Raw genomic sequence first — 461373 nt, 5'->3', positions numbered from 1 at the left:
TCTGGTGGAGCGACCGGGCGCTGCCGGCCGGCTGGCGTGCCGAGGGCACCGAGGGCAGCCGCGAGCAGTGCCTCAGCCGGATCAACGAGCTCTGGACCGACATGCGGCCGAAGAGCCTGCGCCTGCGGATGGACGGCGCGTCCGTCTGACGGCCTTCCGGCAGGCGTGACCCCCCGGCCGTCCGCGACCGACCCCCACCCCGGAGGAGCACCCCGATGAGCACCCCCCTGTCCACCCCGCCGGCCGCCGGAGCGGGCACGGCCGATCCCGTCGTCCTGCCGGACCTGATCGCCCGCCAGGCCGCCGCGACGCCCGACGCGACCGCGGTGCTGGCCGGCGACGTACGGGTCGGCTACGCCGAGCTGGACCGGCGCGCCAACCAGCTCGCCCGGCACCTGGTCGGGCTGGGCGTCGGTCCGGAGTCGACGGTCGGCGTGTACCTGCGTCGGGGCGTCGACCTCGTGGTCGCCCTGCTCGGGGTGTGGCGGGCCGGCGGCGCGTACCTGCCGCTGGACCCGGCGCACCCGGTGGACCGGCGGCGGTGGATCGTCGCCGACACCGGGGTGGACGTCGTGCTCACCCAGACCGACCTGCGCGACGACGGGCTGGCCGGGCCGTCGCACGTGGTCTGCCTGGACGCCGACCGGTCCCGGATCGAGGCCGGGCCGGACACCGCGCCCCCGGTACGCATCGACCCCGACAACGCCGCGTACGTCATCTACACCTCCGGCTCGACCGGACGGCCCAAGGGCGTGGTCGTCACCCACGGGGCCATCGGCAACCGGGTGGCCTGGACGGTCCGGCAGCACGGCCTGTCGCCGGCGGACCGGGTGTTGCAGAAGACGGCCGTGAGCTTCGACGCGGCCGGCTGGGAGTTCTTCGCCCCGCTGATCTGCGGGGCGACCGTGGCGCTCGCCCCGGACGGCGCCGAACGCGATCCGGCCGCCCTGGTGGCGGCGGTCATCCGGACCTCGGCGACCGTACTCCAGGGCGTCCCGTCGGTGCTGCACCTGGTGACGGAGGAGCCCGACTGGCCGAGGTGCACCTCGCTGCGGCTGGTCTTCTCCGCCGGTGAGCCGCTGCACGCCGAGCTGTGCCAGCGGCTGGCGGCGGTGCCCGGGGTACGGGTCTGGAACACCTACGGCCCGACCGAGTGCGCCATCGACGTCACCGCCCAGCAGGTCGACCTGGCCCAGCGCACCGGCCCGGTGCCGATCGGCCGGCCGCTGGACAACCTCCGCCTCCAGGTGCTGGACGCCAACCGGCGGCCGGTGCCGATCGGCGTGGTCGGCGACCTGTACGTGGGCGGGGCCGGGCTCGGCCGCGGCTACCTCGGCCGCCCCGACCTGACCGCCGAGCGGTTCGTCCCGGACGAGTACGGGCCGCCCGGCGCGCGGCTCTACCGCACCGGCGACCAGGTCCGCTGGCGCTCGGACCGGAGCCTGGAGTTCGTCGGCCGCGCCGACGACCAACTGAAGATCAATGGCGTACGCATCGAGCCGGGCGAGGTGGAGGCCGCGCTGGCCGCCCACCCCGACGTCCGGCGGGCGGTGGTCGTCGGCTTCGCCGAAACCGGCGGCAGCCCCCGGCTGGCCGCGTACGTCGCGAGCCGACGACCGCTGACCGCCGCGCAGCTGCGCTCCTTCCTGGCCGACCGGCTGCCCGACCCCCTGGTGCCGGCCGTGTTCGTGCCGGTGGCGGAGTTCCCGCTGACCACCGGCGGCAAGGTGGACCGGGCGGCGCTGCCGCCGATCGAGACCGCCGACCGGACGGCCTACCTGGCCCCGCGCACCGACGCCGAGCGACTGGTCGCCCGGCTCTGGCAGGAGCTGCTCGGCGTCGACCGCGTCGGCGTGCACGACGACCTCTTCCAGCTCGGCGGTTCGTCGCTGGTGACCGTCCGCCTCGCCAGCCGGCTCGCCGCCGAGTCGGGCGTACGGATCGGGCTGCGGGACCTGCTCGCGGCGAGCACCGTCGAGGCGCAGGCCGCCCTGCTGACCGACGACGCACCCGCGACGTCGGCGGTGCTCCCGGTGCCCCGCACCGGCGCGCTGCCGCTCTCCCCGGCCCAGCGGCGACTGTGGCTGCTGGACCAGCTGCACCCGGGCAGCCCCGAGTGGGTGGTGCCGCTCTACCTGCGCCTGCCCGGCTCGCTGGCGCCCGGCGCCGTACGGGCGGCGCTGACCGCGCTCGAGGCGCGGCACGAGGCGCTGCGCACCCGCTACCTGACCCGCGACGGTGAGCCGTACCAGCGCGTCGACGCGCCCGGCCCCGTCGACCTCACGGTCGTCGACGCGGCCGAGGCCCCGCTCGTCGACCTGGTCGACGCGCAACTGCGCGAGGGCTTCGACCTGCGTACCGGGCCGCTGTGGCGGGCCACCCTGGTCACCTCGGCCGGAGCGGACCACCTGCTGCTCGTGGCGCTGCACCACATCGCCTCCGACGCGAGCACCGCCGCCGTCCTGGAGCGCGACCTGCGGGAACTCTGCGCGGCCGGGGCCGCCGGCCGGGAGCCCGACCTGCCGGAACTGACGGTGCACTACGTCGACTACGCGACCTGGCAGCACCGGTACCTCACCGACGAACTGGTCGAACGGGAACTCGGCTTCTGGCGCGAGCACCTGACCGGGGTGCCCGAGCTGGCCCTCCCGCTGGACCGGCCCCGGCCCCCGGAGCGCGACCCGAGCGGGGCGCACGTCGAGTTCGAGGTGCCGGCGGACCTCGCGCAGAAGCTGACCACGCTGGGCCGGCGCTGCTCGGCCACCCCGTTCATGACCATGCTGACGGGCTTCGCCACGCTGCTGGCCCGCTACAGCGGGCAGTGGGACGTCGCCGTCGGCGCGCCCACCTCCGGCCGGCGGCCCCCCGAGGCGGAACAGATCGCCGGGGTGTTCCTCAACCCCGTGGTGGTGCGCTGCACCCTCGACCCGTCCGCGCCGTTCGAGGCGGCCCTGCGGGCCGTCCGGTCGCGCACCCTGGCCGCCCTCGCCCACCAGGACCTGCCCTTCGAGCGGGTCGTCGACGACCTCGTCGACGTGCGCGACCTCTCCCGTACGCCGCTCTACCAGGTGATGCTCAACGCCCAGGAGGGCGGCATCACCGGCCAGTCGACCGACGACGAGGCGCTGCTGGACGCCCTGCGCCGGGCCGCCCGCGTCGCCAAGACCGACCTCACCATGCACGTCTGGCCCCGCCCTGACGGCACCCTGGCCGGCAGCCTGGAGTACGCCACCGCCCTGTTCGACGAGCCCACCGTCCGGCGGATGGCCGAGCACTTCGTCCGGCTGCTCGCCGCGGCCGTGGCCGAGCCGAGGACCCCGCTCGACGACCTCGACCTGCTCTCGCCGGGCGAACGCCACCTGCTCCTGCACGAGGTGCACGGGCCGACCGTGCCCCGCCGCACCGAGACCGTCTGCGACCTCTTCGAGGCCCAGCGCCGCCGGACGCCCGACGCGGTGGCGCTGCGGCACGGCGACCTCACCACCACCTACGCGGCGCTGGACGACCGGGCCAACCAGTTCGCCCACCACCTGCGGCACGCGGGCGTCGCCCGGGGCGCGGTGGTGGCCGTCCTGCTCGACCGGGGCGTCGACCTGGTCGCGGCGATCCTCGGCACCTGGAAGGCGGGGGCGGCCGTGCTGCCGCTCGACCCGTCGTACCCCGCCGGGCGGATCACGCACATGCTCGCCACCGCCGGCGTGAAGCTGGGCGTCACCCAGGCGGCGTACGCGTCCCGGTTCGCCGTGCCGACCCTGCACGTGGACACCCACCGGCTGATGGTCTGCGCCGGCCCCACCGACCGGCCGGAGCGCGACACCGACCCGGAGGAGACGGCGTACGTGCTGTTCACCTCCGGCTCGACCGGCCGCCCGAAGGGCGTGCTGCTGCCGCACCGGGCGGTCACCAACTTCCTCGCCTGCGCCGTCGAGACCGAGGCCCTCGGCGACCGGGGTGCCCGCGCGGGGCGGGGCGACGGCGCGCCGCTGTTCACCACCATCGCCTTCGACCTGTCCATCCCCAACCTGTTCAGCCCGCTGGTCTCGGGGCAGTCGGTGACCCTGCTGCCCGCCGCCCTCGACATCGCCGAGCTGGGCGGACTGCTCGTCAAGGCCGGCCCGTTCGACCGCTTCATCATGACCCCGCCGCACCTGGAGCTGCTCACCGAGCAGCTCGACGACGAGCAGGCGGGCCAGCTCTCCGGTCTGATCTGGACGGCGGGGGCGGCGCTGCGCGGGGAGATCGCCAACCGGTGGCTGGACCGGCTCGGGCCGGGCGGCCTCACCAACAGCTACGGGCCGACCGAGACCACCGTCATCATGACGGCCCACCCGGTCGAGACACCGCAGCGCACCGACATCGTGCCGATCGGCCGGGCGATGGCGAACACCACCGTCCGGGTGCTCGACGACGCGCTGCGGCTGCTGCCGGTCGGCGTGGTCGGTGAGCTGTACATCGGCGGGCAGTGCCTGGCCACCGGCTACGCCGGGCGGCCCGACCTCACCGCCGAGAGGTTCGTGCCCGACCCGTACGGGCCGCCGGGCAGCCGGCTGTACCGCAGCGGTGACCTGGTCCGGATGCGCCCCGACGGGGTGATGGACTTCGTCGGCCGCGTCGACGACCAGGTCAAGGTGCGCGGCTACCGCATCGAGCTCGGCGAGATCCGCGCGGTCGTCGAGGAACACCCCGGGGTGGACCGGTGCGTGGTCATCGTCCACGAGGACCGCCTGGTCGCCTTCCACCGGGGCGAGGCGCCCGACCTGGCCGCGCACTGCGCCCGGCTGCTGCCCGACTACATGACCCCCAGCCTGCTCGTGCCGGTCGCCGAGATCCCCCTCAACACCAACGGCAAGGTCGACCGCGCCGCCCTGCTCGACCTGCTCTCCCGGGCCGTGTCGACCGGCGCGGCCGGCGCCGAGGACGCCCTCGTCGCGCCGCGCACGCTCGTCGAGGAACGCCTCTGCGCGATCTGGAGCGACCTGCTGGGCGTGCCCGTCGGCGTACGACACAACTTCTTTGCCATGGGCGGGCACTCCGTGCTCGCGGGCCGGCTGGTCGCCGGCCTCCAGGAGGAGTTCGACCTCGACGTGTCGCTCCGGCTCGTCTTCGAGCACCCGACCGTCGAGGCGATGGCGGGCGCGGTGGAGGACCTCGTCCGGGCCGAGGTGGACGCGCTCTCCGACGCCGACCTGACCGAAGACCTGCGGCAGACCAAGGAGCACCAGGCATGACCTCGACCGCGAACCAGCCGAACCTGCGCGAGTCGCTCGTCCAACGCCGGTTGGCGGGCAGGGCCGCCGGCCGGCGCGCCGGGATCCCGACCGTCGACCGCTCGGGCGACCTGCCGCTCTCCTTCGGCCAGCAGCAGATGTGGTTCCTCAACCGGCTGGACCCCACCAGTCCGGAGTACCTGGTCTCCTCGGCGCTGCGGCTGCGCGGACCGCTGGACGGGGCCGCGCTGGCCCGGGCGTGGGACGCCCTCATCGCCCGGCACGAGATCCTGCGCACCCGGTACGCCATGGCCGACCTGACGCCCGTGCAGGTCGTCGACGAGCCCCGCCCGCAGGAACTGCCGCTGGTCGACCTCTCCGGCGTGGCCGAGGCGGAGCGGGAGGACCGGGCCACCGAGGCGATGACCGAGCTGGCCGCCACCGGCTTCGACCTGGCCACCGAGTGGCCGGTACGGGCGACGCTGCTGCGCCTCGGCCCCACCGAGCACCTGCTGGTGCTGGTGCTGCACCACATCGCCTGCGACGCGCCCTCCACGGCCGTGCTCCTCGGCGACCTGGCCGAGCTGTACGGCGCGTACGTGCGGGGCGAGCAGTCGCCGCTGAAGCCGCCGGCGGTCCAGTTCGCCGACTTCGCGGCGTGGCAGCGCGACCGGCTGCGCGGCGACCTGCTGGAGCGGCACCTGGAGCACTGGCGCGACCGGCTCGCCGGCCTCACCCCGCTGGAGCTGCCCGCCGACCGGCCCCGGCCCCGCGTCCGCGACTGGCGGGGCGCGTCGGTGCCGTTCGCGCTCTCCGCCGACCTCTCCGCCGCGCTGCGCGAGATCGCCCGCGACGCGGAGACCACCCTCTTCGTCACGCTGCTGACCGCCTTCCAGGCGCTGCTGTCGCGCCACACCGGCCGCACCGACATCCCCGTCGGCAGCGTGACGTCCGTGCGTGACCGCGCCGAGCTGCGCAACCTCGTCGGGTACGGCATCGACAACCTCGTCCTGCGCGGCAGCTGGACCGGTGACCCCACCTTCGCCGACCTGCTGCGCGCCAACCGCGCCACCGTGCGGGACGCCTTCGCGCACGCCGACGTGCCCTTCGCGCTGCTGGTCGACGAGCTCGAACCGGAGCGGGACCTCTCCCGCACGCCCCTCTACCAGGTCGCCTTCACCCTCGGCGACGACGCTCCCGGCGGCACCTGGCCGGCCGGCCTCGCCGCCGAGACGCTCTGGCCGCCCACCCGGGTCGCCAAGGTCGACCTGCAACTGCACGTCGTCGAGGGCGCCGACGGCCGGCTGCGCGGGCACCTGGAGTACGCCACCGCGCTGTTCGACCACGCCACGGTGCGGCGGCTGGCCGACCACCTCGGCCGCCTGCTGGAGCACGTCGGCGCCGACCCGCACGCCCGGGTCTCCGCGCTGCGGCTCCTCGACGAGGCCGAACTGGCCGCGGCGACCCCCGCGCCGGCCCGCCCCGCCGCACCGGTGACCGGCACCGTGCACGGCGTCTTCGCCGCCACCGCCGCCGCCCACGCGGGCGCGACCGCCGTCGTGGCCGGCGCGGTGCGCCTGACGTACGCCGAACTGGACGCCACCGCGAACCGGCTGGCGCACCACCTGCGGGCCCTCGGCGCGGGCCCGGAACGGCTGGTCGCGGTCTGCCTGGACCGCGGCGCGGAGCTGGTGCCCGCCCTGCTTGGCGTGCTGAAGTCCGGGGCGGCCTACCTGCCGGTGGAGCCCGGCGTCCCCGCCGACCGGCTCGAGTTCATGCTCGCCGACGCGGGCGCGCGGATCGTGGTGACCACCGGGGCCCACCGGGCGCCGTTCGCCGACTTCGACGGCGCGGTGGTGGTGCTCGACGACCCCGAGCACGCCGGGCGGATCGCCGGGCGACCCGGCACCGACCCGGGCGTCACCGTCGACGCCGAGAACCTGATCTACGTCATCTACACCTCCGGGTCCACCGGCCGCCCCAAGGGCGTCTTCCTGACCCACGCCAACGTGCTGCGCCTGATGACCGTGGCCCAGGACGACCTGAACTTCGGCCCCGCCGACGTGTGGCCGCTGTTCCACTCGTACGCCTTCGACGTGTCGGTGTGGGAGCTGTGGGGCGCCCTGCTGCACGGCGGCCGGCTCGTGGTGGTGCCCCGCGAGGTCACCCGTTCCCCCGGCGACCTGCTCGACCTGCTGGTCGAGGAGCGGGTCACCGTGCTCAACCAGACCCCGACGGCGTTCCGCGGCCTGGTGGGGCTGGCCCGCGACGGCGACCCCCGCATCGACCGGCTCGCCCTGCGCGTGGTCGTCTTCGCCGGTGAGAAGCTGGAGTACGCCGACCTCGGCCCCTGGGTGGCCCGGCGCGGGCTGACCGCGCCCCGGCTGCTGAACCTCTACGGCATCACCGAGATCACGGTGCACGCCACCTACTACGAGGTGGGCCCGCAGGACCTGGCCGGCGCCGCCAACCCCGTCGGCGTCCCGCTGGCCGACCTGAGCATCCACCTGCTCGACCCGTACGGCAACCCGGTCCCGGTCGGCGTCACCGGCGAGATCCACGTCGGCGGGCCCGGCGTGGCCCGGGGCTACCTGAACCGGCCCGAGCTGACCGCCCAGCGGTTCGTGCCCGACCCGTTCGGGCCGCCCGGCGCCCGGCTCTACCGCAGCGGCGACCTGGCCCGCCGGCGCGCCGACGGCAGCCTGGACTTCGTCGGCCGCATCGACGACCAGGTGAAGATCCGCGGCTACCGGGTCGAGCTGGGCGAGATCGAGGCCGCCATCGCCGCCCTGCCCGGGGTACGCGAGGCCGTGGTCGTCGTCCGCGAGGACACCCCCGGCGACCGGCGGCTGGTGGCGTACTCGGTCGTCGACGAGCAGGTGGAGCTGCCCCGGCCGGGGCAGGTGCGCGCCGCGCTGGCCCGCACCCTGCCCGAGTACATGATCCCGTCGGCGTTCGTGCCGCTGGCCCGGCTGCCGCTGACCGTCAACGGCAAGCTCGACAAGCGGGCGCTGCCCGCCCCCGACCGTACGGTGACCGCCACCGACCGGCCCTACGTGGCGCCGCGTACCGAGGTGGAGGAGCGGCTCGCCGCGATCTGGGCGGAGCTGCTCGGCCTGGAACGGGTCGGCGTCGAGGACGGCTTCTTCGACGTCGGCGGCGACTCGATCCGCGCCGTGGCGCTCGCCGGGGCCATCCGGGACGCCGGCCTCGACGTGCAGGTGCGCGACCTCTTCGAGCGGCGCACCATCGCCGAGCTGGCGGAGTTCCTCACCGGCCGCCCCGCCCCGGCCGCCCAGGAGCCGGCCGTCGCGCCGTTCGCCCTGATCGGCGAGGCCGACCGCGCCGCGCTGCCCGACGGCGTCGTCGACGCGTACCCCTGCACGCAGGTGCAGCTCGGCATGCTCGCGGAGATGCTCGCCGACGAGCACAACCACTACCTCAACGCCACCACCTACCGCATCCCCGACACCGGAGAGTTCTCCCTCGACGCGTTCCGGGAGGCCGCCGCGCTGCTGGTGCGCCGGCACGAGGTGCTGCGCACGTCGTTCGACCTGACCGGCTACTCCGTGCCGATGCAGCTCGTGCACGCCACCGCCGAGATGCCCGTCGGCATGGACCGGGCGCGCGCCACCGACCGGGCCGGCCTGGAGCGGGAGCTGCGCGACTTCATCGCCGCCGAGCGGGCCGAGATGTTCGACCTCGCCCGGCCGGCGCTGTTCCGGCTGCACGCGCGGGTCTGCGCGGACGGCAGCTGGTGGCTCACCCTCACCGAGTGCCACCCCATCATGGACGGCTGGAGCTACCACTCGCTGATGATGGAGCTGGTCGGCGCGTACCACCGGATCCGCGACGGGCTGCCGGTCGAGCCCCGCCCGGAGCCGCCGGTGCGCTTCGCCGACGCGGTCGCCGCCGAGCTGCGCTCCACCGCCGAGGGGGTCGACCGCGCCTTCTGGCACGACCGGGTCGCCGGCCGGGACCGGTTCGTGCTGCCCGAGGGCTGGGGCGACCCGACCGCCGAGGCGGGAGCCCAGTACGACCACTGGGTGCCACTGCACGACCTGGAGCCGGGCCTGCGGGCGCTGGCCCGCCAGACCAGCGTGCCGTTCAAGTCGGTGATGCTGGCCGCGCACCTGAAGGTGATGAGCCAGCTCACCGGCGCGGAGTCGTTCTTCACCGGACTGGTGTGCAACATCCGTCCCGAGGTCGCCGGCGCCGACCGGGTCTACGGGATGCACCTCAACACGGTGCCGTTCGTGCACGACGCGGGCGCGCGGACCTGGCGGGAGCTGATCACCCGGACGTTCGCCGGGGAGATGGAGGCGTGGCCGCACCGCCGTTACCCGCTGCCGGTGCTCCAGCGCGAGGTCGGCGACGGCGGCCGGATGCTCGACGTCCGGTTCAGCTTCCACGACTTCCACCAGATCGACACCGACGAGATCGACTACGCCGACTCGATCGACGACAGCCCCAACGAGTTCCCGCTCGGCGTGATCAGCCGCCTCGGCTTCCTCACGCTGGAGGCCAACCTGCGCCACCTGGGCGTGGCCCAGGTCGCCCGCCTCGGTGGCATGTACCGGGCGGTGCTGGAGGCGATGGTGGCCGACGTGGACGGTGACGCGTCGGTGACGTGTCTGCCGGCGGGTGAGGTGTCGGTGGTGTTGGCCGACGGGGTGTCGGCGGTGGCGCCGGTGTCGCGTTCGGTGCTGTACGAGTTCGAGGCGCGGGCGGCGGAGACGCCGTCGGCGGAGGCGGTGTCGGTGCCGGGTGGCGCGGGGATCGGCTTCGCGGAGCTGGACGCCCGGGCCGGGCAGGTCGCCCGCTGGCTGGCAGCCCGGGGTGTGGGTGCCGGTGCGGTGGTGGGTGTGCTGCTGGACCGGGGTGTGGAGCTGGTGGCGTCGATGGTGGGGGTGTGGAAGGCGGGTGCGGCGTTCGTGCCGGTGGATCCGTCGTACCCGCCGGGTCGCATCGCGGCGATGCTCGCCGATGCCGGTGCCCGGATCGCGGTCACCTCCGAGCGGTACGCCGACCGGTTCGCCCCGACCGGCGTGCAGGTGGTGCGCGTCGAGGAGATCGGCGAGACGGACGCGCCGCTGCCGGTCCGCGCCACGGACCTCGACGAGTTGGCGTATGTGATTTTCACGTCGGGGTCGACGGGTCGGCCGAAGGGTGTGCAGGTGTCGCACCGGGGGTTGGCGAATCATGTGCGGTGGGCGGCGGGTGAGTTGGTGTCGCGTGGTGCGGGTGGTTGTGCGGTGTTCTCGTCGGTGGCGTTCGACTTGCAGGTGCCGAATTTGTGGGCGCCGTTGGTGGCGGGTCAGCGTGTGGTGATGGTGGGTCAGGATGTGGATCTGGCCGAGTTGGGTGCGGTGTTGGCGTCGTCGGGGCCGTTCAGTTTCTTGAAGTTGACGCCGGGTCATCTGGAGATTCTGGGTCGGCAGTTGTCGGATGAGGCGTTGGCGTCGTTGGCGGCGGTGGTGGTGGTCGCTGGTGAGGCGTTGCCGGCCGCTCTGGCGAATCGGTGGTTGACGCTTCTGGGTCCGGGTGGGTTGGTGAATGAGTACGGGCCGACCGAGGCGAGTGTGGGCACCTGCATCTTCCCGGTGGAGGTGGAGCAGGCGGGTCCGGTGGTGCCGATCGGTCGGGCGCTGCCGGGCATGACGATGTACGTGTTGAACCGGGATCTGCAGTTGTCCCCGGTGGGTGTGGTCGGTGAGTTGTACGTGGGCGGCGTGGGGGTGGCCCGTGGGTATGCGGGGCAGCCGGCGCTGACGGCGGAGCGGTTCCTGCCCGACCCGTTCGGTGTGGCGGGATCGCGGATGTATCGCACGGGTGATCTGGTGCGGCGGCTGCCCGACGGGGCGGTGGAGTTCGTCGGGCGGGTCGACCACCAGGTGAAGATCCGCGGCTACCGCATCGAACTCGGCGAGATCGAGGCGGTCGTCGAGGGCACCGAGGGCGTGGGCGACGCCGTCGCCCTGGTCGGCGAGTCGGACCGGCTGGTGGCGTTCTACCGGCCGACCGCGTCGGCGAGGCCGGGCCTGCTGGACCGGGTCCGGCAGCGGTGCGCGGAGCAGCTGCCGGAGTACATGATCCCGGCCGAGTTCGTGGCCGTGGAGACGATCCCGCTCAACGCCAACGGCAAGGTCGACCGCGCCGCCCTCTGGGACACCGCCGAGCCGACGCACCGGCAGCACGTCGCCCCCGCGACCGAGCTGGAGGCGCAGCTGGCCGGCATCTGGGGCCGGGTGCTCAACCTGGAGCAGGTCAGCACCCAGGACAGCTTCTTCGACCTCGGCGGGCACTCCATCAGCGCCATCGCCCTCGTCGGCGCGCTGCGCGGCGCCGGGCACCCGGTCTCGGTGCGCGACGTCTTCGTGCACCGTACGGTCGCCGCCCTGGCCGCGCACCTCGCCGGCGGGGACGACCAGGAGGCAGCGCCCGCGTTCCGGGCCGTCGCCCCGTTCAGCCTGCTCGACGACGCCGACCGGGCCAGGCTGCCCGCCGGGCTCGCCGACGCGTACCCGTGCGCGCAGGTGCAGCTCGCCATGCTGGTGGTCACCCTCTCCGACTCCGAGCGGCGCACCTACCACAACGTGTCGGCGTTCCCGATCCGCGACGAGCACGCCTTCGACGGCGAAGCGCTGCGCCGGGCCGTGCGGACCGTCGTGGACCGCCACGAGATCCTGCGTACGTCGTTCGACCTGACCGGCTACTCGGTGCCGATGCAGCTCGTGCACGCCGAGGTGCCCGTCGACGTCACGCTGCTCGACCTGCGCGACGGCACGGACGAGGAGGCCGAGAACCGGCTGCGGGCGTACCTGGCTGCCGAGCGGTCCCGGCCGTTCACCCCCGACCAGGTACCGCAGATGCGCATCGCCGGAGCGGCCGGCCGCGACGACACGTGGTGGTTCGTGCTGACCATGTCGCACGGCATCCTCGAAGGCTGGAGCCACCACTCGCTGCTGATGGAGATCCTCGACAACTACCGCAGCCTGCGCGACACCGGCGTGCCGGCGGCGTTCGAGGCGCCCCCGGTCCGCTACGCCGACTTCGTCGCCGGCGAGGTCGAGGCGCTGGCGTCGGCCGAGGACCGCGAGTACTGGCAGGGCGTCGTCGCCCGGCCGGTCTTCGAGCTGCCCGCCGGCTGGGGCGAGGACGAGTCGGTCCCGGAGTACGAGTGCGGCACCCGGGTCCCGCTGCACGACCTGATGGACGACCTGCGCGAGCTGGCCAGCCGTACCGACACGTCGCTGAAGAGCGTGCTGCTGGCCGCGCACCTGAAGGTGATGAGTCAGCTCACCGCCGAACCCGTCTTCACCAGCGGGCTGGTCAGCCACGGCCGGCCCGAGGTGACCGGCGCCGACCGGGTCTACGGGATGCACCTCAACACGCTGCCGTTCGTGCACGACGCGGGCGCGCGTACCTGGCGGGAGCTGATCCGCAACACGTTCGCCGGGGAGCTGGAGCTGTGGCCGCACCGTCGCTACCCGCTGCCGGCCGTGCAGCGCCTGGGCGACGGGCGCCGGCCGATCGAGATCCTCTTCAACTACCTCGACTTCGAGCAGGTCGACACCGAGCGGGTCGACTTCGAGGACGCCATCTACGAGGCCAGCGGCGAGTTCGGCCTGCACGTCTCCACGCTCGGCGGGGTGCTCAACATCCTGGCCCGCCCGCACCAGGTCAGCTACCCCAACGTCCTGCGCCTCGGTGGCATGTACCGGGCGGTGCTGGAGGCGATGGTGGCCGACGTGGACGGTGACGCGTCGGTGACGTGTCTGCCGGCGGGTGAGGTGTCGGTCGTGTTGGCCGACGGGGCGTCGGCGGTGGAGCCCGTGTCGCGCTCGGTCCTCGCCGAGTGCGAGGCGCGGGCTGCGGAGGCGCCGTCGGCGGAGGCGGTCTCCGAGCCGGGCGGCCGGTCGGTCGACTTCGGTGGCCTGGACGCCCGCGCTGCCGTGATCGGGCGGAGCCTGGTCGGCCGGGGTGTGGGTGCCGGTGCGGTGGTGGGTGTGCTGCTGGACCGGGGCGTGGAGCTGGTGGCGTCGATGGTGGGGGTGTGGAAGGCGGGTGCGGCGTTCGTGCCGGTGGATCCGTCGTACCCGCCGGGCCGCATCGCCGCGATGCTCGCCGACGCCGGTGCCCGCGTCGCGATCACCTCCGAGCGGTACGCCGACCGGTTCGCCGGCGCCGGGGTCGACGTGCTCCGGGTGGACGGGATCGAGGACGGCGGCGCCGAGGAGGCCACGGCCGACGGTGACCTGCGCGCGGCCCTGCCCGGGCCGATCGACCTCGACGAGTTGGCGTATGTGATTTTCACGTCGGGGTCGACGGGTCGGCCGAAGGGTGTGCAGGTGTCGCACCGGGGGTTGGCGAATCATGTGCGGTGGGCGGCGGGTGAGTTGGTGTCGCGTGGTGCGGGTGGTTGTGCGGTGTTCTCGTCGGTGGCGTTCGACTTGCAGGTGCCGAATTTGTGGGCGCCGTTGGTGGCGGGTCAGCGTGTGGTGATGGTGGGTCAGGATGTGGATCTGGCCGAGTTGGGTGCGGTGTTGGCGTCGTCGGGGCCGTTCAGTTTCTTGAAGTTGACGCCGGGTCATCTGGAGATTCTGGGTCGGCAGTTGTCGGATGAGGCGTTGGCGTCGTTGGCGGCGGTGGTGGTGGTCGCTGGTGAGGCGTTGCCGGCGGCGTTGGCGAATCGGTGGTTGACGCTTCTGGGTCCGGGTGGGTTGGTGAATGAGTACGGGCCGACCGAGGCGAGTGTGGGTACGTGCATTTTCCCGGTGGAGGTGGAGCAGGCGGGTGCGGTGGTGCCGATCGGTCGGGCGCTGCCGGGGATGACGATGTACGTGTTGAACCGGGATCTGCAGTTGGCTCCGGTGGGTGTGGTCGGTGAGTTGTACGTGGGTGGTGTGGGTGTGGCCCGTGGGTATGCGGGGCAGCCGGCGCTGACGGCGGAGCGGTTCCTGCCCGACCCCTTCGCCGCGGCCGCCAGCGGAACGGCAGCCGGAACCGAGGCCGCGCCTGGGACCGCCGCCGGGGCGCGGATGTACCGCACGGGTGATCTGGTGCGGCGGCTGCCCGACGGGGCGGTGGAGTTCGTCGGGCGGGTCGACCACCAGGTGAAGATCCGCGGCTACCGCATCGAACTCGGCGAGATCGAGGCGGTCCTGGAGGGCACCGACGGGGTGGCCGACGCGGTCGCCCTCGTCTCCGGCTCGGCCGCCGAGGGCGACGCCCGGCTGGTGGCGTTCTACCGCCCGGCCGCGTCGGCGACGCCCGGCCTGCTGGACCGGGTCCGGCAGCGGTGCGCGGAGCACCTGCCGGAGTACATGATCCCGGCCGAGTTCGTGGCCGTGGAGACGATCCCGCTCAACGCCAACGGCAAGGTCGACCGGGCCGCCCTCTGGGAGGCCGCCGTACCGGTCGAACGCGCCCACGTCGCCCCCGCCACCGAACTCGAGGAGCAGCTGGCCGGCATCTGGGGTCGGGTGCTCAACCTGGAGCAGGTCAGCACCCAGGACAGCTTCTTCGACCTCGGCGGCGACTCGCTGCGCGCGGTCGCCCTGGTCGGCGCGCTGCGGGCGGCCGGCTTCGGGGTGGCCGTCCGGGACGTCTTCCTGCACCGCACGGTCGCCGCCCTGGCCGGGCACCTCGGCGCCAAGGACGCCGCCCCGGCGGCGCCGGCCTTCCAGGCCGTCGCGCCCTTCGCCCTGCTGACCGACGCCGACCGGGCCGCCCTGCCCGCCGGCCTCGTGGACGCCTACCCGGCCGTGCAGGCGCAGGTCGGCATGGCCGTGGAGATCCAGAAAAACCCCGGCAAGTCGCTCTACCACATCGTCCGCTGCTTCCGGGTGCGCAGTGGCCGGCCGTTCTCGGTCGACGCGCTGCGGGCCGCCGTGCGGGACGTGGTCGGCCGGCACGAGACGCTGCGCACCTCGTTCGACCTCACCGGCTACTCGGTGCCGATGCAGCTCGTGCACGCCGAGGCGCCCGTCGACGTACGGGTGACGGAGCTGACCGGCGACGACGTCGAGGCGCGGCTGCGGGCGTACGTGGACGCGGAGCGGGCCCGGCCCTTCGAGCTGGACCAGCCGGCGCCGCTGCTGCGCGTCGCCGCGCACCGCACCGACGAGCGGGGCTGGTGGCTCACCGTCGCCGTCAGCCACCTCGTCACCGGTGGCTGGGACCTGAACACCCTCCTGGTCGAGCTGATCGGCTGCTACGAGCGGCGCAGCGCCGGCATGGTGCCCGAGTCGCCGGAGCCCACCGCCGTCCGCTACGCCGACTTCGTCGCCGCCGAACTGGCCGCGCTCAAGGGCGGCGAGGACGAGGCGTACTGGCGGGGCGTCGTCGACGCGTACGCCGGCTTCACCACGCCGGACGGCTGGGGTCGCACCGACGGGCCGCGGGAGAGCCTGCGTACCCGGGTCAGCTACCAGGACCTGGAGCCGAAGCTGCGCGCGCTCGCGTCGACCCTCGACGTGTCGCCCAAGTCGGTGCTGCACGCCGCGCACCTGAAGGTGATGAGCCAGCTCACCGACCAGGGGCGGTTCTACACGGGCCTGGTGTGCGACGCCCGCCCGGAGGTGCGGGGCGCGGAGCGGGTGCACGGGATGTACATCAACGTGCTGCCGTTCGCGTACGCCAGGGGCGCGGGCACGTGGCGGGAGCTGGTGGGGTCGGTCTTCGACCGCGAGGTGGAGCTGTGGCCGCACCGGCGGTACCCGCTGCCGGCGGTGCAGCGGATGGCCGGCGCCGGGTCCCGCCCGATCGACGTCGTCTTCGACTACACCGAGTTCCGTCGCGCCGGGGCGGTCGCCGACGAGTCCGTCGACTTCGAGGCCATCGCCGGGGAGGGTGGCACCGAGTTCGCCCTCCAGGTGACCGCCGCCGGCGGCTTCCTCGACCTGGTCGGCGACAGCCACGCCTTCGGCCCCGCCGCGCTGGCCCGGGTGGGGGCGATGTTCCGCGAGGTGCTGACGGCCATGGTGGCCGACCCCGACGGCGACGCGATCGCCGTCCGGCTGCCGACGACGGAGCGCGACGGGATCGAGCGCTGGTCGGCCGGCGACACCGCCGAGGTCGGCGGGTACGTGCCGGCGGCGTTCGAGGCGCAGGCGGCGCGGCGGCCGGACGCCGTGGCCCTCACCTGCGACGGCGCCCGCGTGAGCTACCGCGACCTGAACGGCCGGGCGAACCGGTTGGCGCACCACCTGCGCGAGCTGGGGGTGGGGCCGGAGGTGCTGGTCGGGGTGTGTGCGCACCGGTCGGTGGAGCAGGTCGTGGGGATGCTGGCGGTGCACAAGGCGGGTGGGGTGTACCTGCCGTTGGATCCGTCGTACCCGGCGGAGCGGTTGGCGTTCATGCTGGCCGACGCGGCGGCCCCGGTGCTGCTCACCACCGCCGAGCTGCGCGGTCAGCTCCCGGCGGCCCAGGCGGTCACCGTGCTGCTGGACGGCCCGGACGCCTGGGCGGGCCAGCCGGCCACCGACCCCGGGCCGCTCACCCACGCCGACAGCGGCTGCTACGTCATCTACACCTCCGGCTCGACCGGCCAGCCCAAGGGCGTCCTCGTGCCGCACCGGGCCCTGGTCAACCGCTCGGCGCACGCCGGCCGGCGGGTCAACCGCCTCGACGAGCGGGCGGTGCTGCTCCAGAAGACCGAGATCGGCTTCGACGTCTCCCCGGCCGAGGTCTACGCCGCCCTGTCGGCGGGGGCCCGGATCGTGGTGGCCCGCCCGGGCGGGCACCGCGACCCCGCGTACCTGCGGGACCTCATCGTCGGCGAGGGGGTCACCGCCGTCGAGCTGGTGCCGAGCATGCTGTCGGCGCTGCTCGCCGAGGGGATCGCTGGCTGCCGGTCGCTGCGGTCGGTGGCCGTCGGCGGCGAGGAGATCGCCGTCGACGTGGCGCGGGCGTTCCTGGCCGCGCTGCCCGGCTGCGAGTTGCACAACACGTACGGGCCGGCCGAGACCACCGTCGACGTCACGAGCTGGCTCTGCACCGCCGACGCCCTGCGCGGGCTGACCCGGGTGCCGCTCGGCACCCCGTTCACCAACCTCACCGTCCGGGTGCTCGACGAGCACCTGCAACCCGTGCCGGTGGGGGTGCGCGGCGAGCTGTGCGTCGGCGGACTCGGGCTGGCCCGGGGCTACCTCGGGGCGCCGGGCACCACCGCGCAGCGCTTCGTGCCGGACCCGTACGGCCCGCCCGGGTCGCGGCTCTACCGCACCGGGGACGCGGCGGCGTGGCGGCCCGACGGCACGGTCGACTTCCTGGGTCGCATCGACTCGCAGGTCAAGCTGCACGGCGTACGCATCGAACTCGGCGAGATCGAGACGGCCCTGCGTGGCTGCCCCGGGGTGACCGACGCGGTCGCCGCCGTGCGCGAGCAGGACGGCCGGCGCACCCTCGTCGGCTACCTCGTCACCGACGACGGCTCCGCGCCCACCCCCGGCGAGCTGCGGGAGCGGCTGCTCACCGAGTTGCCGGAGGCCTTGGTCCCGGCCGCCTACGTCACCGTCGACGCCGTCCCCGTGGACCCGCACGGCAAGGTCGACCGGCGGCAACTGCCGGCGCCGGACGCGAAGTCCTACGCCCGTGGACGCTACGAGCGGCCCAACGGCCCGGTGGAGTCGGCGATGGCCGGCGTCTGGTCGTGGGTGCTCGACCTCGACCGGGTCAGCGTCACCGAGAGCTTCTTCGACCTGGGCGGCGACTCGATGACCGCGGTGACCCTGGTCGGGTCGCTGCGCGCCGCCGGCCACGACGTCACCGTGCGGGACATCTTCGCGCACCGCACGATCCGCCGCCTGGTCACCGCCCTCGCCGAGGCCGACACCGCCAAGGAGGGGGCCTTTCGCCCCGTCGAGCCGTACGCGCTGATCGACGCCGCCGACCGGGCCAAGCTGCCCGGCGGGCTGGTCGACGCGTACCCGGCGACGCAGGCGCAGGTCGGCATGGCCGTGGAGATCCAGAAGGACCCGGAGCGGTCGCTGTACCACGTCGTGCAGTCGATCCGGGTCGACGACGGTCGCCCGTTCGACGCCGACGCGCTCCAGGCGACGGTCGACGCGCTGGTCGCCCGGCACGAGACGCTGCGCACCTCGGTCGACCTGACCGGCTACTCGGTGCCGATGCAGCTGGTGCGCGCGAGCGTCGCCGTACCGGTCGCCGTGCACCCGGCCGCCGGTCACTCCGAGCACCTGGCCGCCGAGCGGCGTACCCCCTTCGACCTGGACTCGGACGCCCCGCTGTTGCGCGTCGCCGCGCACGCCGACGGCGCCGGGGCCTGGTGGCTGACCCTCGCGGTGAGCCACCTGGTCACCGGCGGCTGGGACCTCAACGCCCTGCTCGCCGAACTGCTCGGCGAGTACGCCCGGCGCAGCCGCGGCGAGGCGCTGAAGCAGGACGAGCCGCCCGCCGTCCGGTACGCCGACCACGTCGCCGGCGAACTGGCGGCGCTGCGCTCGCCGGAGACCGCCGCGCACTGGCGGGCGGTGGTGACCGGCCGGCCGAAGCTGACCCTCCCGGACGCCTTCGGCGACCGGTCCGGCGCGACGGTCTGCCGGTACACCGTGGACGTGCACGACCTGGACGCCGCCCTGCGCCGCCTCGCCAGCGACACCGGCACGTCGGTCAAGGCGGTGCTGCACGCCGCGCACCTGAAGGTGATGAGCCAGCTCACCACCGAGCCCGCGTTCCACACCGGCCTGGTGTGCGACGCGCGCCCCGAGGTGCGGGGCGCGGAGCGGGTGCACGGCATGTACATCAACGTGCTGCCGTTCCCGCACGCCCGTCCGGCGGGCACCTGGCGGGAGCTGGTGCGGTCGGTCTTCGACCGCGAGGTGGAGCTGTGGCCGCACCGGCGCTACCCGCTGCCGGCCGTGGCGCGGCTGGCCGACGCCGGGTCCCGCCCGATCGACGTCGTCTTCGGCTACGTGGAGACCCGGCACGACGGCGGCGGCACGGCCGGGAAGCCCGACGGCGCCGCCACCGACCTCGTCGAGGTCGGCGGGCCCGGGGCCACCGAGTTCGGCCTGTCGGTCGGGGCGGGCGGCGGGACCATCCGCCTGGTCAGCGACAGCCGCAGCGCCGACCCGGCCGCCCTGGTGCGGATCGGGGCGATGTTCCGCGAGGTGCTCACGGCCATGGCGGCCGACCCGGACGGGGACGCGGCGGCGCCGCGCCTGCCGGCGGGGGAGCGGGCGGAACTCGCGCGGTTCACCCCGGGCCGCACCGTCGAGGTCGGCGGGTACGTGCCAGCGGCGTTCGAGGCGCAGGCCGCCCGGCGGCCGGACGCCGTGGCGGTCACGGCCGAGGGCGTGTCGTTCTCGTACGGGCAGCTCAACGGCCGGGCGAACCGGTTGGCGCACCACCTGCGCGAGCTGGGGGTGGGGCCGGAGGTGCTGGTCGGGGTGTGTGCGCACCGGTCGGTGGAGCAGGTCGTGGGGATGCTGGCGGTGCACAAGGCGGGTGGGGTGTACCTGCCGTTGGATCCGTCGTACCCGGCGGAGCGGTTGGCGTTCATGCTGGCCGACGCGGCGGCCCCGGTGCTGCTCACCACCGCCGAGCTGCGGGCGCAACTGCCGCCGGTCGACGCCACCGTGGTGCTGCTGGACGACCCGGACGCCTGGGCCGACCGGCCGCCGACCGACCCGGAGCCGCTCACCGACCCCGACAACGGCAGCGTCGTCATCTACACCTCCGGCTCCACCGGCCGGCCCAAGGGCTCCCTGCTGTCGCACCGGGCCCTGGTCAACCGCACCGACCACGTCGGCGCGCGGGTCTACCGGCTGGACGTCGACGCCGTCGTGCTGCAGAAGACCGAGATCGGCTTCGACGTCTCGCCGGGAGAGGTCTACGCGGCCCTGTCGGCGGGCGCCCGGATCGTGGTGGCCCGCCCCGGCGGGCACCGCGACCCCGCGTACCTGTGCGAGCTGATGACCCGCGAGGGCGTCACCACCGTCCACTTCGTACCGTCGATGCTCCCGGCGCTGCTCGCCGAGGGGCTCGCCGGCTGCCGGTCGCTGCGGTCGGTGGCCGTCGGCGGCGAGGAGATCGCCGTCGACGTGGCGCGGGCGTTCCTGGCCGCGCTGCCCGGCTGCGAGCTGTACAACACGTACGGGCCCGCCGAGGCGACCGTCGACGTGAGCAGTTGGGCGTGCACCGCCGACGCCCTGGCCGGGCTGTCCCGGGTGCCGCTCGGCACGCCCCACCCGAACCTGCGGCTGTACGTCCTCGACCAGCGGCTGGACCTCGTGCCGCTGGGCGTGCCCGGCGAGCTGTGCGTCGGCGGGACGGGGCTGGCCCGGGGCTACCTGGGTCGGCCCGGGCTGACCGCCGAGAGGTTCGTGCCGGACCCGTACGGCCCGCCCGGGTCGCGGCTCTACCGCACCGGGGACGCGGCGGCGTGGCGGCCCGACGGCACCGTCGACTTCCTCGGCCGGCTCGACTCGCAGGTCAAGCTGCACGGCGTACGCATCGAACTGGGCGAGATCGAGACGGCCCTGCGCGGCTGCCCCGGCGTGGCCGACGCGGTCGCCGCCGTCCGCGAGCACGACGGCCGCCGCACCCTCGTCGGGTACGTGCTGCCGGACCCCGGCGACGCACCGGCACCGGCCCGGCTGCGGGAGGGGCTGCTCGCCACGCTGCCCGAGGCGATGGTGCCGGCCGCCTACGTCACCCTCGACGCCATCCCGAAGGATCCGAACGGCAAGGTCGACCGGCGGCAGCTCCCGGCCCCCGACGCCGGCGCGTACGCCACCGGCGACTACCAGGCGCCGGCCGGCGAGGTGGAGGAGGAGATCGCCGGAATCTGGGCGCGGGTGCTCGGCGTGGCCCGCGTCGGCGTCACCGACAGCTTCTTCGACCTCGGCGGCGACTCGATGCTCGCGGTGACCCTGGTCGGCACGCTGCGCGCCGCCGGGCACCGCACCAGCGTGCGGGACGTCTTCGCGCACCGCACCGTACGCCGGCTGGCCGCCGCGCTGGGCGACGCCGACACCGACGAGTTCCGCCCGGTCGCGCCGTACGCGCTGATCGGCGCCGCCGACCGGGCCCGGCTGCCCGGCGGGCTGGTCGACGCCTACCCGGCGTCGCGCACCCAGCTCGGCATGCTGGTGGAGTCGGCCGTCAGCGGCGACCGCGCGGTCTACCACAGCGTGCTGGCCCACCAGGTCCGCGACGGGCGGCCGTTCGACGCCGAGGCGCTGCGCGGCGCGGTGCGGGCGGTCGTGGCCCGGCACGAGATCCTGCGCACGTCGTTCGACCTGGTCGGCTACTCGGTGCCGATGCAGCTCGTGCACGCCGACGCCGAACCCGACGTGCGCGTCGAGGACGGCCGGGGCGTGCCGGCGCAGCGGCACGCCGCGCTCTTCGCGGAGTTCATCGCCGCCGAGCGGGCCCGCCCGTTCGACGTCTCCACCGCGCCGCTGCTGCGCGTCACGGCGCACCTGGACAGCGACGAGAGCTGGTGGTTCACGTTCACCATCAGCCACGTCGTCACCGAGGGCTGGAGCAGCGCGCGACTGGTCGCCGAGGTGCTCGACGCGTACGCCGAGCTGGCCGACGGCCGCGCCCCGCGCCCGGTGCGGTCGCCGGCGGTGCGCTACGCCGACTTCATCGCCGCCGAACTCGCCGCGCTGGAGTCGAGCGCCGACCGGGAGCACTGGCGGTCGGTGTGGGACGGGCGCGCCCCGTTCACCCTGCCCGCCGGCTGGGGCGAGCCGGACGCGCCCGACGCCACGGTCGACGCCACGGTCGACTTCACCGACCTGGACGAGGCGCTGCGCGCCCTGGCCCGCGACACCGACGTGTCGGTGAAGGCGGTGCTGCACGCCGCGCACCTGAAGGTGCTCGCCCAGCTCACCGGCGAGCCGACCTTCCACGCCGGCCTCGTCTGCGACGCCCGGCCCGAGGTGCTCGGCGCCGACGAGGTGCAGGGCATGTACCTCAACACGGTGCCGTTCGCGTACGACCGTTCCGCCCGCACCTGGCGGGACCTCGTCACAGCCGTGTTCGACCGGGAGGTCGCGCTCTGGCCGCACCGGCGTTTCCCGCTGGCCGAGATGCAGCGCGAGGCCGGCCACCGGCTGCTGCACGTCCTGTTCAACTACCAGGACTTCAGCCGCGCCACGCACGGCGGCGACGGCAGCGGGCCGGTGGTCACCGGCAGCGCCGGCGAGGGCGCCACCGAGTTCGACCTGTCCTGCTTCGCGCAGCGGGGCCGCTACGCGCTCTCCGCCCGGGCGGGGCTGGTCAGCAAGGCCAACCTGGACCGGATCGCCGGCATGTACCGGGCGGTGCTGGAGGCGATGGTCGCCGACCCCGACGGCGACTGCCAGGCCGTCTGCGTGCCCGGGGGCGAGCGGGACCGCCTGCTCGGCGTCACCGAACCGGGCGCGGAGGAGGCGGTCACCGGCACCGTGGTCGAGCTGTTCCAGGCCCAGCTGGCCCGCGACCCGCAGGCCGTGGCGGTGGTGGCCGGCGCCGTCGAGCTGACGTACGCCCAGGTCGACGCCGCCGCGAACCGGTTGGCGCACGACCTGCGCGCGGCCGGGGCCGGCCGGGAGACCGTCGTCGGGGTCTGCCTCGACCGGGACGCCGACCTGGTGCCCGCGCTGCTCGGCGTGCTCAAGGCGGGGGCGGCGTACCTGCCGCTGGACCCGGCCCAGCCCGCCGAGCGGATCGGCTACATGCTGGCCGACGCCGGGGTGCGGACCGTGGTCACCACCTCCGCGCAGGCCGAACCGCTCGCCGGCTTCGACGGGCGACGGGTGCTGCTGGACGCCGGCGACCTCGCCGGGCAGCCGGAGACCGATCCGGGCGTCGCCCGCGACCCGGACGACCTGCTCTACGTCATCTACACCTCCGGCTCCACCGGCCGGCCCAAGGGCGTCTGCGTGAGCGACGCCAACGTGCTGCGCCTGCTCGACGCCGCGCAGGAGCACTACGCGGTGGACGAGACCGACGTGTGGGCGCTGTTCCACTCGTACGCCTTCGACGTCTCCGTCTGGGAGCTGTGGGGGGCGCTGCTGCACGGCAGCCGGCTGGTGCTGGTGCCCCGCGAGGTGGCCCGGGTGCCGCAGGACCTGCTGGACCTGCTGGTGCGCCAGCGCGTCACCATGCTGGCGCAGACCCCGACGGCGCTGCGCGGGCTGGTCCGGCTGGCCGCCGAGGACGCCCCCGGCATCCGGGACCTGTCGCTGCGCGCGGTGGTCGTGGCGGGGGAGAAGCTGGACTTCGCCGACCTCGCGCCGTGGGCCGCCCGCCTCGGGCTGGCCCGCACCGCCCTGGTCAACATGTACGGGATCACCGAGACCACCGTCTACTCCACCTACCACCGGATCACCCGCGCCGACCTCGCGCCCGGGGTGGGCAGCCGGATCGGCCGGCCGCTGTCCGGCGTGCGGATGTACGTGCTCGACCAGTACGGCCACCCGGCGCCCATCGGGGTGCCCGGCGAGGTGTACCTGGCCGGGCACGGGGTGGCCCGTGGCTACCTCAACCAGCCCGAGCTGACCGCCCGGCGCTTCCTGCCCGACCCGTACGGCCCGCCCGGCAGCCGGATGTACCGCACCGGCGACCTGGCCACCCGGCTGCCCGACGGCAGCGTGGAGTTCCTCGGCCGCCTCGACGACCAGGTGAAGCTGCGGGGCTACCGGATCGAGCCGGGCGAGATCGAGGCGGCGCTGACCGCGCTGCCCGGCGTCGCGGAGGCGGTCGTCGTGCTCCGCGCCGACGACCCGGCCGACCCCCGGCTGACCGCGTACCTGGTCCCCGGCTACGGGCCCGCGCCGGAGGTTGCCGCGCTGCGCGCCGCGCTGGCGCGCGCCCTGCCGGAGTACATGGTCCCGTCGGCGTTCGTGCTGCTCGACCAGCTGCCGCGCAACAACAGCGGCAAGCTGGACCGGCGGGCGCTGCCCGCGCCCACCGGCGCGGCGCTGCCGGGCCGGGACTTCGTCGCCCCGGCGGGGCCGCTGGAGGAGCGGGTGGCGGCCGTCTGGGCCGAGGTGCTGGGCCTGCCGGCGGTCGGCGTCACCGACGGCTTCTTCGACCTCGGCGGGCACTCCATCACGGCGCTGGTGCTGGCCGGCACGATGCGCGCCGCCGGGCTGGACGTGACGGTCGCGGACATCTTCCGGCATTCGACCGTACGGGCGCTGGCCGAGGTGCTGGCGAGCCGGGACGCGCCGGCGCCGACCGAACGCCCCGTCGAGCCGTTCGAGCTGGTGTCCCCCGCCGACCTGCCGCTGCTGCCGGCCGGGCTGGACGACGCGTACCCGCTGTCGCGGGTGCAGCTGGGGATGCTGCTGGAGATGCTGGCCGACAACGGCCAGAACCACTACCACAACGTCGCCTCGTTCCTGGTCCCCGACGAGGAGCCGTTCGACCTGGCGGCGCTACGGGCCGCCGTGGACGAGGTGGTGGCCCGCCACGACGTGCTGCGTACCTCGGTGGACACGACCGGCTACTCGGTGCCCATGCAGCTCGTGCACCGCACGGTGGACGTCCCGATCGGCACGCGGGACCTGCGCGGGCTGGCCGAGGCGGACCGGACGGTCCGGGTGCGCCGGTTCGTCGGCGAGGAGTACCAGGAGCTGTTCGACGTCGAGCGGGCGCCGCTGCTGCGGTTCACCGTGTGCCTGGAGACCGACCGGAGCTGGCGGCTGGTGCTCACCATCTGCCACGTGATCATCGAGGGCTGGAGCCTGCACGCCCTGGTGATGGAGATCCTGGACCGCTACCGCGCGCGGCGCGCGGGCGCGGAGCCCGAGGTCGCCGCCCCGCCCGGGGTGCGGTTCGCCGACTTCGTCGCCGGCGAGCTGCGCGCCCTGGCCTCGGAGACGGACCGGCGGTACTGGCAGGACGTGGTCGAGCGGCACCCGAGGTTCCGGCTCCCCGCCGCGTGGACGCCGACGGCGCCGGCCGAGCGGGAGCCGTACACCGAGGTCGTGTCCTACGCGGACCTGGAGCCGCGGCTGCGGGCCCTGGCCTCGGCGGCCCGGGTTTCGCTCAAGGCGGTGCTGCACGCCGCGCACCTGAAGGTGCTCAGCCAGCTCACCGACGAGCCGACCTTCTACAGCGGACTGGTCTGCAACACCCGCCCGGACGTGGTGGGCAGCGAGCGGGTCTACGCGATGTCGCTGAACACCCTGCCGTTCCCGCACGACCGGCGGGCGACGAGCTGGCGGGACCTCGTGCAGCGGGTGCACGCCCGCGAGGCCGACCTGTGGCCGCACCGGCGCTACCCGGCGCCGGCCATCCGCACCCCCGGCGCCGGCGCGCGCCTCACCGACGTCTACTTCAGCTACCTCGACTTCACCGAGGTCGACGGCGGACGCACCGCGCCCGTGGCGCGCATCGGCGCGAGCACCTCGGAGTTCGCGCTCGCCGTCGCGGCGGGCGCCGGCCGGATCGAGCTGAGCACCGACAGCCACGCCATGGGCCGGGCGGACGCGGCGCGGCTGGCCGGCATGTACCGGCTGGTGCTGGAGGCCATGGTGGCCGACCCCGACGGCGACCCCCGGGCGGCGTATCTGCCCGCCGGGGAACGGCACGACGTGCTGGTGGGCTGGAACGCCCCGGCCGCCCCGGGTGGCACGGAGCTGGTGCCGCAGCGGGTCGCGGCGTGGGCCGCCGCGACCCCCGACGCGCAGGCCGTCGACGGTACGACCTACGCGGAGCTGGACGCGGCGGCCAACCGCATTGGCCACCACCTACGCGGGGTGGGGGTCGGCCCGGAGCGGGTCGTCGGGGTGCTGCTGGAGCGGGGGGTCGACCTCGTCGCCGCCCTGCTCGGGGTGTGGCGGGCCGGCGGCGCGTACCTGCCGATCGACCCGGCGCACCCGGCCGAGCGGGTCGCCGCGATGCTCGCCGACGCCGGGGCGACGGTGGTGCTGACCTCGACCGGGCACGCCGACCGGTTCACGGGCGTGGAGCTGGTGCTGCTCGACCGCGACGCCGAGCGGATCGCCGCGCTGCCCGCCGAGGCGCCGGCCGGCGCGCCCGACCCGGAGCACCTCGCGTACGTCATCTTCACCTCCGGCTCGACCGGCCGGCCGAACGGCGTGCAGATCACCCACGGCAGCCTCGCCAACTACCTCGGCTGGGCGGCCGGGGAGCTGATCGCCGACCGCACCGGCGGTGCCGCGCTCTTCTCGTCGGTCGCGTACGACATGGTGGTGACCAGCATCTGGGCGCCGCTGGCCACCGGGCAGCGGCTGTGGCTGCTGCCGCCCGACGCCGGCCTCGACGAGCTGGGCCCGCGACTGGCCGAGGCCGGCCCGTTCAGCTTCGTCAAGTTGACCCCCGGGCACCTCGACCTGCTGACCCGCCAGCTCGACGCGGCGCGGGCGGCGGCCCTGACCCCGCTGCTGGTGCTGGGCGGCGAGGCGCTGACCCGGCAGGTCTGCGACCGCTGGCACGCCCTCGCGCCGGACACCGTCCTGCTCAACGAGTACGGGCCGACGGAGGCGACCGTGGCGGTCAGCCGGTTCCCGGTCACCGGGCCGTTGCCGGGCGACGTGGCCCCGATCGGCCGGCCGCTGGGCGGGATGCGTACGTACGTCCTCGACGCCGACCTGCAACCGGTGCCGGTGGGCGTCGTCGGCCACGTCCACCTCGGCGGCCCCGGTCTCGCCCGCGGCTACGCCGGCCGGCCCGACCTGACCGCCGACCGGTTCGTGCCCGACCCGTTCGACGCGCACGGCGGGCGGCTGTACCGCACCGGCGACCTCGGCCGCTGGTTGCCCGACGGGCAGCTCGACCTGCTCGGCCGGGTCGACGACCAGGTCAAGATCCGCGGCCACCGGGTGGAGCCCGGCGAGGTCCAGGCGGTGCTGGCCGCGCATCCGGGCGTACGGGACGCGGTGGTGACCGTCGACTCGACGGGCGCCGGCGGGCCCCGGCTGGTGGCCTACCACGTCGGCGACGCGCCGGACCTGGCCGCGCACTGCGCGCGGTGGCTGCCCAGCCAGCTGGTGCCGAGCGTCTTCGTGCCGGTGCCGGCCATCCCGCTCAATGCCAACGGCAAGGTCGACCGCCGGGCGCTGCCCCCGGTGGAGACGGGCTCGGCGGCCGGGCACACCCCGCCCCGCCCCGGGCTGGAGGAGCTGATCGCCGACATCTGGGCCCGGGTCCTGGAGGTCGACCGGGTGGGCCGGCACGACCGGTTCTTCGCCCTCGGCGGGCACTCGCTGCTGGTGGTGCCGGTGGTCACGGCGGCCCGGCAGGCCGGCGTCGCGTTGACGCTGCGGGCGGCGATGGCCGACCGGACCCTGGCCGAGCTGGCCGCCTCGCTCGCCCCGGGCGCGCCGGCGACGGCCGACCCGACCCCGCGCTCCGGCGCGGCGCGGGCCGCCGCGGTGCTGCCGTCCGTCGAGCCGCTGCTCGCCGCCCACCGGGTGCCGGGCGCGTCGCTGGCCCTGCTCGCCGACGGCGAACTGGTGGAGGTCCGCGCCCTCGGGCACCGCACGGCCGGCGGCGACGCCCCGGTGACCCCGGCGACCGTGTTCCAGGTCGGCTCGGTGAGCAAGCTCGTCACCGCGGTCGGCGCGCTGGTCCTCATCGGGCGGGGACAGCTCCACCTCGACACCGACGTCAACGCCTACCTGAAGGGCTGGCAGCTGCCCGCCGACCGGCCGGTGAGCCTGCGGCAGCTGCTCTGCCACGTCGCCGGGCTCACGCCGACGGGCAGCACCGGGCATCCGCGCGGCGGCCCCGTACCGACCCTGTCGGACGTGCTTCGGGGCCGGGGTGTGCCCACCGGCCCGGTCCGGGCGCTCGACGCGCCCGATGAGGTCGCGGTGGAGCGCAACAGCCACTTCGTGGTGGTGCAGCAGCTCATGGAGGATGTCACCGCGACGCCCTTCGCCGACCTGATGGCCGAGCTGGTTTTCGGGCCGGCGGGGATGACCGGCAGCAGCTTCGACCAGAGCTTCCCGGAGACGTCGGGCCGGCCGGTGGCCGTGGGGCACGACGAGCGGGGCGAGCCGCTGCCGGGCGGCTGGCAGGTGCGTACGGACCTGGCGGCCGCCGGGCTGTGGAGCACTGCGACCGACCTGGCCCAGCTCGTACGGGAGATCCACGTCGCGTACCGGGGTGGCCCGGCCCTGCTGAGCCAGGAGCTGGCGGTGGCGCAGCTGACCGCCGGACCGGGCGGGATCTTCGGTCTCGGCTGCATGGTGGACCGCGTCGAGGGGCGCGCCGGAGCGCGGGTGGAGTTCACCCACCGGGGCCGCGTCGCCGGCTACCACGCGCTCGCCGCCGGCCGGGTGCCCGACGGCTCCGGGCTGGTGCTGCTGACCAACGGCGACCAGGGGCACGAGGTCGTGTCGCTGCTGGCGTCCGACACCGCACTGACGGAGGAGATGTGATGACGACCGTGACGAGCGTCCCCGCGACGGTCACCGATGCGCCGGCGCGGCAGGTGCGGCACCTGGTGTCGGTCCGCGACCTGAGCGACGACGACCTCTACTCGATCGTGGCGCGGGGGGCGAGGTTCGCGGCCGGCGAGTCCGCCGACTCGCTGGCCGACCGGGTGGTCGGCACGTACTTCGTGAAGACGTCGACCCGGACGCGGACCGCGTTCACCGTCGCCGCGTTGCGGCTCGGGGCGAAGACCATCCAGTACGGGCCGGACGACCTCCAGGTCAACACCGGGGAGTCCAGCGCGGACACCGGGCGGGTGCTGTCGGGCATGCTCGACGTGCTGGTGGCGCGGACCGCCGCCGACCCGCAGGAGATGCGCGACTGGTCGCGGCAGCACCGGATGGCGGTGGTCAACGCGATGAGCGCCGAGGAGCACCCCACGCAGGCGCTGGCCGACCTGACCACCCTGCTGCGGCGCTTCGGCCGCATCGAGCACCTGCGGCTGCTCTACCTGGGCGAGGCGAACAACACCGCGACGGCCCTGGCCCTGGCGCTGACCCGCTTTCCCGGCGTCGAGCTGGAACTGCGCACCCCGGCGGGGTACGGGCTGCCGGCCCCGATCGCGGCCCTCGCCCGGGAACAGGCGCAGCGGTGCGGCGCGCACCTCGTCGAACGGCACCACATGGACGACCTGCCGGGCGACCTGGACGCCATCTACACCACCCGCTGGCAGACCACCGGCACCAGCAAGCCCGACCCCGACTGGCGGACGCACTTCGCCCCGTTCCGGGTGGACCGGGAGCTGTGGCGGCGCAGCCCGCACGCGGTCTTCATGCACGACCTCCCGGCGCACCGGGGGGAGGAGGTGACCGCCGAGGTCCTCGACGGGCCGGCCAGCATCGCCTTCCAGCAGGCGGAGAACAAGCTCTACAGCGCGATGGCCGTGCTCGACTGGTGCCGGGCGACCCCCGTCGGGCAGCCGTCGTGAGCGCGGTCGGGCACCCGGCGGCCACGTCCCCGCAGCCGGGCCGCCTGACCGGCAACCGCGACTTCCTGCTGCTCTGGGTCGGCTCCGGGGTCTCGGCGCTGGGCTCCCGGGCCACCTCGATCAGCTACACCCTGCTGGTCTTCTGGTCCACCGGCTCGGCCACCGCGGCCAGCCTGGTCACCTTCGCCGCGCTGCTGCCCAACCTGGTCACCCAGCTGCCGGCCGGCGCGTTGGTCGACCGCTGGGACCGCCGCCGCACGATGGTGCTCTGCAACGCCGGGCGGATCGTCGCGATCGGCAGCGTCGCGGTCGCGGTCGCCCGCGACGCGGTGTGGCTGCCGCACCTGATGGCGGTCGCGTTCGTGGAGGCCAGCCTGGGCATCTGCTACGCCCTGGCCGAGCGCGCCGCGGTGTTCAACGTGGTCCCGGCCGAGCGCTACGGCGCTGCCACGGCGGCCAACGAGTCGCGGGCCAACGCGGCCAGCATCCTCGGCCAGCCGGCCGGCACCCTGCTGTACGCGCTGACCCGCTGGGCGCCGTTCGGCTTCGCCGTGCTGATGCACCTGGTCTCCCTGGTCACCCTGCTGTTCGTCCGGCGGGACCTGCAGGCGCCGAAGGCGCGCGCGGACGAGCCCGGCGGGCTGCTGGCCCGCATGCGCGAGGGCTTCGCCTTCGTCTGGGGCCAGCTCTACCTGCGCCGCGCCCTCGGCCTCTTCGCGGCCAGCAACATCCTGTTCCAGGTGCTCGGGCTGGGGCTCGTGGTGATCGTCAAGGCCCGGGGCGGCTCGCCACCCACGGTCGGCATGCTGCTGGTGGTGAACAGCGTGCTCGGCATGGCCGGCGCGATGACCAGCAACTTCTACCTGAGCCGCTGGGGGATCCGGCGGATCATCATGGGGGTCAACATCGCCTGGGCGGTGCTGATGCCGCTCATCGGGCTGGCCCCGGACCTGGTCGTCCTCGGCGCGATCTTCGCGCTGATCCACTATGGCGCCGGGATCAGCAACGTGGCCGGGATGCTGTACGTCCTCCAGTCCGCGCCCGACCACCTGCGCGGGCGGGCCGGCTCGATCGTCATGCTGCTCAGCTCGGGGGCCAACTCCCTCGGGGCGCTGTTCGCGGGCTTCCTGCTCGACTCGACGGACATCACCACGGCCATGCTGATCGTGGGCGGGGCCATGGGGGTGATCGCGGTGCTCGCGGTGCTCGGCTTCGGCGGTCGGGCCCGGGCCGAGGCGGAGCGGGCAGAAGCCGCCGAGCGGGAGCGCGCGGAGGCCACCGAGCGGGAGCGCGTGGAGGCCGACCGGGTCGGGTCGCAACGGGCGGAGGCCGAGCGGGCTGGGCCGGCGGACGCCGGGTCACCCGGGTCGCGGCCGGTGGTGGGGCGGGGCGCCGGTCGGGCGGGCCGCGCGGGGCGGGACGGTGGCGATATGGACGGAATATAGCGGAGCGGCAGAGCCTGGGAGGGATCGCACGGCTTGGGACGGTGAGGAGCCCCGGAATGAACGAGCACGCGAGCTGGAAACCGTTGGAGATCACCCCGGAGAGCGCCGGCTGCGCGCCGAGCGCCGAGGGCCTGGTCGACCACCTGCGCGAGCTGGACCTGGCGCAGGTGCTCACCGCGGAGAAGGCGCTCGTCTTCCGTGGCTTCGGGGTGCGGCCGGAGACCCTGGACCCGGTGATGGACCTGCTGCTGCCGAGGCGACTGGCGTACGTGCACGGCAACTCGCCGCGCACCAAGGTGGGCCGCAACGTCTACACGTCGACCGAGTACCCGGCCCGCTACACCATCTCGATGCACAACGAGCTGTCGTACGCCGCCCGGTGGCCGGCCCGGCTGCTCTTCTTCTGCCAGATCGCGGCGGAGACCGGCGGCGCCACCCCGGTCGTCGACGCCGAGCTGTGGCTCGACTCGCTGGATGCGCAGCTGCGCGCGGACTTCGCCGGCGGCCTGCGCTACCAGCAGAACCTGCACGACGGGATGGGGCTGGGCAAGAGCTGGCGCGAGACGTTCGAGACCGACAGTCGCGACGAGGTCGAACAGTTCCTCGCCGGCGCCGGCGCGAACTGGGAGTGGACCGCCGACGGGCTGCGGGTGACCCAGCTCCGGCCGGCCACGCTGCGACACCCGGTCACCGGGGCGGAGGTGTGGTTCAACCAGGCGGACCAGTGGCACCCGGCCGGCCTGGACGACGACATCGCCCGGGTGATGACGCAGGTGATGGGGCCGGACGAGCTGCCCCAGTCGGTGACCTTCGCCGACGGCTCCCCGATCCCCGACGAGTACGTCACCCAGATCCGCGACCGGGGCCTGGAGGCCGCGGTCGACGTCGACTGGCGGGTCGGCGACCTGCTGCTGATCGACAACGTGCTCACCGCGCACGGCCGGCGCCCGTACACGGGCGACCGCCGGGTGCTGGTGGCCATGTCGGACTGACCGGCGCGACCGAGGAAGGTGCCCGAGATGTCCCTGCGCCAGCCGTCCGGCGGCGATCCGTGGCTGCGGGTGTTCCGGGGCGGCGCGCACGCGGAGCTGCGGCTGGTGTGCCTGCCGCACGCCGGGGGCTCCGCCGGTTTCTTCCAGCCCTGGGCGGCCCGGCTGCCGGACTCCGTCGACCTGCTCGCCGTGCGCTACCCGGGCCGGCAGGACCGGCTCGGTGAGCCGTGCGTCGACCGGATGGACGTGCTCGCCGACCGGGTCACCGAATCACTCACCGCGTACCTGGACCGTCCCCTGGCGCTGTTCGGCCACAGCATGGGCGCCTCGGTCGCCTACGAGGTGGCCGCCCGGCTGGAGGACCGGCTCGGCGTCGTGCCGAGCATCCTGTTCGTCTCCGGGCACGGCGCCCCGCACGTCACCCGCATCGACCAGCACCCCGACCACCTCGACGACGAGGAGTTCCTCGCCCGCATCGCCGCGCTGGGCGAGGTGGACGCGCTGGTCTTCCGCTCGCCGAAGCTGCGGGAGCTGGTCGTACCGGCGCTCCGGGCGGACCTGCGGCTGATCCACGACCACCTGCCGCGCGCCGCGCGGACGGTGTCCGCGCCGATCACCGCGTACCTCGGCACCGGGGACCCGGCCTGCGACCGGGAGTCGGTCTCCGCCTGGGCGGAGCTGACCACCGGCGGCTTCCGGCTGCGGGCGTTCCCCGGCGACCACTTCTATCTCGTGCCGGCGCGCGCGGAGCTGCTCGCGGACCTCTGCGCGCAGCTCGTCGACCGGCCGACCGCATCCCGTGCCGTGGCATCCCTGGCCGCGCACCTGACCTGACCGGCACCGCCGGACGCACCGTGGAGGGCGCATCGTGACCGCACCGGACGTCGAGGCGGCGCCGCAGCCGCTCGTGGACGTGGACCAGGAACGCCACGCGCGGTTCCGCACCTCCTTCGAGGCGGTGACCGACTTCGGGCGACGGCTGCTGGCGGCCCGGCTGGCCGCCGCGGGCGTGCTGCCCGCCGCCGGCAGCACCGCCGTTCGGGACGAGATCCTGGCCCGGCTGGCGGTGGCGGCCGGCTACCAGCGGCTCGGTGACGCCCTGCTGGACCTGCTGGAACGCGCCGACCTGCTGCGCCGGCAGGGCGACCGGCTCGCCGTGACGCACCGCGTCGCCGAGGCGGCCGGGCTCGCCGACGACGACGCGGTCGACGCGGCGGCGACGGCGCTGCGCCGGGAGCACCCGGAGGCCGCCGGGTACGTGCCCCTGCTGGTCGCCTGCCAGACGCAGCTCGTAGGGGTCGTGCGGGGTGACCGGCCGGCGAACGAGGTGCTCTTCCCGGGCGGCTCGGCCGAGCTGGTCTCCGCGATCTACCGGGACAACGTCCAGCTCGACTTCCACAACCGGCTCTGCGCCGCGCTCGTGCAGCAGCACGTCCGGCAGTTCCTGCGGCGCTATCCGCGCTCCTTCGCCCAGGTCATGGAGGTGGGCGCGGGGACCGGCGGCACCAGTGGGCCGGTGCTGGACGCCCTCGCGGACCGGGCGGAGCGGCTGCGGTACTCCTACACCGACGTGGGGCCCGCGTTCCTGCGGCTGGGGCGGCAGCGCTTCGGCGCCGACCGACCGTACGTCGACTTCGCCCGCTACAACGTGGAGGGTGCGCCCGAGGACCAGGGCTTCGAGCCCGGGTCGATGCAGGTGGTCCTGGCCAGCAACGTCCTGCACGCCACGCTGCGGATCTCCGCCGCGCTGCGGCACTGCCACGCGCTGCTCAAGCCGGGCGGCGTCCTGGTGGTCAACGAGATGACCAGCCGCCTCGACTACAACACGCTGACGTTCGGCCTGGCCGAGGGGTGGTGGCGGCACGCGGACGACGAGCCGCGGGTGCCGGCGTCGCCGTTGCTCGACGTGGCGGGGTGGCGGGCCGCGCTGGGCCGGGCGGGCTTCGTCGACGTACGGGCGCACTCCGTGCCCGGCCTCGCCGACGGCGAGCAGGTGCAGACGGTGTTCGTGGCGACCGCCACGGGCGCCTGCGGGGCGTCCGGCTGACGCTCCGTCCCGTCCGCGCACGCCCCGACCGGGGTCACGTCCGCCGAGCGGCGCGGCCGGGACCCCGGTCGGGGCGTGCGCGACCCCTGCCGGGCACCGGTGTCGGCACGTAAACCCGGTAGGACTTTGCCGGCACCCCTAAAAGTTCCGGCAGGATCTTTCATTCCTAAATATTCGGTGATATCAATCTCGCACTCGATCCCTCTACCCCCGGAGTGCGACGTGCGGAGAACCCGTCTCGTTTCCCTCGCCCTGAGCCTGGCCACGGCTCTCGGCGTCAGCCTCACCATGGCAGCCCCCGCCCAGGCCGCCGCCACCGACCGCTACGTGGCGCTCGGCGACTCGTACGCCTCGGGCGTGGGCGCCGGCAGCTACACCAGCGAGAGCGGCTCCTGCCAGCGCAGCACCAAGGCATACCCGGCGCTGTACGCGGCCAACATCAAGCCCGCGTCGTACCGCTCGGTCGCCTGCTCCGGCGCCACCACCACCAGCGTGATCAACACCCAGCTGTCGGCGCTCAGCTCCACCACCACCCTGGTCAGCGTCACGGTCGGCGGCAACGACGTCGGGTTCGCCAGCATCATGTCCACCTGCGTGCTCCAGGGCACCACCCAGTGCGTGGCCGCCGTGCAGGCCGCCGAGGACAAGGCCCGTGCCCAGCTGCCCGGCCTGCTGCGCAACGTCTACAACGGCATCAAGACCCGGGCCCCCAACGCCCGCGTGGTGGTCGTCGGCTACCCGGTCTTCTACCAGCTCGGCACGGTCTGCGTCGGCCTGAGCGCCACCTCGCGGGCGAAGATCAACGAGGGCATCAACCTGGTGGACGACATCACCCGCAGCGCCGCCGTCGCCGCCGGCTTCAAGTTCGCCGACGTGCGTGCGCAGTTCGTCGGGCACCAGCTGTGCAGCTACGGCGACAAGTGGCTGCACGCCCTCAACTTCGCCACCCTCGGCGTCTCGTACCACCCGACCGCGGCCGGCCAGTCCGGCGGCTACTACCCGGTCTTCCGCTCCGTCGCGGGCTGACCGACGCGTTCTCCGTCCGGGCGGAGCCGGTCCCGCCCCCCTCGGGGCCGGGACCGCCCGGGCGGGAGGACGGGGCACGGACGCCCGCGTGGCGACCGTGCCCCGTCCGACCATCCGGACCACGACGCCGGACGGGACCGTACGACCCGCCGGGCCGCCCCGGTCAGCAGCGGTCGACGGTGGAGTTGCTCAGCCGCACGTTGCTGATGGTCAGGTTGTCCGCGCAGGGGTTCTCCACGATCCGGCTGTTTACCAGGGTGAAGTTGCGCAGCGTGATGTCCCGGTTGCCGGGGAACTCGGTGCGCTCGGCCAGCCGCACCTCGCCGCCGCCGCTGATCGTGCCGCCGCCGGCCGCGATGTCCACCCCCTGGCAGTTCTCGATCAGGATCGCGTTGTTGCCGGTGTCGGCGATGTCCACGCGGTCGATGGTGGCGCCGCCGGACTCGGAGACGCAGAAGATCCCCCGGCCGCCGCCGCGCGCCCGGACGGTGCCCACCCGGACGTTCGTCGGGTAGCCGGAGCCCACCCGTCCGTTGCGGTTGGCCATCCGGAAGGCGGCGTACCCGGTGCCGGCGCCGGCGTTATCGGCGTCGACGGTGGTGACGGTGGCGTTGATGGTCTGGTTGAGCAGCAGACCCGACTCGCCCACGTTGCGCGCCGTGACGGTGCCGATGGTCAGCCCGTCCACGCCGTACGTCTCCACCGCGTGCGAGCTGGCACCGGAGACGTACGCGGTGTCGATCCGGACGTTGCGGCTCCACTGGCTGGTGTCCCCGCGGTTGTCGATGCGGATCCCGAGCCCGCCGCCGAGCCGCATGTCGATCCGGCCCAGCACGACGTCCGTGACGTTGCGCAGGAAGATCCCGTAGAGCGGGGTGCCGGTGACGGTGAGGTGCCCGACCTCGACCTGGCGGGTGCCGCGGGAGTAGATCGGCGCCTGGTCGCCGCTGCCCGAGCCGGTGACGTTGATGGTGCCGCACACGTCGATCGCGGTGTAGCTGGGCAGTGAGATCCGCGAGCCGGCGCTCATCGAGCCGGAGCCCCGTACGACCACGCGCTGCTTGCTGGTCCGCCCGGCGCCGAGGCTGTTCACGGCTGCCTGGACGGCGGCGCGCATGTCGCCGCCGGTGTACACGGTGGTGCCGCCGTTGCGGGCGGTCCAGGTGCCGCCGCTGAGCACCGCCTCGGCCTGGTACGCGCCGGTGCCGCAGCCGCTGCCGCCGGAGCCCAGGTCGACCAGCTGCCACTGCTGGTTGGCGCCGTCGAGATCCTGGTACTGCGAGATCATCGCGCCGTCGGCCGTGGACCACTGCCACACGTCGAGCGCCTTGTTCGAGTGCCGGTTGACCAGGCGGACGTACCCGCCGGCGGAGTCGGCGAGCCGGAAGTGCTGACGGGTGTTGCCGCCGACGGCGGTGTTCTGGACGAGCTGGACCCCGTCCTCGGCGTTGGGCAGTTCCAGCACCTTGCCGCTGTGCGCCGAGCGGATCTGGTGGTAGCCGCCGCCCACGTCGACGAAGCGCCACTGCTGCACGGCCAGGTCGTTGCGGGCGTACTGGTTGACCGGCGCGCCGTCGGCGGTGGACCAGCCCCACAGGTCCATGGCCTTGCCACTGTGCCGGTTGACGAGCACGTAGCTGGCGGCGGGGTCGACGGTGGCCGCCGCGGCGGGCCGTGGTCCGGTCGCCACGGCGGCGCCGACGATCGCCAGTGCGGCCGTGACCCCCAGGGCGAGGCGACGGCGGCCGGCGTGTCGGGGGGAGTCGGGTGGTGTCATGGGGCTCCTTCGGGCAGTGCTGTGGGAGGAGGATCGCGGACGCCGCCCGTTGGGCGGCCCGTGATCCATGGACGTCGATGTCAATGGAAATGGTAAGCGCTTTCCCGGTGCGGCGTGAAGGACCGGGAGTCGCCGGTCGCGGCTCCGGGTACGCTCCCGACGGGTAGGTCGACGCCGGCACTGGCGGTCCGAGGGGCCGTCGTCGCCGGCCCGGACGACGTGGTGAGGAGACCCTGTGACCGGCACCGGCACGATCGCTGTCCACGGCGACGACGGGTTGAGCCCCGGCGCGGCGGTGTCGCCGCCGATCGTGCAGAGCGCCACCTTCAGCGCCGAGTCGGACGAGCAGTTCGCCGCCCTCGCCACCGAGACGCGGGGCCACGGCTTCTACACCCGCTACGGCAACCCGAACCACGCGCAGGTCGCCGCCGTGGTCGCCGAGCTGGAGGGCGTGCAGGCGGGCATGGTCACCGCCTCCGGCATGGGCGCGATCAGCACGATAGCCCTGGCCCTGCTCTCCGCCGGGGACCACGTCGTCGTGCAGCGCAGCACGTACGGCGGCACGACGTCCCTGGTCACCGGCCTGCTGGCCCGGTTCGGGGTGGCCTTCACCCAGGTGGACCAGACCGACACCGAGGCGTTCGCGCGGGCGCTGCGCCCGCAGACCCGGCTGGTCCTCGTGGAGACCCCGAGCAACCCCCTGCTCGAACTGACCGACCTGGCGGCGGTCATCGAACTGGCGCACGCCAACGACGCGCTGGTGGCCGTCGACAACACGTTCGCCACCCCGGTCAACCAGCGGCCGGCGGACTTCGGCGCCGACCTGGTGTGGCACAGCGGGACGAAGTACCTCGGCGGGCACTCCGACCTCTCCGCGGGGGTGATCGTCGGCTCCGCCGACCTGGTCGACCGGGTCTGGCAGACCGCCATCGTCACCGGCAGCACGCTCGGCCCGATCGACGCCTGGCTGCTGCTGCGCGGCATCCGCACGCTGTCGCTGCGCGTGGAGCGGCACAACGCCAACGCGCTGGCCCTGGCCCGGGCGGTCGAGGGCCACCCGGTCGTGCGGCGGGTGCGCTACCCGGGGCTGCCGACGCATCCCCAGCACGAGTTGGCCGGGCGGCAGATGACGGGCTTCGGCGGCGTGCTGGGCGTGGAGTTGCACGACGGGCGGGCGGCGGCGGCGCTGCTCGACGGGCTCCGCCTGGCCAAGCGGGCGGCCAGCCTGGGCAGCGTCAGCACCCTCGTGGTGCACCCGCGCTCGATGTGGGCCGGGATCGTGGACGCCGAGCAGTTGGCCGCCGCCGGCATCGCCGAGGGCCTCGTGCGGGTCTCCACCGGCATCGAGGACACCGAGGACCTCGTCGCCGACTTCCTGGCGGCCCTCGACGCGGCGGACCGGCCGCGCTAGCGCGCTTTCGGTCGCCGTGGCGCGCCGGGCCGGGTGGCGCGCCGGGTCGCCGTGGCGCGCCGGGTGCGGGCGCGGTCCAGCCGGGGCGGCCCCGGCCGGCCACGTCGCTCAGCGGTCCGGGCTGCCGGCCGGCGCCATCACGCGCAGCGCGTTGGCGTCCAGGCCGATGCGGATGGGCGTACGGCCGCACAGCTCACCGTCGACCTCGACGCGCGCCGGCCGGTCGGTCTCCAGCCACAGCTCCCCGACGGCGAGGAACGGCTCGTCGCCGACGGAGCGCCGGTGCCCGGTCGCCGCGTTGCGGGCGGTGTCGCGCACCAGGCCACGCCGGTCCGCGCCGCCGACCGGGTACGCGACCAGCAGCCGGTCGTCGGCGTCGGCGTCGGCGGCGATCGGGCGCCCGGCGTGGAAGCCGCCGTTGGCCACGTACACCTGGTGGGTGACGAACTCGTGCCGGGCGTCCCCGGCGCGCACGGTGACGCGCAGCGGGCGGTGCCGGGCCAGCAGCGCCAGGGCGGTGAGCGGGTACGCCAGCCGCCCGATGACCCGCTTCAGGCGCGGCGGCGTGCGGAGCATGATGTCGGCCGAGAGGCCGACGCCGACGTGGTTGGTGAACCGCACGTCGCCGGCGAGGCCGAGGTCGACGTCGATCACCGTGCCGTCGGCCAGCACGTCGACGGCCCGGTCGAGTTCCAGCGGCACGCCGACGGTGCGCGCGAAGTTGTTGGTGGTGCCCAGCGGCAGCAGGCCGAGCGCCATGTCGCGGTGGGCGAGCAGCCGCGCGGCGGTGCTGAGGGTGCCGTCCCCGCCGCCGGCCACCAGCAGGTCCGGCCCGAGGTCGACGGCCGCGGCGAGGGCGCGTTCGAGCTGGCCGGGCTGCTCGACGGGATGGTCGCCGAGCAGGTGGAAGCCGGCCGCCGTCAGCCGTGCCCGGGCCTGCTCGTGCAGTTGGCGGCCCCGGCGGGAGTGGGCGTTGACGACGAGGGCGGCCCGCCGGTCCCGCCGGATGGCCGCGCCCAGTTCCTGCTTCGTCCGCATGGGCCCCGACCCTATCGGCATCCCGGGCGCCGACACGACGACAGCAGCTGCCGGCCGACGTCGCCGGCACCCGGGCGGGCCGGTGGCCGGTGCCCGCCGCTGGGGCCGGCGCCCGGTCGACGTCCCGAGCACACGCGGTCTCAGGGGGACGGGGTCGTACAGTCGCACCGGGCGGCCGAGCGGATCGGGGTGGCAGGTGGAGCTGGCGCGCGCGACCAACCGGGGCGTCCGGATGCGCAACCGGTCCGCCCTGCTGTCCAAGGTCTTCCTGGACGGCCCGCTCACCCGGCAGGACCTGGTCCGCGGCACCGGGTTGAGCCAGCCGGCGGTGAGCAACGTGGTCGGCGACCTGATCGACGAAGGGCTCGTCGTCGAGGCGGGCGCCGTCGGGTCCGACGGCGGCCGGCCCGGCATGATGCTGCGGGTCGCGCCGCGCTTCGCGTTCGTCGTCGGGGTGGACGTCGGGGAGACCCGGGTCCGGGTGGAGCTGTTCGACTTCGCCATGACCCCGCTCGCCGGCGTCGCGTACCCGCTCGCGTCGCGGCGGACGGACCCGGCGGAGGTGGCCGGGCACGTGCTGGCCGGGATCGGCGCGGTCACCGCCCGGGCCGGGGTGGCCGCCGACGAGGTGCTCGGCGTCGGCGTCGGCGTGTCCGGGGTGGTCGAGCAGGGCCCGGAGGCCGTGGTGCACGCCCAGTCGCTCGGCTGGGACCGGGTGCCGCTGGAGCGGCTGATCGCGGCGGGCACCGACCTGCCGCTGCACATCGACAACGGGGCCAAGACGCTCGGGCAGGCGGAGATGTGGTTCGGCGCCGGCCGGGGGGCCCGGCACGCCGTCTTCGCGCTGGTCGGTTCCGGGGTCGGCGCCGCGGTGGTGACCGACGGGGTGACGTACCGGGGCGCCTCCAGCAGCGCGGGGGAGTGGGGGCACACCACCCTGCTCTACGGCGGGCGGCCCTGCCGCTGCGGAGCCCGCGGCTGCCTGGAGGCCTACGTCGGAGCGGCGGCCGTCGTCGACCGTTACCGGGAGGCCCGGGGTGGTCGCCCGGTCCCGGGCGGGGACGAGGAGTCCCAGCTGGCGGCCCTGATCGAGGCCGCCGACGACTCGGCCGCCGCCCGGCGCGTGCTGACCGAGACGGCGGAGTACCTCGGTGCCGGGGTGGCCAACCTGATCAACCTGTTCAATCCGGAGCGGGTCGTGCTCGGGGGCTGGGCCGGCATGGCCCTGGGCGACCTGCTGCCGGCCGTGCGGGAGGCCGCCGGCCGCCAGGCGCTGCGCCAGCCGTACCAGCAGGCCTCGATCGAGCTAGGTCTGCTGGGTGTCGACGCGGTGGCGCTCGGCGCGGCGACGCTTCCGATCGCCCGGCTGCTCACGGCCGGCGGCCTCCGGCCGGTGGACCGGCGGGTCGCCGGGCAGGCGGAGCCTCCCCGTCGACGACCGGCGCCGGGGACGCCGTGACGGCCGCGTGGCGGTGACCAGGGACGGTGCCGTCGGGATGGGCCACATCACTTCACTTGATAAAAGATTGCAGGTTCTGCAAGATCGCTTGTAGTGTCCTCGCGTGACTTCCGCCAGCATCGAGCCCACTCCCGGCCGGCGCGACCGCAAGAAGCGCCGGACCCGGGCCGCGCTGACCGAGGCGGCGCTGCGCCTGGTGGCCGAGCGCGGCCTGGCCCAGGTGACGGTGGAGGAGATCAGCGAGGCGGCCGACGTCTCCCCGCGTACGTTCTTCAACTACTTCGCCTGCAAGGACGACGCCCTGGTCGGTGACCAGGCGGGCGACGCCGCCCGTCTGGTGGCCCGGCTGGCCGCCGTGCCGCCCGAGGTGCCCGTGCTGACCGCGCTGCGCACCGCCCTCGACGACGTCATCGACGAGGTGCGCGCCGAGCGCGAGCTGTGGTGCCTGCGGATGGACGTGGTGGCGCGCAACCCCGCGCTGTTGCCGCGCCTGGTGGCCGGCAACGCCGAGACGGAGCGGGCCATCGTCGAGGTCGTCGCGGCGCGGGTCGGCGTCGACCCCGACCACGGCTACCCCGCGCTGGTCACCGCCGTGACGGGCGCCGTGCTGCGCACCGCGATGACCCGCTGGGCCGCCCACCCCGCCCAGCCGGATCTGGCCGACCTCGTCGACGAGGCCTTCGCCGCCCTCGCCGCGGGGCTGCCGCAGCCCGACCGGTCCTGACCCGCAAGCCCCTTCCGGGAAGGTGCCCGGGAGGCCGTGAACCCGTACCCGGTAAGGAAGGTCAATGACCGCCACCGTGCCCGCCGAGACCGCCAAGGTCGGCGCCGGCCGCATGTCCCGCCGCGAGGTGCTCCAGGCACTCTCGGGCCTGATGGTCGGCATGTTCGTGTCGATCCTCGCCTCCACGGTCGTGGCGAACGCGCTGCCGCGCATCATCGCCGACCTCAACGGCACCCAGACCGTCTACACCTGGATCGTCACCACCGAACTGCTGGCCATGACGGCGACCGTGCCGCTGTGGGGCAAGATGGCCGACCTCTACAGCAAGAAGCTGCTGATCCAGCTCTCCCTCGGCCTCTTCGTGATCGGCTCGCTGATCGCCGGCCTGACCCCGAACGTCGAGGTGCTGCTGGCCAGCCGGGTCGTCCAGGGCGTCGGCGCCGGCGGCATGACCGCCCTGGCCACCATCGTGATGGCGGCCATGATCCCGCCCCGCGAGCTGGGCCGCTACGCCGGCATCTTCGGTGCCGTGTTCGGTGTCGGCACCATCGCCGGCCCGCTGATCGGCGGCGTGCTGGTGGACACCTCCTGGCTCGGCTGGCGCTGGTGCTTCCTGATCGGCGTCCCGTTCTCCCTGCTCTCCATCTTCCTGCTCCAGCGCACCCTGCACCTGCCGGTGACCCGCCGCAAGGTGAAGATCGACTGGCTCGGCGCGCTGCTCATCACCGCAGGTGTCTCCACCGTCCTGGTCTGGTCGTCGTTGGCCGGCAACAAGTTCGCCTGGGCCTCGGGCTGGACGGCGCTCATGGTCGGTGGCGGCCTCGCCCTGCTGGCGCTGGCCGTCTGGGTGGAGTCGCGGGCGGCGGAGCCGATCGTGCCGCTGGGCATCTTCCGCAACCGGACGGTCTCGCTGACCACCGTCGCCAGCATCCTGGTCGGCGTGGCGATGTTCGGCGGCACCGTGTTCCTGTCCCAGTACTTCCAGCTCTCGCTGGGCAAGTCGCCGACGGTGGCGGGGCTGATGAGCCTGCCGATGATCCTGGGCCTGCTGGTCTCGTCGACGGTGGCCGGCCAGCTCATCACCAAGTACGGCCGCTGGAAGCGTTACCTGGTGACCGGCGCCGCCGTGATGGTCGTCGGCATGCTGCTGCTGGCCACCATCGACGCCGGGACCAGCGTCGTGCTGCTCAGCGTCTACATGGCGGTGCTCGGCGTCGGCGTCGGCATGCTCATGCAGAACCTGGTGCTCGCGGCGCAGAACGACGTGCCGGCGCACGAGTTGGGCGCGGCCACCTCCGTGCTCACCTTCTTCCGCAGCATGGGCGGCACGATCGGCGTCAGCGCGCTCGGCGCGGTGCTGGCGAACCGGGTCGCCACGCTGAGCGCGGAGAAGCTCGGCCCGCTGGCCGGCGGCGCCCCGGGCGGGGAGGGCTCCACCGAGGTGCCCGACCTGTCGGCCCTGCCCGAGCCGGTGCTGAGGATCATCCAGGACGTGTACGGGACCGCCACCGGCGAGCTGTTCCTGGTGGCCACCCCCTTCGCGGTGCTGGCCCTGGTGGTGGTGCTGTTCATCCGGGAGAAGCCGCTGCACACCCTCAGCGGTGATGAGCGGCGGGCCAAGGAGGAGGCGGCTGCCGTCCTGCCCGGCGCGCACTGAGCCACCCGATCGGGGGCGGTGCGGCCGCGCCGGGCCGCCCCCGCCCGCCGGTCGATCCGTTCCGCCCCGCCGACCGCCGTCAGGCCGGCAGGGACCCCGGCGCGGGGACCGCCGGCGGCCGGCGTCCCGGCGCGGCGAGCGGCACCGGCCGGCGTACGGGCGGCCAGGCCGCCGGGATGCGCTCCAGCACCCCGCCGGCGAAGACGTCGCGCAGGCCGAGCGGCTTGAGGTGGACGTACCCGATGTGGCAGTCGCAGACCGCGTTGCCGCACGGCCGGGGCCGCAGGGCCGCCCGCCACGACCCGTCGTAGAGGTTGCCGATCGGCTCGTCGATGAAGTGGCAGCGGCGCACCGTGCCGTCGCCGCGCACCGAGATCGCCGTCTCGCCCGCGTGGCACGGCCGGTCGAGCGACACGTGCGGGCGCGCGCTGTAGCCGAACAACGGATCCAGCTCCGTCCACGTCGCCTCCTCGGCGGCGTCGTAGCGTCGGCCCTCGGCGGCGTTGACCCACAGGTAGACCTCGGCGGGCAGGGCGGCCCGCAGCGCCCGCGCCTCGGCGAGGTGCTCCGGCAGGCCGACCACCCCCACCGAGTAGCGCACACCCAGCTCGGTCAGCCGGGTGCACCGGCTCAGGAAGCGGTCCCGGTCGACCTGGCCGGGGTGGTAGGTGCTCCACAGGGCGACGGCGCGCGGGTCCGCGTCGGCCAGCCAGTCCACCCGGGCGGCGAGGTTGGTCTGGATGACCACCCGCTCGACGTGCGGCAGGTGCGACAGCGACACCATCGCGTCGCGGTACCAGCGGCGGGTCAGCCCCTCGCCCCACGGGGTGAACAGCACCGACAGCCGCACGTCGCCGGTGGTCGCCACCCAGCCGGCGAACCGCGCGAGCGCCGCCCGGTCGGCGCGCAGCAGCTCCGGCGGGTCCCGCCGCTTGGCGAACGGGCAGTACGGGCAGTCGTAGTTGCAGCTCGCCAGGGGCCCCCGGTAGAGGATCGCCAGGTTCACCTCGGCACGTACCCGGTCATCGCGTCGCGGACCCGGGCCGAGGTCAGCCACGGGCCGATCGCGTCGGAGCGGGCCAGCCCGGCCGGCGTCAGCCGCAGCCCGCCGTCGCCGGCCCAGCCGCGCTCGGCCAGCCGGCCCAGCTCGGGGAAGTCGTTGCCCGGAAGCGCGCCGAAGCGGGCCCGGTAGGCCGCCGCGTCGACCCCCTCGGCGCGCAGCAGCGACTTGAGCAGCCACCGGCGGCGCTGCTCCGCGCCGTCGAGGGCGAACCCGAACTCGGCGAAGCGGAAGTCGTCGGCCGGGCGGGCCAGGTAGTCGTCGAGCACCGCGCGCACCTGCGACACCCCGACCGCGTAGTCGAACGAGTAGTGCAGGGACGTGGTGTAGGAGCGGGCGCCGCAGCCCAGGCCCACCATGCCGTCGTCCTGGCAGCAGTAGTCCGGCCCGTCGGGGGTGGGCGCGTCGGCCCGGCGGAACTGGCGCATCGACTCCTGCCGGTAGCCGGCCGCGCCGAGCGTCGCCACGGCCTGCTCGTAGAGGGCGAGGCGCTGGGCGTCCCAGTCCGCGCGGGCGTGCGCCCGCCGCCCGAGCCCGGTCAGCGGGCGCACGTACAGCGGGTAGAGGTACAGCTCCTCCGGGCGCCACGCCAGGGCCGCGTCGAGGCTCTGCCGCCAGGTGTCGGCGTTCTGCCCGTCGATGCCGTAGATCAGGTCGATGTTGAGCACGGGGATGCGGGCGTCGCGGATCGCCGCCAGGGCCGCCTCCACCTCCGCGCGCCGCTGCGGGCGGCCGGCGGCCCGGGCCTCGGCGTCGAGGAAGCTCTGCACACCGATGCTCACCCGGGTGGTGCCGTGCGCGGCGAGCACCGCGAGCCGCTCCGGCGTCGCGGTCGCCGGCGAGGTCTCCACCGACAGCGGTACGCCCGGCAGCCGGGCCCCCATCGCGGTGGCGACGGCGAACAGCTCGGTCAACTCGTCGGCGGTCAGGTAGGTGGGGGTGCCACCGCCCAGCGCCGCGCGGGCGTAGCCGGCGTCGTCGCCCAGCGCGTCGGCGACCCGGCCGGCCTGCCGGCGCAGCTGCCGCAGGTACGCCGTCACCTGCTCGGCGGGCGCGTTGGCGCGGGTGAACAGGTTGCAGAACCCGCAGCGCATCTCGCAGAACGGCAGGTGCACGTAGAGGAAGAGCGCCTCGCGCGCCTCGGCCCGCCACACGTCCGCCAGCAGCGGGCGCGGGCGCAGCGGCCGGTAGGAGGTCTTGTGCGGGTACGCGTACAGGTACTGCTGGTACGGCGAGCCGTCGAGGCCCGTGTCGGTGCTGGTCACCATTCCCCCGGTCGCAGGACGAAGTGGGCGTACGGGACCGTCCACACCACGTCGTGGCCGATCCGGTGGCCGGTGTGGCCGTCCTCGCCGTACGCGGTGCCGTGGTCGGAGCAGACGATCGCGAACACCGGCCGGCCCCGCCCGGTGAGCAGGGCGAAGAGCCGGTCGATCCGGCCGTCGACGTACTCCAGGGCGGCGGCGTGGCTGGCCAGGTCGTCGACCTGGGCCCCGGGCAGGTGGTGCCGGTTGGGCTGGTGCAGGGCGGCGACGTTGAGGAACGTGAACAGCGGCTGCCGCGCCGGCACGCGCGGCAGCACCTCGGCCAGCCGGTCGAGCTGCGCGTCCAGGCAGGTGGGGGAGGTGACCCCGAACCCGGGCTCCCAGTGCGCCTCGGCGAACAGGCCCGGCAGCACCGCCCCGAGCGGGCTGCGCCGGTTGAAGAACCCGACGCCGCCCACACAGAGCGTGTGGTAGCCGACGTCGGCGAGCGCCGTGGGCAGGTCGGGGGCGTCGAAGACCCAGGTGTCGGCGCCGGCCGTCTCGCTGCCGGGGAACGCCGCCGCGTAGAGCCGCTCGTGCCGGCCCGGGGTGACCGGGGTGGGCAGGAAGCCGGCGAAGAACGCGTGGTGCGCGGCGTAGGTGAAGCTGGCGGGGGAGTGCCGGCGCTCCCACCGCCCGCCGGGCAGCACCCGCGCCAGGTGCGGCGTGCGCCCCCGCGCGGCCAGGTCGGCGGCGACGTCGTGGCGCAGCGTGTCGAGGGTGAGCAGGAGCAGGTCGTGGCTGCCGATCAGACTGCGCACGCGAGCACCTCCCGCCCCGTCGCGTCCCCGCGCGACGGCCCGGCCGCGGCCCCCCAGCGGTCCCACCGGCCGTCGGTCAGGGCGCGCACCTGCTCGGCGTAGGTGTCCCGGCCGTCGGTGAGGACCCCCGGCAGCAGGTCGCCGAAGGCGTTGACCTCGGCCACCGCGTGGCGCCGCCAGCCGAGCAAAAACATCAGGTCGATGCCGACCTGGAGGGTGCGGGGGAAGCACCGGGCCACCCGCTCGCACGTCTCCATCGCCGCCGCCCACGCCGCCGGCCCGGCCGCCGCGCGCAGCTCGGCGAGGTCCCCGCGCGCGTTGCCCAGGTGCAGGTTGGTCAGCGGCCCCCGGGCGGCGCGCACCACGGCGTGGGTGGGCCGCCCGGCGACCGCCACCACCCGCAGGTCGACCACCCGGTCGCCGAGCCCCGCCTTGGGCAGCCACCGCTCCACGTGCAGGCCGTCGGCGGCGATCCGGTCGACGATGGCGGCGACCTCGGTCTCGTCGGTGTAGCGGCGCGGGCGCAGCGAGTTGAACAGCCCGTCCGGGGTCGCCTCGATCGTGGTGACCGCCTGCACCCGCTGCCTGGCCACGGCCAGCGCGACGACCCCGGCGGCCGACGAGCCGTGTGCGGGCTTGACGAACACGCGGCTCCAGCGGGCCGCCGCCATCGCCGAGCGCAGCTGCGCCCACCCGTGCACCGGGGGCAGCGCGGCCGGCACCGGCACCCCGGCGGCCGACAGCCGGGCGTGGCAGCGCCGCTTGTCGCACAGCACCGCGACGTCCGCCGGATCGTTGAGCAGTTCCGCGCCGCCGGCGGCGACCCGGTCCAGGCCCCGCAGCAGCCCGGCGTACGTGTCGGCCAGGCCGATCAGCTCGCCGTGCCGCGCCGGCGAGGCGGACCGGCGCAGCAGCCGGTCCACCTCGGCGTCCTCCCCGGGCGAGTCGATCCGCACCACCGCGCCGGCCTCGGGCGGCGCCGCGCCGGTCAGCACGTCGGCCCAGGGCAGCACCTGCGGCCGGGGCAGGCCGGCGGCGAGGACCGCCCGGGTGAACAGGTCGACCCGGCGGTTGCCGGGGTTGCCGACGACGGTCAGGCGCATGTCACTCCGACACCGCCGTGTAGCGGTAGCTCTCGCCGTCGTACTCCTCGGGCTCCTGCGGGTCGGAGACGTCCACCGCGACGCCCGGCAGCGCGGCGACCAGCGACGCGGCGGTCTCCTCCGTCAGGTAGTGGTGGGACAGGTCCAGCTCCGCCAGGTGGGTCAGCGGCTGCCCGGCCAGCAGGGCCGCCGCGCCCTCGTCGCCGAGGGTGCCCATCGACAGGTCCAGCCGTCGCAGCCGGGGCACCACCGGCGCCGACGCCAGCGCCCGGGCGAGGTCGTCGGCGATCTCCGAGTTGCGCAGGCCGAGCCGGCGCAGCTGCGGGAACCGTTCCCCGGCCAGCAGCGGGGCGAGGTCGGTGACCTGCGTGTCGCCGCCGTAGTCGGAGGTGCCGAGCCACAGCTCCAGGTCGGTCAGCGCGGGCAGGTCGGAGTCGAGCACCGCGCCGACGAACGCCCGGGACAGCCCGCCGCTCTCCACCGCCAGCTCGCGCAGCCGCGCGTGCCGTACCGGGGAGAAGTCGAAGTCCTCGCCGCCGCGCACCCGCAGCACCTCCAGCGCCGGGTACGCCGTCAGCAGCGCGCTGACGTCGCCCACCCTCATCCAGGAGACCTCGCACTCCTCGCCGGTGATGTCACCGAGGAACAGGGCGCGCAGGGCGGGCAGGCGCGACGCCGCCGCGCAGAGTTGCGCGACCGGGGCGCGGTGGAACGCCGCGTAGCCCCAGGAGCCGACGACCAGGGACTCCACGGACGGCCCGGCCTGCGCGACGAACCGGTCGAACGCGTCGCGGAACTCCTCCGAGAGCGCGTTCTCCGTGGTCTCGTCGTCGAAGTGCCAGTGGGCGATCCGCCACGAGACCGGGCCGTCCACCGTGGGCAGCGGCCCGTCGGCGGGGACGTCCACCACCGGACGGCCGGCGAAGTGGCGCGCGTGGGAGCCGAAGGTCATCGCCGCTCACTCCCCGACGGCCGTGTAGCGGTGCAGCGTGCCGTCGAAGTCCTCGGCGACCTGCGGGTCGGAGAGGTCCACCCGCACGCCCGGCAGGGCGGCGGCCACCGCTGCGGCCATCTCCTCGGAGAGGAAGTGGTGCTCCAGGTCGAGCCGCGTCAAATGGGTCAGCGGCTGCCCGGCCAGCAGCGCCTTCGCGCCCTCGTCGGTCAGCGTCCCCATCGACAGGTCGAGCGCCTCCAACCGGGGGACGACCGGTGCGGTCGCGACGGCCGCCGCAACGGCGTCGGCGATCTCCGCGTTGCAGAGCCCGAGGTGCCGCAGGGCGGGCAGGCCGGCACCGGAGAGCACCCCCGCCAGGTCCTCGGCGCTCGCGTCGCCGCCGTAGTCCCTGCGGCCGAGCCACAGGTCCAGCCGGTGCAGGGCCGGCAGCTCGCACGCCCCGACGGCGCGGACCACCCCGGCCGGCAACCCGCCCGACTCGAAGCGCAGTTCGCGCAGCTCGGCGTGGCGGACCGGCTCCAGCCGCAGGCCCTGCGCGCCGCGCACCCAGAGCACCCCCAGCGACGGGTACGCCGCGAGCAGCGGGGTGATGTCGCCGTGGGTGAGCCAGGAGATCTCGCACTGCTCGTAGGTCAGGTCGGCGAGGAAGACCGCCCGCAGCCCGGTCCACTCCCCGGCGGCCTCGACCAGCGTCTCGACCGGCAGCGGCCGCTCGTAGGCCTCGCCCCACTCACCGATCACCAGGGCGCGTACGGCGTCGGGCGGCACCTGCTCCCGCAGCGCCCGTACGAGACCGGCGAACTCCTCGGGCTCCGCGTCGTGCTCCTCGACCTCCAACCGCCAGGCGACCGCCGAGGGATCGTCGGGAAGGCTCATCCCCGGGGTGAAGGGCACTACCGGTAATCCGACGAACGACGACACGTGCGAGCTGATCACGCCTACCTCCGGTCCGACTGGTGCAGCGGCGGCGCGACGGTAACAGGTCCGGCCGACAGGATGATCAGTGAGCCGGCCGGCCGGCGGGCGGCGCGGACGCCGGCCGGAACCGGGCGGCGGTCGCCGGGAGCCGCCCGGGTTCCCGGCGCGGACCGGCGGCCGGTCACAGCCCGAAGAAGTCCAGGTAGGCGTCGATCTGGTGGGCGAGCATCGGCTCGCCCGGATGCGCCCGCAGCCCCCGCGCCCGCGCCTGGGCCAGCAGGAGCGTCTCCGCCGGCGTCATGATGATGTCGGCGACCACGGCGTGCGCCGGCAGCTCCGCCACCGCGAACGGTGGCGGGTCGTCGGGGCGCAGCCCCAGGGGCGTGGCGTTGACCGCGAGGTCGGCGTCGGCCAGTCGCGGTCGCGCCGTCGCGCCGACCCGGCCGGGGTACGCGGCGGACAGCCGCCGCCACAGCGTCTCCAGCCGGTCCGGGTCGGTGTCGCTGAGGTGCAGGTGCGCCACGCCGGCGTCGAGCAGGGCCACCGCGATGGCGCTGCCCGCCCCGCCCGCGCCCACCACGCACGCCCGGCGGCCCCGGGGGTGGTGCCCGGCCCCGGCCAGCCCGCGGACGAACCCGTCGCCGTCGAAGGTGTCGGCGGTCCACGTCCCGTCGGGCTCGCGCCGCAGCGCGTTGGCGCTGCCCGCGAGGCGGGCGCGGTCGCTGGCGCGGTCGGCGAGGTCGAGCGCGGCGGCCTTGTGCGGCACGGTGACGAGCATCCCGTCCAGGTTGGCCACCCGTTGCAGACCCCGCACCACCTGGGTGAGGTCGGCCGGCGGCGCGTGGACCGGGACGAGCACCGCGTCGGTGCCGCGCCGGGCCAGCACCGGGTTGAGCAGCCCGGGGGCGCGCACCTGGGCGATCGGGTCGCCGAGCAGCGCGTACACCCTCGTGGCGCCGCCAATCTCGGTCATCAGGGCGCCTCCGCGGGGCAGGGGTCGTCCGGCGCGGCCGGAGGGGGCGGTGCCGACCCTAACCGACGGCCGCACCCGCCCCGACACGGCCCGACCACGCGGCGGCCCGGCCACGCCGTACGGGGCGTGGCCGGGCCGCCGGTACGGATCAGGAGGTGGTGGAGGCCTGCGCGGGGAGGGCGTCGAGCCGGCGGGACAGGGTGAGCAGGGAGTACCCGATCAGGGCGAGGACCACCCCGAGGCCCATCGCCAGGGCGGCGACCCCGAAGGAGACGACCGAGGTGAACAGGGAGGCGCGCAGGAACGAGCCGTTCATGACGGTCTGCCGGGTGGGATCCTCCCGGCCGAGTTCGGCGTACGTCTTGCCGCCGCTGGCCTCCAGCGAGTGCTTCTCGATGACCTCGGCCTCCGCGTACGCGGTCAGCGGGCCGTCGATCTTCTCGCCGGCGAACCAGTCCGCGTCGGCGGAGACGGTGATGCGTTCGTCGGCCAGTTGGCTCTGCACGGTGAACCAGGTGGCGGCCCCGCCGATCAGCATGACCAGGCCGGCGACGATGACCAGGACGGACAGCAGCCGGACGGTGGAGCCGACCGCTCGGGACTTCGCAGCGGTGTCGCTCATGGTGTCTCCTCTCCCGCGTCCCTGGGCAGGCGCCCGGGCGCGGATGTGCTTTTCCGCAGAAGTGGGCCACAGTATCGGCAATCCGGCGACCGGCCGCATCCGTCGCAGCGGGCCTTCGCCTTCCGGGGACTGGTGATTTCGCCGATGCGCCGCCGCCGGCACCCCCTAAGACTGATGCACGTCGATATGCCCCGTCCCGTAGGGAGTGCCCGACGTGTCATCGCCAACCATCACCGTCCGTCCCCGTCCCGCCTTCCGGCTCGCCGGGCTGGCCGTGGCCGCCGTCCTCGCCACGGCGGGCGCGCTCGCCGCGCCGCCGGCCGCCCAGGCCGCCGCCAACCCGTACGAGCGCGGTCCGGCCCCGACCGTCGCCCTGCTGGAGGCCAGCCGTGGCCCCTTCGCCACCGCGTCGCTGAGCGTCTCGTCGTGGAGCGTGACCGGCTTCGGCGGGGGCGTCATCTACTATCCGACCAGCACCGCCGAGGGCACCTTCGGTGCCGTCGCCATCTCGCCCGGCTACACGGCGGCCTGGTCCAGCATCGACTGGCTCGGGCCGCGGATCGCCTCGCACGGCTTCGTGGTGATCGGCATCGAGACCAACAGCCGCTTCGACCAGCCCGACAGCCGTGGCCGGCAGTTGCTCGCCGCGCTCGACTACCTGACGCAGCGCAGCTCGGTGCGGGGCCGGATCGACGCCAGTCGGCTCGCCGTGTCCGGCCACTCGATGGGTGGCGGCGGCAGCCTGGAGGCGGCGGTCGCCCGGCCGTCGTTGCAGGCCGCCGTGCCGCTGGCGCCGTGGAACCTGGACAAGACCTGGTCCGACGTCCGGGTGCCGACCCTGATCGTCGGCGGGGAGAGCGACAGCATCGCGCCGGTCTCGTCGCACTCGGAGCCGTTCTACACCAGCATCCCGGCCTCGTCGGAGAAGGCGTACCTGGAGCTCAACGGGGCGAGCCACTTCTTCCCGCAGACGGTCAACACGCCCACCGCCCGCCAGGCGGTGGCCTGGTTGAAGCGGTTCGTCGACGACGACACCCGCTACGAGCAGTTCCTCTGCCCGGGCCCGAGCGGCTCGGCCATCCAGGAATATCGCAACACCTGCCCGAGCGCCTGACGCGGTGCGGGGCGGTCGCCGTCGGCGGTCGCCCCGCGACGCGTGGTTGCCCGGCCGGTGCAGAAACCGTCGGTCGCCGCCCAGTTCGGGCGGCGACCGACGAGCGTGCGCGGCCAGGGCATCGAAGGTATTGACGGCCCACGTCAGAAACGTACACTCCCAGTGTAAATACTGGCGGCTGCCGGGGGACGGGTGATGGAGCAAGGGCTCGCACTGCACCACATCGGGGTCCGCTTCGGCGGCCTCACCGCCCTCGACGACGTCTCGCTGCGGGTGCCGCCCGGCCGGGTGGTCGGCGTGATCGGCCCCAACGGCGCCGGCAAGACCACGCTGTTCAACGTGGTCTGCGGCTTCGTCGCGCCGGACGACGGGACGCTGACCCTCGACGGCCGGCCGCTGCGCCCGCGCCCGCACCGGCTGACCCGCCTCGGCGTCGCCCGCACGTTGCAGGGCACCGGGCTCTTCGCCGGGCTCACCGTGCTGGAGAACGTGATGACCGGGGCCACCCACACGGCCCGCGCCGGTTTCCTCGCCGCCCTGCTGGGCCTGCCCCGCAGCGACCGCGACGAGCGCCGGCTGCGCCGGCACGCCCTCGACGTCCTCGACACCCTGGGCATCGCCGGGCACGCCGACGCCGTGCCGGGCACGCTGCCCTTCGCCGTACGCCAGCGGGTCGCCCTGGCCCGCGCGCTGGCCGCGCGGCCCCGGCTGCTCCTGCTCGACGAACCCGCCGGGGGCCTGGGCGCCGACGACATCGCCGAGCTGGCGGAGCTGGTCCGGGGGCTGCCCCGGCGCGAGGCCGATCCCTGCGCGGTGCTGCTGGTCGAGCACCACATGGACCTCGTGATGTCCGTCTGCGACGAGATCGTGGTGCTCGACTTCGGCCGGGTGATCGCCGCCGGCACCCCCGACGAGATACGCGACGACCCGGCGGTCGCCGACGCCTACCTCGGCGCCGCCGTCGACGAGGCCGCGGCATGAGCGGCGAGGCCCTGCTCGAGGTACGCGGCCTGACGGCCGGCTACGGCGGCGCGCCGGTGCTGCACGGCATCGACCTCACCGTGCCGAAGGGCGCCATCGCGGCGGTCGTCGGCGCCAACGGGGCCGGCAAGACCACCCTGCTGCGCGCGCTCTCCGGCATGCTGCGCCCGGCCGCCGGCCGGGTCGTCCTGGCCGGGGAGGACCTGCGCGGCGTCGCGGTGGAGCAGCTCGTACGCCGCGGCATGGCCCACGTGCCGGAGGGACGCGGGGTGGTCGGCGAGCTGACGGTCGACGAGAACCTGCGCCTCGGCGGGCTGTGGCGGCGCGACCGGGCCGACGCCGCCCGCGCCCTCGACGAGGTCTACCAGCTCTTCGCGCCGCTGGCCCGACGGCGACGACATCACGGGCACCAGCTCTCCGGCGGCGAACGGCAGATGCTCGCCCTCGGCCGGGCGCTGGTCGGCCGGCCCCGCCTGCTGCTGCTCGACGAGCCGTCGCTCGGCCTGGCGCCGCGCGTGGTCGCCCAGACCATGGCACTGCTGCGCCGGCTGCGCGACGACACCGGGCTGACCGTGCTGCTGGTCGAGCAGAACGTACGCAGCGCCCTCTCGATCGCCGACGAGGGTGTGGTGATGTCCCTGGGCCGCGTCGTCACCACCGCCCCGGCCGCGCGGCTGCGCGACGACGCCGACCTACGGCACGCCTACCTCGGTTTCTGAACCCCTCGTCCCCGCAAGGGAGGACCGTTGGACCGCTTCGTCTTCCTCACCCTCGACGGACTGTCCAGGGGCGCGGTCCTCGCCGCGTTCGCCCTGGCGCTGGTGCTCATCTGGCGGGCGGCCCGGATCGTCAACTTCGCCCAGGGCGCGATGGCCGTCGCGACCGCGTACGTGGCGTACAGCGTCTCCGCCGCGACCGGCTCCTACTGGCTGGGGTTCCTGGCCGCGCTTGCCGCCGGGCTGCTGCTCGGCGCGGCGGTGGACCTGGTCGTCATGCGGTTCGTCGACCACGCGTCACCGCTCAACCCGGTGATCGTCGCGCTCGGGCTGGTGCTGCTGATCCAGGCCGTCCTCGGCATGGTGTACGGCAGCGAGTTCCTGCCCGCCGGCACGCCCTTCTCCCGCAATCCGCTGACCGTGGGCGGCGTCGCCGTCCTGTCGCCGTACGACCTGTTCGTCTTCGCGGCGGTCGCGGTGGTGGTCGTGGGGCTCGCCTGGACCTTCACCCGTACGGCGGTGGGCCTGCGGATGCGCGCGGCGGCGTTCGCCCCCGAGGTGTCCCGCCTGCTCGGGGTGAACGTGGGCGGCATGCTCACCCTCGGCTGGGCCCTGGCCTCCGGGGTCGGCGCACTGGCCGGCATGCTGGTCATCCCCACCGAGCTGGGCCTGCACCCGCACGCGATGGATCTGGTCTTCGTCTCGGCGTTCACCGCCGCCGTGGTGGGTGGGCTGGACAGTCCACCCGGGGCGGTGGTCGGCGGCCTCGCGGTCGGTCTGCTGCTGTCCTACGTCAGCGGCTACGCCGGCAGCGACCTCACCCCGCTCGCGGTGCTGGTGCTGCTGCTGGCGGTGCTGCTGGTCCGGCCCGGTGGGCTGTTCGCCCCGGTCGCGGCGAGGCGGGTGTGAGCGCCACCCGGGCGGCGACCCCGCCGGGCACGAAGGCGCGGGTCGACCGCGCCGGCCCCGTCGAGCCCCGCCGCGGCTCGACCCTGCTGCGCCACCTCGGCCTCGCGGCCGTCGCCGCGCTGCTGGTGTTGGCCGCGAGCTACGGGCTGGAGCCGTTCCGCAACTTCCAGCTCGCCACCGTGGCCGCCTACCTGTGCGCCACCGCCGGGCTGACCGTCCTCACCGGGCTCAACGGGCAGCTCTCGCTGGGGCACGGGGCGCTGATGGCCACCGGCGCGTACACCGTGGCCCTGTGCCAGAACGCGTTCGCCGACGCCGGGATGACCGGCGGCTGGCTGCTCCCGGTGTCGCTGGGCGCGGCCGTCCTGGCCGCCCTCGCGGTGGGCGCCGTGGTGGGGGTGGCCGCCGCCCGGCTGCGCGGGCCCTACCTGGCCGGCGTCACCCTGGCCGTCGCGGTCGTCGTGCCGGCGCTGGCCGTCACCTTCGACGGCGTGTTCAACGGCGAGCAGGGCCTGGCGGTGCCGGTCGAGCCCCCGCCGGTGGCCCTCGGCCCCTACTTCCCCTACGAGCGGTGGCAGCTCTGGGTCACCGCGGCGGCCACCCTGCTGGCCCTGCTGCTGCTGGCCAACCTCGTGCGCAGCCGGTACGGCCGCACCTTCCGGGCGGTCCGCGACGACGAGGTCGCCGCCCGCCTCGCCGGCATCCACGTCGCCCGCACCCAGGTGCTCGCCTTCGTGGTCAGCGCGGCCGGCGCCGGGCTCGGCGGCGCACTGCTCGCGGTCCTGGCGCAGAGCGTGTCGCCCGGGGCGTTCTCGCTGACGCTGTCGCTGTTCCTGCTGATGGCGGTCGTCATCGGCGGCCTGGGCAGCCTCGCCGGCGCGGCGTGGGGTGCCGTCCTGCTGGTCGCCCTGCCCGACCTGACGCACACCCTCACCGAGCAGCTCACCCTGTCGCCGGCGCTCGCGCAGCGGGTCGAGGGCAACCTGCCCCTGGCCATCTTCGGGCTCACCCTCGTCGTCGTCATGATCGCCGCTCCGGGCGGCGTGCAGGGCCTGCTGTCCCGGCTGGCCCGGGCCGCCTCCGCGCGCCGGCCGGGCCGACGACGGCCCTGAGCCGTCCCGGCCCGCCGGCAGCCCGCACCCGTCCCACCCGAGCACCCGCCCACACCCACCCCACCACCAACCGGACCGAGGAAAGGTCGGTGTCTGACATGACACGAACGGCACGGCGCGGATTCGCGCTCGCCACCGCCATCACCCTGCTCGTCGCCTCCGCCGCCTGCACCGGGGACGACGGTGGCGGCGGGGGCACGGTCCCCGGCGTCACGGACACCGAGATCGTGGTCGGCACGCACATGCCGCTCACCGGCCCCGCCTCCGCCGGCTACTCCAAGATCGCCCCGGCCACGAAGGCGTACTTCGACCACGTCAACGCCAACGGCGGCGTGCACGGCCGCAAGATCACCTACAAGATCATGGACGACGGGTACAACCCGGCGAACACCCAGCAGGTGGTCCGCCAGCTCGTCCTGCAGGACAAGGTCTTCGCGATCCTCAACGGGCTCGGCACGCCGACCCACACCGGCGTGCTCGACTTCCTCAAGAGCAACCGGGTGCCCGACCTCTTCGTCGCCTCCGGCAGCCGCAGCTGGGACCAGCCCGACCGCTATCCGGGCACGTTCGGCTTCAACCCCGACTACACGGTGGAGGGCAAGATCCTGGCCCACCACGTGAAGACCAGCCTGCCGGGGCGCAAGGTCTGTTTCCTCGGCCAGGACGACGACTTCGGCCGCGACAGCCTCGTCGGAGTGGAGAAGGTGCTCGGCGCCGGCGCGGTGGCGGCGAAGCAGACGTACGTCACCAGCAACACCAACGTGGCGCCCCAGATCGGCGCGTTCAAGGCGGCCGGCTGCCAGGTCGTCATCCTCGCCACCGTGCCCGGCTTCACCGCCCTGGCCGTCGGCACCGCCGCCCGGCTCAAGTTCCAGCCGCAGTGGCTGGTCTCCAACGTCGGCGCCGACCACCCGACGCTGGCCAAGCAGCTCGGCGCCAACGCCGGGCTGCTGGAGGGCATGGTCGGCGCCAACTACCTGCCGATGCAGAACGACGCCGCCGACCCGTGGATCCAGCTCTTCACCAAGGTGAACAAGGAGTACAACGGCGACGCGCCCTTCGACGGCAACACCGTCTACGGCATGGCGGTCGGCTACCTCTTCGTGCAGGTGCTCCTCGCCGCCGGCAAGGACCTCACCCGCGAGGCGGTCACCGAGGCCGTCGCCAAGGGCGGCTACCAGGGGCCGGGGCTGGCCCCGCTGCGCTACTCCGACACCGACCACTCCGGCTACGGCGGGCAGCGGCTGACCCGGGTCAGCGGTGGGACGCAGGCCTACTTCGGGCCCACGTACGAGACGGACGAGGGCGACGGGCCGGTACGCGAACACACCGCCGCGCCGGTGGCGCCGCCGGCCAACGGGGTGCCGACGGCCTCCTGAACCGGTCGCACCGGGCGGTTCCGACCAGGCCCGCAGCGGTGAGCCCGGTGACCGTGGCGTGGCGCGCCGGCTTCCCGGCCCGCCACGCCCGGTCGGGGTCAGCTCAGCCGCTCGATCACCATCGCCATGCCCTGGCCGCCGCCGACGCACATGGTCTCCAGCCCGATCTCCCGGTCGTGCCAGCGCAGTGAGTTGATCAGCGTGGTGGTGATCCGGGCGCCGGTCATGCCGAACGGGTGACCCACCGCGATCGCGCCCCCGTTGACGTTGAGCCGGTCCCAGTCGACGCCCAGTTCCCGGGCGCTGGGCAGCACCTGTGCCGCGAACGCTTCGTTGATCTCGACGAGGTCGACGTCCCCGACGGACATGCCGGCGCGCCGCAGCGCCTGCCGGGACGCCTCCACCGGCCCGAGCCCCATGATCTCGGGGGAGAGGGCGCTCAGGCCGGTGGAGACGATCCGGGCCAGCGGGGCGACGCCCAGCTCCCGCGCCCGTACGTCGGACATCACCACGAGCGCGGCGGCGCCGTCGTTGAGCGGGCAGCAGTTGCCGGCGGTGACCGTGCCGTCGGGCCGGAACACCGGCGGCAGCGCCGCCACCGCCTCCAGGGTCACCCCGGCGCGCGGCCCGTCGTCGGCGGTCACCACCGCCCCACCGGGCACCGTGACGGGGGTGATCTCGCGGGCCCAGAAGCCGTCGGCGATCGCCTTCTCGGCCAGCAGTTGCGACCGTACGGCGAACTCGTCCTGGCTCAGCCGGGACACCCCGCGCAGGTGGGCCACGTTCTCGGCGGTCTGCCCCATCGCGACGTAGACGTCCGGCAACTCGCCGTCCCCGCGCGGGTCGTGCCAGCCCGACAGCTCGCCGGCCGCCCGGCTCGCCGTACGCGCCAGGGCCGGCGCGAAGGCGGGGTTGGTGGTGCCGGGGTGCCCGTCGGCGCGGCCCCGGTCGTATCGGGAGACGCACTCGACGCCGACGGAGAGGAAGGCGTGACCCTCGCCCGCGCGGATGGCGTGCAGGGCCATCCGGGTGGTCTGCAACGACGACGAGCAGTAGCGGTTGACGGTCGTGCCGGGCAGGTGGTCCAGCCCGAGCAGGGTGCCGACGACCCGGGCGAGGTTGTGGCCCTGCTCGCCCGCCGGCTGTCCGCAGCCGAGCATCAGGTCGTCGATCTCGCGCGGATCGAGCGCCGGCACCTGGTCGAGGGCGGCGCGTACGACGGTGGCGGCCAGGTCGTCGGCGCGCAGGTCGCGCAGGGAGCCCTTGTGCGCGCGCCCGATGGGCGACCGGGCGGCGGCGACGATGACGGCTTCGGGCATGACGGCGTCCTCTCCGGGATCCAACTATCTGCATCGACGGTGCGGTTAGGAGGGGAGGCTGTCAATGGAATGTGACGCGTCCATCGACGTTCCGTCGTTGACGACGGTCCGTGGCCCTCCTACTATCTGCATCGTGAATGCAGAATTGGGGCGACTCGCGGGCCGGGTCGCCCTCGTCACGGGCGACGGCGGGGTCAGCCTCGCCGGCCGGCCCGCCGGATGACCGCGCCGGGCCGGGGCCGGGCCGCCGGCGCGTCGCCCGTGGCTAGACTCGGCGCGGCGGAGCGGGCGACGTGACGGCGATGAGGAGGCGGGCGACGATGGGCGGTGCCGAGGCGCCGGTCCGGGTCGACGGCCGGACCGCCCGGGCCGAACGCACCCGGGCGGCGATCGTCGAGGCGCACCTGGCGCTCATCTCCGAGGGCGACCTGCGGCCGACCGGCGAGCGCATCGCCGAGCGGGCCGGCATCTCGCTGCGGACGCTCTGGACCAACTTCAAGGACATGGAGACGCTCTTCGAGGCCAGTGGCGCGGAGCTGCTCCGGCAGCAGGACGCGGCCTACCGGCCGATCTCGCCGGCGCTGCCGCTGGCCCGGCGGGTCGACGCGTACTGCCGGCAGCGGGCCCGGCTGCTCCAGCTCATCGCGCCGTCCGCCCGTGCCGCCCAGATGCGCGAGCCGGTCTCGGGGCAGCTGCGTCGCAACCGCCTCAAGCACATCGAGCGGGTCCGCGAAGAGGTCGAGCACCTCTTCGCCGCCGAGCTGGAGCAGGCCGGCCCGCACCGGGCGCAGGTGGTCCACGCGCTGGTGGCCGCGAGCATGTGGCCCGCCTGGTCGATGCTGCGCGACGGGCTGGGGCTGGGCGTGGACCAGGCCCGCGCGGTGATGGCCCGCACGGTAGCCGCGCTGCTGGCCGACATCGGCGCGCGCTGACGCGCGAGCGGGGTGGTCGGGCTTTCCATCGGGCTACCGATAGGTAACACTCGATGCATGGTTACTGCATCGTCAGTGCAATTAACCGTGTTGCGTGGCCGGACCGAGGAGCGCGCCGCCATCCGGCGGCTGCTGGGCGACCTGCCCACCGGCGGGGGAGCGCTGCTGCTCCAGGGCGAGCCGGGATCCGGCCGGAGCGCGCTCGTCGACTACGCGCACCGGCACGCCGAGGGCTGCGCCGTCCTGGCCGGCACGGGGCTCCCCGAGGAGGCCGACCTGCCGTACGCCGGGCTGCAACGGCTGCTGGACCCGGTGCTGGACCGCGCCCCGGCGCTGCCGGAGCACCAGCGGCGGGTGCTGCTGCGGGCGGTGGCCGGCGCGGGCTGCCCCGCCCACCGCCGCCTGGCGCTCTCCCTGGCCGTGCTCGGCCTGCTGGCCGCCGCCGCGCGGGAGACCCCCCTGCTGTGCACGATGGACGACGTGGACCGGGGCGACCAGCCCACGGCGGACGTGCTGGCGTTCGTCGCCCGTCGCCTGCACCGCTCGCGGGTGGCCGTCCTGCTCACCACCGCCGCGGACGTGCCGCTCGGCGGGATGGCCCGCCACCGGCTGCGCCCGCTCGACGACCGGGACAGCGTCGCCCTGCTCACCGACCGGCTGGGCGGCCGGCCGCCCGCGCCACCCGTGGCCGCCGCGCTCGGTGCGGCGGCCGGCGGCAATCCGCAGGCCCTTCTCGACCTGGCCGGGGTGCTCACCCCCGGGCAGTGCCGCGGGGAGGAACCCGTGCCCGAGACGCCCCCGCCCGACGGCAGGCTGGGCCGCGCCTACCGGGCCCGCGTGGACCGGCTGCCCGCCGACACCCGCCGCGTCCTGCTGCTCGCCGCGCTCGACGAGGACGGGGAGCCGGCCACCCTGGTCCGGGCGGCCCGCGCCGCCGGCACGGCGGTCGAGGCGCTCGCCCCGGCCGAACTCGCGGGCCTGGTCCGCGTCGAGCCGCGACGGGTCACCTTTCCGCAGCCCCTCGTCCGCACCGTCGTCCGGGCCGCCGCGCCGCTGGCCGAGCGGCGCGCGGCGCACCTGCTGCTCGCCGGCGTGCTGGACGGGACGCGGCACCGGCTGCGCCGGGCGGGACACCTCGCCGCCGCGGCCCCGGGCCCCGACCCCGCCCTGGCCGCCGAGTTGGAGCAGGCGGCGGCCGAGTACGCACGCGGGGGAGCGGTGGCCGCGGCGGCGCTGCACCGGGCCGCCGAACTCAGCGACGATCCGGTACGCGCCGCCGCCCGGCTGGTGGCCGCCGCCCGGTACGCCTGGTCGGCCGGCCGGGCGCACCGGGCCCGACTGCTGCTGGGCGAACTGCCCCCGGCCGCCGAGGTCGCCGTGGCGGGCCGGGCCGACCTGCTGCGCGGGGAACTGGAACTGCGCACCGGCCGACCCGGGCTCGCGCTCACCACGCTGCTGTCCGCCGCCGACACCCTGGCCGCCGCCGATCGCGCGTGCACCGGCACGGGTGGCGCGGACGGCGATCGCGCGCTGGCCCTCGGGGCGTTGGTGCGGGCGGGCGAGGCCGTCTGCTTCGCCGGCGACCAGTACCGCTACGCCGAGGTCGCGCGCCGGGCGGAGCTGTTGCGCCGCCCCGACGACCCGCCCGCGACCGAGCTGCTGAGCGCCTACGTCGCCGGGACGGCGGCGACCCTGCGCGGCGACCACGAGCAGGCCGGCCCGGCCCTGCGCCGGGCGGTCGTCCTCGGCGGACAGCTGACCGGGGCGGCGTCGACCCCCGCCGCCCTGACCTGCGCGGCGGCGGCCGGGCTGCTGGTGGCCGTGGACGGCGCGGCGCACCGGCTCGCCGAGCGCGCCGTCGAGCTGGCCCGCGAGCGGGGCGAGGTGTCCGCACTGCCGCGCGCGCTGGAGCTGCGGGCGGCCGCGGAGTACTGGCTGGGCCGGCACGACGCCGCGACGGACAGCTCCCGGGAGGGGCTGCGCATCGCCCGGGACACCGGCCAGGAGAACTGGGCCGGCGTACACCTGGGGATGCTGGCGGTGCTGGCGGCCGTGCGGGCCGACCGCGACACCGCCCTGCGCCGGATCCGGGAGATCGGCGAGGACGCGGGCGCGCACAGCCGGCCGCGCGCCCTCGCGCAGTGGGCGCTGGCCGTGCTCGACCTGGTCGACAACCGGCCGGCCGCCGCCGCCGCGCGACTGGCCGGGCTGGCCTGTCCGGGTACGGGCCGAGGGCAGGTGCTGGTCCTGGTGATGGCCACGCCGTACCTCGTGGAGGCGGCCGCCGCCGTCGCGGACCGTCCGGTCGCCGGCGCCGCCCTCGCCGTGTTCGACCGGTGGGCCAGCAGCACGGCGAGCCCGTCGCGCCGGGCCCTCTCCGCGCGCTGCCACGGGCTGCTCGCGCCCCGGGGCAGCGCCGAGGCGGAGCGCGAGTTCCGCACCGCCCTGCGGCTGCACCCGACGGACGCCGACGCGTTCGAGCGGGCCCGCACCGAGCTGCTCCTCGGCCGGGAACTGCGCCGCAGCCGCCGACCGCGCGCGGCCCGCGAGCACCTGCACGCCGCCCGGGAGGCGTTCACGCTGCTCGGGGCGGCCAGCTGGGCGCAGCAGGCCACCACGGAGCTGCGGGCGGCCGGCGAGTCGGTCGGCCCCCCGGAGGAGTCGGCGGCGCGACTGCTGACCGGTCAGCAGCTCCGGATCGCGCAACTGGTCGCCGAGGGCGCCACCAACCGGGAGATCGCCGCCCGGATGTTCCTGTCCACCCGCACCGTCGACCACCACCTGCGCAACATCTTCCACCGCCTCAACATCCGCTCCCGCACCGAACTGGCCCGCGCCCTGTCCTGACCCGCGCCCGCCCGCGTCGATCGTGCGGTCGCGGTGCCCCACGAAGGCCGCGACGTGGCGGCGACCGCCCACCACAGGTGCGTGATCGACGCGGATCAGGCGGTGGGCAGGACGATCGTGCGGGCGCCCTCGCCCCGGGACATGCGGGCGAAGGCCTCGGGTGCGCCGTCGAGGGTGGTCCGGTCGGTGACCAGGTAGCCGAGGTCGAGGGTGCCGTCGAGCACGGCGCGGGTGAGCTCGGGCACGTCCCGGTCCGGGTCGGAGGAGCCGTAGACCGAGGAACGCAGCGTCCGGGCCGAGTGGAAGATGTCCAGCGCGCCCAGCCCGACGATGTCGTCCTTGGCGCCCATGCCGACGACGGTGACCTGGCCGCCCCGGCGGGTCGCCCGCCAGGCGGTGCGGATGGTGGCCGCCCGCCCGACGCACTCCAGCGCGTGGTCGACGCCGCGACCTCCGGTGCGCCCCCGGATCGTCCGGTTGAGCGACTCGTCGGCGAGCAGGAAGTCGGTGGCCCCGGCCGCGGTGGCCAGCGCCGCCTTGGTCGGGGAGACGTCGACGGCGAGCACCGGGTCCGCGCCGGCGGCCCGCGCGGCGGAGACCACCGACAGGCCTACCCCGCCGAGGCCGATCACGGCCACCGACTCGCCGGCGGACACCTTCGCCGTACGGCGGACCGCGCCGACGCCGGTGAGCACGGCGCAGCCGAGCAGCGCCGCCGCCTCGAAGGGCAGCTCCGCCGGGACGCCGATGACGGCGTCCTGCGGCACCACCACCTCCTCGGCGAGGGCGCCGAGGCCGAGCGTGACGTGCAGGGGCTCGCCGGACGGCGTCCGCCCCCGGGGCGCCGAGGGCGCTCCGGTGCGTTCGCACAGCCACGGCTCGCCCCGCCGGCAGTACCAGCAGTCGCGGCAGGGCGGGGCCCAGTTCAGCACCACGTGCGCGCCCGGCGCGACCCGCGTGACCCCCTCGCCGACCTCGGCGACCACCCCCGCCGCCTCGTGCCCCAGCACCAGCGGGTACGGCGGTGCCAGCGTGCCGTCGACCATGGACAGGTCGGAGTGGCAGACGCCGGCGGCGCGGACGCTCACCCGTACCTCGTGCGGGCCCAGGGCCGGCAGCTCGATCTCCTCCACCCGCAGCGGGGCGCCGACGCCCCGTACGACCAGCGCCCTCATCGCTGGATGGCCTTGACCTGGAGGAACTCCTCGAGCCCGTGCCGGCCCAGCTCCCGGCCGAGGCCGGACTGCTTGTAGCCGCCGAACGGGGCGAGCGGGTTGAACGGGGCGCCGTTGACGTCGACGGCGCCCGTACGCAGCCGCCGGGCCACCCGCAGCGCCCGCTCCTCGTCGGCCGACCAGACCGCGCCGGCCAGCCCGTAGCGGGAGTTGTTGGCGATGCGCACGGCCTCGTCCTCGTCGTCGAACGGCATGACCGCGAGCACCGGGCCGAAGACCTCCTCCTGGGCCAGGGCGCTGTCGGGGTCGACGTCGGCGATCACCGTCGGGGCGACGAAGAACCCCCGGTCCGGCACCGGCGCGTCGGGCCCGCCGCACACCAGTCGGCCCCCGTCGGCCAGCCCTCGGGCGACGTGCCCGAGGACCCGTTCCCGCTGCGCCGCGGAGACCAGCGGGCCGAGCCGGGTGGCCGGGTCGAACGGGTCGCCCAGCCGGTAGCCGGCCGCGGCCTTGGCGGCCAGGTCGAGGGCCTCGTCGTAGCGGTCGCGGTGCACCAGCAGGCGGGTCCAGGCGGTGCAGGTCTGCCCGGAGTTGAGGAAGGCGTTGCCGACCCCCACCTTCACGGCCGTGCCCAGGTCGGCGTCGTCGAGGACGAGGTTGGCCGACTTGCCGCCGAGTTCCAGGGCGACCCGGGCGATCCGGTCGGCGGCGAGGTGGGAGATCCGCCGACCGGTGGCCGTCGAGCCGGTGAAGGAGACCATGTCGACGTCGGGGTGCGCGGCGATGGCCTCGCCGACGACCGGGCCGGTGCCGGTGACCAGGTTGACCACCCCGGGCGGGAAGCCGGCCTCGTGGATCGCGTCGAAGAGCAGGTACGCCGTCAGCGGGGTCAGCTCGCTCGGCTTGAGCACCACCGTGCAGCCGGCGGCCAGGGCGGGGGCCAGTTTCGCGACGACCTGGTGCAGCGGGTAGTTCCACGGGGTGATCGCCCCGACCACGCCGACCGGCTCCCGGACCACCAGCGAGTTGCCGATCGTCTCGTCGGCCGGGGGGCGGGCGGCCAGCTCGACGTAGCTGTGCAGGACGGTCAGCGGCAGGCCGGCCTGGACCCGGGTGGCCACCTTCAGCGGGGTGCCCAGCTCCAGGGCGACGGTACGGGCGATCTCGTCGGCCCGGGCGGAGAGCGCGGCGTGCAGCCGGTCCAGGCGGGCGGCCCGCTCGGCGGGCGCGGTGTCGGCCCAACCAGGGAAGGCGGCCCGGGCCGCCGCGACGGCGCGGTCGACGTCGGCGGCGGTGCCGGCCGGGACGGCGGCGACGACCTCCTCGGTCGCCGGGTTCCGCACCGCGACGGTCTCCCCGGCGCCGGCGGCGACCCACTGTCCGTCGAGGTAGAAGTCGGTCCGTGCGAGATCCATCGTGCCGTTACCTTTCAGTGCGCTTTGGTGAACACGTGATCAGTAGTCCTACCTTGCGGTGGGACGGTCCCGGTCTGACCGGCGGTTGCCGTGCCGGGTTCACGCTTCACAGCCACCTGCCCGCGTTCACGGGTCTTACGGTCGGCTCCACGTGCTGCCACCGGGCCACTCCCGGCGGGGTCGAACTCGGCCGCGAGGGCGGCCAGGTTCAGCGAGGCGTTGTGGTCGCGCTCCATGACCAGGCCGCACGCCTGGCAGTGGTACTCGCGCTCGGACAGGGCGAGCTTGGCTTTCACCGCGCCGCAACCCGAGCACATCTTGCTGGATGGGTACCAGCGGTCGGCGATGATGAGCCGTCCGCCGTTCCACTGGGTTTTGTAGGTCAACTGCCGGCGAATCTCGGCGAATCCGGCGTCGGTGATGTGCCGGGCCAGCCTGCGATTGGCCAACATGCCGGCCACGTTGAGGTCTTCGACCACGATCGTGCCGTGCTCGCGGGCGAGTCGGGTGGTGAGCTTGTGCACGCCGTCTCGGCGTAGATTCGCGACGCGGGCGTGGGCGCGGCCGAGCCGGGCAGCAGCGCGTTCCCACCGTGTCGACGGCCGTCGTCCGATACGCCGGTCCGGACCCTGCTTACGCGACAGCGCCCGACCCAGCATCCGCAGCCGGGCCTGCGCGACGGTCAGGTGGCGCGGATTGTCGACTGGTTCGCCGGTGGACAGCACCGCGAGGTGCGTGATCCCCACGTCCACACCGACCACGCTGTCGGGCCGGGCCGGCGTTCGCTCGCACCGTTGCACCTCGACGCAGAACGCGACGTGCCACCGGCCGCCGTCACGGCGGACCGTGGCGGACATGATCCGGGCAGTGCCTGCCTCGAGACGGCGGGCGAGCTTCCGGGCCGACTCGTGCAGCTTCAACCGTCCCAGCCGGGGCAGCACCACATGCTTACGGCCCGGCTCGACCCGGATCGCGCCGGTGGTAAACCGCACAGACGCAGTGGTGCGGCGGCGGGACTTGAACCGGGGAAACCCCACCGGCCGACCAGTCCGCCGACCCGAACGACAGTCAGCCCAATTCCTCAAGCCGCGAGCGAGCGCGTCCAGGCCGGTGTTGAACGCCTCCTTCGAGCACTCCCTCCACCACGGAGCGACCCGCTCCTTGACGGCGTTCCACGCCTTGCGCAGAGCGGGCAGCGTCCACGACATGCTTGGGGTCAGGAGGTCGTCCGGCACGCCGTAGGTTCGTTCGGCGGCCCGCTGGTCCATGACGGCCTTGACCCGCGCCAGCGCCCAGTTGTGCGCAACGCGAGCGGCCCCGGAGTGCGCCAGCACCGCACGCTCCTGGCCCGGGGACAGGTCGAGGGCGAACCGGTACGCCTGGATCGTATTCACACCGGGTCGCCCTTGGTGGCGGCCTCGACAGCGCGGCGGGCACGATTCGCGGCGGCACGCCGCCCGTAGAGGCGAGCACATAGCGACGTCAGGATCTCGGTAACGTCGCGCACCAGGTCGTCGTCTACCTCAGCCGGGTCGACCACGAGCAGCCGGCGACCCTGCGCGGCGAGGGCGGCCTCGACATACTCGGCTCCGAAACGCGCGAATCGGTCGCGGTGCTCCACGACGATGGTCGTCACGGCCGGGTCGCGCAGCAGGGCGAGGAACCTCTTACGATGCCCGTTCAGTGCGGATCCGACCTCGGTCACCACCCGGTCCACGGCCAGACGCTGCCCGGTCGCCCATATGGTGACCCGGGCAACCTGCCGGTCCAGATCCGTCTTCTGCTCCGACGACGACACCCGGGCGTAGACCACGACTTGCCCGGCGTTCCGGGTAGCACCGGTCAGAGGCTCGCCGACCATGATGAGCCGCCCGAGCCGGTATGTAGGAACAGGCAACGTCCCGGCCGCGTACTGCCGACGAGCTGTGATGTACGCGATGCCCTGCGACGCCGCCCATTCTTTCAAGTTCACACACTCCAATGTAGAGCGTCAAAGAGCCCCAAAGATCCCCGGGACGCTAGCTGCTGTTAACCCCTCACGTACGTCGGCCGAAACTAGCGGTGCAAGTTTTGACTCTAGTACGCGTCCGCGGCCGGCGGGAGGGGTGGCAGCGGCCCGATGCGCTCCTCGTAGGTGCGCGACAGCCCGTGGATCAGCGCGTCGAGGCCCAGCGCGAAGGCGCCCTCGTCCACCCGCTGCTGGTGCTCGGCCAGCCGGTGGGCCTGGGTCAGGTGCGGGTACTGCTCCGCGTACAGCCCCGGGTCCTCGACGAAGCCCCGGGCGAACGAGCCCAGCGCCGAGCCGGCCACGAAGTAGCGCATGAGCGCGCCGATGTGGGTCGCCCGGGCCGGCGGCCACCCGGCGGCGACCAGGCCGCCGTAGACGGCGTCGGCCATGGTCAGCGCCGCCGGCCGGCGCCCCGGGCCCCGGGCCAGGTACGGCACGATGTTCGGGTGCGCCGCCAGCGCGGCGCGGTAGGAGTGCCCCCACCGGCGCAGGGCCTCGCGCCAGTCGACGGTGCCGAAGAACGAGACGTCCACCTGGCCGGTGACGCTGTCGGCCACCGCGTCGAGGATCTCGTCCTTGGTGGCGAAGTGGTTGTAGAGCGACGGCCCGCGTACCCCGAGTTCGGCGGCGAGCCGGCGGGTGGAGAAGCCCTCCAACCCCTCGGCGTCGATCAGCGCGGCGGCGGTCTCGACGATCCGCTGCCGGCTGAGCAGCGCCTGCCGCGGCCGGGGCATCCGGTCCTCCTTCGCTCGGGTCGTCCCTCGCAGACTCTGCCACAAGCGGGTCTGGACGGAATTAAACTTGCACCGCTAGTTTAAGGCTCATGGATCTGGAACTCTCCGCCGAGCAGGCGGCGGTCCGCCGGCTCGCTGCGGACTTCGTCGACCGCGAGGTGGTGCCGCACGCGGCCACCTGGGACCGCCGGGAGTCCGTCGACCCCGACATCGTCGGCAAGCTCGGCGAGTTGGGCTTCCTGGGTCTCACCATCGGCGAGGACGACGGCGGGTCCGGCGGCGACCACCTCTCCTACTGCCTGGTGCTGGAGGAGCTCGGCCGCGGCGACTCCGCCGTACGCGGCATCGTCTCGGTCTCCCTCGGCCTGGTCGCCAAGTCCGTCGCCGCGCACGGGACCCCGGCCCAGCGGGAGCAGTGGTTGCCCCGGCTCTGCTCCGGCGCGGCGCTCGGCTGCTTCGCGCTGACCGAGCCGGACAGCGGCTCCGACGCCGCCGCGCTGACCACCCGGGCGGTGCGCGACGGCACCGACTGGCTGATCACCGGCGCGAAGATGTTCATCACCAACGGCACCACGGCCGACGTCGCGCTGGTCTTCGCCCGCACCGGCGGCCCCGGTCACCGGGGCATCAGCGCGTTCCTGGTGCCCACCGACGCGCCGGGCCTGACCCGGCGGGAGATCCACGGCAAGCTGGGCCTGCGCGGGCAGGCCACCGGGGAGCTGCGCTTCGACGGCGTACGGGTGCCGGAGTCGGCGCGCCTGGGCGAGGAGGGCGCCGGCTTCCGGCTCGCCCTGGCGACCCTGGCCAAGGGCCGGATGTCCGTGGCCGCCGGCTGCGTCGGCATCGCCCAGGGCTGCCTGGACGCGGCCGTCGGCTACGCCGGGCAGCGCACCCAGTTCGGCAAGCCCATCGCCGCCCACCAGCTCGTGCAGCAACTGCTCGCCGCCATCGCCGTCGACACCGACGCCGCGCGCCTGCTCGTGTGGCGGGTGGCCGACCTGATCGACCGGGGCGAGCCGTTCGCCACCGAGGCGTCGATGGCCAAGCTCTTCGCCAGCGAGGCCGCCGTGCGCGCGGCCAACAACGCGGTGCAGGTCTTCGGCGGCTACGGCTACATCGACGAGTACCCGGTCGGCAAGTACCTGCGCGACGCCCGCGTCGCCACCCTCTACGAGGGCACCAGCCAGATCCAGCAGCTGCTCATCGGCCGCGCGCTCACCGGCGTCAACGCCTTCTAGAAGTCAGGGAGAAACCGTGACCAGATTCGCCGACCGGGTCGCCGTCGTCACCGGCGCCGCGCAGGGCATCGGCGCGGCCACCGCGCACCGGCTGGCCGCCGAGGGCGCGGCGGTCGCCGTGGTCGACCTCGACGTGGCGCGCGCCCGGGCCGTCGCCGACGAGATCGCCGCCGCCGGTGGCCGGGCCGTCGGCATCGGCTGCGACGTGACCGACGCCGCGGCGGTCGCCGCCATGACCGACCAGGTCATCCAGGCGTACGGCGGGCTGCACGTGCTCGTCAACAACGCCGGGATCACCCGCGACAACCTGCTGTTCAAGATGCCGCTGCCCGAGTGGGAGGCGGTGCTCACCACCAACCTGACGAGCATGTTCCTGTGCTGCCAGGCGGCACAGGAACACATGGTGGCGGCCCGCTACGGCCGGATCGTCAACCTCAGCAGCCGCTCCGCGCTCGGCAACCGGGGCCAGGTCAACTACGCGGCGGCCAAGGCCGGCGTGCAGGGCCTCACCGCCACCCTGGCCGTCGAGCTGGGCCCGTTCAACGTCACCGTCAACGCGGTCGCCCCCGGCTACGTGGCCACCGCGATGACCGCCGCCACCGCCGAGCGGGTGGGCAGCAGCCCCGAGGAGCACCAGCGGGCGGTCGCCGAGCACACCCCGCTGCGCCGGGTCGCCCAGCCCGCCGAGATCGCCTCGGTGATCGCCTTCCTGGCCAGCGACGACGCCTCGTACGTCAGCGGCCAGACCCTGTACGTCAACGGCGGCGCGCGCTGAGGCGCGTACCACCGCACCCGACCCCGGAGGGGACATGGACTTTGCGCTCTCGGACACCGAACGGGCCATCCGCGACACGGCCCGCGACTTCATCACCAGGGAGGTCATGCCGCTGGAGCAGGAGCTGCTGCGGCGTGAACGCGCCCACCGGCCCGGGCTGGAGCCCGACGAGCTGCGCGAGTTGCAGCTCAAGGCGCGCGCGTTCGGCTTCTGGGGGCTGGCCACCCCCGAGGCGTACGGCGGCATGGACCTGCCGGCCGTCACCCAGTCGCTGATCTGGACCGAGCTGGGCCGCTCGTACGTGCCGTTCCGCTTCGGCGGCGAGGCCGACAACATCCTGTTCCGCGCCAACGAGGAGCAGCAGCGGGAGTTCCTGATCCCGACGATCGAGGGGGAGCGGCGCAGCTGCTTCGCGATCACCGAGCCGGGCGCCGGGAGCGACGCCGCCAACATCCGGCTCAGCGCCCGCCGCGACGGCGACGACTGGGTGCTCAACGGCGAGAAGACCTTCATCACCGGCGGCAACGAGGCCGACTTCGCCATCGTCATCGCGGTCACCGACCGGGAGAAGGGGGCCCGCAACGGCGGTGCCACGGCCTTCCTGGTGGACCGGGCGATGGGCTGGCGCTCGGAGTTCATCCAGACCATGGGCGAGGGTGGGCCGGCGGCGCTGGTCTTCGACGACGTACGGGTGCCGCAGCGCAACATCCTCGGCGAGCCGGGCCAGGGGTTCGCCCTCGCGATGGAGTGGATCGGCAAGGGGCGCTACACCATCCCCTCGCACGCGGTCGGCATCGCCGAGCGCGCGCTGCGGATGGCGATCGACTACGCCACCACCCGCCAGACGTTCGGCCGGCCGATCGGCGACAACCAGGCGATCCAGTGGATGATCGCGGACTCCGAGACCGAGCTGGAGGCGGCCCGCTGGCTCATCCTGCGCGCGGCCTGGACGGTGGACCAGGGCATGGACCCGCGGCACGCCTCCTCGATGGCGAAGCTCTACGGCGCCGGCATGGTCAACCGCGTGGTCGACCGGGTGCTCCAGATCCATGGCGGCATGGGCTACACCCGGGAGCTGCCCGTCGAGCGCTGGTACCGGCAGGTGCGGCTCTACCGCATCTTCGAGGGCACCGACGAGATGCAGCGGCTCATCATCGCGCGGGACCTGCTGCGCGGCTACACCCGGCTGGGAGGGCACCTGGCATGAGGACCTTCGACTCCCTCGACGATCTGGCCGCGGCGGTCGGGCAGACCCTCGGCCCGGGGCCGTGGCAGCGGATCGACCAGGGGCGCGTCGACCTGTTCGCCGACGCCACCGACGACCACCAGTGGATCCACCTCGACCCGCAGCGGGCCGCCACCGGCCCGTACGGCGGCACGATCGCCCACGGCTACCTCACGCTGTCCCTGCTGCCGGCGCTGGTGGGCCGGCTCTACCGGGTGCGGGGCGTACGGATGGGGGTCAACTACGGCCTGAACCGGGTGCGGTTCCCCGCCCCCGTACGGGTCGGCACGGCGGTGCGGGCCGTCGCCAGCATCGCCGAGGTGTCCCCGGTGGCGGGCGGGGTGCAGCTGGTCACCGCCGTCACCGTGGAGTGCGACGCGGGTGGCAAGCCGGTCTGCGTCGCCGAGACGGTGAGTCGGCTCTACGGGCAGCCGCCGGCCCCCTGAGTGCCAGCGGCGCCGGCCGCGCGTGGCGCGAGCCACACCCTTCGCGCCCTGTTCACGATTTTTTGTCGCTTTTATCCATCGGCCGTTCGGTTGATATGGCGGCGGCCGTTGGTCTAGGGTGATGGCACTGCGGTCGTCGGTTCCCGGCGTCGCCGCATCGGTAGGACAGGGAAGGGCAGCATGATCACCACGACGACCGCGCCGACCGCCAGCACCGACGCCGCCACCACGGTCTCCGGTGACGAGACCCGCGCGAGCGAGCTGACCGCCGCCCTCGCCGCCCTGCCGGAGGGGCACCCCGACCGGCCGGCGCTGCGCGCACGGGTGATCGAGGCGTGGCTGCCGCTGGCCCACCACCTCGCCTTCCGTTACAGCGGGCGCGGTGAGCCCAACGGGGACCTGGCCCAGACTGCGGCGCTCGGGCTGATCAAGGCCGTGGACCGGTTCGACGCCTCCCGGGGCGTCGACTTCGCCGGCTTCGCCATCCCGACGATCCTCGGTGAGATCAAGCGCCACTTCCGCGACCGCACCTGGAACATCCGGGTCCCGCGTCGCCTCCAGGAGCTGCGGCTGCGCATCTCCGAGGCCAACGGCACCCTCACCCAGACGCTCAACCGCGCGCCGACGGTCGCCGACATCGCCACCCACCTCGGCGTCACCGAGGAAGAGGTCCTGGAAGGGCTCGAGGGCGCGCGTGCCTACAACGCCGTCTCCCTGTCCACCCCCATCGGCGACGGCGACAGCGCCACCGAGCTCGGCGACACGCTGGGCGCCGAGGACGGCGAGTTCGAGCTGGCCGAGCTGCGCGTCGCCCTCGGCCCGGCGCTGGCCACCCTCGACGAGCGCGAGCAGAAGATCCTCACCCTGCGCTTCTACGGCAACCTGACCCAGAGCGAGATCGCGGCGCAGGTCGGTGTCTCCCAGATGCACGTCTCCCGCCTGCTCGCCCGCGCGCTGGTCAAGCTGCGCGGCCAGCTCGAGATGAGCCACTGACGAATTGCCCGTGCCCGCCGGCGCGTCGGCGGGCCCGCAGCGGCCTCCACGTCCGCCCCGTCGTCGCCGACGGGGCGGACGTCGCCGTTTGCGGCCCGCCACCCGCAACGCCGCTGGGCAGCGCAGCGACGACCTGCTCTACGACGCCTCCTCGCCGCGCCGGACCTGTCGCCCGGCGGTGTCGTCGGCTTGTCCCGATACCACGCAGGTATTTCTATGCCATGGAGGTATCTGCGCTGCGGCGGTAGTGGTGCGTCCTCCATGCGCCCTCCACGTCGTCGCGACCCGTCAGCGCGCCGTCTTCCAGGGTGCCGTGTCGGGCCCATACCACCGCGTCCGTGCGGTGTCGGGCGGCGTGCCCTGTGACGGCCGGGGCGGCGGTGCCACGATCGGATGATGGTGGATGTCGATATATTTCGGCGCGGGGCGCAGGCGCGGGCCGGGGTGCTGACGGAGCGGCTACGGCGGTTGGTGACCTGCGAGTCGCCGCCGGGCGCGGGCCCGGAGCTGGTCGCCTGCGCCGACCTGCTCCAGGCGTGGGGCGACAACGCGCTGGGCCGGCGCGGGCGTCGCGTGGTCCTCGAGGGGCTGCCGCACCTGCTCTGGTCGGCCCCCGACCAGCGCGTGCTGCTGCTTGGTCACTACGACACGGTGTGGCCGGCCGGCACCATCTCCGAATGGCCCTTCACGCTGACCGGGAGCACCGCGACGGGGCCCGGGGTGTGCGACATGAAGGCCGGGATCGTGCAGATGCTCACCGCGCTGGAACTGCTGCCGGACACCTCGCGGATCGGGCTGCTGCTCACCTGCGACGAGGAGAGCGGTTCGGTCACCTCCCGCCCGCTGATCGAGGAGCAGGCCCGGCGCTCCGGTGCGGTGCTGGTCGGCGAGCCGAGCACCGAGGGCGGCGACCTGAAGGTCGCCCGCAAGGGCGGCTCCGTCTACCGGATCACGGTCGGCGGCCGGGCGGCCCACGCCGGCGTCGAACCGCACCGGGGCGTCAACGCCGGGGTCGAACTCGCCCACCACGTCCTCGCGGTGCAGGCCTTCGCCGCGGGGGAGACGAGCGTGACCCCGACGGTGCTCTCCGCCGGCACGATGACGAACGTGGTGCCCGAGTCCGCGGTCCTCTGCGTCGACGTGCGGGCCTGGACCGGCGAGGAGTTGCACCGGGTGGACCGGCTGGTCCGCGAGCTGACCCCCCGCCTGCCCGACGCGCGGTTGACCGTCAGCGGCGGGATCAACCGGTACCCGCTGCCGGCCTCCGTGTCGACGCCGCTGCTGCGGATCGCGCAGTCGGCGGCGGCGGACCTCGGGCTGCCCCCCGTGCGCGGCGTCGCCGCCCCGGGCGCCTCCGACGCCAACTTCACCGGCGCCCTCGGCGTACCGACCCTGGACGGCCTGGGCGGGGTGGGCGGCCTGCCGCACGCGCGCGGCGAGTACGTCGACGTCGCGCGGATGCCGGAACGCACCGCGCTGCTGGCCGCCCTGACGGCCCGGATCCTCGCCGCGCCGCCGGCCGGGCCCGCCGTCTCCCCGGAGCCGGGGGCGAGCGCGGCGATCGGCGGGCCCCGACCGCTCGACGCCGTACCCGCCGGGCAGGGCTCGTCGGCCGACGGGTGAGCGTCCCGGCCCGCGAGCGAGGCCCGCAAGTCCGCACGGTTGCGTAAACGCGCCCCGCGCCGCTGGGCGATGCTGGATCCGTCGATCGCGCGGGGAGGCGCTCATGGCTGAAACGACAGGTGACCTGGAATCCGACTCGCTGACCTCGGGCGACATGGTGCGCACCGCGCGTACCTTCGCCGACCGGATGGCCGCCAGGCGCTCCATCCGGCACTTCTCGCCACGGCCGGTGCCGATGGAGGTGGTCGAGGAGGCGGTCCGCGCGGCGGCGACCGCGCCGAGCGGCGCCAACCTGCAACCGTGGCGGTTCGTCGTGGTCACCGACGCGGCCCGCAAGCGCCGGCTGCGCGAGGCCGCCGAGGCCGAGGAGCGCGAGTTCTACGCCCGGCGCGCGCCGGTGCAGTGGCTGGAGGCGATCGCCCCGATCGGTACGGACTGGCACAAGCCCTTCCTGGAGGTGGCGCCGGTCGTGATCGTGGTGTTCGAGGTGCACCAGGGCCCCCGCACCCCGAAGCCCTACTACGTGAAGGAATCCGTGGGCATCGCGGTCGGCGTGCTGATCACGGCACTGCACCACGCCGGCCTGGCCACCCTGACGCACACGCCGAGCCCGATGCGCTTCCTCAACGAGGTGTGCGAACGGCCACCGGAGGAACGTCCGTACCTGGTCATGCCGGTCGGCTACCCGGCGCCCGACGCGACGGTGCCGGACCTGGTCCGCAAACCGCTGCCGGAGGTGCTGATCCGGCGGTGAGGGCCGGGCCGGCGGCACCGCACGGCGGGAGAAGACGCCCGGCGGACCGGGGCCACATAGTGGAGGCACGTCGCCGAACGGGCGTACGGACATCCACCGGCAGCCTGCGACCACCGTGGCGGCTCGCGGTGCCGCGCACTCCTCGTCTGGCCCCTCAGGAAGGACAGAGACGTGACCGCCTCCCAGAACGTGATAGCCGCCCTGACGGCGGACGGCGAAGAGTTCGACAGCCTCGTCGCCGGCCTCGACGCCGACGGCTGGGCGCTGCCGACGCCCGCCCCAGGCTGGACGATCAGCCACCAGGTGGCCCATCTCGCCGCCACGTTCCGCATCGCCGGGCTCGCCGCCGGCGCCCCGGACCGGTTCACCGCGATGCTCTCGCAGCTCGGCGCCGACTTCGACGCCAACGTGGAGCAGGCGTTGGCCGAATTCCTGGCCGAGCCGCCGGAGGTGCTGCTGACCCGGTGGCGGGCCGAGCGCGACAAGGCGATCGAGGCCCTGGCCGCCGTACCGCCGAAGCAGATGGTGCCCTGGCTGGTCAACCCACTGCCGCCCGCGGTCCTCGCCAGTGCCGGGATGATGGAGCTGTTCGCGCACGGCCAGGACATCGCCGACACGCTGGGCGTACGCCGCCAGGTCACCGACCGGATCCGCCACCTCGTCGCGTTCGCCGTGCGGGTGTGGGACTTCGGTTACCTGGCCCGGGGCCTGACGCCGCCGGACGAGGAGTTCCGCTTCGAGCTGACCGCCCCGTCCGGAGCCCGGTGGGACTTCGGGCCGCTCGACGCCGAGCAGCGGATCACCGGCCCTGCCCACGACTTCTGCCTGTTGGTCACGCGGCGCCGGCACCGCGACGACCTGCGGCTCACCGCCTCCGGCGCGCTGGCCGACCACTGGCTGGACATCGCCCAGGCGTACCGGGGACCGGCCGGGGCCGGTCGTGCCCCGGGCCAGTTCGCCCTGGCCGGTCGCTGACCGCCTCCTGCCCCGTTGGCCCGCCGGCGTCGCCGAAATGGCGGTCCCGCCGCCTCATTCTCGGATCGCCGACAGGGCCGGAACAAAAGCAGTTCGGACGATCGGACGGACGTCCCGGAGGAGAGCAATCTCGGAGGCGAACTCGGCGGCCCGTCGGCTCATCCTTGACCCAGCGCATTCTAAGGAGGAGTGAATGTACGACTATGTCGTCGTCGGCGGAGGAACCGCCGGTTGTGTGCTCGCGGCGCGGTTGAGCGAGAATCCGGAGGTGACGGTCTGCCTCGTCGAGGCGGGGCCGGCGGACAAGGCGCCGAACATTCACATCCCGGCGGCCTTCGGCAAGCTCTTCCGTACCCACCTCGACTGGGACTACGACACGCACGACGAGCCGTTCCTCGACCGCCGTCGCGTCTACCTCCCGCGCGGGCGCGTGCTCGGCGGCACCAGCTCGATCAACACGATGATCTACATCCGGGGGAACCGGCTCGACTTCGACGGCTGGCGGCAGCCGGGCTGGAGCTTCGACGAGCTGCTGCCGTACTTCAAGCGCTCGGAGGACAACGAGCGGGGCGAGTCGACGTACCACGGGGTCGGCGGCCCCCTCGCCGTCTCCGAGGGCCGGGCGAACAACCCGATGTCGAAGGCGTTCGTGGAGGCCGCGGCCGAGGCCGGGCACGCCGTCAATCCGGACTTCAACGGCGCCGAGCAGGACGGTTTCGGGTTCTTCCAGGTCACCCAGCGGGACGGCCGCCGCGCCAGCGCCGCGACCGCGTTCCTGCACCCGGCGCTCGACCGGCCGAACCTCACGGTCGAGACGAACCTCCAGGTGCACCGGGTCCTGTTCGACCACGGGCGGGCCGTGGGGGTCGTCGGTCACCGCCTGGACGAGGAGGTCACGGTCCGGGCGGACCGTGAGGTGATCCTCGCCGGCGGCGCCTACAACAGCCCGCACCTGCTGATGCACTCCGGCGTCGGCCCCGCCGACCTGCTGGGCGCGCTCGGCATGCCGGTCGTGCTCGACCAGCCGGCGGTGGGCCAGGGGCTCCAGGACCACGCCCTGGTGCCGCTGATCTTCACGCACTCCCACCCGATCAGCCTGCTCGTCGCCGGGGCGCCGGCCAACGTGGAGCAGTTCATGGCGGAGGGCCGGGGACCGTTGACGTCCAACGGTCCGGAGTCCGGCGGGTTCGCCCGGACCCGGGACGACCTGCCGGCTCCTGACGTGGAGTACCTGGGCGCGCCCGTCATGTTTGCCGACAGCGGCCTCGGCACGCCGACGCACCACGCCTTCTCGTACGGTCCGTCGATCCTCACCCCGCGCAGCCGGGGCTACGTCACCCTGGCCTCCGACGACCCGACGGCGAAGCCGAAGATCGTGCACAACTACTTCGCGGACGAGGCCGACATGCAGGTCGCGATCGACGGGGTACGGATCGGTCTGGAGATCTCCCGGCAGAGCGCCCTGAAGCCCTACACCGAGGCGGCCTACCAGCCGCCGGCGTCGGAGTCGGACGACGACCTGCGCACCTACGTCCGCCAGTACGCGCACTCCATCTTCCACCCCGCCGGCACCTGTGCCATGGGCACCGTCGTCGACGCCGAGCTGCGGGTACGCGGCGTCGACGGGCTGCGGGTGGTCGACGCCTCGGTCATGCCGACGCTGATCCGCGGCAACCCGAACGCCGCGGTGCTCGCCATCGCCGAGAAGGCGGCCGACCTGATCAGCGGAGCCCCGCCGTTGCCCGTGAGCACCGCCGCGCTCGCTGCCTGACCCGTAATCGACACGACTATCTCGAAGGAGGACCGGGTGGAGGTCACCCAAGCACCGTCCAGGACCGAACTGGTCAAGCGGGCCACCGAGCTGGTGCCGCTGCTACGCAAGCACGCCAGCTGGTCGGAGGAGAATCGACGCCTGCACGACGAGGTGGTCGACGCGATGGCGGAGGCCGGCTTCTTCAAGATGCGGGTGCCCACCCGCTACGGCGGATACGAGTCCGACACCCGTACGCAGGCGGAGGTCACGGCCGAACTGGCCCGCGGCGACGGCTCGGTCGGCTGGACCATGTCGGTCTGGACGATCCCCGGCTGGATGGTGGGCATGTTCCCGGACGAGGTCCAGGACGAGGTCCACGCCACGCCCGACGTCCGGGTGTGCGGCACGCTGAGCCCGTCCGCGATGGCCACCCCCAAGGAGGGCGGCCTGGTGGTCAACGGTCAGTGGGGCTTCATCAGCGGCGCCCAGCACAGCCACTGGCAGGAGATCATCGCCATGGCGCCGACTCCGGACGGCACCGGGCTCTGGCCGGTGATGGCGCTGGTGCCGATGTCGGACCTGGAGATCGTCGACGACTGGTACACGGCGGGCATGCGCGGCTCGGGCAGCGTCACCACCGTCGCCCGGGACGTCTTCGTGCCCCAGGAGCGGGTGCTTCCGCTGCCGGCGGTCCTGCAGAACCAGTTCGCCTCCGTCCTGAACGCCGACCTGCCGATGTACCGCACGACGCTGCTCGGCGTGGCCGCCGCCTCCTCGGTCGGCACCGTGGTCGGGCTGGCCAGGGCGGCCCGGGAGGTCTTCTTCGAGCGGCTGCCGGGCCGGAAGATCACCTACACCGAGTACGACAGCCAGCGCGAGGCGCCGATCACCCATCTCCGGGTCGCCGAGGCCGTCATGAAGATCGACCAGGCGGAGTTCCACGCCCACCGGGTCACCGGGCTGGTCGACGACAAGGGCCGCTCCGGCGAGCCCCTGACCCTGGAGGAGCGGGCCCGTTCCCGGGCCGACGTCGGCGTCGTCTGCCAGCTCGGCAAGGAGGCCGTGGACATCTTCAACATGGCCAGCGGCGGCTCGTCCATCTACAACAGCGTGCCGATCCAGCGCATCGCCCGCGACGTGCAGGTCGTGAACATGCACGCGTTGATGCTGCCGGAGACCAACTACGAGCTGTACGGCCGGGTCCTCTGCGGCCTGGAGCCCAACTCGCCGTACATCTGACGCACGGGGCCCGCCCGGTGCACGGCGCGGGCGCGGCGGACGACGAGGTCCGCCGCGCCCGCGCCGCTCGTGTCGGGTCCGCCGCGGTGGCGCCCGCCGAACCCGTCTCCGGGTCCGGCGGGCGCCCTTTCCGTGCGCCCCTGGAAGCGGTCGAAGAGGCGGCCGGAGACCGCGCCCGCAGTCCTTTTCCGGCTCCGCGACGGCGGCTGGCCCGATCCCTGCGCGAATGCGGCGGGGATTCGCCACGCCTCCCGCCCTGCGCGGGCTCGACCGCACGACGGGAAGAACCGTCGGGCTCCCGGCCCGACGGTTCTTCCTGACAGTTCCCGGTCGGCTGTGGCTCGCCGCGGCCGGAGGTCACGCCTGGTGAGATGGCGTCCGTCGCAGGCGCAGCGCGAACAGGCCGCCGAGCAGCAGGACGCCCACCACCACGCCCAGCGCCGGCCGCACGGCCGGCAGGAAGGCGTCGGCGAAGGCGGACTGCGCCACCTCCCGGTACCGGTCGGCGAGCTCCGGCGGGGTCCCGGCCGGCACGACGAAGCCGCCGGCCTGGCCGGCGCCCAGCTTGACGCCCTCGCCGGCGGCCCCGCCGAATCCGTGCAGGAAGTCCGCCCGGGCCTCGGGAGGCAGCTGCGCCGCGCCCGCCCGGGCGGCCCCGGGCAGGGCGTCGGCCAACCGGTGTTGCAGGACGGCGCCGACGACCGCCGCGCCGAGCGCCCCGCCGACCTGGCGTGCCGTGTTGAGCACGCCCGCGGCGGCGCCGGCCAACGGGGCGGGCACGTCGCGCATGGCCTCGGTGGTGGTGGGCGCGATGGTCGCTCCCATGCCGACGCCGACGGCGATCAGCGGTACGACGAACGTGCCGGCCGTGGAGTGCGGCGTGACCAGCAGCGCCATGCCCAGCACGCCGAGCGCGTACACGGTGAGCCCGCCGGCGAGCAGCCGCCGGCCGCCGAGGCGGTCGGTGAGCCGCCCGGCGACCGGCGCGACGGCGCTGAGCACCACCGTCCAGGGCAGCGCGGCGAGGCCCGACTCCAGCGGGCTCATGCCGAGCAGCGCCTGCGTCTCGATGACGAAGACCAGCAGGAAGCCGTACAGCCCGAAGGAGCTGACGAGCGTGATCACCGTCGCCGGACCGAAGTTGGCGAGGCGGAACAGCGCGGGCGGGACGAGCGGCTCCCGCTGCCGGCGTTCGCGCAGCACGAACACCACCGCGCACACCGCCGTGGCGACCAGGATCGCCGGGATGCCGACGGGCCCGCGTACCGTGCCCCAGTCGTGCCGTTCGCCCTCGATGAGGGCGTACATGAGGCCCACCAGCGCGGCCGTGGCCAGGAGCACGCCGACCACGTCGAGGTGACGCGGCCGGCGGGTACGCAGGTCGGGCACGAGCCACCAGGCCAGGGCGACGCCCGCCGCGCTGAGCGGCACGTTCAGATAGAAGATCCACTCCCAGCCGAGCCGGGTGATCACGAGGCCGCCGAGGGTGGGGCCGCTGACGGCGGCCACGCCGGCGACGGCGGTGAAGATCCCGAAGGCGGCGCCCCGCCGCGAAGCCGGGAAGATGCCGGAGATCAGGACCAGCGCCTGCGGCAGCAGCGCGGCGGCGCCCACGCCCTGCACCACCCGCGCGGCGATGAGCTGCCCCGGTGACTGGGCGGCGCCGCAGAGCACCGAGGCCACCGCGAACACCGCCATGCCGGCCATGAAGACGGTACGCGGACCGAACAGGTCGCCGAGGCGTCCGGCGACGATCAGCAGCGACGCCAGCGCCACCAGGTAGCCGTTGAGCACCCAGAGCATGCTGTCGATGCCGGTGTCGAGGGACCGCATCATGTCCGGCACTGCCGTGTTGACGATGCTCGTGTCGAGCAGGATCAGGAAGTTGCCGAGGCACAGCACCAGCAGGGCCGCCCACGGGTTGACGGGCCTCGCCCGCGGCGTCGTCGTCACCGGGTCGACGGCCCGCCCCGCATCACGCCTCGCCCGCACGCGAGGCCTCCTCCCCGACGGCGGCGTCGGCGACGGGCACGCCGGCCGGGGGCGGCCCGAGGCCGCCACCGTACAGTCGCGCCCCGATCCGGCGTGCCGCGGCCAGACTCGCCCAGGCCGTGATCGCGACCAGCGCGGCGTCGTCGGCGCCGCCGTCGCGGCAGGCGGCGACGTCGGCGTCGGTGACCCGGTACGGCGCGAGCGCGGTCAGCAGCGCCAACCGGGCGGCGGGTCGCTCGGGCGGCGACAGTTCGGCGACCGCGGCGTCGAACCACCGTCCGCCCGGCCCCGGGGGCGGCGGGTCGGCCACGCCGGCCAGGACCCGCCGCCGGACGTGTTCCGACAGGGCGGCCGCACCGGCGCGACGAACGGCCTGGCCGGCCCGGGCGAAGGCGGCGGCCACGTGCGGCTGCCCGACGGCCCAGGCCAGGTCGGCCTCCGGCGGCGCGGGCGGCAGCAGCTCCAGGGAACGACCGGGGGGCCGGCCGGTGCGGGCCAGCGCCCCCATGATGCGGGCGGCCGTGCGCCGGACGCCGGCGCGGACCCCGGCCGGCGTGGGCGGCAACGGGGAGTCCTGGAGGAAGACGCTCACCATCCGGTTCAGGTAGTGGAAGGCCACCGCCACGCCGATCAGTTCCGGTCCGTGCTCGGCGGGGAACGGTGCGGGCCGGCGGCGCGCGGGGCCGTCGTCCCCGCTGTGCCGGGCCCAGTCGGCCAGGGCCCGCAGCCGGGGGTCGCCGATCCCGCCGACCCCGGCCGTCAGCCACCCGCCCGCGTCGCCCAGCAGTCCGGCCGCCGTCGCGCCGTGCACCTCCACGCAGTACGGGCACCGGTTGCTCTCGGAGACGGCGGCGGCGACCACCTCCTTCGCGTCGCGGCCGACCAGCCCCTCGGCGAGCAGCGTCTCGCGCAGCATCAGCCAGCACGCGCGCAGCACGTCGGGGGCGGGGGAGTGCAGCAGCACCGGGGGCGCGAGGACGCCGAAGTCGTCGGCCATCTGCCCGTAGACCCGCGCGACGGGGCCGTCGGCGGCGTCCGGGGCGACCGGCGTCACGTGCCGGACGTGGGTCAGCATGGTGCGGCTCGTCACCCGAGCCAGTCGCCTGCCCATCGGTTTCCTTCCTGGTCGGGCGGGCCGGGGCCGGGGGCGGGGCGCGCCCCCGGCCCGTCGTGGTCCTAACCGGCTACGACCTGGGGCACCGCGGTGACCGTCCCGTCGGGCAGCGAGCCGTGGTAGGTGACGTCTATGCCACGCTCCTGCGCCGCCCGGACGATGCCGGGCACGGCGCGTTCGGCCAGCGCGGCGATGGTGAGGGCCGGGTTGACGGTGAGCGCGCCCGGCACCGCCGATCCGTCGGTGACGAAGATGCCGGGGTGCTGGCGCAGTTCGTGCCGGTCGTCGAGGGCCGACGTCGCCGGGTCGTCGCCGATCCGGCAGGACGACAGCGGGTGCACCGTGTACGCGCCGACCACGTCGTTGGTCCACGGCATCACCCGGGCCAGCCCGTCGCGCTCCAGGATGTCCCGGGCGTCCGCGTCGGCGGCGGCCCAGCCCCGCAGCGTGTTGGCGGTGGGCCGGTAGCGCAACGGACCCCGGCCCAGCATCTGCTGGGAGATGCGGTCCGCGTTGCCGGTCGCCGGCGGCGGCCCGAAGACGCCCTCGTTGTCGTCCTCCGACATCGTGAACAACGTCAGCCACGACTGCCAGCGGCGCAGCATGTCCTTCTTGGCCAGGCCGAACCAGCTCGGCTGCGCGTCGGGCACCTGGGCGAGGATCGTGCCCAGCCCCAGCGGGAAGAACAGCTGTTCCAGCGAGTACCGCTCGTACTCGGGCAGGTTGCCGTCGAGCCGGTCCCACGTCGCCACCGTCGGCCCGCGGCCGATCTGGTTGGCGTCGTAGCCCTTTCCGCCGGGGCGGCTGAGCCCGAGCACCTCCCGGACCCGGTCGTCGTCGAAGACGGCCGTGTTGAGCCGCTCCCCGTTGCCGGAGAAGTACCGGCCGACGGCGGTGGGCATGGTGCCCAGGGTGGGCTCCGAGCGTTGCAGGATCACCGGGGTGGCTCCGGCCCCGGCGGCCACGATGACGATCTTGGCGTCGATCGTCCCGCTGTCGTGCAGGATCCGGTAGTCCTCCGCGTCGACGACGCGGTAGTGCACCCGGTACCCGCCGTCGTCGGTGCGGGAGAGGTGCTGCACCTCGTGCAGCGGCCGGATCTCGGCGCCGTGCGCCAGGGCCGCCGGCAGGTAGTTGAGCAGCAGGGAGCGCTTCGCGTCGAAGCGGCACCCGGCCATCATCCAGTTGCAGTTGGTGCACTTGTCGACGTCCACCGCCGACGGCACCGGGTTGGCCGTACGCCCGGCGTGCGCGCAGGCCGCCGCGAACAGGCCGCCGGCGTACGGCACCTTGTCCCAGCTCTGCATGGTCACCGGCAGCGACTCGCAGACCCGGTCGTACCAGGGGTCGAGCGTGGCGCGGGTGATGGCCGCCGGCCACATCCGGCGGCCGATGCTGCCCTGCCGCTCGAAGATGAACCGCGGCGCGCGCGGCATGGTGGCGAAGTAGACGACGCTGCCGCCGCCGACGCAGTTGCCGCCGAGCACGCTCATCCCGTCGCCCACGGTGAAGTCGAAGATCCGGGTGTACGACGAGCCGAGCTTGAAGTCGTGGTCGAACTCCTCGCTGGACAGCCACGGTCCGCGCTCCAGGACCACCACGCGCGCCCCGCCCGCGGCCAGGTGGTAGGCGGGGATCGCCCCACCGAAGCCGCTGCCGATCACCACGACGTCGGTGCTTGCGTTACTGGTCATGCCGGGCTCCCTGTGGGCGTGGTGTGCGGGTGCAGTCGCGACAGCGGGCGTCCGTACGAGTACTCGGGGAAGCGCCACAGCCCGTCGGCGTCGGGCTTGGTGATGCCGATCGCCAGCAGCCCCGGGTGCCCGGCGGCGAGGGCGTCGACGGTGTTCATGTGCGCGGCGCTGTCGTAGGCCATGTTGCTGAACAGGGCGAGCCCCACCCACATCTCCTTCTCCGGGTTGTCCGGGGCGAGCAGGTGGCACAGCAGCGCGGTGCGGTGGTCGAACGCGAGCGCGACGAAGGGCGGCACGCTCGGATCGAGGGTCAGGCCGTTCGTCTCGGCGTACCCGCTCGCGTGGGCGTTGAGGGCCTCACTGAGCGTGCCCAGCATCAGCGCCAGCCCGCCGGCCGGGTCCTCCATCAGGGCCAGCGCCCCGGACTCGACGGCGCCGCCGTCGGTCGAGACGCCCGCGATCGCCCGGTCGTCGGCGGACCGCTTCGCCCCGGGGACGATGGTGTCGGCGAACGCCTCCAGCGTCAGCACGCGCGCCTGCTGTTCCTCTGGTGTCTCCGGTTGCACGACGGCTACCTCCTTTGGGGCGGGCGCGTCGGTTTCCGGTCCCGCCAAGACGTTTTCGGGCAGCCTTGACCGCCGCCCGGTAAGCGACGGAATCAAGGGAATGAAATGGTGGTCGCCCGGAGTTTTTCCGTGCGGTGTGGATGGTGCGTGAAGTTCTGCATCATCGTGGCGACCGACGCAGGTGGGACGCATCTTCCGTTTTGCTCAGGCCGATGTCGCGGTAGCCGGGAGGATTGGCGGAAAATTGCGCGCGGGAAGGGCGGGCTGCAATTTCCACCCGCAGGTCGTACGTGCGGGGGCGGCGGCCGGGCCCGGTCCCGGGCAGGGGGTCAGGCCGGTTCGGCGGCCCGGTGCGGCGCGGCGGCCGCCGGGAGCGCGGCGTGCCCGGCCTGGCGGCGGCTCAGCCGCCCCGTCCGGTGCAGCCAGCGCACGGTGTCGGCCAGCGTCTCGTCCAGCGACCGGCTCGCCGGCCCGAGCAGCTCCTCCGTCGGCGTGCCGTCCATCGGGCGGGCGGTGGCGCACAGGTAGATGGCGCCGTGCTCGGCGGGCAGGTGCACGGGCGACAGCCGCTGCGCCGCGCTGACCAGGTGCCCCATCGGCAGCAGGGCCCGCGCCGGCAGCCGCAGGGTGGGCAGGGCCCGCCCGGTGACCCGGCGCAGCGCGTCGACGAACTCGCGGGTCGTGACGTACCGGCCGGGGGCCGGGAAGCGGCGGGGGCCACGTCCCGGTTCGAGCACCGCGGCGTGCAGCCGGGCCACGTCCCGCACGTCGCCGACGGGGAAGCCGCCCGTGGGCCACATCGGCATCAACCCGCGCAGCACGTTGCGTACCCGCGTCGTCTGGTCGCCCAGGTACGGGTCGTCGGGCCCGAGCGAGGCGAGCGGGTACGTGACGACCACCGGCGCCCCGTCGTCCTGGTGCCGGCGCGCGACGTGCTCGGCGGCGGCCTTGCTGCGCAGGTACGCCTCCCGGGGCGCGCCGACGGGCGAGTCGACGGTCAGCGGCGAGCGCGCGGCCGGCAGGAGCACGCCGAAGGTGGAGACGTGGACGATCGGGTCGAGGCCCGCCGCCCGTGCCGCCCCGAGCACGACCTCGGTGCCGCGCAGGTTGACCGTCCGCATCCGCGCCCGGTCCCGGGAGTCGAAGCTGTACACGCCGGCCGCGTGCAGCGCGGCGGCGCAGCCGTCGGCGGCCCGGGTGACGTCGGCGGGGTCGGTGACGTCGCCGACGACCACCTCCACCCGCCCGGCGTCGGCGCCCAACGTGGTCAGCACCCGTCGGGCGCGGGCCGCGTCCCGCACGAGCATCCGGACCCGGTGGCCGGCGTCGAGGATGGCCGCCGTCGAGTGGGAGCCGATGAATCCGGTGCCACCGGTTACCAGGACCAGCATCGCGACTCCCGCGGGTGGGGGACTGGGTCGTCGCCCATCATTCGCGGGCGCCGCCGACCCCTCCTTCTCCCAGGGTGCTCAACCGGCGTCGATCGCGTTGCCCGCGCCCCCACCTTCCCAATACTGGCATTACCGCAGTCGTGGGAGCCGTCGTCGTGACCGCCCGGCGGCGCAGAGCAGGAGGCAGATCATGATCGCTCGTCGGGTGGCCTCGTCGGTGGTCCAGCGTCAGGTCAACTACGTCACGCCGGTGCCGCAGGGGTCCGCGCGGGGGCTGGTGGCGGCCGTCTACGACCAGGTGGCGCAGGAGATGCAGCTGGTGGTGCCGCCGGCGCAGCTGCACTCCCCGTCGCCGGAGGTGCTGGCCGCGTACTGGATGGTCATGCGGGAGCCGCTGCTGCCGACGGAGAACGTGGACCGGGCGACGAAGGAGGCGGTGGCGGCCGCCGTGTCGGTGGCGAACATCTGCCCGTACTGCGTGGACATGCACAGCGTCGGGCTCTACGAGCTCTCCACCGAGCACGACGCGGAGGCGATCGTGGCCGACCGGCTCGCCGAGATCACCGACCGGCGCATCCGCGAGGCGGCGGAGTGGGGTCGTACGGCCCACCAGCCGCAGACCGGGCGCCCGGTGCTGCCGTTCGCGGAGCGGGACCGCCCGGAGCTGGTCGGCGTGGTGGTGGGCTTCCACTACGTCGCCCGCGTGGTCAACGTCTTCCTCGCCAACTTCCTGCTCCCGCCCGGGCTGACGCCGCGGGCGCGGCGGCGCCTGAAGCGCGGCATCGGCTGGTTGTTGCAGGGGACGCTGCGCGACGCCCGGGAGCCGGGTCGCTCGGTGGAGCTGCTGCCGCCGGCGCCGCTGCCGACGGAGGCGGCCTGGGCGGCGGGCAGCCCGCACGTGGCCGGGGCGATGGCCCGTGCCTACGCGGCGTTCGAGGCGGCCGGCGAGCGGGCGGTCCCGCCGGCGGTGCGGGAGTTGGTCGCCGAACGCCTCGACGCCTGGCGGGGGGAGGAGACCGGCCTGAGTCGACAGTGGTGCGAGCGGTTGATCGCGCCGCTGCCCGAGCCGGAGCGCGCCGCCGGCCGCCTGGTCCTGCTGACCGCGTTCGCCTCCTACCAGGTCGACGAGGAGGTGGTCACCGAGTTCCGTCGCCACCAGCCGGGCGACGCGGCCCTGGTCGACGCGGTCGCCTGGGCCAGCTTCGCCGCGGCCCGCCGGGTCGGCGCCTGGTACGCCCCCGCCGGCTCGCCCGGGCCGGTCTGACGGATCCGCGACCCGAACTGAGCACGCAGGAAGACGCGTCGGCGTGTCGGGGTCGACACGCTGGGTGAGGGCGTGGCGTTCTCGCGCGCCCGTGACCCTTCCAAGGAGGCAACGTGACCAGCTACCAGGCGACCCTGCCCGGATCGTCCGGGCGTTGGGCGGCACTCAACGGCACGCACCACCGGGCCGCCCTGAACGCGTTTCTCGTGATCGTGCTGGCGCACTGGGCCGAGCACCTGGTGCAGGCGTACCAGATCTGGGGCCTGGGTTGGTCGCGGCCCGAGGCGCGCGGGGTGCTCGGCATGCCGTTCCCGTGGCTCGTCAGCTCCGAGTGGCTGCACTACGGCTACGCCATCCTGATGCTCGTCGGGCTGTGGATGCTGCGTCCCGGCTTCGTCGGGCGCAGCCGGAGCTGGTGGACCGCCGCCCTGGCGCTCCAGTTCTGGCACCACATCGAGCACCTGCTGCTGCTGTTGCAGGCGCAGACCGGCCGGCACCTGTTCGGCAGCCCCGTGCCCACCAGCCTGCTCCAGGTCGTGATCCCCCGGGTCGAGCTGCACCTGTTCTACAACACGGTCGTCTTCGTGCCGATGGTGATCGCGATGTACCTGCACCTGCGGCCCTCCGCGGCGGAGGAGGAGCTGATGGCGTGCAGCTGCCGGCAGCCCGGGGCCGCCGCGCAGCCGGCATGACCACCATGGACGGTGCCCGCCCGCCCGCACCGCCCGCGCCGGCCGGCAGGGTGCAGCGGGCGGCGATCGTCGTGGCGGCCGGTGTCGTGCTGTCGATCGTCGCGTTGCTGGCCTTCGGCAGCCCGGCCGCGAGCCGGCGGCTGATGCTCCAGCCGGGCGACGGGTCGGTCGTCGGGTCGGCGCCCGCCGAGGTGACGCTCACGCTCGGCGGGGCCGAGTCGGCCGGGGACCCGCACCTGGCCGTGACCGGACCGACCGGGGCGGTCGTCTCGACCAGGAGGCCGGTCGTCCGCGACGGCCGCCTGGTCGTGCCGGTACGCGACGCCGGGCCGGGCGCCTACCGTGTCGCCTACCGCGTCCGGTTGCCCGACGACCGGCAGGTCGCCGGCCTGGCCGCCTTCACCGTGACCCCCGGAGCCGCACCGGCCGGGCCCGTCGCCACGCCGGTCGGCGAGGCGGCCGCCGGCCACGACCACGCCCGGATCGACGGCATCAACGGCGTGCTCCTCCTGCTGGACCTGGGCCTCGTCGGGGTGGCCCTGCTGTTGATGTTCCTCCGCCCGCAGCGGGGGAGAGGTCCCGTCACCGGCCCGTGACCCGGGGCGCCGGCGGATGAGCGCACAGCAGAAGAGGCGGCCCCGGCCGGCGCGAGGTGACGATGAAGTCACCCGCCGGCCGGGGCCGGCGTCGTCGTACCGACAGGGGGATCTGCCATGCCGACGGTACTGGGTTCCGTACGTCGACTGCTGATGGCGCCGACGCTCGCGGACGTCACCTTCGCGCGTCGGGGCTTCCCCGGCCCCGCCACGGAGGTCACCCGCCGCCTGGAGGCGGTGCCGCAGTCGGTGATCTGCGGATTCGAGTGGGGCATCGACACCCGCGACCCGTGGGAGCTGGAGCGCCGGCTCGCGCTCGTCGACCGGGAACTGCTCGGCTTCGCCTACGAGGGCGCCACGATGGCCTGCACCATCCTCGACGTGATGGGGCCCCGGCGCGGTACCCGCACCCGCGACCTGCTGCGGGGGCCCGGCGCGCCCCACCTCTTCCTCGCCTACATCGGCATCGGGTTCGCGATGGCGCGCCTGCCGCGCCGCTTCTGGCGGCACGTCGTGCCCGACCTCACGGGCAACCCGTACCACCCGACGATGACCTGGCTGGCCGTCGACGGTTACGGCTTCGACCGCGCCTACTTCGACCTCGACCGGTGGGTGACCCGGCAGGAGCGGCTGGCGGCGTACCCGTGGCAGGGCCACGGCGACTACTTCGCGCGGGCCACGGACCAGGGCCTCGGGCGGGCGCTGTGGTTCATCCACGGCGCCCGCACCGCCGACGTGGCCGGGGCCGTGCGGGCCTTCGCCAGCGACCGGCACGGCGACCTGTGGAGCGGGGTGGGGCTCGCCGCCACCTTCGCCGGGGGTGCCGACGCCGAGGCGCTCGTCGCGCTGCGCGCCGCCGCCGGTCCGTGCGCGCCGGACCTGGCCCAGGGCGCGGTCTTCGCCGCCAAGGCCCGCAGCCACGCCGGCCACGTGCCGGCGCACAGCGAGGCGGCGATGCACGCCCTCGGCGGGCGCTCCGTGGCCGCCGTCGCGGCGCTCGCCGACGACGTGGCGGTCCGCGCGGAGGACGCCGGGCGGCTGCCCGCGTACGAGGTCTGGCGGCGCAACGTCCGCGCGCACTTCGAGCCGGCCGAAGTCGGCCACGACCGCTGAGAGCCGTCCGCGTCGTCCGCCCGGCGGTACGCGACCCCGGCGCGGACCGGGCCCCGTCGCGCCCGCGGTGCCGGCGCGCGGCCGGCCCCGGACGTGAACGCCTCGAATAGTTGCGATGAATGCGCAAGGGTGAAGAAATCAACCCTTCCCACTTTTGCCATCATCGAAATGGATGTCCATCCCGGCAACGAAAACACCGACCCTTTGGGGGAACGTGCCATGCAGAGCCTGCGTGATCTGCGGCGCAGAATCCTGACGCCAGATATCTCCGAGACGAAATTGGACGTACGCGGCTTCCACGTGCGCGACGAGGAATCGAAGACGCTGCTCGAAACCGTCGGCGCCTCATTCCTGACCGGTTACGGATACGCCGCCGAGGCGGCGACGACCGCAGCGGCCGAAGAGCGTCTGGAAACGGTGCCGACGCGTTTTCGTGGCTTCGCGTACGAGGGCGCCGGGATGGGCTTCGCCGTCCGGGACGCGCTGCGGCCGGGCCGCCCCCGGCACGTGGCGAGCCTGCTCGCCGGCCGGGGCGACGCGCACGTCTACATGGTGTACGTAGGCGTGGGCTGGGCGATGGCCCGGGTGCCCCGGTTCCGCTGGGGCCAGCTGTACGCCCCGGACCCGCTGCTGCGGTGGCTGGTGCTCGACGGCTACGGCTTCCACCAGGCGTACTTCCACACCGACCGGTACGTGTACGGGCAGTACCGCCACCCGCGGTTCCCGTGGCCGGCCGAGGGCCCGCGCGAGTACGCCGACCGGGTGATCGACCAGGGCATCGGCCGGGCCACGTGGTTCGTCGGCGGCACCGACGTGGACCGGGTGACGGAGATCTTCGCCGCGTTCCCCGCGCACCGGCGGGCCGACCTGTACGCCGGGGCCGGCCTCGCCGCCACCTACGCCGGCGGGGCCACCGAGGCGGACCTGCACCGGTTCCGCGACCGGGCCGGCGACTACCGCGTGGACCTCGCCCAGGGCAGTGCCTTCGCGGCCGGGGCCCGGGTACGCGCCGGCCTGGTCGTGCCGCACAACGAGGTCGCCACGCAGGTGTTCTGCGGCATGTCCACCGCCGAGGCGGCGAAGGTCACCGACGTGACGCTGCCCCGCGGGCAGGACGGCGCCACGCCCGCCTTCGAGCGGTGGCGTCAGGCCATCGCCGCGGAGTTCGAGGGGCGGTGCTGACCGTGACGCCCCTCCCACCGGCCGTTCCCGCACCCCGGCGGTCCACCATCGCACGCAACGAAGGAGAGACCTCGTGACCAGGATCGCTGTCGTGGGGATGGCGTGCCGCTACCCGGACGCCACGTCACCCCGCGAACTGTGGGAGAACGCCCTCGCCGGGCGGCGGGCCTTCCGCCGGCTGCCCGCCGAGCGGATGAGTCTGGACGACTACTGGGATCCGGACCCGGCCACACCCGACCGTTTCTACGCCCGCAACGCCGCGGTCATCGAGGGCTACGAGTTCGACCGGATCGCCTACAAGATCGCGGGTAGCACCTACCGCTCGACCGACCTCACCCACTGGCTCGCCCTCGACATGGCGGCCATGGCGTTGGCCGACGCCGGGTTCCCGATGGCCGAGGGCCTGCCCCGCGAGCGGACCGGTGTGGTCGTCGGCAACACGCTGACGGGCGAGTTCTCCCGGGCCAACCAGCTGCGGCTGCGCTGGCCCTACGTACGCCGCATGGTCGGCGCCGCGCTCAAGGAGCAGGACTGGGACGACGACCAGCTCACCGCGTTCCTCGACGAGTTCGAGGCGACGTTCAAGGGTCCGTTCCCGGAGGTCGACGAGGACACCCTCGCGGGTGGACTGTCGAACACCATCGCCGGGCGCATCTGCAACCACTTCGACTTCAAGGGGGGCGGCTACACCGTCGACGGCGCCTGCTCCTCGTCCCTGCTCTCCGTCGCCACCGCGTGCAAGACCCTCTCCGACGGCGAGGTCGACGTGGCGATCGCCGGCGGCGTGGACCTGTCCATCGACCCCTTCGAGATCATCGGCTTCGCCAAGACCGGTGCGCTGGCGCGCGGCGAGATGCGCGTCTACGACCGTGGCTCGAACGGCTTCTGGCCGGGCGAGGGCTGCGGCATGGTGGTGCTGATGCGCGAGGCCGAGGCCCGCCAGGCGGGGCACCGCGTCTACGCCACCATCGCGGGCTGGGGCATCTCCTCCGACGGCAAGGGCGGCATCACCCGGCCGGAGGTCGCCGGCTACCAGCTCGCCCTGCGCCGGGCGTACGACCGGGCGGGCTTCGGCATCGAGACCGTCGGGCTCTTCGAGGGCCACGGCACCGGCACGGCGGTCGGCGACACGACCGAACTCCAGGCGCTGTCGCTGGCCCGGCGCACCGCCGACGGGGACTCTCCGCAGGCCGCCATCAGCTCGATCAAGGGCATGATCGGGCACACCAAGGCGGCGGCCGGCGTCGCCGGGCTGATCAAGGCCGCGATGGCGGTCCACCACGAGGTCCTGCCGCCCGCCATCGGCTGCGTCGACCCGCACGAGATCCTCACCGCCGAGCAGTCCGCGCTGCGTGCCCTGCGCAAGGCCGAGGCGTGGCCGCGCGGCGTGCCCGTACGCGCCGGTGTGACGGCGATGGGCTTCGGCGGCATCAACACCCACATCGTGCTGGAGAACGGGCAGCCGCGTCGCTCGTCGCGGCTGGACAGCCGCTTCCGCAACCTCGCCGCGTCGATGCAGGACGTGGAACTGCTCCTCGTCGACGGCGCCAGCGCGCAGGAGCTGCGCGAGCGGTTGCAGCGGCTCGTCGACTTCGTGCCCACGGTGTCGTACGCCCAGCTGGGCGACCTCGCCGCCACCCTGCACCGCGAGCTGCGCGACCTGCCCTACCGGGCGGGCGTGGTGGTCTCCTCGCCGGAGGACGCCGAGCGGCAGCTGCGCCGCGTCTGCGACGCCCTCGACGCCGGCGAGGCGCGCCTGTTCTCCGCTGACGGCCGCTGCTTCCTGGGCCACGTGAGCGGGCCGGGCCGCATCGGCTTCCTCTTCCCCGGGCAGGGCTCCGGCCGGGGCACCTCGGGCGGCGCGCTGCGCCGGCGCTTCGCCGACGTGGAGGAGGTCTACCAGCGGGCGGCGCTGCCCAGCAGCGGCGACCTGGTCGCGACCGCGGTGGCCCAGCCGAGGATCGTCACCGGCGCGCTGGCGGGCCTGCGGGCGCTGTCGCTGCTCAACCTCGACGCGACCGTGGCCGTCGGGCACAGCCTCGGCGAGATCGCCGCCCTGCACTGGGCCGGCGTGCTCGACGAGGAGGCGCTGCTGCGGGTCGCCGGGATCCGTGGCCGGACGATGGGGGAGCACAGCGCCTCCGGCACGATGGCCAACATCGGCGCCCCGCCCGAGCGGGTGGCCGGGCTCATCGCGGATCTGTCCGTGGTGATCGCCGCGTACAACGGGCCGGAGCAGACCGTGATCGCGGGTTCGGAGGCCGCGGTGGAGGACGCCTGCGAGCGGGCCCGCTCCGCCGACCTGCGGACCACCCGCCTCTCGGTGTCCCACGCGTTCCACTCCCCGCTGGTCGAGCCGGCCGCGGACGCCCTCCTCGAGGCGCTGGCGGGGGAGCGGTTCGGGCCCGTCACCCGGCGGGTCGTCTCCACGGTCACCGGCGAGCCGCTCGCCGCCGACACCGACGTCGCCGCCCTCCTGCACCGCCAGATCACCGACCCGGTGCTGTTCAACCAGGCCGTGGCCCTCGCCGCCAAGGAGGTCGACCTCTTCGTCGAGGTCGGTCCGGGGCAGGTGCTCTCCGGCCTGGCGTCGGCCAGCACCGACCTGCCGGCGGTGGCGCTCAACACCGACGACGAGTCGCTGGCCGGCCTGCTGCGCGTCGCGGCGGCCGCGTACGTGGTCGGCGCCGGCGGCGTGGAGGGCGCCCTCTTCCACGACCGGCTGGTCCGGCCGCTCGAGGTGGGCCAGAACTTCCGGTTCTTCGCCAGCCCCTGCGAGTCGGCCCCGGTGGTGAACCTGCCCAAGGGCGCCGGTGGGCGGGCGGCGGCTCCGCTGGCGGCGGAGGGGCAGCGGCCGGAGCCGGAGCAGCCGGCGGGCGAGTCGAGCCTGCAACTGCTGCGCCGGTTGGCCGCCGAGCGGGCCGAGCTGCCGCTGGAGATGGTGCACGACGGCAGCCAGCTCCTCGACGACCTGCACCTCAGCTCGATCACCGTCGGCCAGCTGGTCAACCAGGCGGCGCAGCAGCTCGGCGTGCCGGCCGCGCAGACCCCGACGAACTTCGCGACGGCGACCGTCGGTCAGCTCGCCGAGGCACTGGAGCAGCTCGCCCGCACCGGCCGGGACGCCGACGTGTCCGGCCCGGCCTTCGTGCACGGCGTGGCCGACTGGTGCCGGGCCTGGTCGGTCGACCTCGACGAGGCGCCCTCCCCGGTCGGCACGGGGGCCGAGGCCGACGGGCCTTGGCAGCTTTTCGCCCCGGCCGGGCACCCGTTCGCCGACCCGCTGCGCGCGGCCCTGCAGAGCGCCGGCGTCGGCGCGGGTGTGCTGGTGTGCCTGCCGCAGCCGTGCGCCGAGGCCGACCTCGAACTGGCCCTGCGCGGCGCGCAGGCGGCGACGGCCGCCGCCCCCGGCACCCGCTTCGTCCTCGTCCAGGAGGGGCCGGGCGCGGCCGGGCTGGCCAAGACGCTGCGGCTGGAGGCGCCGCACGTGCGGACCACCGTCGTGCACACCCCGCCGGTGCCGCAGGCCGTGGCGAGGGTGACCGCGGAGGTCGCCGCCACCGACGGCTTCGCCGAGGTCCACCTCGACGCCGACGGGCGCCGGCGGGTACCCACCCTGCGCGGGCTGCCGGTACGGCCGGCCGAGACGCGGCAGCCGCTGGGCGCCGAGGACGTGCTGCTGGTCACCGGCGGCGGCAAGGGCATCACCGCCGAGTGCGCCCTGGCGATGGCCGTGGACAGCGGCGCCCGCCTCGCCGTGCTCGGCCGCTCGGATCCCGCCCAGGACGAGGAGCTGGCCGCGAACCTCGCGCGGATGGCGGACGCCGGCGTGCGGGTGCGCTACGCCCGGGCCGACGTGGCCGACCCCGCGCGGGTACGCCAGGCCGTCGACGGGCTGGTCGCCGAGCTGGGACCGGTCACGGCGGTGCTGCACGGCGCGGGCCGCAACGAGCCGGCGGCGTTGACGGGCCTCGGCATGGACGAGTTCCGCCGCACCTTCGCGCCGAAGGTCGACGGCCTGCGCGCCGTGCTGGACGCGGTCGACGCCGACCGGCTGCGCCTGCTGGTGACGTTCGGCAGCATCATCGGCCGGGCCGGCCTGCGCGGCGAGGCCCACTACGCGACCGCGAACGACTGGCTCGCCGAGCTGACCGTCGACTTCGGCCGGCGCCACCCGGGCTGCCGCAGCCTCTGCCTGGAGTGGTCGGTCTGGTCCGGCGTCGGCATGGGCGAGCGGCTGTCCGTGGTCGAGGCGCTGACCCGCGACGGCATCACCCCGGTCACCCCCGACCAGGGGGTGGCGATGCTCCGGCGCCTGCTCGCCGACCCGCACGCGCCGTCGGTGGTGGTCGTCAGCGGGCGGACCGAGGGCATCGACACCGTCCGGATGGACCTTCCGGAGCTGCCGCTGCTGCGCTTCGTGGACCGGCCGCTCGTGCGTTACCACGGCGTCGAGCTGGTCACCGAGGCCGAGCTCAAGCCGGTCGCCGACCTCTACCTGGACCACCACCGGCTCGACGGCAACCTGCTGTTCCCGGCGGTGTTCGGCATGGAGGCGATGGCCCAGGTCGCCGCCGCGGTGACCGGACGGACCGACACGCCGGTGGTCGAGCGGGCCGAGTTCCTGCGGCCCATCGTGGTGCCGCCGGAGGGCAGCACCACCATCCGGATCGCCACCCTCGTGGTCGACGACGACGTCGTGGACGCGGTCGTCTACAGCGCGGAGACGGAGTTCAGCGCCGCGCACTTCCGGGCGCGGCTGCACTTCACCGGGACGCGACTGCCGGCCGGCCCGCCCGAGCAGGTGTCCGCCGGGCTGCCGGCGGTGCCGCTGGAACCCGCCACCGACCTCTACGGCGACATCCTGTTCCAGGGTGGACGGTTCCAGCGGCTGCGCCGCTACCACCGCTCGGCCGCCCGGCACGTCGACGCCGACGTCGTCACGGCTCCGCAGACGCGGTGGTTCGCCGACTACCTGCCCGACACCCTGCTGCTGGGCGACCCCGGCGTGCGGGACGCCCTCATGCACGGCAACCAGGTCTGCGTCCCCGACGCGACCCTGCTGCCGGCCGGGATCGAGCGGCTGCACCCGGCGGGGCCCCGGCTGACCGGGGCGGAGGAACTGCGCTACTGCGCCGAGGAGCGCAGCCGCGACGGCGACACCTACGTCTACGACATCGCGCTCCGCTCCGCCGACGGTGCGGTCGTGGAGCGGTGGGAAGGCCTGCGGTTGCGGGCGGTGCGCAAGAAGGACGGCCGCGGGCCGTGGGTGGCCCCGCTGCTCGGGTCGTACCTGGAGCGGACCGTGGGCGACCTGGTCGGCGGTGACGTCGCCGTCGCGGTGGAGCCGGCCCCGACGGAGCGGGCCGGACGCGGCGAGGCGGCCGGACAGGGCACGCCGGACGAGACCCGCCGGCGGCGGGCCCGCACCGCGGTGGCCGCCGGTCGGGCCGCCGGCGGCCCGGTCGAGGTCGCGTACCGGCCGGACGGGCGCCCCGAGCTGGCCGACGGCCGGTCGCTGTCGGCCGCGCACGCCGAGAACCTGACGCTGTGCGTGGTCGGCACCGGGCCGCTCGCCTGCGACGTCGAGGCGGTACGCGCCCGGGAGGAGTCGGTCTGGCAGGGGCTCCTCGGCACGCACGTCGACCTCGCCCGGCTCTGCTGCGCCGACGGCGGGGAGTCGCTGGACGCGGCGGCGACGCGGGTGTGGGCGGCGATCGAGTGCCTGCGCAAGGCGGGGCTCTCGCACCGGGCGCCGCTGGTCGCGGTGCCCTCGGACCGGGCCGGCTGGCTGGTCTTCGCCTCCGGCGACCTGCGGATCGCCACGCTCGTCACGACCGTGCGGGACCTGCCCCAGCCGATGGCGTTCGCGATCCTGACGGAAGGACGGGGCTAGGCGATGGACAAGTACTTCGAGTACCTGCACACGGTGGGCTTCGAGGAGACCAACCTCGTCGGCAACGTGTACTACGTCAACTACCTGCGCTGGCAGGGCCGCTGCCGGGAGATGTTCCTGAAGGAACGGGCCCCGGACGTGCTCGCCGACGTACGCGAGGACCTGAAGCTGTTCACCCTCCGCGTCGACTGCGAGTTCTTCGCCGAGATCACCGCGTTCGACGAGCTGTCCATCCGGATGCGCCTGGTGGAGCTGGCGCAGACCCAGCTGGAGTTCAGCTTCGACTACGTCAAGCTCGACCGGGACGGCGGCGAGACGCTGGTGGCCCGGGGTCGGCAGCGCATCGCCTGCATGCGCGGCCCGAACACCCGCACCGCGCCGGCGAGGGTGCCGGAGGCACTGGTGACGGCGCTCGCGCCGTACACCACGGCGCGGCGCTCCTGACGGCGCGAGGAGGAGACGTCGTGGACGTACAGCGAACACTCACCGTCGGGACGCCCGACGTGACGACACTGCGGCGGGCGTACGGCGCGTTCGCCACCGGCGTCACGGTGGTGACCGTCGGCGGCGCCACCCCGCACGGGATGACCGCCAACTCGTTCACCTCCGTGTCGCTCGATCCGCCGCTCGTGCTGGTGTGCGTCGACCGGAACGCGGTGATGCACGCCTGCCTCTCCCGGACGCGCGAGTTCGCGGTCTCGGTGCTGACCGACGACCAGGAGAAGGTGGCCCGGTACTTCGCCGACGGGCGGCGGCCGCTCGGCGGCGAGCAGTTCGACCAGGTGGACTGGCGTCCGGGCGCGACGACGGGCGCGCCGCTGATCAGCGGGGCCCTCGCCCACTTCGAGTGCGAGGTGTGGCGCTCCTACGACGGCGGCGACCACACCATCTTCCTCGGCCGGCTGCTCTCCCTGGAGCGCCGCACGGACGGGGAGGCGCTGCTCTTCCTCTCCGGCCGTTTCCGTCAGGTCGAGCAGGAGCGGAGTGAGGCGGCATGACGACCATCCAGGGCGGGGCCCGGCGTACGCCGCCGGGTCCGCCGCGCCCCGCCGCCCTGCACATGCTGATCCTGATGGGCCGGGACCGGCTGCGGATGATGACCCTGGCGGCGGAGCGGTACGGCGACGCCGCCCGGCTGCCGGTCGGGCCCAAGCAGCTCTACTTCTTCAACCATCCCGACTACGCCAAGCACGTGCTGTCCGACAACAGCGCCAACTACCAGAAGGGCATCGGCCTGGTGCATGCCCGCCGGGCGCTCGGCGACGGGCTGCTCACCAGCGAGGGCGAGCTGTGGCGCAAGCAGCGCAGGGTGATCCAGCCGGCGTTCCAGAACCGGCGGCTCGCCCAGTACGCGGGCGTGATCGGCGAGGAGGCCGCGCTGCTGGTCGAGCGGCTGACGGCGCGGGCCGACGGCCCTCCGGTCGACGTGCTGGAGGAGATGACCACGCTGACCCTCGGGGTGCTCGGGCGGACCCTGCTCGACGCCGAGCTGAGCGGCTTCCACGGCGTCGGCGCGTCGTTCGCGGCCGTGCAGGACCAGGCGATGTTCGAGCTGGAGACGCTCAGCGCCGTGCCGCCGTGGGTCCCGCTGCCCCGGCAGCTGCGGTTCCGGCGCGCCCGTCGGCACCTCCAGCGGGTCGTCGACGAACTCGTCGCCGGCCGGGGTCGGGACGTGGACGGGCGCGACGACGTCCTGTCCCGTCTGATCGTCTCGACCCGGCTGGAGAAGGATCCGCGGGTGGCCCGCCAGCGGCTGCGCGACGAGCTGGTCACGCTGCTGCTGGCCGGGCACGAGACGACCGCCAGCACGCTGGGCTGGAGCCTGCACCTGCTGGACCGGCATCCCGAGATCCGGCGGCGGGTCCGCGAGGAGGCCGTGACGGTGCTCGGCGACCGGCTGCCCGAGTACGAGGACCTGCACCGGCTGCGGTACACGGCGATGGTGGTGGAGGAGGCCATCCGGCTCTATCCGCCGGTCTGGCTCCTGCCCCGCAAGGCCCAGCAGGACGACGAGATCGGCGGCTACCACGTGCCGGCGGGGGCCGACATCCTGATCTCCCCGTACACCCTGCACCGGCATCCCCGGTTCTGGGACGAGCCGGAGCGGTTCGACCCCGACCGCTTCGATCCGGCGCGCAGCACGGAGCGCCCTCGCTACGCGTACATCCCGTTCGGCGCCGGCCCCCGGTTCTGCGTGGGCAACAACCTGGGCATGATGGAGGCCACCCTCGTCCTGGCCATGCTGCTGCGGGACGTGCGCCTGACGGGGGTGCCGGGCCGTCCGGTGGTGCCCGAGCCGATGCTGTCGCTGCGGGTGCGCGGCGGCCTGCCGATGACGGTGCACAAGGTTGACTGAACTCCGTGCCGGACCCGCGGGCGCCACGGCGCCCGCGGGTCCGGCACGTGCCCGCCCGGCGGCCCCGGGCGGCACCCCGCGCGGGGGCGACGACCTAGCTGCCCGCGGCACCTGGTCCCGCCGGGCCGTGCGTCGGACCTCATGGCGGGACCCCGGCCGCTGGCGCCCGTCACGGGCGTCGGCGGCCGGGGTCCTCGTCTCCGGCCCCGGGGGGAGGCGGCGGTGCACGGTGCCGCCCCGGGGGTACGCGGTGCTCCCGCCGGCGGCGGGGTCAGGCCGCGTACATCCGGGACCGGTTCTCCCGCTGGGCCTGGCGTTCGCTCGCGGCCTTGCGGCTGTCGAGCAGCGCCAGGAGGACCGGCGGGTCGATCTTGGACACCTGTTTGAGGTGGGCGTCGGCGGTCAGGGTCTGACGTCCGTGCACGACCAGCGGGCCCACCGTGGCCACCATCATCGTGTCCTGCTCGAGCCGGAGCACGTCGCCGGAGACCGAGTGGCACAGCAGGTACCAGGTGCCGTCGGGCACGTTGGTGAAGTGGTACGCGCCCGGCGACTCGAGGATGGCGCAGCGCACCGGCGGGCCCTCGGGGATGCGGTGCTGGAACAGGCCCAGGAAGATGAGCCCGGGCGCCAGCCCACGTGCCGGCGCGGTGACCTGCCCGGTGATGGTGCCCTGCGTCTGACCCGTCGGGCGCTGGGTGGGGATGCGGGGAGTGAAGCCGCCCATCCGTCGGTAGGTGGTGGGTGGCAGGCCGACGCTCCTCGTGAACCGGGTGCTGAACGTTCCCACGCTGTTGTAGCCCACCCGCAGGCTGATGTCCGTGACGTTCAGCCTCGTCGTGGTCAGCAGCCGCTTGGCCTCCTGAAGGCGGATCGCGGACAGGAAACGTCCCGGCGAGATGCCGGTCACGCGCTGGAAGATCCGTGTGAAGTGGAATTTGCTGAACATGGCTGCGCGTGCCATGTCATCCACTGTCAACTGTTCGGATAAATTGCTGCGCATGGTGTCGATGGCCCGTTCCACTGCCTGTTCTGCGCTGTCGTGCATTAGTCTCCCCCGGATTGCGGACAATCCCAATGAGTGGATGTGGCGAATCGGCTGAGGTCAATAAGGGATGCCAGCCGGTCGCCATTTCCCGCTAACCGCAGTTGATGCTAGCCGAGCCCCGGCGGGCCGGTCAACACTTTCTGCGTTCGGAGCGTAGCGCGGAGTGACGGAGGGGGGCTTATCAATTCATGCGCAGAATCGGTGCGTGCCACTATCGGCCCAGGTGAAGATCGTTCGGGTTGCTAATTGTATTGTGGAACTCGCCAGTATCTGCGCTGCCGGGCTGTCGATCCTTAGCGTACTTTTTCGGACATCGGCGGCCCGTTCCGATGCGTGCCGATCGAGGGGGTCGCGCCGTCGCCCCCGGCCCCGCCGTTCCCGGCGGCGACGAGTGTCGATCAATGGCTAATGATCGATCTCTATGGCAAGATTGCCCAAACGTTCGCCAGGGCGGAGGACGCGTGCGTATCTCGGAGCTCAGTAGACAGAGTGGCGTGTCAGTCCCGACGATCAAGTTCTATCTGCGTGAGGGCCTGCTCCCCGCAGGCCTGCCCACCGGCCGCAACCAGGCCGACTACAGCGAGCGGCACCTGCGCCGGATCCGGCTGATCCGCACCCTGACCGGCATCGCCGGGCTGGACCTGTCGTCCGTCCGGGAGATCCTGGCCGCCATCGACGACGAGGACCTCACCCTGCGCGACGCCTACCAGGTCCTCGATCAGGCTCTCTATCTCGACGGGTCCGAGACCCTGGGACGCGAGGCGGTGGACTGCGCGCGCGAGGAGGTGGCGGACCTCGCCGAGGCGCTCGGCTGGTCGCGTGAGTCCAGCCTCTCCGGCGGGGAGGTGCTGGCGCACGTGCTGGCCGGGCTGCGCAGCCTCGGCTGTGAGGCCGAGGTGTCCTTCTTCACCTCCTACGCCCGCGCGGCCGAGCAGCTCGTCGTCTCGGAACTCGACCTGGTCGCCGCCGAGGGCGGCACCGAGAAGGGCCCGGCGATCGTGCGCAGCGTCCTGTTCGGCGTCGCCCTGTCCGCCCTGCGCCGCATGGCGCACGAACACCACGTCGCGCTTCGATTCCCGTTGAATACGGTTGAGTGAGGGCGGCGAACGGGTGAGATGGCGGATCCGCCCCACCCGAAACGCACACGGCACAGTCGGCCACTGAGCAACCTTTGAGAAGAACTCGGGCCGTGGCCCCGCCACGATAAGTGGGCCGGTGGCGACTTTCGCAGCCGGTTCGCCAGGCATCGTGAAGGGACGCACGACATGCCGCGATCGGCTGGGAATGGACGGCGCCGGCAACGAACGCCGTAGCGCCGCGTGGTGGATGTCCCGATCCGTCGGCAAGGAACTGTCCATGAATGACAGGGAAAGAACGCGCCGCCGGGCGATTCATTCATCTCTCAGTCGCCGACACTGCCCGTCGCCAGACCCGGCCGCACGGCGAATCCGCCGCTGACGGCACGGGTGGTGGCCGAATCTGGAGGGGAACCCTTGCCATCCCAACCCGTCGGCGCGATCCGCCGAATCATTCCCGCTGTCTTCGTGCTGGTCCTCGTGGCGGCGTTCTTCGCCGTGGCCCGGCTGCCCAGCGCGTCGGCCGAGGAGCGTCAGACGTTGGCGTCGCGGTTCGGCTTCACCGAGCTGCCGATCGCGCTGCCGCCCGGGCTGCCGGAACGCAGCGTGCGGCCGGTGAACCCCGAGTACGAGCACATCCGCGCCTGGGTGTCCTCGGTCGGCGCCGCCGTAGCGGCCAACGACCTCGACGGGGACCTGATCGCCAACGATCTCTGCCTGGTCGACACCCGCAGCGACAGCATGATCGTCACGCCGTCGCCCGACGGGCCCGCCCGGTACGCGCCCTTCGTGCTGGACCCCGCGCCCCTGCCCACCCACAAGGCGATGGCGCCGATGGGCTGCGTGCCCGGCGACTTCAACGGCGACGGCCGCACCGACCTGCTCGGCTACTACTGGGGTCGGACGCCGGTGCTGTTCCTGCACCGCGCCTCCGCCACGGGGCCGCTGACCAAGGCGACCTTCCACCCCACCGAGCTGGTCGGTCAGCCGTCCTCCTCCTCCAGCGGCGAGTACCAGGGCAAGCTCTGGAACACCAACGCGGTCGCGGTCGCGGACTTCGACGGTGACGGCCGGCCGGACATCGGCGTGTTCAACTACTTCCCCGACAGCCAGGTGCTCGACCCGGCCGGGCAGCCGAACGTCGAGATGAACCACTCGCTGTCGCGGGCGCAGAACGCCGGCGGGGCGCACGTGCTGCGCTGGACCGCCGCCACCAGCGGCGACAACCCCAGCGCCACGTACGTCGAGCAGTCCGCCATCCCGCCGGAGTACGCCACCGGCTGGACCCTCGGCGCCGGCTCCGCCGACATCGACGGCGACCTGCTGCCCGAGCTGTACCTCGCCAACGACTTCGGCCGGGACCGCTTCTTCCACAACGTCTCCACGCCGGGCCAGATCCGCTTCGCGATGGCGGAGGGCCGCCGCGGCGCGCTGACCCCGAAGTCCATGGTGGTCGGGCACGACTCGTTCAAGGGCATGTCGATCGAGTTCGGCGACCTCGGCGGCACCGGCAAGTTCGACATGTTCGTCAGCAACATCACCACCTCCTGGGGCCTGGAGGAGAGCAACTTCGTCTGGCGCAACAACTCGTCGAGCCTGGCCGACGCCCGCAAGCGGTTGAGCGAGGGCAAGGCCGTCTTCGACAACAAGGCCGCCGAGCTCAACATGGCCTGGGTCGGCTGGGGCTGGGACGCCAAGATGGCGGACTTCGACAACAGCGGCGAGATGTCGGTGGTCCAGACCGCCGGGTTCGTCAAGGGCGAGATCAACCGTTGGTCCTGGTTGCAGGAACTGGCCATGAGCAACGACCTGATGCTCCGCAACCCCGGCATGTGGCCCAAGGCCGAGCCGGGCGACGACATCGCCGGCTCCGAGCCGTTCGCGTTCTGGGTCCGGGAGAAGAACGGGCGCTACGCGAACATCAGCGCCGAGCTCGGCATGACCGACAGCACCCCGAGCCGCGGCGTGGCCGTCGCGGACACCAACGGCGACGGGGGCCAGGACTTCGCCGTGGCCCGGCAGTGGGGCGCCCCGTCGTACTACCGCAACGACAAGCCCGGCAGCGGCAACTTCCTGGGCCTGCGCCTGTGCCGGCCCGGCGAGGACGGCCGGGGCTCGCCCGCGTACAGCGCCCAGGTCCGGGTGAAGACGGCGGACGGCCGTACCCGCGTCGCCCAGCTCGACGGTGGCAGCGGCCACTCGGGCAAGCGCAGCTTCGACGTCTTCTTCGGCCTCGGCGACGCCGGCGACAAGCCGGTCTCGGCGGAGATCGCCTGGCGCGACCTCAACGGTGGCGTGCACAAGCAGACCCTCGACCTCGCCGCGGGCTGGCACACGATCATGCTCACGGACAAAGCCCAGGAGATGCCCAAATGACCGACGTCCGAGACAGCGCCCGTACCGGCAGTGACGTGCGGGGGGTGGGGGGCACCGCGGTCGCCGACGCCCCGGTCGGCCCGGCGCCGGCCGTCACCTTCGACCGCAACGCGCCGGTGGCGGCCACGCCCGGGGCGCCCAAGCGGGTCGACCGGCGGGACCCCCGCTATCTGGCCCTGCGCAACTTCGCCATCTCCATGAGCGTCTTCAACATCCTCGGGTACACGGTGCTCGGCTTCGAGCAGCCCTGGACCTGGCCCTTCTTCGCCCTGGCGATCGGCTACGCCACCGAGATCGTGGTCGAGCTGGTCACCGCCCGGGCCAACAAGCGCCCGCCCGCCTTCAGGGGCAACGGCGCCTGGGGGATGTACACGTTCCTGCTGCCCACCCACATCACCGCGCTCGCCGCGAACATGCTGCTCTACGCCAACGACAACTTCTGGCCCATCGCCTTCGCGGTGGTCGTCGCCATCGGCCAGAAGGCGATCTTCCTGGCGCCGATCAAGGGCCGCATGCGGCACTTCATGAACCCGTCGAACTTCGGCATCACGGTGACCCTGGTGGCCTTCTCCTGGGTCAACATCGCCCCGCCGTACCACTTCACCGAGGACGTGCCGGACATGGTCCGGCTCCTCGTGCCGCTGGTCATCCTGACGGCCGGCACCGTGCTCAACGGGGTGCTCACCAAGAAGATCCCGCTGATCGTGGGCTGGGTCGGCGGCTTCGTGATCCAGGCGCTGGTGCGGCACTTCATCTGGGACGTCGCGCTCTGGGCGGCCCTGCTGCCGATCACCGGTGTCGCGTTCGTGCTGTTCACCAACTACATGATCACCGACCCCGGTACGACGCCCAGCTCGGGTCGGGCCCAGTTCATGTTCGGCGCGAGCGTCGCCGGCGTGTACGGCGTGCTGATCGCCTTCAACGTCGTCTACACGCTCTTCTTCGCCGTGACGATCGTCTGTCTCGCCCGGGGCCTGCTCTGGTGGGGCATCTGGCTGCGCGACCGCTCCCGGCGTGAGAGTGCGCCGCAGGTGCGGCCCGCCGTCACCTGACGACCGTCGGTCCGTCGCCGGCGCGACCCAGGGTGGGTCCGCCGGCGACGGACCTCGTCCCGATCGACCCGCATGTCAGAGAGGAGAGCGAGGCGATGAGCGTGCACCGCAGCCCGCAGGCCCCACCGCGAGGTGTGCCGCCGGAACCCGTACCCCGGCCGGCGGCCCGCCCCCGACGGACGGCGGTGATCAGCGCCGCGGCGGGCGTGCTGCTCGCCGTGCTCTGGTCCTTCGAGCTGGTGGACTCGGTGATCGGCGACACCGTCGCCGACACCCTGCTGGGCCACGACGCGAAGGGCACCGCCATCACCGGCACCGCGGCGGGGCTGCTGTTCGCCTTCGTGTCCGGCTTCGCCGGGACCTTCACCGCCTGCAACATCGCGATGGCGGCCTCCGTCGGCCCGATGAGCCAGGCCGGCGCGGACGGGCACCGCCACGGCGTACGGTCGCTGCTGCGCCCCGTCGCCTGGCTGACGGTCGGCATGCTGGCGGTGTCGGCGACCTACGGCGCGCTCGGGGTGCTGCTCGGCGAACGGTTGCCGCAGCTGTCCACCGACACCGTGGGCGGGATGCCCGTACGCCTGATCCAGTCGTCGGTGGTCTTCGGCCTGATCGGCCTCGCGCTGACCTACCTGGGGCTGGCGGCCCTGGGCCTGCTGCCGGACGTCTTCGCGCGCCGGCCGGTGGCGCGGGTGGTCGTCATGGGCGCCCTGGTCGGGGGGTTCCTGGTCGGCCGGCCGTACCCGCTGTTCAACAAGCTGTTCCACTGGGCCGTCGACACCGGCAACCCGGCCTACGGCGCGCTCGCCTTCGCCCTCCAGTCGCTGGGCAACGTGCTGATCGTCGCGGTGCTCTTCGCGGTCCTCATCCTGGCCAGCCGGGGCCGCTTCCTCGCCTGGATGGCGTCGCCGCGCCGCGCCGCGACGGTGACCGGCGCGCTGCTGGTCGCGCTGGGCGTCTTCACCGTCGTCTACTGGGACCTGCGCGTGCCGGCGATCTTCGGGGTGGGGTGGTTCCCGACGATGCCCTACAACTGACCCGGGCGGTCGCGACGACGCCCCCGGTCCGGACCGGACCGGGGGCGTCGTGGTCCCGGTTCAGCGGGCGGCGCCGGGCACCGGTCCGGGGGCGCGCGCGGGGCCGCCGGCCGTCGGCCGGGTGCCGGCGGCGGTGGCGGCCGCCCAGCCGGTGGTGATCAGCAGCAGGGCCGCGATGTAGGTGGTCATCACGGCCAGGCCGTGGCCGGGGATCCGGGAGCCGGCGGCGCCCATGCCGATCAGCAGGTCGGAGATCAGGAACAGCCCTCCGCCCAGGGCCACCCGCCGGGAGACGCCGGCCGCGGCGGCGGCCATCAGGCTGAGCGCGAGGCTGTAGCCGAGCACCGGCAGCCGCAGCGGGCCGAGGGAGTTCCACAGCACCAGGTTGGCGGCCGCCCAGCAGGCGAGATAGGCGGCGACTGCGGCGACCGGCGGCCGCCGGTGGCGCAGGAAGGCGGTCAGGAAGGCCACCTGGGTGCCGAGGAAGCAGCCCATGCCGACGAGGAACGCCGTGTCGCCGTCGACCAGCAGCGCGATGTCGCCGCCGGTCGCGAAGACCAGCCCGACGGCCACGGGGTCGACGCGCCGGCGTACCCGCAGCAGGTGGACCAGCAGCACCGGCGCGAGCAGGGGCTTGGCCAGCCACTGAAGGAGGGTCGAGTCGGTCGCCACGCCGATCAGCTCGACGGCGGCCACCACGCCGAACAGCCAGAGGAGACTCATCGGGCCACCGCCGGCTGCGCGTGCGCGGCGGGCTGCCAGCCCGGTCGGCCGAGGACGTAGCCGAGGCGGTGCCGCCAGGACGAGGCGGCCCGGGCGTCGGCCCAGATCGCCCGGTACTCGTGCGTGGCCACCCGCAGCGGGTTGTACGTGTCGATGTTCTTGGTCAGGCCGTAGCGGACGGCGGCCCGCTCGGGCTCGAAGGTGCCGAACAGCCGGTCCCACACGATCAGGATGCCGCCGTAGTTGCGGTCGAGGTACTCGGCGTTGGCGCCGTGGTGCACCCGGTGGTGCGAAGGCGTGTTGAAGATCCACTCGATGGGCCGGGGCAGCCGGTCGACCCGCTCGGTGTGCAGGAAGAACTGGTACAGCAGGCTGACCGACTGCTGGAGGAAGATCATCCACGGGGGGATGCCGAGCAGCGCCAGGCCCAGCCAGAACGGTACGGACGTCATCGGGGTCCAGCTCTGCCGCAGGGCCGTGGAGAGGTTGAAGAAGACGCTGGAGTGGTGCACCACGTGCCCGGCCCAGAGCAGCCGCACCTCGTGGTGCGACCGGTGGAACCAGTAGTAGGCGAGGTCGTCGGCGAAGAAGAGCAACACCCACGTCCAGACGCTGGTGGGGGAGAGCTGGATCGGCGTGACGGTGTACGCGGCGGCGTAGAGGCCGATCGTCGCCAGCTTCCACGGCACGCCGATGACCTGGCTGCCGGCGCCCATGGTGAGGCTGGTGGCGGTGTCGCGTAGCTCGTAGCCGCGTTCGCCGTCGTCGGGGGCGAACCGGTAGGAGAGCGCCTCGACGACGATGAGGAGCAGGAACGCCGGTACGGCGTAGAGCACGGCGGGGATCATGCCCGGGCTTCCCTTCTCGGTGCTGCGGCGGGGGTGGTGAGGGGTGCGGTCAGCAGGGCCCGCGCCTCGCGGGCGGCGTCGGCGGCCCGGCCGGTGACGATGGCGTCGGCGAGCCGGCGGTGGCCCGCGACGTCGAGGAGTTCCGTGGCGCGCCGCTGCGGCGGCACCTCGCCGACGGCGAGCGCGCCGGCCACCAGGCTGTTGAAGGCCAGCAGGTAGGCGGTGTTGCCGGAGCCGGCGACGATGTGCCGCCAGAGCACGATCGTGGCCTCGCCCATCCCGGTGAGGTCCGGCGCCACGCCCGCGTAGTCCTCGACGGCCCGCAGGATCGCGGCCCGCACCGCCGGATCGCCGCGCTCGGCGCAGAGCCGGGCCGCGTCGACGCCGATGCAGGCCCGCATCTCCAGCATGTCGCGGACCAGGGTGTCCACCGGCAGGGTGTCGTGGAAGCGGGTGAGGGACAGGGCGAGGTCGAGCCCGGCGTGCACCCGCCAGTCCAGCACCCGGGTGGCGTCGCCCTGGCTGACCCGCACCAGGCCGAGCTGCTGGAGGCGGCGCAGGGCCTCCCGCACGGCGTGCCGGTTGACCCCGAAGGCGGCGGCCAGCTCCCGCTCGCCGGGCAGCGCCTCGTCGGGTCGGTAGACGCCACTGACGATCGCGTCGCGGATCTGGCCGAAGACGTGGTCGGAGACCGAGGAGCGGGGGACGGGAGCGAAGGCCATGCCGAGGAGTGTGGGGCAGACCACATCAACCCGTCAACTGGTTGGACCACTGGCTCGGGGCTTGCTATGCAACTCGTTGCATAGCAGGATGGTGGGCATGGCGCTCGAACACGCGATCCTGGTCTCCCTGCTCGAACGGCCGGGCTCCGGCTACGAGCTGGCCCGGCGCTTCGAACGCTCCATCGGCCGCTTCTGGACCGCCACCCACCAGCAGATCTACCGGGTGCTCAAGCGGATGGAGGCCGACGGCTGGGTCACCGCCGAGGAGATCGGCCAGGAGGGCCGCCCGGACAAGCGGTCCTTCTCGGTGGCGCCGGCCGGCCGGTCCGCGCTGGTGGGCTGGCTGCGCGCGCCCGTGCAACCCGAGGCGGTCCGGCACGAGCTGGCCGTCAAGATCCGCGGAGCCGCCTTCGACGACGCCGCCGGCCGCGCCGCGCTCGTCGCCGAGGTCGAGCGCTACCGCGCCACCCACGAGGAGACGCTCGCCCGCTACCTGACCGGGGAGCGGCGCGACTTCCCCGATCCCGCCGCACCCGACGCCGCCGCGGCGCTCCAGCACGTCGTGCTGCGCGGCGGCATCGCGTACGAGCGGATGGTGCTCGCCTGGCTCGACGACGTGCTGGCCACCCTGCGCACCCTGGACGACTGACCCACCCACCGAAGGGAGTCCCGCCGTGGCGGACTCGCTCCTGCTCGACCCGCGCACCTACGACCCCACCCACCTTGACGACACCTCCCGCCGGCTGCTGCGGGCCACCGTCGACTGGTTCGAGGGCCGGGGCAAGAAGGCGCTGCTCGACTCCTACAACCGGCACGAGTGGTATGCCGACTTTCTGGACTTCGCCGCGAAGGAGGGGCTGTTCGCCGCCTTCTGCACGCCCGCCGCCGACGGGGGAGGGGACCCGGCGAAGCGCTGGGACACCGCGCGCAACGCGGCGCTGAGCGAGATCCTGGGCTTCTACGGCCTGGGCTACTGGTACACCTGGCAGGTCACCGTGCTCGGTCTCGGCCCGGTCTGGCAGAGCGACAACGCCGCCGCGCGCGCCCGCGCCGCCGCGCTGCTGGACGACGGGCACGTGATGGCCTTCGGCCTCTCCGAGCGCGCCCACGGCGCGGACATCTACTCGACCGACATGCTGCTCACCCCCGACGGCGACGGCGGGTTCCGCGCGAGCGGCACCAAGTACTACATCGGCAACGGCAACGTCGCCGGGCTGGTCTCGGTCTTCGGCCGCCGCGCCGACGTCGAGGGGCCGGACGGCTACGTCTTCTTCGCCGCCGACAGCCGCCATCGGGCCTACCACCTGGTCCGCAACGTGGTGAACGCGCAGATGTACGTCAGCGAGTTCCGCCTGGCGGACTACCCGGTGCGCCCCGAGGACGTCCTGCACACCGGGCGGGCCGCGTTCGACGCCGCGCTCAACACCGTCAACGTGGGCAAGTTCAACCTCTGCACCGCCTCGATCGGCATCTGCGAGCACGCCATGTACGAGGCCGTGACCCACGCCCACAACCGGGTCCTCTACGGCCGGCGGGTCACCGACTTCCCGCACGTGCGCCGCGAGCTGACCGACGCGTACGCCCGCCTGGTCGCGATGAAGCTGTTCAGCGACCGCGCCGTCGACTACTTCCGCTCGGCGGGCCCGGACGACCGCCGCTACCTGCTGTTCAACCCGATGACGAAGATGAAGGTCACCACCGAGGGGGAGCGGGTCGTCGACCTGCTCTGGGACGTCATCGCCGCCAAGGGCTTCGAGGCGGACACCTACTTCGACAAGGCCGCCAAGGACATCCGTGGGCTGCCCAAGCTCGAGGGGACGGTGCACGTCAACCTCACGTTGATCATGAAATTCATGGCGAACTACCTGTTCCACCCGGCCGAGCACCCGCCGGTGCCGAGCCGGCACGACGCCGCCGACGACGAGTTCCTGTTCCGGCAGGGCCCCGCCCGGGGCCTCGGCGCGATCCGGTTCCACGACTGGCGCGCCGCCTACGACGCCCACGCCGAGGTGCCCAACGTCGCCCGCTTCCGCGAGCAGGCCGACGGCTTCTGCGCCCTGCTGGCCGCCCACGCCCCGAGCGAGGAGCAGCAGGCCGACCTCGACTTCCTGCTCGCCCTCGGCCAACTCTTCGCGTTGATCGTCTACGGCCACCTGATCCTGGAACAGGCCGAGCTGACCGGCCTGGACCGCGACGTGCTCGACGAGATCTTCGACGTGCTGGTGCGTGACTTCTCCGCGTACGCCATCGAGCTGCACGGCCGGGCGGCGACCACCGGGGAGCAGGCCGCCTGGGCGTTGGCGCACGTCCGCCGGCCGGTGGCGGACCCGCAGCGCACGGCGCGGATGTGGGCGCGGGTGGCCGGGCTCAGCGGCGCGTACGAGATGCGCCCCTGACCGGCCCGGGCCGTGCCGGCCGTCGCCCGCCCGGCGCGGGGACGGCCGGCTGGCGGCCGGGTCAGCCGGCCGCCACCACCTGGTTCGCGGGCCGCGGTGCCGACGCCTCGGCCGGGGGCCGCTCGCCGTCGCCCGGTGCGCTGGCCGCCGCGTCGTCGGTACCGGCCGGCGTCGGGGCGTCGGCGGCGCCCTCCACTGCCGGGGACACCGGGAGGTCGCGCCTCGGCCGGGCCGCCACCTGCGGGTACTCGGCGGTCTCCGCGCCACCCGTGGCGGCCGCCATGACCGCCGCGGCGGCCAGGTCGGCCACCCGCTTCGCCTCCCGCTTGACCCGGGCGCGCACCTCCTTGGCGTGCTGCTCGGCGGAGTCCGCGGACCGGCGCGCCTCGTCGAGGCGGCGCAGCTCGTCGGCCAGCTCCTGCCGGGTCTCGTCGAGGCGCTGCCGCAGCTCGGCGAACTCGTGCTCGATGCTGGCGCTCTCCTGCCGCGCCTGGGCCAGCTGCTGCTGGGCGGTGTCCAGCTCGGACTGCATCCGGGCCAGCGCCTCCCGTCGGTCCCGGATGCCCTGCTGCGTCGCGGCGAGCTGCTGCTGGTGGGTCGCGGCCTGCTCGTCGACGTGCTGGCGCACCTTGGCCGCGTACTGCTGGGCCTCGGCGATCAGCGTCGCGATCTCCTGCTCGGCCGCCGTACGCTGGGCGCCGAGCTCCCGCTCGGCGGACGCGAGCTGGTCGGCGATCTCCTGCTCGGCGGCGGCGCGCCGCTCGTTGATCTCCCGCTCCACGCCGGCCTGCCACTGGCCCAGCTCCTGCTGGGTCTTCGCGCGGGCGGCCTGCACCTCCTGCTGGATCTGGCTACGGGCCGAGGCGAGGAACGCCTCGGACTCGGCGCGGGCCTGCTCGACCTGCTGGGCGGTCTGCTCGTCGATCCGCTTCGCCTCCTGCAACGCGTGGTCGTGGGCGGCCTCGCCGGCCGCCCGCAGCCGCTCCGCCGCCTCCCGGATCCTGGTGAGTTCGGCCTGGGCGCTGGCGCGGCGCTCCTCGTGTTCCCGGTCGTGCTCGTCGCGCCGCGCGGCCGCCTCCTCCGTCAGCTCCCGCAGCGTCGTGGCGGCCTGCTCGCGGGCCTCGGTCAGCACCCGCTCCGCCTCGGCCTCCCGCTCGGCGGCCCGCTGCCCGGCGGCGTCGGTGATGGCGCCGGCCTGCTTCTCGGCCAGGGCCAGGATCTGGTCGACCATCGGGCCGAGGTCGCGGAAGGACGCCCGGTCGGGCGGGGCCGGCCGGTCCCGTAGCTCAGTCGCCTCCGCCCGCAGCCGCTGCACCTCGACGGTCAGCTCGCGTAGCTGAACCGAGGCCCGGTCCCGCTCGGCGGCCAGCGCCGACCGTTCGCCGTCGACCTGTTCGACGTAGCGGTCCACCTGTCGCTTGTCGTAGCCGCGCAGCGCGAGGTCGAAGCTCGGCCGTGGGGCCGCGTCCTCGCGTGCCGCGAACGGGTCGTCGCCGTGGGACATGCATCCTCCTCCGTACGATCGCGGGCGCCGCGCCCGCGGGAGTCCGCGCCACGGGCCGTGCCGTGGCGCCACGCTACCGTCGCGGCCGTACGCCTCCGCGAAAAGGGTGACCACATGCGACGGCCCCGCGGGACCGGGTGGTCCGCGGGGCCGCCGACGCCCTGGTACGGGCTGTCGCCAGGTGATGTCCGACGACGAGTGGGCGCTCGACGAGCCGAACGACAGCCGCTTGACCCGCGCCTGGACCTGGTGGTCGGTCCAGCTCGCCTGGCCCGCGTCCTACAGGGGCAGCCGGTCCGCGCCGGCCAGCGCCCCCACGACCACCGGCACCGTGGGTGCCGGCAGCACGGGGCCGCGTCGAAGGGTCGGCGTCCAGCCGGCGTCCGGGGCCAGGTCCGGCTCGTGCACCGCGTTGTACGTGCCCACCAGGTCGACCGGGCGGGCCCGGTCGCCGGCGGCGCGGACCCAGTTGCCCCGGGTGGTGACGGCGGTGCCGCCCCAGTCGTACAGCAGCTCGTCGGCCGCGACGCCGGCGCCGAGGCTGAAGTAGTTGTTCTCGACGACCACGGCCGACTGCACCCCGACGCCGATCGCGTACGCGAACCCGTCGCCGCCCAGCCGGTAGTGGTTGTTCCACACGTCGACCTGGCCGAAGCGCACCCGGGGCAGCCGCTGGAGGACCCCGTCGAAGAGGTTGTGGTGCAGGCTCACCTTCAGCCGCCCGACGTCCGGGCCGACGGTGTTGGACGAGCCGATCAGCATGACCTTGTCCCGCCCGACGAACCGGTTGTACGAGACGGTCACCAGGCTCGCGGTGTGCGTGACGTCCAGCGACCCGTCGTGCACCTGGTACGGCCGGCCGAAGTGCACGGGCTGGCCGCTGTCCGGGTTGTCGCCGTCGGTGAAGGTGTTGTGGTCGATCCAGACGTGCTCGCCGCGGCGCACCGAGATCTGGTCGTACTGCGAGTTCCAGTTGCCGGCCTCGCCGTCGGTCGGCGACCAGGCGGGGAAGCAGTCCCGGGCGTCGTCGAAGGTCAGGTTCCGCACGATGGTGTTGTGCGCCCCGTCGAGCATCAGCGTCAGGCCGGTCAGCCGGGCGCCGCCCAGGCCGACGATGGTGGTGTTCGGGCCCACGTTGATCTGGGTCTGCCGGGTCTGGTTGGTCACCGAGCGCACCCGCGCCGCCTCCAGTGGCCCGCTCGGCGCCACCCGCCCCCAGACCGCCGGGTCGTACGCCGCGAGGTACGCCGGCAGCGAGTACTCCGGATCGGCGAGGTCCGCGCAGTCGAGCGTGCTCCCGTCGGGCCCCTCGAAGCCGTCGACCTCGCCCCGGACGTAGATGATCTTCGGGGTGGCGTTGCCCCGGTTGGTGGCGTTGTCGCCGCCGAGGGCCGCGACCAGCTCGGCGCGGCTGGCGACCACGTGCACCTGCTCCGGCGTCGCCGCCGAGCCGCCGGTGGTGCCGGTCCCCTCGGCCGCCCAGCCGTCCCCGGCCGGCAGCGCCTGCCGACCCAGGTGCCGGGCGGCCCAGGAGAGCCCGCCGGTCGTGGCGGCCGCGCCGTCCGGAGCCGGAGCGGCCCCGCCGTCCGGGGCCGCCGCCGCGCTCCCGGACGTCGCCGCGAGCGCCACGGCGATCGTCGCCGCGCCCAGTGTCTGCTTCCACATCTATCGGACCACCTGTTCGTCGCCTGTTCGATATGGGGCAACGGTAGGTTTCACGATTTATGCGAGTCAATGAGCAGCGTGTGCAGAAGTGTTGCAATTGATCCGATCGGCCGGCATCGTCCCGACCGCTCCGGGTCGGGATGACGCCGCTATGTCCGATATGGACCCGCGTCAGGCGGGCGGTTCAGTTGCAGTGCGTTGCGGTCCCTCCTGCCCGGTCAGGTCCCTGCGGTGCGGCGCCACCGCCCACGGCACCGCCAGCTCCGACAGCAGCGCCCTCTCCTCGGCCGCCCGGCGCAGCAGCCGGTTGATCCCGCGCACGGTCAGTACCCGCTGCGGGCCGTCGCCCGTGGCGGTGACCAGGTCGCCGCCCAGCGGGGTCGGTTCCGGTGCGGTGGTGACCGCCTCCAGCACCGTGCTGAACGGGGCGGTCCGCGCGAGCGGCGCGATCAACGGCACGCCCGGATCGGCGCGGTGGTCGAGGAGGTTCTCCAACAGCCCGCGCCGGCCGGGCACCTCGCGTGGCCCGGCGTCGCCGGGCAGCAGCAACCGGTCGGTCGGGTACTCCAGCACCGCCCGGCCGGCGGTGCCGGTCACGATCACCTCGCCGGCGACGAAGTCCTCGCCGGCCAGGGTCACCGCCGCGACGATCGGCGGCCCCGAGCGGGACGACACCCGCAGCGTCGCGGTGTCGTCCACCTCGATCGGCCGGACCCGGTAGCGCTCCACCTCGATCCGCGTCGGCTCCACCGGCCCGTCCCCGGTCGCCTCGGCTACCGCCAGGCACTGCATGACCGCGTGCGCCAGCGGGTTGGCCAGGGCACCGTCCAGCACCGGCCGGCCGTGCAGCGTCCGCCGCCCGGCCCACGGTGCCCGCGCGTAGTAGGCGTCGGGGCGCTGCCAGGCCGCCACCGTCGCGATGCCGGTGACGGTGCCGAGCCGTCCGGCCCGCACCGCGTCGGTCAGCTCCGTCAGCGCCGCCGAGCCGAGCGCCTGGAAGCCCACCTGGCACGCCCGGCCCGTCGCGGCGAGAGCGGCGGCCAGCTCCCGGTGCTCGGCGGCGGAGAGCACCGGAGGCTTCTCCAGCAGCAGGTCGGCGCGCGCGGCGAGGACGTCCAGCGCGATCGGCAGGTGGGTGTGCGGCGGGGTGCAGACCACCACCACGTCCGGCCGGGCCGTGCGCAGCATCTCCCGGTGGTCGGTGTGCACCGCCGTGCCGTCCGGCACCGGCGCCGCCGGGTCGTCCTCGATCGGGCGTACGTCGACCAGGGCGACCAGCCGCAGCCGCCCGGCGGCGTGCAGGGGCGCGACGACCCGCCGGTGCCAGCGCCCGTGCCCGTTGGCCCCGACGACGGCGACCCGGGGCACCGCGCCGGCCGGGGGCGACCCGGCCCGTCCCGGCGCGGCGGCCGTCACCGGGCACCCGCCAGCGTCGCGGTCACCCCGTGCCGCTCCAGGGCGGCCAGCCACCCGGCCACCTCGGCGCGTACGTCGTCGTCGGCGGCCACCTCGGCGGGGAAGACCTCGCGCAGCCCGAACACCGCGTCGACCGCCCCGGCGGGGGTACGCGGGGCGGCGGCGAGCGCCGCGCGGATCTCCTCGGCGAGCGGGTCGGCCAGCGGCAGGAGGCTGCCGTCGTCGGCGTGGCCCTGGGCGAAGCGCAGCCAGGCGGCCACCACCAGCGTGGCCCAGTGCGCCGACCGCCCGGCGGCCCGCAGGTCGGCGATCGTGTGCAGGACCCGCTGCGGCAGCTTCTGCGAGCCGTCCATCGCCACCTGGAGGGTGCGGTGGCGGATCGCCGGGTTGGCGAACCGCGTCAGCACCTCCTCACCGTACGCGACGACCGAGACCCCCTCGGGCGGGTCGAAGCTCGCCGCCACGTCCTCGGCGACCAGGCGCCGCAGCACCGTCGTCAGGTGCGGCAGGGCCAGCGCGTCGGCGATGGTCTCCCGGCCTGCCAGCGCCCCCAGGTAGGCGGCGGCCGAGTGCACGCCGTTGAGGGCGCGCAACTTCAGCCGCTCCCAGGGCCCCGCGTCCGTGGTGAGCACCGCACCGGCCCGCTCCCAGGCCGGCCGGCCGCCCGGGAAGTCGTCCTCGATGACCCACTGCCGGTACGGCTCGGCCACCACCGCCGCCAGGTCGGTCACCCCCAGCGCCCGCTCCGCGTCGGCGAGGGTCCGCGCCGTGCTGGCCGGCACGATCCGGTCGACCATCGTGCCGGGGAAGCTGACGCACTCGCGTACCCAGTCGGCCAGTGGCTCCGGCACCCCCGCGTACGCCACCGACTGCTCGACCAGGCCGCGCAGCCGGCGGCCGTTGGCGGGCAGGTTGTCGCAGCTGACCAGGGCCAGCGGCGGTCCCTGCGCGGCGGCGCGGGCGAGCAGCCCCCGCAGCAGCAGGCCCGGCACGGTGACCGGCGCCCGGTCGGTGCGCAGGTCGGCGGCGACCTCCGGGTCGGGCCGCAGCCGGCCGGTCACCGGGTCGAGCTGGTACGCCTTCTCCGTCACGGTGAGGGTGACCACCCGGATCGCCGGGTCGGCCAGCAGCGCCACCACGGCGGCCGGGTCGCCCGCGGCGTGCCGGGTGCCCGCCAGCGCGCCGACCACCCGGGTGTGGCAGCCCTCGCCGCTGCTGGTGGTGACGCTGAACAGGTTGTCCTGCGCGGCCAGCGTCGTCACCACGTCGGGATTGCGCGGCGCCACGCCGACGATGCCCCAGTCGCCCCCGGCCCGCGCCATCGCCTCCTCGGTGTAGACGGCCTGGTGGGCGCGGTGGAACGCGCCCAGCCCGAGGTGGACGATCCCGGCGGGCGCGCTGCCCGGGCGCAGCAGCGGGCGGCTGTCGGTCGGCACCCGGCGCAGCGTGCCGAGACCGAGCCGGGCGGCGCCGGCGGTCACCGCCACACCGGCCCGTCCGGGAAGCGGAACTCGGCGATCGACTCCGGCTTCATGGTGGCGCTGTAGCCGGGGGCCGTCGGCAGCAGGTAGCGCCCCCCGCGGGTACGCACCGGGTCGACGAAGTGCTCGTGCAGGTGGTCGACGTACTCGACCATCCGGCCGTCGAGGCTGGTGCCGACCCGCAGGTAGTCGAAGACCGCCAGGTGCTGCACGTACTCGCACAGGCCCACGCCGCCGGAGTGCGGGCAGATCGGCACCCCGAACTTCGCCGCCATCAGGATCTCGGCGAGGACCTCGTTGACGCCGCCGACCCGGCAGGCGTCGATCTGCATCACGCCGATCGCCTCGGCCTGGAGCAACTGCTTGAAGATGACCCGGTTGGCGGCCACCTCACCCGTGGCGACCCGGCAGCGGCCGTCGGTCAGCCCCGTCACCGCGCGCGCGATCCGGGCGTGCCCGAGGATGTCGTCGGCGTGCGTCGGCTCCTCGATCCAGTACGGGTCCACCTCCGCCAGCGCGGCCATGTTGGTGATCGCCTCGTCGACGTCCCAGACCTGGTTGGCGTCCATCATCAGCAGCGCGTCCGGCCCGATCTCCTCCCGGATGATCCGCGCCCGGCGCAGGTCGTCGGCGGGCGGACCGCCGACCTTCATCTTCATGGCCCGCCAGCCGTCGGCGTACGCCTGCCGGGTCAACGCCCGGACCTTGTCGTCGGGGTAGCCCAGCCATCCCACGGACGTGGTGTACGACGGGAAGCCGTCGCGCTCCAGCCCGGCGCGGCGCTCGTCCAGCCCGACGAGCCCCTTGTCGAGGATGGCCGCCGCCTCGTCCGGGGTGATGGCGTCGGTGATGTGGTGGAAGTCGACGCTGGCCACCAGCTCCTCGGTGGGCAGCTCGGCGAGCAGCTGCCACATCGGCTTGCCGGCCAGCTTGGCCCGCAGGTCCCAGACCGCGTTGACCAGCGCGCCGGTGGCCATGTGGATGACCCCCTTCTCGGGGCCCAGCCAGCGCAGCTGCACGTCGGCGCTGAGCGAGCGCCAGAACGCCACCGGGTCGGCGAAGATCTCCTCGACGGTGCGGCCGGTCACGTGGTGGGCGAGGGCCTGGATCGCCGCGCAGGTCAGCTCGTTGCCGCGACCGTTGGTGAAGGTGAACCCGGCCCCGGTGACGCCGGCATCGGTACGCAGCTCGACGTAGCTGGCCGAGTAGTCGCCCCGGTTGATCGCGTCCGATCCGTCGCCCGCGGCGGCGGTCGGGAACCGCACGTCGTGCACGTCGACGGCGGTGACGGTGACACTCACAGGACATCTTCTCCGATCTTGAAGACCTTCTTCGGCAGCCGGTACGCCAGGTCGACGATGGTCTCGGCGGCCTCGTCCTCGCCGAGCCGGTGCTCGGTGACCAGCCGGGCCAGGTAGGCGGCATCGACCCGGCGGGCCACGTCGTGGCGTACCGGGATGGAGCAGAACGCGCGGGTGTCGTCGACGAAACCGGCGGTGTTGTAGAAGCCCGCGGACTCGGTGACGGACTCGCGGAAGCGGCGCAGCACCTCGGGCGAGTCCAGGAACCACCACGGCGCACCCAGGTACAGGGCGGCGTACCCGCCCGCCAGCGGGGCGAGTTCCCGGCTGAAGGTGTACTCGTCGAGGGTGTAGAGCACCACCCGCAGCCGCGGGTCGTTGCCGTACGCGTCCAGCAGCGGGGTCAGCGCGTGCAGGTACTCGGTGGCCTGCGGCAGGTCGCCGCCGACGTCGCGGCCGTGGCGCGCGTACAGCCAGCGGTTGTGGTTGCGCACCGCGCCGGGGTGCAACTGCATGACGAGCCCGTCGTCCAGCGACATCCGGGCGAACTCCAGCAGCATGTGCGCCCGGAACGTCTCCGCGTCGGCAGCGTCGGCGAGCCCGCGCAGGCCCTTGTCGTACAGGCGCGCCGCCTCGTCCGCGCCCAGTGCCAGGGTGCGCGCCGTCGGGTGGCCGTGGTCGGTCGAGGTGGCGCCCGCCGCGATGAAGGCCTCCCGCCGCCGACGCAGCGCCGCCAGATAGCCGGCGTACGTGCCGGTGTCCTCGCCGGTGATCTCGCCGAGCCGGGCGACGTTGCCGGCCCAGCCGTCGAACTCCATGTCGGCCACGTTGTCCGGCCGGAACGTGGTGATCACCCGTCCGCCCGGCCCGCCCCAGCCGTCGGCGGCGAGCTTGGCGTGCTGCCCGAGGTCGTCCAGGGGCGACTCGGTGGTGGCGAGCACCTCGATGCCGAACCGCTCGAACAGCGCCCGGGGCCGGAACTCCGGCTCGGCGAGGCGGGCCGCCAGCTCGTCGTAGACGGCGTCGGCGGTGGCCGGGGAGAGCCGGCTGTGCACCCCGAACACGTCGATGAAGGTCTGCTCCAGCCAGAGCCGGGAGGGGGTGCCCCGGAACAGGTGCCAGTGCGCGGCGAAGCGCCGCCAGATGGTGCGCCCGTCGGGCTCGGTGGGGCTGCCGTCGACGGTGGGCACGCCCAGCTCCGCCGGGGGGACGCCCTGGCTGAGCAGCATCCGGGTGAGGTAGTGGTCGGGCACGATCAGCAGCCGCGCCGGGTCCGGGAACGGGCGGTCCTCGGCCAGGATCGCCGGGTCGACGTGCCCGTGCGGGGAGATGATCGGCTGGGGCGCGGCGAGCGCGTACAACCGGCGGGCCACCGCGCGCTGCGCGGGGTCGGCGGGGAAGAGCAGGTCGGTCGTGGGCACGGATGGGGCTCCTCGGAAGGTGTGCGCGGCTCAGGGGAGGTCGAGCAGGTCGGCGACCCGGACCGGGGCGCCGGTGGTGAAGGACCGGTTCGCGGCCAGCCCGGTGAGCAGGGCGAGGGCGCCGTCGCGGGCGGTGGCCGCCCGCCCCATCGGGTCCGCCTCCCCGCCGATCAGCACCCGCGCCATCCGGGCGTCGGCGCCGCCGTGCCCGGAGCGGGTGTGCCCCACCACGGGTACGACCCGCGGCGGCGCCCAGAACGGCCGCAGGGTCAGCGTGGCGGAGCCGGCCTCGGCGGCGGCCTCGTCGCCGTGCAGTGCCGCGCCCTTGAGCGCCCCGGCGGACGCCGGGCTGACGTGGTCGCTCTCCACGACCTCCAGCTCCAGCCGGCCCCGGCTGCCGTTGACCATCACCCGGTAGCCCTCGTAGGGGGCGTACGCGGTGAGGTGGTAGGTCATCGTCGCCCCGGTGGAGTAGCGGGCCAGCACCGCCATGTCGTCCTCGATGTCCACGCCCGGGGCGAACACGTTGCGGTCGCGCCGGTAGCCGTCCTCGGCCTCGGCGTCGAGGTAGAGCTCGCGCAGCTTCGGGTGCGCGTCGAGGCGCAGCGCGAACGGGTCGTCGTCGGCGGCGGGGGAGCCGTGCGCCCGGTCGTAGTCGCGCGCGTAGCCGTGCCGGCGGCCGGCCTCGCCGTAGAAGAACAGCCGGCCGGACGCGTAGACCTCGACGGGGGTGGCGTCCAGCCACCAGTTCACCAGGTCGAAGTGGTGGCCGGCCTTGTGCACCATCAGCCCGCCGGAGTGCGCCTTGTCGCGGTGCCAGCGGCGGAAGTAGTCGGCGCCGTGCCGCACGTCGAGCAGCCACTCGAAGTGCACCGAGCCCACCTCGCCGACTGCGCCCTCGGCCAGCAGCTCGCGCAGCCTCTCGTGCAACGGGTTGTAGCGGTAGTTGAACGCGACCCGCACCTGCCGGCCGGTGTCGGCGACCGCGTCGAGGATCCGCCGGCAGCCGGCGGCGTCGACGGTCATCGGCTTCTCGGTGATGACGTCGCAGCCGGCACGCAGCGCCGTGTCGATGTGCGCGGCGTGGGTGTCGTCCACGCTCGTCACCACCAGCACGTCGACGCGCTCCTTGCCGAGCATGGCGGCCAGGTCGTCGGCCCGGTACGTCGGTACCGGCGGGTGCCCCAGCTCGCCGAGCCACCGGTTGTGGGCGTCCATGCGGGCCTGGTTGACGTCGGCGAACGCGACGAGTTCGGCGGTGTCGGCGTGGTCGCGCACCAGCGCCCGGACGAACATCTCGGCGCGCGAGCCGGTGCCGACGAGGGCGTGGCGGACCCGCTGACCGGTGCTGGACGACATGGCGACCGCCTCCCGTGTTGCTGCAAAGGTTTGCAGCGAAATAACCACGAGCCGCCTGGCGACGTCAACGATCGATGCCAAACCGGCGGCATAGATCCGCTTTGATAGGGATTTGAGCGCATGGTGGGAGCGCGGACGAAACGAATCCGTAACCATCGCCCGTTGACACCGGCACAACCGTTTGCATTAATTGGCGACACCTGACGTGACCCCAGCCACACTGGACGAAGGGCCCCGCCGTGCCAGCCACCATCCGAGACGTCGCCCGGGCCTCCGGCGTGCACATCTCCACGGTCTCCCGCACGTTCTCGGCCCCGCACCTGGTCAACCCGGAGACCCGGGGCCGCGTGCTGGCCTGCGCCGAGGAACTCGGCTACCGGCCCAACCGCGCCGCCCGCGCCCTGATCACCGGCCGTACGCACAACATCGGGCTGATCATCGCGGACATCGCCAACCCGTTCTTCCCGCCGCTGATCAAGGCGGCGGAGAGCCAGGCCCGCCAACGCGACTACCACGTCTTCGTGGCCGACACCAACGAGGACCCGATCGCCGAGGAGGAGCTGGTCCACGCGCTGGCCAAGCAGGTGGACGGGGTGCTGCTGTGCAGCCCGCGGATGAGCAACAGCATGATCGAACAGCTCAGCCGCGAAGTGCCGCTGGTGGTGATCAACCGGCAGGTCGCCGGCCTGCCGTGCGTCACCATGGACGTCGGGCAGGGCGCCCGCTCGGCCGTCGAGCACCTGCTCGGCCTCGGTCACCGGCGCATCGCGCTGCTCAGCGGGCCGCGCGGCTCGTGGACCAGCCGGGAGATCCGCCGGGCGGCCGGCGGCGCGGCGCGGGCCGGCGGCGCCGAGTTCACCGTGCTCGGGCCCAACCAGCCCACCGAGACCGGCGGCGCGGCCCTCGCCGAGCAGGTCCGCCGCAGCGAGGCCACGGCGGTCCTCGCCTACAACGACCTGATGGCGATCGGCCTGATCGAAGGGCTCGACACCCTCGGGTTGCGCGTCCCGCAGGACGTGAGCGTCGTCGGCATCGACGACATCGCCCTCAGCCGGCTCACCCGGCCCAAGTTGACGACGGTGGCCACGCCCAACGCGGCCGCCGGCCGGACGGCCGTCGACATGCTTCTGCAACACGACACCGTCGCCGCCCGTGGCTCACGCGGCGGTCGGGGTGTCACGAGCGACGACCGTCGTACCACCGCACAGGTAATGCTCCAGACCGAACTGGTCATCCGCGACTCGACCGCCGCCGCGCCGGCGGACGGTCGGAACCGTCCCGACGCCGGGTTGGTCGTCCCGGGCCCGCATCGCCTTGCGGGCCCGGGTCGCCCGACCGCGGCCACCGGTGGCGTCGTCGCCTCCTAACGCCAAGGAGTGAGCGCACATGCACCCCGCCACGCCCCCCACCACTGGCACGCAGGCCGTGCCCGTTCACCGTACCCCCGTCCGCCGACGGCGGTTGATCCGCGGCCTGCTCGCCGCGGTCGTCGCCCTACCCCTGGTCCTCGGTGCCGCCGGATGCGGCGGCGACGAGGAGGCCAGCACCGACCCGAACGCCCCGGTCAAGCTCTCGGTCTTCTGGTGGGGCGGTGAGGCCCGGGCCAAGCTGACCGAGGAGGCCCTCGCCCTCTACACCAAGAAACACCCGAACGTCACCTTCGAGAAGACCTGGCAGGCCAACCAGGGCTACTTCGACAAGCTGGCGACCCTCACCGCCGGCGGCAACCCGCCGGACCTGTTCCAGATCGACGACAACTACCTGGCCGAGTACGCCTCCCGCAGCACCACCCTCGACCTGACGCCCTACAAGGACTCCGGCGACCTCGACGTGTCGAAGTTCCCGAAGAGCCTGTGGCAGTACGGCGTGGTCGACGGCAAGCTCGCGGGCCTGGCCTCGGGGGAGAACACCCAGGGCCTGGTTTACAACAAGACGCTGCTGACGAAGAACGGGCTGCCCGAGCCGACCACCGGCATGACCTGGGAGGAACACATCGCCTGGGCCGAGCAGGTCGCGAAGAAGACCAAGGTGCCCGGCACCCAGGACCCGAGCGCCGACTACAAGGCGTTCTGGGTGTGGCTGCGCCAGCAGGGCAAGGACCTCTACAAGGGCAGGGAGCTCGGCTTCACCGCCGAGGACGTGACGAAGTGGTTCGACCTGTGGAAGGGCGCCCGGGACCGGGGCGCCACCCCGACCCCCGACGTCATCCACGAGGGCAACGCCACCGACATCACCAAGCAGCTCGTGGTCACCGGCAAGGCCGGCACCAGCTGGGTCTGGGTCAACCAGATGCCGGAGCTGAAGAAGAACACCAAGGACGAGCTGGGTGTCATCGCCTACCCGGGCGACCCGAGCGCCCAGTGGGCCCGCGCCTCCATGTACTGGTCGGTCTTCAAGGGCAGCAAGCACAAGGACGTCGCGGTCGACGTGATCAACTTCCTGGCCAACGACCCCGAGGCGGTCAAGATCCTCGGCACCGACCGGGGCCTGCCGTCCAACCTGGACCTGCGCCGGGTGGTCAGCGACGACGTCACCGACCCGGCGATGAAGCAGTCGATCCAGGTGGAGTCCGACCTGGCGCAGAAGTTCGGCGAGGCGCCGCAGGTGCCGCTCAAGGGACACAGCAAGGTCCGCGCCGAGCTGATCAAGGCCGCCGAGAACGCGCAGTACGGCCGGATCAGCTCCGCCCAGGCGGCGGAGCAGTTCATCGCCGCCTGCAAGTCCGCCATCGCCTGACCTGACGCTACGGAGAGGAACCGGCTCGTGGCTCTGACCACGGCGCCCGACCCGACCCGACGTACCGGATCCGTCCCGACCCCCGCCGACAGGCGCGGGGTCGGGCGGACCCGGCACGGCGACGGTCTGGCCGGCTACGTCTTCCTGTCGCCCTGGCTGCTCGGCCTGATGGCCGTCACGGCGATACCCATGCTCCTGTCGCTCTACCTGAGCTTCACGAACTACGACATCCTCACCCCCTTCTCCGAGGTGGAGTGGGTCGGATTCGCCAACTACGAGCGGATGTTCACCGCCGACACGTCGTACTGGCACTCGGTGCGGGTGACGCTCACCTTCGCCCTGGTCGCCGTGCCGCTGAAGCTGGCCGCCGCGCTCGGCGTGGCCCTGCTGCTCAACCGCGCCTGGCGGGGCGTCGGGCTGTTCCGCGGCCTGTTCTACCTGCCGTCGCTGCTCGGCGGCAGCGTCGCGCTCGCCATCGTCTGGGTCAACATGTTCAACCGCGAGGGCGCGTTCAACTCGCTGCTGGCCGTCTTCGGCATCGAGGGCAAGCCGTGGGTCAACGACCCCGACTGGGCCCTGGAGACCCTGATGGTGCTCGCCATCTGGCAGTTCGGCGCGCCCATGGTGATCTTCCTTGCCGGTCTCAAGCAGGTGCCCACCGAGCTCTACGAGGCGGCCTCCGTCGACGGCGCCGGCAAGTGGCGGCAGTTCGTCGCCGTCACCCTGCCGATGCTCTCGCCGGTGATCTTCTTCAACCTGGTGCTGGAGACCATCAACGGCTTCCAGGGCTTCACCGCCGCGTTCGTGCTCAGCAACGGCACCGGCGGCCCGGTCGACTCCACCCTGATGTACACGCTGAACCTCTACATCACGGGCTTCACCGACCTGGAGATGGGCTACGCCTCGGCGATGGCCTGGGTCTTCCTGGTCGCCATCGCGATCATCACAGCGATCTTCTTCAGCACCGGGCGGTTCTGGGTGCACTACTCCGACGGGGAGGACCGGTGACGGCGACGGCAACCCCGGTGACGCCGGCGGCGACCCGCCCGCGGCGTCCGCGCCGCGCGGGCGGCGGGCAGGCCCTGCGCCTGCTCATCCTGATCGCGATCGTCGCGGTCGTGCTCTACCCGCTCTTCTGGATGATCGGTACGTCCCTGAAGAGCCAGGAGGAGATCGTCAACAACATCGGCCTGCTGCCGAACGAGTTCACCCCCGGCAACTATGCCGACGGCTGGACCAACTTCGACTTCAGCTTCGGCCGGTTCTTCCTCAACAGCGCGATGGTCAGCCTGCTGACCGTGATCGGCAACGGGGTCTCCTGCCTGCTCGCCGCGTACGCCTTCGCCCGGCTGCGGTTCCGGCTGCGCGGCGTCTGGTTCGCCGTCATGATCGGGACGCTGCTGCTGCCCGGTCACGTGCTGATCGTGCCGCAGTACATCCTGTTCCGCAGCCTCGGCCTGGTCGGCGGCGAGTGGCCGTACCTGCCCCTGCTGATCCCGCAGTTCCTGGCCACCGAGGCGTTCTTCGTCTTCCTCATGGTGCAGTTCATGCGGGGCATCCCGCGCGAACTCGACGAGGCCGCGAAGATCGACGGTGCGAACGCCTTCGGCATCTTCCGGCACGTGATCCTGCCGCTGAGCCGACCGGCGCTGGTCACCACGGCGATCTTCTCGTTCATCTGGACCTGGAACGACTTCTTCCGCCAGCTCGTCTTCCTCTCCGACCTCGAGGACTACACGGTGCCGGTGGCGCTGACCCTGTTCATCGACTCGACGAGCCAGAGCGCCGTCGGCCCGATGTTCGCCATGTCGGTGCTGTCGTTGCTGCCGGTGTTCCTGTTCTTCGTGGCCTTCCAGCGCATGCTGGTGGAGGGCATCAACACGAGCGGGCTCAAGGGATGAGGCCGCACCCCGACGCCGGGCCGGGCCCGGACGACGCGCCGGCCCATCGCGACTGGCGCGACGTGCTCACCGACGCCACCGACCTGGCCGTGCTCGGCATCGCCCTCACCCTGGCGGCGCTGCCGGTGCTCACCGCGGCAGCGTCCGTCGCCGCGGCGAGCGCGGCGGTGCACGACCGGTACAGCACCGGAACCTGGCCCTCGGCCCGGCAGAACCTGACCCGCTACGGCCGGGCCCTGCTGCCCGGTGCCGGGGTGAGCCTGCTGGCGGTCGCCGCCCTCTGGCTGCTCGCCGTGGACGTCGCCGCGCTGGCCGGCGGCCGGGTTCCCGGCGGGGCACCGCTGCTCCTGGTCACCGTCGGCGTGGCCGCCGCCCTGGCCGGGTACGCCGCGCTGGTCGTGGTCGAGGTCGGTCGCCGCGGCGGGCGCGGGTGGCGCGCCGCCGCCCGCGCCGCGGCCGTCGCCTGCCGTGCCCGCCCCGGCACCTGGGCCGCCGCCGGCGGGGTCGGCGTCGTCGCCGCGCTGCTCGCGGTGATGGTCACCCCGGTCGCGGTGCCGATCCTCGCCGGCTACGTGGTCGCCGCCCTGCACGCGGTCGCCCGGCGGACCGTGCTCAGCCCGGTGGGTCAGTCGTGACCGGGCACGTCGGCCCTGCCGGGACCGAGCCCGACCGGCAGCTCAGCGTGGACGGCGTGCCGGTGGCCCGGTACGTCGTCGACCCGGCGATCGACCCCCGGCACGGCCCCCGTCCGTACCTGCACCCCGTACGGACCCTCGGCGGAACCGTGGTCACCGACGCGTTCCCCGCCGACCACGTCTGGCACCTCGGCGCGTCCCTGGCCGTGCAGGACGTCGACGGCACCAACCTCTGGGGCGGGCGTACCTACGTCCGCGACGCCGGCTACACGTGGCGCGACGACCACGGCCGGATCGCGCACACCGCGTGGGACGTCCGCGACCCGCGACGGCTGGCGCACCGGCTGGAGTGGCGTGACCGGGACGGGGCGGTGCTGCTCACCGAGCGGCGCGAGCTGGCCGCGCGGCGGGTCGGCGAGCGGGCCTGGGCCCTCGACGTCGACTACACGCTGACCGCCCCCGTCGACCGGCAGGTGAGCCTGGGCAGCCCGGCGACCAACGGACGCCCGGGCGGCGCCGGCTACGGCGGCTTCTTCTGGCGGGCGGCGAGCGCGACACCCGCGCGGGTGTGCACCGCCACCGCCGAGGGGGAGGAAGCGGTCAACGGCAGCGCGGCCGCGTGGCTGGCCTTCTCCGGCACCGCTCCGCACGGGGCGGCGTACACGCTCGTGCTGGCGGGGCTGGGGGAGGGCGACCGCTGGTTCGTCCGTACCGCGATGTATCCCGGCGTCTGCGTGGCGTTCGCCTTCGAACGGCCGCGGGTGATCGGCGCGGGTACGAGCCGCGTCGGGCGGCACCGGGTGGTCGTCGCGGACGGTGCGCTCGACCGGGCGGCCGCTGCCGCGTTGGCGGCCGGCGAGACGGTGTGACGGGGGCCGCCCGCCCCGGATTTGACGATCTTGTCGCGTGGGCGTAACTTTCTCTCTGCCAGCGCGGAACGGACGAACCGGGGCGATGCTCCGGAAGGCCGGGCGCGGCAATGAGCTTCGGGGCCGGGGGTGTCACACCCGCCGGTGCCCGGACCGGGCGGTGCCCCGGATCCGCCGCGAGGCGGATTTGGTGAGGCGGAACCGACCGGGTAAGGTTCACGATCGGCAGGGAGCCGGGCGAGCTCGCGGGTTGACCGCGGAGCGGCCGGTCTGCCGAACTTCCCGAAAATCGTCGGCGAGAGCCGGCATTTCCGGGATGCCCGGAAATGCGATTGAAGTGGTGCGGATCGCTGCGAAGCGGTTTGACACGGCGGGAATCACCGGGTAACGTAGTAAAAGTGCCCGGCGCGGGAAGCGGCGGGGATGTGAACGAAATGCCCCGGGTCGGGGGCTCCACGGTGTGGGGTTTCCGGGCGGTGTGTGGTTGTTCTTTGAGAACTCAACAGGGTGCTTGATAAGCCAGTGCCAAATTGATTTATACCCCTTGGCTGGCAGACCGTTTCGGTGGTTTGTTGGTCTTGGATTCCTTTGGCAACACTTTTTGTTGTCGGGACAGTTTTTCAACAAGTTTTTGTTGGAGAGTTTGATCCTGGCTCAGGACGAACGCTGGCGGCGTGCTTAACACATGCAAGTCGAGCGGAAAGGCCCTTCGGGGTACTCGAGCGGCGAACGGGTGAGTAACACGTGAGCAACCTGCCCTAGGCTTTGGGATAACCCCGGGAAACCGGGGCTAATACCGAATAGGACCTCTGACCGCATGGTTGGTGGTGGAAAGTTTTTCGGCCTGGGATGGGCTCGCGGCCTATCAGCTTGTTGGTGGGGTGATGGCCTACCAAGGCGACGACGGGTAGCCGGCCTGAGAGGGCGACCGGCCACACTGGGACTGAGACACGGCCCAGACTCCTACGGGAGGCAGCAGTGGGGAATATTGCACAATGGGCGGAAGCCTGATGCAGCGACGCCGCGTGAGGGATGACGGCCTTCGGGTTGTAAACCTCTTTCAGCAGGGACGAAGCGTAAGTGACGGTACCTGCAGAAGAAGCGCCGGCCAACTACGTGCCAGCAGCCGCGGTAAGACGTAGGGCGCGAGCGTTGTCCGGATTTATTGGGCGTAAAGAGCTCGTAGGCGGCTTGTCGCGTCGACTGTGAAAACCCGCAGCTCAACTGCGGGCCTGCAGTCGATACGGGCAGGCTAGAGTTCGGTAGGGGAGACTGGAATTCCTGGTGTAGCGGTGAAATGCGCAGATATCAGGAGGAACACCGGTGGCGAAGGCGGGTCTCTGGGCCGATACTGACGCTGAGGAGCGAAAGCGTGGGGAGCGAACAGGATTAGATACCCTGGTAGTCCACGCTGTAAACGTTGGGCGCTAGGTGTGGGGGGCCTCTCCGGTTCCCTGTGCCGCAGCTAACGCATTAAGCGCCCCGCCTGGGGAGTACGGCCGCAAGGCTAAAACTCAAAGGAATTGACGGGGGCCCGCACAAGCGGCGGAGCATGCGGATTAATTCGATGCAACGCGAAGAACCTTACCTGGGTTTGACATGGCCGCAAAACTGTCAGAGATGGCAGGTCCTTCGGGGGCGGTCACAGGTGGTGCATGGCTGTCGTCAGCTCGTGTCGTGAGATGTTGGGTTAAGTCCCGCAACGAGCGCAACCCTCGTTCGATGTTGCCAGCGCGTTATGGCGGGGACTCATCGAAGACTGCCGGGGTCAACTCGGAGGAAGGTGGGGATGACGTCAAGTCATCATGCCCCTTATGTCCAGGGCTTCACGCATGCTACAATGGCCGGTACAATGGGCTGCGATACCGTGAGGTGGAGCGAATCCCAAAAAGCCGGTCTCAGTTCGGATCGGGGTCTGCAACTCGACCCCGTGAAGTCGGAGTCGCTAGTAATCGCAGATCAGCAACGCTGCGGTGAATACGTTCCCGGGCCTTGTACACACCGCCCGTCACGTCACGAAAGTCGGCAACACCCGAAGCCGGTGGCCCAACCCTTGTGGAGGGAGCCGTCGAAGGTGGGGCTGGCGATTGGGACGAAGTCGTAACAAGGTAGCCGTACCGGAAGGTGCGGCTGGATCACCTCCTTTCTAAGGAGCACCTTCCGACGAAAGTCGGTAAGGAGCCCGCGGTCCGCGAATGTCGGGTCGGGGTGCTCAATGGCGGAGACACTGGTGAGTCGGATGCTGGCAACGGCCGGGATACCTAGTACGGCCATCCTTCGGGGTGGTGTGGAACGGTTCCTCCTGGTGCGGCTGGGGTTCGGCGTTAAGCACCCTGTTGGGTCCTGAAGGAACAACCTCTGGGTTGTTTTTTCGGAGCCATTGCTTCGCCTGTGGGTGGAGTTGGTTGCCAGGCATGGCCTGGTGTGGCATACCGCCGGCGGTTGTCGGGTTTGGTGTCGCACTGTTCGGGTTGTGGGTTGGTCGTTTGTTGAGAATTGCACAGTGGACGCGAGCATCTTTGTGGTCAAGTTGTCAAGGGCGAACGGTGGATGCCTTGGCACCAGGAGCCGATGAAGGACGTGGGAGGCCGCGATAGGCCTGGGGGAGCTGTCAACCAAGCTGTGATCCCAGGGTGTCCGAATGGGGAAACCTGGCTGGAGTCATGTCCAGTCACCTACACCTGAACACATAGGGTGTATGGGGGGAACGCGGGGAAGTGAAACATCTCAGTACCCGTAGGAAGAGAAAACAAATAGTGATTCCGTGAGTAGTGGCGAGCGAAAGCGGATTGAGGCTAAACCGGCTGCGTGTGATACCTGTCAGGGGTTGCGTGGTCGGGGTTGTGGGACCCTGCTGAGCGAGCTGACACTCGTTCGAGAAGTTACAAAGTCAGTGGCTAGTCGAACAGTCTGGAATGGCTGACCGTAGACGGTGAGAGTCCGGTAGGTGAAAGTTGCTGACCTTCTGTGGGTGTTCCCGAGTAGCGGCGGACCCCTGAAATCTGCCGTGAATCTGCCAGGACCACCTGGTAAGCCTGAATACTTCCTGGTGACCGATAGCGGACGAGTACCGTGAGGGAATGGTGAAAAGTACCCCGGGAGGGGAGTGAAATAGTACCTGAAACCGTTCGCCTACAATCCGTCGGAGCCTTGCGGGGTGACGGCGTGCCTTTTGAAGAATGAGCCTGCGAGTTAGTGGCATGTGGCGAGGTTAACCCGTGTGGGGGAGCCGTAGCGAAAGCGAGTCTGAATAGGGCGATTCAGTCGCGTGTCCTAGACCCGAAGCGGAGTGATCTAGCCATGGGCAGGCTGAAGCGCGGGTAAGACCGCGTGGAGGGCCGAACCCACCAACGTTGAAAAGTTGGGGGATGACCTGTGGTTAGGGGTGAAAGGCCAATCAAACTCCGTGATAGCTGGTTCTCCCCGAAATGCATTTAGGTGCAGCGTCGCGTGTTTCTTGCCGGAGGTAGAGCACTGGATGGTCTAGGGGGCCCACAAGCTTACCGAAATCAGCCAAACTCCGAATGCCGGTAAGTGAGAGCGCGGCAGTGAGACTGCGGGGGATAAGCTTCGTAGTCGAGAGGGAAACAGCCCAGATCACCAGCTAAGGCCCCTAAGCGTGTGCTAAGTGGAAAAGGATGTGGGGTCGCATAGACAACCAGGAGGTTGGCTTAGAAGCAGCCACCCTTTAAAGAGTGCGTAATAGCTCACTGGTCAAGTGGTTCCGCGCCGACAATGTAGCGGGGCTCAAGCACACCGCCGAAGCTGTGGCATTCACATTTTAACCTTGCAGCGCCTTGATGTGTTGTGCAGGTGTGTGGATGGGTAGGGGAGCGTCGTGCCGGGGGTGAAGCAGCGGGGTGACCCAGTTGTGGACGCGGCACGAGTGAGAATGCAGGCATGAGTAGCGAAAGAAGGGTGAGAAACCCTTCCGCCGGATGACCAAGGGTTCCAGGGCCAGGCTAATCCGCCCTGGGTGAGTCGGGACCTAAGGCGAGGCCGAGAGGCGTAGTCGATGGACAACGGGTTGATATTCCCGTACCCGCGAAAGAGCGTCCCTGATGAACCTCGTTGTGCTAACCATCCGAACCGGCTGCGATCTTCGGATCAAGGTTGGGGAGCGTGGGAACCTGGCGGGTAGTAGTCAAGCGATGGGGTGACGCAGGAAGGTAGCTGAGCCCGGCCGGTGGTTGTGCCGGGGTAAGCGTGTAGGCCGTGTTGTAGGCAAATCCGCAACACATGGAGGCTGAGACGTGATGCCGAGCCGATTCAGGTGAAGTCAGTGATCCTATGCTGCCGAGAAAAGCCTCTAGCGAGTTCTTAGCGGCCCGTACCCCAAACCGACACAGGTGGTCAGGTAGAGAATACCGAGGCGATCGGGCGAACTGTGGTTAAGGAACTCGGCAAATTGCCCCCGTAACTTAGGGAGAAGGGGGGCCGGAGACGTGAAGCCCCGCGCGGGTGGAGCGTTGTATGGCCGCAGAGAGCAGGGGGAAGCGACTGTTTACTAAAAACACAGGTCCATGCGAAGAAGTAATTCGATGTATATGGACTGACGCCTGCCCGGTGCTGGAACGTTAAGGGGACCTGTTAGCTCTTTCGGGGGCGAAGCGGAGAACTTAAGCGCCAGTAAACGGCGGTGGTAACTATAACCATCCTAAGGTAGCGAAATTCCTTGTCGGGTAAGTTCCGACCTGCACGAATGGCGTAACGACTTCCCCACTGTCTCAACCACAGGCCCGGCGAAATTGCATTACGAGTAAAGATGCTCGTTACGCGCGGCAGGACGGAAAGACCCCGGGACCTTTACTATAGCTTGACATTGGTATCTGAGTTAGCTTGTGTAGGATAGGTGGGAGCCGGTGAAGTCCATACGCCAGTATGGGTGGAGGCAATCTTGAAATACCACTCTGGTTGATTTGGGTATCTAACTTCGGACCGTTATCCGGTTCAGGGACAGTGTCTGGTGGGTAGTTTAACTGGGGCGGTTGCCTCCTAAAGGGTAACGGAGGCGCCCAAAGGTTCCCTCAGCCTGGTTGGCAATCAGGTGTTGAGTGCAAGTACACAAGGGAGCTTGACTGTGAGACTGACAGGTCGAGCAGGGACGAAAGTCGGGACTAGTGATCCGGCACTTGCGAGTGGAAGCGGTGTCGCTCAACGGATAAAAGGTACCCCGGGGATAACAGGCTGATCTTCCCCAAGAGTCCATATCGACGGGATGGTTTGGCACCTCGATGTCGGCTCGTCGCATCCTGGGGCTGTAGCAGGTCCCAAGGGTTGGGCTGTTCGCCCATTAAAGCGGTACGCGAGCTGGGTTTAGAACGTCGTGAGACAGTTCGGTCCCTATCCGCCGTGCGCGTAGGATACTTGAGAAGGGCTGTCCCTAGTACGAGAGGACCGGGACGGACGAACCTCTGGTGTGCCAGTTGTCCCGCCAGGGGCACGGCTGGTTAGCTACGTTCGGAAGGGATAACCGCTGAAAGCATCTAAGCGGGAAGCTCGCTTCAAGATGAGGTATCCCACCCCACTTTGTGGGGGTAAGGCCCCCAGCTAGACGACTGGGTTGATAGGCCGGAAATGTAAGCCCGGTAACGGGTTCAGTTGACCGGTACTAATAGGCCGAGGACTTGACTACTAAGCTGCTACGCGTCCACTGTGCAACTCTCGATAAACGAACAACAGACCACGCGGTGTGTGGTGTTGTTTGATATGTCGATAGAGTTACGGCGGTCATGGCGGAGGGGAAACGCCCGGTTACATTCCGAACCCGGAAGCTAAGCCCTCCAGCGCCGATGGTACTGCACTCGGGAGGGTGTGGGAGAGTAGGACGCCGCCGGACAATTTTTCGGTTCAGGGTCACCCTTCGGGGTGGCCCTGAACTGCGTTACGGGCCCTTTCGCGGCTCACGGCGAGCCGAAAGCCGAAGGCAAGCCGAAAGCCGGAGGCGGGCCGGAAAGCGAAGCTCGACCGGGCACGGCGGAAGGGCCGTCAGAACGCGTAGCGGACGCGGCAGTACGGCGCCTTCGCGGCGATCAGGTCCGTCAGCGCCGACACGTAGGCGCCCTTGGCGCCGGTGCGGTAGCGGACGTTCCAGCCGCCGGTCTGCGACCGCTTCGGCTGCTGGATCTCGGGCCGCCAGAGCACCTGCTCGGCCTTCGGGTGCCAGCCGAGGTTCACCTCGTGCAGCCGGTCGTTGTGGGTCAGGAAGATGACCTCGGCGGCGAGCTGCGCCTTGGCGGCGGGCCCGAGCGCATCGTCGAGCTGGTCGAGCAGCTCCGCCCAGTCGTCCAGCCACCCGTCACGGACCACCACCGGGCTGAAGTTGACGTGCACCTCGTAGCCGGCCGCGACGAAGTCGTCGATGGCGGCCAGCCGCTCGGCGACCGGGGAGGTGCGGATGTCGAGCAGCTTCGCGTCCCGGGCCGGCATCAGCGAGAACCGGACGCGGGTACGACCCCGCGGATCCCAGTCGAGCAGCTCACGGTTGACGTGCTTCGTGGCGAACGTGGCCTTCGCCGTCGGCAGGTCCCGGAACAGCGTCACCAGGTCCCGTACGTTGTCGGAGATCCGGGCGTCCAGCGAGCAGTCGGAGTTCTCGCCGATGTCGTACACCCAGGCGGCCGGGTCGCACTGGTTCGGCTCGCCCTTGACGCCCTGCCGGCCGACGTGCCGGCGCAGGTATCCGCCGATCCGGTCGATGTTGGCGAAGACCGTCACCGGGTTGCTGTAGCCCTTGCGTCGAGGCACGTAGCAGTAGGCGCACGCCATCGCGCAGCCGTTCGCGGTCGACGGGGCGATGAAGTCGGCCGAGCGGCCGTTCGGGCGGGCGGTGAGGGACTTCTTGACCCCCAGCACCAGCGCCTCCGTCTTGATCCGTACCCAGCGGGCGACGTTGGTCTCGTCCCCGTACAGCTCGGGGATGCGGGAGTGGCTGTCGACCTCCACCCGCTCCGCGTCGGGAAAACGCTCCAGCACGGCCCGCCCACGGGGCAGGGCGGCAGCCTCCGGCTCCACGTAGATCCGCCGGATGTCGAACAGCCGTGGGTGCGGGGCAGCGTCGGTCACGAAGGGGACAACCGCGGACCGGGCACCGGTGTTCCCCCGTCTGACCTGCGGTTTTCGTGCCCCACCCCCGGGTACCCGCACGCATGCCCGAGGGCCACCTCATCCACCGGTACGCGCGCGAGCAGCACGCCGCGCTCGCCGGGCAGGTCCTCGCCGCGTCCAGCCCGCAGGGCCGCCTGGACGTCCGACCGTACGACGGGCGGCGGCTGGGCGCCGTCGAGGCGTACGGCAAGCACCTGCTCTACCACGTAGACGACGCGCCGGCCCTGCACGTGCACCTCGGCATGCGGGGCCTGTTCCTGCGTCACGACGACCCGACCGTCCCGCCCCGCACGGGCGTCCGGCTGCGCCTGGCCGGCGCCGGCGTCGCGTACGACCTGATCGCGCCCATCCGCTGCGAACCGCTGCCGGACGACGGCGAACGCGCGCTGCGGGCCTCCCTCGGCCCCGACCCGCTGCGCGCCGACGCCGACGCCGAGGAGGCGGTACGCCGGCTCGGCGCCGCCCGTGGCGCGGTCGGCGCGGCCCTGCTCGACCAGGCCGTGTGGGCGGGCCTCGGCAACGCCGGGCGGGCGGAACTGCTCTTCCTCGCGGGCCTCGACCCGGACACCCGGGCGGTCGGGGCGGCGCCGGCCCGCCTGCTGTGGGAGCTCGCCGTCGGGTACCTGGCGTTGGGGCGCGACGCCGGGCAGGTGGTCAGCGACCCGGCGGCACCCGACGAGCGGTGGGTGTACAAGCGCCCGGCCTGCCGGCGCTGCGGCGCGCCAATGCGCACCTGGCAGCTGGGCGGTCGCACGGCGTACGCCTGCCCGGTCGACCAGCCCGCCGCGTGACCCGCGCCCGCCCGTCGGCGTCAAGCGCGGCCGACGGTCAGCGGCGGAACCGACGGGAGTCGGCGAGCCGCAGGGCGTTGCACACGTCGACGACGCCCTCGACGTCCCAGGCGATCTCGCCGGCCACCCGCCGGGTGTCCGGGCCGGCCACGATGCCCGCCAGGATGACGACGCGGTTCTGCACGGTCACCACGATCTGCTGGCGGCGGGTGGTCCAGTCGCTGCTCAACCGCTGGGCGACCAGCGCCGCCAGCCGGCCGTCCTCGTCGTCCGGCGAGGGGCCCGGCGGCTGCGGGTGGGACGCGCCCTCGTCCGGGTACGGCCAGGGGATGAGCATGGGTGTTTCCTCTCGGTGCTCTGCCGGCCCCGGGGCCGGGATCGGTCAGCGGGACGACGCGTCGGTCATGACCGACGGGGAGAGCCCGCGCGGCTCCGGCCCGGCGACGACGGCCGCCAGTTCGCCGGCCCCACCGGGGGATAGCCGGCGCAGGGCCTCCTGCGGGCTCGCGAAGATCGGGAACAAACCGTCGAGCCGCATCGTGTGCAGCACGGTGCGGATGAAGCGGGACGGGGCCGCCAGGCAGAGCACGGCACCGCGCTCGCGGGCGTCGCGGTGCGCCCGGACGAGCAGCCCGAGACCGGCGGCGTCGATGAGATGGACGCGGGTCAGGTCCACCACCACGTGCCCGCAGACGTCCACGGCCTGCCGCAGGGCGGACCGGAGCTCGTCAGCGGCGTCGGCGTCGATGTCGCCGGCGGCCGTGACCACCGCGACGTCGTCGAGGTGGTCGACGCCCAGCACACCGCCGCCCGGCTGCCCGCCCTGCCCGACCGTGTCGCCCCCGACGTCGAGACCCGGCAGGCTGCACCGGGGGCAGCGGTGCGGGCCGGTGGCGAACGGCGAGCCGCTCCAGCCGTGCTCGGCCACCAGGGTCCAGACGACCTCGGCGTCGGGCAGGACGCACGCGGTGCCCGTGGTCGTGTCCCCGCAGTTGTCGCAGATCAACGTCATCAGGTGCTCGTCCGGTACGACGGTCATGGTGTCTTCCTCCACGGGAGGTCGGGCCGTGCCATCCGCCGGCCCGCGACCGGCGGCGTCTGGGCGGTGTCGAGGTCCGGCCCCGTGCCCCGCGGCGCGGCGGCGGAGCGTCGCGGGCCGCCGGCCGTGGCGGCCACGAGGACGACGCCGAGGACGGCCGAACCGGCCGGCACAGCGACGCGCCACGCGCCGGACCGGTCGGTGTCGAGGCCGACGATGCGGGCCAGGATGACGCCGAGCAGCGCGGTGACGATCCCCGCCACCAGAGCCAGCCAGAGCGGCACCTCCCGCCGGCGCGGGGTGATCCACCAGCCCACCCCGGCGACGAGGAGACCGACGGCGAGCGCCGTGACGATACCGGCGACGGTCATTCTGATCCCCTCCTCCGGGACCGGTCGGCCGGCAGGGCCGGACCACGGGCGTGCCCCACCACCCTCGGCGTCGCCCGTGGCGCAGGCCACGCGGTTGTATGACAGTTGCGTGACAAAACCGCTGAACGCCGGACACGGTTGGGCGGCGCTCGTCGCCTTGGGGATGATGCCGGTATGACGGACGTGCTGGTGATCGAGGACGACGACCGGATCCGTCTGGCGTTGCTGCTCGCGCTCGAGGACGAGGGCTACCGCGTCCGGGGCGTGGCCAGCGCCGAGGAGGGGCTGCTCAGGCAGCGCCAGGAACCGGCCGACACCGTCCTGGTCGACCTGATGCTGCCGGGCCTGGACGGCTTCGAGTGCATCCGGCGGCTGCGCCGCGAGGACGACGTGCCGATCGTGGTGGTCAGCGCCCGCGACGACACCCACGACATCGTCGCGGCGCTGGAGGCGGGGGCCGACGACTACGTGGTCAAGCCGGTGGCGATCAAGGAGCTGTCGGCGCGGCTGCGCGCCCTGCGGCGTCGGGCCCGGGCGGCGCCCGACCCCGTCCCGGTGCTCACGTTCGGGCAGCTGGAGATCAGCCCGGACGCCGGGGAGGTACGCCTGGCGGGGCAGCCGGTGCCGGTCACGCGTACCGAGTTCCGGCTGCTGTGCGAGCTGGCCGAGCACGCCGGCCGGGTGCTGTCGCGCCACCAGCTGCTGCAACGGGTCTGGGGCTACGACACCGGCGACGAGCGGCTCGTCGACGTGCACGTCGGGCGGCTGCGGCAGAAGATCGAGGACGATCCGGGCAATCCCCGGCACCTGGTCACCCTGCGCGGCCTCGGCTACAAGCTGACCCGGTGAGGCGGCTCGGACTGCGGGCCCGGGTGTCCGCCGGTTTCGCCGTCGGCGCGCTGCTGCTGTCGGCCTCCATGGCGCTGGTCTCGTACGAGCTGACCCGGCGGTCGCTGCTCGACGAGCGGGAGCGCACGGCGGTGCGGGCGGCGTACTTCGACGCGGCGGTGGTGCGTACCGGCCTGGACACGGAGGACCCCGACGTGGTGGAGGTGCTGCGGTCGCTCGACACCGGCGGGATCCGCCGCCCGCTGCTGCACCGGGGGACGACTGGTACGCCCGTACGGCCGACGCCGGCCTGACCGCCGCCATCCCCGTCGACCTGCAACGGCTCGTCCACGCCGGCGAACCGGCCGTGCAGCGGGTCCGGGTCAACGGCCAGCCCACCCTGCTCGTCGGCCTGCCGCTGGCGCCCTCCACCAGCTACTACGAGCTGACGTCGCTGCGGGAGCTGGACCAGACCCTGCAGGTCCTGGCGCTCGCGCTGACCGCCGTGGCGATCGTGGTCGCCGGCTCCGGCGCGGCCCTCGGCTGGTACGCCACCCGGCACAGCCTGCGGCCGTTGACGGCGGTGGCGGACGCCGCACAGGAGATCGCGTCGGGCAACTTCTCCGCCCGGCTCGCGGCGACCACCGACCCCGATCTGACCCGGCTCTCCACGTCCTTCAACCACATGGTCGACCAGCTCTCGCGCCGCATCGAGCGGGACCGCCGCTTCGCCGCCGACGTCAGCCACGAGCTGCGCTCGCCGTTGCAGACCCTGTCGGCCGCCGCCAGCGTCCTGGCCCGCCGCCGGGCGCACCTCGACGAGCGCACCGCCACCGCGGCGGGGCTGGTGGCCGACGAGATCACCCGGTTCCAGCAGCTCGTCAACGACCTCATCCAGCTCGCCCGCAGCGACCAGCCGGTCGACCGGACGCCGGTCGACGTGGCGGCGCTGGCCCGCCGGGCCTGCCAGGCACGCGGGCTGCCCGACACCCTCGTGCGGGTCGAGCGGGACGTCGCCCCCACCTGGCTGGTCGACGAGCGTCGGGTCGAGCAGATCCTGGCCAATCTGGTCGACAACGCGCTGCGCCACGGCGGCGGGCCGGTGGCCGTACGGCTGTCGCAGCGCGACGGCACGGGGATCGTCGAGGTCGACGACGAGGGGCCGGGCGTGCCACCGGAGGATCGGGAGATCATCTTCGACCGCTTCGTCCGGGGCCGGGCCGCGCACTCGCGCGCCGACGGCGACGGCACGGGGCTCGGGCTCGCGCTCGTCGCCGAGCACGTCGCCGCGCACCGGGGGCGGGCCAGCGCGGGCGACCGCCCCGGCGGGGGCGCCTGCTTCCGGGTCGAGCTGCCCGGAGTGCTGTCGTGACCGCCCGTACGCCCGCGCGCCGGCCGCCCGCCGTGACCGGCCGCCCGCCCGCGAGCCCGTCGCCGGTGTCCCCCCGGTGGACGTGGCGGTCGGGCCGGTGGCGCGGCGTCGGCGGCGCGCTCGTCGTCCTGGCGCTGCTGGCCGGCTGCGGCGTGCCGACCGAGGACGCCCCGCGCACCGTGGCACCTCCGCCCGGCCCGTTCCCGTCGCCGGGGACGATCGCCGCGACGCCGAGCCCCACCCTGGCGACGGGTCGGACGACCGCGGTCCTCTGCTTCGTCCGCGACGACCGGCTGGTCCGCGTCGAGCGTCGCGTCGACGGCACGCCCACCGTCGACGCCCAGCTCCAGCACCTGCTGGCCGGCCCGACCCCCGCCGAACGGGAGACCGGGCTCACGACGGCCCTGCCCGGGGCCGTGCCGGTGGCCACCGCCCGGCCACGCGGCACCGAGGTCGACGTGGAACTCGGTGGCACCGGCGACGAGACGGGCCGCAGCGACGAGGTCCTCGCCTTCGGCCAGATCGTCTGCACCCTCACCGCCCGCTCCGACGTCGACACCGTGGCCTTCCTCCGGGGCGGGGCCCCGCTGGGGGTGCCGCGCGCCGACGGCTCGCTGTCGCGGCGACCCCTCGCCGCCGACGACTACGCCGGCCTCGTCGCCCCCCGCTGACGGACCGCCGCGACGGCGGCGGCCCCGTTCGGCCTTCCCGTCGGCTTCCCCGTCGGCCGTTAGGACGCCTGCCGACGGTGGCCGCCCACCGGTGCGGGTCCGCCGGGGTCAGCCGCTGAAGGCGGCGAGGAACCGGTCGCGGAAGGCGTCCATCGGCCAGACCGGTGCGCGCGGGCCCGGCCGGAGGCCCTCGTCCCAGCCCCAGTCCGAGATCCGGTCGAGCACCGCCGGATCCCGGGCGACGACGGTGACCGGGACGTCCCGGCCCGCCCCGGCACCGGTGACGACCGGGGCGGGCTGGTGGTCGCCGAGGAAGACCAGCACCAGGTTGTCGTCGCCGTGGGTCTCCAGGTAGGACACGAGGGTGGACAGCGAGTACTCGACGGACCGGCGGTAGCCGGCGCGCGGCTGCGACGACGGGTTGCCGGTGCTCGCGCCGTGGAAGACGGTCCCGTCGCCGAGTTCGGCCCAGTCGACGAGGCGCGGGATCCTCGTCCAGGGGGAGTGGCTGGACACCAGCGCGATCTCGGCCATCACCGGGGCGCGGTCCGCCCGGGTGCGTTCCAGGCGTTCGAAGGCCGCCAGCGTGTACTGGTCGGGCATCGGCGCGTAGCCGAACTTCGGCCCCCGGTAGCCGAGGCTGCGGCCGTCGTAGAAGCGCTGGTAGCCGAAGAAGGCCCCCTCCGGCCAGGGGTGGGTGGCGGCCGGCATCACGCCGACGGTGCGCCACCCGGCCCGCCCGAAGGCGCCGCCCAGCGTCAACCGGTCGCTGGCCAGCAGGCTGCGGTGCCGCTGGTCGTTGTCGACCCACATCCCGGACAGCAGCGTCGCGTGGGCCAGCCAGCTGCCGCCGCCGGTGGTCGGCGAGGTGAGGTACCCGCTGCGGGAGGCGAAGCCGGCCGCCCGCAGCCGGCGGTCCCCGTCGGCCAGCACGGCACCCACGCCAGGGGCGTACTCCGGGTCCTGCACCGCGTCGCGCCCGTAGCTCTCCACGAAGGCGACCACCACGTCCTTGCCGCGCAGCGCGCCCAGCAGGCGCTCGCCGGGGGTGTCCCGGAACGCGTCGTCGCCGACCTGGGCCGCGAAGACCTCCCGGTCGCGCAGCCGGGCGCGCACCTGGAGTGCGTGGGCGCCGACCAGGTCGGTCGCGGCGGCGTCGGCAACCGGCACGCCCGGGGACACCCGCACGCCGAACGCGGCGCAGGCCAGCCAGACGACCACCAGCGCCGCGACGGTACGCCGGGTGGCCGCACGGTGCCGGGCGAGCAGCGGGGCCAGCCGCAGCACCGACCGCGTCGTCGCGAGGAGCAGGGCGGCGAGCAGCAGCACGGTGGCGACGACCGCGCCGGCGGCGCCCGCCCGGCCCACCGAGTCGGTGAGGAACCCGAACGCGTCGTCGAGCAGGGCCCAGTCGAGCACGAGGTCGAAGGGGCGGCCGAGCGTCGCGAGGAAGCCGAGGTCGGCGAGCTTCAGTACGGCCAGCAACCCGAGCGACGCGCCGGTGAGCGCCGCCACCGGGCGCCGTGCGCGTGCCGGCAGGGCGAGCAGCAGGGCGACGACGAGCAGCCCTTCGAGGGGGACCCGCACGAACGCGGCGGGCGTGAGTTGGGCGGGCCGGTGGGGCGCCGTCAGGGCGGCCAGCACGAGCAGGGCGGCCAGTGCGGTCCCCGCCCACGCCGCGCCCCGTCGCCGCCCGTCCGCTGCTGCGCGACCACGGCCGCGCCCTCCGGCAGCCGGCCGGCTCGGGTCGGTCACCGGCGGCGGCGACGTCGGGTCAGTCACGGGCGGCGACGAGGTCGGGGCGTACCGGCGCGGGCCGGACCCGGCGGTGCGCGACGGCCGGCGGCACCGCCCCGGGGCAGCGGTGCCGCCACAGCCACGCGACGTCGCGGCCGAACGACTCGACGAGCAGGGCCAGCGCGACCCCCAGCACCAGCGCGTCGCCCGGCCCGGGCAGCACCCCGGCCGCCGCGACCAGCAGCAGCACGCCCTGCGCCGCCGCGACGACCTTGCGCCAGTACCGCGCGGGCAGCGGTCGGCGCAACCAGGGCAGCACCCACCCGGCGGCGACGAACGCGTACCGCATGGCGCCGAGGGCGAGCACCCAGGCGCCCACGGCCGGCGCGACGGCCGCCCCGAGGACGAGGATGAGGAACGCGTCGACCTCCATGTCGAAGCGGGCCCCCAGCGCGCTGGCGGTGCCGGTACGCCGGGCCACGTGGCCGTCCACGGCGTCGAGGGCCAGCGCCACGGCGGTCAGGGCGACCAGCACCCCGGCCGGCGCGGGCCGGTCGACGCCGGTCGGGACGAGCGCGTCGGCGGTCAGCGCCGTCACGGCGCCGACGAGGAGCGCCCGGGCCAGGGTCACCCGGTCGGCGGGCCCCAGGGCGTGCGAGCCCGACCCGCGCAGCCCCCGGTCGAGGGTCAGACACAGCACCACCCCGTACGCGCCCCCGGCGAGCCAGCCCGCGGGGCCGAGGCCGACCGTCGCGGCCAGCCCCGCCAACAGGACAATCTGGACGATCAGCCCGATCGCCGGGCCTCTTCGAACCGTGTGCACCGTGCCTCCGTGTCTATGGTCGACGACTTACGACAGGAACTACGGGAAACAGCGCCGTTCGGTTCGCCGCGGACGCGGGTGAGGAGGAGCCGGTGACCGGTGAGGCGCGCGCCTTCTGGCTGCGTACGCCCGGCAGGGGAGAGATCCGGTCGGTGCCGCTGGCCGCCCCCGGCCCGGGTGAGGTGCTCGTGCGCAGCCGGTACTCCGGGATCAGCCGTGGCACGGAGACGCTCGTCTTCGCCGGGCGGGTGCCCGCCGACCAGTACGCGGCGATGCGCGCCCCGTTCCAGGAGGGCGACTTCCCGGCGCCGGTGAAGTACGGCTACCTCAACGTGGGAGTGGTCGAGCAGGGCCCCGCCGAGCTGCGCGGCCGGACCGTGTTCTGCCTGCATCCGCACCAGAGCGCGTACGTCGTACCGGCCGAGGCGGTGGTGCCCGTGCCCGACGTGGTGCCGCCCGCCCGCGCGGTGCTCGCCGGGACGGTGGAGACGGCGGTGAACGCCCTGTGGGACGCCGCGCCCCTGGTCGGCGACCGGGTGAGCGTGGTCGGCGCCGGCATGGTGGGCTGCTGCGTGGCGGCGCTGCTGGCCCGCTTCCCGGGCGTACGGGTGGAGCTGGTCGACACCGACCCGACCCGGGCGGAGGTGGCCGCCGCACTCGGCGTCGGGTTCGCCCCGCCGCAGGGGGCGACCGGCGGACGGGACCTCGTGGTGCATGCCAGCGCGACGGCCGCCGGTCTGCAACGCTCGCTGGAACTGCTCCGGCCGGAGGGCACCGTCGTGGAGCTGAGCTGGTACGGCGACCGCACCGTCGCGCTGGCGCTGGGCGGGGCGTTCCACTCCGGCCGGTTGACCGTACGCGCCAGCCAGGTGGGCGCCGTGGCGCCGGCGCGGCGGGACAGCCGCAGCTTCGCCGACCGGCTCGGGCTCGCCCTGGACCTGCTCGCCGATCCCGCCTTCGACGCGCTGCTCACCGGCGAGTCCCGCTTCGCGGAGCTGCCCGACGTGCTGGCCCGGCTGACCGCCGGCAGCCTCCCCGCCCTGTGCCACCTCATCACCTACGACGGAGAGTGACCCGTGTTCAGCGTGACCGTCCGAGACCACATGATGATCGCCCACAGCTTCCGGGGTGAGGTGTTCGGCCCGGCGCAGCGCCTGCACGGGGCCACGTTCGTCGTCGACGCCACGTTCCGCCGCCGGGACCTCGACGCCGACGGCGTGGTGGTCGACATCGGGCTGGCCACCGCCCAGCTCAGGGCGGTGCTCGGGGAACTGACCTACCGCAACCTCGACGACGACCCGGCCTTCGTCGGGGTGAACACCACCACCGAGGTGCTGGCCCGTACGGTCGCCGACCGACTCGCCGCGCGGGTACGCGCCGGCGACCTCGGCGCGGGCGCCCGCGCCCTGGCCGGCATCACCGTCACGCTGCACGAGTCGCACGTCGCCTGGGCCAGCTACGAACGGTCGCTGTGAATGGCGACGGTGCACGTCGTGCTGCCCAACGACATCGACGACCCGGCCGAGCCGAGCGGCGGCAACGGCTACGACCGCCGGCTCTGCCGGGGCCTCGCGGCGGCCGGCTGGACGGTCCGCGAGCACGCCGTGCCCGGCGACTGGCCCCACCCCGACCGGGCCGCGCGCGCCGGGCTCGCCGAAGTGCTCGCGGGGCTGCCCGACGCCTCGCCCGTCCTGCTCGACGGGCTGGTCGCCTCGTGCGTGCCGGAGGTGCTGACCCCGCACGCCCGGCGGCTGCGCGTCGTCGTCCTCGTGCACCTGCCGCTGGAGCACGAGGACGAGGCCGCCGCCCTGGCCGCGGCCGTCGCGGTCGTCACCACCAGCGAGTGGACCCGGCGGCGGCTGCTGGACCGGTACGCGCTGCCGCCCGACCGGGTGCACGTCGCCCGGCCCGGCGTTGACCCGGCCCTGCCCGCGCCCGGGTCAACGACCGGGGGGAACCTGCTCTGCGTCGCCGCCCCCACCCCGCACAAGGGCCACGACGTGCTGGTGGAGGCGCTGTCGACCGTCGCCGACCTGCCCTGGAGCTGCGTCTGCGTGGGGCCGCTGACCCGGGACCCGGGGTTCGTGGCGGCCCTGCGCCGGCGGGTCGGCGGGCACGGGCTCGACGACCGGGTGCGCCTGGCCGGCCCCCGCACCGGGGCGGCCCTGGATGCCGCGTACGCCACCGCCGACCTGCTGGTGCTGCCCTCGCGGCGGGAGACGTACGGCATGGTGGTCACCGAGGCCCTCGCGCGGGGCGTGCCGGTGCTCGCCACGGCGGCCGGCGGGCTGCCCGAGGCGCTGGGTCGCGAGCCCGGCGGGGCGGCGCCGGGTCTGCTCGTGCCGCCCGACGACCCGACGGCCCTGGCCGGCGCGCTGCGGCGCTGGCTCGGCGAGCCCGCCCTGCGCCGCGCGCTGCGGCGGGCGGCGCGGGCGCGGCGGCACACGCTCGACGACTGGGCCGTGCCCGCGACCGCCGTGGGCGCGGTGCTGGCCGGGGTGGTGGCGGCATGACCGGGCAGCTGCCGCCGCACTTCGCGGCCTGGCTGGCGCTGCGGGAGCCCGCCGACGCCGCGGCCCGCGCCGTGGACCTGGTGGATGTCGTGCGTCGCCGGTTGGCCGGCGCCGGGCCGCTCGTCGTGCACGACCTCGGCGCGGGCACCGGTTCCATGGGTCGCTGGCTGGGGCCGCTGCTGCCCGGCCCGCAGCACTGGATCCTGCACGACCGGGATGCCGACCTGCTCGCCCGCGCGGCCGCCGGAATGCCCGCCGCCGCCGGCGACGGCGCCCCGGTCACCGTCGGGACCCGGGCCGGCGACCTCACCCGGTTGACCGCCGCCGATCTGTCCGACGCGTCGCTGGTCACCGCGTCCGCGCTGCTGGACATGCTCACCGCGCCGGAGGTCGAGCGGCTCGTGGCGGCCTGTGCCGCCGCCGGCCGCCCGGCCCTGCTGGCCCTCTCGGTGACCGGCCGGGTGCGGCTCACCCCGGCGGACCCGTGGGACGGGCGGATCGCCGCCGCGTTCAACGACCACCAGCGTCGCACGGTCGACGGGCGGGCCCTGCTCGGGCCGGACGCCGTACCCGCCTGCGCGGCGGCCTTCGCCCGGCACGGCGTCGACGTGCTCGTGCGGCCCAGCCCGTGGCGGCTCGGCCCGCAGCAGGCGGAACTGGCCGGCGAGTGGTTCACCGGCTGGCTCGACGCCGCCTGCGAGCAGCGGCCCGAGCTGACCGGACCGAGCAGGGCGTACGCCCGCCGGCGCCGCGCCGAGATCGCCGCCGGCCGGCTCGACGTGCGGGTCGACCACCTCGACCTGCTGGCCGGCTGTGGGTGAACCGCACGCCCCGCCCGTGCGTGCCGATGGGCGGGGCGATCGTCGGGGGAGGACCGGGATGGCGGTGGGCACGACGCGTCGGTTCTGGCCGTGGGCACGGCTGCTCGGCGGCGGGGGCCTGCTGGCCGTCCTGCTGGGCTGGCTCGGCACCGGCCCGTTCCTCGCCGGGCTGCGCCTGATCGACGCCCCGGCGCTGGCCGTCGCCGTCGGCATCGGAGCGCTCACCACGTTCTGCTGCGCCTGGCGGTGGAGCCTCGTGGCGGGCGGGCTGGGCGTACGGCTGCCGCTGCCGACGGCGGTCGCGCACTGCTACCGCGCGGTGTTCCTGAACGCGACGCTTCCCGGCGGTGTGCTCGGCGACGTGCACCGGGCGGTGCGGCACGGCCGCGACGTCGGCGACGTCGGCCGGGGCGTGCGCGCGGTGGTGTGGGAACGCGCCGCCGGGCAGGTCGTGCTGGCCGTCGTGGCGGTGGTCGTGCTCGCCGCCTTCCCGTCGCCGGTGCGGCCCCACCTGCCGGCGGTGGCGGCGCTGCTGGCGGCGGCCGGGCTGGGCGTCGTCCTGCTGGCCCGCACGCTGCCCACCACCGGCGCGTCGCGGTGGGCGCGTGCGGCGCGCGCGGCGGCGGCCGACGTCCGGGCCGGGCTGCTCGGCCGCCGCGCCTGGCTGGGCGTGGTCGTGGCCTCCACCGTGGCCGTCGCCGGCCACCTGGCCACCTTCGTGCTGGCCGCGCGCACCGCCGGCTCCACCGCGCCGCTGGCCCTGCTGGTGCCGCTGACGCTGCTGGCGCTGCTGGCCATGGGGGTGCCGGCGAACGTGGCCGGCTTCGGTCCCCGCGAGGGCGTGGCGGCGTGGGCGTTCGGCGCCGCCGGCCTGGGCGCCGCCGAGGGCGTCGCCACCGCCACGGTGTACGGCGCCCTGGTGCTCGCCGCGAGCCTGCCCGGCGCCGCCGTCCTGCTGGTCCGCCGTGTCCGTGTGCCCGCCGACACCGTCTGACGAGGAGCCCGATGTCCGAAGCCCCGCCCGCCGCCACCGTCCGTACGCAGGTCACGGTGCCGCTGCGGTTCTCCGACGGATACCGCACCACCGCCCGGGTGTTCTCCTTCGACGGTCTCGTCGACGGCCGGGAACACCTCGCGTTCGGCCTCGGCGACCGGGCCGGCCCCGTCGACGCCGACGCGGCACCCCCGACGCCGCTGGTGCGCCCGCACAGCGAGTGCCTGACCGGGGACGTCTTCGGCAGCCGGCGCTGCGACTGCGGCCCGCAGCTGCGGGAGGCGGTCGAACGCGTCGCCGTCGCCGGCGGCTACCTGCTCTACCTGCGGCAGGAGGGGCGCGGCATCGGCCTGTACGCCAAGCTCGACGCGTACGCGTTGCAGGACGCCGGGCTGGACACCTACGAGGCGAACCTGGCGCTGGGGCACCGGCCCGACGAGCGGGACTACACGGTGGCCGCGCAGATGCTCGCCGCGCTGGGCGTGGACCGGGTCGCCCTGCTCAGCAACAACCCGGACAAGGCCGCGCAGCTGACCCGGCTCGGGGTCGCGGTCGTCGAGCGCGTACCCACCGGGGTGTACCTGTCCGGCGCGAACGCCGGTTACCTGGCGGCGAAGGCCGGGCGTGGCGGGCACGCCCTCGACCTGCCCTTCGTCCGTGACTGAGCGCCCGTACGTCCTGCTCAGCTGCGCGACGTCGCTCGACGGCTACCTCGACGACGCCAGCGGGCAGCGGCTGCTGCTGTCCAACGAGGCAGACCTGGACCGGGTCGACGAGGTCCGGGCCGGCTGCGACGCGATCCTGGTCGGCGCGGGCACGGTCCGCCGCGACGATCCCCGGCTGCTGGTCCGTTCCGCGCGGCGGCGCGCCGAACGCGTGGCGCGGGGCCTGCCCGCCTCCCCGACCAAGGTGACGGTGACCGGCTGCGGCGACCTGGACCCGGCGGCCCGCTTCTTCACGACCGGCGACGCCGAGCGGATCGTCTACTGTGCCTCCCCGGCGGTGGGCAAGACGGGGGAGCGGCTGGCCGGCCGGGCCACCGTGGTGGACGCGGGCGAGCCGGTGGACCCGGCGTGGGCGTTGGCGGACCTCGCGGCCCGGGGCGTCGACCGGCTGATGGTGGAGGGTGGGGCGAACGTGCTCGGGCAGTTCCTCACCGCCGGCCTCGCCGACGAACTGCACCTGGTGTTGGCTCCGTTCTTCGTCGGCGACCGGCGGGCACCGAGGTTCGTCGGCGACGGCAGCTTCCCCTGGCATCCCGGCCGCCGGGCCCGGGTGGCGGAGACCCGCCAGATCGGCGACGTGGTGCTGGTGCGCTACGCGCTGTCGGAGCGCTGCGACGCGGGCTGAGCGGGCACCACCCCGAGCGCCTCGTCCACCCGCTCCAACACGGCGACGTCGTCGTGGCCGACGCCGCGCAGCAGGTCGATGGCGGTGGCCCGGATCTGGCCGACGATCATCGTGACGGGCAGCGCCGGGTCGGCCGCGAGCAGCCGACCGGCGACCCGGACCGCCGTCATGGCCGCCTCGTCGGCGCGCGCCGCGTGGCGGTCGGCGTCCTCGCCGGTGAGGTCGGTCGCCACCGACTCGCCCGCGGCGCGTACGGCGGCGGCCAGGGCGGGCAGCGCGTCGCCCAGCTCCGGCGGCGTCCCGGCGCACAGCCGGGTCAGCGTCACGCCAGCGCGGGCCAGCACCCGGACGTTGCGGACGGCGTAGTCCAGCTGCCGGGTGGTCGCCTCCACGTCGCGCACCTGCCCGACGTGCCGCCGCCGGCGGACGTGGAACCGCAACGTCTCCCCGGTGGCCCGGACCGCCGTGCGCAACTGGTCGACGCAGTCGTCCAGTTCCCGGGCCCGCTCCAGCGCCGCCCGGGCGGCGGTCTCGTCGCAGCGGGCGAGCGCGCCGTCGAGCTCGTCGAGCACGTCGGCCAGGTCGGCGAAGCTCTGCCGGGCCTGGCTGACCAGCGGGGCGAGGGGGTCGCGGGCCGCTAGGAGCTGGCTCGCGGCCAGGGCGACCGCGCCGCCGATCAGCGCGTCGACGAACCGGAAGGGCATCAGCGTGCCGCTGGGTGCGGCGACCGTCACCAGGTACATGGCGGAGACCGCCGCCTGCACCACGAGGGTGGTGCGCGCCCCGATCGCCACCATCAGGCCGGTGGTCAGCGTCAGCACCAGGAAGACGGTGCCGGTGCCGGGGCCGAGCGCGTACACGAGCAGTTCGGCGACGAGCACGCCGGCCGCGACCCCGAGCAGGATCTCCACCGTCTGCCGGACCCGCCGCCCCCGCGCCTCGCCCAGCACGACCAGCGCGGCCGTGGGCGCGAAGAACGGGTCCGGGTGGCCGATCACCCGCGCGGCGAGCATCCAGGCGACGGTCGCGGCGAGCGTCAGCTCGACCACCGACCTGCCGTCGCGCCGGATCCGCCCACCCACGCTCCGCCACCACTGCCGCACCATCCGTACCCCTCTTCCGGCGGGGCGGGCTCCACACCGGACCCGGTCGCCGGGCCGGCGGGGAGGACCGCCCGGCGAGTCCCCGTACCGGTCACACCGGTTCGAGCGTCGCCTCTACCCGCGCCGGGCAGTCGGTAACCGTGCTGGTCACCGCGCTGCGGTTGACCGGCCGTCACCCGGCGGCGGTGCCCGCGCGGGCGGCGGGCGGGCTGTGCATACTTGCGCGGTCGATGTTGTGCCGGCGGGCGGGCCCCCGGCTGCTGCGCGAGGTGGTTGTGGTGGTCGAGAAGACGGCGTCGCGGCGCAACCCGACGGTCGGTGGCGCCGCGGCGATGGCCGACCCGGGGCTGCGGCAGCTGCTGGCCGGCCTGACGGCGGTACGCGACGGTGACTTCGGCACCCGCCTGCCGGAGGACGCCGACGGCCTGCTCGGGGAGATCGCCACCGTCTTCAACGGCATGGTGGACCAGCTGTCGCTGTTCACCTCCGAGGTGACGCGGGTGGCCCGGGAGGTGGGCACCGAGGGCCAGCTCGGCGGCCAGGCCGAGGTGCTCGGGGTGTCGGGCACCTGGAAGGACCTCACCGACTCCGTCAACGCCATGGCGGGCAACCTCACCGACCAGGTACGCGACATCGCCGAGGTGGCCACGGCGGTGGCCCGGGGCGACCTGTCGCAGAAGATCACCGTGGACGTGCGCGGCGAGATCCTGGAGCTGAAGATCACCATCAACACGATGGTGGACCAGTTGTCGTCGTTCGCCGACGAGGTGACGCGGGTGGCCCGGGAGGTCGGCAGCGAGGGCCGCCTCGGCGGCCAGGCCGAGGTGCCCGGCGTGGCCGGCACCTGGCGCGACCTCACCGACTCGGTGAACTTCATGGCCGGCAACCTGACCAGCCAGGTACGCAACATCGCCCAGGTCACGACCGCCGTGGCCCGGGGCGACCTGTCGCAGAAGATCACCGTCGACGCCCGGGGCGAGATCCTGGAGCTCAAGAGCACGATCAACACGATGGTGGACCAGTTGTCGTCGTTCGCCGACGAGGTGACGCGGGTGGCCCGGGAGGTCGGCACCGACGGGCGCCTGGGCGGTCAGGCGCAGGTCAGCGGGGTCGCGGGCACCTGGCGCGACCTCACCGACTCGGTGAACTCGATGGCGGTCAACCTCACCGACCAGGTGCGCAGCATCGCCCAGGTGGCCACGGCGGTGGCCCGGGGGGACCTGTCGCAGAAGATCACGGTCACCGCGCACGGCGAGATCCTGGAGCTGAAGAACACCATCAACACGATGGTGGACCAGTTGTCGTCGTTCGCCGACGAGGTGACGCGGGTGGCCCGGGAGGTCGGCACCGAGGGTCGCCTCGGCGGCCAGGCCGACGTCAAGGGCGTCTCCGGCACCTGGAAGGACCTGACCGAGTCGGTCAACGTCATGGCGGACAACCTCACCGCCCAGGTACGCAGCATCGCCGAGGTGACCACCGCCGTGGCCAAGGGCGACCTGACCCAGAAGATCCGCGTCGACGCGCGCGGCGAGATCCTGGCGCTGAAGGAGACCATCAACACGATGGTCGACCAGCTCTCGGCGTTCGCCGACGAGGTGACGCGGGTGGCCCGGGAGGTCGGCACCGAGGGTCGCCTCGGCGGCCAGGCCCGGGTGTCCAACGTGGCCGGCACCTGGAAGGACCTCACCGACAACGTCAACGAGATGGCCAACAACCTCACCAACCAGGTGCGCTCCATCGCGCTGGTCGCCACCGCCGTCGCGCAGGGCGACCTGAGCCGGCAGATCACCGTGGAGGCCAAGGGCGAGGTGGCGGTCCTCGCCCAGACCATCAACACGATGGTCGGCACGCTCGGCGCCTTCGCCGACGAGGTGACGCGGGTGGCCCGGGAGGTCGGCACCGAGGGCCGCCTCGGCGGCCAGGCCCGGGTGCCGAACGTGGCCGGCACCTGGAAGGACCTCACCGACAACGTCAACTCCATGGCGAACAACCTCACCGGCCAGGTGCGCAACATCGCCCAGGTGACCACCGCGGTGGCCCAGGGCGACCTGACCAGGAAGATCGACGTCGACGCGCGCGGCGAGATCCTGGAACTCAAGACCACCATCAACACGATGGTGGACCAGTTGTCGTCGTTCGCGGCCGAGGTGACCCGGGTGGCCCGGGAGGTCGGCAGCGAGGGCCGCCTCGGCGGGCAGGCCGAGGTCGAGGGCGTCTCCGGCACCTGGAAGCGGCTCACCGAGAACGTCAACGAGCTGGCCGGGAACCTCACCCGCCAGGTGCGCGCCATCGCCGAGGTGACCAGCGCCGTGGCCACCGGCGACCTGACCCGCTCCATCACCGTCGACGCCCCCGGCGAGGTCGGCGAGCTGAAGGACAACATCAACTCGATGGTGGAGTCGCTGCGCGAGACCACCCGGACCAACCAGGAACAGGACTGGCTCAAGACCAACCTGGCCCGCATCTCCGGCCTCATGCAGGGCCACCGCGACCTGGACGTGGTCGCCGGCCTGGTGATGAACGAGCTGGCCCCGCTGGTCTCCGCGCAGCTCGGCACCTTCCTGCTGGTCGACGACGGCCCGGACCGGGCCGGCCTGCGGGTGGTGGGCGGGTACGGGCACGACACCTCCGGCCGCCGGTACGCCCTCGGCGACTCCCTCGTCGGACAGGCCGCGGTGAGCAAGCGGGCCATCGTGGTGGACGCCGTACCGGCCGACTACGTCACGGTCTCCTCCAGCCTCGGCGCCGCCGCCCCGCTGCACCTGGTGGTGCTGCCGATCCTCTTCGAGGACCAGGTGCTCGGCGTCATCGAGCTGGCCAGCATGAGCCGCTTCACCGAGGTGCAGCGCGACTTCCTCGACCAGCTGACCGAGACCATCGGCGTCAACGTGAACACCATCGTCGCCAACGCCCGTACCGACGTGCTGCTCACCGAGTCGCAGCGCCTCGCCGCGGAGTTGCAGGCCCGCTCGGAGGAGTTGCAGGCCCGCTCGGAGGAACTCCAGCGCTCCAACGCCGAACTGGAGGACAAGGCGGCCCTGCTGGCCCGGCAGAACCACGACATCGAGACGAAGAACTCCGAGATCGAGCAGGCCCGCCAGGAGCTGGAGACCCGCGCCCAGCAGCTCGCGCTCGCCTCCAAGTACAAGTCGGAGTTCCTCGCCAACATGAGCCACGAGCTGCGTACGCCGCTGAACTCGCTGCTCATCCTCGCCCAGCTGCTCGCGCAGAACCCGAACCGCAACCTGACCGCCAAGCAGGTCGAGTACGCCACGGTCATCCACTCGGCCGGCACCGACCTGCTTCAGCTCATCAACGACATCCTCGACCTGTCCAAGGTGGAGGCCGGCAAGATGGACATCAACCCGGAGACCTTCGAGCTGGCCGCGCTGCGCGACTACGTCGACGCGACGTTCCGGCCGCTGACCACGCCCCGGGGCCTGGAGCTGGAGATCAGCACGGGGCCGGGCGTGCCGACGGAGCTGCACACCGACGAGCAGCGGCTGCGGCAGGTGCTGCGCAACCTGGTCTCCAACGCGGTGAAGTTCACCGAGAAGGGGCGGGTGCGGCTGCGCATCGAGCGGGCCGCGCCGGGGGAGTTGCCCGAGGGCTCCGCCGAGACCGACACCGTCATCGCGTTCCGGGTGATCGACACCGGCATCGGCATCGCCGAGCAGCACCTGACCGCCATCTTCGACGCCTTCCAGCAGGCCGACGGCACGACCAGCCGGCGCTACGGGGGCACGGGCCTGGGGCTGTCCATCAGCCGGGAGATCGCCCACCTGCTCGGCGGTTGGATCCAGGCGCGCAGCGTGCTCGGGCGGGGCAGCACGTTCACCCTCTACCTGCCCGTCGGGCCGGTGTCCGCCGCGACCGGCGACGCGACGGCCACGGACCGCCCGGCCGGCCCGTTCACGGCAGCGGGCCGGGCCGGCGCGCTGCCCTGGGCGCCGCCGGCCACGCTGCCGCCGGCCGTGACGCTCCAGCCGGGCGAGGTGCGTCGGCTGCTGGTGCTGGAACGTCACGACAAGGGGCTGCTGACGCTGCTCGCGCAGGGCGTCGCGGCGGACCTGGGCGACGCGCATCCGCCGGTGGAGGTTCGCACCGCCGTGGACGTGCCCGCGGCCGTCGAGGCGCTCGCCGGCAGGCGGCACCACCTCCTGGTGCTCCAGCTCGACCTGCCCGACGACGGCGGTACGACCCTGCTCAAGGCGCTGCACGACGATCCGGCGCTGCGCGGAGTGCCCGTGCTCGCGTACCACGGCCACCCGTTGCCGTCCGGCTCGCAGGCCCTGTTGCAGGCGCTGGCCCGCGAGCGGCCGCTGGAGATCCTGCGCAGCCTGGACGACCTGCGCGAGCGGATCGCCCTGCACCTGACGGCGGTGACCCCGGAGCGGGTGCTGCCGTTCGCCCCGGTGCTGCCCGACGTCCGGCCCGCCGTCGACGCCCTGCCCGGCGAGTTGGCCGGCCGCAAGGTGCTGGTGGTGGACGACGACGCGCGCAACGTCTTCGCGCTGACCAACATCCTGGAGCTGCACGGGCTCGACGTGGTCTACGCGGAGAACGGCCGGCAGGGCATCGAGACGCTGATGCGCCACGACGACATCGACCTCGTGCTGATGGACGTCATGATGCCGGAGATGGACGGCTACGCCGCGACGGCGGCGATCCGCGCCATGCCCCGCTACGCCGACCTGCCGATCATCGCGGTGACCGCGAAGGCGATGCACGGCGACCGGGAGAAGAGCATCTCCTCGGGCGCCAGCGACTACGTCACGAAGCCGGTCGACGCCGCCGACCTGTTGCAGTGCATCCACCGCTGGCTGCACGGCTGAGGCCTTCCCCGGCGGGCGGTTGCCGGTGCTCCCCGGGCGGGCGACCGCCCGGGGAGCACCGGTCGGCGCACGCTCAGGGGCGGCCGGCCTCGAAGGTCTCCCGGTCGAGGAAGAGCAGCCGGGCCCGCTTGCCGTCCAGGTCGATCAGCGGGCCGGCGACGAACCCGGTGCGCAGGAGCCGGTCGACCGCCTTCTCGTTGCGCGCGTCCGGCTCCATCACGACGCGCCGGTGTCGCGGGTCGGCGAAGACGAAGTCGAGGAACACGCGCAACAGGGTGCCCGTGAAGCCCCGCTCGACCGCGTCGGGCGGGCCGATCAGCAGGTGGGCCCCGTGGTCGCCGGGCTGGACCGGATAGCACTCGCCGACCGGGTCGGCGGCCGGCTCGTAGGTCTGGAACAGCGCGACGGGTGCCCCGTCGCGGTGCGTCAGCCAGGCGTGGTGGGTGGGCAGCGAGTCGAGGTAGCGGTAGATCTCCTCGACGCGCTCCCGACCGGCGTCGCGCATGCCCCAGAACCGGGCGCGTTCCTGGCTCACCCAGGAGTGGACGAGGTCGATGTCGGTGTCGGGGTCGAGGGGGCGGATCGTCACCCGGCCGAAGCCGTCGACGTCCTGGCGGTAGGTGCTGGCGAGATCACGCATCGTGTGCCACCGTACGGTGATTCCGGTCGATGCGCGAGTAGGTCGACCCCGGGCGCGGCGCCGGCCGGGACGACGCCGCGCACGCCCGTCAGCCGCCGGCGACGGCGAGCGGCGGGGCGCTCGCGGCGGCCCGGCGGCGGGCGGCGGGGACCACCAGGGGGGTGCCGGACTCCGGGTCGTCGATCACGCGGCAGGGCAGCCCGAAGACCTCCTGGACCAGCTCGGCGGTGACCACCTCCCGGGGCGCGCCGGCGGCGACCACCCGCCCCTCGCGCATCGCGATGAGGTGCGTCGCGTAGCGGGCGGCGTGGTTGAGGTCGTGCAGCACGGCGACCAGCGTGCGGCCCTGCTCCTCGTGCAGCCGGGCGCAGAGGTCGAGGATCTCGATCTGGTGGGCGATGTCCAGGTAGGTGGTCGGCTCGTCGAGCAGCAGCAGGGGGGTCTGCTGGGCCAGCGCCATCGCGATCCACACCCGCTGCCGCTGACCGCCGGAGAGCTCGTCGACCGGTCGGTCGGCCAGGTCGGCGACGCCCGTGGCGGCCATCGACTCGGTGACCACCCGCTCGTCCTCGCGCGACCACTGCCGCAGCAGCCCCTGGTGCGGGTACCGGCCGCGGGCGACGAGTTCGGCGACGCCGATGCCGTCCGGCGCGACGGACGTCTGCGGCAGCAGACCGAGGGTGCGCGCCACGGCGCGGGCCGGTTGGCGGTGGATGTCCTCGCCGTCGAGCAGCACCGCGCCGGCGGCCGGCTTCAGCAGCCGGGACAGGGCCCGCAGCAGGGTCGACTTGCCGCAGGCGTTGGGGCCGATGATGACCGTGAAGGAGCGGTCGGGTACGGCGACGCTCAGGTCCTGCGTGATGGTCCGCCGCTCGTAGGCGAGGGTCATCGCGGTGCCGCTCAGCCGGGACTGCATGCTCGGTGCTCCGTTCTCGTCATGGGTGGCCCGTCGGCCGTGCCCGGTCACAGCCGGCCGGCCCGGCGCTCGGTGGCCAGCAGCCAGACCAGGTAGGCGCCGCCGAGCACGCCGGTCACCACGCCGACCGGCAACTGGTGCCCGGGGAACGCCCGCAGGGCGAGCTGGTCGGCGCCGACCAGCAGGACCGCCCCGACGGCCGCCGAGGGCAGCAGGTTCGGCCCCGGGGCCCGGGTCAGCCGCCGCGCGAGGTGCGGCGCGGTGAGGGCCACGAAGTTCACCGGCCCCGCGGCGGCCGCCGCGAGGGAGACCAGCAGCACCGCCGCCGCCAGCACGACCAGGCGCAGCCGCTCCACGCGTACGCCGAGGGCGGCGGCGGTGTCGTCGCCCATCTCGACCAGCCGCATCGCCGGCCCGTAGCCGGCCAGCATGAGCGGCACCAGCACCCCGAGCGCGATCAGCAGCGGTAGCGCGTTCGACCAGCCGCGCCCGTCGAGGCTGCCGGTGAGCCAGAGCACGGCGCGGGCGGCGTCCATCAGCGGGGCCCGGGTGAGCAGCCAGCCGTTGACGCCGGTGAGGATCGCCATGGTGCCGATGCCGACCAGGATCAGCCGGTAGCCGTGCACGCCGCGCCGCCAGGACAGCCCGTAGACCAGCGCGCCGGTGACCAGCCCGCCGACCACCGCCGACGAGGCCAGCGCCAGGCTGCTGCCGCCGAGCACCACCACGACGAGCGCCCCGGTGGCCGCGCCCTGGGTGAAGCCGAGCATGTCGGGGCTGCCCAGCGGGTTGCGCACCAGCGACTGGAAGACGGCGCCGGCCAACGCCAGCGCGGCGCCGACGCAGAGCGCGGTCACCACCCGGGGCAGCCGCAGCTCGGTGACGATGAACTCCTCGGCCGGGGTGCCCTGACCGGTGAGGGCGCGCAGCACGGCGGCGGGGCTCATCGGGTAGTCGCCGGTGCCGATGGCGAGCACGCTCAGCGCCAGGGCCAGCAGCACGCAGGTGACGCCGACGGCGATGGCGCGGGGGCGCAGCCGCAGCGACAGTCCGTCGCGGACACGGAGTGTGATCACGGGTGGGCCACCCGTCCGCGCAGCACCAGCCAGAGGAAGAGTGGCCCGCCCGCCACGGCGGTCACGAGCCCGACCTGGAGCTCGCCCGGGCGGCTCAGCACCCGGCCCAGCACGTCGGCGCCGAGCAGCAGCACCGGCGCCAGCACCGCGCAGTACGGCAGCAGCCAGCGCAGGTCGGGGCCGGTGAGCGCGCGTACCAGGTGCGGCACCAGCAGCCCGACGAAGACGATGGGCCCGCAGGCGGCGGTGGCGGCGCCGCAGAGCAGCGTGATCGCCGCGATGACCGCGCCCCGGATGAGGGCGGGCCGGGCGCCGAGGGCGCGCGCCGCGTCGTCGCCGAGGGCGAGGGCGTTGAGCGGTCGGGCGACGGCCAGGGCGACCAGCAGGCCCGCCGCCATGAACGGCGCGACCGTGCCGACGGTCGACGGTTCGGCGCTGGCCAGCGAGCCGACCGTCCAGAACCGCAGCCGCTCCAGCGACGCCGTGTCCATCAGCATCACCGCGCTGACGTACGAGTAGAGGGTGGCGTTGAGCGCCGCGCCGGCCAGGGCCAGCCGGGCGGGGGTGGCCCTGCGGCCGCCGCCGACCGCGTACACGGCGGCGGTGACGGCAGCCGCGCCGAGCAGCGCGAACCACACCTGCCCGCCGACGCCGCCGATGCCGAACAGCAGCGCCCCGGTGGCCACCGCCGCCGCGGCGCCGGCGTTGATGCCGAGCAGGCCGGGGTCGGCGAGCGGGTTGCGGGTCAGCGCCTGCATGACCGCGCCGGCGACGCCGAGCGCCGCCCCGGCGAGCAGGCCGAGCAGCGTACGCGGCAGTCGCATCCGGTGCACGACGGCGTACTCGGCGGCGTCGCGGTCAAGCAGGCCCTGCCACACGTCGGTGAGGGGGAGCTGTTTGGCGCCCACGGCGATGCTGAGCACCGCGACGGCCGCGAGCAGCAGCACCGACGCCGCGAGCCCGGCGGCGCGCAGTGCGGCCCGGCCGGGCCGGCGTACGGCCGGCGGTGCCGGCGGGGCGCCGACGCGGGGGGAGAGGGTGGCGGACAGTGTGGGCTCCGATTGGTGCGGAATTCCGAACGGGACTTGACAGCGGTTTAGGTTAGGTTAACCTAACCCCGCTGTCCATGGTCATTCGCCCGACCCTGATCGAAAGACACCGCCATGCCGCATCCCGTGTCCGCCCGCCGCCTCTCCCGCCGGGGCCTGCTCGCCGCCGGTGGCGCCGCCACCCTGGCAGCCCTGCTCGCCGGCTGCGGCGGGGACGAGGACTCCGCCACCCCCGCCGCCAAGGGCTCCGAAGGGCCGTGGTCGTTCACGGACGACCGTAACGAGAAGGTGAGCGCCCCCGCCCGGCCGACCCGGGTGGTCGCCTTCACGGGGGTCGCCGCCGCGCTGGTCGACTTCGGGCTCGACAAGCAGATCGTCGGGGTGTTCGGCGAGACGAAGCGCTCCGACGGCAGCAAGGACCCGCAGGCCGGCGACCTCGACGTCGAGTCCGTGGAGATCCTCGGCAACGTCTGGGGCGAGTTCAACCTGGAGAAGTACGCCGCCCTGCGGCCCGAACTGCTCGTCACCCACATGTACGACCCGGGCGCCTTCTGGTACGTGCCGGACGAGAGCAAGGGCAAGATCCTCCCGCTCGCCCCCACCGTCACCGTCACCACCGCCCGGGTGCCGATGACCAAGCCGATCGAGCGGTACGCGCAGCTCGCCGAGTCCCTCGGCGCCGACCTGTCCGCCAAGAAGGTCACCGACGCCAAGGCCCGCTTCGAGGCCGCCGCCGAGTCGGTCCGCCAGGCGGTCAAGGCCAACCCGGGCATCAAGGTGCTCGCCTGCTCCGGCAGCCCCGACCTGTTCTACGCCTCCAACCCCAAGGTCAGCACCGACCTGATGTACTTCGCCGAGCTGGGCGTCGACATCGTCGTCCCCACCAAGCTGGAGGCCGGCGACTACTTCGAGGCGCTGAGCTGGGAGAACGCGGGCAAGTTCCCGGCCGACCTGCTCCTGCTCGACAACCGCAGCACCGCCCTCCAGCCCAAGGACCTGGCCGCCAAGCCGACCTGGCAGCAGCTGCCGGCCGTCAAGGCCAACCAGGTCGCCGCCTGGGACGCGGTGCCCCGCTTCTCGTACGCCGGCGCCGCGCCACTGCTGGAGAACCTGGCCACCGCCATCAAGGGCGCGAAGAAGGTCACGTCGTGAGCACCGCCGTCGCCGTGCAGTACCGTCTCTTCGCCGCACAGGTCGTCGGCGCCCGCCGCGTCGGCGCCTCCCTGGTCCGGGTCACCTTCGGCGGGCCGGAGCTGGCCGACTTCGCCGGCGGCGGCCGGGACCAGAGCGTCTCGCTGTTCCTGCCGCACCCCGGTCAGCCCGAGCCGGTGCTCCCCGTCGAGGCGGGGGAGGACTGGTTCGGCGCCTACCGGGCCATGGACCCCGACGTGCGCGCGGTGATGCGCTCGTACACCATCCGGGAGCAGCGCCCCGAGGCGGCCGAGGTGGACATCGACTTCGTCAGCCACGGCGACACCGGCCCCGCCTCCCGCTGGGCCCGGCACGCCCTGCCGGGCGACCGGGTGGTGCTGCTCGGCCCCGCCGTGCACGACAACCGCAGTGTCTGCTTCCGGCCCCCGGTCGGCACGGACTCGGTCCTGCTGGTGGCCGACGAGACGGGACTGCCGGCCGCCGCCGGGATCCTGGCCTGGCTGCCGCCCGGCACCCCGGTGCGGGCCTGGATCGAGGTCCCCGACGCGGGAGACATCCAGGAGCTGCCCACCGAGGCACGGGCCGAGGTGCGCTGGATCGTGCGGGGCGGCACCGCCCCGGGCAGCAGTCTGCTGGCCGACGCGGTGCGCGCCGCCCGGCTGCCGGCCGGCAGCCCGTACGCCTGGATCGCCGGCGAGTCCTCGATGGTGCGCTCGGTGCGCCGGCACCTCGTGGGCGAACGCGGCCTGGACCGCCGCCACGTCACCTTCTCCGGCTACTGGCGCCGGGGCACCTCCGAGGACGCCCTGCGCGCCGAGGCCGCCGTCAAGGCCGCCGCCTGACCGACGCCGTCGCGTGCCGGATCCCGCCCGCCGGGGTGGGATCCGGCATCGGTCGTGCCGGTCAGAACTCCCGGTACATGACGTGCAGGCCCACCCGGCCGAGGGTGGGATGCCGGAACGCGCCGGGCACCGTGCCGACCACGTCGAACCCCTCCCGCCGGTACAGCTGGACGGCGGTGACGTTGCTCGCCACCACCGCGTTGAACTGCATGCCGGCGTACCCCCGCTCACGCGCCCAGCCGACGGCGTGCCGGCACAGCGCGGTGCCCACGCCACGCCCGCGCGCCGGGCGGGCCACCATGAAGCTCGCGGTGGCGACGTGCGAGCCCGGCCCGGGACGGTTCGTGCCCATCTTCGCGGTGCCCAGCACCGCGTCGCCGTCGACCGCGACCACCGTCCGGCCGGACGCGGCCTCCACCCACATGCCGTACGCCTGCTCGGCGGTCAGCTCCGGGTCGTAGGGGAACGTCTCCTGGGCCCGGACCACCTCCTGGACGATCGGCCACACCTGGTCCCAGTCCGGCTCGCGGAACTCGCGGATGTGCATCCGGCGGATGCTAGGGGCGCCACGGCACGGCGGCAAAGCGTTTGCTCGGGGATCGCGGCATGAAAGTGCACCGCAGACACCCGCCGCAAGCCAAGCGAACGACCGCTCCGCCGCCGTGCGGGAGGCGCGTCCCCGGGTCGCACGCCCTCTCCGGATTGCCTTCTACGAACGTGCGGTTGTTGCGGCGCGCCTGCTCGTGGACGACGGCTGGTTACGCGAACGGCGCCCGAACACTACGATTCTAGGCCCGGCTCGACAAGCGTCGAGCCCGGCCGCCGAATACCTACTTGGTGTCGATGGTAAAGGTGCCGGAACTGTCAGTGGCCTGCTTCTCCAAGGCCTGCCAGGGCGTCGCGTCCAGACCGAGGACGTCGAGCAGGTAGGCGGAGATGGCGTCCGCGACGAGCGTGACGCGGGCGGGGTCCTCGTCGGTCGTCTCCTTCACGGCCTCTCCGGCGATCCCGCCCAGGGTGTGCTCGCCGTCGGCGATGCTGAGCAGCCGCTTCGGGGCCGGGCTGAGGTGATAGGCGTCGGTGAACCAGTCGGGGCCGCGGGTGGACATGGCGGACTGGTCCTTGCCCCCCGCCACCACCAGGGCCGGGATGGTCGTGGTGGAGTAGCCCGGGCGCATGAACGGCAGGTGCTCCACCGCGAACGGGGTCAGGCTGTCGCCTGTGCCGGTCGCGGCAATGAGCGCGCCGGCCTTGACCGCAGGGTGGGAGAAGTTCTCACCCGGGGTGCCGGCGGCGTCGAGGACGCGTGCACCGAGCAGCGCTCCAGTGGTCTGCGCGCCCCAGGAGTGCCCGACGATCGCGATGCGATTGTGGTCCGCGCGTGCGGGCAGGCCGCTAACCTGGTCGAGGATGTCGCCGAGGTGGTCCAGGATGGCGTGCAGGTCCGCGATGCGCACGCGCCAGATGCTGGCGAAGCGGGGGTCGTCGAAGCCGATGCGGTTACGGCGGGAGTCGAGGTGGGTGGGCTGCACGACGATGAACCCGGCGGCCGCCCACCGTCCCGTGAGGGGCTCGTAGCCGTCCATCGACCAGGCATTGCCGTGGGAGAAGACGATGATGGGCAACTTGTCGCCGTCGATGGGCGCTGTGACCTTGACCTGAAGCGGGACGCTGCGGCCGGTGGTGGGCACGGTGAGTGGCTTTACCGAGACGAACTGGCGGTCGAGTGGTGTAGGCATGAGTGTCTCCGCGACTGGTCGTGTGGGTTTGCTAGCTTTGACGGAACGTCGTTCCGCAACCCTAGCGGAACAATGTTCCGCGAACCAGGAGGTTGCGTTGTCCGACACACTCGGTGTGCGCCAGGCAGGCGCACGCCGCAGCCGCGAGGCGGTGCTGACGGCGGCGGCCGCGGCGTTCGTCGAGCAGGGTGTGCAGGCCCCCGTCCGCGACATCGCCGGTCGTGCGGGTGTGGGGGTCGGAACGGTCTACCGGCATTTCCCGACGAGGGCGGATTTGGTGAGTGCCGTTTATCGTCATCAGGTCGACGACTGCACGGCTCTGGCCGCGCAGCTGCGGCGGCAGCCGATCCCGGCCGTCGACGCTCTGGATCGGTGGGTGGCGGCCTTTGTGGACTTTCTGGTGACCAAGCACGGTCTCAGCGTCGCCTTGGGCTCGGAGGACCCGAGTCTGGCCAATCTCCACGCGCTGGTACTCGACGAGCTCGTCCCAGCGTGCGAGACGCTGCTGGCGGCGAGCCAGGAGGCCGGGGAGATCGACCGGCAGATCACCGCGTACACGCTGCTGCGAGGCATCGGTAACCTGTGCATCCTCGGGCCGGACTACGACAGGGACGACGCCAGGCGGATGGTCGCCCGCCTCCTGGCCGGGTGCCGCACACGTGGCTCCACCACTTCCGGACCCGACGCGGCGCGAGCTGCACAGCGCCCGGATTTCTGCTAGGTAGGTGCCGTCTGAAATCGGGATCTGCAGCGCCATCTACGTCCGCTGCCACGAACTCTCATCGGCACGACCGCGCACCGGACGCTCCCGCCGACCTGTTCCGTACGGTGACACCAGGTCAGCGGCAAATCGGGACGTCTGGCCTTGGCACCTCGACTGGCAGCTGCGGCGAGGTCAGGCGGAACCGAGGAGGTCCCACCGGTTGCCGGCGATGTCGAGGAAGACCGCGACCCGGCCATAGGGCTCGGCCCGTGGCTCCCGGACGAAGGTGACACCGGCCTCGGCCATCCGCCGGTAAGCGGCGTCGAAGTCGTCGACTCGGAGGAAGAACCCGACTCGGCCGGCTACCTGGTTGCCGATTGCGGCACGTTGGTGTTCTCCGTAACCGCGAGCGAGGAGAATTCCGGTCTGGGCACCCGGTGGCCGGACGACGACCCACCGCTTGGGCTGCCCGTCAGTGGTCAGCGATGGGAAATCCTCGACGAGGTCGAAGCCGAGTACGTCGGTGAAGAACGCGATCGCGGGGTCGTACTCGTCAACGATCAGGGCAACCAAGTCGATCTCCACCACGGCAGCGTACGCAGGGTCCCGTCGTGCTCGCCGCCCGCACGCCGACAGCGGCAGATGAGGATGCCGTTCACGCGTTTAGCACGGTGAGCCACTCGGCGGTCCGGGGGCGGTAGCCATGTCGGTCCGCGAGTCCCCGCACGATCGCTGGAACGTGACCGGCACCGTAGACGACGGCGACGTCGATCCGTTCCGACGAACGCGTACGGATCAGTTCGGACAGCGTGGCAAGCACCCGCTCATCCCGGTCGCCGCCAAACGTGCGCTCAAAATGCCCAGTGAACTCGTCGTCCGAGTACATCTCGTCCTTCGCGCTGGGCAAGTCGTTCAACTCGACCTCAGGGGAGAGCAGCCGTCGCGTGCCCCCGAAGAACTGAGCGACGGCCACGATCGGAATGACACACCACATCAAAAGCCGGTATCGCAGCGGCACGGCCCGCCAGCCCTGAGCGAACTCCGCCGTGGTGACATCGGGGTTGATCAGCTCGACGCCGAGCGACCGGTACTTGATGTTGTCGGCCACAAGTCCGGAACGCTTGTTGGCGGGCAGGACGCGGTAGGTGAGCGTGATGGCCCACGTTAGTACCGAGCGTCCGCCGATGCCTTCGACGATGAGCAGGTCACACTGCCGAAGCCGCTGCGCCACCGCCGCGTAGAACTCCGGGCTCGCCACATGGAGCATGGGAAACAGCACGAACTGCAACTGGCTGCCGGGGCGCCGAAGGCGCAGCACCGCAGAGCGGGTCCCAATGATGCTGTGCTCGATGATCTGCATGCCCGCCCACCTGACGTCTGCCGGCGCTGAGCTTCAGAAGGTAGGCCTGGAGCGCAAGGCGGACGCGCTCACATCGTGGCCAGATCACATGGTCCGAGTGCTCCGCAGCATCCCGCCCTGGCGCCTGGTGAGCGGGGCCCACTACTCACACTAGCCAGTACCTCGCGTGCCAGAATCCGGCATGACGATTCGCCGTGCCGTGCCCGATATCACAACCGCCGATCCGGCCGTGAGCAGCGGCTTCTACCAACTTCTGGGCTTCGGCGAGGAGATGAACCTGGGCTGGGTGGTCAACTTGGTCTCACCGTTCGACCCCACCGCCCAGGTCATCCTCATCACCAAAGATGCAGCGGCTTCCGTAAACCCGGACCTCAGCGTGGAGGTCGCTGACGTCGACGCCGTCTACGAGGCGGTACGCGCGACGGGCGCAGAGATCGTGCACCCGATTACCGACGAGCAGTGGGGTGTCCGGCGCTTCTTCGTCCGCGACCCGGACGGCAATGTGGTCAACGTCGTCAGCCACCGCTGACTGGCAGAAGGGCCAACGGCCTACCGTCCCGACAAGTCCCTGGAGTCAGGCGAGCTGGTGACTTGTGCGGAGGTTCTCTACCGTGCCTGACGTGCCGCGTGACTTCTGGTTCACCCACCCTGAGGTGTGGACCCGGACCGTCACGAACGCTTGCGCCGCTTCGTGACGTCCGCCCTCGTGCACGCTCACGTCTCAGCATGATCAAGTGGGTGCCATCGGGATAGTGAACCCTCGCACCCGCTGCCGGACCGGCGGGGCTCGCCGCCGCCGGGGCTGTCGTCGGCCGGCGGCTGACAGGCTAGTTTGCCTGAATGAGTCTCCTCGATGACGTCGCGAGCCGTGACAGTTGGCGATGCTGGGTGTGCGACGAGCCGGTCGACCCCGACATGTCGGTGAACGACCCGCGTGGTCCCAGCGTCGACAGCCGTACCGCCGACAGGAAGGCCAAGGTCGCCGAGCGACTCGCGCACCGGGCCTGCAACACCCGCAAGGGCGCGGTCAAGGTGGTCATCGCCTGGCCGGACCATCTGCACGTGGTGGAGCCCGCGCCACTGATCACCGTCGCCGAGCGACTCGAACGCAAGGGCGGCCGCGAGCTGGTCGCCCGCTGTCCGAGCAGGAAGGACGCCCAGGAGGCGGCGGACTGGCTGGTCGACCGGTTTTCCCGGCTGGTCCCCGGGCTGCCGATGACCGCGAGCGTCGACGCGGGCGGCGGACAGTACCTCGTCGCCCTGGCCGCCGGCCGTCGCTGACCGGTGGCCCTGGTCGGCGGGTCGTCGCCGACCAGGGCCAAATCCGTGAGCGTCCGGCAGCCCGGGGTCGAGCCGCCACCAGCGCTGCTGCGCACCGCGCCCACCGGCCGTCTCCAGCCGGTGGCGTCGGCGGCGACCAGCTGATCAGAAGGGGGGTGCGTCCTCGCCCATCAACGCCAGCACGACGCCTCCCTTCCCGCTCTTGAGGCCCTGGACCACGACCTTGCCGGTGCTGCCGTCGGGCAGCTCCAACGTGAAGGTCTTCCCGACCGCGTTCTTGGGGCCGTTGCCGGCGCTGTTGGCGGGTCGGAAATCGCCCGCCCACGGCGGGGTCCCGCCCCTGCGGGCGGGCTCGGCGAAGAGTGCGGCGGTGCCGGGGGTCCGGGTGCCGTCGGAGGAGAGGAGCACTGAGGCGCTGCGATAGGTAGCCATATGCGGCAAGGCTATCCCGGACTGTGCCCGTTCGCGCCACCACAACGGCCGGGTACCGCGAACGGCTTTGGAAACGACCCCGTGACTTCGTCTCACCCGTCGTGCCGCATCCTGGACCTCGCTTTCTCCGAAGATGGTGTCGTATCGGGGCGTGGCCGTTCGTGGAACCAGTGTGCGGCGGCCGGCTGGGCCGCCGGACACGACGAGCCGGGCAAGGAACTCGTCCGGGACCGAGAGGAGACGACCATGACGGAGTACCTGATCACCTTCAACGACGAGTGGGTGCCCCCACACACGGCGGAGGAGATCCGCGAGAAGGGCAGGGCCGGCCGGGCCGTGATCGCGGACATGCAGGCCGAGGGCGTCCTGATCTTCAGCAACGGCGGACTCGACCGGTCCACCGCGGTGTGCAGCGTCGAAGCGGTCGACGGCACGCCCGTCTTCACCGACGGGCCGTACGTCGAGACCAAGGAGCACCTCGGCGGCTTCGCCGTCGTGGACGTGCCCGACGACGAGGCGGCGCGATACTGGGCCGGAAGGCTAGCGACCGCGCTCGACTGGCCGCAGGAGGTGCACCGGTTCCGAGGTCCGGGGGAGGCCCGGCGTGACGGCTCCGGGGAGAAGTGAGCGCGGTGCCCCGATACCTGCTGTCCGTCTACGGACCGGCCGAGCCCACCGAGTTCGGCGCCTATCCCTCCCGCGAGGCCATGCTGCGGGCGTTCGCCGACACCGGCGCCTTCAACGAGAGGCTTCAGCGCGACGGTCACCTCGTCTTCGCCGACGGCCTGGAGCCCGCGACGACCGCCACCACCGTCGACGGGCAGGGCGGGAGGCCGGCCTTCACCGACGGGCCCTACCTGGAGACGAAGGAGCACCTCGGGGGCTTCTGGGTCATCGAGGCGGCCGACCTCGACGTGGCTCTGGCGCTTGCCGCCGAGGGGTCGAGGGCGTGCCGCGGCAGGGTCGAGGTGCGTCCCTTCCGAACCGGGGAATCCGTCCGAGCGCTGCTGGCGCCATGACCGATCCCACCGTCGGGCGGGCGATCACCCGTGCCCACCACGAGGAGTGGGCGCGGCTGGTCGCCGGCCTCGCGCGCCGTTTCGACGATCTCGACGTCGCCGAGGAGGCGACGGCCGAAGCGTTCGCGGCGGCCGCGGAGCGGTGGCCGCGCGAGGGCGTACCGTCCAATCCCGGCGGTTGGCTCGCCACCACCGCGACCCGCAAGGCGATCGACCGGCTCCGTCGCGAATCACAGCGCGACGCCAAACACCAGGCGGCCCGGATGGTGTACGACGACACCCCTGCTGAGCCGACCGGCCCGGTCGAGGACGACCGGCTCAGACTCATCTTCACCTGCTGCCATCCCGCGCTCGCGATGGAGGCCCGGGTCGCGCTCACCCTGCGCCTGCTCGGCGGCCTCACCGTGCCCGAGATCGCCCGCGCCTTCCTGGTGCAGGAGACCACCCTGGCGCAACGGATCACCCGCGCCAAGGCGAAGATCAAGGCGGCACACATCCCCTACCGGGTGCCCTCGGCCGACGACATCCGCGAGCGCCTCGCCGGCGTCCTCGCCGTCGTCTACCTCATCTTCAACGAGGGCTATCTCGCCAGCGAGGGGGACGCCGCGGTGCGCGTCGACCTCACCGACGAGGCGATCCGCCTCGGCCGCCTGCTCCGGACCCTCCTCCCGGACGACGGCGAGGTGGCCGGCCTGCTCGCCCTGATGCTCCTCACCGACGCCCGGCGGCCGGCGCGCGTGTCCCGCACCGGGGAACTGGTGGTCCTCGCCGAGCAGGACCGGGGCGCGTGGGACCGCACCCTCATCGCCGAGGGCAACGCCCTTCTCCGCGAGCGGGTCGAGGCGGTGGCGAGCGGCGGCGACCCACCCGGGCGCTACCAGCTACAGGCCGCGATCAACGCGGTCCACACCGACGCCCCGTCCGCCCGGGACACCGACTGGTCCACCATCGTCGCCCTCTACGGCCGCATGTCGCTGCTCGACCCCTCACCGATCGTGCGGCTCAACCGGGCGGTCGCGGTCGCCGAGGTCGACGGCCCCGGGGTCGGGCTCGCCGAGATCGACCGGCTCGCCGAGGCCCTCGACGGCTACCACGCCTTCCACGCCGCGCGCGCCGACCTGCTGCGGCGACTCGGGCGCGGCGGCGAGTCGCGCACGGCGTACGACCGGGCCATCGGTCTCGCCGGCAACCCCGCCGAGCGGGCCTACCTCACCCGCCGCCGCGACCAGCTCGCCGGCTGACTCCCACGTGGAGCCAGCGCGTCGACCGGAGCGCGGCAGGGGGTGGTAGTGGCTCGACGTCCGTGGCAGGATCGCGCTCCCGACCCCTGCCGCGACGCCGAGGAGACAGCCTGGTGAAGGCCGACCACTACGACAGTTTCGCCGAGCGCTACAGCGCGGACAACGAGTCCAACCTGATCAACGGCTACTACGAGCGGCCCGCGATGATCGGGCTCGCCGGGGACGTGACCGGCCGGCGGATCCTCGACGCCGGCTGCGGTTCGGGTCCCCTGTCCGCGGCGCTTCGCGCGCGAGGGGCCGTCGTGACCGGCTTCGACTCCAGCCGCGCGATGGTCGAGCTGGCCCGACGGCGGCTGGGCGGGGACGCCACGCTGCTGGTGGCCGACCTCAGCGGGCCGCTGCCCTTCGCCGACGGTGCGTTCGACGACGTCGTCGCTTCCCTGGTCCTGCACTACCTGGAGGACTGGACCGCGCCCCTGGCCGAGCTGCGACGGGTCCTGAGGCCGGGGGGTCGCCTCATCCTGTCCGTGAACCACCCGATGGTCTACACGGCGGTGCACCCGGACGCCGACTACTTCGCCCTCGCGCGGTGGTCGGAGGAGTACACCTTCGACGGGCACACCGCGGAGCTGACCTACTGGCACCGGCCGCTGCACGCGATGACGGCTGCGTTCACCGACGCGGGCTTCCGCCTCTCGGTCGTCAGCGAACCGCCCATGTCTCCCGAGACCCCGCGCGAGATCCTGCCGCCACATCTCGTGGACCGCACCACGTTCATCTGCTTCATCTTCTTCGTCCTCGAAGCGCACTGAACCCGGGCCGGTCCGCCGCCGCACGCCACCACCGGCCTTCCCCTCCCGGGCCTGCGCCGACGGTGCCACACGCGCGGTCGGTGGCTCAGCCGAGGCGCACGTGGGCCGGCCGTTCGGGCCGGCCAGCGCCAGCGCCAGCGCCGGTGCCGGTGCCGTCGAGCGTCGTGCCGACCGGGACGGCGGGCCGGGCCGGTACGACGGGCGCGTCCCGGCCGGTGCCCCGGTGGCCGTCCCCGTCGTGGCTCGACTCCTCGTGGTAGTCCTGCTCCACGTTGACCGACCACACGTCGTGCCGGGTGCCGCAGGCGATGTTCTCGGCGGTGAGCATCGCCGTCAGCATCGAGTGGTCCTGGTTGTTGTAGCGGTGCATGCCGTTGCGGCCCACCGGGTGCACGTTGGGCACCTCGCGCGCCAGCCAGTCCCGGATCACGTCGACGTTGTGCTGGTAGCGCTCGTCGTAGACCGGGTACGCCTTCGGCATCCGCACCACGTACCCGGCCTCGACCACCCCCGGCCGGACCAGGCCGAGCAGCTCCAGTTCGGCCGTCGCGGCGGCGACCAGTTCGGCGTCCGGGGTACGCCAGGTCTCGTCGTCCTCGAACACGAAGTACTCCAGGCCGAGGCAGGTGCGCCCGTCCTTGACCAGGTGCGGCGACCAGGAGCCGAAGTTCTGGATCCGGCCGACCTTCACCGCCGGGTCGTGCACGTAGATCCAGTTGTCGGGGAACGAGAACTCCGCCGGCACCACCAGCGCGACGGTCAGGAAGTCCCGGTACCGCAGGTCGGCCGCGGCGGCCAGCACCTCCGGCGGGGCCGCCGGGCGCAGCGCGGCGACCAGCTCGGAGATCGGCATCGAGGAGACGACATGCTCCGCCGGCTCGGTGCGCCGCCCGCCGGCCCCGTCGACGGTCACGGCGACGGCCCGGCGCCGCTCCGGGTCCCGGTGCACGGCGGTGACCCAGGTGCCGGTGTCCACGCGGCCGCCGCGCCGGCTGACCTCCTCGGCGCACCGCTCCCACATCATGCCCGGGCCGAGCTTCGGGTACTGGAACTCCTCGATCAGGCTCGTCACGTCCTTGCGGTTGCGCCGGGGCAGCACCGCGTTGCGCACGGCCTTCGCCAGCGACAGGTTCTTGATCCGCTGCGCCGCCCAGTCGGCCTGCAACCGGTCGGCCGGCATCCCCCAGACCTTCTCGGTGTACGTCTTGAAGAACATCGAGTACAGCCGCCAGCCGAACCGGGCCGAGACCCAGCCCTCGAAGTGCGACTGGTCCTTCGGCGGGCGCAGCCGGGCCCGCGCGTACGAGCCCATGCACAGCATGGCCTCCCGTACGCCGAGGTTGCGCAGGGCGTTCGCCGCGCTCAGCGGGTAGTCGAACAGGGCCCCCCGGTAGTAGATCCGGCTCATCCGGGGTCGCAGCAGGAAGTCCTCGTCGGGCAGGATCTCGTGCCAGAACTCCTCGACCCGGGCCACCTTCGTGAAGAACCGGTGCCCGCCGATGTCGAAGCGCCACCCGTCGCGCTCGACGGTGCGGCTGATCCCGCCCACCACCTCGTCGGCCTCGAACACCCGCACCGGGCTGTCCCGCCGCAGCAGCTCGTACGCCGCCGTCAGGCCCGCCGGCCCCGCGCCGATGACCACCGTGCCGCGCTCCTCGCCCATGCCCGTCGCCCCCTGCTTCCGCCTCCCGGAGGCGGCCCGCTTACCCGGCGGCGGCCGGAATTCACCCCGGATTCCCGTCCGTCCCCGCCAGCCGGACCGTCGGCGGCGATCCGGCCCCGCTCACCGCGGCGGCAGGCGCCGGGCCGCCGTGCGTTCCCGCGACGTCCCGTCTCGGCCCCGCCGTCCCGTCGCCCCGCCGCTCGTCGCCAGGCGCGCGGGCGCGGCGACGTGTCAACGGGGTCGGAACGGGGATGTGGCACCGGGGCGGACGGCCGGATCGGGAGACGCGTGATGGACAGTGGGCGGGCCGTCGCGCAGCGGCGGTGGCGCGCGGTGTCGGCGCGCGGGCTCGAACTGCGGCGGGCGGCGGCGCGGGCCGCCGGGCGGGTGCCGGCGCCCTGGCTGTACGTCGTCGGCGTCTTCCTCGGCACGAAGATCGTCCTCAGCGTCGTCGGGGTGCTCGCGCTGAGCGCCTTCGACGAGGTCCCCTGGGCGCCCCCGCCGGACGAGACGACGATGCGTGAGCAGCAGCGCGCGGTCTCTGGGCACCGCGCGCTCGCGCTCTGGTTCGCCTGGGACTCCTTCCTCTACGACCACCTGGCGCAGCTCCCGCTCGACGAGCCGTGGCGCGACTTCGGCTTCCCGCTGCTCTATCCGTTCCTGGCCCGCCCGCTGGCCCCGCTGCTGGGCGGGGACACCGCGCTGGCACTGCTGCTCGTGGCCAACGTCGCGTTCCTGCTGATGCTCTTCTACGCCCACCGGCTGGGCGAGCGGCTGCTCGGCGACGACGCCGCCGCCCGCCGGTTCGTCCGCTACCTGGTGCTGCTGCCGGCCGGGTTCCTCTTCCAGGCGGCGCTGACCGAGTCGCTGTTCCTCTGCCTCGCGCTCGCGACCTTCCACTACGCCGAGCGGCGGCGCTGGCTGCTCGTGGGCGTGGTCGGCTTCTTCCTGGCCTTGAGCCGTTCGGTGGGGTTCTTCGTCGTGCTCCCGCTGGCCCTGGTACTGCTGCGCCAGCACGGCTACCGGCTGGGTCCGCGCGCCTGGTGGGGTACGTGCGCGCGGGCTGGCCGCTGGCGCTGCTGCCCGCCGGTTGGCTGACCTTCATGGCGTTCTGCCGGTGGCAGAGCGGCGACTGGTTCGCCTACAAGCACGCCCAGGAGAAGGGCTGGGGCATCCGCGTGCAGAACCCGCTGGCGGTGCTCTGGCACGGCCTCACCGACAGTCCGCCCCGCGACGCCCTGCGGGTGTGGGGCGCCGTGCTGGTGCTGGTGGTGCTGGTCGCGGGCGCCCGCCGGCTCGGGCTGCCCTACCTCGTGTACGGGCTGACCATGGTCATGGTGCCGCTGTCGATGGGTCCACCGGTGTACAAGAGCCTGCTGCGTTACCTGATCGCCGTCTTCCCGGTCGGCCTCGTGCTGGCCCGCTGGGCCCGCCACGCCGGCGCCGACGCCTGGCTGACCGCCGCCCTGGCCCTGCTCCAGGGCGCGCTCTTCGTCACCTGGCTCGCCTACTGGACCCACTTCATCATCTGAGCCCGACTACGCCTGCTGCCCGCCCGCCGGGGCGTCCAGCGTACGGGCGGCGACCGCGCGCACCAGCTCCTCTGACAGCGCGGTCGACACCAGCGCCAGCCGACTCGCGTCGGCCTGCACGTCGGCCTGTGCGACCGCCATGCTCTGGGACTCCAGGGCCGGATCGACCTCATGCATCGCCGTCGCCCCCGAGGCGAAGCGCCGGAGCGCCACCAGGATGGCCGCGGCCTCGCCGGCGGCGTCGGCACGCTCGCGGCTCCAGCCTGCCGCCACCGCCCGCTGCCGGGCCGCGCCCGCCACGGACTCGTCGAGCGGGCCCAAGGTACGCAGGCCGTCGCTGATCTCGACGCAGCGGCGGTAGAGCCGTTCGCCCAGGCGCCACGCCCACCGGGAGTCGGCCTCCGGCCGGCGCGGGGGATGCAGGGCGATGGTCGGCATCGCCCGGTACAGCAGGTACCACAACGCGTGCAGGTCGCGGTGCGTCGCGTACCTGCGCGGCCAGGCGCGGAGGCCGTCGGCCGCCTTGCGTACCGTCGCCAGCACGAAGCTGGCCCCGATCAGCGACACCGACAGCATGATCAGCGTCTGCGTCGCGGCCGGCTCGGCCCACGGTGGCGCCACACCGGCCAGCTTGAGGCAGATGAACAGGGCCTTGTGCGCGACGAACCCCGCGCCGAAGGCGGCACCGGCGCTGAGCAGCCGCATGCTGGTCCTCAGCCGGGCGCCGGCGTAGCGCGCGTATCCGGCGGACACCCGCAGGATGTCCACGACCGTCACTCCGAGGCAGGTCAGGAACGCGAGCATGTAGACGCCGACCGGGGGCAGGTCGCCGTACCGCTCGGCGAAGTGCAGGGGCTCGGACTCGGGGAAGTCGGCCCGCGAGAACGCCGCGACCATCACGCCGAACGCGACGGCGAGGAAGACGCCTCGCCGCACCATCAGCCGGCGTGCCCGCCCCGGGTCGCCCAGGTGCAGGAAGAGGAACTGGATCGCCGCCGCGGCGAGCAGCGCCGAGCCGTGCTCCACCAGCTTGGCGAGATTGGGTACGCCCGACACGCGGTCGATCAGGCTGTGCACCGGGGCCCACCCGGCGGTGACGGCCACCCCCATCCCCAGGCAGATCCCCGCGCTCGCCAGGATCCTGGGGTTCGCCGGGTCTCGACCCAACGCCCTGAGCTTCACCAGGAACGCCACCGCGGCGACGAATGCGGCGACGAGATGACCGACCGTGACGAGCATGCGGATCTCCCGCCTAGTCCGTCAACGTCGCGGCGATGCGGTGCATGACGGCGGCCGTGACGCCGCCCAGCTCGTCGAAGGCCACGGCCTCGCCGCCGCCGTCGAGCCGTGCCCCCAGGTACGTCGCCAGCAACTCCGCGTCGTGCTCCTGCTGCTCGTCGAACGTGGCCGGGGAACGGGCGAGCACCCCGTGCGCAGCCGCCGTCTCACCCGCCGCGCCGGACGCCACCGCCCGCGCGGTGTGCCGCAGGGCGATGTGCATCAGCTCGTGCAGGATCGTCTGGACGCGCAGCACGGGCGGCGCGTCGCGGCTGAACAGGACGTAGTCGGTCCCGGAGGTCGCCACCCGCAGCCCGCAGGGCCCGGCCCGCCCGTCGACGCTCATCGCGGCGAGTTGGATGCGCCGGCCGCGCGTGGTCTCGAGCGCGGACACGAGGCCCCGCACCGTCAGCGGCGTCGGCAGGTCCACGTCGAGCTGGCGCAACAACCGCTGTCTCCGACGCCGCCGGTGCCACATCGCCTGCCGTCACCCTCCCGCCGGGCCGCCAGCCCGAGAGACCCCCGTGTCGTGTCACCCGCCCCACCGCGTCCACCCCGGACGGTCGACGCTCGTGCCGGCCGCGACGGCGCAGGTGCGGGCAGCATAGCCAAGCGCGACGACACTGTGACGCCCGAGCGGGGCGGAGCGTGACAGGCCGCGCCCGCGGTGTGCCCGCCGCCCGGGACGGTCGGCAGAATGTGGGCCGTGCACGACGTCATCGACCGCCCCGACCGCCGCACCAGCAGGTGGCTCGCCCGGGCCGCCACCGAGGTCTTCGCCCCGGCGCTGCTGGCCGCGCTGATGCCCGTCGTCGTGGGCCTGCACAGCGCGTCGCCCGTCGGGGTGGGCCTCGCCTGGGCCCTGGTCGGCTCCCTGTTCTGCTCGATCATCCCCAACAGCCTGATCTGGTGGGGCGTACGCCGGGGCCGGCTGACCGACCACCACATCAGGCGACGGGAGCAGCGCCGGCGGCCGCTGGCGTACGGGCTGCTGTCCGTGCTGGTGGGCCTTGCCGTGATGATCGGTTTCGGCGCCCCCCGCCCGGTCCTGGCGATGGTCGTCGTCATGTTCGCCCTCGGCCTCGCCGTGACCGTGGTCAACCTGGCGTGGAAGCTCAGCATCCACGCGGCCGTGGCGGCGGGCGCGGCGGCCGTGCTCGTGATCGAGTTCGGACCGGCGCTGCTCGCCTCGGCGCCCGTGGTGGCGCTGGTCGGCTGGTCGCGGGTGCGCCTGCGCGACCACACCGTCGGTCAGGTGGCCGCCGGCACCGTCGTGGGGACGCTCATCGCGGCCCCCACGTTCCTGCTGCTGCGGTGAACGGAGGCGGGAGCACGCCTTACGTCCGGCCGCGCCCCGTGGGCTTGTTGCGGGCCTCCAGCGCCGCGACCTGCTCCACGATGGCGCGCAGGCTCGCCCTGGGCGCCCCCGGTGGCATCCGGCGCGCCAGGACGGTGATCGTCTCCAGGTCGGGGTCGCCCTCGCCCTCCGCGGCCACCGTGTCGAAGAAGTAGCCCGGGGGCACCCGGAAGAAGTTGGCGAGCTGCTGGATCGCCGACCGGGTGGGATTGTCCCGTTCCCCGCTCAGCAGGTAGTTGACGTAGCTCGTCGAGAGCCCGGTGGCCCTGGCGACCTCGTCCGGCGTGAAGGGCTTGTCGCTGCCGGGCCGGCGATGCGTCTCGAACAGGTGCCGCAGCCGGTCGGCGAAGGACGTCGATCCGCTGGCCTTGCCGCCGTCGGCCATGACCACCCCTCCTGCTCCGACCCGGGAGCGCCCACCATAGTGGTTGGGCGCGGCAACGCCGCCACAATGGTTGCGGGCCGTGGCGGACCGTGCTTGACTGACCACGCCGACCACTGTTGTGGCAGTGACACCGTAGCGGACAACCATAGTGTGTGGCAGATCACCCGCCGGCATGTGTCGACTCCGCGCCGGCGCGTCGGCCGATGACCGCCAGGCGCGGCGCAGGGGGACGGAATCGGGGGATGCGCAAGCCGCTCAGGGCGCGCACCTCACCGCACGCCGAGAAGCAGCCGGCAGGGGGACCGCAGCCGGTACGGCCGCGCGCATCCGGGGGGCCGTCCCTCCGAGCGGCCTGGCGCCAGGTGGCCCCGGGCGCCCACGCCCGGGGCCACCGACCACAGGTGTCCACGGTGGCCGGTCGGCCGTCGGTGGTTGGAGGCGCGTCAGCCGGCTGACGCGCCGGAACCGGCCGCCCGTGGGCGGACCGGGGCGATCTCGGGGGCCGGCCCGGTGCTGTCGCGTCGCACCACCTCGGCGGGCAGCACCTCGACGCGGGGCGCCGCCGCCCCCGAATCGAGCGCGAGCGACATCGCGCGGGCCCCCATCTCGACCAGGGGCAGCCGGACGGTGGTCAGCGCCGGGGTGACGTCCCGGGCGATCGGCATGTCGTCGAAGCCGATCACGGACACCTGCCGGGGCACCGGAACCGACCGGGAGCGCAGCAGCGCCAGCGCGCCGATGGCCATCGAGTCGTTGAGCGCGACGATGGCGGTCAGCCCCGGGTCCGCGTCCAGCAGGGCGGCGGTGGCCGCGACGCCGCCGTCGCGGTCGAACTCGGCGTGGCGTACGCGGTGCTCGGGCAGGCTCAGCCCGTGCGCGGCGAGGGACTCCCGCAGCCCGGTGAGCCGGTCGGTGGTGGTGGTCAGCACCGCCGGCCCCGCCACCACCCCGATCTCCCGGTGCCCCAGTTCGTACAGCTCCGCGCCGATGAGCCGGCCGCCGGCGCGGTTGTCCGGCATCACGGCGTCGCCGGAATGCTCGTGCCGGCCGATGACCGCGACCCGCCCGCCGGTCGCCTCGTACGCGGCGAGCTTCTCGTTGAGCAGGCGGGTGAAGGTGGCGTCGTGGTAGCCCGAGCCGGCCAGGATGATGGCGGCGACCTGCTGGCCGCGCAGCAGCTCGACGTACTCCAGCTCGCGGTCGGGGTCGCGGTAGCTGTTGCAGATCGTCAGCAGCCGGCCCTGGTCGGTGGCGACCCGTTGCAGGCCCCGGGTGATCTCGGCGAAGTACGGGTCGGAGACGTCGTGCACGATGACGCCCACCGCCACGCGGTGCGAGCGGGCCAGCAGTTGGGCGTGCGCGTTGGGCACGTACTGCAACTCGGCGACGGCGCGCAGCACGCGCTCGCGGAGTTCCTCGGTGACGGGCTTGCTGCTGCCGTTGATCACCCGGGAGGCGGTCGCGGGCGAGACCCCCGCCCGTCGGGCCACGTCGGACAGGGTCGCCACAGCCGCCCCCTCGGTCGTTTCTCGACGGCCGTGCCCGGGTGCCGGCCAGCCGTCACCGTACCGCAGCGAAAGCCCTTGCCCGCCCCGGCGCCCCGGCGGCGGCGCCCGCCGCGTGACGGGGCCGCACGGGCCCTTGCCTGAGGCGGGAGGCGTTCCCTACGCTGCCAGGAAAGCGCTTGCCTGAGATGCGTCGTCGGGGACCTCCCGGCGGCGGAGCAGGCGTGGCACAGGTCGTCGCCCGCCGCTCGGCGGCGCCCGCGGAGGGAAGGAACACCATGACCCGCAGGTCGATAGGGATCATCGTCAACGGCGTCACCGGCCGGATGGGCTACCGGCAGCACCTGGTGCGCTCCCTGCTCGCCATCCGCGAGCAGGGCGGCGTGCCCCTGACCGACGGCACGTCCATCTGGCCCGAGCCCGTCCTGGTGGGGCGCAACGAGACCAGGCTCCGCGAGATCGCCGAGCGGCACGGCCTGACCGACTGGACCACCGACCTGAGCGCCGCGCTGGCCCGCGACGACGTCGAGATCTACTTCGACGCCCAGGTCACCCAGCAGCGGGAGAAGGCCATCCGCCGGGCGCTGGAGGCCGGCAAGCACGTCTACACCGAGAAGCCGCTGGCCGAGGACACCGAGGGCGCCCTCGACCTGGCCCGGGCGGCGCGCGCCGCCGGGGTGCGTACGGGGGTGGTGCAGGACAAGCTGTTCCTGCCCGGGCTGCGCAAGCTCAAGCGGCTCATCGACGGCGGCTTCTTCGGCCGGATCCTGTCGGTGCGCGGTGAGTTCGGCTACTGGGTGTTCGAGGGCGACTGGCAGCCGGCCCAGCGCCCGTCCTGGAACTACCGCGCCGAGGACGGCGGCGGCATCGTCGTGGACATGTTCCCGCACTGGCAGTACGTGCTGGAGGAGCTCTTCGGCCGGGTGCGCACGGTCAGCTGCGTCACCGCCACGCACGTGCCGCAGCGCGTCGACGAGGCGGGCCGCACCTACCCGGCGACCGCCGACGACGCCGCGTACGGCATCTTCGAGCTCGACGGCGGCGTGGTCGCGCAGCTCAACTCCTCGTGGTGCGTACGGGTGCACCGCGACGAGCTGGTCGAGTTCCAGGTCGACGGCACCGAGGGCAGCGCCGTGGCGGGGCTGCGCGACTGCCGGGTGCAGCACCGGGCGGTCACCCCGAAGCCGGTGTGGAACCCCGACCTGCCGGTCACCGAGCCCTTCCGGTCGCAGTGGACGGAGGTGCCGGACAACGAGGAGTTCGACAACGGCTTCAAGGTGCAGTGGGAGGCGTTCCTGCGGCACGTCGTGGCCGGCGAGCCGTTCCCGTGGGACTTCCTGGCCGGCGCGCGCGGCGTGCAGCTCGCGGAGCTGGGGCTGCGCTCGGCGCGCGAGGGCGCCCGGCTGGACATCCCGGAGCTGGACCTGTGAGCGCGAGGAACGAGCCGGGGTTGCGAGCCCCGCAGTCGCGAACGCGCGGCGGGCCGGTGCGCGCGGCCGACGTGGTGCTTCCCGGCGGGCGGCGGTACCGGCTGCGCGGCGGCGCCGGCTTTCCGCGCCCCGTGGGGCCGCCGACCAGCCGGATCGCGTACGCCGCCGCGCACGTGGTGGCCGATCCGACGGCCGAGAACGTCCCGGGCGCCCCGGCGGTGCTCGACTGGGAGCGCACCCTGGCCTTCCGGCACCACCTGTGGTCGTACGGCTTCGGGGTGGCCGAGGCGATGGACACCGCGCAGCGCGGCATGGGCCTGGACTACCCGGCCACCCGCGAGCTGATCCGGCGCAGCGCCGCCGAGGCCCGCGCGGTGGGCGGGCGGATCGTCGCCGGGGTGGGCACGGACCAGCTCCCGCCCGGTCCGGCAGGGCTGGCCGAGGTCGCCCGCGCCTACCGCGAGCAGCTCGACGACGTGCGGGCCGCCGGCGCCCGCCCGGTGCTCATGTGCAGCCGTCACCTGGCCGCCGCCGCCCGGGGCCCGGAGGACTACCTGCGGGTGTACGACGAGCTGCTGAGCGCCGCCGACGAGCCGGTGGTGCTGCACTGGCTCGGTCCGATGTTCGATCCGGCGCTGGCGGGCTACTGGGGCTCGACCGACCTCGACGCGGCCGCCGACGCCGTGGTCGAGCTGATCAAGGCCCACGACACCCGGGTGGACGGGATCAAGGTCTCCCTGCTGGACGCCGACCGCGAGGTGGCGTTGCGCCGCCGGCTGCCGGCCGGGGTGCGCCTCTACACGGGCGACGACTTCCACTACCCGGAGCTGATCCGGGGCGACGCGGGCGGACACTCCGACGCGCTGCTCGGGGTGTTCGCCGCCATCGCGCCGGCCGCCGCCGCGGCGCTCGCGGCGCTGGACCGGGGTGACCTGGCGTCGTACGACGCGATCTTCGCGCCGACGGTGCCCCTGGCCCGGCACGTCTTCGCGGCCCCCACCTGGCACTACAAGACGGGGATCGTCCTCCTGGCCTGGCTGGCCGGGCACCAGGACCACTTCACGATGGTCGGCGGGGCCCAGTCCGGGCGCTCGCCGGCGCACCTGGGCACCCTGCTCACCCTCGCCGACGCCGCCGGGCTGCTGCCCGACGCGGAACTGGCGGCGGCCCGCGCCCGGGCGCTGTTCGCCGTGGCGGGGGTGGACCAGTGAGCGCGAGGAGTGAGCCGGTCCTGCGAGCCCCGCAGTCGCGAACGGAGAGGGCCCAGTGAGCGCCGGTCCTGCGAGTCCCGCGGACGGAGGTGGCGCGGTGCGGCGAGGCGGCGCGGACGCCCTGCGGCGGTTCTCGTTCAACCAGGCCACGTCGCAGCACTGGCCGCTGCCCGAGGTGGTCGCCGGCTGCGTCGCCGCCCGCGTGCCGGGCATCGGGCTGTGGCGGGAGCCGGTCGCCGCGTACGGGCTGGCGCGCGCCGCGAAGCTGGTCCGCGACGCCGGCCTCGAGGTGACGTCCCTGTGCCGGGGCGGCTTCTTCACCGCCGACGGCTGGCGGGAGGAGAACCTGCGGGCCATCGAGGAGGCCGCCACCCTCGGCACCTCGGTCCTCGTGCTGGTCTCCGGCGGTCTGCCGGCGGGCAGCCGGGACGTCGACGGCGCCCGCCACCGGGTGGCCGACGCGATCGCCGAGCTGGCGCCGCACGCCGCCGCGGCGGGGGTGACGCTGGCGATCGAGCCGCTGCACCCGATGTTCTGCGCCGACCGCTGCGTGGTGTCCACCCTCGGCCAGGCGCTCGACATCGCCGAACGGTTCGACCCGGGCGTGGTCGGGGTCGTCGTCGACGCCTACCACGTGTGGTGGGACGACACCGTGTACGCGCAGATCGCCCGGGCCGGGGCGCGGATCGCCGCGTTCCAGGTGTGCGACTGGGTGACGCCGCTGCCCGAGGGGGTGCTGCTCGGCCGGGCCCTGCCCGGTGACGGCTGCATCGAGCTGCGCCGGCTGCGGGAGGCCGTCGACGCGGCCGGCTACTCCGGGCCGGTCGAGGTGGAGGTCTTCTCGGCCGAGGTGTGGGACCGGCCGGGTCGGGAGGTGCTGGACGCCTCGGTCGCGGGATACCTGCGCCACGTCGCCTGAGGACGCTCCCGGCCGGTCGGGCGGCCGGCCGGGATCCGGGCGGGGATGAGGGGGTGACCGACCGGCGGGTGCACCTCGGCGCCCTGGTCGGTGCCGCTGGACCTGACGGTCCTCGACGCCGCGCACCGGGTGCCCTGGGAGCTGCTGCGGGCCGACGCCCGGCTGGCCGGGGCGGAGGTGCTGCGGCAGCCGCAGGGCGCCAACCCGTCCTTCCCCACGGCGGCCGAGTCCGCCGCGCTGTGCGAACACCTGCCGCCGGGCTGACGACCCGGGGCGCCGTCTTCACGCCACCCGTCCGGCTCTCTATGATCGGTGAAAACTGTCGCCAGACAGCCGGTCGAGAGCCGGCAAAAACCTACAGGCGCGACCGTTGCGCCGGGAAGGGTGGGCATGGCGCTGTCCGCGACCGTCCTCGCCGAGCTGCGCGGCATCGTCGGCCCCTCGCACGTGCACGACGCGGCCGGTGACCTCGTGGCGTACGCGCGGGACGCGACGCCGCTGTTCTCCCACCGGCCGGACGTGGTGGTCTTCCCGGCCGACACCGCCGAGGTCTCCGCCGTGCTGGCGCTCGCCACCCGGCACCGGGTGCCCGTGGTGCCGCGCGGCGCCGGCTCCAACCTGTGCGCCGCGACCGTGCCGCTGCGCGGCGGGATCGTGCTGGTGCTGACCCGGCTCACGACCATCCTGGAGGTCAGCGCCGACGAGCTGCTGGCCCGGGTGCAACCGGGCGTGACCAGCGCCGCCCTGGCCGACGCCGCCGCCGCGCGGGGGCTGCTCTGGGCGCCCGACCCGGGCAGCCGCACCGTCGCCACCGTCGGCGGCACCATCGCCACCTGCGCGGGCGGGCTGCGCGGCCTGAAGTACGGCGTGACCCGCAACTACGTGCTGGGCCTGGAGGCGGTGCTGCCCACCGGCGAGGTGATCCGCACCGGCGGGCGGCTGTGGAAGGACGTCGCCGGCTACGACCTGACCCGGCTGCTCACCGGCTCCGAGGGCACCCTCGCCGTGATCACCGAGGCCACCGTGGCGCTGCTGCCCGCCCCGGCGTCGGCGAACACCGGGGTCGCGTACTTCCCGACGCTGGCCGACGCGGGGGAGGCCGTCGCCCGGGTGATCCGCGCCGGTGTGGTGCCGGCGACGCTGGAGTTCCTCGACCGGGCCTGCATCGCGGCCGTGGAGGACTTCGCCCACCTGGGGCTGCGTGCCGACGCCGGCGCGCTGCTGCTCTTCGGCGACGACGGCCCGCCCGACCTGGTCGCCGCCCACCTCGACCGGATCGGCGCGGCCTGCGTCGAGGCCGGCGCCGTGGAGGTCACCACGGCCCGCGAGGTCGCCCAGGCCGAGGCGCTGCTGGCCGCCCGCCGCTGCGCGCTGCCGGCGCTGTCGCGCCGGGGCGGGGTGACGATCCTGGAGGACGCGACCGTGCCTCGGCCGCGGATCGCCGAGATGGTCGACCGCATCGACGCCATCGCCGCCCGGCACGGCGTCGCCATCGCCACCTTCGGCCACGCCGGCGACGGCAACCTGCACCCCACCTGCGTGCTCGACTCGGCCGAGGACCATGAGGCGGTACGCCGGGCCGAGGCGGCCTTCGCCGACGTCTTCGCCGCCGCCATCGACCTCGGCGGCACCATCACCGGCGAGCACGGGGTGGGGGCGGCGAAGCTTCCGTTCCTCGCCGCCCGCCTCGGCGACGATCAGCTCGCCCTGCTGCGGCGGATCAAGACGGCCTTCGACCCGGCGGGCATCCTCAACCCCGGAAAGCTGGGATCATGACGGGCGACGTGTTCGACCCGGAGCAGCTGTCGCGCTGCATCTCCTGCGGGTTCTGCCTGCCGGCCTGCCCCACGTACGCGATGACCGGCGACGAGGCGTCCTCGCCGCGCGGCCGGATCACCCTGATGCGCGCCTTGCAGGACGGCTCCCTGCCCCCGGACGACGCCACCCTGGCCGAGCAGTCCTCGTTCTGCCTGGGCTGCCGGGCCTGCGAGCCGGTCTGCCCGGCGGGTGTCGAGTACGGCAGCCTGCTGGAGCAGTGGCGGGTGCACCAGTGGCGGGGCTGGCGGCGGCCGCCGGTGGCCCGGGCGCTGATGCTGCTCGTCGAGCAGCGCTGGCTGCTGCGGCTCTCGGGCCTCCTCCGCCGCGCCGCCGGGGGCCGGGCCGCCACCCCGACCCGGACCGCGTCGAACGCCCCGGTCCCGCCCGCGCCGGCCCCGACCGTGTCGGCCGCGCCGACTGCTGTCCCCAGTGACGCCACTCCGGGCGGCCGGGAGGCGCAGCTCATGCTGGGGTGTGTGGAGCGGGGGCTCTACCCGTCGGTGAGCCGGGCCGCGCACGCGCTCGCCCCCGAGCTGGCCGTCCCCACCGCGCAGGGCTGCTGCGGCGCGCTGCACGCGCACAACGGCGACCTGGCCGGCGGCGAGCGGCTGGCCGAGCGCCTCGGCGAGGACCTGCCCGGCACGATCGTCACCACTTCCGGCGGCTGCGCCGCGCACCTCGCCTCCGTGCTCGGCGCCGACCGGGTACGCGAGCTGTCCACCTGGCTCGCCGGCCGGCCCACCGGCACCGAACTGCGCGTCGACGGCCGGCGCGCCCGGGTGGCCCTCCAGGACTCCTGCCACCTGCGCAACGGCCTCGGCGTCTTCGCCGAACCCCGGGCGCTGCTGCGCCAGGTCGCCGACTACGTGGAGCTGCCCTCGGCGGCCATCTGCTGCGGGGCGGCCGGCACGTACTCGCTGCTGCGGCCGAAGGAGTCGCGGCGGATCCTGGACGCGAAGCTCGACGAGATCGAGGCCGCCGGGGTGGACCTCGTGGTGACGGTCAACCCCGGCTGCCTGCGTCAGTTGCGCACCGGGCTGCGCCGACGTCGGTCCGCCGTACGGGCCGTGCACCTCGCCGAGCTGCTCGCCCGCGTGCAGTCGCCGACGCCGCCCGCCTGAGCGGTCACGCCGGCCGGGGGCACCGCCTCACTCGGTGCGCATGCTGTCCGGGCGGGTCAGCCGCCACAGCGCCGGCAGACTGAGCCCGGTGACCAGCAGCACCACCGCCGCCCCGAGGCCGGTGGAGATGCCCAGGGCTGGCCAGGCGACGGTGACCGGCAGCTGCACCATCCGCAGCAGCACCGCGCCGAGGCCGAGACCGAACGCGACCGCCAGGGCGAGCCCGATCACCACCGGCACGGCGCTCTGCCACAGCACCGACCAGCTCAGCGTGGAGCGGCGGGTGCCCACCGCCACCAGCATCGCCAGCAGCCGGCGGCGCTCGCGCAGCTGCTCCAGCACGCCGACGAGCATGCTGGCCGCGATCAGCAGCAGGGTGACCACCGCGCCGACGTACAGGCCGCGCTGGACGTTGACGAACTGGTTGGCCTGCCGGGTCTCGGTCAGCGTCAGCACCGAGGCGTACGGGTCGGCCCCGAGGGCGGCGTTGCGGACGTGCTCCACCGCGTCCGGCTGGTCGGCGGCGAGGCGCAGGTACGCCTCGGCGCGCAGCGGCCCGAGCCGGGCGGCGTCGACCGCGCCGGGAGTGACCAGCACCCCGCCCTGCCGGTAGCCGGACGGATCGGCGCGCACCGGCGCCTCCCGCGCGGTGCGGGGAATTCGCCAGGTCACGCCCTCGGTGTCCGCGACCGCCACCGTGGCGCCCGGCCCCACGCCGGCCGGCTGACCCTCGGGATCACGCACCAGGAACACGTCGCCGTCGGCGCACCGGTCGAGCCGGGCGAACTCGGCCAGCGCCGCGCAGTCGCCGATCCGCAGCGTGCCGTACGCGTCGTCGGCCGTGATCGAGGTGATGAGGATGGCGGTGCTGGCGGTCACCCCGGGCACGTCGGCCAGCCGGTCCAGGGTCACCGGCGCGTCCGGCCGCCCGGAGAGCTGCACCTGCACCTGGGCCCGGGAGGTGTCCTGCCCGGTGTCGAAGGTGAACCGTCCGGCGACGCCGGCGAAGAGCATCTGCAACCCGATGGTGCCCGCCACGGCGACGGCGATGCCGTTGACCAGCCGCGCCGAGGCGGCGCTGTCGAGCTGGAGGCGGCGCACCGCGAGCTGCCACGCGACGGGGCCGCCGCGCAGCCGGCGTACCAGCAGGTCGGTGAGCCAGGGCAGCAGGGTGACCACGCCGACCAGCAGCAGCACGGCTCCGGCCGCCGTTTGCCGCTCGCTGCCCAGCGGCGCGACCCCGGCGGCGCCGGCCAGCAGCAGCCCGATCCCGGCGGCCGGCAGCAGCAGCCGCCACACCAGCCGGCGGCGCACCGGCGTGGCGCGCCGGGTCACCCCGAGCGGCTCGATCAGCACGGCGCGCATCGACACCAGCGTCACGACGACGGCGAGCGCCGGCACCGCCACCACGACGGCGGTGACCAGCGGCAGCGGCGGGCGCACGTCGGCGGCGTACACGCTCAGGTCCATGAGGGTGACCAGCGGCACCACCTGCCGGCCGAGCGCGAAGAGCAGGCCGCCGGCCGCGACCCCGAGCAGCGCGCCGGCGGCGGCCTCCCCGGCGGCGATCCGGCGGACCATCGCGGCGTCGGCGCCGACGAGCCGCAGCGCGGCCAGTCGCCGGTCGCGCCGCTCGCCGCCGAAGCGCACGGCGGCGGCGAGGAAGACCGCGATGGGCAGCAGCAGGACCACGAAGATGACGACCACCAGCACCATCAGCACCGGGTCGAAGGCCTCGCCGGGCAGTCCGCCGCCGAAGGCGTCCAGCCGGATCGCGTCGTCGGCCGTGAGGGTGCCGCTACCCAGGTAGTAGGCCAGCTCGCGCGGACCCGCCAGCCCGTCGTCGGCGATGACGCCGGTGACCGTGGCCCCGCCGAGGCGGGGGGCGAACAGCGCGCCGTCGGCGGAGTCGAGCAGGTCGCGCAGGGCGGGGGAGACCAGCACCTCGCCGGCGCGGGGCAGCGCCGCCACCCCCGGCGGGACCGGCGCGGCCGGTCCCTCGGGCCGCAGGACCCGGCCGCGCACCGGCCGCCCCCGGAACTCGGTGTCGGTCTGGCGGATCAGCAGGGTGTTCGCGGCGGCCGGGATCCGCTCGCCCATCCGCAGGTCGTCGCGGGCGTCGCCGCGTGCCTGCCGGGCGTCCAGCGCGCCGGGCACCGCGGCGGCGAGCAGCAGCATCGCCACCCCCACGCCGACGCCGACGGCGGTGAGCACCGCCCGCAGCCAGCCGTCCCGGCCGCCGGTGAAGGCCATCCGGGCGCCCATGACCAGGTCGGCCACGCGGTCGCGCAGCCGGGTCACGCCGCGACCTCCAGGTCCCGGGTGCGCCCGTCGCGGACCACGACCTCCCGATCGGAGTACGCGGCGACCCGCGCCTCGTGGGTCACCAGCACCACGGCCGCCCCGGTGTCCCGGGCGGCGGCGGTGAGCAGCCGCATGACCCGCTCGCCGTTGAGCGAGTCGAGGGCACCAGTCGGCTCGTCGGCGAAGACGACCCGTGGCCGGGTGACCAGCGCCCGGGCGACCGCCACCCGCTGCCCCTGCCCGCCGGAGACCTCGCCGGGCCGCTTGCCGGCCACCTCGGCGACCTCCAGGCGCTCCAGCCACTCGGCGGCCCGCCGCTCCGCCTCGCGGCGGCCGACCCGGGCCAGCCGCAGCGGCAGCGCGACGTTCTCCAGGCAGGTCAGCTCCGGCACGAGCTGACCGAACTGGAAGACGAAGCCGAACTCCTCCCGGCGCAGCGCGCTGCGTTCGGCGTCGCTGAGGGCGCCGAGGTCGCGGCCGGCGTAGCACACGCGGCCGGAGTCGGGCCGGGTGATGCCGGCGAGGCAGTGCAGCAGGGTGGACTTGCCGGAGCCCGACGAGCCCATCAGGGCCAGCACCTCGCCGGGGTGCACGCGCAGGCTGGCGCCGGCGAGCGCCCGGGTCGGCCCGAACGAGCGGTGCAGGTCCTCGGCGAGCAGCAGCGGGGCGCTCACGACCGCACCGTCGCGGCCAGCTCGTCGAGGCGGGCGGCGGTCAGCTCCAGCCAACGTAGGTCCGCCTCGAGGTGGAACAGGGCGTGGTCGCAGACCAGTTGCTCGGCGAGGTCGCCGTCGCGCTTGCGGCGGGTCAGCTCGCGCATCATCCGCAGGTGCTCGGAGCGCTGCACGTCGAGCACGTCGGCGGCCGGGCGGCCGGTCAGCAGGGCCAGCACCACCTTGGTGTAGAGGGTGCTCTGCAGGTACGGCTCGGGTTTCTCGGCCCGGGCCAGCCACTGCGCCACGTCCGTGACGCCGGCCTCGGTGATCGCGTACCGCTTGCGCTCCGGGCCCTCGCCCGGCTCGACCGCGTCCACCTCGACCAGGCCGCCGCGCAGCAGCCGGGAGAGGGTGGCGTAGACCTGCCCGTACGCGAGCGGGCGGGCGTGACCGAAGCGCTCGTCGTAGAGGCGTTTGATGTCGTAGCCGTGGCGGGGGGTGGCCTCCAGGAGGCCGAGGAAGGTCTGTCCGATCGACATGCGGGGGACTATACACACCGCGTATACCTCGCGTGTATACCGGTACAGTGCCCGCTCACCGTCTCTGCACCGGGAGGTCACCGTGTTCGCCCTGCCCCTGACCGAGGACGCCGAGCTGCGTCCCCTGGAGCCCTGGCGGGCCGGGGAGTTCCTCGCCCACCTCGACCGGGCCCGCGCGCACATCGCGCCCTGGGTGTCGCCCTCGTTCGTCGTCGGCGACCTCGACTCCGCCCGGGCCGTGCTCCAGGGCTACGCGGACCGGTGGGCACGCGACGCCGGCGGCATCTGGGGCATCTGGCGGCGGGGCGAGCTGGTCGGCGGGGTCATGTTCGTCGCGTTCGACACCGCATCGGGCGTCTGCGAGGCCGGCTGCTGGCTGGAGCCCGCGGGGGAGGGGCACGGTCTGGTCACCCGGGCGGTCGGCCGGATCGTCGACTGGGCGGTACGCGAGCGCGGCATCCACCGGGTCGAGTGGCGCACCAAGGCGGACAACGCCCGCAGCATCGCCACCGCCCGGCGGCTGGGCATGCGCCTCGACGGGACGCTGCGCGAGGTCTACCCGGGGCCGGCCGGGCGCATCGACATCGAGGTGTGGTCGGTGCTGGCCCCCGAGTGGCGCGGCGTCCGGCCGGACGCCGGCGGGCACCGCGCCGGATGAGCGGGGCACCCGGTCCGGCGCCGCCACGAGCGGCGTGTACGCGCCCGTGCGGCCGGACCGGGTGCCCAGGGAGGCGGCGTCCGATCAGGACAGCGACCGCAGGAACGGGCCGTGGCTGAGGCGGAACTCCCAGGCGTAGAACCGGTCCCAGTTGATCGACCAGGTCATCAGGCCCCGGAAGGCCGGGTTGGTGCCGCTGCGCGGGACGTACGGGCCGCAACCCTGCCCCTTCACCAGGCAGGTCACCGCGGCCTGCACCCCGGCGGGGGCGAGGTAGCCGTTGCCGGCGCTGGGGGAGGAGGGCGCGCCGAAGGCCACCTGGTCCTCGCGCAGCGCCGGGAAGAAGCGGTCCGGGTTGCCGGCGACGGGGAAGCCGGCGAGCAGCATGTCGGTCATCGCGACGTGGAAGTCCGCGCTGCCCATGGTGTGGTACTGGTTGTCGAGCCCCATGATCGGCCCGGAGTTGTAGTCCTGCACGTGCAGCACGGTGAGGTCGTTGCGCAGCGCGTGGATCACGGGCAGGTACGACCCAGCGCGCGGGTCCTGCCCGCCCCACGGGCCCGAGCCGTAGAACTGGTAGCCGAGCTGGACGAAGAACGTCTCCGGCGCCATGGTGAGCACGAAGCCCGCTCCGTACCGCTGCTTGAGGCTGCGGATCGCGGAGATCAGGTTGACGATCACCGGCGTGGTCGGGTTGCGGAAGTCGGTGTCGCCGGCGTCGAGGTAGAGCGAGTGCCCCTCGAAGTCGATGTCGAGCCCGTTGAGGCCGTACCGGTCGATGATGGCCGACACCGACCGGACGAAGGTGTCCCGGGCGGCGGTCGTGGTGAGCTGGACCTGGCCGTTCTGCCCGCCGATGGAGAGCAGCACCTTCTTGCCCTGCGCCTGCTTGGCGCGGATCGCCGCGACGAACTCGGCCTCGGTCTCGACGCCCGGGCACTCGCTGGGCGGGCAGAGCTGGAAGCGGATGTCGCCGGAGGTGACCGTGGTGGGCTCACCGAAGGCGAGGTTGACGATGTCCCAGTCGGCGGGCACGTCGGCCATCCGCAGGTAGCCCGAGCCGTTGGCGAAGCTGGCGTGCAGGTAGCCGATCAGCGCGTGCCGGGGCAGCCCGCCGGGCGGGGGAGTGGTGGGCGGCGGCGTCGTGGGCGGTGCGGTCGTCGGCGGTGCCGTGGTGGGTGGGGCGCTGGTCGGCGGCGCGGTGGTCGGCGGGCTGGTGGGCGTCCCGCCGGAGCACGGCGCGCCGTTGAGCGTGCAGTCGGTCGGGGTGCCGGCTCCCGTGGCGAGGAAGCCGAACGACACCGAGGCGCCGGGGGCCACGGTGCCGTTCCACGAGCGGTTGGTGAAGGTGTGCCGCTGGCCGGAGCTGCTCACGGTGGCGTCCCAGTAGGAGCCGAGCGTGGTGCCCGTGGGCAGGGTGAAGGCGACCTGCCAGCCGGTGATGGTGCCCGGGCCGCCGTTGGTGACGGTGTAGCGGCCCTCCCATCCGGTGCCCCAGTCGGCGGTCTTGACGAAGGTGGCGGTCGGGCCGGCGGCGCGGGCCGGCGCGGCCAGGGTCAGCGTGGTGGCCGTGACGGTAGCGAGGGCCGCGACGGCGGCCAGCAGCAGGTTTCGGGCAGGGCGACGCATCCGGACCTCCCGGTTACGAGGGCCGTCGGATCGACGGATGGACAATTATTAGGATTGTTAACTGTAATTGTCCAGGCATCCGCCCGGACTTCCACCGCGCCTCGACTGCCGCGTCGGCGCCCGGCCGCCGGTGCCCCGCCTTTCGGCCGTGCGGGCACCTAGCGGCGGCGGGGCTAGCCGAGCAGCGTCCGCGGCGCCGGAGCGGCGGCTCAGTGGCTGCCGGGTCGCCGGCGGCGTCTGGAACGGCGACCCGATGGAGCCCAGGGAGCGATCAATATCGCCGGGACCGGTGCCGCCACCACCTGACACCGAGGCGAACGACCTCCGCCACAACGAGGAGAACGACCGCCGTTACAAGGATGAGCGGGATCAGCGCGACCGCGCCCACTTCCTGCCATGGCATCCCGGCCCGCACAGCGGGGCATGTGAGGTTCACGAGCAGGAGCACCGCACAGAGGCCGCTCAGTAGGGGCAGGAGATAACTGCGGCGGCGGTAGCGGCAGCGGCCAGGGATCGAGGCGAGGGCGGGGTGCGCGCGGGAGGGGAGCGCGCGGCGGGCGGGGAAGACGTGGCCGTCTTCGCCCACCCGTCGGCGAACCCCTACGACGCCGTGGTTCGTGTGCGCCCAGACTGTGCCCGGAGCGCAGTCGAGTAGGTCAGCGACCTCCTGCACGGTCCAGCCCTGAACGTGCCGAAGGTAGGTTACGGTGCGTTGGCGGTGGGGCAGCTCGGCGATGGCGTCGATCACGTCCGCCGCGCCGGTTCGTGGCGCGGCGTCGGGCGGGCAGCGTATCCGTCGCGAGGGCCCCGGCTCGCGCCAGTTTCCGATCCGCGCGTCCAACTTGGACCGTCGGCGTGCGGAAATGTCGTACCCGGGGGTGACCATCCATCCATGGCTGTCCCCGCTCTCACCCCGCACACCGACCAGCCGCGCTCGGTGCCGCTGCGCGAGGCGCGCACCCGGCTCACCCAACTCGTCGCGCTGGCCGAGCTGACCGACACCGTCACCGTCGTCACCCGTGACGGCGACCCCCGACCCGTCGCCGCGATCGTCCCCGCGGCGGCCGCCCGCAGCGCCGCCCAGGCCCGCGCCGACACCGACCGCCTCGCCGCCGTCACGGCCGGTTGGGCCCGGCGCCTCGACGAGGCGCACCGGCGCAGCAGCCACCGGCACGCCGCCGAGCTGCGCGCGGTCACCGCCGCCCTCGCCGAGGTCTGGGCGGAGCTCGACCGCCGGGTCACGCCGGGCAGCGACCCCGGCCTCGCCCGGCTCCGCGCCGCGCACGCCGACCTCCTGGCCGCCGACCCCGCCGCCTGACCGGCCCGTGCCGTCCGAGGGGTCTGTGGTGGCGTTCCGCGTTCCACCCAGGGTCGTGCGGCGGTGCCGACCGCACGCGACCGCACGGGGCGGCGGTGTCAGCCGGCGGGATAGGCGTGGGTCTCCGCCGCCTTCACCGCGGCCCAGACCGGCTGCCCGGGCGCGAGGCGGAGCTGGGCGGCGGCGGCCGGCGTGACGTCCGCGGCCACCCCGATCGGCCCGTCGAGGCGCACCCGCAGGTTGTCGCCGTGCCGCTGCACGCCCGCCACCGTCGCCGCCCAGGTGTTGCGCGGGCTGCCCTCGGGGCGGGTGGGGTGCAGGGCCACCGCCGAGGGCCGGAAGGCGACGAAGGCCTCCCCGTCGAGCCGGTCGGCGACGGTGAGGACCAGCCCGTCGGCGACCTGCACCCGGTGCCCGTCGGCGTGGCCCCGGTGCAGGTTCAGCCCGACGAGCCGGGCCACGTAGTCGGTGCGCGGCCGCGCCGTGACGCTCGCGGCGTCCCCCTCCTGCACCACCCGCCCCTCCTCGACGACGACGAGCCGGTCGGCCAGCACCAGCGCGTCCAGCGGATCATGGGTGACCAGCAGCGTGGCCCCCGGGTGCGCGGCGAGGTGCCGGTGCAACTCCGCGCGGGTGTCCAGCCGGGTACGCGCGTCGAGCGCGGCGAGCGGCTCGTCCAGCAGCAGCAACGCCGGCTCGACGGCGAGGGCGCGGGCCAGCGCGACCCGCTGCGCCTGCCCGCCGGAGAGCTGCCGGGGACGACGGTCGGCGTGCGCGGCCAGGCCGACCCGAGCCAGCCAGTCGTGGGCGGTCCGGCGGGCGGCGCGCCGGTCTGCGCCGTGGCGCCGGGGCCCGAAGGCCACGTTCTCCAGCGCGCTGAGGTGCGGGAAGAGCAGGTAGTCCTGGAAGACCACGCCGATCGGGCGGCGCTCGGTCGGCATCCAGACGCGCCCCAGCGGCCGGTCCAGGTCGACTCCGCCGAGGGTGAGGTGCCCGGCGGTCAGCGGGAGCAGGCCGGCGAGCCCCCGCAGCGCGGTGGTCTTGCCTGCCCCGTTGGGGCCGAGCAGCGCGACCACCTCGCCGGCGGCGACGCGCAGCGGCACGTCGAGGCGGAAGGTGTCGCGCTGCACCACGAGGTGCGCGTCCAGCAGGGGCGCGCTCACGGGCTGGTGATCCAGCGGTCGCGCAGCCCGGCGAGGATGACCACCGAGACGGTGAGCAGGACGAGGCTGAGCACCACGGCGGCCTGCACGTCCGTCTCCAGCGCCAGGTAGACGGCCAGCGGCATGGTCTGCGTACGCCCCGGATAGTTGCCGGCGAAGGTGATGGTGGCGCCGAACTCACCCAGCGCCCGGGCCCAGCACAGCACCGCGCCGGCCGCCAGGCCGGGAGCCACCAGGGGCAGGGTGACGTGCGTGAACGTCGTCCAGCGGCCGGCGCCGAGGGTGGCCGCCGCCTCCTCGTACCGGCCGTCGGTGCCGCGCAGCGCGCCCTCCACGGCGATCACGAGGAACGGCATCGCCACGAACGCCTCCGCCAGCACCACGCCTGCGGTGGTGAACGGCAGGCTGATCCCGAAGGTCGCGTCCAGCCAGCCGCCGAGCAGGCCCCGCCGCCCGAAGACGAGCAGCAGCGCCACCCCGCCGACGACGGGCGGCAGCACCAGCGGCACGGTGACGAGGGCGCGTACCAGGCGTCGGCCGGGGAACTCCACGCGGGCCAGCAGCCAGGCCAGCGGCACCCCGAGCAGCAGGCAGAGCAGCGTGGCCAGGGTGGCGGTCAGCAGGGACAGCCGCAGCGCGGTGAGCACGCCCGGCGCGGCGAGCCGCTGCGGCAGGTCGGCCCACGGCGTACGGGCCAGCAGCCCGACCAGCGGCAGGACGAGGAAGACCAGGCCCAGCGCGGCCGGCAGCAGCAGCGCCACGGGCACCCCGGCACCCCGCCGCCGGACCCGCCCTGTGTGGGTACGCGTCACGGCGCCTGGAACCCCGCCCCGGCGAGCACCGCGCGACCCCGCTCCGAGCGGACGTACGCGACGAAGGCCCGCGCGCCGTCGGGGTTGGGCGCGCCGCGCAGCACCACGATCGGGTAGTCGTTGCCGGCGCGGGCGGACTCGGGGAACTCGACGGCCGTCACCTCGGCCGCGGCGGCCAGCGCGTCCGTACGGTAGACGAGCGCCGCGTCGACCTCGCCGAGCCGCAGCTTGGCCAACGCGCCCCGTACGTCCTGCTCCAGGGTGACCGGGGTGACGGCGACGGAGGCGGCGTCGAGCGCCGTGCGCGCCGCCGCGCCGCAGGGCACCTGCTCCGCGCAGAGCGCGACCTTCACGCCCGGCCGAGCCAGGTCGGCCAGCCCGGCGACGCCCCGGGGATTGCCCTTCGGCACGGCGACGACGAGCTGGTTGCGGGCGAAGACCGCCGGATCGCCGTCGGCGTTGCCCGCCCCGGTGACCGTGGCCATGTTGCGCGGCGCCGCCGAGGCGAACACGTCGGCCGGCGCGCCCTGGTTGATCTGCGCGGCCAGCGCCGCGCTGCCGGCGAAGTTGAACGCGACGGTGGCGCCGCCGGACGCCTCGAAGTCCCGGCCGAGCCGAGTGAACGACTCCGTCAGCGAGGCCGCGGCGAACACGGTCACCGTGCCGCCGGCGCGCGGGCCACCCGCCGATCCGCCGCCGGAGGCGTTCCCGCCGCCGCACCCGGCCGCGCCGGCGAGGACCACCGCCACCACCGCCGCCGCCGCCCGCTTCGCCCTCACGAGGCGTGCCTCCCCCGGGAGCCGCCGGGCGGCGAGAGCCGTTCCACCACCACGGTGGTCGACTTGATCACGGCGACGGCCAGCGATCCGACCCGCAGGTCCAGCTCGTCGACCGCCTCCCGGCTCATCAGCGACACGATCCGGAACGGGCCGGCCTGGATGTCGACCTGCGCCATCACGGTGTCCTTGACGACGTTGACGACGATGCCGCGCAGCCGGTTGCGGGCCGAGGAGGCGTCCGACCGGTCGTCCAGGTCGGCGGCCTGGCCGCGCGCGAACGCGGCGAGGTCGACCCCGTCGATCACCCGGTGGCCCTGTGCGTCGCGCCCGGCGGCGAGCCGCCCGGCGTCGACCCACCGGCGTACGGTGTCGGCGCTGACCCCGAGCAGCTCGGCGGCCTCCCCGATGCGGAACGTCGTCACCGGGCCACCCTACCGAACGGCAGATGCGGGGCGAGATGGCGGTTTTGCCTCGTGGCTGCTGCCGTCATCTGCCCGCGATCCTGGCAGACGCGTAGCAGACCGTTCCGGCGACACGACCGCCCGTGCGCATGCTGTCCCCACGGGACGGGATAGACCACAATGAAGGGCTCGCACCGGCAGACGGCGACGGGGAGGGCCGAGTTGGATCGGGACGACGAGACCAGCAGCACCCCACCGGCGCCCGCGGCGCCCGCCCGCGCCTCCCGGTCCCGGCAGCTGCGCCTGGCGGCCCTGCTGCTCCTGCTCGTGGTGGTCGTGGCGGCGACGGTACGGGTCATCGTGGCCACCGGGCCGCCCACCTGGGACGAGCTGCGCGAGCGGGCCGGGCTGACCAACCGGGACCGGCTCGTCATCGGGGTCAAGGACGACCAGCCGGGCGTGGCGCAGAAGCTGGAGAACGGTGCGTTCGAGGGCTTCGACATCGACATCGCGTACATGATCGCCGAGGACCTGGGCTTCGACGCCCCGGAGGTGACGCTGCTGTCGATCGAGAGCGAGGACCGGGCCCGTCGGCAGGCGCGCGACGCCGACGGCAGCTTCGTCACGGTCGACCTGGTGGTCGCCTCCTACAGCATCACCGAGCAGCGCCGCGACCAGGGCGTGACCTTCTCCTTCCCCTACCTGGAGACCGAACAGTCGGTGCTGACGCTCGCGTCGGATCCCCGACAGGTCGCCAGCCTGCGCGACCTCGAACGGGCGAAGGTCTGCACGCTGGGCACCTCCACCTCCGAACAGCGCCTTCGTGAGGCGGGCGCGAACCCGATCGGCCGCAACCGGATCAGCCAGTGCATCCAGGCGCTCTACGACGGCGAGGTCGACGCGGTCACCACCGACGCCGCCATCCTGGCCGGCTTCGTGGGCCCGCGCCCGCCGGGCGAGCTGCCGCCGGCGACGAAGCTGCTGCGGCCCAAGGAGCTGCGGCACTGGGACATCGGCGCGGAGTCGGCGGAGAAGTGGGGCGTCAACACCGGCCCCGTCCCCGAGATGCGCGACCTGGTCAACCTGTCCCTCCAACAGTCGGCGAAGGGCCCCGACGGCGACCGGTGGAAGGCGGCATTCGACCGGTACCTGGCCTCGGAGCAGCAGTACAGCAACCCGCAGCAGGTGGCGGTCGGCCGGCAGCCGGAGCCCGAGGAGACGGTGGAGGTGCGGCAGTGGCCGTGGGAGAGATGGGCCCTGCCGTCTCCGGGTCGGCCGCGATCGGGCGTGCCGAGCGCCGCCCGGGCACCAAGCAGGCGCAACAGGCGCAGCAGTGGCTGCTGACGCTGCTGCCCGCGTTCCCGGTGCTGCTGCTGGTGCTGCGGCTCTGGCGGCTCAGCCGGCAGGACATGCCGACGATGCTGCTGCTGGTGCAGTACGTCAGCCCGCTCGGGCTGCTCAGCGCCCTGCTGATCGCGCTGGTGTGGGCGTTCCCGCTCGTCGTACTGGTGCTGGCCGTCCTCGGCCGGTTGCTCCAGGTCAGCGCGCCTGACCGGTTCGACCCGGAGCGCTCGCTGCTGGCCTACGGCACCGTGCGTACGCCCGGTTGGGTGCTGGTGGCGGCGATCGTGCTGGCGGCGCTCACCTGGCAGCTGCGTTTCCTGCCGTTGCTGCTGATGCTGGCCCTCTGGTTGCTGGCGCTGCGGACCCGGCTGCGCCACCCGGACCGCCCCCGCCGGATCCTCGCCACCGCCCTGGTGCTGCCGGTCGTGGCGGCGGCCGCGAGCTACGCCTGGCTGGCGCCCGCCGTGCCGAGGGCGGCCGGCGAGGGCGAGCTGGCCACGGCCCTGCTGCTGGTCGTGCCGCCGCTGGGGGCCGTGGTGCTCACCGGCCCGGTGCCGCGCCCGGTCGCCCCGGCGCTGACCCGCGTCCTCGCCTACGCGGTGGCGGCGGTGGTGCCACTGGTGACGGGCGTGGTCTTCCTGCGGGTGCCGCTGCTGCCCGCCGTCGCCGTTGAGGTCGGCCCGGAGGCCGGGCCCGTCCGGGAGGTGGTACGCGGCGAGGCGGTCACCGTGACCGACCGGATGACGATCGTGCTCGACAGGCGGGGCGAGGTGCGCTTCCTGCCCAACGACCACGTACGCGGGCAACTGCTCTGCCCCGACCCGGGGCGGATCCCGGTCAGCCGGGTGGACGTCTACGGCTGGCACGTGGAGGAGACGGCGCTGGACTGGATGATCCCCCGGCAGGCGGTGGGCCGGCCGGACCCGCGCTGCCTGGGCCGGCTGCCGGCTGCGGATCCCGCCGGGTCGTCCGCGCCGCCGTCCCCCGGGCCCGCCCTGCCGGCCTCGCCGCCGCCGCGCGCCCGCTGACGGCCGAGCTGGTGTGGGCGACGGTCGGCCTGACCGGTGAGCCCCACCGGCGCCGGGCGGGCGGCACGGGTCCGCGCCGGTGGCGGCCGGTTCGGCGGCCACCCGGCGAGAAGGGCGGTCAGCCCCGGCGCGCGGTGCGGCCCTTGAGGTGGCGGCCCAACTCCCGGGCGATCTCCCGCTCGGCGTCCCGCTCGGCGAGCGCCTGCCGCTTGTCGTACGACCTGCGGCCCTTGGCCAGGGCCAGCTCGACCTTCGCCCAGCCGCCCGAGAAGTACATCGACAGGGGCACCAGGGTCAGGCCACCCTCGCGGGTCCGCTCCAGGATGCGGGCGATCTCCACCCGGCGCAGCAGCAGCTTGCGGGTGCGCCGGGGCGCGTGGTTCGTCCAGCTGCCGAAGCCGTACTCGGCGATGTGCAGCCCGTAGAGCATCAGCTCGCCGTCGCGTTCCTGGGCGAACGCGTCGACCAGCGACGCCCGGCCCTCGCGCAGCGACTTGACCTCCGTGCCGGCCAGCACGATGCCCGCCTCGTAGGTCTTGAGGATCGTGTAGTCGTGCCGTGCCTTCTTGTTGGAGGCGATCAGCCTGCGCTCGGTCTGCCGGGCCGCGTTCACCCGGTCGAGGATATCGCCCCGCGGCCGGTGCCTCCCCGCGCCGCCGCCGCTTGCGGCGGGCGTGCGGTGCGCGGCCCGATCCTCCCGCGCCCCGCCGCTCCCGGCGGCCATGCGTGCACGGTCCGTCCCCTCCCGCGTCACCGCCGCAGGAGGGCTGTCGCGGCCGAATCCCGATGGCGCCGGCCGGGCCCGGTGGGGGAGACTCCGCCAATGGATCATCGGGCGATGGTGCGGCTGAGCAAGCGGATGTCCCTGGCGCTGCGGCACGAGCCCGCCCGCTTCGGCCTCGCGCCCGACCGGGCGGGCTGGGTGCCGGTCGACGACCTGCTCGCCGCGCTGCGGATCGACCGCGTCGACCTGGACGACGTGGTGGCCGGCAACGACAAGCAGCGCTTCGCCGTGGAACGCGGTGCCGACGGCGCCGAGCGGATCCGCGCCAACCAGGGGCACTCGATCCCGGTCGACCTGGGCCTGACGCCCAGCGCGCCGCCGGCGCGGCTCTACCACGGCACCAGCCGCGTCGCGCTCGACTCGATCCGCGCCACCGGCCTGCACCGGGCCGGCCGGCACCACGTGCACCTGTCGCCGGACGTGGCGACGGCCCGGCGGGTCGGTGCCCGCCGGGCGGGCGAGCTGGTGGTGCTGACCGTGGACGCGGCGGCGATGGCCCGCGACGGGCACGCCTTCTACCGCAGCGTCAACGGCGTCTGGCTCACCGACGCGGTGCCCGCCCGCTACCTGGCGGAGTGAGCGGCCCGGCTCAGCCGGCGCGTCGGGCGAGGAACTCGGCGAGCACCCTCGTGTGGGTGGAGAAGGCCAGCTCCGTCGGCTCGGTGAGCACCAGCCACTCGGTGGCCTCCTCGGTCGGCGCCGACGGGGGCAGCGCCTCGGCCGGCCGCTCGGGCAGCTCGCCGAAGACCATCATCGTGCCGCCGGCCGGGGCGCCGTACACCGAGAGCAGCCGGGCGTCGGCGGCGTCGGCGCGCAGGCCCGTCTCCTCCCACAGCTCCCGCACCAGCGCCTCCTGCCACTCCTCGCCGTACTCGACGAAGCCGCCCGGCAGCGCGAGCTGGCCGCGCGCCGGCTCGATGTCGCGGCGTACGACGACCACGCCGAGGCCCCGGGCCGTGCGGACCGGCAGCACCGCCACCGCGACGGGCAGCGGGTTGCGCCAGACCGTCTCGCCGCAGACCGCGCAGACCCGCGGCCACCCGGTCGTCGCCGGGTAGGCGGCGCCGCAGAAGGAGCAGTGGGAGTATGCCGCGGCGGTCATGCCGCAGCACGTTACCCCGCGCGCCCGGAGCCCCCGCGACCTGCCGCCCGTCGCGCCCCACGGCGCATGCCCGTGGCGGGGGACGGGCGCGGGCGGTGAGCGGCTGCGCCGTCGTCCGGGCCGGGCCAGGCGCTCACGGCAGGCCCGCGCCCAGGGCGTCGCGGGCCGCCATGAGGGCGAACCCGAGCAGGTTGGCGCCCTGCCAGCGCGCTGGATCCTCCGCGCGCGGGTCGTCGGCGGCCAGGCCGATGCCCCAGACACGGTCGAGCGGGCTCGCCTCCACGAGCACCCGCTCGCCGGTGCCGAGCAGGAACTCCCGCAGGTCGTCGTGCTGGGCGAACTTGGCGACGCTGCCCGCCACCACGATGTCGTGGCGCCGGGCCTCCCAGGTCGCCTGGTCGAAGCCGCGCACCTGGCGGCCGAGGGACTTGGCGCGGTGGGGATGCCCGGCCGCCAGGATCCGCCCGGCGACCTCGGTGTCGCCGAACAGCATCGCCTTGTGCCACATCATCCAGTGCTCGGCGGTGGCGTACGTCCGCTCGCCGTCACTGAACGGGGCGGGCCACCACTGGCTCAGGCAGCCGGGCCCGACGCTGCCGTCGCGCTGCGGTCGGTGACCCCAGAAGCACAGGTAGCGGACCTTCCCGCCGGCGCGGACGGCGGCGACGAGCTCGTCGACGGATCGAGGTGACATGGCGGCGAGTCTGCCGCAGGGGTCCGACGGAACGCGCGCGATTTCCGGGCCCGTCGGCTCCGCGTGGTCAGGTCGTCGGCGCGCCGGTGTAGAACGCCGTGGTGCGTTCCGTGGCGGCCCGTGCCTGCCCGGCGTCGGTGCCGTGGGCGACGCTCGCCTCGCCCCACCGCTCGCTGCTGGCCGTGACGAACTGCCGGCCCTGCTCGGAGACCAGCCAGGACTCGCTCTCCTCGGGCGTGACGCCGCTGCCGTCGGCGGCGAGGTGCGAGGCCAGCCCGAGCAGCCCCAGATCCCAGCCGACGCCGAGCGCGCCCGGACCGAACTGGTCCCAGCGCTCCTGGTCGACGTGCGCGACGTGCTCCAGCTCAAACCGGGTCCGGCCGTCCTCCACCGGCGTCAGTCGCACCTCGATCCAGCTCACCTCGCCGCCGAACTCCCAGGTGGCGGCGAAGCCCTTCGGCGGGTCGCAGCGCTCGACGGTGCCGCCGGCGTTGCCTTCGAGCTGGTAGCGGCCGTGCAGCCGCAGGTCGCCCGAGACGGGCAGGAACCAGCGGGGGATCCGCTCCGCGTTCGTGCAGGCGTCCCAGACGTCCTCCAGCGGCGCGTCGTACGTCTGGCTGATGGTCATCACCCGGGCCTCGCCGGCCTCCAACACCCGTCGGCCGAGCTGGCGGCGTACGGCGTTGATCTGCTCGGTCGCGTCGATCATCGGTCTCTCCCGTGGTCGGTCGTGTCGTCGGTCGGGGGCGGCTGCTCGCGCAGCCGCCGTTCGCGCTTGCCTCGGGCCAGCTCGGTGGCGAGGGCGTGCAGGGGCGGCGTCCAGAACCGCCGGAAGTTCTCGAGCCAGCGGTCGACCTCCCGCAGCGGGCGGGTGTCGACGGCGTAGAGGCGTCGGGTCCCCTCCGCCCGGACGGTGGCGAAGCCGTTGTCGCGCAGCACCTTCAGGTGCTGGGAGACCGCTGGCTGGGAGATGCCGAACTCCCGCCGGATCACGTCGCACAGCCCGCCGGCGGTCATCTCGCCGTCGGTGAGCAGTTCGAGGATGCGCCGCCGCACCGGGTCACCGAGTACGTCGAAGGCGTGCACGGAACCTTTATATCAGCCGGTCCTTATTTAAGCGACTCATGATGCGACGGTGTGTCGCCGACGCCTGCGCGGAAGCGTCGGGGATACGACTCTCCACGGGGACGGTGCGAAGATCCGCACGGCGCTACCCTGGCATCGACGGACATATACTTTCCGTACGATTCGTGGAACCCGTGAGCGGAGGCGGGCGTGCCACTCTTCTTCCTGAGCTACGCCCATGAGGACAACCGCAACGGCCAGGTGCAGGAGTTCTTCGGCGATCTCAGCGAGGCGGTGGCCCGGCTGGCCGGCGTGGGCTGGGACCAGGCGGGATTCGTCGACGGGCAGATGCCGCTCGGCGCGACCTGGTCACAGGAACTGGCCGACGCCCTCGCCACCAGTTCCTGCCTGGTGGCGCTGACCTCCCCCCGCTACGTGGTCAGTGACTACTGCGGACGCGAGTTCCGGGTCTTCGCCGACCGGGTCGACGCGCACGAGCGGGAGTTCCGCCGCCGTCCCCCCGCCGTGCTGCCGATCCGCTGGATCCCCTGCGACCGCGTGCCCGGGGCGTTGACCGGATTCCAGCACAAGAACTTCCCGGCCGGCGCCGTTTACGCCCAGGACGGGCTGCTCACCCTCAAGCAGCGCCGCCGGCACCACGACGAATACCAGGACTTCGTCGACGCGCTGGCCAAGCACATCGTGCAGACCGACCGCGACCACCGCCTGCTCCGGCCCGTCCGACGGCCGGTACTCGCCGAGGTCACCAGCGCCTTCGAGACCACGCGCCGGCGACCGGCTCCCGGGTCGTCCGCCGCCCGCTCGCCCCGATCGACCAGCGCCCGGCACGTCTGGTTCGTCCTGGCCGCCGGCAGCGCGGCGGAGCTGGCGGGCTCCCGGGGCGGGGCGGAGGACCGCTACGGCGCGCTGGCCCGGGACTGGCGGCCGTACCGCCCCGAGCTGGAGGCGCCGATCGGCAGCTACGCCGGGGCGGTCGCCACCACCAAGAGCTACGGCTGGACGGTCGAGGACGCCGTCGACCTCGCCGAGGTGCGGGAGTGGGCCCGGGCGCACAACCAGATCGTCGTGCTCGTGGTGGACGTCTGGTCGGCCGGCCTGCCGCGCTACGAGCTGACCCTCGTCGGCTACGACCGCGACCCCGACACCACCACCCCGGTGCTGGTGCCCTGGACGGCCGCCGACGACGCGGCGGCCGACGGCAACCAGCGGTTGTGGGAGACCCTGGCGCGCGTCCTGTCGCACCACGTGGTGCGCAACGATCCCGCGATGTGGCGACCGGCGATCGCCACCGCCGGCCGGTTCCACGCCGAGCTGGAGGACGCGCTGGTCGTGGCCCAGAGCCGCATCTACCGTACGGGCACGGTCTACCAGGAGCCGCTGTCGGACGGCCCGGTGCACCGCCCGATCCTCGAAGGTCCCTGATGGAGGCGGGCAGCCGATGGCGGTGAACGACGCGGCACGCGGGCAGATCGTCACGTTCTACTCGTACAAGGGCGGCACGGGACGCACGATGGCGCTGGCCAACGTCGCCTGGATCCTGGCCAGCCAGGGCCTTCAGGTGCTCGTGGTGGACTGGGACCTGGAGTCGCCCGGCCTGCACCGCTACTTCCACCCGTTCCTGCGCGACTCCGAGCTGCGCGCCACCCCCGGGGTCATCGAGATGATCTGGGATTACTCGATGGCCACGATGCAGCGCAACCCCGGCGACGACCCGCAGGAGCTGCTCGCCGGGCACGCCAAGATCCAGCGGCGGGCGGTCTCGCTGAACTGGGAGTTCCCGCACGGCGGCGTCATCGACTTCGTGGCGGCCGGTCAGCAGGACTCGGCGTACTCGCGGCTGGTGAGCACCTTCGACTGGTCGAACTTCTACGAACGCCAGGGCGGGGCCGCCTTCTTCGACGCGGTCCGCGCGCAGATGCGCGCCGAGTACGACATCGTGCTGATCGACAGCCGTACGGGCCTGAGCGACGTCGCCGGCATCTGCACCGTGCAACTGCCCGACACCGTCGTCAACTGCTTCACCATGTCGACGCAGAGCATCCGGGGCGCGTCGGCCGTTGCCCGCTCGATCCGCGCCCAGCGTCCGGACGATCCGCCCCTGCTGGTGCCGGTGCCGACCCGGGTGGAGGACGCCGAGCTGCGCAAGCTGGAGACCGGCCGGGACCTGGTCCGGGCCGAGTTCGCGTCGTTCCTCGACCACCTCTCCGACGCCGCGCGGGCCCGCTACTGGAACACCATCGAGGTGCCCTACCGCGCGTTCTACGCCTACGAGGAGATCCTCGCCGCGTTCGGCGACCGTCCGGAGCAGGCGGGCACCCTGCTGGCGGCGTACGAGCAGCTCGCGTCGGTGGTGACCGGTGGCCGGGTCACCCGGCTGGAGCCGATGCCGGAGGAGGAACGGCGCCGCTCGCTGACCGCGTTCGAGCGGTCCCGGCTCACCGCCGAGCAGACCGTGCTGGTCGGCTACGCCTCCATGGACCGGCTCTGGGCGGAGTGGATCAGCGACCAGCTCGAGGAGGCCGGGCTGCGGGTGGACCGGCGCGCGGTCGACGTGCCGGTCCGCGCGGGTGGCCGCACCGAGTTCGACCGGGCGCTCGCCGCCGCCAGCCGGGTGCTGGTCGTACTGACCCGGCACTTCGCGGCCACGCCGCTGGCGGGGGAGGCGTGGAAGGCCGCCGCCAGCCGGGACCAGGTCGCCGGCACCGGCGTGCTGGTGCCGCTGCGGGTCGACGAGTCCCGGCTCGCCCTGCCCTACACCGACCGCACCCCGGTCGACCTCAGCGACGTCGACGCCGGCACCGCACGGACCCTGCTGCTCGAGGAGGCGGGCGCACCCGCGCACGCGGTGACCGGCCGGGCGGTCGGCCGGTTCCCCGGAGCCTTCCCGGCGGTGTGGAACGTGCGCCAGCACGGCACCACCTTCGTCGGCCGGGCGGCGCAGCTGGAGGCGCTGCGCGACCGGCTGATCGCCTCGCCCGCCTCCGGCGTGCAGGTGATCCACGGCCTCGGCGGGGTCGGCAAGACCCAGCTCGCCGCCGAGTACGCGCTTCGCTTCGCCCGCGACTACGACGTCGTCTGGTGGATCCCGGCCGACAGCGAGGAGCGGATCCGGGGCGGGCTGGCCGACCTCGCCGAGGCGATGGGGCTCGGCGCCGGCGGCGGTGGCGAGGCGGTCCGGCGGGTGCTCGACGCGCTACGCCGCGGCGGCCCCGGCCGGCGCTGGCTGATCGTCATGGACAACGCCGACGAGCCGTCGCGGGCCACCCGGGCGCTGCTGCCGCAGGGCCCCGGGCACGTCCTGCTCACCACGCGCGACCAGACCTGGAGCGAGTACGCGGGCGCCACCGAGCTGACCGTCTTCGACCGGATGGAGAGCGTCCAGCTGCTGCGCGACCGCGTCCGCGGCCTCACCGAGGAGGAGGCGACCCAGGTCGCGGAGAAGCTCGGCGACCTGCCGCTGGCGGTGGAACAGGGCGCGGCCTATCTGCGGGCCACGGCGCTGCCCGTGCAGCAGTACCTCGCCTCGCTGGACACCCCCGGCCTGCTGCGCATCCTGGAGGGCCGGCAGTCGGCCGGATACTCAAAGACGCTCGCCGCGACCTGGCTGGTGACCCTGCGCCAGCTGCGGCAGGAGAAGCCCGCCGCCGCACGCCTGCTGGAGCTGTGCTCGTACTACGCGCCGGAGCCCATCCCGGTCGCGATGCTCACCGGCGAGCGGTTCGCCGTCTTCATGGCCCCGTTCGACCCCACCCTCACCGACCCGATCCTGCAGGGGCTGGTCACCGCCGAGCTGGGCCGCTACGGCCTCGCCCAGGTCGACGCGGAGAACAACACCGTCCGCATCCACCGGCTGGTGCAGCTGGTCATCAAGGACCAGCTCGACGACCCCGCCGAGACCCGTCGTCAGGCCCAGTCGCTGCTCGCCGCCGCCAGCCCCCGCGACCCGGACAAACCGGCCAACTGGCCGCGCTACGCCGAGCTGTGGCCGCACGTACGTCCCTCGGCGCTGCACGAGTCGACGGCCGAGGAGGCCCGCCAGCTCGTCGCCGACACGGTGCGCTACCTCTACCGGCGCGGGGACTACGAGTCCGCGCGTTCGCTGGCCGAGGACGCGTTGGAACGCTGGCGCGACACCGACGACGACGACCCCACCAAGCTGCGGATGCGGTTCCACCTGGCCAACGTCCTGCGCGCGCAGAGCCTGTTCGACCTGGCCTTCGACATCGACCAGGACGTCTACGACCGGCAGCGGCGCATCTTCGGCGAGCACCACCTCTACACCCTGATGACGGCCCGCAGCCTCGGGGCCGACCTGCGCGCCCAGGGCCGCTACCACGACGCCGAGCAGCGCGACCGGCGCACCCTGGAGCTGAGCGTCCGCAGCTTCGGCGAGGACAGCGGCCCTACGCTGACCGCCGAGAACAACCTCGCCGTCTCGCTGCGGCTCGTCGGCCACTTCCGGGAGGCGGCCCAGCTAGACCAGCACATCTACGAGCGGCGCCGGGAACGCTTCGGCGACGAGGATCCGTCCACCCTCGCCTCGGCCAGCAACTACGGCCGGGGGCTGCGCGACACCGGGGAGCTGTGGCGCTCGCACAGCGTCCTGCAACGCACCTCCGCCAACCAGCAGAAGATCATCGGCCCCGACCACCCGGAGACCCTGCGTACCGCCAAGGAGCTGGCGCTGACCCTGCGCCAGCTCGGCCGCTTCGCCGACGCGCACCGGGTGCTGGAACGCACGGTGGTGCGTTACCAGCGCACCCTCGGCGGCGAGCACGCCGACACCCTCTCCTGCGAGATGGCGCTCGCGACCACCTGGTCGGCGGTGGGCGACAACCCGACCGCGCTGCGGATGGCGCGGCGGCTGCGCGACGCGTACACCGAGGTCCTCGGCGCCGACCACGCCATCACCCTGGCCTGCCTCAACAACCTCGGCGTGTTCCTGCGCAAGGGCGGCGAACATCCGCAGGCGCTCGACCTCGCCCAGCGGGTCCGCGACCAGCTGCTCGCCAGCCTCGGCGAGCGGCACCCGCACACCCTGCTCGCCACCCTCAACCTCGCCAACGACCTGTTCGCGCTCGGTGAGCGCGACGCCGCGCTGCTGCTGGACACCACCGCGTACGTCGAGCTGATCCGGGCCCTCGGCGCCGAGCACCCGGACAGCGTCTCGGCGGCGCTCAACCTCGCGGTCAGCAGGATCGCCACCGAGAGCGAGGCCGACGCCGGCCGCGCCCTCTACGACGACGCGTTCGGCCAGCTGGTGCAGCTCTTCGGCGGCGACAACCCGCGGGTGGTCCAGGCCCGCCAGCGCGACCGGTTCAACGGCTACATCGAGCCCGCCCTGCTCTGAGCGCCCGGGCCGGTCCGAGCCCGGCCGGGACGCGCCGCAGGCTGCTTCACGAACCGTGACTGGCTGCGCCGGATCTCGACGGCGGCGGTGTAGTCCCTTCGCCCGATACCACACAGGTATTTTCATGCCGTACAGGTATCAGCGTTCCGGTGGTAGTGGTTCGTCGGGGCCGCCGGCCAGCCAGGTCGCGACCGCCAGCGGGTCGGCGCCGGGCCGCCGGTGGCACAGCGCCCGGACCAGGTCGGGGCGGGTGGTCAGCACCCGCGCGGCGGCGGTACGCCCAAGCCGCCCGGCGGCCAGCGCGACGCCGACCAGCGCGTCGGCGTCCCCCGGATCCTCGGCGAGCCGGCGGCGGTACCCGGCCAGGGCGCCGCCGACGTTCCCCGCCGCGTACGCCCGGTCGGCGTGGTCCACCCGTTCCGCCTCGCTGGGACCGGTGCCCGTTCCGCTGTGGTCCGTCCTGGCCAGCAGCCGCCGCCGCACCGCCGCCTCCGGCCCGGTGCCGCCGGTCGACGCGGGTCGGGCCGGAGCGGGCACGACGGCGGGTGCGGCGATCGGCGGCGGTCGCCGACCGCGCCGCCACGCGTACGCCACCTCCGCCACGGCGTCGTCGTCGGGGACCAGGTTGGCCAGCGCCCAGCGCACCGCCCCGCCGTCCGCGACGTCGCGCGCCGCCGCCTCGACCCGCGCGTCGCCGGCGGGCTCCCAGTCGCGCAGGGTGCCGGCCATGCCCGCCACGAAGGCCCGCCCGTCGTCGGTCAGCTCCGCGCTGCCGGCGAGCTGCGCGACGGCCCGCGCGGTCTGCACCCGCCAGTACGCGTACTCGAACGCGCAGCGGACGTCCTCGTGCCGCCGGCAGCGCCACACCTCGGCCACCCCGAGGTGGGCGTACGCGCCCTGCAACAGCGCGCCGACGGGGCGGGGGTCCCACCGCCACGGCGCCCGGTAACGGGCCGGACCGTCCGGCGCGTGTAGCGGCAGCAGGTCCAGCAGCGCGCCCAGCTTGGTGTGCTGCAACTCGTGCACCAGCAGCAGCGCGAGCGTCTGCGGGTCGGCCGGCACGGAGAGCGCGATGGCACCCAGGGCGGCACGGCTGGTGGCGCTCACCGGGTGCCCGGACGGCGCCGGCGTGAGCGGCACCAGCGTACGCAGCAGCGTGGCCAGCCCCCGGGCGTGCGCCGGCAGCCGGTCGGTCAGCCAGCGCCACGCCTGCCCGGTCAGCCGGTCGAGCCGGTCCGCCGTGGCGTCGTCCAGGCGGCTCGTCGGCGGCCGGTGGTAGCGGCTCCGGTGCGGATCCTGGTCGTCGACGAGCACCCCGGTCGGGGGCGCGTCGCGGCCCGGGGTGAGCCGGCGGCTCGGCAGCCACCCGCGTGCCGGGGCGTGACCGTCGCCCGACCCGTCGGTGGCGTGCACGGTGCCGGCCGGCCCGTGCACCGACAACCCCGGCGGCGGTCGACCGTCGCCGGCCGATCCGGGGTCGTAGCGCCGTCCCGTGCTGCGGACGACCGAGGTGCCGGCGCCGAGCCCGACCGCACCGCCCACCGTGGGCAGCAGCAGCGCACCCTGCGGGCAGGGGACGGGGAGCGTGAACGGCAGGCCCGCACGCAGGGCGGCGGCTGCCGCCAGCCCGGCCAGGTAGGCCGCGTCGGGACGCCCGTGCAGGGCGTCCGTGGCCCAGCCGGTGACCGGCGGGTGGGCGAGGACGTGGGCGACGGCCGCCGGATCCGCCCGCTCGGCGCGGGTGAGCAGGGCGAGGTACTGCGCGGCCGGCGAACCGGTCCCGCCCGCGCGGGCGGCGGCGACGGTCAGCAGCCGCCGCCGGCCGAGCTGACCGGCGCGCAGCACCTCGAGCGTGGCGTCGTCGCCGTGCCCCGCGGCGAGGCCGGCGAGCTGGGCGGGGGAGAGCACCACCGGCTCACCGCCGCCGCGGGGCGGGCCGCCGGGCCGGGGCGGCGTCGGGCGGAGCAGCCAGGGCGCGGCGGCGCAGGGCGTCGACGTCCGCCGCCACCACCCGTCGTACGTGTCGGATCAGCCGGTAGAGGTCGGGGCAGTAGACCGACGGGTGCGCGAACCCGGCGCCGGCGCGGAAGCGGTGCGCGTACAGGCCGCCACCGCAGGCGCTGAGCACGGGGCAGGCCCGGCACGCGGCGGCCAGGGCGGCCGGACCGGTCGGCCGGCCCGCCAGCGACGGGTGCCGCAGCGCCTCGTCGAAGGAGTGGCGGAAGACGTCGAGGCCGGTACGCATCGACGCGTCGTCGGTCGTCTTCAGGGTGTCGGTGCCCTCGATGGTGCCGTCGGTCTCGATCGTCATGACGTCGGGCTCGGCGAAGCCCACCGCCCGGGTGCCGCTGCGGCCGCCGAGCAGCAGCGCGATCAGCGACTCGAACAACCGGATCCCGGTGCGGCGGGGCGTCGTGGCGTACCAGCGGTCGAAGACGGCAACCAGCCAGTCGCCGTACGGGGTGTCGGTGCCGCCCGGCCGCCGCCCGGGCGGGGGAACGCTCCAGTTGCCGTGCGGCAGCAGCAGGTCCAGGCGGGGCGGGTCGAAGGCGAGCAGCGACTCGTAGACGTCCACCGGGTCGTTTGCCAGGTCGACCGTGCAGAGCAGCCCCGCCCAGCGCGACCGGTGCCGGGGGTGGCCGAGCAGCCGCAGCGCGGCGGCCACGTCGGCGAAACTGCCCCGTCCGTCGGGGTAGCGGCGATGCCGGTCGTTGGCGGCCCGGTCGCCGTCGAGGCTCACCCCGACGTCGATGTCGTGGCGGTGGCACAGCGCCAGGAACTCCTCGTCGAGCAGCACGCCGTTGGTCTGCACGCCGACGTCGAGCGCCGCGCCCGGGGGCAGCGCCGCCCGCAGGGAGCGTACGGTCCGGTCGAGGGTCGCCGGGCCGGCCAGCAGCGGCTCGCCGCCGTGCAGCACGACGCGGACCCGGTCGGGGCCGTGCCGCGCCAGGTGCTCGCCGAGGCGCCAAGCGACCTGGGCCACGGTGCCCGGCGCGATCACCCGTGGCCGCTCCCGCCACCGCTGGTCGGCGTTGCGGTAGACGTAACAGTGGTCGCACGCCAGGTTGCAGCGGCTGTGCACCTTGAGCACGAGCTGCCGGACCCGGGCCGGCGGATCGGCGTGGTCAGGGTGGGGCGGGGCGGCCGACGTCGGGGCGTCGGCGGACACGTCAGAAGCTCGACTCGAACGCCGACACGTCGAGCTGCCGGCCCGGCTCGTCGCCGGCCACGAGCGTGCCGAGCACGTGGGCCAGCACGCCGTCGCCGGCGCCGGCGAGCAGGTCGGCCAGCGGTACGTCCCCCAGCCGCACCAGGGCGGCCCCCGTGTCGACCGACGGTGGCGGCAGCTCGGTCTCAGCCACGGTGGACCGTCCGGCGACCATGTGTCCTGCCGCGCGTCATCGCTGCGCTCACCCCGCCTTTTCTACACCATCGGGTGCCCGCCCCGACGGCCCGACACCGCACCCCGGGGTGGGCGTCGGTGGCACCCCGACGGCCCCGGCCGACCGAACCGCCGCCGGTGTGCCCCGCCACGGGGACGCGTCCGGCGGCGCGCGGTGACAGGCAATGGACCCGGGTGGCACCGGCACTGCCCACGACCGCGATGACCGGTGACATCCCGCCTCCCGTCGGCGTCGGTGTCCGAAGCATAGGGGCGCGGCGGCCTCCGCAGCGACCACCGTCCGTAAACCCGACTCAGGGCCGTGTCGTACCCGTGGTTCATGATCCTTGTCGTCACAGCGACGCCGGCGACCCTTCCGGCGTCCGGGTCGTCATGGGCTGCGCGGAGCGGCGGACGGGAGGTCGGACAGTGGCTGACGCGGAACGGACCGCGTGGCGACGGCGCAGCACGGTGCGGGTGGTGCCGCCCGCGCGGGCCCGCAAGCTGGCCAAGGTGCCCTTCGTCGAGTTGGCCGACGGGCGGTTGCAGGGAGTGGTCTCCAGCGGGTCGGACGTCGACCGGGTCTACGTGTCGTCGATCGCCTCCGGCACCCACGCCTACCACTGCAGCACCAACAACAACCGGCCCTGCGGCGGGCTGCGCGGCGCGCCCTGCAAACACCTGCACGCCCTGGCCGACGAGGCGCTGCTCCAGTACGGCGCCGAGCGGGTGGCCCGCTACCTGCGCATCGACGTCGGCACGGGGGCGGACAGCGCCCGGGAGCTGCTCGCGGCCCTGGCCGGGCGGCACGAGCCGACCCCCGCCGCCGTCGTGTTCAGCCGCTTCCTGCGCCACCTGTCCTACCTGGAACTGCCCGGCAGCACGGTCCCTCTGCCCGAGCTGCACTGGTTCCCGGCCACCGGGGCGGTCCGCTGATGCTCGGCACGCAGCTCACCGTCCTGCGCGACGACACGCCGACCGGCCTGGCCGACGCCCTCGACCTGGTCACCGGCCTCGACGACGCCCTGGTCCGCGGCCTCGCCCGGGTGGGTGCGGACGACGCCGCCGCGCTGGCCGCCCTGGCGGGCGCGCTGGCCGCCACCCCGCTCGGCGACCGGCTCGCCGAGGCGGTCGCCAAGGTCACCGCCGGCTCGGTGGCCGAGGAACACCTGCTCGCCCTCGCCGGCGCCCGGTGCGCGCTGCTCGGCGCCGCCCACGACGCACTGCTCGGGCAGCTCGACGCCGCGCTGGGCAGGACCCGCGCCCCCTGGGCCCCCGGCCCGGTCGAGGCCGTGGGCGACGGGTCCCCGGCCCGCGCCGGCGCGCGCGCCTGGCTGCACGAGCTGGCGGTGACCGGGTGGGCCGGCCTCGACCACGAACTCGTGGCCGCGGCCGGGGCGCCGGTCGAGGCGGCCCTCGCCGAGCCCCACCTCCGCAGGCTGGCCGTGCTGCTCGACGGCCTCGCCGCCGAGCTGCGGGCCTGCGTGCCGGTGGCCACGATGGCGCAGCCGCCGGTCCGGCGCTGGGCCGATCTCTGGGCCCGGGGTGTGCTGCTCGCCCAGGACGCGGCGGCCGTCGCCGTCCCGACGGCGGTCGAGGAGGTCTCCGGGCGCCTGCTCGTGCTCGGCGTCGACGTGCACGAGCACGACACCGCCGTGCAGGCGCAGCTGCACGCGATCCTCGAACCGGCCGACGGCGGGCCGCCCCGGCTCGTCCGCAGCGCGGTCGGCGCGGTCAAGGTCGAGACGATCGTCGGCCCGGCGCTGTGGCGCCTGCTGGACGCCCATCCCGTGCTGCTGGCCGCGCTGGCCGAGCGGCGCAGCGTGACGGTCACCGGCCTGCCGCTGCGCGGCGCGGACCTGATCTGGCACGACGAGCGGGTGCGACCCGGCGAGCCCGCCGACCCGTTCGCCACCGCCCGCGTGCTGTTGCCGGCGGCGGTCGCGACGGCGTCGGCGCCGCTGGAGCGGCACCCCGTGGGGATCGCCGAGCCCGTGCTGGTGGAGGGCTACACCGTGCGCGACGACGACGGCACGACGACCTTCGCGCTCGACGGGCAGGCGATCGACGTCGCGGTCGACCGGCTGCCCTCCTGCGGCCCGCTCACCCCCGGCCTGGTGGCCGCCTCCTCCGCCTGCCTCGGCCTGCTCCGGTGGGACGACGGTCGGTGGCTGCTGCAACCCCTGGCCGTGCGGGCCACCGTCAAGCGCCAGCCGGTCGACGTGCACACCGGCGACTGGGCGGGCGGCGTCACCGACCCGAAGATCGCCAAGGCCGAGGCCAAGGCGGGCGACGCCGTGGCGGTGCTGCGCGAGCGAGCGGGACGGTTGCTGCGCCGATGACCGACACCCCGAGCCCCGCGGACCTCGCCGACGCCAACCGGCGTCAGGTGCTCTACTGGCGGCTGCTGGCCCGGCTCTTCGATCCCGAGGAACAGCCCACCCTGGAATCGGCCAGCATGGCGGTCGTCGACGACCTCGGCCTGCCGGCCGCCCTGCTGGACCCGGCGGTCTCGGTGGACACCGTCGTGCAGCGCTTCCCGGCCGTCGCCGACGAGCTGCGCGGCCTGCTCAGCCCGACGCCCGACGTCCCTGCGGCTGCCGACGTGCCCGACGTCCCTGCGGCCGCCGATCTGCCCGACGTCCCTGCGGCTGCCGATCTGCCCGACGCGCCGGCTGCCGAGGCGGAAGGCGACGGGCCGCCGGGCGCGTCCGGTGCGCCCGGTGCCGCCGAGGTACGCCGCGCCGCCCTGGTGTCGAAGCTGCTGCTCAACGTCTTCGCCACCGGCCACGGGCCGGTCGACGCCGGCCAACTGGCCCGGTGGCAGTCCGACGCCGGCTGGTTCGAGCAGGCGCTCGGGCTGGAACCGGGCGGGCTGCGCCGGCAGGGCGGCGGCGACGGCCTGGGCGGGGTGCTGGCCGGCCTCGAGGGTGACCTGGTCCGCCGGATGCACCTGCGGGAGGTGCTCGCCGACCCGGTGCTGGCGAGCCGGCTGACGCCGAGCATGTCGCTGATCGAGCAGCTGCTGCGGGACAAGGCCAACCTCTCCGGGGTGGCCCTGGCCAACGCCAAGGCACTCATCCGGCGCTTCGTCGACGAGGTCGCCGAGGTGCTGCGTACGCAGGTCGCACAGACCAGCGTCGGCGTCGTCGACCGGTCCGTGCCGCCCAAGCGGGTCTACCGCAACCTCGACCTGGACCGCACCATCTGGCAGAACCTGACCAACTGGAGCCCGGAGGACGAGCGCCTCTACGTCGACCGGCTCTACTACCGGCGGACCGCCCGCCGGGTCACCCCGGCCCGGCTCATCGTGGTGGTCGACCAGTCGGGCTCCATGGTCGACTCGATGGTCAACTGCACCATCCTCGCGTCGATCTTCGCCGGCCTGCCCAAGGTGGACGTGCACCTGATCGCGTACGACACGCGGGCGCTGGACCTCACGCCGTGGGTGCACGACCCGTTCGAGGTGCTGCTGCGTACGAAGCTGGGCGGCGGCAACGACGGGCCGGTCGCCATGGCGCTGGCCCGCCCGAAGATCGTCGAGCCGCGGAACACGGTCATGGTGTGGATCTCGGACTTCTACGAGTTCGACCGCTCCCAGCCGCTGTTCGACGGCATCGAGGCGGTGCACCGCTCCGGGGTGCGCTTCATCCCGGTCGGCTCGGTCAACAGCTCGGGCCAGCAGAGCGTCAACCCCTGGTTCCGGCAGCGCTTCAAGGACCTGGGCACGCCGGTGATCTCCGGCCACATCCGCAAACTCGTCTTCGAGCTCAAGAGCTTCCTCACCTAGGAGAACAACCCCTCATGTCCGAGATGTTGCGTGCCCCCGCCGAGGTCAAGTACGCCGAGGAACTCGACTTCCTGGAGTCGGTCGACACCGACCCGAAGCCGTTCTCGTGGCGGCTGAGCCCACGGATGGTCCGACTGTTCATCCTCGGCTCGGAACGGGCCGACGGGCTCGACCGGGAGATCCCGCAGAAGTGGTTCGGCGACCGCACGTTCGTCGAACGCAGCATCGTGACCCTGGCGTCGGACCGGGGCCTGCTGCTGATCGGCGACCCGGGCACCGGCAAGAGCTGGCTGGCCGAGCTGCTGGCCGCGGCCGTCTGCCGCAACTCGACCCTGGTGGTCCAGGGCACCGCCGGCACCACCGAGGACCACATCAAGTACTCGTGGAACGTCTCCATGGTCATCGCCCGGGGCCAGTCGCGGGAGTCGATGATCCCCTCGCCGATCATGACGGCGATGGAGCAGGGCACCGTCGGCCGGTTCGAGGAGCTGACCCGTTCCACGAGCGACGTGCAGGACGCGTTGATCTCGATCCTGTCGGAGAAGTACGTCTCCATCCCGGAGCTGGACCACGACAACATCGTCTTCGCCAAGCCCGGTTTCTCGATCATCGCCACCGCGAACAGCCGGGACCGGGGCGTGAACGACCTCTCCTCGGCGCTCAAGCGGCGGTTCAACTTCGTCCGGATCCCGGTGGTGACCAACAAGCGCAGCGAGGCCGAGATCGTCCGCTTCCGCACCGAGGAACTGCTGCGCCGCCACCAGATCACCTTGGACGTGCCGCCGACCCTGCTGGACATCCTGCTCCAGAGCTTCGCCGACCTGCGCGCCGCCGCCTCCTCGGCGACCAGCGACGACGAGAAGTTGGAGTCGGCACTGTCCACCGCCGAGCAGATCGGCGTCCTGGAGGACGCCATCCTGCACAGTCAGTTCTTCGGCGACCGCACCCTGCGCGCCGCGACGCTGGCCGGCTCGCTGGTGGGTTCGCTGGCCCGCCGCAGCCCGGAGGACCTGGCGATCCTCAACAAATACCTGCACGGGGTGGTCGAGCCGCGCGCCAAGCAGGACGGCGGCGGCTGGGAGGGCTTCCTCGACGGTGGCCGCCAGGCGATCGCCGCCCTGTCGTGACCGCCCCCACCACCCCCGGGCCGTTCGGCGCGCTGCGCGAGCAGCTCACCGCCGCCGCCAGCGCCTTCGCCGGCAGCTCGGACGTCGTCGCGGAGATCCTCGCCGGCATCGTCGACGACGTCGACCGCGCCCTCGGCGAGGAACTGGAGATCTTCCCGGTCTGCCACCACTCCCCGTCGTCGGCGCTGGCCATGGTGCGCAGGCTGCGGGCGAAGCAGCCGAAGGTGATCTACCTGGAGCTCTGCGAGGACCTCCAGCCGCTGCTGGGCGAGCTGCGCAACTGCCGCCTCCCGGTCGCCGTGCAGGCGTTCGCCTCGGAGCTGGACGGCTTCCCGGCCGACTGGGGGCCGCTCAGTGTGGTCGCGCCGATCACCGAGGCCAGCGCCGAATACCAGGCCATCGCGTACGCGCTGGAGACGCCGGGCGTCGAGCTGGTGCTGGTGGACCGCTCCACGGACCACGTCTTCCAGTGGCTGCCCCGCCCGCCCGGCACGGCCGACAAGGCCCCGCCCGGCACCGCCGAAGAGGCCCCGTCCGGCGGGGACGTCGAGACCACCACGCCGGCGGGGGAGGAGGCGGCCCTGCACGGCGACGCGATCGGCGTCGAGATCGGCGACCTGCGGCCCCGCTTCGCGGAGCTGGAGGCGTACCTGCTGCACCACGGCAAGGTCCGGCACTGGTCGGAGTGGTGGGACCAGTACGTCGAGCAGCCGCTGGCCGACGCCGACCACGACACCTACCGGCAGGTGATGGTGCTGATCGGCAGCCTGTTCCGGCGGCTGCGCCCGGCCGGGTCGGACGCCCGCGACCGGGACGAGGACCGCGAGCGCTACATGTGGACCCGGATGCGGCAGCACCTCGCGGCCTCCGGCGCCGACCCCGCCGACTGCCTCTACGTCTGCGGCGCGTTCCACGCCGCCAGCCGGGTGGAGCAGTTCGGGCTGCGGGCCGACGCCCCGTTCGACATCGGTCCCCGCACCGGCACCCGGTGGCACTACGGCCTGATTCCGTCGAGCCACTCCGCCATCGAGGCGCAGTTCGGCCTCGCCCCCGGCTCGGTGTCGATCGCCGCCGCCACCTGGACCAAGGCGGTCGCCCGCACCGGGCTGGCCCCGTTCCGCCTGGAAGGGCAGCGCGGCGGCCGCACCCGCACCGCCGGCCGCCGCCGGGCCACCGCGGCGCCCGCCCCCGCCGCCGGGGTCGCCGACCGGCTCTCGGGCTACCTCGCCCGGCCGCCGGTGGCGCAGGGCCTGGACGAGGCGGAGCTGCGGGGCTGGTGCGTCGACATCGTCTGGCTTGCCCGGCGCAACGGCTACCTGGCCAGCACCGCCGACGCGATCGCCGTCTTCGAGACCTCGATCCTCCTCGCCGGCCTGCGCAACCGCGCCCGCCCCACGCCGTACGACTTCGCCGACGCGGCGGTCACCTGCATCGAGAAGGACGTCGTCCCGGGCCGCCGCGACGTCCGCCGGCTGTGCGAGATCCTGTTCGGCGGCGACCGCGTCGGCCAGGTGGGCTACGAGGCCCTTCCGCCGCTCGCCCGCGACGTCCACGACCGGCTCGCCCCGCTCGGGCTCGACCTGGAGAAGCGCACCATCCAGCGGGCCCTGGTGGACCTGCGGGCCAGCCCCGAGCTGGTGCCGTGCTCGGATCTGCTGTGGCGGCTGCGGCACCTGCTGCCGTCCGACGCGGTCCGGCCCATCATGGGCGAGCGCCGGCTGGGGCAGCGCTCGATCCAGGAGAGCTGGGACCTGGCGCTCGGCCGCAACCAGCGCTCGCTCATCGAGCTGGGCTACGAGGGGGTGACCGTCGAGCAGGTGCTGGAGCAGCGCCTGCGCCGCGCCGTACGGGGCCCGGACGCGACGGCCTCGGTGGCGTTGGGGGCCGTCGAGGACGCCATCCGGCTGCTCGACAGCCCGCGCCTGGTCGACGAGCTCGGCACCCGCGCCGTGGAGCTGCTGGCCGCCGAACGCACCGTCGACGACGCCCCCGAGGTGCTGCGCCGGATCCGGCGGCTGCTGGCCCACCACCGCGCCACCGGGCCGCTGCCGGCCTGGTGCGAGGCGTTCGTGACCACGGGGTACGCGCACTACTGCACGCTGCTGCCCACCGCGTTCCTCGACGAGGACAGCGGCGTACGCCAGGTCGGCGCCATGCTCGGCTTCCTGTTCGGCATGGAGAGCCTGGCGCTCTCCCTGGGCTGCGACCGCTCCCAGCTCGAACTCGCCGTCGCGCAGTCGCACCCGGCGGCGCCGGCCAAGGTGGCGCTGCTCTGGGCCGCCCGCCACCAACTGGGCCTGCTGCCGCTGGCCGAGTTGCGCGAACGGTGTGCCGAGCTGCTCGGCAATCCGCTGGTGGTGCCCGCCTTCCCGCAGTACCTCAGCGGCTTCGTGCAGGCCCTGGAGCCGGTGCCGGGGCTCGCCCCGTTCGTCGTGGAGGTGATGTCGTCCGCGTTCGCCCGGCTGCCCGACCCGGTCCTGCTGCCGTGGCTGCCCACGCTGATCACCACCCTGCGCGAGCACGGTGCGGAGCTGGTGCCGCTGCTGGTGCGGGAGGCGGGGCGTACGTTCCCCGGCTCGCTGGCCGCGCTGGACGCCTGGGTGCCGCCGTGGTCGGCCTCGGCCCCGCCGACGCCGCCGCCCGCCGCCGTGGTGTCCGGACCGGTGTCCGCCCTGCTGGCGGCCAACCCACAGAGCGTCGACGCCGTCGCCGCCTTGCTCGGCTGCGACGGCGGCTGGCGCGAGCCGGACGGCGGTGACACCGCCGCCTCCGCCGGCCTGGCCGCCCTGCTGGCCGCGCATCCGGAGACCACCGACGCGGTGGCCGACCTGTTGGCGGCGACCCCGCGCTGACCGCCGGCCGCAAGGGCGGCTGCCGGCGCGCCTGGGGTTGCCTGCGGCCCGGCGGCCTGCGGCCGGGCGCGTCGGGACGGGCTGCGGACTGCGCCCCGCGCGTCGGGACGGGCTGCGGCCCGGCCGGCGGACCGCGTCCTGGCCTGCGTGTTTCCCGGTCGGTGGGCCGGGAATCCGGGTCGTCCGGCAGCGCGGCGCCCGGCGCGCCGCCCGACGAACGGACGCCGCGCCCATGACGTACCGTCCGACACTTGCCACCGCCTCCGACACGGCGACGCTGACGCTGGGGGTCGAGGAGGAGTACCTCCTGCTCGACCCGGACACGGGGGAGAGCCTGCCGGTCGCCGACCGGGTGCTCGCCGCGCTGTCCGGCAGCGCCCGGGACCAGAGCCGGCAGGAGTTCCGGCACAGCATGGTGGAGATGGTCACGCCCGTCACCGCCGACCTGGCCGAGCTGCGCGCCCACCTGGTGGCGTTGCGTCGCTCGGCCGGCGACGCGGCCGAGGCCGCCGGGGCACGGCTCGTCGCGGTCGGCGCCACGCCCGTGCACGAGCCGCACCGGACGGTGCCGGACAAACCGCGCTACCACGCGATGTCCCGGCGGTTCGGGCCGGTGGCGCACGATCCGGCCGTGTGCGGCTGCCACGTGCACGTGGGAATGGCCGACCGCGAACTGGCCATCCAGGTCTGCAACCACCTGCGACCGTGGCTGCCGGTGGTGCAGGCGATCACCGCCAACTCGCCGCTGCACGACGGCCGCGACACCGGGCACGCAAGTTGGCGTTCCATGCAGCTGGAACGCTGGCCCAGCATCGGGCCGACCCCCCACTTCGAGTCCGTCGCCGACTACGACGCGACGGTGGCGGAGCTGATCGACGCCGGGATCATGCTCGACGCGGCGATGGTCTACTGGTACGCCCGCCCGTCGGCCGCGTACCCCACGGTGGAGGTGCGGGTGGGCGACGTCTGCCCCGCCGTGGACGACGCCGTGCTGGTCGCCGGGCTGGTCCGGGCGCTCGTCGCGACGCTGGCCGCCGACGCCCGCGCCGGGGTCCCCGCCCGCCGGATCCGCGACTGCCTCGTCTCCGCCGCGCACTGGCGGGCCGCCCACGACGGGTTGGAGGGCGACCTCATCGACCTGCGCGCCGGCATCGCCCGGCCCGCCTGGGACCTGGTCGGGGAGCTCGTCGACACGGTCACGCCGGCCCTGGCCCGCCACGGCGACCTCGACTACGTACGCGACCAACTGCTCCGGCTGCGCCGTGACGGCAACGGCGCCACCAGGCAACGCCGCGTCATGGCCCGCACGGGCGACGACGTGCGCGCCGTCCTGGACCACCTCGCCGCCGAGACCCGCGCCGGCTGAGCCGTCCCGCGGCCATGACGCCGCCCGGGGCGGGGTGGTCAGCGGATGTCGTGGGACTGTAGCCAGAGTTCCAGCAGGCCGAGCTGCCAGAGCTTGTTGCTGCCGGCGGCGGCCTGCGCCCGGTCCGGCTCGGCCAGCAGCTCGGCGACGTACTCGCGGCGGAACAGGCCGCGCTCGCGGGCGGCGGGCGCGGCGAGGGCCTCGGCGACGAGCTGCCGTACGGGGCCGTCGACGTTGCGCAGCGCCGGCACCGGGAAGTAGCCCTTCGGTCGGTCGATCACCTCGGCGGGCAGCACCTGACGGGCCACCGCCTTGAGTACGCCCTTGCCGCCGTCGGCCACCTTGTGCTCGGGCGGGCAGGCCGCCGCCAGGGCGACCAGGTCCTGGTCCAGGAACGGGGTGCGCACCTCCAGCCCCCACGCCATGCTCATGCTGTCCACCCGCTTGACCGGGTCGTCGGGCAGCATCAGGTGGGTGTCCAGGCGCAGCACCGCGTCCAGCGCCGTCTGGGCGCCGGGCGCGGTCAGGTCCGCGGCGAGCAGCTCGCGGCTGGCGTCGCGGTCGCAGGCGTACGCGGGGTCGACCACCCGGTTCAGCTCGGCGTGGTCGCGGTCGAAGAACGCCTCGGCGAAGGCCGCCGTCGCGCCATCGAGGGGCACCCGCGTCAGGGGCTGGTGGTAGCCGTAGCCGGCGAAGACCTCGTCGGCGCCCTGGCCGGACTGGGCCACCTTCACGTGCCGGGCCACCTGCTCGGAGAGCAGGTGGAAGGCGACCACGTCGTGGCTGCCCATCGGCTCGGTCATGGCGTGCACGGTCCGTCGTACGGCCGGGACCAGGTCGTCGTCGGCGAGCCGGATGCGGTGGTGGTCGGTGCCGAAGGCGCGGGCCACCAGGTCGGAGTAGTGGAACTCGTCGCCGGCCTCGCCGCCGCGGCTGTCGAAGCCGATGCTGAAGGTCCGCAGGTGCTGCTGCCCGGCCTCGGCGAGCAGGGCCACGATCATGCTGGAGTCCAGGCCGCCCGAGAGCAGCACGCCGACGGGGACGTCGGCGACGAGCCGCCGCCGTACCGCCTCGCGCAGCGCGTCCCCGACGGCGGCCCGCCAGTCCCCGGCGTCCATGCCGGCGTGGGCGGGGTCCCGGACGTAGTCGGGCCGCCAGTAGACGTGCTGGCGGCTGCGCCCGTCGGCCTCGACGACGCGCACGGTGGCCGGGGGCAGCTTCCGGACGCCGCGCAGGACGGTGCGGGGCGCCGGCACGATGGAGTGCCAGGAGAGGTAGTGGTGCAGCGCCACGGGGTCGATCGAGGTGTCCACGTCGCCGGCGCGCAGCAGCGCCGGCAGGGTGGAGGCGAAGCGCAGCCGGCCGGGTGACTCGGCGAGGTAGAGCGGCTTGATGCCGAGCCGGTCGCGGGCCAGCACGAGCCGCCGCTGCCGCCGGTCCACGAGCACAACGGCGAACATGCCGACCAGGTGCTCGACGAAACGCTCGCCCCACTGCGCGTACGCGACCAGGACGACCTCGGTGTCGCTGGTGGAGTGGAAGGTGTGCCCGGCGCCGCGCAGTTCCTCGCGCAGCTGCGGGTAGTTGTAGACGCAGCCGTTGAAGACCAGCGCCAGCCCCAGGTCGTCGCGGACCATCGGCTGGGAGCCGGCCTCGGTGAGGTCGATGACGGTGAGGCGGCGGTGCCCGAGGACTACCCAGCCGTCGTCGAACAGGCCCTCACCGTCGGGGCCCCGGGAGCGCATGGCCTCGGTCATCCGGGTCACCGCGTCGGCGTCCGGCGTCGATCCGTCGAACCTCGCCTCGCCGCTGATGCCGCACATCGTCAGTGGTCACCGGGCTTGCGGGGCGTCGGACCCACCGTGATCACTCCCGTCGGCGTCGTGGCTGCGCCGGACCGCCGCTCGCGGGGGCCCGGTCCCGTCCGCAGGACGGGCGGTTGGGCTACCCGCCGCCGGAGGCGACAAACCCGGGTGGGGACCCGGTTGCGGTCGCCGGTGGGCGCGGGCCCGCCGGGCTGCGTCAGTCGCGCAGCGTACGCAGGATGCGGGCGAGCTGTTCCCGGTCGGCGGGTGCGAGGCCCCCGAACAGCTCCTCGGCGGCGGCCCGGCGGGCGGCGCGGATGGCGGCGCCGGTGCGCGTACCCTCCTCGGTCGGCGCGACCAGGGTGGCGCGCCGGTCCGCCGGGTCGGGCCGGCGCCGCACGAGCCCGCGCGTCTCGAGGTCGTCCACGACCTCGGTGGCGGAGCGCGGCGCGATGCGCAGGTGCTCGGCGAGCGCGCTGAGCCGCAGCGCGCCGTGCCGGTTGAGTACGCCGAGCGCCCGGGACTGGGCGGGCGTGACGTCCCAGGGCGCGAGTGCCTCGCGGGTGCGGTGGCGCAGCCGGCGGCTCACCGCCCAGAACGCCTCGGCGAGCCCGTCCTCGCCGCCGTCGTCGCTGTGGTGCGTGTCTGCCGTCACGGGGAATACGGTAGCAGCGGAAGCTGTTGCTCCCTCATGTTGAGGAAACCTCAGCATCTCCGACGTGAGGAAGTACGCCTTGGAACCCGTCCCCGCCCGCCGCGACCGCGGCCCACACAAGGTCAGCGCCGCCGAGAAGGCCCAGGCCCGCCAGGTGTCCCTGCGGCGCATCGGCGCCCTGTTCGCCCGGCACCGGGCGGCCCTCGCCGCCGTCACCGCGATCATCGTGGTCTCCTCGGTGCTCGCCATGGCCTCGCCCTTCCTGCTGCGCGCCGTGATCGACCGGGCCCTGCCGGAACGCGACCTGACGCTGCTGGTCGCGCTGGTGGCCGGCATGGTCGCCGTCGCCGCCGTGACCTCGGTGCTCGGCGTGGCGCAGACCTGGATCTCCACCCGGGTCGGCCAGCAGGTCATGCACCGGCTGCGCACCGACGTCTTCACCCACCTGCAACGGCAGTCGCTGGCGTTCTTCACCCGCACCCGCACCGGCGAGGTGCAGTCGCGCATCACCAACGACATCGGCGGCATGCAGAGCGTGGTCACCTCGACGGCCACCTCGATCGCGGCCAACCTGACCACGGTGGTCGCCACCACGGCGGCCATGGTCGCACTCTCCTGGCGGCTCTCCCTGGTCTCCCTCGTCGTGCTGCCGCCGGCCATCTGGCTGACCCGCCGCGTCGCCCACCTGCGCCGTGAGATCACCGCGCAGCGCCAGCGCGAACTCGCCGACCTCAACGTCACCGTCGAGGAGGGGCTGTCGGTCAGCGGCGTGCACCTGGCCAAGACGCTGGGCACCGGCCCCGCCCTGGCCGCCCGCTTCGCCGCCTCGTCGGAGCGCCTGGTCGACCTGGAACTGCGCTCCGAACTCGCCGGCCGCTGGCGGATGGCCACCATGAGCGTCGTCTTCGCCGCCATCCCGGCGGTCATCTACCTCAGTGCCGGCCTGCCCGGCGCCGCCGGCACGCTCAGCATCGGCACCCTGGTCGCCTTCACCGCGTTGCAGGGCGGGCTGTTCCGTCCCCTGATGGGCCTGCTCAACGTGGGCGTCTCCGTCACCGCCTCGCTGGCGCTGTTCGCCCGGATCTTCGAGTACCTGGACCTGCCCGTCGAGGTGGCCGACCCCGCCGAGCCCGTCGATGTCGACCCCCGCCGGGTGCGGGGCGACCTGCGCCTGACGGACGTCACCTTCAGCTACCCGGGCAGCGACACCGCCGCCGTCGCGGGGATCACCCTCGACGTGCCGGCCGGCACCGGCCTGGCCCTGGTCGGCGAGACGGGCTCCGGCAAGAGCACCCTGGCCGCGCTCGTCAGCCGCCTGCACGACCCGACGAGCGGCCGGATCAGCATCGACGGCGTCGACCTGCGCGACCTGCGCCTGGCCGACCTGGCCGCGATCGTCGGCGTGGTCAGCCAGGAGACGTACCTGCTGCACACCACGGTGCGGGAGAACCTGCGCTACGCCCGCCCGGACGCCACCGACGCCCAGATCGAGGACACCGCCCGCGCCGCCCAGATCCACGACCTGATCGCCGGGCTGCCCGACGGCTACGACACCGTCGTCGGCTCCCGGGGGCACCGCTTCTCCGGCGGCGAGAAGCAGCGCCTCGCGATCGCCCGTACGCTGCTGCGCGACCCGCGCGTCCTGATCCTCGACGAGGCCACGAGCGCGCTGGACACCGAGACCGAGCGCGCCGTGCAGCGGGCGTTCGACGAGGTGGCCCGGGGCCGTACCACCATCACGATCGCGCACCGGCTCTCCACCGTGCGCGACGCGGACCAGATCGCCGTGCTCGACCACGGCCGGATCGTCGAGTCCGGCAGCCACGACAGCCTGTTGGAGCGGGCCGGCCGCTACGCCACCCTCGCCGCCTGACTGCGGCACCTCGGTCTCAAAACCGTCGCAATATCTGTCTCATTATTCTGCGCCGGCCGGGTCGAGGTGGCGGTAGAGGGTGGCCCGCGAGACCCCGAGCGCGGCGGCGATCTCGTCCGCTGAGTGGCGGCCCTCGGCGTGCATCCGCCGGGCCGTCTCGACCTGCTCCGGACCCATCGCCCGGGGCCGTCCGGGGCGGCGCCGGCCCCTCGCCGCACCGCCGGAAGCCGGCGCACCCTCGCCGCCGCCGGTAGCCGGCGCATCCGCGCCACCGTCGGCCGCCGTGCCCGCGCCACCACCGGCTGTCGGCGTGCCCGTGCCGCCCGACGTGCCCGTGCCGCCCGACGTGCCCGTGCCGTCGGCCGGGCCGGGGTCGACCGGATCGCCGAGCAGTCGGCGCACGCCGTCCAGCATGTCCGCCCGCAGCACCGCGTCCGGCACGTCGGCGAAGAAGACGATCGGGTCGCTGCACATGGCGACCGCCTGCACCGCCCGCACCCGCTCCCGGCGTCCGGCGTCCGGTCCGGCGATCAGTTCGTTGGCCCGCATCGCGATGCGCATCAGGCGATGGAAGGTGTCGCCCCGGGTGATGAGCGCGATGTCGTGGAAGAGCATGCCGAGCGGGCGGCGGTGGGCCAGCATGGTGCCCACCCAGCCCTCCACCACCGCCCATCGGGCCCGCTCGCGTGGCCCCGCCTCGGCCGCGTCCAGCAGCGCCTCCAGGTCGGACACCAGCGGCTCGATCAGGGCGGTGAGCAGGTGCTCCTTGCTGGGAAAGTGGTAGAGGATCGCGGCCTTGGTCAGCCGCAGTCGCTCGGCGATCTGGCGCAGCGGAGTGCGCTGGTAGCCGTGCTCGGCGAACAGGTCGAGCGCCACGCGCAGGATCCTGGTGCGGGTGTCGTCGGGCGCCTCGACGGTCATGGCGGCAAGCCTAGCGGCGTCTGACCGGTGGGAGGCGTCACTGTTGATTCGACTGACCGGCGGTCAGTACAGTGTGGTCGTCAGCACCGTCAGCGGCAGGAGGGGTCATGCCCGTCATCTCCATCGATGACCTGGTCAAGACGTTCGGCAGCGTCCGCGCGCTCGACGGGCTCGACCTGACGGTCGAGGCGGGGGAGGTGCACGGCTTCCTCGGCCCCAACGGCTCCGGCAAGTCCACCACCATCCGCGTCCTGCTCGGCCTGCTGCGCCGCGACGCGGGCGACGTGCGGGTCTTCGACGCCGACCCGTGGCGCGACGCGGTGGCCCTGCACCGCCGGCTGGCGTACGTGCCCGGCGACGTGAACCTGTGGCCCAACCTCTCCGGCGGAGAGGCGATCGACCTCTTCGGCCAACTGCGCGGCGGCCTCGACCGGCGCCGCCGAGACGACCTGCTGGAGCGCTTCGACCTCGACCCGACGCGCAAGTGCCGCACCTACTCCAAGGGCAACCGGCAGAAGGTCGCCATCGTCGCCGCCTTCGCCTCGGACGTCGAGCTCTACGTGCTCGACGAGCCCACCTCCGGGCTCGACCCGCTCATGGAGGCCGTGTTCCAGGACGAGGTCCGCCAGCTCAAGCGCGACGGCGCCACCGTCCTGCTCTCCAGCCACGTGCTGGCCGAGGTCGAGGCGCTCTGCGACCGGGTCAGCATCATCCGCGAGGGCCGCACCGTCGAGTCCGGCACCCTCACCGAGCTGCGCCACCTCACCCGTACGGCCGTCACGGTCGAGACCGCGCGGCCGGCGACGGGCCTGGACGCCCTGCCCGGCGTGCACGACGTGCGCGAGGTCGACGGGCGCACCCACCTGGAGGTCGAGCCCGCCCACCTCGACGAGCTGCTCGGGCACCTCGTCCGCTTCGGCGTACGCGCGCTGACCAGCGCCCCGCCCACCCTGGAGGAGCTGTTCCTGCGCCACTACGGCGACGAGCGCGCCGCCCGCGCCTCCGTGGCGGGCCCGGCCGACGGTGACCGCCCGACCGCCGACCGGCCGGCGGGTGCCCGGTGAGCGCGTTCACCGGCACCGGGCGGCTCGCCCGCCTCGTGCTGCGCCGCGACCGGGTCCGCCTGGCCATCTGGGTGTTCGGCACGCCCCTGCTCGGCTACGCCCTCGCCGGCAGCGTCAAGGAGTTCTACCCGGACGAGGCGGCCCGGGTCGGCTACGCCGGCACGTCGGCCTCCAGCCTGGTCGCCCGCGCGTTCAACGGGCCGATCGCCGGCACCGACCTCGGCGCGGTGGTGGTCGCCGAGACGTACGTGACGCTCGCCCTGCTCGCCGCGCTGCTGAGCACCTTCGCGGTCGTCCGGCACACCCGGCAGAACGAGGAGACCGGCCGGGCGGAGCTGCTCGGCGCCTCCGTCGTCGGCCGGTACGCGCTGCTCACCGCCGCCCTGCTGGTGATCGTCGCGGCGAACGTGGCCGCCACCGTCCTGCTCGCCGCCGCCCTGGCCGGCGCCGGGCTGCCGCTCGCCGGTTCCGTCGCCGCGGCCGCCGCCATCGGTGGCGTCGGAGTGGCGTTCACCGGCGTCGCCGCCGTCACCGCCCAACTGTCGGTCACCTCCCGGGGCGCCAACGCGCTCGCCGCCGCCGCCGTCGGGATCTCCTTCCTGCTCCGCGCCGCCGGTGACGTGCTGGGCGAGCAGACCGACGGCGGCCTGCGCGTGGTCAGCGCCTGGCCGTCCTGGCTCTCGCCGCTCGGCTGGGGCAACCAGGTGCGTGCCTTCGACGGCGAACGCTGGTGGACGCTGGCGCCGCCCGTGGCGCTGCTGGTCGCCGGCGTGGCGCTCGCGTACGCCCTCGCCGAGCGGCGCGACATCGGCGCCGGGCTCGTCGCACCCCGGCGCGGGCCGGCCACGGCCACGCCCGGCCTGCTCAGCCCCGCCGGGCTGGCCTGGCGGTTGCAGCGCGGCGCGCTGCTCGGCTGGGCGGTCGGGGTGGCGGTGCTCGGGTTCTCGATGGGCGTCGCCGGCGACGAGTTCAACGCCATGATCGAGGAGAACCCCGCCGCCGCCGAGGCCATCAGCGCCATGGGCGGCGGCGCGCGGCTGATCGACGCGTACCTGGCGGCGATGCTGGGGCTGTTCGCGCTGACCATCGGGGCGTACGTGGTGCAGGCGCTGCTGCGCACGCGCACCGACGAGGCCGACGGGCTGCTGGAGGCGGTGCTCGCCACGGCGGTCGGGCGTACCCGCTGGCTCGTCACCCAGGTGGCCGCGGCGACGCTCGGCGCGCTCGCCCTGGTGCTGCTGGGCGGGCTCACCACCGGGCTCGGCTACGGCCTGGTCGCCGGCGACCCGCTCGGCCGGGCCGTCGAGCTGGGCGGGGCGGCGCTCGTGCGGCTGCCGGCCCTGCTCGTGGTCGTCGGGGTGGTGACGGCGCTGTTCGGGCTGCTGCCCCGCTGGTCGGCGGCGCTGTCCTGGGCGGCGCTGATCGTGTTCCTGCTGCTCGGGCAGCTCGGCGCGGTGCTCGACCTGCCGCAGGCGGCGCTGAACCTGTCGCCGTACACCCATGTGCCGTCGGCCCCGGCGGTCGACCCGGCGGTGCTGCCGCTGGCCGTGCTGACGGCGGTGGCGGCGGCGCTGCTGGCGGCCGGCATGGCCGGCTTCCGCCGCCGCGACGTCCCGAGCTGACGGGGGCGCGTGTCAGGAGGCGGCGAGGGGTTCCCGGGAGCCGGCGTCGAGCCGCGCGGCCACCCGGGTGACCGCGTCGCGGATCATCGTGCCGTACCCGTCGTCCGGCAACTCCGCGGCCAGGGGCGCCGCGAGCGCCAGGTGCTCCCGGGCGCGGGCCACGTCGCCGGCGCGACGGTACGCGTCGGCGAGGTTGAGGTGCAGGGACGGCAGCAGGGCGCGGACCCGCAACGAAGCGTGGTGCCGCTGGACGCGCTCGTCGCTGAGGTCGGCTACGGCGGCCAGCGCGCGGTGGTCCCCCGCCACCTCGTCAGCGACCGCATCTCGGGTCTCGACCGACTCGAGGGTCAAGCCGATCGGCGCCGACTGCACCTGTGGAGGCGCAACTGGTCCCTGCGCCGGTCGGCAGCAGCGATGGCGATTCCTCCGGGCTGCGGAGACCGGCGGCGACGCGCACGTCAGCCGGGGTAGCGGGTCCTCCAGTGCGGATCGGTCGGGGGGAAGTACTCGCCCCCCGACGGGCTGTCGTGCAGCTCGGTGACGAGGTCGCGGGCCAGCGTGTCGGCCGTCCAGGCCAGCTCCAACCGGGACAGCCAGTCGACGGGGAGCGCGTCCGGCCCGTGCGCCGTGCCGAGCAGGGCGCCGGCCACCGTCACGGCATGGCCACCGTCGCCGGCCGAGGCGGCGAACAGGAGCGCCTCGCGTACCGTCTCCCGGCCCGGGAAGCAGGCCACGGCGTAGACGCCGCCGGCCAGCGCGGAGACCGCCCGCGCGTCAGGGGCGAGGCGCGCCAGCTCACCCCGCGAGGCGGGACCCGACCGGGCCGCCGTCAGGGCCGGAACCAGGGACCGCTCGGCGGCCTCGGGCCACTTCCCGGGCTCCGACGCCACGCTCCCGATGGCCTCGACGGGCGGACGTCCCGCGGCGAGCAGACGGACCACCGCACCACCCAGCCCGGCGGCGCCGACGGCGTCGCCCGCGTGCGTGAGGGCGGCCATCTCCGCCGCCTCGCACGGGTAGAGGCCGACCGGCAGGGTCCGGGTGAGCGCGTGCGCCCCGGTGCTCGTACCGCTGGGCTCGTCGATCGTGCCCATCTCGCGCCGTCGCAGCGCCGCCACCGTCGCCGGCGCAGACCCGCGCCGCTCGGCCAGCGCCGGTACCCGCACCAGCCAGCCCCGCGGCCCGTTGCCTTCGCCGCCGACCTCGAAGCCGGGTACGCCCTGGATCGCGGCCCAGCCCCGGTACGACTCCCACACCACGCTCGGCGGGTGGCAGATGCCCCGGTGCCGGTGCCGGACGTGGGCGCGGATCAGGCCGTCGACGGTGAAGCAGGCGAGCTGCCCGGCAGTGGTAGCCGGTAGCGGCCCGGACGCCGGCACTTCGCCACCCACCGCGCTGATCGCGTCACCGAGCATCAGCCCGAGCACACAGCCCCGAGCGGTCGCGAGCTGCTGCGCCGTCACCTTGGTCACACCGTGAAGCATAGGAGCGGGTGGCACGGGGCCGCCTCGGGGCGGGAGAGCCCGTGGCCGGACGGAGGCCGGCGAGTTGGACGTAGATCTCGCGCTTGACGGTCGCCTCGCCACGCCGGTCCAGGACGTAGCCGGCCAGCCAGATCCAGCCGGCGTACGTCGGTTGGTCGCAGAGCGAGACGACGCGGAAGGTCAGGGCGCGGTCGCCGGCGAACTGCACCGAGGCCCGGCCGTCGATGACGAGCAGGTCGCCGGGGGAGGGGCGCGCCGTCACCAGTGGCCGGCGTTGCGGTGGTGCTCCTCCGGCGGCCGGCACTTCCGCGCGTGCATGATCTGCCAGTCGCGCAGCGCCCGCTTGATGCGGTCGTTCTCCTGGCTGAGCAGCCGTACCGTCTCGTTGAGCATGGCCAGTTCGTCGGAGACCCGGGCCTGGAACTCGCGTACCTCCACGGGGTCGACGCCGCGCCGGCGCGCGGCGAACTCGCGGGTCCGCACCTCGTGCGGCGTCAACCGGCCCGGGTAACCGGCTGGGTAGGGCTGGCCGCCTCGATACACCTGAGCCACGACGATCCTCTCTCCAGGGCAGGCGGGAGCGCGCAGGCTCCGCGCGGTGGGGTCTGGAAGGGCGGGTCGCCCGCGCGGGGGTCGCGGACGACCCGCCCGCTCGGCCGCCGCAGCCCGATTCAGCGGTACGACAGCAGAGCAGCCGGACGGGGCCGGGACGGGCACACACACCCGCCCCGACCAGGGGGATGAGCCGAACTCGTTGCCACGCGAGGAGCGGCTCTCAATCAACATAACTAGACATGTCAGATGAGTCAACGTTGCTTGTTGGGCGCGTCGCGGTGTGATCGAATCGGATTGCCACGCGAGGAGTGCCATGCGAGAAGTGCCGGATTACTGGCGCATCGCCGACGATGTGATCGTCGACGTCAGATCCAAGAAGTTGAAGCCGGGGGACAAGCTGCCCTCGATCGCCGAGATGCGCGAGAGCTACGGCGTGAGTCACGGGACCGTGCAGATGGCCTATGCCCGACTTGAGGCCCTGCGCGTCATCCGGCGACATCAGGGCAAGGGTGTCTTCGTAACCGATCCGAAGCTCTGGATGCGGGAGCCCTGATCGGCTGCCCCTGCGCTGCACGATGAACCCGGCATCCGGCGCTCGGCAGCCAGCACCCGGCACTCGGCATCCGGTGGGCCGAGGCTCTCCATGGTGCGCCGGGGCCTGGCACCACTGTGCACCGCCCACCGATGTCCTCTGGCGGCGAGTGGCGGCACGATCATCTGAGGTAGGCCCGGCCAAAGTGGTGGACGGCTTCCGGGTGAGTGACAAACGATCATCGGCGCCATAGCACGGTTGCGGATGCGGGTGGGAGTTGTCCACAGCGGCACTGCTGTCCACAGCGCTCGGGGGGTCCACGTGGCGGGCGGTGGCCGTGTGCGGCACGGTCGGCGGCGTGAACTCCGTGCTGCGGGCCCTGGTCGAGGGCAACGGCGGGCTCGTCACCCGACGCGCCGCCGCACAGGTGCTCCCGCGCTGGGTGCTGGAGGACGCGTCGCGTTCCGGACGCCTGTTCCGGCTTCTGCCCGGGGTCTACGTGGACGCCGCCCTGGTCGACAGCGGGGAGGGCGCGCCGCCGCTGGCCCGGGTCACCCCGGTCCTGGCCCGCCGGGCAGCCGTGGCCTACGCGGGCGGGCGCGGTGCGCTGAGCCACCTCAGCGCCCTGGACGTGTGGAAGCTGCGCAGTCAGCCGCCCGGCGAACCGGTACACCTCGACGTGTCGACCGGTGCGGGGCTGCGCAGCGGGCCGCACCTGGTCGTACACCATCGCCGGTGCTTCGCCCCGGAGCCACCTCACGCGCAGATCCGCGACGGCGTGCCGGTCACCCGACTGGACCGGACGCTCGTCGACGCGTGGCCGCTGCTGCCTCCGGTGGACCGGCCGGCGACCCTCATCGGGGCGGTCAACGACCGCCTGACCACCCCGCAGCGGATCGCCGCCGCGTTGACGACCGCGCCGAAGCTGGCGGAACGCGCCGCGCTACGCCGGCTGCTGGACCGGCTCGCCGCCGGCTGCCGCAGTCAGCTGGAGATCTGGGGACACGACCACGTCTTCGTCGGGCCGGGAATGCCGGCGTTCCAACGGCAGGCGCGGGTGCGGCTCGGTGAACGGATCGTCTACCTCGACCTGTTCGCGGAGGCCGAGCTGGTCGACATCGAGCTGGACGGCGCGACGACCCACGCCGACCCGCGGGAACGCGAGATCGACCTGCGACGCGACGCACTGTTGGCGGCCAGGGGCGTTCTCGTCGTCCGTTTCACGCATCGCCGCCTGTTCCACGAACCCGACGAGGTACGTCGCGAGACGCTCGCGATCCTCGCGACCCGCCGGAGGCAGGACTTCGCGCCCGACCCCGGGTTGAGGCGGCGACTCCTCATCGAATGAGCCGTGCCGAAGGTGGCCGCTCCCCGCACGGCTCTGCCGACCACGATCATTTGATGAGGAACCGGTGAACCTGATCCCCACCCTCCGGTTGTCCATCAACTGATCACGGAAATGATCCGGCGTGCGCGCCCCACGTCGGAAGTTGTGAGGCGTCGGCTGTTCGGGGGTGGCGCGGAGACCAACGTGAAGGAATGGTTGTCGGCGTGAAGGCCTTCGTGGGGGTTACGGACGAGAAGTGGTACCGCTTCCTGGCTGCCCGCCCCGAGCTCAACGAGGTCAACTTCTGGCGCCCGTCGGGCGGCGGGTTTCGGGCCCTCACACCTGGAGAACCCTTCTTCTTCAAGGCGCACCATCCGCTCAACCGCGTCATCGGTGGCGGCTTTTTCAGCGGCTTCACCCAACTGCGAATTTCCGAGGCATGGGAGCTGTTCGGGGAGGCCAACGGCGCGGCGAGCATCGACGAGATGCGCCGCAGCGTCGGCCGCTACCGAAGGCAGCCGATCGCACCCGACGAGGACCCCGTCATCGGCTGCATCTTCGTGCGTGACGCCAGCTTCTTCTCGGACGAGTCCACTGTCGGCCCGCCGCCGGAGTTCAAGTCGAACGTGGTTCAGGGCAAGACGTACGACCTTGCGGACGTCGCCTGGGGCGACTACTTCGAACTACTCATCCATCGCCTGGTCGGCACGCCTTTCGAACTCGACCTGAGTGAACCCTGGCATCGGCCCGGTCCGGTCTACGGAGATCCACGGTTGGTGCCACAGCGGCTGGGCCAGCAGTCGTTCAAGGCCGTGGTGCTCGGGGCGTACGGCCGGCGCTGCGCGGTCACCGGCAACAGGGTCCAACCGGTGTTGCAGGCCGCGCACATCCGACCGTTGCCGAGGGGCGGCGAGCACCGCCTGGACAACGGCCTGCTCCTGAAATCCGACGTGCACATCCTCTTCGACAAGGGCTACCTGGGCGTGGATCCCAGGTACCGACTCGTGGTCAGCCCTCGGCTTCGCAGCGAGTTCGGCAACGGCGAGCAGTTCTATGCCAAGGCGGGTGAGCAGATAGCTGTTCCAGATCGCCGGGCCGACCGACCGAACGCAGAGTTCCTGGAATGGCACCTCGACACCGTCTACAAGGCGGCCTGACCCATAGCCGAGGTTGAGTGTCATTCGACCGGGGAGGCGCGGTCAGTTCGGGTGGGGTGGTTCGTCGAGGATGGCGCTGAAGCGTTCCTCGGCGAGGTCGAGCTGGCCGAGGATGTGCTCCTTCACCGGTGCCGACAGGGGAGTGTCCGCCCTGGTGACGAGGTCCCGGTAGACCGGTACGAGCGGGCGGTACTTGCGCGCCGACGAGGTGACCTTCGGCCCGACGGTGTGGATGACGCCCACCCCGTTGTCCGTGAAGTCGGAGATCTTGATGACCCGCGCCCACGGCTCCCGGTCGAGGCTGGCCGCCACGTGCTCGCGGTACTGCACGTGCTTGTCCCGGCCCGGGTCGTACGCCGGATTGGTGACCGCGCCGACCAGGCGGGCCACTCGCGGGCCGAACCGCTGCGCGAGCACGGCCAGGGCGGCGGCGGTGGCGTCCTCGCCGTCGTACGCCCCGCCAGGCTCGCCGGACGTCGCGGCGGCCAGCTCGTCGGGGTGGTCCTCCACCGCGTCGTGCAGCAGGCCGGCGACGATCACGTCGACGTCGCGGACCTGGTAGTGGTGCATCAGCCGGATCGCCACCCGCAGCAGGTGGTTCAGGTAGGGCTCGCGTACCCGCCGGTCGTCGCGGTGCAGCTCGGCGGCGAGGTCGAGGGCCTCGGTGAGCCGTTGCCGCGCGGCCTCGTCGAACGCGCGCAGCTCCAGCCGGAACCGGGCCAGCAGGCCGGGCTCGCCGTGGATCTCGGTGATCGCGTGCATCGGCATGGTGGCCAGGTAGGCGGGAAACTCCATCCGCCACTTATAGCCGATCTTCACCGTGCCGGGCGCCCCTGGCGTCGGCCACCCGACGCCAGTACCTCCGGGCGGCGGTCACCGCGACGGCAGCCGGTCACGCGCCGGAGACGCGCTTGACCAGGCGTACGGTGGTGCCGTCGGCGCTGCCGTCCACGCTGGCCTCGTCCATCAGCCGGGTCATGATCAGCTGACCCCGGCCGCGCTCGCCGTCGTCGGGGGTCGCCTCCCGCCAGCCGCCGGTGTCGGTGACCACCATCTCCAGCCGGTCGGCGCGCAGGCGCCCCCGTACGGTGACCGACACGTCCGGGGCGAACCGGTAGCCGTGCTCGATCGCGTTGGCGCACGCCTCGCCGGCCGCGATCAGCGCCGCGTCGACGTCGGCCTCGCCGATGCCGAGGCCGGTCAGCCACTCCCGTAGCGCCTCGCGGGTCGGCGCGAGCTGACCCGGGTCGGCCGTCAGCGTCGCGGCGAAGGCCGCCGGCTCTCGGTGCCGGTAGACCAGCACCGCCACGTCGTCGTTGCGGGTGTCGGGCAGCAGGTCCCGGACCATCCGGTCGGCCAGCGCCCCCTCGGGCAGCTCGCGGCCCTGGGTGAGCGCGGCGACCGCCCGGGAGATGCCGGCGTCGATCAGTTCCCGGCGGCGCTCGACGAGCCCGTCGGTGTAGAGCAGCAGCGTCGAGCCGGGCCGCAGCCGTGCCCCTGCCTCCGGCCGGCCGGGCACCGCGACGCTGGCCAGCGGCACCGAACCGGCCCGGGTCAGCAGCTCGGCGGAGCCGTCCGGGTGCACCAGGATGCCCGGCGGGTGACCCGCCGACGAGTAGCGGAGCAGGCCCAGCGAGCGGTCGATGATGGCGCAGAAGACGGTGGTGCAGGCGCCGCCGGGCACCATGCGGGCGAAGTCGTCCAGCGCGCTGAGGACCTCGGCGGGGCTCTTGGCCTGCAGGAGCAGGGCGCGTGAGGCGCTGCGCAGCTGACCCATAACGGTGGCGGCGGGCAGGCCCCGCCCCACCACGTCGCCCACCACCACGCCGACGAGGTCGCCGGGAAGCTGCACCACGTCGTACCAGTCTCCGCCCACCTCCAGGGGCGCCACCGCCGGCTGGTAGCGGGTCGCGAACCCGGTCGGCAGGTCGACCGGGCCGAGCATCGCCCGCTGCATGGCCAGGGCGACCGTCCGCTGGGTCTCGAAGGCCCGCGCCCGGACCAGCGCCTGGGCCAGCGCGGCGCAGAGCTGCCGCACCAGCGGCCGGTCCACCGTCGGTACCGACCGGGGCGGATCCAGTTCCAGCCACACCCCGCCGGGTGCCCCGCCCGGCTCGATGCGGGCCCCGATCGCGGTGACCCGACCCGCGTCGTCGACGGCCAACTGCGGGTCGCCGTCCGCGGGCAGGCCGTCGAGGGCCCGCTGCACCTGCCGGGTCAGCGTCAGTCCCTGGGTCACCACCAGCGGCGTGCCGGCGGCGTCGGCGCAGACCGCCAGGCCGCGGGTGCCGTCCAGCAGGGTGCACAGCTCGGAGAGGCCGGCGTCGAGCACCTCGGCCACGTCGGTGGCGCGGGCGAGCCGGCCGGAGAGCGCGGCCAGGGCGGTCTGCCGGGCGGCGGCCCGGACCTCGGCGGTCACGTCGCGCAGCGTGGCGACGTAGAGGCGGCGGCCGGTACGCGGCTCGCGCAGCGAGTTGTAGACCGCCTCGGCCCAGATCCGGTGTCCGTCGGCGTGCCGCAGCGGCAGGGTGACCCGCCCCCGGTCGGAGCCGCGCGCGGCGCGCAGCACGTCGATCAGCAGCCGCCGGTCGGCGGGCGCGGCGTCGGCCTCCGGCCACCAGGCGTGCGGTGGCGCGACCGGTGTCGCCAGCCGGTCGGCGCCGACCAGGCGGCAGAACGCCTCGTTCGCCTCGACCAGCGCCCCGTCGGCGTCGACCACGGCGAACGCGTCCTGCAACGACTCGATGAGCGCCGCCCGCCAGGTCGCCTCCTCGTTGCGCAACCGGGCCAGCTCCAGGTGCGCGCCGACCCGGGCCAGCAGTTCCTCGGAGGAGAACGGCTTGGCCAGGTAGTCGTCGGCCCCGGTCCGCAGCCCCTCGACCGCCGCCTCCTCGCCGGCGCGGGCGGAGAGCACGATGATCGGCAGCCCGGCCGTACGCCGGTCGGCGCGCAGCGCCCGGACCAGCCCGAAACCGTCGAGGCGGGGCATCATCACGTCGGTCAGCACCAGGTCCGGCACCCGCTCGGCGACGCGGTCGAGCGCCTCCCGGCCGTCGGCCGCGACGACGACCCGGTGGTGGGGCGCGAGCAGGCTCGCCAGGAAGGCGCGCAGGTCGGCGTTGTCGTCGACCACCAGCACCGTGGCGGCGTCCTGGGCGTCGTCGTCGGTCCGGTCCGTGGGGGCGGGCGCGGCCTCCGGCAGCCAGCGCAGGGCCTCGGCGACGTACGCCTCGTGTGCCGGCTCGTGAGCCCGCTCGCGGCGCGTGGCGGTGGCGGTGGCGGTGGCCCAGCCGTACGGCAGGCGGACGGTGAACGTCGATCCCTCGCCCTCGACCGAGCGCACGCTGACCTCGCCACCGTGCAACCGGGCCATCTCCTGCACCAGCGCCAACCCGATGCCGGTGCCCTCGTGCGACCGGCCGCCGGCGCCGCGTACGCGGTGGAAGCGGCGGAACAGCAGCGGCTGCTGGTCGGCGGGCACACCGACGCCGGTGTCGTCGACGGACAGCGTGACGCGCTCGCCGTCGCCGCGCAGCCGCAGGCGCACCGTGCCGGCCAGGGTGTACTTCAGGGCGTTGGAGAGCAGGTTGACGACCACCTTCTCCCACATGTCGCGGTCCACGTACGCGGTGCGCGGCAGCGCCTCCACGTCGACCCGGTAGGTCAGTCCGGCCTCGCGCATGGCGTACGCGAAGGACTCGGCGACGCCGGCGGTGAGCGCCGGAAGGTCGGTCTCCACGCGTTCCGGGTCCAGCCGGCCGCCCTCCATGCGGGCGAAGTCGAGCATGTCGTTGACGAGCTTGCGCAGCCGGCCGGTGTTGCGGTGCACCAGCTCCAGGCGTTCGCGCTGGCCCGGCGGGAGCGGCTCGCGGCGGTCGGCGAGGCTCTCGCGCACCGGCCCGGCGATCAGTGTCAGCGGGGTGCGCAGCTCGTGGCTGACGTCGGTGAAGAACTCCGTCTTCGCCGCGTCCAGCTCGGCCAGGGCCGCGGCCCGGCGGCGCTGCGCCTCGTACGCCAGCACGTCGCCCAGCGCCGTCGAGACCCGGCTGGCCACCAGGTCGAGGAAGCCGGCGTACGCGTCGTCCAGCCTGCGGAAGGGGCTGACGCCGGCGACCAGCACGCCGGTCGGGCGGGCCTGTCCGGTGGCCAGCAGGGGCAGCACCACCACCTCGTCCACGGGCACTCCGACGACCGCCCCGGCGTGTGCGCGGGGGTCGCCGGGCAGGGCCACGCCCCGGACCCGCGCGGAGCGGCCGGTCCGCGCGACCTCGCCGATCTGCGCCAGCCACCCGGCGCTCGCTGCGGCGGCGTCGGCCACGCCGACCGAGGCGGCCAGGACCAGTTCGTCCGCGTCCTCCGACGCGCCGCCGTCCGGTCCGGGGCCGGTTCCTCCACCGTCGCCGGCTGCGGCCGGACCCCCGTGCGGCGTCGTCCCCTCGGGGCGCAGGTAGATCATCACGGCGGGCAGGTCGGCCGGGCTGCCGGTCAGGACCCGGGCCGACGCGCGCACGGCGTCGCGGGTGGTGTCCGCCGCCGCGATCGAGACCGAACCCAGCTCGCGCAGCGTCTCCAGCCGCCGGTCACCCAGCACCCGCGCGGTGACGTCCGTGGTGGCCACGAAGATGCCGGGGATCCGGCCGGCGTCGGCACGCACCGGGCTGTAGGAGAAGGTCCAGTACGTCTCCTCCAGGTAGCCGTGCCGGTCGAGCATCAGCAGTTGGTTCTCCGCGTACGTGGCGCCGTGGCCGGCGAGCACCTGGTCGGTCAGCGGACCCAACTCGGCCCAGACCTCCTGCCAGCACCGCGCGCCCGGCTGACCGATCGCGGCCGGGTACTTGTCGCCGAGGACCGGCGTGTACGCGTCGTTGAAGATCTGCACCAGTTCGGGGCCCCACCACAGCAGCATCGGGATCTTCGACGGCAGCACGGTGCGCACCGCCGCGCACAGCTCCGGCGGCCAGGTCTCCACCGGACCCAGGGGAGTGGCCGCCCAGTCGGTGGCCCGGTGCGCGGCGCTGGTCGGATCGTCGCCGGCGAAGAGGTCGACGGCCACGCCGGCGCCCGCCGGTTCGGCGCGCTGCTTCGAATCCACGTCCCGGCCCCCTGTCGCCGCCCTGGTGTCCGGGTCGCTGGCAGCCGTCGAGCCCTGCCCTCATCGTCCCGCCGGGGTGACTTTCCCCAACCGGCCACGGCTTGAACCGTCCATCGACGTGACCCGACCCGCACCCCCGAGTCGGCCTCGATCACGCAGGTGTGGTGCCCGCGGAAGTCGGGAAGGCCCGATGACCCCACCAGAACGCCGTGATCGACGTGGGAGGGGGTGGGTCAGGGGGCCAGCCAGGCGGTGGCGCGGGTGCGGATGGTCGGGGGGATCTCGTGGTGGCCGGGGAACTCGTCGTAGGTGACGTCCTGCCCGACGGTCAATCCCACCGGCTGCCCGGCGACTCAGCCGCTGACCCGGCGGACCAGCCGGGACGGGAACATCGTCGCCGGCGGCACCGGCCGCCCGTCCAGTACGGCGGTCGCCGCCGCCGAGGCGATCTGCGTGACCGGGTGGGTGGCCGTGGTCAGCGCGGGGGTGGTCATCGCGGCGAGCGGGATGTCGTCGAAACCGGTCACCGCGACGTCCCCGGGCACCTGGACGCCGTCGCCGCGCAGCCCGTCGATCACCCCGAGGGCGGTGGCGTCGCTGCTGCCGACGATCGCGTCCGTGTCCGGCCAGCGTGCCAGTACCTCCCGGGCCGCCGCCCGGCCCCGGTCCGCGCTGAAGTCACCCGGGACCAGGCGCACCGGCAGGGCGGCGTCGCGCACCACCCGCCGGTACGCGCCGACGGAGCGGCCGGCGCACGACAGCCAGCGGGGCCCGGTCACCATGGCGATGCGGCGGCGTCCGCTGGCGTACAGGTGCCGGACCACGGCCTCGGTGCCGCCGCCGTTGTCCACGTCGAAGGCCGGTACGAGGGCCGAGCCGATGCCGATCGAGGCCACCCGGCCGCGCAGTCCCACCGGGACGGCGTCCAGCACCGTCTCGGTGGTGTTGATCAGGATGATCCCGCCGACGCTGCGGTCCCCGGCCAGCCGGCGCACCTCGCCCGGGGCACGGGTGGGCAGCCAGTGCAGCGCCACCCCCAGCCCGTACGGCGCGCAGACCCGGGCGCACGCGCCGAGGACCCGGTCGACGTACGGGTCGTCGAGGACCGTGGGGGCGGTGCCGGTCACCGCCACCACCAGCCGGACGCCGGTGCCCCGGACCAGCGCGCGGGCGGCCGGGTTCGGCGCGTAGCCGAGCAGGTCGGCCGCGACCGTCACCCGCTCGCGGGCGGCGGCGGAGGCGTACCCGGTGCCGGCGAGCACCCGCGAGGCGGTGGCTCGCGAGACCCCCGCCGCCCGGGCGACGTCCTCCAGGGTCGGTGGTCGGTGCGTCGTCGTCATCCTGGTTCTCCCCGTGGTCGGCCGTCGCGGCGTGGACGGTCGACCGAATCATGCCCCGGCGACGTGTCCACGGTAAGGGGCGCGGCCGGGTTGTCCTGAAAGCGCTCTCAGGTGTGGGATCGGGCGGGAGAGCACCCGAGGCGAGAGGACGCCCCCGTGAGCCGTACCGTCGCCCCGCCCGCCGTGCCGCCGCCGGTCGTACCGCGGTCGGTGCTCGCCGCCCGAACCGGCGTGGCCGTGGTGTTCGCGCTCAACGGCCTGGCCGTGGCCACCTGGTTCTCCCGGGTGCCCGCCGCCCGGGACGCGCTCGGGCTCAGCGCCGGCCGGCTCGGGCTGCTGCTGCTCGCCATGTCCGTCGGCGCGCTCCTCGCGATGCCCACCGCCGGCCTGGTGGCCCAGCGGCTCGGCGCGGCCCGCACCGTCGCCCTCTCCACCCTGGTCGTCGCGACCGGGCTGACCGTGACGGGAATCGGGGCCCTGGCCGGCTCCCCGGTCGGGGTGGCGGTGGGGCTGTGCGCCCTCGGCTACGGCTCCGGCATCTGCGACGTGGCGATGAACGTCGAGGGCGCGGCGGTCGAGCGGCGGCTGGGTCGTACGGTCATGCCCCGCTTCCACGCGGCGTGGAGCCTCGGTTCCGTGGCCGGCGCCGGCCTGGGCGCCGGGGCGGCCCGCCTCGGCGTGCCGGTGGCCGCGCACCTGGCCGCGCTGGCCGCCGTGGTGCTGCTCGGCACGCTGCTGGCCGTCCGGTCGTTCCTGCCGGCGGCCGAGAGCGGCACCGCCTCCGCGTCGGCCGCCCCGGCCGAGCGCCGCCGCGAGCTGCTGGCCGCCTGGCGGGAGCCGCGTACCCTGCTCATCGGCCTGCTGGTGCTGGTGGCGGCGTTCGCCGAGGGCAGCGCCAACGACTGGCTGGCGGTCGCCTTCATCGACGGCCACGACCTCGGCGAGGCGGCCGGGGCCGCGGTCTTCGGCGTCTTCGTCGTCGGCATGACCCTGGGGCGCACGATGGGCACCGTCGCGCTGGACCGGTGGGGTCGGGTGCCCGTCCTGTCCGCCACGATCCTGCTCGCCACGGTCGGCGCGGGCGTGGCGGTGCTCGCCGGCTCCGGGCCGGTGGCGATCGCCGGCGTCGCGCTCTGGGGGATCGGCGCGTCGCTGGGCTTCCCGGTCGGGATGAGCGCGGCGGCTGACGACGAGCGGCGGGCGCCGGCCCGCGTCAGCGTGGTCGCCGTGATCGGATACACCGCGTTCCTGGCCGGACCGCCGCTGCTGGGCCTGCTCGGCGACCGGGTCGGCACCCTGCGGGCGCTGCTCGTCGTGCCGCTGCTGCTGCTGCCCACCCTCGCCCTGGTGCCGGCCACCCGCCCGCCGGCCCGCTGAGGGTCGCCTGACAGGGCACTCACACCCCGCTCGCAGCCGCCTCGCAGGTAAGGGTGCTGCACTGGGCGGACCCGGCGGAGAGGAGCGGGACATGGGCTGGTTCAACCGGCGGCCACGGGCCGCCGACCCGACCCCGACGAAGCTCGACCGGGAGGCGACCCGGGAGGATCTGGCCGCGCTGGAGGCGTTCGTGGCCAGCCGCCGGGGCGTGGAGTTCTACCTGGAACCGGAGACCACCGCGACCGACACCACCGTGGTCGCCATCGCCCACGACGGCGAGTGGATCCGCCGTCGTACCGGCTCGCCGCGCGCGGCCGGCTCCATCGCCCGCAAGCACGCGGTGCCGCTGTACGAGGCCGCCCGCACCGGCTACCCGGAGCGGATGCGGGCGTGGAACCGGGCCCACCCGGAACGCCACGCCCGCTGACGGGTCCGCCGCCCGCCGACCGAGGGCGATACGGTGCCCGCATGGCTGATCGCTCCCGGTCGCTGGGCCGACCCTTCTGGACCTTCTGGACGGCCGCGGCGCTGGCCAACCTGGGCGACGGCATCCGGGTGGCCGCCTTTCCCCTGCTCGCCGCCGCGCTGAGCGACAACCCGGTGGCGGTGGCCGCAGTGGCCGCGGCGCAGTTCCTGCCGTGGCTGGTCACCGGCCTGCTGGCCGGCGCGCTGGCCGACCGTCGGGCGGCGCGCACGCTGATCGCCGCCGCCGACGCCGGCCGGGTCGTGGTGCTGGCGGCGGTGGCCGTCACCGTCGCGACGGGCGTGGCGTCGGTCGGGCTCGTGGTCGCCGCCGCCTTCCTGCTCGGTGTCGGCGAGACCCTGCGCGACACCGCCGCCCAGACCGCGATCCCCCGGCTGGTGGACGACGCGCAACTGGAGCGGGCCAACGGCCGTCTGGTGGCGGGTGAGATCGTGGGCAACGAGTTCGTCGGTCCGCCGGTCGGGGCGCTGCTGTTCGTCGTCGGCGCGGCGCTGCCCTTCGCCGTCAACGGGGCCTCGCTCGCGCTGGCCGTCATGCTCGTGCTGTCCCTGCCCTTGACCCTCGCCCGCCCGGCCCCGGGACGGCCGGCTCCCGGCGAACCGCCCGCCGGGGCGAGCGCCCCGACGCGGGACGGGGCGCTCGCCGGGTTGCGGTGGCTGGCCCGGCAACCCCTGCTCCGTACGCTCGTGCTCGTCGGCGCGGCCGTGGCCGCCGCCGACAGCGCCTGGTTTGCGATCTTCGTGCTGTACGCGCGGGACAGCCTCGGCCTCGGCGCGCTCGGCTTCGGCCTGCTGCTGGCCACCGGCGCGGGCGGCGGCCTCGCCGGCTCCCTCGTCGCCGACCGGCTGATCGCCCGCTTCCGGCACCGGCACGTGCTCACGTGGTCGATGGCGGTCACCGCCGGCGCGCCGGCGCTCCTGGTCGTCGCGCCGCACCGCCTCGCCGCCGTGGCTGTCGTCGTCGGCACCAGCGCGGCGTTCGCCGTCCTCAACGTGGCGGCGCTGTCGCTGCGGCAGCGCCTCGTGCCCGGCGATCTGCTCGGCCGGGTGGTCGCCGCCTCCCGGATGCTCTCCTACGGCTGTGCCGCGCTCGGCGCGCTCGCCGGCGGCGCGCTGACCGCCGGCCTGGGCATGGCGGCGCCCTTCCTGCTCAGCGCGGTCGTGGCGGTCGGCGCGACCGCCGCCTGGTGCGTGGTCTCCCGTCCCGCCGCGCCGGGGGCTGCGGCGCCGGAGCGGGCCTGACGGCCGTCGACGCCCCGCAGCCGCTGCGCCACCCACGGCGGCGGGCCGGCTGCGCGCGTGCCGGTCGGGCGGCGTTGACCGGCGGCGCCGGGGTGTGGCAGCATTCGCGGCCTGACGGCAGTGAAGGAAGCCGGTGCGATTCCGGCGCGGTCCCGCCACTGTCACCGGGGAGCGATCCCCCCTCGTGAGTCACGGCCGTGCGTGCGCGGTTGGAAGGCCGGGGGTGAGCGTCGATCCGGGAGCCAGGATACTTCGGCCGTCGGAGTGACCCCAGGGCGTGGACACCCGAGGAGGACCCGATGACGCACCGCGTCTCCACCATCGACGATCATCGTCGCATCGTGCCCGGCCGTGGCAGCGCCGCAGGCGGCCGCACCTCCGGGCGGCAGGCCGGTCGCCGTGCCGCGCACCCGGCCCGCACCGCCCCCGGACAGGCCGCCGCTGCACCCGGCCGACCCGCCGCCGTGCCCGGGCGCGCCCCCGCCACCTGCCGCTGACGCCCGCGCCGCGCCGCCCGACCCCGCCGGCCCGCCCGTGAGCCGGCCGCCGGCGCGCCGTACCCGCTGAACCGCGCCCACCCCTCGCCCCGCCCGGTCGTCCCCTCGCCGACCAGGGCGTCACTCTCCGGAGCCACGCGTGCGCATCCTGCTGCTGTCCACCGCCGACACCGACCTGCTCGCCGCCCGCGCCAGCGGTGCCGACTACCGGCTCGCCAACCCCGCCCGGGTCGGCGCCGACGCCGTGCCCGCGCTGCTCGACGGCGTGGACCTCGCCGTCGTACGCCTGCTCGGCGGCCGGCAGGCGTGGCCGGACGGGCTCGCGGCGGTGCTGGCCTCCGGGGTGCCGACGGTCGTGCTCGGCGGCGAGAACGTGCCGGACGCGGAGCTGATGGCGGCGTCCACGGTGGCCTCCGGGTTGGCCACCCAGGCGCTGGCCTACCTGGTCGAGGGCGGGCCGGAGAACCTCTCCCAGCTCGCCCGCTTCCTCTCCGACACGGTGCTGCTCACCGGCGAGGGCTTCGCCCCACCCGCGCCCACGCCGACGTACGGCATCCACGGCGAGCGGCCCGCGCGGCCGGACCGGCCGACCGTGGGCATCGTCTTCTACCGGGCGCACGCCCTCGCCGCGAACACCGGGTTCGTCGACGTCCTCGCCGACGCCGTCGACGCGGCCGGCGGCGACCCGCTGCCCATCTACTGCGGCTCCCTGCGCGGCCTCACCGCCGGCGCGGGGCCGCTCGGGCTCTTCGCCCGCTGCGACGCCCTGCTGGTCACGGTGCTCGCGGCCGGCGGCACGGTCGCCGCCGACGCCTCCGGCGGAGGCGACGAGGACGCCTGGGACGTGGGCGCGCTCGCCGCCCTCGACGTGCCGGTGATCCAGGCGCTCTGCCTGACCAGCACCCGCGAGCAGTGGGCCGGCAGCGACGCCGGGCTGTCCCCGCTGGACGCCGCCATGCAGGTGGCGATCCCCGAGTTCGACGGTCGGATCGTCACCGTGCCGTTCTCGTTCAAGAAGATCGACGCCGATGGGCTCTCCACCTACGCGGCCGACCCGGAGCGGGCCGCCCGGGTGGCCGGCATCGCCGTGCGGCACGCCCGGCTGCGGCACGTGCCGCAGGCCGACAAGCGGCTCGCGGTCGTGCTCAGCTCGTACCCAACGAAGCACTCCCGGGTCGGCAACGCCGTGGGCCTGGACACCCCCGCCTCGGCGGTGCGGCTGCTCGCCGCCCTGGCCGACGCCGGCTACGACCTCGGCGACGTCCCGGTGCCCGACGACGGCGACGCGCTCATCCACGCCCTCATCGCCGCCGGCGGCCACGACGTCGAGTGGCTCACCCCGGAACAGCTCGGCGCCGCCGAGGCACGGGTGCCGGGGGAGGTCTACCGGCGCTGGTTCGACCAGGTGCCGGCGGAGCTGCGGGAGCGGATGCTCGCCCACTGGGGCGAGCCGCCCGGCGGGCTCTACACCGACGGCGGCGACATCGTGCTCGCCGGGCTGCGCTTCGGCAACGTGGTGCTGCTGATCCAGCCGCCGCGCGGCTTCGGGGAGAACCCCATCGCCATCTACCACGACCCGGACCTGCCGCCCAGCCACCACTACCTGGCCGCGTACCGCTGGCTCGCCGCGCCCGTCGCCGACGGCGGGTTCGGCGCGGACGCCGTGGTGCACCTGGGCAAGCACGGCACCCTGGAGTGGCTACCCGGCAAGGGCCTCGGGCTGGCCGCCGACTGCGCCCCGGACGCCGTCCTCGGCGACCTGCCACTGGTCTACCCGTTCATCGTCAACGACCCCGGCGAGGGCACCCAGGCCAAGCGGCGCGCGCACGCCGTCGTCGTCGACCACCTGGTGCCGCCGATGGCCCGCGCCGAGACGTACGGCGACCTGGCGAAGCTGGAGCAGTTGCTCGACGAGTACGCCACCGTGCAGGCCCTCGACCCGGCGAAGGTGCCGACCGTGCGGGCCCAGATCTGGGACCTGGTGCGCGCCGCCGAGCTGCACCACGACCTGCACGCCGAGGCCATGCCCGACGCCGACGACTTCGACGACTTCGTGCTGCACCTCGACGGCTACCTGTGCGAGGTCAAGGACGTGCAGATCCGCGACGGCCTGCACGTCCTCGCCGCCGCGCCCACCGGCGAGGCCCGGGTCAACCTCGTGCTCGCCGTGCTGCGTGCCCCGCAGGTGTGGGGCGGCGCCCGCGCGCTGCCCGGCCTGCGGCAGGCCCTGGCCGCCGCGTACGGGCTGGACGAGCAGGCGCTGCTCGCGGAGCCGGGCCGGCGGCTGGCCCTGCCCGAGGCGCTGACCGAGACCGTGGACGGGCCGGGCGGCACCGCCGCCGACGCCGTCGACCTGATCGAGGCCCTGGCCCGCCGGCTGGTCGTCGGCATGGAGACCCTCGGCTGGGACGCCGAAGCCGTCGACGCGGTGGTCGAGGAGGTGGCCGGGCGGGCCGTGTCGGACGCCGCCGCGGTGCTCCGCTTCGCCGCCACCGAGCTGGTGCCGCGCCTGGACCGTACGACCGACGAGATCGACCGGGTGGTGGGCGCGCTCGACGGGCGGTTCGTGCCACCCGGCCCATCGGGCTCGCCCACCCGAGGGCTGGTCAACGTGCTCCCCACCGGCCGGAACTTCTACTCCGTCGACCCCAAGGCCGTCCCGAGCCGCAACGCCTGGGACGTCGGCGTGGCCCTGGCCGACTCGCTGCTCGCCCGGCACCTCGCCGACACCGGCGGGTACCCCCGCTCGGTCGGGCTCACCGTCTGGGGCACCAGCGCCATGCGCACCCAGGGCGACGACATCGCCGAGGTGCTGGCCCTGCTCGGCTGCCGCCCCACCTGGGACGACCGGTCCCGGCGGGTCACCGGCGTCGAGGTGGTGCCGACGGCGGAGCTGGGCCGCCCCCGCATCGACGTGACCGTACGCATCTCCGGCTTCTTCCGCGACGCCTTCCCGCACGTGGTCGCGCTCATCGACGACGCGGTGCGGCTGGTGGCGGCGCTCGACGAGCCCGCCGAGGAGAACTTCGTGCGCGCCCACGTCGCCGCCGACCTCGCCGAACACGGCGACGAGCGGCGGGCCACCGCCCGCGTCTTCGGCTCCAAGCCGGGCGCGTACGGGGCCGGGCTGCTGCCGCTGATCGACGCCCGCAACTGGCGCAGCGACGCCGACCTCGCCGAGGTGTACGCCGTCTGGGGCGGCTACGCCTACGGCCGGGGGCTGGACGGGCGGGAGGCGCGCGCCGACATGGAACGCTCCTTCGCGCGCATCGCCGTGGCGGTGAAGAACCAGGACACCCGCGAGCACGACATCGTCGACTCCGACGACTACTTCCAGTACCACGGCGGGATGGTGGCGATGGTCCGCCACCTCACCGGGGCCGCCCCGGCCGCGTACGTGGGGGACTCGGCGATGCCGCACGACGTACGCACCCGCACGCTCGGCGAGGAGACCCGGCGGGTGTTCCGGGCGCGGGTGGTCAACCCGAAGTGGATCGCCGCGATGCGCCGGCACGGCTACAAGGGCGCCTTCGAGCTGGCCGCCACCGTCGACTACCTGTTCGGCTACGACGCCACCGCCGGCGTCGTCGACGACTGGATGTACGAGCACCTGGCCGCCGCGTACGTCTTCGACGACACCACCCGGGAGTTCCTGGAGCGGTCGAACCCGTGGGCGCTGCGCGGCATCACCGAGCGGCTGCTGGAGGCGGCCGACCGGGGCCTGTGGGCCGAGCCCGAGCCGGCCACCCTGGACCGGCTCCGGGAGACGTACCTGGCCAGCGAGGGCGACCTGGAGGAACGGCAGTGAGCGCGAGCAGTGAGCCGGTCCTGCGAGCCCCGCAGTCGCGAACGGAAGGCGGCACGGTGACCACCTACCCGTTCAGCGCGGTGCTGGGCATGGACGACATGCGGCTGGCCCTGCTGCTCAACGCCGTCTCCCCGGCGATCGGCGGGGTGCTCGTACGCGGCGAGAAGGGCACCGCCAAGTCCACGGCCGTACGGGCCCTGGCGGCGCTGCTGCCGCCGGTCGACCGGGTGGCCGGCTGCCGCTTCGCCTGCGACCCGGCCGCGCCCGACCCGTCCTGCCCGGACGGCCCACACCCGGCCGCGCCGGCCGCCGAGCGGCGTCCCGCCCGGCTGGTGGAGCTGCCGGTCGGCGCGGCCGAGGACCGGGTGGTCGGCTCGCTCGACCTGGAGAAGGCCCTCGGCGAGGGCGTCCGTGCCTTCGAGCCGGGACTGCTCGCCGCCGCCCACCGTGGGGTGCTCTACGTCGACGAGGTCAACCTGCTGCACGACCACCTGGTCGACCTGCTCCTCGACGCCGCCGCCATGGGCCGCTGCCACGTGGAGCGCGAGGGCGTCTCGGTCAGCCACGCGTCGCGGTTCCTGCTGGTCGGCACGATGAACCCGGAGGAGGGGGAGCTGCGCCCCCAACTGCTGGACCGGTTCGGGCTGACCGTGGAGGTCGGGGCCAGCCGCGATCCGGCCGTACGCGTCGAGGTGGTCCGCCGGCGCCTGGCCGCCGACGCCGACCCGGCCGGTTTCGCCGCCCGCTGGGCCGAGGCGGACGCGCAGGTGGCCCGCCGGGTGGCGGTCGCCCGGCAGCGGCTGGCGGACGTGCTGCTGCCCGACGCCGCGCTGCGCCAGATCGCCGAGGTGTGTGCCGCGTTCGACGTGGACGGCATGCGCGCCGACATCGTCACCGCCCGTACCGCCTTGGCGCACGCCGCCTGGCACGGCCGGGACGCGGTCACGGTGGAGGACGTGCGGGTCGCCGCCCGGCTGGCGCTGCCGCACCGGCGCCGCCGGGACCCGTTCGACACGCCCGGCCTGGACGAGAAGCGACTCGACGAGGCACTGGACCGGGTCCGCGACGACGACCCCGACGACGACCCGGGCGGTTCCGGCGGCCCCGACGGCGGTCCGGGCTCCGGCCCCGAGGGCGGCGGACCCGGTGGCCCGGATGCGGGCGGCGGCGCCCCGGACGACGCCGGTGGGTCCGCGCCGGCCGGCGGGCACGACGAGACCGCCCACGGGCCGGGCCTCGGCCGCGACGGCGATCCGGGCCGGGACGGCGGCGACGGCACGTGGCCGGAGCGGCCGGGCGAGGGCGACCGACCGGACCGGCCCGGCGGCGAGGGCGACCGGCCCGGCGGCGACCTCGCGCCCGGGCGGGACACCTCGGCCGGCCCACCCGGCGCCGGCGGGGGCGACACGGACGAGGACGCCCCCGCCCGGGCCCGGCCGGGTGACGCCGGACAGGCCGTGGCCGTACCCCGGCAGGGGCTGAAGGCGCGGCTGCTCACCGCGCCCGGGGTCGGCGACGGGGTGCCCGGCCGCCGCTCCCGGGCCCGCACCGGGCGGGGCCGCACCACCGGGGCGCGGGTGCCGACCGGCAGGCCCGGCGCGCTGCACCTGCCGGCGACGGTCCGGGCCGCCGCCCCGCACCAGGCCGCCAGGGGCCGGGTCGGCGGGCCGCTGCGGCTGCGCCCCGACGACGTCCGCGAGGCGGTGCGCGAGGGACGCGAGGGCAACCTGGTGCTCTTCGTGGTCGACGCCAGCGGCTCGATGGGCGCCCGCACGCGGATGGCCGCCGTCAAGGGCGCCGTGCTGGCCCTGCTCACCGACGCCTACCAGCGCCGGGACAAGGTCGCGGTGGTCGCCTTCCGGGGCGCCGCCGCGCAGACCCTGCTGCCGGCCACCTCATCGGTGCTCGCCGCCTCCGCGCGGCTGGCCGAGTTGCCCACCGGCGGGCGCACCCCGCTGGCCGAAGGCCTGCTGGCCGCCGCCGAGCTGTTGCGGGTCGAGCGGCTGCGCGACCCGCGCCGCCGTCCCCTGGTGCTGGTCGTCACGGACGGCCGGGCCACCGCCGGCGACCGCCCGCTCGTCCGGGCGGCCCGCGCGGCGGGTGTGCTGGCCGCGACCGGGGCGCCCTGCGTCGTCGTGGACTGCGAGAGCGGCCCCGTGCGCCTCGGCCTGGCCCGTCGCCTCGCCGCCCAACTGGACGCCGTCCACCACCGCCTCGACGAGGTGACCACCGCCCCCCTCACCACCCTCGCCGCCGGCCGCCCCACCCCCACGCCGGCGTCCCGCCGAGCCCCGCACGCTCGGTCCGCCGCAGATCTTGGCGACGAACGGCCCCCAGAGGGGCCCTTTCCTACCAAGATCGCCGCGACCTCGACCGCCGCGACCACCGCCGCCGCCGTTGGCGTCGGCGGCGGGCAGAACAGGAGCGTTGCCTGATGCCGCAGGGGAAGCCGTCCCACGTGCCCGCCGACGGGCTGACCACCCGGCAGCGGCGCCACCGGCCGCTGCTGATGGTGCACACCGGACAGATGAAGGGGAAGTCGACCGCCGCGTTCGGGCTGGCGCTGCGGGCCTGGACGGCCGGGCTGCCGATCGGGGTGTTCCAGTTCGTCAAGAGCGCCAAGTGGCGGGTGGGGGAGGAGAACGCCTTCCGTGCCCTCGGCGAGGTGCACGAGCGCACCGGACAGGGCGCCCCGGTCGCCTGGCACAAGATGGGTGAGGGCTGGTCCTGGATCCAGCGCGGCGGCGAGGCCGACCACGCCGCCGACGCCCTGGAGGGCTGGCGGCAGATCCAGCGCGACCTGGCCGCCGAGCGCTACGGCCTGTACGTGCTCGACGAGTTCACCTACCCGATGAAGTGGGGCTGGGTGGACGTGGACGAGGTGGTCGACACCCTGGCGAACCGCCCCGGCTTCCAGCACGTCGTCATCACGGGCCGGGACGCCGACGCGCGCCTGGTCGACGCCGCCGACCTGGTCGCGGAGCTGACCAAGGTCAAGCACCCGATGGACGCCGGCCAGAAGGGTCAGAAGGGCATCGAATGGTGACCGCCCCCGGCCGGCGCGCCGACCAGCGGCGCCCCGCGGGGCCCGCCGCGCCCGCCGGGCACCCGGCCGCCGCCGCGCCTCCCCTCGACCCGGCCGCGCCGTGGGCGCTGCCGCGCGTGGTGGTCGCCGCACCCGCCAGCGGGCACGGCAAGACCACCGTCGCCACCGGGCTGCTCGCCGCACTGCGCCGCCGCGGCCTGGTGGTCAGCCCGCACAAGGTCGGCCCCGACTACATCGACCCCGGCTACCACGCGCTCGCCGCCGGCCGCCCCGGGCGCAACCTCGACCCGTGGCTGGTCGGCGAGGAGCGGGTCGCGCCGCTGCTGCGCCACGGCGCCGCCACGCCGACGCCCGCCGACGTCGCCGTGATCGAGGGCGTGATGGGGCTGCACGACGGCGCGGTCGGCCGTCGGGGGTACGCCTCCACCGCGCACGTCGCCCGCCTGGTCGACGCCCCGGTCCTGCTGGTGCTCGACACCACCGCGCAGGGCCGCTCCGCCGCCGCGCTCGCCCTGGGCATGGCCGCGTTCGACCCCGACGTGCGCATCGGCGGCGCGATCCTCAACCGGGTCGGCTCGCCCCGGCACGAGTCGCTGCTGCGCGACGCGCTCGCCGAGGTCGGCGTACCGGTGCTCGGGGCGGTCGCCCGCGCCGCCGAGGTCGCCGCCCCGGCGCGCCACCTCGGGCTGGTGCCGGTCGCCGAGCGGGCACCGGAGTCCGTGGCGATCGTGGCCGCCCTCGCCGACCTCGTGGCGGCCACCGTGGACCTGGCCGCCGTGCTCGACCTGGCGCGTACCGCCGGCCCCCTGCACGCGCCCGCCTGGGACCCGGTCGGCGCCGTCGGCGGCCCCGCCGGCACCGGACGTCCCGTGGTCGCGGTCGCTGGCGGGCCGGCCTTCACCTTCTCGTACGCCGAGACCGCCGAGCTGCTCGCCGCGGCCGGCGCCACGGTGGTCTCCTTCGACCCGCTGCGCGACCCCGGCCTGCCCGCCGGCACCCGCGCGGTGGTCGTCGGCGGCGGCTTCCCCGAGGCGTACGCGCCGCAGCTCGCCGGCAACGCCACGCTCCGCGCCGAGCTGGCCGACTTCGACGGCCCGGTCGTCGCCGAGTGCGCCGGCCTGCTCTACCTCGGCCGGCAGCTCGACGGGGTGCCCATGTGCGGTCGGCTCGACCTGACCGCCCGGATGACCGACCGGCTCACCCTCGGCTACCGCGACGCCGTCGCCGTCACCGGCTCCCCGCTGCACCGCCCCGGCGACCCCGTACGCGGCCACGAGTTCCACCGCACCGTCACCGACCCCGGGCACGGCGACCGGCCGGCCTGGCGCTGGGACGGCGCCGAGCACGGCTTCGTGACCGACCGGGTGCACGCCTCCTACCTGCACACCCACTGGGCCGGCCACCCGCACGCCGCCCGCCGCCTGGTCGAGGCGGCGGCCCGGTGACCGGGCGCGACGGCCGCGCGCCGGCGAGCGGGCACGACGGCGGTATGCCGGCGGCCGAGGGCCGCGCCCCGGTGACCGGCCACGACAGCCGCGACCCGGCGACCGCGCGCGAGAGGGGCGTGCCGGTGGCCGGGCGCGACGGTGCGGCGACGTTGACCGGGGTCGGCGTCGGTCCCGGCGACCCCGAACTGCTCACCCTGCGGGCGGCCCGGTTGCTGGCCGAGGCCGACGTGGTGTTCGTACCGGTGCTGGACCGGCTCGCCGCGGACGGTGACGCGCCCCCGGGCCGGGCCGAGGCCACCGTGGCCGCGCACGTCGCGCCGGGGCGGCTGCGCCGGCTGCCGTTCGCCCTCGACGACCGGGGCGGGGTGACCGCCCGCCGGGAACGCGCCTGGGACGACGCCGCCCGGGCGGTGGCCGACGCGGTCGACGGGGGCGCCCGCGCGGTCGTCTTCGCCACCATCGGCGACCCGAACGTCTACTCCACCTTCGGCTACCTCGCGCAGGGCGTGCGCGCCCTGCGCCCCGGGGTCGAGGTGCGCACGGTCCCCGGGATCACCGCCATGCAGGACCTCTCGGCGCGCAGCGGCGTGCCGCTGTGCGAGGGCCGGGAGCCGCTGACCCTGCTGCCGGCCACCGCCGGGCTGGCGCTCTTCGCCGACGCGCTCGCCGGCCCGGGCACCGTCGTGGCCTACAAGGGCTGGCGGCGGCACGCCGAGCTGGTCGCCGAGCTGCGCCGGCAGGGCCGCCTCGGCGACGCCGTGCTGGGCCGGGGCCTCGGGCTGCCCGGCGAGCGGATCGGCCCGGTCACCGACGCGGCCGACGACCTGCCGTACCTGTCGACGCTGCTCGCCCCGGCCCGCCGGGACCGTAGGGGAGGAAAGCTTTGAGCACCACGCCGATCGTGGGGCACGCCGACGAGGGCGGCCCGACCGGCACGGGCAAGGTGTGGTTCGTCGGGGCCGGCCCCGGCGCGGCGGACCTGCTGACCCTGCGCGCCGCCCGGGTGATCGGCGCGGCCGACGTGGTGGTCTGGGCGGCCAGCCTGGTGCACGCCGACGTGCTCGCCCACGCCCGCGCCGACGCGGAGATCGTCGACTCGTCGCGGCTGCCGATCGAGGGCGTGCTGCCGCTCTACCAGCGTGCCGCCGCCGACGGGCTGACCGTGGCGCGGATCCACTCCGGCGACCCGGCCCTGTGGGGCGCGGTGCAGGAGCAGCTCGACCTGTGCCGGGCGCTCGGGCTGGCCGTCGAGATCGTCCCCGGCGTCTCGTCGTTCACCGCCGTCGCGGCGATCGTCGGCCGGGAGCTGACCATCCCCGAGGTCGCCCAGTCGGTGATCCTCACCCGGCTGGAGGGCGGCAAGACGCCGATGCCGCCGGGCGAGCGGGTCCGCGAGTTCGCCCGGCACGGCACCACCATGGCCCTGTTCCTCTCCGCCGCCCGCTCCGGGCAGGCGCAGGCCGAGCTGCTGGCCGGCGGCTACCCGGCCGACACCCCGGTCGTGGTGGCGTACCAGGCGACCTGGCCCGACGAGCTGGTGGTCCGGTGCGCGCTCGGTGACCTGGAGGCCACCGTCAAGGAGCACAGGCTCTGGAAGCACACCCTCTTCCTGGTCGGCCCGGCGCTCGCCGCCGCCGGCACCCGCTCGCACCTCTACCACCCCGGGCACTTCCACACCTTCCGGCGGGCCGAGCCGGCCGCCCGCGCCGACCTGCGCCGCGCCCGCGCGGGCGGTACGACACCGGGGGACGGGCGCGCCCGATGACGTACGCCGAGCCGCCGCTGCGCGAGCCGGACCTGCCGCGTACCGCGAAGGTCCGCCCGACCGCGCTGCGTACCGGGTGGACCACCGGCGCCTGCGCGACGGCGGCGACCAAGGCGGCGCTGACCGCCCTGGTCACCGGCGTGCCGCAGCGGCGGGTGGAGATCGGGCTGCCCGCCGGGCGGCGGGTCAGCTTCCCGGTGGCCCGCTGCGAGGTCGACGGCCGCACCCGGGCGGAGGCGGTGGTGGTCAAGGACGCCGGCGACGACCCGGACGTCACGCACGGCGCCGAGCTGACCGCCACCGTGAGCTGGCACGACGCGCCCGGCCTGCGCCTCGACGGCGGGCCGGGCGTCGGCACGGTCACCAGACCGGGCCTCGGGCTGCCCGTCGGCGGGCCCGCCATCAACGACACCCCGCGTCGCATGATCGGCCAGGCCGTCGCCGAGGTCGTCGACCTGAGCGAGGTGGGCGTGCGGGTGGTGGTCAGCGTGCCGCGCGGCGAGATCATGGCCCGCAAGACCACCAACCGCCGGCTCGGCATCCTCGGCGGCATCTCCATCCTCGGCACCACCGGCGTCGTGCGCCCGTTCTCCACCGCCTCCTGGCGGGCCAGCGTGGTGCAGGCGGTGCACGTGATGGCCGCCCAGGGGGAGCGGACCGTGGTGCTGTGCACCGGCGGGCGTACCGAGCGGGCCGCCCGCGCGTTGCTGCCGGAGCTGCCCGAGGTCTGCTTCGTGGAGGTCGGTGACTTCACCGGCGCGGCCGTCACCGCCGCCGTGGGCGACGGGATGACCGGCGTGGTCTTCGTCGGGATGGCCGGCAAGCTGGCCAAGCTCGCCGCCGGCATCCTGATGACCCACTACACCCGCTCCAGGGTGGACCTGTCGCTGCTCGGGGCGGTCACCGCCGAGGCGGGCGGCGATCCCGAGCTGGTGGCGGCGGTCGTCGCGGCGAACACCGGGCGGCACGCGTACGAGCTGTGGGAGGCCGCCGGGCTGCTCGGCGCCGCCGGCGACCTGCTCTGCCACCGGGTGCGGCAGGTGCTGCTGCGCTTCGCCGGCGACGCCGTCTCCGTCGACGTCGCCATGGTCGACTTCGCCGGGGACCGGGTGGTCGCCTCGTCCGGGCGGTGGGCGGCGTGACCGGCGACCGGCCGGGCGGTGCCACGGGGCCGGCGGTGACCGTGGTGGGCATCGACGCCGCGGGCGGGCCCGCGCACCCCGCCGCCGCGCCCGCCCTCGCCCGGGCCCGGCTGGTGGTCGGCGCGGCCCGGCACCTGGCCGCCGTACACCTGCCGGCCGACGCCGACACCGTCGCCCTCGGGCCGCTGGCGCCCGCGCTGGGGCGGCTGGCCGACACCGTCGCCGCCGGGAGCCCCGCCGTCGTCCTGGCCAGTGGCGATCCCGGGCTGTTCGGGGTGGTCCGGGCGTTGCGGGCGGCCGGGCTGCCGCTGCGGGTGCTGCCGGCCGTGTCCAGCGTGGCCGCCGCGTTCGCCCGCGCGGGCCTGCCCTGGGACGGGGCGGCCGTGGTCACCGCCCACGGCCGCGACCCGCGACCCGCGCTGAACGCCTGCCGGGCCCTGCCCGCCGTCGCGGTGCTCACCGCCCCGGGCGCCGGGGCCGCCGAGCTGGGCGCCGGGCTGGCCGGCTGGTCCCGCCGCCTGGTCGTTGCCGAACACCTCGGCACCGACGCGGAACGGCTCACCGAGACCACCCCCGAGCGGGCCGCCGGCCGCGACTGGGCCGACCCGCACGTGCTGCTCAGCCTCGCCGGCGAGCCCGGCGCGGCCGGGATGCGGGCGGACAACCAGCCGGCCGCCGCGCCGCCCGGCGGGTGGGCGCTGCCCGAGTCCGCCTACGCCCACCGCGACTCCATGATCACCAAGTCGGAGGTACGCGCCCTCGCCGTGGCCCGGCTGCGTCCCCGCCTCGGCCGGCTGGTCTGGGACGTCGGCGCGGGCAGCGGCTCGGTCGGCATCGAGTGCGCCCTGCTCGGCGCGGCGGTGATCGCGGTGGAGCGTGACCCGGCGGCACCGGTGCGCGCCAACGCCGTCCGGCACGGCGTCGACGTGCGGGTGGTCGTCGGCGCCGCCCCCGGGGCGCTGCACGGGCTGCCCGATCCCGACGCCGTCTTCGTCGGGGGCGGCGGCACCGACGTGCTCGCCGCCGTGACGCACCGCCGTCCCGAGCGGGTGGTGGCCGCCCTCGCCGCCGTCGACCGGGTCGCCCCCGCCCTCGGGCTGCTGCGCGCCGCCGGCTACGCGGTGCAGGGCGTCCAGCTCTCCGCCGCCCGCCTCGCCGACCTGCCGGGCGGATCCGTCCGACTCGCGGCCACCAACCCGGTGGTCGTCCTCACCGGGGAGCGCCCGTGAACCACCCGCCCGTCGCCACGGCCCAGCCGACCCGCATCGGGCTCGTCGCCGCCACCGCCGCCGGCCGCCGGCACGCCCGCACCCTCGCCGACGCCTGGCCGCACGCCCGCCTCGTCACGGCGGACACCGTCGCGGACGCGCTGCGCGCCGCCTGGGCCGGGTACGACGCCGTGGTGGCGTTCCTGGCCACCGGGGCGGTCGTGCGCATCCTGGCACCCCTGCTCGGCGACAAGCGCACGGACCCGGCCGTGGTGGTGGTCGACGAGGCGGCCCGGCACGCGATCGCGCTGCTCGGCGGCCACGCCGGGGGCGGCAACGACCTCGCGGGGCGGGTCGGCGCGCTGCTCGACGCCGCCCCGGTGGTCAGCACCGCCACCGACGCCGCCGGCCTGCCGGGGCTGGACACCCTCGGTTGGCCCGTCGAGGGCGCCGTCGCGGCCGTCAGCCGCGCCATCCTCGACGGCGATCCGGTGACCCTCGTCGCCGACGCCACCTGGCCGCTGCCCGCCCTGCCCGACAACGTGTGCCCCGCCGAACCGCCCGCTCCCGCCGGGACAGCCGGGGCCTCCGGGCCGCCCGCCTCCTGCGGGGTGTCCGCTTCCGATGGGCCGTCCGCTCCCGGCAGGGCGTCCGGCTCCGCCGGGGCGCCCGGGGGCGGCGGCGGGTACCGGCTGCTGGTCACCGACCGGGTGGTGCCGCTCGACGGCCGGACCGCCGTGCTGCGGCCCCCGTCGCTGGTCGTCGGCGTCGGCGCGAGCCGGGGCGTGCCCGCCGACGAGGTGCGCGACCTGCTGGCGCGGGTGCTCGCCGAGGCCGGCCTCAGCCCGGCGAGCGTGCGGCACCTGGCCAGCGCCGACATCAAGGCCGACGAGGCGGGCGTCCGGGCGGGCGCCGACGCGCTCGGCGTACCGCTGGTGACGTATCCGGCGGCGGAGCTGGCGGCGGTCGACGTGCCGCACCCCAGCGAGGTGGTCCGCGCCGCCGTCGGCACCCCCAGCGTCGCCGAGGCGGCGGCGCTGCTCGGCGGCGGCGCCGAGCTGCTGGTGCCGAAGACCGCGACGGCGATGGCCACCGTCGCCGTCGCCCGGCACGCCCCGCGCGGCCGGCTGGCGATCGTCGGCCTCGGCCCCGGCGCCGCGGACCTGCGCACCGCCCGCGCGGTGACCGAGCTGCGCCGCGCCGCCGTGGTCGTCGGCCTCGACCAGTACGTCGACCAGGTCCGCGACCTGCTGCGCCCCGGCACCCGGGTGCTCGCCAGCGGGCTCGGCGCCGAGGAGGAACGGGCCCGCGCCGCCGTCGCCGAGGCCACCGCCGGTCACGCCGTGGCGCTGGTCGGCTCCGGCGACGCCGGCGTGTACGCGATGGCCAGCCCGGCCCTCGAGCACGCCGACGGGCGCGTCGACGTGGTCGGCGTGCCCGGGGTGACCGCCGCGCTGGCCGCCGGGGCCCTGCTCGGCGCGCCGCTCGGCCACGACCACGCCTACGTGAGCCTGTCCGACCTGCACACGCCGTGGGAGGTCATCGCCCGCCGGGTGGCCGCCGCCGCCGAGGGCGACTTCGTGGCGCTGCTCTACAACCCGCGCAGCCGGGCCCGGGACTGGCAGCTCGGCGCGGCGCTGGAGGTCTTCGCCGCGCACCGGCCGCCGCAGACCCCGGTCGGGGTGGTGCGCAACGCCAGCCGGCCCGGTGAGCGGGTGCACCTGGCCACCCTGGCGACCCTCGACGCGGCGCTGGTCGACATGTACAGCGTCGTGGTGGTGGGCAGCAGCCAGACCCGGATCGTCGCCGGCCGGATGGTCACCCCGAGGGGGTACCGGTGGCGGCCGTGACCATCGGCGCCTGCCAGGGCTGCGGCGCCTGCCTGCTCACCTGCCCCACGCACGCGATCCGGCCGGTGCCCGGCGGCCTCGCCGTACGCGCCGACCGCTGCACGGGCTGCCTGGAATGCCTGGAGATCTGCCCGGTGGACGCGATCCGCGCCACGGACACCGACGAACGTGGAGGGACCGAATGAGTTCGACCGCGCTGAGCACCGTGTCGACGGTGGTGCGGCCGTGAGCCGGGTCGTGCACCCCATCGAGCGGGAGTCGTACCGCATCCTGCGCTCCCGGGTCGACCTGGCGCACCTGCCGCCGCTGACCCGGGCCGTCACCGAGCGGGTGGTGCACGCCAGCGCCGACCTCGACTACGTCGCCGACCTGGTCTGCGACGAGGCGGCCCTGGCCGGCGGGCTGGCCGCCCTGCGCGCCGGCGCGCCGGTGGTCACCGACGTGGCGATGGTCGCCGCGGGCGTCACCGGTCGGGAGACGGTCTGCCCGGTCGCCGAGCCGGCCGCCGCCGAGCTGGCCCGCGCGGCCGGCATCACCCGGTCGGCGGCCGCGGTGCGGATCGCCCTGGAGCGGGTCGGCCCCGGCGCGGTGTGGGTGGTCGGCTGCGCGCCGACCGCACTGGAGGAACTGATCACCCTGGACGCTCGTCCGGCGCTGGTCGTCGGGCTGCCGGTCGGCTTCGTCGGCGCCGCCGAGTCGAAGGCGGCCCTGCGGGCCAGCGGCCTGCCCGGGGTGTCCAACCGGGGCGAGAAGGGCGGCTCGGCGGTCGCCGCCGCCGCCCTCAACGCCCTGCTGTACGTGGAGGAGGAACATTGACCGCTCTGGTCATCGTCGGGCACGGCACGCGCAGCGCGGCCGGGGTCGAGCAGTTCGTCGCGTTCGTCGAGCGGGTACGCCGCCGCGCCGCCGGCACCCTCGGCGACGTCGAGGGCGGCTTCATCGAGTTGTCCCGGCCGCCGCTCACCGACGCGGTCGGCGCGCTCGTCGAGCGGGGGCACCGCTCGCTGGTGGCGCTGCCGCTGGTGCTGACCGCCGCCGGGCACGGCAAGGGCGACATCCCCGCCGCGCTGGCCCGCGAGCGGGAGCGCCATCCCGGCCTCAGCTACGTCTACGGCCGGCCGCTGGGCCCGCACCCGCTGCTGCACACCGCGCTGGAGCAGCGCGTCGACGCCGCGCTGGCCGGCGCCGACCGGGCCGGCACCTGGGTGGCGCTGATCGGGCGCGGTTCCACCGACCCGGACGCCAACGCCGAGGTCGCCAAGGTGGCCCGGCTGCTCTGGGAGGGGCGCGGCTACGCCGGCGTCGAGCCGGGCTTCGTCTCGCTGGCCGAGCCGTCGGTGCCGGCGGTGCTGGAGCGGCTGCGCCGGCTCGGCGCGCGGCGGATCGTCGTCGCGCCGTACTTCCTCTTCGCCGGGGTGCTGCCGGACCGGATCGTCGCCCAGTCGGCCGCGTTCGCCGCCGCCCACCCCGACCTGGACGTGCGGGTGGCCGACCTGATCGGCGACTGCGACGCCCTCGCCGACCTGGTCCTCGAACGGCACGCCGAGGCACGTCGCGGGGACATCCGGATGAACTGCGACACCTGCGCGTACCGGGTGCTGATGCCGGGCTTCGCCGACAAGGTCGGCCGGCCGCAGACCCCGCACGACCACCCCGACGATCCGGTCGGCGGCCACCACCACGACCACCACGCGCACGACCACGGACATGGCGGTCACGCGCACGGCCACGGCGACCACGGACATGGCGGCCACAGCCACGGCGGCCACGAGCATCGGCACGGGCCGGGGGAGCACCACGAGCACGGTCCGCGCCCCGGCCAGGTCGCCGTCGTCGGCGGCGGTCCCGGGCCGGACGACCTGATCACCGTACGGGGCCGGGCGCTGCTGGAGGCGGCGGACGTGGTGGTGGTCGACCGGCTGGCCCCGCGCGGGCTGCTCGCCGGGCTGCGCCCGGGTGTCGAGGTGGTCGACGCGGCGAAGGTGCCCCGGGGACCGTCCATGGGGCAGGACGCGATCAACGCCACCCTCGTCGCGCACGCCCGCGCCGGGCGACGGGTGGTCCGGCTCAAGGGCGGCGACCCGTACGTCTTCGGGCGCGGCCACGAGGAGGTGCAGGCCTGCGTGGCGGCCGGGGTGGACGTGACGGTGGTTCCCGGGGTGAGCAGCGCGGTCGCCGCGGCGGCCCTGGCCGGGGTGCCGGTCACCCACCGGGGCGTGGCGCACGACGTCACCGTCGTCTCCGGGCACCTGCCGCCCGGGCACCCCGACTCGCTGGTCGACTGGGCGGCGCTCGGGCGGGCCCGGGGCACCCTGGTCCTGCTGATGGCGGTGGACACCGTCGGCAAGATCGCCGCGGTGCTGGTCGAGCACGGCCGGGCCCCGGACACCCCGGTCCTCGTGGTGCAGGACGCGGGGCATCCCGACCAGCACGCCGTGACCGCCCGGCTGGACGAGATCGGCGCGGTTGCCGTCCGGGAGCGGATCGCCCCGCCGGCCGTCTTCGTCCTCGGTCCGGTGGTCGACGTACGCCTGCCGGCCGCGCCGCCGGACCCGGCCCGCTGACCCCGCCCGCCCGGGTCGGCCCGCCACCCGACGACGGCGGTGCAGGCGGCCGCCGGTCCGGGTGGCGGGTGCCGCCGTGGCTGGCGGCTCAGCCGGTGGCGGCCCGGGCCAGGGCGAAGCCGACGGTGGCGGCGGTGAGGCCGGCGGCCACGCTGGCGAGCACGTTGACCAGCGCGAGGAACCGCCGGCCCCGGCGCGCCAGCCGCAGCGTCTCGTACCCGAAGGTGGAGTAGGTGCTCAGCGCGCCGCAGAGGCCGGTGCCCAGCAGCGCGCCGGCGGTCGGACCGACGGGCAGCCCGGCCAGGAGGCCGAGCAGGAGCGATCCGGCCACGTTGACCGTCAGCGTGCCCCACGGGAAGGCGCCGCCGAGCCGGGCCTGCACCGCGCGGTCGGTGAGGTAGCGCAGGGGCGCGCCGACGGCCGCGCCGAGGGCGATCAGCAGGACGGTCACCGCCCGACCCCCGGCCCCGGCCCCGGCCGGCGGCGGGCGGCGTCGAGCAGCCGGCCGGTCACGGTGTCGCCGAGCCAGACGGCGACCAGCGCGCCGAGCAGGGTCGCCGCCAGGTAGCCGAGGGCCACCTGCGGTGCGCCGGCGTCGATGGCGAGCCGGATGTCCACCGCGTACGTGGCGAAGGTGGTGTAGCCGCCGAGCACCCCCACCCCGAGGAACGGGCGCAGCAGCGGTCGGCCGCCACCGGAGCGCTCCAGCGCCGCCATCAGGACGCCGATCAGCAGGCACCCGGTCAGGTTCACGGCGAAGGTCGCCCACGCGAAGCCCGCCGGGCCGTGCGGGACGGCGTGCTGGAGGCCGGCCCTGGCGAGGGCGCCGAGCGCGCCGCCGGCCGCGACGGAGCCGAGCACCGCGCCGGGGCGGGCGGCCAGCTCGCCCCGGTCGGCGGGTACGCGCAGGTCGACGTCGGGGTCGACCCGCGGATCCGGTCCGGTCACCTCGTCCTCCCCACCGGTGCCTCGGGCGGGGACCCGGTGTGCGCCCGTCAGCCTAGCGCCCGGCGCGGCCCTCGCCGGGGCGTCCGGTGGCGTCAGCGCACGCCGGCGACGGCGGCGTCGGGCCCGCCCCGCCACACGGTGCCCACCTCGGCGAAGCCGGCGGCGGTCAGCGCGGACAGGTGCCAGGAGACCGGCGGGTTCCACTCCGGGCTGTACCCGCTCGGGTAGATGTCGCGCCGCTGCGCGACGAGCGGCCGCAGCGCCGGGTCGGCTTCCGCCCGGTCCCACCACTGCGACCAGGACAGGGCGGCGCCGGCGGCGTACCGGGCCGCCCGCCGGTCCCGGGCCCGGTCGAGCAGGCGCTTGGTGAGCTGGGGCAGCGCGTCGTCGGGCATGTGGTCGGCGTTGACCAGGATGCCGCCCGGGCGCAGCAGGTCGCGCAGTTCGGCGTAGAGCCGTCCGAGCCGTTCGGCCGGCAGCCAGTGCAGCGCGGTGGCGGTGAGGACGGCGTCGTAGTCGCGGTGGGGGAGCGCGGCGTGCCAGTCGGGGCGGCCCAGGTCGGCGGTGACGACGGTGACCCGGTCCCCGAGCGAGGCGCGGGCGAGGGCGAGCAGCGCCGGGTCGAGGTCCACCAGGGTCACCTGGGCGTGGGGGAAGCGGCGCAGCGCCCGCTCGGAGATGGTGCCGGTGCCGCCGGCCAGGTCGAGCAGCCGCAGCCGGCCGTCGTCGCGGACCGCGTCGACGGCGTCGAGCATCGCCGTGAACCGGTGCTCCCGGTCCGGCAGGTACGCCTCCTGCTGGCGGTCCCAGCTCTCCTGCCAGGCCGCCGCATCCGTGATGTAAGGACTCATGAAGGTCAGGCTAGTTACGGAGCCGACGCGCGTCCAGGCCTTGTTGCCAAGAATTTGCAACAAGCCGCGCACGGGCGTTCGCGCCTCCGTGACGGGTGCGCCACGCGTCGGCCCGGGCTGGCGTACGGTACGGGGTCGGCGGTCGCGGGGACCGCCTGTGGACGGGCGGTGCGGCGGGTCGATGGGCGGATCGTCGAGCGACGGCGGGACGGCTGAGGTGGCCGGGCGCAACGCCGCGTACGACATGTTCGCCGCCGACGTCGCCTCCCGCGGTCTCGGCATCGAGTTGGTGGACGCCGCCGACGGCGCGGCAACGGCCCGGATGCGGGTGACCGGCGCGATGGTCAACGGCCACGCCATCGCCCACGGCGGCTTCGTGTTCCTGCTCGCCGACACCGCCTTCGCGCTCGCCTGCAACAGCCACGGCCCGGCCACCGTCGCCGCCGGTGGCGAGATCACCTTCGTGCGTCCCGCCCGCGAGGGTGACCTGCTCACGGCCCACGCCACCGAGCGCACCCGGTACGGCCGCAGCGGCATCTACGACGTCACCGTCACCCGCGACGACGGCGAGGTGGTGGCCGAGTTCCGGGGCCGCAGCCGCACCCTGCCCACGACCGCGCGCTGAACCCTCGCCGCCGACCGGGCCGCAGCGCGTGCCCCCACGACGGGCCGCGCCGCCGTTAGCATCGGCGCCGTGCGAGTACTGGTGGTGTCCGCGCCGTTGATCGGACACGTCGCGCCGCTGCTGCCGCTGGCCGCCGCGCTGCGCGACGCCGGGCACGAGGTGCTCGTCGCCACCGCCGTCGACGGCCTGCGGGCGGTGCGGCCCGGGCTGGCGTCGCGCGACGTCGCGCCGGGGTTCGACTTCGGCCGGATCGCCCGCCGCGTGCTGCTGCGCCATCCGCTGATCGCCCGGGCCGAGCTGGCCGGCACCGCCGGCACCCGGGGCGCCGGGCTGCTCTTCGGCGCGGTCAACGACCAGCTCGCCGACGCGGTGGTCGCCCTCGCCGGGCAGTGGCGGCCCGATCTGGTGATCCACGAACCGTTCGCGGTGGCGGGGGCCCTCGCCGCCGCGACGCTCGACGTGCCCGCCGTACGCCAGGAGAACGCCCTCTTCGACGGCCGCGAGCTGGCCCGGGCCACCCTCGCGCGGCTGGGCCCGGCCCTGCGCCGGCATAGCCTCGCCGAACTGCCGCCCCCGGCCGCCGCGATCGCCGTCGCCCCGCCCAGCGTGCTGCGTCAGCACGGCTGGCCGATGCGCTACGCCACCGAAGCGGGCGGCGAGCTGCCCGACTGGCTGCGCGAGCCGGGCGAGCGGCCACGCGTGCTGGTCAGCCGCAGCACCCTCGCCGGCCCCGGCAGCGCCGGGCCGATGCCCGCCGTCGTCGCCGTCGCGGACCGCGTCGACGCCGAGTTCGTGCTGGTCCGCCCGGCCGCGCGGCTGGCCCGCCGGAGACTGCCCGGCAACGTGCGTACGGTCGACTGGATCCCGATCCCCGCGGCCCTGCCGGCCAGCGCGGCGCTGGTGCACCACGGCGGCGCGGGCAGCGTCCTCAGCGCGCTGATCGCCGGGGTGCCGCAGCTGGCCACCGTCGGGGCGGGCGACCGGCGGCACAACGCCGAGCTGGTGGCCGCGCGCGGGGCCGGCATCGCGGCCCGGGCCCGCGACATCACGGCCGACACCCTGGCCCGGCTCGTCACCGACAGCGGGCTGCGCGACGCGGCGCGGCAGGTCGGCGCCGAGATCGCCGCCATGCCGGGGCCCGACGAGCTGGTGCGACGCCTGGAGTCGCTGCGCTGACTGCGCCGCCGTCACGTCTCCCCGCCACCCCGCCACCCCAGCGGACCGGGCGTCAGCGGAGGCGGACCAGGTCCTCGGGGGTGAGCCGGATCGCCCCGGCCGCCACGTTCTGCGCCAGGTGCGCGGGGTCGCCGGTGCCGGGGATGGCCAGCACGTGCGGCCCCTGGTGCAGCGTCCAGGCCAGGCGGATTTGCTGCGGGGTCGCGCCGTGTGCGCGCGCCACCGCCCGGACGGCCTCGTCGTGGTCGTCGCCGGTGCCCGCCTCCCGCCTGGCGCCCGCGATCGCGAAGAACGGCACGAAGGCGACGCCCCGCTCGCCGCAGACCCGCAGCAGCTCGTCGGCCCACCGGTTCACGTCGAGGGCGTACGCGTTCTGCACGCACACCACCGGCGCGATGTCGCGTACCTCGTCCAGGTGGTCCACCCGCACGTTGGACAGTCCGAGATGCCGGATCAGGCCGGCGTCGCGCAGCTCGGCGAGGGCGGCGAAGCGCTCCGCCACCGAGTCCCGCCCGGGCTTGCGGACGATCCGCAGGTTCACCACGTCCAGGTGGTCCCGGCCGAGCCGGCGCAGGTTCTCCTCCACCTCCCGGCGCAGCTCCGACGGGGTCAGTTCGCGGTGCCGGCTCGCCTCGTCGAAGGACGGCCCGACCTTGGTGGTGATGACCAGGTCGTCCGGGTACGGCGCGAGGGCCTCGCGGATCAGTTCGGTGGCGTGGCGGGGCGAGCCGGTGCCGACGCCGAGCGGTCCGCCCGGCGAGACGTAGAAGGCGGCGGTGTCGATGTGGTTGACGCCCAGCTCGACGGCCCGGCGCAGGACGCGCACGGCGCGCGCCCGGTCCGGGTGGACGGTGAGCCGCATGGAACCGAACCCCATCCGGCGCACGGTCCGGTCCCCGAGCGTCCAGGTGCCGGCGGCGGAGGCGGTGACTTCTTTTACAGGCATCGGGCGAACCTAGCCAGCCGGCGTGCCCCGCGCACTCGGTCGGGCGCCCGATACCGCCCGGTTCCGGCACCTGTTAGCTTGGATCGTGGGGGAGCTGCGCCCGTCCGGCGCGCGCCCGCTCACGCCGCGATCGGCGTACCGCGCGGCAGGATCCAGCTACGCCGTCGCCAGCGGCCCTGCCGTCGCGCCGAGCCGCCCGGCCGCACGGCGGCCGCGACGCCCCGACCAACCGCCGCACCGCCCGGCGGGGCCGCCCGACCCGGGACGACGACCCGGTCGGGGTCGGACGACAGGCTGCGACCCCGGATCGGGGCCCATCCGCGCAGCCGCACCACCCGCTCCGCCCCGGCGCGCTGCCCGGTGGCGGCGGCCACCACCGGCGCGGGCGCGGGGCACCCCGCCGGACCGGGCGGCCGGCCGGTGGGGTCGGCGACGACCGTGGGCACCGGCGGTGCCCCCGTCTCCGTCGACCGCCCGGCCCGGCGGGCGAACGCGGCCCGCGCCGCCCTCGGCAGCCGGGCGTACGCGACCTCGCGGACCACCGCGTCGGCGACGGCGTACCGGCCGTCCGGGCGGGTGACCAGCAGACCCGCCGAGACCAGGGCGCGCAGCACCGGGGCGGCCCGCCCGGGCGCCCAGTCGAGCAGGCGCGCCGCCGTCGCGGCGGTGAGCCCCGCGCCGACCGTCGCGGCGGCCATCAGCACGGCCCGGCGCGCCCCGTCGAGGCGGTCCAGCCGGGCGTCGACCTCCCGGCGTACCGCCTCCGGCACGGACTGCGTCGCGCCCAGCGACGCGACGTACGCGGCGGCCCGCCCCGGACTGCCGCCGACCAGCGGCAGCAGCCGGGCCACCGCCGTCGTCGGCCGCCCGGCCCGCTGGAGCAGGTGGCGCAGCAGCCGCCCGGTCTCCACCGGGCGCAACGGCGGCACCGTCAACCGGTGCCACCGGTCCCGGGGCCCGGGCAGGACGTCCACCCACTCCGGACGGTGCAGCGTCACCACCGCCAGCGGCAGCGACCGCGCGCTGGCCGCCGCGAAGAGTTGGCGCAGGAAGTGGCTCAGCGCCACCGCGGCCCGGTCGAGGTCGTCCACCGCCACCAGCACCGGCTGCCGGGCGGCGAGCCCCAGGAGCACCTCCCGGGCCACCTCGGCGCCCCGGACCGCCGCACGGGACTCGTCCGGCGCGGCCAGCAGCGCCTCCAGCGCGGACACCGCCCCGGCCAGGCCGGCGGGCGGCACCAGGTCGGTGAGGGCGGCGGTGAGCCGGCGCCGTACCGCCGCCGGCGCGTCGTCGTCGCGCAGGTCGGCGAGCCCGCGCACCAGGTCCGCGACGGGCGCCAGGGGCTGCGGGTACGGGGGGCAGTGCGCGACGCACCAGCGCACCGGCGCCCCGTCCACGGTCGGTACCGCCCGGGTCAGCTCGTGCAGCAGCCGGCTGCGTCCGCTGCCCGCCGGACCGGCCAGCGACAGCCAGCGCGGGCTGCGGTCCCGCACGGCCCGCACGATCAGGTCCCGGGCGGCGGCCAGCTCGCGCCGCCGCCCGACCAGGGGGCCCTCGTGCCGGGCCGGGGCCGGCCGGATCGCGCCGGTGGCGTGCCACACGTCGACCGGCAGCGCCTTGCCGGCCAGGGCCACCGGCGGCACCCGGCGCTGCGCGACGAGGCCCACGGTGGCGCGGTGGGTGGCCGCGCAGAGCGCCACCCCGCCCGGCGGGGCGTACTCCTGCAACCGGGCGGCGATGGTGATCACCGCGCCGCTGGCCACGCCGTGCCAGCCGTCGCGCGCGGCGGCGAGGTCCACCAGCGCCTCGCCGGTGGCCACCCCGGCCCGGACCCGCAGGCGCGGCGCCCCGGGCGGCGGCCGCCGGTCGAGGGCGCCCTGGATCTCCAGTGCCGCCCGCACCGCCCGGTACGCGTCGAAGCCGTCGGAGCGGCGGGCCCCGAACAGGGCCAGCACCGCGTCGCCGACGTACTTCTCGACCACCCCCTGCCAGCGGCGCAGCACCCCGCCGACGGTGTGGAAGTACGCCCGTTGCAGGGCCCGCACGTCCTCCGGATCGAGCCGGTCGACGAGCGTGGTCGACCCGACGATGTCGACGAACAGCACGGTGACCAGGCGTCTCTCCTCCGGCACCGGCCAGCCTCCCGAGGTGACCCGCTGCGGACCAGCGACGATGGTGGGAATGGGCATCGCACCCGCCTTTCCCCGCGGTGGCTGACGACGCCTCGGACACTGTCACCGATCGGCCGGCGGGGGATCTGCCGAACGACGTATGTCGACCGTGCGCAACCTTCGGTCGTAAAGTCGACGCGAGGAGTACCACAGGCGCGAAAGACCCGTAGAACAGTGCGGGGACCTGTGACTAGGCTGCGTGCCATGGCCAGCGACGTGGACACGGCACCACTCGTCGGCCGGGCCGACCTCGTGACGACGGTACGGTCCGTGCTGCTCGACGACGTCACGCAGGGGCACACCGCCGCCGTGTTCCTCACCGGTGAGAGCGGCGTCGGCAAGACCCGCCTGCTGCGCGAGGTGGCCGGCCGGCTGCGCGACGCGGGGGCCCTCGTGCTCACCGGCTCCTGTCTGGACATCGGCGACGCGTCGCCCCTGCACCCGCTGCTCCAGGCGTTGCGCCGCCTCGACGCCGAGCTGACCGGCGCCCACGCCAAGACCTCCTCGGCGGTCCGTGGGCTCCTGCGGCTGTTCACCGAGGAGACCGCCGGCCCGGACGGTGCCGGGGCGCTGCTGGAGCGGGTCTCCCAGGGGCTGCACCTGATCGCCGAGGGCCGCCCGCTGGTGCTGGTCCTGGACGACCTCCAGTGGGTCGACCGCAGCACCCGGCAACTGCTGCTCTACCTGCTGGCCGGGCTGGGCGACCTCCAGCTGTCCGTGCTCGCGGCGGTGCGGGCCGAGTCGTTGCAGGGCGCGCACCCGCTGCGCCGGGTGCTCACCGAGCTGCGCCGGCTGCGTACGGTGCGGGTGCTCGACCTGGCCCCGCTGGACCGGGCCGGCACCGACCGGCTCGCCGCCGCCGTGGTCGGCCGGCCGCTCGCCGGTGAGGCGGCGGAGCTGGTGTGGCGGCGCAGCGGCGGCAACCCGTTCGTGGTGGAGGAGCTGGCCCGCGACCTGCGCGACGGCCGGGACGGGCTCTCCGACACGCTGCGCGAGGTCTTCCTGGCCCGGGTGGACGCGCTGCCGAAGCACGCGCACGCCGTGGTGCACGCGGCGGCGGCCGGCGTCGAGCCGGTGGGGCACTGGCTGCTCGCCCGGGTGGTGCGGCTGCCCGAGGACGAGGTGATCGAGGCGGTCCGCGCGGCCGTCGCGCACCGGCTGCTGGTGAGCGCGGACGACGGCTACCGGCTGCGGCACCGGCTGGTCGCCGAGGTGCTGGAGCACGAGCTGCTGCCGGCCGAGCGCGCCGCCCTGCACCGCCGCTACGCCGAGGCGCTCACCGCTGCCCCGGCCGAGCTGCACCAGGCGCGCCTGGCGCACCACTGGCGGCTGGCCGGCGAGCCGGCGCGGGCGCTGCCGGCGGCGATGGCAGCCGCCCGGGAGGCCGAGCGGCTGCACGGCTGGGCCGAGGCGCACCGGCACTGGTCGGTCGCGTTGCAGCTGGCCGTCGCGCCGGGCGTCGCGGCGCCGGACGTGGACCGGGCCACCCTGCTGCGGCACGCCGCCGAGGCCGCCCACCACTGCGGCGAGCACGCCCGGGCGTTGACCCTGCTGGAGGAGCTGGCCGCCGCCGACGCCGACCAGTCGGCGTGCGCGCTGCACATCCGCCGGGCCCGCTACCTGGCCGCTGCCGGTCGGTCGGCCCCGGCGGAGGCGGAGTACCGGCTGGCCCTGGAGGCCGCCGACTGCACGTCCCGGGAACGGGCCACCGCCGCGGCGCACCTGGCCGAGCTGCTGCTGCACCTCGGCCGCTACGCCGACGCGGGCCGGCGGGCGCGCGAGGCGCTGGAGCTGGCCGCCGAGGTGCCGGGCTCCACGTCGGAGGTGGTGCTGGCCAGCGCCGCGCTCGGCTTCTCGGAGGCCTACCTGGAGGACCCGCACGCCGGGCTGGCGGTGATGCGCCGCGCGCTGGAGACCGCCGAGCGTGCCGGCCGCCCGGAGGACGTGGCCTGCGCGTACCTGCACCTGGCCGAGCTGCTGACCGGCCCGCTGAACGTGCTGGAGGAGGGCGTCGTCGTCGCCCGCCGGGGTGCCGAGCGGGTGGCCGAGCTCGGCCTGGGCCGCACGTACGAGACCCGGCTGCTGGCCATCGCCACCAACGGGCTGTTCCGGGTCGGGCAGTGGGCCGAGGCGGAGAAGGTCGTCGCGGCGGCGTTGCGGCACCGCCCCTCCGGCGCCGACGCGGTGGAGCTGCTGCTGGCGCGCTGCCGGCTGTCGGTGGGCTACGGCGACATCGAGGCGGCCGACCGCGACCTGGACGCGGTCGCCACGGTGCTCGCCGGCGGCGGGGCGCGGCACGTGATCCCGCTGCTCACCCTGCGGGCGGGGCTGGCCATGTGGCAGGGCCGGCACGACCTGGCCCGGCAGGCGGTGCAGCGCGGCCTGACCGAGAGCCGCTCCGACGACGTGGGCATCCTTGCCGCGCTGGTGTGGCACGGGCTGCGCGCCGAGGCCGAGGCGCACGCCAGCCGCGCCGTGCCCGTCGACCCGACGGCGCTGCGTCGGCTGCGGGAGGTGGCCGACCGGGTGGCCCGCAAGAGCGAGCACGCCGCCCGGCCGGTGCGCGACGTGGTGGACGGCTTCCTGGCGCTGTGCGCCGCCGAGGTGAGCCGCCTGGACAGCAGCGACCCGGAGCTGTGGGCCCGGTCGGTGGCGCAGTGGGACCGCCGGCACCACCCCTACCCGGCGGCGTACTCGCGGCTGCGTCAGGCCGAGGCGCTGCTGGCCCGGCGCAAGCGCAGCGCCACGGCGGCGAAGCTGCTGCGGCAGGCGTACGAGGTGGCGCAGGGGCTCGGCGCGGTGCCGCTGACCTCGGAGATCCGTACGCTCGCCGGGCGGGCGCGGGTGCCGCTGGAGGACCGCCCGGCCACGGGCGGCCCGGCCGCCGGCGCGGACGGCGACGAGCTGGCGGCGCTGACGGCCCGGGAGCGGGAGGTCCTCGCCGCCGTCGCCGAGGGGCTGACCAACCGGGAGATCGGCCAGCGGCTGTTCATCAGCGAACGCACCATCGGCGTGCACGTCTCGCACATCTTCGACAAGCTGCACGTCCGCACCCGGGTGCAGGCCAGCGCGATCTTCCTACGCAACCGGCGCGGCTGACGCGCGGCGGGGATACGTCGTTCTACTGATCCGGCCGGCTGCCGCCGGCTGGCAGGCTGTGCTGCGTCGCCGACGGCACGGGGCTGTCGGGGACCACTGTGGAGGAGAGATGACGGAACCGGTGTGGGGACCCGTGCATCGGGACATCGTCGACCTGCTCGCCGATCATCCCGCCGACGTGCCGGCGGTCGTCGACCATCTCACCAAGCTCCAGGACCTGCTGGTCCGGCTGCCTCCGCTGGAGGCGAGCTGCCCGCTGGCCGACTTCAACCGGCTGTACCTGACGATCACCGAGAGCGTGCTGAACGGCCTCTACGACGACCGCTTCGCCGACCCGGTGTTCCTGTCCCGGCTGGACGTGGAGTTCGCCGCCCGCTACTTCGACGCCATGCGGCTGTGGACCGACTCGAGCCCGGGCACGCCGAAGGCGTGGGCCTGCCTGTTCCAGCGGATGCGCGGCCCGGACGCCCGCCCGCTGCCGTCGGCGGCCGCCGGCGTGAACGCGCACATCAACTTCGATCTGCCGTTCGCGCTGGTGACCACGTTCGACAGCCTGGAGTCGGAGCCGGTGGACGGCACCGACCAGCACCGCGACTACCTGAAGATCAACGACATCTTCGCGGACAAGATCCCCGGTCTGCGGCGCGGCTACCTGGAGCGGTGGCAGCTGCTCATCGACATGCTCAACGGCGACATCGACGACTGGTACCAGGGGGAACTGGTCGAGTACACCCGCGACGTCGCCTGGCGCAACGCGCAGAAGATCTGGCGGTGCCGGCACGATCCGGCCGCCCACGAGTGCGAGCGCGCGCGGTTGGACGAGACCGCCGCGGCGCTCGGCCGGCTGCTGCTCTCGCCCCTCGGGGCGTTCCTGCAGTAGCCGGGACGGGGGGTCCCCGCGCTTCGCATCCGGCAAACGGCGGAGCGCGGGGACGCGTCCCCCGCCTGAGCAGGGCTCGCCCGTCGGGGGGGCGCCGGGCCCGTGGTCAGGCGGTCCGACCGGCCGGGGGTACGCCGGGTCGGGGCGCGGGGGTTCGCGGGTCGGCCGGCCCGGGGGGTGTCGGCCGGCCCGCACGGGGTACGCCCGCGCCATGAGTGATCCGGCCCGGCGGCCCGCCGCCCGACCCCGCCCCCGGCCCGCCGCCCCGTCCCGCCCCGCCCGCCCGGGCGAGGCCCGCCCTGCCGGCCGGGGCGGGACGCGGTGACCGGCGCGGGATCCCGCGCGGGCGGGACGGTCCCGGGACGACCGGCGGGGCACCTGGCGCCGGCGGGGGCGGTCCGGCGATGACCGGCGGCGCCCGCCGGTTCGGGTTCCGCTTCGATCCGGTGTTCCGGCCGGCGCTCGCCCTGCTTGGCGTGCGGCCGGCGACGGCCTGGGTCGACGTCGACGCGGCCGAGCTGGTGATCCGGTTCGGCCCGTGGCGGTTGCGCACCGCCCGGCGCAACGTCGTCGGGGTCGCGCCCACCGGGCCGTACCGCTGGTGGCGGGGGATCGGCACGCGCCTGTCGCTGGCCGACGCCGGCGTCACCTTCGCCAGCAGCACCGCCGCCGGGCTCTGCCTCCGCTTCGCCGAGCCGGTGCCGGCCCTGCTGCCCGGTGGGTGGCTGCGGCACCCCGGGGCGACGGTGACCGTCGCCGACCCCGACGCCCTGGCCCGTGCCCTGGCCGCGCCCGACGGCGACTGAGTCCTCCCGGCTTCATCGTTCCGGCGGGCGGCCGGCCGGCGACCGCCTACGGTCGGGTCAGGACCGCCGAGGGTGGGGACGGGACATGCGTGACGAGCACGGGCCGAGGTCGCGGCGCACGCGTGGTCGCCGTCCGCCGCCCGCCGGCCCGCCCCGCGACCTGCGCGCGGCCCGGGACCCGACCCGTCCCGACAGCCGCGCCCGGCGCCCGGTCGCCGTCCCGGAGACGCAGGCCAGCCCCACCCGGCCCGCCGCGCCGCTGAGCCCGCTGCGCCGCTGGATGTTCGCCCACCGGGTGCAGCCGGTCGGCCCCGAGGCGGCGGAGGGGCAGGCCCGCTCGCACCCGTGGTGGCAGGTCATGTGCCTGACCGGGGTGGACTACTTCTCCACCCTGTCGTACCTGCCCGGGATCGCGGCGGTGGCCGCCGGGGCGCTCTCCCCGCTGGCGACCCTGCTCATCGTCGCGCTGACGCTGTTCGGCATGCTGCCCATGTACCGCAGGGTGGCCCGGGAGAGCCCGCACGGGCAGGGCTCGGTGGCGATGCTGGAGCGGCTGCTGCCGTTCTGGCGCGGCAAGATCTTCGTGCTGGTCCTGCTCGGGTTCGTGGCGACCTCCTGGATCATCACGATCACCCTCTCCTCGGCCGACGCCACCGTGCACCTGCTGGAGAACCCGTACGTGCCCGAGGGCGTCGGCGGCACGGGCGTCGCCGTCGGGGTCACCGTCGTGCTGCTGCTCGTCCTCGGCGGGGTCTTCCTGCTCGGCTTCCGGGAGGCGGTCGCGGTGGCCGTCCCGCTGGTCGTGGTCTTCCTGGCCCTGAACGCGCTGATCGTGGCCGACGGGCTGGCCGGGATCGCGGCGAACCCGGGGACGTTGTCGGACTGGACCGCCGCGCTGACCGCCGGGGCCGGCCCCGGCGAGGTGGCGTTGACCGCCGTGCTGGCGTTCCCGCTGCTGGTGCTCGGGCTCTCCGGCTTCGAGACGGGGGTGAGCATGATGCCGCTGGTCGCCGGTGCGGGGGCCGACCGGGAGGCACGGCTGGCGGCGCGCATCCGCAACACCCGCCGGCTGCTCACCGCCGCCGCGCTGATCATGTCGGTGTACCTGGTCTCGACCACCCTCGTCACCACGGTGCTCATCCCCGCCCGGGAGTTCGAGCCGGGCGGGGCCGCGAACGGCCGGGCGCTGGCGTACCTCGCCCACGAGCGCCTTGGGGAGGGCTTCGGCACCGTCTACGACGCCAGCAGCGCGCTGATCCTCTGGTTCGCCGGCGCCTCCGCGATGGCCGGTCTGATCAACATCGTGCCCCGCTACCTGCCCACCTACGGCATGGCGCCGGAGTGGGCCCGGGCGGTGCGGCCGGTCGTGATCGTCTACACGCTGGTCAGCGTCGCGATCACGGTGGTGTTCCGGGCCGACGTCAACGACCAGGCGGGGGCGTACGCCACCGGCATCCTCGCCATGATGGTCTCCGCCGCGGTGGCGGTCACGATCTCGGCGGCCCGCCGCCGGGAGCGCGTCGCGGCCGGCGGCTTCGCCGTGCTCACCGTGGTCCTGCTGTACGCCCTCGTCGAGAACGTCGTCGCGAAGCCCGACGGCATCGCCATCTCCGCGCTGTTCATCCTCGCCATCGTGGTCGTCTCGCTGGTCTCGCGGGTGACCCGCACCACCGAGCTGCGTACGGAGCGGATCGAGTTCGACGAGCCGGCCCGCCGGTTCATCGCCGAGTCGCTGGCGCACGACGGCCGGCTGCACCTCATCGCCCACAAGCGGGCCGGTGGCGCGGTCAAGGAGTACACGGTCAAGGAGCGGGCGCAGCGGGGGATGAACCCGGTGCCCGGCGAGGGCGACATCCTCTTCCTGGAGATCGACGTGGTCGACCCGTCGGAGTTCAGCCAGGTGCTGCGGGTACGCGGCGTCCAGGTGGGCGGCTTCCGGGTGCTGCGGGCCGCCAGCCCGGCCGTTCCCAACGCCATCGCGGCGATCCTGCTGGCGCTGCGCGACGCCACCGGCGTACGCCCGCACGCCCACTTCGAGTGGTCGGAGGGCAACCCGCTGGCGCACCTGTTGCGTTACCTCATCCTCGGCCGTGGCGACACCCCGCCCGTGGTGCGGGAGATCATCCGCAAGTCCGAGCCGGACCCGACCCGCCGGCCCGGCATCCACGTCGGCGGCTGACCGCCCGCTGCGACGCCGGGGATGCCCGCGCCCATTCGTACCCATGAAGGCGAAAGGTACGCTTATTCATGTTCGGGGGACTTGCCCTCTTCTCGTCCGTATCGTGGCCTTCGGCGGCTGTCGCGACGTCAGCCGTCCCGCGTCCGGTTCGACGCGGCCGTGTCACGTACGCGCGAGAGGCAGGTAAGCCTGATGACGACAAATCAAGGGGGCCGACGGGCGGCGCCACCCAGACGACGGTCGCGGTGGTTCTTAGCCGGCGGCCTCGTGGCGGGCAGCCTGGTGGCGGGGGCGGCCGGGCTGACGGGTGTCTCCGCCGTGGCCGCCGACCGGGACCTGCCCGCCGCCTCGGACGCGCCCGCGCTGGCGTTGCGGGCCGACGACCGCTCCGGCGAGGGCCACCGCGGCGACGCCGTCGAGGACCGCGACCACGCCCGCGAGGAGCGGCGCGGCGGCAAGCCGGACGGCCGGCCCGCACGCCCGGGCCAGGGGCAGCGCCCGGAGGTCCCGGTGCCGTGCGACTCGGCGAAGCTGATCTCGGCGCTGGTCCGGGCCAACGCCGAGGGCGGCGCCGACCTGCGGTTGGCGTCGAAGTGCACGTACGAACTGACCCACGCGTTCCAGCAGCCCGACGAGTACGACGGCGGGATCCGCGACGCCCGGGAGGCCGCCGACAGCGCGGAGAACCCCGGCGACGCCGAGGCGCCCCCGCGCAACCCGCAGCACGACCGGGCCGGACTGCCCGTGATCTACCACCCGATCTCCATCCGGGGTGAGGGCGCGACCATCGTGCGTGACGTGCACGCCGAGGCGTTCCGGTTCTTCACCGTCCGCGACGGCGGGGAACTGACGCTGTCCGACGTGGTGCTGCGCAACGGGCTCTCCGCCGCCGAGGGTGGCAGCATCCACGTCGTGCACGGCGCCTCCGCCGTGGTCGAGCGCACCACGATCGTCGACAGCACCTCGCTCTCGGCGGAGGGGGGCGGCGGCGGGATCTTCAACGACGGGCACCTCGTGGTCGCCGGCAGCACGTTCGTCGACAACCACGCCGCCGGCACTGCGGGCAAGGGCGGGGGCCTGCTCAACGGTGGCGTGCTGAGCCTGGAGACCTCGCAGTTCCGGGGCAACAGCGCCGTGGCGTACGGCGGCGGCCTCGCCAACTACCGGGGCGCGGCCGAGGTGCACTCGAGCACCTTCGCGCACAACAACGCGGCGCAGGGCGGCGGCGTCGCCAGCTTCTCGGCGCGTACCCGGGTCGCCGACACGAAGGTGGTGGGCAACACCGCTCAGACCGGCGGCGGCATCGCCAACTCGGACGCGTTGATCTTCCTGCGCGGCCTGGAGGTACGCGACAACACCGCCACGGGCAACGGCGGCGGCATCTCCACCTTCCAGGGCCTGGTCCCGATCGACGACAGCGTCGTCTCGGGGAACACGGCGCGGGGTTCCGGCGGCGGGATCCACGCCCAGAAGTCGAACCTCCTGGTGCGCCGCAGCGAGGTCGAGCGCAACCACGCCGTCGGCGCGAAGTCCACGGGCGGCGGCATCTTCGCGACGCTGGGGCAGGTCTCCCTCTACTCCAGCCGGGTGGCCGGCAACGTCGCCACCGTGAAGCCGGGCGGCCTCTTCGCCGACAAGGCCCGCGTCAGGGTCGACGACGAGACCGACATCATCGACAACGAGCCCACCAACTGCGAGGGCAGCAGGGTCCCGGTCGCCAACTGCTTCCGCTGACCAGTCGGCGGGCCGTCCCGGCAGGGGCGGCCCGCCGCCCGGGGCGCATTCCCGTCGGTCGATCATCGCGATCGCGGCGGTCGGGTGCGCCCTCTCGCGTCGTGGGGGCACCCGGCCGGCGGGGCGCGGGGGTGGCTCAGCCGAGGGCGCGCAGCCGGGCGGCGAGGTCGCCGGCGAAGAAGTCGAGGAAGCCGTCCGGGTCGGGGCCGGCGTTCTGGAGCACGATGTGGTCGTAGCCCGCCTCGACGTAGGCACGCACGTGCGCCACGTGCGCCTCCGGGGCCGGCCCGACGGAGAACAGCTCCCGCACGTGCCGCTCCTCGACGTACGCGCTGGCGGCGTCGAAGTTGACCGGGTTCGGCAGCTCGCTCATCACCTTCCATCCGGTCACCATCCACCGGCTGGTCTCCAGCACCGCCCGCACGGCCTGCTGGTCGTCGGTCGCCCAGGCCATCGGCACCTCGGCGTAGCGGGGGCCGTCGCCACCGGCCTGCCGGTAGTGCTCGACGATGGACGCCTCCGGCTCGGTGACGAACAGGCCGTCGCCGAGTTCGGCGGCCATCGTCGCAGAGGAGCGGCCGCTGGCGGCGACCGCGATCACGGGCGGGGTCTCCGGCAGGTCGAAGACCCGGGCGTCCTCCAGTTGCAGGTGCTTGCCCTCGTACGACCGGTAGCCGCCCTGCCAGAGCAGCCGGATGATCTCCAGCGCCTCGCGGAGCCGCTCGTGCCGGCCCCGTACGCTGGGGAAACCCTGCCCCACCACGTGCTCGTTGAGGCGTTCCCCGGCCCCGACGCCGAGGGTGAACCGGCCCTCGGAGACCAGCGCCATGGTCGCCGCCGCCTGCGCGATGATCGCCGGGTGGTAGCGGACGGTCGGGCAGGTGACCCCGGTGGCCAGGCCGATCCGCTCGGTCTTCGCCGCGACCGCCCCGAGCACGCTCCAGGTGAACGACGAGTGCCCCTGGGTGTCGAGCCACGGATGGAAGTGGTCGCTCATCTCGACGAAGTCGAAGCCCACCTGCTCGGCCCGGACGGCCTGCCGGATGATCTCCTGCGGCCCGTACCCCTCGGCGGCGAGCTTGTAGCCGATCCTCATCCCGGTGCTCCCGTCCCGTGCGGCGGTGGTGGCGCAACGCCGGTTCCCGCGGCCGGGGCCGGCAAACGTCGCGCCTGCTCCGGCGCCTCGCACGCCCCGCCGCCACCGTCGATCGGCACCGACACACCGCGCCGCGCGCCGACGATGACAACCCCAGCCTCCTAGGATGCCCTACGCGGTGTGCGGACCGACACGGCGACGCCAACGGCCACGGCATGGCAGGTACCGGAACCGCGGCCGGCGGGTGCCCCAAGCGCGGCCCGGCGAGTGCCGGAGGGGATCGAGGTGCGGCGCGACGACAGCGGCGGGCACGACGGACCGGAAAGGAGGGGGAGTGCCCGGACTGCTGCGGACATGGCGCGGCCCGCGCCCCGAGCGGGCGCGGGCCGGAGGGTGTGGGTCCTACTTGGACGGCTGGGGCAGCTCGCAGTCGACCTTGGGGTTGGCGCCGATGTAGTTGAGCGGCCCGGCCACGATCGTCACCAGGATCGTGCCGGCCTCGGCACAGTTCGTGTCGTCGTTGTTGTAGTAGCCGCGTTGCCCGGCGGCGACCGCGCCGATGATCAGCCAGATCACGACCAGGACTCCGAATATCGACGTGCCGCGCATCGCTGCCTCCGCAAGGGTGTGGTGGATCGAGGTGCTGGGCGTTGTACCCAATCGCGATGAACGGCTAACGGCCCGCCGGCAGCCCCGCCGGGGACCACGCGTGCGGACCGACGCGGCACGCCTTCCGCCGCCGCGTCGCGGGGCCGGAAGGACGACATCGCGGCGCCCGGTGGACGGGCGCCGCGATGTCGGCTCGATCGTGCGGGGTACGCGCCCCCGGCGCCGACGACGAGCACGGCGGCCGGGGTCACGCCGGTCAGGCGTCGGTGCCGCCCACCGGGGTCGGCAGGGCGGTGGCCGCCTCCTGCGGGGCGCCGGCGAGCACCTTCGCCTGCTGCGGCCAGGTCGCCAGGCTCGGCGCGGCCCGCAGCCCGGCTGCCCGGATCGTCTCCCGCAGGGCGGCCTCGTCCAGCTCCGCGAGCTGCCGGTACGTGCGGATGCCGGCCGCCTGCAACGCCGCGGCCATCTTCGGGCCCACGCCCTGGATCCGCCGGAAGTCGTCGGCGGCGTCGGCGGCGTCGGAGTCGGCGGGCGGAGCGGTGACCTCGCTGCGCGGCGCCGGCACGACGACCGCCCCGACCGGCGTCGACTCCACCTCGACGGGTGCGTCGGCGGCCGTGGCCGGAACGTCCACCTCGACGACTGCGGTGGCCGGAACGTCCACCTCGGCGGCGGCCGTGGCCGGCTCGACTGCGGTGGCCGGAACGTCCACCTCGGCGGCGGCCGTGGCCGGCTCGACGGCGGTGGCAACGGCCGGCTCGACGGCGGTGGCCGGCTCGGCCGACGTGGTGCGGGCCGGCTCCGGCTCGGCCGGTGCGTCCGCCGGCTGCGGCTCGGCGAGGGAGGCGGCCGTGACGACGGGCGCGGTCTCCGGCTCTGCCGGGGAGTGGGTGGCGGCGGCGGGCGCGGTGTCGGGCTCGACCGGGGTGGACTCCTGCGCCGGTCGGTGGTCGACGGGGCCAGTCACCTCGGCTGCCGCCGGCAGCACGATCTCGTGGTCCGGCCGGGCGTCGGCGGCGGTGGCCGGCGGCGCGGGGTCGGTGCCGGGGGCCGGCACCGGGTCACCGGTCAGGGCCATGTCGGCCGGGTCGACGTCGTCGGCCCGCGACGCGTCGGCCGTGACCACGGTGGCCGACGGGGCGGCCGCCGGATCGGCGTCGGCCCCGGGCGCGGCGGGGACGCGGTCGGCGACGGCGTCCGGCCTGGGATCCACGGTCACCTCCGGTCGCGCCTCGTCGAGGGTCGCGACGGGTGGCGGGTCGACCACCACGGCGGTCATGCCGGCGACCGGGTCACCGTCCACCATGGGCGAGCCGTGCGCGGCGGTTGCGGCGTCCTGCCGGCCGCGCCAGAACCAACCGCCCGCCGCACCCACCACCAAGGTCACGATCAGTATCAGCCAGTGCCCGAAAGACCACGCCACGGCAACCTCCCTATCGTTCACGTCCGGAAACCCGCGAGAAAAACTCGCCGCAGCTTCGCACACGCGCGAAGGCGCCGACCGGCAGGACCGGATGTCCGCCGCCGCACGGGACGGATCGCACCGGCGGTGTCCGGCGGGCGACGCAGGGTCGCCGCCGAGGCGTACGTGTGGGGTCGTCGTCCGGGACCGGGTTCGCGGGTACCCCGGCACCCGTGGCGGCGCCGGGGTCCCCGTCGGACGCTCAGTCCTCCTCGCCCCGGTAGCTGTAGAAGTCGTCGACGAAGCGGCGCGCCAGCCGGGGCACCCGACTGGTGACGCCGAAGTAGCCCCGCGCGCCGAGCAGCGCGAGCCGACCGACGACGGGCTTGTACATCCGGTCGTCGCCGTTGGTGCCGCTGCGGTTCAGCGAGTCGGCGACGCGGGCGAACCCGTACGGCACCATCGCGGCCTCGTAGTCGGCCACCGCCTGGAGCAGCGTCTTGTCGCCCGTCGCGACCTGCCGCAGCTGCCGGCAGAGCAGGGCGGCGTCGCGCAGGGCCGTGTTGGCGCCCACCCCGCGTCCCGGCGTCATGGTGTGGATGGCGTCGCCGAGCAGGGTGACGGTGCTGCTCTTCCACGGCGGCACCGGCTCGCTGGTGGCCACCTTGATGGGCAGGGCGCTGTCCGGGTCGCCGCGGGCGAGCAGTTCGCGCAGATTGGGGTGCCAGTTACGGGTGAGCCGCAGGGCGAGCAGGATCAGCTCCTCGCCGCGCCGCTCCATCACGTCGGCGGGGAAGCGGCGGGCCGTGCTCCACACGACCAGGTTGATGTTGTCGCGGGTGTTGTCGTGGCGCAGCCCCGGCCAGCCGCGCAGCAGGTCGGCGTCGGCGGGGTCCACACCGGGTTTGAGTGACCCGTCGCGGTCCCACTTGAACTCCATCACGTGCAGCACGCCCATCATCCCGCCGGTGCCGAAGATCAGCGAGATGCCCTGCTCGACGCGCTCCGGCAGCAGCCCCCGGGTGTGCGGGGTCAGCGGGATCCGGGTGGCGATGTTGATGGTGCCGGCGTCGCGGGTGACCGCGTGCGGCAGGTACTGGCGGCGTACCGCCGAGTGCGTGCCGTCCGCGGCGACGAGCAGGTCGCCGGTGGCGGTGCTGCCGTCGGCGAAGTACGCGGTCACGGTGCCGTCGTCGCGTTGGTCGTACCGCGTGAAGGTCTTGTCGAAGTGGACGACGTCCTCCATGCCGGTGAGCAGGACCTGGCGCAGGGTCATCCGGGCCACGGACCGTTCGGTGTCCACCGGGTCGGTGTCCGGCCGGAGCGTGAACGAGGCGGTGCGGCGCATCCCCTGGGTGATGACGTTGAAGTAGCGGGGGGAGCGGGCGCAGGTGGAGAGGTAGACGTCGAAGAGGGCAGGCGGCAGGCACTCGCGCAGCGCGCGGCTCCCCGTCGGTCCGATGCCGACCCGGTAGCCGAGCAGCCCCTCGCCGCGCGTGCGGTAACGCTCGTAGACGGCGACGCTGATCCCCGCCCGGCGCAGGCCGTGCGCCAGGCACAGCCCGCCGGTGCCGGCCCCGATGATCAGTACGTGGGGTGGTCTGGACGACATGGCGACCGCCCCGCTCAGCCGGCCGGGTGCGACGACGAGGTCGCGTCGGCGGCGTCCCACCGGTAGAAGCAGCCCGCGATCGCGTCGCGCGGCGAGCGCCAGGTCGGCAGGTACGGCGTGGTGTGCGCGGAGAGCCGCTCGTTGACCTGCCGGTAGAGCGGGTGGTTGCGGGCGTCGGCCAGGGCGTCCGGTGCCACGTCGGCGGTCTCCATCAGGTGTACGCACAGGTCGTGCAGGCAGTACAGGGACCGGTGGCGGACCCCGGTCAGGGCGGGTAGTTCGGTCGCGTCGGACTCGGCGAAGATCTGCGCCACCCGACCCTCCGCGCCCGGGATGATCCTGCTGACGATCAGAAGACGGCTCATGGGACCCCTCTCGCCGGTGGTGCTCCGCGACCAGGGCGGAGCCCACGGACTGTTGTGGGCCCACCGTGCCCGGGCGACTGTCACCTGCCCGTCACACCGGCCGTCGCGCTGGTGACGCCGCGTCAGCGGGCGCGGGGCGCGAGCCGGGTGGACGGCCCCCGGGGCGGCCCGGGCGGGGCCTCGCGGGTGGCCTCCCGGATGGGCGCGAGGGTGTCGTCGAGCAGGGCGGTCATCGCCGCCGAGGGCTCCAGCCGCAGTTCCCGCAGCAGCAGGTCGCGGTAGACGTAGAAGGCGTGCACGGCCTCGAAGGCGTTGCCCTCGGCGAGGTGGATGCGTACCACCAGCCGGTGCGGCGTCTCGCGCAGCGGCTCGGCGGCCATCGCCTCCAGCGCGGCTTCCAGGGCGGCGCCGTGGCGGCCCGCCGACAGGTGCTGACCGGCCAGCTCCTCCAGCATGTGCAGGCGCAGTTGGCGCAGCCGCTCCCGGTCGGCCAGCACCCAGTCGTCGTACCAGCCGGGGAGCAGGTCGTGCCGGCCGGCGGCGAGGGCCGCGGCGGCGCACGGGTCGTCGCCGTCGCGTACCCGTGCCGCCGTGCCGACGAGCGCGTCGACGTCGACGTGGACGACCGGGGCGAGGCAGACCGTGTCGCCGGAGGTCACGATCGGGCAGCAGGGGTCCTGCCGCAGCCGCCACAGGGCGGTACGCAGGGACGACAGCGCCCGTTCCTCCGGCGCGTCGGGCCAGAGCAGGCCGGCCAGGTGACTGCGGGTGGCGCCGGGGCGCAGCCCGATCAGCGCGATGACCCGTTGCAGGCCGCGCGGCACCACGACCGGCGCGTCGGCGTGCAGCAGTCGGAACCCGCCGAGCAGGTGCAGTGAGATCTCGGCGTCGGACCGGCACACGGTGGTCGGCGTCGACGGATCAGCGGCCACGGCGGCACCCCCTGCGGAACGCTCGTCCCGACTCGTCTGCTGTCCCCGGCGCGGCTGCCCATGACCCCACTATCGGATCGCTCCGCCGCGGCACGGCGTCGCGCGCCGCGGCCGCCGGGCTGACCGTGACGAAGATTATCAATCGTGGTCACTCTGGGTCAATGTCCGATAGAGGATCGCGCTTGCCTGTCGGCGTCCACGAGAACCGTTCCGAACTGCCGAGAGTCCACTGTGTGCAGCCCCGTGCCGCACAGCTCATGCACAGCTTGCGTCAACGCAGCGTCACGAAGGCTGCGTCGCCGTGCGGCGGTCGCCGGTGACGCCGCCGTGACGCCCGTGGTCGCATCGTGGCGCCAGTCGTCCGGCTCGGCCGGTGCCGTCGTCACCGACGCCGGATGCCGTGGAGGGAGGCCGGTCCATGGACCGTTCGTTGATCGTCGCGAAGGTGGTGCCGAGCGCCGAGGCGCGCGTCGCCGAGATCTTCGCGGAGTCCGACGCGACCGAGCTGCCGCGCCTGGTCGGCGTCACGCACCGCTCGCTCTACCGGCTGGGTGACCTGTACGTGCACCTGCTGGAGACGGAGGCGCCGGGCGGGGCGGCCGTCGAGGCGGCCCGGGGCCACCCCGAGTTCGCCCGGGTGAGCGCCCGGCTGCGGCCGTACGTGTCGCCGTACCTGTCGACGTGGCGGGAGCCGCGCGACGCGATGGCCCGCTGCTTCTACCGCTTCGACGCCGCGCCCGCCGGGCGGCCGTCGTGACCGCCACCGCGCCCCGCGACGGGCAGCTCTGGTCCCGCTGCGGCGGCTGCGCCACCCTGCTGTACCGCAAGCGGCTGCGGCGCAACCTCGACGTCTGTCCCGAGTGCGGTGCGCACGCCCGCGTCGACGCACCCGAGCGGCTGGTGCAGCTCGTCGACCCGGGGTCGTTCACCGCCCTGCCGGAGCGGCCGGCCGAGGTCGACCCGATCGGCTTCGTCGACCTGCTGCCGTACCCGCACCGGCTCACCGCCGCCCGCGCGGGCACCGGACTGGCCGAGGCGGTGGTCTGCGGCACCGCCACCGTCGGCCGGCATCCGTGCGTGCTGGCGGTGATGGACTTCCGCTTCCTGGGCGGCAGCCTGGGCTGCGTGGTGGGGGAGCTGATCACCCTGGCCGCCGAGCGGGCCCTCGCCGACGGGGTGCCGCTGGTCCTCGTCACCGCCTCGGGCGGGGCGCGGATGCAGGAGGGTGCCCTGTCGCTGATGCAGATGGCCACGGTCAGCCAGGCGGTCGCCGCGCTGCGGGAGGCCGGCCTGCTCACCGTCAGCGTGCTGACCGACCCCACGTACGGGGGCGTGGCCGCCTCGTTCGCCACCAACACCGACGTGGTGCTCGCCGAGAGCGGTGCGCGGATGGGCTTCGCGGGCCCCCGGGTGATCCGGCAGGTCACCGGTCGGGACCTGCCGGAGGGTTTCCAGACCGCCGACTTCCTGCTGCGGCACGGCCAGGTCGACATGGTGGTGCCGCGGCACGCGCTGCGGGGCCGGCTGGTGGCGCTGCTCGCCGCCGCCCGCGCGGGCCGCCGCCCCGCGTCCCGTGCCGGCGTACCCCGGCAGGAGCCGTCGCCGCTGGTGGCGGGGCCGGCCGGCGGGACCGCCGCGACGACGGCGCCGGGCCCGGCCGGCGACGCCTGGGAGACGGTACGGCTGGCCCGGCACCCCGGCCGACCGACCACTCTGGACTACCTGGAGACGGCGTTCGACGGTTTCGTCGAGCTGCACGGCGACCGGCTCGGCGCGGACTGCCCGGCCGTGGTGGGTGGCCTGGCGCGCCTCGACGGCCGGCCGGTGATGGTCGTGGGGCACCAGAAGGGGCACACCACCGCCGAGCTGGTCGGGCGCAACTTCGGCATGGCCAGCCCGGCGGGGCACCGCAAGGCGCTGCGGCTGATGCGCCTCGCCGCCCGGCTGGGCCTGCCGGTGGTCACCCTGGTCGACACCCCGGGGGCCGATCCCGGCGTACGGGCCGAGGAACAGGGACAGGCGGCGGCCATCGCCGAGAACATCCTCGCCCTGACCGTGCTGCCCACCCCCGTCGTCGCCGTGATCACCGGCGAGGGCGGCAGCGGTGGGGCGCTGGCCCTCGCGGTCGCCGACCGGGTGCTCATGCTCCAGCACGCCGTCTACTCGGTGATCAGCCCGGAGGGCTGCGCGGCCATCCTCTGGCCCGACCGGGGCGCCGCGCCGCAGGCGGCCCGCGCGTTGCGGCTGACCGCACCCGACCTGTGCCGGCTGGGGATCGTCGACGACCTCGTCCCCGAGCCGGCCCCGGCGGCGCACCACGACCCGCAGGCCGCCGCCCGGGCGCTGCGCGAGGCGGTGCTGGCGCAGCTGCTGCCGCTGCTCGACGTGCCGCCCGCCACGCTGGTCCGCCGCCGGCGGCAGCGCTTCCGGCGCTTCGGCGCGGCCCGCCTCGGCGCCCGGGCGGGTGCCCGGTGAGCGCCGGCGCGAGCCCGGTCGGGTCCCCGCCGTCGCCACCCGCCCCGGAGCAGGTGCCCGACGCGGAGGCGGGGCGCGGCACGGACGCCGTGCTGGCCGGGCTGCGGCGGCACGCCCGGCACCTCGTCGCCGAGCTGCCCGGCCCGCTGCGGCGGGTGCGGCTGCGCGGCGGGGACACGGTGCTGGAGGTGGAGTGGCACGGCACGCCCGCCGAGTGCGTCCCCGCCGCCGACGCGGTGCGCCCGGCGCCCCCGCCGGCCGTCGCGCCACCGCCGGACCGGTACGCCGTGCGGTCGCCCATCGTCGGCACGTTCCACCGCGCGCCGGAGCCGGGCGCCGCGCCCTTCGTCGCCGTCGGCGACCTGGTCCGTCCCGGGCAGGTGGTCGGCATCGTCGAGGCGATGAAGCTGATGAACGAGGTGAGCGCCGAGCGGGGCGGCCGGGTCGTCGAGGTCCTCGCCACCGACGGTCAGCCGGTCGAGTACGACCAGCCGCTGGTCGCGCTGGACCCGGCGTGAGGGGCGGGCCGCGATGTTCGAGAAGGTCCTGATCGCCAACCGGGGGGAGATCGCCCTGCGGGTGCTGCGCGCGTGCCGCGAGCTGGGGGTGCGTACGGCGGTGGTCTACTCCACCGCGGACGCCGACTCCGCCGCCGTGCGCCTGGCCGACGAGGCCGTACGGATCGGGCCGGCGGCCAGCCGGCGCAGCTACCTCGACGCCGCCGCGATCGTGGAGGCGGCCCGGCAGGTGGGCGCGCAGGCGGTGCACCCCGGCTACGGGTTCCTCTCGGAGGACGCCGACTTCGCCGAGATCTGCGCCGACAACGGCCTGACGTTCATCGGCCCGCCGCCGGAGGTGATGGCCGTGCTGGCCGACAAGTCCTCCGCGCGGGCGCTGATGCGCCGGGCCGGGCTGCCCCTGCCGCTGGGCAGCGTCGCGCCGGTGCCCAGCGCCGCCGCGGCGGCGGAGGTGGCCGCCGAGGTGGGCTACCCGGTGATCGTGAAGGCGGCGGCCGGCGGCGGGGGACGGGGCATGACGGTGGTGGCCACCCCGGCGGAGCTGCCCCGGGCGTACGCGCGCACCCGCGCCGCCGCCCAGGCCGCCTTCGGCGACGACCGGGTGTACGTGGAGCGGTACCTGACCGACGCCCGGCACGTCGAGGTGCAGTTGCTGTGCGACTCCCACGGCAACGGTGTGCACCTGGGCACCCGGGACTGTTCGGTGCAGCGCCGTCACCAGAAGCTGGTGGAGGAGGCCCCCGCCCCGGCGCTGTCGGCCGGCGCCGCGGAGGCCATCGCGGAGTGCGCCCTGCGCGGCGCCCTGCACGCGGGGTTCACCGGCGCCGGCACCGTGGAGTTCCTCGTGGACGGCGAGGAGCGGTTCCACTTCTTGGAGATCAACTGCCGGATCCAGGTGGAACATCCCGTCACCGAGATGATCACCGGGATCGACCTGGTGCACGAGCAGCTGCACATCGCCGCCGGGGTGCCGTTGCGCTGGCGGCAGGAGGACGTCCGGCCGCACGGGGTGGCCATCGAGTGCCGGGTCAACGTGGAGGACCCGGACCGCGGCTTCGCCCCGACGCCCGGGCGGCTGGACCGTTTCACCCCGCCCGGCGGCCCCTTCACCCGGGTCGACACGCACGGGCACGCCGGCTACCTGTTCGGCCCGCACTACGACTCCCTGCTGGCCAAGGTGGCGGTCTGGGCCCCGGACCGGGAGCTCGCGCTCAACCGGCTGGAACGCGCCCTCGACGAGTTCGACGTCGCCGGCCCCGGGGTCCGTACCACCATCCCGTTCGTCCGGCGGGTGCTCGACGACGCCGGGTTCCGCAAGGGCCGCTACACCACCGGCCTGGTCGAGCAGTTGCTCGCCGGCCCGCCCGACGCACACCACAGGAGGCACCGATGACCGTCACCCATGGCCGTCCGCTGACCGCCGAGATCACCGACATCCTGGTGGCGAACTGCGGGCTGGACGCCGACGCCGCCGCCCGCGCCCCGGCCGCGTCGCTGGAGGAGCTCGGCATGGACTCCCTGGCGTTGCTGGAACTCTCCGCCGTGGTCGCCGACCGGTGGCAGGTGCAGATCCCCGAGCAGGCCGGGCAGCTCAGCATCGCGGGCGTGGCCGAGTTGGTCGCCCGCCGCGCCGACGCACCCGGGCACACCGAGAACAGCGTCCTCATCGCCGCGCCGCTGCCGCTGGTGTGGGACGTCACCAACGACGTCGCGAACTGGCCGGAGCTGTTCACCGAGTACGCCCGCGCGGAGATCCTGCACCGTGACGGCGACACCGTGCGGTTCCGGCTCACCATGCACCCCGACGAGAACGGCACGGTGTGGAGCTGGGTCAGCGAACGCACCGCCGACCCGGCCACCCGCCAGGTCCACGCCCGGCGGGTGGAGACCGGGCCGTTCGAGTACATGCGTATCCACTGGCGCTACACGCAGGAGCCCGGCGGCACCCGGATGACCTGGGTGCAGGACTTCGCGATGAAGCCGACCGCGCCGGTCGACGACGCGGGCATGACCGACCGGATCAACGCCAACAGCGCGGTGCAGCTCGCCGTCATCAAGGAGAAGATCGAGCGGCTGGTCGGCGCCGGCGCGACGACGGGAGCCGGCGATGAGTGAGCGCGACCTGCGGCTGGTGGCCGCCGCCGACGTCGCCCCCGACAGCCGCCGTGGCGGCGAACTGCGGGTGCTGCTCGGCCCGAAGACCGTCGGCAGCACCTCGGGTTTCATGGGCGTGGCGGCGCTGCGCCCGGGGGAGCGGATCGCCGAGCACTACCACCCCTACAGCGAGGAGTTCCTCTACGTGGCGCGCGGGGCGATCACCGTCGACCTGGACGACGAGCCGGTGCCGCTGCCCGCCGGGCAGGCGCTGTTCGTGCCGCGCAACGTGCGCCACCGGCTGCGCAACACCGGCGAGGAGCCGGCCGAGGTCGTCTTCCACCTCGGCCCGCTGGCGCCCCGGCCCGAGCTCGGGCACGTCGACACCGAGCTGGTCGAACAGCGAGGTGGGTCGTGAGCGCGAGGAGCGGGCCGGGGTTGCGAGCCCCGCAGTCGCGAACCGAGGTGTCGCCGTGAGCGCGAGGAGTGAGGCGGGGTTGCGAGCCCCGCAGTCGCGAACCGAGGTGTCGCCGTGAGCGCGAGGAGTGAGGCGGGGTTGCGAGCCCCGCAGTCGCGAACCGAGGTGTCGCCGTGAGCGCGAGGAGTGAGGCGGGGTTGCGAGCCCCGCAGTCGCGAACCGAGGTGTCGCCGTGAGCGGGCGCCGCACGGTGGTGACCGGCGTCGGGGTGGTCGCCCCGGGCGGCGCCAGCCGGGACCGGTTCTGGAAGACCATCACCGAGGGGCGTACGGCGACGCGGCGGATCACCTTCTTCGACCCGTCGCCGTTCCGGTCCCAGATCGCCGCCGAGTGCGACTTCGACCCGGTGGCCGCCGGCCTGAGCGCGATCGAGCTGCGGCGCGCCGACCGGTACGTGCAGTTCGCCCTCGCCTGCGCCGCCGAGGCCGTCGCCGACGCCGGACTGGACCTCACCGACGCCGAGCGGGACCGCGCCGGCGTGGTGCTCGGCACCGCCGTCGGCGGCACCACTGCCCTTGAGCAGGAGTACGTGACGGTCAGCGACACCGGCCGGCGTTGGCTGGTCGACGCGGCGCGCGGTGGCCCGTACCTCTATCAGGCGCTCGTGCCCAGCAGCCTCGCCGCCGACGTGGCGTGCCGGCACGGGCTGCACGGCCCCGCTCAGGTGGTCTCCACCGGTTGCACCTCCGGCATCGACGCGATCGGGTACGCCCACCAGCTCATCGCCGACGGCGAGGCCGACGTCGTGCTGGCCGGCGCCGCCGACTCGCCGATCTCGCCGGTCACCGTCGCCTCCTTCGACGCGATCAAGGCGACCAGTCCCGACAACGACGACCCGGCGCACGCCTCGCGCCCGTTCGACGCCGACCGGCACGGCTTCGTCCTCGCCGAGGGCGCGGCGGTGCTGGTGCTGGAGGAGGCCGGGCACGCCCGCCGTCGCGGGGCGCGCGTCTACTGCGAGGTGGCCGGCTACGCCAGCCGCAGCAACGGCTACCACATGACGGGGCTGCGGCCCGACGGGCTGGAGATGGGCCTGGCGATCTCGGCGGCGCTGAGGCAGGGCCGCATCGCCCCCGAGCAGGTCTCCTACATCAGCGCCCACGGCTCGGGTACGCGGCAGAACGACCGGCACGAGACGGCCGCCTTCAAGCGGGCGCTGGGTCAGGCCGCGTACGGGGTGCCGATCAGCTCGATCAAGTCGATGGTCGGGCACTCCCTCGGCGCGATCGGCTCGATCGAGATGGCGGCGTGCGCGCTGGCCGTCGAGTTCGGCGTGGTGCCGCCGACGGCCAACTGGAGCACCCGAGACCCGGAGTGCGACCTGGACTACGTGCCGAACGAGGCGCGGGAGCTGCCGGTGGACGTGGCGCTCTCGGTGGGCAGCGGCTTCGGCGGGTTCCAGTCGGCGATGGTGTTCCGCCGGGAGCCCGCCGGGGTGGTGTCGTGACCGCGCGGGCCGTGGTGACCGGCATCGGCGTCGTCGCGCCCAGCGGGGTCGGCGTGGACGCGCACTGGCGTACGGTGCTCGCCGGCACCCGCCGCACCGGGCCGATCACCCTGTTCGACCCCGCCGGCTACCCGACCCGCCACGGCGGGGAGGTGCCCGGCTTCGACGCCGCCGCGTACGCCGACAACCGCCGGCTGGTGCAGACCGACCGGTGGACGCACCTCGGTTTCGCCGCGACCCGGCTGGCGCTGGCCGACGCCGGCCTGCCCGAGCGGGCGCCCGACCCGTACGGCTACGCCGTCACGCTGGCCAGCTCGTCGGGCGGGAACCTGTTCGGTCAGCGGGAGCTGCAACGGCTCTGGGGTGGGCCGTCGCGCACGGTCGGGGCGTACCAGTCGATCGCCTGGTTCTACGCGGCCAGCGTCGGGCAGCTCTCCATCCACCACCAGTTCAAGGGGCCGTGCGGGGTGCTGGTCGCCGAGGCCGCCGGCGGGCTGGACAGCCTGGCGCACGCCGCGCGGGCGGTGCGCCGGGGCACGCCGGTGGTGATCGCCGGGGCGACCGAGTGTCCGCTGAGCCCGTACGCCCTGGCCTGTCAGCTGCGCTCGGGGCTGCTCAGCGACGTGTCCGACCCGGAGCGGGCGTACCGGCCGTTTGACGCCGCCGCCAGCGGTTACCTGCCGGCCGAGGGCGGCGCGGTGTTCGTGGTGGAGGAGCTGGGCCACGCGCTGTCGCGGGGCGCCCGCGTCTACGGCGAGGTGACCGGCTGGGGCTCGACCCACGACGCCGCGCACACCACGGCGGACACGGCCGGCGACCCGGTGCAGTACGCCCGCGCGATGCGGCTGGCCCTGGACCGGGCCGGCGTCGGGCCGGAGGCGGTGGACGTGGTGCTGCCCGACGCGCTCGGCGTGCCCCGCTACGACCGCAGCGAGGCCACGGCGTTGCGCGCCGTCTTCGGCGACCGCCCGCCCCCGGTGACCACCCAGAAGCCGCTGACGGGCCGCGCCCATCAGGGCGGCTCGGCGCTGGACGTGGCCACCGCGCTGCTCGCGTTCGGCCACGACACGCTGCCGGCCTCCGCCGGGCCGGACGAGGTGGCCGAGGGTTGTGAGCTGGACTTCCTGCGGGAGCACCGGCGGCCGCGCAGCCGGCTGGCGCTGGTCTGCGCGCGCGGCTTCGACGGGTTCAACAGCGCGCTGGTCCTGCGCGGGGCCGCGCCGCAGAGGGGAGCGACACCGTGAGCGAGCAGGTCACCGGTACGACGCCCGTCGGGGCGCAGCGGCGTGCCGACGCGGGCGGGCAGCGGGCGCGGGTGGTGTTCCTGGTGCGGGTGCCGGCCGAGCGCACGGAGGCGTTCCTGGCCGCGTACGAGCAGGTCCGGCACCTCGTGGCCGGCGGTGTGCCCGGGCACCTCGTCGACCAGGTCTGCCGGTCGTCGGCCGACCCGGAGCAGTGGCTGATCACCAGCGAGTGGGCGAGCCTGGCCGACTTCGAGGCGTGGGAACGCAGCCCGGAGCACCGGGACCTGGTCCGGCCGATGCGGGAGTGCTTCACCGACGCGCGGTCGCTGCGCTTCCTCATCCACGCCCAGACCCCGGCCGTGGCGCGGGCCTGATCCGCGCAGGCCCGGGCCCGGCGGTCAGCCGCAGCCCGGCGTCCGGGCCGCCGTGGTGGGGCTGTCGGGCGCCGGGCGCGGTGGCAGGCTGCGGGGATGAGCGAACGCGACCTGCCCGCGCTGACCCGGGCCGAACAGGAACTCGTCGAGCGCTACCTGCGCGTCGTCGACCTGGTCGCCCGGCTGAACCCGGCCCGCGACAGCGGGCACTTCGACCCACTGGGCTGCGTGCTCGCCGCCCAGGCCCTGGCGGCCGAGGCGCGGGCGATCGCGGCCGTGGCGGAGCTGATGCGTGAGCGCGGCGAGACGGAGCTGCACGCCGGCACCCTGGCCCGCGCGATGCGCGCGATGGACGGGGAGCGGCGTACCGCCCGAGTGGCGCTCCCACCTGCCTCCTGACCTCCCTCCACCACCCGTTCGAAGACCGCCATCGGCCGTCCGGTGGACGTCTCACGCCGTACGCACGATGGGTCATCCGGCGGTCACCCTGTGCCGCCGTACGCGCCCGATCCTGCCCGCCGAACCGGTCGTGGGCAATCCGGCCGGCCGCTCTTTCTGATCTAGCCATTCGCATCTAGCTATGCGTCCGGGCGGCGTCGTAAGGTTCCCCGCAGCACCCCGACAGGCACACCTTATGGGCGGTTCCGCCCTATTTGAGGCTGGGCGGTGAACGGTAGTGACGACGGGAAATCCTGCGGCGACAGACCCGCTCTGGGTTGACGAAATTCTGCTCCAAGGCCGTTCCACCGACATTTGTCTCCGACTTCCCGAACCGGTCGACCGGGGCACCCTGCGCCGGCTGGTGATCGGGGCGCAGGCCCGTCTCGCCGCGGCCGGACTGCGCCCCGGCGGCGCCGCCGCGCTGCGGCTGCCGCCCTCGCTGGCGTACGTGGTGAACCTGCTGGCCACCTGGCGCAGCGGGGCGCAGGCGATCCTGCTCGACCACCGGCTCACCGACCACGAGGTCGGCCGGGCGCTGGAGCGGCTCACCCCGCAGGTGGTGGTGGCCCCGGTCCGCACCGGCGGCGGCGGGCTGCGGATCTTCGTCGACGTCACCGAGGGCGTCACCGCGTACGCCGACCGCCCCGCGGTCAGCGGGCACGCCGTGATCCAGCTCAGCTCCGGCTCCACCGGACCGTCCAAGGTGATCGGCCGTACCGCCGACGACCTGGTCGCCGAGGTGCGCCGCTACACCCGCATCGACGGCGTGGCGCTGCCCGGCGAGCGGATCATCCTGCTGCCCTCGATGGTGCACGTGCTGGGCCTGGTCGGCGGCCTGCTCTACGGCCTGCACGCCGGCGTCGAGCTGGTGCCGCCGGAGCGCCTGGCCGGCGACGCCGTGCTGGCCGCGATCGCCGCCGACGACTCGCCGGCCACCGTGCTCGGCGTGCCGTTCCACATCGGACTGCTCGCCTCCACCCGTCCCACCGGGCCGCTGCCGCAGTTCAAGCGGATGACCACCGGCGGCGAGCTGGTCCCGGCCGCCGTCGCCGCCGCCTTCGCCGACCGCTACGGCGTGCCGCTGGGCAACATGTACGGGATGACCGAGGTCGGCGTCATCGGCACCGACCTGCACGGCCGGCACCGCCCGTCCATCACCCCCGCGCCCGGTATCGAGGTCCGGGAGGTCGACGGCGAGCTGCGGGTGAGCTGCCCCGCGTCGCCGTACGTCGGGCTGAGCGACCCCACCCGCTGGGCCGGCGGCTGGCTGCACACCCGCGACGCCGGCACCGTCGATGCCGACACGGGCCTGGTCACCGTCCGCGGGCGGCTCGACTCGCAGGTCTCCGTCGGCGGCCTGAAGGTCGACCTGACGGAGGTGGAGGCGACCGTCGCGGCGCTGCCCGGCGTCGCCGCCGCCGTGGTCGTCTTCGACGGCGCGATCACCGCCTACGTGCAGCCCGACGGGCCGCTGTCGCAGGAGGTGCTCGACGAGTTGCTCGCCGAGCGGCTGGCCGGCTACAAGCGACCCCGCACCCTGCGCCTGGTGGCTCAGTTGCCGCGTACCACCACCGGCAAGCTGGTCCGCTCGACCGACGCGCTGCGGACGGCGGCGACGTGACCACCGTGCCGCGCCGCCCCGACGTGCCCGTCCGCCTCGACCACGACCACCTCGACCGGCGCCGCGCCGACGTCGTCGACGGCGACCGCCAGGACCAGGCCCACGCCCACGCCCGGATGCCCCACGCGCAGCCGCGCGAGACCGGGCACCGGCCGCAGCGACGCGTGCGCACCGACGGGCACCGGCATCCGCCGGCGCAGGCCACCGTCGCGCAGCCCCACCCCGAGCGCCTTGCCCACGGCCTCCTTCGCCGTCCACAGCCGCAGGAAGTCCGTCACCTGCCCGTCGGCGGGCCGGCCGACCAGCCAGGCCGCCTCGGCGGGGGCGTACCACCGGCGGGCCAGCGCCGCTGCCGGCAGCGGCCGGCACCGCTCCACGTCCACGCCCACCGGGCCACCCGCCCGGGCGGCGACCACCACCACGGGCCCGGACCGGCTGACGCTGACCGGCAGCCGCGCCCCCGCGCCGCGCACCGCGACCAGCGGACGCCCGTCGCGGCCGCGCTCCACCACGATCTCCGCCTCCGCGCGGCCGAGCAGCGCGGCACCCGCCCGCCGCAACAGCCGACCGGCCGGGGCCGGCCGACCGCCGACGCCCCGACCGATCCACACGTACGCGGTGTCCCGACCGGGCACCGGTAACTGGCTCACGGAAAGAGGTTAACCATGCGACCCGAGATCCGCGCCTTCGTCGTCGAGCAGCTCGAGGACATGAACTACGACGTCGAGGGCATCGACGACGACACCACGCTCGGCCCGTCCGGGGTGGACCTGGAGTCGCTGGCCCTCGCCGACCTCGCCGTACGCGTCGAGGACCGCTACGGCCTCAAGTTCGCCGACGACGAGTCCGAGAAGCTGGCCCTGATGACGGTCGGCGAGTTCACCACGATGGTCGCCGACCGGGTCGCCGGGGCGCCGAGCGACAACTCCTGATGGCCGGTCAGCCCGACCTGGGACGGGCCGACCTGGTGACCATGCTCGCCGACCTGTCCGGGAAACCGCCCGCCGAGGTCGGCGACCGGATCGGCTCCATGGAGCTGGCCTGGCTGGTGCACCTCGTCGAGCAGCGCCACGACCGGCGGCTCGACCTCACCGACGACCAGCTCGCCGCGATCCGTACCGTCGACGACGCCCTGGCGGTCTTCCGGACCGCCCTGACCGCCGCCGCCGATGGCTGAGCCGGCGGCCGTCGCGCTCACCGGCGTCCACGCGAGCAGCGCGTTCGGCAGGGGAGGCGACGCGCAGCTCGCCGGCGTGCTCGCCGGCGACCCGGCGTTCCGGCCCGTGGACCGCTTCGACACCACGCCCCGCCGGGTCGACGCCGCCGCCACCCTGCCCGACGCCGGTGACCTCGCCGACGAACTCGCCGAGGCCGTGGACGCCGCCTGCCGGGCCGCCGGCCTCGACAGCGGCCGGCGGGCCGGCACCGCCCTGCTGCTGGCCGTGCACGGGGGCGCGCACGTGCCGGCGCTCACCACCGCGCTGGCCGCCCGCAGCGGGCTCACCGGCCCGGCCCGGACGTACACCACCGCCTGCGTCTCGGCCAGCAGCGCGGTCGCCGACGCCGCCGCCCTGATCCGGCGGGGAGACGTCGACCGGGCGGTGGTGGCCGCCGGCTACCTGGTCGAGCCCGACCAGTACGCGCTCTTCGACGCCGGTCGCGCCCTCGCCACCGACGGCGCGGTGCGCCCGTTCAGCGCCGGCCGCACCGGACTGCTGCTCGGCGACGGCGTCGCCGCGGTGGTGCTGGAGTCGCGGGCCGTCGCCCGGAACGCGGTCGCCGACCTGCTCGGCTGGGGTCGGGCCGGCGACGCGTTCCACCCCTGCCAGCCCGAGCCGGGCGGGCGCGGCCTGGCCCGCGCCGTCACCGCGGCGCTGCGCCGCGCCGGGCTGACGGCGGAGGCGATCGGGTACGTCAACGCCAACGCCACCGGCACCGGCCACAGCGACGCCGCCGAGGCCGCGGCCCTGCGCACCGCGCTCGGCGCGGCGGCCACACACGTCCCGGTCAGCTCCACCAAGGCGCTGCACGGGCACGCCCTGGAGGCCTCCGGCCTGCTGGAACTGGTGGTGACCGTGCTCGCCCTGCGGCACGGGAAACTGCCCGTCAACGCCGGCTGGCTGGGCCCCGACCCGGCCTGCCCGCTGGACGTGGTGCGCGACGCGCCCCGGCCCGCCAGCACCGGGTACGCGCTGAGCCTCAACGCCGCCTTCGGCGGCGCCAACACCGCCCTGCTGGTCGGTACGGCATGAGCGCGACCGGCAACCTCACCGTGCTGGCCGAGGCGGCCTGGCCCGAGCCGGGCGACGGGGCGCCGCCGCCGGTGCCCGGGTACGTGCACTCCCGCTTCCCGCCCCTCGTCGCGGCCGTCGCCGAGCGCTGCCTGACCCGGGCGTACGGCCAGCGGCCGGCCCCCGACGGCGAGCGGACCGCCATCGTGCTGGTCAGCGCGGCCGGCGACCGGGCCAGCGCCGCCCACGTGCGCGCCACGGTCGCCGCCGGTGGCCGACCCGGGCCGCTGTTCTTCTTCCAGTCGGTGCCCAACAGCGTGGCCGGGCACGTGGCCGCCCGCTGGGGCCTCGGCGGGCCGGTGCTCTGCCTCGCGCCCGTCGGCGACCCGCGCGCCGAGGGCACCGCCGAGGTCGAGCTGCTGCTGCACGACGGCGACGCCGACCGGGCGTTGCTGGTCCTGATCGAACAGGCACCCGACGACGGCGTCCCGGGCGGGGCACCCGCGACCGGCGCCGTCGCGGTGCTGCTGGGGGGAGGAGACGCACCATGAGGAACAGGGGACTGCGCGGGGTGCTGGCCGCCGACGAGCGGATCGGCGCCGGCAACGTGCTGGCCCGGGTGCTGGCGCACGGCGCCGACCCGGACGGGCCGGGCCTCACCTTCGACACCGACGTGGACGGCCACCCGGCCGGGCGGGCGCTCACGCTGGGCCAGCTCGACGAGCGCGTCGCCGCCCGCGCCGCCTGGCTGCACGATCGGGGGATCAAGCCCCGCGACCCGGTGGCCGTGTGGGCCACCGCCGCCGCCGACATGGTGCTCAGCTTCCTCGCGCTGGCCCGCCTCGGGGCCATCCCGGCGCTGATGAACGGCCGGCTGCGTCCCGAGATCGCCGCCGAGTACGTGCGTCGGCTGCGCGGCGTCGGGGTGCTCGCCGATGACGCGCACGGCGCCCTGCTGGCCGGCCACGACCTCGGCGTCCCGCTGCTGGCCACGCCCGCCGAGGCCGGCACCGGCGACCCCGCCGCCGCGCCCGGGCACTACCGGCACCACGCCGACGACCCGGTCGTCATCACCCACACCTCCGGCACCACGGGGGTGCCCAAGGCGGTGCTGCACTCGCACGCCAGCCTCTTCGCCGCCACCCGGCACCTGCTCGCCATGCCGCAGGCGCAGGGCACCCGCCGCATCCTCAACGCGCTGCCCGCCCCGCACACCGCCACCGTGCTCATGGTCAACCAGGCCCTCGGCAACTCCGCCGAGATGCTCCTGCTCTCCGACCAGGGCGGCGAGCGGGTGCTGGAGGCGATCCAGCGCTGGCGTCCCGACGGGGTGTTCGGGTTCTCCGTGACCTGGGCGGAGCTGGCCCGCTTCGACCTGTCCGCGTACGACCTGGACTCGGTGTCGCTGTGGTTCAACACCGGCGACTGCTCGCACGAGCCGCACGTACGCCGGCTGGTGGCGGTCGGCTCCCGCGACGTGGTGACCCGCGACGGGGTCACCCGGGTGCCCGGCTCGGTCTTCATCGACGGGCTCGGCTCCAGCGAGATGGGGCACTCGATGTTCCACATCACCCACCGCGTCGACACCGACCGCTACGGCCGCTGCGTCGGCCGCCCCTACCGGTTCGCCCGGGTCGCCGTGCTCGACGCGGCAGGCGAGCCGGTGCCGGCCGGCGAGGTGGGCTGGCTCGGCATCGACTCACCGTCGCTGTTCCGGGGCTACTGGAACGACTCGGTCACCACGTACCGGTCCCGGCAACGCGGCTGGTACCTCACCGGCGACCTGGTGTACGCCGACGACGAGGGCCGCTACTACCACCTGGACCGGGCCGTCGACTCCGTCGACGCCGGGGACGGGCGGCGGTTCTACACCGCCCTGTCCGAGGAACGCGTCCTCGCCGCCTGCCCGGACGTCACCGACTGCACGGTGGTGATCACCTCGGGGGCCGGTGGGGTGGTCACGGACGTGCTGCTGGAACTCGCCGCCGGCGCCGAGGCCGCCGAGGACCGTACCGAACGGGTCCGGGTGGCCCTCGGCCCGGACGTCGGGGCGACCCTGCGCCGGGTGGTGCCGGTCCGCTCGGCGGACATCCCGGTCACCGTCACCGGCAAGGTGCGCAAGGTGGCGCTGCGGGAGCGCTACCTCACCGAGTCGCCGTCATGACCGCCGTCATCACCGGGATGGGGCTGTTCACCCCCGTCGGGCGGGGCGTCGGGGCCACCTTCGACGCGCTCTGCTCCGGCCGGTCCGGGTTGACCCGACCGCCGGCCGGGCACCCGGCGGCCGGGGCGCTGGAGGTGGCCGGCCTGCTCCCCGACGTCGACCCGCGCACGGTCGCCTCCGGGCCGGAGACCAGGGTGCTGGACCGGGTCGTGGTGCTCGCCCTGCTCGCCGCCGCCGACGCGTTCGCCGACGCCGGCATCGAGGTGGGTCAGAACGTGGACCCGGACCGGGTCGGGGTGATCGTCGGCGGCGTCGGCGGGATGGCCACCCTGGAGGCGCAGGTGCTGGCCCGGGCCGAGCGCGGCCGGGCGGCGGTCAGCCCGTACCTGCTCACCGGCATCCTGCCTAACATGCCGTCGGCCCGCATCGCCATCCGCCACGGCATCCGCGGCTACACCTCGTCGGTCGGCACGGCCTGCGCCTCGGGCGCGCAGTCGATCGCCGACGCGCTGCGGCTGATCCGCGCCGGGGAGGCCGACGTGGTGCTCTGCGGGGCCAGCGAGGCGCCGCTGTTCCCCACCTTCGCCGACACCTTCGGCAACGCCCGGGCGCTCGCCCGGGGCTGGGCCGACCCCACCGCGGCGAGTCGGCCGTTCGACGCCCGCCGCAACGGGTTCGTCCTCGCCGAGGGCGCCGCCCTGCTGGTGCTGGAGAGCGCCGAGCACGCCGCGGCTCGGGGCGCCGCCGGCTACGCCGAGGTCGCCGGGTACGGGGCGACGACCGACGCGTACCACCCGACCGCCCCGAGGCCCGACGGCGCCGGCGCGGCGGAGTGCATGCGACGCGCGCTGGCCGGCGGCGGCGTGCCCGCCGCGCGGGTCGGCTACGTCAACGCGCACGGCACCGGCACGAAGCTCGGCGACATCGCCGAGACCACCGCGCTCGCCGACGTGTTCGGTGCCGGCGGGGTTCCGGTCAGCTCCACCAAGGCGCTCACCGGCCACCTGCTCGGCGCCTCCGGGGCGCTGGAGGCGGCGGCCACCGCGCTGGCGCTCGGCCGCGGCCTGCTGCCGCCGACGCACAACCTCGACGAGCCGGACCCGGCCTGCCCGGCCGACCACATCCGCGCCGAGCCGCGCAGGACGGACACCGGATACGCGCTGACCAACTCCTTCGGCTTCGGCGGACAGAACGTGAGCCTGCTGCTCGCCCGGGCCGCGCAGCCGAGGGACTGACCACGCTCCATCCCGGGCGCACCGCGCCCGGGCGGCAACCACGGGGAACCGTGAAAGGGCTGAGGACATGGACATTCGTGGGATAGACCACATCGAACTCTTCGTCGGCGACGCCCGCCAGGCGGCCTTCTACTTCGACCGCGCGGTCGGCTTCCAGCTGTGCGGCCAGGGCGGCCCCGAGACCGGGCTGGCCGGGCAGCGCTCGCTGCTGCTGTGCCAGGGCGACGTCCGGATCGTGCTCACCACCGGGCTCACCGCCGGGCATCCGGCGTCGCGCTACGTGCGGCGCCACGGCGACGGCGTGGCCGTCGTCGCACTGGAGGTCGACGACGCCGCCGCCGCGTACGCCGAACTGGTGCGCCGGGGCGCGACCGGGGTGACGGCGCCGACCACCCGCACCGGCGCGGACGCCGAGGTGGTGACCGCCGAGGTGGGCGGCTTCGGCGACGTGCTGCACCGCCTCGTGTCCCGGCGCGGCGACCCGGGCGAGTTCCTGCCCGGGGCGATCGAGATGACACCCGCCGACGGCGGCGGGAAGCTGCTCGCCGAGGTCGACCACCTGGCGGTCTGCGTGCCGCCCGGCCAGCTCGACGAGACCGTCGGGTACTACCGGGACGTCTTCGGGTTCGCGGAGACCTTCGCCGAGCACGTGGAGGTCGCCGGGCAGGCGATGAACTCCACGGTGGTGCAGAGCCCGTCGGGTCGGGTCACCCTGGTGCTGCTGGAGCCCGACCGCACCCGCCGCCCCGGGCAGCTCGACGCCTTCCTCGACCAGCACGTCGGCGCCGGGGTGCAGCACCTGGGGCTGCGCACCGACGACATCGTCACCGCCGTCGCCGCCCTCGCCGAGCGGGGCGTGCGCTTCGCCGGCACCCCGGCCAGCTACTACGACGCCCTGGAGGCGCGCGTCGGCCCGGTGGACGCGCCGCTGGACCGGCTGCGTGACCTCGGCGTCCTCGTCGACCGCGACCACGGCGGGCAGCTGCTGCAGATCTTCACCGAGTCCCTGCACGTGCGCCGCACGCTCTTCCTGGAGCTGATCGAACGGCGCGGGGCGCGGACCTTCGGCAGCGGCAACATCAAGGCGCTCTACGAGGCCAAGGAACGGGAACTGGCCGCGGCGGGAACCACCGTCGCGGCCCCGACACCGCAGGAGGTGCGGGCGTGACCGCGACCGAGTTCGAGCCGGTACTGACCGTCGAGGAGGAGGCGCTGCTGCCCTCCGACGAGGACGTGGCGTTCTACGCCGCGCACGGCTGGTACCTGTCGAAGAAGCTGCTCACCGACGACGAGGTGGACGCCCTCGCCGCGGCCGCCGACCGCTACTACGCCGGCGAGCGGCACCGCCGCCTGCCGGTACGCCCACCGAAGCTCGCCTACTGGGACCCGTCGAAGGGCCCGGTGCAGCGACACAACGACTACGTCCACCACGAGCACGACGGGCTCGGGGCGATCCTGCGCAAGCCGCTGATCGGGGCGGTCGCCGCCCGGCTCGCCCGGGCCACCGAGATCCGCGTCTTCCAGTCCACCCTGATCTACAAGCCGCCGGTCTCGGGTGAGCCGTCCAACATCGTGCCCTGGCACTTCGACAAGCACTACTGGGCGTCCTCGTCGTCGGAGGACATGCTCACCGCGTTCATCCCGTTGCACGACTGCGGCGAGGAGATGGGCACCATCACGATGGTCGACGGCTCGCACCGCTGGGCGGAGACCGGCGCCGACGACACGGTGGTGCGCCACTTCGCCGACCGCGACCGTGACCAGTTGGAGGAGATGCTCGCCGAGAACGCGGCCCACAACGGCGCGGAGATCCGCAAGGTGCCGATGGTGATCCCCAAGGGACACATGAGTTTCCACCACTGCCGCACCTACCACGGCAGCGGCGCCAACGTCAGCGGTCGCCCGCGCCGGGCGATCTCGCTGCACCTCCAGGACGGCGACAACGCCTGGCGGGAGTATCCCCTCTCCGACGGCACCCTCGCCGCGTACAACCACGACGTGCTGGTCCGCCGCACCCACGACGGGCGGCCGGACTACGCGGACCCCGAGTACTGCCCGGTCATCTGGCGCCACCGCGCCCCGCAGGGAGGCTGACATGTCACGGTACGACTGGGGAAGGACCCACCCGGGGATCGAGCGGCTGGAGAAGGCGGTGAGCGAACGCCGCGAGGCGGTCGTACGGCACCCCCTCTACGCCGCCCTCGACACCCACGAGGCGCTGGTCACCTTCATGGAGCACCACGTCTTCGCCGTCTGGGACTTCATGTCCCTGCTGACGTCGTTGCAGCGGCAGCTCACCTGCGTCACGGTGCCGTGGATCCCGACCGGCCCGACGGGCAGCCGCCGGCTGATCAACGACATCGTGATGGTCGAGGAGAGCGACGAGCTGGGCGACGGGTACATCAGCCACTTCGAGCTGTACGTGCGGGGCATGCGGGAGGCCGGCGCCGACACCACCGCCGTCGACCGGCTGGTCGAGCTGCTGCGATCGGGCCGGCCGGTGGCCGAGTCGCTGGTCGCGGCGGGCGTACCCGCGCCGTCGGCGGCGTTCGCCGGCACCACCTGGCGGATCATCGAGACCACCCCGGTGCACTGCCAGGCCGCCGCGTTCGCCTTCGGCCGCGAGGACCTGATCCCCGACATGTTCACCCAGGTCGTGGCCGTCAACGAGCGCAGCCGGCGGCTGCACACCTTCGTCGACTACCTGGAGCGGCACATCGAGGTCGACGGCGAGCAGCACACCCCGATGGCGATGCAGATGCTCGCCGACCTGTGCGGCGACGACGACGCCAGATGGCAGGAGTGCGCGGACACCGTCAACACCGCGCTCGCCGCCCGCGCCCGGCTCTGGGACGACATCCTCGCCGCCGTCAAGGAGGGGCGCGACCGGTGACGGGCGCCGAGACGGTCCGGCTCTACCGGACGGTCCGCCTGATCCGCCGGTTCGAGGAGCGGGCCATCGAGCTGGTGCGCTCAGGGCACGTCGTCGGCGGCATCCACCCGTACCTCGGGCAGGAGGGGATCGCCGCCGGGGTGTGCGCCGCCCTGGGCGTCGACGACGTGGTCGCCGGCACCCACCGTGGGCACGGGCACGTGCTCGCCAAGGGCGCCGACCCGGCCCGGATGCTCGCCGAGCTGTGCGGCCGGGTCACCGGCCTCAACGCCGGCCGGGGCGGCTCCATGCACGCCGCCGACTTCGGCGTCGGCGTACTCGGCGCGAACGCCATCGTCGGCGCGTCCGGGGCGATCGTCACGGGCGCGGTGTGGGCGCGGCGCCGGCGCGGGGACGACACCGTCGGGGTGAGCTTCTTCGGCGACGGCGCGGTCAACGAGGGGATGCTGCTGGAGGCGTTCAACCTGGCCGCGCTGTGGCGGGTGCCGGTGCTGTTCGTCTGCGAGAACAACGGCTACGCCACCACCATGCCCGTTGCGGGCGCGGTCGCCGGCAGCATCCCCGGCCGCGCCGCCGCCTTCGGCATCCCGGCCGCCGTCGTCGACGGCCAGGACCCCGAGGCGGTACGCGACGCCGCCACCGCCGCCGTCGACCGGATGCGCGCCGGCGGCGGCCCCGAACTGATCGAGGCGCTGACCTACCGGTTCGACGCCCACCACACCTTCGAGCACGCGGTACGCCTCGACTACCGCCCGCCCGACGAGGTGGCCCGGGGCCGCTCCCGCGACCCGGTGGACATCCAGGGCGCGCGGCTGCCCGCCGCCGTACGCGCCGACGTCGACGCCGAGGTGGAGGCGCTGTTGGCGCGGGCCGTGGAGTTCGCCCTCGCCGGCGCCGAGCCGGACCCGGCCGACGCCCTCGCGTACCTGTACGCCAGCGGCCTGACCGCGCGCACCGGAGGTGGGTAGATGCCCCGACTGTCCTACCGCAGGGCGCTCACCCGGGCCCTGGCCGACGAGCTGACCCGCGACGAGTCGGTGTTCCTGCTCGGCGAGGACATCCGGGTGGCCGCCTCGGCCGTCACGGCCGGGCTGTTCTCCCGGTTCGGTCCGCAGCGGGTACGCGACACCCCGCTGTCGGAGCAGGCGTTCACGAGCTTCGCCACGGGCGCGGCCCTGGCCGGGATGCGGCCCGTGGTGGAGTTCCAGATCCCGTCGCTGCTGTTCCTGGTGTTCGAGCAGATCGTCAACCACGCGCACAAGTTCCCGCTGATGAGCGGGGGGCAGTGCGCGGTTCCCGTCACCTACCTGGTGCCCGGCTCCGGCTCCCGTACGGGCTGGGCGGGGCAGCACTCCGACCACCCGTACAGCCTCTTCGCCCACGTCGGGGTGACCACGGTCGTGCCGGCCACGCCGGCCGACGCGTACGGCCTGCTGGTGTCGGCCGTGCGGTGCGACGACCCGGTGGTGGTCTTCGCGCCCGCCGGGGCGATGGACGTGCGCGCCGACGTGGACCTCGCCGCGCTGGCCCCGGTGCCGCTGGGCCGGGCCCGGGTACACCGGCGCGGCGACGACGTGACCGTGGTCGCGGTCGGGCACCTGGTGCACGACGCCCTCGCCGTCGCCGAGGAGTTGGCCGACCAGGTGTCGGTGGAGGTGTTCGACCCGCGCACGCTCTACCCGTTCGACTGGGACGCGCTCGCCGATTCGGTGTCGCGCACCGGGCGGCTGGTGGTGGTGGACGACGCCAACCGTTCCTGCGGCATGGCCGCCGAGATCATCGCGACGGTGGTCGAGCGGGTGCGGCTGGTCGCCCCGCCGCGCCGCGTCACCCGCCCCGACGGCGCGGTGCTGCCGTTCGCCCCGGCTCTGGACCGGGCCGTGCAGCCCGGCCGCGAGCAGCTGCGGGCCGCCATCGGGCACGTCATGAAGGAGGGATGAATGGAGCACGCCGACTACCGCTGGCCCTCCGCCGCGCGGGCCTGGCTCGACCTGCCCGCGCCGGTGCGCGCCGACATGGTGGCCGCCGGGGCGGGGGCGTGGCGCGAGGTCTTCGACGGCCGGGCCACGTACAACGAGCGGTGGCGCCTGGCCCGGCCGCCGGTGATGGACGAGACGTCGCTGGGGGTGCTCAACGCCGTCTCCGACCGGCTCGCCCAGCTCATCTTCGAGGCGTGCCGGCGGCGGGCCGCCACGGCGGGGGAGCTGCGCCGGCTGCTGAGCGTGCCCGACGGCGAGACCCGGCTGCTCGACGACGACGAGCCGCTGACCGAGGCACTGCTGGCCGCGTTCCGCCCCGACGTGCTGCTCTGCGACGGGGTGCCGCGCTTCGTCGAGTACAACATCGACAGCAGCCTCGGCGGGGCCTTCGACGCGGACACCACGGTGCGCCGCTTCGTCGACGTCTACCGGCGGCGCGGCCTCACCGACCGGGTCCGGTTGTCGGCGGCGCCCTCGGCGGTGGACCAGCGCTTCGCCGCGATCCGCGCCGACCTCGGCCTGCCCGAGGGCGCCCGGGTCGCCATGCTGATCGACTTCGACGCCGAGTACCCGGGGCTCGACGACCCGCAGCGTTTCATCCGGCTGCTGTCGCCGGTGGTCGAGCGGGCCGCCGCGTGCGGCATGGACCTGGTCGTCGCGCCGGTCTCCCAGGTGAGCCTCGACGACCGGAAGCGCCTGGTCGCCGGCGGTGCCCCGGTCGACGGGGTGTTCCGGCTGTTCGTGCCCAACCGGGTCACCCCGAGCGCCGGAGTGGACGCCCTGGCGGCGGCGCTGGCGGCGGGCACGGTGCCGATGTGGGTGTCGGCGGCGGCCTGGCTGGTCGCCAACAAGCGCGCCTTCGCCTGGCTGTGGGAGGACGCCGACACGCTACCGGCGGCGGACCGCGACCTGGTGCGGCGGTACGTGCCGCGTACCTGGTCGCTGACGGCGGACCTGCTCGACCGGGCGGTGGCCGACCAGGCCGACCTGGTGGCGAAGCCCGCCGACGGCTCCGCCGGGGTGGACGTGCTGATCGGCCGGGAGACCGACGCCGACGCGTGGCGCGACGGCCTCACCCGCGCCGTCGGGCGGGGCGGCTTCATCCTCCAGGAGTACGTGAAGGCCGACGACGTCCCGCTGGACTTCGTGCACATCGGCACCGGCGAGACGGTCGCCGCCGAGGTCCCGTACAGCATCGCCCCGTACCTGTTCGGCCGCCGGGCGGCGGGCGCCTGCATCCGTACGGGCTTCCCGGGCTGCGACGGCGTCCTCAACCTGGCCCGAGGCGTCCTCCTCTCCGGCCTGCTGGTGGTCGACTGACGCCGCGCGGGGCGGCGGCCCGGCCGCCCGTTCCCGACGACGATCGCCGCTTTCCTGAAGGAGTTAGCCGTGGGTTCTTGTCATCGATGGCTGTCGCGAACGGGGGCGGTGGCCCTGCTCGTCCTCGCCGGGATGGCCGTCCCCGTCGGTCCCGCTCCGGCGGCGGGCGCGGACCCGGGGTTCACGTTCGACGTGACCGGTACGACGGTCCCGTTGGGGGTCGGGAAGAAGCGGATCCACCTCAGACTCACCAACCTGACCGACCGCATGCCGCGAGAGGCGATCTTCTACGTCCGCCCCGACGAACTGGACTGGGAGCGGGTCCATCTGATGTGGCCCGAGGGCGGTGGCTCCGGCGAGTGCGACGGCGACGCCGCGGGCTGGTACTGCCGGATCGGCCCGAGCGCGCTTCCGGAACTGCTGCCGGCAGGCGGCGGGACGGTGGATCTTCCCATCGACGTCCACGTCCAGGACAACCAGGAGCCGTACGAAGGAAGGTTCTCGGTCGAGGCCGGCATGGCCTGGGGCGACGAGCCGATGAAGACCGGTGCCCGCACGTTGTTCCCGCTCAGGCTGGTCGACGACCGGGGTTAGCCGGTGCTCGTCGACATCGAGGGCACCATGTTCCTCGACGTGGAGTGGGAGCACGCCTTCCTCGAGTTGCGCTTCGGCGACGACTATCCGGCGCTGGCCGTGCCCGGGCTCGACGAGGACCGGCTGCGCCCCTGCCGGCTCGCGACCTACCTGTCGCTGGTGGCGGGCCCGCTGCGACTGCTCGACGGCGACTTCCCCGATCGGGCCTTCATGCTCGACATCGTCGAGCACAACACCACCCGGGCGCTGGCCCAGCTCGCCTGAGCAAGCTGGTGGCCGTGGTGGCCAGCTACCGCGAGCGGGGCGCCCTGCGACCGGCCGGCGGGTCAGGGCGCGAGGTGGGTGCCGAGGCGGCGGACGGTCTCGGCGGCGGCCACCGCGTCGCTGCGGGCGCTGCCGTGCCGGCCGTCGCTGCTGTACATCGACGCCTCGGCGACGAGCGGATGGTCGGTGAGTCGCACGTGCAGGGTGCCGAGCCGCTCGGCGAGGGCCTGGGTGCGCGCGGAGAGCCGGCGCATCCGCGCGCCCAGGTCGGCCCGGTGCCGCTCCGGCACGGCCGGGCTGCGCGAGACGTCGAACATGCCGACGGTGATCACGTCCGCGCCGGCGGCCCGCAGCGCCTCGACCATCGCGGCCAGCTCCGCGTCGACGGCGTCCGCGTCGTAGGCGCGGCTGAAGGCGTCGTTGCCGCCGCAGACCACCAGCGCCAGGTCGGGGCGGAACGCCAGCGCCGGGGCGAGCTGGGTGGCGCGCACCTCGTGCGCCCGCAGCCCCCGCAGGCCCAGGTTGAGGTACGCCAACTCCGGCCGGACGGCCCGCAGCTCGGCGGCGATCCGGTCGGCCCACTGCACGTCGGGATAGCCGTCGACGGGCTCGCAGAGCCCCTCGGCCACGCTGTCGCCGAGCACCGCGAAACGATGCCACGGGTGCCCGCGCAGCAGCGCCGCGCTCTCGCCGTCGCGCAGGCACCACGGATCCGTCGATTCGGTCAGCGTCGATGGCATGCCGGCACGCTAGCCCACCCCCGGCGCCCGGAACAGGGTCCGTCGTCCGACCCGGGTGAGCCGGGAGGGCAGTGGAGACGGTGCGGTCGGTCAGGGATCGCGACGCTCGGCCGAGCCCGCCCCGGCCGGGTGTGCCTCAGGCACCACGGCGGCATGGCGCAGGTGGCGGTGTGCGGGCCGGCGACCGCGACGTTGACGGGCCTGGCTCGGCAGCGAACGTGATCGACACGTCGGCTGGCCAGTTAGGCGTTGATCCCAGCTCCGGCGGCCGGCCGCAGTTCGTGGACTGCCCGTCGCACTGAGCGTCAGCGGCGGCTGGTCGTCGGCCACGGCCGGGCGAAGGTTCAACGTGCGTCAGCAAGACGGAGGCGGTACGTGCGCACGCTGTAACCGTCGGGCGTCGGCCGCTCAGCTCCCGCCTCCCAACCCAACCGCTCGTAGAACCCTGTCGCCCCCAGGGGCCCGACCGACGTCTGCGCCTCGACCCACATCGCGCCGGCGTCTCGGGCCATGTCGACGAAATGAGCGGCCAGCACCACCCCGATGCCGCTCATGCGCGCATCCGGTCGCACCGCCAGCGCAGTCATGACTGCCACGTGTGGAGTCACCACCGACCCGTTTCGCTCCGGTGTCGCCGCGACCGCCCGCCGGCGCAGCACCCGCCGGGCCAACGGCCGGACCCGCGTCCGCAGGACACGGACGGCAACAGCGGGCCGGACAATCAGCGCGCCGAGAGCGGCGAGGGCGAGAGACGCCGCCACGCGCCGGTCCTTTGCCAGCTCGGCGGTGTAGGCGGCGTGGTCACTGGCACCCAGCACAAATGCGACGATCTCCTCCTGCCGGGCGGCAGTGCGGACAACGACTGCGCCCACCCCGTACGGGGAGTTCAGGTAGGTGCGCTGCCAACGGCGAACGAAGCGGGCACCAAGCGCTGGAAAGAGCCCCATCGGAAGCAACTCGACGTGGGCGCGGGCCATCGCAGGAAGATCTTCATTTCTGGCCCGTCGCAGAGCCAGCCGGCCTGCCATCCGGTCAGCCTCTGCGGGCTCCTCGGTCGCCGGCGGCGCAACGATACCCAGACGGAGATCGTCGATCATCCCCCGGGGAATGCGCATCTCGTCAGCCCCCACGTGTCAGGGTCAGATCCCTGTCCCGAGGACCTGACCTTCCCGCTCACGGACAGCCCCGGCAGACGGGGCCGGATGCCCTCGCGTTGGTGGCGTCGCGCCTGGCGGCGCCAGCGCAGCCTCGATCATCCGGTTACCCGGGTCCCCTCGGGTCATGCACAGCCGGTGTGCTGGCGGCGTCTCGGCGTGGGTGACGCCGAGACCCGGTGACGTCCGTGCAGGCGGCGCTGGGATCGGGGGATTTCGGGATCCGTCCGTCGGGCGATTGCGTTGGACGCAGACCGGGCAGCATCGGCAGCACGGTGACGACGAGGCAGAACGCCGCCATCACCAGCAGTGCGGGGACGAGGCCGAACGCGGTGACCGACCAGCCGCCCAGCAGCGCGCCCAGCGGCAGGCCGGCGAACGCCAGCGACCCGGCCAACCCGATCACCCGCGTCTGCAACGCGGCCGGCACCCGCTCGTAGATCGCCACGCCCAGCAGCGGGTTCACCGCCGCGATGCCGATGCCGGAGGCGAACGTCACCGCCAGCACGACCGCCAACTCCTCGCTCAGCGCCAGGACCAGCAGCCGTGGGGCGCCGCCCAGCGCCGCGCCCACCGCGAAGGTCAGGTACGCAGGAAGCCGGGGACCGTACGCCGTGAACAGCAGGTTGCCCAGCAACGCGCCCGCCGAGAACGCGCCGAGCACCAGGCCCAGCCCGGCGGGGCCGTGCAGCACGTCGGCCACCCAGAGCGGGATGTAGACCGCGACGCTCGCGTTGACCGCCATGTTCAGCGCCGAGATCACCAGCAGCATGGTCAGCAGCATCCGGTCACGGCCCAGGTGGCGGAACCCGCCCGCGAGCGCGCGCAGGTAACCCTCCGGTGCGGCCGGTCCCTCCGGTGCGGCCGGCGGCCGGACCAGCAGGCCGACGAGCAGGGCGCAGACGGCGAAGCTGGCGGCGTCGATGAGGAGTGCCCCCGTCACCCCGAACCACCAGACGAGCAGCCCGCCCAGCCCCGCGCCGAGCAGGGTGACCAGCCGGCCCAACCCGTCGTAGACGGAGGTCAGCCGGATCAGCCGTACGCCGGCGGCCTCGGCGGCCGGGCGGAACATCACGTGCTTGACCCGGTCGCCGACGCCCCGCAGGGCACCCACCACCGCGACCAGGACGAGCAGCGCACCGAAACCGAGCCACGGGGTGAGGGCCACGGCCACCATCAGAGCGGCGCTTCCGGCGTCGGCCAGGATGGACGTGCGGCGCAGCCCGACCCGGTCCGCCCACGGCGTGCCCAGCGCGCTGGAGAGCAGGTAGGGCAGCATCTCGGCGGCGGCCACCGCGCCCATCTTCGCGGGGCTGCCGGTGGTCTCCAGCACCAGCCAGGGGATGGCCACCACCGAGATGCGGCTGCCCAGGTTGGAGATCAGGTCGGCGGCGACCAGGACGGTCAGTTCCCGCCGGGGGGTCACGCCAGGCTGCCGATCGACGCCTCCGGGTGCTCGACCGACGACGGATGCTCCTCGGCGTAGCGGGCCCGCAGCGCACGCTTGTCCACCTTCGCGGAGCGGTTGAGCGGCAGCCGGTCGACGAACTGGACCCCGCCCGGCGCCCAGGTGTCGCTGAGCTCGGCGGTCACCAGGTCGATCAGCTCCCGGGCGGTCACCGTCGCGCCGGGCGCCGGCACCACGAAGGCGTACGGCAGCTCGCCGGCCGCCTCGTCGGGCACGCCGACCACCGCCGCCGCCCGCACCTGCGGGTGCCCGGCCAGGACGTCCTCGATCGGGCGGGAGTGGATCGGCCAGCTGCGCCGCCGGGTGAGGATCCGGTCCTGCAACCGGTCGACGAGGTAGAGGTAGCCGTCGGCGTCGAGGTGCCCGACGTCGCGGGTGCGGACCCAGCCGTCGACGAGCGTCTCGGCGGTCAGCCCGGGCTGGCCGTGGTAGCCGGCGAAGCGCAGGCCGGTGTGCACCCACACCTCGCCGTTCTCACCGGGCGGCAGCACCGTGCCGTCGTCGGCGCGGATCTCGACGCGTACGTCGCCGTAGGGCCGCCCGCAGGAGCGCAGCCGCTGCGGGTGCGCCGGGTCGTCGGTCAGCCCCGGCAGGGCGGTGACCACGACGGCCTCGCTGAGGCCGTACACGATGCGCAGCACCGGCCCGAAGCGGGCGATCGCCTGACGCAGCCGGGCGGGCGCGGCGGGCCCGGCGCCCACGTTGAACATGAACATGGCGGAGAAGTCCGCGCCGGCCAGGGCCGGGTGGTCGAGCACCTCGTAGAGCATCGGCGGGGTGACGAAGGTGGAGTTGATCCGCTCCCGCTCGACGGTGGCGATGAACCGCGCCGGGTCCCAGCCGTCGCGCGGGAACAGCACCCCGCCGGTGAAGAGGTTGAACAGGGTGGTGATCTGGCCGCTGGCCAGCCACATCGGCGAGTGTGACAGGTGCCGCAGCGGCGGGTGGCCGGCGGCGCGGAAGTCGGCGGCCAGGGCGAGGATCTGGGTGTAGAAGCTCTCCCGGTGGTGCACCAGCTTCGGGGTGCCGGTGGTGCCGCTGGTCTGGAGGAAGGACTCCGGTGCCGGCGCCTCGGCCGGCAGGTCGACCGCCGGGACGTGCGCCGCGTCGGCCAGCAGGTCCGGGCCCGCGCCGCCCGGCCCGAGACAGAGCACGGGTACGCCGGGCAGCCCGGCCGCCAGCTCCGGCCCGAGGCCGGCGGGGTCCCGGGCGTCGTAGACGAACGCGTCGGGGCGGGCCAGCCGGACGAACTCGTCGACCTCCCGGCGGGACGTGACCGGGGCGATCCACATCGTCCGGCAGCCCAGCAGGTGCAGGGCGAGCTGCACCAGCGGCCCCTCCACGGGGTTGCCGAGCGCGAGCAGCACCGCCTGTCCCGGCCGTACGCCGTGCCCGAGCAGCGCCGCGGCCAGCCCGCGCACCTGCGCGGCGACCTCGGCGTAGCTGAGCCGGTGTCCGTTTCCGACCAGTGCCTCCCGGTCGCCGAAGCCCGCGAACAGCTCCAGCGCCTGGTGCACGTAGCCGGCCCGTCGCTCCGGTCGGTCGGTCATCCGACAGCCCCCTCGCCGCAGAAGTGTGGCCGTGCCGGGCAGCCCGCCACGGCGCGGCGGCCGGGCGACCGAACCGCCGCCGTCCGTGAGCGTAGGTACCACCTGCTGTCACCGGACAGGGCCTGAACGGCGCTCCGGCCGGACCGGAGGACATTTGATCGCGTCGATCAGGTTGATTGACGGTCGTGAAACGGGGCGGCTAGGTTTCTGGACCATCGTCCAGGCGGTGCCGTCAGCGGACGGCCCTGGGCTGCCAACGATGGAGGTTCAATGTCGACCCCGAAGAGATGGCATGTCATCGCGTCCGCCGCCGCCCTGCTCGTCGCCGGCACCCCGGCGATGGTGGCCAGCGCCGGCCCGGCCGACACCGAGGCGTCCCGCCAGCGCACGGTCTGGGCGGGCAGTTGGGCCGCCGCGGTCACCAGGGGAAACGCGACCGGCCTGACCAACAACGGCCTCAACGACCAGAGCGTACGGATGGTCGTGCACACCACCGTCGGCGGAGAGCGGTTCCGGGTCCGCCTGAGCAATTCCTACGGCGAGCAGGCCGTCCGGGTCGGCCGCGCCACCGTCGCGAAGCCGAACACCGCGACCCCCGACGACCTGTCCGACATCGACCCCTCGACCCTGCGGACGCTGACCTTCGGCGGCGCCACCTCGGCCACCATGAACCGGGGCGCCGAACTCGTCAGCGACCCCGTCGCGCTGCCCGTCGGCGACCAGCAGGACCTGGTGCTGACGGTGCACTTCCCGACCCCCACCGGCCCGGTGACCTTCCACGGCCAGTCCCGGCAGACGAACTTCATCGGGGCCACCGATCTGACCTCCGCCGCCGACGGGGCAGGGTTCACGATCCGACCGAACTGCTGCTGGTTCTTCCTGTCCGGCATCGACGTGCAGCGGCGGCACAGCCCCGGCTCGGTGGTGGTCTTCGGCGACTCCATCGCCGACGGCAACGGCAGCACGGTCAACGCCAACAAGCGCTGGCCCGACCTGCTCGCCGACCGGCTCATCGACGCCCGCCCGGACGTCCGTACCCCGGGCGTGCTCAACCTCAGCCTCGCCGGCAACCGGCTCAACCACGAGGGCACCGAGCCCGGGGCGGGCGGCTTCCCCGGCTACCACGAGCTCGGACCGAACGCCCTGGCCCGGCTCGACGAGGACGTCTTCGCGCAGACCGACGCCCGGACCGTGATCACCCACCTCGGCATCAACGACGTCTGGATGTCGGGCGACTCCGCCGAGCAGATCATCGCCGCGCTGCGGCAGGTCAACCAGCAGGTGAAGGCGCGCGGCCTGCGCAGCCTCGTGTCGACGCTGACCCCGTACGAGGGGCACGGCAACCCGGGGGTGTGGACGCCCGAGAAGGAGGCCACCCGGCAGGCGGTGAACGCGTACCTGCGCGGCAGCGGCGAGTTCGACGGGCTGCTCGACTTCGACCGGGTGCTGCGCGATCCGGCGCAGCCGAGCCGGCTGCTGCCCGCGTACGACTCGGGGGACCACATCCACCCCAACGACGCCGGCAACCAGGCGCTGGCGGACGCCGTACCACTGCGACTGCTCGGCCTTTGACACCGGTGCGGGCGGCGGGCTACCCCCGCCGCCCGCGGCACCGCCGACGGGGGAGACCGGAGGACCGTGGACGTCACCCAACTGCTGACCCGCCTCTACAGCGACGAGGGCCGGCAGGACCCGTACCCCTGCTACGCCGCCCTGCACGCGCTGGGGCCGGTGAGCCCGGTGCCGGCGCGCGCGGAGCACCGCTCGGTCGCCGCCGTCGCCGTCGGCTACGACCTGGTCAGCCAGGTGCTGCGCGACCCGCGGTGGTACAAGCAGGCCCCGCCGGACTGGCAGGAGCAGGAGGTGCTGCGCACCCTCCAGACCTCGATGATGTTCGTCAATCCACCGCAGCACACGCGGATGCGGGCGGCCTTCGCGAGGAGCTTCACCCCGCGCCGGCTCGCCGCGCTGGAGCCGGTCGTGCACCGGGTCGTCGACGGGCTGCTCGACCGGATGGCCGACGCCGGCGACGCCGGCCTCGACTTCGTCGCGGAGTTCGCGTACCCGCTGCCGGCCCTGGTGATGGCGGAGTTCATCGGCATCCCCGCCGGGGAGCTGGACTTCTACCGGCAGCGGGTGGAACGGATCGACGAGTTCCTGGACGTGGCCGGGGCGACCCCGCAGCGGCTCGCCGCCGCCAACACCGCCGCCGCCGAGCTGCGCGACTTCTACGCCGAGCTGATCGCCCACCGGCGCCACCGGCCCGGCGACGACCTGATCAGCGCCCTGGTGGAGGCGGTCGACGCAGGCGACGTGGAGCTGACCGTCGACGAGCTGGTGAGCAACCTGATCGTGCTGTTCAACGCCGCCTTCGTCACCACCGTCTACATGTTCTCCAACGGGCTGCCGCTGCTGCTGGCCCACCCCGACGTGGCCGCCGCGCTGCCCGGCGACGACGCGTTGACCCGGGGTGCGGTCGAGGAGATCCTGCGGTTGGAGGCGCCCGTGCACTTCCTGGCCCGGGCCGCGCCCCGCGACAGCGAGGTCGGCGGGGTGCCGGTCGGGCGGGACCGCAACGTCCTGCTGATCCTCGCCGCCGCCAACCGCGACCCGGCCCGCTTTCCCGACCCGGACCGTTTCGACCCGCGCCGGAGCGGACCGCCGTCGCTGGCCTTCGGCGCCGGCCCGCACTTCTGCCTCGGCGCGGCGGTGTCCCGGCTGGAGGGTCGCCTCGCGCTGCCCAGGCTGCTGGCCCGCTTCCCCGGGCTCACCGTCGCCGAGGCGCCGACGTACAGCGGCAGCCTCTTCCTGCGCGGCGTCGACAGGCTGGCCGTACACACCCGAGGAGGACCGGCGTGAGCATCCATCCGCAGGTGGCGGCGTACCGGGCCGCCCGCGAGGCGGCCGGCACCCCGCCGCTGTACACCCAGAGTCTGGCCGAGGCCCGCGCCGCCGACCTCGCCGCGATCCGCGCCGGCGGCGGCGCGGTCGAGCCGGTGCACGAGGTACGCGATACGCACGTGCCCGGCCCGGCCGGCGACCTGCCGGTGCGCGTCCACCGGCCGGCGGGGGAGGGGCCGCTGCCCACCCTGGTCTACTTCTTCGGCGGCGGCTGGACCCTCGGTAGCGTGGACACCGCCGACGGCATCTGCCGGCGGCTGGCCAACGCCGTGCCCTGCCAGGTGGTCACCGTCGGCTACCGGCTGGCCCCGGAGCATCCCTTCCCCGCCGCCGTGCACGACTGCCACGCGGCCACCGCGTGGCTCGCCACGCACGCGGAGGAGTTCGGCGTCGACCCGGAGCGCGTGGCGGTCGGCGGGGACAGCGCCGGCGGCAACCTGGCCGCCGCCGTCACCCTGCTGGCCCGCGAGCGCGGCGGGCCCCGCCTCGCCGCCCAACTGCTGGTGTACCCGAACACCGACCAGAGCGCCGACGCCGAAACCGACGCCGAGGACCCGCTGCTGTTCAACCGCCGCTCGGTCGCCTGGTACCGGGGCCACTACCTCGCCGACCCCGCCGACGCGCGGCACCCGCTGGCGTCGCCGCTGCTCGCCGCCGACCTGGCCGGCCTGCCGCCGGCGCTGGTGATCACCGCCGAGCACGACCCGCTGCGCGCCGAGGGGGAGCGGTACGCGCACCGGCTACGCGAAGCCGGCGTGCCGACCACCCTCACCCGGTACCCCGGCATGGTCCACGGCTTCTTTGCCATGCCGGGGGCGTTCGACGACGGCCGGCGCGCCCAGGACCAGGCGGCGGCGTTCCTGCGCGACCGGTTCGATGCGGCGGACCCCGCAGCGGCGGACGGCGCGACCGGCGGCGCGGTTAGTGCGCTCGGCGCGACGGTCGCCGGGGCGGCGACCGCCTCGGCTGGTGCCGGCGGCGCGGCGGCCGCCAGCGGAGGCGGTCCCGGCGGGAAGGGAGACCGGTGATGGTCGAGGGCGTGCTGCCGGCGGCGGAGCCGTCGCCGGCCAGCCTGGCCGACTTCGCGGGAGCGGCCCAGGCGGTGCTGCCGCCCGACGTGTGGGACTACGTCGACGGCGGCAGTGGTGCCGAGACCACGCTCGCCGCCAACCGCCGCGCGCTGGACCGGGTGGCCGTGCTGCCCCGGGTGCTGCGGGGCGTGCACACGCCCCGCACCGGGGCGCGGCTGCTCGGCACGTCCTACGCCATGCCGGTGGCGGTGGCGCCGATGGCGTACCAGCGCCTGGTGCACCCCGACGGGGAGCGGGGGCTGGCCGCGGCCGCGGGTGCGGCCGGCGTGCCGTATGTGGCCAGCACCCTGAGCAGCGTGCCGATCGAGCAGATCGCCGGGACTGGCGCGAGCGTCTGGTTCCAGCTGTACTGGCTGCGCGACCGGGCTCTGGTCGCCGACCTGCTGGACCGGGCGCACGCGGCGGGGTGCACGGCGCTGACGGTCACCGTGGACGTGCCGATCCTCGGCCCACGGCGGCGCGACGTGCGCAACGCGTTCGCCATTCCGCCGCACGTCGTGGCGGCCAACCTGCCAGCCGGCCGCGACGACCTCGCGCACACCGCCACCCCGGGCGTCTCCGCCATCGCCGCGCACACCGGCGAGGTCTTCGCGCCCGCGCTGACGTGGGCCGACCTGGAGTGGCTGCGCGGCCGTACCGCCCTGCCACTGGTGGTCAAGGGCGTGCTGGACCCGCGCGACGCGGAGCTGGCGGTGGCCGCCGGCGCGGACGCCGTGGTGGTCTCCAACCACGGTGGCCGCCAGCTCGACGGCGCACCGGCCACCGCGACCGTGCTGCCGGAGGTGGTGGCGGCGGTGGCCGACCGGTGCGAGGTGCTGCTGGACAGCGGCGTACGCGACGGCTTCGACGTGCTGCGCGCGCTGGCCCTCGGCGCGCGGGGGGTGCTGGTCGGCCGGCCCATGCTGTGGGCGCTCGCCGCCGGCGGCGAGGCCGGGGCGTGCACGGCGCTTGAGCTGCTGGCCGGCGAGTTCCGCGACGCCCTGGCGCTGGCCGGCTGCGCCGACCCCGAGGCGGCCCGCGAGCTGCGCGTGATCAGGGAGGGCTGAGCGGTGCCGGAGACGGTGGACCTGCGCGTGGCCGACCTGCACCCGGCGGTCGACGATCCGGCGCTGAACTCGATGAACTTCCTCAACGAGGTGGCCCAGCACTACCCCGACGCGGTGTCGCTGGCGGCCGGCCGGCCGTACGAGGAGTTCCTCGACGTCGCGGCGCTGCACCGGCACCTGGACAGGTTCCGCCGGCACCTGGCCGACGACCTCGGGCAGAGCCCCGCGCAGGTGCACCGCACGCTGTTGCAGTACGGCCGCACCAAGGGCATCGTGCACCACCTCGTCGCCCGCAACCTCGCCGTCGACGAGGACGTCACGGTCGACCCGGAGGCGATCGTGGTGACCGTCGGCTGCCAGGAGGCGATGTTCCTGGTGCTGCGGGCGCTGCGGGCCGACCCGCGCGACGTGCTGCTCGCCGTCGCACCGACGTACGTGGGGCTGACCGGGGCCGCCCGGCTGCTGGACCTGCCGGTGCGGCCGGTGGCCGGCGGCCCGGCCGGCATCGACCTGACCGACCTGCGCGAGCAGGTGCGCCTCGCCCGGGCGGCGGGGCTGCGCCCGCGCGCCTGCTACGTGATGCCGGACTTCGCCAACCCGTCCGGCACCAGCATCGGCCTGACCGACCGGCGGCGGCTGCTCGACCTGGCCGCCGAGGAGGACCTGCTGCTGCTGGAGGACAACCCGTACGGCCTCTTCCCCGCCCTGGGCGCCGGGCGGCTGCCCACCCTCAAGGCGCTGGACACCGCGCGGCGGGTCGTCTACCTGGGTTCCTTCGCCAAGACGGTGCTGCCGGGCGCCCGCGTGGGCTACGTGGTCGCCGACCAGCGCGTCGCCGGCGCGGACGGCACGGTGGGCCTCCTCGCCGACCACCTCGCCAAGATCAAGAGCATGGTCACGGTGAACACGTCGGCGATCGCCCAGGCGGTGGTCGGCGGGGCGCTGCTGGAGCACGGGTGCAGCCTGGTGGCGGCCACCGTCCGGGAGCGGGCGGCGTACGGTCGCAACCTGCGCCACCTGCTCGACGGCCTGGCCCGGCGCTTCCCGGCGGGGACCTCGCGGGTGCGGTGGAACGTCCCGGCCGGCGGCTTCTTCGTCGTGCTCACCGTGCCGTTCGGCGTCGACGACGCCCTGCTGCACCGGTCCGCCCGCGAGTACGGGGTGCTCTGGACGCCGATGGCGCACTTCTACGACGACGGTGCCCCGGTCGACGCGCTGCGGCTGTCGGTCAGCGCCGTGACCCCGGCCGAGATCGACCTCGGGCTGGACCGGCTGGCCGCGCTGGTCGCCGACGAGACGGCCCGCCGGGCGGCGACCGCCGAGGTGGGATGACACACCGCGTTCACCGCATGGCAAAGCGCGACTGCCCGTGTTTCATCGTCCTGGGTGGACATTCATAATGGACGCCATGGTCGCCTGGGAGTACGCGTTGCTGGTCCGCCGTTATCAGGGGCAGGGCCGCGCCTTTCACGTCAGCTTCACCTGGTACGGCCCGGACGGGTCGCGCCGGGACATCACCGCGTACGGCGACACGGCGATCGCGCACCTCAACCGGGCCGGCCGGGAGGGCTGGGAGCTGGTCTCCGCCGCCGAGGACGTGAACAACGTCCAGGGCAGCACCGAGGTGCACCGCTACCACCTGAAGCGGCCGGTGGGCTGACCGGGCGCTGCGAAGCCTCGGCGTGGCCTTGCCGGTAGGCGGGTGAGGTTCCTCGTTTCCGGGACCGCCGGACCTGTCGGGTAGTCGACTCGCTACCGTAATGCATTGGCAAGTGTCGCTATCTTGGGTGGTTCGCCGACCTTGACGGGGGAGACTCATGGAAGCGGTTACCTGCGTGCTGCCGAAGATGTGCTGCGGTGGGTGAGGGCCAGCCCGGCCATACGGTCGAGGTGCCTCTGGGGGATGGCGAAGGCGTCGTCAGGGTCCAGGTGGACGAGGTGGACGAGAGCCTGGTGCGGGTCGGCCGTGGTGGTCGTGCGGTGGCACGGGCTGAGCAGTCGCTTGGGCAGATGCTTGAGGTCGTCCGCCCGGTGGCGGACGCCTTCGTCGGCCAGTGCCGTGCGATGGCTCAGCTCCCGGACGAGGCAACGCTGGAGTTCGGCCTGTCCCTGTCGTCCGATGCGAAGATCGTCATCGCGGGTGTCTCGACGGCTGCCAACTTCTCAGTGAGTCTCACCTGGAACAGGAGAGACGAGGGCGATCCGGCTGGCGGTCCGCAAGGAATCTGACCACACGAGCTTCATCGCGCGGGGAGGTCGACGTGCCCGGAGAGAGGCGTCGTGGAGCGCCGGAGCCGGAGCTGGCACTGGCGTCGGCGGTGGTTCGGGTCATCGGTCCGGACGGCACCGTCGGCGGTGCCGGCTTCGTTGTCGCCCCGGACCTCGTCCTCACCTGCGCTCATGTGGTGTCCGACGCGCTCGGCCTGCCTCGCGAGGCGGCGCCGGACGTCGAGGCCCAGGTGATCGTCGAGCTGCCGCTGGCCGATAGCGACCGGAACGCGTGCCGGGGGACGGTGGAGGTGTGGCGGTGGGTGCCGATCCGCGCTGACCAGAGCGGGGACGTGGCCGTGCTGCGGTTGCGCGCCGCGCTTCCCGGTGCACGCCCGCTGCCGATGGTCGACGCCGAGAGTGTGTGGGACCACGAGACGCGGGTGGTGGGATTCACCGACGACCATCCGGACGGGATCTGGCATCGAGGAAGGTTCCGTGGGCGCACCGGGCGTGGCTGGGTACAGCTGTCGCGGGCGGACGGGCAGGCCAGCCACATCAAGCGAGGCTTCAGCGGCAGCCCCGTCTGGGACGACGACCTGGGCGCGGCGGTCGGCATGGTGGTCGCGGCCCAGCCGGTGCGCGAGGCACAGCAGGCATTCGTCATGCGTACGAGAACACTGGCGCGGGAGATGCCTGAACTGGGTGACGTGCTTGTCCCGGCGACGCCCTTTCGTGGACTTGCCACCTTCCAGGAAGCCGACGCGGAAGTCTTCTTCGGCCGCGACGACGAGGCGACGCAGGTGGTCACCGCGCTGCGGGGGACGGAGCCGAGCGTCATCCTCTACGGTCCTTCAGGCTGCGGCAAGTCGTCGCTTGCGCTCGCCGGTGTGGTACCGAGGATGCGTCGGGCCGGCTACGACGTCCTGGTGGTCGACGCCGGCCGCATCACGTCCCCGAGAGCGGCGATCGCGACGGAACTCTTCGAGACGGTGCGTGCGGGATGGCCCGACTCCGGCTGGGTGGACAGCGCCGATCAGGTGGAACGCTGGTTGTGCGAGTTGGGGATCACGGACACCTTCCACCGGGCCACGGGGCGATCGGCGGCCCGCCTGCTGATCGTCCTCGACCAGGCCGAAGCACTGCTGAACCGTTCAGAGTCGGAGATCGCCGAGACCGTCGCGCTGCTGTTCCCGCACCGGCAACCGACCAACCTGCGGGTCCTGGCCACCCTGCGCGCCGACTTCATGGACTCCGCATTGAGTCACGAGCACCTGGGGTCCGTACTACGGCGCGGGGTGACGCTACCACTGACCCCGATGACCCGCGACCAGCTGCACCAGGTGGTGACCGAGCCACTCGGGCGGATACCTGTGGTCGAGTACGACCCCGGGCTGGAACGGCGCATTCTGGACGACGCGGGCGGCGAGCCGGGGATTCTGCCGCTGCTCGGCTTCGTCCTGGCGCGGCTGTGGGACAGACGGGCCGCCGGGCGCCTTCGAGCCGAGACCTACAACGATCTTGGTGGTGTGACCGGTGCGCTGCGGCTACACGCCGAACAGGCGTGGCGGGAGTGCGTCAGCGCCGAGACCGAGGTGGAGGCTCGGCGGCTGCTCACCGGACTGGTACGGCTGCTGCCGGGCGGTGAGGCTCCACTGCGGCGGGTGCTGACGCGTGAGGAGGCCGGCGAGGAACGCTGGCGCCTCGCGCTCGCGTTCGCCGAGCGGCGCCTGCTGGTCCTGTCCGGTGCCGACGGCCGCCCGGAGAGCGCGGAGTTGGCGCACGAAGCGCTGGTCACGGCGTGGCCGGCGTTGGCGGAGCAGGTCCGAGCCGATGCCGAGTTCCTCGCGGGGCGTGCGGAGGTGCAGCACGACCTGGAGCGATGGCGCAGGGCCGACAGCTCGGCCGATCTGCTACCCGGCGCCCTTCAGCTCGCGGCCCTGGAGACGCGGTTGCGGGGGCGCGAGGCGGATCTCACCGGCGAGCAGCGGCATTTCCTGGCCCAGGCCCGCCGTCGGCGACGCGCGCAGCGGGTCCGGGTGCGTGCGGGATGGACTGCCGCAGGTCTGGTCCTCGCCCTGGTCGTCGGGCTGGGTACGTTCCTGGTGCAGGAGTCGAAGGTGAGGGCTCAGCGGGAGGCGGAGGGTCGGTCGCGGGCGCTGGCGGTCCAGTCGGACGAGTTGACCGGCACCAACCCGGGGGCGGCCGTCCTGGCCGCGCTCGCGGGGTACGGGATCGCGCCGACGCAGGAGGCTCGTAGCGCGTTGATGCGCGGGTACCTGGAACTCAAGGACGCGGCGTGGACCCTGACCGGCGCCGAAGGGAACATCGCGGCGGCGGCGACGAGCGCCGACGCGGCAGTGACGTTGGTGACGACCGAGAGCGGCCGGGCCACCCTCTTCGTCCGGACGGCCGAGGGCCGGGTGCGGCAGGAGCAGCTTCGGTTGGCTGACAATGCTCTGTCTCCGGTGGTCAGCCGGGACGGCCGGCGGATCGCCTACCTGCGCGACGCGGACGGTGTGATCGCCTGGCACGACGTGACGCCCACGGGTGAGCAGCTGGCAGGGCCCGCGCACCCGCTACAGGGCGCACTCGAGGAACGCTCCCTGGGCGCCACCCACATCATGGACTTCTCGCCGGAGGCCCGCAGACTGGTCGCGGTGCCGGCGGCGGATTCGAAACGGCCGGGGCAGGTGTGGGACCTGGAAACGGGACAGCCACGGACCCTGCCGGCCCAGGTCTCCGGGCTCACGAACGTGTGGTTCGGGCCGAACGAGGAGACGCTGGTGGCGCACCGCGCCGGAGCGGGACAGGCCTCGATGGTGACGGTCGACATCGACTCCGGCACCGTACGTGACCTGGCCGGTGCCGTCGACTACGCGGGCAACGCGGTGTCGGATGACGGCAGCGTGGCGGTCGTGTGCCGGCAGGAGCGCACCGCTCCCGACTCGATCGGAGCGGCCTACTACCAGGCTGTCCGTGTGGCGGACGGACAGGTGCTCAGTCGCTACCGCCGTGGAGACGACACCTCCTGTCGGGAAGTGGCGGTGGACGCCAGGGGTGAGCGCTTCGCCGTGTTGGTGCGGACCGGCGAGTGGGACTTCGTCGACGCCACGACGGCGCCGGACGGCGCAGTGCGGTTCTTCGGGCCCGACTCGCTGGAGAGGATCGCCCACCTGCCCCTGCTGGGGACCGCCCACGAGCCTGTCGTGGTCACCCGGAACGACAGCATGGTGACCGGCTGGGCGCTCGTGAAGGACACCGGTGATGTCGCGTACAGCCCGCCGAAGCTGCTGGGCGACGGGAGCACGATGGTGATCCGCGTGGGGAAGGACGGCGACAGACTGCGGGTCATGGAGACGGAAGGGGCGCAGCGGACCATCGCCGAAGTGGTCAGCGATGCCCGGACGCCGCCGGACGCGAAGCAGCCACTCCAGGTCAACAACGCCGAGACTCTGGTGGCAGACGTGTCCGACCACCACCGGATCTCTGTGCGGGCACTGCCGTCGCTGCGCCAGGTGGCCGAGTTCACCACCGCGGCACCACCCGTCGACGCCGACGGGAAACCGGAGCTGCTGCAGTTCCTCTTTCACAGCGACGAGCGGCTGGTGACCCAATCCGGCACCCGGGTCGAGTACTGGGACGCCCGCGCGGGACGCCGCCTGGCGCCGTCGATCGACCTGCGCGAGCTTGGGCTCACCAGCGGCGCGGACCGACCGACCTATTTCGTGGGCCGCCACTCCCTTCCCGGGCACGCGGCAGTCACCGTTACCGACGAACCGGAGGTGTACGCCATCAATCTGCTCACTGGCGAGGAGGCCAAGGAGCATCGAGTACGCCTCGGCAACGATCTCCTCGTGGCTGTCCCGTTGGGGGATCCGCGCTACCTGGTGGTGATGACCACAGGCCGGATGGTGGAGTTGTGGTCGGTGCACCGCGGGCGACCGTCGCAGCGGGTGGCCGGCCCGCTCGGGCCGCTGAGGGAGAACCGGTGGGTGGCGGGCGGTACCGGAGGGGCCGGGTTCTTCCTGGCCAACAGGAACTCCATACGCTTGTTGCAGGCTGACGATCCCGGCTATCGGGAGACGTACGTCTTCGCGGAGAACGAGGGCTTCCTCGCCGCCACGAAAGGCGGCACGGCGGTGCTGTACTCGCCTCCGGTGGGAGGCCGTCTGAAGCTGCTCCGCCTCGATCCCGCGCTCTGGCAGGGGCACCTGTGCGCCGTTGTCGGTCGTGAGCTGACCGACGACGAACGCGAAGGGCTCTCCCGGGGTCTGCCAACCCGGATCTGCCCTTCCTGACCTGCCGGGCCTCGCGGTGCGGCTGCTGGTCGCGCTTCACCGTGCCGGCACCCCCGTACCCGGCCCTCGTCCCCAGCGCCACCCGGTCCTTCGGCACCGGTAGCGTTTCCTCCCGCCGCCGCTGACCGGCCGTCCGCCCGGGCACCGGCGCGTCGCGGCGAAAGGAGCAGCGGTGACACAGCCGGCGGCCGACCCACCCAGGCACGTCGTCGGGGTCGACTTCGGCACCCTCTCCGGCCGGGCCGTCGTGGTCGACGTGGCCGACGGCGCCGTACGCGGCGAGGCCGTCCACGCGTACCGGCACGGGGTGATCACCGAGCGGCTGCCCGACGGGACGCCGCTGCCGCCGGACTGGGCGTTGCAGCACCCCGACGACCACCGCGAGGTGCTCCGCGTCGCGGTGCCCGCCGCACTGCGCGCCGCCGGGGTCCGGCCCGAGGACGTGTGCGGCATCGGCGTCGACGCCACCTCCTGCACGATGCTGCCCACCCTCGCCGACGGCACCCCGCTGTGCGAGCTGCCCGATCTGGCCGGGCGGCCGCACGCGTACCCGAAGCTGTGGAAGCACCACGCGGCCCAGCGGCAGGCCGCCCGGATCAACGACGTCGCCGCCGCGCGCGGTGAGAGCTGGCTGCCCCGCTACGGCGGCCGGGTCTCCGCCGAGTGGCAGCTCGCCAAGGCGCTGGAGGTGCTCCAGGAGGACCCGGCCGTCTTCGAGCGGGCGGCGCGGTTCATCGAGGCCGCGGACTGGCTGGTCTGGCAGCTCTGCGGCCGGGAGACCCGCAACGTTCCGGCCGCCGGCTACAAGGGGCTACGGCAGGACGGGCGGTACCCGTCGGCGGAGTTCCTGCGCGCCCTGCACCCCCGCCTCGACGGGCTGCTGCCCCGCGTCGACGGCCCGCTCGTGGCGGCGGGTGCCCGGGCCGGCCGGCTGACCGCCGACGCCGCCCGGTGGACCGGGCTGCCGGCCGGGACCGCCGTCGCGGCGGGTGCCATCGACGCGCACGTCACCGCCGCGGCGGCCCGCGCGGTCGAGCCCGGCCGGATGCTCGCGGTGCTCGGCACCTCCACGTGCCTGATCATGAACGCGGAGACGTACCGCGAGGTGCCCGGCGTCTGCGGCGTGGTCGACGGCGGCGTCACCGCCGGGGCGTGGGGCTACGAGGCGGGGCAGAGCGGGGTCGGCGACATCTTCGCCTGGTACGCCCGCAACGCCCTGCCGGCCCACTACGCCGACGAGGCGCGCCGCCGGGGGCTCAGCCCGTACGAGCTGCTGGACACCCTCGCCGCCGAGCAGCCGGTGGGCGGCCACGGGCTGCTGGCCCTGGACTGGCACAGCGGCAACCGCTCGGTGCTGATGGACCACGAGCTGAGCGGCGTGCTGGTCGGGCTGACCCTCGCCACCCGGCCGGAGGACATCTGGCGGGCGCTGCTGGAGGCCACCGCCTTCGGCGCCCGGACCGTCGTGGACGCGTTCACCGCCGCCGGGGTGGCCGTCGACGAGCTGACCGTGGCCGGCGGGCTGACCGACAACCGGCTGTTGCTGCGGATCTACGCCGACGTGCTCGACCGGCCGCTGCACGTGCTCGACTCCGCCCACCCGGCGGCGCTGGGCGCGGCCATCCACGCGGCGGTCGCCGCCGGGGCGTACCCGGACGTGCCGGCCGCCTCGGCGGCGATGGGCGCCGGCCGGCGCGAGACCTGGCACCCCGATCCGGCCCGGTCGGCGGCCTACGACGAGCTGTACGCCGAGTACCGCGCCCTGCACGACCACTTCGGCCTGGGCGGCACCGACGTCCTGCACCGCCTCCGCGCCCTGCGCCACCAGGCCCGGTGACGGCGACGCCCCCGCCCGGTCGGCCGGGCGGGGGCGTCGGGGTGGCGCGGTTCAGCCGAGGTCGACGGCCGGGTAGAGCGGGAAGCCGGTCAGCAGGTCGCTGGCCTGCTTGGCGACCCGGTCGGCGACGGCCGGGTCGAGGACGTACTTGGCCTTGGACGCGGTGCCGTCCGGGTTGGCGCCCGGCTTGGTCTGGCTGAGCACGGTGTGGATCAGCTCGGCGGTCTCGTCCATCTGCGCGGTGCCGAGGCCCCGGCTGGTCAGCGCCGGGGTGCCGACCCGGATGCCGGAGGTGTACCAGGCGCCGTTCGGGTCCTGCGGCACGGAGTTGCGGTTGGTGACGATGCCGGAGTCGAGCAGCGCCTGCTCGGCCTGCCGGCCGGTCAGGCCGTAGCCGGAGACGTCGATCAGCACCAGGTGGTTGTCGGTGCCGCCGGTGACGAGCTTGCCGCCGCGCCGCAGCAGCCCGTCGGCGAGCGCCTGGGCGTTGTCGACGATCCGCTGGGCGTAGTCGGCGAAGTCGGGGCGGCGGGCCTCGGCGAGGGCGACGGCCTTGGCGGCCATCACGTGCGGCAGTGGGCCGCCGAGCACCATCGGGCAGCCCCGGTCGACCTGGTCGGCCAGCTCGGGCTGGCAGAGCACCATGCCGCCGCGCGGGCCACGCAGCGACTTGTGCGTGGTGGTGGTGACGATGTGCGCGTGCGGCACCGGGTCGAAGTCGCCGGTGAAGACCTTTCCGGCGACCAGGCCGGCGAAGTGCGCCATGTCGACCATGAAGGTGGCGCCGACCGAGTCGGCGATCTCCCGCATGATCCGGAAGTTGACCTTCCGCGGGTACGCCGAGTAGCCGGCGACCAGGATCAGCGGCTTGAACTCGCGGGCCGCCTCGGCGACCTTGTCGTAGTCCACGAGGCCGGTGACCGGGTCGGTGCCGTAGCTGCGCTGGTCGAACATCTTGCCGGAGATGTTCGGCCGGAACCCGTGGGTCAGGTGGCCGCCGGCGTCCAGCGACATGCCGAGCATCCGCTGGTTGCCCAGCTCCCGGCGCAGCGCGAACCAGTCGGCCTCGGTGAGGTCGTTGACCTGCCGCACCTGGGCCTTCTTCAGCGCGGGCGACTCCACCCGGTCGGCCAGGATCGCCCAGAACGCGACCAGGTTGGCGTCGATGCCGGAGTGCGGCTGCACGTACGCGTGCGCGGCGCCGAACAGCTCCCGGGCGTGCTCGGCGGCGAGCGCCTCGACGGTGTCGACGTTCTGGCAGCCCGCATAGAAGCGGCGCCCGACGGTGCCCTCGGCGTACTTGTCGCTGAACCAGTTGCCCATGGTCAGCAGGGTCGCGGGGGAGGCGTAGTTCTCGCTGGCGATGAGCTTGAGCGACTCGCGCTGGTCGGCGAGCTCGGCGCCGATGGCGTCGGCGACCCGCGGCTCGACGGCGCGGATCACCTCGAGGGCGCTGCGGAAGGCGGTGGATTCGGCGTTCAGCGACGACATGCGACCTCCAGTGACGTGCGGAAGGCCCAGGCGCTCGGCATGCGTCCTCATGACGGGACCGCTTCCCGATGGTTTTCCATCCCCACGCGCCAGTCACGGCCCGCGCCGATCCTACCGGGTCCGTCCCGGCGGCTCCCGGCCCACCTCGCGCGGCGCGGCGGGTGGGCACCGACGCGGGGCATGACCGGCTCGCGGCGGGGCACGGCCCACCCGGGGCGACCGACACGGAGTTCTTCGACCGTGCCGAGCTGGCGGACACCCGGCTCGGCTCCGGGCGCAAGGACGACCCGCGGAAAGTGGCCGAGCAGGGCTTCGCGGCGATGATGTGCGGCGACCAGACGGTTACCGCGGGTGCCCTGCTCAACAAGGTGCAGACCGCCGCCGGCAAGATCGTTCCGGACCGGCTCACGGCGGCGCAGCTCCGCAGGACGGCCGAGCCGGCCTCCGGAAGCTGAGCCCTTCCGGGCCCGGCGGCGGTCCGTCGGGCCGGCCGGCGGCGCGGGTGACCCTCGCGGTGGGGCCCGTCGCTGCCTAGGATCAGCGGCATGGCGGGGGAGGACGGTGAGGGCGGCAGTGTGCTCGCCATCAGCGACCTGCACGTCGGTCACGCGGGCAACCGGGAGGTGGTCGAGGGGCTGCGCCCCGGGTCGCCGCGGGACTGGCTGCTGGTCGCCGGCGACGTGGGCGACACGGTGGCCGACGTCGAGTGGGCCCTCGGCCTGCTCAGTCGCCGCTTCGCGAAGGTGCTCTGGGCGCCGGGCAACCACGAGCTGTGGACCCCGCCCGCCGACCCGGTGGCGCTGCGCGGGGCCGCGCGCTACGCGTACCTGGTCGACGTCTGCCGGCGGCTGGGCGTGCTGACCCCGGAGGACCCGTACCCGGTGTGGCGGGGGCAGGGCGGCCCGGTGCTGGTGGCGCCGCTGTTCCTGCTCTACGACCACAGCTGGCGCCCGGACGGGCTCGACACCCCCGAGGCGGCGCTGGAGGAGGCCTACCGGGTGGGGGTCGTGTGCACCGACGAGTTCCTGCTGCACCCCGACCCGTACCCGAGCCGGTCCGCGTGGTGCGCCGCCCGGGTCGCCGAGACCGCGCGTCGGCTCGCCGAGCGGGAGCCCGGCATGCCGACGGTGCTGGTCAACCACTGGCCGCTGCTGCGCGAGCCGACCCGGGTGCTGCGCTATCCGATCTTCGCCCAGTGGTGCGGCACCGAGTCCACCGCCGACTGGCACCTGCGCTTCGACGCCACCGCCGTGGTCTACGGCCACCTGCACATCCCCCGTACCACCTGGCACGACGGGGTGCGGTTCGAGGAGGTCTCGGTGGGCTACCCCCGGGAGTGGCGGCCCCGCGCCGCGCCACCGACGCTGCGGCGGATCCTGCCCGCGCCCCCGGACGTGACGACGGGCCCCGGCGCACCGGGGCCCGTGGGGTCCCGTCCGCTCAGGCCGTCACCGCGTCCAACGACTTCTTGATCGCCTTCGGGTCGGTCGGCTTGCGCGGCGCGTCCGCGCGCAGCGCGATCATCCGCTCGCCGATCTCCTGGAGCTGCTTACGGCCGAGTGCCTCGCGCACCTTGGGGAACCACTCCTGCTCCTCCTCCTCGACGTGGTGCAGGACGTTCTCGATCAGCACGGTGGTCTTGGCGTTGAAGCGCTCGTCGGCGGCGTCCATGGTGAACAGCTCGGCGCAGAGCACGTCGGCGACGTGGTGCTCCTCGTACGACTCGAGGATGTCGTCCTCCAGGTCGGGCAGGAGCTTGCGGATCTCGGGGTACATCACCTCGTTCTCGAGGTAGGTGTGCACCGTGAGGGCCTCCAGGATCTCGTTCACCAGCTTCTGCCGCCGCGCCGCCGGACCCTCCTCGGCGTCCTGGAACGCCTTGAACAGGCGGCGCATCTCCTTGTGGTCCTCTTTCAACACCACGATGGCATCGGTGGACACCGTGACCTCCTCGGCTCGTCTGACAACTCCTCCCGTACCCCCGTGGTGAGCAGCGAAAACGGGTGAGGCCCGGCGGTGATCCGCCGGGCCTCACCACGGGTCGTGCCGTGCCTGCTACCTCACCACGTTGTACGCGTTGACCATGCCGGCGCCGTAGAAGCCGTTGCGCTTGCCGCCGGAGCAGGTCGCGTCGTAGGCGTTCGGGCCGGCCGCGATCAGCGGCACCGGGTTGTAGACGCCGCCGGGGCAGGCGATCGCCTCGGCGGTGTTGCCCAGGAAGGCCGACAGCTGGCCGGACGTCATGCCCGGGTGCGCCGAGACGGCCAGGGCGGCCACGCCGGCGGCGTGCGGCGAGGACATCGAGGTGCCCTGCTTGTAGCCCCAACCGTTGGTCTTCGTGGTGGTGTTGTAGGTGGTGGACAGGATGCCGTCGGAGAGGGTCGAGCTGACCCCCCGGGTACGGAAGCGGGTGTCGCCACCCGGCGCCGTCACCTCGACCACGCCCTGGCCGTACGAGGAGTAGTAGCTCTTCTCCCCGGTCGGGCCGACCGCCGACACCGTCACCACGCCCGGCGCCTCACCCGGCAGGACGAGGCAGGAGTTGGTGAGGTTCTCGCGCTCCTCCGGCGTCCCGTTGTTCGGGCTGCCCGTGTCGGTGATCCTGTGGGCGAGGTCCCAGTTGCTGTTACCCGCGGACGCCACGTGCAGCACGCCCTTGCTCTGCGAGTAACGCAGGGCCCGCTGGACCGCCTTCCACACCGGACGCTGGCGCGCGTCGTTGCGGCAGTTCAGCTGCCACGGGTCGATGTAGTAGCTGTTGTTGGTCACCCGCATGCCCTGCTCGGCGGCCCACATGAACCCGCAGACCGCGGCCTCCGGGAAGATGTAGCCGTCGTCGTTGACCACCTTGACGGCGGCCACCTTGACGCCCGGGGCGACACCGGCCACGCCGACGCCGTTGACGGCGGCGGCGATGGTGCCGGCCACGTGCGTGCCGTGGTCGGAGGTGGTCGGGTTCCAGGCGGACTCGGTGGTGTCGGTGACGCCACCGAGGCAGGACGTGCTCTTGTTCTTCGCGATCTGGCTGGCCAGATCGGGGTGGCTGGACGAGATGCCGCTGTCCAGCACGCCCACCACCACGTCGGCCCGGCCGGCGTTGACGGCGTGGGCCTGCGGGACGTCGATCATCGGCATGTCCCACTGCTGACCGAAGAGGGGCTCCTTGGTCGGGTCGGCGGTCGTGTTGACCGCCTCGGCCGCGGAGACCTCCAGGGTCTCGCCCTCGTCGAGGGCGGTGCCCAGGCCGGCGGTGGACGCCACCGAGTCGACGCCCGCGCCCGCCACGTCCGTGACGAAGTCGGGGTTGGTCGACCGGACGACGAGCACGCCGATCTGGTCGTAGCTGGCGACCACGGTGCCGTTGGCGGCGGCCACGCGCGCGGCCGCCTTGTCGGTCTTGGCGCCCTGCGGGGCGAGCACCAGGAACGTGGTGTCCGGGCCGGCGGCCGACGCCGCCGGGGCCACCCCGCCGGCGACGGCGAGGCCGACGCCGAGCGTCACGGCGGACGCGGCAGCCAGTGTCTTGCGACGGAGGTTCTTCACACAGACTCCCAGGGGCTGTTTCCAGCCGGGGTACGCCCCCTGGCGGGGAGCGACCGGCGGGAGGCGCGCGGGATGCACGCCTCCGCAAGCAGCAGCGCCACGGGGTCCGCTGGCGTTACACGCGTCCGTGCGGGGCCGACGGAAGGTGTCAGACGGTCGCCAGGGTGTGCGGGATCTCGTCGAGCAGTTCCCGGGCGAGGAAGCCGATCCGGCCGAACCGGGGGACCAGCCGCTGACCGCTCACCGCGTGGGCGAACGCCGCCCAGCACGCGGCCTGCGCCGGTTCCGCGCCCCGCGACAGCAGCCCGGCCAGCAGCCCGGCGCGCACGTCCCCGCTGCCGGAGGTGCCCAGGCCCGCGTCGCCGCTCTCCTCCCGCCAACTGTGGCCGTCGGGGGTGGCGATGTGACCGTAGAGGGAGACCACCGCGTCGTAGCGGCGGGCCAGCTCCGTCGCCTCGGCGTCCAGGTCGTCGCCGGGCTCCCGGTCGAGCAGGTGCCGGGCCTCGGTGAGGTTGGGGGTGAGCACCACCGGCCGACCGGACCCGACCAGCAGGTCCGGGGCATGGCTCAGGGCACCCAGGGCGTACGCGTCGAGCACCAGCGACGTTTCCGGGCCGGCGGCGTCGAGCACCAGGCGCAGCAGGCGGCCGGTCTCGTCGATGTCCTTCAGCCCGGGGCCGAGGGCCACCACGTCGGCCTGCGTCACCAGCTCGTCCAGCAGCTCGCCGGGCCGTCCCGCGACCGCCCCGTCGGCCGTCTCCGGCAGCCCCACCACCAGCGCCTCGGGCACCTGGATGCTCAGCGCGGCGGCGGTCGACTCGGCGGCGGCGAGCTGGAGCACGCCGGCCCCGGCCCGCAACGCCGCCACGCCGGCGAGCAGCACCGCGCCGGGGGTGAACCGCGAGCCGCCGACCACCAGCACCGTGCCCCGGGCCTCCTTGCCGCCGGTCGGTACGGGCAGCGCCCAGTCCCGCAGCAGCCCGGGCGTGATCACCCGGGTGTCAGACCGGTTCGGCATGGACCTCGTCCTCCCTGGTCGGCCGGGCGCCCTGCGCGTGCAGGTGACCGACGTCGTTGAACACGTCCGGGGCGAGCCGGCCGTCGGTGCCGGCGGACCAGCCGGTGATGGAGCAGTTGGCGATGACCTGCTCGCGGGTCAGCGCCATCAGCTCCGCCTCGGTGAGCCCCTCCACCAGGTAGCGGATCAGGAAGACCAGGGCGTCGTGGCCGAACAGCAGCACGCGCCGGCCCTCGTGGTCGCGGCGCAGGTCGCCGAGCAGGGCGCGCAGGCGCAGCGCCACGTCGGTCCAGGACTCGCCGCCCGGCGGCCGGTAGTAGAACTTGCCAAGCCGGTCGCGGCGCGCCGCCTCCTCCGGGTGCCGTCGGCGCACCCCCTGCCCGGTCAGCCCGTCCAGGATGCCCAACTCCCGGTCGCGCAGCCGCTCGTCGCGGCTGAGGGGAATCCCGGTGCCGGCCAGGGCCAGCTCGGCGGTCTGCACCGCCCGCAGGTACGGCGACACCACCGCCACGTCCGGCCGGCGGGCCCCGGGCAGCCCGGCCAGCCAGCGCGCGGTGGCCCGGGCCTGCTCCTCACCGGTCGGGCTCAACGGCACGTCCGCGTCGCGATGGGTCAGGTCGATCAGCTCGGCGCCGGCGGCCTCGGCCGCCGTGGCCGCCACGTTCGCCGTGCTTTCACCGTGTCGGATGATCCAGAGCGTCGCCAGTTCCGCCATGCGGCAACCCCTACCCGCGCCCCGCCCCGGGTAACCGCGGCCCGCCACCGCTCACCCCCGCTGCGCCGGGCGGGCGACCCCGCAGACCTCCCGCCGGATCTCCTCCAACCGGTCGGCCAGCTCCCTCGGCCGGCTCAGGGCCACCGGGTGCCCGCCGTCCATCTCGTCCGGGGTGACGCCCAGCCGGTCGGACACCAGCTTCCGCAGGAAGTCGACGGGGAAGAAGCGGTCACCCCGGCAGAGCAGCGCCCGGGTCGGCACGTCCGGCCAGGCGGCGAGCGGCCAGGGCTTCTCGAACGGCGTGCCCGACTGGTCCCGGGCGTTGGCCGTGGCCTCCTCGACCAGCCGGGGCGGCAGCTCGTGGAAGAAGACGACGTTCGGGTCCTCGTCCTGCTCCGGCGTCCAGCCCTCGCGTTCGGCCTGGATCCGCCTGGCCTGCGTGTAGCCGGTGCCGCTCCACCACTCGCCCGGCGACTCGCCGGGGCAGGGCACCATCGGGGTCAGGAGCACGAGCAGGTCCGCGTGGACCCGGTCGCACACCAGCGGGCCGGTGAACGCGCCGAACGACTGAGCCACGACGACCAGGTCCGTACGGTCCCCGACGGCCCGGACGGCGGCGTCGGTGTACTCCGCCAGCCCCGCCGAGTCGTCGTCGCACGGCAGGTCGACCGCCACCACGTCGTGCCCCCGGTCACGCAACTGCTCCGCCAGCAGGTGCCAGTACCAGGGCCCGCTCGCGGCCGGGGGGATCAACACGTACGTCGCCATCGCCGATGCTCCTCGCAGGTCTGGTCGAGGGGCCGGCCGGCCCGTCACCCGATCGCCACGCACGGTAGCGCAGGGGTGTGACGAGCGGGCGTGACCCGCCGCGCGGCGGGTAAGCGCTGACTCCACCGATCACCGAGACGGGGAGGTGTGCCGTGGCCACGATGGTCAGGGAGCCGGCGAGCCCGGTGAAGGACCAGAACTACGACCTCATCCACGCGCTGCAGATGTCGTTGCAGCACATCTGGCAGTTGGAGAACTACATCGCCGACGCCGACGCGCGGGGCGACACGGAACTGGCCACCTGGTTCCGGAAGATCCAGGAGAACAACCGCAAGGCGGGCGAGCAGGGCAAGCGGATGCTCATCTCGCGCCTCCAGGAGGAGATGAGCTGAGTGCGCCGTCGGCGGTAGGGGCGGCCGGACGGCGGCCGTCCCGACCGCCGACGGTGGGTGTGGTGTGTTCGGTCCGAAACCCGTCACCTCGTTGAGCGAGGCGGTGCCCGCCGCTAGATTGCGCATGCGACGGCCGCGGTAGCAGCCGATGTTCGCGTAGGCGGGAGACGTCGTGGCGGGTGTGCTCGGCCGAGCGGTCCTGACGGCCCTGTCGGCGGCTGCCGGTGTCGGCGCCGGCTACGTCACCAACGTCCTGACCGACGCGTGGAGCTGGACGTGGGGTGTCGCGTTGGCGGTCACCTCGGTCGTGCTCATCGGCTCGCAGGTGTGGCTCTCCCTCAACCAGGCGCCCGGCGGCGTCGTCGCGGCGGGGCGTGGTGCGGTGGCTGCCGGCAAGGATGTCGACGGAGACGTCGAGGTCGATGTCGGGGGTTTCGGGCACCAGGCGCCGTCGCCGCCTTCCGAAGCGGGCGTGGTGGCGGCCGGCGACGGTGCGGTGGCCGCCGGCCGCGACGTGCGGGGCAAACTGCGGCTTCGGGTCCGGAGACGCTGAGGGGTGGGCCGCAGGCAGGTCACGGTGCGTGGCATCGGTGTGGGAGCCGGCAGGGACATCAAGGGACCACTCACCATCAACACGGTGCTCGACGCCGGTCCGAGCCCGTCGGCAGCCGGACTGTCGGTGGCTCCCCCGGTCGGCCGTCTACCACCGAGGGTCTGGGGACGCCAACCGGTCATCGACGAGGTTCTCTCCGCGGTCGACCTCATGGTGCGCCAGCAGCGGTACGGCGAGCGGACCACCAGGCCGATCTGGTTGCTGCACGGCCTGGGCGGGGTCGGCAAGTCCGCCGTGGCGCTGGCGATCGCGGTTCAGGCGGCACGAGCAGGCGTGCAGCCGTTCTGGGTCGACGCTTCCGACCGGTCCCGCGTCCAGGCGGCGATGTGGTTGGTCGCCCGGCAGCTTGCCGGTCCCGACTTCCAGGTGCCGGCCAGCCCGGACGAGGCCGGCGCGGTTGACGCCGTGTGGTCCGTTCTCGAACGTGCCACGACCAACTGGCTGCTGATCGTGGACAACGCGGACGACCCGCAGTTCCTCGCCGCAGACGGTGAACGGACCGACGCCGGAAACGGCTGGCTGCGGGCGAGCGCGGGCGGGCTGGTGCTGGTGACCTCCCGGGTGGGGGACCTCTCCGTCTGGGGACGCCGGGTGATGGCCCGTCGCCTCTCCACGCTGAGTCCGTCGGACGGCGGTCAGGTCCTGCTCGACTCCGCCGACCTCGACGCCGAGGGGCGGGGTGCCGAGCGTACGGACGCGGAGAACCTGGCCGAACGGCTGGGCGGCCTCCCTCTCGCACTGCGGGCGGCGGGACGCTACCTGGCAACCTCCCGTGCCCGGGGCGCCGCGCTGAGGGTCGCCGACTACGACGCGCTGCTGGCCAGACGCTTCAGCGCGACGATCGACGCCGCCACCCGCACCGCGACGTCTCTCGGTGCGGGTGAGCCGAGCCCGCGCGACCTCGTGACAGCCACCTGGGACCTTTCCCTGGAATGGCTCGCCGAACGAGGTCTGCCGGACGCGGGCAGCGTCCTGGCCTTGCTCTCCTGCTTCGCCAACGCCCCCGTCCCGTCGTCGCTGATCCAGCAGGTCGCGTCCGGCAACGAGGCCACAGCCGTGCTGGCGCGGGCCGACGCGCTCGTCAGCGCCCTCCGTGCCCTGGCTCTGATCGACGATCACCACGCGGGCGAGCCCGCCGTCGGGCAGGCCGACCCAGCGGTGCGACATCACCTGATCACCGTTCACCCGCTGGTGCATGAGGTCATGCGTGAGCGTCTCTTGGCCGAGCCGTCGCGGGCAGCGGCGACGCGGTCAGACGCCGTCAGGGCACTCGTGTCCGCGCTCACCGACAGCCCCGACGGCCCTGCGGTCAACGGCGGGCAGCTCTACGTGCTGGATCCGCACCTGCGGCGGCTGGCCACCGACCTCACGAACGATCCCGGATACGTGCCCGAGGCGCTGCGGCACAGGTTCGTACGGGCCGTCAGCGGGGTCTCGCAGGCGGTCGCCGCCCTTCTGGCGGCGGAGGCGGCGGTGGACAGCCTGACGATCTACCTGTCGTTGGCGACGGCGGTGGCGGGGCGCCGGGCGAAGGTGACCAGAGCGTTCCAGCACCGGCGCGGGCATTGCCTGTGGGGGCTGGAGCGCTTCGACGCGGCGGCGGTCGACCTCCGGGAGTCCGGGAATCTCTTCATGCGCATGTTGTGCCGGATCTCTCCCCACGTCGGCCTGGTCGCACAGACCAGCGTCTGCGGCCTCCGGTTGCCACGGCAGGACGCCGAACTACAGCTCACTGCCGCCCGCACGCAGTTGTCGGTCATGCGGTGGCACCCGCTCAGTCGTACCTCACGCGCGTTGGAAACCCGGCACAACAGCGTCAGGATCCTGGAGCAGCACGGCCAGTTGGAGGAAGCGGAACAGGCGTACCGGGCGCTCCTGGCGGCAATGCGTGCGGCCCTGGGCGAGGGGCATCACGTGGCCCTGACCGCCTGGGAGGATCTGGCCCTGCTGCTGCGCCGGCGAGGACGACTGGACGAGGCGGAGGCGGAGTTGCGCGCCCTGCTCGAGGTGGCCGAGCGGGGCGAGGGTGACGTGAGCGTGCGCGCGCTGCGCGTCAGGTCCAGACTGGCCTCCGTCCTCGCCCGCCAGAAGCGGACGGCCGAGGCGGAGCGGGAGTACCGTGCGAGCGTCGAGGCCATGACGAGGCAGTGCGGCGCGGACGATCGCCGCACCCTCGTGATGCGCAGAGAGCTCGCCTCCTTCCTGCGCGCGTGTGACCGTTACGCCGAGGCCGAGGCGGAGTACCGCGAGATCCTGCGGGCAGAGGTGCGGCTGGCCGGAGAGGACAGCTCTCCGGTGTGGCTCACCCGGTCGGATCTCGCCCTCGTGGCCCGTGACCAGGACCGTCACGCCGAGGCCGAGGCCGAGTACCGGGCCGTCTGGCAGGCCTTCCGCCGCAGCCGGGGCGACGCCCACCCCTCGACGCTGGCCTGCCGGGGACAACTCGCGCGGGTGCTCGCCGACCAGGGCCGGTTCGCCGAGGCGGAGGCCGAGCTGCGGGGTGTGCTCGACCTCCAGATCGAGGCTCTGGGACCGGACGACAAGGACACCATCGACACCCGGCTCGTCCTGGCCGAGGTGCTGACCGACCAGGGCCACGACCAGGCGGCCCGGGCGGAGTACCTCCTGGTCGTCGACGCGCGGCGACAGGTCCTGGGTGAGGAGCACCCGCGGACGCTGACCACGACGCACCGGCTGGCGCACGTCACCGCCAGGACCGGTGACCACACGACGGCCGAGACGCTGTTCCGCGAGGTAGCCGGGAAGCAGGCGCGGGTGCTCGGCCCGGAGCACGTGCGTACGCTGCGCAGCCGTCGATGCCTGGCGCGGCAGTTGCGCGACCGCGGGAAGCTCGACGAGGCCGAGTCGGAGTTCCGGGAGGTGTTGGACCTCATGCGCCGGACTCTCGGCGACCTGGATCCCACCACGGTCAGGACGTGGCACGACCTCGCGCGGATCGTTGGACTGCAGGGCCGTTTCGTGGACGCCGAGGCGGAGCTGCGGCAGGTCCTCGCGTGGCGTGCGGAAGCGGCCGGCGAGGAGGCTCCGTCGACCGTCGAGGTGCGGTTCGAGTTGGGCCAGATGCTCGACGCACAGGGGCGGTTCGACGACGCGGAACGCGAATACCGTGAGGTCCTCCGCGTCCGGTCCCGGGACCTCGGGCCGGAGCACCACCTGACCTGCGCCACACTGGCCCTGCTTGCCAGAGCCTCTCAGCAGCCCCTCGATGCGGCCGGCCACTGGCGCGACGCGTTCGTGGCAGCCCGCGCAGCCTTGGGGGAGGACCACCCGGACACCCTGAGGTTCGGGGATCTGCTCGTCGACGAACTCGTCGCGGCGGAGCAGTTGGACGAGGCCGAGTCCATGGCCCGCCAGGCCCTTGAGGACCGGACCGGTCGATTCGGCCCGGACCACTCGGCAACCCGAGAGGCACGTGCCAGGTTGGCGGGGATCAGTAACCTGCGAGCGAACCGTCACGACGCGAGCTGATGCCGACGGGATCGCCCACACGCGGCGTGCGCCCTGGCGCCATCACCATCGGGTTACGGTGTGCACGTGGCGACGCCGGCCGAGGAGATCCAGGTGGGGGAGCGGCTGGTGCGTGTCTCCAGCCCCGACAAGCCGTACTTCCCGGAACTCGGGCTGACCAAGCTGGACGTGGTGCGCTACTTCCTCGCCGTCGGCGACGGCATCCTGCGCGCCCTGCGGGACCGCCCGACCATGCTGGAGCGGTGGCCGCGCGGCGTCTTCGAGGGGGCGAAGATCGGCACCCGGCAGGACAACCGGGGCGACGCCTTCTACCAGAAGCGGCTGCCGGCGGGGGCGCCCGACTGGGTGCGCACCGCCCACATCACCTTCCCCAGCGGGCGTACGGCCGACGAGGTCGCGCCCGGTGAGCTGGCGGTGGTGATCTGGGCGGCCAACCTGGGCACGCTGCGGTTCCACCCGTGGCCGGTCTGCGCCGCCGACGTCGAGCGGCCCGACCAGCTGCGCATCGACCTGGACCCGATGCCGGGGGTGGGCTTCGACCAGGTGGTGCCGGTGGCCCGCGAGGTGCGCGCGTTCCTCGCCGAGCTGGGGCTGACCGGCTACCCGAAGACCACCGGCGGACGCGGCCTGCACGTCTACCTCTCCATCGAGCCCCGGTGGAGCTTCGGCGACTGCCGGCGGGCGGTGCTGGCCCTGGGGCGGGAGATGCAGCGCCGGCTGCCGGACCTGGTCACCACCACCTGGTGGCGGGCGCAACGGGACCGGCCGGTCTTCGTCGACTACAACCAGATGTCCCGGGACCACACGATGGCCTCGGCGTACTCCATCCGCCCCACCCCGCAGGCGTTGGTCTCCGCGCCGTTGGACTGGTCGGAGCTGGACGACGCCCGGCCGGAGGACTTCGCCGTGACCACGATGCCCGCCCGGTTCGCCGAGCGCGGCGACCCGCACGCGGGCCTCGACGACCGGCGGTTCTCCCTCCAGCCGCTGCTGGAGCTGGCCGACCGGGAGGGCCTGGAGGCCCCGCCGGAGCGCTGAGCGGACCGGCCGGCGGGGACGCCGCCGCGCCGGCTCACTCCCACGGGCTGCGCTCGCCGTCGAACTCCTCGAAGACCAGCCAGGTGCGGGTGGAGAGCACGCCGGCGATGCTCTGCACGCGGCCCAGCACCACGTCGCGCAGGGTGGCGTTGTCGGGCGCCCGGACCAGGGCGAGCACGTCGTGGTCGCCGCCGAGCAGGGCGGCGTGCTCGATGTAGCGCACCCGGGCCAGCTCCGCCGACACCTCGCGCCAGGTGTTCTGCTCGATCTTCAGCGCGATGTACGCCGAGGTGCCGAGCCCCGCCGCCTCGGGCGCGACCTGGGCCCGGAAGCCGGTGATCACGCCGTCGCGCAGCAGCCGCTCGACGCGGGCGTACGCGTTGGTGCGCGAGATGTGGATGCGCTCGGCGAGGGTGCGCACCGACGTGCGGCCGTCGCGGACCAGCTCGTCGAGGATCCGCCGGTCGACGTCGTCCAGCGGTCGCGCCGAACGTCCCGTTCCGGCTGCCGGCTCCGCCACGCCCCCGGACTCCTGGCTCATTTCGCTGCCCGTCCCATGCCATCCGTCCCGCGTTTGTCCTGGATCTTGAGTCAATCATCCGACAGCAGGAGCATAGGCCCACCACACGTCCAGGAGGTCCCGCCGTGACGACCACACCCGAGGCGGTCCGCAGGGCCCCGCGCAGCCGCCGGGCGGCCACCCCGCCCGACCCGGCCAAGCCGCTGCTGCCGGCCACCGAACCCGTCCGTCTGCTCGATCCGACCGGCACGCCGCTGCGCGCCCCCGCCGCCTACCCTGAGCCGCCCGTCGAGGCGCTCGTCGAGATGTACCGGCGGATGGTCGTCGGCCGCCGCTTCGACGTCCAGGCCACCGCGCTGACCAAGCAGGGCCGGCTGGCCGTCTACCCGTCCTCGCGTGGCCAGGAGGCCTGCCAGGTCGGCGCCGTCCTCGCCCTGCGCGAGTCGGACTGGGTCTTCCCGACCTACCGGGAGTCGATGGCCCTCGTCAGTCGGGGCATCGACCCCGTCGAGGTGCTGACCCTGCTGCGCGGGGACTGGCACTGCGGGTACGACCCCGCCGAGCGGCGCACCGCCCCGCAGTGCACCCCGCTGGCCACGCAGTGCGTGCACGCCGCCGGCGTGGCCTACGGCGAGGCGTACCAGGGGCGCGACACCGTGGCGCTGGCGTTCATCGGCGACGGCGCCACCAGCGAGGGCGACTTCCACGAGGGCGTCAACTTCGCCGCCGTGTTCAAGGCCCCCGTCGTCTACTTCGTGCAGAACAACCGGTACGCGATCAGCGTCCCGCTGTCGCGGCAGACCGCCGCGCCGTCGTTGGCGTACAAGGGCGTCGGTTACGGCGTGCCCAGCGAGCAGGTCGACGGCAACGACCCCGTGGCCGTACTCGCCGTGCTCACCCGCGCGGTGGAGCACGCCCGCTCCGGCAAGGGCCCGTTCCTGGTCGAGGCGCACACCTACCGGATGGAGGCGCACACCAACGCGGACGACGCCACCCGCTACCGCGACGGCGCCGAGGTCGAGGCCTGGCGGGACCGGGACCCGGTGGCCCGGCTGGAGACGTACCTGCGCTCGCGCGGCGCCCTCGACGACGCCGCCGTCGCCGCGGTCGCCGAGGAGGCCGAGGCGTACGCCGCCGACCTGCGGACCCGGATGAACGCGCAGCCGACGGTCGACCCGATGAGCCTCTTCGACCACGTCTACGCCGAGCCCACCCCACAACTGGTCGAGCAGCGCGAGCAGGTCCGCGCCGAGCTGGCCGCCGCCGCGGACGAGGAGGGTGAGCGCTGATGGCGACCCTGACCATGGCGAAGGCGCTCAACGCCGCGCTCGCCGACGCGATGCTCGACGACGACCGGGTGGTCGTCTTCGGCGAGGACGTCGGGGCGCTCGGTGGCGTCTTCCGGATCACCGACGGCCTCCAGGCCCGCTTCGGCGACAAGCGTTGCTTCGACACCCCGCTCGCCGAGGCCGGCATCGTCGGCTTCGCCGTCGGCATGGCCATGTCCGGGCTGCGCCCGGTGGTCGAGATGCAGTTCGACGCGTTCGCGTACCCGGCGTTCGAGCAGATCGCCTCGCACGTGGCGAAGCTGCGCAACCGCACCCGGGGCGCGCTCAGCGTGCCGATCGTCATCCGGGTGCCGTACGCCGGCGGCATCGGCGGCGTCGAGCACCACTGCGACTCCAGCGAGGCGTACTACGCGCACACCCCCGGCCTGAAGGTCGTCACCCCGGCCACGGTCGAGGACGCGTACTCGCTGCTGCGCCAGGCGATCGACGATCCCGACCCGGTCGTGTTCATGGAGCCGAAGAAGCTCTACTTCTCCAGCGCCGAGGCGGAACTCTCCACGACCACCGCGCCGATCGGCCGGGCGGTAGTGCGCCGCCCCGGCCGCGACGCGACCCTCGTGGCGTACGGGCCGGCGGTGCCGGTCGCGCTGGAGGCCGCCGAGGCCGCCCGCGAGGAGGGCTGGGACCTGGAGGTCGTGGACGTGCGCAGCATCGTGCCGTTCGACGACGAGACCGTCACGGCCTCGGTCCGGCGTACCGGCCGGTGCGTGGTGATCCAGGAGGCGCAGGGCTTCGCCGGGGTCGGCGCCGAGATCGCCGCCCGCGTGCAGGAGCGCTGCTTCCACGCCCTGCACGCCCCCGTGCTGCGGGTGTCCGGGCTGGACATTCCGTACCCGGCGCCGATGCTGGAGCACACCCACCTGCCGTCGGTGGACCGGGTCCTCGACACGGTGGCCCGGCTCCAGTGGGACGACCAGCCCGACGGGCGCTGGCTGAGCCGGGGGAGCGCGGCGTGACCACCGTGGACGGTACGCAGGTCTTCCTCCTGCCCGACCTGGGCGAGGGGCTGAGCGAGGCCGAGATCGTCGAGTGGCGGGTCGCCGTGGGTGACGTGGTCACGGTGGACCAGAGCGTCGTCGAGGTGGAGACCGCCAAGGCGGTCGTCGACGTGCCCTGCCCGTACGCCGGGCGGGTCGTGGCGCTGCACGGCGCGGCGGGCGAGACCCGCCCGGTCGGCCAGCCGCTGATCACCATCGCGCCCCTGGACGGCGACGGCGGGGCCGGCGACGAGCCCGCCGGGCACGCCACCTACCGCGAGGAGGAGCGGGCCGGCTCCGGCAACGTCCTCATCGGCTACGGCACCGGCCACGGCGGCGCGGGGCGGCGGCGTCGGCGCCCCCGCCTCGTGGCCGCGCCCGATCCCACCCCCGCCGCCCCGGTCGAGCGCCCGGCCGTCCTTGCCGACCGCCCGGACGCCGTGGCGGCGCCCCTGGTGATCTCGCCGATCGTGCGTCGGCTGGCCCGCGAGCATGGCCTCGACCTGGCCGCCCTGCGCGGCACCGGCCCCGGCGGCGTGGTGCGCCGGGCGGACGTGGAGGCCGCCGTAGCCGAGGCGGCCACGCCCGCCGCCCGGCTCGCCGCGGTGCCGGACGAGCCCGCCCCGTCGGCCGTCCCCGGCGCCGAGGACCTCGTCGTCCCGCTGACCGGCATCCGCAAGGTGATCGCCGACAAGCTCTCCCGCAGCCGGCGGGAGATCCCCGAGGTCACCATCTGGGTGGACGTGGACGCCACCGGGCTGCTGGAGACCCGCGCGGCGATCAACGCGGCGACCCCGGACGCGCCGGTGAGCATCCTGGCCCTGCTGGCCCGGATCTGCCTGTCCGGGCTGCGCCGGTACCCGCAGCTCAACGCCCGGGTCGACACCGAGGGCCAGCGGATCGTCCAGTCCGCCGGGGTGCACCTGGGCATCGCCGCCCAGACCGACCGGGGGCTGGTCGTGCCGGTGCTGCGGGACGCGCAGCGGCTCACCACCGCCGAGCTGGCCGCCGAGCTGACCGCGACCACCACGGCCGCCCGGGCCGGCACGCTGCCCCCGGCCAGGCTGACCGGCGGCACGTTCACGCTCAACAACTACGGCGTCTTCGGCGTCGACGGTTCCACCCCGATCATCAACCACCCGGAGGCGGCGCTGCTCGGGGTGGGCCGGATCGTGGACAAGCCCTGGGTGGTGGACGGGCAGCTCGCGGTGCGCAAGGTGACGCAGCTCAGCCTGACCTTCGACCACCGGGTCTGCGACGGCGGGGTGGCCGGCGGCTTCCTGCGGCACGTCGCCGACTGCGTCGAGCGGCCGGCGGTGCTGATCGCCAACGTCTGACCCGCGTCCGCGACGGCCCCGGCCCTCCGCCTCCCGGCGGGCGCCGGGGCCGTCGCCGTGCCGAACCGCGTTTTCCCGCGGGCACGCCGGGAATGCGGGCCGGGCAGTCCCGCCGAGGGGAGGACGAGTGGCGTACCCGGACATGCCCTCTGCCGCAGGCGTGCGGCGGCACGCGGTGGCCGGTGCCCCGCTGCTCTGCGATGCCCGGGAGCACGGCCTGGTCGGCGACGGGGCCGCCAACGACCAGCCGGCGCTCGCCGCGCTGGTGGACCGGCTCGGCGACGCGTACGCCGCCGACGGCCGGGCGAGGATCATCTACTGCCCGCCCGGGGTCTACTCGATGCGGGACTCGGGCACCGTGTGGCGTACCGGGGTGTCGCTCGTCGGCGCCGGCCCGGGGGCGACCCGCTTCGTGCTCAGCAACGCCGGCAACCGGGCCGACCCGTCGCCGCTGGCGTTCTACACCACGCTCCAGCACGGCGCCGACCGGGACCGGCACCTGGCCGACTGCACCTTCGCCGACTTCGAGATCGACGGCTCGGGAGTGGCGTCGGCGGACTACAACCCGCTGGCCAAGGGGCTCGGGTTGCAGTACGTCGTACGGGGTGTCTTCCGCAACCTGTACATCCACCACACCGCCGCCACCGGCCTGGGCTGCGACTTCCTCCAGGACTGCCTGATCGACGGGGTGCTGGTGGCCGGCTGCGGGCGGCTGGACAACGGCACCGAGATGGGTGGCGCGGGCATCGGCGTCGGCATCGGCGGCTGGGGCAGCGTGGAGCGGTTCAACATCGTCAACTGCAGTGCCGTCGCCAACGCCACCAACGGCATCTTCCTGGAGTTGCAGGAGGTGGGTCAGCTGCGCCCACGGGGAGTGCGGATCATCGGCTGCCACACCCAGGGCAACCGCTTCGGCATCTCCGACTGGGGCGCGAACGGCCTGATCGTCTCCGCCTGCACCATGACGGGCAACCTGGAGGCCGGTTTCCACGTCTCGGCGAAGGGCACCACGCACACCGCCGGGCGGGGCGGCATCCTCACCGACTGCGTGATCGACGGCAACCTGCGCGACGGGGTCAGCATCGGCAACACCCCGGGCCCGTACACGATCCGCGGCAACCGGATCAGCGGCAACGGCCGGTACGGCTACCACCAGCGCGACCTCGGCGGCTGCGAGGAGGCCGTGGCCGAGGAGATCGTCATCGAGAGCAACGACTTCTACGGCAACAGCGCCGACGCCATCCGCATCGACCGGCCGATCCGCGACGCCATCGTGGTCGGCAACCGGATCCGGAACAACGGGCGGCAGTGGGCGCCGGCCATGAGCGGGCACGGCGACTCGGTGCGGTACACCGAGAAGTCGGTGGTGGACCGGCGGGCGACGTGGCCGAACGACGGCCACCGGGGCAAGGTGGTGCACGTCGGCGAGCGGATCGCCGTGGTGGCGGCCAACGACGACACCGAGCTCACGCTCGCGCCGATCCGGCCGGACGCGCCGAGCGGGTGGAGCGGGGCCACCCCCGCGCCGGGCACGCCGTACGAGCTGCCCGCAGGGCCGCCGGTGCGGGCCGGCATCGCGATCAACGCGGCCGTCGACTCGGCCACCATCCGGGGAAACCGGATCTGGGACAACAAGCAGCCGAGCACGCAGAACCACGGACTGTGGATCACCGCGCAGGGCAGCTGCGTGGACTGCCGCGTCGAGGACAACGACCTCGCCGGCAACGCCGACTCGGCGATCCGGATGGACACCCCGCCCGTGGGCGGCCGGTGGGAACGCAACCACGGCGACGACGACTGGACGTGAACCGCCGACGGAGCGGGAACGTGAGCATCGACGGCGGCGCCGGAACGTCGGCACCGCCGACGGCGCGGCGCAGGCGGGACGGACGGGCACCAGGGGGCCGGCGACGGCGGGGGCGGACGATTGCGGACGGATCCGGAAGCAGGCGCGAGCGGCCCCATTCGGTGCAGGGCGGGAAATGCTTCCCGAAATTGCTTCTCAATTTCCGTCGAAATTGCGCACCCATGCGACGGGGCGTGGAGAGAATGTGGCTGAGGGACACCAATTAACGGGGGGACGCATCATGGAGTTGAGGCGGCGACTGGCGGTGCTGGCCGTGACGATCGCGGCCGCGCCGTTGGCCCTCGGCGGGTGCACCGCCGACCGCAAACCGGGCGCCCGGCCGGCCGAGCAACGGGCCGCGGCGGCACCGGAGTTGACCGTGACGCCCGCCGATCGCGCCCGGGAGGTGCCGATCACCGCCGAGGTGGGAACCGCGGTCAGGAACGGCAAGGTCACCGCCGTCCGGATCACCGACGACAAGGGCGCTCGGGTCGAGGCGGAGCCCCGCGAGGACGGCTCGGGCTGGGTGCCGAAGGCGCCGTTGCAGCCGAAGCGCACCTACACCGCGGAGGTGACCGCCACGGGCGACTCGGGAACGACCACCACCCGGAAGACCACCTTCACCACGATGCCGAAATCGACGAAGCCGGAAGTCACCAGCACGCTGTACTTCGCCGGTAACCGGACGTACGGCACCGCCATGCCGGTGACCGTGGCGTTCGACCCGCCCATTCCGAAAGAGGCCAGGGCCGACGTGCAGCGCCGATTGTTCGTGAAGACGGATCCGCCGCAGCCGGGCGCCTGGTCGTGGGTGTCCGACGGCAGCCAGGCCTACTACCGGGCCCCCGATTTCTGGCGGCCAGGAACCAGCATCAGCGTCCGCGCCGGGCTGGAGGGCCTGCCGATCGGCAAGGAGCGGGTCGGCGACTCCGACCGCACCGCCACCTCGAAGATCGGACGGCAGGTCGCCCTGGAGATCGACAACGCGACCAAGCAGATGTCGGTGCTGCGGGACGGCAAGGTGGTCCGCAAGATTCCCGTCAGCATGGGCAAGCCGAGCACGCCGACGTCCAGCGGCAAGATGGTGATCATGGAGAAGCACGAGTTCACGACGTTCGACACCCGGGGTTCGGCCGACCCCTACGTGGTCGACGTCGAGGACGCCCAGCGGCTCACCTGGGGCGGCGAGTTCATCCACGCCGCGCCCTGGTCGGTGGGGGACCAGGGCAGCACCAACGTCTCGCACGGCTGCACCAACGTGTCCAACGAGGCCGCCGACTGGCTGATGGGCGTCACGCAGGTCGGTGACCTGGTCACCATCAAGGGCACCGAGGTCGAGTTGAACGAGGGCAACGGCTGGACGGCCTGGAACGTCAGCTGGGACGAGTTCGTCAAGGGCAGCGCCCTGCCCGTCCCGGCCGGGCTGCGGCCGTCCCCGTCGGCCGCGCCGCACCCGGGCGCGGTGGCCGGGGGCTCGCCGGCGCCGGCACCGTCCGTGCGCGGCGGCTGATCCGACCGTACGCACACCCGCCGGACCGGCCCGCCGCCACGCGGGCCGGTCCCCGGCGTGCCGGTCGTCGCGCGGCTCAGCCCAGCGGCACCCGGGCCACCCCGGGGCCCGTCAGGCTGCCCAGCCACAGGTGGTCGCCGTGCTGACGGACGCCGGTGACCATGTCGTACGTCCCGCGCGGACCGTGCAGGGTGCGCAGCACCCGCCCCTCGCCGTCGACCTGGGCCACCAGGCCGTAGCGCAGCGGCTTCGGCTGCACCGCTGCCGGCAGCACCGCCACCAGCTGCCGCAGCCGGGGGTGGGGCAGCAGCCGCTCGACCACCGGCACCCGGGGGCTGGGCAGCGCGATCCAGTACGTCCCGTCGCCCACCGGGGTGAGGTTGTCCGGGTACGCCGGCAGGTCGGCCAGGACGGTGACCGCGCCGTCGGCCAGGGCGACCCGCACCAGCCGGTGGGTGGCGGTCTCGACCAGCATCAGCGCCGACTCGTCCGGGGTGAGCGCGAGCCCGTTGGGGAAGTGGAACCCGGCGCGGACGACGTCGGTGCGTCCGCTGCGCGGGTCGTAGGCCAGCACCCGTCCGTTGGGCCGATGCTCCAGCAGGTCCCGCTTCCAGTGCGAGAGCGGGAAGCGGTCGGAGGAGTCGGTGAAGTAGACCGTGCCGTCGCGGGCGACCGTGGCGTTGTCGGCGAGGTGCGCCCTCGCCCCGAGCCCGCCCAGCTCGCGTACCGCCCCGTCACCGGTCACCCGCAGCAGCCCCCGGTACGCGTCGCAGACCACGAGGCTGCCGTCGCGCGGGTCGACCTCCACGCCCAGCGGTCGGCCCCCGGTGTCGGCGAGTGGCCGGGGGAGGGTGCCGGGCGGCGCGTCCACCGGCCACCACCAGAGCCGGCCGTCCTCCGATCCGCTGACGACCCGCCCGGACGGGTCGACGACCACGTCCTCCGGGCCGGACACGCCGGCCGGCAGGGGCAGCAGCTCGACGGCGTCGAGCCGGCGGTCGGCGGGCGCCCACGGACCGTCGAGCGGTGGCGGCACGGTGGCGGGCTCGCGGACGGGTCGGATCAGCCGGGGCGCACGGGGGCGGGGAGGGACCATGCGCCCATTCTCGCCCGCCGATGTCGCAGCCCACAGGCCCTGCGGGCGTCATCCCTGAGGAGGATCCGGGAGTCTCCGGGTAGACCCTGGGCGTACCCGGATCCGGTCCCTCAGCAGGGCGGAAATGTCGGTGGCGGGGGATAGGTTCGTCGGTATGCGACAGCGCGACGACCGGCTCCACATGGAGATCACCGTGGCCGACCACGAGGTGGAGGTGCGGGCGACCGGCGAGGTCGACATCGCCACGGTCGCCGCCTTCCGCTCCGCGCTCTGGGACGCCCCGCCCCGGCCCGTGCTCCGGCTGGACCTCTCCGGCGTCCAACTGCTCTCCGCCGCCGGGGTGCGGGCGCTGGTCGCCGCGCACCTGCGCGTCCGCGCCCGGGGCGGGGAGCTGGTGCTGCTCCGTCCCGACCCGGTCGTCGAGCGGGTGCTGCGGGCCACCGGCCTGCACCGGGTCATCCCGATCGTGGATCCGTGCGCCGGCCGGGAGCTGGTGCCCTGCTGACCGAGGTGCCGCCGGTGCACCTTCCCGCCGCGAGACCCACGGCGCCCGGGGCCCGGGGGCCGTGGCCTGCGGGCCGGAACCCGGGCGCTGTGGCCTGCGGGCCGGTGCCGACGGCGCCGTACGCCGCCCGCACCGACCCGTCGTCCGCCGTCCGCACCGGCCGGCCGGCCGTTCGTGGTTTGCACTGGCCGGCCGTCCGCCGTCCGCACCGGTCCGCCGTCCGCACCGGTCCGCCGTCCGTAGGCGGCACCGGTTGGTGGTCGGGCGGTCGCCCGCTGCGGTGACCGGCCCGCCGCCGTGCGGTCAGCCGCGCGCTCGGCGTCCGGCCGTCCGCTCGGTGGATCGACTCGCGCTCAGCGCACGCCGAGCAGGTCGACGACGAAGACGAGCGTCTCGCCCGGCTTGATGACGCCGCCGGCGCCCCGGTCGCCGTAACCCAGGTGCGGCGGGATGGTGAGGCGGCGCCGGCCGCCGACCCGCATGCCCACGACGCCCCGGTCCCAGCCGGCGATGACCTGCCCGCCGCCCAGCGGGAACTCGAACGCCTCGCCCCGGTTCCACGAGGCGTCGAACTCGCGACCGGTGGAGTGCGCGACCCCCACGTAGTGGACGCTGGCCAGCTGGCCTGGCTGGGCCTCCGGCCCCTCGCCGACGGTGATGTCGTCGATGACGAGATCGGCCGGGGGCGCGCCCTCGATCGGACCCACCTCGGGCTTGCCCGAGCGGGCGCCTGCTGCCTGGTTCATTCGGGAGTCTCCTACCGTTTCGGTCCTGATGTCCGTCACCCGAGATCCTGCCCGATGGCGTTCGGGCGCCGCGTGGCGGTCCCGCCCGGAACGCCCGACGGGCTCCGGGCGGCGCGCCGCCCGGCAGTCGGACGGGTAGGCGAGGTGGCCGGGCGGGCACGCGAGACCCCCCGGGCGGGCCCAGGAGGCGGCGGGGCGAGCAGGTGAGGCGGCCGGGCGCCCGCGAGTCGGCCGGGCGGGCACGCGGAAGCGGGCGCCACCGGTGGTGACGCCCGCTTGCGGGGAGATGCCGTACCCGGTCACCGCAGCCAGGGGAACCGCCGCACGATCGGGAGCTTCGCCCATGCCCTGCCGAGGCCGAGGGTCGCGCCGGCGTTGACCAGGGCGAGACCGACCAGCAGCGCCGCGTTGAGCAGGTGGTCGTCCATGAAGGGGTTGTTCTCGGGGGGCAGGACGACCGTCCACATCATCACGTAGAGCACCGCGCCGGCGACCGCGGCGACGCGCATCCCGATGCCGAGCAGCAGCGCCACGCCGATCGCGGCCAGGCCGGTCATGAAGAGCACGTCGGCCCAGGCGGCGCCGGCGATGCCGTGGTAGAAGTCCGCGAACGGACCCGCGGCACCGAAGGTCAGGAAGCCCTTGGTGGGGCTGCCGCCGTTGATCCAGGCGTTCTTCGCCTCGGTGGCGAAGCCAAGGCCGAAGACCTTGTCCAGGAACGCCCAGAGGAAGGTCCAGCCGAGGGCGATCCGGATGCCGGCGAAGACGTACCGGGCCGCTCGTTCCCTGGTGGTCTCGTGCCGCGTCTCCGCCACGGGAGCGTCGGTCCTGGCGGTGGTGCGCTCGATCGTCGCGGTCATTGTCTCCACGTCCCTTCGTGTGCCTCGCACCGCGCTGTCCCGGTGGCATCTCCATTGGACGCCGGCCGGCGCCGGCGGGGCAGGGCCGACCGGGCCCCACCGGACCGGGACCTTGGACCCCTTCCGGCCCGGTCTGGCGGCCCTGACCCGGCGGGCCGGGCCGGCCGTAGCGTCGCAGGTGAAACGACAGGGAGGTCGTGATGAGGACGTGGCAGGTGGGCGACGTGATGACGCGGGAGGTCGCGACGGTGGGGGAGGAGACCCCCTACCGGGAGATCGTCGACGCGTTGGTCCGGCGGGGCATCAGCGGTGTGCCCGTGGTGGACGGGTTCCGCCGGGTCCTCGGCGTGGTGTCGGAGTCGGACCTCCTGCACAAGGTCGAGCGGGCCGGCCACCCGGACGAGCGTCGGGTCTTCGAGGGGCGTCGTCGCCGCGCCGCCCGGGAGAAGGCCGACGCGCTGGTGGCGCGTGAGCTGATGACCGCACCGCCGGTGACGACCTGGGCGGAGGCGACGATCTCCGCCGCCGCCCGGCAGATGGACCGGGAGTCGGTGAAGCGGCTGCCGGTGCTCGACGACCTGGGCCGCCTCGTCGGGATCGTCACGCGCGGCGACCTGCTGCGGGTGCACCTGCGCACCGACGCGGAGATCCGCGAGGACGTGGTGCAGGAGGTGCTGCGTCGGGTGCTCGTCGTGCGGGACGGCCTGGTCACGGTCCGGGTGCGCGACGGCGAGGTGACGCTCGACGGCCGGTTGGACCGGCGCAGCGCCGTCGAGCTGGCGGGCCGGCTCGCCGAGCAGGTCAGCGGCGTGGTCCGGGTGACCAGCACCCTCGCCTACGACGTCGACGACAGCGCGCTCGTCGACCTCGACGCCGACCGGGTCACCCCGGTGGCCTGACGCGGCCGTGGTCCGGGCCCGCCCGCGCCGGTGCGGGTCCGGACGGCCCAGGGGTCGAGGCGGGTCGGGACCCGCCGGGTGCCGATCGTGGGCCCGGCCCGCCGCGGGAGGCGGCCGCCGCCCCGCCGACCCCGGAGGGCCGCCCGGACGCCTGACGCCGGCGCGGGCCGGAACGTCGGCGGCACCGACTTGTCCGGACCCGCCGTCGGCCCGTGGTCGGCTCGCCTAGGCTCGGGATCGGACGCGCTCGGGCCGCCGCCGGCCGCCGGACGGGCACCCGCGCCGCCGGACTCCAGTGCGCGGGCGTGGTCGGGGTGGTCCGGCCGGTACGCCGGCATCGGGCGCGCCGGCACCAGTGCGTGCCGGGCGCCACGCGTGCACCCGCGCCGCCGGTCCCCCCGGGGGGCGTCCGCCCTGCCGGCAGGTCGGGGGCATGCGCCGGCCGTACGTCGTAAGCGGAGCCGCCGTCGGGGATGCGGAGGACGCCGGGTGGACGAGGCGACGTTCGCGGCACCGCTGTGGGCCTGGGCGGCGGTGGGCGTGGTCATCGCCGTCATGCTCGCCGTCGACATGTTCTCCCACCGCGACGACCACGTGATCGAACTGCGTGAGGCGCTGCTGTGGAGCGGCGTCTGGATCACCGCCGGGCTCACCTTCGGTCTGGTGGTCTGGCTGTGGCGCGGCGGTGAACCGGCCGGGGCGTACTACTCCGGCTACCTGCTGGAGAAGGCGCTCTCCGTCGACAACGTCTTCGTCTTCGCGCTGCTGTTCGGCTACTTCCGGGTGCCCGCCGCGTACCAGCACAAGGTGCTCTTCTGGGGCGTCGTCGGCGCACTCGCGTTCCGGCTGGCCTTCATCTTCGCCGGCGCGGCGCTGCTGGAGCGGCTGACCTGGGCCGGCGTCGTGCTCGGCGTCTTCCTGATCTGGACGGGGTGGCGACTGGCGGTACGCGGTGAGCCGGACGTCGACCCCGACCGCAACGTCGCGGTCCGGGCGTTCCGGCGGCTGGTGCCCACCGAGCCCCGCTACCACGGCGGCCGGTTCACCGTGCGGGTCGACGGCCGGCGCAGGGCCACCCTGCTGCTGGTGGCGCTGGTCGCGATCGAGGCCACCGACGTGATCTTCGCGATCGACTCGGTGGCGGCGATCCTCGCCATCACCACCGACACGTTCCTCGTCTGGACGGCGACCGCGTTCGCCGTACTCGGCCTGCGTAGCCTCTACTTCTGCCTGGCCGGCCTGCTGCGGCACTTCGGCCACCTGCGGTACGGGCTGGCCGTGCTGCTGGCCTTCGCCGGGGTGAAGCTGATCCTGGCCGAGACGCCGGTGGGGAAGCTGCCGGTCTGGTTGACCCTCGCGGTGGTGGTGCTGACGCTGTCGGTCGCGATCGGGTGGAGCCTCGTCGGCGCCCGGCGCGAGCGGCGTCGGCGCGCGGGGGGCTGACGGCGCGAACGCGGCCGAGGCCGGGGGCCCGGCGGGTCAGGACTGACGGAACCGTCGACCCCCGACGGCGACGGCGGGTCCCGGCGGGTCAGTTCGGTCGCACGACGGGGTCGGCGAGCTGCGCGGCGAGTACGGCGGGCGCCTCGGCGAGCGACGGGCCGTACCAGGTCAGGTGCCTGCCGGAGACCAGGGCGCAGGGGGTGCCGGGAAACGCCTCCGGCCCGTCGTCGGCGGTGAAGAGGTACGGCTCGTCGGGCAGCACGACCAGCTCCGGCGCGCGGGCGCGCAGCTCGTCGAGGGCCGGGCGGGGGTAGCGCTCGACGTGCTCGGCGTACACGTTGGTCACGCCGAGCCGGCGCAGCACGTCGCCGGCGAAGGTGTCGGCGCCCAGCACCACCCATGGCCGCCGCCAGACCGGCACGACCGCCCGGCGGGCCGGTTGGGCCGCAGGCAGGTCGGCCCACGCCCGGCGGGCCAGGGCGAGCCACTCCGGCTCGGCGGGGGCGCCCAGGTCGCGCATCAGGTCGGCCAGCTCGGCCAGCGCCTCGTCGACGGTACGCGGGTAGGTCACCCGCACCGGCACGCCGGCGGCGCTCAGCGCGTCGGCGTCCTCGCGGCGGTTCTCCTCGACGTTGAGCAGGACCAGGTCGGGGCGCAGCGCGAGCACCCGGTCGAGGTCGGGGTACTTGCTTCCGCCGACCCGCGTCACCTCCAGCCCGGTGGGGTGGGTGCACCAGTCGGTGGCGCCGACCAGCAGACCCGGCAGGGTCAGGGCGACGGCCTCGGTCAGCGACGGCACCAACGACACGACGCGCATCCGTGCACCTCCCCGGTCGGCACGCCGAGCGCCAGCGTACCGGTCGATCATGCCCCGACCCGCGATCCGGTCGCCGGACAGGCGTCCCTTGCGACGGCTCTACAACGTTGTAATACTCGCCTGGTCCCCTCAGGAGGTTCGATGAGGCCCCACGCCACCCCGCCCGCGCCCCCCGCCGCCCCCGCCGAGGAGGAGGTGCCCCTGGTGGCGCTCGGCGAGCTCTACCGTGACGGCATCACCGCCTGCCGGGGCGCCTTCGCGGTGGACTGGGTGGACCGCGTCGGCGAGGACGTCGAGACCGCCTTCCGGGAGGCCCGTTCCCGCCCCGACGGCGCGGTCGGCCGCGGCCCGCAGCGGTGGTACGTGGAGATCCACCCCGAGCAGCTGCGCGGCTTCGTCGACCTGGTGACCCATCCGTGGGTGGTCTCGGTGTGCCGGGCCGTGCTCGGTCCCGACTACCAGATCGTCGAGCTCGGTTTCGACATCCCGTTCCCCGGCGCGGTCCTGCAGCCGTGGCACCGGGACTTCCCGATGCCGGAGGACACCCGCCGGCAGCGGCGGCTGACGTCGCTGGCCTTCAACCTCACCACGGTGGACACGGTGGAGGAGATGGGGCCGTTCGAGATCGCCCCGGGCACCCAGTGGGACGACGGGCGGGACTTCGACCACCAGATGTTCCCGCCGAGGGAGCGCTACCCCCGCTACGAGCAACGGGCGGTCCGCAAGTACCCGCGGCGCGGCGACGTCTCCGCCCGGTCCGCGCTGACCGTGCACCGCGGCACGCCGAACGTGTCCACCCTGTCGCGACCGGTGCTGGTGCTCGGCGTCGACGCGCCGGGAGCCGGCAACGCCGAGCACCACGACATGGCGGTCACCCGGGAATACTGGGCGGGCCTGCCCGAGCAGGTACGCGCGCACCTGTCCTGCCCGGTGGTCGACGCCCTGACGCCGATCCGGCAGAAGCACACCATCGAGGGCCTGGTGATGGGCGCGGAGTAGCCCGCACCTAGTCGGCGTCGCGACGCAGCCAGTGCTCGCGGGTCAGCGCGTACTCCACCTCGCCGTGCTCCGCGCCGTCGATCAGCTCCGGCCAGTCCCCGACGTACGTCCGCACGAGCCGCAGCCCGGACTTCTCCATCACCCGGCGCGACGCGGCGTTGACGGTCATCGTGTTCGCGGTGACCCGCCGCACGCCGAGCTCCGCGAAGCCCTTGTCGATCAGCGCCCGGCAGCCCTCCGTGGCGAGCCCGGCGCCCCAGGCGTCCCGGCGCAGCCGGTAGCCCAGCTCCACCTCCCAGGCGTCGCCGTCGCGGGTCGGGCGGAACTCGAACCAGCCCAGGAAGGCGCCCGAGCGCCGGTCCTGCGCCGCCCACCAGCCCAGGCCCGGCGCTCGTCGGCAGTGGGCGAGGATCCGGGGCAGGACGCGCTCCCGGACCGCCTCGGGCGGGGTGGGGCGCCCGCCGGTGAGGTACCGCATCACCTCGGGATCATCGTCCAGCTCGACGAGCAGGTCGGCGTCGTCGGGGGTGAACTCGCGCAGCACCAGCCGTGGGGTGCTCAGGAAGACGCTCACCCGCCCATCCCAGCGGCACGGGGCGCGCGGCCTCAATCGAATTCCGGGCGTACGGCCCGAGGGGCACCACCACCACGCCGGCCATGATCGACCGCCTAGACTCGCCCCGGCCGACGCGTCGGCCGGGACCGGCGGCGGGACGGACGGATCAGGCGAATGACGAGCACCGGTGGTGGGGACGGCTCCTGGCTGCGCGCGGTCGCCGGGGACGGTGGGCGCGGCCCGCTGCTCGTCCGGGGCGACCAGCTCGTGCACGGTCCCCGCCGGCTCGGCGAGCTGGTGCAGGGGCGCCCGCCGGGCGTCACCGGCAACCAGTGGAGCACGGCCAGCCGGGAGGGCTACGACCTCGTCGTCTGCGCCGCCGACACGGCCCGGCCCGTCTTCGCCGTCGAGATCGGCCCCGACGCGCCTCCCAACTCCGCCGGGCAGCGGGTCGAGCGGCTCAGGAACGCGGTCGCCGAGGCGGTCGGCCTGGCGGTGCTGCGGATCGGGTCGCCGACACTGCGGGCCGAGGCCCACGGGCGCCGGATCGTGGCGTACGTGATCGACGCGCGCGCGTATGCGGCCCTCGGCGCGGGGGAGCCCGACGACACCGAGGCACCGCCGGTCGGCTTCCGCGACATCCTCGGCCGGCTGCCCGACGGGCGGACCGGTCCCGTCAACGACCTCGGCGCCCTGGCCCGGGCCGCCGCCGTCGAGGCGTTCGTGGCGCGGCGGCTGGCCGACCCGATCGTCCGGGGCCTGCACGTGCGCTGGGCGGACGGACCCGCCGAGGGGTGGAGCTGGGTGCAGGTACGCCCCGACGCCTGCCTCGTGGAGCGGGTGACGGTGCGCGAGCGGCGGGTCTCCGCCGGGGTGGACCCGGGGCGGCTGGCCGAGGACCTGGCGGCGGTGGCCGTCGGCGAGCGCCTGCGCACGCTGGACGCGGCCGAGCCGGTGCTGACGCCCCGCGACGAGCTGTTCGCCGAGATCCGGCGGCTCCAGTCGCGGCACGACGAGATGACGGGCGGCTTCGCGTTCGCCCACCTCTGCGAAGACTGACCGGCCCCGCCGTTGCGTGGACGTCACCGCCCAGCACCACCCGGAGGCGGCGGCCGGGCCGCGCGACGCGACCGCCGGAGGGCACCACGGGTCGGCCCCGCCGACGGCGGTCGGCGCTGAAGGACCCTGCCGAATTCCCGGGGACGCGTTGAACCTTCGCGCCGGGCGTCCCGTACTCCTGCGGGAATGGACAGGATCTCCCCGACCGCGTCCCGTGACGCGGTAGACGGTGCGGAAAGGGCATCGTCGGTCATCGACGTGCCGCCGGTTCGCCGCGACGGTTCCCGTCGGGGTGCGCCCCCTCGATCCCGTCGGTCCGCCGAGGTCTCGAATCAACTACCGGATCGCGAAGGAGAGCAATTCGATGCGCAGGTCCACACGGGCGCGCCGGTCGTCCGGAACCGCCCGGAGCAAGCGGCTGCTGGCCGTCGTCGGCACCCTCGCCGTCTTCGGCGGGATCGTCGCCGTGACCCAGATCTCGTCGGCCGAGGACCGGCGGTCGACCACCACCCGGCCGGCCTCCGCCGCCTGCGTGGAGCCCAGCCCCGGCGCGACCGCGCCGGGCGGGCGCGGCACCAGCCGGACCTGGCAGGACGGCCGGTGGGTGCGCAACCACTGGGGCGACGGGCAGCAGACCGTCGCCGAGTGCGAGCAGACGCGCGGCGGCGGGGCCGACAACGGCGGCTCGGCCGTGGCCTGCCCGGACGTGGCCGGCCAGCTCCCGCGGGTGCCCGATCGCGCCCGTGCCGAGGTCGACCGGAACCTGAACCTGTTGCGGACCCAGATCGCCGAGGCGGACCGGCGGCTGGCCGCCGAGGGGCGGCGGGGCGAGGAGTTCGTGCGTACCTCGATCCTCCAGCCGCTGGCGGCCAAGCGGCGGGCGACGCTGGAGCGGATCACCATCGCCATCGACCGGGTGGGCCCCCGGCCGCCGGGCCTGGCCCGGCTCGCGGAGTGCCGGGTCGCCCCGACGGGCAACAACGGCGGCGGCAACAACGGTGGCGGCAACAACGGCGGTGGGAACAACGGCGGTCCCGGTTCCGGACTGGGCGTGATCGCGAACGACTGCGACGACAGCCGGTTGCAGCCGCACGACGGTTTCCAGAACGGCAACCGCTGCGTCAGCACCGCGTTCGGTGAGGTCGGTGCCGCCGCGAACAATCCGTCGCTGCTGATCACCGAATTCCCCGAGCGGGTGAACGCCAACCAGCCGTTCACCCTGCGGGTCTCCACCCGCAACCTCGTGCGGGACCGCTTCCTGACGGCCGGGCAGGGCGGGTACTACGTGGAGAGCTCGCTGCTCAACGACCAGGGACTGGTGCGGGGTCACTTCCACACCGCCTGCCGGATGCTGGGCAGCCTCCGGCGGCCGCCGGAGCCGCAGGAGGTGCCGGCGTTCTTCGTCGCGACCGAGGACAGCCGTGGTGGTGCCGAACCCGACGACGTCACCATCCAGGTTCCCGGCCTGCCCGGCTCCGGCACCGCCCAGTGCGCTGTCTGGGCCGGCGACGGCTCGCACCGGGTGCCGATGATGGAACGAGCCAACCAGACCCCGGCCTTCGACGTGGTGCGCATCGAGGTCGGCTGACCGCCGTCCGGGGCCGGCGGGCGGACCTGCCGGCCCCGGACGGTGCGCTCACGCCAGCGTCGCCGCCGCCTCCCGCGGGGCGGCCGGCGCCGCGGCGGCGCGCAGGGCGCTGATCCGCCGGGCCCGGGGCCGTACGGCGGCGAGGTTGCCGGCGGCCACCAGCAGAGCCAGCCCGAACAGGCCCAGCCAGAGCACGTCGGTGGAGAACCGGGCGGCAACCAGGCCGCCCAGCGTCGGCCCGGCGAAGCTGGCGAAGGCGTGACCGAGCGAGTAGACGCCCTGGTATCGGCCGCGCTGGGCGGCCGGCGCCAGGTCGGCGGTCAGCGCCGAGTTCGACGGGGTCATCAGCATCTCGCCGAGCGTCCAGACGCCGACCGTGAGCGCGTAGAACCAGACGGCGTCGGCCAGCGCGGTCAGGGCGAAGCCGGCGCCGATCACCACGACGGCCACGGCGACGGTGCGGGACCGGTCGAAGCGGCCGATCAGGCGGGGCACGAAGAGCTGTCCGAGCACGATCATCAGACCGTTGACCGCGATGACCGGCCCGAACGCCGACGCCGGCAGCCCGTCGGCCTGCAACGCCACCGGCAGCATCGCGCTGCTCTCGATGCAGAGCCAGGCCAGGCCGGTGAGGGCGGTGAAGGTCAGGAAGACCCGGTCCCGCAGCACGGTGCCGAGCCCGCCGGCGTCGACGCGGGCGACCTGCGCGACGGTCACCGGGGCGGGGCGCGACTCGGGCACGGTCAGGCCGATCAGCGCGGCGGTGCCGAGCAGCACCGCCGCGTTGATCGCGAACAGCAGCAGCGGCTCGACCCGGACCAGCAGGCCGGCCACGGTCGCGGCGACGGCGAACCCGATGTTGATCGCCCAGTAGTTCAGTGTCAGCGCCCGCAGGCGGTCCCGTTCGCCCACCACGTCGATGACGGTCGCCGTGAAGGCCGGCCGGGCGACGCCCAGGCAGAGCCCGAGCAGCAGGGTGAGGGCCGCGATCGCCACGGGGTGCCCGCTCACGCCCAGCGCCAGCGCCGCCGCCGCGGCGGCCACGTTTCCGGTGAGCATGGCGGGTCGCCGCCCCCACCGGTCCGCGATGATCCCGCCGAGCACGCCACCGGCCGCGCCGCCGGCCCCGTGCAGCCCGATCACGATCCCGGCGTACGCGGGACTCAGGCCGCGGACGGACACCAGGTAGACGCCGAGGTAGATGGCGACGAAGCTGCCGAGCCGGTTGATCAGCGTGGCCGTCCACAGGTACCAGAAGGTGCGGGGCAACCCGCCCGCCGTCTGGCTCCACCATCGCGTCATCCGCCACTCCCGAGATCCGCGCAGGTAATGCTCGACAAAGCTGTCGCTCATTACACTCGGTAGGGGTGGCGATCGCGGGGGGCCTCGGTGTGATCGTGGCGATGATCACGGCCGGGAGGTCGGCGAACGCGCGTTGTCGGACGACTCGAAGCGCTCCGGCGTCGCCGATGGTCGATGCTGCAATGGGAGCGGGCCGAGAATGGACCCGCCGGCGGGTGCGGGCCCCGCGAATGGTCCGCCGTGGGAAATGACCGGCGGGGCCGCGCTGATTCCTCAGCGTGACCCCGCACGAGCCCGAGCGTGAGCCCGGCGGTCAGCGGTTCTTGTACGCCTCGACGACCTCGACCGGGATGCGGCCACGCTCGGAAATCTTGTAGCCGTTCTTGGTGGCCCATTCCCGGATGGCCCGGTTCTGCTCCCGGTCCATTCCCGAGCCGCCCGACGCGCCCGCCCGCCGAGGGGGCCGCCCGGCGTCGACGGATCCTCGCCCGATCCGCCGGCCAGCGTTGATGTACGGGTCGAGGGCCTTGCGCAGCACGCCCGCGTTCTCGTCGGAGACGTCGATGGTGTAGGCCACGCCGTCCAGACTGAACTCGACGGTCCGGTCGGCCTTTCCACCGTCGAGGTCGTCGGTCAGGACCGTGATTACTTTTCTCGCCATCGTCAATTACTCCCTGTGTGGGGCGGGGTGTGGTCAAAGTTTGACCTATCCCACGGTGAATCCGCAACAATGCGCGTCGTCCTCATTTCGGCGAGTCGTGTTATGGCGGGAAAACGGGTCGGCGCAAAGCCCGGCGTTCAGTCGCCGAGCAGACCGGCGTGACCCGCGAGCGCCGCCGCCTCGGCCCGCGTGGATACTCGCAACTTCCGCAGCAGCGCGGCCGTCATCCGCTTCACGGTGCGTTCCGAGACATGCATCCGTTCGGCGATCTCGACGGTGCTGCGTCCCGCCGCGATGGCGCGCAGCATGACCCGTTCCTCGTCGTCGAGGTCGATCGGGGCCGGCCGGCCGGGACGCAGCAGCGCGCGCAGCAGGTGTCCCGGCAGCACCGCCCAACCGTCCAGGACGGCCAGCAGCGGGGGCAGCAACTCCTCCGGCTCGGCGGTCTTCGGCAGGTACGCCTCCGCGCCCGCGCGCAGCGCCTCCAGGGCGGGCGCCGGGTCCTCCCCGCCCGACATCGCCACCACCCGTACGCGGGGCGTGGTGCGTCGGATCGCCGCCACCGCACGGATCCCGCCCGGCGGCGGCATGTGCAGATCCACCAGCGCCAGGTCGGGCAGGCAGCGTCCGACGAGCGAGGCGGCGGCCGAGGCGTCGACGGTGGAGCCCACCACCTCGGCCCGCCCGTCGGTCGTCGCCGGCAGCAGCAGCTCCAGCCCACGGACGAACAGCGGGTGGTCGTCGACCACGGCCAACCGGACGACGGGGGGAGCGGGCATGCCTGGTCCGTTCCCGAGCGGGTACCGATCATGCGGCCTAACGAGGGAGGTCGGGCGGATGCGCGCACGGCACGGGTGGCGAGGCCCGCTGCGGGTGCTCCGGTGGGCGGGACCCGAGGCGGGTCCCGCCGATCCGGGAGCCCTGGACACCGACCCGGAACTGCTGCTCCGCGTGCTCTGCCACGAGTTCCGCACCCCGGTCAGCGCCCTCACCTCGCTCACCCGCGCCCTCGCGGACGACCGGCTCGCGCTCACCGGCGACGACCGGCGCGCCGTCACGGCGCTGGCCCACGAGCAGGCCGTACACCTTCAGGGCCTGCTGCGGGACGCGGCTGCCGGCACCGGTGCGCTCGCGCCGGCGGCGGACCCGGCGGCGCCGCTGGCGCAGATCCTGCGCGGCGCGGCGAGCCTGGTGCCACCGGGCCGGCGGCTGATCGACGTGACCCGGCGGGCCGGCGGCTGCCCGGTGCCACGACGGCGGACCCGGCAGGTGGTCACCAACCTGGTGGAGAACGCGTTGCGGCACGGCCCGGCCGCCGGCCGGATCGGCATCCACGCCGGGCTCGGCCCCCGCGGTCTGAGCATCGTCGTCACCGACGAGGGCCGGATCGACCCGTCCCTCGTCGAGGCCCTGAGCCGGCCCGGCCCCGGCGCCGGGGCCTCCGGGCTCGGGCTGTGGATCGTCCGGCGGCTGCTCGCCGCCGACGGCGGACGGCTGCGCCTGCACCGGCTGCGACCGCGCGGAGTGGCCCTCGAGGTGGTGCTGCCCGTGCCCGGCGCCGGTAGGCCGTCCCCGCGGGGCCACCGGTTGGCCCGATAGGGCCGGCCGTCGGGGGAACCGCCTCGGTGACAGCCCGACCGGCACCGAGGAGGACACGTTGTTCAGCCACATCAAGGACCTTCAGTTCGAGGCCAAGCCGGACGGTCCGGACGCCGCGTTCGCCCGCCGGCTCCAGGAGATCCTGGGCGGCAAGTGGGGCGAGATGACCGTCGCCAACCAGTACCTCTACCAGGGCTGGAACTGCCGCCTGCCCGGCAAGTACAAGGACCTCTTCCTCGACGTCGGCACCGAGGAGATGGGCCACGTCGAGATGATCGCCACGATGATCACGCGGCTGCTGGAGAACGCCCCGTTGTCGTTGCAGGAGGCCGCCGACGACAACCCGATGGTCGGGGCGATCTACGGCGGTTCGAACCCGGCGCACTTCATCCACGGCGGCGGCGGGGCGCTGCCGGCCGACAGCAACGGGGTGCCCTGGAACGGCGCCTTCATCACCGCCAGCGGCAACCTGATGGCCGACTTCCAACTCAACGTCACCGCCGAGGCGCAGGGCCGGCTCCAGGTGGCCCGGCTGTTCAACATGACCGACGATCCCGGGGTCAAGAACATGCTGCGCTTCCTGCTGGCCCGCGACACCATGCACCAGAACATGTGGATGGCGGCCATCGAACAGCTCAAGGAGGACGGCCTGGAGGAGATGCCGGTGCCCGACGCGTTCCCGGACTCCAAGGAGTTCACCGAGAAGTTCAGCTACACGTACCTGGACTTCTCGCCGGGCACCGACGCGTCGGAGGGGCGCTGGGCGTCCGGGCCTGCGCCCGACGGCAAGGGCGAGTTCCGCTACGACCACAGCCCGCGCGCGCACGCGCCCGAGCCGGTCCTGCCGCCCGGCGACCCGAGGCTCTACGGGACGAACCCAGGCCTCGCCAAGGGCGCCGTCAACAAGGTCAAGAGCAAGCTCACCTGACGCCGTCGTGCCGGGGGTGTCCGCGAGCGGCGGGCGGCCCCGGCGACGCCGTACCCCGAGGAGGTGTGCCGTGACCGAACTCGTGCTCCGTCCGCTCGCGGACGCGTTCATGCAGGTGGGTGTGTACGTCGCCGTGATGGTGGCGCTCTTCGGCTGGCTGCGCTGGCGCTACGGCGACCGGGTCACCGACGGGCTCACCAGCCGGCCCCGGCTCGGCCCGCTGGTCGGTGCGCTGCTGGGCGTCAGCCCCGGCTGCGGCGGGGCGATCGTCCTGATGCCGCTCTACGCCCGGGGGAAGGTCTCCTTCGGCACGGTGGTCGCCGCCCTGACGGCCACCATGGGGGACTCGTCCTGGGTGGTGCTCGCCTGGAATCCCGTGTTCGCCCTGAAGATCCACGTACTGCTCTTCGCGGTCGGCCTGGTGACCGGGTACGTCGTCGACGCGCTCGGCATCGATCCGGCCCGCGCGGTCAACCGCCGGGTCGCCGCCGCACCCACGCCGGTAGGACTCGCGGCCGTGGGCGGCCCGGACCTCGCCGGGGCGCGGCGGCTGCTCGGCGGGCTGCTGCCGCGCGTACCGGCGTCCACGGCGTTCTGGGGGCTGACCACGCCGGCGTTCGCCGTCTCGGTGCCGGTGGTCTTCCAACTGGTCGACCCGGGCGCGCTGAGCCGGTCCTTCGGGGGCGTCGACCCGTACCTGGCGCTGGGGGTGCTCGGTTCGCTGACCGCCGCGCTGATCTTCGCCGCCGGCCGGGGACGGCTGGCCGACGACAGCCTGGAGACGGCGCATCCCCGCTCGCTGCGGGAGACGCTGCGGCACAGCGCGCACGAGGCGTCCTTCGTCACCGTCTGGGTCGCGGTGGCGTACCTGGGCTGGCAGGTGGTGACGACCACGACCGGCTTCGACGGCTCCCAGCTCGCCCTCACCGGGCTCGTCGGCGTGCTGGTCGGCGCGGGCATCGGCCTGATCCCCGGGTGCGCGGTGCAGATCGTCTTCACCGGCCTGTACGTCAGCGGCGGCCTGCCCCTGCCCACCCTGGTCGCCAACGCGATCAGCCAGGACGGGGACGCGCTGATTCCGCTCGCCGCGCTGCGCCGGCACTCGGCGGCGCTCGCCACCGTCGTCACCACGGTCCCGGCGGCGGCAGTCGGCGCCGCGCTGCTCGTCCTGCTCTGATCCCGTACGGAGGGGAGATCCCGATGTCCGTCGCGATCCCGATCGCCCGCACCCGTCGCAAGCTCCTCGTCTTCGCCGCGCTGACGGGCGTCGCCGCGGTGGCCGGCCTGCCGGGCTGGACCGTCGCCGCACTGGCGCTGACCTGCGTGGCGATCCCGCTCGCGGTGGCGGTCGCCGGGGGTGCCGGCGGGGTGCGGGAGCTGCTGCGTCCGGGGCGCAGCGCGGCGGCGGCCGGTGGCCTGGATCACAGTTCGGAACAAGGGGAACGTTTTGTTACTTGAGTTGGACACGCTCAACTCAACGCGATAGCAGGTGTTCGATGGCAACTCTCCCGGTACTTCCCCTGACCGACGCCGTGCTCCTGCCCGGCATGGTCATCCCGGTGACCCTCGACCCGACCACCCAGGCCGCCGTCGACGCGGCCCGCGCCACCGGCGAGGGCACGCTGCTCGCCGTGCCCCGCCTCGACGGCGAGTACGGCCCCGTCGGCGCGGTCGCCACCATCGAGAAGGTCGGCCGGCTGCCCAGCGGCGAACCGGCCGCCGTCGTCCGCGGCCTGTCCCGCGCCCGGATCGGCTCCGGCGTGCCCGGCCCCGGCGCCGCCCTCTGGGTCGAGGCGACCGAACTCGACGAACCCGCCCCCGCCGGGCGTGCCCGCGAACTCGCCCGCGAGTACCGCGCCCTCATGACGTCCGTCCTCCAGCAGCGCGGCGCCCGGCAGGTCATCGACGCCATCGAGCGGATGACCGACCTCTCCGAGCTGGCCGACTCGGCCGGCTACGTGTCCTGGCTCAGCCTCGCCCAGAAGACCGAACTGCTCGTCGCGCCGGACGTCACCGCGCGGCTGGAACTGCTCGTCGGCTGGGTGAAGGACCACCTGGCCGAGCAGGAGATCGCCGAGCAGATCAGCACCGACGTCCGCGAGGGGCTGGAGAAGTCCCAGCGGGAGTTCCTGCTGCGCCAGCAGCTCTCCGCCATCCGCAAGGAACTCGGCGAGGACGAGCCGGACGGCTCCGCCGACTACCGGGCCCGGGTGGCGGCCGCCGACCTGCCCGACAAGGTCCGCGAGGCGGCGCTGCGCGAGGTCGGCAAGCTGGAGCGGGCCAGCGACGCCTCCCCGGAGGCGGGTTGGATCCGGACCTGGCTCGACACCGTGCTGGAGATGCCGTGGGGCACCCGTACGGAGGACCACACCGACCTGGCCGCCGCCCGCGCCGTGCTCGACGCCGACCACGCCGGCCTGGCCGACGTCAAGGACCGCATCCTGGAGTACCTCGCCGTGCGCAACCGGCGCGCCGAGCGCAACCTCGGCGTCGTCGGCGGCCGGGGCTCCGGCGCGGTGCTCGCCCTCGCCGGCCCGCCCGGCGTCGGCAAGACCAGCCTCGGTGAGTCGGTCGCCCGCGCGCTCGGCCGCAACTTCGTCCGGGTCTCCCTCGGCGGCGTACGCGACGAGGCCGAGATCCGTGGCCACCGGCGCACCTACGTCGGCGCGCTGCCCGGCCGGATCGTGCGCGCCCTGCGCGAGGCCGGCTCGATGAACCCGGTCGTGCTCCTCGACGAGGTCGACAAGCTCGCCCCCGGCTACTCCGGCGACCCGGCCGCCGCCCTGCTGGAGGTGCTCGACCCGGCGCAGAACCACACCTTCCGCGACCACTACCTCGAGGTCGACCTCGACCTGTCCGACGTGCTCTTCCTGGCCACCGCCAACGTGGTGGAGGCCATCCCCGGCCCGCTGCTGGACCGCATGGAGCTGGTCACCCTCGACGGGTACACGGAGGAGGAGAAGGTCGCCATCGCCCGCGACCACCTGCTGCCCCGGCAGCGCGAGCGGGCCGGGCTCACCGCCGAGGAGGTCGACGTCGCCGACGACGCCCTCGCCCGCATCGCCGGCGAGTACACCCGCGAGGCCGGCGTGCGGCAGCTCGAACGGGCGCTCGCGAAGATCCTGCGCAAGGTCGCCGTGGCCCTGGCCGCCGACCCGGCGCCGGTCCGCGTCGACACCGGCAACCTCGCCACCTATCTCGGGCGGCCGAAGTTCACCCCGGAGTCGGCGGAGCGCACGGCCGTGCCCGGCGTCGCCACCGGCCTGGCCGTCACCGGCGCGGGCGGCGACGTGCTCTTCATCGAGGCCACCAGCATGGAGGGCGAGCCGGGGCTGACCCTGACCGGCCAGCTCGGCGACGTCATGAAGGAGTCGGCGCACATCGCGCTGTCGTACCTGCGCTCCAACGGGCGCCGCCTCGGGCTCGATCCGAACGCCCTGGCCGGACGGCGGATCCACCTGCACGTCCCGGCGGGCGCGGTGCCGAAGGACGGACCCAGCGCCGGCATCACCATGGTGACCGCCCTGGCGTCGCTGGCCAGCGGCCGGCCCGTGCGGCCCGAGTTCGGGATGACCGGCGAGGTCACCCTCTCCGGCCGGGTGCTGCCCATCGGCGGGGTGAAGCAGAAGCTGCTCGCCGCCCACCGGGCCGGCCTGACCGAGGTGATCATCCCGGCCCGCAACGAGCCGGACCTCGACGACCTGCCCGCCGAGGTGCGGGAGGCGCTGACCGTGCACACCCTGGCCGACGTCGCCGACGTGCTCGCCCTGGCGCTGCGCCCGGCCGACGCCGACACCCGCCCCGACCCGGCGCTGACCGCCGCCTGAGGTGCAAGGAAGGGCCCCCTGCCACGCGCGAGGCGTTGACAGAGGGCCCTTCCTGACGTGCGGGGTCAGCGGCGGTCGCGCCGGTCGAAGTCCCGGTCGCGGCGCTCGCGCCGGTCGGCCCCGTCGAAGCGGCGCTCGCCGCCGCCGCCGTCGCCGTCACGATCCCGGCGTACGGTCGCCTTGCGACCCTTGATGGTGCTGCCGCGCAGCCCCGCGATCACCTCGTCGGCGACGCCCTGGGGCACCTCCACCAGCGAGAACCGGTCGGCGATCTCGATCGAGCCGATGTCCCGGCCGCTGATCCCGGTCTCGCCCGTGATCGCGCCCACCAGGTCCTGCGGGCGGACCCCGGCACGCCGGCCCAACCCGATGAAGACCTGGGTGGTGCCGCCGCTGCGGGGCCGGGCACCGCCACGCCGTTCGCCCCGGCCGCCGGCCTCCGGCCGCCCCTCGCGCGGCCCCCGGACGGGAACCTGGGGGATCTCCTCCTCGTCGTCCGAGCCCGGCGACGTCGCCTCGTGCGCCAGCTTCACCGCCGCGAGGGCCACCTCGACCAGGTCGAACTCGTCGGTCAGCGACTCGACGATCGCCCGGTACGGGTCGAGGTCGTCCTCGAGCAGGCTCTCCCGCAGGGCGCCCTGCGTCAGCTCCAGCCGCCGGGTGCGCATGTCCGCCACCGTCGGGATCTTGTCGATGGTGATGCGCTGACCGGTGACCCGCTCGATGGTCTTGAGCATCCGGTGCTCGCGCGGCTCGGCGAGGGTGATCGCCACGCCCTCCCGCCCGGCCCGGCCCACCCGGCCGATGCGGTGCACGTACGACTCGGGCGCCGACGGCACGTCGTAGTTGACCACGTGGGTGAGCTGCTCGATGTCCAGGCCGCGCGCGGCCACGTCGGTGGCCACCAGCAGGTCCGCGGTGCCCGTACGCAGCCGGCCCATCACCCGGTCGCGCTGCTCCTGGCTCATCCCGCCGTGCAGCGCCTCGGCCCGGTAGCCCCGGCCGTTCATGGTCTCGGTGAGCCGGTCGACCTCCTCGCGGCTGCGGCAGAAGACGATCGCCGCCGTGGGGGACTCGACGTCCAGCACCCGGCCCAGCGCCGCCGGCTTGTGCGCCCGGGCGACGATGTACGCGCTCTGGCGCACCCGGGGCGCCTCGCCGGCCACCGGCTGCTCGCGGGCGATGAGGATGCGTACCGGGTCGGTCAGGTGCTTGCGGGCCAGCCCGTCGATGCGCGCCGGCATCGTCGCCGAGAAGAGCACCGTCTGCCGCTGCTCCGGCGCGTGCTCCAGGATCGCCTCGATGTCCTCGGCGAAGCCCATGTCGAGCATCTCGTCGGCCTCGTCGAGCACCACCGTGGCCAGCGCGCCCAGGTCGAGCGTGCCCCGCGCGATGTGGTCCAACGCACGGCCCGGGGTGGCGACCACGACGTCGACGCCGAGGTCCAGGGCGCGCAACTGCCGGCCGATCGGCTGCCCGCCGTAGATGGGCAGCACCCGCGCGCCCAGGTCCTTGCCGTAGCGGTGGAACGCCTCGGAGACCTGCACCGCCAGCTCGCGGGTGGGCACCAGCACCAGCGCCACCGGGGCGCCGCCGGGCCGGTCGTCGGGCATCCGCTGCAACAGCGGCAGCGCGAAGGCGGCCGTCTTGCCCGTACCCGTCGCGGCCTGACCCAACAGGTCCCGACCGGCCAGCAGCGGCGGGATGGCCTCCCGCTGGATCGGGGTGGGCTCCTCGTAGCCCAGGGCGGTCAGCGCGCCCAGCAGCTCGGCGCGTAGTCCGAGGTCCGCGAAGGCGCTCGTGTCGTCGAGGGCGGCGGGGCCGGGCTCGGTGGGCGGGTCGTGCCGTACGGGTGCGGAACTCATGCCGTCAAGCTTTTCATCACCGCCGCGACGCCGTTTCGCCGACCGGCACAACCGTGACCCGGGCGGGCCCGTCACCGTGCTCCGGGGGCTAGCCTGGCGGCGTGCGTACGGTCGAACTGGTCTGCTCGCCCGAGCTGGAGGCGGCCGTGCGCGGCGCCTGGGAGCGGCTGGCCGCGTCGGGCCTGCCGAGCCTTGCCCGAAACGCCCACCCGACCAACCGGCCGCACCTGACCCTCGCCGCCGTCGACGAGTTCCCGCCCGGCGCCCGGCCGCGCCTGGCCGCACTGTTCGACGCGACGCTGCCGCTGCCGGTGCGGCTGGACCGGATCGCGGTGCTCGACGGCAGCGCCCCGCTGGTGTGGCTGCTGCGCCCGTCGCCGGAGCTGACCGCCCTGCACGCGTCGGTGTGGGACGTCCTCGCGGCGGCGCCGGGCCAGCGCCCCTGGCACGCCCCCGGGCGCTGGCGGCCGCACCTGAGTCTGGCGCTGCGCTTCCGCGACGCCGACCGCCGGCTGGCCCGCGCGGTCGCCGGCGTCGAGCGCCCCGGCGGTACCTTCGTCGCCGCCCGCAGCTACGACGGGTCGAGCCGGACGGTCAGCCCGCTCGGCGGCGAAGAGCGCCGCGGCTGACCCGCCCCGCCGCCGCGCCCGCCCCGCCGCCCGGAGACGGGGCCGGGCACCCACCGTCCGGCGGGGGCCCGGCCCGGTCGAAGGGCTCAGCAGGGCTCAGCGGTGGAAGCGCAGATAGTCGAAGTGCGCGGTGACCGCCGGGTCGGCGCCGCCGTGCGCGACCAGCCCGATCCGGGGAGTGGTGTCGGCCGGGAACGTCCAGACCCCGCCCCACGTCCAGTTGCGCCCGTCCCGGCTGGAGCCGGCGCGGAACTCGTGCTCGCCGGAGACCGGGTCGACCCGGTGCGCCAGCCGCAGCCAGGTGGTGGTCGCCGGGGTGCCGACGATGGTGCCGCCGTAGACCGGCCGACCGGCGAAGGGCAGCTCGTAGCCGTACTCCACCTGCCGGGTGTTCCAGATGGCGACCTGCGACAGTCGGGCGAAGCGGTCGTCGTCGACGTAGGCGACGAGCCCGGCCTGCTGGTAGTTGCGGACCGTCTCCTCGCCGAGTTCGAGGGTCACCTTCGTCTCCACGACATAGTCGCCGCCCGGCGCGTCGCGCAGCAGCACGCCGGCGGTGTTGCCGGTGCCGGTCAGGTCGGCACCCTGCACCGGCCAGCGCAGCGCCCCGCCCGACACGGTGGCCGCCGGGTCCGGCCGGACCCACCGCCACGCCGGGTCCAGCCCGCCGGTGAACTCGTCGGAGAACGCGGGCAGCAGCCGGCCCGCCCGTGGCTCGGCGGCGGCGTGGCGCACCGGTCGGTGCAGCCGGGCGACGCTGACGTTGTCGAACCCGGCGGACCCGCCGGTCGCGGTGAGCGTGACGCGCCCCGCCACCGGCCGCGCCAGCCGCAGCGACACGACCGCCAGTTGGTCGCCGAGGCGGGCCGGGCTCAGCTCGGCCACCAGGTCCCGGCCGCGTACCTCGACGGCGAGGTGGTGCCCGGCGGCGGCGTCGAAGCCGGCGGGCAGCGGCGCGCTCACGGTACGTCCGCCGTCGGCGGCCACCAACCGGCCGGCGGCGGCGTCCACCCGCACCGAGACCCGGCCGCCGAGCGTGAGCCCGGCCGTCCCGGCAGCGGGAAGCCGCAGGTCGGCCTCCGCCCGCACGTCACCACCCACGGTCGTACGGCTGGTCAGCGCGCCGCTGCCGGTGAGGCGGCCGTCGGTGACCCGCCAGTCCCCGGCGCCGCGCCGCCAGCCGGCCAGCCCGGCGTCGAAGCGTTCGTCCACGCGGCCGGTGGTGACCGGCGCGGGCCGGGCGCCCTCGGACGGGCCGGCGCCGGCGTTCACCGTCGGCCAGCCGTCGATCCAGTCGAGGCGGTCCAGCAGCATCGGCCGCTCGTTGACGCCGAACGGCTCGTTCAGGTACGGGTCGGCCCGGTCGATGGCGTGGTAGACGATCCAGTCCTGGCCCGACAGGTCGGTGAGGAAGCCGTTGTGGCCGGTGCCGATCCACCGGTTGCCGTTCTGGGTGAGCACCGGCGTGCCGCCGGCCCGGGAGGCGGTCAGCGCGATGCCGTCGCGGTCGACGAACGGCCCGCGCGGACTCCGGGACCGGCCGACCTGCACGGAGTAGCCGGTGGCCGGGCCGGCGCAGCAGTTGGCCGTGGAGGCGAACAGGTAGTACCAGCCGTCGTGGCGCACCACGTGGCTGCCCTCGAACTTGTTGTCGATGGCGACCATGGTGGGCGTGCCGACCGCGCGCAGCCCGTCGGGGGACAGCTCGGTCACCGAGATCCCGCCATAGTAGCTGCCGTGGTAGAGGTAGTGCCGGCCGTCGACGTCGGTGAACTGGCTCGGGTCGATGGTCCACAACCAGCCCCCGCCGCTGCCGGGGCGGGGCGCGACCACGGGCTCGTCGGCGAAGGTCCACGGGCCGGTCGGGGTGGGTGCGGTGGCCGCGCCGACGGCGAAGTCGCCGCCGTCGGGGGAGACGGTCGTGTCGGTGACCGTGACGTACATGACCCACCGGTCGCCGACCCGGCGCACGTCGGGGGCCCAGAAGCCGGCGCCCGGCGCCGCGTACGCCGGGCGCTGGTCGGCGCCGAAGGCGTCCCCGACGTACGTCCAGTCGACGAGGTCGGCCGAGCGGGCGGTGGGGACGCGGTGGAAGACCCCCTCGCCTTCGCGCAGCGGGTCGGTGGTGCCGTACGCGTACCAGAAGCCGTCCTCACCACGGACGATCACCGGGTCGGCGAAGGTGTCGGCGAACCCGGCCGAGACGGGATTGTGGTAGCGGAGGTCGGGTACGGCGGCGGCCGGCGCGGACGCCGTCCCGGCCAGGACCAGACCGATGACGGCGGCGAGCGCCCCGGCGCGGCGGAGATGTCCCATCAGACCTGCCTCGGGTGCGAGATGTCGATCAGGATCGGTGCGTGTCCGTTTCTACAACGTTGGATACAACGTTGTAAAGGAGTGGGGGCAGTTCGATGTCCGTCGCAAGGCACCCGTGCCCGGGCGTGGGTCCGTGCCGGCGCCCACCTTGGTATACCGCCGGTCCGCCGCCGGTCCGGCAGGCTGGTCCCGGCGCTGATGTGGCGCTGATGTGGCGCGCTGGTCGCGGCGCTGGGCTGCCGCTGGGGCGCCGCGTTCCGACCGCCCTGCTCGACGCGGCTCTCGCGGCAAGTCGCGCTCGGCGGCGGAACGCCGACCGTCGGCGAGCACGGCAGCGGGCGCGGGAGCGAGCACGGGGCGGGGGCGAGCACGGGGCGGGGGCGAGGGCTGGGGGCGCGCGTTCGACACTCAGGCGTTCGCCCGACCCCTTCGGCACCAGGCGCCCGGCCTGTGGTGTCGGCGCGCAAGTCGCGCTCGGCGGCGGAACGCCGACCGGCGGGCGCGCCGGTCGGCGTTCTGCCGACGCCCGTACCGCCCGGCGGCCGATTCTCGGAACCCGATCTTCCGGGCGGGAGGAAGTGGGTGTCCCGTCCCAAAGCCTGTTACCCACGGTGAGGGCGACCGGCGGTCACCGTGCGTCACGGCCGATGTTCCGGCGGCTGATTGCCCTCTCGCCCCTTTGCTCTGCATCCCTCGATGCACCACCCCTCTGAACTGGGCTTTTGGGTGCACTGGTCCAATCGGAGGCGTGAGGGCTTCTGACTCTAGGTAGTTGGTGCGTATGTGGATGCAGAGCAAAGGGCGGCGAGGGGGATGTGGCCGGGCCACCCGATAGCTACTTTCTGTGATGCCGTAGCCGTAGCTGGCGGGCGCGGCCCGGGTGGGGTGGCGAGGGTGCGAATGGGTGGGCGCCGCGGCTGTCGCCCGGGGCGGGGAGCCTCCGCTGGGTGCGGGTGCTGAGCCGGCTCCCCGTGCCGTGGCCGTCGACGTGGAGGCGAGGTGGGCGTGGCGCCCTGGCGGCCACGGTGACCCTGGCGACCGACTGCACCCCCGGACCCTGGCGACCGACCGCATCCCCGGAGGTCGTGGCTGGGGCTGGCGCGGTGGGCTGGCAGTGCTCGGGGGTCCGGCGCCGCGTTGCGCGGGCAACCGCCGTCGTGGGGCGAGGTGCAGTGGGTTGGGCGGCGGTGTCCCGGCCGTGGCCGTTCGTGCCTGGCGGCGGCAGGGCAGCCCCGAAGGAGTGGATAGGAGGATTGTTCGGACTCCTCCCGTGCAGCCCGATTACGGTGTGTTCAGGGGCGATGCACAGTGCTGCCGTGACGGGAGAGAGGACCCGACCATGCGAGTGCCCAGCCGAAGCCCGGGACAGCGGCCCGGCTCCTCCGTCACACCCGCCGCGCCGACGCGGCGGCGCGCGTTCGCCTCGCCGACGCGACCCGCGGCACCGGACCTCGAGGCCTACCGGGCGGCCGTGGCCGACCTGCTGGTCGAGGTCGGCGCGCTCGCTGGGGAGTCCTGCACCAGCGCGCGGCAGATGCTGATCGACGACCGGCTGCGCGAGCCCGCGATCGCCGCGGTGCTGGACGCCACCCCACAGGGGCCCGTCGGCGCCCGCGAGACGTTGTTGCTGGAGATGGCCCGCTACCAGCCCAACGCGCGCAGCTCCGCCGCCGACCTCACCGCGCTGGTCCGGATCTACCTGCTCTCCCGCGTCGACGTGATGTGGTGGCGCGACGCTCCCACCTTCCTCACCGACGCCCAGGTCGACGCCAGCCCGGAGCTGGTGGACCTGGAGTGGCTGCGCCGGCGGGACCTGCTGCGCTTCCGCTACACCGAGCAGCCCCGCACGCTGCTGGGACGCGGCACACGGGCGGTGCGACGCCGGCTGCTGCCCGCCGCCACGCCGCGTACCGCCGGGCTGCGCTTCCGGCGGGCCCGCCGGGAGGTGGTGGCGCTGCTCAACGACATCGCCCGGCAGTTCGCCGCCAGCACCCCGCCCGGCACGCCGCCGCTGTGGGTGACCAGCCTGGTCCGCAGCGCCGAGCACCAGCACCGGCTGCGCCGGCTCGGGTACGCCGCCATGGTGCCCAGCGGCCACTGCCTCGGCTGGGCGGTCGACGTGGAGATGGAGTGGTTCGACCGGTTCGGGGTCCGGGACACCCTGTCCGAGCTGCTGCTGGCCCGGCAGCGGACCGGCGAGGTCAACGTGGTCGACGAGGGCCAGGCCTGGCACGTGTGCCTCGCGCCCGCGGCGCGGCGGCGGCTGCGCCGGGCGTACGAAGCCGAGATGGGGGTCTGAGCCCGATGTGTGGCATCGCGTTGAGCCTCGGCCCCGAGGCCGATCCGACGATCTTCCGGCGGATGCTCGCCACCCTCGCCCCGCGCGGCGAGGTCACCGAGACCCGCTACGAGAACGGCCTGCTCACCGGCACCCGCCGGCTGCCGATCGTGGACCGCGAACGCGCCGTGCAGCCATGGGCCTCCGCCGACGAGCGGTGGCTGCTCTGCTACAACGGCGAGGTCTTCAACCACCACGAGCTGCGCGCCGAACTCGTCCGGCTGGGCCACCGCTTCCGCGGCACCAGTGACACCGAGGTGGTGCTCGCGGCGTTCCTGCACTGGGGCGAGGGCATGGTGACCCGGCTGCGCGGCGAGTACGCCTTCGCCGTCGTGGAACGGGCCACCGGCCGGGGCTACCTGGTCCGGGACCCGCTCGGCGTCAAGCCGTTGTACTGGTGCCGCACGCCCGGCTGCCTGCACGTCGCCAGCGAGGTCAAGGCGCTGGTCGGGCACCGCGCCCCGATCGCCGAGGTGCCGCCCGGGCACCACGGCTGGGCCGAGCCCGACGGATCGGTCCGGCTGCGTCCGTACGTCGACCTGCTCACCCTCGGCGACGGGCTGCCGGTGGTGGACGACCCGGACGAGGCCGCCCTGCTCGTCCGTGCCGCCCTCACCGACAGCATCCGGATGCGGGTGGACACCGACCTCACCGTGGGGGTGGTGCTCTCCGGCGGCCTCGACAGCTCGCTGGCCCTGCTGCACGTACGCGAGATGCACCCCGACTGCGTCGCCGTCACGGTCGGCGTGCCCGACAGCCCCGACGTCGCGTACGCGCGGCGGCTCGCGAAGGACCTCGGGGTGCCGCACGAGGTGGTCGAGCTGCGCCCCCGCGACATCCGGCTGGCCGACATCCGCGAGACCATCAGGATGTCCGAGCTGACCGAGTACGGCGACATCATCAACGCGGTGGTCACCCTGCCGCTGTTCCGCCGGCTGCGCGAGCTGGGCGTGAAGGTGGCGCTCACCGGCGACGGCTCGGACGAGCTGTTCGGCGGCTACCCGATGTACCACGAGGTCGGTCCCGAGGCGTCCCGCCGGCTCTTCCTGCACAAGATCCGCAACCTCTGCCGTACCGAGTTGCAGCGCGTCGACCGGGCCGGCATGGGGCACGGGGTGGAGGCGCGCGTGCCGTTTCTCGACCTGAGCCTGGTCGAGCTGGCGATGCGGCTGCCGATCGGGCTGAAGATGCGCGAGGGGCAGGACAAGTGGATCGTCCGGCGGGCCTTCGCCGACCTGCTGCCGGACTACGTCCGGCGCCGGCCCAAGAACCCCATGTCGTACTCCTCGGGGCTGCACGAGCGGGCCCGGCTCTACAAGCCGCTCTTCGCCCGGCTGCACCGCTCGTTCGGCTACGACCTGCTCGAACCGGTGCGTCGCGACTTCGACAACGTGCTGACCCGGTGCGGCAACGACCTGGACCGGGCCATCGCCGACGGCCGGGCCCGGCCGGACTACACGGTGCTGGAACACGCCCGCGACCTGGTGGGCGCGGCGAAGTGGAACGCCGCCCCGATGGTGCGCCGGCTGGTCGGGCCGCGCCGCACGCGGGGCGACGAGGCGCCGCTGCCCGGGTGACCCGCGCTCGCCGAGGCGCAACCGTCGGACCGGTGACGATTGTGGACGGTCAGGCACGAAGGCGGGTTTTCCGTCCCCGGGGCCCGGGTATCCCGAGATCCTGACCGAGAGGCGGGTGACTGACATGAAGCGCAATCAATACCACGTCGTGCCGAACGGCGGCGGCTGGAAGGTCGAGCAGGGCAGCCAGGTCGTCGGCACGTTCGACACCAAGCAGCTCGCCGTCGACGCGGGACGCCGGGCGGCGCACGGCAACGAGCCGAGCCAGCTCGTCGTGCACACCTCCGACGGCAAGATCGAGACGGAGTACACGTACCAGAACGACCCGTACCCGCCGGCCGGCTGAGCGTCGCCGCGTCCGACCGGACACGAACGGGCCCGACCCCCTGCGGGGTCGGGCCCGTCGGCGCGTCGGGCGACTACCAGCTCAGGTAGCTGGGCTGGGTCTGCACGTTCAGTTCGCGGTACCGCACGAGGTTCGCCGACCAGGTGCGCCAGTCGGTCAGCTTCAGGACGTCGAGGCCCTTGACCATGTCGTTGGAGTAGATGTAGCCGTTGTAGTAGTACGCGGACCAGGTGCCACCGCCGACGAGCCGGTCGGCCGAGAGCGGGCCCCGCTCCCAGAACGCGATCTCCTTGGGGTTGGCCGAGTCGGTGAAGTCCCAGACGGAGATGCCGCCCTGGTACCACGCCTGGACCATGATGTCGCGACCGAGCACCGGGATCAGCGAGCCGTTGTGCGCCACGCAGTTCTCGGTGTCGGCGTTCATCCGGGGGATCTTGTAGTAGCTGCGGAAGACCATCTTGCGGGCGTCACCGCGACCGGTGATGTCGTAGATGGCGTCGGCGCCCCGCTCCGGACCGATGGCCTCGTTGCAGGTGGCCGCGCCGCCGCCGCCCAACTCGTCGGTGAAGACCACCTTGGTGCCGGCGTTGTTGAACGTGGCCGAGTGCCAGAACGCGAAGTTGACGGTGTCCCGGACCCGGTTGATCAGCCGGGGGGCCTCCCGGTTGGAGATGTCCATCAGGATGCCGTCGCCCATGCACGCGCCCGCGGCGAGGTTCTTCTCCGGGTAGGCGGTGATGTCGTGGCAGCCGGTGGTCGCCGAACCGCCGGGCCGGCCCTCGTAGCCGCCGTCCGGGAAGAGGTTCGGGGAGGCCACCACCGCCGCGTCGGTGGGCGACTTCACCGGCACCTTGACGATGGAGATGGAGTCGTGCGGGGGCTGGCAGTCGGGGAACTCCGCCCGCGGGCTGTACGAGGAGACGTACAGGTAAACGGTCTTGCGGTCCTTGCCCGGCACCAGGGTGTGGGTGTGCGAGCCGCAGGCCGTCTCCACCGCCTTGACGTAGCGCGGGTTGGCCTTGTCGCTGATGTCGAAGACCTTGATGCCCTCCCAGGACGCCTTCTCGGTCGCCGGCGCGCTGGTGCTGTTGCAGGAGTCGTCGCTGCGCGAGGAGTCGGTGGAGAGGAACAGCAGGTCACCGTGGACGGAGATGTCGTTCTGCGAGCCGGGGCAGTAGACCTGCGAGACCACGCTCGGCGCGCTCGGCCGGGAGATGTCGTAGATGACGAAGCCGTTGTAGTTGCCGGCGAAGGCGTAGCGGCCCTGGAAGGCCAGGTCGCTGTTGGTGGCGTCCAGCGGCGCCTGCTTCGGCAGGTTGGCGATCTGCCGGAGGTTGGGGCTGCTGACGATCTCGTCGACGCCCGGGATGGTGTTGGTGGTGTCCACGGTGCCCGATGGGGCGGACCGCGCCGCCACCCCGGCGCTTCCGGGTGTGGCGGTGGCGACGCTGGCGAGGAGAAGGCCGGCCGCGGCCAGGCTCACGGTGGTGAGCCGCCTGGCCCGCAGGGTGCGGAAACTGGTCATCGGCGACGCCCTTCGCAAGGGGATGGCGATTGTCCACACCCTACCGTCCGATGAGTTCCATCGATGTGATGCAGATCACATGAAAGCGCGTCTGTCGATGGATAGCATCGCCATGACCTCTACCGGGGGGAGTGGCCCATGACCAACCGCCGTGCGCGGACCCTGGCCATCGTCATATCCGCGTCGCTGCTGGCGGTGGTCGTCGTCGTCGCCGTCGTACGCTCCGGCGGCCCGACCACGGCGCCGGCGGGACAGGTCGCCGCCCCTGCCACGACGTCCGCCCCGGCGGACCCGAGCCGGCCAGCGGTGATCGTTCCCGGTCGGCCGGGCGAGACCGCCGCGGTCCGGCCCGCCGAGGAACTGCGCGACGCGGCCACGTCCCGGCACAACTCGATGGACGTCTGGTTCGTCCGGATGATGATCCCGCACCACGCCCAGGCGCTGGAGATGGCGGAGCTGGCCGGCGACCGCGCCGGCGACCCGGCCCTGCGCGCCCTCGCGGAGCGGATCCGGGCCAGCCAGGGCCCCGAGATCGGCATGATGCGGGGCTGGCTGCAGGCGCGCGGGCTCTCCACCGACGTGGCCGACCACGACCACGGCGGCATGCGGGGCATGCAGACGCCCGAGGCGATCCGGCAACTCGCGGCGACGCGGGGCGCCGAGTTCGACCGGCTCTTCGTGCGGATGATGACCGAGCACCACCAGGGCGCGGTCCAGATGGCCACCGACCTGCTCAAGGTCGGCTCCGACCTCACCCTGTCGGAGTTCGCCAACTCCGTCGCCACCGAGCAGACCGTCGAGATCGACCGGATGCGCGAGTTGCTGGCGTGACCCGGGCGGGCCGCCCGACCCGGCCCGGGGCGGGCGGCCCCTGACCTGCGGCACGTACGCTGGGTGACCGTGAACCGCACGATCCTCGGCCGCCCGTGGCGCGGCGTCGCCTTCGACGTCCTCGTCGCCGCCGTGGTGGTGCTCCTCGGCCTCGCCGGCCTGGCGAACCAGCCCGGCGGATGGAAGGCCACCCTGGTCAGCGCCGGCATGGCGGTGGCGCTGCTGTTCCGCCGGGACCACCCGTCGGCCGTGGCCGTGGCGGTGGCGGCGCTCGCACTGGTGCAGGTGCTCGCCGGGTGGGGGCCGCTGGCCTTCGACGTCGCCGTGCTGATCGCCCTCTACAGCGTGGTCAAGTACGCCGACCGGCTGCGCGACGGGATCCTCGCGGGTGTCGGGGCGGCCGTCGGGGTGGTGCTCGCCGGCATGCAGACCCAGGGCGTCATCGCCTGGTGGGCGACGGCGATCTACTACGGCCTGGTCACCGGGGCCGTCTGGCTGGTCGCGCTGAACGTGCGGACCCGCCGGCTCTACGTGCTCACCCTGGAGGAACGGGCCGCCACCCTGGAGCGGGAACGGGAGGCGGAGGCGCGCGCCGCCGTGGCCGGGGAACGCACCCGCATCGCCCGCGAGCTGCACGACGTGGTGGCGCACAGCATGGCCGTGATGATCGTGCAGGCCGACGGGGCGCGGTTCATGCTCGACCGGGACCCGGAGACCGCCCGCCAGGCGGTCAAGGTGGTTGCCGACACCGGCCGGCAGGCGCTGGAGGAGATGCGCCGGCTGGTCGGCGTACTGCGGGAGCCCAGCGCGCCGGACGCGCAGGCCGGGCCCGGCGCGGCGGGTGCGCCCGGCGGCTCCGGGACGACCGCCGACCCATCGCACCGCCGGCTGGCGCTGACGGAGCTGCCCGCCCTGCTCGACCGCTTCCGCGCCGCCGGCCTCCGGGCCCGGCACACGGTCACCGGGGAGCCGGCGCCGATGCCGCCCGGGCTGGAGCTGACCGTCTACCGGGTGGTGCAGGAGGGGCTGACCAACGCGCTCAAGCACGCCGGGGTCGGCGCCGGCGTCGAGGTCACCGTCGCCTGCGCGGGCGACGCCGTGGTGGTGCGGGTGGTCGACGACGGCCGGGGCCGCCCGCCGGTCAGCCCGGCGCCCTCCGGCGGGCACGGCCTGGTCGGCATGCGCGAGCGGGTTGGCGTGTACGACGGCAGCCTGACCGCCGGACCACGACTGGCCGGGGGCTGGCAGGTCGAGGCGCGGCTACCGCTACCGTCGACGTCCGCGACGACGGAGGTGACGGCGGCATGACGGTCCGCGTGGTGATCGTGGACGACCAGGCGCTGGTCCGCGCCGGTTTCCGGATGGTGCTGGACTCCCAGGCGGACCTCAAGGTCGTCGGCGAGGCGATCGACGGCGCCGACGCCCTGCGGCTGCTGGCCCGCGTCGAGGCCGACGTCGTGGTGATGGACGTCCGGATGCCGACCATGGACGGGGTGGAGGCCACCCGCCGCATCTGCCGGGACCGGCCCGCCGGCTCGCCCCGGGTGCTGGTGCTCACCACCTTCGACACGGAGCAGGACGCCTTCGCCGCGCTCCAGGCCGGCGCCAGCGGGTTCCTGCTCAAGAACGTGCCGCCGGAGGAACTGCTGGCCGCCATCCGGGTGGTCGCCCAGGGCGACTCGGTCGTCGCCCCGTCCATCACCCGCCGGCTGCTCGACCGCTTCGCCGGTCGGCTCGGCCCCGGGCCCGCCGAGGACCCCCGGATCGGCCAGCTCACCGAACGCGAGCGGGAGATCCTCCTGCTCGTGGCGCAGGGCCTGTCCAACGCGGAGATCGCCGCCCGGGTGCACGTCGCCGAGGCCACCGTCAAGACGCACGTCGGGCGGATCCTCGCCAAGCTCCAGCTCCGCGACCGGGTGCAGGCCGTGGTCCTGGCGTACGAGAGCGGGCTCGTCACCCCCGGCGGCTGAGCCCGGATACGACCCAGGTCGTACGGGCCCACCCCGTCAGGGGCGCCCCAGGTCGCAGCGGGGTCACCCCGCGCGGGTGGACGCGGTCGCACCGGCGGCGCCCATAGCGTCGGAGACGTCCCAGTCACGATCTCCACGGGGAGCTCCACGTGTCCGTCGCACCTCCCGCGCACGCCACCGCCGGCGTCGCGGTCGCCGCCCACGGCCTGTCCAAGCGGTACGGCTCCGGCCCGGCAGCCGTCGTCGCCCTCGACGGCGTCGACGTCGACTTCGCCGCCGGCCGGTTCACCGCCATCATGGGCCCCTCCGGCTCCGGCAAGTCCACGCTCATGCACTGCCTCGTCGGCCTGGACCGGCCCACCTCCGGCAGCGTGCGCGTCGGCGACGCCGACCTCGCCCGCCTCGACGACAAGCGACTCACCCTGCTGCGCCGCGACCGGGTCGGCTTCGTGTTCCAGAAGTTCAACCTGCTGCCGGCGCTGACCGCCGAGGAGAACATCGTGCTGCCCCTGGCCATCGCCGGCCGGCGCCCGGAGCGGGCCTGGCTGCGCCAGGTCGTCGCCGCGGTGGGGCTCGCCGACCGGCTGCGCCACCGCCCCGCCGAGCTGTCCGGGGGCCAGCAGCAGCGGGTGGCGGTGGCCCGCGCGCTGATCACCAAACCCTGGGTGATCTTCGCCGACGAGCCGACCGGGAACCTGGACTCGCGTTCCGGCGCCGAGGTGCTGCGCCTGCTGCGCGAGGCCGTCGACACCCTCGGCCAGACGGTGGTCATGGTGACCCACGACCCGTCGGCCGCCGGGCACGCCGACCGGGTCGTCTTCCTCGCCGACGGCCGGCCGGTACGCGACCTCACCGCGCCGACCGCCGAGCGCGTGCTCGACGCACTCGCCGGCCTCGACCCGGCGCGCGTACCGGCCGCCGGCCGCGAGGCGGTGACCCGGTGATCAGGACGACCCTGCGCCAGCTGCGCGCCGAGGCGCTGCGCCTGATGCTCTCGTCGCTGGCCATCGTGCTCGGCGTCGCGTTCATCGCCGGCACGCTGATCTTCGTCGACGGGATGCGCGCCGGCGCGTACGAGCGGGCCGGGGCGTTCGACCGGCACACCGACCTCGCCGTGCACTCCACCACGGACGACCCGCTGCCGCCCGCGCTGGTCGAGAAGGTGCGCGCCCTCGACGGGGTCGCCGCCGCCGAGGGCGAGCTGCTCGGCTCCGGCGGGATCGTGGGCGCCGACGGCCGCCCCGTGCTCGGCTACGCCGTCCTCGCCGCGATCCCCGTCGACGCGGCGCTGCGCTCGTACGACGTGGTGGCCGGCCGGTTGCCCGACCGCCCGGGCGAGGTGGTGCTGGACGCCGCGACCGTCGAGCAGGAGGGCTTCGCCCTCGGCAGCGGCGTACGCGTCGGCGGCGGCGGGGGAGCGGCCCGCCCGTACACCCTGGTCGGCACGGTCGACGTGGCCGGCACCGCCCGCGACGTCGGCGGTCCGTTCATCGGCCTGGTCGGCGCGGACGCCCTCGCGGTCACCGGCCAGCGGGGGTACGACCGGATCATGGTGGCGGCCCGGCCCGGCGCGGCCGACGGGACACTGGTCGAGCGGGCCGCCGGGGCCGTCGGCGCCGGCGCGACCGTCAAGACCCGGCAGCGCATCCTCGACGACGCCGTGACCGACGCGGTCCGCGACCTCGAGCAGTTCAACATGGTGCTGCTGACCTTCGCCGGCGTCGCCGTCGTGGTCGCCGGCTTCGTCATCGCCAACACCTTCGCCATCGTGCTGGCCCAGCGGACGCGGCGGACCGCGCTGCTGCGGCTGGTCGGCGCGACCCGGGGCCAGCTGTTCCGCGCCGCGCTGCTGGAGGCCGCGCTGGTCGGGCTGGTCGCCTCCGCCGCCGGCGTGCTGATCGGCGTGGCCCTGGCCGGCGGCATGAACCAGGTGATGACGAGGCTCGACGCGCCGGTCCCCGGCGGGCTCGCCGTCACCGCGTCGACCGTGCTGGTCAGCCTGCTCCTGGGCACGGCGATCACGATGGGCGCCGCCCTGCTGCCCGCGTGGCGGGGCACCCGCGTCGCCCCGGTCGCCGCGCTCACCGACGCGGCGGTCCAGCCCGCCCGGGGTGCCGGCCGGCTCCGGTTGACGGCCGGTGCGGTGGTCTTCGCCGCCGGGATCGCCGCGCTGGTCGCCGCCGCGTACGCCGTGCAGGTGGTCCTGGTGGCCGCCGGCGGCGTACTCACCTTCTTCGGGATCGTGCTCTTCGGCCCGGTGCTCGTGCCGGCGCTGGTCCGGGTGCTGGGGTGGCCGGCCCGCCGGCTGTTCGGTGCCACCGCCGGGCTGGCCGTGGCGAACGCCGTACGCAATCCGCGCCGGATCGCCGCGACCGCCACGGCCCTGGTGATCGGGATCGGTCTGGTGTCGGCCTTCGTGGTCGGCGCCCGCAGCACCAAGGACGGCATCGAGCGCAGCGTGGACGCCGAGATCGGGGTCGACTGGCTGGTCACCGGAATCGGCGGGGACCTCCCGGCACCGCTCGTGGCCGAGCTGCGCGCCCGGCCGGAACTGGCAGTGGTGCACGAGCAGCGCGGCGCCGTCGCCGCCGACGTGCGGGTGCAGGCCGCGCACCCCGCCCTGGTCGGCCGGACCCTGACCGGTGTCGTGTCGGGGCAGGTCGACCGGCTGGGCCCGGGACAGGTGCTGGTGCACCGGGAGTTGGCCGAGGCCCGGGGCTGGACGACCGGCTCCACCGTCACCGTACGCGGCCGGTCGTTGCGGGTGGCCGCAGTCGTCACCGCCGACGGGCCGACGCTCGCCGGCAGCCCCGTACCCGCCGGTCACGTGATCGAGGTGGTGGACGCCGACTTCGCCGCCCTCTTTCCGGACGAGCGGGGCTACCTGGCCGAGATCGACCCCGCCGACGGGGTCTCCGCCGAGCAGGCCCGGGCCGCCATCGAGGCGGTGGTCGCCCGGTACCCGACCGCCAACCTGATGGATCAGGGCGCCTACAAGAAGATGCTCACCGCCACCGTCGACATGCTGCTCGCCCTCGTCACCGCGCTGCTTGGCCTGGCCGTGGTGATCGCGCTGGTGGGGGTCGCCAACACGCTGAGCCTGTCCGTGGTGGAGCGGACCCGGGAGAACGCCGTGCTGCGCGCGGTCGGGCTGACCCGGGGACGGATGCGCGCCATGCTGGCCGTCGAGGCGGTGCTGATGGCACTGGTCGGCGCGCTGCTCGGGGTGGGTCTCGGCACCGGTGTCAGCGCCGCCGCGATGGCCCTGCTGGCCCGGATCAGCGGCGACTTCGCCGTGGTGCTGCCGCTGGGGCAGCTCGGGCTGATCCTCGGGGTGGCGGTGGCGGCCGCCCTGGTCGCCTCGGTGCTGCCGGCCCGCCGCGCGCTGTCGCGGCCCGTGGTCGAGGCGCTCGGCGACCAGTGACATCCGCTGCCCGGTCCCGCCGCCACGCGCCGGCGGGACCGGCCAGCGGCGCCGGGCCGACGACGCCTGTCCCGCCTCGACCGGTTCCTGCCGGTCTGGATCGAACCGATGTGCGGGGCCGGGCGCCGGTGCGCGGACGCGGGCGAGCGGCGACGGGACGGCGCTGGGCCGGGGGCGCGGTCAGCCTGCCGGGGGGTTGGCGGGCTCGACCGGCGTGGTCTGTGTCTCGGTCGGCTCCACCGGCGGCGGCGGGCTCTGCGTCGGGACGGCGGTGCTGGGCGACGGGCCCGGCGGTTCGGCGGTGCCGCTGGGCTCGGGGGACTCCGGGGCGTCCGACCCGCTGGGCTGGGGGGAGACCGGGGGCGCGGTGGCCGACGGCGAAGGGCTGGAGGTGGAGCCGGTCGGCCGGAACGGCCGGCCCGGGTTGGCGGGCTCGTCGTCCTGCTCCGCCGGCGCCTGCGCGTCGCCGCTCGGCTCCGCGGCCGGGGTGGTCGCCTGCGGCACCTTGACCGCCGGCGCGTCGGCCTCGCCCGAGGCGCCGAGCGCCGCACCGAGCCCGGCCAGCGCCACCAGCACGGCCGCCGCGGCGCCGACGAGGGTGCCGCGGCGCCTCCGACGGGCCACGCCGGCGGCGGCCGGCATGTCGGTGCGGGTGCCCGGGTCCACGCCGCCCACGGCTGCGGCGGTGGGCACCATGGCGGTGGCCGCGGAGGGGTCGGAGACGGCGGCCCGCGCGGCCTCGGCCATCGCCGCCGCGCTGCTGAACCGGTCGGCCGGGTCCTTGGCCAGGGCGCGGGAGACCAGCGCGCGGACCGCCTCGGGGACCTCGTGCGGCAGCTCCGGCGGCTCGTCGTCGAGGTGGCGCACGGCGACCTGCAACGGGTTGTCGCCGGTGAACGGCGGGCTGCCGCTGAGGCAGCAGTAGGCCACGGCGCCGAGCGCGTAGATGTCGGTCGCGCCGGACACCGGCCGGCCGGCGGCCTGCTCCGGAGCCATGTAGAGGGCGGTGCCGGGCACCGCGTTCGTGCTGGTGATGCTGGTGACGTTCGTCGACCGGGCGACGCCGAAGTCGACCAGCACGACGCTGCCGTCCTCCTGCACCAGCAGGTTGCTGGGCTTGACGTCGCGGTGCACGATCCCGCCGAGGTGCGCGGCGTGCAGCGCCTGCGCGACCTGCGCGACGATCCCCATCGTCTGGGCCACGTCGAGATGCCCGGCGGCCTCGATCCGCTTGGACAGGGGCTGGCCGGTCACGAACTCCATGACCAGGTAGTCGGCCCGGCTCCCGTCGGGCAGGTCGTCCTCGCCGCAGTCGAAGACCTGCACGATGCCCGGGTGGCGCAGCGCGGCCATGATCCGGGCCTCGGCGCGGAATCGGGCGATGAAGTCGGGGTCGGAGACCAGCGCCGGCAGCAGGACCTTGACCGCGACCTGCCGGCCGAGGACGAGGTCCTTGCCCCGCCAGACGTCGCCCATGCCGCCCGTGGCGACACGCTCGTCCAGGCGGTAGCGACCGCTGAGTACGACCTCCGATGACAACACAGCACCACCGTACCCAGACCCACCGGGATCGGCTCGCCGCCCGCCCCCGGCCCGGCCCGCGCCGGCCGCGACGCGGGGGCGACGCGACCCGACCCGGTTCGGATACCCTGTGACCGGCAGCGGACTGTGCGTGACGCCGATCCGCCCAGGGCGGCCCTACGCTGGATGAACGCGCCGCCGCCCGCGACCGTCGATCGGCGCAGCGTCGCGGGGCGTCGCGCCGTTACAGCGACGGGCCGGCCGAACGGCTAGATAATTCTCACTCTTTTGCCCGCCGAGTGGGCTTGCCCGATCGACCCGGCGCTCCTAGCGTTAGCCCGTCTCGGGCCCGCCCCACGGCGCCGCCGCGGCACCTGCGCCACAGGCCGTGCCGCCACGGCAGAGTCCGGACGTGCCGTCCGGGCGACGCGGTCCCGGGCGTGATCAGGTCAGCGGGGGGCTGAGGGTGCGGGATCAGGTCCGGTTGCCGGGCCGTGCTTGCCTCGCGCACGCCCACGTCGGCGTGCGCTGCCTGCACGTGTCCCCGGGACGAGAGCGGCGGCCGCATGGCGGGTGAGCTGAACGAGGCCGTCGTGGCGGCGCAGGCCGGCGACGAGGACGCCTTCCGCTTCCTCTACCGCAGCCTCCAGCCCGGCCTGCTCCGTTACCTGACCGCCCTGGTCGGCGCGGACGCCGAGGACGTCGCCTCCGAGACCTGGCTGCAGATCTCCCGTGACCTGCCCAGCTTCACCGGCGGCGAGTTCCGGGCGTGGGCTGTCACCATCGCCCGTAACCGGGCCATGGACCACCTGCGCCGGCAACGCCGTCGTCCGTCGCTGCCGGTGCCGGTGCAGGCGCTCGCCGAACTGGCCGGTGACGCCGACACCGCCGAACGGGCCGGCGAGACGATCGGCACCGAGGCGGCGCTCGCGCTGATCGCCACCCTGCCGCCCCGCGAGGCCGAGGCCGTGCTGCTGCGCGCGGTCGTCGGGCTGGACGCCGAGACCGCCGGGCGGGTGCTCGGCCGCAGGCCCGGTGCCGTACGCACCGCCGCCCACCGGGGACTGCGCCGGCTCGCCGCGATGTTGGAACGCCACGACCCGGCCCGGTCGCCGGCCGCGCCCGAGGCCGCCGTGACGCCGCGACCGCGTACCGGCGGACGGCAGGCGTCGCACGTCGAGCCGGCGGACGGTTGACGTGAGGGGATTCAGGATGTTCTTCCGTCGGACCGGGCGGCCTGCCGACCGCGGCGCGGCCGACCGGCTCCTCGACGACGCGCGGGCGGGCGTGCCCCGTACGCCGGAGACCGACGTGTCCGAGCCGCTCAGCCGGCTGCTCGCCGCCGCCGCCGCTCCGGCCCGTCCGGGCGAACTGGCCGGCGAGGAGGCCGCCGTGGCCGCCTTCCGGGCGGCCCGCGCGGCCGGACCAGCCACCGGGGGAGTCCCCGCGCCGCGCCGCCGCCGGTTCACCGCCGGCGCCGTGGCCTGGGGTGCGGGGATCGCCGTCACCGCCACCGCGGGCGCCGCCTTCGCGGCCGTCACGCTCGACCGGGCCGACGACCCGGCCCCGCCGAGGCCCCCCGCCACCCCGGCACCGGCCACCGCGTCGCCAACCACCTCGACGCCGCAGCGCGACGGGCCGACCGCAGCCACCGGCGGCGGCGACCCCACCGGAACCCCGCCCGGTGCCACCGCCCCGCCTGACTCGGGCGTACCTGGCCCCGGGAGCACCACGGGCGCCGCCCCGGGGACGCCGGAGCCGCCCACCGAGCAGCTGCGCGGCCTCTGCCGGGCGTACCTGGCGAAGAAGCCGGCGCAGCGGGAGCGGGCGCTGGACACCCCCGCGTTCGCCGGCCTGGTGACCGCGGCGGGCGGCCGTGGGCAGGTCGAGGGCTTCTGCGGGGACCTGGTGCCCGAGGCGGCGGCGGAGTCGCCGGAGTCGCCGACGAAGCAGAGGCCGTCGCCGACCCCGGGTCCGACCGCCGCCGACTGAGTCGTCCGCCCTTCTCCGGACAGCCCGCGTGGCCGCCACCGGCTGAGCCGGCGCGGCCGATTCCCCCGGCCGTCGCGGCGGGCCGGGGCCGCCCGTTTGCGCTGCACGTTCCGGCCGGTAGGACGAAATTCGTCTGCTAGACAGGAACGGGTGGGGTCGTCGCCGCCCTCGCCGATGACGGTGGGTGGCGTTACGGTGACACCGATCGGAAGTCTGCCGGGAAGGGAGACCGCCCTGTGGTGACGTCGCCGGAGCTCGACCGGACCACCGTTCTGCGGGAGTCCGCCGCCGCCGAGGGCCACCTCGCGCGCATCTGCTTCAAGACCGGTCCACCGACACACACCGGCGTCGAACTCGAATGGACCGTGCACGACGCCGCCGATCCCGCCCGCCCGGTCGACGGCGAGCGGCTACGGGCGGCTCTGGGGCGGCACAGCCCCCGCACCCTCGACCGCGCGAGCCCCGCCGATCCGCTCCCGCACGGTGGCACCGTGACCGTGGAGCCGGGCGGGCAGCTGGAGATCTCCACCGCGCCACGCTCCTCGCTCGCCACCCTCATCCACGCGACCGACCGCGACATCGCCGAGCTGAGCGGCCTGCTCGACGCCGCCGGGCTGGTCCTCGGCCGCAGCGGCATAGACCCGCACCGGCCGCCCCGGCCGGTGGTCGAAGGCCCCCGCTACCGCGCCATGCGCCACGTCTTCGACCGGCGCGGGCCGGCCGGCCGGACGATGATGTACAGCACCGCCGGCCTCCAGGTCTGCCTGGACGCGGGGGAACCGGAGCACCTGCCGGACCGGTGGGCGGCGGTGCACGCGCTCGGGCCGCCCCTGCTGGCCGCGTTCGCCACGGCCGACCGGCACGCCGGGCGCAGCACCGGCTGGGCGTCCGCCCGGATGGCGGCCTGGTACGGCATCGAGCCGGCCCGCACCCGTCCCGTCTGGACGCCGACGACCGACGTGGACCCCGTCACCGCCTGGACGAGGTACGTCCTCGCCGCGCCGCTGCTCTGCGTGCGCGGCGACGGCCCCGACTGGACGCCGCCGCCGGGGATCACGTTCGCCGACTGGGTCGACGGGGCGCTGCCCCGGCCGCCCACCACCGACGACCTCGACTACCACGTGAGCACCCTCTTCCCGCCGGTGCGGCCCCGGGGCTACCTGGAGCTGCGCTACCTCGACACGCAGCCGGGCCGCGGCTGGATGCTCCCGCTCGCGGTGCTGGCCGTCCTGCTCGCCGACCCCGCCACGGTCCGCGCGGCCCGCGACGTCGCCGGTCCGGTGGCGCACCGCTGGTACCCCGCCGCCCGCCACGGCCTGCGCGATCCGGCGCTGGCCGCCGCCGCGGCGGACCTGTTCGACCTGGCCCTCGCGGCCCTGCCCCGGCTCGACCTGCCGGCGGCCCTGCACGACGACATCGACCGAGGCGTACGGCGGCGGCGCGACGCCGCGGGAAGGAGCCACCGGTGACCGGGACGACCACCCAGTCGACGGGCGCGGAGCAGCTGCGCAGCCGGATCGCGGCGGAGCTGGCACGCACCCGTGCCCGCACGGCCCTGCTGACCGAGGCCGTCGACGAGGCCGACCTGGTGCGGCAGCACTCGCCGCTGATGTCCCCGCTGGTCTGGGACCTCGCCCACGTCGGCAACCAGGAGGAACTCTGGCTGGTCCGGGACGTGGGCGGGCGCGAACCCGTACGGCGGGACATCGACGACCTGTACGACGCGTTCAAGCAGCCCCGCCGGGACCGCCCGACGCTGCCGCTGCTGCCCCCGCAGGAGGCCCGCGCCTATCTGCTCACCGTCCGGGACAAGGTGCTCGACCTGCTGGACCGGGTCGCGTTCACCGAGCGACCGCTGGTCGCCGACGGGTTCGCCTTCGGCATGATCGTGCAGCACGAGCAGCAGCACGACGAGACGATGCTCGCCACCCACCAGCTGCGTGCCGGCCCGGCGGTGCTGCACGCCCCGCCGCCGCCGGAGCCGCGCGTGCGGGTCGACGCCGAGGTGCTGGTGCCGGCCGGCGAGTTCACCATGGGCACCGACACCGACCCGTGGGCACTGGACAACGAGCGCCCCGCCCACCGGGTCCATCTGCCGGCGTACGTCATCGACGCCGCGCCGGTGACCAACGGGCGCTACCGCGAGTTCATCGCCGGCGGTGGCTACGACGACCCGCGCTGGTGGAGCCCCGACGGCTGGCGGCACCGCCGGGAGGCGGAGCTGGTCGCGCCGATGCACTGGCGACGCGACGGCGACGGCTGGGCCTGCCGGCGGTTCGGGCTGTGGGCGCCGGTACGCGACGACGAGCCGGTGGTGCACGTCTGCTTCCACGAGGCGCAGGCGTACGCCGCGTGGGCCGGCAAGCGGCTGCCGACCGAGGCGGAGTGGGAGAAGGCGGCGCGCTGGGACCCGGCCACCGGCCGCTCCCGTCGCTACCCCTGGGGCGACGACGACCCCACCGCCGAGCACGCCAACCTGGGCCAGCGGCACCTGTGGCCCGCGCCGGTGGGCGCCTACCCGGCCGGCGCCTCGCCGCTGGGCGTGCACCAGCTCATCGGCGACGTGTGGGAGTGGACCTCCACCCCGTTCCGGGGGCACCCCGGCTTCACCGCGTTCCCCTACCGCGAATACTCGGAGGTCTTCTTCGGCGACGAGCACCGGGTGCTGCGCGGCGGGTCGTTCGGCACCGACCGGGCCGCCTGCCGGGGCACCTTCCGCAACTGGGACTTCCCGATCCGGCGGCAGATCTTCAGCGGCTTCCGCTGCGCCCGGGACGCCCGGCCGGAGGAGGCGCAGCCGTGAGGACGGACTCGCGGGGCGGTGCCGCCTGATGTGCCGCCACCTGGCCTACCTGGGGCCGCCGGTGACCCTGCGGGAGCTGCTGTTCGACCCGCCGTACTCGCTCGTGCGGCAGTCCTGGGCGCCGCGCGACATGCGCGGCGGAGGGACGATCAACGCCGACGGCTTCGGCATCGGCTGGTATCCGGGCGACGGGGAGCCGGTGCGCTACCGGCGCTCGCAGCCGATCTGGAGCGACCCGACCATCGCCCAGCTCGCGGAGGTGACCTCGGCCGGCGCGGCGCTGGCCGCCGTCCGCTCCGCCACCGTGGGCATGGCGGTGCTCGACGGGGCCGCCGCCCCGTTCGCCGACGGGCGCTGGCTGTTCAGCCACAACGGGGTGGTGCGGGGCTGGCCCGACTCGATGGTCCCGCTCGCCGCCACCCTGCCCGTACGCGACCTGCTCACGCTCGACGCGTCCACCGACTCGGCACTGCTGTGGGCGCTGGTGCGCCACCGGCTGCGGGCCGGGGTGAAGCCGGCGCGCGCCATCGCCGAGACCGTGACGGCGGTGGCGGCGGCCGCACCCGGTTCCCGGCTCAACCTGCTGCTCACCGACGGGCGCACCGTGGTGGCCAGCGCGGCCGGGCACGCGCTGTCGATCCGCGCGACGCCGGCCTCGGTGCTGCTGGCGTCCGAACCGCACGACGACGACCCCGGCTGGCAGGCGGTGCCGGACGGGCGACTGGTGGAGGCCACCGCGACGGGGGTGCGCGTCCATGCCCTCGCCGAGGTCTGACCGCCGGTCGACAGGGACTTTCCACCCGACGACGAAGGGGATGACATGAGCGCGGAGCCGCTGGAGATCCACCTGGAGGAGCAGGACCTGGGCCGCAGCCTGCGGGAGGACGTCCGCACCGGCCTGACGGCCGAGGAGAAGTGGCTGCCGCCCAAGTGGTTCTACGACGCCCGCGGCAGCGAGCTGTTCGAGGAGATCACCCGGCTGCCGGAGTACTACCCGACCCGGGCCGAGCGCGCGGTGCTGGCTGAGCGGGCCGCCGCGATCGCCGAGCTGACCGGGGCGAAGACGCTGATCGAGCTCGGTTCGGGCTCGTCGGAGAAGACCCGGCTGCTGCTGGACGCGTTCACCCGCCGGGGCGGGCTCGGCACGTTCGTGCCGCTGGACGTGTCGGTCAGCGCGCTGCGGCAGTCCACCGCCGAGATCGCCGCCGACTACCCGGGGCTGCGGGTGCGCGGCATCGTGGGGGACTTCACCCGCCACCTGGACCGCCTGCCGACCGGCGGGCGCCGGCTGGTGCTCTTCCTGGGCGGCACGATCGGCAACCTCCTGCCGGCCGAGCGGGCGCGGTTCCTCGCCGCGATGCGGGCCGCGCTGGAGCCGGGGGACTGGTTGCTGATCGGCACCGACCTGGTGAAGGATCCGGCGGTGGTGGTGCCGGCGTACGACGACGCGGCCGGGGTCACCGCCGAGTTCAACCGCAACGTGCTGCGGGTGGTCAACCGGGAGCTGGGCGCCGACTTCGACCCGGACGGGTTCGCCCACGTCGCGCTCTGGGACGCCGAGCGGGAGTGGATCGAGATGCGGCTGCGGGCGCGGCGGCCGATGCGCGTACGGGTGCTGGACCTGACGGTCGCCTTCGCCGAGGGCGAGGAGCTGCGTACGGAGGTGTCGGCGAAGTTCCGGCCAGAGGGGATCGCCGCCGAGCTCGGCTCGGCCCGCTTCGCCGCCCACGACTTCTGGACCGATCCGGCCGGCCTGTTCGGCGTCACGCTGGCCCGCGCCGAGTGACGGGTGCGGCGCGCCAGGTGACCGGCGGGTGAGCATCTTCACCCGCCGGGGCCGGGCCGATCGGTGATCGGCTAGGCTGGGCGGCGCGAAGGGGAGTAGCCCCCAATGTCGTGGTCGACACACTGGTGCGTTCCGCATCCGGCCACGCGGCCTCGTCATCCGAGGCGGGCGAGACCTTCGACCCAGGCTGTTGCAGCCGGGTCGAGGGCGCCCCGTACCTCCTCCCGGCTTGATCCGGAAGGATGTCATGGAAGGTTTCCTCGTCGCGCTGGTCGTCAGCTTCGGCGTCATCTTCGTCGCCGAGCTGGGGGACAAGTCCCAGCTGATGGCCCTGACCTTCGCCACCCGCTTCAAGACCGTGCCGGTCCTGATCGGGATCACCGTCGCCACCGCCGTGGTGCACCTGGCCTCGGTGGCGATCGGTTACGGGCTCGGCGCCGCGCTGCCGACGGAGTGGATCTCGCTCGTCGCGGGCCTGGCGTTCCTCGGTTTCGGCGCGTGGACCCTGCGCGGTGACTCGCTCACCGAGGAGGAGAAGCGCAAGGCCGAGAAGAGCAGCAAGTCCGCCATCGTCGCGGTGTCGGTCGCGTTCTTCCTGGCCGAGCTGGGCGACAAGACCATGCTGGCCACGATCACCCTCGCCACCCAGTACGGCTGGTTCGGCACCTGGCTCGGCTCCACGATCGGCATGGTGGCGGCGGACGCGCTCGCCATCCTCGTGGGGCGGATGCTCGGCCGGCGGCTGCCCGAGAAGACCATCAAGTACGGCGCCGCGGTGCTCTTCGCGATCTGCGGGCTCTGGCTGATCCTGGAGGCCGTCACGCAGCTCACCTGACGGCCGACCACCGCCCCGCCGGCCACTGCCGCCCGCCGGCCACCGCCGCGCCGCCGGCCACTGCCCCGCCGCCGGCCACTGCCCCGCCGCCGGCCACTGCCCCGCTGGCGGCCGACTACCACCCCGCTGGCGGGGTAACGCCAGCGGATGGGTGTCGAGGAGATCCTGCGCCACGGCTACCAGATCCTGGTCACCGCGGTGGAGGTCGCCGGGGCGGTGGTCATCTTCGTCGGGGCGGCGTGGGCGGCGCTGCGGTTCGTGGTCGAGGGGCTGCGGCACCGCAGCGCCGCCGTGTTCACCCCGATCCGGCTCTCCCTGGGGCGGTTCCTCACCCTCGGGCTGGAGTTCCAGCTCGCGGCGGACATCCTGCGTACGGCGGTGTCGCCGACCTTCGCCCAGATCGGGCAGTTGGCGGCCATCGCCGCGATCCGGACCGCGCTGAACTACTTCCTGGGTCGGGAGATCCGCCAGGAGCAGCAGCAGGTGCGGGGGGCGGAGCGCGGCGGGTGATCCGGGTTCTGGTCACCGCCGTCACGGCGGCCGCCGCCCTGGCCGGGCTGGCGGTGCTGGTCGGCACGGGCTCCTGGCGCTCGGCGATGCGGGTGCTGCTGGACCTGCTCACCGCCGCCGGCCTGCTGCGGCTCGCCGGCGGCCAGGACTGGCCGGACCTGGCCGCCGCGGCGGCGATCGTGCTGCTGCGCCGGCTGCTCTGGGCCGCGCTCACCGCCGGCGCGCCGCCCGGGCGCGTCCACAACCCGCCGCAGCGGGCACCGGACGCGCCCGGATGAACAGCGCGCCCCGACCCGGCGCGGTGCACCCTGATCCGGCGCCAGCCCGGCAGAGCCCGCCCGACGCGGCGCGGTGACCTGCCGGCGCCGGGCGGGCCGGTTCGGTCAGCCCTCTCCGCGCTGGTAGACGTCCGGAATGCCGTCGCGGTCGGCGTCCACCTGTTCCTCCTGCGCGATGCGCCGGTAGGCGGCGTTGCGCCGTACCAGCACGACGGTGGCGAGCAGCGCGGAGATCATCGAGCCGGCCAGCACGGCCGCCTTGACGTTGTCGTCGGCGGCGGTGCCGGGACCGAACGCCAGTTCACCGATCAGCAGGGAGACGGTGAACCCGATCCCGGCGAGCAGCGCCACCCCGAGCAGGTCGGTCCAGGTGATGTCCTCGTCGAGCTGGGCGCGAGTGAACCGGGCGAGCAGGTACGTCGAGCCGAAGATCCCGACGACCTTGCCGATCACCAGGCCCGCAACGACGCCGATCACGATCGGGTCGGTGACGATGGCGCCCAGGTCGGCGCCGCGCAGCGAGACACCGGCCGCGAAGAACGCGAAGACGGGTACGGCGATACCGGCGGAGATCGGACGCCAGCGGTGTTCGAGGTGCTCGGCGAGCCCGTGCGAGTCGCCTGCCTTGCCCCGCAGGACGGGCACGGTGAAGCCCAGCAGGACGCCCGCCACGGTGGCGTGCACCCCGGAGGCGTGCATGAGGGTCCACGCGGTCGCGGCGAGCGGGATCAGCGCCCACCACCACGTCTTGCGCCGCTGCACGAGCAGGCCGAACACGGCGATCGGCAGCAGGGAGGCCAGCAGCGGCAGCGGGCTGAAGTCGTCGGTGTAGAAGATCGCGATGACGGTGATGGCGAGCAGGTCGTCGACCACGGCGAGGGTGAGCAGGAAGGCGCGCAGGCCCTGCGGCAGGTGCGAGCCGATGACGGCCAGCACGGCCAGGGCGAAGGCGATGTCCGTCGCGGTGGGGATGGCCCACCCCCGCAGCCCGTCGCCGCCGAGGTTGACCGCGAGGTAGATCAGGGCGGGCACCGCCATGCCGCCGACCGCCGCGACCACCGGCAGCGCCGCCCGGCGGGGGTCGCGCAGTTCGCCCGCGACGAACTCCCGCTTGAGTTCCAGCCCGACGACGAAGAAGAAGATCGCCAGGAGACCGTCGGCGGCCCAGGCGGCCAGGTCCAGGTCCAGGTGCAGGGCCGCGCCGCCCGACCAGGGCACCCACGCGCCGAGGGCGGCGTAGGAGGACTCCCAGGGCGAGTTCGCCCAGGTGAGCGCGATCATCGCGCCGAGCAGCAGGAGCCCGCCGCCGACGGTCTCGGTGCGCAGCACGTCCGCCAGGAACCGGGCCTCCGGCCAGGACGTACGCGAGAAGAACCGCCGGTTCGGGCGGGGGCGGTCGGCGTGCGGGGTGCGGTCGGTCATGCGCGGGTCCACCTCGGTCTTGGGCAGCACGGGACGACGCCGACCAGGCTTCCCGGCACACCGTTGCCGACCTTATCCAGCGGCGGCCTGACCGGCGAGTCGGGACGGCCGATTGCCACCGAGGTCACGCCCGGTCGGTTTCTCCCGCCACCCGGAACGCCGTACGCCCGTTTGTCCGGTGGTGGGTCGGGCGCATATGTCAAGGGCCGAAAATACGTAACTCGGGACATAAGCCGTATGAGTCGCTTTAATGGTTTCACGAGATTAAGTCGACCTTGGGGGTTTTCGTGAAGTTCTTTGGCGTTACCGGCCCGGTACGGGGGCGCGCCTGATGGACGTGTACCGCCAACTCCGCCTCGTGCGCCGGCACTGGTGGATCGTGCTCCTGACCGTCATGGTCGCGCTCGGCGTCACCGCCCTCGTCACCGTCCGGGCGCAGCCCCGCTACGTCGCGTCGGTGACCTTCTTCGTCACCACGCCCAGCCAGGGTGTCACGGACGCCTACCAGGGCGGCCTCTTCCTCCAGCAGCGGGTCAAGTCGTACGCGGAACTGCTGACCAGCGACCGCCTCGCGCAGAGCGTGGTCGCCGAGAACTCCGTCGGGCTGACCGCCGAGGAGATCCAGCGCCGGGTCAGCACCTCGACCGAGACCGGCACCGTGCTGCTGCGCGCGTCCGTGACCGACACGGACCAGAACCGGGCCCTGAAGGTCACCGAACTGCTCTCGGCGAAGTTCGTCGAGCTGGTGCAGAAGGTGGAGACGACCCAGGACGGCAAGGCCGGCCCCATCCGCATCGAGGTGGTCAGCGGGCCCCGGGTCACCCCGACGCCCGTATCGCCGCAGCCGGTGCGCAACTTCGCCGTCGGTACCCTGCTCGGCCTGCTCGCCGGCGTGGGCCTGGCGATCCTGCGGGGGGTCGCCGACGTCCGCCTGCGCGACGCCGCCGGCCTCCAGCGCACCACCGGCAGCCCGCTGCTCGGCGAGATCCCCTTCGAGAGCACCGCGAAATCGCAACCGCTGATCGTCGGCGAGGCGGCGAACTCCGCCCGGGCCGAGGCGGTGCGCAAGCTGCGTACCAATCTGCGCTTCGTCGACGTGCACGAGCCCGCCCGGGTCATCGCGGTCACCAGCGCCCTTCAGGGGGAGGGCAAGACCACGCTCTCCTGCAACCTCGCGATCGCCCTGGCCGAGGCCGGCTGGCGGGTGCTGCTGGTCGACGCCGACCTGCGCCGGCCGAAGGTCGCCGACTACCTGGGCCTCGACGCCGGCATCGGGCTCACCGACGTGCTGGTCGGTGACGTCCAGGTCGGTGACGTGGTGCAGCGCTGGGGCGACAAGTCCCTGCTGGTGCTCCCGAGCGGCTCGGCGCCGCCCAACCCCAGCGAGCTGCTCGGCTCCAAGGCGATGGCGGACCTGCTGCTCGCCCTGCGGGAGTCGGCGGACATCGTCATCATCGACACCGCCCCGCTGCTGGCCGTGACCGACGGCGTGGTGGTGGCCGTGCAGGCCGACGGCGCGCTGCTGGTCTCGCAGCAGGGCCGCACCTCGCGCAGCCAGGTGGCGCAGGCGGCCCGCGCCCTGAACTCGGTCTCCGTGCGGTTGCTCGGCTGCGTGCTGAACATGGCCAAGGTCGCCAAGGCGGAGGCCTACCAGTACGAGGCCTACCGGGTGGTCGCGGGCGCCGCGACGCCGGACCTGCCGGCCGATCCGGCCCCGGTGGCCCGGCACGCGGAGCGCGCCGACGTCGTCAGCGACCGTACGCAGGAACTCACCCGGCTGTCCCGATGAGCGCCGCGAGGGGTCGCATCGACCGTTCGATCTCCTCCGCGCAGCGCCGGAAGTCGGCGACGGTACCGCCGATGGGGTCCCGCAGGTCGTCCGCGTCGGGGGTGGCGGGTTGCAGCCGCCCCCGGGCGCGGGCGGCCGCTTCGACCGCCGCCCGCAGGGGAGCGTGGGCCGGAGTCGTCGCCGGTTCGGCGGCGGCGGCCAGCCGGCCGAACTGCCGGACGGTGAACGTCCGGTGCAGCGCGGCCGGCGCGAGCGCGGTGCACACCGAGCGCTGGCGGCGCGTCGCCGCGAGCACCAGCGTCGCCCCGACCAGATGCTCCGGGCGCAGCCGCCGGCTGCGGAAGTCGGTCGGGTCCCCGCCGGTCTCCGCCGCCAGGTCCGCCGCGTACGGGTGCATCGGCAGGTCGTCGACGGCGTCGGTGCCGGCGCTGGTGACCGTGACCGCCCGCCCGGCCAGCAGGCGGCGGGCGATGTACTCGGCCATCGGTGAGCGGCACAGGTTGGCGTGGCAGACGAACAGCACCCGGTCGACCATGCGGACCCCTCTCGTCGGTGCCGTCGCGGACGGTGGCGCCGCGCCGGTCGCCGGCCGTCGGAGCCGGCCGGCCGTGGAGGGGATGTCGGCATCGTACGCGGGCCGGACGCCCCGACGTCACGGTGCCGCGCCGAGCGGGGCTGTCCGGACGGGGGCGGGTCGGTGAGGGTCGGGATCCTGTCGTACCACTTCCCGCCCGAGCCGGCGTTCATCCCGGGCAGTCTCGCCGAGGAGCTCGCCGTGCGGGGGCACGAGGTGAAGGTGCTCACCGGCTTCCCCGACTATCCCGGCGGCCACGTCTATCCGGGTTGGCGGCAGCGCTGGCGGCACGAGACCCGCAGTGAGCGGTTGACCGTACGGCGGGTGCCGCGCTACTCGGCGGGCGACGGCTCGGTGCGCACCCGGATGGCCGGGCACCTGTCGTTCGCCGGCAGCGCGACGCTGACCGGGCGGTCGTTCCTGGCCGACGTCGACGCCCTCTACGTGCACCTGCCGCCGGCGAACGCCTTCGCGGCGGCGGCCCTGCTGCGGGTGCTGGGCCGGGTGCCGACCGTCGTGCACGTGCAGGACGTCTGGGCGGAGGACGAGCCCGTCGGGGCCGAGAACGGGCGGTGGGCCGCACGGATCGCCGCCGCGATGACGCGCGCCTACCGGGCGGCCGACCGGGTCGCGGTCGCCGCGCCGTCGCTGCGTGGCCGGGTGGTCGCGGCGGGCGCGGACCCGGCCCGGGTGCGGGTGGTGCTCAACTGGACCGACGAGCGGATCTTCCAACCCGCGCGGCCCAGCCGGGCGGCCCGCAGGCTGGTGCGGCGCGACGAGCGCTGCGTGGTGATGCACGCCGGCACGATCGGTGCCCGGCAGGGACTGGAGACCGCGGTGCGGGCGGCGGCGGCGCTGGACCACACCGTGGACCTCGTCCTGGTGGGATCGGGCGCGGACGAGCGGCGGGTGCGGGGGCTCGCCGCCGAACTGCGCGCCGAGAACGTGCGCTTCGTCGAGCGGCGGTCGCCGCCGGACATGCCGGACCTGTACGCCGCCGCCGACTACCAGCTCGTCATGCTGCGGAACCTGCCCGAGCTGCGCAGCACCCTGCCGGCGAAGCTCCAGGCGGCGTTCTCCTGCGCCGCGCCGGTGGTGGCCTCCGCCGGCGGCGACACCGCCGAAATGGTGGAGCGGGCCCGGGCGGGGCTCTCCTGCCCGCCGGAGGACTGGGCGAGCCTGGCCGACCGGTTCTGGCTGGCCGCGACCATCCCGCCCCCCGCCCGCACCGACATGGGCCGGCGCGGCCGCGAGGCGTACCTACGCGAGATGTCGATGTCGGCGGGCGTGGACCGGATCGAACGGCTGCTGTACGAGGCGGCCGCCGGGCGCGCCGGCGTGCGGTGAGCGACGAACGGGGCTCGCCTGGCAAGCGACCGCGTCATCACCGGTTGAAACCGATCGTTAGCAGTGTGCAACGGCAGCGGAATGCGGCCCGGTGGCCGTCTTCCAGGAAGGACGTGTGGTGTGACGGAGAGCGCGAGACCGCGTCGACGGCGTGGTCGTTCCCGCCGGCGGAGGCAGGTGCGCCGGGCCCTGCTCGCCGCCCTCGTGGTGGGCTCCCTGCTGCTGCTCACCGCCGGCTGGGTGGGCTTCCGGGGCTGGCAGGCCCGCGCCCACCTGCTCAACGCCGCCGGCCTGGCCCGGGAGCTCAGCGCGCAGGTGCTCGGGGGCGACACCGCCCGGGCGCAGCGCACCCTCGCGGCGTTGCAGGAGCAGTCCGGCAGTGCCCGGGCGGCGACCGGTGACCCCGGCTGGTGGGTCGGTCGGCGCACCCCGTACGCCGGCGACAACCTGGCGGCGGTCCGGCAGATCTCGGTGGCCATCGACGATCTGGCCCGGCAGGCGTTCCCGCCGCTGCTGCGCGCCGACCTGACCAGCCTCGTACCTGCGGGCGGGCGCCTGGACGTGGCGCGGTTGCGGGCCCTGTCGGCCGAGTTGGCCAGGGTCAACTCGGCGGTACGGGGGGCCCGGGACAGCCTCGCGACGGTGCCCACCGACGGCCTGGTCGCCCAGGTCCGGCAGGCGCTGGCCGACCTGCGCGGCGAGATCGACCGGCTGGCCGGGCTGACCGCCGCCGCCGACCAGGCCAGCCGGCTGCTTCCGCCGCTGCTGGGCGCCGACGGCCACCGCACCTACCTCTTGGTCTCCCAGAATCCCGCCGAGCTGCGCGCCACCGGCGGCATGATCGGCGCGTACGCCGTCGTGCACGCGGCCGACGGTCGGGTCCGGATGGGGCGGCAGGGCAGCAGCAGCGCACTGGGCCGGTTCGTGCCGCCGCTGAAGGTGCCCGCGGAGGTGCGCGGGATCTGGGCCGACCTGCCGGGGATCTACCCGGCCGACGTCAACCTCACCCCGCACTTCCCGACCGCCGCCGCCCTCTACCGGGAGATGTTCCGACGGCGTACGGGCACCGCCGTGGACGGGGTGCTCGCGGTCGACCCGGTGGTGCTGTCGTACCTGCTCAAGGCCACCGGCCCGGTGATGGTGCCCGGCGGGGTCCCGCTGGCTGCCGAGAAGGTCGTGCAGACGGTGCTCAGCGACAGCTACCAGCGGATGGACAACGAGAAACAGGACGCCTTCTTCGCCGCGTCCGCCGCCGCCGTGTTCGACGCGCTCGTCACGAAGAATATTGACCCGAAGGCGTTATTGTCCTCATTTGACCGTGCTGTCACTGAACGCCGGATATTGTTCTGGAGTGCCCGACCCGAGGAGCAACGGACGATCGGCGACAGCCGGATGGCCGGGACGCTCCCGGAGAAGGACACCGTGCCGACCGTCGGCGTGTTCCTCAACGACGGCAGCGGCGCGAAGCTCGGCTACTACCTCCGGCCGTCGGCGACCCTGGCGGTCGGCGACTGCCGGCCCGACGGCCGCCGAGAGCTCCGGCTCCGGGTCACCCTGCGCTCGTCGGCGCCCAGGTCGGGTCTCAGCGAGTCGGTCCTCGGCCTCGGTCTGGCCGGCGACCCGTACACCGTCCGCACGTTGGTGTCGGTGCACAGCCCGGCCGGCGGGGCGGTGCTCGCCGCCCGTCTGGACGGCGCCGAGACGGCCGTCGGCAGCGGCACCGAACGGCGTCGCCAGGTCGGCACCGTCAACGTCGAGGTCGGCCCGGGGCAGTCGCGCACGTTGGAGGTCACCGTACTGACGGCGACCACCGGCGTCGGCACCGCCGAGCTGTGGCTGACCCCCACCGCCACCCCATGGACCACCCAAGTTGTTTCCGCACCAAGCTGTGATCAGTAGGAGGGAACCAATCATGCGGCTATCCCGCATCATCATGGCGCTCACGGTCGGTATGGCCGTGCTGGCCGCGCCGACCGCAGCGGGGGCGGCCCAGCCGCAGCCGGCGCCCGGCACCGGAACGCCACAGCCACCGGTCTACCCGCCCGGCCCCGCGACGCTCGCGGTGAGCCCGCCGACCGTCTTCGTCGGCCAGACCGCCACCCTGATCGGTAGCGGCTGGACGCCGGGCGAGACGGTCATCATCACCGTCAGCACGTCGCCGCTCGCCGCTGCCGTACCGGGTGCCGAGCGGGCGCGCCGCAGCAACGGCGAGATGGTCGCGATGGCGCCGGTCTCGTTGCAGCGGGCGCCCCAGCCGAGCCCCAGCACCATCGTGGTCACGGCGGACGGGGCCGGCAACTTCCGCACCACCTACACACCGCGTCACCCGGGCAGGTACACCTTCCGGGCCGTCGGCCAGACGTCGGACCAGGTGGCGACCGCGACGCTGACCGTGCTCAAGAAGCACGCGCCGCCGCTGCCCGTCACGGGCGACAGCCTGAGCACCCCGATGAAGTTCGGCGGCGGCCTCGTCGGCGCCGGCGCGGTGCTCCTGCTGCTGTCGCTGGTTTGGCGCAAGCGTCACCGCTTCGGCATGGGAGCCGCGCGCTGACGGTGAACTCCCTCCGGGCAGGGCCCGGACACCGCGAAACGGCTGGCGCCCGTCGGACAACTCCGACGGGCGCCAGCCGTCCGCCTGCCCGGCCCCGGTCGCCCGACGCGGTGGGCCCGCCCGCTCCGCGGTGGGCCCGCCCGCTCCGCGGCGGGGTCGGCCGCCGGGGCGACCGGCCGTGCGGGCGTCCTCGGCCGGCAGGCGGGGGCATGGCACCATGACCGTGTCCTGCCCGCCGGGTGGGCGGGACACGACATCTGATGGAGTCGGAATGACAGGACTGGCCGGCGCGCCGGTGCCGGGGCTGACGCCACTGTGGACGCACGACCCGAGCGCCGCCGGTCCCTACCGGCTGGTTGGCCGGCTCGGCTCGGGCGGCCAGGGAGTGGTCTACCTCGGCGAGGACGGGCAGGGCCACCGGGTGGCGGTCAAGATGATCAACATCGACCTGAGCGATCCCCGGGCGCGTTCGCAGTTCATGAAGGAGATCGCGGCGGCGCGCCGCGTCGTGCCGTTCTGCACCGCGCAGGTGCTCTTCGCCGACGTCGACGGCGAACGACCGTACGTGGTCAGCGAGTTCATCGAGGGTCCCACGCTGCACCGGCACGTACGCGAGCACGGCCCGGTCACCGGCAACGCGCTGCACCGCCTGGCGGTCGGCACCGCCACCGCGCTCGCCGCGATCCACCGCTGTGACGTCGTGCACTGCGACCTGAAGCCCGACAACGTGGTGCTCGGCCGGGACGGCCCCCGGGTGATCGACTTCGGCATCGCCCGCGCGCTGGGCGTCACCGAGACGGTGACCAGCCGGGTGCTGGGGACCACCGCGTACATGGCTCCGGAGCGGTTCCGCAACGACGACTCGGTCGGGCCGCCCTGCGACGTCTTCGCCTGGGCCGCCACCATCGCCTTCGCGGCGGGGGGCCGCCCGCCGTTCGGCACCGACTCGCTCTTCGCGGTGATGCACCGGGTGTTGAACGACCCGCCCGACCTGCCGCCCCTGCCACCGGGCCTCGACGAGCTGATCCGGCAGTGCCTGGCCAAGGACCCGGCGGACCGGCCGGGGGCCGAGCAGGTGCTGATGCGGCTGCTCGGGCAGGACGTCGCGGCGCCCGGCCCGCTGCGCCACGAGAGCGTGCTCCGCCTGGGCAACGAGACCGCCGGCGCGCCCACGCCGAACCAGCCGCTGCCGTTGCCCCGTCCCGCGTCGGACGCGCCGCCGGAACCGACGTCGCCGACCCGAGTCGGTACGGCACCGGTGGGCCGGGCCGAACCGACGCGTGGTGCGCAGAGCCGGTCTGCGGATCCCGCCCCCGCCGACCAGGCGGGCGGCGGCTGGGCGCGGCGGCTGCGCCGGGAGTCGGTCGACGCCTGGGGCATCTCGACCGCGATCTTCCTCGGCTCGGTCGGCGCCGCCGCCGGCTACGTCGCGTCGAGCGGGGTGGGCGTGGCCGCGGCGACCGGGGCGAGCGCCTTCGGCGTGGTCTACGTGGTCCGGCTGCTGGTCGCGGTGGCGCTCGGCGAGCGGGCCGAGCTCCCCTGACCGACGGGCGCCGGGCCCGCCGCCGCCCGTGGCGCCGCCCCGATAGGTTGACTGCCGTCAGTCGACCCGCGAGGAGGACGTCCCATGGCCCCAGCCCCGCCGCGCGCACGACAGTGGCTGCCGTACACCGCAGCCGTCACCGCCGGGCTGCTGGTCATCGTCGGGGCGTTCGTGCTCGTACGGCAGCGGGACGCGGGCACCGACCGGCCCCGGGCCGACTGCGCCGTCCGTCTGGACGTCAACTCCTCGACGGAGAAGGCGGCGCTGCTGGTCGAGCTGGCGAAGCGGTACAACGACAGCGACCGGTCGCTCGACGGCGGCGGCTGCGCCCAGGTGCACGTCAGCGCCCTGAACTCGGGCCGGGCCACCGAGGTGCTGGCCGCCGGCTGGAGCGGCACCGGCCTGCCGCAGCCGCAGGTCTGGTTGCCGACGTCGAGCCTGTGGACGGGCCAGCTCCGGCTGCTCGACGAGGCCGCCGGGCGAACGCCGCAGACCCCGGACCGCTACCCGTCGATCGCCAACAGCCCGCTGGTCATCGCGATGCCGCAGCCCAAGGGCGAGCTGGTACGCCAGCGCGGGCCGCTGGGCTGGGGGGAGATCCTCGGCCTCTCCGGGCGGCAGGGCTGGGCGGGCTTCGGCAGGCCGGAGTGGGGCCGCTTCACCTTCGGCAAGGACAACCCGAACCTCTCGACCTCGGGTCTGGCGGCCACCATCGCCACCTACTACGCCGCCGCGAAGCGCTCCAGCGACCTGACCACGTCGGACCTGGCCGATCCGGAGGTGACCCGGTTCGTCCGGCAGATCGAGGCCAACGTGTCGCACTACAGCGACGACTCGGTGGAGCTGCTCCGCGACCTCGCCGAGGCCGACCTGGCCGGCGGGGGCGCCGGCGACATGAGCGCCATCGTCATGCAGGAGGAGCTGGTCCACCTCTACAACGAGGGGGGACTGAGCCCGCGGCAGGAGGGCCAGGAGCGGGGCCCCCGGCCGAAGGTGCCGCTGGTCGCCGTGCACCCGAAGGAGGGCACCTTCAACCTCGACCACCCGTTCGTGGTGCTCCCCTCCGCCGACGAGCGGCAGCGCGCGGCGGCGGACGACTTCCTGGCCTTCCTGACCGAGGACGACCAGCAGGCGAGCTTCGCCCGCCTCGGCTTCCGCGACCACGAGCGCCAGGCCTCGGCGGAGCTGCTCGCCAGCGTCGGCGCCGAGCCCACCGGGGGGCTGACCTACTTCGCGCCGCCGAACCCGGCGGTGGTCGAGGCGATGCTGGCCGGCTGGAGCACGCTGCGCAAGAAGGCCAACATCCTGATCGCGCTGGACACCTCCGGTTCGATGCAGGCTCCGGTCGGCGACCGCACTCGCTTCCAGGTCGCCTCGACGGCGGCCGCCAAGGGGCTCGCGTTGCTCAACTCCGAGGACCGGGTCGGGCTCTGGTCGTTCTCCTCGGAGACGTCGAAGCGGCCCGACGGGCCGTACCGGGAGGAGGTCCGGCTCGGCGACTTCGACCAGAAGCGCATCAACAGCCGGATCGCCGGCCTGCACGTCGCGGGCGACACCGCGCTCTACGCGACCGTCCGGGCCGCCCACCAGCAGGTCCTCGAGCGGTACGACCCGGACCGGATCAACGCCGTCGTCGTGCTGACCGACGGCAAGAACGAGTACGCCCGGGACAACGACCTGGACCGGCTGCTCGCCGACGTCACCCTGGATCCGCGCCGCCCGGTGAAGGTCTTCTGCATCGCCTTCGACGGGGATTCGGACTTCGCGACGCTGGACCGGATCGCCAAGGCGTCGTCCGGCAAGGCGTTCGACGCCACCGATCCCGCCATGATCGACGAGGCGTTCGTGAAGCTGGTCAGCAGCTTCTGAGCCGCCGGCGCCGCCGGGGCGGGGCACCCCGCCCGGCGGCGCCGGCGCGACGGGCCGGTCGTCGGTCAGATGAGGCCGTGGGCCAGCATCGCCTCCGCCACCCGGCGGAACCCGTCGATGTTGGCCCCGGCCACGTAGTCGCCGGGCAGCCCGTACTCCTCGGCGGTGCTCCAGCAGCGGTCGTGGATGTCACGCATGATCCCGCGCAGCCGCTGCTCCGACTCGGCGAACGTCCACGAGTCGCGGCTGGCGTTCTGCTGCATCTCCAGCGCGCTCACCGCGACGCCGCCGGCGTTGGCCGCCTTGCCCGGCGCGAACCGCACGCCGGCCCGGCCGAGGATGCGTACCGCCTCCGGCGTGGTGGGCATGTTCGCGCCCTCCACCACCGCGACGCAGCCGCCGGACACGAGCGCCGCGGCCTCCGCACCGCCGATCTCGTTCTGCGTCGCGCACGGCAGCGCCAGCTCGCAGGGCACCTCCCAGACCGTACGACCGGAGACCGCCACCGCGTGCGGCACGTGCCGGGCGTAGTCGTCGAGCCGGGCCCGGCGCTGCTCCTTCAGCTCGCGCAGCAGCTCCAGGTCGATGCCCTTGTCGTCCACGACGTAGCCGGACGAGTCGGAGCAGGCGACCACCCGCCCGCCGAGCTGGTGCACCTTCTCGATCGCGTAGATCGCCACGTTGCCGGAGCCGGAGACCACCACCCGCTTGCCGTCCAGGCTGTCGCCGGCCTGCCGCAGCATCTCGTCGGCGAAGAAGACCGCCCCGTAGCCGGTCGCCTCCCGGCGCACCTGCGCGCCCCCGTACGCCAGGCCCTTGCCGGTGAGCACCCCCGACTCGTACCGGTTGGTGATCCGCTTGTACTGGCCGAACAGGTAGCCGATCTCCCGGCCACCCACGCCGATGTCCCCGGCCGGTACGTCGGTCTCCGCGCCGATGTGCCGGTACAGCTCGGTCATGAAGCTCTGGCAGAACCGCATGACCTCCCGGTCCGAGCGACCCTTCGGGTCGAAGTCCGCGCCGCCCTTGCCGCCGCCGATCGACAGCCCGGTCAACGCGTTCTTGAAGATCTGCTCGAAGCCGAGGAACTTCACGATCCCGAGGTAGACCGACGGGTGGAAGCGCAGCCCGCCCTTGAACGGGCCGAGGGCGCTGTTGAACTCCACCCGGAAGCCCCGGTTGACCTGGATCCGGCCGCGGTCGTCCTCCCACGGCACGCGAAAGATGACCTGCCGCTCCGGCTCGCAGATCCGTTCGATGATCTGCGCCTCGGCGTACTCGGGGTGTCGGGCCAACGCCGGGCCGATGCTCTCCAGCACCTCGCGTACCGCCTGGTGGAACTCCGGCTCACCCGGATTGCGGGCGACCACGCTGGTGAACACCGTCTCCACGGTCTCCGGCATACGACACGTCCCTTCGCTTGCGGTGGTAGTCCCCGTTGCTACCACCCACCCCCGGTTACCCGCCAACCGTCCCGCGATACGGACCGCGACCGCCGTCCGGTTCACTGGTCGGATGGACGAGCCGATCTGGGACGCGGTCCGGGCCTCGCGCGGCTGGCTGGACGCCGCCAACGGCACCGGGCAGGCCGAGCTGACCTGCCGGATCCTCAAGCTGACCGAGGAGGCGGGGGAGGCGGCGGGCGCGTGGATCGGGCTGCTCGGCCAGAACCCGCGCAAGGGGGTCACGCACAGCCGCGAGGACGTGGCGGCGGAGCTGGCGGACGTGGCCTTCACCGCGCTGGTCGCGATCGAGAGCCTCGGGCTGGACGCCCGTGGCGTGCTCGACGCGTGCGCCGGGAAGGTCCGCGCCCGCGTCGCCCCGCCGTCCGACTGAGCCCGCCCTGCCGGCCCGGCGCCCAGCTGGGCCCGCCCCGTCCGCCCGCCGCCGGCTCGCCGTGACGTCACAGGCCGTGGCGCCGGTCGCCCACCACCCGTTCGCAGAGCGCCGCCTCCGAGCGCGCGGAGAACGGGTCGCGGCGCGCGGCCACCGCCCGGCGGGTCTCCTCGGCGACGAGGTCGGCGTTGATCTGGGCCGCGGCGACCACGCCGGCCGCCGCTGCGGCACCGACCTGGGCGGCGGGGTCGGTGACGTTGCCCGCCACCCACACGCCGGGCACGTCGGTGCGGCCCGTCGGGTCGGCGGGGACGTGCTCGCCGACCCCCGACGGGTGTTCCGCCGCAGCGAGCCCGAGGGCTGCGAGGAAACCCGCGCGCGCCACCATCCGCGCCGAGACGGCCAGCGCGTCGCGGCCGACGACCGCGCCGTCGCCCAGCCGTACGCCCACGAGGCGGTCCCCGACGACCTCCAGGGACGCGACCTCGCCGTCCACCACGCGGATCTCCCGGGCCGCCAGCTGCTCCGCCTGCTCGGCGGAGAGCGCCGTGGTGTGCCGGAAGTACGTGACGTCGGCGCTCAACTGCCGGAACAGCAGCGCCTGGTGCACCGAGAGCGGCCCGCCGGCCAGCACCCCGATCGCCCGGTCGCGGACCTCCCAGCCATGGCAGTACGGGCAGTGCAGCACGTCCCTGCCCCAGCGTTCCCGCAGCCCCGGGACGTCCGGCAGTTCGTCCACCAGCCCGGTGGCCACCAGCAGCCGCCGCGCCCGCGCCGTCCGGCCATCGCCCAGCGTGACCGTGAACCCGCCGTCGTCGCGGGTCACCGCCTCGACCTCGCCGGTCACCACCCGGCCGCCGTAGCCGCGTACCTCCGCACGGCCGCGTTCCAGCAGCTCGGCCGGCCGGATCCCGTCCCGGGCCAGCAGCCCGTGCACCCCCTCGGCCGGGGCGTTGCGCGGAGCCCCCGCGTCGATCACCACCACCGACCGCCGCGCCCGGGCCAGGGTCAGCGCCCCGCTCAACCCCGCGGCGCCACCTCCGATCACCACCACGTCGTAGCCGCTGTCCAGCCGATCGGTCACCGTGACCACCTCCCGCGACCACAGTGCGGTCGCGACGAGCATGGTGGCAAACATTGTTGCCGAAATGGCAATATGGCGGCATGGACGACGAACTGGACCAGACGCTCGGCGCGGTCGGACCCCGGCTGCGCGCGCTGCGCCGGCAGCGGGAGACCACCCTCGCCGACCTGGCGGCGGCGACCGGCATCTCGGTGAGCACGCTGTCCCGGCTGGAGTCCGGTGTCCGCCGGCCCACCCTCGAACTGCTGCTCCCGCTGGCCAGGGCGCACGGCGTCACGCTCGACGAACTCGTCGACGCGCCCTCCACCGGGGACCCGCGCATCCACCTGCGGCCGGTCACCCGCCACGGGATGACCATGCTGCCCCTGACCCGCCGGCCCGGCGGCATCCAGGCGTACAAGCTCGTGATCCCGGGCGGGAGCCGGCGGGCCGAACCCGATCCGCAGACCCACGAGGGCTACGAGTGGCTCTACGTGCTCAACGGGCGGCTGCGGGTCGTCCTCGGCGACCAGGACCTCGTACTCACTCCGGGGGAGGCGGCGGAGTTCGACACCCGCGTACCCCACTGGTTCGGGTCGGCCGACGCCGAGCCGGTGGAGTTCCTCAGCCTCTTCGGCAGGCAGGGCGAACGCGCCCACCTACGCGCCCGCCCCCGCACCCAACCCCCACCCACCCCCTCCACCCACGGCTGACCCGCCCCTCCCGCCCGTTCCTCTACCCGGTGATCATGGGGTTGGCAGCACCAGCGGAGATCGACGACGCCGCCAACCCCATGATCGAGCGGGGGAGCGGGCGGGGCGGGGGAGTGGGGGAGCGGGGTGGCCGGAAGGATGGGGGGATGAGCGATGTACGGGTGTGGGACGAGCCGGCGGGGGTCGTCGTACTGCCGAGTGGGGCGCGGGTGCGGGGACGACGGATCGTGGACGAGGCGTCGCCCGCCGACTTCGCCCTGCTGCTGGCGCCCGGGCCCGTGCCGGCCTGGCCGCACCGGCGGATCCGGTGGCCCGACTTCTGGGTCCCGGTCGACCGGGCGGACGCGATCGACGCGCTGAGCGAGGCCCTGCGCCGCGCCCACGCCGGCGAGCGGGTGGAGGTGGCCTGCCGGGGCGGTACGGGACGCACGGGCACGGCGCTGGCGGCGCTGGCGATCCTCGACGGGCTGCCGCCGGAGCGGGCGGTGGACTGGGTACGCGCCACCTACCGGCCGCGGGCCGTGGAGACGCCCTGGCAGCGTCGCTGGCTGCGCCGCCTCACCTGACACCCCGCCACCCGCCCGCCCGAGGGTGGCACGGCCGCCGCCCGCCCCGACCGTGCGGCCCGGCGGCTCAGGCGGCCACGTACTCGCGCAGGTGCCGTGCGGTCAGGGTCTCGCCGTGGGCGACCAGCTCGGCCGGTGTGCCGGTGAAGACGATCCGGCCGCCGTCGTGCCCCGCCCCCGGCCCGAGGTCGATCAGCCAGTCGGCGTGTGCCATGACCGCCTGGTGGTGCTCGATGACCACGACGGTGTTGCCGGCGTCGACCAGCCGGTCCAGCAGGGCGAGCAACTGGTCCACGTCGGCCAGGTGCAGCCCGGTGGTCGGCTCGTCCAGCACGTACGTGCTTCCGCTGTCGGCCATGCGGATGGCCAGCTTGAGCCGTTGCCGCTCGCCCCCGGAGAGCGTGTTGAGCGGCTGCCCGAGGGTCAGATAGCTCAGCCCGACGTCGACCAGCCGGTCGAGGATCACCCGGGCCGGGCCACTGGGGAAGAAGTCCCGCGCCTCGGTGGCCGACATCCCGAGCACCTCGCTGATGTTCTTCCCGCGCAGCCGGTAGGTGAGCACCTCGTCGGTGAAGCGCCGCCCCTCGCACCGCTCGCAGACCGAGGCGACCCCGGCCATCATCGCCAGGTCGGTGTAGACCAGGCCGATGCCCTTGCAGGTGGGGCAGGCGCCCTCGGAGTTGGCGCTGAACAGCGCGGCCTTGACGCCGTTGGCCTTGGCGAAGGCGGCGCGGACCGGGTCCAGCAGGCCCGTGTAGGTGGCCGGGTTGCTGCGCCGGGAACCCCGGATCGGCGACTGGTCGACGACCACCACGCCCTCGCGGCGGTGCAGCGAGCCGTGGATGAGCGAGCTCTTGCCGGAGCCCGCCACCCCGGTCACCACGGTCAGCACCCCGAGCGGGATGTCGACGTCGACGGCGCGCAGGTTGTGCAGGTCGGCGTTGCGGATCGGCAGCCGGCCGGACGGCCGGCGCACGTGCTCGCGCAGGCGTACCCGGTGGTCGAGGTGCCGCCCGGTGAGGGTGTCGGAGCGGCGCAGGCCGGCGACGTCGCCGGTGAAGCAGATCCGGCCGCCCGCCGCGCCGGCCCCGGGCCCGAGGTCGACCACGTGGTCGGCGATGGCGATCGTCTCGGGCTTGTGCTCCACGACCAGCACCGTGTTGCCCTTGTCGCGCAGGCGCAGCAGCAGGTCGTTCATCCGGGCGATGTCGTGCGGGTGCAGGCCGACGGTCGGTTCGTCGAAGACGTACGTGACGTCGGAGAGGCTGGAGCCGAGGTGCCGGACCATCTTCACCCGCTGCGCCTCGCCGCCGGAGAGGGTGGCGGACTCGCGGTCCAGGCTGAGGTAGCCCAGACCGATCTCGACCAGCGAGTCGAGCAGGTCGCGCAGGTTGCCGACCAGCGGGGCGACCGACGGGTCGTCGATCGCGCGGACGAACCCGGCCAGGTCGCTGATCTGCATCGCCGAGCACTCCGCGATGTTGCGCCCCGCGATCCGGGAGGAGAGCGCCGCCTGGTTGAGCCGGGCACCGCCGCATTCGGCGCAGGTGGTGAAGGTGACCGCCCGGTCGACGAACGCCCGGATGTGCGCCTGCATCGACTCGCGGTCCTTGGCCAGGTAGAGCCGGCGCACCTTGACCGCCAGACCCTCGTACGTCCAGTTGTTGCTGCCCACCTTGATCTTCGTGGACGGCTTGTGGAGGAAGTCCTCCCACTGCTGCGGCGTGTAGTCCTGGAGCTTGGTGTCGGGGTCGAACAGCCCGGAGTGGACGATGGTCTGCCAGTACCACGAGTCGACGGCGAAGTTGGGCACCTTGATCGCCCCGTCGTTGAGCGAGCGCTCGCGGTCGACCAGTTCGTCGACGTCGAGGTCGGAGACCCGCCCGAGGCCCTCGCAGGCCGGGCACATGCCCTCGGCGAGGTTGAAGCTGAACGCCCCGGCCCCACCCACGTGCGGGCTGCCGAGCCGGCTGAAGACGATGCGCAGCATCGCGTACGCGTCTGTGGCGGTGCCGACGGTGGAGCGCGAGTTGGCGCCCATCCGCTCCTGGTCCACGACGATGGCCGCGCTCAGGTTGCGCAGCGAGTCGACGTCCGGGCGGCTCAGGTTCGGCATGAACGACTGGAGGAAGGCGCTGTAGGTCTCGTTGATCATGCGCTGTGACTCGGCGGCGATGGTTCCGAAGACCAGGGAGGACTTGCCGGAGCCGGAGACCCCGGTGAAGACGGTCAGCCGGCGCTTGGGAATGTCGACCGAGACGGAGGCGAGGTTGTTCTCCCGGGCGCCGCGTACCTCGATCATGTCGTGGCTGTCGGCGGCGGACCGTGCTGGCTGCTGCATGCGAACCCTTTGCGAGATCGTGGGCGGAGTTCCGCCCGGACTACATCTACGGGGGCCAGGCCGCCTTCAATCGTCTCATTGAAGCTCCCGTAGAGGGTTCCACGCCGTCTGCCAGCACCGTGCGTCCGAATCAGGGGGCGAAGTCTCAAACCACGTGGAGACCGGTAGGGTGGCCCGCGTGGTGGATCCGGGGCGACGGTGGCGGGGAGCGCAGGTGGCGGAGACCGCCGGCATCTCCGTGCAGCAGGTCCGCAACTACGTGGATCTCGGCGTGCTGCCGGCGGTCGAGCGCACCCCCGCCGGCTACCGCGTCTTCACGGACGAGCACGTGCGGGCGCTCGTGGTGGTGCGGCGGATGGCCGAGGGGCACGGCTGGGCGCGTACCCGGGAGGTCATGGTGGCGGTGCACCAGGGCGACCTGGCGGCGGCGCTCGCGGCGCTCGACGCCGGCCACGCCGAGTTGGACCGCGAGCGGGCCGACATCCGGCGGGTGCTCGGCGCGTTCGAGACCGTGGTGGCCAGCCCGGCCGCCGTCCTGCCGGCGCCCCGGCGCGGCGCCCGCATCGGCGAGGTCGCCGACCTGGTCGGCGTCCGCACCTCGCAGCTACGGCTGTGGGAGCAGCGCGGCCTGGTGCGTCCGGTCCGCGAGCGCGGCACCGGCTACCGGGTGTACGACGCGGCCGAGGTGCGTGCCGCGCAGGTCGTCGCGCTGCTGCGCCGGGGCGCGTACCCGTTCGACATCGTGGCGGCCGTGCTCGACGAGATGCGCACCACCGGCAGCGCCCAGCGGGTCCGCGCGGAGCTGGCCAAGCGGGAGCAGGAGCTGCACCGGCGCAGCCTGCGCCGGCTGCGCGCCTCGGCGACGCTGCACGACTACCTGCGCCACCTCGACCCGGCCCTGCCGGGGTGACTCAGCGCAGCACCAGCAGGTCGAGGTGGTCGACGACCGGGCCGGTGACGGTGCCGGCGGCGGCCCGCAGCCGGGCCAGGCCGGAGCACCCGGCGCAGCTCACGCGCCGCGACGTCGAGGTCGGGGACGTGGTGGATCACGGTGGACAGCCACGCCGCGTCCGCCGTGCCGTCGCGCAGCGGCAGCGCGACGGCGTCGCCGGCGAGCAGCGGCCGGTGGGTGGCGCGCGACCGCATCGCCCCGGCGGGCTCCACGCCCACCACCCGGACGCCGAACCAGTCGGTGAAGGCGGTGGCCCAGGCGCCGGTGCCGGCTCCGACGTCGAGCACCGTGGCGCCGGTACGCGGGCGCAGGTGCTGCTGCACTGCGTGCCGCCACCGCTGAAGGCCGCTGCGCGGCAGCTCCCGGGTCGCGGCGAAGGCCGCCGAGTCGGTGTCGTCGTACGGGATCAGCGCCACGGCCATCACCTCGCCACCGTCGCCGGGAGGTCCGGGCGATCGTTCCCCGGTTCTAGTCGGCGCGGCAGGCGGGAGGCAACGGCTTGTGAGCCATCCGACGCGGGCGGTCCGGCCCGTCGAGCGGGCTCCGCCGACGCGGGACGCCCCGGAGCGGGGCGCGCCGGGGCGTCAGCGGGAGGCGGGCTGCGCGAGGCACCCGTCCTGTCCGCCGCCCTCGGAGGTCGGCGCGAAGAAGGTGTCGGCGGCGCGCAGCGCGGCGGCGTCGCGGAGCACGTCGCCGGGCCGGTTGGCGTGACCGAGCAGCACGCCGCCCCACCGCATGCCGAGGTAGTCGGCGCTTCGCCGCAGGGTGGTCACCAGCGGTTCCGCCGTGGCCGGGTCCTCGTCGTTGAGGGCGCTGACCGCCCACATCCGGCGGCCCCGCATGCGCTGGCGGAAGTCGACGCCGGGTACCCGCAGCCAGCCCGACCAGTGGTCGAGGTAGAGCTTGGTGGCGGCGCTGACGCTGTACCAGTAGAGCGGGGAGGCGACCACCAGGTCGGTCGCGGCGAGCGTCTCGGCCAGCAGCAGCGCCTCGTTGCCGGTCGGCTGCGCGTAGCGCTGCTCGTCGTGGCGGATGTCGCGGAAGGGCGCCAGGGGGTGCTCCGCCAGGCGCAGCCAGTGCTGCTCGGTCCCGGCCGGCAGCGCCGCCGCGGCGCGCCGGGCCAGGAGTTCGGTGTTGCCGCCGGAGCGTGAGCTGCCCAGCAGGAAGAGGAAACGCATGCCGACACCGTCCATGTCCGACCGAACAGAGGTGCCCTGAAGGTATCTCGACGGCCGCACGGTGGCCGCAGGGCCGGGCGGCCCGCGCCGGCGTCGCGCCGGCCGGTCAGAGCGCCACCGCGGCCAGCACCAGCAGGGCGCACGCCGTCTCGACCAGCCCCACCCGCACCGGAGCGACGCGGCGTCCGGGGAGCAGGACCGCCCGGGCGAGCAGCAGCGCGAAGACGACGGCGACCGGCACCGACGCCCAGAGCACCGCGGCGAGCGCGGCCACGGCGTGGTAGGCCCACGAAGCCCACCGGTACCGGACGCTGTCCCGCTCCCGGATCATCGTCTTGACGTACAGGACGGTGCCGACCAGGTAGCCCAGCGCCACGACCGTCACCCCGACCACGCGGGTCCACGGCACCTCGGCGACCGTGGCGACGACGAGACCGAGCAACCCGCACTGGAGCACGAAGGCGAGGTCGTTGAGGAACGCCCGGTCCCGGCGCCGGCGGGCGTGGCCGGCATTGACGGCGGCGAGGGCCGCGTAGAGGGGCGCGTAGGCGAGCGTCGCGGGCCGGGCCACCAGCACCGGCGCGGCCAGCGCGACCGTGGCGAGGCCGTACCCGACGAGCTGCGGGCGGACGCGGCGGAACCGCCCGGTCTTGATTGCCTGCAACCCGAAGTACGACAGCGGGTACGCCGCGAGCGCGGCGCCGAGCAGGGGCAGGTGCAGCGGGTGCGGACCGGTGACGGTCAGCGCCGCCAGGACGGGCAGCAGCAGCATCGCCCACGCGCCGTGCTGCGGCGGCATCCACCCCGGCGACCTGCCCCGGCCCGGCGCGTGGCCGGTGGCGCCGGCCGTGGGCCGCCCGGCCGGGCCGGCGACCGGGCGGCGGTGGGCCGGGACGGTGGTCACGGCCGCGGCGTCACGGTGAGCAGGACGGCGGCGTCCGTGACGGCGTGCAGCGCGTGCCGCAGCGGCGGGATGACCACGAGGTCGCCGGCGTCGCCCTCCCAGGACTCGTCCCCGGCCACCAGGCGCACCCGCCCCGCGAGCACCTGCAACGTCGCCTCGCCCGGGCTGTCGTGCTCGTCGAGGGAGCGGCCACCGCGCAGGGCCAGCAGGGTCTGCCGCAGCCGGCGGTCCCGCCCGTGGTGCAGGGAACGGGCGCTGCGTCCGCTGTCGGCCTCCCGCGCGGCGGCGAGCTGCTCGTCGGCGAGGCGGGTCAGCGAGAGGGCTTCCATGGTCGTCCCTTCGTCGGTGTCGCCCGGGCCGCGCGGCGGGCCGCCGGTACGGCGGATCATCGCGCAAACCGGAAGATCGTCTACCACTTTCAGTCCCCAGCTTCCGTCGCGGTGCCGCCCGGCGGCAGGGCCGATGGTCCCGAAGTCGCCGTGGCCCGCGCCGCCGCCGGTAGGCCTCCGGGCGCCGACGACACCCGGTCCTGGGGAACCCGGCCCGGACCGCGAACCGGGCCGACTAGGGTGCGGGGCATGAAGGTTCGGCTGCTGGCGGCCACGGCGACCGCCGTCCTCCTCGGCACCGGCGTGCCCGTTCCCGCAGCGGCCGGTCCCGCCGCCCCGGCGCCGGCCGCGCCCGCCCTGGTGCCGGTGGCGCCCGCTTCCGTGCCGGCGACTGCCGGTGCCGCCGCGTCCGGCGTGCCCGCGTCCGGCGCCGTCCCGCCCGCGCCCTGCCCGAAGGCGCCCGCGCCCCGGGTGTCCCGGCCACCCCGTCCGTCGCCGCCGCCGGCCGCGCCGAGTGAGCGGGCCGTCGGCGGCCCGGCGCTGGACACCGCCGGCCTGGTCGTCCCGCCGGGGGCCGCGCGCCCGCCGGCGGTCACCGCGATCTCGTGGCTGGTCGCCGACCTGGACACCGGCGAGGTGCTGGGCGGCTGCGGGCCGCACGAGTACGGCACCCCGGCCAGTGTGCAGAAGCTGCTGCTGGCGGCCACCATGCTGCCCCGGCTCGACCCGCGGCAGGTCGTCACCGTCACCGACGGGGACATGGACATCGAACCCGGCTCGTCGGCCGTCGGGCTGGTCGCCGGCGGGCGCTACCGGATCGAGACCGTCTGGCTCGGGCTGCTGCTCCAGTCCGGCAACGAGGCGGCGAACGTGCTGGCCCGCCTCGGCGGCGGGACGGACGGGATGGCCGGCGGCGTACGGGCGATGAACGAGGAGGCGCACCGCCTCGGCGCCCTCCAGACCCACGCGGTGACCCCGTCCGGCCTCGACGGGCGAGGCCAGTTCACCAGCGCGTACGACCTGGCGCTGATCGCCCGGGCCTGCTTCGCCGACCCGACGTTCCGCCGGTACGCGCTGACCGAGACGCACCGAATCCCCGCCCAGCCGGCGCAGCGCACCAAGGGTTTCGAGATCCAGAACGAGAACCAGCTCGTCTACCGCTACCCGGGCGCGCTCGGCGGCAAGACCGGCTTCACGGACCTGGCCCGGCACACCTACGTCGGGGCGGCCCAGCGGAACGGGCGGCGGCTGGTGGTGACCCTGCTCGGCGCCGAGCCGCAGCCCGCGCGGGGCTGGGAGCAGGGGGCCGCCCTGCTCGACTGGGGCTTCTCGCTGCCGCGGGGCTCCGCCGTCGGCCGGCTGGTCGAGCCGGGGGAGCTGACCACCTCGGCGGCCGCCCCGCCGCCCGCGCCCGCCGCCACCGGTGACCCGCGCCCGGCTGCGGCCAGCGGCCCGCTCGAGGACGGGCTGATCGGGCGCTGGCCCGTGGCCGTGGCCGTGGCGACGGCCGTCGCGCTGCTGGGGGTGGCCCTGCTGTGGCGTCGCCGCGCGGGGCAGCGCGGGTAGGGGCAGGGCTCCGCCGCGGGGTCGGGGTCGCCCGGTCGGCCCGGACCGAGGCGTTGCGGATCGACAACCGACGACGGGATCCATAGACTCCGGTCTTTCTGGCGCCATCAGTGCAGGGAGGATCCCCGTGTCGAGCGAACCCCGACCGCAGACCGTCGCGCCGCCCATCGCGGCACGCCGTCGACCGACCCGTACGCTGTCCCGCCTCGCCGGGGTGGCCCTGGTCGTGGGGGCGCTGGTGACCGGTGGCGGGGCCGCCGCGCTCGCCGCGCCCGGCGGGTCCCCGGCCGACGCCGCCGGCGATCCCCGGGTGACCCCCGGCCCGTGCGCCTACACCGAGACGCCCGAGGACCCGGCCGCCCGGCCGGTCCCGCTGCCGCCCGACCCGAGGCGCACCCCCGACCGGGGCGCCGTGCGGGTCACGTTGCGGACCAACCAGGGACCGATCGGGCTGACCCTCGACCGGGAGACGGCCCCCTGCACGGTGCAGAGCTTCCTGCACCTGGTGCGCCACCGCTTCTACGACCGGACCTCCTGCCACCGGCTCACCGCGTACCCGACGCTGCGGGTGCTCCAGTGCGGTGACCCGTCCGGCACCGGATCCGGCGGGCCGGGCTACCGCTACGCCGACGAGCTGCCCACCGACCTGCCGCCGGCCCCGACCGATCCGACCGGCGTGCGCCGGCTCTACGCGCGGGGCACGCTCGCCATGGCCAACGCGGGCCCCGACACCAACGGCAGCCAGTTCTTCCTGGTCCAGGCGGACTCGGCGTTGCGCCCCAACTACACGGTCTTCGGCTCGATCGACGCCGCCGGCCTGGCCACCCTCGACCGGATCGCCGCCGGCGGGATCGCCCCCACCGTCGAGGATCCCGCGCCGGTCGACGGCGCACCCGCCCTGCCGGTCGACATCCGGCGCGCGGTCCGGCACCACCACCAGCACCGCTGAGCGTCCTCGCCCGCACGTCGACGGCGCCCCGGGCGTCGCGGATCCGCCCGACCCCGCCGCCCGTGGCGCCGTTGCCGGAACCTCCGGCCGGCCCCGGGCGGCGGCGGGCCGTGCCGGACCTGCGGGTGCTCCGGGCCGGCGGCGGGTGATCGGAACTTCCGGAACGCTACCGGGAGCGCCGTCGAGGGGCGGGGAGCCTCACGGCAGCCGCGGTGGGGCCGTGCTGTCGCGGACGACCAGGTTGGTGGCGAGTTCCACCCGGGGGGAGTCGATGCCCTCGCCCTGCGCCAACCGCAGCACGGTGCGGGCGGCCAGCCGGCCCATCTCCACCAGCGGTTGCCGGACGGTGGTCAGCGGCGGTGAGGCCCAGCGGGCCTCGGGCAGGTCGTCGAAGCCCACGACACTGACGTCGTCGGGGATCCGCAGCCCGCGCCGCCGGACGGCCTCGTAGACGCCGAAGGCCATCTGGTCGCTGGCGGCGAAGATGGCCGTCGGCGGGTCGTCGAGGTCGAGCAGCGCCGTGCCGGCGGCGAAGCCCGAGGCGTGGTAGAAGTCGCCCGGGTGCACCAGCCGCTCCTCCACCGGTACCCCGGCCGCCTCCAGCCCGGCGCGGTGCCCGTCCAGGCGGGCCCGGCTGCACAGCAGGTGCGTCGGCCCGGCGACGAAGCCGATCCGCCGGTGCCCGAGCGACAGCAGGTGCTCGGTGGCGGCGAGCCCGCCCGCCCAGTTGGTGGCCCCGACGGTGGGCACGTCCGTGGCGGGCACGCCGGCGGGATCGACGACGACCACGGGCACGTTGAGCCGGCGCAGTTGCGCGTGCAGCGGGGGGCTCAGGTGCGAGGTCACGAAGATGACGCCGTCGGTGGCGCGGGCGCGCAGGTTCTGCAACCACTGCCGGGCGGCGGTCGACTGGCGGTGTATCGCGGAGACCACCGTGCCGACGCCCGCGCCGTGCCCCACGTCCTCGACCCCCCGGATGATCTCCACTGCCCAGGGGCTGTCCAGGTCGTTGAAGACCAGGTCGACCAGGCCGGCACGGCTGACCGTGCGGCTGCCCCGGCGTTGGTAGCCGTGGTGGCGTAGCAGCTCCTCCACGCGCTCGCGGGTGTCGGGCGCCACGTCCGAGCGCCCGTTGAGCACCCGCGACACGGTCGGCACCGAGACCCCGGCCTCCCGCGCGATAGCGGTGATGGTGATTCTGCGCCCGTCGTCGCCGTCCACCCGCGTCTCCTTCACCGGTCGGAAGGCCGACCGTACCCGTCACCACCGGAAAACGTCCGGAACGGCGGGGCCGCTCCATCGGCCCATCTTGCCCCACGATCGGGGGTTGACGACACGGCAGGTCGGTTCTAGCGTTCGGACGAGTTACGGAAGTATTCCGGAAACTTGTCGGACACCTTTCGGTCGTCGCGCCGGCGGCGACGTCCCCCACCTCACCCCCACCACGAGAGGTCGATCATGACTGTACGTACGCGGCTCGCCCGCGTCGTCGCGCTCGGCGCCGCCCTGGCGCTGGCGCTGCCGCTGACCGCCTGCGGCGACGGTGACTCGGCGGCCGGCCAGGACGAGATCCGCATCCTGGTGTACGGCGACGCCACCAACAAGGTCGAGAAGCAGCTCGTCGACACGTTCAACAAGACGTCGAAGGTCAAGGCGGTGCTGGACACCATCCCCGGCGCCGACTACCAGACCAAGCTCCAGACGATCATCAACACCAAGCAGGCGCCGGACGTCTTCTTCAACTGGGGTGGCGGCAGCATCACCCCGTTCGTCAAGGCCGACCTGCTGCTGCCGCTCGACGACATGATCGCCAAGGACCCGGGGCTGAAGGCCAACTTCCTGCCCTCGGTCTTCAACACCGCCGTGGTCGACGGCAAGGCGTACGGGGTGCCGATGCGCGGCACCCAGCCGGTGCTGCTGTTCCACAACAAGAAGGTCCTCGCCGACGCCGGCATCACCCCGCCGAAGACGTGGGACGACCTGCTGGCGGCCGTGAAGACGCTCAAGGGCAAGGGGATCACGCCGATCGCCCTCGGCGGTGGCGACCAGTGGCCCACCCAGATGTGGTACCAGTACCTCTACGACCGGGTGGCCGGCCCCGAGCTGTTCGCCAAGGCGCTCGGCGGCGACAAGAGCGCCTGGGAGAGCCCGGAGAGCCGCCGCGCCCTGGAGCTGCTGCGGCAGCTGACCGACGCCGGCGCGTTCGGCACCAACTTCGACTCGGTCAAGTTCACCGATGGTGGCTCTCCGGCGCTGCTGTCCAGCGGCAAGGCCGGCTTCGAACTGATGGGCTCCTGGAACTACTCGACCCACCACGACGCCAACCCGACCTTCGCCGCCGAGGGTCTCGGCTGGAGCGCCTTCCCGAGCGTCCCGGGCGGCAAGGGCGACCCGCGCAACGTGGTCGGCAACACCAACAACTTCTACTCCGTGCTGAAGAAGACCAAGCACCCGGAGGCGGTGGCCGAGTTCCTCAAGCTCCAGTACTCCGACGAGTTCGTCCAGGCGCAGCTCGCCATCGGCAACCTGCCCACCACCACCAACACCGAGAAGTTCCTCGACGGCGCCACCAACCCCGACTACCTGAAGTACCAGTTCACCCTGGTCAAGGAGGCTCCGAGCTTCCAGCTCTCCTGGGACCAGGCGTACCCGCCGGCCGCGACCACGACCATCCACCAGGCGGTGCAGCAGTACTGCAACGGCCGGATGGACGCCGCCGGCTTCATCAAGGCCATGCAGTCCCTCCAGGCGGGCTGAGCGCGACGATGTCCACCACGACCCTCGCCGCCCCCACCGTGACGGAGCAGCGACGGGCCCGACGACGCCCGGGCGGCGGCCCCACCCTCAGCCGCCCGGGCTTCGCCTGGGCCCTGCCCGCGACCCTGTTCTTCGGGCTCTTCGCGCTCGCCCCGCTGGTCCTCGTGGTCGTGCTCAGCTTCACCAGCTGGGCCGGCCTCGGCTCGCCGGAGTTCGTCGGGCTGGACAACTGGCAGCGGCTGGCCCGCGACCCCGTCATGATCAACAGCCTGTGGTTGAGCGTGCTGCTCACCGCGCTCGGCGTGCTGGTGCAGACGCCGCTGAGCCTGCTGATCGGCGTGTGGGCGGCCGGGCCGCAGCGCAACCGGGCCGTGCTGTCCGCCATCTTCTTCCTCCCGCTGCTGCTGTCGGCGACCGCCGTGTCGGTGCTGTGGCGGGCGCTGCTCGACCCGAACTTCGGCGTGCCGGGCCAGGCCCCGTGGCTGTTCGGCGACGGCAACCTCTTCGGCAGCCGCACGGGCGCGATCGCCGTGCTGGTCTTCGTCAGCAGCTGGCAGTTCATCCCGTTCCACGCGCTGATCTACCAGGGCGCGGCCCGCGCCGTGCCGGCGGTGCTTTACCAGGCCGCCGAGGTCGACGGGGCCAGCCGGTGGGGGCAGTTCCGCCACGTCACCCTGCCGCAACTGCGCAACGCCATGATCACCTCGGTGGTGCTCATGGTCGTCGGCGGGCTGACCACCTTCGACACCGTGCTGATCCTCACCCAGGGCGGGCCGGGCACCGACACCACCATCACCGCCTACCACATGTACGAGCAGGCGTTCCGCAGCTTCGACTTCGGCGCCGGCGCGGCCATCGCCCTGCTGCTCGTCGTCGTCGCCACCGTCATCTCGCTGATCGTGGTCCGGGTCTCCGGCTACGACCGGATGCGCTCCACGATGGAGGGTCTGTGAAGCGGCACCGTCCCAACTGGCTCGCCGGGATCGGCGCCGTGGCCTGGCTGCTCCTGGTCGGCCTGCCGATCTACGTCATGCTGGCGATCACCGTGCAGACCCGCGAGGGGTACGGCCGCAACGGCCCCATCGCCCTGCCCGACACCTTCACCCTGGACAACTACACCGGCGCCTTCGACGAGGGCTTCGGCCGCTACCTGGTCAACACCCTGGTGGTGACGGCGAGCGTGGTGGCCATCGTGCTGCTGCTTGTGCCGCCGCTGGCGTACGCCATCGTGCGCAGCCGCAGCCGGCTCACCTCCGGTGTGTTCCGGCTGTTCCTGCTGGGTCTGGCGATCCCCGCGCAGGCGGTCATCGTGCCGATCTTCTACCTGATCAGCAAGGCGGGGCTCTACGACAACCTCGTCGGCGTCATCCTGCCCACCGCCGCCTTCTCGCTGCCGGTGTGCGCGCTGATCCTCAGCGGCGTCATGCGCGACATCACCCCCGACCTGTACGAGGCGATGGCCATCGACGGCGCCGGCCCCGCCCGGGTGTTCCGCCAGCTGGTGCTGCCGCTGTCGCGCGGCGGGATCGCCACGATCGCCGTCTTCTCCGCCCTGCAGGCGTGGAACGGCTTCCTCTTCCCGCTGATCCTCACCCAGTCCGACTCCACCAAGGTGATCACCCTCGGCCTCTACAACTTCCAGACGCAGTACGGGATCAACATTCCCGGCCTGCTCGCCGCGGTCGTGCTGTCGATGGTGCCCGTCCTGCTCGTCTATCTGTTCGCCCGGCGGGCCCTGGTGCAGGGGCTGATGGGCGTCGGAGGAAAGTGACCGACAACGTGACCCTCGACATCGCCCCCGGCACCGCGACCTGGACCGACCCGACCCTCGACCTCGCGACCCGCGTCGACGCCCTGGTCGCCGCGATGACCCTGCCGGAGAAGGTGGCCCAGCTCTACGGCGTCTGGGTCGGCGCCGCCGCCGACGGGGGAGAGGTCGCGCCGTACCAGCACGACATGGAGGAACCGGTCGATCTGGACGACCTGCTGGACGCCGGCCTCGGCCAGCTCACCCGCCCGTTCGGCACCGCACCCGTCGACCCCGCGCTCGGCGCGCTGTCGCTGCTGCGGACCCAGCAGCGCGTCGCCGCCGCCAACCGGTTCGGCATCCCGGCCATGGCGCACGAGGAGTGCCTGGCCGGCTTCGCCGCCTGGGGCGCGACCGCGTACCCCGTGCCGCTGTCCTGGGGCGCCACCTTCGACCCGGAGCTGATCGGGCGGATGGCCGCCGCCGTCGGCGCCGACCTGCGCCGCGTCGGCGTGCACCAGGGGCTCGCGCCGGTGCTCGACGTGGTGCGCGACGCGCGCTGGGGGCGGGTCGAGGAGACCATCGGCGAGGACCCCTACCTGGTGGGCACCATCGCCACCGCGTACGTGCGGGGGCTGGAGTCCGCCGGCGTGGTGGCCACCCTCAAGCACTTCGCCGGCTACTCCGCCTCCCGGGGCGGGCGCAACCTGGCGCCGGTGCCGATGGGCCCCCGCGAGCGCGCGGACGTGATCCTCCCGCCGTTCGAGATGGCGGTACGCGAGGGCGGCGCGCGGTCGGTGATGCACGCCTACACCGACACCGACGGGATGCCCTCGGCGGCGGACGAGCAGTTGCTGACCGGCCTGCTCCGCGACGCCTGGGGCTTCGCGGGCACCGTGGTGGCCGACTACTTCGGCATCGCCTTCCTGCACACCCTGCACGGGGTGGCCGGCGGCTGGGCCGAGGCGGCGGCCGAGGCCCTGGCCGCCGGCGTGGACGTGGAGCTGCCCACGGTGAAGACCTTCGGCGAGCCGCTGCGCGAGGCGCTCGCGGCCGGGGCGGTGCCGGAGGCGCTGGTCGACCGGGCGGTGCGCCGGGTGCTGACGCAGAAGGCGCAGCTCGGCCTCCTCGACGCCGACTGGAGCCCGGTGCCGGCCGCGCTGGCCGGCGCCGACCTGTCCGACCCGGACGCGCTGCGCGGCACCGTCGACCTGGACCCAAAGGCCAACCGGGCGCTGGCCCGCGAGGTCGCCGAGCGTTCCGTGGTGCTGCTGGCCAACGACGGCATCCTGCCGCTCGACCGGCCGGCCCGCATCGCGCTGGTCGGCCCGCAGGCGGAGAGCCCCACGGCGGTGCTCGGTTGCTACTCGTTCCCGGCCCACGTCGGCTCGCGCCACCCCGAGGTGCCCGTCGGCATCGAGCTGCCCACCCTGGCGGCGGCGCTGCGCGCCGAGTTCGCGGGCAGCGCCGTGGTCACCGTGCCCGGCGTCTCCGTCGACGGCGACGACACCACCGGGGTGGCGGCGGCGGTCGAGGCGGCGCGGGGCGCGGACGTGGTGGTCGCCGCGCTCGGCGACCGGGCGGGCCTGTTCGGGCGGGGCACCAGCGGCGAGGGCTGCGACGCCGAGTCGCTGGCCCTGCCCGGGGCGCAGCAGCACCTGCTCGACGCGCTGCTGGACACCGGCACGCCCGTGGTGGTGACGCTGCTCGCCGGGCGTCCCTACGCGCTGGGCCGGGCGGTGAGCGAGGCGGCGGCGATCGTGCAGTCGTTCTTCCCCGGCGAGGAGGGCACCCCGGCCATCGCCGGCGTGCTCGGCGGCCGGGTCGCCCCGCAGGGGCGGCTGCCGGTCAGCGTGCCTCGCGGGCCGGGCGCGCAGCCGACCACCTACCTGTCGGCGCGGCTGGGCCAGGCCAGCGACGTCTCCAACGTCGACCCGACGCCCGCGTACGGCTTCGGGCACGGCCTCGGCTACACCACGTTCGACTGGTCGCGCCTGGTGCTCGACGAGCCGGTCGCGGCGACCGACGGGGAGCTGCGGCTGCACTTCACGCTGCGCAACACCGGCTCCCGGTGGGGCAGCGAGGTGGTGCAGGTGTACGCCCACGACCCGGTGGCCTCGGTGGTCCAGCCCGTGCAGCGCCTCGTCGGTTACCTGCGGGTGCCGCTGGAGGCGGGCGCGGCCTGCCGGATCGACCTGGCGGTGCCGGCCGACCTGTTCTCGTTCACCGGGCGCGACGGGCGGCGCGTGGTCGAGCCGGGCGAGCTGGAGCTGCGGCTGGCGGCGTCCAGCACCGACCACCGGCTCGTGGCGGCGGTCGCGCTGCGTGGTCCGGCCCGGCACGTCGACCACACCCGACGGCTGCACCCCCGCTTCGCCGTCACGCCGTCGGCCGGCTGAGCGGTGGCCCTCACCGACCTGCCCGAGGAGCAGTTGCGGGCGTACCGGGGTCAGGTGGCGGAGCCGGCGGACTTCGACCGGTTCTGGGCGGACACGATCGCCGAGTCCCGGGAGTGTGGCTGGCCGGTGCGCGTCGAGCCGGTGCCCACCGGCCTGGCGACGATCGACGTGCACGACGTGACCTTCCCCGGGTTCGCCGGGCAGCCGGTGCGGGCCTGGCTGCGGCTGCCGCGTGGCGTCGAGCCGCCGCTGCCCGCCGTCGTGCAGTACGTCGGCTACGGCGGCGGCCGGGGCCACCCGCTGGAGAACCTGCTCTGGGCCTCGGCCGGCTTCGCGCACCTCCAGATGGACACCCGGGGGCAGGGGGCGGGCTGGGCCCGGGGGACACCCCGGATCCGGCCGCCGCCGGCCCCGAGTCGCCCGGGGTGCTCACCCGGGGCGTGACGGATCCCCGCACGTACTACTACCGGCGGTTCCTCACCGACGCGGTGCGGGCGGTGGACGCGGCCCGGACCCTGCCGGCGGTCGATCCGGCGCGGGTCGCGGTCCTCGGGCACAGCCAGGGCGGGGCGGCGGCGCTCGCCGTGGCGGCGCTGCGGCCCGACCTGCGGGCCGTCGTGGCCGGCGTGCCCTTCCTGTGTGACATCCCGCGCGCGATCACGGTCACCGACGCGTACCCCTACCGGGAGGTCCGTGACTTCCTGGCGATCCACCGGCACGCCGAGGAGCGGGTGCTGGCCACCCTGGCCTACGTCGACGGGGTCAACTTCGCCCGCCGGTGCCACCTGCCGGCCCGCTTCTCCGTCGCGCTGATGGACGAGATCGTGCCGCCGTCGACCGTCTTCGCCGCCGTCAACGCCTGGCGGGGACCGACGGAGGTGTCGGTCTGGCGGTACAACGGCCACGAGGCCGGCGGGATCGACGACGACGAGGCGGCCGTGCGCTTCCTGCGCGTACACCTGTCGCCGGACCGGGCGTCCGACGGCCCGCAGCCTGATAGACAGGGGGCGTGGCCAGCCCAGCGCGGATCCGCCGGCGAACCGCGACCGCCCGTGGGCGGGCCGTCGCGGCGGCCGTCGTGATCGCGGCGCTCGCGCCCGGCTGCACCCGGCCCACGCCGTCGCCGTCGCCGTCCGCCACGCCGGCACCGTCCGCCCCGCAGACGTCGGCGTCGGCGGGCACGCCGCGCGGGCCGGGCCTCGTCGTCCTCACCGACGTCGACCCGCGCATCCGCACCGACATCCGGTACGCGGGCGCGCACAACTTCGTCGGACGCCCGGTCGACGGCTACGCCGAACCCCTCTGCCTGCTCAGCCGCCCGGCCGCCGAGGCGCTGCGCCGGGTGCAGGACGCCGCGCTGGCCCGGGGCCGCAGCCTGAAGGTGTACGACTGCTACCGCCCCCGGCGGGCCGCCGACGACTTCGTCGAGTGGGCCGGGCAGCCCGGGGAGCAGCGGATGAAGGCCGAATTCTATCCCCGGGTGGCCAAGTCGGAACTGTTCGACGAGGGCTACATCGGCGCCCCCACCGCCCACAGCCGGGGCAGCACGCTCGACCTGACCCTGGTCGACGTGCCGACCCCCACCCAGCCCCCGTACGCCCCGGGCCAGCCCCTGGTCTCCTGCACCGCCCCGAAGGGCCAGCGGTTCGCCGACAACGGCGTCGACATGGGCACCGGCTTCGACTGCTTCGACCCGCTCGCGCACACCGACTCGCCGCAGGTCACCGGCGTGGCCCGGGACAACCGGCGGCTGCTGCGGCAGCTCATGACCGACGGCGGCTTCGTCAACTACGACCGCGAGTGGTGGCACTACCGCTACCGTGACGAACCCTGGCCGGACACCTACTTCGACGTGCCCGTGGCCCGCTCCTCGGCCGAGCCGGCGGGCGGCTAGGGTCCCGCCCCGTCACACGCGGCGCCGTCCGGTGAGTTGCATAGACGTTGTTCGAAGCTTTCTTGATATGGTCCCTGCCGTTCGGCAAGACCTCTTTATCCCTCATCAGGAGACAGACTTGATCAGGCATCCGCTCTCGCTGGTCGCAGCCGCCGTTCTCGGCCTTTCCGCCGTGGCCGCACCCGCACAGGCCGCCCCGGCACCGGCCCACGTGGTGGCGCAGTCCGACCTCGGCGTCCAGGTCGCCCCCACCGGCTGCACGACGTGGGTGCAGTGGGTGCAGGAGGGCGGCAACAGCTACTACTACGGTCGCGGCAACGTGCAGTGCGCCACCGGCCGCTACAAGGTCAAGCTTCAGTGCCGCAACCTGCAGACGGGCGTGGGGTACGTCATCTACGGCGGCTATGCGGTGAACGCGCCGGGCACGGCCACCGCCACCTGCTACAGCGGCAACGTCGCCGAAGGCGTGTACCCCGTCGAGGACCCACTGCCCCCGGCCGGCGTCACCGGTTGCGTCTCGTGGGCGGAGTGGGTCCACCAGGGGAGCAACCACTACTACGGCCGTGGTACCGCCCAGTGCGACACCGGCACCTACCGGGTCCAGATCCAGTGCCGCAACGCGCAGACGGGCCAGCGATACGTGGTCTACGGCCCGGTGGTCACCGCCCCCAGCATCTCCACCACCACGTGCTACCAGGGCAATGTCGCGGACGTGGTGTCGGGCGTGCCGGCGTGACGGCTGCCGTGGTCGCGCCGCGCCGCGCCGGCTACGGTCGGTTTTCTTGACCGTGACTGGCTGCGCCGGATCTCGACGGCCGGCGGTGTAGTCCCCTCGTCTTGATACCACACAGGCATCTTTATGCCGCACAGGTATCAGCATTGTGGCGACAATGGTTCACCAGCCGCACGCGCCTTGCACCGAGGTCTCCGGTAGGTGGTTCAACGACCAGGAAGAACCCGTTACCGGAGACCTCGTGGCCCGCTCACTTGAAGGCGGCGTGACCCGTCAGCACCTGCCCGATGATCAGCTGATGCACCTCGGACGTGCCCTCGTAGGTGAGCACGGACTCGAGGTTGGCCGAGTGCCGGATGACCGGGTAGTCGAGGGTGATCCCGGCCGCGCCGAGGATCGCGCGGCACTCGCGGGCGATGGCGATGGACTCCCGCACGCTGTTGAGCTTGCCCAGACTGATCTGCCGGTGGTCGAGCGAGCCGGCGTCCTTCAGCGCACCGATCTGCAACGCCAGCAGCATTCCCTTGCCCAACTCCAACCCCATGTCGGCGAGCTTGAGCTGGGTGGCCTGGTACGCGGCCAGCGGCTTGTCGAAGATCTGCCGGCTGCGGGCGTACGCGATCGTCGTCTCCAGGCAGTCGTGGGCCGCGCCCAGCGCCCCGAACACGATGCCGAAGCGGGCCTCGTTGAGGCACGTCAGCGGCCCGGACAGGCCGGCGGCCCCCGGCAGCATCGCGTCGGCGGGCAGCCGCACGTCGTCGAGGACGAGTTCCGAGGTCACCGAGGCGCGCAGGGAGAGCTTGCGGGTGATCTCGGGGGCCGTGAAGCCGGGGGTGCCGGCGGGGACGAGGAAGCCGCGTACGCCCTCGTCGGTGCGGGCCCACACCACGGCGACGTCCGCGACCGAGCCGTTCGTGATCCACATCTTGGTGCCGTTGAGCACCCAGTCGTCCCCGTCGCGGCGGGCCCTGGTGCGCATCCCGGCCGGGTCGGAGCCGAAGTCCGGTTCGGTCAGGCCGAAGCAGCCGATCGCCTCACCGGCGGCCATCTGGGGCAGCCACTGCTGCTTCTGCTCCTCGGAGCCGAAGCGCCAGATGGCGTACATGGCGAGCGATCCCTGCACCGAGACCAGGGAGCGCAGCCCCGAGTCGCCCGCCTCCAGTTCGAAGCAGGCCAGCCCGTACGCGACGGCGGAGGTGCCGGCGCAGCCGTAGCCGCTCAGGTGCATGCCGAGCACGCCGAGTTCGCCGAGTTCGCGGGCCAGCTCCCGTACGGGCAGGCGGCCCTGCTCGTACCAGGTGGCGATCTCCGGCCGGATCCGCCGGTCGACGAAGCCACGGACGGCGGCCTGGAGGTCCCGGGTGTCGTCGTCGATCAGGGCGTCGACGCCGAAGTACGCGAGCGCGGGCGAGGGGATGGACAGGGTCACGGTTGGGTTCCTCCCGGGGCTTGCAGGTGCGCGATCACGCTACGCGCGACGGCGACGGCCATCGCGTCCAGCGCGTCGTGGGTCATCGCCGCCATGTGCGGGGTGGCGAAGACCCTCCGATGGTGCAGGAGCGGATCGTCGGGGCGGGGCGGCTCGGGCGCGAAGACGTCCACCGCGTAGCCCCGCAGCCGCCCGGCGTCGAGCGCGGCGAGTACGGCCCCGCTGTCCACGACGCCGGCCCGCGCGGTGTTGACCAGCAGTGCGTCCGGCCGCATCCGGGCCAGCGCGGCGGCACCGATCAGGCCGGTCGTCTGCGGGGTCTGGGGCACGTGCAGGCTCACCACGTCGGCCTCGCGCAGCAGGTCGTCCAGCGCGACGAGGCGTACCCCCGGGGGCGGGGTGGCCGTCGCGACGTCGTACCCGATCACGTTCATGCCCAGGCCCTGGGCACGGGCCGCGACGCCCCGGCCGATCGCGCCGAGCCCGACGAGGCCCAGCGTGCGGCCGGCCAGCATGGTCCCGGTGAGCCCGGCCGCGACGACCGCGGACGGCAGCGACCGGCCGGCCGGGAAGGCACCCCGGGTCAACGACGCGGCGGCCGACGGCGCCTGCCGGGCGAGGGTGAGGGCGGCCAGGATGACGAACTCGGCGACCGATTCGGCGTTGGCGCCCGGCGTGCCGACCACCGGGATGCCCAGGCGGTCTGCGGCGGCGAGGTCGATGCCGTCCAGCCCGGCGCCGTGGCGGCCGACGACCCTGAGCCGGCGGCCCGCTTCGAGCATGCCGGCAGTCACCGGTGAGGAGCGCACCACGAGGGCGTCGGCGGTGGTCAGTGGCCCGGCGAGTGTCGCCGGGTCGGTGGCGTGGGCGACGTGCACCTCGCCCGCTGCCCGCAGCAGCTCCATGCCGGGCGTGGCGATCGGCTCGGTGAGCAGGATCTTCGGTGTCATGGCGTCCTCACCAGCCGGTGTAGCAGGTCACCGGTACGGAGTAGAAGTCCCGCGCGTAGCCGCCCTGCTCCCGAGGCCCGTGGTTGGAGGCGCCGGTGCCGCCGAAGGGCAGGTGCAGCTCGGTGCCGGCGGTGGGCAGGTTGACCGAGACGATGCCGGCGCGGGCGTCGCGTTTGAACCGCTCGGCCGCCGACAGCGACGTGGTCACGATGCCGGCGGAGAGCCCGTAGTCGGTGTCGCCGGCGACGCTGATCGCCTCGTCGAGGTCGTCGACCTCGATCACGCAGGAGACCGGGCCGAAGATCTCCTCCCGGGCCAACCGCATGTCGTTGCGTGCGCCCGCGAAGAGGGTGGGCCGCATGAACTGGCCCCCGTCCGGCTGGTGCGTCCCGCCGGCCACCACCCTCGCGCCCTCGTCGCGCCCGATCCGGACGTAGTCGAGGTTCTGGGCGAGCTGTTCGGGGCTCACCACCGGACCCAGCTCGCTGCGGGGGTCGAGCGGGTCGCCGACCCGCAGCGCGCCGGCCGCCGCGGCCAGCGCGTCGACGAACCGGTCGTGGATGCCCGCCTGCACGATCAGCCGGCTCGACGCCGTACAGCGCTGGCCGGTGCTGAAGAAGCTGCCGTCCAGGGCGCAGCGCACCGCGACCTCCAGATCGGCGTCGTCGAGCACGACGAGGGGGTTCTTGCCACCCATCTCCAACTGGAACCGCTTGTTGCCGTGCGCGAGGCACTGCCGTGCCACGTGGCCGCCGGTGCCGGTGCCTCCGGTGAAGGAGACGCCGTCGATCCCGGTCGAGGTCAGCAGCTCCTCGCCGACGACCCGCCCGGCGCCCATGACGAGGTTGAACACGCCGGGCGGCAGCGCGGATCCGGCGATGATCCGGGCGAGTTCCCCGGCCGAGGCGGTGACCAGCTCGGCGGGTTTGAGCACGACCGCGTTGCCGTAGGCGAGCGCGGGCGCGACCTTCCAGGCCGGGATGGCGAGGGGGTAGTTCCAGGGTGTGATGATCCCGACCACGCCCAGCGGGCGGCGCCGGACCTCGGCGTGGACGCCGGGGCGGGTGGAGGCGTAGACCTCGCCCTGCGGTTGCAGCAACTGGTGGGCGTAGTAGCGGAAGGTCTGGCCGGCGCGGGTGACCTCTCCGCGCGCCTCGCTGAGCAGCTTGCCCTCCTCCCGCGAGAGCAGGACCGCGAGTTCCTCGGTGCGGCGCAGGATGGTGGTGCCGATGTCGTCCAGGACTGCCATGCGGGACCCGACGGGTTGGCTGGCCCAGCCGGGCTGCGCACGGCGGGCGGCCTCGATCGCCGCGCGGGCGGTGTCCCGGTCGGCCACGGCGTACTCGCTGACGATCTCGCCGGGGCGGGCGGGGTTGCCGTTGGACCGGCGTTCCCCGTCGACCCACCCGCCGTCGACGAGGTTGAGATGCACGGGCACGCTCATCGGCCACCGGCCGCGGCGGCGAGGGTCTGGTCCATCGGGCCGGGCTCCTCGGGGAAGTGGCAGGCGACCTGGTGGCCGCTGCCGGCTGCCGTCGTGAGCACCGGCTCCTGCGCCGCGCAGATCTCCTGCGCCTTCCAGCACCGGGTGCGGAAGCGGCATCCGCTGGGCGGGCTGAGCGGGCTCGGCACGTCTCCGGTGAGGATCACGCGCTGGCGCTCGGTCTCGACCAGCGGATCGGGGATCGGCACCGCCGACAACAACGCCTTGGTGTAGGGATGCTGCGGCCTGCGGTACATGTCCTCGCACTCGCCCACCTCGACGACGGTGCCGAGGTACATCACGGCGATGCGGTCGCAGAGGTGCCGCACGACGGCCAGGTCGTGGGCGATGAACATCATCGTCAGGCCCAGCTCCTCCTGCAGTTGTTCGAGCAGGTTGACGATCTGGGCCTGGACCGAGACGTCGAGCGCGGAGACCGGCTCGTCGGCGACGATGAAGTCCGGGTTGCTGACCAGCGCCCGCGCGATGCCCACCCGTTGTCGCTGGCCGCCGGAGAACTCGTGCGGATAGCGGTCGTGCCACTGCTCGCTGAGCCCGACCAGTTGCATGGTGTCCACCGCCTTGGCCCGTCGTCCGGCGGCGGAGAGGTCGGCGTGCACGAGCAGCGGCTCCTCGATGAGTTCGCCGATGGTCATGCGCGGGTTCAGCGACGCGTACGGGTCCTGGAAGATCATCTGCATCCGGCGGCGCATCGCCCGCATCCGGCCCCGGCCCAGGGTGGTCAGCTCGGTGCCGTCGAAGGTCACCGTTCCGCTGGTGGGCTTGAGGAGCTGGAGGATCGCCCGACCGGTGGTGGACTTGCCGCAGCCGGACTCACCCACGACTCCGATGATCTCGCCACGCCGGACGTCGAGGTCCACGCCGGACACGGCGCGCAGGCGGGCCGGGCGCAGCTTGCCACGCGCGGGCACCTTGAAGTCGACCGCCAGGTCGCGCACCCGCAGCAGGGCGTGCTCGGAAGCGGCGACAGGGGATTCGGTCATGAGCTCTCCTCTGTCGAGAGATAGGGGTGCCGGTCCTGGGTGGAGAGCCAGCCGCCCTCGCTTTCCGGTCGCATGCCCCAGCAGCGGGTCAGCTGACCCCGGTCCGGCTTCTCCCACGTCGTGATGAGGTCGGGTGCGCGGCCCTGGCACGTCTCCCGGGCGTGCGCGCAGCGGGGCGCGAACCGGCAGCCGGGGGGCATCTCCGACAGCTCCGGCGGGCGCCCGGCGATCGGTCGCAGCTTGCCGCCACGGACGAGGTCCAGCCGGGGCACCGACCCCAGCAGCCCCCAGGTGTAGGGCATCTGCGGACGGTGGAACAGGTCGACCGTCTCGGCCCGCTCCACGATCTGCCCGGCGTACATCACGTTGACCCGTTCCGCCATGCCGGCCACCACCCCGAGGTCGTGGGTGATGAGCAGGACGGCGGTCCGGGTCTCCCGGGCCAGCTCCCGCAGCAGCTCCAGGATCTGCGCCTGGATGGTCACGTCGAGGGCGGTGGTGATCTCGTCGGCGAGGATCAGCCGGGGTTGGCAGGAAAGGGCCATCGCGATCATCACGCGTTGCCGCATGCCGCCGGAAAGTTGGTGCGGATAGGAACTCAACCGGGTCTCCGCGGCCGGGATGCGCACCATCTCCAGCAGCTCGACGGCTCGCGTACGCGCAGCCCTGCGGCTGAGTCCAAGGTGCAGCTCCAGGGTCTCGGTGAGTTGCTTCCCCACGGTCAGCACCGGGTTCAGCGAGGTCATCGGGTCCTGGAAGATCATCGAGATGCCCTTGCCGCGGACGGCCCGCAGCTCGCGAGGGCGCAGGCGCACCAGGTCCCTTCCTTCGAAGAGGACCTGTCCGCCGGTCACCTGCCCGGCCGGCGGCACGATCAGGCCCATGATGGACTGCGCGGTGGCCGACTTTCCGCAGCCGGACTCGCCCACCAGTGCCACCGTCTCGCCGGCGTCGACGGTGAACGAGACCCCGTCGACCGCCGTCACCGAACCCCGTGCCGCACGGAATTCGGTACGCAGGTCCCGCACCTCCAACAAGGCCATCGAACCCACCCCGCAGTCTGGACGCTTGAACGTCGCCATTCGTCAACCAGGAGTGTTGCACAGACGATGTTCGTCGTCTAGGCTCCCGGCAGCGACGAATACCGCCACCAAGTGAAGTTGGAGCAACGTTGGCATCCAAGAGCTCGATCGAAAAAGATCGCAGCATCATCCGGGAACTCGTCCAGGACCCGCGACAGACGAACGTGGCGCTCGCCGCCAAGGTCGGCCTGTCGGAAGGGTCGGTCCGACGACGGATGGAAAGGTTGATCGCGGACGGGCAGTTGCAGTTCGCCGCGATTCCCAGCGCCGCGTTCATGGGGCGTCCGGTGCACACACTCTTCGAGATCCAGAGTGCGCCGGGCAGCACCGAACAGCTCATCGACAAGCTCGCGGGCATGCCCGAGATCGCGTACGTCTACCACGTGACCGGGCAGTTCGACGTCATCGCCGTCGGCTACTTCGCCTCCAGCAACGCCATGCGCCGGTTCTGGACGGAGCGCCTGGGCCACCTCGACGGGGTGATGGAGAGCCGCTCGGTGATGGTGCTGCGGGTCGCCAAGCGTGCGCACGAGTGGGCCCGCGACATCGCTGTCACCGGCGACGAGGAGTCCGCCTGGGACGCGAGCTCGGATCCTGGCGCGCCCGGTTCTGAAGTCTGACCAGACCGAAAGAGGCAAGACATGCTGCGCATCACGCTGATCCGCCTTGTATCGGTTATTCCGGTCCTGTTCGGGATCTCGGTGATCTCGTTCCTGGTGATCCGCATGATCCCCGGCGACGTGATCAGCTCGATCATGGGGCAGGACTTCGGCGACCCCGCGATCGAGGCGGAGATGCGCCGCTACTTCGGGCTGGACATGCCCGTGTACGAACAGTTCGTGCGGTGGTTGGGCGCCCTCCTGCAAGGCGACCTCGGCACCTCGATGCGCACCGGTCAGCCGGTGCTCGAAGAGATCATGCAGCGCTTCCCGTCCACGCTGTTGCTGGCCGTGTCGGCGCTGCTGGTCTCGATCCTCATCTCGATCCCGCTCGGTGTGCTCAGCGCCACCAAGCGCAACGGCCTGCTCGACGCCAGCACCCGGGTCGCGTCGCTGATCGGGCTGTCGCTGCCGAACTTCTGGCTCGGCATCCTGTTGGTGTACATCTTCTCGGTCTCGCTGGGCTGGCTGCCGTCACAGGGCGCGGGGGAGGGCGAGGGCTTCCTGGGCAGCCTGAAGTACCTCGTCCTCCCCTCGGTCACCCTCGGCGCCAGCCTCGCGGCGATCAGCATGCGGATGACCCGGTCCAGCATGCTGGAGGTGCTCAACCAGGACTACGTCCGCACGGCCCGCGCCAAGGGGCTGGGCGAACGCGGGGTCATGGTCCGGCACGCCCTGCGCAACTCGCTGATCCCGGTGGTGACCGTGCTGGGCATCCAGGCCGGGGCGTTGCTGGGCGGCACGGTCATCGTGGAACAGGTCTTCGCCTGGCCGGGGCTCGGCACGATGGTCATCCGCGGGATCAGCCAGCGTGACTACCCCGTCGTCCAGGGGACCCTGCTCTTCCTGGCCTTCTTCTACGTCGTGGTCAACCTCCTCGTCGACCTGCTCTACACCTACCTGGATCCGAGGTTGCGCAGTGGTCACTGAAGTCGTTCCCGGCCGCCGCCAACGTCGCGGCAAGCAGCAGGGCGCCTCCCCGAAGTCCGTCGGGCGCCGTGGCGGGCACCTGCTGAGGTTGCTGGCGCGTGACAAGGTCGGCCTGGTCGGGCTGGTCATCGTGGTGCTGATGATCGCAGCCGCCGCGTTGGCCCCGCTGATCTCCCCGTACGACCCGACCGCGATGTCCGACCAGCGGCTCGCCCCGCCCGGCGGCGACTTCCCGCTCGGCGCCGACGAGGCCGGGCGCGACCTGCTCAGCCGGGCGCTCTACGGCGCGCGCACCTCGCTGACGGTGAGCCTGATCGTGGTGACCTGCGCCGGGGCCATCGGCGTCCTGCTGGGGCTGCTCGCCGGCTTCTACCGGGGCGTACTCGACGCGATCATCACCCCGGCGACCGACATCATGTTCTCCTTCCCCACCCTGCTGCTGGCCCTCGCGGTCGTGGCCGCCCGCGGGCCGGGCACGGAGAACCTCGTCCTGGCCCTGGTCATCGTCTTCATCCCCAGCTTCGCCCGGATCGTGCGCGGCACCGCGATGTCGGTGCGCCGGGAGCCGTACGTCGAGTCGGGCCAGGCGGTCGGGCTGAGCAACACCCGGCTCATCCTCAAGTACATCCTGCCCAACTCGGTCGCCCCGATCGCGGTGCAGTTCACCACGAGCATCGCCTACGCGATCCTGATCGAGGCGTCCCTGGGCTACCTCGGGCTCGGTGTGCAGCCGCCCCAACCGTCCTGGGGCTCGATGCTCTCCAACGGCAAGTCCTTCATGGAGATGTCGATCTGGCCGTCGGTCGTACCCGGGGTCTGCATCATGATCGCCGTTCTCGGTTTCAACCTCCTGGGCGACACCCTTCGCGACGTTCTGGACCCGCGGTTGCGGGGCCGCTCCAGTCGCTGACCCGCAAGGAGCACAACCGCGTGGAATCCATCGACGAGCACCTCGTCCGCCGCCTCACCGAGTGGTCCGCGGGTCAGCCACTGCCCGAGCAGACCTCCCCGGACGTCGACGTGGACCCCGGCCTGGCGCTGGACTACCTCGACGCCCAGATCCAGAGCCGGCACCTCGACCTCGCGCTGCGCTGGTTGCAGGCCCAGCAGGAGGGGTTCTACACGATCGGCTCCAGCGGGCACGAGAGCAACGCCGCCGTCGCGCTGGCGCTGCGCCCGACCGATCCCGCCCTGCTGCACTACCGTTCCGGCGGCTTCTACGCCGCGCGGGCCGGTCAGGTCGCCGGCTCCACGCCGATCGCGGACGTGCTGCACTCGGCGGCGGCGTCCCGGCAGGACCCGATCTCCGGTGGTCGGCACAAGGTCTTCGGCCACCGGGACCTGAACGTCATCCCGCAGACGTCGACGATCGCCTCCCACCTGCCGCGGGCCATGGGCCTGGCGTTCGCGCTCGACCGGGGCGCCACCGACACCGGATACCCGGCCGACGCCGTGGTGGTGTGCAGCTTCGGCGACGCCTCGGCCAACCACTCCACGGCGGCCGGCGCCCTCAACGCCGTGGGCTACAGCGCCCACCAGGGCATCCCGGCACCGCTGCTGTTCGTCTGCGAGGACAACGGCATCGGCATCAGCACCCGTTCCCCGCGGGGCTGGGTGCGCCGGATGCTGTCGGCCCTGCCCGGCATCGACTACGCGTACGCCGACGGCACCGACCCCGCCGGCCTGCTGGCCACCGCGGCCGACGTGGCGCATCAGGTACGTACCCGGCGCCGGCCCGCCGTGCTGCACCTGAGCACCGTACGGTTCATGGGCCACGCCGGTTCCGACGCCGAACTGGCCTACCGCACCCGCGCGGAGATCCTCGCCGACCACGCCCGCGATCCGATCCTGGCGACCGCGGCCCTGCTCGCGCGGCGCGGGATGCTCGGCCCGGCCGAGACCCTCGACCGCTACGAGCATTGCCGCAAGCGGGTGATGGAGCAGGCCGAGCTGATGCTGGGCCGGGTCGGGCGACTGGACGACCCGGCGGCGGTGACCGCACCGTTGACCGCCCGGCGGGTGGACCGGGTCAGCGCTGCCGCGCGCCGCGCCGCTGCCGGGCGGGAGAGGGCGTTCGGCGGCAGGCCCCCCGAGTCCCGCGGCCCGCTCACCCTGGCCCAGTCGATCAATGCCGCCCTGCACGACGCGCTGCTGACCTGGCCGCAGGCTCAGGTCTTCGGCGAGGACGTGGCGCGCAAGGGCGGCGTCTACGGCGTCACCCGGGGGCTGCGGAAGGTCTTCGGGGCCAGCCGGGTCTTCGACACCCTCCTCGACGAACAGACCATCCTCGGGGTGGCGCTCGGCGGGGCCCTGGCCGGCACGCTGCCGATCCCGGAGATCCAGTACCTGGCCTACCTGCACAACGCGGAGGACCAGCTGCGCGGTGAGGCCGCGTCGCTGCGTTTCTTCTCCGACGGGCAGTACTCCAACGGCATGGTGGTACGGATCGCCGGCCTGGCCTACCAGAAGGGGTTCGGCGGGCACTTCCACAACGACAACTCGGTGGCGGTGCTGCGGGACATCCCCGGGCTGGCCTTCGCGGTCGCCGCACACCCGGCCACCGCCCCCGCCCTGCTGCGCCAGTGTCTCGCCCTGGCCGAGCAGGAGGGGCGGGTGTGTGTCTTCCTGGAGCCGATCGCGCTCTACCACCGCCGTGACCTGCACACCGACGGCGACGGCGGCTGGCTCGCCGACTATCCGGCGCCGGCCGACTGGGCGGCGACGGAGAACCCGCTCGGCCAGGTGCGGACGGTGTGCGAGGGCACGGACCTGGCGTTGGTCACCTTCGGCAACGGCGTTCCGATGAGCCTGCGGGTGGCCGCGACGCTGGCCCGGGAACGACAGGTCAGCACCCGGGTCATCGATCTGCAGTGGCTGGCGCCGCTGCCGGCCGTGAGCCTGCGCGCCGCGCTCGCCGGGATCTCGCGGGTGCTCGTCGTCGACGAGAGCCGCACCAGTGGCGGCGTCTCCGAGGCGGTGGTGGCCGCGCTGGTCGACCGCGGCTTCACCGGCCGGATCTCGCGCGTCAACAGCGTCGACAGCTACGTCCCCCTTGGCCCGGCCGCCGACCAGGTGCTGCTGGGCGAGGACGACGTGCTGGCGGCGGCCCGCTCGTTGCTCGGGTGATCCCCGGCAGGACGCAGGCCGCCGGCGGCCCACCCGATCGACCGGGTGGGCCGCCGGCGCGTCTGCGGGACGCGTACGGCGTGTCCGCCCTGTCGAGCTGAGTCGTTGACGACATCAGGCGCCGCGTCCGTCCCCGGTCGGCAGCGGCCGGGCACGACGTGAGGGCGGCGGAGCACCCGTATCCAGGTGCTCCGCCGCCCTCACGACGCGGGCGGGTCGCTCAGTACCCCAGCTCGGGCTGACGCTTCGTGCCGGTCAACGGCTCACCGGCCAGGTACAGGTCGAAGTTGGCGCAGAAGTCCGCGTAGAGCCGTTGCAGGTTGCCCGAACCCCGGAACGACGTGTGCGGGGTGACCGTCGTGCGGGGCAGCCCCCACAACCGGTGCTCCGGGGGCAGCGGCTCCTCCTCGAACACGTCGAGCACGGCACCGGCGATGCGGCCCTGCCGCATGGCGTCGACGAGGGCGTCCTCGACGACCAGCGCACCCCGCCCGACGTTGACCAGGATGCCGGTCTCCTTCATCGCCGCGAAGCGCTCGGCGTCGAAGAAGTACCGGTTCTCCCTGGTCAGTGGCATGGCCAGCACCACGGAGTCGGCCTCGGGCAGCAGCGCGAGGTGGTCGGCGAACGAGACCACCCGGTCGAAGCCCTCGGCGGGCGTACCCGCCCGGTTGACCCCGATCACGGTGACGCCCAGGGCCCGGGCGCGCCAGGCCACCTCGCGCCCGATCCCGCCGGTGCCGAAGACCAGCATGGTGCTGCCGATGAGGTCCCGGCCGACGATGCGCACCCACTCCCGGCGCTCCTGGGCCTCGCGCAGTTCGGGAAACGCCCGCTGGTGCAGCAGCACCGCACCGATGACGTACTCGGCGATCGGCACGTTGTACGAGTTCCCGGAGCGGGTGTAGACCAGCCCCTCGTCGAGGCGGCGGCGCATGATGTCGCCGCCCACCCAGTCGAACCCGGCGGCGGTGATCTGGACCCAGCGCAGGCCGTCGCACTTGCTGAGCAGTTCGTCGAAGGTGTCCTCGTTCATCGCGCTGCGCAGGATCACCTCGGCGTCGAGGTACTCCGCGCGTACCGGCTCGTCCTCCGGCACCGACGTGAACCGGCACTGGGGATAGCGCTCGCGCAGCTGTGGCAGCAGCTCGGCCAGGTTCGGCGTGATCAGGACGTGGGGTCCCCCGGTGGCGACGGTCATGACGACTCCTGCGCCTGCTTCTTCCGCTCGTTGTAGGTCAGGCCGCCCTTGGCCCAGTTGTCGTACGAGACCTCGTACAGCAGGACGTGGGTGTTCTCCCGCGGGGAGCCGTACTTGACCAGCACGTCGGTCAGCTCGGCGATGATCGCGTTCTTGGTCTCCTGGTCACGCTTGCCGATCTCGGCACGGATGATTGCCATCGTCCTCAGTTCTCCTTTGTCGTCGCCGCCGCGGCGAAGTCGGGATTGTTGGCGTACTCGGCCTTGACCGCGAGGTAGGCGAAGGCGTGCGTGACACCGGTCCGCAGCACCCCGTCGAAGACCTCGCGGGCCTTCTCGATGTCGCCCTGGTAGTAGTGCCAGTTGCCCAGACCGTAGCCCTGAGTGACGGTCTTCAGGTCGTTGCCGTCACACATGGCCCACAGCTGCTCCGGGGTGATGTCGCCCGTGTAGAGCTGCATCCGGCCCTCGTAGCCGACCAGGTGGTCCTCCTGGACCAGGGCGATCGTGCGGAACCGGTCGAGCACCTCCTCGGCCTCGGCCGGCCGGCCGAGGCGGCGCAACGCCATGTACTGCCAGTCCTGCGACGCCACGGTGCCCTCCTGGTGCCGCGAGGACTCCTCGGCCGCGCGGAAGCTGGGCAGGCAGCCCTCGAAGTCGCCGCTCAGGTACTGGGCGACCCCGAGGTGGTACCAGATGCCGGCGTGCAGCGTCGTGTTGTACCGGCCGAGGGCCTGCGGGTCCTGGGCGGCCATGGTGTCGGTGAGGTGCTGCGGGCGTACCTGCTCGGGCCGGCCGAGGATCAGGCTGACGACGTCCTTCTCCACCTCGGGCTGGTACATCTCGTACTCGTCCTCGACGCCGGGCAGCTGGTCGGCTGCGGCGCGCAGGTCGGCGATGGCGCCGGCGTAGTCGCCGATCGAGATGCGCCGGTGCCCACGGAAGCGCAGCAGGCGTGCGCTGCCCGGCTCCAGTTCGAGCGCCTCGGTCAGCAGCGCCACCGACTCGCCGTGCTTGTTGAGATAGCCCTTGAGCCGGGCTGCGATGACGTAGCGGTCGGTCAGCGGTACAGCCGTCATGGGCCTGCCTTTCGTCGTCCTGCGGGGGTGGCGGGGGCGCCGGGAGGCCGGCGTCCCCGCCACGGCGTCAGCGGTCGAGCCAGATGTGCCGGTAGAAGCGGTACGTCGGTGTCGGGTCGCCCTGGTATCCCATGACGTCCTTCTGCACCACGTCGAAGTCCGCGTTCAGGAAGGTCATGGCCACCGGCCCGCGATCGGCCAGGATCTTCTCGGCCTGCTGGTAGAGCGCGGCGCGCTTGTCCTTGTCCATCTCCGAGCGGGCCTGCACGACGAGGTTCTCGTACTCCTGGTCGCTCCAGTTGCCGTAGTTCAGGCCGCCGCCGGAGAGGAAGCTGGCGGTGAACCGCTCGTCCGGGTCGTAGGTCAGACCGAAGCCGGACTGGTACATGTCGAAGTCGGCGGACTTCGTCTTCGTGTCGGCGATGGTCGACTCGACCGACTCGATGGTCACCTTGATGCCGATCTTGGCGAGCTGCTGCTGCTCCACCTCGGCCGAGCGCACCTGGAACGCCGACGTGGCGATGACCATGAGCTTGGCCTCGAAGCCGTTCGGATACCCGGCCTCGGCCAGCAACGCCTTGGCCTTCTCGACGTCGGCCTTGCCGTAGATCGGCTCCTGCACCGCGCCGAACCGGTCCGGCGGCAGGTATCCGGCGTTGAGCGCGGTCCCGAAGCCGGAGTTGGCCACGTTGAGGATCTCCTGGCGGTCGAGCGCGAGGAAGATGGCCTGCCGGACCTTCACGTTGTCGTACGGGGCCTTGGAGGTGTTGAGCCGCAGGTGCAGCGAGAGCGACCCGGAGCCGCCGTACCACTTGAGCTTCTCGTCGCGCTTGAGCGCGTCGATGAACTCGGGCGCGGGACGCCAGAGGAAGTCGACGGTGCCGCTGCGTACCGCTGCGGCACGGGCGTTGTCGTCCGGGTTGAACGTGAAGTCCATCCCGTCGAGGTAGGGGACGCCCGGCTCCCAGTACTGGGCGTGCTTGTCGAGCTTGATGGCCTGGCCGGTGACCCGCGAGGCCATCTTGAAGGGGCCGCTGCCGCCGTCGACGCTGCCGTTGAGGCCGCCCGCCTCGGCCACCGTGCGGTCCACGATCGACGAGGCGGCGGTGGAGAGCAGGGTCAGGATCGCGGCGTTCGGCTTGGCCAGCTTCATCTCGACGGTACGTTCGTCCAGCGCCGTGACCGAGGTGATGCCCTCGTAGCTACGGGCCCGTGGCGCCCGGGTCGCCGGGTCCTTGATCCGTTCGATCGAGTACTTCACGTCCGCCGCGGTCACCTTGCGCCCGCTGTGGAAGACGGCGTTGTCGCGCAGCTTGAACGTCACCGACAGGCCGTCGGTGCTCTGCGTCCACGACTCCGCGATGGCCGGCTTGATCTCGCCCCGGTACGACTGCACCAGCGACTCGTAGATCTGCTCGTTGATGACGAAGGCCGAGGTCTCCGACATGCGGTGCGGGTCGAGTTCGTTCGCGTCCAGCCGGATCATGACCCGGAGCCGACCGCCGGACTTCGGGGTGCCTGCCGGCTGCGACTCGTCCTGAAGGCGGACGTTGCCGCTCAGGCCGTCGTTGGAGCTGCTGCCGCTGTTCTTGGACGGAGGCTCACCGCCTCCGCAGCCGGCGGCGAGCGCCGAGATGACGCCCACTGCCAGCACCTTGGTCAAAACACGAGTTCGCATGGGTCTCCTTGGCTGGTATCACGATCAGCACTTACAGGTCAGGCCGGTTTCCACGTCTGTCCGTAGACCCGGAGCCAGTTGCCGCCGAGGATCTTGGTCACGTCAGCCGGCGAGAAGCCGCCGTTCAACAGCGCCTCGGTGAAGTTGGGGAAGTCCGCGGCGTCGTCCATCCCGATCGCCCGGCGCTCGGTCCAGCCGAAGTCGCCGAGGAGGTTCTGGTGCTCCTTGGACTTCGACCGGGCGATGGACTCCAACTGCGCGATCCGCATCGGCTCGGTCCACGTCTCGTCGTAGTCGGTGGCGATCGCGACGTGGTCGATGCCGGCCACCTCCACCACGCGGCTGACGTGCTCGACGAAGCGGGCGAGATCCGGACGCCGGGACGGGTCCTCCGGGTAGTACAGGAAACCTGACAAGGTGGTGATGCCCATGACGCCGCCCTGCTCGGCGAGGCTGCGCAGGTATCCGTCGGACTTGGCCCGGATGTGCGGCGACATCGCGTCGCAGAAGGAATGGGTGACGACGACCGGCTTGGCGGACGCCTCCATGGCGTCCAGGCCGGTGCGCTCGCCACAGTGCGAGACGTCGACCAGGATGCCCAGCTCGTCCATCGCCTGGACGAAGCGGCGACCCCGGTGCGTCAGACCCGAGTCGGTCTCCTCGCCGCAGCCGGCGCCGAGCAGGTTCTGCCGCTGGTAGGTCAGTTGCAGGATGCGGACGCCGAGATCGTAGAAGGTGCCGAGCAGGTCGAGATCGACGCCGATCATCTCGGTGTCCTGCGGGCCGAAGATGACGGCTTCCTTGCCCTCGGCCTTGGCCCGCTCGATGTCGGCGACGGTCAGCGCGAGCAGCACGTCGTCGGAGTGTTCGTCGATCCACCTGCGGCAGCGGTTCACCTCCCGCAGGGCGGTGACCGTGTCCGCGTACGGCCTGGTGACGGTGTGGTTGACAGCGGTGACGCCGCCTCGCCGGATCCGGTCGAGGTGGGCGTCGCTGAGCTCGATGACCGTGCTCCCGTCCACCACGGTGGCGGCGGCGTGGAGGTCGGTCGCCAAGTTGGCGGGAATTTCCGTGGTGGCAGTGTTCACGTCATCTCCAGGATCATCGGAAGATGGTGAGACCCTACGAGTGCCGGCGGTTCATGTCCATAGATCCTGGCTAACTCGTCAAATAATCGGCTCTGAGCGACGAATTTCGTCGTATTGACGGGTCGCGAGTCGTTCTACAGGAGCGCTACCGGACAAACAGGACGACCTCCTGCTCCTGGCCTGATCACGGGATCGTGGCGCGTCCGGCCGGGACCTGCGGGTCGGAGGACGGCGGGCCGCGTACGGCGTCCCACCGACGTCCGGCATGATCACCCTGCGGCGGGGTCCCGTCGCGGAGCCGAGCGACCGGCGGACGGCGGACGTGCCGTCACGCGAGGGGGAGTGGACCGTGGCCACCGAACGGATCGGGCCGCCCGTCACGGGGGACGAGCGCGAGATGCTGCGCGCCTTCCTCGACTACCACCGGGCGACCCTCGCGATGAAGTGCGACGGCCTGTCCGACGAGGACCTGCGCCGGCGGTCGATGCCCCCGTCCACCCTGTCGCTGCTCGGCCTGGTCCGGCACATGGCGGAGGTGGAGCGGGCCTGGTTCCGCCGCACCATCGACGGCGAGGACGTGCCGCTGGTCTGGTCGGACTCCGGCGACTTCCAGGTGGCGTACGACGCGAGCGGCGCCACCCGCGCCGACGCCTTCGACGCCTGGCAGCGGGAGGTGGCGCACTCCCGCCGTATCGAGCGCGCCGCCGAGTCGCTCGACGTGACCGGCCGCCACGCCAGGTCCGGCGAGGACGTGTCCCTGCGGCTGGTGATGCTGCACCTGATCCACGAGTACGCCCGACACAACGGTCACGCCGACCTGCTGCGCGAGGGCATCGACGGCGCCGTCGGCGCCTGAGCCGGCGGCGGCACCCGCGCCCGGCGTGCGCTCAGCCGCCGGCGCGCAGCGGCAGCCAGGCCAGCACGTCCTGGATCTTCGCGTCCCAGTACGCCCAGTCGTGCGCGCCGGGGGAGAAGTCCACGGTGAGCGGCACGCCCCGCTCGCGGGCCGCCGAGACGAAGGTCAGGTTGTCCTCGTACAGGAAGTCCTCGGTGCCGCAGGCGACGCGCAGCGCGGGCAGGTCGTCGCCCGTGGCCCTGCCGAGCAGGGCGAGGAGGTCGTCGTCGCTGCCCGCGACGGTGCGCTCGCCGAAGGCGGTGTGCCAGACGGCGGGGTCGAGGGGCGCGGTCGTGGCGTGGCGGCGGGCGGCCACGTCGAGCGCGCCGGAGAGGCTCGCCGCGGCCGCGAAGCGGCCCGGCTCGCGCAGCGCCCACTTCAGCGCGCCGTAGCCACCCATCGAGAGCCCGGCGACGAAGGTGTCCTCCCGGCGCGCGGAGAGCCGGAAGAACCCGTGGCACAGCCGGGGCAGCTCCTCGGTGAGGAAGGTCCAGTACCGGTTACCGTGCTCCTCGTCGGCGTAGAAGCTGCGCCCGACCTGCGGCATCACCACGGCCAGGCCGAGCGGCGCCACGTACCGCTCGATCGAGGTGCGGCGCAGCCAGATCGTGTCGTCGTCGGACAGGCCGTGCAGCAGGTAGAGCACGGGTGGGTCGCCCTGCCCGGCGCTGCCGGACATGCCGATCTGCGTGGTGGTCCGCTGGGGCAGGATCACCGTCATCGAGGTGCTGAGACCGAGCACCTCGGAGTAGAAGTCGACACGCGTCAGGGCCACGGTCGTCGACCGTAGCGGATCGTCAGGTCCAGTACAGGACCCGGCAGGCCGGCAGCCGGGCCGCCAGCTCGCGCTCGAACCAGGAGCGCAGCTCCGCCATGGTGTCGCGCGGGTAGACGTACTTCACCGCGCCGAACCTGCCGTACCTGCGGGTGCGGGCGGACTCGTCCATCTCCAGGCGGGTACGTGGGTACCAGCCGAGCAGCACCTCCCTGCTGCCCGGGGTGAAGCGGTGGGTGATCAGCTCGGCGGTCAGGTCGAGCCCGCGCACCCCGGCGACGGCGCCGGCCACCGCTTCGAGCAGCTCGCCGTAGTGCTCACGCCAGCCGGGCAGCGGCATGATCGGCGCGATGGTCAGGCCCACGGGGTAGCCGTCGAGGGCGAGCCGACGCAGTCCCGACAGCCGGTCCGCGACCGTGGCGGTGCCGCCCTCCATCCGCTCGCTGACCGGGCGGCAGTTGACACTGAACCGCACGCGGGTGCGGCCGGCGTGCGGCAGCCCGACGAACGTGTCGACGTCGGCGTACTTGGTGGTCCAGCGCAGCTGCACCGGGGCGTCCCAGCCGGCGAAGTGCTCCACGGCCCGCCGCCAGCTGCCGGTGAGGTGCTCCAGGGCCAGCGGATCGGTGTAGCAGGACGCCTCGAAGGTGGTGCCCTCGCCGGCCCGCGCGGTGCTGCGGCTGGTCACCGTGCCCCGCCCGGCGTAGTCGGCCAGGCCGGCGAGGATGTCGTCCAGGTCGGCGTAGACCCGCGTCACCGGCGGTCCCGACAGCGAGCCGGCCAGGTAGCAGTACTGGCAGTGGGCGGGGCAGCCCTCCGCCAGGTCGAAGCGCCAGTCGGCGCTGGGCGCGATGGGTTGCAGCCTGCGGCGCGCCGGCGGGCTGACCACGATCGCCATGGTCGCCTTCGCCCGCGCGTACGTCTGCCGTTCCGTGTCGCCCCGGACGCCGGTGAGCCGGTTGGCGCGCAGCCGCTCGACCTCGATGCCCAGGGCCTCGACCCGCTCGGCGATCCGCCGGCCGTGCGGATGGTCGAGTGCGGCCGGCGTGGCGACCACCCGGCGCGGCGTCCACCGCCGCGCCGGGCGCGCCGCCGGTGCGAGCCCGGCCAGGTCGCGGGTCGGCACGCGTTCGCCGCTGGCGTCGTGCGGCGCGGGCGGTACGTCGACGGCCAGCGGCTCGTCGACGTCCACGGGCTCCGCCCCGGGTCTCATCCGCGCCGGTTACCCGCCCCGCCGGCCGGCAACCCCGGGGTGGTCAGCCGCGCGTCGGTGCCCCGTCCGGCCCGCGCCCCGCCGCCGGCGCCAGTCGGGCGTCGAGGGCGTCGAGGTCGGGGACGAACCACACGTGCCCGGACCGGTTCGACTCGTGGACGAGGGCGCGCAGGGCCGAGCTGGACGCGAGATGCGCGGCGATGTCGCCGACGACGACCAGGCGGATGCGGTAGTTGACGAACTTCTGCATGATCTCGCCGGCGAAGCGGGTGCCGAGGGCGAAGAACGAGGGGTCGAGCCGGCTCGCCGGCACGGCCACCAGTTGGGCGCCGAGGAAGGCCGCGCCGATCAGGTCCAGCGCGTCCTGCTCGGTGGTCACGGGGGGACCGTCCGGGTCGCACACCAGCACCGGCACCCCGGCCCGCTCCTGGATGACGTCAGGCACCGCCAACCTCCCCGGTGAGCAGGCCGTTGTCGCCGTCGAGCACGGCGTCGACGAGACGCAGCACGTCGGCGGTGGCCGAGGCGCCGCCCAGTATCACGATCTTCATGCGGTTTCGCTCCTCGTCGTGGACGGTCTGGATGCGCAGCGGGTGTGCGGGCTGGTGGTTGGTGTTCGCCGTGGCCAGGACGAGCGTGGCCAGCCGGTCGGCCGCGGCCCGGTCGACGCCGTCGATCTGCAGGATGCTCGACACCTCCACCGCCGCGCCGCCGGCGGGCGCCGGCCGGCCGGTCAGCGCGTCGAGGTCGGCGCGGGCGATCCGGTACTGCTTGCCGATCCGCACCGCCCTGAGCCGACCGGCGCGGATGTAGCCGCGCACGGTGCGCACGTGCAGTCCCAACCGCTCGGCCACCTGCTCCACCGAGAACATTTCCTCACTCATCGGTACCCAACCTAGCCCTAACAGGGAAGGTTAGGGAAGTTCTTATCCTCTCCGCCGGGTACATGTGTCCCCGAATATCCATTGCGCCGCCCCCACGGCCCGCCTACCGTCGTCGGCGCAAGGTCAACCGAACCACCCAGGGGAGTACGCCGTGTCGCAGCGCACCCGCACCGACGCCACGTGGCCGACGCCGCGTGGTGGGGCCGCGCTGTCCACAGGCGGACGGGCCCGCGGGCGGTGCCGCCCCGAACAGGGGCGGCTACAGGGGCGGCTACAGGGGCGGTGGCGCGGCTAGCGCCGACGCGTACGCGCAGCCGCCCACCCCACCGGGGAACGGGCGGCTCTTTCGTCCACCCGGTGCGAACCAGGTCGACCGCCGCACCCGTCGGGCCCCGCCCTTCGGGCCGGCCGCGCGCCGGGCGCGGGGAGAGGCCGAGCAGCCACTCCCACCGGGTTCGACTCCCGGGCGGCCGTCGATCCCTTCCGGTCCCGCCGTTGCGGCGACGACCAGCCGACGACACGAGGAGACGACGATGAGCTACACCCCGCTCGCGGGCACCCGCGCGCCGGTACGGGTCTGGACCGACCCGTACGCCATCGAGCCGCAGGCCGCCCAGCAGCTGCGCAACATCGGTGCGCTGCCCTGGGTGCAGGGCGTCGCGGTCATGCCGGACGTGCACTTCGGCAAGGGCGCCACGGTCGGCTCGGTCATCGCGATGCGGCAGGCCGTCTCGCCGGCGGCGGTCGGCGTCGACATCGGCTGCGGCATGTCGGCGGTGCGCACCTCGCTGACCGCCGCCGACCTCCCCGACGACCTGGCGGGGCTGCGCTCGGCGATCGAGGCCACCATCCCGGTCGGGTTCAACCAGCGGGAGAAGCCGGTCGACCCGCGCCGGGTCCGTGGCCTGGAGCAGGCCGGCTGGGACGACTTCTGGCGCCGGTTCGCCGACCTCGACCGGCGGGTGGCGCAGCTGGAGACGCGGGCCCAGCGGCAGATGGGCACGCTCGGCGGCGGCAACCACTTCATCGAGGTCTGCCTGGAGCAGGGCGGCGCCGACGACGGACGGGTGTGGCTGATGCTGCACTCCGGCTCCCGTAACATCGGCAAGGAGTTGGCGGAGCGGCACATCGCCGTCGCCCGGCGGCTGCCGCACAACACCGACCTGCCCGACCGCGACCTCGCGGTGTTCCTCGCCGGCACGCCGGAGATGGACGCCTACCGCCGGGACCTGTGGTGGGCGCAGGAGTACGCGCGGCGCAACCGGGCGGTCATGCTCGCCCTGCTCTGCGGGGTGGTACGGGAGCAGTTCCCGCACGTCGGCTACGACGAGCCGATCAGCTGCCACCACAACTACGTGGCGGAGGAGAGCTACGACGGCGTCGACGTGCTGGTCACCCGCAAGGGGGCGATCCGGGCCGGCCGGGGGGACCTGGGCGTCATCCCGGGCTCGATGGGCACCGGCTCGTACGTCGTGCGGGGCAAGGGCAACCCGGACGCGTACTGCTCCGCCTCGCACGGGGCGGGGCGGCGCATGTCGCGGGCGCAGGCGAAGCGCACGTACAGCACCGCCGACCTGGCCGCGCAGACGGCCGGCGTGGAGTGCCGCAAGGACGCCGGCGTGGTCGACGAGATCCCCGGCGCGTACAAGGACATCACCCAGGTGATGGCGCAGCAGGAGGACCTGGTCGAGGTGGTCGCGCACCTCAAGCAGGTGGTCTGCGTGAAGGGCTGAGCGGCGACCGGCGCCCGGACGGGGGCGGGCGCCGGTCGTACGGCCCGGCGGCGCGGCCGGCGTCCGGTGGGGATCCCCCCGTCCGGGTCGGCCCCCGATCGATACCCGTAGAGTCTCGCCGTGACCGAGATCGACGTACAGGTCGACCTGTTCCACCCGGCGGACCGGGTGTGGCACGCATTGACGGATCGCGCCCTGCTCGCCCGGTGGTTCACCGAGGTCGAGCCGATGGCCGGGGAGCGCGACCGGCTGCTGCTGTTCACGGCGGGTCTGCCCGGGTTCGACGCCGCCGTCGACGCGGAGGTGACCGACCGGCGGGAGCCGGAGCTGATCGCGTTGCGGTGCCTCGAGGGCGGCCGACGCAGCCGGCTGACCTGTGTCGTCGCCCCCACCGCCGAGGGCTGCCGGCTGTCGGTGCGCGAGGTGCTGGAGCACGGCGGTTGGGCCGAGGAACAGCGCGAGGGCCGCGAGGAGTCCTATCGGCAGGCGCTGACGGGGCGACTGCCGGCGATCCTCGACTGGCTGGCCTTCCGGCAGGTCGACCTGCGTCGGGGCGAGGCGGGGATGACCGCCGAGATGCCCGTGACCGAGGGCGTCGACGACGAGCCGGCCCCGGCCCGCCGCCGCTGGCCGCTGCTGGTCGGCGGGCTGGTCGGCGTCGTGCTGGTCGCCGGGGCGGCGGTGTGGGCCGTGCTGCCCGCCGACCCGGAGCCGGTCGCCGGCCCGGCTCCGGCACCGTCGCCGACCGCCACGGCCACCCCGAGCCGTACGCCGCAGCCGACGCCCTCCGCCCGCCCCACGCGCAGCGCCTCACCGAGCCCGTCCCGCCCGAGCCGCACGCCGTCGGCGACCCCCTCGGCCACGCCGTCGCGTACGCCCAGCTCGGGCGCGCCGTCGGCGCCCGCCCTGACCGCCCGCTACGAGACCGTGTCGACACGGCTGCTCGGCTACACGGGCGAGGTGGTCGTCGACAATCCCGGCGGCGCGCCGGTGAACGGCTGGAAGGTGGTCGTCACGCTGGCCGAGGGCGGCTCGCTCACCGACGTCAGCGGGGCCGACTGGCGGCAGGAGGGGCAGGTCGTCACCTTCAGCGGGCCGTCCGTGCCGGCCGGTCGCTCCCGGACGTTCACGTTCGCGGTCCGTGACGTCGACCCGCTCACCAGGGCGCCCGAGGACTGCGCGCTGGGCGGCACGCCCTGCGCGGGTCTCTGACGCCGTAGCGCGTACCTGTCGCGTCGGGCAGGCGCTGTTAGGATGGGCGGCAGTGATCGGGACAGGGAGACCAGACATGGCGGGTGACGACGACATCTCCGGGTGACACCGGATGGTGCCCGGCCACCGGCAGGCGTTCGACCGCCGCCGAGGGCCCAGGGCGTCGTTGCCGCATCCCGTCTCTCCCGGGCGCCGGGCGCGCCCACGTCACCGCAAGAGGTCCCCCCATGTCCCAACCCTCCATTGTCTGCTCGCGCCTCTCCTTCTCCTGGCCGGACGACACCCCGGTCTTCGAGGGGCTGTCGTTCACCGTGGGCGCCGGCCGTACCGGCCTCGTCGCGCCCAACGGCGCCGGCAAGACCACGCTGCTCCGGCTGATCGCCGGCGAGTGCCGGCCCACGGGCGGCTCCGTGACCGTCGACGGCGTGCTCGGCTACCTGCCGCAGAGCCTCCCGCTGACCGGCGACCTGACGGTTGCCGAGGTCATGGGTGTCGCGCCGGTCCTCGCCGCGCTGCGCGCCATCGAGTCCGGGGACGCCGACGAGGAGCACTTCACCACCATCGGCACCGACTGGGACGTCGAGGAGCGCACCCGCGCCCAACTGGACCGCCTCGGCCTCGACGACGTGTCCCTCGACCGCCGGCTGCACACCCTCAGCGGCGGGCAGGTGGTCTCCCTCGGCCTGGCGGCGCAACTGCTGCGGCGCCCCGACGTCCTGCTCCTCGACGAGCCCACCAACAACCTGGACCTCGACGCCCGCCGCACGTTGCACGCCGTACTGGCGGACTGGACCGGTTGCCTGCTGCTGGTCAGCCACGACCGGGCGTTGCTGGACGGGATGGACCGCATCCTCGAACTCGACCGCGCCGAGATGCGCTCCTACGGCGGGAACTACACCGCGTACGAGGAGGCGGTGCGCGCCGAGCGGGAGGTCGCGGAGAAGAACGTCCGCCACGCCGAACAGGAGGTCAAGCGGGAGAAGCGGGAGATGCAGCAGGCCCGCGAGCGGGCCGAGCGCCGGGCCGGCAACGCCGCCCGCAACCTCAAGAGCGCCGGCCTGCCGAGGATCGTCGCCGGTGGGATGAAGCGGAGCGCGCAGGAGTCGGCGGGCCGCGCGAACGAGACGCACGCCGCGCGGGTCGGCGACGCCAAGGCCCGGCTCGACCAGGCGGGTCGGGCCCTGCGCGAGGAGCAGCGGATCACGCTGGAGCTTCCGGGCACGAACGTTCCGGCCGGGCGTACGGTCTTCGAGGGCGAGGGGATGCAGGTGCGCTACGGCGGGCGTGCCCTCTTCGCCGGCGACGGGCTGGAGCTGACGATCCGGGGACCCGAGCGGATCGCGCTCACCGGCCCGAACGGCGCCGGCAAGTCCACCCTGCTGCGCCTGCTCACCGGCGACGTGCAGCCGGAAGGGGGCCGCACCAGGCGGGCCGACGGCCGCATCGCGTACCTGTCGCAGCGGTTGGACCTGCTCGATCCCGAGCGCACGGTGGCGGAGAGCCTGGCCGCGTACGCCCCGACGACGCCGGAGGCGCAGCGGATGACCCTGCTCGCCCGCTTCCTGTTCCGGGGCCCCCGTGCCCACCTTCCGGTCGGGGCGCTCTCCGGTGGTGAGCGACTGCGCGCCACCCTGGCCTGCGTGCTGTTCGCCGAGCCGGCACCGCAGTTGCTCCTGCTGGACGAGCCGACCAACAACCTGGACCTGGTCAGCGTCGCGCAGTTGGAGAGCGCGCTCGACGCGTACGAGGGCGCGTTCGTGGTGGTCAGCCACGACGCGCGGTTCCTCGCGTCGATCGGCGTGGACCGCTGGCTGCGGCTCGCCGACGGCCGGCTGCGGGAGACCGGCGCCCCCGCCGGCGTGGCAGCGGAGTCGTGACCGGGGGCGTCAGCCGATGCGGTACTGGTCGCCGTAGACGGCGAACACCAGCGGCGTGTTCAGGTTGAAGTTGCCGTTGTCGAGGAAGACCCGCTGCGCGGTGTCCACGCGGGAGGTGTCCGAGTGGGCGGGTTCCTTCCTCATCTCGGCGACCCGCTCGTCGAGGAAGGCGTGCAGCCAGGTCCGCTCGTCGCCGCCCTGGGCCGGGGGCTTCGCCCGGGCCAGGGCGTGGCTGCGGATCGCGCGCATGCCCTCGTAGCCGTGCATCACCGCCGCGTCGTAGTAGGCGAACGCCCGAGCGCCCGCACCCCGTCGGCCTCGCCGTCGCGGACGGACGGGTTGACGTAGACGCGGGTCCCGCTCGGCCTCCTGCGTGGCCCGGAACACGGGGTCGGCGGCGGTGCGCCAGTCGCGGGGGAAGTACGGGTCGAGGCCGGCGTGCGAGTCGCTGCCGTTGCCGGCGCGCAGCGCCGGCAGGTAGCCGGCCAGCACGTTGCCGGGCCTGGTCCGCGTGTACGCCTCCACCAGTTCGAGAATGTCGCCGGTGCCGGAGCAGAAGCCCTCGGTGGGGTGGCACGCGACGTGGCACGATGCGGGGTGGACCCGAGCAGGGGAGGCCACAGTGTCGACATCCGTCACCGAGTTGAGTGAGCTGCGGCGTCGCCTGTCGCGGGTGATCCTCGTCCATGTCGGGCTCTCGGCCGGGTTCGCGCTGCTCGCGGTGGGCGGCGTGTCGTCGTCCGCCGGGCGGGCGGGGGCGTTCGCCGTGCCGTGGCTGGTGATCGGGGTCGCCGGTGCGCTCGGTGCGTTGCTCATCGCCGCCGCCGCCTGGCGACTGCGCGCGGGCCTCACGACGGTCCGGTCGTCGGGGGGCCGGTGGGCCGTGAGGTGGGAGGCGTCCGCCCGCCTGGGCATGGCGCTCGCGGCGGCGGTGGCGCTTGCCGTCGGTGTCGCCGTGGCGCCGGCCGGGTCGGAGCGGGGATTCGTGATCGGGGTGGACGCGGCCCTCGCCGGCGCCCTCGCGCTGTTCGCGCTGGCGGCCGGCGACGTCCGCCGGGCCGTCCGTTCGTCGGAGCGGACCGCCGCGTCGTCGGCCGGATGAGCGCCGGTGCCGGGGCGATCCGCTCGCGGTGCCGAGGGGGCGGAGGGCTGTCCTCCCGGCGGCCGGAGCAGGCTCCGGCCGAGCCGGTGGTGGCCGAGCCGGTGGTGGCCGAGGCCGAGCCGCGTGGCCGGGCCCGGTGCGGTCCGCCGCGACTGCGCGCCGATCCGGTCCGTGCGGCGCGCGGCGGTGCGGCCGGTATGACGATTCCGTTATGCCGCATATCGACGGCCCTCGCTCTAGCATTCACGTACATCGATGACCGGCGGTGGCACGCCGCCGGCCAACTCAGGGAGTGCGTGTATGTTCCGACGACAACTGCTGCGCGCGGCGACCGCCGCGCTGGCGGCGGTGCTGGCCGCAACCGGAATGCAGGTCGCCACCGACACGAGCGCGTCCGCCGCCGCTCGCACCGTCTACTACGACGCGAGCCGCGCCGGCGAGTTCCGCACCAACTTCGACCAGGCCGCGACCATCTGGAACAGCCAGGTGAGCAACGTCCGGCTGGTCCCCCGCACGCCGGGCAACGTCACCATCTACGTCGACAGTGGCTGGCCGCGCGCCCAGGTCACCAGCCTCGGCGCCGGCCGGGTCTGGATGGGCTGGACCGCCGTCAACCAGGGGTACAACCGCACCCGCATCGCCACCCACGAGCTCGGCCACATCCTCGGCCTGCCCGACCGGCGTACGGGGCTCTGCTCCGACCTGATGTCCGGCAGCAGCGCGCCGGTCTCCTGCACCAACGCCTACCCGAGCGCCGCCGAGGCGTCCCGGGTGGACCAGCTCTTCGCCGGCGGTCTCGCCGCGGCGGAGGCGCCGACCGGCACGTTCGTGTGGAACGACACCGACGACATCTCGCCGCTGGTGGTCAACGGCCGGCCGGCCACCGAGAACTACCCGTGGATGGTGTACGTCTCCGGCTGCACCGGCACGCTGATCAAGGCGAACTGGGCGGTCACCGCCAAGCACTGCGGGACCCCCTCCTCGGTGCGGGTCGGCAGCATCTACCGCAACAGCGGCGGCACCGTCGTCTCGGTGATCCGGGCGGTGAACCACCCGAGCGTCGACGTCAAGCTGCTCCAGCTGTCCAGCTCGGTCAGGTACGCCCCGGCGCCGATCCCGAGCACCTCCGGCGCGGTCGGCACCGCCACCCGGATCATCGGCTGGGGCCAGACCTGCGCCCCCCGGGGTTGCGGTAGCGCCCCGACCGTCGCGCACGAGCTGGACACCTCGATCGTCGCGGACAGCCGCTGCCTCGGCATCAACGGCCCGTACGAGATCTGCACCAACAACACCAACGGCAACGCGGGCGCCTGCTACGGCGACTCGGGCGGCCCGCAGGTGCGCCGGATCAACGGGGCGTGGGCCCTGATCGGCGCCACCAGCCGGGCCGGCAACAACAACTCCACCTGCGCCACCGGCCCGTCCATCTACGTGGACCTGCCGTCCATCCGGACCTGGATCAACACCCAGGTCGGTGGCCTGCCGGTCTGACCCACCCCGGTACGGGGGACGCCGCTGACGGCGTCCCCCGTACGTCTGTCTCCGGGGCCGTGCCGCCGGGGCGTCACGCGGCGACCACCCGGAGTGCGGTACGGTGCCTGGCACATCGACCCCTTCCGAGGTGAACCATGCGTGTCGTGGCCGCGCTCGCCCTGACCCTGGCGTTGGCTCCCGCGCCGACGCCTTCCGGCGGCCCGGTGGGTGACCTGCTCGACGGCGTCGGGCGGGTCGTCGACGACCTGCTCGACGGCGGTGGGAAGACCACCCCGGGCGCCTCCCCGACGCCCGTCCCGTCCCACTCGACGGCGCCCGCCCCGGGCCCGGTCGGACCCTCGGTCGCCCCGGTGGCGCCCGGCCGGTCCGCGCCCGCCAGTGCCAGCGTCGCCGGATCCGCACCCGTGAGTTCCCGCGACGGGACCGCCGGACGCCCGGCGGCACGGGAGGGTGAGGCGCCGCCCGCGAACGGGCCGGGCGCCGCCTCCGACGCTCCCTCGACGGTCGCGGCCCCGCCCCGCGAGGACGACGGGGGAGTGGACCGGTGGCTGGTCTACTGCCTGGTGCTGGGTGTCCTGGTGCTGTCCGTGCTGCTCGTCCTGACCCGGCGCCGCCAGCCTGCCGTCGCGGCGACCGGTACGGCTGGCCCGGCGACCGGCGCGGCCGGGCCCGCGGGTGGCGCGGCGGGCCCCGTGACCGGCGCGGGTGTCGCGGGGAGCGGCGCGGCTGGTTCGGCGACTGGCGCGGGTGTCGCGGGAAGCGGCGCGGCTGTCGCGGATGGTCCGGCGGCCGGCGGCGGTGTCGCGGCGGCGGCCGGGTCGGGGAGTGGCGCGGCCGGTCCGGCGAGTGGCGCGGCCGGTTCGGTGGCCCTCACCCCGGACCCAGACGAGGAGCCCGTGGCCGACAACGTGACCCACCTGCCGACGGAACTCAACGCGATCTACGAGTTGGGTCGGCTCGACGAGCGGCTCGTCCAGGAGCGCAACCGCCGGTCCTGAGCCGCACGGGCAGCGACCGGGCGAGCCCGGGGCGCGACGAGCGGCCGGCGGGTGCCCGGACGGGGCCGACCCGGGCGCGACCAACGGGCTGGCCCTGCCTGGCGAGAGGGCCGGCCACCGGGCTCGGCGCAACGCTCCGGCTCGGCGGCGTGGCGTCCCCGGTTCGCTCTACGCCCGACAACGGCATGACGAAAGGGCCGGTCCCCGGGTGGGGGCCGGCCCTTGTCGTCGTTGCGTGGTGCGTGGTGTCGTGGTCAGGCGGTGTAGCCGCGGGTGGCGATCCAGTCGGCGAGGTTGTCGATGCTCATCCGGTAGGAGGCCTGGTTCGGGTCGGCGGAGTCGGCAATCGTCACGGTGTTGCCGTTGTCGCGGTAGCCGACGACGCTGATGTAGTGCCCGCCTTCGAAGGAGTGGGTGGTGCCGTCGGTGTCGGTGGCGGTGCCGGCGATGTTGGCGACGACGGCGTGGCCTTCGTCGATGGCGGTGACGATGTCGGCGCGTAGCTTGTCGGTCTGCTTGTCGTCGGCCTTGGCGTCGCGGATCTCGACGGACTGGTAGGCGTCGCGGCCGGTTTCCTTGTTGAGTACGGGGGTGATGTCGTTGATGGAGTTGGTGCCGGCTTCGGTGGTGCCCATGCGCTGGGCCATGCCGTCGACGTCGATGTTCTTGCCCTGCACGCTCAGGGCGTTGCGGGCGGCGGCGGGGCCGCAGTAGTAGAAGTTGGGCTGGGCTTCGTAGCGCACGCCGAGTTCGCGCTCGCCGTTCTTGCGGTCCTGGGCGACCGAGGCGGAGGCGGGGTTGGCGTGGGCGGGCGAGGCGAAGGTGGTGAGGGGGCCGGCGATGGCGCCGCCGGTGACGGCGAGTCCGGCAGCGGTCAGGGCGGTCTTACGCAGGATGTCGGTACGCATGATGGTCGGCACCTTCCGATCGGGGGTACGCGGACACACGCCAAAGGGGGGGCGGGTGTGCCGCGAAAGGGGGAAAGGGTCGAAACCAGGGAGAAGGGGTGCGCCCTACGGCTGGGGGGTGGGGCGCGTCCCGGGGGATGCAACGACGCGGACCCGGCCGGCATTCCGGCCTCACGCCCGGCCACCGCAAGGGGCGACTCGGCCCGGGCACCGCAGGGGGGTGACTCGGCCCGGGCACCGCAGGGCCTGCCGGGGGGTCACGCGCTCACGATGGATACAACGACCGGGGCCCCCGACCCATGCCCACCGACCCGGTGACCCGCACCACCCCCAAACCCCCACGAAACTGGACGAGCCGGCCGGAGCGCACCGACCGTGAACCGGACGCCACGCCCGAACCGCACCACCATGCCCGAACCACCCGCCGTGCCCGAACCCGGCGTGCCCGAACCACCCGGCATGCCTGGAACGGACATCCTGCCCAACCGGACATCCTTCCCGAACGGCACACCGCGCCCGAAACGCACACCATTCCCGAGCGGCACAGCAACCTGTTCCCGCTGCGCACCGACCTGACCGGGCTGCCGGCCAGGGCCGGCCGGTCCGCCGTCCGCCGCCGGGCCGTTGCCTCGCAAGCGCGAGATGGCCGCACGGTGATCAGGACTCCATGGGCGTTATCCGGCTGCTTTACGGTCCATGGGGTCCTGATCACCGTGGCTGGGCGTCGTGGACGGCAGCGGGGCGGGTGGAGGCTCGCGGGAGCAGCGGGAAGAGGCACCGCGTGCACGCCAAGGCCGGCAGACCCCTGATGAGCGCTGAGGGCAGCGTGAGCTGGTGCCGATCATGCGCTGCCGCAGCATCCCTGTCAGGGGGGTGGGGGGAGGCGGCGTTCGATGGTGACGGTGGTGCCCTCGGCGGTCGACATCAGCCGCACGTCGCCGTACGCGTTCATCAGCGTGGCGCCCCGTCCCCGGTCCATGGCGGGGCGGCGGTCGCGCCACGTGCCGAAGTCGCGCACCGTGATCCGTACGGTGCCGTCGGCCACCCGTAGCCGTACCCGCACCTCGGGGCGGGTCGGGCGTTGGGCGTGCTCGACAGCGTTGTTGACCGCCTCGGAGGCGGCCAGCAGCAAGTCGGCCACGGTGTCCGGATCGACGTCCAGCCCCTCCAGCGAGGCCCGTACGTCCCGCCGCATCGCGGCTGCCGACGTGGGCTGCGACGGGTACGTCCAGCCCTCGTCCACCGCGGCCGGTTGCTGGGGAGCAGGGTGCCGGGCCTCGTCGGGCGCGGGGGGCGGGACCTCCGTCGCAACGGCGTCCCCGCTCGGCGGGCCGGCGGGGACGTCCTGCCGCCCCGGGGCGCCGCCGCGCGCGTCCGTGGTGCCGCCGTGGGCGTCGGGGGTCGAGTCGTCGCGACGGTCTCCCCGGCTCCGGGCGCCGTGCAGGGTGGCCCGGATCCGGGCGATCAGCTCGGCCGCGGCGAAGGGCTTGACGACGTAGTCGTCGGCGCCCAGGTCGAGCCCCTCCACGCTGGCGTCCCCGCCGGCGCGGGCGGAGAGCACCACCACCGGCAGCGTCCGGGTGGCGGCCTGCCGGCGCAGCCGGCGGACCAGTTCGAAGCCGTCGACCTCGGGCATCATCACGTCGGTGAGCACCAGGTCGGGCCGTTCCCGGCGGATCGCCTCCAGCGCCTGCCGCCCGTCGCCGACCGTCTGCACCCGCCAGCCCTGCTCGCCCAGCAACCGGGCCAGGTACGCGCGCATGTCGGCGTTGTCGTCGGCGACCAGGATCCGCGCGTGCCGCGACGCGTCCTCGCCACCGTACGCCCGCACCGGTTGCCCGGCCGGCGCGGACGCCCCCGCCCGCGCCGGGTCGGCCAGCCAGCCGATCGCCTCCTGGGCGGTGGCCCGGGCCGCGCCCCCGACCCCGTCGACCTCGGCGACCGGCCCGGCGGTACGCCCCGTGGCGGACCAGGGCAGCGTCACGGTGAACGTCGTGCCCGTCCCGATGCGGCTCTCCACCCGCACGTCGCCGCCCTCCAGGCGGGCCAACTCCCGCACCAGGGCGAGTCCGATGCCGGTGCCCTCGTGGCTGCGCGACCGGGCGCCCTGCACGCGGTGGAAGCGCTCGAAGAGCCGGGGCAGGTCCTCCTCGGCGATGCCGATGCCCGTGTCGGCGACGGTCAGCCGGATCTCCTCGTCGTCGGCGGCGAGGGCGACCCGGATCCGGCCGACGAAGGTGTACTTCAGGGCGTTGGACAGCAGGTTGGTGACGATGCGTTCCCAGTTGACCGGGTCGACGCGGACCGGGCGCGGCAGCGGCGGACAGTCGACCTCCAGGCGCAGCCCGGCGCGTTCGACGGCCGCCCGGAAGACGCTCGACAGTTCGGCGGTCAGCCCGGCCAGGTCGACCTCGCGGGCCTGGCTGTGTGCCTGCCCGGCCTCCAGGCTGGAGAAGGTGAGCAGACTGTTGACCAGGGTGAGCAGCCGGGTGGCGTTGCGCCAGGCGGTGTCGACGCGTTCCCGCTGCACCGCCGGCAGGGGATGCTCGTTGTCGTTGAGGGCGTCGGCCAGCGGGCCGAGCATGAGCGTCAGCGGGGTCCGAAACTCGTGGCTGACGTTGGTGAAGAAGCCGGTCTTGACCCGGTCCAGCTCGGCGAGCGTCTCGGCCCGCCGGCGCTCCTCCTCGTACGCCTGGGAGTTGCGCACGGCGACGGCCACCTGCTGGGCGAGCAGGGCGTGGAACGACCGGTACGCCTCGTCCAGCCCTCGGCTGGGGCTGACCCCGACCAGCAGCACCCCGAGCGGCTGGCCCGCCTCGGCGGAGGGCAGGGGTAGGGCGAGGGCGGTACCGACCGGGTCGCCCCACGGCCCGGCGGGCAGGGTGAGCCACCGCTCGACGCCGGCCACCTCGGTCGTCGTGCCGCCGGCGGCGGCCGCCAGCCCCCACCCGTGCTCCTGGCCCGTGGACAGCGTGGCGGGCAGGGCGGCGGCCACCGGCTCCCCGCCGACGCAGGCGACGCGGCGCAGCAGCGCGCCGTCGCGCAGGTAGATCGCGGCGAACGGGACGTCCAGCGGGTGCCCGCCGATGGCCTCGGCGAGGCGGACGCAGGTGCTCTCGACGTCGACGGTACGCCCGTCGCCACCGACGGACAGGACGCGCAGCAGGCGCAGCCGGCGCTCGCCGACGACCTGCTCGGTGACCTCGCTGCACACGGTGAGCACCCCCACCGTGCGTCCCTCGTCGTCGCGGGCGGGGGCGTGCGAGACGCTGAAGTACGCCTCCTCGCGGTAGCCGGCCCGGTCGAGCAGCAGTTGCAGGGCCGGTACCCAGCTGGCGACCCCGGTCGCCATCGCCTCGTCGATCAGGGGGGCCAGCACGTCCCAGCCCTCGGCCAGGGTGATCCGGACGTCTCCGCCGAGCGCGTCGGGGTGCTTGTCGCCGATCAGCGCCGAGTACGCGTCGTTGTAGAGCTGGGTGAAGCGCTCGCCCCACAGCAGCAGCATCGGGTAGCGGGAGGAGAGGACCATCCGGACGGCGGCGCGCAGGCTCTGCGGCCAGCCGTCGACCGGGCCGAGCGGAGTGTCCGCCCAGTTCAGGCGCGCCATCAGCCGCCCGGTCTCACCGCCGTCGGCGAACAGGTCCCCCGTGGGTCGCGTCACCCTCGGTCGCACCTCATCGCAGCCCTCACTTCCGGGCCCCGACGACCCTTGCTGGCGTTACCCGCACATCCTGGCACCCGGCCCGAGCTGCATGCCCGCCGGCACCCCAGCGCGTCTCTGTACCCGGGCGTCCGCGTTTCCACACCTGCCGGTGGCGGATTCGGCGGACCGTCGGAGCGGACGACGCCGGTCAGTCGCGGTCGGCCGCCCGACGACGCAGCAACTCGACCGCCTCGTCGACCCGGCCGCGTTCGGTGAGCAGCGTCAACAGCAGCGGAAGGTGCCGCCATCCGCCGCCGTCGACGGCCTGCCGCAGCAGAGCGACCGCCTCCTCGTGCCGGCCCCCGGCGGCCAGCAGGGTGGCCAGTTCGTCGCGGGCGCGCGGATCGCCCTGCTCGGCGGCGATCCGCCAGTACCGTTCCGCCTCGTCGGTGCGGCCCTGCTCGGCGCGCAGCGCGGCGAGCCGGGCGGCGGCGTGCCAGTCGCCGTGCTCGGCGCGTACGCGCAGCTCCTCCGTGCGTCCGCGGTCGGCCAGCAGGTCGACCAGGACGCTGCCCGCCCCGTCCGCGCCGGCCCGGTCGAGGTCGCGCAGGTAGCCGGTCGGGTCGGGCACCGCCACCAGGCCGGCGGACTCGGGGCCGAAGAAGCGGCTGCCGCCGAACTCGCGCCGGAGCTGGTCGTCGAGGTCGTCCGCGAGCGCGATCATGGCGCGCAGGGCCAGCAGCAGGTGGGTGGGCGCGAAGTCCTGCCCGAAGACGGGGATGGACGCCCAGACGGTGTCCCCGGTGCAGTAGACCCGACCGATCACCAGCCCGTTGGTGAGGTCGGAGAGGCGTCGGTACAGCGACTCGGTCGGGTCCACGCCGGTGAGCAGCGGGGAGAACACGTCGACCAGCGGCGGGTCGTCCTGCGCCCGTACGAAGATCATGGCGGAGCCGGCGCGGATGCCGACGTCGCCGTCGGCGTCGACCCGCAACTGGTCGGTGGTGACGCCCAGGAGGCCGGCGAGCACCGCCCGGACCCGGTGGGTCAACTTCCCGTCGCCGTCGTCACCGGTCCCGGGGCCGGGGAGCGGGTCGACGGTGCGGGCGGCGGGGGTCACGGGACGCGCGGCCAGCGCGGCGGCGAGCCTCGTCCGGGCCGGTACGGGAACCGCCGTGGCGGTGGTGGCCGGGCGGGCGGCCAGCGCGGAGACGAAACGGGCCAGCAGGCTCTCACGCGGCGTCATCGTGCTCGCCACCCGTGTCGCCCGTGCCGCCTCGAGCCGTGTCGGCCGGTCGGTCCGCCACCCGGACCTGGTCGAACATCTTGGCGATCACCAGCGGCGCCGCGACCCCGAAGGTGAAGCTGGCGAAGGCGGTGGTGGCCAGCCCACCCGCACCGGCCGCCGCGGCGAGGCCGGTACCGGCCACGGTCCTGAGCAGCACCGCGAACACGACGATCGGGGCGTCCCGCCGGTCCCGCCACGGCCACTGCCACCGGCCCCCGGACTCGCTGGTCGGGCGCATCATCCCGGAGAGGTTCAGCGCCTCGGCCACCGCGCTGCCGACCAGTCCCCACATCGCGGCCACCCATAGAGACACATCCCTACCGTACTGACCGCCCGCCGCGGCGGTCACACCAGCCCTCGGCTCGTCCCGTCGACGCCGTCCCCGACGGTAGGAGGCCGGGGCAACGCGCCGCCCCGACGCCGCGCGGTCCCGTCGTCCCGCCGTCGGCGACGGCTCGTATCCTTTCCGCGAACCTTCGGTGGGCTTTCGAGGATGAAAGGACACGGTGTGAGCAACCGGGCCGAGACGTTGGAGTTCCAGGCCGAGGCGCGTCAGCTGCTCCAGCTGATGGTCCACTCGATCTATTCGAACAAGGACGTCTTCCTGCGTGAACTGATCTCGAACGCCTCGGACGCGCTGGACAAGCTGCGCCTGGCGTCGATGGTCGACAAGGACCTGCAGGTCGACACCTCCGACCTGCACATCGAGATCGAGGTCGACAAGGCGGCGCGTACGCTGACCGTCCGGGACAACGGCATCGGCATGTCCCGCGACGAGGTCGTCCAGGTGATCGGCACGATCGCCAAGTCCGGCACGGCCGAGCTGCTGCGCAAGCTGCGCGAGTCCTCCGACGCCGGCGCGCGGCAGGAGCTGATCGGCCAGTTCGGCGTGGGCTTCTACGCGGCGTTCATGGTCGCCGACCGGGTGGAGCTGGTGACCCGCCGGGCGGGGGAGAGCGGCGGCACCCGCTGGGAGTCGGCCGGCGAGGGCACGTACTCCGTCGAGCCGGTCGAGCAGGCGCCGCAGGGCACCTCGGTGACCCTGCACCTGAAGCCGGCCGACGACGAGGACAACCTGCACGACTACACCGCCGAGTGGACGATCCGCGAGATCGTCAAGCGCTACTCGGACTTCATCGCCTGGCCGATCCGGATGACCGTCGAGCGTCCCGGCGAGGGCGACGAGACCAGCACCGAGACCCAGACGCTCAACTCGATGAAGGCGCTCTGGGCCCGTTCCCGCGACGAGGTCGACGAGGCCGAGTACAAGGAGTTCTACAAGCACGTCAGCCACGACTGGGCGGACCCGCTGGACATCGTGCACATGCGGGGCGAGGGCACCTTCGAGTACGAGGCCCTGCTGTTCATCCCGTCGCACGCGCCGCTGGACCTGTTCGCCCCGCAGGGCCGCCGTGGCGTGCAGCTCTACGTCAAGCGCGTCTTCATCATGGACGACTGCGAAGCGCTCATGCCCAACTACCTGCGCTTCGTCAAGGGCGTCGTGGACGCGCACGACCTGTCGCTGAACATCTCCCGGGAGATCCTCCAGCAGGACCGGCAGATCCAGGTCGTCCGTCGCCGCCTGGTCAAGAAGATCCTGGCCACGGTCAAGGACATGAAGGCCAACCACGCCGAGCGCTACCGCACCTTCTGGACCGAGTTCGGGGCCGCGGTCAAGGAGGGCCTGATCGACGACACGGAGAACCGGGACACCCTCCTGGAGATCCTGTCGGTCGCATCCACCCACGACCCGGCCGAGCCCACCGACCTCGCCGGCTACGTCGGTCGGATGAAGGACGGGCAGAGCGACATCTACTACGCCACCGGCGACTCGCGCACGATGATCGAGAACTCGCCGCACATGGAGGCGTTCCGCGCCAAGGGCTACGAGGTGCTGCTGCTCACCGACCCCGTCGACGAGGTGTGGATCGAGCGCGTCGGCCAGTACGACGGCAGGACGCTGCGCTCCATCGCCAAGGGGCAGGTGGACCTCGACACCGAGGAGGAGAAGAAGGAGGCCGAGGCCGAGCGCGAGCAGCAGCGCAAGGACTTCGCCGACCTGCTCACCTGGATGGGCACGACCCTCGCCGACTCCGTCAAGGAGGTCCGCCTCTCCTCCCGGCTGACCACCTCGCCCGCCTGCGTCGTCGGCGACGCCCACGACATCACCCCGACCCTGGAGAAGATGTACCGGGCGATGGGGCACGAGGTGCCGGCCGTCAAGCGGATCCTGGAGCTCAACCCCGGGCACCCGCTGGTCACCGGCCTGCGTAAGGCGCACGAGCAGGGCGGCACCGACGAGTCGCTGAAGGAGACCGCCGAGCTGCTGTACGGTCTCGCGCTGCTCGCCGAGGGCGGGGAGCTGGCCGACCCGTCCCGGTTCACCCGCATCCTCGCCGACCGTCTCGCCCGTACCCTCTAGGCGGGTCCCGGCGCCGGGTGCCGCGTGGCGGTGACCGTCGGACGCCGAGGTCTCCGGTGTGCGGGTCCTCCGACCAGGAAGGATCCGGACGCCGGAGACCTCGCGGCCGACGAGGCGGCACCGCACCACCGGCGGGCGGGCGTGGAAACCTCGCCGGCCGGGTACTCCCGGCGGTCATGAGCACGAGCAGCACGGCGGGCGACGGACCGGCCACCGCGGCCCGGGTGGGCACGGTCGCGGTCGTCGCCCACCGGAAGAAGACCCTGGGCGGCGGCCTCGACGAGCTGCGCGCCGAGCTGGCCGGCGCGGGGGTCGAGCACCTCGTCTGGTACGAGGTGCCGAAGAGCCGCAAGGCGCCGAAGAAGGTCCGCAAGGCACTGAAGAAGGGTGCCGAGCTGGTCTTCGTGTGGGGCGGCGACGGCATGGTGCAGCGCTGCGCCGACGCCCTCGCCGGTTCCGGCGCCGCCATGGCCATCGTGCCCGCCGGCACCGCCAACCTCTTCGCCGCCAACCTGGGCGTCCCGGAGGACCTGCCCGGGGCCGTCCGTATCGGCCTGCACGGCCGCCGCCGCGCCCTCGACCTGGGCAGGATCAACGGCGAGCACTTCGCCGTGATGGCCGGCGCGGGCTTCGACGGCGACCTCATCCGTGAGGCCGACCGCAAGCTCAAGGGCCGGCTCGGTCGCCTCGCCTACATGTGGACGGGGCTGCGGCACGTCCGCGGTGAACTGGTGCGCACCCGGATCACGGTCGACGGCACCCGGTGGTTCGACGGTGACGCGAGCTGCGTGCTGTTCGGCAACGTCGGCACGATCACCGGCGGCATCCCGGCGTTCGACGACGCCCGCCCCGACGACGGCTGCCTGGAGATCGGCGTGTCCACCGCCGACGGAGCGGTGGACTGGGCGCGCACCCTGGGCCGGATGGCCGCCGGCCGCTCGGAGGAGTCGCCGTTCGTACGGATCACCCGGGGCCGCAGGATCAAGGTCCGGCTCGCCGCCCCGCGCACGTACGAGCTGGACGGCGGCGCGCGCGGGGAGACCACCAGGCTCAAGGTGCGGGTGGTGCCCGGGGCGCTGACCGTCTGCTGCCCCCCGACGCACTGACCGGCCGCCCGCCGCGGGCGGCAAGGGGCCCGGACGTTTCGCGTCAGGTGGGCCGGACGCCGGCCGGGGTGGCGGGCACCAGGCGGCGGGTGATCCACAGCGGCGAGGTGACGGCGTTGCCCACCACCACCGCGTGGGCACCGGCGGCGAACGCCGCTACGATCTGCTCGGCGCTGCGGTAGCGCCCCTCGGCGATCACCGGCACCGTCAGCACACCGGCGAGGCGGGCCAGCAGCGTCAGGTCCGGCCCGTCGGTCGGTGGGCTGGCCGGGGTGTAGCCGGCAAGGGTCGTCGCGACGGCGTCCGCGCCGGCCCGCACGGCGGCCACGCCCTCCTCGACGGTGGAGACGTCGGCGAGCACCAGCGCGTCGGTCCGTTCCCGCAGCGCCCGGACCGTGTCGGCGAAGCTGCGACCGTCCGGGCGGGGACGGTCGGTGGCGTCCACGGCGACGATGTGGGCGCCCGCCGCGGCGACGTCGAGCGCGTGCGCCGCCGTCGGGGTGATGAACACCCCGTCGACGCCCTGCTTGTGCAGCCCGATGACCGGCACGTCGACGGCGGCGCGGATCGCCCGGACGTCGGCGGTGCCGTTGGCCCGCACGGCCACCGCGCCGCCGCGTACCACCGCCGCGGCCACCCGGGCCTGCACGTACGCGTCGCGCATCGGGTCGTCGGGGTCGTCGAGCAGCGGCTGGCAGGAGACCACGAGGCCGCCGGCCAGCTCGTCGAACACGTTCACGCTCTCGTCCTCTCATCGGTCACGGCCGGGATGCCGTCCGCCTGCCCGTCGTGACCGGGTTGGCCGGCCAGCCGGGCGGCGCCCACGACGACCGCGTCGGCGCCGAGCGCCGCGGGGAGCAGGGACACGTCCGCCCAGGCCCTGGGCAGCTCGGCGGTGAAGGCGGCGCGGGCCGCGGGCAGCAGGGCGTCGGCCGCCCCGCCCGCGAGCACCACGGCCTGCGGGTCGAGTAGGGCGACCAGCCCCGCGAGCGCCCGGCCGAGCGCCGTCGCGGCGCGCTCCACCACCTCGCGGGCGACGGGCTCGCCGGTCGCCGCCCGCTCGGCGACGTCCCGTCCGCTGATCCGCACGCCGGTCTCGAGGGCGTACGCGCCGGACAGTCCCGTGCCCGAGGCGATGGCCTCCAGGTGCCCGTACCGGCCGCAGCCGCAACGCAGCCGCTCGGCGCCGGGAGCCGGCAGGTGCCCCACCTCGCCGGCACCGCCCCGGGCGCCGGTGGAGATCCGGCCATCCCGCAGCAGCGCGCCGCCCAGGCCGGTACCGACCGCGACCAGCAGCAGCTCCCGCCGGCCCCGGGCGGCACCCACCCAGCTCTCGCCGAGCGCGGCGGCGTTCACGTCGTTGGTGACCCGGACCGGTCGGGCCAGCCGCGCGGCCAGCTCGTCGGCGACCGGCGTACCGGACCAGCCGGGCAGGCTGTCGGTGGCGTACCGGATGGTGCCGGTGCCCGGGTCGACCGTGCCGGCGGTGCCCACGCCGACCGGGCCGGCGTCGCCCGGATCGAGCAGTTCCCGGGCGAGCCGTGCGGCGGTGTCCAGCACGGCCGCCGGCCCCGACCCGGCCGGGGTGGGCGCCAGGCGACGCCCCAGCACCTCGCCGTCGGCACCGACCAGCGCCGCCGCCGTCTTGGTGCCGCCGATGTCGACGCCCACCCGGGCGGCCGGCACCGTCATCCCTTGAGCCCGGTGTGCGCCAAACCCTCGACGAACTGCTTCTGCGCGATGACGAAGACCACCAGGACCGGCAGCGCGGTCATCGACGCCGCGGCGAGCTGGACGTTCCACATCGGGCCGCCGTAGGCGTCGACGAACTGGGTGAGCGCCTGCGGCAGGGTGAACTTCTCCGGCGAGGAGAGGAACACGATCGGTTCCAGGTAGAGGTTCCAGCTGTGCAGGAAGGTGAAGATGGCGACCGCGCCCAGCGCGGGCCGCGACAGCGGCAGGGCGATCTTCCAGAAGGTGGCGAACCGGCCCAGCCCGTCCACCCGGGCCGCCTCCTCCAGCTCGCCGGGGAGGCTGATGAAGAACTGCCGCATGATGAAGGTCGCCAGCACGCTCGGCGCGCCGAGGACCGGCACCAGGATCAGCGGCCAGTGGGTGTCGACCAGGCCCAGCTTGAAGAACATCTGGAACAGCGGCACGATCGTCACCTCGCTCGGGATGAGCAGGCCGGCGAGGATCACCAGGAAGAGCACGTTCTGGCCCCGGAAGCGGATCCGGGCGAAGGCGTACCCGGCCAGCGCCGCCACCGCCAGGGTGCCGACGGTGACCACCAGCGCGATGTAGAGGCTGTTCAGGTACTGCTGGCCGAACGGCTGCAACTCGAACACCCGCCGGTACGCGTCCAGCTCCGCGTCGACCGGCAGCAGTTTCGGCGGGAAGGCGAAGATGTCCGCCACCGGCTTCAGCGACGAGGTGACCATCCACCAGGTCGGGAAGACGAACGGGACCGCCAGGACCATCAGCACCCCGTAGAGCACCAGCTTGGTCCGGCGCGACAGCTCACGACTCATGGTGGACCCACCTCTTCCGCATCTGCCACTGGAGCACGGTGAGCGCGAGCACGATGACGAACAGGACGATCGACAGGGTGGCGCCGTAACCGAAGTGATGGAACTGGAACGCCTGCTGGTAGAGGTAGTAGACGAGCACCGTGGTCGAGGTGCCCGGGCCGCCCTGGGTGAGCACGGCGATCTGCGCGAAGACCTGCAACGAGCCGACCACCGTGATGATCGACGTGAGCAGGATGGTCGGGCTGATCATCGGTACGGTGATCCGCCAGAACTGGCGCAGCCGGCTCGCCCCGTCCACCTCGGCGGCCTCGTACAGCTCGGCCGGCACGCCCTGGAGCGCGGCCAGGAAGAGCACCATGTTGAGGCCGACGTTCTTGAACACCTGCACCACCACGACCGAGAACATGGCGGTGCCCTCACCGCGCAGCCAGTTCGGCCCGTCCACGCCGACCGTGTCGAGCAGGCCGTTCACGCCGCCGTTGTCCTGCAACAGGAACCCCCACACGATGGTCCAGGCGACCAGCGAGACGACCACGGGGGAGAAGAACAGGGTGCGGAACAGGATCGTCCCGCGCAGCTTCTGGTTGAGCAGTACGGCGAGCAGCAGGGCCAGGCCGAGGTTGAACACCACGAGCCCGACCGAGAACAGGCCGGTGGCCCGCAGCACCGAGCCGAGGTTGGTGTCGTCGGCGAGGGCCGCGTAGTTCTCGGTGCCGACGAACTCGAACGTGCCGGCCAGCACGTTCCACTCGTGCAGGCTGTACCAGACCACCAGGATCAGCGGCAGGATCACGAAGACGGCGCTGCCGAGCAGTTGGGGAGCGATGAACAGGTAACCGGTGAGCTGGTCGCGGCGGCGGCTGGTCCAGTACGGCCGCGACCGGTCCCGGGTGGGCGGGGCCTCGACCCCGCCCACCGTCGTGTCCGTCTGGGACATGGTCAGGCGCCCTACTTCGCCAGCAGCGGCTGGATCTTGGTGCAGACACCCTCGAGGACGGCCTTGACGTCCGCGTCGGCCTTCCAGAGCGGGTCGAGCCCGGCGCGCACCTGCTGGCTGAGCTCGGCCTGCCCGGCGTGGCTGGGCTTGACCACGCCGTTGGTGATGCCGTCGATGACGACCTTCTGCAACTGCTCGGGCTTCAGCGTCGGGTTCGTCTTGGCCAGCGTCTCCGCGGTGAGCTGCGACTGGCGCGGCGGCGGGAAGAACTGGGCCAGCTTGGCCGAGTTGGTGGGGTTCGTCAGGAAGGCGAGGAAGTCCGCCGCCGCGTCCGCGTTCTTGCTCTTCTTCATCACGCCGACGCCGGCCTGGCCGACCACGGAGTAGTTGCCCTTCGGCCCGGCCGGCAGCGGCACCAGGTCCCAGCCGAAGCCGTCCGGCTTGAGCAGGGAGGCGCGGGAGATCTGGGTGACCGTCATGGCGGCGTCACCGGCGAAGAAGTCGGCGGTCGTACCCGGGCCGGGCAGCGCCTTGCCGGTGAAGATCGCCTTGTGCAGGGTGGTCATCGCCTCGACCATCTCCGGGGCGGCGAAGCCGCAGGACTTGCCGTCCTCGCTCCACGCCTGGGCGCCCCAACCCGTCCAGACGGTCGACAGGTTGTCCCAGCCCTTGTAGTCGAAGTCGCGGATCACCAGGCCGGCCTTGCCGGTCGCGCCGGCGGTGGCGCCGGCGACGGTCAGCGCGGTGTCCCAGTTCCACTGCCCGGCCGCGATCAGCTCGGCCGGGGTCTTCTGCCCGGCCTTCCTGAGCAGGTCGGTGTTGACGAAGACGCCGAACGGCGAGGTGGAGAACGGGTACGCGTACAGCTTGCCCCCGTCCTGCCAGAGCTTGAGGGTGGCGGGGGAGATGTCGTCGTACTGGTAGCCCTCGGTCTTCTTGAGCTTCTCGTCCAGCGGCAGCAGCGCGCCGGAGGCGACGAAGTCGGGGGCCGAGTTCTCGAACACCCAGGCCAGGTCGGGCGCGTTGCCGCCGGCGATCTGGGTCGTCAGCGTCGTGGTGTAGTTCTCGAACGGCAGCGGGTCGAACGTGATGGACGCGACGTCCGGATGGGTCTTGCGGTACTCGTCGGCGATCTCGTTGAACAGCTTGAGGTGCGCCTCGTTGGCGGACCAGACCGTCATCCGCAGGTTGGCCGGACCCTTGTCCCCGGCCTCGTCGCCGCCGCCGCAGGCGGTCAGGGCGAGGACGCCGGCCAGTGTCGCCGCGACACCACGCACAGCCTTTCCCAATCTCATGATCTTCTCCTCAACGGGGGTGTTCAGTAGCCCGCTACCTGGGGCCAGCGCAGTTCCACGCCGGCCGCCGAGAGGCGGTCCTGGAAGTCGGCCAGCAGGCGGGGGGTGCCGCGGACCGCGCGCGGGGACTCGCCCCGCGCCAGACAGAAGTCGGCGAGCAGGCCGGCGACCTCGCCGACGTTCCACTCGACCGGGTGTAGCCGGTAGCTGCCGTTGGTGATGTGGGTGGTGCCGATGTTCTTGCCGGCCGGGAGCAGGTTCTCGACCCGCTGCGGGATCAGCGCCCCCAGGGGGATCTCGAACGGGCACGACCCGACGTCGATGTAGTTGTCGCCGCCTGTGGAGGGGTGCAGGTCGATGCGGTACATCCCGACGCCGATCGAGTCCGGGTAGGCGACCGCGCCGTGCTCGCCGCGTACGGCCAGCGACAGGTCCTGCTCGACCACCGTGTACTCGGCGCGGATGCGGCGCGACTCCCGGATGTAGGGCGCCTGCGCCAGCCCGTCGCGGCTGCCGGTCACGTCGCCGCGCAGGCGCAGGCCGGGGAAGCCGGTCCCGCCGTCCGGCCGGGGCGCCTCGGTCTGCATCCAGTAGAGCACCGAGTACGACAGCTCGCGGGCCTTGCTCAGGTGCCACGACGCGTTCGGCACGTCGATGACGGGGCCCTCGAAGTAGTCGATCATCGGCCAGTTCACCAGCGTGATGTCGCTGTCGTACGCGCCGGCGGTGAAGTTGCGCCGGGCGGCGATGCGCCGGAACGTCCAGAGATTGCCGTCGCCGGGGTTGAGCCGCTGGTCGGCGTTGACGGCCAGCGGGTCGTCGTCCGGGTTGGGGGTGAAGCTGCGCTCGACGATCTCCAGCGTGCGCGGGTGCGGCGAGCGCCAGGACAGCAGCCGGTCGCCCCAGAAGTCGGGCTTGTAGTCGCGCCAGAAGTCGTAGTTCGCCGGCCGCTCGATGGTGTGGTCGCCGTCGACGTGGTCGAGGGCGAAGCAGACGGAGACGGCCTGCATGTTCATCGGCTGCGCCTCGGCCGGTGCGCTGGGCTCGCCGGTGTCGGCCTGCGACTCGAAGCCGGTGACGTACTCGGTGCCGGTCAGCGGCAGCAGCTCGCCGGTCTCCGTGGCGTCCAGCACGTACGGGGCGACGAGGTCGATCCGCTCGTCCCGGTCGCGGTGCGCCACGGTCACCCCGACCACCCGGTCCCCGTCGGTCTGCGCGGCCACCGGCCGGTACGGCTGGAGCACCCTCAGCCGCCCGGAGCCGAGGAACGGCGCCAGCATCTGCTCGATGACGGCGACGGCCACCCGGGGCTCGTGGCAGACCCGGCTCACCCAGCCGGCTCCCGGGTTCAGGTCGCTCCAGGCCCGGGACCGTTCGGTGAGCGGGTAGTGCCGACGGTAGTAGTCGCGGATCCCGGTGCGCAGGGCCCGGTAGCTCGCGGTGGCGCCGAACTGTTCGATCCAGGAGTGCTCGTCCGGCGGGACGGCCTGGCTGGTGAGCTGCCCGCCGAGCCAGTCGAACTCCTCGGTCAGGATGACCGACCGGCCGGCCCGGGCCGCGGCGAGCGCCGCCGCCACCCCGCCCAGCCCGCCCCCGACGACGAGGACGTCCGCACGCATCTGTACCACTTGCTTCCTTCCGGTTGCACGGTCACCGCCGAGCTGCGGTGGACCGCCGATCAGGGGGTGCCGAGGGTGTCGCCCTCGACGAGTTCGCAGGGCAGGAGCCGCTGCTGGACGCCGACGGCGCTGCCGTCGATGACGCCGGCCAGCACCTCGACGGACTGCCGGCCCATCTCCTCGCGGGGGATGCGGAACCCGGTGAAGGCCAGGTCGGTGGGAACCGGGACCGTGGGGTCGCCGAGGGTCAGGATCGACAGGTCGGCCGGGACGCTCAGGCCCCGCCGCCGGGCAACCTGCTCCAGCGCCACGGCGGTGGCGAAGTCCTCGATGAACGCGACGGTGGTCCGGTCGGCCAGCAGGTCGTCGAGGATCGCCTCGGCGTCGCCGGCGACGGCCGTCAGGTGGCGGGCGCTCTCGGCGGCCGTCGCGGCCGCGACGAACCCGCGCCGCCGGTCCGCCGAGGACTCCGCGGTCAGGTCCGTGTTCAGGTAGGCCAGGCGCCGGTGGCCGCGGGCGAGGGCCAGGGCGACCAGCTCGCCCACCGCCGTGGCGTAGTCGGCGCCGACGTACGGCACCGGTCCGCCGGCGTCGTCGCGGCGCCCGACGGCGACGTACGGGAAGCCGTCGCGGTTGAGCCGGTGCAGCTCGGCGGCGTCGATCTCCCGGCCGAGCAGGATGCACCCGTCGGCCAGTCGGAGCCGGTTGTCCTGGTGGAAGATGCGTCGCCGGCCGTCGACCACCGGGGCGCTGGTGAACAGCAGCAGGTCGCAGCCGGCCCGTTCCGCGTACTCCTC

General features: G+C 74.2%; 370 protein-coding genes, 3 rRNA genes, 9 pseudogenes and 2 riboswitches (2 of these 384 running past the window's edge). Of the genes and pseudogenes, 233 read left to right on the top strand and 149 right to left on the bottom strand.

Annotation, left to right across the window (positions count from 1 at the left end; translation table 11 throughout):
- The 9 genes from CLT72_RS09270 to CLT72_RS09230 all read left to right on the top strand — a co-directional run.
- Positions 1-149, top strand: partial view of an MbtH family protein gene (locus CLT72_RS09270; protein WP_101410840.1) — the 3' portion only. It extends 58 nt beyond the left edge of the window; the window shows 149 of its 207 coding nt (coding positions 59-207); its start codon lies off the left edge, out of view; it ends in the stop codon at positions 147-149.
- A 66-nt stretch (positions 150-215) separates the two neighbouring features.
- A complete protein-coding gene (locus CLT72_RS09265; RefSeq protein WP_101410838.1) occupies positions 216-5228 on the top strand; it encodes a non-ribosomal peptide synthetase in 5013 nt (1670 codons plus the stop codon).
- A complete protein-coding gene (locus CLT72_RS09260) occupies positions 5225-28582 on the top strand; it encodes a non-ribosomal peptide synthetase (RefSeq protein WP_101410836.1) in 23358 nt (7785 codons plus the stop codon). The genes CLT72_RS09265 and CLT72_RS09260 overlap by 4 nt, the downstream gene beginning before the upstream one ends.
- A complete protein-coding gene (locus tag CLT72_RS09255; protein ID WP_101410834.1) occupies positions 28582-29565 on the top strand; it encodes an ornithine carbamoyltransferase in 984 nt (327 codons plus the stop codon). Before CLT72_RS09260 ends, CLT72_RS09255 begins: the two co-directional genes overlap by 1 nt.
- Positions 29562-31010, top strand: coding sequence for an MFS transporter (locus CLT72_RS09250; RefSeq protein WP_101415051.1), 1449 nt, complete (start codon positions 29562-29564; stop codon positions 31008-31010). The genes CLT72_RS09255 and CLT72_RS09250 overlap by 4 nt, the downstream gene beginning before the upstream one ends.
- A 56-nt stretch (positions 31011-31066) precedes the next feature.
- Positions 31067-32002 (top strand): TauD/TfdA family dioxygenase, encoded by a 936-nt coding sequence (locus CLT72_RS09245; RefSeq protein ID WP_101410832.1) that lies wholly within the window; start codon positions 31067-31069, stop codon positions 32000-32002.
- A 27-nt stretch (positions 32003-32029) separates the two neighbouring features.
- On the top strand, positions 32030-32836 hold the full coding sequence (locus tag CLT72_RS09240; protein WP_101410830.1) for a thioesterase II family protein: 807 nt from the start codon (positions 32030-32032) through the stop codon (positions 32834-32836).
- A gap of 34 nt (positions 32837-32870) precedes the next feature.
- Positions 32871-34049, top strand: a complete 1179-nt coding sequence (locus tag CLT72_RS09235; protein WP_101410828.1) for a class I SAM-dependent methyltransferase — start codon at positions 32871-32873, stop codon at positions 34047-34049.
- Positions 34050-34271: 222 nt separating this feature from the next.
- The gene (locus CLT72_RS09230; protein ID WP_088999778.1) at positions 34272-35075 is read left to right on the top strand and encodes an SGNH/GDSL hydrolase family protein; all 804 of its coding nucleotides are present in this window, start codon (positions 34272-34274) and stop codon (positions 35073-35075) included.
- A 163-nt stretch (positions 35076-35238) separates the two neighbouring features.
- Here CLT72_RS09230 and CLT72_RS09225 read toward each other — a convergent pair whose 3' ends face one another.
- On the bottom strand, positions 35239-36852 hold the full coding sequence (locus CLT72_RS09225) for an RICIN domain-containing protein (protein WP_101410826.1): 1614 nt from the start codon (positions 36850-36852) through the stop codon (positions 35239-35241).
- A gap of 235 nt (positions 36853-37087) precedes the next feature.
- On the opposite strand from CLT72_RS09225, the gene CLT72_RS09220 reads away from it, so the two are divergent.
- Positions 37088-38263, top strand: coding sequence for a trans-sulfuration enzyme family protein (locus CLT72_RS09220; RefSeq protein ID WP_101410824.1), 1176 nt, complete (start codon positions 37088-37090; stop codon positions 38261-38263).
- 108 nt (positions 38264-38371) lie between these two features.
- On the opposite strand, the gene CLT72_RS09215 is transcribed toward CLT72_RS09220, so the two are convergent.
- Positions 38372-39301, bottom strand: coding sequence for a diacylglycerol kinase family protein (locus tag CLT72_RS09215; RefSeq protein WP_101410822.1), 930 nt, complete (start codon positions 39299-39301; stop codon positions 38372-38374).
- Between the two features lie 196 nt (positions 39302-39497).
- On the opposite strand from CLT72_RS09215, the gene CLT72_RS09210 reads away from it, so the two are divergent.
- The 3 genes from CLT72_RS09210 (at position 39498) to CLT72_RS09200 (ending at position 43141) form a co-directional block, all read left to right on the top strand.
- Positions 39498-40760: an ROK family transcriptional regulator gene (locus tag CLT72_RS09210; RefSeq protein WP_101410820.1), complete on the top strand. Its 1263-nt coding sequence runs from the start codon at positions 39498-39500 to the stop codon at positions 40758-40760.
- 103 nt (positions 40761-40863) lie between these two features.
- Positions 40864-41484 (top strand): acyl-CoA-like ligand-binding transcription factor, encoded by a 621-nt coding sequence (locus tag CLT72_RS09205; RefSeq protein ID WP_486484202.1) that lies wholly within the window; start codon positions 40864-40866, stop codon positions 41482-41484.
- Positions 41485-41548: 64 nt separating this feature from the next.
- The gene (locus CLT72_RS09200) at positions 41549-43141 is read left to right on the top strand and encodes an MDR family MFS transporter (RefSeq protein ID WP_101410818.1); all 1593 of its coding nucleotides are present in this window, start codon (positions 41549-41551) and stop codon (positions 43139-43141) included.
- A 79-nt stretch (positions 43142-43220) separates the two neighbouring features.
- On the opposite strand, the gene CLT72_RS09195 is transcribed toward CLT72_RS09200, so the two are convergent.
- From CLT72_RS09195 to CLT72_RS09160, 8 genes are all read right to left on the bottom strand, one after another.
- A complete protein-coding gene (locus CLT72_RS09195; protein ID WP_101415049.1) occupies positions 43221-44147 on the bottom strand; it encodes an STM4011 family radical SAM protein in 927 nt (308 codons plus the stop codon).
- Positions 44144-45466, bottom strand: coding sequence for an STM4012 family radical SAM protein (locus tag CLT72_RS09190; protein ID WP_358168478.1), 1323 nt, complete (start codon positions 45464-45466; stop codon positions 44144-44146). The genes CLT72_RS09195 and CLT72_RS09190 overlap by 4 nt, the downstream gene beginning before the upstream one ends.
- Positions 45463-46266, bottom strand: a complete 804-nt coding sequence (locus tag CLT72_RS09185) for an STM4013/SEN3800 family hydrolase (protein ID WP_101410814.1) — start codon at positions 46264-46266, stop codon at positions 45463-45465. The genes CLT72_RS09190 and CLT72_RS09185 overlap by 4 nt, the downstream gene beginning before the upstream one ends.
- Complete coding sequence (locus CLT72_RS09180) at positions 46254-47369, bottom strand: STM4014 family protein (RefSeq protein WP_101410812.1); 1116 nt, start codon at positions 47367-47369, stop codon at positions 46254-46256. Before CLT72_RS09180 ends, CLT72_RS09185 begins: the two co-directional genes overlap by 13 nt.
- A 1-nt stretch (position 47370) precedes the next feature.
- On the bottom strand, positions 47371-48321 hold the full coding sequence (locus CLT72_RS09175; protein WP_101410810.1) for an STM4015 family protein: 951 nt from the start codon (positions 48319-48321) through the stop codon (positions 47371-47373).
- Between the two features lie 6 nt (positions 48322-48327).
- Complete coding sequence (locus CLT72_RS09170; protein WP_250102441.1) at positions 48328-49200, bottom strand: STM4015 family protein; 873 nt, start codon at positions 49198-49200, stop codon at positions 48328-48330.
- Positions 49201-49423: 223 nt separating this feature from the next.
- Positions 49424-50215: a shikimate dehydrogenase family protein gene (locus CLT72_RS09165; RefSeq protein WP_101410806.1), complete on the bottom strand. Its 792-nt coding sequence runs from the start codon at positions 50213-50215 to the stop codon at positions 49424-49426.
- A 148-nt stretch (positions 50216-50363) separates the two neighbouring features.
- Positions 50364-50837 carry an aromatic ring-opening dioxygenase LigA gene (locus CLT72_RS09160; RefSeq protein WP_101410804.1) on the bottom strand — a complete coding sequence of 158 codons (474 nt, stop codon included), beginning with the start codon at positions 50835-50837 and terminating at the stop codon, positions 50364-50366.
- A 214-nt stretch (positions 50838-51051) separates the two neighbouring features.
- Between CLT72_RS09160 and CLT72_RS09155 the strand changes: the two genes are divergently transcribed.
- The 6 genes from CLT72_RS09155 to CLT72_RS09130 all read left to right on the top strand — a co-directional run bounded on the left by CLT72_RS09155 (position 51052) and on the right by CLT72_RS09130 (position 57048).
- Positions 51052-51951, top strand: coding sequence for an alpha/beta hydrolase family protein (locus CLT72_RS09155; protein ID WP_101415048.1), 900 nt, complete (start codon positions 51052-51054; stop codon positions 51949-51951).
- A gap of 195 nt (positions 51952-52146) precedes the next feature.
- Positions 52147-52932, top strand: a complete 786-nt coding sequence (locus tag CLT72_RS09150) for an ABC transporter ATP-binding protein (protein WP_101410802.1) — start codon at positions 52147-52149, stop codon at positions 52930-52932.
- Complete coding sequence (locus CLT72_RS09145; protein ID WP_101410800.1) at positions 52929-53651, top strand: ABC transporter ATP-binding protein; 723 nt, start codon at positions 52929-52931, stop codon at positions 53649-53651. The genes CLT72_RS09150 and CLT72_RS09145 overlap by 4 nt, the downstream gene beginning before the upstream one ends.
- A 27-nt stretch (positions 53652-53678) precedes the next feature.
- The gene (locus tag CLT72_RS09140) at positions 53679-54557 is read left to right on the top strand and encodes a branched-chain amino acid ABC transporter permease (protein WP_088999793.1); all 879 of its coding nucleotides are present in this window, start codon (positions 53679-53681) and stop codon (positions 54555-54557) included.
- Positions 54554-55669 carry a branched-chain amino acid ABC transporter permease gene (locus CLT72_RS09135; protein WP_101410798.1) on the top strand — a complete coding sequence of 372 codons (1116 nt, stop codon included), beginning with the start codon at positions 54554-54556 and terminating at the stop codon, positions 55667-55669. The genes CLT72_RS09140 and CLT72_RS09135 overlap by 4 nt, the downstream gene beginning before the upstream one ends.
- 98 nt (positions 55670-55767) lie before the next feature.
- On the top strand, positions 55768-57048 hold the full coding sequence (locus CLT72_RS09130) for an ABC transporter substrate-binding protein (RefSeq protein WP_101410796.1): 1281 nt from the start codon (positions 55768-55770) through the stop codon (positions 57046-57048).
- Positions 57049-57146: 98 nt separating this feature from the next.
- Here CLT72_RS09130 and CLT72_RS09125 read toward each other — a convergent pair whose 3' ends face one another.
- The gene (locus CLT72_RS09125; protein WP_101410794.1) at positions 57147-58367 is read right to left on the bottom strand and encodes an acetyl-CoA C-acetyltransferase; all 1221 of its coding nucleotides are present in this window, start codon (positions 58365-58367) and stop codon (positions 57147-57149) included.
- A gap of 320 nt (positions 58368-58687) precedes the next feature.
- On the opposite strand from CLT72_RS09125, the gene CLT72_RS09120 reads away from it, so the two are divergent.
- Both CLT72_RS09120 and CLT72_RS09115 read left to right on the top strand, forming a co-directional pair.
- Positions 58688-59299, top strand: a complete 612-nt coding sequence (locus CLT72_RS09120; protein WP_101410792.1) for a TetR/AcrR family transcriptional regulator — start codon at positions 58688-58690, stop codon at positions 59297-59299.
- Positions 59300-59386: 87 nt separating this feature from the next.
- Entirely contained in the window at positions 59387-62146 is a 2760-nt protein-coding gene (locus tag CLT72_RS09115) for a helix-turn-helix transcriptional regulator (protein WP_250102149.1), read from the top strand.
- A 95-nt stretch (positions 62147-62241) separates the two neighbouring features.
- Here the strand turns inward: CLT72_RS09115 and CLT72_RS09110 are convergent, their stop codons facing one another.
- The 5 genes from CLT72_RS09110 to CLT72_RS09090 form a co-directional block, all read right to left on the bottom strand.
- Positions 62242-63321 (bottom strand): alcohol dehydrogenase catalytic domain-containing protein, encoded by a 1080-nt coding sequence (locus CLT72_RS09110; protein WP_101410789.1) that lies wholly within the window; start codon positions 63319-63321, stop codon positions 62242-62244.
- Entirely contained in the window at positions 63318-64736 is a 1419-nt protein-coding gene (locus tag CLT72_RS09105; protein WP_101410787.1) for an aldehyde dehydrogenase family protein, read from the bottom strand. The genes CLT72_RS09110 and CLT72_RS09105 overlap by 4 nt, the downstream gene beginning before the upstream one ends.
- Before the next feature lie 14 nt (positions 64737-64750).
- A complete protein-coding gene (gene tnpB, locus CLT72_RS09100; protein WP_101410786.1) occupies positions 64751-66130 on the bottom strand; it encodes an IS607 family element RNA-guided endonuclease TnpB in 1380 nt (459 codons plus the stop codon).
- Positions 66127-66708 carry an IS607 family transposase gene (locus tag CLT72_RS09095; RefSeq protein WP_101410784.1) on the bottom strand — a complete coding sequence of 194 codons (582 nt, stop codon included), beginning with the start codon at positions 66706-66708 and terminating at the stop codon, positions 66127-66129. The genes tnpB and CLT72_RS09095 overlap by 4 nt, the downstream gene beginning before the upstream one ends.
- Positions 66709-66812: 104 nt before the next feature.
- Positions 66813-67478, bottom strand: coding sequence for a TetR/AcrR family transcriptional regulator C-terminal domain-containing protein (locus CLT72_RS09090; protein ID WP_101410782.1), 666 nt, complete (start codon positions 67476-67478; stop codon positions 66813-66815).
- A gap of 89 nt (positions 67479-67567) precedes the next feature.
- Between CLT72_RS09090 and CLT72_RS09085 the strand changes: the two genes are divergently transcribed.
- The 10 genes from CLT72_RS09085 (at position 67568) to CLT72_RS09040 (ending at position 78499) form a co-directional block, all read left to right on the top strand.
- Positions 67568-68716 (top strand): acyl-CoA dehydrogenase family protein, encoded by a 1149-nt coding sequence (locus tag CLT72_RS09085; protein ID WP_101410780.1) that lies wholly within the window; start codon positions 67568-67570, stop codon positions 68714-68716.
- Positions 68717-68732: 16 nt separating this feature from the next.
- Entirely contained in the window at positions 68733-69491 is a 759-nt protein-coding gene (gene fabG / locus CLT72_RS09080; protein ID WP_101410778.1) for a 3-oxoacyl-ACP reductase FabG, read from the top strand.
- A 34-nt stretch (positions 69492-69525) separates the two neighbouring features.
- Positions 69526-70698, top strand: a complete 1173-nt coding sequence (locus CLT72_RS09075; RefSeq protein ID WP_101410776.1) for an acyl-CoA dehydrogenase family protein — start codon at positions 69526-69528, stop codon at positions 70696-70698.
- The gene (locus CLT72_RS09070) at positions 70695-71162 is read left to right on the top strand and encodes a MaoC family dehydratase (RefSeq protein ID WP_101410774.1); all 468 of its coding nucleotides are present in this window, start codon (positions 70695-70697) and stop codon (positions 71160-71162) included. The genes CLT72_RS09075 and CLT72_RS09070 overlap by 4 nt, the downstream gene beginning before the upstream one ends.
- 180 nt (positions 71163-71342) lie before the next feature.
- Complete coding sequence (locus CLT72_RS09065) at positions 71343-72155, top strand: SigB/SigF/SigG family RNA polymerase sigma factor (RefSeq protein WP_088999807.1); 813 nt, start codon at positions 71343-71345, stop codon at positions 72153-72155.
- Between the two features lie 396 nt (positions 72156-72551).
- A complete protein-coding gene (locus CLT72_RS09060) occupies positions 72552-73778 on the top strand; it encodes a M20/M25/M40 family metallo-hydrolase (RefSeq protein WP_101415047.1) in 1227 nt (408 codons plus the stop codon).
- Positions 73779-73932: 154 nt separating this feature from the next.
- Positions 73933-74532, top strand: coding sequence for a nitroreductase family protein (locus tag CLT72_RS09055; RefSeq protein ID WP_199184726.1), 600 nt, complete (start codon positions 73933-73935; stop codon positions 74530-74532).
- A gap of 171 nt (positions 74533-74703) precedes the next feature.
- Positions 74704-75507 carry a TIGR03084 family metal-binding protein gene (locus CLT72_RS09050; RefSeq protein ID WP_101410770.1) on the top strand — a complete coding sequence of 268 codons (804 nt, stop codon included), beginning with the start codon at positions 74704-74706 and terminating at the stop codon, positions 75505-75507.
- A 193-nt stretch (positions 75508-75700) separates the two neighbouring features.
- Positions 75701-77278, top strand: coding sequence for a GMC family oxidoreductase (locus tag CLT72_RS09045; RefSeq protein WP_101410768.1), 1578 nt, complete (start codon positions 75701-75703; stop codon positions 77276-77278).
- A 36-nt stretch (positions 77279-77314) separates the two neighbouring features.
- Complete coding sequence (locus CLT72_RS09040; protein WP_101410766.1) at positions 77315-78499, top strand: acyl-CoA dehydrogenase family protein; 1185 nt, start codon at positions 77315-77317, stop codon at positions 78497-78499.
- Between the two features lie 357 nt (positions 78500-78856).
- Here CLT72_RS09040 and CLT72_RS09035 read toward each other — a convergent pair whose 3' ends face one another.
- From CLT72_RS09035 to CLT72_RS09015, 5 genes are all read right to left on the bottom strand, one after another.
- Complete coding sequence (locus CLT72_RS09035; RefSeq protein ID WP_158241996.1) at positions 78857-80491, bottom strand: DHA2 family efflux MFS transporter permease subunit; 1635 nt, start codon at positions 80489-80491, stop codon at positions 78857-78859.
- A complete protein-coding gene (locus tag CLT72_RS09030) occupies positions 80475-81566 on the bottom strand; it encodes a carboxymuconolactone decarboxylase family protein (RefSeq protein WP_144082362.1) in 1092 nt (363 codons plus the stop codon). Before CLT72_RS09030 ends, CLT72_RS09035 begins: the two co-directional genes overlap by 17 nt.
- Positions 81567-81667: 101 nt before the next feature.
- Complete coding sequence (locus tag CLT72_RS09025) at positions 81668-83299, bottom strand: FAD-dependent oxidoreductase (RefSeq protein ID WP_101410762.1); 1632 nt, start codon at positions 83297-83299, stop codon at positions 81668-81670.
- Entirely contained in the window at positions 83296-83865 is a 570-nt protein-coding gene (locus CLT72_RS09020; protein WP_101410760.1) for a DUF5987 family protein, read from the bottom strand. Before CLT72_RS09020 ends, CLT72_RS09025 begins: the two co-directional genes overlap by 4 nt.
- A gap of 329 nt (positions 83866-84194) precedes the next feature.
- Entirely contained in the window at positions 84195-85256 is a 1062-nt protein-coding gene (locus tag CLT72_RS09015) for an SDR family NAD(P)-dependent oxidoreductase (RefSeq protein ID WP_101410759.1), read from the bottom strand.
- 190 nt (positions 85257-85446) lie between these two features.
- Here CLT72_RS09015 and CLT72_RS09010 point away from each other — a divergent pair, with 190 nt between their 5' ends.
- The 9 genes from CLT72_RS09010 (at position 85447) to CLT72_RS08970 (ending at position 98355) form a co-directional block, all read left to right on the top strand.
- Entirely contained in the window at positions 85447-86520 is a 1074-nt protein-coding gene (locus CLT72_RS09010; protein WP_101410757.1) for a carboxymuconolactone decarboxylase family protein, read from the top strand.
- A gap of 113 nt (positions 86521-86633) precedes the next feature.
- A complete protein-coding gene (locus CLT72_RS09005) occupies positions 86634-87212 on the top strand; it encodes a hypothetical protein (protein ID WP_350823418.1) in 579 nt (192 codons plus the stop codon).
- On the top strand, positions 87209-87808 hold the full coding sequence (locus CLT72_RS09000) for a copper resistance CopC family protein (protein ID WP_144082219.1): 600 nt from the start codon (positions 87209-87211) through the stop codon (positions 87806-87808). The genes CLT72_RS09005 and CLT72_RS09000 overlap by 4 nt, the downstream gene beginning before the upstream one ends.
- A 117-nt stretch (positions 87809-87925) precedes the next feature.
- Positions 87926-88921: a DUF1702 family protein gene (locus tag CLT72_RS08995; RefSeq protein WP_101410753.1), complete on the top strand. Its 996-nt coding sequence runs from the start codon at positions 87926-87928 to the stop codon at positions 88919-88921.
- A gap of 219 nt (positions 88922-89140) precedes the next feature.
- Positions 89141-90103: a DUF1702 family protein gene (locus CLT72_RS08990; RefSeq protein WP_101410751.1), complete on the top strand. Its 963-nt coding sequence runs from the start codon at positions 89141-89143 to the stop codon at positions 90101-90103.
- Between the two features lie 73 nt (positions 90104-90176).
- Entirely contained in the window at positions 90177-95999 is a 5823-nt protein-coding gene (locus tag CLT72_RS08985; RefSeq protein ID WP_101410749.1) for a type I polyketide synthase, read from the top strand.
- A gap of 3 nt (positions 96000-96002) precedes the next feature.
- Positions 96003-96443, top strand: coding sequence for an acyl-CoA thioesterase (locus CLT72_RS08980; protein ID WP_101410747.1), 441 nt, complete (start codon positions 96003-96005; stop codon positions 96441-96443).
- A gap of 20 nt (positions 96444-96463) precedes the next feature.
- The gene (locus CLT72_RS08975) at positions 96464-96997 is read left to right on the top strand and encodes a flavin reductase family protein (RefSeq protein ID WP_101410745.1); all 534 of its coding nucleotides are present in this window, start codon (positions 96464-96466) and stop codon (positions 96995-96997) included.
- Complete coding sequence (locus tag CLT72_RS08970; RefSeq protein ID WP_101410743.1) at positions 96994-98355, top strand: cytochrome P450; 1362 nt, start codon at positions 96994-96996, stop codon at positions 98353-98355. The genes CLT72_RS08975 and CLT72_RS08970 overlap by 4 nt, the downstream gene beginning before the upstream one ends.
- Positions 98356-98626: 271 nt before the next feature.
- On the opposite strand, the gene CLT72_RS08965 is transcribed toward CLT72_RS08970, so the two are convergent.
- Positions 98627-99403 (bottom strand): helix-turn-helix domain-containing protein, encoded by a 777-nt coding sequence (locus CLT72_RS08965; RefSeq protein ID WP_101410741.1) that lies wholly within the window; start codon positions 99401-99403, stop codon positions 98627-98629.
- A 401-nt stretch (positions 99404-99804) separates the two neighbouring features.
- On the opposite strand from CLT72_RS08965, the gene CLT72_RS08960 reads away from it, so the two are divergent.
- The 4 genes from CLT72_RS08960 (at position 99805) to CLT72_RS08945 (ending at position 104944) form a co-directional block, all read left to right on the top strand.
- Positions 99805-100500 (top strand): MerR family transcriptional regulator, encoded by a 696-nt coding sequence (locus CLT72_RS08960; RefSeq protein ID WP_284040366.1) that lies wholly within the window; start codon positions 99805-99807, stop codon positions 100498-100500.
- A gap of 447 nt (positions 100501-100947) precedes the next feature.
- A complete protein-coding gene (locus CLT72_RS08955; RefSeq protein WP_101410737.1) occupies positions 100948-102855 on the top strand; it encodes a CRTAC1 family protein in 1908 nt (635 codons plus the stop codon).
- Entirely contained in the window at positions 102852-103907 is a 1056-nt protein-coding gene (locus tag CLT72_RS08950) for an enediyne biosynthesis protein (protein WP_101410735.1), read from the top strand. Before CLT72_RS08955 ends, CLT72_RS08950 begins: the two co-directional genes overlap by 4 nt.
- A 95-nt stretch (positions 103908-104002) precedes the next feature.
- Complete coding sequence (locus CLT72_RS08945) at positions 104003-104944, top strand: hypothetical protein (RefSeq protein ID WP_101415045.1); 942 nt, start codon at positions 104003-104005, stop codon at positions 104942-104944.
- Positions 104945-105004: 60 nt separating this feature from the next.
- Here the strand turns inward: CLT72_RS08945 and CLT72_RS08940 are convergent, their stop codons facing one another.
- Genes CLT72_RS08940 through CLT72_RS08930 form a run of 3 tightly spaced genes read right to left on the bottom strand, consistent with a single transcriptional unit; the run spans position 105005 to position 107237 of the window.
- On the bottom strand, positions 105005-105667 hold the full coding sequence (locus CLT72_RS08940; RefSeq protein ID WP_101410734.1) for a lysoplasmalogenase: 663 nt from the start codon (positions 105665-105667) through the stop codon (positions 105005-105007).
- The gene (locus CLT72_RS08935) at positions 105664-106515 is read right to left on the bottom strand and encodes a sterol desaturase family protein (RefSeq protein WP_101410732.1); all 852 of its coding nucleotides are present in this window, start codon (positions 106513-106515) and stop codon (positions 105664-105666) included. The genes CLT72_RS08940 and CLT72_RS08935 overlap by 4 nt, the downstream gene beginning before the upstream one ends.
- Entirely contained in the window at positions 106512-107237 is a 726-nt protein-coding gene (locus CLT72_RS08930) for a FadR/GntR family transcriptional regulator (RefSeq protein WP_101410730.1), read from the bottom strand. Before CLT72_RS08930 ends, CLT72_RS08935 begins: the two co-directional genes overlap by 4 nt.
- Before the next feature lie 97 nt (positions 107238-107334).
- On the opposite strand from CLT72_RS08930, the gene CLT72_RS08925 reads away from it, so the two are divergent.
- Both CLT72_RS08925 and CLT72_RS08920 read left to right on the top strand, forming a co-directional pair.
- The gene (locus CLT72_RS08925) at positions 107335-107886 is read left to right on the top strand and encodes a PadR family transcriptional regulator (protein ID WP_101410728.1); all 552 of its coding nucleotides are present in this window, start codon (positions 107335-107337) and stop codon (positions 107884-107886) included.
- Between the two features lie 25 nt (positions 107887-107911).
- On the top strand, positions 107912-109633 hold the full coding sequence (locus CLT72_RS08920; protein ID WP_101410726.1) for an acyl-CoA dehydrogenase family protein: 1722 nt from the start codon (positions 107912-107914) through the stop codon (positions 109631-109633).
- A 61-nt stretch (positions 109634-109694) separates the two neighbouring features.
- On the opposite strand, the gene CLT72_RS08915 is transcribed toward CLT72_RS08920, so the two are convergent.
- The 7 genes from CLT72_RS08915 to CLT72_RS08885 form a co-directional block, all read right to left on the bottom strand.
- Positions 109695-111137 carry a hypothetical protein gene (locus tag CLT72_RS08915; protein ID WP_101410724.1) on the bottom strand — a complete coding sequence of 481 codons (1443 nt, stop codon included), beginning with the start codon at positions 111135-111137 and terminating at the stop codon, positions 109695-109697.
- A 279-nt stretch (positions 111138-111416) separates the two neighbouring features.
- Positions 111417-112802 carry a pectate lyase family protein gene (locus CLT72_RS08910; protein ID WP_101410722.1) on the bottom strand — a complete coding sequence of 462 codons (1386 nt, stop codon included), beginning with the start codon at positions 112800-112802 and terminating at the stop codon, positions 111417-111419.
- 171 nt (positions 112803-112973) lie between these two features.
- A complete protein-coding gene (locus CLT72_RS08905) occupies positions 112974-114218 on the bottom strand; it encodes a Gfo/Idh/MocA family protein (protein ID WP_101410720.1) in 1245 nt (414 codons plus the stop codon).
- On the bottom strand, positions 114215-115705 hold the full coding sequence (locus CLT72_RS08900; RefSeq protein WP_101410718.1) for a mannitol dehydrogenase family protein: 1491 nt from the start codon (positions 115703-115705) through the stop codon (positions 114215-114217). Before CLT72_RS08900 ends, CLT72_RS08905 begins: the two co-directional genes overlap by 4 nt.
- Positions 115696-117000: an enolase C-terminal domain-like protein gene (locus tag CLT72_RS08895; protein ID WP_101410716.1), complete on the bottom strand. Its 1305-nt coding sequence runs from the start codon at positions 116998-117000 to the stop codon at positions 115696-115698. Before CLT72_RS08895 ends, CLT72_RS08900 begins: the two co-directional genes overlap by 10 nt.
- Positions 116997-118421, bottom strand: a complete 1425-nt coding sequence (gene uxaC, locus CLT72_RS08890) for a glucuronate isomerase (protein ID WP_101410714.1) — start codon at positions 118419-118421, stop codon at positions 116997-116999. The genes CLT72_RS08895 and uxaC overlap by 4 nt, the downstream gene beginning before the upstream one ends.
- A gap of 30 nt (positions 118422-118451) precedes the next feature.
- Positions 118452-119780, bottom strand: a complete 1329-nt coding sequence (locus CLT72_RS08885) for a Gfo/Idh/MocA family protein (RefSeq protein WP_101410712.1) — start codon at positions 119778-119780, stop codon at positions 118452-118454.
- 239 nt (positions 119781-120019) lie between these two features.
- Between CLT72_RS08885 and CLT72_RS08880 the strand changes: the two genes are divergently transcribed.
- From CLT72_RS08880 to rrf, 9 genes are all read left to right on the top strand, one after another.
- Positions 120020-121147: a LacI family DNA-binding transcriptional regulator gene (locus CLT72_RS08880; protein WP_101410710.1), complete on the top strand. Its 1128-nt coding sequence runs from the start codon at positions 120020-120022 to the stop codon at positions 121145-121147.
- Between the two features lie 19 nt (positions 121148-121166).
- Positions 121167-122516 carry an ABC transporter substrate-binding protein gene (locus CLT72_RS08875; RefSeq protein WP_101410708.1) on the top strand — a complete coding sequence of 450 codons (1350 nt, stop codon included), beginning with the start codon at positions 121167-121169 and terminating at the stop codon, positions 122514-122516.
- 27 nt (positions 122517-122543) lie between these two features.
- The gene (locus CLT72_RS08870; RefSeq protein WP_101410706.1) at positions 122544-123524 is read left to right on the top strand and encodes a carbohydrate ABC transporter permease; all 981 of its coding nucleotides are present in this window, start codon (positions 122544-122546) and stop codon (positions 123522-123524) included.
- Positions 123521-124417 carry a carbohydrate ABC transporter permease gene (locus tag CLT72_RS08865; protein WP_374208874.1) on the top strand — a complete coding sequence of 299 codons (897 nt, stop codon included), beginning with the start codon at positions 123521-123523 and terminating at the stop codon, positions 124415-124417. The genes CLT72_RS08870 and CLT72_RS08865 overlap by 4 nt, the downstream gene beginning before the upstream one ends.
- Positions 124414-125052, top strand: coding sequence for a hypothetical protein (locus CLT72_RS08860; RefSeq protein WP_101410704.1), 639 nt, complete (start codon positions 124414-124416; stop codon positions 125050-125052). Before CLT72_RS08865 ends, CLT72_RS08860 begins: the two co-directional genes overlap by 4 nt.
- Positions 125049-125921: a DUF6807 domain-containing protein gene (locus CLT72_RS08855; RefSeq protein ID WP_101410702.1), complete on the top strand. Its 873-nt coding sequence runs from the start codon at positions 125049-125051 to the stop codon at positions 125919-125921. Before CLT72_RS08860 ends, CLT72_RS08855 begins: the two co-directional genes overlap by 4 nt.
- Positions 125922-126552: 631 nt before the next feature.
- Positions 126553-128067 (top strand): 16S ribosomal RNA (locus CLT72_RS08850).
- A 377-nt stretch (positions 128068-128444) separates the two neighbouring features.
- A 23S ribosomal RNA gene (locus CLT72_RS08845) occupies positions 128445-131556 on the top strand.
- 87 nt (positions 131557-131643) lie between these two features.
- Positions 131644-131760, top strand: a 5S ribosomal RNA gene (gene rrf, locus CLT72_RS08840).
- Together the 16S, 23S and 5S rRNA genes form the textbook arrangement of a ribosomal RNA operon.
- A 149-nt stretch (positions 131761-131909) precedes the next feature.
- Here the strand turns inward: rrf and CLT72_RS08835 are convergent.
- Entirely contained in the window at positions 131910-132986 is a 1077-nt protein-coding gene (locus tag CLT72_RS08835) for a spore photoproduct lyase family protein (RefSeq protein ID WP_101410700.1), read from the bottom strand.
- A gap of 83 nt (positions 132987-133069) precedes the next feature.
- On the opposite strand from CLT72_RS08835, the gene CLT72_RS08830 reads away from it, so the two are divergent.
- Entirely contained in the window at positions 133070-133819 is a 750-nt protein-coding gene (locus CLT72_RS08830) for a DNA-formamidopyrimidine glycosylase family protein (RefSeq protein WP_101410698.1), read from the top strand.
- 37 nt (positions 133820-133856) lie between these two features.
- Here CLT72_RS08830 and CLT72_RS08825 read toward each other — a convergent pair whose 3' ends face one another.
- The 3 genes from CLT72_RS08825 to CLT72_RS08815 are packed head-to-tail and all read right to left on the bottom strand — an operon-like array spanning position 133857 to position 135229.
- Positions 133857-134156, bottom strand: coding sequence for a BON domain-containing protein (locus CLT72_RS08825; protein ID WP_088999850.1), 300 nt, complete (start codon positions 134154-134156; stop codon positions 133857-133859).
- 45 nt (positions 134157-134201) lie between these two features.
- Positions 134202-134858, bottom strand: coding sequence for an STAS domain-containing protein (locus CLT72_RS08820; protein ID WP_101410696.1), 657 nt, complete (start codon positions 134856-134858; stop codon positions 134202-134204).
- Positions 134855-135229, bottom strand: coding sequence for a GlsB/YeaQ/YmgE family stress response membrane protein (locus CLT72_RS08815; RefSeq protein ID WP_101410694.1), 375 nt, complete (start codon positions 135227-135229; stop codon positions 134855-134857). The genes CLT72_RS08820 and CLT72_RS08815 overlap by 4 nt, the downstream gene beginning before the upstream one ends.
- A gap of 174 nt (positions 135230-135403) precedes the next feature.
- On the opposite strand from CLT72_RS08815, the gene CLT72_RS08810 reads away from it, so the two are divergent.
- The 3 genes and pseudogenes from CLT72_RS08810 (at position 135404) to CLT72_RS08800 (ending at position 138100) form a co-directional block, all read left to right on the top strand.
- On the top strand, positions 135404-136078 hold the full coding sequence (locus tag CLT72_RS08810) for a response regulator transcription factor (protein ID WP_088999853.1): 675 nt from the start codon (positions 135404-135406) through the stop codon (positions 136076-136078).
- A pseudogene (locus CLT72_RS08805) lies at positions 136075-137429 on the top strand (sensor histidine kinase). The gene CLT72_RS08810 and the pseudogene CLT72_RS08805 overlap by 4 nt, the downstream one beginning before the upstream one ends.
- A gap of 65 nt (positions 137430-137494) precedes the next feature.
- A complete protein-coding gene (locus CLT72_RS08800) occupies positions 137495-138100 on the top strand; it encodes a GerMN domain-containing protein (protein WP_101415044.1) in 606 nt (201 codons plus the stop codon).
- A 108-nt stretch (positions 138101-138208) separates the two neighbouring features.
- Here CLT72_RS08800 and CLT72_RS32575 read toward each other — a convergent pair.
- Positions 138209-140660, bottom strand: a pseudogene (locus CLT72_RS32575) (CDP-alcohol phosphatidyltransferase family protein).
- A 92-nt stretch (positions 140661-140752) separates the two neighbouring features.
- On the opposite strand from CLT72_RS32575, the gene CLT72_RS08785 reads away from it, so the two are divergent.
- The 7 genes from CLT72_RS08785 to CLT72_RS08755 are packed head-to-tail and all read left to right on the top strand — an operon-like array spanning position 140753 to position 146338.
- Positions 140753-141733, top strand: a complete 981-nt coding sequence (locus CLT72_RS08785) for a zinc-dependent alcohol dehydrogenase (protein ID WP_101410689.1) — start codon at positions 140753-140755, stop codon at positions 141731-141733.
- A 3-nt stretch (positions 141734-141736) separates the two neighbouring features.
- On the top strand, positions 141737-142135 hold the full coding sequence (locus CLT72_RS08780; protein ID WP_101410687.1) for a 6-pyruvoyl trahydropterin synthase family protein: 399 nt from the start codon (positions 141737-141739) through the stop codon (positions 142133-142135).
- Entirely contained in the window at positions 142136-143173 is a 1038-nt protein-coding gene (locus CLT72_RS08775; RefSeq protein WP_101410685.1) for a glycosyltransferase family 4 protein, read from the top strand.
- The gene (locus tag CLT72_RS08770; RefSeq protein WP_101410683.1) at positions 143170-143994 is read left to right on the top strand and encodes an SAM-dependent methyltransferase; all 825 of its coding nucleotides are present in this window, start codon (positions 143170-143172) and stop codon (positions 143992-143994) included. Before CLT72_RS08775 ends, CLT72_RS08770 begins: the two co-directional genes overlap by 4 nt.
- 58 nt (positions 143995-144052) lie before the next feature.
- Positions 144053-144988 carry a lysylphosphatidylglycerol synthase domain-containing protein gene (locus tag CLT72_RS08765; RefSeq protein WP_101410681.1) on the top strand — a complete coding sequence of 312 codons (936 nt, stop codon included), beginning with the start codon at positions 144053-144055 and terminating at the stop codon, positions 144986-144988.
- Between the two features lie 11 nt (positions 144989-144999).
- Entirely contained in the window at positions 145000-145653 is a 654-nt protein-coding gene (locus tag CLT72_RS08760; RefSeq protein ID WP_101410679.1) for a GTP cyclohydrolase II, read from the top strand.
- Positions 145646-146338 carry a RibD family protein gene (locus tag CLT72_RS08755; RefSeq protein WP_101410677.1) on the top strand — a complete coding sequence of 231 codons (693 nt, stop codon included), beginning with the start codon at positions 145646-145648 and terminating at the stop codon, positions 146336-146338. The genes CLT72_RS08760 and CLT72_RS08755 overlap by 8 nt, the downstream gene beginning before the upstream one ends.
- Here CLT72_RS08755 and CLT72_RS08750 read toward each other — a convergent pair.
- The gene (locus tag CLT72_RS08750) at positions 146305-147444 is read right to left on the bottom strand and encodes an FUSC family protein (protein WP_101410675.1); all 1140 of its coding nucleotides are present in this window, start codon (positions 147442-147444) and stop codon (positions 146305-146307) included. The genes CLT72_RS08755 and CLT72_RS08750 overlap by 34 nt on opposite strands.
- Positions 147445-147581: 137 nt before the next feature.
- On the opposite strand from CLT72_RS08750, the gene CLT72_RS08745 reads away from it, so the two are divergent.
- Complete coding sequence (locus CLT72_RS08745) at positions 147582-152276, top strand: HAMP domain-containing protein (RefSeq protein ID WP_486484201.1); 4695 nt, start codon at positions 147582-147584, stop codon at positions 152274-152276.
- A 73-nt stretch (positions 152277-152349) separates the two neighbouring features.
- Here CLT72_RS08745 and CLT72_RS08740 read toward each other — a convergent pair whose 3' ends face one another.
- The 4 genes from CLT72_RS08740 to CLT72_RS08725 all read right to left on the bottom strand — a co-directional run bounded on the left by CLT72_RS08740 (position 152350) and on the right by CLT72_RS08725 (position 155981).
- Positions 152350-152916 (bottom strand): GNAT family N-acetyltransferase, encoded by a 567-nt coding sequence (locus tag CLT72_RS08740; RefSeq protein ID WP_101410673.1) that lies wholly within the window; start codon positions 152914-152916, stop codon positions 152350-152352.
- A gap of 88 nt (positions 152917-153004) precedes the next feature.
- The gene (locus CLT72_RS08735; protein ID WP_101410671.1) at positions 153005-153832 is read right to left on the bottom strand and encodes an ABC transporter ATP-binding protein; all 828 of its coding nucleotides are present in this window, start codon (positions 153830-153832) and stop codon (positions 153005-153007) included.
- Positions 153833-153879: 47 nt separating this feature from the next.
- On the bottom strand, positions 153880-154908 hold the full coding sequence (locus tag CLT72_RS08730; RefSeq protein ID WP_101410669.1) for a FecCD family ABC transporter permease: 1029 nt from the start codon (positions 154906-154908) through the stop codon (positions 153880-153882).
- Complete coding sequence (locus tag CLT72_RS08725) at positions 154905-155981, bottom strand: FecCD family ABC transporter permease (RefSeq protein WP_486484368.1); 1077 nt, start codon at positions 155979-155981, stop codon at positions 154905-154907. The genes CLT72_RS08730 and CLT72_RS08725 overlap by 4 nt, the downstream gene beginning before the upstream one ends.
- 90 nt (positions 155982-156071) lie before the next feature.
- Here CLT72_RS08725 and CLT72_RS08720 point away from each other — a divergent pair, with 90 nt between their 5' ends.
- Positions 156072-157109 (top strand): ABC transporter substrate-binding protein, encoded by a 1038-nt coding sequence (locus CLT72_RS08720; RefSeq protein ID WP_088999867.1) that lies wholly within the window; start codon positions 156072-156074, stop codon positions 157107-157109.
- On the top strand, positions 157106-157951 hold the full coding sequence (locus CLT72_RS08715; protein ID WP_101410665.1) for a siderophore-interacting protein: 846 nt from the start codon (positions 157106-157108) through the stop codon (positions 157949-157951). The genes CLT72_RS08720 and CLT72_RS08715 overlap by 4 nt, the downstream gene beginning before the upstream one ends.
- Before the next feature lie 61 nt (positions 157952-158012).
- Here the strand turns inward: CLT72_RS08715 and CLT72_RS08710 are convergent, their stop codons facing one another.
- Positions 158013-158498: a GNAT family N-acetyltransferase gene (locus CLT72_RS08710; protein ID WP_101410663.1), complete on the bottom strand. Its 486-nt coding sequence runs from the start codon at positions 158496-158498 to the stop codon at positions 158013-158015.
- Between the two features lie 283 nt (positions 158499-158781).
- Complete coding sequence (locus tag CLT72_RS08705; protein ID WP_101410661.1) at positions 158782-159690, bottom strand: alpha/beta hydrolase family protein; 909 nt, start codon at positions 159688-159690, stop codon at positions 158782-158784.
- A 97-nt stretch (positions 159691-159787) separates the two neighbouring features.
- On the opposite strand from CLT72_RS08705, the gene CLT72_RS08700 reads away from it, so the two are divergent.
- Positions 159788-160411, top strand: a complete 624-nt coding sequence (locus CLT72_RS08700) for a TetR/AcrR family transcriptional regulator (RefSeq protein ID WP_250100917.1) — start codon at positions 159788-159790, stop codon at positions 160409-160411.
- A 174-nt stretch (positions 160412-160585) separates the two neighbouring features.
- On the opposite strand, the gene CLT72_RS08695 is transcribed toward CLT72_RS08700, so the two are convergent.
- Together CLT72_RS08695 and CLT72_RS08690 are read right to left on the bottom strand one after the other, a co-directional pair.
- Positions 160586-160981 carry a VOC family protein gene (locus CLT72_RS08695; protein ID WP_101410657.1) on the bottom strand — a complete coding sequence of 132 codons (396 nt, stop codon included), beginning with the start codon at positions 160979-160981 and terminating at the stop codon, positions 160586-160588.
- Between the two features lie 67 nt (positions 160982-161048).
- A complete protein-coding gene (locus CLT72_RS08690; protein ID WP_101410655.1) occupies positions 161049-161753 on the bottom strand; it encodes a hypothetical protein in 705 nt (234 codons plus the stop codon).
- A gap of 181 nt (positions 161754-161934) precedes the next feature.
- Here CLT72_RS08690 and CLT72_RS08685 point away from each other — a divergent pair, with 181 nt between their 5' ends.
- Both CLT72_RS08685 and CLT72_RS08680 read left to right on the top strand, forming a co-directional pair.
- Entirely contained in the window at positions 161935-162282 is a 348-nt protein-coding gene (locus CLT72_RS08685; RefSeq protein WP_101410653.1) for a VOC family protein, read from the top strand.
- Positions 162283-162593: 311 nt separating this feature from the next.
- Entirely contained in the window at positions 162594-163034 is a 441-nt protein-coding gene (locus CLT72_RS08680; protein ID WP_101410651.1) for a hypothetical protein, read from the top strand.
- Positions 163035-163178: 144 nt separating this feature from the next.
- On the opposite strand, the gene CLT72_RS08675 is transcribed toward CLT72_RS08680, so the two are convergent.
- Entirely contained in the window at positions 163179-163466 is a 288-nt protein-coding gene (locus tag CLT72_RS08675) for a hypothetical protein (protein ID WP_231926050.1), read from the bottom strand.
- A 246-nt stretch (positions 163467-163712) separates the two neighbouring features.
- Between CLT72_RS08675 and CLT72_RS08670 the strand changes: the two genes are divergently transcribed.
- From CLT72_RS08670 to CLT72_RS08655, 4 genes are all read left to right on the top strand, one after another.
- On the top strand, positions 163713-164093 hold the full coding sequence (locus tag CLT72_RS08670) for a YciI family protein (protein WP_101410649.1): 381 nt from the start codon (positions 163713-163715) through the stop codon (positions 164091-164093).
- A gap of 80 nt (positions 164094-164173) precedes the next feature.
- On the top strand, positions 164174-164485 hold the full coding sequence (locus CLT72_RS08665) for a YciI family protein (protein ID WP_199184722.1): 312 nt from the start codon (positions 164174-164176) through the stop codon (positions 164483-164485).
- Positions 164482-165726: an RNA polymerase sigma factor gene (locus tag CLT72_RS08660; RefSeq protein WP_101410645.1), complete on the top strand. Its 1245-nt coding sequence runs from the start codon at positions 164482-164484 to the stop codon at positions 165724-165726. Before CLT72_RS08665 ends, CLT72_RS08660 begins: the two co-directional genes overlap by 4 nt.
- Before the next feature lie 113 nt (positions 165727-165839).
- Positions 165840-166538, top strand: a complete 699-nt coding sequence (locus tag CLT72_RS08655; RefSeq protein WP_101410643.1) for a class I SAM-dependent methyltransferase — start codon at positions 165840-165842, stop codon at positions 166536-166538.
- Positions 166539-166623: 85 nt separating this feature from the next.
- Here the strand turns inward: CLT72_RS08655 and CLT72_RS08650 are convergent, their stop codons facing one another.
- Positions 166624-168201 (bottom strand): NAD(P)/FAD-dependent oxidoreductase, encoded by a 1578-nt coding sequence (locus CLT72_RS08650; protein ID WP_101410641.1) that lies wholly within the window; start codon positions 168199-168201, stop codon positions 166624-166626.
- A gap of 291 nt (positions 168202-168492) precedes the next feature.
- Here CLT72_RS08650 and CLT72_RS32570 point away from each other — a divergent pair, with 291 nt between their 5' ends.
- Both CLT72_RS32570 and CLT72_RS32565 read left to right on the top strand, forming a co-directional pair.
- Entirely contained in the window at positions 168493-169299 is an 807-nt protein-coding gene (locus CLT72_RS32570; protein ID WP_486484200.1) for a hypothetical protein, read from the top strand.
- On the top strand, positions 169254-169733 hold the full coding sequence (locus CLT72_RS32565) for a hypothetical protein (protein WP_486484199.1): 480 nt from the start codon (positions 169254-169256) through the stop codon (positions 169731-169733). The genes CLT72_RS32570 and CLT72_RS32565 overlap by 46 nt, the downstream gene beginning before the upstream one ends.
- Positions 169734-169739: 6 nt before the next feature.
- Here CLT72_RS32565 and CLT72_RS08640 read toward each other — a convergent pair whose 3' ends face one another.
- Positions 169740-170972 (bottom strand): MAB_1171c family putative transporter, encoded by a 1233-nt coding sequence (locus CLT72_RS08640; protein ID WP_101410639.1) that lies wholly within the window; start codon positions 170970-170972, stop codon positions 169740-169742.
- A gap of 13 nt (positions 170973-170985) precedes the next feature.
- Positions 170986-171459 carry an ImmA/IrrE family metallo-endopeptidase gene (locus CLT72_RS08635; RefSeq protein WP_101410637.1) on the bottom strand — a complete coding sequence of 158 codons (474 nt, stop codon included), beginning with the start codon at positions 171457-171459 and terminating at the stop codon, positions 170986-170988.
- A 258-nt stretch (positions 171460-171717) separates the two neighbouring features.
- Between CLT72_RS08635 and CLT72_RS08630 the strand changes: the two genes are divergently transcribed.
- The gene (locus tag CLT72_RS08630) at positions 171718-172329 is read left to right on the top strand and encodes a phosphatase PAP2 family protein (RefSeq protein WP_101415042.1); all 612 of its coding nucleotides are present in this window, start codon (positions 171718-171720) and stop codon (positions 172327-172329) included.
- Between the two features lie 19 nt (positions 172330-172348).
- Here the strand turns inward: CLT72_RS08630 and CLT72_RS08625 are convergent, their stop codons facing one another.
- Positions 172349-172753, bottom strand: a complete 405-nt coding sequence (locus tag CLT72_RS08625; RefSeq protein ID WP_101410635.1) for a helix-turn-helix domain-containing protein — start codon at positions 172751-172753, stop codon at positions 172349-172351.
- A 443-nt stretch (positions 172754-173196) separates the two neighbouring features.
- Positions 173197-174261 carry a LacI family DNA-binding transcriptional regulator gene (locus CLT72_RS08620; RefSeq protein ID WP_101410633.1) on the bottom strand — a complete coding sequence of 355 codons (1065 nt, stop codon included), beginning with the start codon at positions 174259-174261 and terminating at the stop codon, positions 173197-173199.
- Positions 174262-174536: 275 nt separating this feature from the next.
- Here CLT72_RS08620 and CLT72_RS08615 point away from each other — a divergent pair, with 275 nt between their 5' ends.
- The 6 genes from CLT72_RS08615 to CLT72_RS08595 all read left to right on the top strand — a co-directional run bounded on the left by CLT72_RS08615 (position 174537) and on the right by CLT72_RS08595 (position 180757).
- On the top strand, positions 174537-175688 hold the full coding sequence (locus CLT72_RS08615) for a Gfo/Idh/MocA family protein (protein WP_101410631.1): 1152 nt from the start codon (positions 174537-174539) through the stop codon (positions 175686-175688).
- A 56-nt stretch (positions 175689-175744) separates the two neighbouring features.
- Positions 175745-176899 (top strand): dihydrodipicolinate synthase family protein, encoded by a 1155-nt coding sequence (locus CLT72_RS08610; RefSeq protein ID WP_101410629.1) that lies wholly within the window; start codon positions 175745-175747, stop codon positions 176897-176899.
- 97 nt (positions 176900-176996) lie between these two features.
- Positions 176997-177818, top strand: coding sequence for a sugar phosphate isomerase/epimerase family protein (locus CLT72_RS08605; RefSeq protein WP_250100906.1), 822 nt, complete (start codon positions 176997-176999; stop codon positions 177816-177818).
- 90 nt (positions 177819-177908) lie between these two features.
- Positions 177909-178082 carry a hypothetical protein gene (locus CLT72_RS31845; protein ID WP_158241995.1) on the top strand — a complete coding sequence of 58 codons (174 nt, stop codon included), beginning with the start codon at positions 177909-177911 and terminating at the stop codon, positions 178080-178082.
- A 126-nt stretch (positions 178083-178208) separates the two neighbouring features.
- Positions 178209-179594 (top strand): FAD-linked oxidase C-terminal domain-containing protein, encoded by a 1386-nt coding sequence (locus tag CLT72_RS08600; RefSeq protein WP_101410627.1) that lies wholly within the window; start codon positions 178209-178211, stop codon positions 179592-179594.
- Positions 179591-180757, top strand: coding sequence for a (Fe-S)-binding protein (locus tag CLT72_RS08595; protein ID WP_101410625.1), 1167 nt, complete (start codon positions 179591-179593; stop codon positions 180755-180757). Before CLT72_RS08600 ends, CLT72_RS08595 begins: the two co-directional genes overlap by 4 nt.
- 27 nt (positions 180758-180784) lie before the next feature.
- On the opposite strand, the gene CLT72_RS08590 is transcribed toward CLT72_RS08595, so the two are convergent.
- From CLT72_RS08590 to CLT72_RS08580, 3 genes are read right to left on the bottom strand one after another with little or no spacing between them, the layout of a single operon-like run.
- On the bottom strand, positions 180785-183058 hold the full coding sequence (locus tag CLT72_RS08590; protein WP_199184523.1) for an ABC transporter permease: 2274 nt from the start codon (positions 183056-183058) through the stop codon (positions 180785-180787).
- Positions 183055-183735, bottom strand: coding sequence for an ABC transporter ATP-binding protein (locus tag CLT72_RS08585; RefSeq protein WP_088999886.1), 681 nt, complete (start codon positions 183733-183735; stop codon positions 183055-183057). The genes CLT72_RS08590 and CLT72_RS08585 overlap by 4 nt, the downstream gene beginning before the upstream one ends.
- Positions 183732-184256: a PadR family transcriptional regulator gene (locus tag CLT72_RS08580; RefSeq protein ID WP_088999887.1), complete on the bottom strand. Its 525-nt coding sequence runs from the start codon at positions 184254-184256 to the stop codon at positions 183732-183734. The genes CLT72_RS08585 and CLT72_RS08580 overlap by 4 nt, the downstream gene beginning before the upstream one ends.
- Before the next feature lie 82 nt (positions 184257-184338).
- Here CLT72_RS08580 and CLT72_RS08575 point away from each other — a divergent pair, with 82 nt between their 5' ends.
- Positions 184339-184914: a GNAT family N-acetyltransferase gene (locus tag CLT72_RS08575; protein ID WP_101410623.1), complete on the top strand. Its 576-nt coding sequence runs from the start codon at positions 184339-184341 to the stop codon at positions 184912-184914.
- A gap of 84 nt (positions 184915-184998) precedes the next feature.
- On the opposite strand, the gene CLT72_RS08570 is transcribed toward CLT72_RS08575, so the two are convergent.
- Positions 184999-186522: a cellulose binding domain-containing protein gene (locus CLT72_RS08570; RefSeq protein WP_101415039.1), complete on the bottom strand. Its 1524-nt coding sequence runs from the start codon at positions 186520-186522 to the stop codon at positions 184999-185001.
- A gap of 292 nt (positions 186523-186814) precedes the next feature.
- Entirely contained in the window at positions 186815-187429 is a 615-nt protein-coding gene (locus CLT72_RS08565; RefSeq protein WP_101410621.1) for a sigma factor-like helix-turn-helix DNA-binding protein, read from the bottom strand.
- 6 nt (positions 187430-187435) lie between these two features.
- On the opposite strand from CLT72_RS08565, the gene CLT72_RS08560 reads away from it, so the two are divergent.
- Positions 187436-187861, top strand: a complete 426-nt coding sequence (locus CLT72_RS08560) for a hypothetical protein (RefSeq protein ID WP_088999889.1) — start codon at positions 187436-187438, stop codon at positions 187859-187861.
- A 98-nt stretch (positions 187862-187959) separates the two neighbouring features.
- On the opposite strand, the gene CLT72_RS08555 is transcribed toward CLT72_RS08560, so the two are convergent.
- From CLT72_RS08555 to CLT72_RS08540, 4 genes are read right to left on the bottom strand one after another with little or no spacing between them, the layout of a single operon-like run.
- Positions 187960-189024, bottom strand: a complete 1065-nt coding sequence (locus tag CLT72_RS08555) for an ABC transporter ATP-binding protein (protein WP_101410619.1) — start codon at positions 189022-189024, stop codon at positions 187960-187962.
- Positions 189021-189836, bottom strand: a complete 816-nt coding sequence (locus CLT72_RS08550; RefSeq protein WP_101410617.1) for an ABC transporter permease — start codon at positions 189834-189836, stop codon at positions 189021-189023. Before CLT72_RS08550 ends, CLT72_RS08555 begins: the two co-directional genes overlap by 4 nt.
- Positions 189833-190615, bottom strand: coding sequence for a molybdate ABC transporter substrate-binding protein (gene modA, locus CLT72_RS08545; protein WP_101410615.1), 783 nt, complete (start codon positions 190613-190615; stop codon positions 189833-189835). The genes CLT72_RS08550 and modA overlap by 4 nt, the downstream gene beginning before the upstream one ends.
- Positions 190612-191037 (bottom strand): TOBE domain-containing protein, encoded by a 426-nt coding sequence (locus tag CLT72_RS08540; protein WP_101410613.1) that lies wholly within the window; start codon positions 191035-191037, stop codon positions 190612-190614. The genes modA and CLT72_RS08540 overlap by 4 nt, the downstream gene beginning before the upstream one ends.
- Before the next feature lie 201 nt (positions 191038-191238).
- On the opposite strand from CLT72_RS08540, the gene CLT72_RS08535 reads away from it, so the two are divergent.
- Positions 191239-192360 (top strand): transporter substrate-binding domain-containing protein, encoded by a 1122-nt coding sequence (locus CLT72_RS08535; protein ID WP_250100896.1) that lies wholly within the window; start codon positions 191239-191241, stop codon positions 192358-192360.
- A complete protein-coding gene (locus CLT72_RS08530) occupies positions 192267-193388 on the top strand; it encodes a hypothetical protein (protein ID WP_101410609.1) in 1122 nt (373 codons plus the stop codon). Before CLT72_RS08535 ends, CLT72_RS08530 begins: the two co-directional genes overlap by 94 nt.
- 118 nt (positions 193389-193506) lie before the next feature.
- Here CLT72_RS08530 and smpB read toward each other — a convergent pair whose 3' ends face one another.
- The gene (gene smpB, locus CLT72_RS08525) at positions 193507-194001 is read right to left on the bottom strand and encodes an SsrA-binding protein SmpB (protein ID WP_250100895.1); all 495 of its coding nucleotides are present in this window, start codon (positions 193999-194001) and stop codon (positions 193507-193509) included.
- A gap of 210 nt (positions 194002-194211) precedes the next feature.
- On the opposite strand from smpB, the gene CLT72_RS08520 reads away from it, so the two are divergent.
- Entirely contained in the window at positions 194212-194751 is a 540-nt protein-coding gene (locus CLT72_RS08520; RefSeq protein ID WP_101410605.1) for an RNA 2'-phosphotransferase, read from the top strand.
- A 10-nt stretch (positions 194752-194761) separates the two neighbouring features.
- On the opposite strand, the gene CLT72_RS08515 is transcribed toward CLT72_RS08520, so the two are convergent.
- From CLT72_RS08515 to CLT72_RS08500, 4 genes are all read right to left on the bottom strand, one after another.
- Positions 194762-195274, bottom strand: coding sequence for an NUDIX domain-containing protein (locus CLT72_RS08515; RefSeq protein WP_101410603.1), 513 nt, complete (start codon positions 195272-195274; stop codon positions 194762-194764).
- Positions 195275-195407: 133 nt separating this feature from the next.
- Positions 195408-195968, bottom strand: coding sequence for a riboflavin biosynthesis intermediates N-glycosidase (gene ybiA / locus CLT72_RS08510; protein ID WP_101410601.1), 561 nt, complete (start codon positions 195966-195968; stop codon positions 195408-195410).
- Between the two features lie 67 nt (positions 195969-196035).
- A complete protein-coding gene (locus CLT72_RS08505; RefSeq protein WP_101410599.1) occupies positions 196036-196677 on the bottom strand; it encodes an SRPBCC family protein in 642 nt (213 codons plus the stop codon).
- Positions 196674-197054 (bottom strand): ArsR/SmtB family transcription factor, encoded by a 381-nt coding sequence (locus CLT72_RS08500; RefSeq protein ID WP_088999901.1) that lies wholly within the window; start codon positions 197052-197054, stop codon positions 196674-196676. The genes CLT72_RS08505 and CLT72_RS08500 overlap by 4 nt, the downstream gene beginning before the upstream one ends.
- Positions 197055-197243: 189 nt before the next feature.
- On the opposite strand from CLT72_RS08500, the gene CLT72_RS08495 reads away from it, so the two are divergent.
- Together CLT72_RS08495 and fxsT are read left to right on the top strand one after the other, a co-directional pair.
- Positions 197244-198476: a TIR-like protein FxsC gene (locus tag CLT72_RS08495; RefSeq protein WP_101410597.1), complete on the top strand. Its 1233-nt coding sequence runs from the start codon at positions 197244-197246 to the stop codon at positions 198474-198476.
- Positions 198477-198492: 16 nt separating this feature from the next.
- Positions 198493-202404, top strand: a complete 3912-nt coding sequence (gene fxsT, locus CLT72_RS08490; protein WP_101410595.1) for an FxSxx-COOH system tetratricopeptide repeat protein — start codon at positions 198493-198495, stop codon at positions 202402-202404.
- A gap of 138 nt (positions 202405-202542) precedes the next feature.
- Here fxsT and CLT72_RS08485 read toward each other — a convergent pair whose 3' ends face one another.
- The 3 genes from CLT72_RS08485 to fxsA are packed head-to-tail and all read right to left on the bottom strand — an operon-like array spanning position 202543 to position 205766.
- Entirely contained in the window at positions 202543-204315 is a 1773-nt protein-coding gene (locus CLT72_RS08485) for an aKG-HExxH-type peptide beta-hydroxylase (RefSeq protein ID WP_158241993.1), read from the bottom strand.
- A gap of 4 nt (positions 204316-204319) precedes the next feature.
- Complete coding sequence (locus tag CLT72_RS08480; protein ID WP_199184521.1) at positions 204320-205573, bottom strand: FxsB family cyclophane-forming radical SAM/SPASM peptide maturase; 1254 nt, start codon at positions 205571-205573, stop codon at positions 204320-204322.
- A 1-nt stretch (position 205574) separates the two neighbouring features.
- Positions 205575-205766 carry an FxSxx-COOH cyclophane-containing RiPP peptide gene (gene fxsA / locus CLT72_RS08475; protein WP_158241992.1) on the bottom strand — a complete coding sequence of 64 codons (192 nt, stop codon included), beginning with the start codon at positions 205764-205766 and terminating at the stop codon, positions 205575-205577.
- Between the two features lie 413 nt (positions 205767-206179).
- Here fxsA and CLT72_RS08470 point away from each other — a divergent pair, with 413 nt between their 5' ends.
- The 6 genes from CLT72_RS08470 to CLT72_RS08445 all read left to right on the top strand — a co-directional run bounded on the left by CLT72_RS08470 (position 206180) and on the right by CLT72_RS08445 (position 214921).
- On the top strand, positions 206180-206722 hold the full coding sequence (locus CLT72_RS08470) for a hypothetical protein (RefSeq protein ID WP_101410586.1): 543 nt from the start codon (positions 206180-206182) through the stop codon (positions 206720-206722).
- Positions 206722-208128 (top strand): hypothetical protein, encoded by a 1407-nt coding sequence (locus CLT72_RS08465; RefSeq protein ID WP_101410581.1) that lies wholly within the window; start codon positions 206722-206724, stop codon positions 208126-208128. The genes CLT72_RS08470 and CLT72_RS08465 overlap by 1 nt, the downstream gene beginning before the upstream one ends.
- Complete coding sequence (locus CLT72_RS08460) at positions 208125-209576, top strand: VWA domain-containing protein (protein WP_101410577.1); 1452 nt, start codon at positions 208125-208127, stop codon at positions 209574-209576. Before CLT72_RS08465 ends, CLT72_RS08460 begins: the two co-directional genes overlap by 4 nt.
- 14 nt (positions 209577-209590) lie before the next feature.
- The gene (locus CLT72_RS08455; RefSeq protein WP_101410573.1) at positions 209591-210703 is read left to right on the top strand and encodes an ATP-binding protein; all 1113 of its coding nucleotides are present in this window, start codon (positions 209591-209593) and stop codon (positions 210701-210703) included.
- Positions 210700-213555 (top strand): DUF5682 family protein, encoded by a 2856-nt coding sequence (locus CLT72_RS08450; protein WP_101410570.1) that lies wholly within the window; start codon positions 210700-210702, stop codon positions 213553-213555. The genes CLT72_RS08455 and CLT72_RS08450 overlap by 4 nt, the downstream gene beginning before the upstream one ends.
- A gap of 232 nt (positions 213556-213787) precedes the next feature.
- Positions 213788-214921, top strand: coding sequence for a carboxylate-amine ligase (locus tag CLT72_RS08445; RefSeq protein WP_101410565.1), 1134 nt, complete (start codon positions 213788-213790; stop codon positions 214919-214921).
- 38 nt (positions 214922-214959) lie between these two features.
- Here CLT72_RS08445 and CLT72_RS08440 read toward each other — a convergent pair whose 3' ends face one another.
- Entirely contained in the window at positions 214960-216744 is a 1785-nt protein-coding gene (locus CLT72_RS08440) for an N-acetylglutaminylglutamine amidotransferase (RefSeq protein ID WP_101410563.1), read from the bottom strand.
- A gap of 199 nt (positions 216745-216943) precedes the next feature.
- On the bottom strand, positions 216944-217381 hold the full coding sequence (locus CLT72_RS08435) for a MarR family winged helix-turn-helix transcriptional regulator (protein ID WP_250100883.1): 438 nt from the start codon (positions 217379-217381) through the stop codon (positions 216944-216946).
- Between the two features lie 79 nt (positions 217382-217460).
- Between CLT72_RS08435 and CLT72_RS08430 the strand changes: the two genes are divergently transcribed.
- Positions 217461-219254 carry an ABC transporter ATP-binding protein gene (locus CLT72_RS08430; RefSeq protein ID WP_101410561.1) on the top strand — a complete coding sequence of 598 codons (1794 nt, stop codon included), beginning with the start codon at positions 217461-217463 and terminating at the stop codon, positions 219252-219254.
- Between the two features lie 42 nt (positions 219255-219296).
- Here CLT72_RS08430 and CLT72_RS32210 read toward each other — a convergent pair whose 3' ends face one another.
- Complete coding sequence (locus tag CLT72_RS32210) at positions 219297-220175, bottom strand: TetR family transcriptional regulator (RefSeq protein WP_199184519.1); 879 nt, start codon at positions 220173-220175, stop codon at positions 219297-219299.
- A 107-nt stretch (positions 220176-220282) separates the two neighbouring features.
- Here CLT72_RS32210 and CLT72_RS08415 point away from each other — a divergent pair, with 107 nt between their 5' ends.
- Both CLT72_RS08415 and CLT72_RS08410 read left to right on the top strand, forming a co-directional pair.
- The gene (locus CLT72_RS08415; protein ID WP_101410559.1) at positions 220283-221239 is read left to right on the top strand and encodes an ABC transporter ATP-binding protein; all 957 of its coding nucleotides are present in this window, start codon (positions 220283-220285) and stop codon (positions 221237-221239) included.
- Positions 221236-222861, top strand: coding sequence for an ABC-2 transporter permease (locus tag CLT72_RS08410; protein WP_101410557.1), 1626 nt, complete (start codon positions 221236-221238; stop codon positions 222859-222861). The genes CLT72_RS08415 and CLT72_RS08410 overlap by 4 nt, the downstream gene beginning before the upstream one ends.
- A 12-nt stretch (positions 222862-222873) precedes the next feature.
- Here CLT72_RS08410 and CLT72_RS08405 read toward each other — a convergent pair whose 3' ends face one another.
- From CLT72_RS08405 to CLT72_RS08390, 3 genes are all read right to left on the bottom strand, one after another.
- On the bottom strand, positions 222874-223212 hold the full coding sequence (locus tag CLT72_RS08405) for a hypothetical protein (RefSeq protein ID WP_144082218.1): 339 nt from the start codon (positions 223210-223212) through the stop codon (positions 222874-222876).
- Positions 223213-223319: 107 nt separating this feature from the next.
- Complete coding sequence (locus CLT72_RS08400) at positions 223320-224333, bottom strand: ADP-ribosylglycohydrolase family protein (protein ID WP_199184518.1); 1014 nt, start codon at positions 224331-224333, stop codon at positions 223320-223322.
- 270 nt (positions 224334-224603) lie between these two features.
- Entirely contained in the window at positions 224604-224897 is a 294-nt protein-coding gene (locus CLT72_RS08390; RefSeq protein WP_396802032.1) for a DivIVA domain-containing protein, read from the bottom strand.
- A 316-nt stretch (positions 224898-225213) separates the two neighbouring features.
- On the opposite strand from CLT72_RS08390, the gene CLT72_RS08385 reads away from it, so the two are divergent.
- The 3 genes from CLT72_RS08385 (at position 225214) to CLT72_RS08375 (ending at position 227916) form a co-directional block, all read left to right on the top strand.
- Positions 225214-225453, top strand: a complete 240-nt coding sequence (locus CLT72_RS08385; RefSeq protein WP_101410549.1) for a winged helix-turn-helix domain-containing protein — start codon at positions 225214-225216, stop codon at positions 225451-225453.
- A 337-nt stretch (positions 225454-225790) separates the two neighbouring features.
- Entirely contained in the window at positions 225791-226780 is a 990-nt protein-coding gene (locus CLT72_RS08380) for a DUF559 domain-containing protein (protein ID WP_101415035.1), read from the top strand.
- 203 nt (positions 226781-226983) lie between these two features.
- Positions 226984-227916 carry an HNH endonuclease gene (locus tag CLT72_RS08375; RefSeq protein WP_101415034.1) on the top strand — a complete coding sequence of 311 codons (933 nt, stop codon included), beginning with the start codon at positions 226984-226986 and terminating at the stop codon, positions 227914-227916.
- Positions 227917-227958: 42 nt separating this feature from the next.
- Here CLT72_RS08375 and CLT72_RS08370 read toward each other — a convergent pair whose 3' ends face one another.
- The 3 genes from CLT72_RS08370 to CLT72_RS08360 all read right to left on the bottom strand — a co-directional run bounded on the left by CLT72_RS08370 (position 227959) and on the right by CLT72_RS08360 (position 234348).
- A complete protein-coding gene (locus tag CLT72_RS08370) occupies positions 227959-228711 on the bottom strand; it encodes an HD domain-containing protein (RefSeq protein WP_101410547.1) in 753 nt (250 codons plus the stop codon).
- 97 nt (positions 228712-228808) lie between these two features.
- Positions 228809-233008, bottom strand: a complete 4200-nt coding sequence (locus CLT72_RS08365; RefSeq protein ID WP_199184517.1) for a SpoIIE family protein phosphatase — start codon at positions 233006-233008, stop codon at positions 228809-228811.
- A gap of 353 nt (positions 233009-233361) precedes the next feature.
- A complete protein-coding gene (locus CLT72_RS08360) occupies positions 233362-234348 on the bottom strand; it encodes a LacI family DNA-binding transcriptional regulator (protein ID WP_101410545.1) in 987 nt (328 codons plus the stop codon).
- 156 nt (positions 234349-234504) lie between these two features.
- Between CLT72_RS08360 and CLT72_RS08355 the strand changes: the two genes are divergently transcribed.
- The 16 genes and pseudogenes from CLT72_RS08355 (at position 234505) to cobA (ending at position 254778) form a co-directional block, all read left to right on the top strand.
- On the top strand, positions 234505-235725 hold the full coding sequence (locus tag CLT72_RS08355; protein ID WP_308220776.1) for an MFS transporter: 1221 nt from the start codon (positions 234505-234507) through the stop codon (positions 235723-235725).
- Between the two features lie 91 nt (positions 235726-235816).
- Positions 235817-236152, top strand: a complete 336-nt coding sequence (locus CLT72_RS08350) for a hypothetical protein (RefSeq protein ID WP_101410542.1) — start codon at positions 235817-235819, stop codon at positions 236150-236152.
- A 41-nt stretch (positions 236153-236193) separates the two neighbouring features.
- On the top strand, positions 236194-237450 hold the full coding sequence (locus tag CLT72_RS08345) for an MFS transporter (protein ID WP_101410540.1): 1257 nt from the start codon (positions 236194-236196) through the stop codon (positions 237448-237450).
- Between the two features lie 123 nt (positions 237451-237573).
- Positions 237574-237703: riboswitch (cobalamin riboswitch) on the top strand.
- A 46-nt stretch (positions 237704-237749) separates the two neighbouring features.
- A complete protein-coding gene (locus CLT72_RS08340) occupies positions 237750-237947 on the top strand; it encodes a hypothetical protein (RefSeq protein ID WP_101410538.1) in 198 nt (65 codons plus the stop codon).
- Between the two features lie 139 nt (positions 237948-238086).
- The gene (gene cobN, locus CLT72_RS08335; RefSeq protein ID WP_101410536.1) at positions 238087-241755 is read left to right on the top strand and encodes a cobaltochelatase subunit CobN; all 3669 of its coding nucleotides are present in this window, start codon (positions 238087-238089) and stop codon (positions 241753-241755) included.
- Positions 241752-244007: pseudogene (locus CLT72_RS08330) on the top strand (VWA domain-containing protein); the annotation flags it as partial. The gene cobN and the pseudogene CLT72_RS08330, both read left to right, overlap by 4 nt.
- A gap of 182 nt (positions 244008-244189) precedes the next feature.
- Positions 244190-244801 carry a cob(I)yrinic acid a,c-diamide adenosyltransferase gene (gene cobO, locus CLT72_RS08325; protein ID WP_088999933.1) on the top strand — a complete coding sequence of 204 codons (612 nt, stop codon included), beginning with the start codon at positions 244190-244192 and terminating at the stop codon, positions 244799-244801.
- Entirely contained in the window at positions 244795-246246 is a 1452-nt protein-coding gene (locus CLT72_RS08320; RefSeq protein ID WP_101410534.1) for a cobyrinic acid a,c-diamide synthase CobB, read from the top strand. Before cobO ends, CLT72_RS08320 begins: the two co-directional genes overlap by 7 nt.
- The gene (gene cobI / locus CLT72_RS08315) at positions 246243-247136 is read left to right on the top strand and encodes a precorrin-2 C(20)-methyltransferase (protein WP_358167228.1); all 894 of its coding nucleotides are present in this window, start codon (positions 246243-246245) and stop codon (positions 247134-247136) included. The genes CLT72_RS08320 and cobI overlap by 4 nt, the downstream gene beginning before the upstream one ends.
- A gap of 14 nt (positions 247137-247150) precedes the next feature.
- Positions 247151-248014 (top strand): precorrin-4 C(11)-methyltransferase, encoded by an 864-nt coding sequence (cobM, locus tag CLT72_RS08310; protein WP_101415029.1) that lies wholly within the window; start codon positions 247151-247153, stop codon positions 248012-248014.
- Positions 248011-249156 (top strand): cobalt-precorrin-5B (C(1))-methyltransferase, encoded by a 1146-nt coding sequence (locus CLT72_RS08305; protein ID WP_101410532.1) that lies wholly within the window; start codon positions 248011-248013, stop codon positions 249154-249156. Before cobM ends, CLT72_RS08305 begins: the two co-directional genes overlap by 4 nt.
- The gene (gene cbiE / locus CLT72_RS08300) at positions 249144-250385 is read left to right on the top strand and encodes a precorrin-6y C5,15-methyltransferase (decarboxylating) subunit CbiE (RefSeq protein WP_101410530.1); all 1242 of its coding nucleotides are present in this window, start codon (positions 249144-249146) and stop codon (positions 250383-250385) included. Before CLT72_RS08305 ends, cbiE begins: the two co-directional genes overlap by 13 nt.
- Complete coding sequence (gene cobJ, locus CLT72_RS08295; RefSeq protein ID WP_101410528.1) at positions 250382-252214, top strand: precorrin-3B C(17)-methyltransferase; 1833 nt, start codon at positions 250382-250384, stop codon at positions 252212-252214. Before cbiE ends, cobJ begins: the two co-directional genes overlap by 4 nt.
- Positions 252202-252366: pseudogene (locus tag CLT72_RS08290) on the top strand (4Fe-4S binding protein); the annotation flags it as partial. The gene cobJ and the pseudogene CLT72_RS08290, both read left to right, overlap by 13 nt.
- Before the next feature lie 73 nt (positions 252367-252439).
- Positions 252440-253030, top strand: a complete 591-nt coding sequence (locus CLT72_RS08285; protein ID WP_101415028.1) for a precorrin-8X methylmutase — start codon at positions 252440-252442, stop codon at positions 253028-253030.
- Positions 253027-254778 carry a uroporphyrinogen-III C-methyltransferase gene (cobA, locus tag CLT72_RS08280; RefSeq protein ID WP_101410524.1) on the top strand — a complete coding sequence of 584 codons (1752 nt, stop codon included), beginning with the start codon at positions 253027-253029 and terminating at the stop codon, positions 254776-254778. Before CLT72_RS08285 ends, cobA begins: the two co-directional genes overlap by 4 nt.
- Before the next feature lie 88 nt (positions 254779-254866).
- Here cobA and crcB read toward each other — a convergent pair whose 3' ends face one another.
- From crcB to CLT72_RS08265, 3 genes are all read right to left on the bottom strand, one after another.
- Complete coding sequence (gene crcB, locus CLT72_RS08275; protein WP_101410522.1) at positions 254867-255229, bottom strand: fluoride efflux transporter CrcB; 363 nt, start codon at positions 255227-255229, stop codon at positions 254867-254869.
- On the bottom strand, positions 255226-255726 hold the full coding sequence (locus CLT72_RS08270) for a FluC/FEX family fluoride channel (protein ID WP_101410520.1): 501 nt from the start codon (positions 255724-255726) through the stop codon (positions 255226-255228). The genes crcB and CLT72_RS08270 overlap by 4 nt, the downstream gene beginning before the upstream one ends.
- 92 nt (positions 255727-255818) lie before the next feature.
- On the bottom strand, positions 255819-256577 hold the full coding sequence (locus CLT72_RS08265; RefSeq protein WP_101410518.1) for a class I SAM-dependent methyltransferase: 759 nt from the start codon (positions 256575-256577) through the stop codon (positions 255819-255821).
- Positions 256578-256758: 181 nt separating this feature from the next.
- Between CLT72_RS08265 and paaI the strand changes: the two genes are divergently transcribed.
- Positions 256759-257202, top strand: coding sequence for a hydroxyphenylacetyl-CoA thioesterase PaaI (gene paaI / locus CLT72_RS08260; protein ID WP_101410516.1), 444 nt, complete (start codon positions 256759-256761; stop codon positions 257200-257202).
- A gap of 69 nt (positions 257203-257271) precedes the next feature.
- The gene (locus tag CLT72_RS08255) at positions 257272-258378 is read left to right on the top strand and encodes a nucleotide disphospho-sugar-binding domain-containing protein (protein WP_101410514.1); all 1107 of its coding nucleotides are present in this window, start codon (positions 257272-257274) and stop codon (positions 258376-258378) included.
- Between the two features lie 52 nt (positions 258379-258430).
- On the opposite strand, the gene CLT72_RS08250 is transcribed toward CLT72_RS08255, so the two are convergent.
- Entirely contained in the window at positions 258431-259324 is an 894-nt protein-coding gene (locus CLT72_RS08250) for an aldo/keto reductase (protein ID WP_101410513.1), read from the bottom strand.
- Positions 259325-259443: 119 nt separating this feature from the next.
- Positions 259444-261513, bottom strand: a complete 2070-nt coding sequence (locus CLT72_RS08245) for an AAA family ATPase (protein WP_101410511.1) — start codon at positions 261511-261513, stop codon at positions 259444-259446.
- A 186-nt stretch (positions 261514-261699) separates the two neighbouring features.
- Here CLT72_RS08245 and CLT72_RS08240 point away from each other — a divergent pair, with 186 nt between their 5' ends.
- The 5 genes from CLT72_RS08240 to CLT72_RS08220 all read left to right on the top strand — a co-directional run bounded on the left by CLT72_RS08240 (position 261700) and on the right by CLT72_RS08220 (position 270193).
- On the top strand, positions 261700-264594 hold the full coding sequence (locus CLT72_RS08240) for a helix-turn-helix transcriptional regulator (RefSeq protein WP_101410509.1): 2895 nt from the start codon (positions 261700-261702) through the stop codon (positions 264592-264594).
- 109 nt (positions 264595-264703) lie between these two features.
- Positions 264704-265474: a DUF5995 family protein gene (locus CLT72_RS08235; RefSeq protein WP_101410507.1), complete on the top strand. Its 771-nt coding sequence runs from the start codon at positions 264704-264706 to the stop codon at positions 265472-265474.
- A 404-nt stretch (positions 265475-265878) separates the two neighbouring features.
- Positions 265879-266280: a hypothetical protein gene (locus CLT72_RS08230; RefSeq protein ID WP_088999950.1), complete on the top strand. Its 402-nt coding sequence runs from the start codon at positions 265879-265881 to the stop codon at positions 266278-266280.
- Positions 266281-266560: 280 nt separating this feature from the next.
- The gene (locus CLT72_RS08225; protein ID WP_374208836.1) at positions 266561-268459 is read left to right on the top strand and encodes an APC family permease; all 1899 of its coding nucleotides are present in this window, start codon (positions 266561-266563) and stop codon (positions 268457-268459) included.
- 192 nt (positions 268460-268651) lie between these two features.
- Positions 268652-270193: a right-handed parallel beta-helix repeat-containing protein gene (locus CLT72_RS08220; RefSeq protein ID WP_101410503.1), complete on the top strand. Its 1542-nt coding sequence runs from the start codon at positions 268652-268654 to the stop codon at positions 270191-270193.
- Between the two features lie 136 nt (positions 270194-270329).
- On the opposite strand, the gene CLT72_RS08215 is transcribed toward CLT72_RS08220, so the two are convergent.
- The 6 genes and pseudogenes from CLT72_RS08215 to CLT72_RS08190 form a co-directional block, all read right to left on the bottom strand.
- Positions 270330-271289 (bottom strand): TIGR03557 family F420-dependent LLM class oxidoreductase, encoded by a 960-nt coding sequence (locus CLT72_RS08215; protein WP_101410501.1) that lies wholly within the window; start codon positions 271287-271289, stop codon positions 270330-270332.
- A gap of 402 nt (positions 271290-271691) precedes the next feature.
- A complete protein-coding gene (locus CLT72_RS08210; RefSeq protein ID WP_101410499.1) occupies positions 271692-271898 on the bottom strand; it encodes a hypothetical protein in 207 nt (68 codons plus the stop codon).
- A 256-nt stretch (positions 271899-272154) separates the two neighbouring features.
- A pseudogene (locus tag CLT72_RS32560) lies at positions 272155-272415 on the bottom strand (DUF4332 domain-containing protein); the annotation flags it as partial.
- 1147 nt (positions 272416-273562) lie between these two features.
- Positions 273563-274912, bottom strand: a complete 1350-nt coding sequence (locus tag CLT72_RS08200) for an FAD-dependent monooxygenase (protein WP_101415027.1) — start codon at positions 274910-274912, stop codon at positions 273563-273565.
- A 14-nt stretch (positions 274913-274926) separates the two neighbouring features.
- Positions 274927-275277 carry a TcmI family type II polyketide cyclase gene (locus CLT72_RS08195; RefSeq protein WP_101410495.1) on the bottom strand — a complete coding sequence of 117 codons (351 nt, stop codon included), beginning with the start codon at positions 275275-275277 and terminating at the stop codon, positions 274927-274929.
- A 122-nt stretch (positions 275278-275399) separates the two neighbouring features.
- Positions 275400-276209, bottom strand: a complete 810-nt coding sequence (locus CLT72_RS08190) for an AfsR/SARP family transcriptional regulator (RefSeq protein ID WP_101410493.1) — start codon at positions 276207-276209, stop codon at positions 275400-275402.
- A 418-nt stretch (positions 276210-276627) separates the two neighbouring features.
- Between CLT72_RS08190 and CLT72_RS08185 the strand changes: the two genes are divergently transcribed.
- The 11 genes from CLT72_RS08185 (at position 276628) to CLT72_RS08135 (ending at position 286901) form a co-directional block, all read left to right on the top strand.
- Positions 276628-276966, top strand: a complete 339-nt coding sequence (locus CLT72_RS08185; RefSeq protein WP_088999958.1) for a TcmI family type II polyketide cyclase — start codon at positions 276628-276630, stop codon at positions 276964-276966.
- Complete coding sequence (locus CLT72_RS08180) at positions 276963-278684, top strand: acetyl-CoA carboxylase carboxyltransferase subunit alpha (protein WP_101410492.1); 1722 nt, start codon at positions 276963-276965, stop codon at positions 278682-278684. Before CLT72_RS08185 ends, CLT72_RS08180 begins: the two co-directional genes overlap by 4 nt.
- A complete protein-coding gene (locus CLT72_RS08175) occupies positions 278681-279202 on the top strand; it encodes an acetyl-CoA carboxylase biotin carboxyl carrier protein (protein ID WP_374208832.1) in 522 nt (173 codons plus the stop codon). Before CLT72_RS08180 ends, CLT72_RS08175 begins: the two co-directional genes overlap by 4 nt.
- Before the next feature lie 13 nt (positions 279203-279215).
- A complete protein-coding gene (locus tag CLT72_RS08170; RefSeq protein WP_101410490.1) occupies positions 279216-280595 on the top strand; it encodes an acetyl-CoA carboxylase biotin carboxylase subunit in 1380 nt (459 codons plus the stop codon).
- Positions 280592-281317, top strand: coding sequence for an SRPBCC family protein (locus CLT72_RS08165; RefSeq protein ID WP_101410488.1), 726 nt, complete (start codon positions 280592-280594; stop codon positions 281315-281317). Before CLT72_RS08170 ends, CLT72_RS08165 begins: the two co-directional genes overlap by 4 nt.
- Positions 281310-281714, top strand: coding sequence for a cupin domain-containing protein (locus CLT72_RS08160; protein WP_088999963.1), 405 nt, complete (start codon positions 281310-281312; stop codon positions 281712-281714). Before CLT72_RS08165 ends, CLT72_RS08160 begins: the two co-directional genes overlap by 8 nt.
- A 232-nt stretch (positions 281715-281946) precedes the next feature.
- Positions 281947-283221: a beta-ketoacyl-[acyl-carrier-protein] synthase family protein gene (locus CLT72_RS08155; RefSeq protein ID WP_101410486.1), complete on the top strand. Its 1275-nt coding sequence runs from the start codon at positions 281947-281949 to the stop codon at positions 283219-283221.
- Positions 283218-284465 (top strand): beta-ketoacyl synthase N-terminal-like domain-containing protein, encoded by a 1248-nt coding sequence (locus CLT72_RS08150; protein WP_101410484.1) that lies wholly within the window; start codon positions 283218-283220, stop codon positions 284463-284465. The genes CLT72_RS08155 and CLT72_RS08150 overlap by 4 nt, the downstream gene beginning before the upstream one ends.
- A complete protein-coding gene (locus CLT72_RS08145; protein WP_374208831.1) occupies positions 284462-284839 on the top strand; it encodes an antibiotic biosynthesis monooxygenase family protein in 378 nt (125 codons plus the stop codon). Before CLT72_RS08150 ends, CLT72_RS08145 begins: the two co-directional genes overlap by 4 nt.
- Positions 284840-284935: 96 nt before the next feature.
- Entirely contained in the window at positions 284936-285238 is a 303-nt protein-coding gene (locus tag CLT72_RS08140) for a hypothetical protein (RefSeq protein WP_088999966.1), read from the top strand.
- A 277-nt stretch (positions 285239-285515) separates the two neighbouring features.
- Positions 285516-286901: a class I adenylate-forming enzyme family protein gene (locus CLT72_RS08135; protein ID WP_101410482.1), complete on the top strand. Its 1386-nt coding sequence runs from the start codon at positions 285516-285518 to the stop codon at positions 286899-286901.
- Here CLT72_RS08135 and CLT72_RS08130 read toward each other — a convergent pair.
- Positions 286832-287551, bottom strand: coding sequence for a 4'-phosphopantetheinyl transferase family protein (locus CLT72_RS08130; RefSeq protein WP_101410480.1), 720 nt, complete (start codon positions 287549-287551; stop codon positions 286832-286834). The genes CLT72_RS08135 and CLT72_RS08130 overlap by 70 nt on opposite strands.
- A gap of 15 nt (positions 287552-287566) precedes the next feature.
- Between CLT72_RS08130 and CLT72_RS08125 the strand changes: the two genes are divergently transcribed.
- The 14 genes from CLT72_RS08125 to CLT72_RS08065 all read left to right on the top strand — a co-directional run bounded on the left by CLT72_RS08125 (position 287567) and on the right by CLT72_RS08065 (position 299581).
- Positions 287567-287833: an acyl carrier protein gene (locus tag CLT72_RS08125; RefSeq protein WP_088999969.1), complete on the top strand. Its 267-nt coding sequence runs from the start codon at positions 287567-287569 to the stop codon at positions 287831-287833.
- Positions 287833-288078 carry a hypothetical protein gene (locus tag CLT72_RS08120; protein ID WP_101410478.1) on the top strand — a complete coding sequence of 82 codons (246 nt, stop codon included), beginning with the start codon at positions 287833-287835 and terminating at the stop codon, positions 288076-288078. The genes CLT72_RS08125 and CLT72_RS08120 overlap by 1 nt, the downstream gene beginning before the upstream one ends.
- A complete protein-coding gene (locus CLT72_RS08115; protein WP_101410476.1) occupies positions 288071-289153 on the top strand; it encodes a beta-ketoacyl-[acyl-carrier-protein] synthase family protein in 1083 nt (360 codons plus the stop codon). The genes CLT72_RS08120 and CLT72_RS08115 overlap by 8 nt, the downstream gene beginning before the upstream one ends.
- Positions 289150-289683 carry a beta-ketoacyl synthase chain length factor gene (locus CLT72_RS08110; protein ID WP_101410474.1) on the top strand — a complete coding sequence of 178 codons (534 nt, stop codon included), beginning with the start codon at positions 289150-289152 and terminating at the stop codon, positions 289681-289683. The genes CLT72_RS08115 and CLT72_RS08110 overlap by 4 nt, the downstream gene beginning before the upstream one ends.
- Positions 289680-291296, top strand: a complete 1617-nt coding sequence (locus CLT72_RS08105) for a class I adenylate-forming enzyme family protein (protein WP_101410472.1) — start codon at positions 289680-289682, stop codon at positions 291294-291296. Before CLT72_RS08110 ends, CLT72_RS08105 begins: the two co-directional genes overlap by 4 nt.
- The gene (locus CLT72_RS08100) at positions 291293-292531 is read left to right on the top strand and encodes a beta-ketoacyl-[acyl-carrier-protein] synthase family protein (protein ID WP_101410470.1); all 1239 of its coding nucleotides are present in this window, start codon (positions 291293-291295) and stop codon (positions 292529-292531) included. Before CLT72_RS08105 ends, CLT72_RS08100 begins: the two co-directional genes overlap by 4 nt.
- Before the next feature lie 67 nt (positions 292532-292598).
- On the top strand, positions 292599-293699 hold the full coding sequence (hppD, locus tag CLT72_RS08095; protein ID WP_101410468.1) for a 4-hydroxyphenylpyruvate dioxygenase: 1101 nt from the start codon (positions 292599-292601) through the stop codon (positions 293697-293699).
- The gene (locus tag CLT72_RS08090; protein WP_101410467.1) at positions 293696-294625 is read left to right on the top strand and encodes a phytanoyl-CoA dioxygenase family protein; all 930 of its coding nucleotides are present in this window, start codon (positions 293696-293698) and stop codon (positions 294623-294625) included. Before hppD ends, CLT72_RS08090 begins: the two co-directional genes overlap by 4 nt.
- 1 nt (position 294626) lies before the next feature.
- Complete coding sequence (locus CLT72_RS08085) at positions 294627-295424, top strand: DUF3050 domain-containing protein (protein ID WP_101410465.1); 798 nt, start codon at positions 294627-294629, stop codon at positions 295422-295424.
- Positions 295421-296392 (top strand): thiamine pyrophosphate-dependent dehydrogenase E1 component subunit alpha, encoded by a 972-nt coding sequence (locus CLT72_RS08080; RefSeq protein ID WP_101410463.1) that lies wholly within the window; start codon positions 295421-295423, stop codon positions 296390-296392. The genes CLT72_RS08085 and CLT72_RS08080 overlap by 4 nt, the downstream gene beginning before the upstream one ends.
- A complete protein-coding gene (locus tag CLT72_RS08075) occupies positions 296393-297364 on the top strand; it encodes an alpha-ketoacid dehydrogenase subunit beta (protein WP_101410461.1) in 972 nt (323 codons plus the stop codon).
- Complete coding sequence (locus CLT72_RS08070; RefSeq protein WP_101410459.1) at positions 297365-298723, top strand: hypothetical protein; 1359 nt, start codon at positions 297365-297367, stop codon at positions 298721-298723.
- A 69-nt stretch (positions 298724-298792) separates the two neighbouring features.
- Entirely contained in the window at positions 298793-299317 is a 525-nt protein-coding gene (locus CLT72_RS32205) for a hypothetical protein (protein WP_199184516.1), read from the top strand.
- A 3-nt stretch (positions 299318-299320) separates the two neighbouring features.
- Entirely contained in the window at positions 299321-299581 is a 261-nt protein-coding gene (locus tag CLT72_RS08065; RefSeq protein ID WP_199184515.1) for a hypothetical protein, read from the top strand.
- A gap of 62 nt (positions 299582-299643) precedes the next feature.
- Here CLT72_RS08065 and CLT72_RS08060 read toward each other — a convergent pair whose 3' ends face one another.
- The 4 genes from CLT72_RS08060 to CLT72_RS08045 form a co-directional block, all read right to left on the bottom strand.
- On the bottom strand, positions 299644-300321 hold the full coding sequence (locus tag CLT72_RS08060) for an SGNH/GDSL hydrolase family protein (protein WP_101410457.1): 678 nt from the start codon (positions 300319-300321) through the stop codon (positions 299644-299646).
- A 344-nt stretch (positions 300322-300665) separates the two neighbouring features.
- Complete coding sequence (locus CLT72_RS08055; protein WP_158241991.1) at positions 300666-301418, bottom strand: GNAT family N-acetyltransferase; 753 nt, start codon at positions 301416-301418, stop codon at positions 300666-300668.
- A 163-nt stretch (positions 301419-301581) separates the two neighbouring features.
- Positions 301582-302901: an MFS transporter gene (locus CLT72_RS08050; RefSeq protein ID WP_101410453.1), complete on the bottom strand. Its 1320-nt coding sequence runs from the start codon at positions 302899-302901 to the stop codon at positions 301582-301584.
- Positions 302898-304493 (bottom strand): AMP-binding protein, encoded by a 1596-nt coding sequence (locus CLT72_RS08045; protein WP_101410451.1) that lies wholly within the window; start codon positions 304491-304493, stop codon positions 302898-302900. The genes CLT72_RS08050 and CLT72_RS08045 overlap by 4 nt, the downstream gene beginning before the upstream one ends.
- A gap of 297 nt (positions 304494-304790) precedes the next feature.
- On the opposite strand from CLT72_RS08045, the gene CLT72_RS08040 reads away from it, so the two are divergent.
- The 9 genes and pseudogenes from CLT72_RS08040 (at position 304791) to CLT72_RS08000 (ending at position 317877) form a co-directional block, all read left to right on the top strand.
- Positions 304791-306065: an SGNH/GDSL hydrolase family protein gene (locus tag CLT72_RS08040; RefSeq protein ID WP_199184720.1), complete on the top strand. Its 1275-nt coding sequence runs from the start codon at positions 304791-304793 to the stop codon at positions 306063-306065.
- Between the two features lie 66 nt (positions 306066-306131).
- Positions 306132-307352, top strand: coding sequence for a cytochrome P450 (locus tag CLT72_RS08035; RefSeq protein ID WP_101410447.1), 1221 nt, complete (start codon positions 306132-306134; stop codon positions 307350-307352).
- Positions 307349-308299, top strand: a pseudogene (locus CLT72_RS08030) (alpha/beta hydrolase); the annotation flags it as partial. The gene CLT72_RS08035 and the pseudogene CLT72_RS08030, both read left to right, overlap by 4 nt.
- A 122-nt stretch (positions 308300-308421) precedes the next feature.
- Complete coding sequence (locus CLT72_RS08025) at positions 308422-309531, top strand: alpha-hydroxy acid oxidase (RefSeq protein WP_101415024.1); 1110 nt, start codon at positions 308422-308424, stop codon at positions 309529-309531.
- Positions 309480-310863 (top strand): annotated as a pseudogene (locus CLT72_RS08020) (aminotransferase-like domain-containing protein). Before CLT72_RS08025 ends, CLT72_RS08020 begins: the two are co-directional and overlap by 52 nt.
- Positions 310864-310930: 67 nt before the next feature.
- A complete protein-coding gene (locus CLT72_RS08015; protein ID WP_088999994.1) occupies positions 310931-311191 on the top strand; it encodes a hypothetical protein in 261 nt (86 codons plus the stop codon).
- A gap of 197 nt (positions 311192-311388) precedes the next feature.
- A complete protein-coding gene (locus CLT72_RS08010) occupies positions 311389-311760 on the top strand; it encodes a CU044_2847 family protein (RefSeq protein WP_101410441.1) in 372 nt (123 codons plus the stop codon).
- 32 nt (positions 311761-311792) lie between these two features.
- On the top strand, positions 311793-316040 hold the full coding sequence (locus CLT72_RS08005) for an nSTAND1 domain-containing NTPase (protein WP_101410439.1): 4248 nt from the start codon (positions 311793-311795) through the stop codon (positions 316038-316040).
- A 172-nt stretch (positions 316041-316212) separates the two neighbouring features.
- A complete protein-coding gene (locus CLT72_RS08000; protein ID WP_101410437.1) occupies positions 316213-317877 on the top strand; it encodes a ribulokinase in 1665 nt (554 codons plus the stop codon).
- 51 nt (positions 317878-317928) lie between these two features.
- Here CLT72_RS08000 and CLT72_RS07995 read toward each other — a convergent pair whose 3' ends face one another.
- On the bottom strand, positions 317929-319368 hold the full coding sequence (locus CLT72_RS07995) for a glycine hydroxymethyltransferase (RefSeq protein ID WP_101410435.1): 1440 nt from the start codon (positions 319366-319368) through the stop codon (positions 317929-317931).
- A gap of 17 nt (positions 319369-319385) precedes the next feature.
- Positions 319386-319475: riboswitch (ZMP/ZTP riboswitch) on the bottom strand.
- A 54-nt stretch (positions 319476-319529) separates the two neighbouring features.
- On the opposite strand from CLT72_RS07995, the gene CLT72_RS07990 reads away from it, so the two are divergent.
- Together CLT72_RS07990 and CLT72_RS07985 are read left to right on the top strand one after the other, a co-directional pair.
- Positions 319530-319823 (top strand): Rossmann-fold NAD(P)-binding domain-containing protein, encoded by a 294-nt coding sequence (locus tag CLT72_RS07990; RefSeq protein WP_101410433.1) that lies wholly within the window; start codon positions 319530-319532, stop codon positions 319821-319823.
- Positions 319824-319913: 90 nt separating this feature from the next.
- Positions 319914-320840, top strand: coding sequence for a metallophosphoesterase family protein (locus CLT72_RS07985; RefSeq protein ID WP_101410431.1), 927 nt, complete (start codon positions 319914-319916; stop codon positions 320838-320840).
- Here CLT72_RS07985 and CLT72_RS07980 read toward each other — a convergent pair.
- The 5 genes from CLT72_RS07980 to CLT72_RS07960 form a co-directional block, all read right to left on the bottom strand.
- Positions 320809-321309, bottom strand: a complete 501-nt coding sequence (locus CLT72_RS07980) for a hemerythrin domain-containing protein (protein ID WP_101410429.1) — start codon at positions 321307-321309, stop codon at positions 320809-320811. The two genes, CLT72_RS07985 and CLT72_RS07980, sit on opposite strands and share 32 nt — an antisense overlap.
- A gap of 114 nt (positions 321310-321423) precedes the next feature.
- The gene (locus CLT72_RS07975; protein ID WP_101410427.1) at positions 321424-322911 is read right to left on the bottom strand and encodes a S8 family peptidase; all 1488 of its coding nucleotides are present in this window, start codon (positions 322909-322911) and stop codon (positions 321424-321426) included.
- 148 nt (positions 322912-323059) lie between these two features.
- Positions 323060-323929, bottom strand: a complete 870-nt coding sequence (locus CLT72_RS07970; RefSeq protein WP_101410425.1) for an NAD(P)H-hydrate dehydratase — start codon at positions 323927-323929, stop codon at positions 323060-323062.
- A complete protein-coding gene (locus CLT72_RS07965; protein ID WP_101410423.1) occupies positions 323913-324644 on the bottom strand; it encodes a histidine phosphatase family protein in 732 nt (243 codons plus the stop codon). Before CLT72_RS07965 ends, CLT72_RS07970 begins: the two co-directional genes overlap by 17 nt.
- Before the next feature lie 51 nt (positions 324645-324695).
- Positions 324696-325412, bottom strand: coding sequence for an alpha/beta hydrolase (locus CLT72_RS07960; RefSeq protein WP_101410421.1), 717 nt, complete (start codon positions 325410-325412; stop codon positions 324696-324698).
- Between the two features lie 161 nt (positions 325413-325573).
- Between CLT72_RS07960 and CLT72_RS07955 the strand changes: the two genes are divergently transcribed.
- From CLT72_RS07955 to CLT72_RS07940, 4 genes are all read left to right on the top strand, one after another.
- The gene (locus CLT72_RS07955; RefSeq protein WP_089003424.1) at positions 325574-325804 is read left to right on the top strand and encodes a hypothetical protein; all 231 of its coding nucleotides are present in this window, start codon (positions 325574-325576) and stop codon (positions 325802-325804) included.
- A 172-nt stretch (positions 325805-325976) separates the two neighbouring features.
- Entirely contained in the window at positions 325977-326357 is a 381-nt protein-coding gene (locus tag CLT72_RS07950; protein ID WP_144082216.1) for a hypothetical protein, read from the top strand.
- A 24-nt stretch (positions 326358-326381) separates the two neighbouring features.
- Complete coding sequence (locus CLT72_RS07945) at positions 326382-329906, top strand: tetratricopeptide repeat protein (protein ID WP_144082215.1); 3525 nt, start codon at positions 326382-326384, stop codon at positions 329904-329906.
- Between the two features lie 66 nt (positions 329907-329972).
- Entirely contained in the window at positions 329973-330944 is a 972-nt protein-coding gene (locus CLT72_RS07940) for a non-homologous end-joining DNA ligase LigD (RefSeq protein ID WP_101415023.1), read from the top strand.
- Between the two features lie 34 nt (positions 330945-330978).
- On the opposite strand, the gene CLT72_RS07935 is transcribed toward CLT72_RS07940, so the two are convergent.
- The gene (locus CLT72_RS07935) at positions 330979-331485 is read right to left on the bottom strand and encodes an Lrp/AsnC family transcriptional regulator (protein ID WP_089000007.1); all 507 of its coding nucleotides are present in this window, start codon (positions 331483-331485) and stop codon (positions 330979-330981) included.
- A gap of 104 nt (positions 331486-331589) precedes the next feature.
- On the opposite strand from CLT72_RS07935, the gene pdhA reads away from it, so the two are divergent.
- The 5 genes from pdhA (at position 331590) to CLT72_RS07910 (ending at position 338483) form a co-directional block, all read left to right on the top strand.
- On the top strand, positions 331590-332753 hold the full coding sequence (gene pdhA / locus CLT72_RS07930; RefSeq protein ID WP_101410415.1) for a pyruvate dehydrogenase (acetyl-transferring) E1 component subunit alpha: 1164 nt from the start codon (positions 331590-331592) through the stop codon (positions 332751-332753).
- Entirely contained in the window at positions 332753-333769 is a 1017-nt protein-coding gene (locus CLT72_RS07925; RefSeq protein WP_089000009.1) for an alpha-ketoacid dehydrogenase subunit beta, read from the top strand. Before pdhA ends, CLT72_RS07925 begins: the two co-directional genes overlap by 1 nt.
- Positions 333766-335127 (top strand): dihydrolipoamide acetyltransferase family protein, encoded by a 1362-nt coding sequence (locus CLT72_RS07920; RefSeq protein WP_101415022.1) that lies wholly within the window; start codon positions 333766-333768, stop codon positions 335125-335127. Before CLT72_RS07925 ends, CLT72_RS07920 begins: the two co-directional genes overlap by 4 nt.
- Before the next feature lie 142 nt (positions 335128-335269).
- On the top strand, positions 335270-336934 hold the full coding sequence (locus CLT72_RS07915; protein WP_101415021.1) for a right-handed parallel beta-helix repeat-containing protein: 1665 nt from the start codon (positions 335270-335272) through the stop codon (positions 336932-336934).
- Between the two features lie 280 nt (positions 336935-337214).
- Positions 337215-338483 carry a L,D-transpeptidase gene (locus tag CLT72_RS07910; RefSeq protein WP_101410413.1) on the top strand — a complete coding sequence of 423 codons (1269 nt, stop codon included), beginning with the start codon at positions 337215-337217 and terminating at the stop codon, positions 338481-338483.
- Positions 338484-338559: 76 nt separating this feature from the next.
- Here the strand turns inward: CLT72_RS07910 and CLT72_RS07905 are convergent, their stop codons facing one another.
- On the bottom strand, positions 338560-339579 hold the full coding sequence (locus CLT72_RS07905; RefSeq protein WP_101410412.1) for an SMP-30/gluconolactonase/LRE family protein: 1020 nt from the start codon (positions 339577-339579) through the stop codon (positions 338560-338562).
- Between the two features lie 154 nt (positions 339580-339733).
- Between CLT72_RS07905 and CLT72_RS07900 the strand changes: the two genes are divergently transcribed.
- Complete coding sequence (locus CLT72_RS07900; protein ID WP_101410410.1) at positions 339734-340084, top strand: STAS domain-containing protein; 351 nt, start codon at positions 339734-339736, stop codon at positions 340082-340084.
- A 353-nt stretch (positions 340085-340437) separates the two neighbouring features.
- On the opposite strand, the gene CLT72_RS07890 is transcribed toward CLT72_RS07900, so the two are convergent.
- Both CLT72_RS07890 and CLT72_RS07885 read right to left on the bottom strand, forming a co-directional pair.
- The gene (locus CLT72_RS07890; RefSeq protein WP_101410406.1) at positions 340438-340830 is read right to left on the bottom strand and encodes an FKBP-type peptidyl-prolyl cis-trans isomerase; all 393 of its coding nucleotides are present in this window, start codon (positions 340828-340830) and stop codon (positions 340438-340440) included.
- Between the two features lie 299 nt (positions 340831-341129).
- Positions 341130-341699, bottom strand: coding sequence for a DoxX family membrane protein (locus CLT72_RS07885; RefSeq protein WP_172896515.1), 570 nt, complete (start codon positions 341697-341699; stop codon positions 341130-341132).
- A gap of 191 nt (positions 341700-341890) precedes the next feature.
- Between CLT72_RS07885 and CLT72_RS07880 the strand changes: the two genes are divergently transcribed.
- Entirely contained in the window at positions 341891-342589 is a 699-nt protein-coding gene (locus CLT72_RS07880; RefSeq protein ID WP_101410404.1) for a CBS domain-containing protein, read from the top strand.
- Positions 342590-343078: 489 nt separating this feature from the next.
- Positions 343079-344032, top strand: coding sequence for a TerC family protein (locus CLT72_RS07875; RefSeq protein ID WP_101410402.1), 954 nt, complete (start codon positions 343079-343081; stop codon positions 344030-344032).
- An 88-nt stretch (positions 344033-344120) separates the two neighbouring features.
- On the opposite strand, the gene CLT72_RS07870 is transcribed toward CLT72_RS07875, so the two are convergent.
- On the bottom strand, positions 344121-344849 hold the full coding sequence (locus tag CLT72_RS07870) for a helical backbone metal receptor (RefSeq protein ID WP_101410401.1): 729 nt from the start codon (positions 344847-344849) through the stop codon (positions 344121-344123).
- Between the two features lie 141 nt (positions 344850-344990).
- Between CLT72_RS07870 and CLT72_RS07865 the strand changes: the two genes are divergently transcribed.
- On the top strand, positions 344991-345848 hold the full coding sequence (locus tag CLT72_RS07865; protein WP_101410399.1) for a phytanoyl-CoA dioxygenase family protein: 858 nt from the start codon (positions 344991-344993) through the stop codon (positions 345846-345848).
- A 7-nt stretch (positions 345849-345855) separates the two neighbouring features.
- Here the strand turns inward: CLT72_RS07865 and CLT72_RS07860 are convergent, their stop codons facing one another.
- Positions 345856-346422, bottom strand: coding sequence for a GNAT family N-acetyltransferase (locus CLT72_RS07860; protein ID WP_101410397.1), 567 nt, complete (start codon positions 346420-346422; stop codon positions 345856-345858).
- 156 nt (positions 346423-346578) lie between these two features.
- Between CLT72_RS07860 and CLT72_RS07855 the strand changes: the two genes are divergently transcribed.
- Both CLT72_RS07855 and CLT72_RS07850 read left to right on the top strand, forming a co-directional pair.
- Positions 346579-347463, top strand: a complete 885-nt coding sequence (locus CLT72_RS07855; RefSeq protein ID WP_101410395.1) for a hypothetical protein — start codon at positions 346579-346581, stop codon at positions 347461-347463.
- A 364-nt stretch (positions 347464-347827) separates the two neighbouring features.
- Positions 347828-349051: a hypothetical protein gene (locus CLT72_RS07850; RefSeq protein ID WP_101410393.1), complete on the top strand. Its 1224-nt coding sequence runs from the start codon at positions 347828-347830 to the stop codon at positions 349049-349051.
- Between the two features lie 48 nt (positions 349052-349099).
- Here the strand turns inward: CLT72_RS07850 and CLT72_RS07845 are convergent, their stop codons facing one another.
- The 3 genes from CLT72_RS07845 to CLT72_RS07835 form a co-directional block, all read right to left on the bottom strand.
- Positions 349100-350353, bottom strand: a complete 1254-nt coding sequence (locus CLT72_RS07845; protein WP_101410391.1) for an MFS transporter — start codon at positions 350351-350353, stop codon at positions 349100-349102.
- 313 nt (positions 350354-350666) lie between these two features.
- Positions 350667-351014, bottom strand: coding sequence for a histone-like nucleoid-structuring protein Lsr2 (locus CLT72_RS07840; RefSeq protein WP_101410389.1), 348 nt, complete (start codon positions 351012-351014; stop codon positions 350667-350669).
- 137 nt (positions 351015-351151) lie between these two features.
- Positions 351152-351793: a response regulator transcription factor gene (locus CLT72_RS07835; RefSeq protein ID WP_101410387.1), complete on the bottom strand. Its 642-nt coding sequence runs from the start codon at positions 351791-351793 to the stop codon at positions 351152-351154.
- Between the two features lie 58 nt (positions 351794-351851).
- On the opposite strand from CLT72_RS07835, the gene CLT72_RS07830 reads away from it, so the two are divergent.
- The 5 genes from CLT72_RS07830 to lon all read left to right on the top strand — a co-directional run bounded on the left by CLT72_RS07830 (position 351852) and on the right by lon (position 357368).
- On the top strand, positions 351852-352613 hold the full coding sequence (locus tag CLT72_RS07830; protein ID WP_158241990.1) for a sensor histidine kinase: 762 nt from the start codon (positions 351852-351854) through the stop codon (positions 352611-352613).
- Between the two features lie 58 nt (positions 352614-352671).
- On the top strand, positions 352672-353541 hold the full coding sequence (locus tag CLT72_RS07825; RefSeq protein WP_101410383.1) for a manganese catalase: 870 nt from the start codon (positions 352672-352674) through the stop codon (positions 353539-353541).
- 70 nt (positions 353542-353611) lie between these two features.
- A complete protein-coding gene (locus CLT72_RS07820; protein WP_101410381.1) occupies positions 353612-354718 on the top strand; it encodes a putative manganese transporter in 1107 nt (368 codons plus the stop codon).
- Positions 354719-354741: 23 nt separating this feature from the next.
- Complete coding sequence (locus CLT72_RS07815; protein ID WP_101410379.1) at positions 354742-354999, top strand: hypothetical protein; 258 nt, start codon at positions 354742-354744, stop codon at positions 354997-354999.
- Positions 355000-355037: 38 nt separating this feature from the next.
- Positions 355038-357368, top strand: coding sequence for an endopeptidase La (gene lon / locus CLT72_RS07810; RefSeq protein WP_101410377.1), 2331 nt, complete (start codon positions 355038-355040; stop codon positions 357366-357368).
- A 65-nt stretch (positions 357369-357433) separates the two neighbouring features.
- Here lon and CLT72_RS07805 read toward each other — a convergent pair whose 3' ends face one another.
- Complete coding sequence (locus tag CLT72_RS07805) at positions 357434-359233, bottom strand: DEAD/DEAH box helicase (protein ID WP_101410375.1); 1800 nt, start codon at positions 359231-359233, stop codon at positions 357434-357436.
- Positions 359234-359334: 101 nt separating this feature from the next.
- Here CLT72_RS07805 and CLT72_RS07800 point away from each other — a divergent pair, with 101 nt between their 5' ends.
- Positions 359335-359862 (top strand): 2'-5' RNA ligase family protein, encoded by a 528-nt coding sequence (locus CLT72_RS07800; RefSeq protein WP_101410373.1) that lies wholly within the window; start codon positions 359335-359337, stop codon positions 359860-359862.
- 96 nt (positions 359863-359958) lie between these two features.
- Here the strand turns inward: CLT72_RS07800 and CLT72_RS07795 are convergent, their stop codons facing one another.
- Positions 359959-362178: a glycoside hydrolase family 43 protein gene (locus tag CLT72_RS07795; RefSeq protein ID WP_101410371.1), complete on the bottom strand. Its 2220-nt coding sequence runs from the start codon at positions 362176-362178 to the stop codon at positions 359959-359961.
- Between the two features lie 1339 nt (positions 362179-363517).
- Here CLT72_RS07795 and CLT72_RS07790 point away from each other — a divergent pair.
- The 3 genes from CLT72_RS07790 to CLT72_RS07780 all read left to right on the top strand — a co-directional run bounded on the left by CLT72_RS07790 (position 363518) and on the right by CLT72_RS07780 (position 366439).
- A complete protein-coding gene (locus CLT72_RS07790) occupies positions 363518-364477 on the top strand; it encodes a DUF5715 family protein (RefSeq protein WP_101410369.1) in 960 nt (319 codons plus the stop codon).
- A gap of 5 nt (positions 364478-364482) precedes the next feature.
- Positions 364483-366093, top strand: a complete 1611-nt coding sequence (locus tag CLT72_RS07785; RefSeq protein ID WP_101410367.1) for an asparagine synthase-related protein — start codon at positions 364483-364485, stop codon at positions 366091-366093.
- Positions 366094-366217: 124 nt separating this feature from the next.
- Positions 366218-366439, top strand: coding sequence for a DUF2188 domain-containing protein (locus CLT72_RS07780; RefSeq protein WP_101410365.1), 222 nt, complete (start codon positions 366218-366220; stop codon positions 366437-366439).
- 73 nt (positions 366440-366512) lie between these two features.
- On the opposite strand, the gene CLT72_RS07775 is transcribed toward CLT72_RS07780, so the two are convergent.
- Positions 366513-367964, bottom strand: a complete 1452-nt coding sequence (locus CLT72_RS07775) for an LVIVD repeat-containing protein (protein ID WP_101410363.1) — start codon at positions 367962-367964, stop codon at positions 366513-366515.
- Positions 367965-368102: 138 nt separating this feature from the next.
- On the opposite strand from CLT72_RS07775, the gene CLT72_RS07770 reads away from it, so the two are divergent.
- The 5 genes from CLT72_RS07770 (at position 368103) to CLT72_RS07750 (ending at position 374189) form a co-directional block, all read left to right on the top strand.
- Entirely contained in the window at positions 368103-368795 is a 693-nt protein-coding gene (locus CLT72_RS07770) for a DUF305 domain-containing protein (RefSeq protein WP_101410361.1), read from the top strand.
- Positions 368796-368858: 63 nt separating this feature from the next.
- Positions 368859-370103 carry a sensor histidine kinase gene (locus tag CLT72_RS07765; protein ID WP_101410359.1) on the top strand — a complete coding sequence of 415 codons (1245 nt, stop codon included), beginning with the start codon at positions 368859-368861 and terminating at the stop codon, positions 370101-370103.
- Positions 370100-370765, top strand: coding sequence for a response regulator (locus CLT72_RS07760; protein WP_101410357.1), 666 nt, complete (start codon positions 370100-370102; stop codon positions 370763-370765). Before CLT72_RS07765 ends, CLT72_RS07760 begins: the two co-directional genes overlap by 4 nt.
- 149 nt (positions 370766-370914) lie before the next feature.
- Entirely contained in the window at positions 370915-371709 is a 795-nt protein-coding gene (locus CLT72_RS07755) for an ABC transporter ATP-binding protein (protein WP_101410355.1), read from the top strand.
- Positions 371706-374189, top strand: a complete 2484-nt coding sequence (locus CLT72_RS07750; RefSeq protein WP_101410353.1) for an FtsX family ABC transporter permease — start codon at positions 371706-371708, stop codon at positions 374187-374189. Before CLT72_RS07755 ends, CLT72_RS07750 begins: the two co-directional genes overlap by 4 nt.
- Before the next feature lie 180 nt (positions 374190-374369).
- On the opposite strand, the gene CLT72_RS07745 is transcribed toward CLT72_RS07750, so the two are convergent.
- Entirely contained in the window at positions 374370-375731 is a 1362-nt protein-coding gene (locus tag CLT72_RS07745; protein ID WP_101410351.1) for a serine/threonine-protein kinase, read from the bottom strand.
- 545 nt (positions 375732-376276) lie between these two features.
- Here CLT72_RS07745 and CLT72_RS07740 point away from each other — a divergent pair.
- From CLT72_RS07740 to CLT72_RS07700, 9 genes are all read left to right on the top strand, one after another.
- Positions 376277-376906, top strand: a complete 630-nt coding sequence (locus CLT72_RS07740; RefSeq protein ID WP_101410349.1) for an RNA polymerase sigma factor — start codon at positions 376277-376279, stop codon at positions 376904-376906.
- Positions 376907-376922: 16 nt separating this feature from the next.
- A complete protein-coding gene (locus CLT72_RS07735) occupies positions 376923-377702 on the top strand; it encodes a hypothetical protein (RefSeq protein ID WP_101410347.1) in 780 nt (259 codons plus the stop codon).
- Between the two features lie 236 nt (positions 377703-377938).
- Complete coding sequence (egtA, locus tag CLT72_RS07730) at positions 377939-379171, top strand: ergothioneine biosynthesis glutamate--cysteine ligase EgtA (protein WP_101410345.1); 1233 nt, start codon at positions 377939-377941, stop codon at positions 379169-379171.
- Positions 379168-380505 (top strand): ergothioneine biosynthesis protein EgtB, encoded by a 1338-nt coding sequence (gene egtB, locus CLT72_RS07725; protein WP_101410343.1) that lies wholly within the window; start codon positions 379168-379170, stop codon positions 380503-380505. Before egtA ends, egtB begins: the two co-directional genes overlap by 4 nt.
- A gap of 28 nt (positions 380506-380533) precedes the next feature.
- Positions 380534-381280, top strand: coding sequence for an ergothioneine biosynthesis protein EgtC (gene egtC, locus CLT72_RS07720; RefSeq protein WP_101410341.1), 747 nt, complete (start codon positions 380534-380536; stop codon positions 381278-381280).
- Positions 381281-381325: 45 nt separating this feature from the next.
- Positions 381326-382291 (top strand): L-histidine N(alpha)-methyltransferase, encoded by a 966-nt coding sequence (gene egtD, locus CLT72_RS07715; RefSeq protein WP_101410339.1) that lies wholly within the window; start codon positions 381326-381328, stop codon positions 382289-382291.
- A gap of 247 nt (positions 382292-382538) precedes the next feature.
- Positions 382539-383126: a TMEM165/GDT1 family protein gene (locus tag CLT72_RS07710; protein ID WP_101410337.1), complete on the top strand. Its 588-nt coding sequence runs from the start codon at positions 382539-382541 to the stop codon at positions 383124-383126.
- Between the two features lie 147 nt (positions 383127-383273).
- A complete protein-coding gene (locus CLT72_RS07705) occupies positions 383274-383636 on the top strand; it encodes a DUF1622 domain-containing protein (protein WP_089000051.1) in 363 nt (120 codons plus the stop codon).
- A complete protein-coding gene (locus tag CLT72_RS07700) occupies positions 383633-383914 on the top strand; it encodes a hypothetical protein (protein ID WP_101410336.1) in 282 nt (93 codons plus the stop codon). The genes CLT72_RS07705 and CLT72_RS07700 overlap by 4 nt, the downstream gene beginning before the upstream one ends.
- Positions 383915-384019: 105 nt before the next feature.
- Here CLT72_RS07700 and nhaA read toward each other — a convergent pair whose 3' ends face one another.
- On the bottom strand, positions 384020-385336 hold the full coding sequence (nhaA, locus tag CLT72_RS07695; protein WP_101415020.1) for a Na+/H+ antiporter NhaA: 1317 nt from the start codon (positions 385334-385336) through the stop codon (positions 384020-384022).
- Positions 385337-385667: 331 nt separating this feature from the next.
- Here nhaA and CLT72_RS07690 point away from each other — a divergent pair, with 331 nt between their 5' ends.
- The gene (locus CLT72_RS07690) at positions 385668-387125 is read left to right on the top strand and encodes a tyrosine-protein kinase domain-containing protein (protein WP_101410334.1); all 1458 of its coding nucleotides are present in this window, start codon (positions 385668-385670) and stop codon (positions 387123-387125) included.
- On the opposite strand, the gene CLT72_RS07685 is transcribed toward CLT72_RS07690, so the two are convergent.
- Positions 387106-387660 carry an arsenate reductase/protein-tyrosine-phosphatase family protein gene (locus CLT72_RS07685; protein WP_101410332.1) on the bottom strand — a complete coding sequence of 185 codons (555 nt, stop codon included), beginning with the start codon at positions 387658-387660 and terminating at the stop codon, positions 387106-387108. The genes CLT72_RS07690 and CLT72_RS07685 overlap by 20 nt on opposite strands.
- A gap of 162 nt (positions 387661-387822) precedes the next feature.
- On the opposite strand from CLT72_RS07685, the gene CLT72_RS07680 reads away from it, so the two are divergent.
- The 5 genes from CLT72_RS07680 (at position 387823) to CLT72_RS07660 (ending at position 395009) form a co-directional block, all read left to right on the top strand.
- A complete protein-coding gene (locus CLT72_RS07680; RefSeq protein WP_101410330.1) occupies positions 387823-389046 on the top strand; it encodes a glycosyltransferase family 4 protein in 1224 nt (407 codons plus the stop codon).
- 177 nt (positions 389047-389223) lie between these two features.
- Positions 389224-390945, top strand: coding sequence for a DUF4012 domain-containing protein (locus CLT72_RS07675; RefSeq protein WP_358169089.1), 1722 nt, complete (start codon positions 389224-389226; stop codon positions 390943-390945).
- Between the two features lie 13 nt (positions 390946-390958).
- Positions 390959-391597, top strand: a complete 639-nt coding sequence (locus tag CLT72_RS07670; protein ID WP_101410326.1) for a hypothetical protein — start codon at positions 390959-390961, stop codon at positions 391595-391597.
- A 271-nt stretch (positions 391598-391868) separates the two neighbouring features.
- Positions 391869-393140 (top strand): serine/threonine-protein kinase, encoded by a 1272-nt coding sequence (locus CLT72_RS07665; protein WP_158241989.1) that lies wholly within the window; start codon positions 391869-391871, stop codon positions 393138-393140.
- Positions 393141-393224: 84 nt separating this feature from the next.
- Positions 393225-395009: an extracellular solute-binding protein gene (locus CLT72_RS07660; protein WP_101410322.1), complete on the top strand. Its 1785-nt coding sequence runs from the start codon at positions 393225-393227 to the stop codon at positions 395007-395009.
- A 65-nt stretch (positions 395010-395074) separates the two neighbouring features.
- Here the strand turns inward: CLT72_RS07660 and gdhA are convergent, their stop codons facing one another.
- Positions 395075-396412: an NADP-specific glutamate dehydrogenase gene (gdhA, locus tag CLT72_RS07655; RefSeq protein WP_101410321.1), complete on the bottom strand. Its 1338-nt coding sequence runs from the start codon at positions 396410-396412 to the stop codon at positions 395075-395077.
- Between the two features lie 112 nt (positions 396413-396524).
- On the opposite strand from gdhA, the gene CLT72_RS07650 reads away from it, so the two are divergent.
- On the top strand, positions 396525-396845 hold the full coding sequence (locus CLT72_RS07650; RefSeq protein WP_101410319.1) for a MazG-like family protein: 321 nt from the start codon (positions 396525-396527) through the stop codon (positions 396843-396845).
- A gap of 67 nt (positions 396846-396912) precedes the next feature.
- On the opposite strand, the gene CLT72_RS07645 is transcribed toward CLT72_RS07650, so the two are convergent.
- The gene (locus CLT72_RS07645; protein ID WP_101415019.1) at positions 396913-397929 is read right to left on the bottom strand and encodes an NAD(P)/FAD-dependent oxidoreductase; all 1017 of its coding nucleotides are present in this window, start codon (positions 397927-397929) and stop codon (positions 396913-396915) included.
- Between the two features lie 80 nt (positions 397930-398009).
- Here CLT72_RS07645 and CLT72_RS07640 point away from each other — a divergent pair, with 80 nt between their 5' ends.
- Together CLT72_RS07640 and CLT72_RS07635 are read left to right on the top strand one after the other, a co-directional pair.
- Positions 398010-398621, top strand: a complete 612-nt coding sequence (locus CLT72_RS07640; RefSeq protein WP_101410317.1) for a helix-turn-helix domain-containing protein — start codon at positions 398010-398012, stop codon at positions 398619-398621.
- 146 nt (positions 398622-398767) lie between these two features.
- Complete coding sequence (locus CLT72_RS07635; RefSeq protein ID WP_101410315.1) at positions 398768-399187, top strand: protein-tyrosine phosphatase family protein; 420 nt, start codon at positions 398768-398770, stop codon at positions 399185-399187.
- 67 nt (positions 399188-399254) lie between these two features.
- Here CLT72_RS07635 and CLT72_RS07630 read toward each other — a convergent pair whose 3' ends face one another.
- Entirely contained in the window at positions 399255-401528 is a 2274-nt protein-coding gene (locus CLT72_RS07630; protein ID WP_101410313.1) for an ATP-binding cassette domain-containing protein, read from the bottom strand.
- 214 nt (positions 401529-401742) lie between these two features.
- Between CLT72_RS07630 and CLT72_RS07625 the strand changes: the two genes are divergently transcribed.
- Complete coding sequence (locus CLT72_RS07625; RefSeq protein ID WP_199184514.1) at positions 401743-402438, top strand: MerR family transcriptional regulator; 696 nt, start codon at positions 401743-401745, stop codon at positions 402436-402438.
- Here the strand turns inward: CLT72_RS07625 and CLT72_RS07620 are convergent.
- From CLT72_RS07620 to CLT72_RS07605, 4 genes are all read right to left on the bottom strand, one after another.
- Entirely contained in the window at positions 402402-402896 is a 495-nt protein-coding gene (locus CLT72_RS07620; RefSeq protein ID WP_101415017.1) for a class I SAM-dependent methyltransferase, read from the bottom strand. The two genes, CLT72_RS07625 and CLT72_RS07620, sit on opposite strands and share 37 nt — an antisense overlap.
- Positions 402897-403064: 168 nt before the next feature.
- On the bottom strand, positions 403065-403658 hold the full coding sequence (locus CLT72_RS07615; protein WP_199184513.1) for an NAD(P)H-dependent oxidoreductase: 594 nt from the start codon (positions 403656-403658) through the stop codon (positions 403065-403067).
- Between the two features lie 106 nt (positions 403659-403764).
- Complete coding sequence (locus CLT72_RS07610) at positions 403765-404562, bottom strand: YwiC-like family protein (RefSeq protein WP_250102411.1); 798 nt, start codon at positions 404560-404562, stop codon at positions 403765-403767.
- Complete coding sequence (locus CLT72_RS07605) at positions 404559-404951, bottom strand: cupin domain-containing protein (RefSeq protein WP_250102412.1); 393 nt, start codon at positions 404949-404951, stop codon at positions 404559-404561. Before CLT72_RS07605 ends, CLT72_RS07610 begins: the two co-directional genes overlap by 4 nt.
- A 189-nt stretch (positions 404952-405140) precedes the next feature.
- Here CLT72_RS07605 and CLT72_RS07600 point away from each other — a divergent pair, with 189 nt between their 5' ends.
- Positions 405141-406457: a D-alanyl-D-alanine carboxypeptidase family protein gene (locus tag CLT72_RS07600; protein WP_101410309.1), complete on the top strand. Its 1317-nt coding sequence runs from the start codon at positions 405141-405143 to the stop codon at positions 406455-406457.
- 127 nt (positions 406458-406584) lie between these two features.
- Positions 406585-407406: a peptidylprolyl isomerase gene (locus tag CLT72_RS07595; RefSeq protein ID WP_199184512.1), complete on the top strand. Its 822-nt coding sequence runs from the start codon at positions 406585-406587 to the stop codon at positions 407404-407406.
- A 198-nt stretch (positions 407407-407604) separates the two neighbouring features.
- On the opposite strand, the gene CLT72_RS07590 is transcribed toward CLT72_RS07595, so the two are convergent.
- Positions 407605-408627: a LacI family DNA-binding transcriptional regulator gene (locus CLT72_RS07590; protein ID WP_101410307.1), complete on the bottom strand. Its 1023-nt coding sequence runs from the start codon at positions 408625-408627 to the stop codon at positions 407605-407607.
- A gap of 237 nt (positions 408628-408864) precedes the next feature.
- Between CLT72_RS07590 and CLT72_RS07585 the strand changes: the two genes are divergently transcribed.
- From CLT72_RS07585 to CLT72_RS07555, 7 genes and pseudogenes are all read left to right on the top strand, one after another.
- Complete coding sequence (locus CLT72_RS07585; RefSeq protein WP_101410305.1) at positions 408865-410163, top strand: ABC transporter substrate-binding protein; 1299 nt, start codon at positions 408865-408867, stop codon at positions 410161-410163.
- 8 nt (positions 410164-410171) lie between these two features.
- Positions 410172-411116: a carbohydrate ABC transporter permease gene (locus CLT72_RS07580; RefSeq protein WP_089000068.1), complete on the top strand. Its 945-nt coding sequence runs from the start codon at positions 410172-410174 to the stop codon at positions 411114-411116.
- Positions 411113-411934: a carbohydrate ABC transporter permease gene (locus tag CLT72_RS07575; RefSeq protein ID WP_089000069.1), complete on the top strand. Its 822-nt coding sequence runs from the start codon at positions 411113-411115 to the stop codon at positions 411932-411934. Before CLT72_RS07580 ends, CLT72_RS07575 begins: the two co-directional genes overlap by 4 nt.
- Positions 411931-414309: a beta-xylosidase/alpha-l-arabinosidase gene (locus CLT72_RS07570; RefSeq protein WP_250102415.1), complete on the top strand. Its 2379-nt coding sequence runs from the start codon at positions 411931-411933 to the stop codon at positions 414307-414309. Before CLT72_RS07575 ends, CLT72_RS07570 begins: the two co-directional genes overlap by 4 nt.
- A gap of 3 nt (positions 414310-414312) precedes the next feature.
- Positions 414313-415391 (top strand): annotated as a pseudogene (locus tag CLT72_RS07565) (acetylxylan esterase).
- Positions 415388-416203, top strand: a complete 816-nt coding sequence (locus CLT72_RS07560; RefSeq protein ID WP_101415012.1) for a M15 family metallopeptidase — start codon at positions 415388-415390, stop codon at positions 416201-416203. Before CLT72_RS07565 ends, CLT72_RS07560 begins: the two are co-directional and overlap by 4 nt.
- Before the next feature lie 118 nt (positions 416204-416321).
- Positions 416322-416939, top strand: a complete 618-nt coding sequence (locus tag CLT72_RS07555) for a hypothetical protein (protein ID WP_144082214.1) — start codon at positions 416322-416324, stop codon at positions 416937-416939.
- Positions 416940-417186: 247 nt separating this feature from the next.
- Here CLT72_RS07555 and CLT72_RS07550 read toward each other — a convergent pair whose 3' ends face one another.
- From CLT72_RS07550 to CLT72_RS07530, 5 genes are read right to left on the bottom strand one after another with little or no spacing between them, the layout of a single operon-like run.
- Complete coding sequence (locus tag CLT72_RS07550; protein WP_374208890.1) at positions 417187-418314, bottom strand: acyl-CoA dehydrogenase family protein; 1128 nt, start codon at positions 418312-418314, stop codon at positions 417187-417189.
- A gap of 47 nt (positions 418315-418361) precedes the next feature.
- On the bottom strand, positions 418362-419315 hold the full coding sequence (locus CLT72_RS07545) for a hydroxyacid dehydrogenase (protein ID WP_101410300.1): 954 nt from the start codon (positions 419313-419315) through the stop codon (positions 418362-418364).
- 7 nt (positions 419316-419322) lie between these two features.
- Positions 419323-420759 (bottom strand): aldehyde dehydrogenase family protein, encoded by a 1437-nt coding sequence (locus CLT72_RS07540; protein WP_199184511.1) that lies wholly within the window; start codon positions 420757-420759, stop codon positions 419323-419325.
- The gene (locus tag CLT72_RS07535) at positions 420756-421802 is read right to left on the bottom strand and encodes an oligopeptide/dipeptide ABC transporter ATP-binding protein (RefSeq protein ID WP_101410298.1); all 1047 of its coding nucleotides are present in this window, start codon (positions 421800-421802) and stop codon (positions 420756-420758) included. The genes CLT72_RS07540 and CLT72_RS07535 overlap by 4 nt, the downstream gene beginning before the upstream one ends.
- Complete coding sequence (locus CLT72_RS07530; RefSeq protein ID WP_101415010.1) at positions 421799-422845, bottom strand: ABC transporter ATP-binding protein; 1047 nt, start codon at positions 422843-422845, stop codon at positions 421799-421801. The genes CLT72_RS07535 and CLT72_RS07530 overlap by 4 nt, the downstream gene beginning before the upstream one ends.
- 128 nt (positions 422846-422973) lie before the next feature.
- Here CLT72_RS07530 and CLT72_RS07525 point away from each other — a divergent pair, with 128 nt between their 5' ends.
- The 4 genes from CLT72_RS07525 to CLT72_RS07510 all read left to right on the top strand — a co-directional run bounded on the left by CLT72_RS07525 (position 422974) and on the right by CLT72_RS07510 (position 427599).
- A complete protein-coding gene (locus tag CLT72_RS07525; protein ID WP_101410296.1) occupies positions 422974-423504 on the top strand; it encodes an Lrp/AsnC family transcriptional regulator in 531 nt (176 codons plus the stop codon).
- Between the two features lie 21 nt (positions 423505-423525).
- The gene (gene nikB, locus CLT72_RS07520) at positions 423526-424473 is read left to right on the top strand and encodes a nickel ABC transporter permease (RefSeq protein ID WP_250102417.1); all 948 of its coding nucleotides are present in this window, start codon (positions 423526-423528) and stop codon (positions 424471-424473) included.
- Positions 424463-425383 (top strand): ABC transporter permease, encoded by a 921-nt coding sequence (locus CLT72_RS07515; RefSeq protein WP_250102418.1) that lies wholly within the window; start codon positions 424463-424465, stop codon positions 425381-425383. Before nikB ends, CLT72_RS07515 begins: the two co-directional genes overlap by 11 nt.
- Positions 425384-425463: 80 nt before the next feature.
- Complete coding sequence (locus tag CLT72_RS07510) at positions 425464-427599, top strand: thiamine pyrophosphate-dependent enzyme (protein WP_486484367.1); 2136 nt, start codon at positions 425464-425466, stop codon at positions 427597-427599.
- 220 nt (positions 427600-427819) lie between these two features.
- On the opposite strand, the gene CLT72_RS07505 is transcribed toward CLT72_RS07510, so the two are convergent.
- The 5 genes from CLT72_RS07505 to CLT72_RS07485 all read right to left on the bottom strand — a co-directional run bounded on the left by CLT72_RS07505 (position 427820) and on the right by CLT72_RS07485 (position 432644).
- Positions 427820-428800, bottom strand: a complete 981-nt coding sequence (locus CLT72_RS07505; protein ID WP_101410292.1) for a D-2-hydroxyacid dehydrogenase — start codon at positions 428798-428800, stop codon at positions 427820-427822.
- Complete coding sequence (locus CLT72_RS07500) at positions 428797-429000, bottom strand: tautomerase family protein (protein ID WP_089000078.1); 204 nt, start codon at positions 428998-429000, stop codon at positions 428797-428799. The genes CLT72_RS07505 and CLT72_RS07500 overlap by 4 nt, the downstream gene beginning before the upstream one ends.
- 5 nt (positions 429001-429005) lie before the next feature.
- Positions 429006-429878: a tetratricopeptide repeat protein gene (locus CLT72_RS07495; RefSeq protein ID WP_101410290.1), complete on the bottom strand. Its 873-nt coding sequence runs from the start codon at positions 429876-429878 to the stop codon at positions 429006-429008.
- A 67-nt stretch (positions 429879-429945) separates the two neighbouring features.
- Positions 429946-431556 (bottom strand): ABC transporter substrate-binding protein, encoded by a 1611-nt coding sequence (locus tag CLT72_RS07490; protein WP_101410288.1) that lies wholly within the window; start codon positions 431554-431556, stop codon positions 429946-429948.
- A gap of 38 nt (positions 431557-431594) precedes the next feature.
- The gene (locus CLT72_RS07485; protein WP_101410286.1) at positions 431595-432644 is read right to left on the bottom strand and encodes a dipeptidase; all 1050 of its coding nucleotides are present in this window, start codon (positions 432642-432644) and stop codon (positions 431595-431597) included.
- Between the two features lie 265 nt (positions 432645-432909).
- On the opposite strand from CLT72_RS07485, the gene CLT72_RS07480 reads away from it, so the two are divergent.
- Positions 432910-433500: a DinB family protein gene (locus CLT72_RS07480; RefSeq protein ID WP_199184510.1), complete on the top strand. Its 591-nt coding sequence runs from the start codon at positions 432910-432912 to the stop codon at positions 433498-433500.
- 31 nt (positions 433501-433531) lie between these two features.
- On the opposite strand, the gene CLT72_RS07475 is transcribed toward CLT72_RS07480, so the two are convergent.
- Genes CLT72_RS07475 through CLT72_RS07460 form a run of 4 tightly spaced genes read right to left on the bottom strand, consistent with a single transcriptional unit; the run spans position 433532 to position 436411 of the window.
- Positions 433532-434314, bottom strand: a complete 783-nt coding sequence (locus tag CLT72_RS07475; protein ID WP_101410284.1) for an alpha/beta hydrolase — start codon at positions 434312-434314, stop codon at positions 433532-433534.
- A 22-nt stretch (positions 434315-434336) separates the two neighbouring features.
- Complete coding sequence (locus CLT72_RS07470; protein ID WP_199184509.1) at positions 434337-435527, bottom strand: spore photoproduct lyase family protein; 1191 nt, start codon at positions 435525-435527, stop codon at positions 434337-434339.
- A gap of 43 nt (positions 435528-435570) precedes the next feature.
- Complete coding sequence (locus CLT72_RS07465; RefSeq protein ID WP_101410282.1) at positions 435571-435972, bottom strand: DUF4180 domain-containing protein; 402 nt, start codon at positions 435970-435972, stop codon at positions 435571-435573.
- Positions 435965-436411 carry a helix-turn-helix domain-containing protein gene (locus CLT72_RS07460; RefSeq protein WP_358168692.1) on the bottom strand — a complete coding sequence of 149 codons (447 nt, stop codon included), beginning with the start codon at positions 436409-436411 and terminating at the stop codon, positions 435965-435967. The genes CLT72_RS07465 and CLT72_RS07460 overlap by 8 nt, the downstream gene beginning before the upstream one ends.
- Before the next feature lie 533 nt (positions 436412-436944).
- Between CLT72_RS07460 and CLT72_RS07455 the strand changes: the two genes are divergently transcribed.
- From CLT72_RS07455 to abc-f, 3 genes are all read left to right on the top strand, one after another.
- The gene (locus CLT72_RS07455; RefSeq protein WP_101410278.1) at positions 436945-438144 is read left to right on the top strand and encodes an RtcB family protein; all 1200 of its coding nucleotides are present in this window, start codon (positions 436945-436947) and stop codon (positions 438142-438144) included.
- 120 nt (positions 438145-438264) lie between these two features.
- Entirely contained in the window at positions 438265-439356 is a 1092-nt protein-coding gene (locus CLT72_RS07450; RefSeq protein ID WP_101410276.1) for an SRPBCC family protein, read from the top strand.
- Positions 439357-439583: 227 nt separating this feature from the next.
- Entirely contained in the window at positions 439584-441233 is a 1650-nt protein-coding gene (gene abc-f, locus CLT72_RS07445; protein WP_101410274.1) for a ribosomal protection-like ABC-F family protein, read from the top strand.
- 9 nt (positions 441234-441242) lie between these two features.
- Here the strand turns inward: abc-f and CLT72_RS07440 are convergent, their stop codons facing one another.
- Entirely contained in the window at positions 441243-441854 is a 612-nt protein-coding gene (locus CLT72_RS07440; protein ID WP_158241988.1) for a chitosanase, read from the bottom strand.
- Position 441855: 1 nt separating this feature from the next.
- Between CLT72_RS07440 and CLT72_RS31840 the strand changes: the two genes are divergently transcribed.
- The 3 genes from CLT72_RS31840 (at position 441856) to CLT72_RS07425 (ending at position 444827) form a co-directional block, all read left to right on the top strand.
- Positions 441856-442335, top strand: coding sequence for a hypothetical protein (locus tag CLT72_RS31840; RefSeq protein WP_158241987.1), 480 nt, complete (start codon positions 441856-441858; stop codon positions 442333-442335).
- Positions 442336-442590: 255 nt separating this feature from the next.
- Entirely contained in the window at positions 442591-443826 is a 1236-nt protein-coding gene (locus tag CLT72_RS07430; RefSeq protein ID WP_396816132.1) for a snapalysin family zinc-dependent metalloprotease, read from the top strand.
- A gap of 137 nt (positions 443827-443963) precedes the next feature.
- On the top strand, positions 443964-444827 hold the full coding sequence (locus CLT72_RS07425) for a hypothetical protein (RefSeq protein WP_101410266.1): 864 nt from the start codon (positions 443964-443966) through the stop codon (positions 444825-444827).
- 254 nt (positions 444828-445081) lie between these two features.
- Here CLT72_RS07425 and CLT72_RS07420 read toward each other — a convergent pair whose 3' ends face one another.
- The 4 genes and pseudogenes from CLT72_RS07420 to CLT72_RS07405 form a co-directional block, all read right to left on the bottom strand.
- Complete coding sequence (locus tag CLT72_RS07420; RefSeq protein WP_101410264.1) at positions 445082-445735, bottom strand: C39 family peptidase; 654 nt, start codon at positions 445733-445735, stop codon at positions 445082-445084.
- Positions 445736-446600: 865 nt separating this feature from the next.
- Positions 446601-449396 (bottom strand): ATP-binding protein, encoded by a 2796-nt coding sequence (locus CLT72_RS07415; RefSeq protein WP_486484198.1) that lies wholly within the window; start codon positions 449394-449396, stop codon positions 446601-446603.
- 637 nt (positions 449397-450033) lie between these two features.
- A pseudogene (locus CLT72_RS32555) lies at positions 450034-450429 on the bottom strand (T3SS (YopN, CesT) and YbjN peptide-binding chaperone 1); the annotation flags it as partial.
- A gap of 181 nt (positions 450430-450610) precedes the next feature.
- The gene (locus tag CLT72_RS07405; RefSeq protein ID WP_144082213.1) at positions 450611-450979 is read right to left on the bottom strand and encodes a hypothetical protein; all 369 of its coding nucleotides are present in this window, start codon (positions 450977-450979) and stop codon (positions 450611-450613) included.
- 195 nt (positions 450980-451174) lie between these two features.
- Between CLT72_RS07405 and htpG the strand changes: the two genes are divergently transcribed.
- A complete protein-coding gene (htpG, locus tag CLT72_RS07400; protein ID WP_350823218.1) occupies positions 451175-453088 on the top strand; it encodes a molecular chaperone HtpG in 1914 nt (637 codons plus the stop codon).
- 176 nt (positions 453089-453264) lie between these two features.
- Positions 453265-454194 (top strand): diacylglycerol/lipid kinase family protein, encoded by a 930-nt coding sequence (locus CLT72_RS07395; RefSeq protein WP_101410259.1) that lies wholly within the window; start codon positions 453265-453267, stop codon positions 454192-454194.
- A 43-nt stretch (positions 454195-454237) separates the two neighbouring features.
- On the opposite strand, the gene CLT72_RS07390 is transcribed toward CLT72_RS07395, so the two are convergent.
- The 7 genes in view from CLT72_RS07390 to CLT72_RS07360 are tightly spaced (at most 59 nt apart) and all read right to left on the bottom strand, a layout consistent with a single transcriptional unit that may run on beyond the window.
- Complete coding sequence (locus tag CLT72_RS07390) at positions 454238-454933, bottom strand: N-acetylmannosamine-6-phosphate 2-epimerase (RefSeq protein WP_101410257.1); 696 nt, start codon at positions 454931-454933, stop codon at positions 454238-454240.
- Positions 454930-455886, bottom strand: coding sequence for an ROK family protein (locus CLT72_RS07385; RefSeq protein ID WP_101410255.1), 957 nt, complete (start codon positions 455884-455886; stop codon positions 454930-454932). Before CLT72_RS07385 ends, CLT72_RS07390 begins: the two co-directional genes overlap by 4 nt.
- A complete protein-coding gene (locus CLT72_RS07380; protein WP_101410253.1) occupies positions 455883-456725 on the bottom strand; it encodes a carbohydrate ABC transporter permease in 843 nt (280 codons plus the stop codon). Before CLT72_RS07380 ends, CLT72_RS07385 begins: the two co-directional genes overlap by 4 nt.
- A complete protein-coding gene (locus CLT72_RS07375) occupies positions 456715-457662 on the bottom strand; it encodes a carbohydrate ABC transporter permease (protein ID WP_101410251.1) in 948 nt (315 codons plus the stop codon). Before CLT72_RS07375 ends, CLT72_RS07380 begins: the two co-directional genes overlap by 11 nt.
- Positions 457663-457673: 11 nt before the next feature.
- Complete coding sequence (locus CLT72_RS07370; RefSeq protein ID WP_101410249.1) at positions 457674-458957, bottom strand: ABC transporter substrate-binding protein; 1284 nt, start codon at positions 458955-458957, stop codon at positions 457674-457676.
- Between the two features lie 23 nt (positions 458958-458980).
- Positions 458981-460576 carry an FAD-dependent oxidoreductase gene (locus CLT72_RS07365; RefSeq protein WP_101415004.1) on the bottom strand — a complete coding sequence of 532 codons (1596 nt, stop codon included), beginning with the start codon at positions 460574-460576 and terminating at the stop codon, positions 458981-458983.
- Between the two features lie 59 nt (positions 460577-460635).
- Positions 460636-461373, bottom strand: the 3' portion of a protein-coding gene (locus CLT72_RS07360) for a LacI family DNA-binding transcriptional regulator (RefSeq protein WP_101410247.1). 288 nt of this gene lie beyond the right edge of the window; only the last 738 of its 1026 coding nucleotides appear in the window; its start codon lies off the right edge, out of view; the stop codon is at positions 460636-460638.

The sequence above is a fragment of the Micromonospora sp. CNZ309 genome, assembly GCF_002846525.1.
Note: the sequence above shows the minus strand (reverse complement) of the source record. Positions and strands in the feature narration are given on the sequence as shown.

Bases quoted from the DNA above. Each gene is read 5' to 3' on its own strand.
- CLT72_RS09265 (WP_101410838.1), top strand. From the start codon at position 216: ATGAGCACCCCCCTGTCCACCCCGCCGGCCGCCGGAGCGGGCACGGCC.
- CLT72_RS09260 (WP_101410836.1), top strand. From the start codon at position 5,225: ATGACCTCGACCGCGAACCAGCCGAACCTGCGCGAGTCGCTCGTCCAA.
- CLT72_RS09255 (WP_101410834.1), top strand. From the start codon at position 28,582: ATGACGACCGTGACGAGCGTCCCCGCGACGGTCACCGATGCGCCGGCG.
- CLT72_RS09245 (WP_101410832.1), top strand. From the start codon at position 31,067: ATGAACGAGCACGCGAGCTGGAAACCGTTGGAGATCACCCCGGAGAGC.
- CLT72_RS09240 (WP_101410830.1), top strand. From the start codon at position 32,030: ATGTCCCTGCGCCAGCCGTCCGGCGGCGATCCGTGGCTGCGGGTGTTC.
- CLT72_RS09225 (WP_101410826.1), bottom strand. From the start codon at position 36,852: ATGACACCACCCGACTCCCCCCGACACGCCGGCCGCCGTCGCCTCGCC.
- CLT72_RS09215 (WP_101410822.1), bottom strand. From the start codon at position 39,301: ATGCGGACGAAGCAGGAACTGGGCGCGGCCATCCGGCGGGACCGGCGG.
- CLT72_RS09200 (WP_101410818.1), top strand. From the start codon at position 41,549: ATGACCGCCACCGTGCCCGCCGAGACCGCCAAGGTCGGCGCCGGCCGC.
- CLT72_RS09180 (WP_101410812.1), bottom strand. From the start codon at position 47,369: ATGCGCCTGACCGTCGTCGGCAACCCCGGCAACCGCCGGGTCGACCTG.
- CLT72_RS09175 (WP_101410810.1), bottom strand. From the start codon at position 48,321: ATGACCTTCGGCTCCCACGCGCGCCACTTCGCCGGCCGTCCGGTGGTG.
- CLT72_RS09170 (WP_250102441.1), bottom strand. From the start codon at position 49,200: ATGAGCCTTCCCGACGATCCCTCGGCGGTCGCCTGGCGGTTGGAGGTC.
- CLT72_RS09165 (WP_101410806.1), bottom strand. From the start codon at position 50,215: ATGACCGAGATTGGCGGCGCCACGAGGGTGTACGCGCTGCTCGGCGAC.
- CLT72_RS09160 (WP_101410804.1), bottom strand. From the start codon at position 50,837: ATGAGCGACACCGCTGCGAAGTCCCGAGCGGTCGGCTCCACCGTCCGG.
- CLT72_RS09150 (WP_101410802.1), top strand. From the start codon at position 52,147: ATGGAGCAAGGGCTCGCACTGCACCACATCGGGGTCCGCTTCGGCGGC.
- CLT72_RS09145 (WP_101410800.1), top strand. From the start codon at position 52,929: ATGAGCGGCGAGGCCCTGCTCGAGGTACGCGGCCTGACGGCCGGCTAC.
- CLT72_RS09130 (WP_101410796.1), top strand. From the start codon at position 55,768: ATGACACGAACGGCACGGCGCGGATTCGCGCTCGCCACCGCCATCACC.
- CLT72_RS09125 (WP_101410794.1), bottom strand. From the start codon at position 58,367: ATGCCCGAAGCCGTCATCGTCGCCGCCGCCCGGTCGCCCATCGGGCGC.
- CLT72_RS09120 (WP_101410792.1), top strand. From the start codon at position 58,688: ATGGGCGGTGCCGAGGCGCCGGTCCGGGTCGACGGCCGGACCGCCCGG.
- CLT72_RS09110 (WP_101410789.1), bottom strand. From the start codon at position 63,321: ATGAGGGCGCTGGTCGTACGGGGCGTCGGCGCCCCGCTGCGGGTGGAG.
- CLT72_RS09105 (WP_101410787.1), bottom strand. From the start codon at position 64,736: ATGGATCTCGCACGGACCGACTTCTACCTCGACGGACAGTGGGTCGCC.
- CLT72_RS09090 (WP_101410782.1), bottom strand. From the start codon at position 67,478: ATGCCCCGGCCGCGGCAGGCGCTGCTCAGCCGGCAGCGGATCGTCGAG.
- CLT72_RS09085 (WP_101410780.1), top strand. From the start codon at position 67,568: ATGGATCTGGAACTCTCCGCCGAGCAGGCGGCGGTCCGCCGGCTCGCT.
- CLT72_RS09075 (WP_101410776.1), top strand. From the start codon at position 69,526: ATGGACTTTGCGCTCTCGGACACCGAACGGGCCATCCGCGACACGGCC.
- CLT72_RS09070 (WP_101410774.1), top strand. From the start codon at position 70,695: ATGAGGACCTTCGACTCCCTCGACGATCTGGCCGCGGCGGTCGGGCAG.
- CLT72_RS09065 (WP_088999807.1), top strand. From the start codon at position 71,343: ATGATCACCACGACGACCGCGCCGACCGCCAGCACCGACGCCGCCACC.
- CLT72_RS09060 (WP_101415047.1), top strand. From the start codon at position 72,552: ATGGTGGATGTCGATATATTTCGGCGCGGGGCGCAGGCGCGGGCCGGG.
- CLT72_RS09055 (WP_199184726.1), top strand. From the start codon at position 73,933: ATGGTGCGCACCGCGCGTACCTTCGCCGACCGGATGGCCGCCAGGCGC.
- CLT72_RS09045 (WP_101410768.1), top strand. From the start codon at position 75,701: ATGTACGACTATGTCGTCGTCGGCGGAGGAACCGCCGGTTGTGTGCTC.
- CLT72_RS09030 (WP_144082362.1), bottom strand. From the start codon at position 81,566: ATGCTGACCCACGTCCGGCACGTGACGCCGGTCGCCCCGGACGCCGCC.
- CLT72_RS09025 (WP_101410762.1), bottom strand. From the start codon at position 83,299: ATGACCAGTAACGCAAGCACCGACGTCGTGGTGATCGGCAGCGGCTTC.
- CLT72_RS09015 (WP_101410759.1), bottom strand. From the start codon at position 85,256: ATGCTGGTCCTGGTAACCGGTGGCACCGGATTCATCGGCTCCCACTCG.
- CLT72_RS09010 (WP_101410757.1), top strand. From the start codon at position 85,447: ATGATCGCTCGTCGGGTGGCCTCGTCGGTGGTCCAGCGTCAGGTCAAC.
- CLT72_RS09000 (WP_144082219.1), top strand. From the start codon at position 87,209: ATGACCACCATGGACGGTGCCCGCCCGCCCGCACCGCCCGCGCCGGCC.
- CLT72_RS08995 (WP_101410753.1), top strand. From the start codon at position 87,926: ATGCCGACGGTACTGGGTTCCGTACGTCGACTGCTGATGGCGCCGACG.
- CLT72_RS08990 (WP_101410751.1), top strand. From the start codon at position 89,141: ATGCAGAGCCTGCGTGATCTGCGGCGCAGAATCCTGACGCCAGATATC.
- CLT72_RS08980 (WP_101410747.1), top strand. From the start codon at position 96,003: ATGGACAAGTACTTCGAGTACCTGCACACGGTGGGCTTCGAGGAGACC.
- CLT72_RS08970 (WP_101410743.1), top strand. From the start codon at position 96,994: ATGACGACCATCCAGGGCGGGGCCCGGCGTACGCCGCCGGGTCCGCCG.
- CLT72_RS08965 (WP_101410741.1), bottom strand. From the start codon at position 99,403: ATGCACGACAGCGCAGAACAGGCAGTGGAACGGGCCATCGACACCATG.
- CLT72_RS08960 (WP_284040366.1), top strand. From the start codon at position 99,805: ATGGCTAATGATCGATCTCTATGGCAAGATTGCCCAAACGTTCGCCAG.
- CLT72_RS08950 (WP_101410735.1), top strand. From the start codon at position 102,852: ATGACCGACGTCCGAGACAGCGCCCGTACCGGCAGTGACGTGCGGGGG.
- CLT72_RS08945 (WP_101415045.1), top strand. From the start codon at position 104,003: ATGAGCGTGCACCGCAGCCCGCAGGCCCCACCGCGAGGTGTGCCGCCG.
- CLT72_RS08940 (WP_101410734.1), bottom strand. From the start codon at position 105,667: ATGAGTCTCCTCTGGCTGTTCGGCGTGGTGGCCGCCGTCGAGCTGATC.
- CLT72_RS08935 (WP_101410732.1), bottom strand. From the start codon at position 106,515: ATGATCCCCGCCGTGCTCTACGCCGTACCGGCGTTCCTGCTCCTCATC.
- CLT72_RS08930 (WP_101410730.1), bottom strand. From the start codon at position 107,237: ATGGCCTTCGCTCCCGTCCCCCGCTCCTCGGTCTCCGACCACGTCTTC.
- CLT72_RS08925 (WP_101410728.1), top strand. From the start codon at position 107,335: ATGGCGCTCGAACACGCGATCCTGGTCTCCCTGCTCGAACGGCCGGGC.
- CLT72_RS08915 (WP_101410724.1), bottom strand. From the start codon at position 111,137: ATGTCCCACGGCGACGACCCGTTCGCGGCACGCGAGGACGCGGCCCCA.
- CLT72_RS08910 (WP_101410722.1), bottom strand. From the start codon at position 112,802: ATGTGGAAGCAGACACTGGGCGCGGCGACGATCGCCGTGGCGCTCGCG.
- CLT72_RS08885 (WP_101410712.1), bottom strand. From the start codon at position 119,780: ATGTCGTCCAGCACCGGTCAGCGGGTCCGCCACGCCCTCGTCGGCACC.
- CLT72_RS08875 (WP_101410708.1), top strand. From the start codon at position 121,167: ATGCACCCCGCCACGCCCCCCACCACTGGCACGCAGGCCGTGCCCGTT.
- CLT72_RS08860 (WP_101410704.1), top strand. From the start codon at position 124,414: ATGAGGCCGCACCCCGACGCCGGGCCGGGCCCGGACGACGCGCCGGCC.
- CLT72_RS08830 (WP_101410698.1), top strand. From the start codon at position 133,070: ATGCCCGAGGGCCACCTCATCCACCGGTACGCGCGCGAGCAGCACGCC.
- CLT72_RS08825 (WP_088999850.1), bottom strand. From the start codon at position 134,156: ATGCTCATCCCCTGGCCGTACCCGGACGAGGGCGCGTCCCACCCGCAG.
- CLT72_RS08820 (WP_101410696.1), bottom strand. From the start codon at position 134,858: ATGACCGTCGTACCGGACGAGCACCTGATGACGTTGATCTGCGACAAC.
- CLT72_RS08815 (WP_101410694.1), bottom strand. From the start codon at position 135,229: ATGACCGTCGCCGGTATCGTCACGGCGCTCGCCGTCGGTCTCCTCGTC.
- CLT72_RS08810 (WP_088999853.1), top strand. From the start codon at position 135,404: ATGACGGACGTGCTGGTGATCGAGGACGACGACCGGATCCGTCTGGCG.
- CLT72_RS08775 (WP_101410685.1), top strand. From the start codon at position 142,136: ATGGCGACGGTGCACGTCGTGCTGCCCAACGACATCGACGACCCGGCC.
- CLT72_RS08770 (WP_101410683.1), top strand. From the start codon at position 143,170: ATGACCGGGCAGCTGCCGCCGCACTTCGCGGCCTGGCTGGCGCTGCGG.
- CLT72_RS08765 (WP_101410681.1), top strand. From the start codon at position 144,053: ATGGCGGTGGGCACGACGCGTCGGTTCTGGCCGTGGGCACGGCTGCTC.
- CLT72_RS08760 (WP_101410679.1), top strand. From the start codon at position 145,000: ATGTCCGAAGCCCCGCCCGCCGCCACCGTCCGTACGCAGGTCACGGTG.
- CLT72_RS08750 (WP_101410675.1), bottom strand. From the start codon at position 147,444: ATGGTGCGGCAGTGGTGGCGGAGCGTGGGTGGGCGGATCCGGCGCGAC.
- CLT72_RS08740 (WP_101410673.1), bottom strand. From the start codon at position 152,916: ATGCGTGATCTCGCCAGCACCTACCGCCAGGACGTCGACGGCTTCGGC.
- CLT72_RS08735 (WP_101410671.1), bottom strand. From the start codon at position 153,832: ATGCAGTCCCGGCTGAGCGGCACCGCGATGACCCTCGCCTACGAGCGG.
- CLT72_RS08720 (WP_088999867.1), top strand. From the start codon at position 156,072: ATGCCGCATCCCGTGTCCGCCCGCCGCCTCTCCCGCCGGGGCCTGCTC.
- CLT72_RS08710 (WP_101410663.1), bottom strand. From the start codon at position 158,498: ATGCACATCCGCGAGTTCCGCGAGCCGGACTGGGACCAGGTGTGGCCG.
- CLT72_RS08705 (WP_101410661.1), bottom strand. From the start codon at position 159,690: ATGCCTACACCACTCGACCGCCAGTTCGTCTCGGTAAAGCCACTCACC.
- CLT72_RS08690 (WP_101410655.1), bottom strand. From the start codon at position 161,753: ATGCAGATCATCGAGCACAGCATCATTGGGACCCGCTCTGCGGTGCTG.
- CLT72_RS08685 (WP_101410653.1), top strand. From the start codon at position 161,935: ATGACGATTCGCCGTGCCGTGCCCGATATCACAACCGCCGATCCGGCC.
- CLT72_RS08680 (WP_101410651.1), top strand. From the start codon at position 162,594: ATGAGTCTCCTCGATGACGTCGCGAGCCGTGACAGTTGGCGATGCTGG.
- CLT72_RS08675 (WP_231926050.1), bottom strand. From the start codon at position 163,466: ATGGCTACCTATCGCAGCGCCTCAGTGCTCCTCTCCTCCGACGGCACC.
- CLT72_RS08670 (WP_101410649.1), top strand. From the start codon at position 163,713: ATGACGGAGTACCTGATCACCTTCAACGACGAGTGGGTGCCCCCACAC.
- CLT72_RS08665 (WP_199184722.1), top strand. From the start codon at position 164,174: ATGCTGCGGGCGTTCGCCGACACCGGCGCCTTCAACGAGAGGCTTCAG.
- CLT72_RS08660 (WP_101410645.1), top strand. From the start codon at position 164,482: ATGACCGATCCCACCGTCGGGCGGGCGATCACCCGTGCCCACCACGAG.
- CLT72_RS08650 (WP_101410641.1), bottom strand. From the start codon at position 168,201: ATGGGCGAGGAGCGCGGCACGGTGGTCATCGGCGCGGGGCCGGCGGGC.
- CLT72_RS32570 (WP_486484200.1), top strand. From the start codon at position 168,493: ATGGACAGTGGGCGGGCCGTCGCGCAGCGGCGGTGGCGCGCGGTGTCG.
- CLT72_RS08640 (WP_101410639.1), bottom strand. From the start codon at position 170,972: ATGCTCGTCACGGTCGGTCATCTCGTCGCCGCATTCGTCGCCGCGGTG.
- CLT72_RS08625 (WP_101410635.1), bottom strand. From the start codon at position 172,753: ATGGCCGACGGCGGCAAGGCCAGCGGATCGACGTCCTTCGCCGACCGG.
- CLT72_RS08615 (WP_101410631.1), top strand. From the start codon at position 174,537: ATGACCCGCAGGTCGATAGGGATCATCGTCAACGGCGTCACCGGCCGG.
- CLT72_RS08600 (WP_101410627.1), top strand. From the start codon at position 178,209: ATGGCGCTGTCCGCGACCGTCCTCGCCGAGCTGCGCGGCATCGTCGGC.
- CLT72_RS08595 (WP_101410625.1), top strand. From the start codon at position 179,591: ATGACGGGCGACGTGTTCGACCCGGAGCAGCTGTCGCGCTGCATCTCC.
- CLT72_RS08580 (WP_088999887.1), bottom strand. From the start codon at position 184,256: ATGTCGATCGGACAGACCTTCCTCGGCCTCCTGGAGGCCACCCCCCGC.
- CLT72_RS08565 (WP_101410621.1), bottom strand. From the start codon at position 187,429: ATGGTCACCCCCGGGTACGACATTTCCGCACGCCGACGGTCCAAGTTG.
- CLT72_RS08560 (WP_088999889.1), top strand. From the start codon at position 187,436: ATGGCTGTCCCCGCTCTCACCCCGCACACCGACCAGCCGCGCTCGGTG.
- CLT72_RS08530 (WP_101410609.1), top strand. From the start codon at position 192,267: ATGGGCCCTGCCGTCTCCGGGTCGGCCGCGATCGGGCGTGCCGAGCGC.
- CLT72_RS08520 (WP_101410605.1), top strand. From the start codon at position 194,212: ATGGATCATCGGGCGATGGTGCGGCTGAGCAAGCGGATGTCCCTGGCG.
- CLT72_RS08515 (WP_101410603.1), bottom strand. From the start codon at position 195,274: ATGACCGCCGCGGCATACTCCCACTGCTCCTTCTGCGGCGCCGCCTAC.
- ybiA (WP_101410601.1), bottom strand. From the start codon at position 195,968: ATGTCACCTCGATCCGTCGACGAGCTCGTCGCCGCCGTCCGCGCCGGC.
- CLT72_RS08505 (WP_101410599.1), bottom strand. From the start codon at position 196,677: ATGATCGACGCGACCGAGCAGATCAACGCCGTACGCCGCCAGCTCGGC.
- fxsT (WP_101410595.1), top strand. From the start codon at position 198,493: ATGGCGGTGAACGACGCGGCACGCGGGCAGATCGTCACGTTCTACTCG.
- CLT72_RS08470 (WP_101410586.1), top strand. From the start codon at position 206,180: ATGGGCTGCGCGGAGCGGCGGACGGGAGGTCGGACAGTGGCTGACGCG.
- CLT72_RS08465 (WP_101410581.1), top strand. From the start codon at position 206,722: ATGCTCGGCACGCAGCTCACCGTCCTGCGCGACGACACGCCGACCGGC.
- CLT72_RS08460 (WP_101410577.1), top strand. From the start codon at position 208,125: ATGACCGACACCCCGAGCCCCGCGGACCTCGCCGACGCCAACCGGCGT.
- CLT72_RS08455 (WP_101410573.1), top strand. From the start codon at position 209,591: ATGTCCGAGATGTTGCGTGCCCCCGCCGAGGTCAAGTACGCCGAGGAA.
- CLT72_RS08445 (WP_101410565.1), top strand. From the start codon at position 213,788: ATGACGTACCGTCCGACACTTGCCACCGCCTCCGACACGGCGACGCTG.
- CLT72_RS08440 (WP_101410563.1), bottom strand. From the start codon at position 216,744: ATGTGCGGCATCAGCGGCGAGGCGAGGTTCGACGGATCGACGCCGGAC.
- CLT72_RS32210 (WP_199184519.1), bottom strand. From the start codon at position 220,175: ATGACCGTCGAGGCGCCCGACGACACCCGCACCAGGATCCTGCGCGTG.
- CLT72_RS08415 (WP_101410559.1), top strand. From the start codon at position 220,283: ATGCCCGTCATCTCCATCGATGACCTGGTCAAGACGTTCGGCAGCGTC.
- CLT72_RS08385 (WP_101410549.1), top strand. From the start codon at position 225,214: ATGCGAGAAGTGCCGGATTACTGGCGCATCGCCGACGATGTGATCGTC.
- CLT72_RS08370 (WP_101410547.1), bottom strand. From the start codon at position 228,711: ATGGAGTTTCCCGCCTACCTGGCCACCATGCCGATGCACGCGATCACC.
- CLT72_RS08360 (WP_101410545.1), bottom strand. From the start codon at position 234,348: ATGACGACGACGCACCGACCACCGACCCTGGAGGACGTCGCCCGGGCG.
- CLT72_RS08350 (WP_101410542.1), top strand. From the start codon at position 235,817: ATGGGCTGGTTCAACCGGCGGCCACGGGCCGCCGACCCGACCCCGACG.
- CLT72_RS08345 (WP_101410540.1), top strand. From the start codon at position 236,194: ATGGCTGATCGCTCCCGGTCGCTGGGCCGACCCTTCTGGACCTTCTGG.
- CLT72_RS08340 (WP_101410538.1), top strand. From the start codon at position 237,750: ATGACGCACCGCGTCTCCACCATCGACGATCATCGTCGCATCGTGCCC.
- cobO (WP_088999933.1), top strand. From the start codon at position 244,190: ATGCCGCAGGGGAAGCCGTCCCACGTGCCCGCCGACGGGCTGACCACC.
- CLT72_RS08320 (WP_101410534.1), top strand. From the start codon at position 244,795: ATGGTGACCGCCCCCGGCCGGCGCGCCGACCAGCGGCGCCCCGCGGGG.
- CLT72_RS08305 (WP_101410532.1), top strand. From the start codon at position 248,011: ATGACGTACGCCGAGCCGCCGCTGCGCGAGCCGGACCTGCCGCGTACC.
- CLT72_RS08265 (WP_101410518.1), bottom strand. From the start codon at position 256,577: ATGAGTCCTTACATCACGGATGCGGCGGCCTGGCAGGAGAGCTGGGAC.
- paaI (WP_101410516.1), top strand. From the start codon at position 256,759: ATGGGCGGATCGTCGAGCGACGGCGGGACGGCTGAGGTGGCCGGGCGC.
- CLT72_RS08250 (WP_101410513.1), bottom strand. From the start codon at position 259,324: ATGCCTGTAAAAGAAGTCACCGCCTCCGCCGCCGGCACCTGGACGCTC.
- CLT72_RS08245 (WP_101410511.1), bottom strand. From the start codon at position 261,513: ATGCCCATTCCCACCATCGTCGCTGGTCCGCAGCGGGTCACCTCGGGA.
- CLT72_RS08240 (WP_101410509.1), top strand. From the start codon at position 261,700: ATGGCCAGCGACGTGGACACGGCACCACTCGTCGGCCGGGCCGACCTC.
- CLT72_RS08235 (WP_101410507.1), top strand. From the start codon at position 264,704: ATGACGGAACCGGTGTGGGGACCCGTGCATCGGGACATCGTCGACCTG.
- CLT72_RS08230 (WP_088999950.1), top strand. From the start codon at position 265,879: ATGACCGGCGGCGCCCGCCGGTTCGGGTTCCGCTTCGATCCGGTGTTC.
- CLT72_RS08225 (WP_374208836.1), top strand. From the start codon at position 266,561: ATGTTCGCCCACCGGGTGCAGCCGGTCGGCCCCGAGGCGGCGGAGGGG.
- CLT72_RS08220 (WP_101410503.1), top strand. From the start codon at position 268,652: ATGACGACAAATCAAGGGGGCCGACGGGCGGCGCCACCCAGACGACGG.
- CLT72_RS08215 (WP_101410501.1), bottom strand. From the start codon at position 271,289: ATGAGGATCGGCTACAAGCTCGCCGCCGAGGGGTACGGGCCGCAGGAG.
- CLT72_RS08210 (WP_101410499.1), bottom strand. From the start codon at position 271,898: ATGCGCGGCACGTCGATATTCGGAGTCCTGGTCGTGATCTGGCTGATC.
- CLT72_RS08200 (WP_101415027.1), bottom strand. From the start codon at position 274,912: ATGTCGTCCAGACCACCCCACGTACTGATCATCGGGGCCGGCACCGGC.
- CLT72_RS08195 (WP_101410495.1), bottom strand. From the start codon at position 275,277: ATGAGCCGTCTTCTGATCGTCAGCAGGATCATCCCGGGCGCGGAGGGT.
- CLT72_RS08185 (WP_088999958.1), top strand. From the start codon at position 276,628: ATGGACCGTTCGTTGATCGTCGCGAAGGTGGTGCCGAGCGCCGAGGCG.
- CLT72_RS08170 (WP_101410490.1), top strand. From the start codon at position 279,216: ATGTTCGAGAAGGTCCTGATCGCCAACCGGGGGGAGATCGCCCTGCGG.
- CLT72_RS08165 (WP_101410488.1), top strand. From the start codon at position 280,592: ATGACCGTCACCCATGGCCGTCCGCTGACCGCCGAGATCACCGACATC.
- CLT72_RS08160 (WP_088999963.1), top strand. From the start codon at position 281,310: ATGAGTGAGCGCGACCTGCGGCTGGTGGCCGCCGCCGACGTCGCCCCC.
- CLT72_RS08140 (WP_088999966.1), top strand. From the start codon at position 284,936: ATGAGCGAACGCGACCTGCCCGCGCTGACCCGGGCCGAACAGGAACTC.
- CLT72_RS08125 (WP_088999969.1), top strand. From the start codon at position 287,567: ATGCGACCCGAGATCCGCGCCTTCGTCGTCGAGCAGCTCGAGGACATG.
- CLT72_RS08120 (WP_101410478.1), top strand. From the start codon at position 287,833: ATGGCCGGTCAGCCCGACCTGGGACGGGCCGACCTGGTGACCATGCTC.
- CLT72_RS08115 (WP_101410476.1), top strand. From the start codon at position 288,071: ATGGCTGAGCCGGCGGCCGTCGCGCTCACCGGCGTCCACGCGAGCAGC.
- CLT72_RS08110 (WP_101410474.1), top strand. From the start codon at position 289,150: ATGAGCGCGACCGGCAACCTCACCGTGCTGGCCGAGGCGGCCTGGCCC.
- CLT72_RS08105 (WP_101410472.1), top strand. From the start codon at position 289,680: ATGAGGAACAGGGGACTGCGCGGGGTGCTGGCCGCCGACGAGCGGATC.
- CLT72_RS08100 (WP_101410470.1), top strand. From the start codon at position 291,293: ATGACCGCCGTCATCACCGGGATGGGGCTGTTCACCCCCGTCGGGCGG.
- hppD (WP_101410468.1), top strand. From the start codon at position 292,599: ATGGACATTCGTGGGATAGACCACATCGAACTCTTCGTCGGCGACGCC.
- CLT72_RS08085 (WP_101410465.1), top strand. From the start codon at position 294,627: ATGTCACGGTACGACTGGGGAAGGACCCACCCGGGGATCGAGCGGCTG.
- CLT72_RS08075 (WP_101410461.1), top strand. From the start codon at position 296,393: ATGCCCCGACTGTCCTACCGCAGGGCGCTCACCCGGGCCCTGGCCGAC.
- CLT72_RS08070 (WP_101410459.1), top strand. From the start codon at position 297,365: ATGGAGCACGCCGACTACCGCTGGCCCTCCGCCGCGCGGGCCTGGCTC.
- CLT72_RS08060 (WP_101410457.1), bottom strand. From the start codon at position 300,321: ATGCCATCGACGCTGACCGAATCGACGGATCCGTGGTGCCTGCGCGAC.
- CLT72_RS08055 (WP_158241991.1), bottom strand. From the start codon at position 301,418: ATGATCGACGATCTCCGTCTGGGTATCGTTGCGCCGCCGGCGACCGAG.
- CLT72_RS08045 (WP_101410451.1), bottom strand. From the start codon at position 304,493: ATGACCGACCGACCGGAGCGACGGGCCGGCTACGTGCACCAGGCGCTG.
- CLT72_RS08025 (WP_101415024.1), top strand. From the start codon at position 308,422: ATGGTCGAGGGCGTGCTGCCGGCGGCGGAGCCGTCGCCGGCCAGCCTG.
- CLT72_RS08015 (WP_088999994.1), top strand. From the start codon at position 310,931: ATGGACGCCATGGTCGCCTGGGAGTACGCGTTGCTGGTCCGCCGTTAT.
- CLT72_RS07995 (WP_101410435.1), bottom strand. From the start codon at position 319,368: ATGTCGTCGCTGAACGCCGAATCCACCGCCTTCCGCAGCGCCCTCGAG.
- CLT72_RS07985 (WP_101410431.1), top strand. From the start codon at position 319,914: ATGGCGGGGGAGGACGGTGAGGGCGGCAGTGTGCTCGCCATCAGCGAC.
- CLT72_RS07970 (WP_101410425.1), bottom strand. From the start codon at position 323,929: ATGCCGAACCGGTCTGACACCCGGGTGATCACGCCCGGGCTGCTGCGG.
- CLT72_RS07965 (WP_101410423.1), bottom strand. From the start codon at position 324,644: ATGGCGGAACTGGCGACGCTCTGGATCATCCGACACGGTGAAAGCACG.
- CLT72_RS07960 (WP_101410421.1), bottom strand. From the start codon at position 325,412: ATGGCGACGTACGTGTTGATCCCCCCGGCCGCGAGCGGGCCCTGGTAC.
- CLT72_RS07955 (WP_089003424.1), top strand. From the start codon at position 325,574: ATGGTCAGGGAGCCGGCGAGCCCGGTGAAGGACCAGAACTACGACCTC.
- CLT72_RS07935 (WP_089000007.1), bottom strand. From the start codon at position 331,485: ATGAGCCAGGAGTCCGGGGGCGTGGCGGAGCCGGCAGCCGGAACGGGA.
- CLT72_RS07925 (WP_089000009.1), top strand. From the start codon at position 332,753: ATGGCGACCCTGACCATGGCGAAGGCGCTCAACGCCGCGCTCGCCGAC.
- CLT72_RS07915 (WP_101415021.1), top strand. From the start codon at position 335,270: ATGCCCTCTGCCGCAGGCGTGCGGCGGCACGCGGTGGCCGGTGCCCCG.
- CLT72_RS07910 (WP_101410413.1), top strand. From the start codon at position 337,215: ATGGAGTTGAGGCGGCGACTGGCGGTGCTGGCCGTGACGATCGCGGCC.
- CLT72_RS07905 (WP_101410412.1), bottom strand. From the start codon at position 339,579: ATGGTCCCTCCCCGCCCCCGTGCGCCCCGGCTGATCCGACCCGTCCGC.
- CLT72_RS07900 (WP_101410410.1), top strand. From the start codon at position 339,734: ATGCGACAGCGCGACGACCGGCTCCACATGGAGATCACCGTGGCCGAC.
- CLT72_RS07890 (WP_101410406.1), bottom strand. From the start codon at position 340,830: ATGAACCAGGCAGCAGGCGCCCGCTCGGGCAAGCCCGAGGTGGGTCCG.
- CLT72_RS07880 (WP_101410404.1), top strand. From the start codon at position 341,891: ATGAGGACGTGGCAGGTGGGCGACGTGATGACGCGGGAGGTCGCGACG.
- CLT72_RS07870 (WP_101410401.1), bottom strand. From the start codon at position 344,849: ATGCGCGTCGTGTCGTTGGTGCCGTCGCTGACCGAGGCCGTCGCCCTG.
- CLT72_RS07865 (WP_101410399.1), top strand. From the start codon at position 344,991: ATGAGGCCCCACGCCACCCCGCCCGCGCCCCCCGCCGCCCCCGCCGAG.
- CLT72_RS07855 (WP_101410395.1), top strand. From the start codon at position 346,579: ATGACGAGCACCGGTGGTGGGGACGGCTCCTGGCTGCGCGCGGTCGCC.
- CLT72_RS07850 (WP_101410393.1), top strand. From the start codon at position 347,828: ATGCGCAGGTCCACACGGGCGCGCCGGTCGTCCGGAACCGCCCGGAGC.
- CLT72_RS07845 (WP_101410391.1), bottom strand. From the start codon at position 350,353: ATGACGCGATGGTGGAGCCAGACGGCGGGCGGGTTGCCCCGCACCTTC.
- CLT72_RS07840 (WP_101410389.1), bottom strand. From the start codon at position 351,014: ATGGCGAGAAAAGTAATCACGGTCCTGACCGACGACCTCGACGGTGGA.
- CLT72_RS07835 (WP_101410387.1), bottom strand. From the start codon at position 351,793: ATGCCCGCTCCCCCCGTCGTCCGGTTGGCCGTGGTCGACGACCACCCG.
- CLT72_RS07830 (WP_158241990.1), top strand. From the start codon at position 351,852: ATGCGCGCACGGCACGGGTGGCGAGGCCCGCTGCGGGTGCTCCGGTGG.
- CLT72_RS07815 (WP_101410379.1), top strand. From the start codon at position 354,742: ATGTCCGTCGCGATCCCGATCGCCCGCACCCGTCGCAAGCTCCTCGTC.
- lon (WP_101410377.1), top strand. From the start codon at position 355,038: ATGGCAACTCTCCCGGTACTTCCCCTGACCGACGCCGTGCTCCTGCCC.
- CLT72_RS07805 (WP_101410375.1), bottom strand. From the start codon at position 359,233: ATGAGTTCCGCACCCGTACGGCACGACCCGCCCACCGAGCCCGGCCCC.
- CLT72_RS07795 (WP_101410371.1), bottom strand. From the start codon at position 362,178: ATGGGACATCTCCGCCGCGCCGGGGCGCTCGCCGCCGTCATCGGTCTG.
- CLT72_RS07790 (WP_101410369.1), top strand. From the start codon at position 363,518: ATGCGAGTGCCCAGCCGAAGCCCGGGACAGCGGCCCGGCTCCTCCGTC.
- CLT72_RS07785 (WP_101410367.1), top strand. From the start codon at position 364,483: ATGTGTGGCATCGCGTTGAGCCTCGGCCCCGAGGCCGATCCGACGATC.
- CLT72_RS07780 (WP_101410365.1), top strand. From the start codon at position 366,218: ATGAAGCGCAATCAATACCACGTCGTGCCGAACGGCGGCGGCTGGAAG.
- CLT72_RS07775 (WP_101410363.1), bottom strand. From the start codon at position 367,964: ATGACCAGTTTCCGCACCCTGCGGGCCAGGCGGCTCACCACCGTGAGC.
- CLT72_RS07770 (WP_101410361.1), top strand. From the start codon at position 368,103: ATGACCAACCGCCGTGCGCGGACCCTGGCCATCGTCATATCCGCGTCG.
- CLT72_RS07760 (WP_101410357.1), top strand. From the start codon at position 370,100: ATGACGGTCCGCGTGGTGATCGTGGACGACCAGGCGCTGGTCCGCGCC.
- CLT72_RS07740 (WP_101410349.1), top strand. From the start codon at position 376,277: ATGGCGGGTGAGCTGAACGAGGCCGTCGTGGCGGCGCAGGCCGGCGAC.
- CLT72_RS07735 (WP_101410347.1), top strand. From the start codon at position 376,923: ATGTTCTTCCGTCGGACCGGGCGGCCTGCCGACCGCGGCGCGGCCGAC.
- egtC (WP_101410341.1), top strand. From the start codon at position 380,534: ATGTGCCGCCACCTGGCCTACCTGGGGCCGCCGGTGACCCTGCGGGAG.
- egtD (WP_101410339.1), top strand. From the start codon at position 381,326: ATGAGCGCGGAGCCGCTGGAGATCCACCTGGAGGAGCAGGACCTGGGC.
- CLT72_RS07710 (WP_101410337.1), top strand. From the start codon at position 382,539: ATGGAAGGTTTCCTCGTCGCGCTGGTCGTCAGCTTCGGCGTCATCTTC.
- CLT72_RS07705 (WP_089000051.1), top strand. From the start codon at position 383,274: ATGGGTGTCGAGGAGATCCTGCGCCACGGCTACCAGATCCTGGTCACC.
- nhaA (WP_101415020.1), bottom strand. From the start codon at position 385,336: ATGACCGACCGCACCCCGCACGCCGACCGCCCCCGCCCGAACCGGCGG.
- CLT72_RS07690 (WP_101410334.1), top strand. From the start codon at position 385,668: ATGGACGTGTACCGCCAACTCCGCCTCGTGCGCCGGCACTGGTGGATC.
- CLT72_RS07685 (WP_101410332.1), bottom strand. From the start codon at position 387,660: ATGGTCGACCGGGTGCTGTTCGTCTGCCACGCCAACCTGTGCCGCTCA.
- CLT72_RS07670 (WP_101410326.1), top strand. From the start codon at position 390,959: ATGCGGCTATCCCGCATCATCATGGCGCTCACGGTCGGTATGGCCGTG.
- CLT72_RS07665 (WP_158241989.1), top strand. From the start codon at position 391,869: ATGACAGGACTGGCCGGCGCGCCGGTGCCGGGGCTGACGCCACTGTGG.
- CLT72_RS07660 (WP_101410322.1), top strand. From the start codon at position 393,225: ATGGCCCCAGCCCCGCCGCGCGCACGACAGTGGCTGCCGTACACCGCA.
- gdhA (WP_101410321.1), bottom strand. From the start codon at position 396,412: ATGCCGGAGACCGTGGAGACGGTGTTCACCAGCGTGGTCGCCCGCAAT.
- CLT72_RS07650 (WP_101410319.1), top strand. From the start codon at position 396,525: ATGGACGAGCCGATCTGGGACGCGGTCCGGGCCTCGCGCGGCTGGCTG.
- CLT72_RS07640 (WP_101410317.1), top strand. From the start codon at position 398,010: ATGGACGACGAACTGGACCAGACGCTCGGCGCGGTCGGACCCCGGCTG.
- CLT72_RS07635 (WP_101410315.1), top strand. From the start codon at position 398,768: ATGAGCGATGTACGGGTGTGGGACGAGCCGGCGGGGGTCGTCGTACTG.
- CLT72_RS07630 (WP_101410313.1), bottom strand. From the start codon at position 401,528: ATGCAGCAGCCAGCACGGTCCGCCGCCGACAGCCACGACATGATCGAG.
- CLT72_RS07615 (WP_199184513.1), bottom strand. From the start codon at position 403,658: ATGCGTTTCCTCTTCCTGCTGGGCAGCTCACGCTCCGGCGGCAACACC.
- CLT72_RS07605 (WP_250102412.1), bottom strand. From the start codon at position 404,951: ATGATCCGCCGTACCGGCGGCCCGCCGCGCGGCCCGGGCGACACCGAC.
- CLT72_RS07600 (WP_101410309.1), top strand. From the start codon at position 405,141: ATGAAGGTTCGGCTGCTGGCGGCCACGGCGACCGCCGTCCTCCTCGGC.
- CLT72_RS07585 (WP_101410305.1), top strand. From the start codon at position 408,865: ATGACTGTACGTACGCGGCTCGCCCGCGTCGTCGCGCTCGGCGCCGCC.
- CLT72_RS07580 (WP_089000068.1), top strand. From the start codon at position 410,172: ATGTCCACCACGACCCTCGCCGCCCCCACCGTGACGGAGCAGCGACGG.
- CLT72_RS07545 (WP_101410300.1), bottom strand. From the start codon at position 419,315: ATGACACCGAAGATCCTGCTCACCGAGCCGATCGCCACGCCCGGCATG.
- CLT72_RS07540 (WP_199184511.1), bottom strand. From the start codon at position 420,759: ATGAGCGTGCCCGTGCATCTCAACCTCGTCGACGGCGGGTGGGTCGAC.
- CLT72_RS07535 (WP_101410298.1), bottom strand. From the start codon at position 421,802: ATGACCGAATCCCCTGTCGCCGCTTCCGAGCACGCCCTGCTGCGGGTG.
- CLT72_RS07530 (WP_101415010.1), bottom strand. From the start codon at position 422,845: ATGGCCTTGTTGGAGGTGCGGGACCTGCGTACCGAATTCCGTGCGGCA.
- nikB (WP_250102417.1), top strand. From the start codon at position 423,526: ATGCTGCGCATCACGCTGATCCGCCTTGTATCGGTTATTCCGGTCCTG.
- CLT72_RS07505 (WP_101410292.1), bottom strand. From the start codon at position 428,800: ATGACCGTCGCCACCGGGGGACCCCACGTCCTGATCACGCCGAACCTG.
- CLT72_RS07500 (WP_089000078.1), bottom strand. From the start codon at position 429,000: ATGGCAATCATCCGTGCCGAGATCGGCAAGCGTGACCAGGAGACCAAG.
- CLT72_RS07495 (WP_101410290.1), bottom strand. From the start codon at position 429,878: ATGACGGCTGTACCGCTGACCGACCGCTACGTCATCGCAGCCCGGCTC.
- CLT72_RS07490 (WP_101410288.1), bottom strand. From the start codon at position 431,556: ATGCGAACTCGTGTTTTGACCAAGGTGCTGGCAGTGGGCGTCATCTCG.
- CLT72_RS07480 (WP_199184510.1), top strand. From the start codon at position 432,910: ATGATCACCCTGCGGCGGGGTCCCGTCGCGGAGCCGAGCGACCGGCGG.
- CLT72_RS07470 (WP_199184509.1), bottom strand. From the start codon at position 435,527: ATGAGACCCGGGGCGGAGCCCGTGGACGTCGACGAGCCGCTGGCCGTC.
- CLT72_RS07460 (WP_358168692.1), bottom strand. From the start codon at position 436,411: ATGAGTGAGGAAATGTTCTCGGTGGAGCAGGTGGCCGAGCGGTTGGGA.
- CLT72_RS07455 (WP_101410278.1), top strand. From the start codon at position 436,945: ATGAGCTACACCCCGCTCGCGGGCACCCGCGCGCCGGTACGGGTCTGG.
- abc-f (WP_101410274.1), top strand. From the start codon at position 439,584: ATGTCCCAACCCTCCATTGTCTGCTCGCGCCTCTCCTTCTCCTGGCCG.
- CLT72_RS07430 (WP_396816132.1), top strand. From the start codon at position 442,591: ATGACCGGCGGTGGCACGCCGCCGGCCAACTCAGGGAGTGCGTGTATG.
- CLT72_RS07425 (WP_101410266.1), top strand. From the start codon at position 443,964: ATGCGTGTCGTGGCCGCGCTCGCCCTGACCCTGGCGTTGGCTCCCGCG.
- CLT72_RS07420 (WP_101410264.1), bottom strand. From the start codon at position 445,735: ATGCGTACCGACATCCTGCGTAAGACCGCCCTGACCGCTGCCGGACTC.
- CLT72_RS07395 (WP_101410259.1), top strand. From the start codon at position 453,265: ATGAGCACGAGCAGCACGGCGGGCGACGGACCGGCCACCGCGGCCCGG.
- CLT72_RS07385 (WP_101410255.1), bottom strand. From the start codon at position 455,886: ATGACGGTGCCGGCCGCCCGGGTGGGCGTCGACATCGGCGGCACCAAG.
- CLT72_RS07380 (WP_101410253.1), bottom strand. From the start codon at position 456,725: ATGAGTCGTGAGCTGTCGCGCCGGACCAAGCTGGTGCTCTACGGGGTG.
- CLT72_RS07375 (WP_101410251.1), bottom strand. From the start codon at position 457,662: ATGTCCCAGACGGACACGACGGTGGGCGGGGTCGAGGCCCCGCCCACC.
- CLT72_RS07370 (WP_101410249.1), bottom strand. From the start codon at position 458,957: ATGAGATTGGGAAAGGCTGTGCGTGGTGTCGCGGCGACACTGGCCGGC.
- CLT72_RS07365 (WP_101415004.1), bottom strand. From the start codon at position 460,576: ATGCGTGCGGACGTCCTCGTCGTCGGGGGCGGGCTGGGCGGGGTGGCG.